Genomic DNA, 459042 nt, shown 5'->3' with positions numbered 1-459042 from the left:
AAGGTTTCCCGCGCGGCGGTCAGGTGAATTCGGGCCTCGGCCTTGCGTTTTGCACGGCGGAGCCACTCGCCGAACAGTAGCTGGGTTCTGGCGTGCTCGAATGGCCGGTCTTCCGCGTCGCTCAGTGTCAGGGCCGTCCGGAAGTGGTACTCGGCCTTGTCGTCGGTGGACAGCAGGGCCCGGCCGCGATGCACCAAAGCCGCCGTCCAGGGCTGTCCGGTGTGGGTGGCCCACTTCTCGAGCAGCGCCAGTCCTTCCGCCGCATGCTCGGTGTGGCCCACTCGAACTGCGGCCTCCACGAGATCGGGGGTTGAGCGTGTGGCCGGAATATGGAAACCGCGCCGCCCGCCGTCCAGCTCGACCAGCCGGTTCAGTGCCGATTCGGCGCGCCCCGATCCCAGGTCGACCAGCCCGGCCGCCCAGATGGCCCATGGCGCCCGCCACGCCATATCGCTGCGGCGCGCTCTGGTTGTGGCGATCAGATCCGCCACCCGCGTCTCGTCGCCTTCGATGGCCGCCAGCATGGCTTGCAACTCGGCGAACTGCGCCAGCCAGTGCTGCTGGCCGGTCGCCGTGGCGAGGTCCACGGCCTCTGCGACGGTCTGTCGAGCCTCGGTGACCCGCCCGCCGTAGAGCTGTGCGGTCGCCGCGTAGAACAGTGTGCCGGGCAGGGACCCGATGAGTCCTCGGCGACGGAGTTGTGCGGCGAGGTCGACCGCGAGGCGCTGGGCGATCCGGTCCCGTCCCAGGAGCAGCGCCACACCCGCGATCACTACCAGGCTGAGGTCGGCGGCGTTGTCCTGCGCTGCGGCCACCGCGGCCGCAACGGCTTGATCGGTCTCGGCCGCCTCGCCGGCAGGTCTGCCGATGACCGGGGACACGGCCCGGATCAACAGCCGGGCCAGCGGCGCGGGGCGCTGGTCGGGGTCCAACGGTAGCGCTTCCAGCCGTCCGACGGCGTCGGCGAGTTCGTCGGGGCCGGTGTACCAGGCGGCGTGTATCGCCTCGATCAGCAGTGTGGCCGCCAGCGCCGGATCCGTCGCGGCGACCCGGGCAGCGGCGTCGGTCATGCGTCGATGAGCGGATGCGGAATCGCCGCTCAGGAAATCGGTGGTCGCCCGCACTTGGGCGAGCCTGGTGGCGAGCGTGTCCGCCTCGGCCGGATCGGCGAACAGGGCGGATTCGGTGCCATCGAGCAGGCGGAGGGCGCGTTCGGCCAGCTCGACGGCATGATCCTGCTCGCCGGACTGTGCCATGGCCTCGGCGGCGAGGGTCAGACGACGGGCCCGGTCCGCGGGGTCGGCGGACAGGTCGGCGGCGCGCGCGTACCAGACGCCTGCGGCTCCGTTGCGCTCTTGCGCGCGCGCCGCGGTCCGTTCCAGCTCGGCTGCCACCTCTTCGGACTGGCCTTCGGTGGCGGCGGCGAGGTGCCAGGCGCGACGATCGGCGACCTCGGGGCCGTCGAGGGCGGCGGCTACCGCACGATGCGCGGCACGGCGCGCGGACAGCGCGGCGGCGCGATGGACGGCGGCCCGCACGAGGGGATGCCGGAATGTCAGTGTGCCGCCGGAAAGTTCGACGAGTCCGGCTTCGCGGGCGGCGTCGAGGTCGTCGCTCGACGCGCCGCACTCGACGGCGGCCCGCAGAATCACCTCCAGGTCGCCCGCGCCCTCCACCGCCGCGATCAGCAGCGCGGTGCGAGCGCTTGCGGGCAGGACGGTGAGCCGTCCTTCGAAGGCGCGGCGGAGTCGTTCGGTCAGCGGCAGCGGATCCGCGTCGACGCCGCGCAGACCGGCGGCGTCGGCTGCGACGGCGCGGGGCAGTTCCAGCAGCGCGAGTGGATTTCCCGCCGCCTCGGCGAGAATGCGGTAGCGCACCTGTTGGGGCAGGTCGCAGTCGTCGAGCAGGCTCACCGCAGCGGACGCTGTCAGCCCGGTCAGCGGCAGTTCCGCGAGCCCGTCGGCTCGGAAGTCGCCCTCGGTCCTGGTGGCGAACAGCGCGACGATGGCCTCGGAGTCGAGTCTGCGGGCCGCGAACAGCAGCGCGTCGGCCGAACTCTTGTCCAGCCATTGGGCATCGTCGACCACGCAGAGCAGCGGCTGTTCGGACGCCAGCTCGGACAGCAACGACAGCACGGCCAGTCCGATCAGGAAGCGGTCCGGCGTCACCGCTGAGGCGGTCAGGCCCAGGGCACTGCCCAACGCGTCGGCCTGGACCTGCGGTAGCGCGTCGAGGCGGTCGAGTCCGGATCGCAGCAGCAGGTGCAGGCCCGCGAACGTCAGCTCGGCCTCGGTCTCGACGCCGGTCACCCGGATGACACGAAAGCCGTCTGCTCTGGCCACCGCCTCGGCCAGCAGCGCGGTCTTGCCTATCCCCGGTTCGCCCCGCAATACCAGGGTGCCGCTGGCACCGTTATGGGCTCGCTCGATCAATCCCGTTACGACCGACAGTTCCGTCTCGCGTCCTTGTAGCACCAACGAACGTTACCTATGTCCTTCGATTCCGATCGAACCAAATACCTAAGCATGCCCGATTCCCGGATCTCGCAGTCTCCGTAGCGTTCTGATCAGCAAGAAAGCGCCGAACAAGGAGAACGACATGACCGAGCACGACAACCTCGTCACCGAGTACCTGCAGACCTGGAACGAGACGGACGCTGTTGTCCGCCGCGCTGCGATCGACGAGCTGTGGGCGGCGGACTGCACCTACACCGACCCGATCGGGGTCGCCGAGGGCCGCGACGCGATCGACGCGACCATCGCCGCGGTGCAGGGCCAGTTCGCCGGGCTGGAGTTCAGCCTCGGTGGTCCGGTCGATGCCCACCACAACATCGTCCGCTTCACCTGGAACCTCGGCCCGGCGGGCGGCGAGGCCCTGGTCGTCGGCTTCGACGTAGCGGTGCTGGACGAGCACGGCCGGATCAGCAAGGTGCACGGCTTCCTCGACAAGGTCCCCGCCTGACGGTCGACCCCATGGACCGGCCCCGGCCGTCACGGCCGGGGTGGCGGTCCGATCTCATTCAGCACGAGAGGAACACAGCAGACATGAGCACCACCGTCGCCCCCACCGCGGGGCCGCAGGAGCGGGAGGTCGGCCGCCCGTCGTGGGCTGCCTTGGCCGTCCTGCTCGCCGGGATCTTCATCACCACCCTCGACTTCTTCATCGTCAACGTCGCGCTGCCCGCCACCCAGGCCGACCTGCACGCCAGCTCGTCGCAGATCCAATTCATCGTGGCCGGATACGGATTGGCGCTGGCCGCCGGACTGATCACGTCGGGACGACTCGGCGACCTCTACGGCCGTCGCCGACTGTTCGGCGCCGGAATGGCGTTGTTCACCCTCGCGTCGCTGGCCTGTGGCATTGCGCCCAACGCCGGAATCCTGGTCGGCGCCCGAGTTGTGCAGGGGCTCGCGGCGGCACTGCTTATGCCGCAGGTGCTCGCCATCATCAACACTGTGTACACCGGCGAGCTACGGGCCAAGGCCTTCAATGCCTTCGGGCTGGCGATCGGGTTCGGTGGCGTGTTCGGGCAGCTGATCGGCGGTGTGCTGATCGACGCTGACATCGCCGGGATGGGTTGGCGATCCATCTTCTTGATCAACGTGCCGGTCGGCGCGGTCGCGGTGCTGCTGACGCCGCGCCTGATCCCGGAGTCGAAGGCCGCGGCCGGCGCCCGGCTCGACCTCGTGGGCACCGTGCTGGTGGCATTGGGCCTGGTCGCGATCGTGCTGCCGCTGGTGCAGGGGAGGCAGCAGGGTTGGCCCGAGTGGACCTGGCTGTGCCTGGCCTCGGCCGTGCCACTGCTCGGCGGATTCGTCTACTCCCAGCACCGGCTCGGTGTCCGCGGTGGTTCGCCGCTGATCCAGCTGAGCCTGTTCCGCCAGCGGGCATTCAGCGCGGGGATGGCCGCCAGCCTGGTCTACTCGATGATGATGGCCTCGTTCTTCCTGGTCCTCGCCCTGTATCTGCAGAACGGTCGCGGACTGACAGCGCTGAGCTCCGGCCTCATCTTTCTGCCGCTGGGCGTCGGCTACTTCGTCGCCTCGGCCATGTCGGGCAAGGTCGCCGAAATCCTGGGCCGTCAGGTGCTCGCCCTCGGCGCCGCGGTTGTAGCCCTCGGCTACGCCCTGCTCGCGGTGACCGCAGACGAGATCGGCGCCCACGGCAGCGTCGGCTGGCTGATCCCTGGTCTGCTGATCTCCGGCGCGGGTATGGGCTTCGTGATGGCCCCGCTGCCCGCGATCGTGCTGGCCGGCGTGGAGCCAGAGGCGGCGGCCGCGGCCTCCGGGGTGCTGTCCACCTCGCAGCAGGCGGGCGGTGCGATCGGGGTCGCGATCATCGGAGTCGTCTTCTACCACGCCCTCGACGCCCACCGGGCCGCAGGTGGCTTTCCGCACGCCTTCGGCCTCGGCCTCGAGCTGCTGATCGGCCTCGGAGTCCTGGTCGTCGCCCTGGTCCAGCTGCTACCGAGAACCGCCGAATGACAGAGTCCCCAGATCGGGAACTTCGCGAAGCGACCAGCCGGACAGTCTCGGCTCGGTCGCTTCGTCGTACTTCGCCGGCGTGGTGCGGCGTCGAGGTGGCAGGCGCAGTGGAGGGGGCGGCTGTCGGTCTTCGCCGACCCGCAGCGAGTGCTGTGGGCCGTGCGGGGCTCCCGATCAGTGACTGCGGTGGGCGGTCTCCGGGCCGACGACACGCAGGAGCTCGAGAGCTTCGACAGAGGTGGATCCGGGCGGCGGTGTGAAGAGGCGAAGGCGCTGGTCGGTGGCTTGCGTCTGCAGCATCTCGAAGTCGAATTCGACGGTCCCGACGGCAGGATGCACGACGCGCACGTGGTGGTTGCGGCGCCTGGCAACCTCGTGCTGGTGCCAGATGGCGGCGAACTCCTCGCTGGCCGCCTCGAGCCGCTCGATCAGCGCGGTCGCGGGGCGATCGTAGCCGCGATGTGTCGCGGCGGCACGCAGGTCCGCGACACGCACGCGGCTCAGGTGGTCGTGGTCCTGTGCGGGGTACGCCTCGCGTACGTGTGGGTCGGTGAACCAGCGCCACACGATATTGCGGTCCTGCTCGTCGATGTTGCAGACGCACCCGAACAGCGCCTCGGCAAGGGCGTTCTGCGCGAGCAGATCACCGAGGTCGGTGATGATCTGGGCCGGGGTATTGCCCAGCCGGTCGAGCAGGTAGAGCAGTGCGGGGCGGACTTGATATCCGGCGCGTGGTCCTTCAGGCGGGCGGTGGCCTGCCAGCAGGTAAAGGTGATCTCGTTCGTCCTCGGTCAACCGCAGCGCTCGCGCGAGCGCGGCCAGGAGCTGGGTCGAGGGCTGGGAGCTACGCGCCTGCTCGAGCCGGATCACGTAGTCCGCCGATACTCCGGCCAGCTGGGCCAGCTCCTCGCGGCGGAGGCCCGGTGTGCGGCGCCGCGGCCCGGCGGCGAGGCTGACCTGCTCAGGCTGGAGCCGCTCGCGGGAACGGCGGAGGAAGTCCGCCAGTTTGGCCCTGTCCATTGTCATTCCTCCATCTACAGCGCACCGGGCGGTTCGCGGCGCGTCGACTGAGAGTGCCGATCCTAGGGAATCCGCTCCTCTGCTCATCGCCACCAGATCCTGGCAACGTCTGTGGCTATCAGTTCTACGAAGGGAGACAGTCATGCGGGAGATCACAGTGGGTGCCGCGCGGGTGCCGTACCGCGTGCTGGGCGCGGGCCGACCGCTGGTCCTGGTACATGGGGGCAGCCGAGGCTCGCAGGGCTGGGATCGCGTGGCCGAGACGTTCACGGAAACCAGAACGATAGTGCTGCCGGATCTTTCGGGCAGCGATGCGGCGCGCGACGACGGGGGCGCACTGACCGTCGAGTTGCTCGCCGAGCAGGTCGCCGCCGTGATTTCCGATCTCGGGCAGGGGCCCGCCGACGTGGTCGGGCATTCCATGGGCGGCGCGGTGGTCGCCAGGCTCGCTGCAGTCCGGCCCGACTTGGTCCGCCGCCTGGTGCTGGTCTCGGGATGGACCGGGCAGGGTGACGAATACATCCGCCAGGCGTTGTCCCTCTGGCGCGATCTCGCCGATGACGCGGCGGCTTTCGCCCAATACACGATGCTGATCGCCTTCAGTCGTGCGTATCTGGAATCGCTCGACCCGGCGGCCGTGGCAGAGCTCGCAACGTCCTACCGGCCCGAGCCCGGCAGGCTCCGGCAGATCGATCTCGCCCTGCAGCTGGACGTCCGCGACCTGCTGCCGCAGATCCAGGTACCAGCACTGGTGATCGGGTGCCGCCGCGACGTACTGGTCTCCGCGGAGTATTCCCGCGAGCTGACGGCCGTTATCCCGGGTGCTACATATGCGGAAATCGACGGCGGGCACATCGTGATGGCCGAGCGGCCGACCGAGTTCGCGAAGCTCCTGCGCGACTTCATCGACTGAGCGTTGCTGTCCGTAGGTCCTTCCGCGGGTCGGCCTCTCGAGTGTCTTGACCGAGTTCACAGCCCGCCGGTCCGGGGCACTGCACTCGAACACACTTCGAGGCGGGTACGTCCTCGCCCGTACCGTAGGCAGCGCAACTCCTTTCGGGCCGACGGTCGAGGCGGTCCTGCGCTGCTCGACAGCCATACCGTCCGCTGAACATCGAACAACACAGAAATTGCGAAGGAAGCCCGAAAGCATGCGTATATACCGCGCACCGCACACCAGCGTGTCTGCATCATCCGAGTGGATCACTGGTGACGCCCGCATCGAAGAACTCGCCGCCCCCGCCGCGCCGTCACGGACGCAGGTCGACAGCGTTCACTTCGCGCCGGGTGCCCGCACACGCTGGCACCGTCACCCGGTCGGGCAGGTGCTCGTAGTGACCGACGGCACGGGGCTCGTGCAGCGCCGCGGAGGACAGGTCGAGACCATCCGCGCCGGTGACACTGTACGGATCGAGCCCGGCGAGTGGCATTGGCACGGTGCAGCACCCGACAGCGCGATGACCCATGTGGCCGTAGAAGAGCTGCCGGCGGATGGGCGGACGGCGGAGTTCGCTCAGGTCGTGACGGACGCCGAATACGGCGGTGAAGGTGCAGAACAGGCCGAACCGACACCCCGAACGAGCCGTGTGATCGTCATCGATCAGAAGCTGCCCGCGGTCTTGGCCACCGAGCGCGTCGAGATTCGGCGGATCACCATCGCTCCCGGGCACGCAGCAGGGCTGCATATCCACAACGGGCCGGTCTTCGGCAACATCGAGTCGGGTTCGGCGATCTACCAGATCGAGGGTGAGCCCGAGACCAGGCTCGAGGCCGGCGACGTGTTCTACGAGCCCGAGGGTATGCGCATCGCACGCTTCGACGCCCAAGCGGATGGCGTCACGTTCCTCGGGTACTTCCTGCTCGCCGATGGCGTGAACGCCGAACTGGTCTTCCCCGAAGTCCGATAGCCCACTCCGCGAGGTGCTTGTCGTGAGTGGGGAGTCGGGAGGCCAGATGTGGGCCGATAATACCGCTGACGAAGGCGGTTTCGTGCCGTTGGTAGATCAGGCCGGTGCGCGGGTGGGCTTTGCCCGCTGGTGTCGACGATGGCTGGACCGAAGCGAAGCCGAACTCGGGATTCGGCCGCCCACCGCACAGTAATGCCGCATCGAACGTCCGCTTCTGCCGCATATCGCGCGGTCGGACGACGAAACATGCTGCGTCTCAACATATCCGCTCATGCCGATTGCAGTGCAATCGGCTCGGTCGAGCCGGGTTCCCCCGGAACCGAGCGCACACCGACGGTTGTCGGCCGCATTCGGTACTCACTTCTCGGCGTTGACATCCTCGACCGGATGCCATCGGAACCACATACCCGTTCCGCCGATGCGATAGAAATCCCCGCTGTCATATTGCAACTCGGCCAGAAGCTTTCGCGCATTGTCGGGAGCTTGACGGTACGGAGTCAGGAGGGTGGTCAGCTCGTCGTAGCGGGGATCGATGCCGCCGTGGCCAGGATGGCTGTCGACGGCGGCTTCACCTGCGCGATAACGCTGATCCCAACGTACATAGATCGCCCACTGCTCGAGCTCCCAAGCAACAGCTGCCTCGCCGGCAGGCCAGACGTAGTACGCGTCCATCTCGTCAGCCCAGTCGAAGTCCCTGCCTTCGAAGTAGTGCGGCTTACCCTCGACATCGGCGACCCCGGCGCGCGGCCCGTCGTAGCGTTCCGACTCGATATACACACGCTCGAAGCCTTCGGCAATCAGGTCTGCCTCTTCCCGCTTTCTTGCCACGTCCGAATGCTAACCCGAAGCGGGACATTCACCCATCCCACATCCGCTCATGCCGCTTACCACGCTTTCAGCGCGGCTTTGCCCGATCCGTGGCGTCGGTATGCGGCAGCGGTGTCATTCGACGTTATCGAGCAGATGCCGAGGTGCGGCCTGTCGCCACGAGTCAAGAACGATGGTTTCCAGCTCGTCTCGGTCGTCGATGGCGGCGAGGCGCACTCGAACCCAAGCGTTGTTCGCCTCGTGTGCGGCGATCCAGAATTTGTCCGGCTCGGCGGCCACGAGTTCGTCGCGATCGATGATTGGGCAGCGGACCGCCGCCGACGTTTCGGCCTCCGGAAGGGTGAGGAATAGTTTGCCGGCGACCCGGAAAGTTGGCATACCCCACGTGAACTGCTCAGACGTCTCGGGCAACGACAAAGCAAAAGCGCGGACATCGTCCCCAACGGCACTCATGCGCCGAATCTTTCCAGATCGGACACTGGCCGCGGGCGCATCCGCCTGTTAGCCCCAGGGCGCGAGACGGCGTCGACTGTGTAACCTGCGGTTTCGATCTTTCAGTGATCGGCCTCCGTTGACTATTGCGCAACTGAGGCGACCACGGGCCAGGTGTCGTACACGGCGAATCGGGCGAGCGGGTGGGTTTCTTGTACACGTCGCCGCGAGCGAGGGTCCTCGCCCGGTGGTTGCGCAGGGCGGAGTTGACACATCCGGTGGCGGTGATTTTCCGCGCCCAGAGATCACGGTGTTGTCGAGCAGCGTGACTGGGCCTGGGTATGCGCGGAAATCGCAACCCTGGACGGCGAGCCAAGGGACAGGAGGGTCGGTTGTCCGGGGTCGACGCACCGAGAATCAATACGAAACGCTTCATCTCAGCTGGGTTCGGTCAGTACGCCACGGTGAAGCGTTCGCGCACGAAGAGCCCTGCTTCGAGAGCATCCACGATCGCGGAAGCGTAGTCGCCCACGGTGATTCGGCTCTCACCGTGCGCGTCGGTGATCGGGGTGTCGCGGGCCTCGGTGCGGTAGTGGCCGGTGCGCTCGCCGGGTTCCAGGTGGACCGGCGGCGGGCTGATATACGTCCACTCGACCGGAGTTTCGGTGCGGCGGAAGATCTCCAGCGCGGCGCCCTGGTCGAGGGCGGTCTCCAGGTATTGCGCCGGGAAGTTCGGCGAATCCACGAACCGTTGTCCGGGCGCGTATTCCAGGCTGCCGCCGCCACCGAGGAACAGTAGTCGGTGCACCCCGGCGACCGGCAGTGCCTCCAGCAGGGCCGAAGCGCCGCGCGGCACCAGGTGGTCGGGTCCCTTGATGGCGGCCACCACGGCGTCGTGGCCGGCGACCGCGTCCTTGATCGAGGCCGGATCCGTAACATCCGCGGTCTGCCGATCCAGCCGGGTGACCCGGTGTCCACGGGCGAGGGCCTCCGCGGCGACCGCGCTACCGAGGTTCCCGCTCGCGCCGATGACTGCGATGTTCATGGCGGTGTTCATCACAACATCCTTCTGTAAACCATTGACGAAATGTGCTATGAGAGAGGCGATCTCGGGAAGGTTCTCCTCGAGAGCGAAGTGCCCGGTGTCGAACAGGTGAACCTCGGCGCCGGGCAGATCGGCGAGGTAGGCGCGGGCACCGGCCTCGGGGAAGAAGGCATCGCCACGACCCCACACGATGAGCGTCGGCGGCTGGTTCTCGCGCAGCCACCGCTGCCACTCCGGGTAGCGGGCGACATTGGAGTGGTAATCCAAGGCGAGCGCGACCTGGGCCTCCTTGCGGCCCGGCAGGTCCAGGAAGTGTTGATCCAGGGTCCAGCCGTCGGGTGAGACCAGTTCGACGTCGGTGGTGCCGCCCTCGTATTGACCACGGGTGACCGGCAATTCGAGGATCCCGCGAACGTTGGTCTCGGCGTCGGGCACGCCGGGACGGTTGGCGATCATGCCACGAGCCAGCTCGGACAGCCCTTCGTCGTAGGCGTTGGCGTTCTGCACGATCAGCCCGGCGATCCACTCGGGATGCCGGGTGGCCAGCCGCAGACCGACCGGACCACCGAAATCGAAGGTGTACATCACGAACGACGTCAACCCCAGCCGCGTCACGAAGCCCTCGACGATGTCGGCCAGCCGGTCGAAGCTGTAGGTGAAGTCTGCGGGCGCCTCGGTGTACCCGAACCCCGGATAGTCCGGGGCGATCAGACGATACCGGTCGCCGAGCGCGTCAAGCAGCCGCCGGAACTGATGCGATGCCGACGGAAAACCGTGCAGCAGAAGCAGAACCGGCGCATCCGCGGGACCGGTCTCCCGATAGAAAACCCGGACCCCTTCGACGTCCACGAACCGGTGCGCCACGCGGGGTGAGGCAGTCATACATATCTCCTAGCCAATGGTGCTTCCGACATCAGGTGTGGGTCCTCGCAGCGGGGAGCGACGGTAGGATTCCACGATTGCCTCCGAGTTGCCGACCAACAGTGCCACAGGCACCGTCATGCCGCAGTCCAAGTGGGATGGAATTCGATGACCTGCACGGCAGCGGCCCCCGTCCGCACGAACGGGTCCGAGGCGACCGCAGCCTCGATGTCGCTGCGGTCGCCCTCGGCGACGATCAGTCCGCCGGTTCTCGGCTCCAGGCGGCCGGCCAGCCGGACCAACCCCTTCGCGAAAACACCCTCGGGGTTGGCGTAGTGCTCGTCCTTGAGGGAGTCGATCGTCTCGAGCGGCGCTTGGTAGGTCAGCATGATCAGGAACATGTCTCTATCCAACGGCCGCGCACCCCGCCTCGGCCAAGACCAAATCCTGGAGCCGCTATAAGGTCTCACCTATAGCGGCACGTGGAGGGCCAGAAATGGACGAGATCCCAGACATCGAATTCCGGCATCTGCGCAACTTCGCCGTGATCGCCGACGCCGGCACGATCACCGAGGCCGCCGCCAGGCTGCGCATCGCCCAGCCGAGCCTGAGCCAGCAGCTCAAAGCACTCGAACAACGCGTCGGCGCCAAGCTTTTCGACCGCACACCCCGGGGCATGACCCTGACCAGTGGCGGGCGGGCCCTCCTCGACGGAGTACACCGGGCGACCGACGAGCTCCGCGCCGGCCTCGCGCTCGTCCGCGACGAGCCGCTGCACGCGCGCATCGGGCTGTGCCGCGGGGTACCGCAAGCGGTACTCGCCCGGGTCCAGGACATCGCCACCGCACGACGGCCCCTCGACATCACCTTCGGACCCGCCGACTCCCACCGGCAAGCCGACCTACTACGCAGCGGCCGAATCGATTTCGGTGTCCTGCGCCCGCCGATCGACGACACCGGCCTCGTCACCCGCATCGTGAGCGACGAACCGCTCGGACTTGTGCTCGATCGACGCCATCCCCTCGCCGACCGCCCCACCCTTACCTGGACCGAACTGACCGGACTGCGCCTGCTGTGGTTCTCCCCCACCCGCGCACCCGGATACGCCGCCGCCATCATCGCCCGCCTGCGCGCCAACGGCTGGACACCGTCGATCACCATCGACGACCACGCCACCCACACCCTGTTCCGCCACGCCCTGCTCACCCACCGCGACCTGGTGGCCCTGCGCCCCCGCGCGCTCGTCGCCGACGACACCGAATTGGTGTGGCGCGCGATCGAACCCGATGCGCCACACGAGCAGCTCGCCCTGGTCGCCCGCGCCGACACCATCTGGGCCCGGCTGTTGGCACCCGATGCCGAAGACCATCCGTGACGTCGTGTCGCGAGTGTTCGCCTCGGCGGGGGAGTCAGGGGCCTTCGCCCTATTCGGCTACGGGCTGTGGATCCGCGGCCGGCAGGTCCGGCTTCGATCGCCGCTCCAGAACGGCCATCACCACGGTCGGCAGCGCGGCGACTATCGCCGCCGCGAACACCCAGGAAAAGGTGGTGGCGAATGCGGCCGCCTGGTCGGTGTGCCGAGTCTCGTTGCCTTGCAGGTGTTGATGGAGAACGGCAACGAAAACGGCGGTCCCGATCGATCCGCCGACTCGCTGCATGACGTTGAGTTGCGGTGTGGCGTCGCTGATCTGGTTCGGTCGCAGCGTCCGTAGCGCGGCGGTCATCGCGGGCATGACCGCGAGCCCGATGCCGAGGCCGCGCACCGTCATCGCCGCGCCCAGCAGCCAGTAGGGGGTATCGGCGCTGATCAGCATGAACGGCACGGTGGCGACAATGCCGACCACGCTACCGATGACACAGACCCGGCTACCAATCTTTTCGAAGATCCGACTCGACAGTGCCATGGCGATCGCGGCGCCGACGCCCTGCGGCGCAAGCAACATGCCGGTGTGCGCGGCGTCTTGATCCCGGACCAGCTGAAAGTACAACGGCATCAACACCATCCCGCCAAAGGTCGCGGCACCGAACACGAAGGTCGCGAGAGAGGCCGAGCTGAACATCAAGTCACGATAGAGCCGGACATCGAGCACAGGATGCGGCACCCGCAGCGAGCGCACGACGAACCCTGCCGTCAAGGCGGTTCCGGCCAGCAGCGGCAGCAGCACCTGCGGTGTGGTGATGCCCTTCGCGCTCACCTCCGCGAGCCCATAGGTCAGACCGATCGCGCCGAGTGAGACCAGCGCGAACCCGAGCACGTCGAGCGGCCCGGCCGGTTCGGTGCGCTGATCGGCGGGCAGCAGCCGAACCGCCAATGCGAGCCCGATCAGACCGATCGGCACATTGATCAGAAAGATCCATTGCCAGCCCGCGTGTTCAAGCAGCAGGCCGCCGATGGTCGGCCCGAACACCGGGGTCAGCACCATCGGGATGCCGACGGCCGCCATGACTCTCGCCAGCCCCCGTTGACCCGCGGCGGTGACCAGGATGATCTGTCCCGCCGGGATCATCGCGCCGCCGCCGATCCCCTGGGCGATGCGGGCGGCGATCAGTTCGCCGACATTGCCGGACAGGCCGCAGGCGACCGATGCGAGCGTGAACAACAGCAATGCGGCGACGTAGAGGCGTTTGGCGCCTACCCGCCGTGCGGCCCAGCCGGTGACCGGCAATACCGCGGCCTGTGTCAGCAGATAGACGGTGACGATCCACTGGATCGAATCGAGCGAGCTGTCCAATTTCGCGGACAGCGACTTCAGGGCGACATTCACGATCGTGGCATCGAGGAAGGCGAGGATCGCCCCGACAAGGACGACGACGATGGCCCGGCGCGCCTGTGGTGAGAGGCCCGGCTGATCGGTCACGTCATCGGAAAGGTTGGAAACGGCAGTGCCGCGCGTCGCCCGCGGCGCGCGCCGAATCCCGACGAGCGCCGGCGCGATGCCGAGCGTTCCAGGCAGGCCCTGATGAACGCGGCCCTGGACGAGTTCGCCGAGAAGGGGTTCGACGGTGCCCGCATCCAGGACATCGCCGACCGCGCCGGCGTCAACAAGCAGTTGATCGCGTATTACTTCGGCGGGAAAGAGGGCCTCTACCAGGAGGTTCAGCGCAGCTGGCCGGAAATCGAGGCCGAGTTCGCCGACCCCGCCCTACCACTGGACGAGGTGGCAGTCCGCTATCTGAGTGCCGGCCTGGCAGACACGCGGCCGGCGCGGCTGATGATCTGGCGCGGCCTGACCGGCAATGACACCGACATCGATGACGACGAGACCACCGTCGAAGCAGACCTCGCCAACCTGCGCCACGCCCAGGAACGGGGCGAAATCGCCGCAGATCTCGACCCGGCCTTCGTCCGTATGGCCGTCATGGGCATGGTCCTGGCACCCGTCATGCTGCCGCGAACGATACTGCGCTCCACCGGAACCGAGCCCGGCTCACCGGAATTCGAACACTACTGCCGCGAACAACTGCGCAGGCTGATGCGACACCTCGCCGCACCCGACACACCCGGAAAATGACTCGACGTTGGCGGGCTCACGCCCGGTCCGGCTGCCAGTTCGGATCGCGGCCCAGCAGCGCTGCGATATTGTCCATCGCGGGCAGCGCCTGATCCTCCTCGAGCCGCGGGTGGTAGACGCCGTTCGGGCCGTTGAGGCGACTGCCCGGCGCGGTGATCGACCGAGCGATCGGCAGCGCGAGAGCGGTGAGCCGGTCCGGGACCGGGCAGGGACGGCCCAGTGCGCGCGCCAGATCCCAGCGGTGCACGAGCATGTCGACGAAGTGGACCGAGAGCACCAGCTCGGTCGTCAAGGGGCCGGACTGCGGCAGGTTCACCACCTCTCCCGAAAGTTGCATTGCCACAACCCATCTCGCGGCAGTGAGGGCGAAGCCGTCGCGGGGATCGGCCGCCTCGTCGTCGAGCGGCGCACAGACGGTCGTGATGACGGCTTCGTGCCGTTCGTTCATGTGGTTGATCAGGTCGGTGACGGTCCACCCGATACACGGCGTGGGCAGCGCGAGGTCGGCGTCGGCGAGGACGGCCACATCGTGGCCGATCACAGCGAGGGCGGTCGCGTCAAGTCGCAGAAGATCGCTCATGGTCCACTCTTTCCAGAATTAGCGTCCGATCGTTCGCTAAACACTATAGCGAACGATCGGACGCTATAGTGACCGTATGTCTCCGCGCCGCTCCCTCGTCGACGCCGCCCGCACTCGGGAACGGATCATCCGACTCGCCGTCGACGAATCCTCACGAATCGGGTTGGAAGGGTTGACGATCGGTTCACTCGCCGACCGGCTGGGGATGAGCAAGGCGGGTGTCATCGGCCCCTTCGGATCGCGTGCGGAATTGCAGATCGCCACGTTGGAACATGCCGGGCAGATCTTCCGGGCGGCCGTCGTGGACCCGCTCGCCGACCTACCCCCCGGCACGGCCCGCCTGGCCCGGCTGATCGATATCTGGATCGACTACCTCGCCGACTGCCCGTTCCCGGGAGGATGTTTCGTCACCGCCGCATCGACCGAACTCGACAGCCGACCGGGCCCATTGCGCGATCGGCTCAGCGCCACAGTCATCAACTGGCGCGGCGTCATCGCCGCCGAAGTAGCTGCCGCACAAGCAGAAACGGCGCAACCACAGCGCCCCCCGGACGAGATCGCCACCGCCCTCATCGGCATCTCGATGGCCGTGAACCAAGAAGTCCAACTACTGGCCGACCCCACCGCCCCGGCACGCGGCCGCGCGGCAATGCGCAGCGCAGCCGGACTCCCGGCGACCTAACACGCCACCTCGGGCCCACGGTGCGGCGACCCGTCGCGTCTGGTCGAGCCAGACACCAGAGCTGCCGCGGCGGTGCGAACCCACGAGGTGGGTGTCGACCACGCCGATCGCTTCCATGAGCGCGAACCGTGGTCGGGCCGACGAAGGCGAACCCGCAGCGGCGTAGTTCCTTGGCGAGGGCGCGGGAGTAGCTGGATTCGGTGGGGATCTCGGCGAAGGTATGGGGCATGGGAGTGGTCGCCGGTTTGTGGGACCAGATCAGCTGGGACAGGCCGCCCTGTTGCCGCAACCGGATGGTGGCGCGGGCATTGGTTATAGTGGCTTCGATCTTGCAGCGGTTGCGCACGATCGCGGGGTTGCTCATGCGCCTGTCGACGTCGGCGGCGGTGTAGTCGGCGACGATGTCGGGCTGGACGACTCCGGGGTCGGTGGTCGCCGTGGTCGATGTGTTGTCGCTGGTCATGGTGTCCTCGTGGTTCAGACGGTCAGCGGTCGGACAACGCCCTCGGCGACGACCCAGGCCATGCCGTCGGCATGCGCGCCCACGAGTTCGTCGAGATGATGTCCGCCCACCAGCTGCAACGCCTGTGGGGTGCCGATGCTCGCGGTACCGAGGGTGAGGCGCGGGGTCCAGGATGTCGACCACAGCAGTCGCCGGGTCATCTGGCCCCGGCCGGTCGCCGGTCCGGTCATCACCCACAGGTCCGCTGCGGCGGCCGCGAAGCGAGTGGCCTGACGCAGCCAGGACGCTGCGGCTTCCGGCCAGGTGACGGCGTCAGCGACCTGCCCGCCTGCGTCCCACCACCGGGTCGCGAGTGCCGCGGCGGTGGCCAGCGCCGCCGGTGTGCGACCGGAACCGATCATGATGACGCGAGCGCCCGGCGCCGGGCGAGTTCGATGATCGTGGCCAGTTCGGCGTCGGTGGCAGTGGTCCGGGCGGCAAGCCGCGCAGGGCCGATTGCCTACGGCCACTGCCGATCACGGGTCAGCCGTTCTCGGCCAGAACAACCAGGACTGCCGAGGTGTCATGGTAGTAAGGTCGAAATTCGGCGATCAGACCGTCGGAGAACCGGATCCACTGCAGCAGCGACGTTTCCAAAATCCGGCCCGTGCGCCGGGCGCGCAGCTTGCCACTGCTGTAGACCACGATCCGGTCGTCCTCGCTGAGGAACTGCTGCTCGTCGAACCACAAGCCGTCCCAACTGTTTCCCATGGCGGCGAGGAATCCTCGGATTCCCTCGTGCCCGCGCCACCGGCCGCCGTAAGGCAGGCTCGATGCCTGATGCATGACGACATCCGGTGCGAGATACCGAGCCATCTCCTCGAACCCGGCCCCCTCGGTAAGGTAGGCGGCCTCCGCCGCATAGAAGCCTCTCAGCGCCGTCATCGCATCCGTTGTCATGCTCTCGATCGTCGTCGACACCGACCATCCACGCTGGCGGAAATAAGCCGCCGCGTCCGTTGCGACGACCACTGCCATGAATTTCAGCGACTGCGGGCCGCGCCCCCCACCGAATTCCAACGCCGCAGCCTCGGTTTCGTACTCGACCGATGGTTTGCGGCCCAGTCGATGCATCAAACACTGCCGAGGCGGGCGGACAGACCACGGGGAAAGTCACACTCACCAACATCTACGAAAACGGTCGGTGTACCAAATATGATGGACCGACCGTTCCAGTGGAGCTTGGGGGAGCTTACTACAACACGAAACACCAGGTAGAAGCACTGGAGGGAATGATCCGGAAGCTACCGGACCCCAACGCGCCCGCGCCGCAGACCACTGATCAGCCCAAAGCCCGGCGCGCACGTCAACTCGATACTGCCGAGATCGCCGAACTGATCGCTGGCTATGAAGGCGGAGCCACGGTGTACCAACTGGGCGTTCACTTCGGTATCGAACGCCGGACAGTCAGCCAGATCCTCCACCGTCAGGGAGTATCGATGCGCCGCAGAGGACTCTCGCCCGAGCAGATCGACGAGGCGTTCCACCTGTACGAGCTGGGCTGGTCACTGGCCCGAGTCGGCAGACACCTTGGTGTCGAACACTCCACCGTCCTGGCCAAACTACGCGAGCGCGGCATACCCACCAGAGACACCCACGGACGACCGCGTACATGAGCGGAGCTGCGTCGGCGAACAACTGGACCAGACGCGGGTGATCCTCGCGCTCGTGTGGCACCGGTAGGAGGTGCCACGAGACGCAGAGCGGATCAGCGCGGAGTTCGACCGACGAGCAGCAACGTACGACGCCAACACCCTGCACCACCGGTGGCTGGCGCAAGAAGCCGTCCGCTTCGGCCGCACCGCGCCCACGCGCGTGGGTCCTCGATGTCGCCACTGGAACGGGGCTGGCCGCACGGGAGGCCGCGCCGCTGACGGGCAGAAACGGCGGCGTAATCGGCGTGGACATCTCACTCGGCATGATTCAGGCTGCCGTCGAGCGCTCGCCCGGCAACTGCTTCTACGCGCGCGCCGATGCCCACCGGCTCCCGTTCGACACAGACCGCTTCGACCTCGTCCTGTGTGTCTCCGACCTCCCCTACATGGACGCCCCCGCCGCAGTGCGGGAATGGATCCGGGCCGCCCGTCTCGAGGCGGCGATCGTGTTCACCGTCCCGGCAGCCCAGGGCGTCAGCGTCAACCGCTTGGCGGGCGAGACCGCCGAAGCCGAAGGGATCCCGCTGCCGGACCCGCACGGCGAGCTGGGCACCCCCGATCGGCTGCGCGAGCTGGCCGGCTCGATAGGCCTCGAGGTGGACGACATCGAGCGGGTGCAATGGGAGGACCTTGCCGGAAAACGACATCCACCAACTGCGGCATTTCACCTACGACAACGGGTAGTTGGCTTCGACCACCAACTGACCAACCGATGACCGCAGGTCATCCCCGTTCCCATGTTCGATGTGCCCCGCCGAGGGCACAAACCGACAACAAGGTTTATGCAGGTCAGCCGACTGAGGCCACAAGTCACCTGGCGGGATTGGCGACATACGCTCAGGTCGGCTGGTGTCGGTTCAAATCCCCCCGGGGCCTAGCAGTTCGCCAGGAGTGCGTCGCGCATAACGCGGAAATCGCCCGGGCCGGCACCGGGAGTTCGAAACGCCCACACATCCTCAACCCGGAAATCAGGAGTGAACTCATGGATGCGCCACGGGCGGTCGGTGTGCTCGGTCTCGGAGAGTTTCCTGGACATCCAGACCTCCTGTTATACGGCCGCGTATAACACCTAGGTTAAGGCTGTTATACGGAGGCGTACAACCAGTCGACCGCGTGAGGCGGAGCACGCCCCGGGCACCCGAAGACCCTCACGGCGCCTTGGTAGCCCAAAGGATGACGTTGGTGCCGAAGAACTTCTTGTGCCATCCGATGTCGCGAAACCCCATACGGCTCAACAGGTCCGCGATCTGGCGCGGCGATTCGAAAGCGCGCGTGCTGGATTCGAGATAAGCGTAGGAAGACCGGTCACCGGACACCACCTGCCCGAGCAGTGGGACGATCGTGCGCAGACCCCACTCCACGACGGACTTCACCGGCCCGCTGGGCGGGCAGGTCTCGAGGACGACGAGGCGACCTCCGGGTCGGAGCACCCGATTCTGTTCACGCAACACCACCTCGAGATCGTCGACGTTGCGCAGCAGGTAGCCCTCGGTGATCGCATCGTACGATTCGTCGCCGAAGGGCAGGCTCGCAGCGTCGGCATACTGCCACCGCACGGCGGCGGCCCCCGGTTTGCCCCTCGCACAGGACAGCATCTGTTCGGAGAAGTCGGCACCGGTCACGATTACAGAGGGATACCTACGAGCCGCTTCCAGGGCGATAATGCCGGTGCCGGTGGCAAGATCGAGCAGGTTGCCACCCTTGGGCGGCGCCGCGTGCGCGGCGACTTCACGACACCATCGGCGATGACGACCGAGGGTCATGATGAAGTTCATCCGGTCGTAGTACCTGGCAATCCTTTGGAAGATCCCGTGTACCTCAACGCTTTTGCCCTGCGGCATTCGCTCGGCTGCCATCTCACAGACCCTCGGATCGGCTCGTACGGTTGAGGATCAGATCACCCGCGCGGGCGATGACCTCCTCACGGGTTCGCCCGCGATGGTCGGCGGCCAGGAAGTGGCTGCCGATGGCCACACAGAAGGCCAGCAGGCTGCGGGCTTCGACCTCGTCGGGATCCGAGCACATGGTTCCGATCGCGTCGCGGAGCAGATCCATACGCCGGTTGTCCACTCCGCGTAGGCGTTCGGCGACGGCGGTGTCTCGACGGGCCCAGTCGCGGATGGCGAGGTCGATGGGGAGCAATCGGTCGCTGGAGAAGGTGAGACGACCGGCCTGCTGGGCCTTGTCGAGCGCATTCCCGTCGATCCGCTCAATCGCCTCGAGCACATCGTCGACCGCTTCCCGCTCCCAGGTATCCAGCATTGCCGTCAGCAACGCCTCACGATCAGCGAAGTAGCCGTAGAACCCGCCCTTGGTCACTCCCAGCGCCTTGGCGAGCACCTCGATGCGCACGGCATCGACCCCGCCCGTGGCCAAAGCCTCCAGCCCCGCGTCGATCCATTTCTCGCGTGGTGTGCGCAGCGCGCCCATGTCGTGATCCACCTCACTCCATTGTTGTACGGAACCGTATAATGCATCTAGACTCGCATTATACGCAACCGTATAACCGATCGAGGACGGTGTCATGTCCAATCGCCTCCCCCGCTCCGCGCACATCGAAATGCCGTGGCGCATCCATGAAATCGTGCCGGACTTCCAGGTGCAGGACGTCTGGGCCTTCCACGCACCAGGTGCCGGACCTGATGATTTCCCGGCCGTTCTGGCCGCGCTCCGCGCAGGCGATGGTCCCGCGACCGCCTCCGCACCGGTCCGCCTCCTGTTCGCGGTGCGCTGGCGGCTGGGTGCCTTGCTGGGCTGGGACGAACCCGGCGCGGGTCTCGGCACCCGAGTCCGGTCGCTGCGCGATCGGCTGCCCGACGATCTGCGTCAGGAGTCGACCGAGTCGGCGGTGCCGCACACTCCGTTCACGACCTTGTACGAACGTCACGATGAAGCGGCGCTCGAACTGGCCAACAAGACCGTGCACGGGGTAGCGCATCTCGGCTGGGCAGCGACCTGTGCCGGGTACGAGCTGCGAATGGCGGCCCTGGTCAAGCCGAACGGACTGTTCGGACGGCTGTATATGGCTGGGATCGCGCCTTTCCGTCACCTGATTGTCTATCCGGCGATGCTGCGACGGTGGGATCGCGTATGGCGCCAACACGATTCGGCCCCACACTCCGAGCCCCTGCGCGCAGCCGACGAGGTCCGGTGATCGCGTGGGCGGGCCGGCTGATCGTGCTGTTCGGAGCCGCGCACACCATGCTGGCCCTGACATGGATGCGCGCCGCACGCTATGCCGGTGACTGGTACACCGGGGCACTGTGGCACGACGATCTGACCGCGATGAGCCCCGCGAACAGCGCATTGTGGTTGTCGCTGGACAGCTTTGGAATTCCGCTGGTTCTGGTCGGATTGACGGTGCTGTGGTTGGACCGCCGCGGCATGACACCGCCCCGATTCATCGTGTGGGTGCTCGGACTCTGGACCGTACATGGTGCCGTGGTCCTTGCACTCACACCGTGGCCGATCATGGCGGCAGCCGTCGTCTTGCTGATCGTCGGCACTCGGCGCGCCACCCCGACCCCCGAAGCAGCGCGAACAGCGTGATGGTTGCACCGAGAGAGGGTTCGACGATTTGCCGTCGAACCCTCTCAGGCCGCGCCGGTCTGGAGCCTTGCATAGCGGTGCCGGGCGTCGGCGGCGGTCACCGCGAGGACCAGAGGCTCCCAGGCAAGCAGCGGCGCGTAACACACCGGTGAATCCCACATCAACCCGAATCCGGCCGCGACTCGCCAAGCGCACGACGGAATCGCGCACCCGACTGCCGCCCACGCGGCGAGCTCGGCCCAGCGCGGGACTTCCCATCCGCCATCAGGCATGGCGGGCTCACTCTCTTCTGCGAAAAATGTAGGAGCGGAAGATATTTCCGAGTTATACGTTGCGTATAACGCCTGGGTTCAGAGTATCGAACCCCGCACCGGAAAGTAAGGGCAGAATCCACCGCCTTCTCGGTGGCGGTGGACACACCCTATGGCGAGCCGTCGACCAGCCCCGCGAAACATCGTTGCCGGAACGACGTACTCGCAGGTAGATGGATGCACCCGGAAGGGAGATTTCGGCGTAACTCGACGTTAACCCAATACTCCGCCGCGTAACGGCGCGAGCACGCAACCTGGCGACATGCACGATCATCGACAGCACCGAGCGTCGAGTGCGGGCAACGGCGACCGGTCCGGCCGTCCGACGCTGCGCCGAATCGACCAGTTGATGCCCGGCGCCGCCCATTTGGCGGCGCGACGGGTGCGCGACCTGTTGCGGGCCGAGATTCGCCGGGGTGCATTCCTCTATGGGCGACTGCCGGGTGAATCCGAGCTCATGGCGCACCATCGGGCGTCTCGGAAGGCGGTGCGCGAAGCGCTCGACCTGTTGCGCCGGGACGGACTCGTCGAACGACGGCGAGGCGTCGGCACGATGACGGTCCGCGAGGAGTACGTGGTGCCGGGTGTTCTCCCGCCGCAAGGCGATCCGTTCGAGACCTATCTGGCGCACGGCCACATCACCCCGCGGCTGCTGCACTGGACCTGGATGCCCGCGCCGAGCGCGGTCGCCACTCACCTCGACGGCGTCGCCGTCGGCGACGACTGCCTGTGCATCGAGTACGTCTTGCTCGTCGACGATCAGCCGATGGCCTTCTTCACCAACTATCTCCGTTCACCCGAGGCGTCGAAGGTCGACCAGCAGAGGTTCCAGACCGACTTCTACTCCCTGCTGCATTCCAGCGACGTCGCTGTCGCGGGATTCGATCTGTCGGTGCAGGCCGCTGCCGCCGACGAGTGCAGCGCCGCGTTGCTGCACATCGCACCGGCCGAGCCGATCCTGCTGTGGGAGCAGATGATTCGCGAGCCCGACGGTCAGGCGGTCGACTACGCGCTCGGCGCTCTTCGCGGTGACGTCGTCATGGCCTTCGGTGACATCCCCCGCATCGATCTGACCCGATCTCTGACCTCGCAACCCCGCCGATGAGGACACCCATGACTACGACCACCCGGATCACCACCGTCACCGAGGCCGCCGCAGCCCTCCGCCACGGCGACGTCACCGCGAGGGAACTCCTCGAACAGTGTCTGGCCGCCGCCGACGCCCTCGACGATCGCGTCGGGGTGTACCTGGCCCGATTCGATGATCTCGCCCGTGAGCGGGCCGCCCGGGTCGATGACAAGATCGCAATCGGGCAGCGGCTGGCACCGCTGGAGGGAATCCCGTTGGGCATCAAGGACATTCTCGCCTGCGAGCACGGACCGACCACCGGGCAGAGCCTGGTGCTCGACCCCGACTGGGGTGCGACCGTCGGCAACGCCGCGGTGGTGGAGCGGCTCGAGCGCGCTGGTGCGATCATCACGGGCAAGACCACGACCATGGAATTCGCCGTCGGCGTACCGGATCCGGACAAGCCCTTCCCGGTCCCGCGCAACGCCTGGGACACCGAGCGCTGGGCGGGCGGGTCGAGTTCCGGATCCGCCAGTGGCGTCGCGACCGGCATGTTTCTGGCGGCGATCGGCACCGACACCGCCGGCAGCATTCGAATTCCCTCCGCGTTCAACGGAACCACTGGGCTCAAACCCACTTTCGGTCGCGTACCCAAGTCCGGCGTGGTGCCGCTGGGGTACACCCTCGACCACGTGGGGCCCATGGCCCGTAGCGCGGCCGACTGCGCCCTGCTGTTGTCGATCATCGCCGGGTACGACCCAGCCGATTCCTACAGCGCGCCGGCACCGATCGACGACTACACGGGCGCACTCACCGGCGATCTCGAGGGCCTCACCATCGGAGTCGACGACCTCGACCGCTACGCCGGCGGCGGCATCGACCCAGTCCAACCCGAGCGGTTCACCGCAGCCCTGGACGTCCTCGCCGAGGCCGGTGCCCGCATCGTCCCCGTCGAGGTGCCGATGTACCCCGAGGTGGTGGCCATCGATGTCATCGTCATGCTGGCCGAGGCCCACGCCTACCACCATTCCGCATTGCGCAGCCGCTGGGAGGACTACGGACGCGCCACCCGAATCATCCTGGCATCCGGGTCGGCCGTTTCCGCCGCGGATTACCTACAGGCGCAGCGCGTCCGACGGATCGCCGCGGCCCGAATGGCCGAACTGCTCGCCAGTGTGGATCTCGTCGTCACCCCGACCGGGCACCTCGGCGCGCCCCGGCTGGACACGATCGATCAGTTGCGACCGCTGGATGTGCTGGCATCCCTGCACACCCCGTACTGGAACCCGCTCGGCAACCCCACCCTCGCCCTCCCGATCGGGCTGTCGGACGATGGCGTACCGCTGTCGATGTCGATCAGCGGCAAGCATTTCGACGAAGCAACCGTGCTGCGCGCCGGCGACGCTTATCAGCGCCGCACCACTCACCATCTGGCCATCCCCACCATTCGGTGACACACGATTCGGAGCCGATGATGACCGAACCGACAATCTGGTCCCCGGACCCCGCCGAGAACACCTCGATAGAGAACCTCGGCCAGGCCCTGCACGCGATGACCGAACTGCTACACCGGGTGAACGACGCCCGATATCTTGCCCCCGCAGGGGGTTTCGACAGCCTTCGTTGACGATCGGACCTGGGCGGAACAATGCGCTCGACCATCGCCCCCGTCAGGGTCGGCGCTCAGAATCCGCAGCGGCGTCGAATGGAGTGACACCGTGGGCATCGAGCGCCTCGCGGACGATTCGGTCGACGGCCTCGGCGGCGTCGGCAAGGTCGGCGTCGTCCTTACGCGCGCATCGCCGCACGGCCGCATGGGGCAACTCGATGATCAACAACGCCAACCGTTCCCGATCGGCCAGGCTGCGATAGCCCAGCCGATCGCCGAGATCCCGTACGGCATCGTCGATTCGGGCCTGCTGCGCCGCGGCCATATCCTGGGATTCAGCACTCCACGCCGCGAACCCGAACGATCCCGGGCCCGCGAGCAATACCGCAGCTTCCATCGGGTGTTGTCGCGACCAGTGGGTCACGTGATGGGCGGCTTGCGCGGCGGCCTGCTGCGGAGGATCGATCCGCAACGCCTCGAGGAACCCGCTCTGGAATCGATCGACCGTGCGCAGCCACAGCCCCGCAAGCAGCGCCGCCCGGTCGGGAAAGCGGTAGTAGACCGAGCCGCTCGGCGCGCCCACGGCGGCCGCGACCGCGCTCATGGTGACCGCGGCGGCGCCCTGAGTCGCGGCCAACTCGGCGGCGGCGTCCAGCAGTGAGTCCAGGGTATGCGTGGGTTTCCTTGACACGTATTGGAGATTACCCTCTAATTGCAATTAGAGAGCAATCGCCAAATGAAGGGTCCAGACCATGGTGCGCAATATCCACAGCCGGGTGATCGCAGCCGATGCCCAAGCGGCGGGCCGACTGCTCGACACGCTGTCGAGCGACGACGACCGACTCTGGCCGGTCCAGCAGTGGCCCGCAATGCGATTCGATCGGCCGTTGGGAGTCGACGCCGCCGGTGGCCACGGACCGATCCGCTACACCTGCGTCAAATACGTTCCCGGACGCGAGGTGATGTTCCGGTTCCACCGTCCGGCCGGTTTCGACGGGACGCACGCATTCATCGTGGAAGAGCTGGACGCCACACACACCCGCCTGACACACGAGCTCATCATGCGAACCCACGGAAAAGACCGGTTCACCTGGGCGCTGGCGTGGCGCTGGCTGCACGACGCCGCACTAGAAGACTCACTCGACCTCGCCGAGACCGCACTGGTTCCGGGGACGACGCCCAGAAGCCGCCACAGCCGCTATGTCCGCTTCCTGCGCGCGCGGATCCACAGCGATCAGGTGCGCAAGAGCAAAGTCCACCAGTAATCACGCCGGACGATTCGACACGACTTCACGCCGTGGCGCGCACCGCGCCCGCTGCGCAGACGAAGGGATCGATGTGAACTCCATGATGACCGGGCTGGGCAGATCGCTGACGCGGCTCGCGATCGCGGGTGCCATTGCCACGGTCGCGCTCACTGCCTCGACCAGCCCGGCAAGCGCGGAGCCCGCGACGAAGGTGACGCCATCCGACCCGCAGCAGTACAACCTCGCCGACTGCGATCGACCAGAACTCCAAGACGACAAAGCTTTCCAGGACTGATGTGCCAGCGTTCGCTGGGCCATCGACCCGGCCAACCCGCTCAACCCGACTAATCCAGATAATCCGGCAAACCCGGCCAACCCGCTCAACCCCAACAACCCGACGAATCGGCACTGACAGCCTGACCGGAGCAGCACACAACGACCGGCGCGCCCCATCTGGGGGCGCGCCACACTAACGAATCCGAGCCACTCGATGACCACCGCCGCTCCTCCCCCGATATGGCCCGCGCTATGCTTGCCGCCCAGCCGTTCAGTGTCATGGTCGGCGCGGAACTCACCGCCTTCGGCCCCGACGGCGCCACCCTGGAGATCCCGATTCGCGACGATCTGCGCCAGCAGTTCGGCTATGCCCACGGCGGCGTGCTGGCCTATCTCGCCGACAACACCATCACCTACGCCGGTGGCGCGGCCCTCGGTCCGAACGTGCTGACCGGCGGCTTCACCATTACCTACCTGCGTCCGGCCAATGCCGCCCGCCTACGCGCGTTCACCCGCGTCATCGACGCCACCCGCCGCCAGGCGGTCTGTGAATGCCAGATCTTCGCGGTCCCCGCCGACGGCGATCCGGTGTTGTACGCCGACGGCCCAGGGAACGGTTCGAGCGATCGAACGAGAACTGGCCGGGCACAACAGCAACTAACGAGGACGGGGGCCGCCGTCAATCCTGCGGCGGCAGCCCGATGAGCTTGCAGTAGGCGTCGGCGATGGCCGCGGAATCGAGCGAGCCATCCTGGTGATACCAGCGATGGCTTTCGCTGATCATATTGAGAATCGCGAAGGTGATCACTGATGACGGCGCGTCCGGAAGCTGCCCCAGCGCCTGCACCTTTTCGACGACGCTCCGGACGGTGGCGACGAATTCGCGCTCATCGCGTTGCACCTGTTCGGCCACCGTCGGCTCCAGCCAGCGCTGCTCGCTTCGGTAGACGGCGAAGGTGAGATGGTTCGTGATCACCGCGGAGGTGAATCGGGTGATGATCGCTCGCAGCTGGGTGACCGGATCGCTGCCCGCCGCCAAGCCGTCGCGCAGCGCGGTCGTCATGTCCCGATCGACCTGTAATGCGATCTCACGCAACAGGTCTGCCTTCGATCCGACATAGTGGTAGATGGACGGCTGGCTGAGATCGAGCTGGGCCGCGATTTCTCTGGTGGTGCCCTTGCTGTAGCCACGCGAGGAGAAGACGGCCGCGGCGCCGTCGAGAATGCGGCGCCGCTTGTCCTCCCAGGCCGATTCCCCCTCGACCGGCGTTGACGCAGCCACGCGTGGGCCTCCCACCATTGGTTCCTCCGAAGTCGACACGTCAGCTTAGCCCGCAAGAGAATCCCGGAAACCCGCCGGAGGGCTGGGCCGGTCTCGGCGCCTTCAGATGTCGGCTGCCATGTTGCGCAGCGCGAGTCGATCTATCTTGTTGGCAGCGGTCTTCGGCAGTTGCTCCACTACTCGGATGTCTCGGGGTTGCTTGTAATGCGCCAGACTTGTCGCGCAGTAGTCGGCCAGCGCCGCCCGATCCAGAACCGTACCCGCATCGGTGACGACGAACGAGATCGGACGCTCACCGCGCCGTTCGTCAGGCACTCCCACGGTGGCGGCATCGATGATTCCCGGGAAGTGGCACAGTGTCTCGTCGATCTCCCGCGGATACACATTGAACCCACCGACGATGAGCATGTCCTTTTTGCGGTCGACGATGAACAGATAGCCGTCCTCGTCGAGATAGCCGATGTCTCCGGTCACGAGCCAGCCGTCTGCGAAGGCCCCGTCGTTCTGTGCCGGATCGTGATATCCGATGGTCATATGCGGTGCTCGAACCTGGATTTCACCGGCTTCCCGGACATCCGCCAACCGGTTCGGATCGTCTGGATCGATCACCTGGACCTCGACCGAGACCGCTGGCAGCCCAACCGAACCCAGTCGCCCACGGGTATCCGAGCGATTGCAGGTGATCGGCGCGAGTTCGGTCATCCCGTATGCCTCGCGGATATCCACACCGGTCCGACGCAACCACCGCTGGTGCAGCGCGGCCGAGAACCTCGACCCACCACCGGGGCAGACACGCAGGGTCGCCAGGTTCGCGCGATTGGTGTGCTCACTCGACAACAGACCGGCGTAGATCTCGGCCGGCCCGCCACCGAACACGGTGACGCCGTGATCGCGGATGGCCGTGGCGACCGCATCGGGCTTGAATCTCTGGCAGATCACGACCGTGGCCTGGCCGTAGACCGGATTGAGGATGCCCATCAGCAATCCCCAAATATGAAACGAGGGCGCCACATTCAGCCACACCTCGGCACCGAGCCGGGTCGGCCAGCATGCCTCCATCCCGGAAACGGTGAGCATCAAGGTGCGGTGGGTGTGATCGACGCCCTTGGGCACTCCTGTGGTGCCGCCGGTGAACATCATGGTCGCCAGTCGATCCGGCGGAGGCAGCTGGTCGTCGGTGATGGTGAGCGTCTCGTCGCCGCACCAGGATTCGAGGGCCAGCTCGCCGGTGCCGACCTCGATGAGTTCGAGACCGAGCGACTCCGCCGCGATGGAGATCTGATCGGCGGCCTCCGCCGTAGCGAGCACCGTGCCCGCCCCGGATCGTTCGAGCAGTACGCGCAGTTCCCGGCCGGTGAAGCCGGGATTCATCAGGGCTACCTGCGCACCCGCCAGCCAGGCGGCGAAGATCGCGGTCGACAATTCGGGGCCGTTGGGCATGATGACCGCGACCGGGCGTCCGGCCACCACCGATCCGGACAGGCGGCGCGCCAAACCCACCGCCGACCGACCCAGTTCGGTGTACGTCAGCGTCCGGTCGCCGCAGACGATCGCGGTGTGATCCGGTGTCTCCGCCATTGCCCGGCGCAGGCATTCGACCACGCTCGCGGACGGCTCGCGTTCCGGGCGGGCCGTCATCTCCTCGGTAGTCACAGCGGCCACCACAACCTCCAGTAAAGCGAAGACAGAATTTGTCGAGTTCTTGCGGGGTGATCAATCGGAAAGGTGCGCGACGGAGGGCGCGAGTTCGGGAATCGTGCCGACTCCGATGTCCGCCAGCGCCGCGTCGTATTCGGCGCTGAGTGCGGAGACGACCTCGGCCACCGATTCGGGACCACGGACCGCGCCAACGCCTTCCCCGGCCGACCACACATCCCGCCAGGCCTTGGAGTCGGCGATGGCGCCGGAGAAGTCGATGCCGGTCGGGGCGCTGGCCAGCGCCCGGTGCCGATTCAGGCTCGCGGTGAGCCAGTTCGCGGCGACCCCGGTCACGCTGTCGGAGGTGGTGATGTCCGCGATCGTCGCGTCGATCACCATCCGGCGATGTCCCTCGGGCGCGCGGCTCTCGGTGGTCGCGAGCAGCCTGGTGCCGACGGTGACGATGTCGGCGCCGAGGACGCGCATGGCGAGAACGCCGGCGCCGGAAGACACCGAGCCTCCGGCGATCAGTGGCCCGTCCCAGAATTCGCGAATCGCGGCAATCAGTGCGAAGGGGCTGTATTTTCCCGTGTGTCCCCCGGCGCCCGAACAGACGGCGGACAGACCGTCAGCGCCTGCGGCAATGGCGCGACGGGCCTGTTCGGGTGTGCTGATGTCCGCGAGTACCAGGCCGCCCCAGCGATGGACGGCGTCCAGGGCGCGTTGCGGAGTCCCGAGCGCGGTGATCACCAGGGGCGGCGCTGCCCGTCGCAGTAGTGCCAGTTCGGCATCGAGTCGGTCATAGGTGCGGTGCACGATGAGGTTCACCCCCCACGCCCCCGCCTCGGCTCCGGCGGTGATGGTCTCCAGCATGGCGCTCAGGTCGTCGATGGTGCGCGCATTGGCGGCCGGAAATGTTCCGATGATCCCGGAACGTGCTGCGGCGGTGACCATTTCGGCGCCCGACACCAAGAACATCGGAGCCGCCATCACCGGTATCCGCAACGATGCGACGAGCTCGGCGAACTGTCGACTCGTGGATTTCATGACCCTTTCCCTTCACCATTGCATTGCACCGATTTCCGATCGGTCCGGCGCCTGCAGCGCCTTGCGGGCGCGACGGACGAGATGTGGTGCGTCGAGCGCCAGCACGGCGGTCGGACGCCCGCCTCGGAACCAGGTCACCGCCTGTCCCGCCCGCGGATCCGGGCAAATCTCGGCTGTGTCCGCTCGGCCGTGGCGGCCGATATAGTGCAGGCTGTGGCCCAGTTGGTGTGACCAGAAGTAGGGCAGAGGATCATAGGACTCGTTGGCGCCCAGGATGTTCCGCGCCGCGACTTGCGCGGAGTCGGCCGCATGATGCCAGTGCTCGAGATGCATGTCGCATCCGTATCTCGCCGAGCGCCACGCGATCGCGTCCCCGGCCGTGTGGACGCCGGGCAGGTTGGTGCGCAGATATTTGTCGGCGGCGATGAACCCCGAATGATCCAGGCTGATCGGGGAGGCGTCCAGCCACGAGGTCTCCGGTGACCCGCCGATTGCTGCGACGACCAAGTCGGCGGCACGACGGCTGGAATCGCTGAGCAGCGCTCCCGCGGAGGTGGTTTCGAGGACTTGAACCCCGGTCGTCAGCCGGATCCCGAACTCGCTGTACCACCGTCGGATCTCATCGAGCACCGAATCGGGTACCGTGGACAGGGCGGGGCCGAAGTCGGGACCGACGACCGAGACTCGGCAACCGGCGGCGGCTGCCGCAGTCGCCACCTCGGCCCCGATCAGGCCCGCCCCGACTATCAGGACCCGCCGGCCCGCGATCAGCTCGGTGCGTAGCCCGACGGCGTCCTCGAGATTCCGCAGGACCCGAGCCGGTGGTGCTCCGGGGCCACTCGGCAGTCGCCGAGGCCGCAGACCGGGAGCGAGCACCGCCGCGTCGAACGGGAATTCGCCAGCCGTGGTGAGGATTTCGCCCGGACGGATGCCGACCGCGGCGGTTGCGGTATGCAATTCGACGTCGAGATCGGCGAGGCCGGGGCGCAGTGTCGGCTGAATCGCCTGTCCCGCCAGCAATTCCTTCGACAGCGGCGGGCGATCGTAGGGCTCGACCGATTCTCGCGTTATCAGCGTGAGCCGCCCCTGGAAGCCATACGAGCGCAATGTCACTGCCGCGGTGTGCCCGGCCAGACCCCCTCCCACCACGACCACTCTTTCCGGCGGGGCCATCACGACTTCTCCCCGCTGGTTGGGCGTGCGGCCCGCCGCCCGCGTACTTCCAGCCCACCGTCGCTGGGAAGGACTGCGCCGGTGACGAATCCGGTGTCGGCGGGGCAGGCCAGCGCGACGTAGAGACCGGCGTGCTGTTCCGGCTCGCTCACGAATCCGAGCGGAATCGTCCTGGCGATGCTGTCGAGCAGTCGGGTCTCCTCGCGCAGGTGGCGGTCGCCACCGAGTCCAGCGACACCCGTCAGACCGGTGCGGGTGGCCCCGGGGGCGACACCGTTGACCCGCACGTCCGGCGCGAATTCGTAGGCGAGTTGCCGGACCAGCCCCACCACCGCGTGTTTGGACGCCACATATAGTGCACCGCCGCCGCCTGCGTAGGAACCGCTCGACGAGCCGGTGAGAATGATGGAACCCCGGCTGCGACGCAAGGCGGGACTCGCCGCCCGCACACCGAGCAGGTAACCCAGCACATTGATGCCGAACAGCTCGTGGAAATTGCCAGGCAGCTCGCAGAGCTCCACGTCGTCGAGCTTGGCGCCGTAGTCGTACGCCCCGACATTGCCCACGTAGATATCCAGTCGCCCGAACACGTCTAGCCCGCACGCGGTGGCCGCGAGGTGAGCGGCGGGATCGCGGACATCGCCGACGACGGCGGCGACGCGGTCGAAATGCGTCTCCTCGAGCGCGGCGGCCAGCTGCTTGTCTCGTTCCAGCACAACGACGTTCGCGCCCTCGCGCACGTATCGCTCGACCACGGCGCGCCCGATGCCGTCACCGCCGCCGGTGACGAGGGCAACCCGCCCTTCCAGTCGACCCATCAGAGTTGTCCTATCAGAAGAAGGTGTTGATGTTCTTGGCGGGCAGCGTCGCGTGGCTGAGTACGACTTTCCGCGCCGCGATCCGCAGCCGCCCGTCGAGGCGGCGCAAGCGGTCGACCCGCCTGCCGTAGAGCACCGCCGAGTCGGTGCCGCCTTGGCCGCGGTAGTTCACGAAGACCGAGTGCACGGTCAATTCCCCAGGGACGTCGCACAATTCGACCTCGATATTGGAGATGACATGCAAATGCCGGGTCGCCGGATCCTCGCCCCACGCCGTCGGCACGGTGAAGCGGTCCACCCGGTGCCGGAGATCAGCGACGGTGTCGTCGAAGTACGCCATGCGGTGCGGTGCGTAGGTGCCCGAGCGGTCGTGACGGCCCCGATTCTCGATGCCGGGCACCCAGTAGGTCGCGTCCTCGGTGAACAGCGCCAGCCATTCGGGATAGCGTTCTTCGTCGAGCAGTCGCGCTTCCCGCGCCGCGAAGGCCATGACCTCGAAATAGAGTTCGCTGTCCACGGTTTCGGCCGATTTGGGGTCAGCGGTCGGTGTCATCGCGAGGCCCTTTGTCCAGGAGTTCGTCCCAGTCGGTCGAGGTCATCATCTTCGACCACTGGAGGTAGAACGCTCGTTGATTGGCGTCATTGATCTGTCCGCGGTAGACATTGCCGGGCAGTTCGGGGTGCTCCACTCGGCTTTCCAGGCCGAGTCCGTAGTGCAGCGGCTGCTGCCGGGTCACGAATCCCCGATTACTGTGCGTCGAGCCCTCCCAGTTCTCGCCGTCGTCCATTTCGAAGACACCGGAGGGCGAGAAGGTCAGCATCGCGCCCTTGCGCCAGGCGTCCTTGACCTCTTGCGGCGCATTGCGGTTCACCAGCACCCAGGTGCGCAGCTCGGTTTTGTGCGGGCCGAGCGGCTGCCAGGTGCGGAAGGTGTTCTGGCCGGGCAGGAACGAGAAGTTGGGGAAGACATTGGCCGAGCTCACCGAGCCCACCATCTTCGCCCGGGTTGCTCCGAGCCGGGCCTCGAACGCGCCGCGCTGGTCGCGCAGGTAGCTCAGAATGCGTTTGTCGCCGAGCGTGGCCGCGTTGCCGACACCGTCGAGGTTGAATTCCCAGCAGTGGCCGTTGACGTTCACGTGGTAGCTCTCGCTGGCCTCGTCCCCGAGCGTCGCCACCGGCCCACCGAGCATCGCCTCGGCACCGGAAGCGTGCGTCCATCCGGCGTGCAATGCGTCTCCGGCGAAGTTTTCGGCGGCGATCTTCCAATTGCAGCCGAGAATCGAGGAGATGCAGCCGCCTGCGAATTCGGTTCCGCCCGGGTCGTTGTCGAGCATGACGTCGAGGTAGAAGGTGAAATCGCCGAGGAATTCGGTGAGCGGCGGCGCGCTCGGGTCGAAGGTCGCGAACAGCAGGCCCTTGTAGCTATCGACCTGGGCCACCGGGGTCAAGCCCACCCGGGAGCGGTCGAAGCTGGGTTCGCGGTCGTAGGAACCCGATTCGTGCATGCCGCGCAGCGACCCGTCCAGGCCGAACGACCAGCCGTGGTAGTTGCAGACGAATCCGCGTGCGACCCCGACCTCCGCCGAGCAGACGCGGTTGCCCCGGTGTGGGCAGCTGTTCAAGAACGCCCCCACCGCGCCGTCGCGGTTGCGGACGACGATCACCTCGTCCTCACCGATGCGAGTGGTGAGGAATGAACCGGCTTGCGGGAGCTGGCTTTCGTGGGCGATGAACACCCAGGCGCGGGCGAAGATGCGCTCGAGCTCGAGCTGGTAGATCTCCTGCGACCAGAAGATATCGCGGGGCAGCCAGCCCTCGTTCAGCAATCGCGGGTCGACGGCCGCCGATACCGATTTACTCATAGTTCGTCACTTCCATTGCTACTGGTCCTGCGCACGGAGATCTGGCCGTCTTCGACCGACACCGCGAACGTCGCCAGGGCCTGGGTGGCTGGAAAACACAGCGCGCGACCGGTGCGGATATCGAATTCGGCCCAGTGCACCGGGCAGACGATCGTGTGGCCTTCCAATTCGCCCTCCGACAAAGAGGCGGTGGCGTGGGTGCAGGTGTCGGCGGTCGCGTAGATCTCGCCGTCGACGCGGTAGATCAGCAGCGGCGGCCATCCCTCCGGAGTCACGCGCACCATCTCTCGGCCGTCGAGCAGACCGACCGGCCCGATGTTGCACGCCGCCGACGTGCTGGTGGTCATGACGGGATCCGTTCGACGGCCCGGGTCGGGACGAGTTCGGCGAATCCGAGGCCGGTAATCCATTCCGGCACAGCCTCATAGGCGATGACATTGCCGGTGCACGGGCCGAGCGCAGCCATGGCGGCGACGAAGTTCCGGATCTCCAGGCCCCCGTTGCCGCCATGCTCGAGGATGTACTCATCGCTGAACGAGACGAGGGTCTGCACATCGCCCGCGGCCACGAGATCCAGGACCATGCGATCGAATTGCTCGTTCACCCGGCCCATGTCGCCAGTGCCGACCCAGTGGCTGATGCCACCGCTGCCGATGACGACCACTCGCTCGTCCGCGTCCCAGCTCTCCACGGCCGCCTTCAGGTTCTGCCCGATCTGCTCGGCCCGCCGCAACGGCAGCAGCGGCTCGACGCCGCAGGCCAGATAGATCGGCACCACCGGAAGCTCCGCGTCCGCACCGATCCGGAAGTATGGGATCGCGACCGAATGGTCGACGGTCAGCGAATCGGCTACCGCCCAATCGATTCCGGTGCGATGTCCGTGACTGACCAGATGGCGCGCCAACGCCTTGTTGTCCGGAAATTGCCGCTTGCGCATGCCTGGAAGACGTTCCAGCGGCCCGTCGACATCCCCGCTGCCGATCAGCGCCTGCGGCAGGCAGCCGGGGCCGAACAGCAGATAGTGGTCGGTGCCGATAATGATCAGCGTGGTGGCCGCGAGATCCGCCACCCGCCTTGCCACTTCGGCGTACGCCTCAGAGATCCGCTCCCGGACCGCCTCAGGCGGCGCCTCCGGATCGGTGAGGACCATCGGGTCGTGCGGCACGAGGAAGCCGCCTACCAGCTCAGCCATTCTTACGGTCCTTCCGAATCGAGAGGGTATGGCCGCCTTGGAGTTCGGCCAGATAGCCCGGCAGGCTGCGATCGCCGAAGGTCATCCACAGCCCCCACAGCAACATGGGGTTCGCACCGCGGTCCCGGAGCGCCGGGAGGTCGATTCCGCCGACGGCCGCGCGCTCGTCCGGGTCTAGCCGGTAGCGGTCGAGGAATCCGGTGGTATCCGAGACGAAGCCGTCACGCGCCTGTTTGCCCGCGACGATGTCGTAGAGCGCCTTGTCCAATCCCGATCGGCTCATCACAGCCCGCCCAGGAAATCGCGTACCTCACACAGGAATTCGCTGCGCCGCTCCAGCTGCACCCAGTGACCACACCGCGAGAACACCTTCAGATCGGCATTCGGGATGTGGTGCTCGGCCCGCCAAGCCAGCTCGACCGGAATAAAGCGATCCTCGCGACCGTGCAGGATGAGCGTCGGCTGGGTGATGGCGCGCAGCGACTCCTCCGGCACGCCCTTGACCGGCGTACCCTCCGGACCCGGCTCGGGAATGAGCCGCCGATAGGCCTCCTGCGCGCCGGGACGCGCGCTGGCCTGGTACCGCTGCCGGACCAGATCCTCGGTGACCAGAGCCGGATCGTGCGCCATCATCCGCAGGATCCGGCGCATTTCGCCTTCGTCGGGCTCGTAGTACCAACCCGACCGCAGACCTTCCGTCATCTCGAAGGTGCCCACCGGGGTGCCGAGCAGGACGAGCCCGTCGACCCGCTCCGGATGCCTCAGCGTCGCGGCCAGCGACAGCCCGCCACCGAAACTGTTGCCCAGCAACGTCGCCGAAGGCAGTTCGAAGGCATCGAGTACGTCGACGAGCCACCGCACCCACAGCTTGGTCCCATAGGTGGTGTTTGCAGGCCCGACCGAGGCTCCGAAGCCCGCGATATCGGGTGCGATCACCAGGAAATCCTTGGCGAGTTCGGGGATCACGCTGGACCAGTTCGCCTCCGCGGAGACGCCCGGGGCGGAACCATGAAGCAGCACGATGGGTCGGCCCGCTCCCGCGGTCAGGACCTTGGTCGGAATTCCTCCGGCCTCGACGACGCGCGTTCGCGTGACGTCACGGTCGGCAACGCTTTGCGACATGGATACGACCCCTTCCAGGCGTTCGATTGATCAATTGATTGATCGAACGATAGAACCGGCCGCCGTCGGGAGTCAAGGGTGGGAGGTCAGCGCGGATTCGGCCGCGTCCGTCGGGCCAGCATGGATTCCACGCCGACCGCGGCGGCGCGCACCGGACCGATGTGTTCGCCGGGCCGGAAGCGCGAGGTGGGACCGGTGACCGAGATCGCGGCGAGGGGTTGGCCGTCGACGCCGAGGATGGGGGCGGCGACGCAGGCAATCCCGGCCGAAGACTCTTCGTACTCGAAGGCGACGCCCTCTTCGAGCACGCGGTCCAGTTGGGCGCGCAGCAGGCCCGGTCCGACGATCGTGCGCGGGGTGCGCCGGATCAGGCGGCCGGACAGGATCCGGTCGACGATCGCCGGTTCGCAGTGGGCGAGCAGAACCCTTCCGATCGCCGTGCAGTACAACGGCATTCGGCCGCCGACCCGGGAGGGTGCGGGCGCCTGCCGATGACCACCGATCTTGCTGATGTAGACCACCTCGTCGCCGTCCAGCACACCGAGGTGGACGGTCTCGCGGGTGCGGGTGTACAGGTCCTGCATGAAGGGGACGGCCACCTCTAGCACGGTGCGTTCGACGGACGCACGCAAGCCGAGTTCGAACAACCCCCGCCCCAGGCTGTAGCCCGCCGGGGACGACGTGAGCAGGCGCGCGGCGACCAGGTCCTGGCACATCCGGTGCACGGTCGCCTTCGGCAGGCCGGTTCGCCGGGCCAGCTCGGACAGGCCGACCGCGTGGTCCTCGACCTCGAACGCGTCCAGAATCAGCACGATCCGCCCCAGTACCGAGCGCGGATCCAGGCTCGAAGTCATGGGAATGCCTCATTTCCGGCGACCGGTCCACTCACCGGACCGGATTTGCTGCGCGGGCCACAAGGGCCGAGGTGGACTGATCGCCGCCCTCACAGTACGACACGAAAGGAGGTTGTCGTGTCATCAGTTGTCGACGAGGCGATCGTCGCCCGCGCGGCGCGACGCCTGGCGGAGGCCGCCGCGACCTACCGCCCCTGCGAGCCACTGCGCGATCTGATCGACCCGGACGACGTGCACACCGCCTACCGAATCCAAGAACGCTTCAACGCCATCCGAGTCGGCGCGGGAGCCGACGTGGCCGGCCGCAAGATCGGCGCGACTTCGGTCGCCGTCCAGCAGCAGCTCGGCGTGGACCAGCCCGATTTCGGAGTCCTGTTCTCCGATATGGCCTTCGGAAATCGCGGCGAGATTCCGATCGCGCGGCTGTTGCAACCGCGAGCGGAGGCCGAGATCGCGTTCATCCTCGCCGAGGATCTCGCCGACGGGCCGCTCGACGATGCCCAGTGCCGCCGGGCCGTCGGCGCCGCGGTCGCCGCGCTGGAGATTGTCGACAGTCGAATCATCGACTGGGACATCTCATTTGCCGACACCGTCGCCGACAACGCGTCCAGTGGTGTGTACGTGCTCGGCGAGGAGCAAAAGACCCTCGATGAACTGGAACCGGCCGCGGTGACCATGAGCATGGAGATCGACGGCGAGGTGGTTTCGACCGGCACCGGGGCGGCGTGCCTGGGCGATCCGCTGCACGCGCTGTCGTGGCTCGCGCGGCAGGCAAGGACCTTTGGGAATCCGCTGCGGGCCGGGCAAGTGATCTTGTCCGGTGCCCTGGGACCGATGCGTCCCATTTATTCGGGCGCGGTCGTCGACGTGCACATCCATGGACTCGGCCAGGTGTCGGCGTCCTTCTTGTGAAAGGAAATCCCTTGAGTGACAATACTGTTCGCACCAAGATCGCGATCATCGGGTCCGGGAACATCGGCACCGATCTGATGGTCAAGATCCTGCGACGCTCCCAACTCCTCGAGACGGCCGCCATGGTCGGCATCGACGCGGAATCGGACGGGCTCGCGCGGGCGGCGGCCATGAATGTTCCGACGACACACGAAGGCGTGGAAGGGCTGCTCCGCATGCCCGGCATCGATGCGATCGACATCGTCTTCGACGCGACGTCGGCGAAGACGCACGAGCACAACCACGCTCGGCTCGCACCGCTGGGCAAGCGCATGATCGATCTGACACCGGCCGCGATCGGGCCGTTCGTCGTGCCCGCGGTCAACCTCGGCGATCACCTCGACGCCCCGAACGTGAACATGGTGACCTGCGGTGGCCAGGCCACCATTCCGATCGTGGCCGCCGTCTCGCGGGTGGCGCGCGTCGCGTACGCCGAGATCGTCGCCTCCATCGCGTCCCGGTCGGCCGGCCCCGGCACGCGAGCCAATATTGACGAGTTCACCGAAACCACCTCGCACGCAATCCAAGTGGTGGGCGGCGCCGAGCGCGGAAAAGCGGTGATCATCCTCAATCCGGCCGAGCCGCCGCTGATCATGCGCGACACCGTCTACTGCCTGGTGGAGGCCACCGATCCCGGCAGCCACGAGCGGATCCGGGCGTCGATCGAGAAGATGGTCGGCGAGGTCGCGGCCTACGTGCCCGGCTATCGCCTCAAACAAGAGGTCCAGATCGACCCGATTCCATCCGATCAGCCGGTGCACACCCTGCTGGCCGACGATGCTCGCCGCGCGCCCACACACCGTGTCTCAGTATTCCTGGAGGTCGAGGGCGCCGCGGACTACCTGCCCGCCTACGCCGGGAACCTCGACATCATGACCTCGGCGGCCGTCCAGGTGGCGGAGCGAATCGCACAGTCGCAGAAGGAGAATGCCCGATGAGCCCGACCAAACTTTTCATCCAGGACGTCACCCTGCGCGACGGCATGCACGCGGTTCGCCATCGGATCGCGCCGGAGGACGTCGGCGCGATCGTGGCCGCCCTCGACGCCGCGGGTGTTGACGCCATCGAGGTCGCCCACGGCGATGGCCTCGCGGGCGGATCGGTCAACTACGGTCCCGGTTCACACAGTGATTGGACCTGGCTCGAGGCGGCCACCACCAATATCACCCGAGCACGCCTGACCACGCTGCTGCTACCCGGCGTCGGCACGGTCGAGGATCTGCGCCGCGCCTACGAACTGGGTGTCCGATCGGTGCGCATCGCGACCCACTGCACCGAGGCCGACGTTGCCGCCCAACACATTTCGACCGCGCGCGAGATGGGCATGGACGTCGCCGGCTTCCTGATGATGAGCCACATGGCGGCATCCCCGCAGCTGGCCGCACAGGCGAAACTCATGGAAAGCTATGGCGCGCACTGCGTCTACGTCACCGATTCCGGCGGTCGGCTCACCATGGACGATGTGCAGGCACGCATTCGGGCATACCGCGATGTTCTCGCCCCCGGAACCGAAATCGGCATTCATGCCCACGAGAACCTCTCGCTGTCGGTGGCCAACTCCGTCACCGCCGTCGAACACGGCGCCATCCGTGTCGACGCCTCGCTCGCCGGACACGGCGCCGGTGCCGGAAACACGCCGATCGAGGCATTCATCGCAGTCGCGAACCTGCTGGAATGGCGGCACGGCTGCGACATCTTCGCCCTGCAAGACGCGGCCGACGACCTCGTCCGCCCGCTCCAGGACCGACCGGTCCGCGTCGACCGCGAAACACTGACCCTCGGTTATGCGGGCGTCTACTCGAGCTTCCTGCGGCACGCCGAAGCCGCCGGCGCCCGATACGGCATCGACGCACGCACCCTGCTCATGGAGGCCGGTCGACGGCGACTGGTAGGGGGCCAGGAGGACATGATCGTGGATATCGCCCTGACCCTTGCCGCAGCGCGAGGCCCGGCCTAGGCCCCTGAAATAGTTTGTCGAGTAGCTTGCACCCGATCGCTGTAATTGCCTGCGGCAGTGTGCATTTCGTTGCGATAATTGACATCGCTGTCGTTGTCGTGGAGGTAGGCCGTCGATGTTGAGGGTCGCGGATCAGCAGATCTCGTTGCGGGATGTGGTGTTGCCGCCGGAGATGGTCCAGCTTCGTCGATGAGTTGGCTCGCATCGACGCCTACCTCGACGACGAACGGTTCATCGCGCCGTGGCATGGGATGTTCGATGCCCGTTTGGGGCGGCCGTCGGTGCCGGTCGACACGCTGCTGAGACTGCTGTATCTCAAGCACCGCTACCAATTCGGATACGAGACGCTGTGCCGGGAGGTGGCCGACTCGATCACCTGGCGGAGGTTCTGCCGGATCTCCCTGGAAGCCCGCGTGCCGCATCCGACCACGTTGGTAAAACTGGTCGGGCGGGCCGGTCCGGAGGTGTTCGAGCAGCTCAATGCCGCGCTGGTAGGCAAACTGACCGAGGACAAGGTGCTGCGGGCCCGCAAGCTGCGCATCGACACCACGGTCGCGGAAGCCGACATCGACCACCCCACCGACGCCGACCTGCTCGACCACGGCGTCCGCAAGCTGGGCGCGCTGGTGCGGCGCATCAAGGCGGCCGGCGCGGCGCAGCGGACAGCGTTCCGCGACCGCAGCCGCTCGGCAGATCAAGCAGATCAGCCGCACGCTGTGCCGCCGGACCGGCCAGGCCCTCAGCGAGATCGACCGGCTCACCGGTGAAATCGCCGACATCGCGACCGCCACGGTCACCGAGGTGGCCGCGGTGACACGCAGCGCCCATCGGACGCTGGGTCGTCGCCCGTCTCGGCGGTTGCAGCGGCTGGTCACCGACCTGGAAGACACGGTCGCAGGCACCCGACGGCTGCTGGCGCAGACCGCGCAGCGGCTGGTATCGCTCGCCGACCCGGACGCACGCCCGATCCGCAAGGGTAAGCCCCCGCACCCGACCCAGTTCGGCTACACCGCACTGATTGTTGAAGACGACCGTGGTTTCATCCCGTTCCACCAGGTCAACAAGGGCAACCCCAACGACGCGCGGCAACTGGTTTCCGCTGTCGAGCAGGTCGTCACGGCTACTGGCCGCGTCCCGGCCACAGTGGTCGGCGACCGCGGCTTCGGTAGCGCGGCCAACGACAAAGCCCTGGCAGAACTCGGAGTACGACACATCGGCCTGCAACGCAGCGGCACCCTGAGCAAGACCCGCCGTGAACACGAACACACCCGCTCCTTCCGACGAATGCGGAACTGGCGCATCGGCGTAGAAGCCCGAATCAGCCACCTCAAACGAGGATTCGGACTGCGCCGCACCCGGATGCGCCGCCACAGCGGAGCCCGAACCTGGATCGGGCTGGGTATCTTCGCCTATAACCTGCAGCGGATGACCGTGATCACCCGGTGAACACACCCCACGGCCGACGCAGGTCCGAAAACCACCGGAGTCGAAACCCAACCAGCGACCCGCCCTGGACTCGCCAAGCCCTCCGACGACTATTTCAGGGGCAAGTAGCTAGAGGAAGACCCGGTTCCCCGATGGCCCGAGGAACTGGTTACCCAACGCGACCAGGTGAATTCGGCACTAACGGATGCCCTGCGGGCCTGTGCCGGACGGCATCCCGACATCGACTACGAGCGAATGGTTTTCACGGTGGTCGACCTCCCCTACGGAGCTGCACGAAGGTATCTGCTCGCCGAGCAGCCCATGCCAGCAGACCTCGACCAACTGATCACCGTGACCTGCCACGCGGTCAGTGCGACCGGACGACGACAGAAAGGGGGGCGACCGGCGTCAGGCTAACCTCGTGCCGGGTGGACCGTCTCGGCCCACTCGGCGGCCTCAATGTCGGGCATGTGTAGTAGATCGATGGAGTCCACCAGCCGATCCCAGGTGGTGTGATAGACGACGGCCAGTCTCTTCAGCATCTTCGGCGTCGGACGCGGGCGCATCCGAGCCGCCCGCCCCAGCGGCCAGGACTCGAATTCGGAGATGCACGCGGCTTGTAGGCTGCTGGGACGTCCGGGCGTGTAGTAGGATCTCTCGCCGGCCCAGGGGTCGGCACGATCGATGAGAATGGTGCATTCCTCGTCGAGCAGCTGGTTGTACCTCTCGGCCGTTCTGCTCGGTGAGTTCGTTGGCCAGCCGCCAAGCCCGGCGGGGTCGGCACCCCGCGGCAGAGCAGTTCGCTGGCGACACGTTCACGCAGTTGGTCCTCGCTCAGGTCGGCGTCGAAGAGGACCAACCAGATCCGTTTGCGTGCGTCGCTATCGAAGTCCTGGATCTCCGGTTCCAACGTGTGCTGCCGAAGACGCGGTGTCCGCCGACCCGGCGTGTCCTCGAAACCTCGAGCGCCGACGTGTGCGCAAAGCCCCTTGAGGCGAGTCACCTGGCGTGTATGGGGCGTACACAGCGGAAGGCCCCTGACCACTCCGAGATCCGGGACCTTCTCTGGTGGAACTCTTATCCCTGGTTCCCAGCGATCGAACTTCGCTGGGTTCTCGGCGATTACTACCGGACCCCACAGAAACTGGAACCTCGGAGACCCGTGCCAGCTCATCCATGACTTTGACAATCATCGATCCGTCGAGGGCCGGGTCTGGCAGTCCTCTGCCAAGGGTCGTCCGCTGCTGGGGCTCAGCCATCGAAGCGACGCAACCGGAAGCCGGGCTCAGGCGCGGGTTTTGTGTGCGGCGCCGACGGCTTCGGAGAGGTTGGAGTAGCCGTGTTCGCGGAGTCTGGCCGCGAGGCCGCGGTGGATGTGTTTGGGCCAGAGGAAGCCGCCGTAGATGAGGCCGGTGTAGCCCTGCAGAAGGGAGGCTCCGGCGAGGATGCGTTCCCAGGCCTGCTCGGCGGTTTCGATGCCGCCTACCGAGATGAGGACCAACTCGTCGCCGACGCGGGCGTAGAGGCGGCGCAGGACTTCCAGGGAGCGGTCGGCGACCGGCGGACCGGAAAGTCCGCCTGCGCCAATGGGTTCCACCTCGGCGGCCGGGGCGGCCAGGCCGTCGCGGCGGATGGTGGTGTTGGTGGCGACGATGCCGGCCAGGCCCAGTTCGACGGCGAGGTCGGCGACGGCGTCGATGTCCTCGTCGGACAGGTCGGGGGCGATTTTCACCAGAACCGGGACCGATACCTCGTCGAGGACGGCCTGCAGTATGGGGCGCAGGGAGGTGACGGCTTGCAGGTCGCGCAGGCCGGGGGTGTTGGGGGAGCTGACGTTGACGACCATGAAGTCAGCCACGGGGCCGAACAGCTTGGCGGAGATGGCGTAATCGCCGGCGGCGTCTTCGGGTTCGACGACCTTGGTCTTGCCGATATTGGCGCCGATGGGGACGCCGCCGGGCAGGCGATGAGCCAGATGCTCGGCGGCGGGTGCGGCGCCGAAGTTGTTGAAGCCCATGCGATTGATGAGCGCGCGGTCCGCGGGCAGGCGGAACAGCCGGGGGGCGGGGTTGCCGGGTTGGGCCTGGGCGGTGACGGTGCCGATTTCGGCGTAGCCGAAGCCGAGCGGGCCCCAGGCGTCGACACCGTCGGCGTTCTTGTCGAAGCCGGCAGCCAGACCCAGCGGCGCGGGGAAGTCCACGCCGAAGACGCGGGTCGCGAGGATCGGGTCGGTATCGACGAGCATCGCGCCGGTGAGCTTGCGGCCCGGGAAGTACCGAGTCGCGAACTGCATGGCGGCGAAAGCCAAATGGTGGATGGTTTCCGGCTGCAGCCGGAACATCACCTTCAGCAGCAGGGCGTACAGGCGCTCATACATAAGGGGTTACATCACCGCCTCGGGTGTCGTGGATAGTAGGGCATTGGTCTTGCGGCGGCGCAATGAACACCCGGCGGCCGCCGTCGGTGTAGGCCCTGTACCCGCCAGAGTTCCCAGCCGCGACAACGGAACAAGGCAGCGACGTGTCCGGCCTGGGCATGAGCCAGTAGCAGTGGATCGGCTGGGTGGTTCGTCTCGGAGTCGACCCGGGATCTCGAACGGATCAGCATCCGGCGGCTCATGTTGATGGCCGCCGATCCGGCGACGGCTTCGCATGCGGGGCGAGGTGCTGGTCATCGACGAAGCCGCCATCACCTGCCGACACTCGGCGGACCTCTCTCAACCACCCTGAGCAAACAGCACCTGCGGCGCAGCGACACTCTCGCCGATCCCGCCTGATTCGTCCAGCGCCCCCTTCCCGCCACCGGGAACCCCACCTGCGCTTTCTCATCGCAGCCACGCTGTCACTCTGCGCCGAAGTGCATCGACGCACGCTAACTCGCTTGTGCGCGTACCGTGCGACACCCCGGACGGCGTCGACATGCCCCTTGTCACACTCCAACCTTCCATACGGTGCCGTACATACAGTGTTACGCTCCACTTATACGCCACCGTATAACGGTTAGGAGGCCGCGATGGAGCAGCCGTATGAGAATCGAATGATCAAGTGGGCCGGCGGAATCCTCGCCTCTATCGGTGCCGGGCACCTCACTGTCGGACTCTTGGCAAGTTCGGCCTATTTCGGGGACTGGCTGTCGTTGCGGCTTTGGGGCCACTGGTGGGAGGACACGACACCGGCAATGTCCTTCTGGGCCAACCCAGCCGGTTTCGGCCTGCCACTGACGCTCATCGGCTTGCTGGTGGTGTGGATGGACCGGAACGGCGTTGTTCCACCAGCCTTCCTGGCCTGGACGGTGCTCGTCTGGTCCGCCATGTGCGCCTACTGCGTCGAGCCGACCCCAGCACCGGTGGTGGTGATCACCGCCGGCGTGCTTCTTTATGGCATCCGTCGCGCCGCCACGCACATCGAGCCAGACCGGACCGCAGCCGTGTGAGCTAGCGACTGCGAGGTCTCACAACAGCACACACTTCGCGATTACCCCTGCTCGGGATGCGTTGGGGCGCTTCATAGTTGACCGACTGGCTGGTGATCTGATCTTGGGGTGCCGAGGGTCCTGTTTCCGCACCTCGATGGGTTGGCGATCGGCGCGGATCGCGCCGTCGGTCCGACGGTGCATACCGAGGCAGCCACCCGCGATGAGTCAGCAGGTTGTCCGTGCTGCTCGACACCGTCGCGGCGTGTTCACAGCCGCTATCGGCGGCGGCTGTCCGACACATCGATCACCGGCCGGGAGGTCGTCATCGTCTTGCGGGTCCAACGGTTGAAAAACCAGAATTCAAACCGTGGGGTTTCCGTGGGCCTAACGCTAACCAACCCGAACCATCTCACAGCCGAAGGGCCCCAGCGGCGCATCAAGCCGGTAAGCGCGCGGCAGGTGACATCCAAGGCATGACCTGCGGGTTCGGTGAATCGTTGATGATCGACGTTCGTCTCGCACCAACTGGTCCGCGGCTGTATCCCACGTCAACCCCGCGCGCGTGTCAACATCGCTCCAATGGTGACCCATCCCGATCCGGCATCACCGGGTCAGTATTGGGGCGTCGCCGACAGCGTGCGGGGAGCACCAGCTACCGGCCGAGCTGGACCTTGCGGCGCAGGGCTCAGCCCCGCGCGTGCGGGGAGCGTCGGTCCGTGCCGAACATGATGCCGTGCAACTGGGGCTCAGCCCCGCGCGTGCGGGGAGCGTGTTGCAACGTCAAGGCAAGATTGCTGTATGACGGGCTCAGTTTCGGCAGAACGTGAATACTGGATCTGGCACGGTATGCGTGATTGACCGGGCCTGGATTGTCAACGGGCGCTTGATGATCGATCATGTCGATGGTGTTCTGATCTTGGATCGATCGAGGTCCTGTTCCCGCATCTGGATGGGCTGCACCTCGACGGCATGACCGCGGTCGGGTTCCGGGTGGACCTTGAGGTGAACCGCTGCCGCGTCATGAACCTCTTACCCCGCAACAACTAGTGCTGCGTTCCTTAAAGGTGATAAATAGAACGGTGGCGTAGGGTCCTGGGTTTCGGTGCTGGTCGGCCCCAGACCCATGGTCGTGCGCGGGCGTTGAGGGCGGTGGTGGCTTGGCGGGTGGCCTGGTCGATCTCGGTGTGGTCGGCGAAGGTTTGGCCGGCGAGGGCTTCTCGCCGGAAGATCCGCCGCCACGGCTCTTGCAAGTTGAGCCAGCACGCCCCGACCGGGATGAAGGCGTGTTTGATCCGTGGGTGATCCTCGAGCCATTCGCGGGTGGATTTGCTGTTGTGGCTGGAGAGGTTGTCGGTGATCACGTAGATGTCGCCGACCGGGTTGGCCTGTTCGATCATTTCGAGGAAACGCTGATAGTTCACGCTGTTGCGTGAACCGGCGGTGAGCGTGATGGCCTGGCCGTCGCGGACGCGGATCGATCCGTAGACCCAGATCTTGTCCGGGCCTCGCGAGTATTCCAGGGGCGCCTTGATGCGGTGCCCATCGACCGACCACCCCGGCGCGGGTCCGAAAGTGCGGGGTGAGACCGGGCCCAGCTCGTCGGCGCAGACTACCGTGGCCCCGGCCGGCGGCTGCGTGTAGAGACCGACGATATGGGTCCTTTTGGGACGAAGTACGGATCCTTGCTCGTCGTCCACGACCGCGGACGACGCCACCTGATCCCTTCTGCCACAAGAATTCTGCGAACCTGACTACGACCCACGACAATGCCTTCGGAGCGCAGAGTCTCGGTCAGCGAATCCAGCGTCCAGCACGAAGGTGCCCCGTCTTGCTCGGCTTCCAGAGCACCATCGGATCGCCGTGTCAAACGCCCCGGGGGTGTGGTGGCGACCAAGGCCACGATACGACTGCGCTCCGTCTCGGTCAGCCGAGGTTTACGCCCCGACCCCCGACGATCACCGAGCCCCTCCACACCGTGAGTGTTGAACCGCCGCAGGCGTTCACGCACCGTCTGCGGATGACATCCCAACTCATCTGCGATCATCGCGGTGGACTTCCCGTCCCAGCTCGCCGTGATCATCCGCGCCTGGCGAATCCAATCACCCGGAGCATGCCGAGCTCCGGCAAGCTTACGAATCTTCCGCTCCTCCAACACATCCCGCGCAGGACGTGCAACCAGCACCTTCGGCAGGAACCCACCCAATCACACCCGAACCAACAAGACCCACAACAAAATACACGATCATTGAGGAACGCAGCACTAGTTCCTGTTCAGGCCGAATCTTCGCGACAGCAGCACATTCTTCCAATAGCTCTCGCGCGCAAGCACGTGCTCGTCCGCCGTTCGCATCGACCAGAATTCCAGGAGCGCGAAGCGCAGATTCCTGCGCGCATAGTCCGCGCCCTGTTCGCCGACCGATTCACGCAGTTCGACGTTGCCGCCGTGCAGCGACTCGACATACTCGCGCAAGCGCGCCCAGATCCCCGTGTCGCCGTATGCCGAGCCGACGTAAGGCTTGCCCGTCACCTCGTCGTGGATGAGGTCGACGCCCTTCATGTGCTGCAACGCGCCACGCCAGTCGCGCCAATCCTGTTTGACAGCGACCTCGAGAACACCCAGAGTGTGGTTGATCTGGTCATGACCAGGAAATGGCTCACCGGCGTATGGCAGCTCGAGGACAGACATGACCTCCATCTGGTCCAGGTACGTCTCCATGTTCAATCGGACGGTTCGCCCCGGTGGTTTGAACGAGACGACGAGGCGCTTGATGAATGCGCCCATCAGGTCGTCTCGCGGATCGATGTCGTAGGAGCCTTCACCCGGAGTGGGTTGGCGCCCAACGACTTCGAAGACGCCGCCGAACAGCCAATGGGTCGGATTACTTCTGCCTCGGGCGAGCGAGAAGATGAACCGGCGGTTGAAATCGTCGCGGGTGCCACGCCACCGGTTCCACCCCACCCACTCGTCCCAGGATCGGACTGCCTTCGGACATCGCCCCCGTGGTCGGCTGGCTCGTCAGCGACGACGCCCGCTGGGTCTCCGGGCAGACCGTCCGCGCCAACGGCGCCATGTTCTGATCAGCCAGATGCCGGGCGCCCCGCATGGAAACTCGCGCTGCCGGACCAGTTGCTGAGCCGGACCTCCGACGATGCCGCGGAAACCCGCTCCGAACGGAAATTCTCCGGGATTTCACTCACCTCGAGCGGTCGGCCCATCCGGCAGGCGACCGACTCGATCACCAGTGCGCGACAAGGGCTTAGGACCGCCCTTGTCGCGGCTGGCTCGTCGACGCCGCATGCGGATCACGATCAGGGCCGGTGGTATCAGCGGCGATGGATCGCGTCCACCGCCGGTCAGCGCTGACTGCGTCAAGGTGCGATTACCCGGAAGTGGGCACGCAGAGAGCAGGACTCCACCCCTTCTTCGTCGATGCGCATGCAAATTCCCACTCGTTCGCCGTCAAGGTGAAACAGCGAACCAGATGGTGGTCGCGATGGCCACCGGCACGATCATCGAACGTCTCTGACGACAGTCCGACGCCGAGACGTTCGCCCTCGGTTCGGTTCGCGCACCGGTCGACAGTAACTCTGCGTACTACGAGCCGGTTCGGTCCGAGGCGCCGGACTTATCGCCGGCTCGCAGGCGTTCGATCTGAATACGGCTGAGCTGCTGCGCTTTTCGCATGTGTTCGATGATCACTTCGAGCTCGGCATCGGTGTGCTCGCCGAGCATGGATTGCCACCCTTCGCCGAGGTCGTCCCAGACCGCGGTGACACGGGCGACACGTTCGGGCACCGGGGTCACCAGCACGCGGCGCCGATCGTGCACGTCCGGCACCCGGGTGACGTAACCGTCGCGCTCGAGCCGGTCCACAAGGCGAGTCGCCGAACCGGTGGTCAACCCGGTCATGTCGGCGATCTGCTTCACCGTGAGCGGCGCGGGCTCGGCTGCCAGCAAGCTCAGGCCCTGCACATCCGTGGAGTGCAGTCCGAGCCGGTCGGCGACGGCCTGGTTGAACAGGGTATACGCGGCCATGTAGCGGCGCGATTCGTTCGACAGCTCCTCATACAACGCCCGCCGACGCTCAGATGTCATCCAGATCACACTCCTAATTAGCTGCGCGGCGCAGCAATATCCGCTAACTTACTGCGCGGCGCAGTTACTGCGCTACACAGTAGATACTACCTGGAGGAATCCGTGCTCACCATCGCGGTCACCGGCGCCACCGGCGCTCAAGGTGGCGCCACCAGCCGCGCCCTGCTCACCAAGGGCCACCACGTGCGCGCTCTCACCCGCTACCCCGACGCCCCCGCCGCACTCGCCCTGCGTGAGCTCGGCGCGGAGATCCGTTACTCCGACTTCGACGACCGCGAATCCCTGAACGCTGCTCTGGACGGCGCGGACTCGCTGTTCGCGGTCACCACCCCGTTCGACACCGACACCACAGTCGAGACACGCCACGGCAGAACACTCATCGACGCCGCAGCCGCCGCCGGTCTCGACCACATCGTGTTCACCTCCGCCGCGCACGCCGACCGCGACACCGGCGTCCCGCACTACGACAGCAAATACGCCATCGAACGACACCTGCGAGACTCCGGCGTGCCCTGGACGATCCTCGGCCCAGCCGCGTTCATGGACAACTACGCCACCGGCTGGACCCTCGACGGCCTGCGCGAAGGCACCTTCGCCTGGCCCATGCCCTCCGACCAGCCGCTGACCCTCATCTGCGCCGAAGACATCGGCGCCTTCGCCGCACACACCCTCGACCGCCGCCGCGAGTTCCTCGGCCGCCGCATCGACATCGCCTCCGACGAACTCACCCCCGCCCAGATCGCCGGCGCGCTGGCCACCGCCCTCGGCACTCCGGTTGCCCACCAACAGGTTCCCCTCGACTACGTCCGCACCCGCTCCGCCGACCTGGCAGCCATGTTCGACTACTTCACCACCGCGGGCCTCGACGTCGACATAACCGGCCTGCGCCGCGACCACCCCGACCTCGGCTGGCACACCTTCACCGAGTGGACCGCACACCAGGACTGGCCCACCCTCCTGGCGACGCCCGTCGGCCACTGAACCCCTCCCGCCCCGTATCGCTGCGCGGCAACCCGCGCCTGCACCAAGGACTTTCGTTGAAACCCATCGGCTACTGGCTCAACCGCACCGACCACGCCTTCACCGCCCACATGGACCTCATGCTCGCCGAGTTCGGACTGACCCGAATCTGCTGGCAGGTCCTCAACGTGGTCGCCGACACCGCCGAGGCCACCGACACCGACATCCACACCGTCCTGGCCGCCAACGCCGAGCGCGCCGTCCTCGATGCCGCCATCGCCACCGCCCTTGCCGGCCACTGGACCACCCGCCCCGCCCCCGGCAGCATCGCACTCACCGACGACGGCCGGCACCGCCTCACCCAGGTCGGCGACCGCGTCGCCACCTTCCGCACCCTATCCATGCACGGCATCACCGAGGACGAATACCGCACGGCCGTATCCGTCCTCGAACGAATGACCCACAACATCGAAACCGGAGTGGGCTGTCCTGAGGTTCTGTCCGCCGGGTTGTGAGATTCCTACCCGTTTCGATGGAAGGATCTTCGCCCGTGCCGATGATGTATTCACCGCAATTCCGGGAGCGCGCAGCCGCTCTGATCCTCGAAGAAGGTCGGCGCGTTGCCGACGTCGCCCGCGATCTGGGAGTCACCGAAGGCAGCCTGTACCGGTGGAAGCAGCAAGCCCTCGTCGACCGCGGTGAGGCACCTGGCACCCCCACGGTCGAATCGGCACAGCTGCGGGACGCGCTGAACCGGATCAAACAGCTCGAGGAGGAGCTGCGGGCGACGCGGCTGGCAGCGGAGATCCTCACCGATACCACGATCGGCCCAAAAGGCGGTTCCCGGTTGTCACGGCCTTGACCGGGCAGGAATCAGGATCCGCACTGCCTGCCGTGTCCTCGGAATTTCCGAACGCGGCTACCGCCACCATCGCAACCGTCCACCCAGCCAGCGTCGGCTGCGCCATGAGATGCTCGCCGAGACGATCAAGGCCGTCCACGCGGCCTCGCGTGGCTGCCATGGGGTGCGCCGTATCCATGCCGAACTGACCATCGGGATGGGCATCGAGGTCGGCTCGGGCCAAGTGCACTCGGTTATGAAAAGCATTGGTGTTCGGGGTCTTTCAGGAAACAGCATGAGCAGGACACGCCGCCACCACGGCAGATCGGCGTGGCGCCGACTGCGCACGGTGGCGTCAAGTGCCTTCAACGCAGGGGATTCTGTGGGACACCGGCAATACTTCGGTTGCCCGGGGTCGTCCCCGTGGCTGCCCTGCGGCGGTGAACCGGCGGAGATCTGCGCATTCGTGTTCACGAGCGAGTACAGCTCGCGCGCCTTGGCGAACCTTGCGGCCGGCTTCGCGGGCGGCGCGAATGCCGGTAGTCCACAGCAGAACCCGGCCGTGTGACGACAACCACGGCCGATCGGCGTTACGGACACGGCGCGGGCGGCGTCCTGTCTGCGACCCGAGCTGAAAGGCAGACCGAACATGTCGATCGACAGGACACCGCAGCGCCGCCGCAGATGGCAGCTGCTTCTCATGGCACCCGCGCTGCTGACGGCAGCCGTGCTCACCCCGGCCCAGGCGGCCCCGGTCGCGGCGGCGGGCGCGTCGCCGGCGGCCGACGCGTCGCCGGTGGACGGATGGCAGTTCGCCGACACCGGCGTGGCGCGGTTCCACTACCGCAAGGCCGGGGAGGGCCCGCCTATCGTGCTGCTGCCCGGCGGGTCGCTGTGGTCCTACACCTATCGCGATCTCATCCCCGCGCTCGCCGCCAGGCACACCGTCTACGCGGTGGATCTGCCTGGCTCCGGATACACCACCCTCCACGACCCCGATTTCCGTTTCGACGTGCCGGCCATGACCGAGGCGCTGCGCCAGTTCCTCGACGCCGTCGGGCTCACCCGCACATCGGTGCTCGCGCATTCCCTGAGTGGTTCCGTCGCAGTGGATTTCGCCGCCCGGTATCCCGATCGGGTGGATCGGCTGGCGCTGCTGGCGCCGCTGGTTCTCGACACCACGCTGAACACGAAAATGCAGTTGATGCGGCTGCCGGTCGCCGGTGAACTCGCCACCTCGGTGCTGACCGAGGACATCTACCGGGCCGGTCTGCGCGACGCCTACGCCCACCCCGAGCTGCTGACCGACGAACTGGCGCAGCGATATTGGGATCCGCTGAGCCGGCCGGAGAATCGGCTGGCGATGTGGAAGCAGCCCCGCAACCTGGATCTGGCCGCCGTGCAGGCCGAAGCGGGCGCGGTTCGGGCGGACACTCTCCTGATCTGGGGCGATCACGACCACGTCGTCGATCCGGCGCAGGGTGCGCCGCTGAGGGCCCGGATGTCGGCCGCACGGCTGCGCATCGTCGCGGGCGCCGGACACAATGTGCACGAGGACGATCCGGCCGCGGTCGCCGCAGCGCTCACCGAGTTCCTCGACACACCATAGGCGGCACCGAGTGAACGGCCCGCCGGGTGCGCCCGGCGGGCCGTCGGAACAGGGTGTTCACCGAATTCCTCGATGCGCCATAGCAGCCACCGGTGAACGGGCTGAGACACCGGCAGACCGTCGCGGCCGCTCAGCGATCCGGTGTGAGAAGGGGTTTGAGGTCGAGAACGGGTGTGCCGTTCAGAGCTTCCAGATTGCGGACGTGGACACGGGTGCCGGCTATCGCGAGCACATGGATCTCGTGCAGCCCGATGGGATTGGGGCGGTGCGGGGCCCGGGTGGCGAACACCCCGGTGATCGGGCGCGCGGCGTCGCCGCGCGGATGAATGGTGAGGGTCGACCGGTCGGCGCGGTCGAGCCAGGTGAGCAGCAGCATGTCGGTACCCGCGGCGACGCCGTCCAGCGCCGCGGCGTACTGCTCGTCGAGAACCAGCCAGGCCTGCGCCGCGCCCTCGTCGGGTTGGCGCGGGGCGTCGGCGGGCTCGGTGAGCGTGGATTCGACATACCCGATCGGGCGAAGCCAGTAGTCGGTCACGATAATTCCTTTCGTTGTGCCCCGAACACAGGACGCCGGTGCCGCACTCTGCGTAACACCGCTGATCGGCGACGAGTGCGCTATCCGGTGCGCAGTGACGCCCGTCACGCCGTGTTATACCGAAGGGGGTGTGCGGAGTCTCAGGGGCATGACCACACACACAGACATCGACACCGTGAACGTCGTCGTGATCGGCGGCGGCTACGCCGGGACCAGCGCGGCCAACCGCCTGCGGGCCAGGCCGGGAGTGAAGGTGACCCTGGTGAACCCGCGCCCGCAGTTCGTCGAACGGATTCGGCTGCACCAGTACGTGGCGGGCACACGGGACGCGACCCTCGACTACGACACCCTGCTCGGCGACCGCGTCACCCTACTGGTGGACCGGGCGACCCGCATCGATACCGACGCCCGCGAGGTGCATCTGGCCTCGGGACGCACCCTCCGCTACGACTATCTGATCTACGCCGTCGGCAGCACGGCGGCCACTCCCGCCGCGGTGCCCGGCTCGGCCGAATTCGCCTATCCGATCGGGGAGTGGGAGCACGCACAGCGGCTGCGGGCGGCGATCGACCGGGCGCCGGCCGACGCCCCAGTCACCGTCGTCGGTGGCGGGTCCACCGGCATCGAAACGGCCGCCGAGCTTGCCGACCAGGGTCGCAAGGTCACCCTGGTCTGCGGTGCACAGCTGGCGCCGACGTTCCTGGCGCCGGCCCGGCGATCGGTGGCCCGATGGTTCGGCAAGCATGCCGTCGAGGTCCTCGAGCAGGCGCGGGTGGCCGAGGTCGGGCCGGACTCGGTGGTGCTCAGCGACGGGACCGTCCTGCCGAGCGCGGTCACGATCTGGACCTGCGGCTTCGGCGTCCCGGAGCTGGCCGCGGCCAGTGGCCTGCGGACCGACGAGGCCGGCCGGCTGCTCACCGACGAGGCCCTGGTCAGCTTCGACGACGACCGGATCGTCGCGGCCGGGGACTCGGCCGCGCCCTCGGGCCGGGCACTACGTATGAGCTGCCAGGCGGCCGCGCCGCTGGGGCTGCACGCCGCCGACACGGTGTTGGCTCTCGCAGCGGGTGTCGCGCCGGTCAACCAGAACATCGGATTCGTCGGCGCCGGTGTCAGTCTCGGCCGCAAGGCCGCCACCGTGCAGTTCACCAGGCGCGACGACACCAACAAGAACATGTACCTGCGCGGCCGCTGGGGTGTGCCGATCAAAGAACTGGCTAGCAAAGGGGCGGTCATGGGAATCCGCAACGAGGCTCGCAAGCCCGGCTCGGCCTACACCACCAAGGGTCCCGGTCATCGCGCCGCGGCGATCGCGGGGGAGTCGGATAGGATCGCGCGCCCGTGACCCCCACCGACGCCCACACCGAGCGGTTCACCCTGCTGCGACCGTTGCTGTTCACGATCGCCTACGAAATTCTGGGCTCCGCCACCGAATCCGACGACGTCCTGCAGGACAGTTATCTGCGGTGGTCGCGGGTGGATCTGGCGACGGTGCGCGACACCAAGTCGTATCTGGCGCAGCTGGTGACCCGCCAGGCACTCGACGCCCTGCGCGCCGGCGCCCGCCGCCGCGAGGACTACACGGGCCCGTGGCTGCCCGAGCCGCTGCTGATCACCGATCAGGACGCCTCCACCGATGTGCTGCTGGCCGAGTCGGTGTCGATGGGGATGCTGGTGTTGCTCGAAACGCTCGGCCCGGACGAGCGGGCGGTTTTCGTGCTGCGCGAGGTCTTCGGCTTCGAGTACGACGAAATCGCCGCGGCGGTCGGCAAGTCCGCGAACGCGGTGCGCCAGATGGCCTATCGGGCCCGCGCGCACGTCCAGGCGCGGCGCCGCCGTTTCGGCCCGGTCGACCCGGCCCGCACCGCCTTGCTCACCGAACGGTTTATGGCCGCCGCGACCTCCGGCGACCTGGACGGACTGCTGGCGCTGTTGGCGCCCGAGGCCACCTTCACCACCGACAGTGGTGGGAAGGTCGCCGCCTGGAGCCTGGGTGCCACGGGCGCGGAGAAGGTGGCCGGCCTGCTGATCGGGTTCTCGCGGGCGGTCCTGAACACACCCGGCATGCGGGTCGAGGCGGTCACCTACAACCACACGCCCGCCCTCGCAATCTACCGCGGCGAGGTGCAGGAGGCGGCATGCCTGTTCGAGAGCGCCGGCGACCGCATCACCAGCCTCTACATCATCCGTAATCCGGACAAACTGGCCGCACTCGCGGTCCCCCGAACCGTCACTCGCACCGACGCGTGACACCCACCACCCTCGAATACCTCCATCACGAAGGGATCTGTCGAGCACATGACCGACATCACCGACACCGCCGCCGAGAACCGCCGGATCGTCACGGAAGCCATGACCAGGTTCGCCGGCGGTGACCACGCGGTCCTCGCCGAGGTGCTGGCCGACGATTTCGTCGAGCACAGCCCCGGCAACCCCTCGGGCCGCGATGCGTTCATCGCCCACATCACCGGCGCCCCGTGGCCCGGGCCCGACTGCACATCGCCCGGGTGATCGCCGACGAACACCATGTCGTCGTGCACTACCACCTCGATCCCGCCGATGGCACTCGCGGCGACGCGGTCGCCGACATCTGGCGCGTCGATTCGGGCCGCATCACCGAACACTGGGACGTCGTCCAGCCAGTCCCCGAACCCGCGCTGACCCCGCACGGCATGTTCTGAAGCGAACCCGCGCTCGCAGTGGTGAAGCGGTCATTCCCCTCACCCGCGCCCCGCGTAGGCTCCATGAATATAGAGACACGCGGTGGGTGTCGGGTGGGTTCAGGAGGTGGGCTGTCTTCACCACGGCACCGGGCCGGCCTCGTTGAAGTATCCGCCGGTGGGCCCGTTCTCCTCGAGAGTGGCCAGGTGCACGACGATGCGGGCGCCGTCCGCGGCGGTGCGGGTCACAGCAGGGAAATCCTTGGTGATGTCGGTATGCGACCAGCACACCCTCGCCGAGCTGTTCGGCGTCAGCCGCGGCACCATCCGCAACGCCATCGACGACGTCGCACCACTGCTCGACCAAGACGGCTTCGTCGCCACCCCTTCCACACGCAAATTCGCCACTGCCACAGAGATTTTCACCCATATCACGCCAGATAGGGACCGCGAATCGCCAAGTTGAATCTTTACGGCTCCAATGGATGATGCAGGTCTGGACCGTGGCCAGCGGCCACACGTTCCCAACCACATCCGGCAGGCCCTTGAGCCCGTCGCAGACCACGAAGAACACATCTTTCACACCACGGTTGCGGATATCGGTGAGCACGCTCATCCAGAACTTGGCGCCCTCACCGCCGGTGCCGGCCCACAACCCCAGAATGTCCTTCTCCCCGTTGACGGTGACCCCGATCGCCGCGTAGACCGGCCGATTCGCGACCTGACCGTCGCGCACCTTGACCACGATCGCATCGATGAAGACCGCCACATAGACCTGATCGAGTGGGCGGGCAGCCCATTCCTGCATCTCCGCGATCACCTTGTCGGTGATCCGAGAGACCGTCTCCTTCGACACCGACGCGCCGTAGATCTCGGCGAAGTGCGCCGAAATCTCCCTGGCGGTCAGGCCTTTCGCATACAGCGAAAACACGATCTCATCGACCCCGCTCAGGCGGCGCTGCCGCTTTTTGACGATCTGCGGTTCGAACGTGCTGTCGCGGTCGCGAGGCACGTCGATCTGCACGTGCCCGGTCGTCTCGGTCAACACCGTCTTGGGCCGGGTCCCGTTGCGCACGTTCGATGTTTCGCGTTCCTCGGGGGCTTGGCCCTTGTCGAACCCCAGGTGATCGGTCATCTCCTCGTTCAACGCGGTCTCGAGGACCGTCTTGGTGAACTGTTTGAGCAGCCCGACCGGCCCGGTCAGGGACAAGCCCTGTTCCTTGGCCATTCGCACCAGCTCTTGGGCGGCCAGCGCCTCGGCCGAAGCCTGGACCGGCTTGTTCTTCCTCGTCACCGGATCAAGTGTGGTCATGGTGGCACCTTCCCGCTGAACTTCGTTCAGCGAATCAGGCCGGAACCACCGTTAAATCCACAGTCCCGTCACCTCGGGTCGACGAAGATGTCGTAGTCGAGTGGTGTTCGGCCGCCGTAGATTCCGAGGTCGGTGACGCCCGCGGCGCTGAGGACATCGGCGTCGATCACGCAGCGGCCGGTGTAGGCGGTGGGGTCGGCGAAGATGGCCATGGCCGCGTCGGCCATGATGCGGGGGTTGCGGGCGTGTTCGGCTGCTTCGTTGCCGCCGAGCAGGTTCACGACGGCGGCGGTGGCGATGGTGGTTTCCGGCCACAGGCAGGTACTCGCAACAGGGACGTCGGCGTATTCTGCGGCGAAACCCATTGTCAAAAGGGTCATTCCGTATTTGGCCAGCATATAGCTGGGATGCTTGCCCAGCCAGTGCGGCGACAGGTTCAGCGGCGGTGAGAGGGTGAGGATCTGGCCGTGCGCGGATTTGCGCAGGTGCGGCAGGCAGGCCTGGGTCAGGGTGAAGGTGCCGCGCACGTTCACCTGCTGCATCAGGTCGAACTTCTTCATCGGAAGTTCTTCTGTGCCGGACAGATCCAGCACGCTGGCGTTGTTGACGCAGATGTCGATGCCGCCGAATTCGCGCACCGCGGTCGCCGCGGCGCGTTCGACATCGGCGTCGTCGCGCACGTCGCCGACGACCGCGACCGCCGTCCCACCGGCCGCGCGAATGTCCTCGACGGCGGTGTGCACGGTACCCGGCAGCTAGGGATGGGGCTGGTCGGTCTTGGCCAGCAGGACAACATTGCCGCCGCGAAGGGCGAATGCCTCCGCAATGGCGAAGCCGATGCCCCGGCTGCCGCCGGACATCACCATCGTTTTGCCGTGGAACATGGTGTCGTTCAAGAGTTTTCTCACTTCGGTTTCGGTGCCGCGATCAGCGGCGGGCGAAGGAATCGATGCGGGCGCGGGCGTCGGCTCCGGAGGCCAGCCGCGTGATGGTGGCGGCTTCCTCGTCCAAGTGCGCGGCCAGCGCCCGAACGTGCGGGCCGCGCAGCAGCCGGCGGGCTTCACCCAAAGCCGGGCCGGAACCCTCGACCAGTCCGGAGACCAGCTCCGCGACGTGATCGTCGAGTCGCGGGCCCGGCGCCACGTCGGTGACCAGTCCCCACTGCCAGGCGGTGTCGGCGTCGATCACGCGGTTGGTCAGCATCATCTGCGTCGCGTGTCCGGCACCGATCACCCGTGGCAGCCAATAGGTGACACCACAGTCGGGGCTCAGGCCGATACCGGAGTAGGCGGTGCGGAATCGGGCCGGTTCGGTACACACCACCAGATCAGCCGAGAGCACCAAACCCAGGCCCGCGCCCGCGGCCGCTCCCTGGACCGCGGCCACGACCGGCACCTCCAGGCGGGCCAGGCCGAGGATCGCCTCATGCATCACCTCGGCAAGGCGGGCGATGAACGTTCCCGTGTCCGAGGTGGCGGACATGTCGGTGACATCGCCTCCGGCGCAGAAGTTTCGGCCTTCGGCCCGCAGCACGACGACGCGCACGTCCGGGGAGCGCTCGATCGTGGCGACGGCTTCCGCGAAGTACCGAGCGGTGGCCATATCGATCGCGTTGGAGTATCGCGGGCGGTTGAGCACGATCGTGGCCACCGGGCCGGAGCGGTCGAACAGGACCGGGGAGTCCGCGGTGGTGTACACAGTGGAGCTGGTCATGGAAACCCTTGGGCGGTAGGGGGATTCGGTCAGAATTCGACTTCAAGATACGGGCTGGTGGGGTGGGCCTGGCAGGCCAGGATGTAGCCGTCGGCGACGTCATCGGGATCGAGGGCGTCGGCGCACGCCATCTCGACCGTGCCGGTGGTCAATGTGGCGGTGCAGGAACCGCATTCGCCCGAGCGGCAGGAGAACGGCGCGTCGATCCCTGCCTCGAGCAGCACGTCGACGAGCGAGGCGGCGGCAGGCCAGGACAGGGTGTGGGTGGCACCGTCGAGGTGGACCACCACGGTCGAGCGGTCGCCGTCGGCCGGGATCGGGGGCGCGGGGGCGAAGGGGTCGCCGTGCAGCGACAGGAACTCCTCGGCGTGAATGCGCTTGCGGTCCACCCCGAGTGTAATCAGGCAGTGCCGGACCGCGTCCATGAACGGCGCGGGTCCGCACAGGTAGGCGGGACGGTCGGGGAAGCGTTCGGCGAACTCGCTCAGTCCGGCCACCGTCGGCAGGCCGCGCTCGGTCTCGAGCCAGTGGGTCACCACCAACCTCCCGGCGTGGGCAGCGGCGAGTTCACGCAGTTCGGCTCCGAAGATGATCGAGGCTTCGTCCCGGTTGGCATAGAAGAGGGTGACCTGTGCGTCGGACTGCGCCAGCACGCTTTTCAGGATGGACATCGCCGGGGTGATACCGCTGCCCGCGGCGAACAGCAACAGGTCGCCGCCGAGGTCATCGGGGGTGAACGTGCCCGCGGGCGGCAGCACGCGCAGCTCAGCGCCGGTGACGGCGTTGTCGCACAGCCAGTTCGAGCCGTAGCCGCCCGCGGTGCGCTTCACCGTCACCTTCAGTTCGTCATCGGCATGGGGAGAACTGGCCAGTGAATAGCATCGTGCGACGAAACCCGTTGTGTCACTGGGAATCCGGAGGGTCAGAAACTGACCGGGCCGATACGCGAAGGCATCGCGCAGTTCCGGTGGGATATCGAACACGATCGATTTCGCGTCATCGGTTTCGTCGATGACCCGTCTGATGCCGACGGTATGGCCGAGTAGAGGTGTCATGGTATGGGTCATGGGGCATCCTCGGATGCGGCGGCCCGAGCATCGGGCCGGTGAACACGGACAGCGAGCGTCAGCGCTGTTTCTCGGTGGCCGCGGTCGCGGCGGGCGGCAGGGCGCGGTACCAGACCTCGCCCAGGGCCTTGCCCAGTTCGTCGATGCGCTCACGCTTCGGGGTCGAGGCGGGCAGACCCACATGCACGTAGGCCATCTGCTCGGTCATGCAGCCCAGGGTTTCGGCGAGCAGGTCCACATTCGTGGCACCGATCGTCCCGGCGTCGCGCAGGCGTTGCAGCCAACGGCGGGTGCGGGCGACGAAGTCACCGCGAAGGTTCAGCCACAATTGCTGAAATCCCTCGTTGGAGCTGGCCGCCGCCGCTTCCCGCAGCAGCCGCAAGACCTTGCGGTGGCGGGAATAGGCGTGCAGATAGGTGACATTGACGTCGATCAGCGCGTCGAGTTCGCTGTCGGTGGTCAGCCGCCGGGACATGGCCGCGCTCAATTCCTCCAGGCCCGGGCGCAAGACCGCGAGGAAGACGTCGTCGAGGCTGGTGAAGTGGCGGTAGAAGTTGCCCTGCGAGATGTCCGCGCGGTGGGTGATGTCGGAGATCCGGGTGCGGGTGTAGCCGTATTCGCTGAAGCATTCGGTCGCGGCCTGAATGATCTTCTCGCGGGTCTGCTCACCGCGCCGGTTCGGGCGTTTGGACGGCGCCGCCGTGTCGGCGTCCAGCAGCCCGGCGTCGGTGTAGGCGTCGTCGATGGTGCGCGCGGGGCGCGCCTGCGCCGCCGTCTTGCGTGCCATCGTCCGCCTCCCGCCCGAATTTGCGACGATGGTATCACTGACCGTTCCGGCCGCTGTCTTGCGTGCCCGGCTCCTGCGGACGGGCGGGTCGACCGTGTCGGCCGCGGTCTGATCGTCGAAAGCCATTGTTGCTCACGCCCTTTCCAAGAGGACCGCGAGTGCGGCCAGCGGGTGTCCTGGTGGAATCGGTGCCGGCAGGTAGGACAGCAGCTCGGCGAGATGATCGTCGATGCCGGTGTCGGATGTGTCCCGCGCGTCACCATCGAAGACGGTGCCCGAGGCGCCGTCGACGGTCACCGTGCGGCCGGCCAGCGCCGCCATGGCCCCGGTACCGCAGCCGACCACACAGGGCAGGCCGATCTCGCGGCAGACCAGGGCGGCGTGGGAGGTGCTGCCGCCGAGTTCGGTGACCACGGCGATGGATTCGAACATGGCGGGCACATCGGCGGGTGAGGTGGACGGCCGCACCAGCACCACCGGCACGCCTCGAGCGGCGAGTTCGAGGGCGCGGTCGATGTCGTCGACCGCCTGCCCGACCGCGACGCCCAGACCGGCCGCCGTGCCGGTGGCGAGTACCGGCAGGTCGGTTCGGCTGCCGCCCCCGGAGGCCAGCTTCTCCGCCTGCTCGGTCGAGATACGCTGCACCGCTTCCTCTTTGCTGATGACTCCGGTACGCGCCAGATCGACAGCGATGCGCACGGCCGCGGCAGGCGAGCGTTTGCCCGCACGCGACTGCAGGACGTAGAGCCGGTCGCTCTCCACGGTGAACTCGATGTCCACCAAGTCATTGTGTTCGGCCTCGAGCAGTGCGGCGATCCGCTCGATCTCCGCGTACAGTTCGGGCCGGTCCGCCCGCAACGCCCGCACCTCGAGCGGGGTCTTCTCCCCCGACACCACGTCCTCGCCCTGTGCGCGGTCGAGCCACTCGCCATAGAGGACGTTCTCGCCGGTGGCCGGGTCGCGACTGAACACCACGCCGGTGCCGGAGCGGTCGTCACGGTTGCCGAACACCATGGCCTGCACGGTGACCGCGGTGCCGCCGCCCGCGCCGAGGCCGTGCCGTTCGCGGTAGGCGCGCACGCGCTCATTGGTCCAGGAGTCGAAAACCGCGCCGATAGCGGCCCGCAACTGCTGGCAGGGGTCGGCGGGCGGTTCGGTACCCGGCATGCCGGTGACGATATGAGTGTAGCTGTCGCGGAAGCGATTCCACGTGTCGGCGGCCCACGGCGCGTTGCCGGTTTCGATGGCAAGCGCGTCACGCAGCGCGGGAGTGAGCCCGAGGTTGAGAACGGTGTCCATCATGCCGGGCATGCTCTGCGCGGCGCCGGAGCGCACCGACACCAGCAGCGGGGACGGGCCCGCGCCGAACGTGCGGCCGGTTTCGATCTCCAGGGCGCGCAACTGGGCCAGCACCTGCTGCCAGATATGTTCCGGCAGTGCGCGATCGTTGCCGTGGTAGATGTCGCAGACGTGGATGGGCAACGCGAAGGCGGGTGGCACGGGCAGGCCGAGGGCCCGCATCTTGTTGACGCTGTAGGCCTTGCCGCCCAGGATTTCCTTGTTGCCGGGCAGGACGCCGTCCAGGGCGACGACGTCGGGGACAGCGGTGGGGGTGTTCATCGGATGAGTCCTTTGAGCGCGGGGAAGGTCGCCGAGCGGGTGGCATGGAGCCCGCCCTCGACGAGGATGTCGATGCCGTTGAGCCAGGAGGCGTCGGTCGAGAGCGCGAAGGCGATCACCGCCGCGACCTCGTCGGGGGTGCCGTGCCGGCCGACGGCATCGGCCGACCGGGCCATAGCCTCGGCGCCCATGCTGGCGGTGAAGTCGGCCAGGATCGGGGTTTCGATGGGGCCGGGGCTGATCGATAGCGCCCGGATGCCGCGGGGGATCAGCTCGGCGGCCAGTGCGCGGGTCCAGTCGACGAGTGCGCGTTTGGAGGTGTCGTAGGCGGCCGGGCCCTCGATCGGGTGCTCGCGCAACCAGGTGTCCAGGCTCGGAAGGTTCTCCGTGGCAGCGAGTTCCGCGATGGCCTCGGGTGGCTGGGTATTGCGTCCCGCGGCGACCGAGGCCACATTGACGATGGCGGAGCCGATGGCCAGGCGCGCCAGCAGCTTCTCGATGAGCAGGCGCGGCGCTAGCACGTTGACGGCGAGCACGATGGGTGCGGGCGCGGTGCCCGGGACACCGGCCACATTCGCCAATCCGCCGATGTCCGAGGGTAATTGCCATACCGCGGCGTCGATCGCGGCCGGCTCGGCCAGATCGCAGCGAATGGTCGGCACGCCCGCGATCGGGCAGTCATTGCGATCGAGCGCGATGATCGGTGTGCCCTGCGCGTGCAGCCGGTGGGCCAGCGCCAGACCGATTCCGGATCCCGCGCCGGTTACCACGATCGGCGCGATGTGATCGGTCGACTCGGTCATGACAGCACCGCCCGCAGCTCGGTGAACTCCGCGATGCCCGCACCACCGAGTTCGCGACCGTAGCCGGAGTCCTTCAGTCCGCCGAACGGCACCGCGAGCCGGTCGCGGGTGCGCACTCCGTTGATCTTGACCTGGCCCGCATCCAAGCGACCGGCGAGTCGCCGTGCCCGGTCGGGATCGGCCGACCAGATCTCCGCGGACAGCCCGAAATCGGTGTCGTTGGCGATGCGTACCGCGTCGTCGATATTGGCATAGGTCTGGATGGCGATGACCGGTCCGAAGATCTCCTCCCGGATCGCCGCCGCGTCCTCGGGCAGCCCCACGATCACAGTCGGGTCGACGAAGAACCCGTGATCGCAAGCCTCCGAAGGCCTTCCGGTTCCGGTGAGCAGCGCGCCACCGGCCGCGACCGCGTCGCCCACATAGCCGAGGACCCGGTCACGCTGGTGTGCCGAGGCAAGCGGGCCCTGCGTGGTGTTCGGATCTGCTGGCGCGCCGAGCACATACTTGGCGGTCTCGGCCTGCACCAGCGACAGCACGTCGGTGATCTTGTCCGCGGGCACCAGCATCCGGGTCGTCGCATTGCACGCCTGCCCGGAATTGACCAGCCCGCCCGCGACCGCCCCTGCCACCGCGGTCGGCAGGTCCGCGTCCGGCAGCAGCAGCACCGGAGACTTGCCGCCGAGTTCGAGGGTGCAGCGGGTGAGCGTGCGCGCGGCCATGCCCGCCACGGTGCGCCCGGCCACGACACTGCCGGTGAACGATACGTGGCCCAGCCTCGGATGCACGGCCAGTGCCGTGCCGGTGACCACGCCTGTTCCGGTGACGATATTGAGAATGCCTCGGGGGCAACCGGCTTCGAGAAACAGCTCGGCGAGGGCCAGAGCGTCGAAGGGCGTCTGCTCCGAAGGCTTCAACACCACCGTGCAGCCCGCGGCCAGTGCCGCCGCGACCTTCGCCACGATCTGGTGGACGGGCATGTTCCACGGGGTGATCGCCGCGACCACCCCGGCGGGAATGCGTTGCAACAACGCGCCTTCGATCGATTCCTGCCACGCGAACTCGCGGGCCAGCCGCGCCGTCGTCCGCAGCGCGTTCGCGGGGACGTCCGCCTGCGTGACCCGGGCCAGCCGCACGGGCATGCCCATTTCGCGGCCGACCAGGGCGGCCATGCAATCGCCATCGCGAACCAGCAGGTCGGCAACCCGCTCGAGGATGTCGGTGCGCGCACCGACATCCAAGCGCGCCCACACCGGCTGGGCGGCGGCCGCGGCGGTGACCGCGCGGTCGACCATGTCGGGGCCGGATTCGCCGACCTCGCCGATCACTTCCTCGAAATATGGGTCGACGACGGCGATTCCCGGCCCGCCGGGGGTGATCCAGTCGCCGCCGACGAGGCAGCGGGCGCGTCCGAGGTCAGCCATCGCGACGCTCCAATCGAACCGGCAGCGTCTTGATGCCGCGGAAGAAATTGCTGCGCAACCGGTTCGGCTCACCGAGCACCTGGATGTCGATGCCACGCTCGACCAGGCGGGTGAAGAACAGGCGCGCCTCCATGCGGGCAAGATGGCTACCGAGGCAGGCGTGTTCGCCCCACCCGAATCCGAGGTGCTCGTTGGGGAAGCGGTCACCGATGAACAGGTGGGCGTCGGGAAAGACGCGTTCGTCACGGTTGGCCGAGCAGAACCACATGACCACCTTGTCGCCCGCCTTGATGGTCTTGCCGTGCATCTCGACATCGCGAACGGCGGTGCGGCGCATGGACAATACCGGCGAGACCCAGCGGATCATCTCCTCCACCAGCACGCGGATGCGGTTCGGGTTCTCGCGGATGACGTCCCACCACTGCGGGTTCTCGTGCAGCGCCTGTACCCCGCCGCTGAGCAGGTTGCGGGTCGTCTCGTTGCCCGCGACCATCAGGATCAGGTAGTAGGCGTCCAGATACCCGCGCTCGAGCGGCTTGCCGTCGATCTCGGCGGCGGTCAGCACGCTCACCAGATCGTCGACTGGGCAGGCGCGCCGGGCATCCTCGAGTTCACGGAAGTAGCCGAACACCTCATCGCGGGCACGCACCGCGGTCTCTGGGCCCTCGGAATAGTCCGGGTCCTCGGAGGCCATCTGGTTGGTCCAGCGCAGCAGATGCGGGCAATCCTCGACCGGCGCGCCCAGCAGGCGGCCGATCATGACCAACGGCAGCTGGGCGGAGACATCGGCGACGAAGTCGAACTCCCCGGCGTCGAGCGCCTTGTCGAGTAGCTCGTCGATCACCGCCGTGATGTCGGCCTCGAGCGATTTCACCTTGGCCGGGCGCACATGCGGGGTGACGAGCTTGCGCAGCGGACCGTGCTCGGGCGGGTCCACGTGATGGATACTGCGCCCGCCCTCACCCTCGGCGCGACGGCTGGCGATCTGTGTGCCGTGCACGACGGTGAAGTCGGCGTGGTTCGCCGCGACCGCCTTGACGTCGGCGTAGCGTGTCACCGACCAGAAGCCGGGCCCGTCGGGTTCATCGTTCCAATGCAGCGGATCGTCCTCGCGCAGTCGAGCGAACACGCGGTCGTCCTCGCCTGCCTCGAAGGCCCGCAGGTCCATCAGATCGATGTCACTGCCGGTCACCATCGTTGCCTCCCAGCTCCCGTGCCGCCACACTAGTTTGTGACTGCCATTTCACTAAATCATATGTGATCCGGATTGCAAAGATGTCTTGTAGGACCTGTTGACGTGTGACTACCCTGAACCCACGTAAGCGACAGTGCATTCACAAATGAGGTGCCGTGTACCCACCAACGATCGCAATGGAGAAACCGGAGGACATCGCTTTCGTGATGGCCTCCTCCGGCGACACGCTGACCTATGGCGAGCTCGACCGCCGCTCCAACCAGCTCGCGCACCTGCTGCGCGGACGTGGTGTCGGCCCGGGCTGGTCACTGGTCCTGGTACTGGAGAACCGGATCGAATGGCCGATCGTGGTCGCCGCCGGCATGCGATCGGGTCTGTACGTCACCCCGCTGAACTGGCATCTCGCGGCCAGTGAGCTGGCCGTGCTACTGGCCGAGGCCGAACCTGCCGCGATCGTCACCAGCGCCGCCCTGCGCGCCACCGTGGCCGAGGCACTGGCCGGACGCGACGACGTGATCCTATTGAGCACCGATGACGACGGTGACGGCTTCGACGACCTCGCGACCGCGATCGCCGATCTGCCCGACACCCCGATCGCCGACGAATTGCTCGGTGCCCGGGTGCTCTACAGCGGCGGCACCACCGGTCGGCCGAAGGCCTTCCGCCAGCAGCTGCTGGGTGTCCACCCCGCCGAGGCCCCGGCCCGCCATGCCGGGCTGGTGTCGAAACTGGGCGTCGACTCCTCGACGGTCCTGCTGTCCCCGGCGCCGAACTATCACGCCGCGCCGTTCACGTTCCAGCTGATCACCCTCGCCCTCGGCGGCACCGTGGTCTGTATGGAGCGGTTCGACGCCGCCGAGGCGATGGCAGCGATCCGCCGCTACGGCGTGACGCATTCGCAGTGGGTGCCGACCATGCTGTTGCGGCTGCTGCGCCTCGACGATCGCGCGGACATCGAGCTCTCCCCCACCCACCGCGTCGCCTTCACCGCGGGCGCGCCCTGCCCGGTAGAGGTGAAGGAGCAGATCAACCAATGGTGGGGTCCGGTCCTGCACGAGTACTACGGTGCCTCGGAAGGGTACGGGCACACCTATATCACGCCCGAGGAGTCCGGCAGCCACCCGGGATCGGTCGGAAAACCGCTGGACGGCACCAGGGTTCACATCGCCGACGAGAACGGGGTACCGCTCCCGACAGGAACGGTCGGACGGGTCTGGTTCGAACGCGTCGACAACTCCAACTACCGCAATGACGACGACAAGTCCGGCTGGCGCAGTATGGGCGACTCGGGATACCTCGACGACGACGGTTTCCTGTATCTGGCCGGACGCGACAGCTTCATGATCATCTCGGGTGGGGTCAATATCTATCCCGAGGAGATCGAGGCCGTGCTGGTCACCCATTCCGACGTCGCCGATGCCGCCGTTTTCGGCGTCCCCGACCCGGAATTCGGCGAACAGGTCAAGGCCGTCGTGGAATTGCGGCCCGGCCGTACGGCGGGAGCCGAGATGGAACAGGCGCTCATCGAGCACTGCCGCAATCTGCTGGCCCGGTTCAAGGCGCCCAAGTCGATCGAATTCACCGACCGCCTCCCCCGCAACCCCACCGGAAAACTGAACAAGAAAGACCTGCGGGCGCGCTATCTCGCCATGCGCTGACCCGTCCTGATCCACCACGGCAACACATCTGGAGGCAATGATGCCCATCGAATTCGACATCCTGCACTCGCTGCGCGTCAAAGGCCTTGCCAGCGACCCGGTCCTGGCCGCCATGTCCGGGGTACCGGCCGAACTGCTGTCCGACCGCTTGTCCCCGCTGATCGACAGTGGGCTCGTGGTGCGCACCAACGGCCGCCTGACCGGTTCGTCGCTGACCCCCCTCGGCCGTACCGAATACGTGGAGCGGCTCGCCGCCGACCTCGACACCATTGCCGCCCAGCCTCAGCTCGCCGACTTCTATCAGACGTTTCTACCCATCAACGGGTCCTTCAAGGAGGTCTGCCACAGCTGGCAGATGCGTTCGGAGACCGAGCCCAACGACCACAGCGACCCCGACTACGACGCGAAGGTGATCGACCGGCTCGCCGCGGTCCACGGCGAACTCGACCCGAGCTTCGCCCACATCGCCCCGCTGCTGCCCCGTTACGGGCGCTACCAATCCCGCCTGGCCGCGGCCTTGGATCGGATCCGGGCCGGTGACAACGCCGCCTTCGCCCGCCCGATGTACGACAGCTACCACGACATCTGGATGGAACTGCACCAGGACCTGCTGCTGAGCCTCAATCGCGAACGCGGCGCGCACGACGAAGGCTGAATCGTGCCCGCACCACCGGCGACGAGGACACGACATGGCAGTACCCCGAAAGGAACCCGACGGGCACTGCCGGGTGCGAGTCTTCGTCGCCGATTTGCTTTTCGAGTTCCACGCGACCATGACCCAGGCCCGCAATTTCGCTGAGGCGCTGCGCAACTGACCCTCGGGACTGCACATCTCCATCGATGCGAACGTGCGGCCGGGGCTACCGCCATTACCGTGCGCACGGCTGTGGTCGATCGACGATCGACGCCAAGCACGCTGAAACGCAATAGTTCGCACGTATGGACAGACGAGAGGGGCGGCGGGCCAATTCAGCCCGCCGCCCCTCTCGTTCGTCGCCTATTTCGCGGCCATGCGGATGGCGCCGTCGAGCCGGATCACCTCACCATTGAGCATCGGGTTGTCGATGATGTGCTGAACGAGTGCGGCGAACTCGACCGGGTCGCCCAGGCGGGACGGGTGCGGAACCTGGGCTCCGAGCGATTGCCGGGCTTCTTCAGGGAGCGTCTGCAGCAGCGGGGTGTCGAAGATGCCCGGTGCGACAGCGGCGATGCGGATCTGGTGGCGAGCGAGTTCCCGGGCGATGGGCAGGGTCATGGCGACGATGCCGCCCTTGGACGCCGCGTAGGCGGGCTGGCCGATCTGCCCGTCGAACGCCGCGACAGAGGCGGTGTTGACGATAACACCGCGCTCCCCGTGGAGCGACTCGTTGGCCGCCATGCGTTCGGCGGCCAGTCGGATGACGTTGAAGGTGCCGAACAGGTTGATCCGGACGATGCGTTCGAACGACTCGAGCGGCAGCGGACCGTCCTTGCCGAGCACCTTGGCAGGTGGGCCGACACCCGCGCAGTTCACCACCGCACGCAAGGGCCCGTGGACCCGCGTGGCATCGAGCGCGGCGAGGACGTCCTCGGTGGAGGTGACATCTCCGGGGGCGAAAGTGATTCGCTCCCTGCCGATTTCGTCCTGCACCTGCTTCCCGGGCGACGAGGGCAGGTCGAGGACGACGACATGTGCCCCCGAGTCGGTGAGCGCGCGCACGGTGGCGTGGCCGAGCCCGGAGGCCCCACCGGTCACTAGCGCGACGCCGTTGTACAGCTTCACTACGGTTGACTCCTGATCGAGAGTGGTGTCTGCTCAAAGCCTTTCGATGACAGTGGCGTTGGCCATGCCGCCGCCCTCGCACATCGTCTGCAGCCCGTACCGCCCACCGGTGGACTCCAGGTGGTTGACCAGGGAGGCGAGCAGCCGACCGCCGGACGCTCCGAGCGGGTGCCCGAGGGCGATCGCCCCGCCGGCCGGGTTGAGCTTGTCCGGATCGGTTCCGAAGTGCTTCTCCCACAGCAGCGGAACCGGCGCGAACGCCTCGTTCACCTCGTAGGCGTCGATGTCGTCGATGCCGAGACCGGCGCGTCCCAGCACCTTCTCCGTCGCGGCGAGGACGCCGTCGAGCATCAGCAGCGGGTCGCTACCGGTGACCACGAACGAGTGGAACCGCGCGCGGGGCGTGAGATTCAATGCCGCGGCAGTGGTTTCGCTCATGATCAACGCGGCGGACGCGCCGTCGGTCAACGGTGAGGAATTGCCGGCCGTGATCCGCCAGTCGATCTCGGGGAACCGGACCGCGATCGCGTCGTCCCGGAACACCGGTGACAGCGTGGCCAGCCCTTCGACGGTGGTCGCGGGCCGGACGGTTTCGTCCGTGGTCATCGTGCGCCGGTTGCCGTCGCTATCGACGACCTCGACCGGCACCACCTGACGGGCGGCCTCGGCGGCGGCCACGGTCGCGGCCAGCCGATGCGAGCGGGCCGCGAACTCGTCGAGCCGCGCGCGGTCCAGCTTCCACCGCACCGCCAGCAGCTCGGCCGAGATGCCCTGGGCCACAAGTCCGTCCGGGAACCGGTGCCGCAGCGGTGCGACATTGGGGTCCTTCCCCATGACCTGGGAGAACATCGGCACCCGGCTCATGGACTCCACACCGGCCGCGATCACGACGCCGCAGGTTCCGGCCATGATCGCCTGGGCGGCGAACTGGGCCGCCTGCTGGCTCGACCCGCACTGCCGGTCCACGGTGGTCGCGGGGACGGTCTCGGGGAACCCGGCGGCCAGGACCGCGGTGCGGCCGATGTTGATCGACTGTTCACCGCCCTGACCCACGCAACCGGTGATCACGTCCTCCACGAGCGCGGGGTCGATGTCGTTGCGGGACACCAGTTCCCGTAGCACGGTCGCGAGCAGTTCGGCCGGGTGCACACCGAAGAGCGCGCCGCCGGGCTTGCCTTTACCCGAAGGTGTGCGGACCACGTCCACGATGACAGCATTGTTCATTCGGATTGCCTTCTCCTACAGCTGAATACGAGAGATGAGCCGGTCACAGCCCGAGCAGGCCGGAGACGTAGTCGGTGGCGCGGGTGGCGTCGTAGGCGCGGCCGAGCTCCATCTTCTCTGCCTCGGTCGAGCCTTCGGCGTGGGTAGCCAACACCGACTGATAGCCGCCGAAATCGCGGGCGCACACGTCGGAGATCAGGTTGATCAGCTTCAGCCGCCGCTCGGCGGGCACCGCGGCGGCGAAGTACTTCTCGAGCACCGGGCGCACCTCGGGGCTGGCCCAGTCCAATCCGCCGGGTCCGGTGGCGACCAGACCACCGGCCAGGTCGAGCACCGTGGATACGGCGGCGTGGAAGCCGTGCGCGAATTGGTATTTCGCCATGTTGACCGCCAGTCGGTCGGGCAATTGCACGCCGTTGCCGCCGGTCACCGAGCGGACCGCGGCGAGTTCGCCGAGGCCGCGGACGGTCTCGGCGTAGTTGATCAGCTCGCTGATCTTGCCGCGTACGTGCCCGGCCTTGGCGATGCCATTGGCCTCGGCCACCAGAATGGCCGCGCCGACCATGATGTCCAGCAGCGGCAGTTTGTAGTTGATCGCGGTGAAGCGGTGGTAGTCGACGAAGGCGATGGCCAGCGGCCCGGCCAGTTCCGGTTGCCGGTTGAGGAATACCCGGTCCTTGGGAACCCGCACGTTGTCGAACACGGTCAGGCTTTCCAGCATCTTGTGCCGCAGCGACACCGGGTGCTCGAATTCGTTGCGCTCACCGTGCAGGTACGGCGACACATACAACGTCAGGCCGGGGGTATCGACCGGGATGGCGAAGCTGAGGCCGTAGTCGGCGTCGGAGGGGCCCATGGCGCGCGTGGGCAGAACGATCAGCTCGTCGGCGTTGGCGCTGAAGGAGGTGTGCACCTTCGCACCCCTCACGGTGATCGAATCAGCGTCCTCGTCCACGATGCGCAGGTACAGATCCGGGTCGGACTGCCGATGCGGGGGCAGCGAACGGTCGCCCTTCACATCGGTCTGCGCCACGGCGAGCGCGGTGTCGTCGCGGCAGCACTGTTCGTAGAACGCGGTCGCGTTCTCGAGCCCCTGACCCGAGAGCGCACGCAGCAAACCGAACAGCGCGTCACTGCCGACCTCCTTGAGCACGATGGTGCCCGCACCCAGCCGCGAGGTCGATTCGATCAGCCGGGCGCGCGCCGCCAGATGCTCGGCCGTGCGCGGGACCCGGTAGAACGCGGTGTATTCACCGTCACCGTCGTCGGCGATCGCCAATTCCGGCTGCTGCCGCGAGATTTCATAGCACCAGGCAGAATGGTCGATGGCGGAACGGAATTCGCCGAACTCGGTGACGTCCTTGACCGGCTCACCCTGGTAGATCACACGCCGACCGTCCCGCAGGCCCTCGCGGTACTGCGCGGCTGTTCGTATTCCCATGCCCTTCTCCTTCTTCGAAGTTCGTCTATTCGGCGGCAGGCAGCGCCGAGCTCGCGACCGGCAAAGCGTGCTCGATGGCGCGCACCGCGCCGGTCAGGTCGGCGCCCGTGTCGCTGGTCACGCCCAGCAGCGCGCCGACGGCCACGTACTCGTCGAGCACCGTGGCGGAATCGGTTCCTGCGACCAGCTTTTCGGTATTGTCGAAGCGCCGCAGCCGCACCGTCGTCGGTGTCCGGATCAGGTCCAGGCCCATGAGCCCGCGCGGAGCCAGGGTCACATTGCGAACCCCTCTGAGGGCGGCCAGATCCAGATCGGGCACGTTGATATTGAGCAGGGTGCGCGGCGCGCTGTACTCGACCATCCATTCCACCGCCGCGGTGGCCACGGCGGCTGCGGTGTCGAATCGATGGGTCGGAGCGAACCCGCAGCTGATCGCCAACGCGCGCGCCCCGGTCGACACCGCGGTCAGCGCCGCGCCGACGGTGCTGGAGTGCAGGATCGCGCGCCCGGTGTTGTGCCCGGGGTTGATCCCGCTCACCACCAGATCCGGTGCAGGCCCGAAGGTTCCGGTGCGCAGAGCCAGTACGGCGAACGACGGGGGCGCGTCGAAACCGAGCACCCGGACGTCGTCGAGTCCGGGAAAGGCGTGTTCTTCGTAAGCGATGGTCGCGCCGTCCTCGACCGTACCCACCGACGAACCGCTGCCACTGTGGTCGGACAGCGGCCCGGCGACCTCGACCCGATGGCTCGCGGCATGCAGCGCCCGCACCAGGGTCAGTAGGCCCGGCGCGCCGATTCCGTCGTCGTTGGTCACCATGATCCGCATCCGATTGATCCCTTCTCCGGCAGCCCGCTCGGCGGTCGCCGCCGACACATGATCTCGATTGTGACTATTCATTCACAACTTTGTCTACCAGAGTTCGGCAGAACATCGGTACACTGCTTGACATCGTGACAGCAGTCACAGCAAACTGTGAATGGCAAGTCGCTAATGGATCGGTTCGCAACGCCTTGCGGCTACCGGTCAACTCGTGGAAGAAGGCTTCAAATGGCCGAGTGGCCCATCAACGACGCTGTGTCGAAGGTCTTTCCCCTGTACTCGCGGGCCAATGTCGGAGAGATCTTTCCCGATCCCATCAGCCCGCTGAACGCGTCCGCGGGATTCCAGCACAACCTCGAGCCCGGCTGGCGGGACGCCTTCGTCGCCTGCCGGGTGTGGGATCAGGACCTCTACGACGCGGCCGTCGACAAGAACATCATCCCGGCGTTCGGCAGCTACCTCTACATCAACATGTCGCTCATGCGGCTGTTCGGCGTCCGAGTTCCCGGTATGTCACCTGAGGCCGTGGACCTGCAGTACTTCGGCGACATGCCCGGCATTCCGAGCTACGAGAGCGAGCGTCGCGACTTCGACGAGAGCCCCGAGCACGAGGCCGCCGCCGGCGCCTGGCTGATGGAAGAGGTCATCGGCGCGACCGATCTCGCCGCCTTCGACGCCGACCGCCGCGAGGTACTCGACATCCGCGCGAACCGGCCCGATATGGCCACCCTGACCGATCAGCAACTGCGCGAACGCATCACGTCCTTCGACTACATCCTGCGGCGGCTGTTCCAGCACCACATCGAGGCCAGCCTGAAGTCGGGCGTCGGACTCGGCGCGATCGCCCAGATCGCCGCGGCCGTCGGGCGTCCCGAAATGGCGCTGAGCCTGGTCAGCGGCATCGGTGACGTCGACTCCACCGGACCCTCCATCCGGATGTGGACGCTCAGCCGCGCCGCGCAGGCGCCCGAGGTCGCCGCCGTCTTCGACGCCGGACTCAACGGCCTGTACGAGCGGCTGTTCGGCAGCGACGACCTGGTCGTCAAGGAGTTCACCGGGCAACTCGATACCTTCCTGCGCGACTGGGATTTCCGCGGCCCCGCCGAATGGGAGATCCGCGCCGCCACCTGGGGCGTCAAGCCCGAACTCGCGCTGGCCACCATCGATCGCATGCGCCACGTCGGCGACGACGAGGCCCCCGACGCCAAGAACGGCGTGCGCGCCGCCGAACGCGAGGCCGCGGCCGCCGCGATTCGCGAGATCATCGCCGGTGACGCCGAAACCGGTGCGCAATTCGAGGCAACCCTCAATGCCGCTGCCCTATGGCTGCGCGGCCGCGAACGCGCCCGCACTACCGCCGCCATGGTGATCCACGAAATCCGGCTCCCCGCACTGGAACTCGGCCGCCGAGGCGTCGCATCCGGTGTCCTCGACACCCCGGAGCAGATCTTCATGCTCTTCGCATGGGAGCTCGACGACTACCTCACCGATCCCGCCGCATTCACCGACACGGTCCGCGACCGCGAAGACAGCTACCTCGAACTGTTCGACTACGAACCGCCTTTCGTCGTCGCCCGTCAGGTTCCCGAGCTCGACACCTGGCAGCGCCGCTCGGCCAAGACCACCACCCTGCTGTCACCCGGCGAGACCATCACCGGCGTCTCGGGCTGCTCCGGTGTGGCCAAGGGCCGCGCCCGCGTCCTCACCTCCCCCGACGACCCGTCGGCCCTCGAACCCGGCGACATCCTCATCGCCCCGATCACCGACCCGTCCTGGACCCCGCTGTTCGTCGCCGCCTCCGCGGTCGTCGTCAATGTCGGCGCCCCCTTCTCCCACGCCGCCATCGTCAGCCGCGAACTCGGCATCCCCTGCGTCGTCTCCGCGACCGACGCCACCACCCGCATCCCCGACGGCGCCCTCATCGAAGTCGACGGCACCGCCGCCACCGTGACCATCCTCCCCGCAGAGTAATTCGGTTCCACCCCCGTCGAATCTCTGCAGTTCGCGCCGCGTCACCGGGTAGCCCCTCCAACACTCTGGTGACGCGGCGCGACCATTCACGAATCGGCCGCCGGGCGCTGCCGGGCATCGCCGTCGCTTTGGCGGTGGTGTACTTCGGGATTCGCTACGCGCAGCCGCTGTATCAGCAGCCGCCGATGCTCGTGGCCGGGTATGTCGTGCTGTTCTTCCCGCTCGCCCTCACCGCGGTCCGCGCGGCGCTGGCCCAGGTGCCGCCGGGCGTCGAGGAGGTCGCCCGATCCCTGGGCAGCCGCTGGTGGACGGTGCTCGGCCGCGTCACGCTGCCGCTCATCGCCCCCCGGGCTCGGGGCCGCCTTCGCGATGGTCGCGCTGACCGCCACCACCGAGCTGACCGCCACACTCCTGTTGCGGCCCACCGGAACCCAAACCCTGGCCACCCAATTCTGGGTTTACACCTCGGGATTGGCGTGGGGCGCGGCCGCACCGTACGCCGTGGTGATGACCGCACTCTCGATCCCGGCCGTCCTCATCGTGGCCACACGAACGTTACGCACGGCAGAAGAAGGTGCCCGATGACCGGCGTCAAGATCACCAATCTGACCGCGATCCACGGCCGGAACACCGTCCTGCACGGCGTGGACCTCGCCGTCGACGACGGCGCGCTGGCCTGCGTCCTCGGCCCGTCCGGTTGCGGCAAATCCACCCTGCTCCGCGTCATCGCCGGATTCCACCGCGCCCACAGCGGCACCGTCACCGTCGGCGGCCGCGTCCTCGACGACGGCCACACCCACGTACCCGCCGAACAACGACGCATCGGCTACGTCCCCCAGAACGGCGCGCTGTTCCCCCACCTGAGCATCGCCGCCAACATCGGCTTCGGCCTGCCCCGCGCGAAACGCCGCGCCCGCGTCACCGAAATGCTGGACCTGGTCGGCCTCAACGGATTCGGCGACCGTCACCCCCATCAGCTCTCCGGCGGGCAACAGCAACGCGTCGCCCTCGCCCGCGCCCTGGCCCCGCGCCCGGACCTGCTGCTGCTCGACGAACCATTCTCCGCGCTCGACGCCGCACTCCGCGCCGACCTGCGCACCGAGGTCGCCGACCTGCTCCACCAGGCACACGCGACGGCCATCCTCGTCACCCACGACGTCGACGAGGCACTCGCCTTCGCCGACCTCATCGCGGTCCTGCGCGACGGACGCATCGCCCAGGCCGGCGAACCCCACGAACTGTTCCACCACCCGGTCGACGCGGAGGTGGCCCGCACCCTGGGCGAGGCCAACCTGATTCCCACCGAACCGGCGACGCTGATTGCCCTCGGCCTCCCAGCGCCCACCACACCGGGCTCGTACCTCATGGTCCGACCGCAACAACTCCGCATCGGCGACGAGCCCGCAACGGCCTCGGTGCGGTGCCACATCGAACGCAGTCACTTCCGGGGGTACGACCACCGCGTCGAGCTCACCCCGGAACCCGGTGTCACCCTTCCGAATCGGCTCATCGCCTACACAGCCGCGGACTCCGCTCCCCCACCCGCAGGCACTGTCGTCGATGTCCGGGTCACCGGACAGCCACACCTGCTGGAGTCGAAGACCGGGCACTGAGCGACATCCACCCCACCGATCGTGCTGGTGTCGAGCGCGGGTAATGAGGGATCTTCGCTCGACACCAGCACGCCACCGCGTGCTCCGGCACCTTCGGCGGGTTCGTGTTGTTGTGGATGCTGTACGTGCCGCCCCACAGATTCGAACCGACACACCAGCTTTGCCCAGCACCCACCTCAGGCCACTGAGGCCCTAGGAGACGCTGACAAGGTCGTGCGATCACAGGGCTGGCAACCCAACGATCACAGTCCCATGCGTTCCACGCTGTCCGTCGGAAAGCACCTGGTAGACAAATGTTTCATTGAGTCACTGACGCTGACCGCGATGACCGTTTCGGCGTGATGCCAACAGCGATGTCATCAACCTCGACAAAAGTTGAAAGACGGTCCTGAAACCTGTTGGCCAGGACCGCCTTTCGTAGTAGCGGGGACAGGATTTGAACCTGCGACCTCTGGGTTATGAGCCAACGGGACACCGTCCCGAACGTGCGATCACATGCCACCGCCTCCCATTCGTGCAGGTAAACGGAATTTCAGTCGTCCCAGATGTCCGCCCGATCCTACTGCGGCCGATGGTTCCTATGCTGTCGTGATGCCAAATTTGATGCCAAATCCCTGACGTTTACCAGCGATTTCATCGGTGGTCGGCGACCGACGGCCACTGCGGACAGCAACGACAGCTTCTTCGACATCGCCAATCCGTGCCGGAACAACCACGACGACAAGGGCTAGCTATCCCTGCCGCGACCCGGGTACCGCCGACATGCGGCAGATGTCGGCAGCACGGGGCGATACGGCGGCGCGGTCAGTTGGTGTGAGTCAGCTGGCCGGCCACTTGCGCGGTGGTGACGCCCTGGTCCGGCAGGCAGTTGAGCGGATTTGTCACGAAGGCGATTGCGCCCTTCACCGCAGAGCCGACCGGTGTCGTGGGCTCGGTGGTGGTGAACTGCGTCGAGCCGTTGCTGACGCCGTCGACGACCTGGCCGGTCAAGTCCAGCCCGATGGGCGTGCCGATTGCGCTGAACTTGACCACGGTGGTGTTGCCGTCACTCCACTTGTTGATGGAATAGCCGTTGACGGTGTTGCTTTCACAGCTTCCGGTGCCGGTGGGGACCGGCGCACCGTCGAGCCCGGCGATGAGCTGCCCACTCGGCGGTGTATTCGGCGAGGTGCCGGTGCAATGGGAGAGGGTGCCGTCGAATGTGACCGTGAACGATCGCGAGGCGATGGTCAGGCCGGGTGAGATGTTCGCGGTCGCGTTCAGGGTGCAGGTGCCGGACTCGGAGGCGGCATTGGCGACGGTTGTCAGCGGAGGGCAGATCACCGCGCCCACGGCGGCGGTGGCGATGAGCCCGACAGACAGCATTGTCTTCATGGAGATCCTCGTGATCGTGAAAGGCGGAATGACGGATTCGAGTGAGCTGTCGGTGCCCGTCGCGGGCTTTCCGATCAGCTCATGCGGTCAGTGAACTCCATGCGACACCCGCGACCTGGATATTGAAGGAAACAACTCCAGAAACCTGAAAGCGCATTGGATTTCGGCTCGTCTTGTCTAGATTTTGATTAAGTTCCGCATGCCAGGACAGGACGATCATGGTGTCGGCCATGCCGACCGCCGGGATGGAATAAGGATGTCCGAGGGGCGAGCCGACCACACCACCGTTGACGAAGTCGACGTCATGCTGCTCGACGCACTGCATGCGAATCCCCGAGCGAGGTTCGAACGGCTCGGACCGGCGCTGGGGATTTCAGCGGTGACCGCCGTGCGCCGCTGGCAACGGCTCGCCGACTCGGGCCGGGCGTGGGTCTCCTCGGTGCCCGGCCATCATCTGGCATTGGTAGCGGCCGTGTTCGAGGTTCGCGCGCAGCCGGGCCGCGCCGTCGAGGTGGCCGACGCCTTGTGTGCGGTCCCGCAGGTCGCCAGCGTCTACGCCACCGATGGAACCTTCGATCTACACACTCTGGTCTTCGCCGACGATATGGTCAGTCTCGGCGAACTGCTCCTCGAGCGGCTTCCGGGGCTACCCGGAATCGCGATGACCCGGGCCAGCGTCGGCCTCACGTGGTACAGCGGGGTGCACTGGCAGCTCGGCGCGATGGACGCCGCGCAGAAGCAGTCGGTGACCGAGCCGGAGAACCAGGATCGGCGACGTAGCGTGCGCAACCGCACGTTCGATCCCGCCGAACGCGCGCTGTTCCTCGCGCTGCAGCGCGACGGCCGGGCTCACTACCGCAGGCTCGCTCAGGAGATCGGCGCCACGGAGAATTTGGTGCGACGCCGCCTGGATTCTATGGTCCGGCGCGGAATCCTTTCGTTCCGAACGGATTTCGCCCGCCGGGAGGGCGGCTGGGCGGCCGCCTATGTCTTCTGGCTGTCGTGCCCGCACCATCAACTCGGCGACATCGGTGACGAGATCGGCGGATGGCCGCAGATCCGCATCTGCATGTCGACAGTGGGGCCGGCGAACCTGATGGTCATGTCGCAGGTTCACCGGCTCGCCGACGTGGGCGACATCCTCGAGCGCCTGCGGTGCCTGACACCTCAGGTCTCGGTCGTCGACCAGCGACTGGTGCTGCGCGCGCACAAGTCGTGGGGGCGGCTACTCGGCCCGGATGGACGCGCCGTCGACCTGGTCCCGGTCGACCCCTGGCATCCCATGCCCGCACTGAAGGGTGACTAGCCGATCCCCGCGAGTGCTGGTCGGCCGGGCCACAGACACCGGCCGACCTAGCGACCGGCGGGGTTACGACATCGCGCGATCCGGTTCGCGCAGTGTGGAAACCAACGCGGAGATCGCCTGTTCGTACCGGCGATCTGTGAGTAGTTCGCCACCTGTGTTCGACGAACGGGAGGGATCGGTGGTGACCGCGAAAACTGTCCCGAATTCCGGCAGTACCGTCAGGTAATTACCGGCGAAGCCCACTGCGGAGTAGACATGCCCGCCGATGCCGGAACCGCCGTCATCGTGCGGTCCGTTGGCCCACCAGCAGTAGCCGTACATCCCGAAAAGCCCCGGCGGGAACGTAGTTCGCGCGATCGGTTCGGTGCTGCGGTCCAGCCATTCCCGCGATATCACCTGCACGCCGTCGTGCCGTCCATGGTCGAGGTAAAGGGCGCCGAACGAGGCGAGATCTCGTGCCGAGAGGGCGAAGGCGTAGTTGGGGTAGCGCAGATTCCCGCCGATCGGATCGTCTCGGTACTCGTAGCGGGCGTGTTCGTAGACGTCCCAGTCGCGCAGCCCGAGCGGCAAGGCGATCTCGCGGTCGAACGCCACGCCCACGCTCCGATGGGTGAGCCGTTCGTAGATATTGCCGAGAACATTGAAATCCCAGTTGTTGTAATGCCAATGCGCGCCCGGCGCATGGGATTCCCGAGGCGGCCACTCGAACCCATCGATCGGGGCGGCGAGCGGGAGGTAGACCCCCGACCGCGCGGTGAGCAGGTCCTCGATGGTCGCGCGCTTCTCGCGCTCGGTCAGCGGGGGTGTGTCATCGATTCCGATCGCGCCGATGGTCGTGTCCAGTTGGAAGACTCCACGGTCGTAGGCCCGCCCGAAAAGCGCACTGATCAACGACTTCCGGATCGAATGGATCTTGACGGGGCTACTCGTGTCGCCGATCGAGAACATCTCACGGCCACCGGAATACACGACGGCGGCGGTGATCGGCGAACCGCGGAGCGCCGCCTCGAGGTCCGCAAATCCTGCTTCCGGCTTCATGATTCCTCGGATCAGGGGCGTTCGTAGGTGCCGGTGAGCATTCCACGGGCGATCACGTGTCCGTCGATGCCGGCCATCATGTCGGCGAGCGTGGAGTTCTCGTCGAGTCCGCTCACTACGTCGAGGGCGAACAGCTGAAAGACATAGCGGTGCGCGCCGTGTCCGGGTATCGGGCGCGGTCCGGCGTACCCACGGCGTTTGAAAGCGCCGACACCGAACCGGATCGGGCTGTCATCCGAGGTCGCGGTGACCGAGTTCACACTCAGGTTCAGTGCACCCTCGGGGATTTCGGATGTTCGTGCGCTGATGCCGGTGAACAGTCCATGGACGATGGGTCGCGGGAGTGGTACGTCGGGGTCTTCGATGACGAGGACGAGTTCGGCCGCGTCGGCGGGTACGCCCGAGAATTTCAGCGGGGGCGAGATGTTCTCGCCCACACCGTTTCCGGCGAATCGCCGCGGCATCGGGCCGCCGTCGGTGAACGCGTCGCTGGAAATCGTGATCGAGTCCGGTGCCGACGCGGTCGCGGGGGTGCACCAGGCGATGCTGTCGATGCCGGCCCGGATCGGGCGGATGAGTCGGCCGATCAGGCGAAAAGCCATGATGTCGTCTCCTTGCGGGTCGAGGATGCCGTGTGGTCGATGAGTGGTGGTCATGCCGCGGATCCGCTGTCGACGGGGATGGCGCCGGAGCGGAGCACGTCGAGTAGTTCGATCGGCAGGTAGCCCTGTTCGGCCAGGCGGGCGAGAACTCCTCCGCTGGAAAGGATTTCCAGAATCAGGGGCGGCAGCGGGGCCGTGCGTCCTACGCTGCCGGTGGTGTCGTTGGAGTAGGTGCCCTGGGCGATGTCGAAGGTGCCCTGCTGGCCGTCGGCGAACAGGCCGGTGACGCCGGGCACGGCCAGTGCGGGCAGGCCGGCATTGACGGCGTTGCGGAAGAACAGCGAGTTGAAGTCCTCGGCGATGAGCGCGGCGACGCCGAGGTGGCGGAACAGCGCGGCCACCGGGCGCGAGGAGCCGACACCGAAGTTGCGTCCGGCGATGACGATGTCGCCGGGCTGCACGAGATCGGTCCAACCGGGCCGGATTTGGTAGAAGACGTGCTCGGCGGCCTCGGGGACGTCGAGTTTCATCGCGAAGGCCGGGTACATGGCGTCGGTGTCGACGGAATCGCCGAAGACCCAGACTTTTCCGGTGATGGTGGTGTTCATGCGGTGACGCTCCGGGGGTCGGTGATGTAGCCGGTGATGGCGGACGCGGCGACGGTGGCGGGTGAGGCCATGTAGATCTCGGCGTCGGTGCTGCCCATGCGGCCGGTGAAATTGCGGGTGCTCGAGGTCAGGCAGACTTCACCGGAGCCGATCACGCCCATGTGGTAGCCGAAGCAGGCCCCGCAGGTCGAATTCGTCACCACCGCACCGGCATCCGCGAGGTCCTGCAGATAGCCCAGGCGCATGGCGTCGCGGTAGACCGCCTGCGAGGCGGGGGTGACCAGCAGGCGCGTTCCCGGGGCGACGGTCTTGCCGCGCAGAATCTGCGCGGCGATGCGCAGATCCTCGAGCTGGCCGTTGGCGCAGGAACCGATGAACGCCTGGTCCACCTTGCGCGGTTCGACCTGCGAGACGGGAACACCGTTGTGGCTCACGGTTCCCGGGCGAGCGACATAGGGCTCGAGCGCGGACAGGTCGATCGTGCGCACGTCGAAATACTCGGCGTCGGTGTCGGCCTCGGCGGGCTCGAAGTCGCCCACCCCGCGCTCGGCGAGGAAGTCCGCCAACACCTGGTCCACACCGAATGTGGCGAAGTCGGCGGAGATCTCGGCGGCCTGGGTGGCGATGGTGCGCCGATCGTTGAGCGGCACCGAACTCAGGCCCGGACCGCCGAATTCGAGGTTCTGGTTGGTCGCATCACCGTAGGTGTTCGCGAGGGAAAGGAACACGTCCTTGCCGCTGATCTCCGGCGGCAGCGTTCCGGTGAGTTCGTAGCGGACGGTTGGCGCGACCTGATACCAGGTGGAGCCGGTGCACAGGATCGAATACACCTCGGCGGGGCCCATACCACGGGCCGCGGTGTTGTAGGCGCCACCCGCGCAGGTGTGGGAATCGGTGCAGGCCAGTACATCTCCGGGCCGCGCGAGGCCGTTCTCCGCGATCACCTGGTGGCATATGCCGTGGCGGCCGACATCGAAGAACTTCTCGATCCCGAAGTCGGACACGAACTTCCGGGCCTTCGGACCGCCCTCGGCGTCCTTGAGCGAGGGCGCGGGGACCGCATGGTCCATGATGACGGCGACCTTGTCCGGGTCGTGGATGCGGCTCGGCGGAATCCACAGCGTGGCGAACTGCAGGTCGATCATGACGCACATGTCGACCTCGACGGTGACGATGTCACCGGGTTTCACCCGTTCGACACCGGCTTTGCGGGCAAGCAGGTTCTCGATCATGGTCATGCCCATGGGTTTTCAGGCTCCTTCGGTACGGTAGCGCTCGCCGAGCGCCGACCATTCGGCCAGGCCCACGAGGTTGAAGAATTCGGCCGGCTTGGACGGCAGCAGTGGCGCCGGGTCGCGCCCGGCCAGCTCGGCGAGGCTGGTGAGCATGGCGTAAGCAGCCGCGCCCAGCGGCAGCGAGGGCTGGATGGCGATGGAGTAGCCCAGCTCCCGCAACCGGGTCGTGGACTCCAGGGGAGTCAGCCCGCCGATGACGAGATTGATCAGCAAGGGCGCCTTGACTTCCCGGGCGATGCGTTCGATCTCCTCGGTCCCCTGCGGGGCCTCGACGAAGATCACGTCCGCACCGGCCAGGGCGTAGGCATTGGCGCGTTCGATGGCGGCGTCGATGCCGAGCGGGCCGCGCGCGTCGGTGCGGGCGATGATCACCGTGTCTTCGTCGGTGCGCGCGTGCAGGGCCGCGGTGAGCTTGGTGACGAACTCCTCGGCGCCTATGAGCTCCTTGTCGGGCAGGTGACCGCACTTCTTGGGAAAGGCCTGGTCCTCCAGCTGAATCGCCGCCACTCCCGCAGCCTCGTACTCCCGTACGGTGCGGATCACGTTCAGCGGCGCGCCGTAACCGGTATCGGCGTCGGCGATCAGCGGGATGTCGCCCAGAACGCCGACCAGCATCCGGGCCCTTTCGACCATCTCGGTCTGGGTGAGCAACCCGATATCGGGCAGCCCGAAGCCCGAGGCGGCCACACCCGCGCCGGTCATGTAGGCGGCGCTGAACTCCAGCCGCCGTACCAGCGAGGCGGACAGGCCGTCGAAGACTCCCGGTGCGACCACCACGTCTCGGCGGCTGAGCGCCGCCCGGAGTGCGACGCGGGCGTCATGTGCTGTCATCGATTGCGCTCCACTTCGTCCAAGGCCCCCGACACCGGGGCCGCGAGCAGTTCGGTCAGTTCGCCCAGATCGGCGACGTGCTCGAGGCCGAGCACGGTCTGCTGGATGGCGTCCAGGCGAGAGGTCTGCATCAGCGGTCCGACCAGGGACCGGTATTTGGCGACGATGTCGTCGTTGGTGACCGGATCGCTGGGCCCGCCGTGCGGCTGCACGATCCGCTTGCTCAATACGGTGCCGTCGTCGAGGGTGACGGTCAGCTCGGTGGCGAACCGTTCCTGAACGGGTCCGTTCTGGATGGCCTCGTCGAGTTTCACCTCGACCTTGCCGATCAGGTCCCACACGTCGTCGGCGTCGAGACGAGCCTCGGTGAACTGAGGTGGCAGCACCTGCCCATCGAGGAAGGCCACCGCCGCGGCGTAGCCCAGATTCATCTGAGCGCCGATGCTGGTGAGCGGCCGCTGCGGTTCCCACCAGCCGTGGTGGTAGACGGTGTGGCCGACACGGATCTGGATATGGGAGATCCGGCTCGGATCCAGGTCGTGTTCGGCGCGCAGTTCCAGTGCGGCCTGGATGGTGCCGTGCAGACCGCCTTGGGCCGCATAGGATTTGACCATGATGAAGTCGGTGTGCCAGCCCTCGCCGAGGCCCGCGATCACCTGCGCGGGATCGGGATCGTGGCCCTCGCCGAACACCGACAGGAACCCGCCGTACGGCCGGTCGAACACCTGCTTGATGCCGGTGTAGCCTTCGGCCGCCAAACCCGCCGCGTAGTAACCGTTTCGGGCGGCGAAACCGTGTTGCATGCGCTTGGACATGGCCTCGTACTGCGCCGCCATCAGGCCGCCGGACTGCGTCCCGGCCATGCCGAGCGCATCCTCCAGCTGCCCCGCATTCAGGTTCCGCAACTTTCCAGCGACCATGGCCGCGGTGTGGGTGCCGAACACCGGGCCGCTGTGCCAGCCCCGCGATAGCATCTGTGACCCGTGCAGCGCCAAACCGACTCGCGGTCCGACCTCGAAGCCCGCGACGGCCGCGGTCAACGCCTGGATGCCGGACGCGCCGCCGATGTGCTGCGCGGTCGCCAGCAGCGTCGGCACGATCAGCGAATTACTGTGCAGCGGCGCCAGCGGATGGAAGTCGTCGATCTCGAAGCCTTGGATGAAGGTGCTGTTGATCAGCACCGACGCCGGACCGGAGGTGGTGGCGCCGGTACCGATCACGACAGCGTCGCCCGATCCCTCCAATGCGAGGACCGCCTTCGTCGCCACCCGCGACCACGGCAGTTGCGCACCGACCAGACCAGCCGCGACACCATCGAGGAGAAGGTGCTTGGCGCGCAATCGGATCGGCTCGGGAATCGCATCGAGGGTCAGCTGTGCGACCCACTGTGCCAGCGGAACGGTCACCCCAGGACTAGTCGATTCGCTCATGCCCTCAGTTAACGACGTGCAATCCACGCGTTCGCGAAATCGCTGGAAAGTCCCACTGATTTCCAGCCGTGAGCCTGATATCACCATCTCGACGCGCCTCGATGAGGGAACTCTGTACATTGCGCGGCATTGATGCAGTGAAGCCATCGGGCGTGAACAGGCTGGCCGTCTCGATACCGGAAATGACGACGCCCCCCGGCCTGTAGGCCGAGGGCTGATTGAGTGAACAGTGCTGGGTGAACGTTGCTCCTCTCGGGAAGATGGTCGCGATACCTCTTCAGTCAGGGTGTCGAAACATCCTTCTCTGCGAATCTGTAGGAAATTGGGACAACGGACGGCCCCGAGGACAGGTATGCGCAACTTCTATCCAGGCAATGCACGTAATCGGCACCTCGCCCCGGAAACGGGCAGGTGGACCTGCTCGCGGCATCCTGGGCCGCCGAGGGAGGCGACACTGTGACCGCCAATCGCCCGCCACTGCGAGCCGTCGACGAAGTCGACGTGACGCTGTTGGACGCGCTGCATGCCAATCCACGAGTGAGCTTCGAGAAGCTCGGCCCCATCCTCGGCATCTCCGCCGCGACCGCCGCCCGACGTTGGCAGCGCCTGGTCGAATCGGGCCGCGCCTGGGTGTCGTCGGTTCCGGGACCGAGTCTCGCCCTGGTGGGCGCGGTGTTCGAGGTCCGTGCGGCGCCCGGTCATATCCTCGAGGTGGCGCAGGAACTGTCCGCCGTCCCCCAGGCGGTCAGCGTCTACGCCACCAGCGGTTCCTCGGACCTGACGGTGATCGTCATCGCCGCCGACATGAGCACACTCAGTTCCCTACTACTGCAACGGCTTCCGAATGTCGCGGGGATAGCCTCCGCCACCTCCCACATAGGGATCGAATGGTACAGCGGGGTGCACTGGCGACTGGGCGCGATCGACACCAGCCAGACGCGCTCCGTCACAGCGGAATCCGACTCCGAGGGCCGGGCCACGCCCCGGGTGCGGACCTTCGTTCCCGCCGACAGGCAACTGTTTCTCGCACTGCAACGCGATGGACGCGCCCGCTACCGCGACCTGGCCCGCGAGCTGGGTAGCTCCGAGTACCTGGTGCGACGGCAGCTCGACACACTCGTCCGGCGTGGAATGCTCGGGTTCCGTACCGATTTCACCCGCGTCGAGGTCGGATGGCCGGTGGAGTTCGTCCTCTGGCTGTCGGTCCCCCACCACAGACTCGAGGAAATCGGCGGCGAAATAGCCTCCTGGCCGGTGACCCGAATCTGCCTGTCCACCACCGGGGTAGCAAACCTCATGGTGATGGCCCAGGTGCACAAGGTCGGCGCCATCGCCGACGCACTCGAACGGGTCCGAACGAACCTGCCCGACGCCGAGGTGGTTGAACACCGACTGGTGCTGCGCCCGATCAAATCCTGGGGCAGGCTGCTGGACGCCGACGGACGCGCGGCAGGTCTCATACCGGTCGACCCATGGGCAACCGCGGACAGCGGTGGCAAATGACAGCCGCCAAACGGCCGTTCCATCCGTCACCGACACCCATAAGCCCGAGCTGATCTCGAGGCCTTGATCTTTCAGCCCGGCGACAGACCCGCCGACGAGGTCGTGCGATCGCATGGCCGACGACCCAACGATCACAGTCCCATGCGTCCAGCCTTGTCCGCTGGAAAGCAACTGGTGGACATATATTTCACTGAGTTTCAGACGCTGACCGACCTGACCGTTTCGGCGTGATGCCAACGGCGATGTCATCAACCTCGACAAAAGTTGAAAGGCGGTCCTGAAACCTGTTGGCCAGGACCGCCTTTCGCACTAGCGGGGACAGGATTTGAACCTGCGACCTCTGGGTTATGAGCCCAGCAATCGCAGCGGCAACCGACGACTTAAGTTTCGGGAGAGGCTTCGCCCGCGCTGCCGCGACCCGTGACCTCCGGGACGGAAGCTCGTGTCTGACAGCACATTCCGCATCACGGCTGATGTCAGTTGAATGCTGACCTCGATCATCTCGTTCACATGTCCAGACCGGCGCCATGCAATACGAACCCAACAGACTGAATTTTTATGCCCTGGAGGAGTAGGGGGACCGACCTCGTCACAGGCTTCGGATCGACAGGAAGAAAGTCCAGGCCAGAAGGCTGAGCGCGGATCCGGTCGACCGCTAAACGATCAAGGTATTGACGGCGTCAGTAGCAAAGGGGATAGATCAAGGTCTGCGGATACGCAAAAACAGGCTATACCCAGGTGTTATAGCCAAATGAAATAGTGGAGCTAAGGGGACTCGAACCCCTGACCCCCACACTGCCAGTGTGGTGCGCTACCAGCTGCGCCATAGCCCCGTGGTGCTTGCCGGGGGTTTCCCCGTCGGCTTGAACGAAGTTACACCACTGTTGGTTTTGGTACCAAATCGCCTGGATAACGGGGTGGTGGAACAGAAGTTCGACAGGTAGTCTCGAACACATGTTCGATAGCAGAGAGCTTCAGGCGATGAGTGATGAGGGGCTGATCGATGCGCTGCAGCGGGCACACGGGGCGGCGGCGTTCGCGCAGGCGGCCGAGGTGCTGGCCGCCCGGGAGCTGTATCGGCGGCGGGAGGCTTCCGGGGGTGAGCCTGCCGGGGAGTTCGCGGTCGCGGAGGCGGCGGTGGCGGTACAGATCACCGAGGGGGTCGCGGCGGCGTTGATCGATATCGGGCTCGGGCTGGATCGGTTGCCGCGCACCCGGGAGGCCTTCGGTTCGGGGCGGATCGACCTGGCGCGGGCCCAGGTCATCGCCGAGAGCATCCGCGACCTGCCGGAGGAGATGCTCGCCGAGGTGGAGAAGACGCTGATCGAGGCCGCCGCCCGGACGAATCCGGCGCGCCTGCGTCAGACGGCGCGGCGCTGGGTGGCCAAGCTCGATCCCGGCGGCGAGCGGAACCGTCGCGAGCGCCGCGAGGGCGACCGCGATGTGCGAATCAAGGCGGTGCAGGACGGGATGGCGGTCTTCGACGGCCTGTTGCCTGCGCCGGGAGCCCAGACGGTTGCCATGCGGTTGCGCGAGATGGCGCTGGAGGTCTGCGGCCTCGATCCGCGCACAATGCCACAGCGGCGTGCCGATGCCCTCGTGGCGCTCGCCGACGGCTCGCGGCGGCTGCGTTGCGGCTGCGGCCGCGAAACCGGCTGTCCCGCACCGCGCGCCGAGGCGCCCCGGCGGCCGCTGATCCAGATCGGCGTACCGGTGGGCACCCTGCTGGGCGAACTGGATGCCCCGGCCCACCTGGCCGGGTACGGGCCCATCGACGCCGAATCGGTCCGCCGGATCGCCGAACACGCACAGTTCGAACTGATTCCCGAGCGCACCGAGGATCCGACCAGCACGCAGGAGGCGATGGCAGCCGAACCCGCACCATGGCAGGAGCGGGAGATTCGCGCCCTGGACGCGCTGTGCCGGTTTCCGGGGTGCACCATGCCCGCGGCCGAATCGCTGTTGGACCACGCCGATCCGTTCGATCCGGCGCATCCGGGCCGCGGCGGTGGCACACTGATGGCGAATCTAGCGGTGCTGTGTGCACGCCACTATCGGCTGAAATCCTTGTCGGACAGGGCACAGCGGGCATGGCGAGTGCACCGGTCCGACGCCGACACGCTGCGTTGGACCAGTCCCACCGGCGGCGAACACACATCGGCCCGGGAGGGCGCTCGATATCTGTTCCCGCACAGCGATATCGAGGAGCCCGATGTCCTATGGCCCAATCCCGCAACGACTCCGGCTGCCCCGTGCCCGTCCACCATCGATCTCACCTATCCGATCGACCACGGCGCCTTCGTCCGTCCCGGCCTGCGCCCCGCGGCCCCCGAGGACGACTATTCCGGGCGCTACACCGTCGACAACCCGAGCCGCTGAGGGGAATTCATTCATGGTCCTGCTGCAACCGGATATCGACCGCACGCCCGGCCCTCGCCTCTATGCCCGTCACACCGGGCCGACCCAGCCACTGTCGTTCCGGCAGAACGAGATCCGGATCACGAGGGCAACGAGCACAATGGAGCACGCCGACCGTCCGCCCGCACCGACCGTCATCGACGTCGCCGTCGAACGCGACCGCATCGCGGCCCTCGAAAGGCTCCATCGGCGGCTCGAGGTCGAACTCGACCGGACCCCACCGGGATTCGAGTACGCGGCCATGGCCGGGCAGCTGCGCGAGACCATCAACGCGATCGCCGATGCGCGCAACCGCATCTACGAGGCCCTGATCGACGAGGAACCCTGAGGGGACAAAGAGACCGCGCCCGCGATATGCGGCCGCGACGTAAAGCACCGCGGCCATGGATGCCCGCGGACCGTCGCCCGGACAGCTGGGGATGCCGTCCGGGCGACCAGCCCCGCATGGGCGCGGCCGGTGAGGCCGCTGCATACTTCGCGCTATCGTGCGAATGCAGAGGCACGCCGGATAGGCGCTGTCAGCGGAGCTGTCCATCGACCGCGCACGGCCGGAGCGCATGCAGAGCTACGCCGCATGAGCGCTACTGGCGAAGCCGCCCACCGACCACGCAAAGCCGGAGCGTAAGCAGAGGTACGCATGCTGGGCGCTGCCGACGAAGCCGTGCACGAACCGCGCACGGCCGCAGCGAATGCGGAGGTACGCCAGCAGGCGCTACCGGCGAAGCGGCCGCAGACCACGGACGGCCGGAGCGCATGCAGAGCTACGCCGCATGAGCGCTACTGGCGAAGCCGCCCGCAGACGGCGCACAGCCGCAGCGCATTGCAGAGGTACGCATGCTGGTCGCTGTCGGCAAAGCCGTGCGCGAACCGCGCACGTCCGGAGCAAATGCGGAGGTTACGCCAGCAAGCGCTGCCAGCGAAACCATTCACAGACCGCGCACGGCCGGAGCGAATGGAGGTACGCCTACCCCGCGAGCTTGGTTACCCAGTTCTGATTGTTCACGTCCACGTTCTTGCCCCCGTCGAGCACGGTCGGCGTCTCAACCTGGCCGACGGCCGTCTTCAGCCCGGCCAGCGCGGCCTGCGCGTGATCGCGGGCCTCGTCGACCCGATCCCCCTTTGCGATGCACTGCTGCACATCGGCGGATACACCGGCATCCTTGGCGATCGCGGCCAGCTCGTCGTTGCTGAGGCTGCCGCCGTTCTCCTCGCTGGGCTGCTTGGTGGTGAACAGCGCCAGGTGGAACTTCGAGAACGCCGGGCCGTCACCGTCGGCGGCGACGCAGTCGATGGCGGCGATGGCGCGCGTGGAGTAGTCCTTGGTGCCCGACTTCGGGTCCAGGAAGTTCACCATCCGGTACCGCACCGCGAGCTTGCCGGCGTCGACCTCCTTGGAGATCTGCTGCCCGTAATAGTGTTCGAGCGATCCGCACGCCGGGCACATCGGATCCTCGTACACATCGATCGTCTTGGCCGCGTTCGGCTTTCCGAGCACGATCGCGCCGTCGGAATCCAGCAGCGCACTCACGGCCGGATCGTGCGCCGCGCCGTACCCGTCGTCCTGGACCTTCAGCGCACCGCCACTGTTCGAGTGCACGAGGTACACCACGATCAGCACGATCACCACTAGCGCAACCCCACCCAGCAGGAAGGTGGTGCGGCTGGACATCGGTCGCGGCTGATACTTCGATCCGGAGGAGTTCACGGCCAACACTCTGCCAAAGCCCGATGGGCCACGGGAACCCGCCGTGCCCACCGGACTCGCTCGGCATCCGACGTAGGAATCAGGGAATCGGGATCACGCTGCCGCTCGCGGCACTGATCGTCGCCAAACCGAGCACCGCCCGGGCGACGGCGAAGCAGACCCCGTCCAACAGCGGTTCTGGAAGGTTTGCGGGACCATCGCACCGACGCCCGTGGTCGGAGTGTGGCAGGCCTGCAGAAACTGCGGCAGTGTCAACTGCGAAGAAGACGGGCGAGCGCCCGTATCAGCCTGCGCGTTGCCGGTGGCCGCGCACAGCACTCCGGTCGAAATCATCAGTGATACAAGCATCTTGCGTCGTTGCATGGCGGCCGGACTAGGTGGCTGGTGTCGAACGGGCATCTGACGGCCGGTGCGGTGGTGTTGGTCGGTGAGGTCTGGCTGGCGCGGCCTGCCGGCGGTGTTGATTACTGGGGTGTTTCCGGTTGTGCCCGTGATGATTTGGCCTGAGGGCGCCGGCTGGCCGGCGCTCTCAGGCGGGGCCGGTGGCCCAGCCGGTGGTGGTGTGGGTGAGTCCGAGAACGGCAAGGCGGGCCAGGTTGACCGCTGCGGCGAGCATGCTGAAGTCGGCACCGACTTTCCTCCGGCCGCGCATGCGGGCGCGTCGGCCGCCGTGACGGCGGCGCATCAGATGCCCGATCTTGCGTTCCACCTTGGGTCGGGTGGTGCGATAGCCGGCCTTCCAGATCGGGTCGTGTTGTCGTTCGCGACCGGCGACCAGGTAGTTCTCGAAGGCGCCGATGGTGATCGTGCGCCCACCGGCCGCCGTGGTGCACTGCGCGCGCAGCGGGCACTCGGCGCAGACAGCACCGAAATGGGCGGTGCCGGTGTGGCGGCCGGTGCGGGCAGCGATCGTCGCGGTGGCCCCGGCCGGGCAGGTCACCGTCCGGGTATCGAGATCGATCCTGAACCGGTCCTTGGAGAAATGTCCCTTCACCGACGGCGAGGGCTGCACCTTCACTCCGTTGTGAATTCCATTGTCGTCCAACCGTTTCAGCAACTCACCGGCCCCGTAGGCGGAATCGGCGAACACCGCGGCAGCGTCCTCGTCCCCGCCCTCGGCTTCGGCTTCGGCTTCGGCTTCGGCTTCGGCTTCGGCTTCGGCTTCGGCTTCGGCTTCGGCTTCGGCTTCGGCTTCGGCTTCGGCTTCGGCTTCGGAGGGCAGGATGTCGGTGAGCAGTCCGGCGGCCGGGTCGGCATCTCCGGCATTGCCGGCGGTGACCGTGGTGGCGGTGATGATCTCGCTGTCGGGATCGATGGCGATATGGCCTTTGTAGCCGTCGAACCCGCGCGCCGACTCTTGTGCCCGTGGCGGGTTTCGGGATCGACGACCGAGATCACCCGGTCGGGCGCGGTGCCCCGCACAATCACGAATGTTCCCTCGTCGCCAGCGGCGATGTCCTGACCGAGCACGGTGGCCAGCAGTGCCACGGCCTTGCCGAGTTGCTCGCCGACCTCGCGCCCCTCCAACACGGCCAGCATCGCCATTCCCGTCGCGGGCACGGGAATCGATCAACTCCGCGCGGGCGCCCTCATCGTCCCAATCGATGCCCGGCTTCGCCGCGCTGGCGTAGTCGTCACCGCTTCCCACCTGCGCCCGCAACACCGCGGCCAGCTCGGCGCCGGCCACCGCGAGCAGCCCCCGGATCGCCGACCGGACCAAGGTGATGGTGTCCATCGTGGCCACCGCGTCATACAACGGGGTCGAGTCCAGCACCCGGCGCCGGCCCACCAGCCCGGCCTCGCGCGCCACCGCGAGCACCGCATCGAAGATGCGGTCCGGACGGTCCGAACGAGCCAGCCTCGCGCGCATGTCCACCAGCACTGTGTGCACGAATCCCGGGTAGTCGAAATCCAGGCCACCGGCGGCGTACTTCCAGCGGGCGTCGAAGGCGAACCGGTCCACCGCTTCCCGGTCCGACAGGCCCTCGATGCGTTGCAACGCCATCACCACCGCCACGATCATCGGCGGCACGCTGCGCCGCCCGACCTCGGTGAACAGGTCGGCGAACATCTCATCCGGGAACAACCGGACGCATTCCCGATGCAGCACAGCATAAATCGAGTTCTCCGCCACCCGGCCCGCACAGAACTCCACCGTCGACCGCAGCAGATCACCCTGACTCGGCACACGCCCCAACGTCACCGGATCATTCTGCTCGAGACCAGCCCCTCACCGCACGAAAAACACCACTCACCTAGTCACCCTTCCCCCGGGCACGCACTGCAATTAGCTGCGCCATAGTGGAAATCCGTTGTCACAGAAGCAAATCGGTGCGGTAATTCAATAGGAGTTCAATGTATAGGAGAAGCGCCGCAATTTCGGCAACCAGATCAGCAGATCCGACAGATCCGGCAACGTGGTCACCCGGGACACCCGACTCAGGCCGAGATGAATCCGATTCCACTGCGGCACTTGAGCATCCGGTATCGGTCCGACGATCTGATTCGCCCATCCGCTCTCCGAGCGCAGCGGGGCGACATCCGCAACGAATATGCTCCAGTCGGTGCTCGGCACCCGATGGGCCAGTCCGCCGGCGGCGGGCGAGTGCGGATTCGGTGGGGCGTCCAGTATCGCGCCGGCCAGACCCGAACGGGCGGTCGACAGGGCGAGAATGATCACCACGGCCTCGAACTCGCCGGGCCGGCCGTCGAGTCCGAGAAAACGGGAGACCGGAGACAGCGAGCGCGTGGCTCGCACCATGCGGTACAGGTTGAGAAGGCGCTTGGCATCACGCGGCGTCTCGATGAAACAGTCCAACGCGCCGAGCAGAGCCAATTCGGGTTTGGTGAGGGCAAGGGCGCGCTCGGTTTCGGGCTCGACCGGACGCTCGATGTCGTCGACCTGGGAACCCGCTTCGATCAGGATCACGCCGGCCGGTCGGTCGGCCGATTCCACGGGCGGGACCGGCGATGTCGGCGGCAGCGAAAGACCTTGCGGGGCTGAGGAATCGGCGGCCGACCCGGCTGGTTCGGCGAGCCCCTGCAGGAGGTTGGCGAGACCGGTGCTGTCCATCCGCGGTAGCACCAGGGGAATGTTGAGGATCTTCTGAATGTAGTCCTGCGGCGTCCGCCACTGGCCGCCGTCGGCATCGATGTCACCATCGCGGAGCAGTTCCGCATACCGGCCGCGCAGCGATCGCAGCAGCCAGCCCGGGTCGACCCCGACGACAACGACGAACAGATCGAAGGCCAGCAGCAGATGCACCGCCTGCAGCACATCGACGATCTGGTCCGGCGAGCACCGATCGAGATCGTCGATATAGAGCACGATCCGATCGATCGGCCTCCGGGACGAATCCGGATCGGGATCGGCGCGCCACTCGGCCATGAGGTCGACCAGCTGCTGCAGGTCCTTGCGAATGGTGGAGATGAGGCCGAGCTGTCCGGTGTACGAGTCCCCCTGGGCCCGCGCGGCCAGGAAGGAGTACAGCCGCCGCCCCGGTTCCAGCTCGGCGAGTTCGCGGCCGAGCTCACCGACATGGGCCATGACATCATCGAGTTGCGCCTGCGCGACCCGCTCATCGGCCTCGGCCGCACGCAGGCTCCGCAGCTTGTCGGCCAACTCGCGGTTGACCGAGTTCTCGGCCGCCTTGGTCAGCTCGCCGCGCAGCTCCTCCCCGACCGTGCGCAGCCGCTGCAGGCCGGCACGCATCCGGGCCAGCAGATAGGTCAGGCCGCCGAGACCGGTGACGGTGGCCGAGAGCCCGACACCCAACGCGGCGTGGTCCTTGATCCCGGCCACCAGCACCGGGACCAAAACGCCGAGCCCGAGCACCGCGACGGCCGCCGCCAGCGAAAGCCGGCCGATCTTGGTCGTCGCCGCCCGAGTGAGCGTCGCCGCCTCGCTCGCGCTACCCTGCAGTTGGTCGGCAAGCAGTTCGGCCTGCTTCGTAGCGTCGTCGATCCCGAGCGTGCGCCACATACTCGAGATCGTGTCGCGATAGGTCGGCGAATTACGCACTGCCGCAAGCAGGTTCCTCGCCGAGGTTGCCCGTTCTGCGACGGCCTGGTCCACCTCGGTCTGTAAGCGGGCTGCGGTTTCGCGAGCGTGGTTCTTGCGACTCTCGAGCTGGTGGTACTGATGGAGGCGCCCGGCCATATCGGCCCGAATCAGTTCGGCGCGTGGGCGCGATTCCGCCTCGGCACCGGCGAGCTGACGGAAGATCTCGTCGCCGAGGCTGGCCCACAGATTACTGTCCGCGTAATGCCAGGCATTGAAACCGATGTGCACGACCTCGTGGCAGTATCGCGAATCTCCGGACTCGGCCAGCATCCGAATCTGGTCACGCAGCATCGCCATGAAATAGCTCTTGCCCGAACCCCATTCGCCGAACAGCCCGACCGACAGAGGCAGCGGTGTGCTCCGGTCCGCGATCACGGTCGCGAGCATCCCCACATACGGCGCGACATCGAGCCGATCCTGTGCCAGCGGTATGCCCTCGTTCGTATCGACGAGATCTCGCGAGATGCCGCCCGCCAGTTCGGGATCGAACGACGAGGTCGGAGCGGCGGCCGTCCGGGCATATTCTTTCGTGATGACCTCGGCGGTCTTGTCCTCCCGGCACAGGAAGGCCAGCTCTTCCACGACGAGCGAGGAGTGCTGCCGCATCGTCTGGATGGCGGCGGGGACGAGGATACGGGCCACCCTCCGGGCCGGTTCGGTCAACGCACCGGCGGCGAGGAGGGGTATCGCGATCCGGCGCGCGCCGATTGCCACGGCCGCGTCGAGTGCGCTGCGGGTGGCGCTGAGCAGCGACAGGTCCGTGGTCTCGGGGTGGCCGTCGTTGTATTCCCGGGGCGCGACCAGGATCGCATGGGTGAGAACCACATCCGGTCGGTCGGCGGTGGGCAACGCCAGTACGAGCGGCCGTCGCGGGGTGATGGTGTCGAAATCGACCGCGTCCCACGCCCTGTCGTAGAGTTCGGCTCGCAGCGCCTCGCCGAGCTGACCCAGGCTCGACCCCACCGACACCACCATCGCATCGACGTCCAGCGTCCACGGCCGGTTCGTCTGCGCCAGCGAGTAGCCGATGCCGTCGAGTGTGCCGAGCTTGGTCGTCGAGGCGGAGTCCGACATCGTCATCGCGAATCACGCACCGGCGCAACAGCTAGCACGGAGAATCGATCGAACTCGGATACGTTGCATGACTCTCCCCCATGGATGGCGCCGGATCCGGCCCCGGTCTCGTTGCCGGGAGTCTACAACACACCCTCCGGCGACGGGCGCGGCGCGAAGACAGCACGACCGCGAATTATCGTGTCACGCTGGCGATTACCGAGAGACGCCCATGAACCGTTCCGGCCGTTGCACGTTGGCACAGCAGGTGCTGCACCCCAGCCGTAGCTACGGGCCGGGTCGAACCATTGCGCGAACGACATCGCGAGCCGGTCCTGGTCGATCGCGCGGGGCTCACGGGTGACAGCGCGGGCGCCCGACAACATGTACCCCGGGACCGATCAACACGGGCTATACCGGCCCCGAACACCTACGCGGCGACCGCCCGCCGCCGTAACGTCTCCGGCGCCACCGCCCAGCCCCCCGCCGCCAGTACCAGCAGCGCCCCGGTCACCCCGAGGGCGAAGCCGAACGACACCCGCTGGGCGATCGCGCCGACCACCACCGGGCCCAGGACCGTGCCCAGGTCGGCCGCCATCTGGAAGCCGGCCAGCACCGGGCCGCCGCGCGCGTCGGGACCGATCACGTCGGCCAGGACGGCCTGCTGGGCGGGGGTGAACATGCCGGAGCCGATGCCGGCCGCGAACGACAGGGCCAGCAGCCAGAGCACGCTGGGCGACATACCGAGGGCGGTGGTCCCGGCCGCGCACACCAGGGTGCCGACGATGAGGAATGGCTTGCGGCCCAGCCGATCCGAGAGCCGGCCGGCGGCGAACATCACCGAGATGTCGCCCGCCGCGAACATCGTCAGTGCCACCCCGGCCACGCCGGGCGAGGCGTGCAACGCCTCCACCACCAGGAGCGGCACCAGCGCCATCCGCACCCCGTACACGGCCGCGCCGTTGGCGAAGTTGGACCAGAGCACCGCCCGATAGGCGCCGTGCGAGAGGGCCTCGCGCAGGGTCATCACGCGCACCGCCGCGGCGCGCTCGGGCGCGGTCAGGTGGGAGCCACGCAGATTCCAGTAGACGACCGCGCTCGCGACCAGCAACGCGACCGCGTAGATCACGAACGGCATCCGCAGCCCGAATCGCGCAAGCACACCGCCGAGCAGCGGCCCGAGCAGCGAGCCGATGAGAAAGCTCGTCGACCACAGCCCGGACACCCGCCCGCGCTGCCCCGGGGGCGACAACCTGATCACCAATCCCACCGAGGACACCGTGAACATGGTCGACCCGATGCCGCCCAGCGATCGCAGCACGATGAGCTGCCAATAGCTCTGCGCCAGCGCACACGCCCCCGTCGACAGCGCCACCACCAGCAGGCCCACCAGATACACCGAGCGTTCGCCGAGCCGCTGCACCAGACGCCCACTGACCGGCGCGAACAGCAACCGCATCAGCGCGAAGGTGCTGACGATCGCCGATGCGGCGGCCACCCCGACCCCGAAACTGCGCGCGTACTGCGGCAACGCCGGGGCCACCAGCCCGAATCCGAGAGCGATGATGAACGCCGCCCCGATCAGCACCCAGATCTCGACGGGCAGCCGCCCGGCCCTACCGCTCCTCATCGACAACATCCGTCCACGCCCGACCACAACCTCATCCGTACGTCATATTCTTCCCACACCGAACTATCCGCCCGCGCCGCATCGGCCCATACCGGCGCGAACGCCAATCCACGGCTCCGCCACCGAAGCCGTTCAGCCTCCGTCGTCACCGCCCCGTTGACCCGCGGCCCGAGCGCGACATCCACGACACGGACGTCCGTACACCCGGCACGACCCATCCGGATCGGCACATCACCGACCATGGAATAGGTCGAGCCACCCGCCGCGGCCGCCGGCCCCGAATGCACTCGGCGGACCGATGCATTCTCCCCCACCTGGCCGGTCTCCATTCCAGAACATCTCCGCCCGCGGAACAAGGGATCACAGCATGACCACACATGACATCGGCACCCGCGAAGACTGGCGCAAGGCGTACGAGGACCTGCGCGCCCAGGAGAAGGAGCTGACCCGCCGCGCCGACGAATTGGCCCGGCAGCGCCAGGCGCTACCGTGGGTGCCGGTCACCAAGGAGTACCGATTCCAGACCAACGCCGGTGAGAAATCCCTGGCCGAGCTGTTCAACGGCCGGTCCCAGCTGATCATCCGGCACTTCATGCACGGCCCGAAGACCCCCGAGGGCTGCCCCGGCTGCACCTTCGAGACCGACAACCTCGTGGGCGCGGTCCCCCACCTGGCCCATCGCGACGTGACGTTCATCCTGACCTCCCGCTCACCGCTGGCCACCCTGAACGCCTACAAGGAGCACTTCGGCTGGGACATCGACTGGGTATCCATGGGCGACAACGGATTCAACGAGGATTTCTACAAGCTGATGTACACCCCGTCTGCCCACCGCCCGGCCGGTCAGGGCATGCTGGACGTGATGGAGCTGATGGCCCTGAGCTCGTTTGCCTTTGCGGATGGCGTTGTCTACCACACGTATTCAGCGTACGACCGCGGAACCGACGCCCTGAACGCCACCTGGCAACTGCTGGACCGCGCTCCCCTGGGCCGCGGAACGACCTTCGAGGGCTGGCCCCGCAAACGCGACGAATACTGATCCACAGCCGCCGCCTCCACCCGCGCCGACCGCTCAGGGCCCGCACCCGAGTGCCCGGCTCGAGTGCCCGGTAAGTGTGGCGATCCGGGGCACCGGGAAGTTCGGGCAGTCGCACAGTGCATCACACCACCGGAACGGCTACCGGGGCCGCCACATTCGGCGAACAGCCCCGCGAGCGTGACGACTACTACCCCAGCGCCTGCCCGACCACCTCTTCCGCGGCGGCCTGCACCTGCGCCAAATGCTCCGGCCCCTCGAAGGATTCGGCGTAGATCTTGTATTTGTCCTCGGTGCCGGACGGACGTGCGGCGAACCAGGCGTTCTCGGTGCTCACCTTCACCCCGCCAAGCGCGGCGCCGTTGCCGCGGGCGCGGGTCGCGATGGCGGTGATCTCCTCCCCGGCGACCTCGGTCGCGCCGATGTCGTCGGGGGTCAGGGCCGCCAGGCGCGCCTTCTGCTCCGGGGTTGCGGCGGCATCGATGCGCGCGTACGCCGGTGAGCCGTAACGCTTTTCGAGCTCGGCGTAGCGTGCCGAGGGACTCTGCCCGGTGACCGCGGTGATCTCCGCGGCCAGCAGCGCCAGCAGGATGCCGTCCTTGTCGGTGGTCCACACGGTGCCGTCGTGCCGCAGAAACGACGCGCCCGCGCTCTCCTCACCGCCGAAAGCCAGTGAACCACTGAATAATCCGGGCACGAACCACTTGAAGCCGACGGGCACCTCGTGCACCTGCCGCCCCAGCACGCCCACCACCCGGTCGATCATCGCGGAGGTCACCGCGGTCTTGCCGATCTTGGTCAGGGCATCCCACCCCATCCGGTTCGCGATCAGGTATTCGATCGCCACCGCGAGGTAGTGGTTCGGATTCATCAGTCCCGCATCGGGTGTCACGATGCCGTGCCGATCGGCATCGGCATCGTTGCCGGTCGAGATGTCGTAATCGTCCCGGATGGCCACCAGCGAGGCCATGGCGTAGCGCGAGGACGGATCCATGCGGATCTTGCCGTCCGAATCCAGGGTCATGAACCGCCAGGTCGGGTCCACGAACGGGTTGACGACCTCCAGCTCGAGGTCGTAGCGCTGCCCGATCTCCTCCCAGTAGTCGACGCTGGCCCCGCCCATCGGATCCGCGCCCAGCCGGATGCCCGCGCCGCGAATCGCGTCCAGGTTCAGCACATTCGGCAGATCGGCGATGTAGTGGTCGAGATAGTCGTAACGCCGCACAGAGCCCGCGAGCGCGTGTGCCAGGGTGGTGCGATTGACCCCGGCCAGACCGCCGCGTAGCAGCTCGTTGGCGCGCTCGGCGATGGCGTCGGTGGCCACGGTGTCGGCCGGGCCGCCGTGCGGCGGATTGTATTTGAAGCCGCCGTCGCCGGGCGGATTGTGGGAGGGCGTGACCACGATGCCGTCGGCCTGGTGCCGGGTGCCGCCCCGATTGTGGCGCAGCACGGCGTGACTCAGCGCCGGGGTGGGCGTGTAGCGGTCGCGGGCGTCGATGATCGCGGTGACCTCGTTGGCGGCCAGCACCTCGAGCGCGGTGGTCCAGGCGGGCTCGGACAGGGCGTGGGTGTCGCGGGCCAGATAGACCGGGCCGGTGATGCCGCGGGTGGCGCGATATTCCACGATCGCCTGGGTGATGGCCAGGATGTGGGCTTCGTTGAAGGCGGCATCCAGGCTCGACCCGCGATGCCCCGAGGTTCCGAACTGGACCAGCTGCGCGGGCACCGAGGGATCCGGGATGTTGGCGTAGTAGGCCGTCACCAGATGCGGCAGATCCTCCAGATCGGTGGCCCGCGCCGGTCGTCCGGCTCGATCGTGGGCCATGCTGGGTCCTCCCTTCCGTGTTGCCTGTGCCCGGCTGGTCATCAGGATCACGGCCACACCCGCTCTGCCGGGCGTGCGCCGATGCCGGGGTGAGCCCCGCCATGTACACCGGCCGTCGCGCCCAGACCCACTACCGTATCGAACCGCCCGGCGTCCGGACGATCGGCCCGAGACCCTATTTCCAGGGGGGCAGGCTCGGCACCGTCCGCCGTCACGGGCGGCTCCCGGCGCCAGAACTCCAGACCTGCACCGCGGACAGCGCCACGGTGCCCGTATCGAACAGTTCGGCGTTGCCGGAGACGAATTCGCGCAGTAGTTCGGCGTCGTCGACGATCATCACCATGATCGGCAGGTTCTCCGCCAGGTCCAGCAGCCGGGTGGTGTGGATGCGCGAGGTGACGCCGTAACCCTCCATGCCGCGCCACACGCTGGCCCCCGCCAGGCCGGCGTCGCGGGCACGCCGCACGATTTCGTGGTAGCGGGGCCTGCGCTGCCAATGGTCGTCCTCACCCAGCAGCACCGTCAGGCGCGCGGCCGGACGCCAGCGCGGATCGGGCTGCCAGGCATCGGCTTCCGTCACGATCTCCACGACCGGTTCACTCTGTGTCACATCGCACCATCCCTCGCACTACCCCTCGTGCCGTCCATCGTGCCTTCACCCTCGCGAGCGCCACCACCGTTCTTCCCGGGGGTTACCCAACAGCGGCGCCGAACCACGCGGAAACCTCCTACCGCTGTCCGATCATCATCGGATCATGCTAACTGTCAGCGATCCGGCCCCGATCGGTGCGGGCGAATCCGAACGCTCACCGGTGCCGATGCAATCGGAGCGCTGTCGCGATCATCCTGGTCGTTCAGCGCGGCAGCCGGATCCGCGGGATTCGAACTGCTGTAATAACTACGCCCGACGAACTAGCCGATCATTTGCCTGAGCATGCCACGCGGCACCCCGCAGGATCCGAAACCTCCCATCTCGACGCATATGTGCCGTCGATCGATCCGGGGCGGTCCGGGGATCCGACACCCGCAATCGCGCGCACGAACGACGCCGCCCGCCTGCTGTCAGCAGGCGGGCGGCGCTTGTGGACGGCGTTGTCCGGGTGGGGAATTCGGTTGATCAGTGCACGAGCACCGGCTCACCCTCGGCCGGAGCCGGGGCGGTGTTCGGCAGCAGGGCCAGCATGATGGCGGCGCCGGCCAGGAAGATCCCTGCGGCCCACCAGAAGCTGGTGGTGTAGCTCTCGATCAGCGACTGCGCCACGGCCACCGGGGTGGGCCGATGGTTCGAGAGGTAATCCGTGGCCGCCGAGGCCGCGATCGTGCTCAGCAGCGCGGTGCCGATCGAACCACCGACCTGCTGGCTGGTGTTGACCATCGCCGAGGCGATGCCCGCGTCGTCGTGGTGCACGCCGGCGGTCGCGCTCTGGAACGCGGTCGACATCGCGCCACCCAGGCCCAGGCCCAGCAGGATCAGCGGCGGCAGGATGTGCGTGGCGTAGCCGGTGTGCAGACCGATCTGCGTCAGCCAGGCCATGCCCAGGGCGGCGATCAGGAAGCCGCCGCTGACAACGAGTTTCGGCCCGATCTTCGGCAGCAGCAGCGAGGGCACCGTCGTCGAGGAGGCGATCATCGCGGCCACCATCGGCAGGAACGCGACACCGGTCACGATCGGCGAGTAGTGCAGGGTCAGCTGCATGTAGTAGGTGAGGAACAGGAAGATCGCGAACATCCCGATGCCCATCACGAAGATGGTCAGGTAGGCGCCGCCGCGAGTGCGGTCCAGCACGATCCGCAGGGGCAGTAGCGGATTGGCCACCCGCGCCTCGAGCCATGCGAACACGCCCAGCAGCGCGACGCCGCCGATCAGGAACGCCAGCGTCAACCCGTTGCCCCAGCCGTGCTGCTCGGCGTTCGAGAAGCCGTAGACGATGCCGAACAGGGCCGCGGTGACGACCAGGGTGCCCGGGATGTCGAGCTTGGGCCGCTCGGTGGCGACATGCTTGGCCAGCAGCATCATCGCGCCGACCAGCGCGATGGCCGCGAAGATCAGGTTGACATACATCACCCAGCGCCAGTTCGCCCACTCGGTGAGTGCGCCGCCCAGCAGCAGGCCCAGCGCACCGCCGGCACCGGCGACCGCGCCGAAGATGCCGAAGGCCTTGGCCCGCTCGGACGGTTCGGTGAAGGTCACCGTGAGCAGCGAGAGCGCGGCCGGCGCCAGCAGCGCGGCGAAGGCGCCCTGGGCGACGCGGGCCGCCACGAGCATGTCGAATCCGGTTGCCGCGCCGCCGATCGCGGAGGCCGCGGCGAAGCCGACCAGGCCGACGATGAAGGTGGTGCGCCGGCCGAACAGGTCACTCAGGCGACCGCCGAGCAGCAGCAGGCTGCCGAAGGCGAGGGCGTATCCGGTGACGACCCACTGCCGATCGGCGTTCGAGAAGCCCAGATCCCGCTGCGCGGCGGGGAGCGCGATGTTCACCACGGTCGCGTCGAGTATGACCATCAGCTGCGCCACGCCGAGCACGGCGAGCACCCACCAGCGCAGGGCGTGGGAACCACGACGGCCCTGATCGTCGTTCTTGCGATGGGACGCGGTTTTCACCCGCTCCTGGTTCAGATCTAACGAGGTGGTCATGATTTCCCCTGTCGGATGCCGTATGCGGAGGCAGCTCCTCCGCTTCTCATGAAAGCTATCACAATAACGGAGATGCTGTCTCCACTTAATCCCGAATCTTGCTAATATGACGATGTGAACCCCGCCACTACCGCCTCGCCGCCGCGGCGCCTGCGCGCCGACGCCGCCCGCAATCAGCAGCGCATCCTCGATGCCGCGCGCTCCCTTTTCGCTGAGCGCGGGCTCGACGTCACCCTCGACGACGTGGCCGAGGCGGCGGGCGTCGGCGTGGGCACGGTCTACCGGCGGTTCGCGAACAAGCAGGAGCTGATCGCGGAGGTCTTCGATCGCCATGTATCGGAGATGGCCGAGGCTGTCGAGGTGGCCAACGACAACCCGGACCCCTGGGCGGCACTGACGGCGGTCTTCGAATACTCCTGCCAGCACATGGCGGTCAATCGCGGCTTCGGCGAGGTGATGCTCGAAATACCCGATGCCATGGAGCGTTTCGTGTCCGTCCGGGAGCGCATCAAGCCGGCGATCGAGCACCTGATCGACCGCGCGCGCACCGCGGGCGCCCTGCGCGAGGGCATCGCGGCCTCGGATTTCTTCGCGATGGTCAACATGGTGGAATCGGTGGCCTCCTTCGCACGGTCGGTGAATCCGGAGATCTGGCGGCGCTATATGGCGATCGTGCTGGACGGCATCCGCGCGGACTGCATGCCGCGCCAGCCGCTGACGGTCTCGCCGTTCACCGACGAGGAGATCGACCGCGCCAAGGCCGCCTGCTTCGGGGAGCGGCGGAAGTAGCAGTACCGAGTAGCGATCATCACACTCATCCCCTAAAGTTGGACGCATGACCAATTCGTGGGTGAACTGGGCGGGCGAGCAGCGCTGCACCCCGGCCGTGATCGCCGCACCCGAGTCCGCCGACGAGGTGGCCCAGCTGCTCGAGCGGGCCGAGGCCGCCGGGCACACCGTCCGCGTCGCAGGCTCGGGGCACTCCTTCACCGACGCCGTGCTGACCGACGGCACGCTGCTGCAGCTGTCGAGGATGGACCGAATCCTGCACGTCGACCGGGCCTCGGGCCTGGTGCGAGCCGAGGCGGGCGCCACCCTCAACGCGCTCAGCAACGCCCTGCATCCCCTGGGCCTGGCCTTCCCGAATCTCGGGGACATCGACGTGCAGACGATCGCCGGAGCCACCGCCACCGGCACCCACGGCACCGGCGCCCGGCTCCAGAACATCTCCGCCGCACTGCATTCGGTGGAACTGATGCTCGCCGACGGCAGCCGGGTCGAACTCAGCCAGGACAGCGATCCCGAGGGCTGGCGCGCGGCGCGGGTGAACGTGGGCGCGCTCGGCGTGGTTACGGCCGTGACGCTGCAATTGGTGCCCGCATTCGTGCTGGAGGGTATCGAGCGACCGCTGCCGCTCGCCGACGTGCTCGCCGATCTCGACGAATATGCCGACGGCAACGAGCATTTCGAGTTCTACATGTTCGCGCACAGCCCGATCGCGATGACCAAGCGGAACAATCGCACGGAGCTGCCCGCGCAGCCGCGCGGCAAGGCCGCGGACTGGTTCTCCGACATCCTGGTCTCGAACTACACCTTCGACGCGCTGGCCCGGCTGTGCCGCCGTCGGCCGCAGCTGATTCCGTGGGTGCAGCGCGGGGCCGCCTACGCCGGATCCTACCGCCGTCAGGTCGACCGCTCCTATCGAGTCTTCGCCTCGCCCAGGCTGTTTCGCTTTACCGAGATGGAATATGCCCTGCCGCGCGAACATGCGGCCGAGGCCATCCGGGAGATCAAGGAGATCGGCACCCGGTTCGCAACACCGATGCCCACCGAGGTCCGCTTCGTCGCGCCCGACGACGCATTCCTCTCCCCCGCCGGCGGCCGCGAGACCTGCTATATCGCCGTACACCAGTACAGCGGAATGGAATTCGAGCCGTACTTCCGCGCCTGCGAGGCGGTCTTCAACCGCTACCACGGCCGCCCGCACTGGGGTAAGCGGCACTATCAGACCGCCGGCACCCTGCGCGAGCTCTACCCCGACTGGGACCGCTTCCAGGAGGTCCGCCGCCGCCTGGATCCCAAGGGCCGCTTCAGCAATCCATATGCCGACCGGGTGCTGGGGCCGATCGGCTGATCGCCACCCGCGGTTCGGGCCGACCACTGGTTCCGAAACGATCGGTGTATACGCTGGAATCGACTGGCGCACAACGGGTCATGCAAAAGACCCGCCCCAACCACGCAGACCCCCACGCCGACGAGCACCGAACTCGGCGATCACGTGATCTGGCTTCGGCACGCTTGCGCGAATCGGCCGAATTACGCTGTCGGCCTGCCAGTTCGGCGCAGGCGCCAACGGGATCGACCAGTTGTCAGACGCAATTCCATACGCACCGGGAGGGTTTCGAGCTCGAGCGCCTGGCACAGGCGCGGAACCGCATGCGTGCGGATCCGGTCGCGCAGGGCGGCGACGTCGGCGTCGGGGGCCGCCGTCACCACCAGATGCAGGCCGGGTCCGCCGCTCGTGCCCGACAGCCGGGCCGTGGCCGAGCGAACGCCTTCGTAGGCCCCGATATCGGCGGCGACCGGCGCACAGGCGGTTGCGGTGTCCAGCGTCGTGGAATCGCCGGAATCCGTTGCGCGAGCACGCCATCGGACGGTCCGCGGGGTGCGGGGCAGCTGCGCGATCAGCCAGCGCAGACAGCCCAGGCCCGCCAGTCCCGCGCACGCCACGACCGTCCACAGCACCCAGGCCGGGGGCGCGGGCCGGGCCGGTACGACGGCCGCCCGGGCGTCGACCCAGTCCAGGCGGCCGAAGTGCGCCGCCAGCAGGAGCCCACCGACGCACGCCAGCAGGAGTCCGAACGTCGCCAGCAGCGCCCGATTCAGCCGGGCCGGGCGATTGGCCGAGGTCACCGCACGCCCGCCGCGCGCAGCCGGGTGGACACCCGCGACGCCGGGTACGCGCCGATCCGGCCGATCCGCTCCTCGACCGCCGCGCTCACCGCCTCGGCCAGGCTCGCGGTGTGCGCGTATCCTGTCCGAGCTGTCACCCGGATCCGATTGCGGCGCAGGCGTACTCGTGCCGATCGCACGCCCTCCACCGACTGCGCCGCATCCCGCAGTGCGCCGCGCAGGCCGCGGCGGTCCACGCCCGCGGCGAAGTCCTCCGCACCGGTCAGCGGCACCACCACCGCGCGCCCCGGCAGCACCGCCAGGGCCAGCAGCACCAGTCCGGCCAGCGCCGTAGCGGCGCCCGCGATCAGCACCTGCCGATCGTCCCAGCCGATGGTGTGCAGGCCGGCCGCGACGCGGTGGTAGGAGATGAATTCCCGTGCGCCGATGAGCCGCTGGACCAGCGACCACACGACCGCGACGCATATCGCAAGGAGCGCCAGCGCCAGCAGGGCGGCGGGTATCGCACGTCGAGGGCGCCGCCTCACCGGGCCGGCTCCGTCAGCTCAATCACCTCGATATCCAAGCGCCGCACCGCGATACCGCACCGCTGCCGCATCCGCTCCAGCACATGGGCCCGGCATGCGGTGGTCACCTGCCAGATCGGCATCGGATATCGGACCGGCACCTGCACGCGCAACACCGCCGCTCCTCGATCGAGCGCGGCCCGCACCCGCACCTCGGTATCCACCCCGGTGATCTCGCGGGCGGCCGCGGAAACGATCGCGCACACGCCGTCGGCATCGAGGACCGAGTCCGATTGCCGCGCGACGTCCGAATCCACCCCCGGAAATGCCGTATACGCGGCAGCAGGCCTGGCGTTGCGCACCTGGCGCGTCGAGGGGGTCGCCGTGCTCGTCATCACTACCTCCGGATTCGGTATGCGGTTCAAGCACAACTCCCCCGGCAGTAGCCAGACGATAACCGATGGAACCGGATAATTCGATGACACGCGCCGGGCGTGGCCTGCGGAGCCGCCTCAACCGGCCCAGATGGTCGAGCGACCAGGGCAGCAGGTAGGCGCCCAGCGCCGCGCCGATGCGGCTGACCGAAGTGGCCAGGCCCACCGCGGTCGCGCGAATGTGGGTGGGAAACAGCTCCAGCAGCGACCCGCTGACCACAGGTTCGTCCCCCGCCGCCTCGACGAGTTCCTGCGGTTCGACCAGCACGTGCAGGAATTTCTCGATCATCTCCGCGGCCTTGTCGGCGCGGCCGTGCAGCGCCAGCCAGCGCCAGCGGCCGTCACCGAAGAAGGTCAGCATCAGATAGCCGACGACGTACGCCAGCACCGATCCGGCGTACCAGGCCACGATCGCTGCGCTCACGACTCCACCTCGCTAGCGCTCGGCTCCGTCGTGCGCAAGGCGCGCTGTGTTGATGGTTCACTCCGCTTCGCTGCGCTCACGACTCCACCCCCTCGAGATTCCCCGATCGGCGCATCAGCTAACAGTTCGCAAACCATTCTAGTTCACGCTGCACACCGTCGTAGGCAACCCGATGAGCCGGACACCCTCTCGGCCCGGCTCACCATCCGCCCGCCAGCTCCGAGGCGCGCCGTCGTTGCCACCGCTCGCCTCGGCTGATATCCCTGTGCACCAAGCGATTTCAGCCGAATAATGCCGGAGGCGACGGACGGATGGATGGATGCGTGTCAGCAGGGAGCGACCAGGCGCGCGGCGTTCGCCGAGGCGTCGTCCGCGGCGGTGTTGGCCTTCAATTCGGCCTCGACGCGATCCCGGTAACGGGCCAGCTCGGCCGCCTTCGTAGCATCGTCCCAGCCCAGCGGCCCGGCGACCAGGTCCGCCGCCACCGCGGCCGCGGCAAGGCCGCGGTCGGGCACCTCGATGGAGATGCGGGTGCGGCGGGTCAGGATGTCGTCCAGGTGCAGCGCGCCCTCGTGCGTGGCGGCGTATACCGCCTCCACGCCCAGGTACTCGGTGCCCGGCAGCGGCATGCCGAGCTCGGGGTCGGCGTCGATGAGCGTGAACAGTTCGGTGGCCAGGGAGCCGTAGCGGGACACCAGATGGGTGGCCGCGGCGACCGACAAGCCCGCCCGCTGCGCGACGCTGTCGATATCGGCGAGCAGCTCGTGGTATCCGGCCGCGCCCAGGATCGGCAGCTTCTCGGTGACCGACGGCGCCACCCCGCGCCCGAACCCGGCGACGGCGGCATCGACGACGTCGGCGGCCATCACGCGGTACGTGGTGTACTTGCCGCCCGCGATCACGAACAGCCCCGGAACCGGTTCGGCCACAGCGTGTTCACGCGAGAGCTTGGAGGTATCGGACGACGCGCCCGACAGCAGCGGCCGCAGCCCCGCGTAGGTTCCGACGATATCCTGCGCCGAAAGCGGCTCACGCAGCAGCGAATTCACGTGATCGAGGATGTACTGCACGTCCGCGGCGCTGGCGACCGGATGATTCTTGTCCAGCGACCAGTCGGTGTCGGTGGTGCCGACGATCCAGTGTTCCTGCCACGGAATCACGAACAGCACGCTCTTCTCGGTCTTCATGATCAGCCCGGTGCCCAGGTCCAGCCGATCCCGCGGCACCAGGATGTGCACGCCCTTGGACATGCGCACGTGGAACGGGAAATCCACGCCCGTCATGGCGTTCATCTCATCGGTCCACACGCCGGTCGCGCTGATCACCCGCCGCGCCCGGACCTCGTACTCGCGCCCGGTCTCCCGATCGGTGACCCGCGCTCCCACCACCCGTTCGCCGTCCCGCAGCAGGCCCGTCACCTTGGACCTGGTCAGCACCGTGGCGCCGTGCCGGGCGGCGGTGCGCGCCAGCGTCATGGTGTGGCGGGCGTCGTCGACCTGGGCATCGAAGTAGCGGATCGCGCCCACCATCGCGTCGCTGCGCAGCGCGGGCGCCAATTCCAGTGCGCGCGAACGACTCAGGTGCCGATGCATGGGCAGCGCCCGCGCCCCGCCCAGGGTGTCGTAGAGCGCGACGCCCGCGCCGATGTACGGCCGTTCCCAATGATGTTGCAGCGGAAACAGAAACGACACGGGATGCACCAGATGCGGCGCGAGCCGGTTCAACAGCAGACCGCGCTCCTTGAGCGCCTCCCGCACGAGCGCGAAGTCCAGCTGCTCGAGATAGCGCAGACCGCCGTGAATGAGTTTGCTGGAGCGGCTGGAGGTTCCGGCGGCGAAGTCCCGGGCCTCCACCAGCAGCGTGGTCAGGCCTCGGGAGGCGGCGTCGAGGGCGGCTCCGGCGCCGACCACGCCGCCACCGATGACGAGCACGTCGAACTCCTGCCCGCCGAGCGAGGCGAGGGCGTCGGCGCGGTAGGCGGGGTTCAGATTTGCGGGCACAGCGGTATATCTCCTTGTTCGAGTGTTTCGTTCCTTGGCGTCACCGGTGCCCGATCGAGGCCGCGGCGCGCCCGCCAGGTGCGCGCCACGGCCCCGGGCAATCAGTCGTCGACGTCGATCCAGTCCAGGGTGCGTTCCACCGCCTTCTTCCAGCGGGCGTACCCGCGCTCGCGCTGCTGTTCATCCAACGCGGGCTCCCAGCGCTTACCCTCCTGCCAGTTCTGCTCGAGCTCCTCGGTGCTCTTCCAGAACCCGACCGCCAGGCCCGCGGCGTAGGCCGCGCCCAGCGCCGTGGTCTCCGCGACGACCGGCCGCGAGACCGGCACCCCGAGGAAATCGGCCTGGATCTGCATGCACAGCTCGTTGGCGGTGACGCCGCCGTCCACCCGCAGCACATCGAGCTCGACGCCCGAGTCGGCCTGCATGGCCGCCACCACGTCGCGGGTCTGGTAGCAGATGGATTCGAGCGTGGCCCGCGCCAGATGCGCATTGGTGCTGAAGCGCGACAGCCCGACGATCGCCCCGCGCGCATCCGAGCGCCAGTAGGGCGCGAACAGCCCGGAGAAGGCGGGCACGAAGTACACCCCACCGTTGTCCTCCACCTGCGCGGCCAGCGATTCGCTCTGTGCCGCACCGGAAATGATGCCGAGCTGATCGCGCAGCCACTGCACCGCCGAGCCGGTCACCGCGATGGAACCCTCCAGCGCGTACACCGGTTTCGCATCGCCGAACTGGTAGGCCACCGTGGTGAGCAGCCCGTGCTGGGAGCGCACCACCTCCTCGCCGGTGTTCAGCAGCAGGAAATTGCCTGTGCCGTAGGTGTTCTTGGCCTCGCCGGGCCGGAAGCACACCTGCCCCACCGTCGCGGCCTGCTGATCGCCGAGCACACCAGCCAGCGGCACCTCGCCGTGGAAGGGGCCGTCCGCGCGGGTCTTGCCGAACAGTTCGGGATTCGAGGACGGGACGATCTCGGGCAGCATCGCGAGCGGAATTCCGAAGATGGACAACAGTTCCGGATCCCACTGCAGGGTTTCCAGATCCATCAGCATGGTCCGGCTGGCATTGGTGGGGTCGGTCAGATGCTTGCCGCCGTCGATACCGCCGGTGAGGTTCCAGATCAGCCACGTGTCCGTGGTGCCGAACAGTGCCTCGCCGCGCTCGGCATCCTCGGCGACGCCCGGGACGTTGTCCAGGATCCAGCGCAGCTTGCCGCCGGAGAAGTAGGTCGCCGGCGGCAGCCCGGCCTTGCGGCGGATGGTGTCACCGTGCCCGTTGCGCTCGAGGTCGGCGGCGATGCGGTCCGTGCGGGTGTCCTGCCACACGATCGCGTTGCAGTACGGCCGGCCGGTGCGCCGGTTCCACACCACGGTGGTCTCGCGCTGATTGGTGACCCCGACCGCGGCCAGGTCCGCGGCCGTCAGATTCGCCTTGGTGAGCGTGGACTCGATGACCGCGCGGGTACGCTCCCAGATCTCGGTGGGGTTGTGCTCGACCCAGCCCGCCCGCGGCAGGATCTGCTCGTGCTCGAGCTGATGGCGCGCGATCTCGTTACCGCCGTGGTCGAACACCATGAAGCGGGTGCTCGTGGTGCCCTGATCGATGGCTCCGACGAACTGACTCATCGTTGGGTCCTTTCGGGAAAAAGTCTGGTGGGCAGTGTTACAGCTGGTGGCCCACTCGTTTTATGCAGAAGATTGTGAGGGAGATGCACGATCACAGCACAAGATGCGCGATCAGGCCCGCCAGCGCGCCGCCGACCAGCGGCCCGAGCACGGGAACCCAGGCATAGGACCAGTCGGAGTTCTTGCGCTGCGGCTGCGCGGGCGCGGCCGTGCCGACGGGGCGCTCCTGCACCGCGTGACCATCCGGGCCGACGCTGACCGTCTCGGGAACCCGTTCCGGCGCGACGGTACCGGTGAACTTCATCGGCAGCACCGCGTGCGCGATGCGCGGACCCAGGTCGCGGGCCGGGTTGATGGCGTATCCGGTGGGGCCGCCCAGCGAGGCGCCGATGCCGACCACCAGCAGGGCCACCGCGGCCGGACCCAGGCCGGTGGGCGTGTGCCCGAACGCCAGCACCACGAAGACCAGGACGAAGGTGGCGATCACCTCGGTGACGAAATTCCATCCGTAGGAACGGATCTCGGGACCCGTGGAGAAAACCGCGAGCTTCTTGCCCGCATCGGGTTCCTCGTCGAAGTGCCGTTTGTAGGCCAGGTAGGCGACGCAGGCGCCCAGGAAGGCGCCGATCATCTGCCCGGCCAGATAGGCGATGGTATTGCCGACCGTGATCGCGATGCCGGGCGCGTACACCTTCGCACCGCTGAACGCGATGCCGACGGTCACCGCCGGATTGAGGTGGGCGCCGGTCTTGTAGGCCGCGTAGACCCCGGCGAAGACAGCCAGTCCCCAGCCGAAGTTGATCAGCAGCCAGCCGCCGTCGAATCCCTTTGATTTGGTCAAGAGCACGTTCGCCACGACACCCGCGCCGAGCAGGATCAGAAGTCCTGTCCCGAACATCTCGCTGACGAAGATTGTCCCGAAGTTCACCGTTGAGCCTCCGTGAGAGCCACCGGCCGCCGCTGCGGCCGTATCGACAAACGGTATGAATCTCCCGGCCATCCGGGAATCCCGGGCGTTCGACAATGCCGAACGCCGGGACTGGCCGGGCCTGACCCGCGCCGCTAGTGTCCGACCGGTCGGGAGGTCACTATGTCGCAGGTCACACCCACTTCGGGGCGGTCGGCAGGAGATCGTGTGCCGTTCGACATTGTCGAATGAAATTTTTCCAGATAGGTTCGCTCCATGCCCGGTCCGATCCAGTCGATCGAACGGGCGGCGGCCGTGCTGCGGCTGCTCGCCCACGGCTCCGGCCGCCTCGGCGTCGGAGACATCGCCGCCGCCCTCGATCTCGCCAAACCCACCGCGCACGGCATCCTGCGCACCCTGCAGGGCGTCGGCTTCGTCGAGCAGGACGCCGCCACCGGCAAGTACCGGCTGGGCGCGGCGGTCCGCCGGCTCGGCGCGGACGCGATCGACGCCAACGAGCTGCGGTCCTGGGCGATCAACTGGGCCGATTCGCTGGCCTCGCGCAGCGGCGAGGCCGTCCGGGTGGGCACCACCCTCGAGGGCGAGGTCCTGGTCGTACACCACGTCTTCCGGCCGGACAACTCCGAGCAGGCCCTGCAGGTCGGCGAGCGGCTGCCGCAGCACGCCACCGCGCTGGGCAAGGTCCTGCTCGCGTCCGAGCCCGACCTGGCCGCCACGGTCCGCCACAGCAGCCTGCCCTCCCTCACCCATCGCACGGTGATCGACCGCGCCGCGCTCACCAGGACGCTGACCGAGGTGCGGCGCAACGGCTGGGCCGGTGAGGTCGAGGAATTCCGCACCGGCGAGGCCGGCATCGCCGCGCCCATCCGCGCCCGCGGCGGCCTGGTCATCGGCGCCATCGGCATCGCCGGGCCCGTGGACCGGCTCTGCGGCGCCGGGCTGCGGCACCGACCGAGCCTGGTCACCCTGGTGCGCGACACCGCTACCGCCATCTCACGGGATCTCGCAGCGGGACATTGAGAGTTTCACCGATGAGAAGGCAATGCGGATGACGCAACGATATGTGCTGGCCATCGACCAGGGCACGACCTCCACCCGCTGCATCCTGTTCGATCAGCGAGCGCAGCTGGCCGGTGTGGCCCAGCGCGAGCACCAGCAGTTCTACCCGCGGCCCGGCTGGGTCGAGCAGGACGCGACGGAGATCTGGCGCAACGTCGACCGGATTGTGCCCCAGGCCCTGCGCAACGCCGGAGTCGGCGTGGATCAGATTGTGGCACTGGGCATTACGAATCAGCGCGAGACCACCGTGATATGGGATCGCCACACCGGGATCCCGGTCGGCCACGCCATCGTGTGGCAGGACGTGCGCACCGAGGACCTGGTCGCCGAATTCGAGAAGCACCCGGATGCGCCGCGCGTGCGGCAGCTGTCCGGGCTGCCCATCGCCACCTACTTCGTCGCGCCACGGCTACGCTGGATGCTGGACACCACTCCCGGGCTGCGCGAGCGCGCCGAACGCGGCGAGGTGCTGTTCGGCACCATGGAGACCTGGCTGATCTGGAATCTGACCGGCGGCATCGACGGCGGCGAGCACGTCACCGACGTCACCAACGCCAGCCGCACCCTGCTGATGAATCTCGCGACCCTGGACTGGGACACCGAACTGCTCGAGTTCTTCGGCATTCCCGCCGGCATGCTGCCCCGGATCCAGGCCTCGACCGCCCCGCACGGCATCACCAGCCGGGTCGCGCCCGGCATTCGCATCGCCGCCGCGCTGGGCGACCAGCACGCCGCGCTGTTCGGCCAAACCTGTTTCGCCCGTGGGGAAACCAAGTGCACCTACGGCACCGGCGCCTTCCTGATGATGAACACCGGCGGCGAGCTCGTGCAGTCCACGCACGGCCTGCTCACGACCATCGGCTACCAGATCGACCGCGATCCGGTGTACGCACTCGAGGGGCCGATCGTGGTCACCGGCTCACTGGTGCAATGGATCCGCGACAACATCGGGCTGGTGGCCAGTGCGCCCGAGATCGAAACCCTCGCGCGCACAGTGGAAGACAACGGTGGCTGCCGCATCGTGCCCGCGTTCTCCGGACTGTACGCACCGCATTGGCGCAGCGATGCACGAGGTTTGGTGGTCGGGCTGACCTCCTACATCACCAAGGGCCATCTCGCGCGCGCGGTCCTCGAGGCGACGGCCTGGCAGACCCGCGACGTGGTCGAGGCGATGAACGCCGATTCCGGGCTGGCCGCCGCGACCCTGCGGGTGGACGGCGGGATGACCTCGAACAATCTGCTGATGCAGATGGTCGCGGACGCGCTGGGCATTGCGGTGATGCGCCCGTACGTCCCCGAAACCGTCTCCCTCGGGGCCGCCTACGCGGCCGGACTCGCCGTCGGCTATTGGCCGGATCTCCAAGGCCTGCGCAACAATTGGCGTCCGGCCGGGCGCTGGGCCCCGCGCATGGCTGCCGCGCGCCGCGAGGAGGAATACAACGACTGGAAGCGCGCGGTACAGCTCAGCTTCGGCTGGGCCCGCAGCCGCGGCAATGCGCCCGCGGATCGGTGAGCTACTCGTTGACCAGGCGCAGCCCGGGCACATGGGCCTGGCGGCGATCCACCAGCCACACCATGACGCTCTGATCCATTGCCGGGTTGAATGTTTCGATCTCTACCTCGACCGCGCCGCGCACGGGATGTTCCAGATGCAGTGTGGCCGAACGGAAGTCCATCATGCGGTGCTCGCGCCAGCGCCGCGCGAACTCCGGAAACCGTTGCAGTGCTTGGATCGTCGCGCCGAGCTGCGCATCGTCGGACCAGTGCGTACGGGCCGTGCGCAACGCCGAGGTCACCAGATCCGCCGCGGCGGGCCAGTCGATCCACAACTTCGCCGCCGCGGGATGCCCGAACAGGTAGTGCGCGAAATTGCCGTGCGCCTGCTCGTCGAACACCCCGATCGGCTCGGCGAAATCGCGCCAGGCCGCGTTCCAGGCCAGCACATTCAGGCGCCGCCCGTACACGAAGGCCGGGGTGGGGTGCATGGCGTCCAGCACCGCCTGGACCGTCTCGGAAACGCGCTCGAAGGCCTGGCCGTCGGACGGGCAGGTGGATGCCTGGTGGTCCAGGCCGAGCGCGAGCTTGCTGAAATGATGGCGCTCGACCTCGTTCAGCCGCAGCGCGTCGGCCAGCGCGGCCAGCACCGCGGTCGAGGGATTGGTGTCCCGGCCCTGCTCGAGGCGGGCCAGATAGTCCACGCTCACCCCGGCCAGGGCCGCGACCTCCTCGCGCCGCAGCCCCGGTGTGCGGCGGCGTCGCCCGGAGGGCAGCCCGACCGCCTCCGGCTGCAGCTGCCCCCGCCGCGCAATGAGAAACTCGGCGAATTCAGATCTGTCCACCACACCATCCTGTCGGATCCCGGACCCGTTATCCGCGCCCTGCCAATACCAGGATAACGACGGTGTGGCTAAACGGACCGCGGTCCGGAAGTCTTGTTGACATGACGACTTCCGAGCAGACCCTCACCACCGGCGCCTGGGCGCTGGACACCAACCACTCCGCGGTCAACTTCACCGTGCGCCACCTGGGCATCTCCAAGGTCCGCGGCCGCTTCAACAAGTTCGAGACCAGCTTCGTCGTCGACGCCGCCGGCGCCGCGACCATCGAGGCCACCATCTACCTGGACTCGTTCGACACCGGCAACGAGGGGCGCGACGGCCACGTCCGCAGCGCGGACCTGCTCGATGTCGAGAAGCGCCCGACCCTGCACTTCAAGGCGATCGAGCCGGTGCAGGTCGCCGACGAGTTCGAGGTCGTCGGCGAGGTCACCATCGGCGGCGTGACCAAGCCGGTCACCCTCGATGTCGAGTGGGGCGGCGTGCAGGAGGCCCAGGACGGCAAGCGGCACGCGGGCTTCTCCGCGAGCGGCATCATCAAGCGCACGGAGCTGGACGTCGCCCCCGGCGTGCCCAACGCCGTGGTCAGCGACAAGATCGCCGTCGAGCTGGACATTCAGCTCATCGAGCCGTAAGTCCCGGGGGCCCTCAGGGGAGAAACCCGAGACGGCGCGCCCGCACCACGGCCTCGTGCCGGGTGCGGGCGCCGAGCTTTGTCATGGCGCTGCGCAGGTAGCTCTTCACCGTCTCGGGCCGCAGCGACAGGCGCTCGGCCGTCTCACCGTTCGTGCAGCCCAGGGCGATCTGGGCGAGCACATCGAGCTCCCGTGGCGCCAGCGACGGCGCGTCGTCGAGCAGATGCGGTCCGGACATCAATTGCGCCACGCGATCGGACAGCTCGCGCAGCCTCGAGCGGGCGTGGGCGTCGTCGAGGGTCTGCGCGATTCCGCGGATCTCAGCATGGATCCCGCGAAGCTGTTCGGCGACAACGGCATCCGCGGGGGTTCCCTCTGGTACGGGCGCGGCGGCCTCGCGCAGCCGGAGCCGCCGGTCGACCTCGTCACGAATCGCCAGTTCGACCGCCAGCCGCCGCCCGGCCTGTCTGGCCAGGTCCGCGGCGCGGTCGCCGATCGGACCCGGATCCCGGGTGGCGATGTACAGCACCGCGCGCGATTCCCCGCCGACGACCACCGGCATTCCCACCACCGCGCGCAATCCCTCGGTCAGCACCGGCGCGTCGTAGTGGTGGGTGATCGTGGACGCCACCCGATAGTCCGAGACGGACGTAAGCCGCCCACTGACGACCGCGGCGCCGCCGACCCCGGAATCCGGCCGCACCAGCAGTCCGCGCATGGCGCTGGTCCGGGTGCCCAGGAATTCGCTGAGCAGCAGCGTCCCGGCGCGCACCTCGCCACCGAATACCACCGGCAGCCCGGACGCGGCGGCGACCTGTCGCAGCTCGGCCCGCAGCGCATCGGAATCACGGGGTCGAAGCAACTCCATCCCGATCGCCTTTCCTTCGATCGCCCCGGGGAGGACCACCCCTTTTCGGGGGTAGCGGGGCGGGGAATGTGACCTGGATCCTAACGAGGTGAGCGCAGCGAAGCGGAGAGAACCATCAACACAGCGCACCTTGCGCACGACGGAGCCGAGCCCTAGCGAGGTGGAGTCGTGAGCAATACCGCGGGCCGAGTCGGGTCGGCCAGTTATACACACGGGACCTGGGATGCGCCGCTGCTGGGCGACACCATCGGCACCAACCTGGACCGCACGGTCTCCGAGTACGGGGACCGGGACGCCCTGATCGACCGCCGCGCCGGGGTGCGATGGACGTATGCCGAATTCGCCGCCGAGGTGGACGCGACGGCGCTGGGGCTGCTGGCGGCCGGGATCGGCAAGGGCGATCGGGTCGGCATCTGGGCCCCCAATCGGGCGGAATGGACGCTGACCCAGTACGCGACCGCCAGGATCGGCGCCATCCTGGTCAATATCAACCCCTCCTACCGCGCCCACGAACTGCGATATGTCCTGCAGCAGGCGGGGATTCGGCTGCTGGTCGCGGCCCGGGAGTTCAAGGGCGCGGACTATGCGGCGATGATCGAACAGGCGCGCCCGGAGTGCCCGGACTTGGCACGGGTGATCCTGCTCGACGGGCCGGAGTGGACCGCGCTGGTCACCTCCGGCCGCACCGGGGATCCGGCGGAACTCGCCGCGGCGCAGGCGAACCTGTCCCCCGACGACCCGATCAACATCCAATACACCTCGGGCACCACCGGATTCCCGAAGGGCGCCACGCTCTCGCACCACAACATCCTCAACAACGGCTATTTCGTGGGCGAGCTGTGCGGCTACACCGCCGCCGACCGGATCTGCATCCCGGTGCCGTTCTACCACTGCTTCGGCATGGTGATGGGCAATCTCGCCGCGACCAGTCACGGCGCGGCGATGGTGATTCCGGCCGAGGGTTTCGATCCGCGCGCCACACTGGAAACCGTTGCCGCCGAGGGGTGTACGTCGCTGTACGGGGTGCCGACGATGTTCATCGCCGAACTCGCCGAGCCGGACTTCGAAACCTACGATCTGTCCACCCTGCGCACCGGAATCATGGCCGGATCCCCGTGCCCGGTGGAGGTGATGAAGCAGGTCATCGAGCGGATGGGCATGTCCGAGGTGTCCATCTGCTACGGCATGACCGAAACTTCGCCGGTGTCGACACAGACCCGCCGCAACGATTCGGTGGGCCAGCGCACCGCCACCGTGGGCCGGGTGGGCCCGCATCTCGAGATCAAGATCGTGGACCCGGACACCGGGCTGACGGTGCCGCGCGGCGAGCCGGGTGAATTCTGCACACGCGGCTACTCGGTCATGCTCGGCTATTGGAACGACCCCGAGAAGACCGCCGAGGCAATCGATTCCGCGCGCTGGATGCATACCGGGGATCTGGCCACCATGGACGAGGACGGCTACGTCGCGATCACCGGTCGCATCAAGGACATGGTGATCCGCGGCGGGGAGAACATCTACCCGCGCGAGATCGAGGAATTCCTCTACACCCACTCGGACATCCTGGACGCCCAGGTGGTCGGCGTGCCCGACGCCCGCTACGGCGAGGAACTGGTGGCCTGGCTGCGAATGCGCGAGGGCGCCGCACCGCTGGACGCGCAGGCGCTGCGCGCATTCTGCGACGGCCGCCTGGCCCGCTACAAGATTCCCCGTTATGTGCACGTCGTGCAGGAGTTTCCGATGACGGTGACCGGAAAGATCCGGAAGGTCGAGATGCGCGAGGTCTCCGCACGACTGTTCGGCCCCGAGGACGCAGGAGAGACGAAATGACCGGCAACACAGCGCTCTACCGCGCCGGCCGCGACCAACTGATAGCTGCGGCAACGGATTACGAGGCGGCCCGCGGCACCTTCGAATGGCCCCGGCCGACCGGGACGTTCAACTGGGCCATCGACTGGTTCGACGTGATCGCCCGCGGCAACGACCGCACCGCGCTGTGGATCGTGGAGGAGGACGGCCGCGAGCAGCAGGTGAGCTTCGACGAGATGGCCGCCCGCTCGGACCGGGTGGCCACCTGGTTCGCCGCGCACGGCATGGGACGCGGCGACCGGGTCCTGCTGATGCTCGGCAATCAGGTCGAGCTGTGGGAGGCGATGCTGGCCGTCGCCAAGCTGGGCGCGGTCATCATGCCGACCACCGCGGCCCTGGGGCCCGCGGACCTGTCCGACCGGATCGAGCGCGGCGCGGTCGCTTTCGCGATCGCCAACTCGGCCGACACCGCGAAGTTCGCCGAGGTACCCGGCGAATACACGCGAATCGTAGTGGGCGACGACGTATCCGGCTGGCTGCCCTATTCCGGCGCCGCGGCGGTCGAGTCGCAGGGCCCGTTCGAGGCCGTGACCGACGTTTCCGACGAGCTGCTGGTGTATTTCACCTCGGGCACCACGAGCAAGCCGAAGATGGTGCGGCACAACCAGACCAGCTATCCGGTCGGCCATCTGAGCACGATGTACTGGATCGGCGTGCGGCCCGGGGACGTGCACCTGGCGATCAGCGCACCGGGCTGGGCCAAGCACGCGTGGAGTTGCTTCTTCGCGCCGTGGATCGCCGAGGCGACGATCTTCGTCTACAACTACGCCCGCTTCGACGCGGCGGCGCTGCTGAATCAGTTGCGCCGGGCGGAGGTCAACACCTTCTGCGCGCCACCCACGGTGTGGCGCATGCTGATTCAGGCCGATCTCGGCGAACGCCCGGCGGGGCTGCGCGAAATCCTCGGCGCCGGTGAGCCGCTCAATCCGGACGTGATCGCGCAGGTGGAGAAGGCCTGGGGCCTGACCATCCGCGACGGCTTCGGCCAGACCGAGACCACGCTGCAGGTCGGCAACACCCCGGGCCAGCCGGTCAAGCCGGGGTCGATGGGCCGCCCGGCGCCGGGCGTGCCGGTGGTGCTGGTGGATCCGATCACCGGCGAGCTCGCCGACGAGGGCGAGATCTGCCTCGATCTGAGCGCCCATCCGGTCAATCTGATGACCGGATACCTGAACGATCCCGAGCGCAACGCCGCCGCGATAGCGGGCGGCTATTACCACACCGGAGACGTCGCCACGCGAGACGCCGACGGGTACGTCACCTACATCGGCCGCACCGACGACGTCTTCAAGTCCTCGGACTACAAGGTCTCGCCCTTCGAGCTCGAGAGCATCCTGATCGAGCATCCGGCGGTGGTGGAGGCCGCGGTGGTGCCGCAACCCGACGACACCCGCCTGACCGTCCCGAAGGCGTACATAACCCTGGCCGCCGGATGGGAACCCGACCGCGACACCGCGCGGTCCATCCTCGAATACGCCCGCGACCATCTCGCGCCCTACCTGCGAGTGCGCCGGATCGAGTTCTCCGAGCTGCCCAAGACCATCTCGGGCAAGATCCGGCGCGTGGAGCTGCGTCGCCGCGAACTGGCGGCACATTCCGCGGGCACCCCGATCGAAACCGAGTACCGCTACGAAGAACTCCTGAAAGGCCGGTCGACCGAATCCTGATCCGATCATGATCGGACTCGGATACGCTTCCACATCGGCAGGTCCGCACGGGTGTATCCGAGTTCGCGGCGGGTACCGATGCGTGCGACTGAAGTTGGCGCGTTTGCCCGAACGTGGCGTGTTCCGGGCTAGCAAGGCAACTGTTCAGCACACAAAACTGGAGCACATGTCCGGCCGATTCGGGATCGACAGTCTGTAAACCTGCGACTGATTGGAGATTGCCTTGCCCCAGCACGTCAGCTCACACCACACCAGCGAGAGCGCGACGGCCTACGTCATCGCCGCGCTCGAGGCCAAGGGCACCGCAACCCGCGAGGACTTCGACGTGCCCGGCATCGTCGCCGCCTCCCATGCGATCGCGGAAAGCTGGGACCTCGGCTCGCTGGAACGCACGACATTCTGGAGCATCGCGGCCAGCTATATCCGGGCGTAGCGAAGCGATTCCATGCGAGATGAAGAGGCGGGCCTAGAAGTTGCTCGCCTCGGCCTCGACGACCGACCTCGCCTGCGCGGCGACGGTCCAGCGCTACGCCGCTCGGCGCATCGAGGCCGCGTCCGCATATCCGAGCAGCTGGGCCTGCCGGGACCCGCTCAGCGGACCCGCCGCCGTGGCGCGGCGCAGCCTGGCCCGATCCAGCTCCTACCGCCAGGTGGTACCCGCCTCGGTGAGACGCCGCTGCAGCGTGCGTGGGCTGGTCGCCAGGCGCCGGGTCACCCGCTCCAGCGACACCCCACCCATGTTCAGGGCCTCGTCCAGCGCCGCGGCGACACGTTCGGCCCAGGCGCGCGAGAGCACCGACGGGGGCGGCAGCGGGGCATCCCACCAGCGAAACACGGTCGCCGTTATCTTTTTGAGACACGGCGCGATTGCCGAAGATTCGCTGCATTACACTCCCGGAGGGAAAGAAATAGCACAGTTCAGATTGGGGTTCGCCGCACCATGCTCAAGGGTTTCAAAGACTTCCTGATGCGCGGAAACGTGATCGACCTGTCCGTCGCGGTCGTGATGGGCACCGCGTTCACGGCCATTGTGAGCTCGGTCACCAAGGGAGTCGTGGAACCGCTACTGGCGGTGCTGGGCGGCAACAGCCAGCTCGGCCTCGGCTTTCAGCTGATCTCCGGAAAGCCGTCCACCTTCGTCGCGATCGGCCCGATCATCAGCGCCGCCATCGACTTCGTGATGGTCGCCGCCGTGCTGTACTTCGTACTCATCCTGCCGATGAACACACTGAAGAAGCGCTTCGGCAAGCCCGGGGAGAAGAAGGCCACGCAGGAGGAGCTGCTGGCCGAGATCCGCGACCTGCTCGCAGAACGTGCCGACCGCGACACGGTCTACTACTACGACGACGAGGATCTCGGCGCCGACACCTACCCCACCGGCCGCCATCACGCCGCACCGGGCCCGCGCGCGACACACTGAGCCAAACTTGCCATTGACAAGTTGCCGGGATCGGCCCTAATCTTTCCACTGTAAAGATTAGGGCCGATCCGCAGGAGCTTCCGATGGCACCACTACTCGTTCTCGTCGTCGTCGCCGGACTCACCCGCCTCGCCGGGTGGGGACATCTGGGCCACTGGCCGGACTCCTGGCCGCACGCCGTGCGCCTCGGCCTGGCGGCCATGCTCGTGCTCACGGCCAGCGCCCACTTCCTGCGGCCGCGACGCGACGCGCTCATCGCGATGGTGCCGCCGCGACTCCCGTCCGCGGCGATGCTGGTGACCCTCACCGGGGTACTCGAATTGGCGGGCGCCGCAGGCCTTCTGATACCGCCCGTCGCGCCCGCGGCGGCAATCTGCCTGGCGCTGTTGATGATCGCGCTGTTTCCGGCCAATATCCGTGCCGCCCGCGGGGATCTGGGCATCAAGTCCATGCCGCTGCCGCTGCGCGGCGCGGTACAGGTGCTGTTCCTCGGCGCCTGTATGCTCGCCGCGCTGTAAGGCGCCGCGCACCGGCGCGCCTTTAGAAGCAGTCCACCACCAGCGCGGTGGCGTTGTCGGTGCTACCGGCCGCGCGGGCGCCCTCCACCAGGGCATCCGCGGCGACTCCCGGCGTCGCGGGGCGCGCCAGGATGTCCTTGATCGCCAGCATGTCCAGCCGCTTGTGCACGCCGTCGGTGCTCAGCAGCAGCCTGCCGTCGCTGACCCCGGTCTCGGCCTGCCCGATGTCCGCCGCGGCGGCGGTGCGGGCGGAGGTCGTCACCAGGTGGCTCGTCCGCGGCGGCGCGGGGCGGCCCAGCGCCCGAAAGTATTCGGCCACGGTGTGATCGTTGGTGATCTGGTGCAGCACCCGCCCGTTCCACCGGTAGGCGCGGCAGTCGCCGACCCAGGCGACGTCCCACGGCCCGCCCAGCACGGACCGCACCGCGACGACCAGGACGCTGTCGGCCTCCCGCTCGGGCAGCTGCCGCAGCAATTCCACCTGCGCGGCAAGGATTCCGGCCTTGGCCCCGGCGCGGGCACCGGCCTGGGCGGCCGTCGCGGCGACCAGGCGCGCGGCCCGGGCCGCGGGCAGATGATCGCCGACGCCGTCCGCGACCACGAATGCGAGGTGCCCGGTGTCCTGATCGGTCCAGCTAGCCGCGGCGTCGGCATTGAGCGAGCGCGGTCCGCGCCTGCTCACCGAGGCGCCCGAGATGCCCGGCACGCGGATCAACTCGCGACGAGAAAACGCGGCGGTAACTGCACTGTCCACGGCCGGCCTCCTTGGACTCAGCTGTGCCCGACGCTGCTGATCAGCAGCACTTTCAGTAAACCCTCTGTACGTATGGGCAACACCAGAGACGTCTGATGGATTCCTGAGAACTGCCGAACGCGCCCGAACGGACGGGGATTATCGTCTGATTTTATGGCCGGATACTCGGGCACGCCGCTGCCCCGGAAACTTGGTATCGAGCCGGGACATCGGGTGCTGGTGGGTGACGCGCCCGCCGGATTCACGGTCTCGCCGCTCCCGGAGGACGTCGAGGTGCATCGCCGGGCCGGCCGCGGCGTCTACGACGTGATTGTCGGCTTCTGCCCCGACCGTGCCGCTCTCGCACGGCATTTCGCGCACTGGCGCACCCGGCTGACCCCGTCCGGGGGACTCTGGATCGCCTGGCCCAAGGCGTCCGGCGCCCTCACCACCGATCTCCACGAGGCCGAGGTCCGCGCGTACGGGCTGTCCGCCGGACTGGTGGACAACAAGATCTGCGCGGTCGACCAGGACTGGTCGGCGCTGCGCTTCGTCGTGCGCCTGGCCGACCGCACCGGCGGGTAGTCACGCGGGCAGCACCAGGAGGCGCTGCGCGTCGTCGAACAGATAGCGCTCGGCCACGCGGGCGGCGGCGAGGGCGGCCAACGCCGTCGCGGCCAGCAGCATGTACATGACCACGATCTGGTAGCGGATGGCGGTCAAGGGCTCGACCCCGGCCAGGATCAGGCCGGTCATCGCGCCGGGCAGACTGATCAGTCCGACGACCTTGGTCGCATCGATCGCCGGTACGAGCGCCGTGCGCAGCGCCGAACGCCGGTACGGCAGGAATGCCTGGTGCGCGGGCAGTCCGAGGCACAGGCGGGCCTCGATGGCCGGACGGGCCTCGCGCGCGTCCTCCCGCAGGCGGCGCAGCGCGACGCCGGTGGCCTGCATCGAGCCCGACACGATCATGCCGCCGACCGGGACCACCACCCGGGCCTGGGTGGAGATGACGTGCAGCAGTATCAGCGCGCCGAGGGTGATGGTCGAACCGAAGGCGACCCCGATGGTGGCCGAGCGGATCGCGTGCGGCAACCCGGCGCCGCGCCGCCCGGCGACCTGTCCGGCGATGATGATCATCAGCACCACCCAGACCAGCGCGCCCGGTAATCCGGTGCGCCGGAACACAACCAGCAGGATCGCGCCGACGGCGATCAGCTGCACCCCGGCCCGCACCGCGGCGATGAGCAACTCCCGCGTCAGGTGTAGGTGCTGCCGATAGGCGATGAGGGCCGCTAGGGCCACCAGGAGGACCGAGGCGCCGACGCCCGTCCAGTCCGGAACCGAAAGAGCTTGTACCATCACGCTTCCCGATCCTCGAGTGCCTGCGTCGGCGCCACCTCGGCCTGGGTTTCCCGGGTCCGGAACCCGTCGGCGTCAGCGCCCTCGGCCTCGACGGCCGACGCGCGATCTTCGTGGACCTGAGCTACCCCCGCCTGCTCGGTGTCGGCCCCGATTCTCGCGGCCCGGTCCGCTTCGCCCCGAGCGGAGTCGGAGTCCGCCCCGCCGAGGTGGCCACCATCGGACTCGCCGAGGCGGGACAGGCGCCCGCCCTCCATGAGCAGGATGTCGTCGGCGACCGTGCCGACGAAACCGCTGTCATGACTGACCAGGACGACCGCGCCGCCGCCCGCGGTGTGCTCGGCGATGAGTTTCGCGACCGCGGCGGCGGCCACCTCGTCCAGCGCCGAGGTCGGCTCGTCCAGCACGAGCACGTCGGGCCGCACGGCCAGCCCGCGCGCCAGGCACACCCGCTGCGCCTCGCCGCCGGACAGCTCGGCGCACTGACGGTGCAGGAAGGTCTCGGGCAGCCCGGCCCGCACCAGCAGCGCGGCGGCCTCGGTGGCGGTCAGCTCGGGGCGGGCCACCCGCACCTCGTCGACGACGATGTCCGCGAGCAGTGTCGCCTGCTGCGGTATCAGCCCCACTCGCCGTCGCAGCTCCAGCACGTCGAGCTCGGTGATCGGCACACCGTCCAGCAGGATCCGCCCGGCACTCGGTTCGGCGAGCCGATTGAGCAGCCGCAGCAGCGTGGTCTTGCCGACGCCGCTCGGCCCCACGATCGCGGTGCACCGCCCGCCCGGCAGGGTCACGGTGATATCGGCGAATACGGGTGTTTCCCCGTAACTCATCCCGAGTTGCTCCAGAACGATTCCGTCCACGTCACCAACCCTGCCCCACTCGAGCCGCGCGCGCATCGCCACCCCGGGCGAACGTCGCAAACCGGCCACTCGGGCCCTTACCTCTTCCGACGCGTGTGAACCCTCTCCGAAGGCCGGAGAGGGTTCACACGCGGTACCTGTATGTTGTTTACCCGCGGTCAGTCCTCGCTGAAGGTGGAGGTCCGCTGCCGGCTGGCGCGGGCGCGGCGACGCTCGGCGCGCAGCTCGGCAAGCTCCTGCTCGAGGGTCTCGGCGATGCGGAACTGGCCGGTGTCGTACCCGTTCGCGGAATCGTCCTGCGCGGCATCGGCATCCGGGCCGCTGGCCGCGGGCGCCCCGTTGCTCGCGGGCCTGCCGTTGGTGGCGGATCCGTTGGTGTTGCCGTTGCGCTTGGCCCCGTTACCGTTGCTGCCGTTGGCCTCCCGGCCGTTGACATCCTTGCTGGTCAGCCAGCCGTCGGAGGAGGTGCGGAATTCCGGTTTGGGAGTGTGGGTCTCCGCGGTGACTGTCGTGTCGTCCGGAAGCGTCGAACGGTACGCGTCGATGTCGTCCGCGTCCACCGTGGCCGGCTTGTCCTGCTCCGCAACGGGATCCATGCGCTTGGCGCTCTCGGCCGCCGGGGGCTCGTGGCCACTGGGCAGCGCCGTGAGGGCGCCGCTGGGGCGCGTCACGTCGGGCGAGACGTTCTGGCGGAAGAAGCTCACGAACGTCGGCATCGTGCGCCGGATCTGCTCGGAGGGGTCGGGGAGGTCGCGCACCTGCTCGGTGGCGTGCGCGATGGCCAGCCCGTACCGGGAGCTGGCCGCGTGATGGATGAGCAGCGCGACACCGATCATCACCGGGGCGACCGCGTGCACGCCCACGTCGTACCAGTCGCCGCGGCGGATGTACGGGTAGGTGTTGAGGCCGACAGTCAGTGACAGCAGGGCCAATTCGGCGATCGCGACCTGCCTGCGGCTGTCCAGGATGCCCCACTCGGCGACCTTGTTGGTGCCGATCATGATGATGACCAGACAGACGCTGATCATGGCCTCGAGCAGGTAGCTGAACCAGTACAGCGGATCACTGGGGCCGCCGGGCGCGATGTTGTGCTGCACGTTGACCGCGGACCAGAGCATGCCGGACGCGACGACACCGGCCAGCGCGCGCAGCGACCACGCCCGATGCCGGTACAGCGAGGCAAGTTTGGCGTGCGGGCTCGATTCGCGCCGCTGCGCGGCCAGGGCGCGGCGGGCGAGCAACAGATCACGCATGTCGGCTTTCGCGATCTTCTGAGAGGTGGTCCGGGCTTCGTCGGAGGCTTGGGCGGCGGCCTGGACATGCTTCCAGCGCTGATCCCGCTCGGCCTCTCGAATCTTCTCGGCGAGATCGCGTTCGGCACGCAGCTCGTCTTCGGACAGGGCCTCGGTCAGTGCAGGGTCGAACTGATAGGCCAGGCGGCCACGGGCATGCTCGACGCGTCTGGCCAGATGCGTGACATCGTCCTCACCGGAGCGCTCGATGGTCATCGCGCCTCCAGGAGGGTGAGATTCTGCGACAGCCAAGGGGTCACGGTTGGTAGTGGCACATAGCATTAATAGTCGATCGACCGCCATCGGCGAAACCGCACGTTTGCCAACAACGGTCAAAATACGGCGTGGCGCGCGCGACACGCCGAGAGGAGTTAGCCGCGGCCGTCCATGGGACTGAACCCGAGCCACAGTACCGGACGGTACCCACTGGGCGGCTCGCCCGTTTTCGTACCAAGCTTAACCACCCCGCCGAATCCGGCGTGTTACCAAGCCCATTCGCGACATTCGTGATCGATTGCGGCCCAACTGGTTGCCGCTACCGACAGGTACGTTGGGTGGGGTGAGGCCGATCGCCGCACAGCCGAGCGCGACCGACCCACGGCCGCTGGACATTACGAGGACACGATGGTCAACACCGAGAGCCCCCAGAGAATCGATGAGCTCGGCGACGATTTCTTCGCCGATCCCCATGTCTACTATGCCCGCTGGCGCGAGACCGGGCCGGTGGTGCGGGTTCGGATGCCCCGCAACGGCGTTCCCGCCTGGGTCGTCATCGGCTACGAGGAGGCGCGCGCCGCCCTGGCCGATCACCGGCTGCTCAAGGGCGTGGCCGGGATGCGGGAAGTGTTCGAGCGCAAGAACACCCAGCAGTTCTTCGCGAACCCGGGCAGTTTCGACCTCTCGGTGCACATGCTCAACAGCGATCCGCCGGATCACACCCGCCTGCGCAAGCTGGTCAACAAGGCCTTCACCGCCCGCGCGGTGAACGCGCTGCGCCCCCGCATCCAGGAGATCACCGATGCGCTGCTGGACGCGATGGAGGGCAGCGACGAGGTCGATCTGCTCCAAGCCTTCGCCGTCCCCCTGCCGGTCACGGTGATCTGCGAACTGCTGGGGGTGCCGTTCGAGGACCGCGAGCGCTTCCAGCGCTGGACCAAGCTGCTGCTGGGCGGGGCCGAGGCCACCGAGGAGGAGGTCGGCACCGCGGCCGCGGACATGTCGCTCTACCTGCGCGATCTGGTGGAGGGCAAGCGGGCCGAGCCGGGCGAGGATCTGCTGTCCGGACTGGTCCTGGCCAGCGACGAGGACGACCGCCTGTCGGAGCAGGAGCTGGTCTCGATGGCCTTCCTGCTGCTGGTGGCGGGGCACGAGACGACGGTGAACCTGATCGCCAACGGCACTCGTGCCCTGCTGTTCAATCCGGCACAGCTGCGCGCGCTGCGGGAGGACCCGTCGAGCACCCCGGCCGCGGTGGAGGAGTTCCTGCGGCACGACGGGCCGGTGGGCTGGTCCACCTTCCGATACACCGGGGAGCCGGTGCGGATCGCCGGGATCGATATCCCCGAGGGCGAATTCGTGCTCGTCGCGCTGGGCGCGGCCAATCGCGATCCGGCCCGCTTCGCCGATCCGGAGAATCTGGATCTGGCCGGCGAGACCGCCGGGCACCTGGCCTTCGGCCACGGCATCCACTATTGCGTCGGCGCGCCGCTGGCCAGGCTGGAGGCCGATATCGCCTTCCGGGGGCTGGTGCAACGCTTCCCGGACATGTCGATGACGCCGGAGGCGGCCACGGTCGCCTGGCAGCCCAGCACGCTGATCCATGGCATGACCGAGTTCCCCGTGCGGCTGCGATAGGTGCCGGTGCAAATAACAACGTCGCGCCACAGGTTCGCAAGCAGACCGCTGCTACCTGCCGTAACACCAAGCAGACTGTAACACGTTTCATTCACTGGTGTAGCGAAGCGATATTTACTTAATCCGCGTGCGACGGTTAACCTCGAGCGGACGAGAGCAGAAGGGAACCGTCTCATGCAGATCAACAACGCCGTCGCCGTGGTGACCGGCGGCGCCTCCGGATTGGGCCTGGCGACCGTGCGGGAGCTGCACGGCCAGGGCGCCAAGGTCGTCATCGTGGACCTGCCCTCCTCCAACGGCGAGGCCATCGCCAAGGAGCTGGGCGAGGGCGTGGTCTTCGCGCCGACCGACGTGACCAGCGAGGAGCAGGTGGCCGCGGCCCTGGATGCCGCGCAGGCACTGGGCACGCTGCGGATCGCGGTGAACTGCGCGGGCATCGGCAATGCGATCAAGACGGTCAGCAAGAAGGGCGCGTTCCCGCTCGACGCGTTCACCAAGGTCGTCACGGTCAACCTGATCGGCACGTTCAATGTCATCCGCCTTGCCGCCGAGCGCATCTCGGCCACCGAGCTGGACGGCGAGGAGCGCGGCGTGATCATCAACACCGCCTCGGTCGCGGCCTACGACGGCCAGATCGGCCAGGCCGCCTACTCCGCCTCCAAGGGCGGCATCGTGGGCATGACCCTGCCGATCGCCCGCGATCTGGCGAACGTCAACATCCGGGTCGTCACCATCGCCCCGGGCCTGTTCCACACCCCGCTGTTCGCGACGCTGCCCGACGAGGCCATCGCCGCGCTGGGCGCGCAGGTGCCGCACCCGGCCCGCCTGGGCGACCCGACCGAGTACGCGGCGCTGGCCCGGCACATCGTCGAGAACCCGATGCTCAACGGCGAGACCATCCGTCTCGACGGCGCCATCCGGATGGCGCCGCGCTGAGGTAGGCAGCGTCGCACTGCGCGCCACAGCGGCGCGAACTATCGTGTGTTCGTGAGGATTCGACGGTGGCGGCGGGTCTACCTCGCCGCCGAGTACGCGGCCCTGTTCTTCGGCGCCACCACCGTGTACAACGCCAAGCTGCGCGGCACCCCGCCGATTCCCGCGCTGCTGGCGCTGGCCCTCGGCGCGAGCGCGTACCTGCGCCGCTCCCCCGGCTTCGATCGCGACGCGCTGTGGCGCTCCCGGGCGTTGCGCACGCAGATCCGCCCGATGGGCGCGCTGGCCGCGACGAGCGCCCTGGGGCTCACCGCGGCCGTGGCCGCGCTGCGGCGGGACAGGCTGTTCGAACTCCCCCGCCGCAATCCCTGGCTGTGGCTCGCGGTGATGGTGTTGTACCCGGTGCTGAGCGTATATCCGCAGGAGCTGGTGTACCGCTCGTTCCTGTTCCACCGCTACGCACCGGTTTTCGGCGATGGCCTCGGGCTGGTGGCCGCGAGCGCGGCCGCATTCGGCTACGTGCACATCGTCTTCGGCAGCTGGGTCTCGGTCGTGCTGAGCGGGGCCGGCGGCTGGATCTTCGCGCTGCGCTACCTGCGGACCAATTCGCTGTTCACCGCGTCGGTCGAGCATTCGGTGTACGGAATACTCGTCTTCACAGTCGGTTTGGGGCAGTACTTCTACCACGGCGCCGCCGCCGATCGCGAACTCGCCTCCCGGGCCTGAGCGAGCGGCAGCGGCGCGGTCTCAGGCGACGACCTCCACCGCGGGCGCCTCGCCGAGCCCGGCGAGCTCCTCCGGCCGCAGGATGGCGGCCAGGCGCTCGGGCGGCAGCAGGCCCTTCTCGAGCACCAGCTCGGCCACGCCGCGGCCCGAAGCCAGTGCCTCCTTGGCGATTTCGGTGGCGGCGGTATAGCCGATGTACGGGTTCAGGGCGGTGACCAGGCCGATGGAGTTCTGCACCATCGCGTGGGTGACCTCCGCGTTGGCGGTGATGCCGGTGACGCAGCGCTCGGCGAGGGTACGGCAGGCCGCGCCCAGGTGGGTGATGCTCTTGGACAGCGAATGCAGGATGATCGGCTCGAAGGCGTTGAGCTGCAACTGCCCCGCCTCGGCGGCCATGGTGATGGTCATGTCGTTGCCGATGACCTCGAAGGCCACCTGATTGACCACCTCCGGGATCACCGGATTGACCTTGCCCGGCATGATCGACGAGCCGGCCTGCATCGCGGGCAGATTGATCTCGTTCAGGCCCGCACGCGGACCCGAGGACAGCAGCCGCAGATCGTTGCACGTCTTGGACAGCTTGACCGCGATCCGCTTGAGCACGCCCGACAGCTGCACGAACGCACCGCAATCCTGCGTCGCCTCAACCAGATTCGAGGCGGTCACCAGCGGCATGCCGGTGATCTCCGCCAGCTGCCCGCGCACGGCCTCGCAGTACCCCTCCGGGGCGTTGAGCCGGGTGCCGATCGCGGTGGCACCGAGATTGATCTCGTGCATCAGCTGGACGGCCTCGGCCAGGCGGCTCTGATCCTCCTCGAGCATCACCGCATAGGCGGAGAACTCCTGCCCCAGGGTCATCGGCACCGCGTCCTGCAACTGGGTGCGGCCCATCTTGAGGATGTCGTGGAATTCCACGGACTTGGCCGCAAAGGCCTTGCGCAGCACCGTCATCGCGTCCAGCAGCTCGCGTACGGCCAGGATCGTGGCCACGCGCACGGCGGTCGGATAGGCGTCGTTGGTGGACTGGCTGAGGTTGACGTCCTCGTTCGGATGCAGGTGCCCGTACTCGCCCTTCGCGTGGCCCAGGATCTCGAGCGCCCGGTTCGCGATCACCTCGTTGGCGTTCATGTTGGTCGAGGTACCGGCGCCGCCCTGGATGACGTCGACGATGAACTGATCGTGCAGACGGCCCTCCTCGCGAATCTCCCTGCAGGCGCGCGTAATCGCCGCGGCCTTGTCCGAGGGGAGCAGCCCGAGCTTCTCGTTGGCGCGCGCGGCCGCCTCCTTCACCGCGGCCAGCGCGTCGACCATGTGCGCGTAGGTGGACAGCCGGGTGCCGGTGATCGGGAAGTTTTCGCTCGCACGGAGGGTGTGCACACCCCAGTAGGCGTCGGCGGGAACGTCGCGATCCCCGAGCAGATCATGTTCGCGGCGGGTGGGGGCGGTCATCGTGCCAGCAAGTCCTTCGTCAGTAGCGGGCGCACCGAGACCGAAGGGGTATCCTCGGTCCGCGGCGCTCCCATACAAACGCGCCGGTTAGCGCGTGGTAAACCCTACCTCGATCCGACGGTACATACCACCCCTCAATGGCACATAGTTCATGCGCCATTAACTTGTGTAATGAAGCATCATCGTCCGACGGCATAGCCCTGCATGCCGCGCGGATTCGCACCCGCCGACAGCACACCCGTCTCCGGATCGCGGGCCACGGCGCACAACCGCCCCTCGGACCACGCCTCGCCGACGGTCACCGCGTGACCACGCCGCCGCAACCCCTCGATCACCTCCTGCCCGATCCGGGACTCGACGGTCACCGACCCCGGATTCATCGCGTGCGGATAGAACGAGCCCGGGAACGAATCGTTGTGCCAGTTGGGCGCATCGATCGCGCCCTGCAGATCCAGCCCGCCGCGCACCGGTGCCCGCAGCGCGACCGACAGGAAGAAGTGCAGCTGCCACTGATCCTGCTGATCGCCGCCGGGCGTGCCGAACGCCATGACCGGCACGCCGCCCCGCAATGCCAGCGACGGGCTCAGGGTGGTGCGCGGGCGGCGGCCGGGGGTGAGCGAATTGGGCAGGCCCGGATCGAGCCAGGCCATCTGCAGGCGCGAGCCGAGCGGGAAACCCAGTTCCGGCACCACGGGATTGGACTGCAGCCAGCCGCCGGACGGGGTGGCAGCGATCATGTTGCCCCACCGATCGACGATGTCGAGATGGCAGGTGTCGCCGCGGGTTTCGCCGTTCTTGGCGACCGTCGGCTCACCGGCGCCGAGCCCGGCGGCCGCTTGCTGCCCGCCCGCGCCGGCGGCGACCGCGAGCGCATGCTTGCTCAGCACCGGGGCCCGCCCGCCCGGGCTGCCGGGCCGCAGCGCGTACGACGCCTCCGCGCCGACGAGAGCCCTTCTGGCCGTGTTGTATTCGGCCGAGAGCAGCTCGTCCATCGGGACCGGCGCGGCGTCGCCGTACCAGGCCTCGCGATCGGCCATCGCCAGCTTGCAGCCCTCGATCAGCAGGTGCACGTATTCGGCCGAGCCGTACTCGGGCAGTTCGCCAGGCAGCAGTGCGAGCTGTTGCGCCAGCACCGGCGCCTGCGACCAGGGGCCCGCCTTGCAGATCGTCCACCCGTCGCGCTCGAAGCGCACCGGATCCTCGAAACTCGCCTCGTACGAGGCGAAGTCGTCCCCGGTGAGCACTCCGGCGTGCCGCTCGCCCGAGGTGTCCATGGCGGGCCGGGCGGCCGCGGCCACGAGCGCCTCGGCGATGAATCCCTCCCGCCACACCCGCCGCGCCGCCTCGATCCGCGCCTCCCGGTCGCCGCCCGCGGCGCCGGCCTCATCGAGCAGTCGCCGCCAGGTGGCGGCCAGCGCCGGATTCCGGAACAGCGTGCCCGGTTCGGGCGCGCGACCCCCGGGCAGGTACACCTCGGCCGAGGTCGTCCACTCGATCTCGAACAGTTCCCGCACGGTCTCCACGGTCGCGGCAATCCGGGGTACGGGCGGGTGACCGTGCTCCGCGTACCCGATCGCATATTTCAGCACCTCGTCGAGCGGCCACGTGCCGTAGTCGCGCAGCAGCACCATCCAGGCGTCGAAGGATCCGGGCACGGCCGCGGCCAGCGGGCCCGAGCCGGGAATCAATTCCAGCCCCAGCGCGGTGTAGCGCCCGATGCTCGCGCCCGCGGGCGCCGGCCCCTGCCCGCACAGCACCCGGACCGGTCCGCCCGACGGCGCCAGAATCATCGGCACCTCGCCCGCCGGGCCGTTGAGATGGGGTTCCACCACGTGCAGCACGAATCCCGCCGCGACCGCGGCGTCGAAGGCGTTACCGCCCGCCTCCAGCACCGCCATCGCCGATTGCGCGGCCAGCCAGTGCGTGGAGGAGACCATGCCGAAGGTCCCCTGCAGGGTGGGTCGCGTGGTGAACATCGTCGCACTCCTCGAGGAAAAGGTTCATCGGGAAGCCGAGACACTCCCGCATGACTAGTGTGGATCCCAGTTCGATCAGTCGTTCGGAAGGAATCATGGCCACCCCCACCGAGTCACGTCCCGCCGCCGCATCCGGAAGCTTCACCCTCGGTGGCGACCTACCGATCAATCGCCTCGGATTCGGCTCGATGCAACTCACCGGCACCGGTGTCTGGGGCGAGCCCAAGGATCCAGACGAGGCGGTGCGCGTGCTGCGGCGCGCGGTCGAGCTGGGGGTCACGTTCATCGATACCGCCGACTCGTACGGGCCGTTCGTCAGCGAGCAGCTGATTCGCAAGGCGCTGCATCCGTATCCCGAGGATCTGGTCATCGCCACCAAGGCGGGCCTGACTCGGCCCCGCCCTGGCGAGTGGCTGCCGCTCGGCCGGCCCGAGTATCTGCGCCAGCAGGCGGAATTGAGCCTGCGCCACCTCGGGGTCGAGCGCATCGATCTGTTCCAGCTGCACCGCATCGATCCCAAGGTACCGCTGGCCGACCAGCTCGGCGAGCTGGCCGCGCTGCGGCAGGAGGGCAAGATCCGCCACATCGGCCTGTCCCAGGTCACCGTCGCGCAGCTGGAGGCCGCGCGCAAGATGGCGCCCATCGTCTCGGTGCAGAACCTGTACAACCTGTCCGACCGCAGCGCGGAGAAGCTGGTCGACTACACCCAGGCCCACCAGATCGCGTTCATACCGTGGTTCCCCATGGCCACCGGCGAACTCGCCCGGCCGGGCGGCCCGCTGGAGGCGATCGCGAAGGACCACGTCGCGACGCCCTCCCAGCTCGCGCTGGCCTGGCTGCTGCGCCGCTCGCCGGTGATGCTGCCGATCCCCGGCACCTCCAGCGTGGCACACCTGGAGGAAAATGTTGCCGCGGCGCAGGTCTCGCTGAGCGATGAGGATTTCGCCGCCCTCTCGGCGGTGAGTGCCCCCGCCGCGGCGGCCGGCCCTTCGCTGGGCGGCATCTCGCGGATGTTCAAGAGCCGCAAGTAAATTCGCCCCTGGGCGCAGCTGCCCCGGGACCGGATCCGGTGCGGGCGAACCGAATTCGCCCGCACCGGATCGGTCACTGGATCCGCAGCAACTCGCCGCTCTGGGCCTCGCCGGGCGCCGGGAAGAACCCGGTCTCGAGGAACGACTCGATGTAGGCGTCGAGGGTCTCGGCGTCGATGCGCGGGCACTCGATACCGCGGTCGGCCAGCACCGCGCGGGTCGCCGTGTCGTCGATGGCGATCGCCGCGGCACCGTAGTTGCCGCTCAGTAGCGCCGCACGCACCAGGGAGTGGTCACCGGCGGCGTCGCGCGCGGCGGCCTCGGCGGCCAGCCTGGTCCCGATCTCCTCGAGCGAGGCGGGCGCGACCGGGATTCCGTGCCGACGCAGGCCCTCGAAGATGTCCGTGATCGCCACCGGGTTCGTGTTGACCAGGTGGTAGGCCGTGCCGTCCGCCGGCTCGGTGGCCAGCGAAACGATCGCGCGGACAACGTAGTTCACCGGCACCAGCGCCATCTCCGCGTCGCCGACATCGGGGGCCAGGCCCAGCACCGCCACGGCCCGGATCATGTTCCAGAACGAATCGTCGGCGCTGTTCACACCGGTGTGCGGATCGCCGGAAATCGTTGCGGGACGGTAGATCCGCACCGGAACGCCGCGCTCGGCGGCCTGCGTCACCAGCTGTTCGGCGACCCATTTGCTGGCCACGTAGCCGTTGGCGGACAGCTGGTCGACGCTCAGCCGATCGTCCTCCGCCCCACGGAAATCCGGCCCGAGGGTGGCGGGAATGACGGCATTGGCCGTGGAGACGAAGTGCACCGGCTTGATCCGCGTCGTGGTGGCCAGCCGCAGCACCTGCCGGGTGCCCTCCACATTGGCCGCGCGCAGTCGCGAATACGGTTCGATGTGGTTGACCCGCGCTCCGTTGTGATAGATGACGTCGATGCGTTCGGTCAGGCGGCGGTAGTCGGCGGGCGTGAGCCCGAACTCGGGCGCGGCGAGATCGCCCGGCACGGCCACGATCCGATCGCGGAACCCCTCCTCCCAGATCCGGTACTGCCGCAACGACTCCCGGATCCGCGCGTGCGCCAGCTCCGCCGAATCCGCGCGGACCAGGCACCAGATCCGGGACTCGGTGCGCACCAGCAACTCCCGCAGCAGATGCACGCCCAGGAATCCGGTGGCGCCGGTGAGCAGCACGTCCAGCACCGAATCGTAGGGCGGCGCCGAATCGTCCGCGCCGATCTCCGGCTCCAGGACCGCATCCGCCGCGATCAGGTCCGACTCGTCGGCCGTGACGGGTGCGGAATCGGTGCCGTCGATGCGGGCGGCCAGCGCGCGCACGGTCGGCGCGGTGAACAGCGTGGCCATGGGCAGGTCGATGCCCAGGCGCGCGTTCAGGGCGCGCTGCAGCGTGAATGCCAGCAACGAGGTACCGCCCAGTTCGAAGAAGCCGTCCGCCGCGCCCACCCGGTCGATCCCCAGCACCTCACCGAACACCTCGGCCACGGCCCGCTCGGTCGGCGTCGCCGGGGCGAGGTACTCGCGAGCCTCGAAGACCGGGGCGGGCAGCGCGGCGCGGTCCAGCTTGCCGCTCGAGTTCATCGGGAACGCGTCGAGGACGACCAGGGCCGCGGGCAGCATGTAGGAGGGCAGCACCTGCGACAGTTCCCGGCGCACCGCGTCGGTATCGATATCGCCGTCCGCGGCAACCACATACGCCGCCAACTGATCCCCTGCCGGCGAGGGTGCGACCAGCGCCACGGCCTGCGCGATCGCCGGATCGGCCAGCAGCGCCGCCTCGACCTCGCCCAGTTCGATGCGGTGGCCGCGGATCTTGGCCTGGAAGTCGATGCGCCCCAGGTATTCCAGCACGCCGTCGGCGCGGCGGCGCACGAGATCCCCGGTGCGGTACATGCGCGCGCCCGGCGGGCCGTACGGATCCGCGACGAACCGGTCCGCGGACAGATCCGGGCGCCGCAGGTAGCCACGCGCCAATTGGTCACCGGCCAAATACAATTCGCCGGCCGCACCGAACGGGGTCAGGTGCAGCCGCGAATCCAGCACGTAGGTGCGGGTGTTCCACTGCGGCAGGCCGATCGGCACCGTGGTCCGATCCGCGGGAGTCGCGGGCCAGTACGTCACCGACACCGCGGCCTCGGTGGGGCCGTACAGGTTGTGCAGGCCCGCGCTCGACAGCGCGGCAAACGCGGCCACCGTCGACGGCGGCAGCGCCTCGCCGATCACGAAGACCTCGCGCAGCCAGGTCAGCTGCTCCGCCCGCGCGGCGGCCAGGAACACCTGCAGCACCGAGGGCACGAAGTCGGTCAGCGTAACCTCGTGCAGCGCAATCAGACTCGCGATGTATTCGGGATCGCGCTGGCCGTCGGGCGCGGCCAGCACCAGCTGCGCGCCGACGCTCAGCGGGAGGAAGTACCCCCACAGCGACACGTCGAAGGTGGTGGCGGTCTTCTGCAGGTACACATCGCCGGAATCGACCTCGTACTGCGCGGCCATCCACTCGATCTGATTGCGGATCGCCGCGTGCGAGACCATCACGCCCTTGGGGCGGCCGGTCGAGCCCGAGGTGAACAGCACGTACGCCGGATGATCCTGGGACAGTGGCACATTCACCGGCTCGATGGGCAGGTGCGACAGGTCCAGCGTGTCGATGTTGATGACGGGCAGATCCGTGTCGGGCGGCCGATGGCCGCTCTTGCTCAGCACACAGACCGGCTGCGCGGTCTCGAGCACGTACGCGATCCGCCCGGCCGGGTGCTCCAGGTCCAGCGGCAGGTACGCCCCGCCCGCGCTGATCACCGCGTACATCGCGACCACCAGCTCCGGCGAGCGCGGCATCGCCAGCGCCACCACCGATTCGGGGCCGATGCCCTGTTCGATCAGGTAGTGGGCCAGCCGATTCACCCACGCGTCGAATTCGCGGTAGGTCCATGCGATGTCGTCGTCGAACACCAGCGCCACCGCCTCGGGCGCGGCGGCCACCGCGCGGCGGTAGCCCTCCAGCAGCAGCGTGCCCGGCACGGTGTGCGCGGTGTCCTCGAGCTCGCGCAGTAGATCTCCGCGCTCCTGCGGGGCAAGGACGTCGATGTCGCCGACGACGACGCCCGGATCGTGGGCCACCGCCTCGAGCAGGCGCACGAACCGCTCGGCGAACCCGGCGATCGTCTCCGCGGCGAAAAGGTCTGTGGCATAGCTGAACTGCGCACCCCAGGGGTGCTCGTCGGCACCCGGGGAGATCGTCAGCTGCAGGTCGAATTTCGCTGCCTCGGTGTCCAATTCGAGCTGCGAGACCGTCAGCTCATCCAGCTCGAGAGTCGGTGCGGCCATGTTCTGGAAGAACAGTGCCACCTGGAACAGCGGGTTGTAGGCGGCCGTGCGGCCCGGCGCCAGCACCTCCACCAGGCGTTCGAAAGGCAGCTCGGCATGGTCGAAGGCCACCAGATCGCGCTCGCGCGTGTGGGCGACCACGTCCGCGAAGGTCCTCGCCGGGTCGATTCGGGTGCGCAGCGTGACGGTGTTGACGAACATGCCGATGAGATCGGCCAATTCGGGCTCGCCGCGACCGGCCACCGGGGTGCCGATCACGATGTCGTCCGATCCGGTGATCCGCGCCAGCAACGCCGCGAACGCGGCGTGCACGACCATGAACGGCGTCGCGTTCGCCGCCGCGGCCACCTCGCCGAGCTTCGCGTGCACGGCTGCGGGAATCTCGAAGGAGAAGGACTTTCCGGCGCCGCTGGGCGCGGGCGGGCGCGGGAAGTCCGCGGGCAGCCCCATCAGCTCCGGGATACCGGCCAGCTCGTTGCGCCAGAACTCGACGTGGGCGGCGGCGAGCGACTCCGGATCGGTGTCCTCACCCAGCAGTTCCCGGTGCCACACACTGTAGTCGGCGTACTGCAGCGGCAGCGGAGTCCACGCCGGCGCCACGCCACCGCTGCGGGCGGCGTAGGCGTACATCAGATCCCGGGTCAGCGGGCCCAGCGACCAGCCGTCCACGGCGATGTGGTGGGCGGCGAACACCAGTGCGTGATCGGCGGTTTCGCCCGGAGCGCCCAGCGCGAACAGCGCCATTCGGAACGGAACCTGCTCGGACACATCGAATCCGGACAGCGCCACCTGCTCGATCCCCGTGCGCAACTCGTCCGGCCCGGGCGCGTCGACCGGCGTCAGATCCGGCAGTTCCGGATCCAGGATCCGTTGCGCGACAGTGCCGTTCACCTCCGGATAGACCGTGCGCAGGATCTCGTGGCGGTCGATCACATCCCCGACGGCCGCACCCAGCGCCGCGATGTCCAGCGGGCCGGTGAGCCGGATGGCGACCGGCACGTTGTACATGGGCGAGCCGGTGTCGAACTGGTTGAGCAACCACATCCGCTGCTGCGCCGGGGCCAGCGGAATCGCCTCGGGCCGCTCGCGCGCGGCCAGCACCGGCCGGTTCGTGCTCTCGAGTCCGGATACCCACTGGGCCAGTGCCTGCACCGTGGACGCCTCGAAGAGCACGCGCGCCGGGAACTGGGTACCGGTCGCCGCCCGGATGCGCGCGACCGCCTGGGTTGCCAGCAGCGAATTACCGCCCAGGGCAAAGAAATCGTCGTCGAGGCCGACCCGCTCGGCGCCGAGCAGATCGGCGAAGACCTCGGCCACGACGCGCTCGACGGGGCCGGTCGGCTCTCGGTACTGCGCCGCGGCGAACACCGGCTCCGGCAGCGCCGCGCGGTCGAGCTTGCCCACCGGGGTGAGCGGCAGTTTGTCCAGGACGGTCAGCGCCGCCGGAACCATGTAGCCGGGCAACTGCCGCCCGGCGAAGGCGAGCAGTTCGGCGGTGTCGATCGAGGCGCCCGCGACGGGGATGACATACGAGACCAGGGCGGTGTTTCCCCCGACCGTGTTGTCTCGAGACGTGGTGTGCCCCACCGTCACCGCGAAATCGACCGCCTCGTGGGCGCTCAGGACGGAATCGATCTCGCCCAGCTCGATCCGGAATCCGCGGATCTTGACCTGGAAGTCGTTGCGGCCCATGTGAAGTACCGGTCCGTCGGCGATGTCCACCCGGCCCAGATCGCCCGTACGGTACATCCGCGAGCCCGGTTCCCCGAACGGATCGGCCACGAAGCGCGCCGCGGTCAGCCCCGGCCGGGCGTGATATCCGCGCGCCACGCCCGGACCGGCCAGATACAGCTCGCCGGTGCCGCCGACCGGCTCGACCTCGAGCCGATCGGTCAGGATCCGGCTGGCCATGCCCCGGATGGCCGTGCCGATCGTGGCGGGTTCGCCGGGCACCAGCGGATCGCTGATATTGGTCATGATGGTGGTCTCGGTGGGCCCGTAGCCGTTGTGGAAGCGCCGGCTCCCGCCGGCCCACCGGTTGACCAGCTCCGGCGGGCAGGCCTCGCCACCGGCCACCAGTACTTCCAGGTCGTCCAGTCCGGCCGGATCCACCGACGCCAGGGCCGCCGGGGTGATGAAGGCGTGCGTCACCCGCTGCGTGCGCAGCAGCTGCGCCAGGTCCGCACCGCCGTAGACGTCCACCGGCGCCACCACCATCGTCGCGCCCGCGCCGAGGGCCAGCAGCAGCTCGAGCACCGAGGCGTCGAAACTCGGCGAGGCGAAGTGCAGGGTGCGCGAGGCGGACGTCACGCCGTAGCGTTCGCGCTGCTCGGCGGAGAAATTCGCCAGGCCGGCGTGGGTGACGGTCACCCCCTTCGGCACGCCCGTGGACCCCGAGGTGTAGATGACATAGGCGGGATGGGTGATCCGCAGCTGTCGCACCCGGTCCTCGTTGAGCACCAGCTCGTCGGAACGGTCCTCGATGTCACGGCCGAATTCGGGCGAGTCCACCGCCAGCCACTCGAGACCGCCGGGCAGCTCGCCGGCGGTCGCCTCGACCGTCAGCCCGAGCACCGCCCCGGAGTCGACCGCCATCCGCTCCACGCGCGAGGCCGGGTAGCCCGGATCGATCGGCACGAAGGCCGCACCGGTCTTCACCACGGCCCAGACCGCCGCGACCGACCAGACCGATCGCGGAATACCCACCGCGACAGCATCTTCGGGCCCGATGCCGCGCGCGATCAGCGCCCGCGCCGCGCGCGAGGACCAGCGGTCGAGCTCGGCATAGGTCATCGACAGATCGCCGTCGTCGACCGCGACGCCCAGCGGGTTCAGTTCCACGGCCGCCGCGACCAGCTGGGCCAGCGTCGGCGCCGACCGGCCGCGCCGACGCACCGGCCGACCAGCGGCGCCCCTGCGCTGACGTTGCCCGGATTCGCCCGCCATACTTTGCCTCACTCACCCTCATCGTTCGATCCGGCCGCCGCGACCAGCACATGTCACACCGATTCGCCGAGTCCTAGGCTAGGGGGACCCGGCGCTCGGAGCGCCAGCGCCCCAGTCACAGTATCGGGCCATATTATTTCCGTCCGGCAAGCGTTCGTGCTGTGCGGACACTGTGCGTTCACCCATAATCTGCCCAGGGTCCAGCTCGAACGCCGCCGACCAGCCCGAATGCTCGGGGCGGTGTTCGCGATGCGGCGCACATGGCGGGTGATCGTGCCGGTCGTGTCACATACGCGCCGGAGGTCCCACCGTCGACCAGGAATTGCGAGGCGGTACCCCGTCAGGGCACCAGGACGACTACCTCGAGCCCGCGCGCATCGTGTGCGGCCCGCAGCGCCGCCGCGGGATCATCGAGCCCGACAACGGTGACATCGAGAGCCGAAAGATCCAGCGCACCACCGCGGATCGCGGACCACAGCTCGAGCACGGTCGTGTCGCTGGCCATCCACGATCCTCGCACTGTCAGCCGCCGATGCATCAGATCGTTGTACGGGATGGGCAGCTCCTGGCGCACCCCGCCGACGAGAACCCAGCTCCCGTCCGGGCGGATCGCGTCGAATCCGGCCATCGTCGGCAGCGCGGAGGGCACCGGGCCGAGCGTGTCGAGGACCGCGTCGACCGGCCCGGCCGCCGCGGCGATCGCACGTCCATCCACGCCGCGGTCACCGGTCAGGGGCACCGTCACCACCCGCCGGTCCAGGCCCGCGAGCATGTCCAGCGTCGCCCGATTACGGCCGACTGCGACCACCGCCGCGGCCCCACGGGCCAGCGCGATCAGCACCGCCGCGGTCCCCAGTTGCCCGGTCGCACCGACCACCGCAACGGTCTGCCCCGCGCGCACCCCGGCCCGCTCGATCCCCTCGCCCGCGATAGCCAGCCAGGGCAGCAGCGACAGGCGCTCCGGCTCCGGATAGTCGTCCGCACCCGGCAGCGCGACGAGCGTGCGCTCGGGTTGCAGCGCGCGCTCGGCGAACAGGCCGTCGCGCCAGACCTCGCGCATGCGATCGGTCGTCTCGGTCGGGTGCCCGTCACCGCCGATTCCGGTCCAGCCCAGCAAGACCTCTTGCGGATCGGCGACGCGGTGCGAGCGGAACAGCGCGGTGGCGACGACGACATCGCCCTGCCGCACCCCGAAGACGTCGTCGGCGGTCGCGGTCACGCGCCCGATTCCGGTGGGGCCCAGGACGATCGGCGTCGGGAACCCGCCGCGTCCCCCGGACACCAGTTCGCCGGTGTAGGAGGGGACAAGCGCGGAGAGCACGTCGAGCGTGGCGCCGCCGCCGCGCAGCCGGGGTTCTGGGACGTCCGCGAGGTGCAGGCCGCCGTCGGGTGTTGTCATCTGCCATGCCTTCATGCCCCTAGTTCACGCCCGGCCCGGCGTGGTATCCAGAATGAGATGATCGTGGAACCGGGAGTACCAGCCTCGAGCGAGCCGACCGCGGCTCTCCCTCACGCCGATGCCGAGCGCCGCCATGAGTGAGCGCGTCACCGGTGCGGACGGGCCCGCGCCCGCGCCGGAACCGGGCGCGGGCACGCGAGCCGCCGACGCGGACGGGCCCTCGCCAGTGCCGGAACCGGGCACGGTTCAGCAGGCGCGGCGGCGCGAGCTGGGCGCATTCCTGCGCGCTCGACGGGAGCGCACCAGCCCGGACGAGGTGGGCCTGCCCGGTTCGGCCCGGCGGCGCACCCCCGGGCTGCGGCGGGAGGAACTGGCGGTCATCGCGGGCGTCAGCACGACCTGGTACGCGTATCTGGAGCAGGGCCGGGACGTGCGCCCCTCCGATCAGGTCCTGACCGCGATCGCGAATGCTTTGCTGCTCAACGAGGATGAGCGTGCGTACCTTCGCACGCTGGCGGGCGGAGCCGACGGCGCCGCCCCGCCGCCGCCCGCCGAAACCGTTGCGCCCGAGGTCGCCGCCATCCCCGCCATGGTGCATCCGGCCCCGGCCTACATCACCGGCGCGACGACCGATCTGCTCGCCTGGAACGCCGCCGCGGCCGAATACTTTCCGGGCCTGATCGAGCAATCACGTTCCGGCACACCGAATCTCGCGCGCTGGGTCTTCCTCGATCCCGCCGCCCGGGACATCCTGGTCGACTGGACCGCAACAGCACAGTCGGTACTCGCGCGGCTGCGCACCAACGCCGGACGGCATCCGAACGACCCCCGCTTCGCCCGCCTCACCGCCGACCTGTGCGAGCACAGCGCCGAGGCGGCCGTCTGGTGGCCGCGCTACGACATCGCGACCAATCACTCCGGCATCAAACGGATACGCCACCCCGTCCGCGGCGAACTCACCCTCGGCCACGCAGCCCTGGCCGTCACCGACGCCCCCGAACAGGTCCTGGTCGTCTACTCACCGGTGTGAGCTGCGATGTTGTGCGGCACCGATGAATTCGGCGACCGGGACCGGTCTGTACCGACAGACCCGTCCACCGCGCATGACAAGTGAGGACCCATGAGCACAGGCTTGCCGCCCGTCACCGATCAGGAAACCTGGCAGCGCGAACTCGACGCGCTGCGCGTCCGGGAGAAGGCCGCCACCCGCGAGCTCGACGCGATCGCCGCCCAGCGCCGCCGCATGCCGATGGTCCGGATGCCCGACTACACCCTCGAGGGCGCGGCCGGACCGGTCCGGCTGGCCGATGTGTTCGAGGGGAAATCCCAGCTCATCGTCTACAACCACATGTGGTTTCCCGACCAGGAATGGCAGTGCGCCGGCTGCACCGGATTCACCTCGCAGTACACCCGCCTGGAATTCCTGGACAACTGGGACGCCCGCTTCGTCATCGTCACCCAGGGCCCGATCGACCAGGCCCTGGCCTACCAGCGCCGCGTCGGCAACCGCATGACCTGGTACTCCACCGCGAACAGCCCCTTCGGCGCCGACGTCGGCGCACCTCCCGGCGCGGGCTTCGCCGTCAACGTCTTCCTCCGCGACGGTGACACCGTCTACCGCACCTGGCACACCAACGGCCGCGGCACCGAACAGCTCGGCCACACCTTCGGCCTCCTGGACCTGCTGCCCTACGGCCGGCAGGAGGAATGGCAGGACTCCCCCGAGGGCTGGCCCCAGCACCCCACCTACAGCCGCTGGAGCTCGTCCGAGGACATCGCCGCCGCCTACGGCGAACCGGGAGTCTGAATTCGGACACGACCCCGGGAAAGCAGCGCCGACCTCGCGCAGATGGCAGGCTGTGATCATGGCCGATGAAAAGGAAGTCACCGCCGAGCCGCTCGCGGACCCCGACGAGTCACAGGAAGAGGCAACCAAGCGCAAGTTCCGCGAGGCTCTCGCCCGCAAGAACGGTCACGCCGCGGCGGGCGAGACCTCCCATAACGCCGCCAAAGTACGCGGCGCCCATGCCCAAGCCGGCGGCAAACGCACCTTCCGCCGCCGCGCGGGCGGGTAAATCCGGCCGCATCCTGGAGGTGATCGCCGCTTCGTGCCGCCATGGTCCTCGGCACGCTACGCGGCCGATCGGCTGCGCCCCGGGCACGCTGCCCGGGGCGTGCGACCCCGCCTCTGCCGGTAGTCGGGGCGAGCCCGGCCTCAGCCCATCGTCTTGGCCCCGTCGATGGCCTCGCGAATGATGTCGGCGTGGCCGGCGTGCTGGGTGGTCTCGGCGATGATGTGCAGCAGCACCCGCCGGAACGACCACCGGGTCTCCTGGTTCCACGGTGCCGCGGGCAGTTCGCGGGTGACGTCCAGGTCCGGCACGGTCGCGATCAATTCATCGGTGCGAGTGGCCACGTCGTCGTAGGCGGCAAGTATTCCGGCCAGGGTGTCGCCCGGCTGCATCTGGAAATCGTCGGCGCGGCGGGCGAAGTCCTCCTCGGTCATGTCGTCGAAGTCCTTCATCGCCGTGCCCTTGCCCTCCCGGATGAAATCCGTCCAGCCGCGTTCACACGAGGTGACGTGCTTGACCAGTCCACCCAGGCACAGCTCGCTGGGCGTCGGATGCGCCGCGAGCTGCTCGTCGGACATCTCCCGAGTGGTGAAACGCAGGAAGTGCCGGGCCTCGGCGAGCTGCGCGAGCAGGTCGGCGCGCTCGCCCGAGAGGGTGCCGCTGGTCGTCGGGTTGCTGAGGGAGGTCTCGGCCATGATGTTCGCCCTTCGTCGTGGTGGTGTTCGGCTGGTTCGAGAACCACGCTATGGCCCATAGCGGCCACTTTCCGACCTCAATACGGGGAGAATCGGAATCATGGCGAATACGAGCACGCGGACGCTTCGCCTGCTGTCCCTGCTGCAGACGCACAAGTACTGGCCCGGTGCCGAATTGGCCGATCGGCTCGAGGTGTCACCGCGAACCCTGCGCCGCGACGTCGACCGGCTGCGGGCGCTGGGCTATCCGGTGCAGGCGCGCCGCGGGGTGGACGGCGGCTATCAACTCGCGGCGGGCGCCGCGCTGCCGCCGTTGATGGTCGACGACGACGAGGCGATCGCGCTGGTGGCCGGGCTGCAGGCCGCCGCGGGCATGACCGCTCCCGACGTGGCGGAATCGTCGGTGCGGGCCCTGGCCAAGCTGATACAGGTAATGCCGCCACGGCTGCGGCGCCGGGTCGAGGCGGTCCGGGAGATGACCGTCGCCGGCGGCTGGAACGGCCCGCCCGGTCCCCCGGTCGATGCCGGTGCGCTCACCAGGATCGCGCTGGCCTGCCGGGACACCGAGCGCCTGCGCTTCACGTATTCGGCCGCCGACGACCGCCGCAGCGATCGGCACGTCGAACCCCACCGGCTCGTCTCGCTGGGGCGTCGCTGGTACTTCGTCGCCTACGATCTGACCCGGCACGACTGGCGCAGTTTCCGGGTCGATCGCGTCGCCGACCTCGCCGGTGACGGTTCCCGCTTCCTCCCCCGCGAACTCCCCGCACAGGACGCCGGCGAATTCGTCCGCTCCGCCATGGACAACCTGCCCGGCCTGTACCGGGTCGAGGCGACCGTCGACACCCCCGCCGACACCGCTCGGGAACGAGTCGGCCACTTGTGCACCATCGAAGACATCGATCCCGAGCACTGCCGAATCTCGATGACCTCCGACTCACTGGACTGGCCGACAATGGTTCTCGGCGCGACCGACGCCGACTTCCGGATCCAGGAACCCCCGGAACTGATTGCGCACCTACGGAATCTAGCCGAGCGCTTCGGCCGCGCGTGACAGTGGCACCGGCCGATCCGCCGCGAATCCGGTTGCGCGACGGGCAAATCCCGGCTCGACATGCCCGGGGTCCGCGCAACGACGAAGGCCCGGTCCCGTTTTCGACCCGAACTGGTAGTAGACCGTGGCGCGGGCCACGTCGGCGCGCTTGGCTACCGCATCCAGCGTGAATCCGGTGTAGCTATCGCCCTCACCCAGCAGCGCCCGGGCAGCATCGAGAACCTGTCGGCGACTCTGCTCGATCTGGGCGGTGCGCTTCCCAGGTTGTACTGGCGTGGGCTCATGGCCTTGACAGTATCTGGTCACGGGGCCGGCACAGCGGCCATGGCGTCACAGAACACGGTTTCGCCGATTTCGAGACGGATGGCGGTCAATTCCCCGCGCGCACAATCAACCGCCGTCACGACCTCGTGCACCCGCCCGTCGACCACGTGCACACCGTAGGCCGCGAGGCGTTCCCGGTCGGCGTCGCCGACCTCGATTCCGTTGACACAGAACGTTACCGACGAGGTGTAGCGGCGCATGAGGGCTGCCAAGTGTATCGACACGGCGGTCATCGGACTGCCGACGACCGCCACATTCGTGCCCCGGACCTCGTAGCCGTGGCAATGCGGGCAGTGGTGCACCACACGGCCCCATCGCTGCGACAGTCCCGGGATATCGGGAAGTTCGTCCGTGATCCCGGTGGCGACGAGCACCGACCGAGTGCTCAGCGGGCGCCCATCGTCGAGGCGTACCTCGAACCGACCGTCCGGTGCCCGGTGCGCGTCCACGGCCGATGCCTGCACGAGTGTGCCGCCGTACCTGGTGAATTCGGCTTTGCCGGTCGCGATGAACTCTGCCGGCGGCATGCCGTCGCGGGTCGGAAAGCCGTGCAGCGCATTCGCCGGCGCGTTGCGGGGCGGACCGCCGTCAACGATCACCGTCGTGAACTGCGCCCGCGCGAGCACGACACCGGCGGACAACCCGGCAGCCCCGCTCCCGATCACGATCGCATCCCACACCGGCGGCTCCGGCGCCGATCCCGTTGTCGTGTCCGACGAAGAGCCCTACCTGCGGACTCATGAGGGCTACGAGTGGCTCTATGTACTGCGCGGGCGACTACGCGTCCGGCTCGGCGAGCACGATTTCGTCATGGACGCCGGCGAGGCGGCCGACGTCCGCGCCCGAACCTCCCGCCACTGACGCCGCCAGGCAAACCCTCGGCAATGCGGCGTCCACCAATCGACACCGTGATAGCTCACTTCTGTACTGCTGTCGGTGGTCCCACCACGGTGGCAACCGACAGACAGCCTTCGCTACAACAGATCGCCACCGTCGGCAACCGCGGCAACTATCGGCACCGGCCACGGCTCGGTGGTACGCCTGCATTTCGACACCGACCACGCCCCTATGTGGTGTCGACAGATAGCGCCGGTGGAATCACCCGGGAGGTTCCGTGGCGGACTCGATCGGTCGTTAGAAACGAAAACCCGCAGGCCTTTGACCTGCGGGTTTCCATGACGTGGAGCTGCCGGGAATCGAACCCGGGTCCTCCGCCGCTTCTCCAGGGCTTCTCCGTGTGCAGTTCGCCTCGCCTCTGCTCGGATCTCCCGGTCATGCGAACCTGCCGAGATGACGATCCCAGTCGCTGTTCGATGTCCCGTCCGCCTCCGCGACCGAGGCGGACGGTGAGCCCTCTAGCTGATGCCAGTGACCGGGCCGAAGGCGAACCCGGGCTGACAGACACGCTCTACTGCTTAGGCAGCGAGAGCGTAGTCGCGCTGATTGGAATCGGCGCTTATAGGGTTGCAGCGACGCTTACGGTGGTCTCTTGCCTGCACCGACACGCTTCCCCTGAATCGACGTACGCAGTCGAAACCGTTCAGCCCCGTACTTTCAATCCAGTTGCCCGGCTGGTGACCGGGCTGTTCATAGTAACACTCCGCCCGAGTTGATCATTCCCACCCCCCAACGCCTTTCGCGCCGGCGCGACGCGAGATACGTATCTCATACTATATGAGCTACATATTTTCTGGCGTACGATCGATCGCATGGACGCAGACAAGTACCGCCGGATGACCAACACCGCCAACAAGATGATCGCCGGGCTGCAGCGGCTCGGCATCGCCTTCGGGCCGATGCAGTTGCTGACCGTCACGGGCAGGCGCACCGGCCGGGTGCTCACCTTTCCGATCGCGGTGAACGACATCGACGGCGACCGATACATCTTCCAGGCCTTTCCCAAGGCCGCCTGGGTCGCGAACGTGCGCGCCGCCGACACCGTCACCCTCACGCGCGGGCGCAAATCCTCGACCGCGCGCCTGGTCGAACTGCCGGTGGACGAGCGGCGGCCGGTCCTGCATGCGCTGGTCGCCGCGAGTCCGGCCAGCGTCGGGAACCGGTTCGTCACCACCGGCCTGGCCGAAACCGCCACCCCGGACGGCGTCGCGGCCGCCGCGAGCCGGATCGCGGTCTTCCGGGTCGAACCCGCCTGAGCGGGCGCCGGGCCGCCTCGCGATACCGTATGAGTTTCATACGATTCGAGAGGACGCGGGCACATGAGGGAGCGCAGCGACCGAACCGTCGGCACAGTGCCATGGGCGGTCACTCCGGAGCCGGGCGAGGCGCGGGCATGACCACCCCCTCTCCGCCCCCCGATCAAGCCGCGACGCGCCGCCGCCGGCAGCTGACCGTGGCGGTCCGGGATGCCCTGGGCGAGGTGAACATTCAGCTCTCGCTACTCAATCGACGCTTCGGCGGCCGGGTCGAGCTGCGCGATATCGACTGGACGTGCCTGCATCTGATCAACCGGTACGGCCCGATCGCGCCCACCGCGCTGGCCCGCCGCGCCGGAATTCATCCCGCCACCCTGACCGGAATCCTGGATCGACTGCAGAAAGGCGGCTGGGTCGTGCGCGAGCGCGACCCGGACTCCGCCGATCGCCGCGCGGTCACGCTGCGCTCGGTGCGCGAGCGAAACGCCGCGCTGTTCGAACTCTTCTCGGGCATGAACCACCGCATGGAGGTGGTGTGCGAGGACTATTCGGAAGCCGAACTCGAGATCATCGCCGACTTCCTGCGCCGCACCGCCACCGCGGGCGACGAGTCCGCACAGGAGCTGGCGGCGGACTGATCAGCGAAAACCGTTCAGTGGAACAATTAACACAGGGGAACGATTTACCCGACGGAACAATTCACGCGGTGGCGATCAACGCGACCGAGCCGAGGGCCATCGCCATCCCGACCTTCTGCAGCGGGCCGACCCGCTCGCCCAGCAGCAGCATCGCCAGCAGCACCGTCGCCGCGGGGTAGAGCGAGCCGATCACGCTGACCAGCGACAGCAGCGAGCCGTGGAAGGCGTACAGCATCGACACATTCGCGATCACGTCCAGGACGCTGACGTAGCACGCCAGCCGCAGCGGCTCGCCGCGCGGCGCCTCGAAATGCCCGGTGACCAGCGCGGCCACCCAGACCACCGCGGTCGCCGCGACACGTGAGAGCACCAGCGGCCACAGTCCGTCGGGGGCGGCGGTCTTGTGCAGGGCCACGAAGGTGAAGGCGAAGGCCACGCCCGAGCCCACCGTCAGCAGCGCGACCCGGCGGTCGAAACGCAGCTTCCGCCCGCCGGTGATCTCCTCGGTCACCGCATCGGGCGACTCCTTGCTGACCAGCACCACCGCGACCAGCGCACACACGATGCCGACATAGGCCGGCGGACTCGATCGCTCGCCCGTCGCGAGCCCGACCAGCACCGGAATTCCGGCCACCAGCACCGCGGTCAGTGGCGAGACGACGGCCATCGGCCCCGCGGCCAGCGCCGCGTAGAACCACCACACCGCCAGCCCGCTGGCCACCCCCGAGGCCGCGCCCCACGCCATCGACGCCGCGTCGACGTGCCCGCCGACCACCGGCGCGACGATCAGCAGAATCACCACCGACAGCGGATAGGACACGATCACCACCCGCAACGCCGACACGCGGCGCGCGGCGACCCCTCCGACGAAATCGCTCACCCCGTAACCGAGAGCCGCCAGCAGCGCCAGCAGAACCCCGGTCACTTCATGCCCTTCACCCGCCGGCCGAGTTCGCGTGTCACCTCACGCTCCGCGGTGCGCCGGGCCAGATCCTGACGCTTGTCGTAATCCTGCTTGCCCTTGGCCAGCGCGAGCTCGACCTTGACCTTGCCGTCGGCGAAGTACATCGACAGCGGCACCAGTGTCTGGCTGCTCTCCTTGATCTTGCCGGTGAGCTTGTCGATCTCGCGCCGGTGCAGCAGCAGCTTGCGGGTGCGGCGCGGCGAATGATTGGTCCAGGTGCCGTGCCCGTACTCGGGGATGTGCAACCCACGCAGCCACACCTCGCCGTCGTCGATGGTGGCGTACGCGTCGACCAGGGAGGCCTTGCCCTCACGCAGGCTCTTCACCTCGGTACCCACCAGCGCCACCCCGGCCTCGTAGGTGTCGAGGATCGCATAGTTGTGCCGCGCACGCCGATTGGTGGCGATAACCTTGCGCCCCTTCTCCTTCATGTACACCCTTCTAACACGCCTGCCCCGATGGGCGGCAAATTGTTTTGCCCAAACCGGCACCCACACCGCGAAACCACCAGCTTACGGACCACGTCCCGGCCCCCACCGGGAGATCCAACACCGGGACCGGACGAAATCTTCCGGTGCCCAGCGTTGGCCCTGCCCGGCGCCCGCCCAGCGGCATTACGGGATGGTCGCGACCGTGCCGGAGGGTATGCGACGGTACGGGGCGCCGATGCCGGGGCCGTTGTCGCCCAGGAAGCCGGCGACCATCGCCGAGCCGATGTCGTTCAGTGCGCCGTCGTGGACGGCGAGGGCCTGGCGTGGGGCCACCTCCCGCACGTAGTCGATCAGCTGTCCGGTGGTGGACCAGGGCCCGTGTACGGGCAGCAGCAGGGTATCGACAGCGACGTCCGGGACGGTGAGGGCGTCGCCGGGATGGAACAGGGCGTCGTCGATCAGGAACCCGATGTTGCCGACACGTGGGACGTCGGGGTGGATGATTGCGTGCCAGGCGCCGTACACCTTCACCTCGAAGCCTGCCGCGGTGAATATCTCGCCCTCGCCGACGGCGGTGACTCGCGCACCGAGGCCGTCCAGCTTGCGGGCTACGGAGGTGTTGGTCCAGATCCGCAGGGCCGGATTCTGTTGTGCGGCTTTGCGAAGCGTCTCTTCGGAGAAGTGATCGAAATGTTCGTGGGTGACCAGGACCGCGTCGGCGCCTTCCACCGCCTGCGGATCGGTGAGGCCACCCGGGTCGATCACCAGGCGGTGGCCGTCGGTTTCGACACGGACGCAGGCATGACCGAACTTGGTGAGCTGCATGAGGCTCCTCAGGGTTTCCAAACAATACAACCAATATGTACAACTCGATTGTACAACCGAGTTGAACTATGGGGATAGGGTGGAGTGGTGAACGACGCACTCGCCGACGATCTGCGGCACGCGATCGGTGCTCTGGTCCGCGCCGTGCGGCTCATCGACACCGCGCCTCCCGGAGAAGCCGCCATCCTCGGCTACCTCGACTGCGATGGCCCGCACACCACCGCCGAACTGGCGCACCGGCGTAACGTGACGCATCAGTCGGCCGCCAAGTCCGTCAAGGAGCTGCTCGGCAGCGGCTTGGTGCGTACCGGTCCCTACCCCGACGACGGCCGCAAGCACCTGCTGTACATCACCGATGCCGGCCGTGCCCGCCTGCGGCGCGAACGTATCCAGCGCGCCACCTCACTCGACAGCGCCATCCACGCCGCGCTCACCCCGGACGAGCAGCAGCAGCTGCGGGACTGCGTACCGTTACTGACCCGCCTCACCACCCACATGAACGGACCGCGACGGTGATCAGGACAGCGCCCTGCTCGAGACCCTGACCATCGATGCCGTAGCGCCACCTCGCAGCCATCCTGGCGCACTGATATCCGCTGCTGAGCCTGGCTCGTGCCGCCCGAATTCCCGGATGCTCGGCCGATGCGCAGTATTCGAACGAAATCTTCCGGTGCGCAGATCCACATCCGACCAGCGGAACTGGAGTCGGTGTTGGGCGCGCGGCTCCAGAAGACTGGCGAGCATGACACTCACATCTACGACAGGGCCGGCAGCGGGGCCGGTCGCGCGGAGCACGACCGTCGATCTGCACGTGATCGGATCGGGGACCGGAATGTCGGCGGCACTGGCCGCCAAGGAACACGGGCTCGACGTGCTGATCGTCGAGAAGACCGACTATGTCGGCGGGTCGACGGCGCGCTCAGGTGGGGCGTTCTGGATTCCCGCGAGCCCGCTGCTGGCCCGGTCCGGCTCCCCGGACTCGCCGGAGCAGGCGGCCACCTATGTCGAGGCGGCGGTGGGTGATTCGACCGACGCCGAGCGGTGGCGCGCGTTCCTCGAATACGGCCCGGGCACGGTCGAGATGTTGCAGCGCACCACGCCGATGAAGTTCCTCTGGGCCCGTGGCTATTCGGACTACCACCCCGAGCTGCCGGGCGGGTCGGCGGTCGGGCGGACCTGTGAGTGTCGTCCGTTCGACGCCGCCGTCTTGGGCGCCGAACGGCCGCGGCTGCGGCCCGGACTGATGGCCGCGCCGGTGCCGATGCCGGTGACCGGCGCGGACTACAAGTGGATGAACCTGGTGGCGCGCAAGCCCGGTCGCGGAATCCGCACGATTCTCAAGCGCGCGATTCAGGGCATCGGCGGCCAGCTGTTCGGTCGCGAGTACATGGCCGGGGGCCAGGCGCTGGCCGCAGGGCTCTTCGCCGGCGTGGTGCGCGCCGGAATTCCCGTCTGGACGCGGACCTCACTGGTGCGGCTCGTCGGGGACGCCGACGGGGTCACCGGGGCGGTGCTGGAACAGGACGGACGCACCGTCGAGGTGACCGCGCGTCGCGGCGTCGTCCTGGCCACCGGCGGATTCGACCACGACATCGCCATGCGGCACGCGCTGCAGACCCGGCAGATCGAGGCGGGGTGGAGCCTGGGCAGCGAGGGCAACACCGGCGACGGGATCAAGGCGGGGCAGCAGCTCGGTGCGGATGTGGCCCTGATGGATCAGTCGTGGTGGTTCCCCGCCGTCGCGCCGCTGCCGGGGCGTGCGCCGCAGGTGCTGCTCGCCGAGCGGTCACTGCCCGGCTCCTTCATCGTCGATGCGGGCGGCAACCGGTTCATCAACGAGGCCACCGACTACATGTCCTTCGGCCAGCAGTTGCAGGCGCGCGAACGCGCGGGAGATCCGGTCGGCACGATGTGGCTGATATTCGACCAGCGCTACCGCAACAGCTATGTCTTCGCCGGCGCGCTGTATCCGCGCATGGCCCTCCCGCGGGCCTGGTTCGACGCGGGCATCGCACATAAGGGCTTGACGCCCGCGGAGCTGGCGCGCTCGGCCGGACTGCCCGAGGACGCCTTCGTCCAGACGGTGGCACGGTTCAACGAAAACGCCGGCAGCGGTGTGGATCACGACTTCGCCCGCGGTGCGAGCGCGTACGACCGTTACTACGGTGACCCGACGGTGACGCCGAATCCGAACCTGCGACCGGTGTCGGGACCGCTTTACGCGGTGCGCGTGGTCCTGTCCGACCTGGGCACCTGCGGTGGCCTGCGCGCGGATCGGCACGGCCGGGTGCAGCGCGAGGACGACAGCGTGATCGACGGGCTGTACGCCCTGGGGAACAATGCGGCGAACGTCTTCGGAGCGACGTATCCGGGCGCGGGCGCAACGATCGGCCAGGGCCTGGTCTTCGGCCGGATCATCGCCGAACACGCCGCGCGGGTGGCCGTTCCGGCCTGACCTCGGGGTTCACCCCGGGTGATGCATCTCGAGATAGAGCACCAGGACCGCGATCCACAGGACCAGGAGCACGATCGTCGAGATGCGGGGGCGTCCGAGCGCCCGATAGGCGCGCGGACGCAACCATCCGGCCTCGACGCCACCGTCCCGGACGCGGGTGTGGGCGGGCTCGGTGTCGACGTCCGGCGCATCATTCTGGTCCGGTCCCCCGGACTGACCACCGGCGTCGTCATCGTGGTGATGGTTGTGATGCACCATGACCGAACGTTAACCAATCCGACGTTCGTTCGGAGGCATGATGGGGCCGGGAGTCGTGCCGGATCAGCCGGGGCGCACCTCGAGATACAGGGCCAGCACCGCTATCCACGCGCCCGACAACGCCAGCGTCGACGTGCGCGGGCGGCCCAGCGTCTCCCGCCGCGGCCACAGCCGGGAATTGCGGAGGTGCCGGCCCGGATGCGCCTCCGTGACCTCCGCCACGGCAAGGGGCGGCACCTCGACGGCACCCTGCACGCCGATCACATCGTCGTTACCGAGCGTCATGCCAGAACGTTACCCACGAACCCGGTCCCGATAAACGGATTCGCGACGAGCCACACAGATTCCCCCTCCCGCGCCGGTACGGTACGGGCAGCGAGGGCACCGCTGACTTCCGCCTTCCAGCGCCGATGCGGTACAGCGGGTGAGCACTCCATCGACTTCTCCCCACCAGTGCGGATGCAGTACATGCCGCGTCGTGCGGGCGAGCTGGTCGTGGCCGGCCGAGATTCGATCGACTACCGCCGTTCAGGCCCACTGCGATTCCGGGGCCGGACGCACATCCGCTCCACGCTGGCCGAATTCGAGAATCCCATCCTCGATGGCGCCCTTGCGCAACAACTTCCGGTCGGCCGATGACGACACCGTGACTCCCCTCCGAGTTCCGATGCGGTACAGCGGGTGAACACCCTATCGACGGGGATGCCCTTCCTGCACGATGCGTGCTCGCGGCATGCTGACGGTCAGTACATGTCGTCCGGCGGGGGTTCGAAGTCCCAATCCGGCGGAGGCTCGTCGTTCCACGGGTGCGGCTCGGTGGCGGGCGTGCGCGCCGGGCTCGATTGCCGCCGCGCCGGGGCCGCACCGCGCGAGGCTGGGGCTGAACCGCGCGAAGGTGAAGCTGCGGCGCGCGAAGCGGGGGCGGCGGCGCGCGGATTCGAGGTCGGGCGCTGCCCTGTGACGCCGGACTGCCGCGCTGCATCCGCGCGTGGTTCGTCCCGGACGGGGGGCGGCGAGACGGGATCAGCCGCACGCGGGCTGTCGCCGCCCGATGAGCCGGTACGCGGACGACTCCCCTCGGCGGCGGACTCACCCTGCTCCCCCGCGACCGTATCCAGCACGCCCGCACCGTATTTGGTGAGCTTGTTCTCGCCGATACCGCTGATGCCGCCGAGCTCGCTCAGGGTTGCGGGCTTGCGGGAGGCGATCTCGCGCAGGGTCGCGTCGTGGAATACGACGTACGCGGGCACACCCTGTTCCTTGGCGGTCGCCGCACGCCAGGCGCGCAGGCGCTCGAACAAGCCCGCGTCGGCCGGGGCCAGATCGGCCGCCACCGGGCGAGATGCCTTGGCGCGCGGCGTCTTTGCCGCCGTGGCGCGCTCGGGCTCGCGGCGCAGCGCCACCGTGCGGCCCTTGAACAGGACTTCCTCGCTGGCCTCGGTGAGGGTCAGCACGCCGTAATCGCCGTGCACCGCCAGTAGCCCCTGGGCCAGCAGCTGGCGGATCACCCCGCGCCACTCCACGTCGCGCAGCTCGGCGCCCACCCCGAAGACCTTGAGTTCGGTGTGCTTGTGCTGCACCACCTTCGGATTCGACTTGCCGATCAGGATGTCGACGATGTGCCCGGCCCCGAAGCTCTGCCCGCGCTCGCGCTTGAGGCGCAGCACCGTCGAGAGCGCCTTCTGTGCGGCCACCGTGCCGTCCCACGATTCGGGCGGATTCAGGCAGGTGTCGCAGTTACCGCAGGGCTGCCCCTGCTGACCGAAGTAGGCCAGCAGCTGGGTGCGGCGGCACTGCACCGTCTCGCACAGCGCGAGCATCGCGTCCAGATGCAGCTGCAGCTGGCGGCGGTGGGCGGCGTCGCCCTCGGACGAGTCGATCATTTTGCGTTGCTGCACAACGTCGTTCAGGCCGTAGACCATCCACGCGGTGGAGGCCGCGCCGTCGCGGCCCGCGCGACCGGTCTCCTGGTAGTAGCCCTCCACCGACTTCGGCAGGTCGAGATGGGCGACGAAGCGCACATCGGGCTTGTCGATGCCCATGCCGAACGCGATGGTCGCGACGACGACCAGGCCGTCCTCGCGCAGGAACCGCGACTGATTGGTCGCGCGGGTACGCGCGTCGAGCCCGGCGTGATATGGCACCGCCTCGACACCGTTGCGGCTGAGGAATTCCGCGGTCTTCTCCACCGAATTGCGCGAGAGGCAGTAGACGATACCCGCGTCTCCGGCGTGCTCGGTGCTGATGAAACCGAGCAGCTGCTGTTCGGCGCGGTTCTTCGGCTCGATCCGGTACTGGATGTTGGGACGGTCGAAGCTGGAGACGAAATGTCGTGCGCCGCCGAGGTCGAGGCGTTCGGCGATCTCCGCCGCGGTCTTCTCGGTGGCCGTGGCCGTCAGCGCGATGCGCGGCACCGTGGGCCAGCGCTCGTGCAGCACCGACAGCCCCAGGTACTCCGGCCGGAAGTCGTGCCCCCACTGCGAGACGCAGTGCGCCTCGTCGATGGCGAACAGCGCGATCTTCGCCCGCTCGAGCAGCTGCAGGGTCGACTCCAGGCGAAGCCGCTCGGGCGCCAGATAGAGCAGATCGAGCTCGCCGGCCAGCAGCTGGGCCTCCACGGTGCGCCGCTCGTCGGGGAACTGGGTGGAGTTGAGGAACGCCGCGCGCACCCCCACCGCGTTCAGTGCGTCGACTTGATCCTGCATCAGCGCGATCAGCGGGGAGACGACGATCCCGACCCCGGGCCGCACCAGCGCCGGAATCTGGTAGCACAGCGACTTTCCGCCGCCGGTCGGCATCAGTACCAGCGCATCGCCGCCCCCGATGACCTGGCTCACGATGTCGTGCTGCTGCCCCCGGAAACTCTCGTATCCGAAGACCCGCTGCAAAACCTGTTGCGCCGCATCGGGTTCCACACCGGATTGGGCACTGGGCGTTTCGAGCGTCTCGGAGGTCACCCCCGACATCCTACGGAGCCCGGCCGGCGGCACCACCCCCACTCGACACCCGCACTCCGACTCATCGAACGGACCCGCTTCGCCACACCTCCGGATCACAGAACCGCCGCAACGCGAGGCGACCCCGCGTCCGGAAAGTGCGTTCCGATGTCAGATGCAGATGCTGAAAGCGAATACTCCCAACGGAATGGTGAAGCAGAACGCCACCGACCCCACGGGTGTTGCTGTCGGTACGGCCGGAGCGGCCGGAGCGGCCGGAGCGGCCGAAGCGGCCGGAGCCAGGGCCAGTACGGAAATGACAATTGCGAGCGCGGCAAGCGCGGAGGAAACTTTCGTAGACATTTCAACCATCCTTTGCTGAGCGAGCGCGAAACCCGACCAAATGACTACTCTCCTCTCGAGCGGGAGCCGAGACAATGGGCTTTAGTACCCTGACCGGCTCCCAAAAAGGCTCATTACATCGATACCGAACATGTTCCGAAGCGCGTACGCTATCCACCGTTCAGGTGGATACATCGCGCACGACGCAGCGGAAACCGAGGTGGCAGGTGGCGGTGTCCTCGGTCTGAGGCTGCCGGGCGGCGGGCCGATAACGCAGGCAATAGTTGGCCGCGCACAGATACGAGCCGCCCTTGACGGCACGGCGCGGAAACCGTTGCGCAACCGCGGATTCACAGATATCCGCGCTCGGATTGCTTGGGGCACAGCATATCCGCGCCCGGTGCCCGGGACGGAAATAGTCGGCGGTCCACTCCCACACATTTCCGGTCATATCGTAAAGACCGTAGCCATTGGGAGCATAGGCGCCGACCGCCGTCGTGCCGGGTTCGGACGCCTGCCCTCGACCCGGATGGAATTGCCAAGGGAATGCGCCGACCCAGACATTGGCCAAACGCCGTCCGGTGGGTTCGAAATCGTCACCCCACGCGTAGGTGGCCGCATCCAGTCCACCACGGGCCGCGTACTCCCATTCGGCCTCGGTCGGTAGCTGCCTACCGGCCCATGCCGCATACGCCGCAGCATCCTCGTAGGCAACCTGGGTGACCGGATGACGGTCGAGCCCGTCCAGAGCGCTGTCCGGTCCACGCGGGTGACGCCAGCAGGCTCCGGGCACATACCGCCACCACCGACGCCAATTGTCCAGCGGCACTGCTGCCTTGGTGGGCCGGAATACCAACGCGCCCGGAATCAGGTTCTCCGGCTCCGCACCCGGGTAGTCCTCGGCCGCGGGACAACGTTCGGCGACGGTGACGTATCCGGACTCCTTCACGAATCGCCGGAAGGCGACGTTGGTCACCGGGTGCGCGTCGATCCAGAACGAATCGACCCGCACCCGATGCACCGGCTGCTCCTCGGGAAAGAAGTCCTCCGATCCCATGGCGAAGTCGCCGCCCGGTATCCGGACCATGCCACGCCGGATATTGTCGCGGATCGCGGTCGCCACGGGATCGTCCCCTCAATCGCGCGAAAAGGCCGCCGCCGCCGCCATTTCCAGATCCTGGTACGGCTTTCCGCTCACATCCTCGATGACCTGGTGCACGATTCCTCCGGTGAACGGGAACGGTGACCGGTACTGCGCGGTCACGGACTGACCGCCGTCGCGGCCCACACGGACTCCCTCCCCGACGCCGGAGAACACGATGGGTTGGGTTCGCATGTCATCGAGGGAGCCCACGGGCCTCTCATCGATGTAGAGGATGGCCTCACCCGTGGGCGTGAAGTTGTCGGGCCGAGTTCCGCGGCGCTCGTACCGGATCCCGAGGATGTGATCGCCGAGCGGTATCTCGCGATCGGAAACAATCGCCTGTTCCTCCTCGCCGAGGAAGTTGTAGATGTAGTGCAGATGGCCCTCCCGGACGAACAGAGTATGCCCGCCCAGCCGCCCACCGTGGGCGAACAGCACCCCCTGCGCGTCCTGGCTGGCGATTGTCGTCTCGGCGAGCAGAGCGAACGAACGTCCCCGGATCTCGAGCGCCGCACCCGGTCCCACCTCGGCGATTCCTGGATAGTAGACAGCGCTGTCCCGATCGGCGGCGTATGTCGGGCGGTAGCGCGTCATCATCGAGATGAAGTCGAGGTCGTTCAGTGGCATCCCACTGTATTTCCCGGCCTCCGAGAACCACAGCACCTTCATCTGTTCCAGCAGGCCGGGGTGAGTACCGGCGAGGTCGTGCACCTGACTGCGGTCCTGCTCGAGGTGGAACAGCTCCCAGCGGTCGGTGTCGAAATGCCCCCAACCCGACGGGCATGCCGCGTGAATGGCGTCGGCGAACCACCCGCGATGCCATATCCCGCGCGTACCCAGCATCGAATAGAACTGCGTGTGCTTTCCGGCGTCCGCGCCCGGGTCATCGAGCAGCGCCCGGAAGCTGACCCCTTCCAAGGGGCGCTGAGGGACATCCTTCACCATGCCCGGGGTCGCGATGCCGAGCAGTTCATAGACAGTCGGGGTGATATCGCAGACATTGAGGTACTGGTGGCACACCTCACCGCGGGCCGAAATCCCGGCCGGCCACGACATCAGGCACGGATCCGCGATGCCGCCCTCGTGGGAGGCATACCGCTTGTACAGCTTATAGGGGGTGTTGAACGCCATCGCCCACCCGATGCTGTAGTGGTTGTAGGTGGCGGGCGAGCCCAGCTCGTCGATCTTCGCCAAACCGTCGTCGATCGTGTCGATATAGCCGTTGAAGAATTTCATCTCGTTCGCCGAGCCGTTCGGACCCCCCTCGCCGCTGGCGCCGTTGTCCGAGAAGGCGACGATGATCGTATTATCCAACTGGCCGCTTTCCTCGAGATAATCCAGCAGCCGGCCGATCTGCGCGTCCGTGTAAGTCAGGAATCCGGCGAACACCTCGGCCTGCCGCCGAAACAGCCGCTTCTCGTCCTCTGACAGCGATTCCCATTCACGCACGGTGTCCAGCACCGGCCACGGTTTGCCGTCGGCACTGGTGACGTTCACGTACGGATTCATGGGCGACAGCTCGGTGTTCTCCGGCACCAGGCCCATGCGCTTCTGGTTCTCGAGGACGATTTCGCGATACTTCTCGTAGCCCATGTCGAACCGGCCGAGATACTGGTCGGCCCATTCCCGCGCCACATGGTGCGGCGCATGCCCACAACCCGGGCACAGGTACATGAACCACGGTTTATCGGGCGCGATCACCTTCGCATCACGAATAAACTCGATCGTCTTGTCAGCCAGATCCTTCGACAGGTGGTACCCGTCCTCCGGTGCGTACGGCGGGGAAATCGGGTGGTTGTCGTACACCAGGTTCGGATACCACTGGTCGGCCTCGCCGCCCAGGAATCCGTAGAACCGTTCGAACCCGCGCCCCAGCGGCCAATGCCGCTTCGACGCCGCCAGATTCTCCTCCTCCAGCGGTGTCATATGCCATTTTCCGACCGCGTACGTGTTCCATCCACGCTCGCTGAGCACCTCGGAGCACAATGCGGTCTCGGCCGGTATCCGGCCGCACATGTTCGGGAACCCGTCGGTGAATTCCTCGATGGTCGCCATACCGACCGAGGTCGCATTGCGCCCGGTCAACAGCGAGGCACGGGTGGGGGAACACAGCGCGGTGGTGTGGAACTGCGTGAACCGCACGCCACGATCGGCGATGCGCTTCATATTCGGCATATCGACCAGACCGCCATAGCAGTCCCAGGTAGCGATCCCGATATCGTCCCACACCAGATACAGCACATTCGGCGCGCCCTTCGGCGCGGTCGGCTCGGCGAAGGGCCGCCAGTCGGCGACCGAATCACGGATATCGAGTGCGACATGTCCTGCAAACTGCTCGGCCATCGCCCACCTCCGGGAAGGAAAGCTGTCGGCTCGCCGTCGAGGGACCAGGCCTCGGACTCACACCGGGAACCCGTGCAGACGAGAATCGGAGCAAAGTCGATACCTGGACCAGCGCTCCCAGCTCCGGCGATACGGCTGGGATGTCATGAGTGTTCGAATCAACGTGCAGCGCCGATGCTTTCCGCGACCAGACGTCCCGGATACCCGCTGATCAACACATTGGATACCCATTGAGAATACCGACGGGGCGGGATTCAGATCAAGAAGTGCCCGAACAAGAGCCCGGAGCGGTCGGTGATGTAGAGCAAAAACAGGCCGGCGCGAGTCTCGAACCGGGCCTGCTCACTCGCGCACGTAATACCGCAGGGTGCCGTAGGCGGTCACCGCGGCGAACACGATGCCGACGGGGATGATCGTCATGGCCACAATCGTGACGTCGTCGCCGGTGATGCGCGGGAACACCTTCGACTCGAACAGCGAACCCAGCGCGCGGTCGATCACCAGCGGGCGGGCGGTCAGCAGGCCGAGCACCGCCAGCACCGAACCGGCCACCGCGGCGACCACCGCCTCCAGCAGGAACGGCAACTGCGTGTACCAGCGGCTCGCGCCGACCAGCCGCATGATGCCGACCTCCTCGCGCCGGGTGAACGCCGCGATCTGCACCATGTTCGCGATCAGCAGGATCGCCGCGAACGCCTGCAGCACCGCCAGACCGAACGCCGCGTTGCGCAGCCCGTCGAACAGGCTCACCAGCCGGTCGACGATGTCCTTGTCGTTGCGCACGAATCCGACCCCGGGCCGTCCCTGGAACGCCTGCAGGATGTGCGGATACTGGTCGGCGTTGGTCATCTTCACCCGCAGCGAGGCGGGCAGCGGCGACTGCGCGACGTAGGCGGCCAGCTCGGGCTGGTCCTTGAAGGTCTTCTCCTTGGCCTCGCGAATCGCGTCGGCGCGGCTCAGGTACTGCACGGACACCACGCCCTGGCTCTGCTTCAGATCCGCCAGCAGGGTCTTGCACGGATCCTGCGAACAGTCCACATCGTTCGCGGAGATCGCGTCGTCCAGATACAGCCGCACCTCGAGCCGGTCCAGGAAATACTGCTCGGTCTTGTCGGCCATCCGCACCGCCAGCAGACCGCCGCCGAGCATGGTCAGCGAGACGGCGGTGGTCAGGATCATCGCGATGGTCATGGTGACGTTGCGGCGCAGGCCGTTGAAGACCTCGCCGAACAGGAAGCTCGCGCGCATTACCGGCCCACCCCGTACACGCCGATCGCCTCGTCGCGCACCAGGCGGCCGCGATCCAACTCCACCACGCGCCGGCGCATCGCGTCGACGATGTGGTTGTCGTGCGTGGCCATGAGCACCGTGGTGCCGGTGCGGTTGATGCGTTCGAGCAGGGTCATGATGTCCTGACTGGTATCGGGGTCGAGGTTGCCGGTGGGCTCGTCGGCCAGCAGCACCAGGGGCCGGTTCACGAAGGCCCGCGCGATCGCGACCCGCTGCTGCTCACCGCCGGACAGCTCGCTGGGCAGCCGGTCGGCCTTGCCGGACAGGCCGACCAGGTCCAGCGCCTCGGGCACCGCGCGGGTGATGAACTTGCGGTTCTTGCCGATCACCTCGAGGGCGAAGGCCACGTTCTGCTCGACGGTCTTCTGCTGCAGCAGCCGGAAGTCCTGGAACACGCAGCCGATGCGCTGGCGCAGCTTGGGCACCTTGCGCCCGGCCAGGCGGTCCACCCGGAAGTCCGCGACGTGGATCTCTCCGTCGGTGGGGCGCTCCTCCTTGAGCAGCAGCCGCATGAACGTCGACTTGCCCGAACCGGACGGTCCGATGATGAACAGGAACTCGCCCTTTGCGACCTCGACCGAAACATTGTCCAGCGCCGGACGCGTCGAGGTCTTGTATGACTTGGTGACGTTCCGCAGGGTGATCACGGGGAGCCAGTGTAACCAGCAAAGCGAGGGCACCCGCGCCCGCACACCTGTGAATTCCGTGTCACATAGACGTCACTTGGCGGATGTGGACGTAATCATTGATTTCGGAATGGTATTGGCAATCGGCGAGAAGCCGCTGTGATCCGGCGTAGTGGGCTTGACGAATACGTACAAAACGAAGGTCGCCACCCAGACCGAGATCAGGATCGTGGTCGATTTACGCAGTTTCACTCATGCCCTCCAGGCGCAGCGCCGCCGCCACCCGCACTCGCAGCTCGCGTCCGACCTCGAACTGCTTGCCCGGCAGCGTGCGGGCAACCATCCTGATGTTCATCTGATCCATGGTGAGGTCCTCGAGGCCCATCACCGTCGGCTCGTCCAAGAGCAGCGCCTTGAGCTTGCGATCGGCGAAGGCCTTGGCGCCCACGTCGCGCAGGATCTCGTTGACCTTGTTGATATCCGCGGTGACCGGGACCGGCACGTCGATGGCCGCGCGCGCCCAGTCCTTGGACAGATTGGTGACCTTCACGATGCCGCCGTTGGCCACGTGGATCACCTCGCCGTCGGCGCTGCGCAGCGTGGTGATGCGCAGTGTGACGTCCTCCACGGTGCCCTCGGCGGGCACCGACTGGCCGGTGATCGCGATGCTCACCACATCGCCGAATCCGTACTGCCGCTCGGTGATCAGGAAGAAGCCCGCCAGCAGATCCTGCACGATGCGCTGTGCGCCGAAACCCAGCGCGGCGCCCAGCACCGCGGCCGGGGCCACCAGCCCGCTGAGCTGAAAGCCCAAGCGCTTCAACACTTCCAGCGCGACCAGGAAGTACACCAGGGACAGGATCACCCAGGTGACGACCTGCGCCAGCGCGTGCCGATGCTTGGCCGCCTCGGAGCGCACCAGCGAATCGCTGCTGGTGAACGAGGCGTCGATCTTGCGGGTGATCCGATCACGAACGAACGTCGCGAAACGGCTGAACAGCATCATCCCGATGATCAGCAACACGATCTCGAGACCGCTGCCGCGGGCCCAGTCCGTGAATTGCGCACCCGTCGACTCGGCCAGAATCATCGTCATCTACCCGAATCTCTCATGCTGCCACCCGAACACACGTCCAACAGGGTACTACGGAGTTCGCGCAGCCCGAAACGTCGTGATTGTGCCGTGATTGGCGACATGACGAATACCGGAGATCGAGTGATTATCGGCACCTATTCGCTGTCCTGGCGCATCCGCCAGCGGATGCCCTCCTCGATGAACGCGTCGATATCGCCGTCGAGAACCGCGGTCGGATTGTTCACCTCGTAGTTGGTGCGCAGGTCCTTGACCATCTGATAGGGGTGCAGCACGTACGAGCGCATCTGGTTGCCCCAGGACGCGCCCTCGGTGGTCTTGAGCGCATCCATCTGCGCGCGCTCCTCCTGCCGCTTGCGCTCGAGCAGCTTGGCCTGTAGCACGCGCATCGCCGAGATCTTGTTCTGCAGCTGCGATTTCTCGTTCTGGCAGGTGACGACGATGCCGGTGGGAATGTGGGTGATGCGGACCGCCGAGTCGGTGGTGTTGACGCTCTGGCCACCGGGACCCGAGGAGCGGTACACGTCCACCCGGATATCGCCCTCGGGCACGTCGATGTGGTCGGTGGTCTCGACCACGGGCAGCACCTCGACCTCGGCGAAGGAGGTCTGGCGGCGGCCCTGGTTGTCGAACGGGCTGATCCGCACCAGCCGGTGCGTACCCATCTCCACCGACAGCGTGCCGTAGGCGTACGGCGTCTTGACCGCGAAGGTGGCGCTCTTGATGCCCGCCTCCTCGGCGTAGGAGGTGTCGTAGATCTCCACGCCGTACTTGTGCCGCTCGGCCCAGCGCACGTACATGCGCATCAGCATCTGCGCCCAGTCCGCGGCGTCCACGCCGCCCGCCCCGGAACGAATGTTGACCAGTGCCTCGCGCTTGTCGTACTCGCCCGAGAGCAGCGTGCGCACCTCCATCGCCTCCACATCGGCGTGCAGGGCCGCGCGCTCGGCGTCCGCGTCGGCGATCGCGGCCGTGCGGGTATCGCCCTCCTCGTCCTCGGCGAGCTCGTACAGCACCGGCAGATCGTCCAGGCGCTGGCGCAGATCGGTGACCCGGCGCAGTTCGCCCTGGGCATGCGAGAGCTCGCTGGTGACCTGCTGCGCATGCTCCTGGTCGTTCCACAGGTCCGGATCGGCGGCCTGATGCTCGAGCTCATCGATGCGGCGGCGCAGCTCCTCGACATCGAGCACCGACTCCACGGTCTTGAGGGTCGTGTCGAGTTCGGCGAGATCAGCGGTCACATCAGGATGCACGAGAACCCAATCTACCGGGCCGTGGTCGGGCCATGAAATACCAGGCCCACCGGGGCGCAGGTCGGTCCGGCGCGGACGGGCGAGCGCGGCGCGCGGTCGCGGACGCAGTCATCGCGGGCAATCCTGTCCCACTCAGTGAGTCGCTCCCGTATGCGGCCCGGTCGGGTCTTCGATGATGTGGGCTTGGTTCGTCGGGAACGAGGAGGATCAGTGAGCGGAGCGAAGCGGAGTGAACCAATGAGCCTGCGTGCGACACGCACGACGGAGCCGAGCGCCAGCGAGGCGAAAATGAGCCTGCGTGCGACACGCACGACGGAGCCGAGCGCCAGCGAGGCGAAGTCGTGAGTGTCATCGCAGTGACGGGCAGCGCGTCGGGTATCGGCGCGGCGGTCGCCGAGCAGCTGAGTAAGGCCGGGCACCGGGTGATCGGGGTCGACCTGCGCAATGCCGAGGTCACCGCCGATCTGAGCACCGCGCAGGGGCGAGCGCACGCCGTCGCGGAGATCACCCGCCTGAGCGAAGGCGTGCTCGATGGGTTCCTGCCGTTCGCCGGCGTGGCCCCGGCGCAGGGCCGCCCGGGTGAGCTGGTCGTCTCAGTCAACTACTTCGGCGCGATCGCCGTGCTCGAGGGGGTGCGGCCGCTGCTGCGCGCGTCCGAGTCGGCCGCGGTGATCCTGGTGGCGTCGAATTCCACGACGGTCCAGCCGAATTGGCCGGTCGAGCTGGCGCAGGCGTGCCTGGCCGGGCAGGAGGACGCCGCCCGCGAGCTGGCGCACTCGCTCGGCGAGCTGGCCTCCGTGCACGCCTACCCGGCGACCAAGGCCGCCCTGGCCTGGTACGCACGCACGAAATCGGCCGAGTACATCCGCGAGGGCATCCGCCTCAACGCGATCGCCCCGGGCGTGATCGACACCCCGATGACCCGGGAGGGCCAGGACGACCCGCGCGTCGGGGAGGCGATGAAGCAGTTCGTGGCCGCCACCCCGGTGGGCCGGGCCGGGCGGCCCGAGGAGGTCGCCGACCTGGTGACCTTCCTGCTGTCCGAGCGCGCGTCGTTCATCGTCGGGTCGGTGATCTTCTGCGACGGCGGCATGGACGCGGCGCTGCGCGGCACGGACTGGCCCGCGGTCTGGAGCATTCCGCAGAGCTGACATGGCGCCACAGCGGCCGGGCCGGCATCGCCCGATCGGTCCGGATTCCGGCGGCGGTATTGTCACATCAATGACCGACCCCTCCGGCGAGTGGAATTCCGACCTTCGCCCGCCCGCAGATCCGGATCCCGCCGTGCGCCCCGACGATCCGGCCCCGGATCTCGCCACCGATCTCGATCTGGCCCTGCGCCTGGCCGCCGAGGCCGACGCGATCACCCGCGCCCGCTTCGGCGCGCTGGATCTGAAGGTCGACAGCAAGCCGGACCTGACACCGGTCTCCGATGCGGACCTGGCGGTCGAGAAGGCGCTGCGCGCGACGCTGGGGCGGTACTGCCCGGAGGATGCGGTGCTGGGCGAGGAGTTCGGCGGCCGCCCCGAATTCGCCGGCCGGCAGTGGGTGATCGACCCGATCGACGGCACCAAGAACTTTGTTCGCGGGGTGCCGATCTGGGCGACGCTGATCGCGCTGCTGCAGGACGGCGTTCCGGTCATCGGCGTGGTCAGTGCGCCCGCGCTGGCCCGGCGCTGGTGGGCCGGGGCCGGTTCCGGTGCCTGGATGAGCGTGGAAGCGGCCGAGCCGCAGGCAATTTCGGTGTCCGCGGTGCCCGAGCTCGCCTCGGCCAGCCTGGCGATCTCCAGCCTGTCCGGCTGGCGCGATCTGGGGCTGCGCGATCAGCTGATCGGGCTCACCGACGAGGTATGGCGCACCCGCGGCTACGGCGACTTCTTCAGCTACTGCCTGCTGGCCGAGGGCGCGGTCGACATCGCCACCGAACCGGAGGTCTCGCTCTGGGACCTGGCCCCGCTGGACATCCTGGTCCGCGAGGCCGGCGGCGCGTTCACCGCCCTGGACGGCACCCCCGGCCCGCACTCCGGCAGTGCCGTGGCGACCAATGGCCTGATCCACGAGCAGGTCCTGTCCCGCCTGCGGGGGTAACGCCGGAGTCCCCATGGTCACCGCGTTGTCAGGACCGGCGGTGCGTGCATCCTCGTAAACCCCTGGGCCAGGCGGGGTTGGAATGCAAGGGTGGTGGGATGTGGTGGATTGCCGGTGTTTTCGCGGTGACGCTGGGCGCGTTCGCGGATCGGTACGGGTATCACCGGGACGAGATGTATTTCCTGGCGGCGGGGCGGCATCCGAGTTGGGGGTATCCGGACCAGCCGCCGCTGACGCCGATGCTGGCGCGGGCGATGGCGGCCATCGATCCGGATTCGCTGGTGCTGCTGCGGATTCCGGCGATCGTCGCGGCGACGGTGGTGGTCGTCTGCGCGGGACTGATGGCGCGCGAGATGGGCGGCGGGCGCGGGGCGCGGGCGCTGGCGGCGGGGACGACGGCCTCGGCGGCGCTGCTCATGGGGGCCGGGCACACACTCAACACGGAGGTGTTCGATCTCGCGTTCTTCGCGCTCGTCACGCTGGTGGTCATGCGCCTGGTGCGCGAGCGGGCGGACTATCGCTGGTGGCTCGCGGTCGGGGTGCTGGTCGGCCTCGGGCTGCAGAACAAGACGCTGCTGATCTTTCCGGTGGTCACGCTGGTGGCCGGACTGCTGCTGACCGGGCCGCGAAAGGCGTTCGCCACCTGGTACTTTGCCGCAGCCGTCGCGATCGCGGTAGCGATCTGGCTGCCGAATCTGTGGTGGCAGGCGCACAACGGGTGGCCGCAGCTGACGATGGGCCGGGCGATCGCGGGCGGCTCCTCGGGCACCTCGAATACCAGGCCCCAGTTCGCGGCGCTGCAGTTCGGGCTGATGGGGCCGTTGTCGGTGCCGCTGTGGGGATTCGGGCTGTGGCTGCTGTGGCGCGAACGCCGCTACCGGGCTTTCGCGGTGAGTTACGCGCTGCTCGTCGTGGTGTATCTGGTCACCACCGCCAAAGCCTACTACCTGGGCAGCATGTATCCGATCCTGTTGGCGGCCGGTGCGGTTCCGGTCGCGCGATGGCTGGGCGAACACCGGCGCTGGTGGGCGGCGGTGGCGGCCGCGCTCGCGCTGAACGCCGCGGTCTCGGCAGTGCTGTTCCTGCCCGTCGTGGCGGTTACCGCGCAGCGCAACGGCATACTGCTGGCAATCAATTCCGATGCGGTCGAGACCATCGGCTGGCCCACCTATGTCCGTCAGATCGCCGCCGCCCGGGCACGATTCGCCCCGCAGGCCCAGCTGCTCACCGACAACTACGGCGAGGCGGCCGCCATCGAGCGCTTCGGCGGCCCTTACCACCTGCCCACCCCGTACAGCGGCCACAATTCGTACTGGTGGTGGGGACCGCCCCCGGGCTCGGCTCCGGTTCTCACCGTCGGCATCACCAACGTGGCGCAGCTACACCGGATATGCAGCACCCTTACCCCGGCGGGGCGGCTGGACAACGGCCTGGGCCTGCACAACCACGAACAGCACGCCCCCCTGTTCGTGTGCGCCCCGGGCTATTCGTGGTCGTTCCTCTGGCCGCATCTCGAGCACCTGGGTTGAGCTGCGCCGCGAAATCTATTGCGGCACTTTGTCGGCGCGACACACCATATCCCGGTCGGGCAGGCCGCCCCCGGACAGATAGCTGTTGATCGCATCATCGACGCAGGTGCTGAGATCGGGCCGGAACGTCATGTGGATGCGGACGTCCTGCAGGGTGACCAGGCGCGAGGCGGACATGTCCCGATGCAGCCGCGTCGCGTATTCGTACGGCGTGCGCGGATCACCCGTGGCCCCCAGGATCAGCGCGGGCACCGAATTGCGCACGCGCGTCTTGGGTTCCACGGGCTCGGGCCAGAACGCGCACGGTTGAATATTTTCCGCGAGCGCGCCGAAGACGGGCTGCGTCGAACGGGACGCCTGGATCTTCTCCCAGTACCAGGCAGGGTCCCGCGGCGCGGGCGCGTCGCCGCAGGTGATCTCGGCCAACGCGGAATCCTCGCCGTCTCGCAGTGCGGTGAGCATCGCCTTCAACTGTTGTGAGCGGGCGTGGACGGGTGGACCCGTTGCGTCGTCTGCGATTTCGCGGACGATGTCGGCCAGAGTCCGGTTCAGATGGACGTTGTCGAGCTCGTTGTGCAGGATGAACGGCAGCCAGTGATCGTCGAGCTTGAACTCGTCGATGACGATCGAGTGACCGGCGGCGTCGGCCAGCAATTTCTGAATCGTCGCCCGGACGGCGGCCGGGGTCGCGCCGAAATGGTATGTGCCGTCCTGGGGCGCGGCCCATCGCGCCCAGTCGTCCAGGGCCGCCTCGTCGGCCGGGCCCCAATCCTCCACCGTCCCTTCCCAGTACCGGTCCGGATCGATGACGCTGTCGAGCACCAGGTGATCGCTGTGGGTGGGAAACATCTGTGCGTACACCTCACCCAGGTAGGTGCCGTACGAAACGCCGTAGTAGCTGATTCGCGGCTCCCCCAGCACCATTCGCACGACATCCATGTCCCGGGCCGTATTGCGGGTGGTGAATTGCCGCGTCCGGGAGGCATCGTCGCGCAGGCAGCCGACCGCCATGCGCCCCGCGACCCCCGAATCCTGCAGGAAGCCCTCGAGGGTCGATCCGGCCGACCGCACCATTTCGCCGACCGGCCAGCCGCAGCCGCCCGCATGCACGGACGCGCCGACGCCGCGCGGATCGAATCCGATCAGGTCGTAGTGCGCCCGCACATCCGGGCTCAGCACATCGCCGAGCAGATCCATCGTGTCCAGCCCGCTCGCGCCCGGGCCGCCGGGATTCGCGAACAGCACGCCGCGCCGGTGCGCCGGATCGGTCGCCGGAACCCGCGAAATCGCCACGGGCACGGCGTTGCCGAGGGGGTGTGCGTAGTCGAGTGGAACCATGATGCGGGCGCACTGCCCACCGGCACTGTCCATATCGTCGATACCGCACGATTTCCATTGCGGCCGTTGATGAGCGAACCATTGCGGATCGGGCGCCGAATCCCGTGCCGCCCCAGGGATCCCCGCCGCAACGACGAGCACCGCGGCCCATGCCACCCATCGGATAAGTCTCACCAGCAACCGAATTCGCCCTCCGTGCAGCCCATTCTCCGAAAACCGTATCGGATCGCCGCGAATCCCACCGGGCCCTGCTTCGTTCCACGGGTGTGCCGGTCGAGATGTTTACCCACCTGATGGGCGCCGTCCCGACCACCCCACGCTCCCCTTCCCCGTGCCGCACATCGCGCCGTCGCCGGGCCGCACTGGCACGCCACCCACGACGCACCCGCACCGGGGCGCACACCGCCCGTTCGGTCGGACGCGGGCTCGCCGCGGCACCGCCCAGCCGCCATTGTGGCGCGGATCGCGGCGAAGTAATTCACGCTCGACGATGTTCTTACTCTGGAGTAAGATAGACTTACTCGAAAGTAAGATGCTGGGAACGACCCGATCACCCCCACCCCACCGAGAAGACTGGTGACCATGAGCACTCGAGACACCGCAACGAGGCGACGTCCGGATTCGGCCGTCGGCCTGAACCCGGTCAAGCGCGACTGGATGGGCGCGGCCATGCGGGTCATGTCGACCATCACGGGCTCGGAACTGGCCGAGAAGTACAACCTGCGGGGCCCCATCGACCGCATCACGTACGAGAGCACCAAGACCGGTTTCCGCACCCTGGGCGCCGCGACTCGCGCGTTCGCCAAGGTTTCCGGCGGCGGCAAGCCCCAGCGTCTGCCGGCCAACGAGTCTCGCCGCAAGGACTACTTCGATCTCACCCCCTCCGACGAGCAGCAGATGATCGTCGAGACGGTGCGCGATTTCGCCGCGGAGATCCTGCGCCCGGCCGCGCACGACGCCGACGGCACCGCCATGGCCCCGCGCGATCTGCTCGAGCGCGCCGCCGAGCTGGGCATCACGCTGATCAACGTGCCCGAGGAGCTCGAGGGTGCGGCCTCCGAGCGGGGCGCGGTCACCAATTCCCTTGTGGCCGAGGCGCTGGCGCACGGCGACATGGGCCTGGCGCTGCCGATCCTGGCGCCCTCGGGCGTCGCGGTCGCACTGTCGCAGTGGGGCACCGACGCACAGCAGAAGACGTATCTGGGCGCGTTCACCGGTGAGAACGTGCCGCAGTCCAGCGTCGTCATCAGCGAGCCCCGCGCACTGTTCGATCCGTTCGCGCTGCAGACCAAGGCCACCCGCTCCCCCAGCGGCTACCGCCTCAACGGCGTCAAGAGCCTGGTCCCGGCCGCGGGCGACGCCGAATTGTTCATCGTGGGCGCCGAACTCGACGGTCGCCCGGCGCTGTTCGTCGTCGAATCCGACACCCCCGGCGTGGTGATCGAGGCCGATCCGAGCATGGGCCTGCGCGCGGCAGGCCTGGGCCGGCTGCTCCTGGACAATGTCGCCGTGCCCACCGAAGCCCTTCTCGGCGACGGCGATTCGGCACAGCGCGCCGAGGATTACGCCGACGCGGTGCGCCTGGGCCGACTGGGCTGGGCCTCCCTCGCGGTGGGCACCGGCCAGGCCGTGCTGGACTACGTGATTCCGTACGTGAACGAGCGCGAGGCGTTCGGCGAGCCGATCTCGCACCGGCAGGCGGTCGCGTTCATGGTCGCCAATATGGCGATCGAGCTCGACGGCACGCGGCTGGTGACGCTGCGCGGTGCCTCGCGCGCCGAGCAGGGCCTGTCGTTCGCCCGCGAGGCCGCGCTGGCCAAGAAGCTGGCCACCGACAAGGGCATGCAGATCGGCCTGGACGGCGTGCAGCTGCTCGGCGGCCACGGCTTCACCAAGGAACACCCGGTCGAACGCTGGTACCGCGACCTGCGGGCCATCGGCGTCGCCGAGGGTGTGGTGCTGGTCTGACGTGGGGGGTTCAGCCCCCGAGACCCGAGACCTCGATGCCCCAAGACCTTTGACGGAGCCAATGTCATGATCAATCTCGAACTTCCCAAGAAGCTGCGGGCCAGCGCGAACCAGGCCCACCAGGTCGCCGCGGAGATCTTCCGCCCGGCCTCGCGCAAATACGATCTCGCCGAACACGACTACCCGGTCGAGCTGGACACCATGGCCGCCATGGTGGAGGGCCTGGCCGATTCCGGCACCCAGGACATCTCCGGGGCCACCGGCGGCCGCAAGGCCGAGGGCGACGTCCACGCGACCGAGCTGCTCGGAAATTCCAACGGCGGCAACATGTCCGCGCTGCTGAATGCCCTCGAGACCTCCTGGGGCGACGTGGGCCTGATGCTCTCGATCCCCTACCAGGGCCTGGGCAACGCCGCGATCGCGGCGGTGGCCACCGACGAGCAGCTCGAGCGGTTCGGCAAGGTGTGGGCCGCGATGGCCATCACCGAGCCGTCCTTCGGCTCCGATTCGGCCGCGGTCACCACCACCGCGGTCCTGGACGGCGACGAGTGGGTGCTCAACGGCACCAAGATCTTCGTCACCGCGGGCTCGCGCGCTACCCACATCGTGGTGTGGGCCACGGTCGACAAGAGCAAGGGCCGCGCGGCCATCAAGTCGTTCGTGGTGCCGCGGGATGCCAAGGGCCTCACCGTCGCCCGGCTCGAGCACAAGCTCGGCATCAAGGCCTCCGACACCGCCGAGCTGCGGCTCGAGGACTGCCGGATTCCCAAGGACAACATCCTTGGCAGCCCCGAGGTCAACGTGGAGAAGGGCTTTGCCGGGGTCATGCAGACCTTCGACAACACCCGCCCGCTGGTCGCCGCGATGGCCGTCGGCGTCGGCCGCGCCGCCCTCGAGGAGCTGCGCACCATCCTCGCCGAGGCCGGTGTGGAGATCTCCTACGACGTCCCGGCCAACAACCAGTCCGCCGCCGCCGCGGAATTCCTTCGCCTGGAGGCCGATTGGGAGGCCGCCTACCTGCTGTCGCTGCGTGCGGGCTGGATGGCCGACAACAAGAAGCCCAACTCCCTCGAGGCGTCGATGTCCAAGGCCAAGGCGGGCCGCATGGGCACCGACGTGACGCTGAAGGCGGTCGAGCTGGCCGGTGCGGTGGGCTACTCCCAGCGCACCCTGCTGGAGAAGTGGGGCCGCGACTCCAAAATCCTGGACATCTTCGAGGGCACCCAGCAGATCCAGCAGCTCATCGTCGCCCGCCGGGTGCTGGGGCTGACCAGCGACAAGCTGAAGTAGTCCACGCACGGAAGGCATTGGGCGAGGTTGGATATCGTATCCGCGGCCGGGGGAGTAGCTCAGCCGGTAGAGCACCCACGATTCAATTGGGCGGCCGCGGGTTCGATTGCTGCCTCCTCGGCCCCGTAGTTCCGCGGCCGACTCCGAGGGGATCGGCGAAACCTGAAAAACCGTTGTGCGACACGAGATATAGTTTTTCCGCCGTGGAGTAGCTCAGCTGGTAGAGCTCCCAGATCGAGTGGGAGGACGCGGGTTCGATCCCTGCCTTCACGGCCCACAACGTCTCGGAAGCGTCGGTCGGTCAGCCGATCTCGAACAGGTCCACCAGGCGCCGCCCGAGCATGCGGCGCAGCCGCTCGGCCAGCGACAGCGGCAGCTTCTGGCCGACGACCAACGCCAGGCGCAGCCGGCTCAGCCGACCAGCATGGGGGTGGGTCAGCATGCGGGCGTAGAAAACCGGCTCGGCACAGAACACGCCGACCCGATGCAGGAGCACGATCGACAGGGCGAGCCCCTCGTCCGGGCGCTGCGGCGTGAGCACCGCCGCGGCGCCGCGCCGCAGCGGCAGCAGCACCGCATTGCCCAGGCCGTACTCGAGATGCATGGGCGCAGCGCTGTAGCAGACCTCCCCCTCGCTCACCGCCAGGACGTCCTCGGTCGCCCGATCGACCCGCACCGCGGCGCCGTGCGAATGGAAACGCAGTCGCCGCGCCCCGGCGGCACCGGCCGTTACCACCGCGAAGGCCGGGTCGTCCGCCGCCATCGGTTCCGGGCCCGCGTCCCCGTCGACCCGCTCACCCGGATCCCCCAGATCCCGCAACGTCACGGTGTGGCCCTCGAACGCCTCGCGCACCGCGACTCCGGCGACCACCAGCGTTGCCTCGGCGGCCCGCTCGGCATCGCGCAGTTCGCCGTCGGAGTCCTGTTCGTCGACCGGAATCGCCACCCCGCCGACGCGCAGAACGGCGAGAAATGTCGTCACGAAATCGATTCCGTCGGGCAGCGCCAGCAGCACCCGGGACCCACGCGAAACACCCAGCCTCCGTAGCGCTTCCGCTCTCCGGCAGGCCTCAGCGTAGAGCTCACCGTACGTGAAGCGGTGTGCACCTTGGATATATGCGGTCCGCTCGAGCCAGCCGGAACCGCGCGCCAGATCCTCCAGCCATCCGGCCAGGTTGCCGGTGCCCACGGGTTCCGACGGTGCGGCGGGCGCATCGGCGGGTACGCCGATCACCGGCACACCCCTTCGATCTCCACCAGTAGATCCGCCCGGGAGACATCGACATTGAAATACACGACCTCGGAATCGGCCGGAAACACCAGCGAACAGATGTCGCGGACAACGGGAACGTGCCTGCTGTCGCGCACATAGACCTTGACCTGATCCATGTTCCGCAGGGCGTACCCGTCGCCGTCCAGCCCGTACCGGCTCAGGTTGTAGTCACCGACGAGCGTATCGATGTCGCGCAGGGTCTGCACGGTCTGGCGCGCGATGTCGTCCGCGTGCACGGCGTTCTCGCCGACCAGGCCGGCGGTGCCCGAGACGAACAGGCTGCCCGCGCCGTGCTCCCTGAGATAGGTGGCGCGCGCTCTGCTGCGCCGCTGCGGCTCACGGCGCCAACGGTTTTCGCGGGCCGGTGGTTGTGGTGGAGTCTCCACCTGAATGGTCCGGCCCGGTTTGGTGGCGAGATAGCAGAGATCGACTCCCGCAGTGAGCGTGCCGATCCCGTCCGCGGCGGGCACGCCCGGGAACTGCTCCCCCCACGCGGCGAGCGCCTCGGCCCGCCCGGCACAGAAGTCCGGATAGATCCCGGTGCCCTGCGCATTGGCACCGCCGATGCCGCCGACGAAGTTCCACATCCGGACCAGGTCGGTATAGCCGTGTTCCCAGGCGAAACGCAGCGCGGATTCGTACAGCTCGCGCACCGGCGCCCGATACACCGGCTCCGGCCCCAGGCGTGCGGCGTAGAAGAGATACTCGCCGTCCTCGGCGAAGACCGCGTCACCGACCACACCGCTGCGCACCGGTAGCGTGGTTCGCCAAATCTCTTCGGCCACAAGGTCGATCCAGGTCGCGACATGCGCGGTCATGTGCGGCGCACCGTCGACCAGATCGGGGGCGGCCGGTCCGGTCGCAAAACTGATGCGTCCCAAGATATTTCCGGGTGCCTCGCTCGCCGATTCCGAATACACCACTCCCGGAACCAGATCGGACCACAGACCTCGCACACTGCCACCGAACTGCCGGTTACGCATGAGACTTCCTATATTTCGCGCAGGTCGAACCACCGCGCAGGATCGGATGCCGGTGGCTGATCGGCGGGGAAGATCCTGGCGATATGACGCCGGTCAGCGTAACATGACACCATTCGATGTAACATGCTTCCGCGGCGTCAGCATCCGTAAAGCTCCCCGACATCCTGTGTGGGCGTCTGCCTTCGGAGACAGCCGAAGGGCACGACACCCGCATCGCTCAGTGCGACAGCCGATCGCGTCGATCGGTTCACGCAGAACAGCCCGGCGGTGTCCATGCGGCAGGTGTAATCGCCTGCGCTGACCCGGGATCCGTACGCAAGCTGATTGCCGTAACCGCGCACGAACGGCCCCGGGTCACCGTGCAGCGAGCCGACGGTGGCCTGCGTGCCCGTGTAATAGATCCAGCCCGCGATGAATTCGCCCTCGTCGTTGCCCGCTGGCTTACTCGGCGGATTCTTCAGCTCGACCAGGCAGGACAGCCCCGGCACGGAGTCGTCGAAGTCGGTGATGCACTTGATCTTTCCGGTCGGGCTGTTCAACGCGACATCCTTGTGCAGCGTGGTGGCGGTGCCGTCCGGCGCCTTGGCGGTGCGGAATTGCTCGGCATCGGCCGCGCGCCCCGCCTGCACCCAGGCGAGCACGTCGGCATAGCTCGCCCCGCGCGCCGGAGCGCTGCCCGCCGACGTCGTCGGCATCGCGGACGACGACGGCACGGGCGTGGTGGCGGGGTCGGGGCGCTGCTGCTGGTTCGTGGCCGTGGAGCATCCCGCAACCAGCAGCAGCAAAGCGGTCAAGGCGGCAATACGCGTGTTGATCACCCTAGGGCAGTACCCGCGGCCGCACCCGGTGAATCCGGCCGCGCCCGGCGGGTCCGCCGAGCGGCACGACGTCCGGCGAATTGGCCGGATTTCCGTATCCGGCGTCACATTTTCCCTGCTACCGTCCAGACCACCGGTCTGTTGATCTCGTGGAGGTGGTCGAGGTGGTCTCGGTTCTGGAGCAGGTACAGCGCAAGGTAATCCACACCGTCGAGACGATTCGCGGGGTCAATGTGCTGCGCGAGCGCGGGCTGATCGATCCGCGCAATCTGCAGGAGACGCTGCGCACGGCCAAGGAGGGCGCGGTACTGGGGTCGCAGGCCACCGCGGTCCGGCACGCGGCGCGGGTCTGGCCCGACAGGGTCGCGGTGGTCGACGAGCGCGTCGCGCTGACCTATCGCGAACTCGACGAGCAGTCCACGGCACTGGCCCGCGGTCTGCAGAACATGGGCATCACCCCCGGCACGGTGATCGCCATCCTGGCCCGCGACCACCACGGGCTGCTGCTGGCGATGGCCGCGGCCGGAAAGGCGGGCGCGCGGTTGGCCCTGATGAACACCGGTTTCGCCAAACCGCAGTTCGCCCAGGTCTGTGAGCGGGAGAACGTCCGCGCGGTGCTGCACGACAGCGAGTTCATCGGGCTGCTCGACGCCCTGCCGGGCGACCTGCCCCGGGTGCTGACCTGGGTCGACGAGGGCCACGAAGTGCCTTCGGGCGCAACGACAATCGAGGAACTGATCGCGACCAACCCGGTCACCGAGCTGCCGTTGCCCGAGCGGGTCGGCGGATTCGTGATCCTGACCAGCGGCACCACGGGCCTACCCAAGGGCGCCCCGCGCGGCCGGATATCGCCGATGGCGACCGTGCAGGTCGCCGACCGGATCCCGTTCCCGCGCCAGGGCACGATGATGATCGTCTCGCCGATCTTCCACAGCACGGGCCAGGCCACCTGGCTGATCGCCGTCGCGCTGGGCAATACCGTCATCACGACGCGCCGGTTCAACGCCGAGGACACCCTCCGCAAGATCGCCGAGCACCGGGTGCAGTTGCTGGTGGCGGTGCCGACGATGCTGCACCGCATGGTCGAACTGGATCCGGCGATCCGCGCGCAATACGATCTGAGCTCGCTCGAGTCGATCGTGCTCGCCGGTTCGGCGCTGTCGCCCGAGCTCACCGTCCGCGCCACCGAGGCCTTCGGCCACACCCTCTACAACCTCTACGGATCGACCGAATGCGCGGTCGCGACGGTGGCCCAGCCGCAGGATCTGGCGCTGGCACCCGGCACCGCGGGCCGGGCCCCGGTGACCTGCGAGGTCGTACTGTTCGACGACGAGGGCCGCCGCATCCACGACCGGAATGTCACCGGCCGCATCTTCATCCGGTCCGGCGCGCCCTTCGAGGGCTATACCGACGGGCGGCACAAGCAGATCATCGACGGCTACATGTCCTCCGGCGACGTCGGGCATTTCGACGAGCACGGCCTGCTGTTCATCGACGGCCGCGACGACGACATGATCGTCTCCGGCGGGGAGAACGTCTTCCCGCTGGAGGTGGAGAATCTGCTGCTCGCCCGGCCCGACATCTTCGACGCGGCGGTCGTCGGGGTGGACGACGTGGAATACGGCAAGCGGCTGCGGGCGTTCATCGTCGCCGAGCCGGGCACCAATCCCGACGCCGAGGAGATCAAGGCGTACGTCAAGGGCAATCTGGCCCGCTACAAGGTGCCACGCGAGGTGATCTTCCTCGACGACCTGCCCCGCAACGCGACCGGCAAGCTACTGCGCCGCGAACTGGTGGAATACAAGCTCGCCGAGTAGACATCGTGCACGATCACAGGCCCGATACGCGCTGAGGTGGTACAAGATCACAGAGTGGGCCCGGCAATCTTGCGGGTACCGTCGGTTACAGAGACTCGGGCCACTTCCGAGTAGGCATGCTTGCTAGTGTTAGCACCCGCACTGGATCTCGATGTTGCGGTCCGCCCGGCCCTGGTCAGGCGATCGCGGAAGGTTGTAACCCATGTCAGCTGCCCTTCCGTCGGCGAGCACTGCGGTCCGCAAGGCACAGGACCTCGCCCTGAGCGTCAACGCGATGGTCAAGCGCGGACTGTTCAATCCGCTGCGCCCGGACCATGCCCTGAGTTCGGCGCTCAACGTGGGCAAATACGGCCCGTTCGCCGGTGTGATCATGCACGCGGCCAAGACCAGCGCCGACTCCGCCGCCATCCTCGACGAGCGCGGCGAGATGACGTTCGGCGAGATCAACGAGCAGTCCAACCGGCTCGCCCGCGGACTGGCCGCCCACGGCCTGCGCCAGGGCGACGTGATCGCGGTGCTGGCCCGCGACCATCGCGGCATAGTGCTGAGCCTGGCCGCGACCGGCAAGCTCGGCGTGCGCGCGGTGCTGATGAACACCGGCTTCGCCAAGCCACAGCTGGCCGACGTGGCCGCGCGGGAGGGCGCCAAGGCGATCCTGCACGACAGCGAATTCGTCGAGCTGATGAGCGCGATCCCGGCCGAGATCCCCCGCATCCTGACCTGGGTGGACCAGAAGGACGGCGTGGACCCGGCGATTCCGACGCTGGATTCGCTGATGGCGGGGCAGTCGCCCGCCTCCGTGCCCGCGCCCGAAAAGCCCGGCGGCACGGTCATTCTCACCAGCGGAACCACCGGAACGCCGAAGGGAGCGCCGCGGGAGAAGGTGAGCCCGTTCATCTCCGCGCAGTTTCTGGATCGGATTCCGTTGCCGCGCAACGGTTCTATGGTGGTCGCCGCGCCAGTGTTCCACGCCACCGGACTCTCCCAGTTCACCCTGGGGCTGGCGCTGGGCAACCGGATGATCTTCCAGCAGCGGCGTTTCGATCCCGAGGCCACGCTGGCCAACATCGCCCGATACGGGGCGCGCTCGCTCGTCGTGGTGCCCACGATGCTGCAGCGCATGCTGGATCTGCCCGCGGAAACCCTTGCCAAGTACGACATGTCGTCGCTCGAGATGATTTTCGCGGCGGGCTCGGCGATCCCGCCGGACGTCGTCACCCGCAGCCTCGACTACTTCGGCGACGTGCTCTACAACGTGTACGGCTCCACCGAATGCGCGCTGATCACCGTGGCCACGCCGCAGGACCTGCGCATCGCGCCCAACACCGCGGGCCGGCCGCCGGTCGGCATCCGGCTGGCCCTGTACGACGAGAACCGCACGCGGATCACCCGGCCGAACGTGACCGGCACGATCTTCATCGAGAGCGCACATTCGTTCAAGGGCTACACCGACGGTCGCACCAAGGAAACCGTGGACGGGATGATGTCCAGCGGTGATGTCGGCCACTTCGACGAGCACGGCCTGCTGTTCATCGACGGCCGCGACGACGACATGATCGTCTCCGGCGGCGAGAACGTCTTCCCCCAGGAGGTCGAGCATCTGATCGCCCAGCGCGCGGACGTGCTCGAGGCCGCGGTGGTCGGTGTGGCCGATCGCGAATTCGGAAAGCGCCTGCGCGCCATCGTCGTTCCCGGTCCCGACTCGGCGCGCGACGTGCAGGAGATCAAGGACTACGTCAAGGCCAACCTGGCCCGGTACAAGGTGCCGCGTGAGGTGATCTTCCTCGACGAGCTGCCGCGCAACGCCACCGGGAAGTTGTTGCGTAAACCACTGGTGGAGATGGACGTCCCCACCGAGTGAGTCCCGAGCGGATGCCGCGCCCGAAAATTCGCGGCATCCGCTCGGTTATCATCGGCGGGTGATCATCGTCCCCGGCAACGCGCCCCGCGTGAGCGCGTCGGCACGACCGTGCCGGAGGGCGGGCGGAGCCGGCTTCGCCGGGACACAGCGCGCGTCCGGATCACGGGGCGCCGCGAGGTCGCCTCGGACTGCCGATTCGAGGGCTACTGCAACCGCACAGCTGCGTGGCGCATCGACGGGATCGGCATCCGGGGCGCTGGCGATCGCGGCGCACGGTTGGGCGGCGGGCGATATGCCACTGCGATCCCACACCCTGCTACTGCTGGTGGCTGCCTGCGCGGTGGTGGGAGCGCTGGTAACCGGCGTGGGACCCCTGCGTACGACGAGGGTCGGTCTGATCTCCGCTCTCATCGGCGGGCAACTGCTCGGCCACGCCGTCATGTCAGTCGACATGGCCGCGATGCCCGGTCACGCCTCGATGTGGACTCCGGCGATGCTGGCCGCGCATACGGTTGCCGCTCTCGCCGCCGCCGTTGTCATTCGGGGCGCCGAGGCCGCGTACGGGATTCTGGCCGCGGCCCTGGCGCGGATGCTACCGCTACTCCTGCGGGCGCCTGCGATTCCCGGCCCGCCGTCGTTGCGTATCACGCACCGCGACAGCGTCATTCAGCGTATTCTCGCCGCCGATCCCTGCCACACCCGCGGCCCGCCCGCCCCTGCCGGAGTCTGAATTCACCTTTACACCCGTGTGCACGAAGGTCTTTCGTGCATGTGCGCAGGTCGTGACCGTTCTGCCGGACGGTCGTCGGTCACGGTGCCGACGGGTGAATCCTGTATTGCCGGAGCTATCCGGTGTATCGCGACACTCGCCAGATGTGAAGCGCTGCGGCGCATCATCGACGGGCTTGTGCCCCGGTACATATCGATGCCCTGTGGAGCCGGGCGATCCGTAAGCCCATCCAGGTGTGGCCGGGCGGATCGAAACCTACGGCGCTGAGCCGTGGTCGGATCGCCGCAGGCCGGTCGGCGCGCGACTGCGTCCGCACATGAGGGGCGGCCGCAGCCGCACGAACAGGATTCACCCACACGGCGGCGCAATCCCACGGGTGCCGACCATCGCAAGGGATACCGATCGTGAGCACTACCGAACAATCCGAAACCGCCACCGAGCCCGCACCGCCACCCGCACCCGACAGATCCGACACGCGAAACGGCCTGTTCGCGTTGGCGATGCGACTGCACTTCTATGCCGGGGTGTTCGTCGCACCGTTCATTCTGATCGCCGCTCTCACCGGCGCGCTGTATGCCATCGCGCCGACGCTGGAGCAAGTCGTGAATCACGATCTGCTGCACGTGAATTCGACCGGAACGGCGCGACCGCTGTCGGATCAGGTGGCCGCCGGGGTGGCCACCGATCCGAAACTCGCACTGGCGGCGGTCGATCCGGCCCAGCGCGCGGGCGACACCACCCGGGTGTTGTTCACCGATCCGTCGCTGGGCGAGTCCGAGCAGCGCGCGGTATTCGTGGATCCTGTGACCGCGCGCCCGGTGGGAACCACTGTGGTGTACGGCAGTTCAGGGTCGCTGCCGTTGCGAACCTGGATCGATCAGTTGCACCGGAACCTGCATCTGGGCCAGGCCGGGCGGCTCTACAGCGAGGCTGCCGCGTCATGGCTGTGGGTCGTCGCGCTGGCCGGGGTCGCGGTGTGGGTCAGCCGCGCCCGGCGTGCTCCCGGCATCGCGCGCCGCCTGCTCTGGCCGGATCGTCACCGTACGGGCCGACTCCGGACGATGAATTGGCATGCGACCGTGGGGATGTGGCTCCTGCTGCCGCTGCTGTTCCTCTCGGCCACCGGCATGACGTGGTCGACCTATGCCGGGGCGCACGTGGACGCGGTGCGCGCGGCACTGAGCTGGACCACACCGACGGCACACACCGCACTGACGGGATCCACTGCGCGACAAACGGGTTCGGCAATGCCCGGGATGGACATGCCCGCGCCGGGCTCGAACGCCCCGCGGCACGATAATCCGGATCCGCGGACGCGTGCGGCGGAGGTGGACCGAGTATTCGCCGTCGCACGCGCGCACGCGGTCGACGGCGCGGTCGAGATCACCGTCCCGGCCACGGACGACACCGCCTACGTCGTCAAGCAGCGTCGCATCCCCGGTCAGCTCGCCCAGGACTCGATCGCGATCGACGGCCGCACCGGCGGCGTCGTCGACACCGTGCGTTTCGCGGACTGGCCGCTGATGGCGAAGCTCGCCAACTGGGGCATCCAGCTGCACATGGGCATGATGTTCGGCCTCGCCAACCAGGTGCTGCTGCTGGTGACGATGCTCGCGCTGGTCACCGTCATCGGCCGCGGCTATCTGATGTGGTGGCGCCGCCGCCCCCACCGCGCCGGCCGATTCGCGGTGGGAGCCGCCCCGCGCCGCGGCACGCTGCGCCGTCTCCCGATGCCCGTACTCGCGCTGCTCACCGCCGTCACGGTGCTGGCCGGTTGGTTCGCACCGGTGCTCGGGGTCAGCCTGCTGGGCTTCCTCGCGGTGGACGTCGCGCTCGGATTCGCCCGCCGCCGCGCCGCGGCCTGACCCGCCGCGTCCGGTGGGATCCGCGGCCGACGCCGGGCGCGGATCCCGCGGCCGCGGCCGGTCGCTCCGCGGTTGCCGGTTGCGTGGCCTAGGCGGGCGACCGCACGTCCATGCTGATCAGCAGGTCGATCACGCGGCGGCGGATATCCTCGCGGATCGGCCGCACCTCCTCCACCGTCAGCCCGGCCGGATCCTCCACGATCCAGTCCTCGTACCGGATTCCCGGCGCGATCGGGCACACATCGCCGCAGCCCATCGTGATGATGACGTCGGCGGCACGGATGATCTCGTCGGTCCAGGCCTTGGGAAACTCGTGGGAGATATCGATGCCGACCTCCGCCATGACGGCCACCGCGGCCGGATTCAGCGAACCGCTCGGCTCCGAGCCGCCCGACCACGCCATGGCCCGATCCTGGGCGTAGTGCTCGAAGTATCCCAGCGCCATCTGCGAGCGCCCGGCATTGAACGTGCACAGGAACAGCACCACCGGTATCCCGTGCTCGATCCGGCCCTCGACCTTGGCCCGCGCGTGTAATCGCTGCCTGGCGAAGCGCTCGGCCAGCACCGGGAGGTAGAGCTGCACCGATGAGCGGCCGCCGATCTCCCGATAGGCGTCGTGGAGAAACTCGTGAATCGTATTGGCGTCGAACAGGATCGTGAACTCACGGCACAGCCGGCGCTCGGCACGGGCCAGCGCCGTGCCGTGCACGATGTCGAGGAGTCGGTACGCCGGGGTGATCTCTGCATACCCGGCCCGGTTCGTCCGCTCGGGCGTGGACACATAGGCAGCGTTGCACTACCGCCCCTTCACGGCAACCTAACTGAAGATGAATCTCACCGGACTCGGAGACGACACCACCGCGTACCGCCGGAGAAAACGCCGATACGCTGCATTGTTCGAAAACCGTTAGCGCAGAGAACTTTTCCCGGATTTTCGATCGAACGAGACAATGCGGACACGACGGTCGTCGATGTTCCGAATGACATGTCACGCAACCGATTACGTCCCCGCGGAGCGGTAACTGGAAGCGAAGAGCCGGACCCGGCGGCGGCAACCGCCCAGCGCGGACGGATTGCGGCACGTGCGAACCACAGCGGAGTGCCGTCCGAGTAACAGGGCTCACACACCCTCGAAACGCGTATTGCCGCAATATAACTCGCCGATAGCCGCGAGCGGGACGCCGCACCACGCTGCATCAGCTCGAGCGGATGACACGCCGACTTTACCGTGCAATGCGAGGCGCCCGATAGGAGGCCCGAGCAGCGGGCCGACTAGCCGTGCTGGGGGAGGTTCGAAACAGTGTGCTCGGCCTGCGCTAACGCCTCCGACAGCAGCCGCAGGACGTGACCGCCCGAGAGCCGATACAGGCGCGCCCGACCGTCGGCGCGCTGCTGCACGAGGCCGACCAGGCGCAGTTTAGACAGGTGCTGGCTGGCGGCGGTGGGGCTGCACCCGGCGGCCTCGGCCAGCGCGGTGACGCCGAGTTCCTCCTCGCGCAGGGCCCACAGCAGGCGCAGCCGGGTGGGCTCGGCGAGCATCGACAGCATCTGCACGGCCTCGCCCACCTGCGCCTCGGTCAACCGCTCGGCATGACCGGCCGAGGTGGTTCGTTCGGTTGCCCTGCTGATGGTCATCGATCGCCGTCCTTCTATCGCAGTCGCCCACCCAGTGTGACACCCGGCGGTTCACAACCCGGTGTGTCAATCATTCATGTTCTCATCTTCACATCAGTGAAGATGAGAGTATATTTCCGGACATGAGTTTCACCGCACCCGCTCTGCTCGCCGCCGCGGCCGGCGTCGGCTTCGGTCATGCCGTCCTGCCCGACCACTGGGTCCCGCTGTCGGTCATCGCCCGCACCCAGCGCTATCCGCTGCGCCGGGTGCTGCGGCTGTCCGGACTCGCGGGCCTGGCGCACGTCGGCTTCTCGCTGCTGCTGGGCGCGATAATCATCGGCGTCGGCCTGCAATTCCGCTCCACCGTCGAGCGCCACGAGAACCTGATCGTCGGCGGGGTACTGCTGGCCACCGGAGCGGTCTTCCTTGTACTGGAACTGCTGGGCCGCGGTCATGGCCACAGCCACGACGAAAACGGGGGGCACAGCCACGCACATGGCCGAGGCCATTCGCACAATCACCATCACGGACATGGCCACGACAACGAGAAGGCTCACGACCACGCGACTCGGGCTGCGGCGGAACCGCTTACGGTCGCCACGAGCGCCGCACTCCAGCATTCGCACGATCATGAACACGCTCACGCCGGCGGGCACACCCACGACCACTCACATGACCACGGGCGCACCCACAACCATGGGCACGATGACGATGGCGAACAGGTCCACACCCACGGGCACAGCCACGATGGCGACCACGACCACGCGCCGGAGCACGCGGCGGCCACGCTCGCAGTCGCGACGAGTACCCCTGCGCGGCATACCCACGACCACGATCACGGCCATGACGCCGGGCGCACCGGAGCCGGTGCCCACACGCATTCCCACACGAACGACGCCATCGCCAACGCCCCTGAATACGCCGACAACCGCAGTCGCACAGCACGATTCCTGGCGTTCGCGGTCCCGTTCGGCGCCGCCGCCTCCCCCGACCTGACGATCCTTCCGGTCTTCCTGGCCGCCAGCGCCGCGGGCCTCGCCGCCGCCCTCGGCACGCTGCTCGTGTTCTCCCTGGTCACTGTCGGCACCATCGTCGGCCTGACGATGCTCGGTACCCTGGCCGGTTACCAGCTGCGCGGCGCGTGGATCGACAAGGGCGCCAACCTGATAACGGCCGGCGTCCTGCTGATCATCGGCATACTCGTCGCATTCGGCATCATCTGACGGACGTCGACGCGGTCTCCGACCCGCACCTGGCGCGGATTCCTCGATGCCGCAATCGCATCGCGCAGTGACCGCATTCGCGGTGTCGGCCCTCGGGGAATCAGAACCGGAACCGCACGATGCGGGTGGACCGCGCCATACCCGGCAGCAGATTCAGCAGGCGGAAGATGCGGCGCGTGTTCGCGGGCGCCTTGGCCATCAACAGCGGCGAGTCGTTCATCGGGGCCTCGTCGACGAACTCGAGGCGCGGGTGCCACTGGGCCAGCGCGGCCGGATCGTCGAAGCCGCAATGGAACTGGGTGCCGTATCGGCGCAACGTCGGATCCCATTTCGAGGTGCGCCACGCCCAGACCGCGACCGTGTCGAACTGGATCCCCCCGCTGGGGAAGGCCTCGACGATGCCGGTCAGCAGCCGCCGGAGGTCGGCCTCGGTCAGGTAGGGCACCAGTCCCTCGGCGACCATCAGCACCGGACGGCCGCGGGCAATGCGGTCCAGCCAGGTCATGTCGGTGACGCTGGAGCCGATGAGGGTGTAGTGCTCGCGGGACGGCAGAAACTGTTGCCGCAGTTCGACTATGTCGGGGTAGTCGAGGTCGAACCAGTCGACGGTGGCGGGCGGGTCGATCCGGAACACCCGGGCGTCGAGCCCGCAACCCAGGTGCAGCACCACCGCGTCGGGGTGTTCGGCCAGGAAGCTCCGGGCCCAGTCGTCGTGGACCTTGGCGCGCACCACGGCGGCCAGGCCCAGCTGGCTGGTGCCGAATCTGCGGCGGTCGTACCCCGGGTCGAGGCGGCGCATCGCCTGCTCGGCCCAGGTGTCACCGAGGATCGGGTCGGGTAACCGGTTGTCCAGCGCCTTGGCCCGCAGGACGGGGCTGAGGGTCTTCTGCACTCCGACGAGTCCGGTGTCGTTCACCTCTCCAGACAGTACTCAGGGATCGGCCACCACGACGGCGACCGGCACACCCGGACCCCGACACAGCCGCACCCGCTCCGGACGGCCGAAGCGGGTGCGGATCTACGAGAGGGCGCGGTCTACTCGGCCGAATCGATCGGCTGGGACGGCGGAATCTGGGTGGGCCGCAACCGAACCCACACCAGGAACCCCACCCCGAGAACCGCCATCGCGACTCCCGACCACAGGTTGACGTTCCACCCGCCGCTGCGGGCCAGATCCGCCGCGCTGTGCTTCATCGCCCCGACGATGATCAGCACGATTCCGTACAGCCCCATGAGCGCCCCGACAATAGTGCGGATGTCGAAAAGCATTACATCACTTCCTTATCCGATGACGATGTTCAGCACGATGACCAGGGCCAGCGCGATTCCGGCGAGCAGCACCGGGCGCTGGTACCAGGGCAGAGAGGCGGCGTCGGCGTCGGTGAGCTGTTCCTTGGACGTCTCCGAGTAGACCAGGCCGACAAGCTCGGCGGCGGGTTTCGGCGCGGTCACCAGGCTGACGATGATGCTCAACACGATGTCCACCACGAATGCCACACCGGCGGCCAGGAAGCTCGAGCCCTGACCGGACAGGTTGATCACGTCGGTCTTGCTGAGAATGAAGATGAAGACCGCCGACAGCGTGCCGAAGACCAGGCCGACCCAACCGGCCGTGGCCGACATCCGCTTCCAGAACATGCCCAGGATGAACGTGGCGAACAGCGGCGCGTTGAAGAACGAGAACAGCGTCTGCAGGTAGTCCATCATGTTCGAGAAGTTCCCGGCGATGAACGCGGTGAAGATCGCGATCACGGTGGCGCCGACCGTGGCCCAGCGGCCCACCTTCAGGTAGTACCCGTCCGGCTTGTCCTTGACCACGTACTGCTGCCACAGGTCGAAGCTGAACACCGTGTTGAAGGCCGAGATGTTCGCCGCCATACCGGCCATGAACGCCGCCAGCAGCCCGGCCAGCGCCACCCCCAGAAGTCCGTTGGGCAGAATGTCTTTCATCAGATACAGCAGCGCGTCGTTGTAGGTGACATCGCCCTTGCCGGTCGCCTTGTACTCGGCCACCTGCGGGACGATCAGCGCGCTGATCATGCCGGGGATGACGACGATCAGCGGGATGAACATCTTCGGGTACGCGCCGATGATCGGGGTACGCCGGGCCGCGGAGATCGAATGCGTGGCAAGCGCGCGCTGCACCTCGACAAAGTTGGTGGTCCAGTACCCGAACGAGAGCACGAAGCCCAGGCCGAACACGATGCCGACGACCGACAGGAAGTTGTTGGAGAAGCCACTGAGCTGATTACCGGGCCAGGAGTGAATCTGCTCCGAACCGTTGGGCAGCGCGGACACCTTGTCCCTCAACCCGTTCCAGCCGCCGACGCGATGCAGGCCGACCAGCGTGAGCGGCAACAGCGCCGCGACGATCACGAAGAACTGCAGCACCTCGTTGTAGATCGCCGCCGACAGACCACCGAGGGTGATGTACGACAGCACGATGACCGCGGCGACGATGATCGACACCCACAGTGGCCAGCCCAGCAGCACGTTCACGATCGAGCCGAGCAGATACAGGTTCACGCCCGCGATCAGCACCTGCGCCAGCGCGAAGCTGATCGCGTTGACCAGATGCGCGCCGGTGCCGAAGCGCCGCCGCATGAATTCGGGCACACTGCGCACCTTGGAGCCGTAGTAGAACGGCATCATCACCACACCGAGGAACAGCATGGCCGGGATGGCGCCGATCCAGTAGTAGTGCATGGTCGGCATGCCGTACTGGGCGCCGTTGGCGGACATGCCCATGATCTCCACCGCGCCCAGATTCGCGGAGATGAACGCCAGGCCGGTGACCCAGGCGGGCAGCGACCGCCCGGACAGGAAGAAGTCGATACTCGACGACACCCGCTGGCGGGCCAGCAGGCCGATGCCCAGAACGAAGATGAAATACAGTGCTACCAGGGCATAGTCGACGGGGGCCGCGTCCAGGCGCAGGCTGTTGCCCTCCGCGAGCACGGCCTGCGCCGGTCCTGCGGTCAGCACCGAGTCGAAGATTCCTGGTGGCGCGGCATGGGGTGGCATGCAGCCTCCTGTTTCGATCAAAATCCTCCGATGGCCGGTCGGCCATTGCGGGGATCATAGCGGCCCGTTAACGCTCACATAGCAGGGTGGTCTGACCGGGGCTCGCGCATTCCGCATCGGCGCCACGGCCCGCCCCTGTAATCTCGTGACCGACACGTCGGCACGCACGGCAGGCATCCTTCGGTCGAACTCGAGCATGTTGGCGGCCTCGGGTGCGCGACAAGGAGCCGCCATTCATGTCATGATCGAATCGGTCGCCCGAGTCTCGGCGGCCGAGTGTGTGGACATCGGCTGGGGCATCTGCACGTACCACAACGCTTGTTTTCGTCCACCGACGCCCGCGCGCGGCAGGCCGGTTCAGACCCGCCGCAGAACACGATTCTTCATGGAGGACCGGAGCGGATAAGGGGAGATGGTGCTCGGCATACGGCATTTCGCGGACCCCCGGCATCTGGCCAGGCCGCTGTGGGGTGCGTTCATGCCGATGGTCGCGGCGCTCACGATCGCGCTGCCGCTGCTCACCTCCCTGACGGCGGTGATCGCGATCGTCCTGGGCGCGGTGCTGGCCGCATCGATCGCGATGATCGTGCGTGGGCTGCGTCGTTACAGTTCGCCGGCCCCCATGCCGTGGTACCTGCTGGCCGGATCGGTCGCGCTCTTCACGATCGGCATCGCGCTGCGCGAACTGTTCGGCACCAATCGCTACCTCTTCGACGATGTTTTCACCCTGAGCGGGTACGCGGGGGTCTTCGTCGCGGCGCTGCTGTGGCTCACGCCGCGCCGCGCCCGTGACAGCCGCGGCCTGCTGCTGGACTCCGGACTGATCGGCCTGGGTGCGCTACTGGCCTCGTGGACTCTGCTGATCTCACCGCTGCTGGATCAAGGTGTGCGCCCTTCCGCTCTGGTGGCGGCCTGTTATCCGGTGATCGATGCGCTGCTGCTGACCGTCATCGTGCATTCGGTGGTCACGTCCACGCGCGCGGAGACCTCGCTGCGCCTGCTGCATGCGAGCCTGGCTTTGATCCTGCTGGCCGATTTGGGCTACAACCTCGAGGCCGCCGGTACGCTGCACGTGGCACACCGGATCCTGGTTGTCCCGCTGCTGATTTCCTTTCTGCTGGTGGGCCTCGCGGCGCTGCATCCGACGATGGTCACCCTGAGCCAGCAGCGGCGCGTCCACCCGGACCAGTCCCGCCAGCGCGCCGGCGTGATCGCCGCGGTGCTGGTGGTGGCCGCGCTGGTGCCGACCGTGACCAGCCGGCCCGGCGTCTACGACCGCGCGGTGGAGTCGGTGTTGCTGGCGCTGCTGCTGATCGGTGTGCTGCTGCGCAGCGAGCGCGCCATCGTGCGCAGCGCCCGCAGCGAGCGGCGCGCGCAGTATCAGGCCGACCACGACATGCTCACCGGACTGCTGAACCGCTCGGCGCTGCTGCGGGCCCCGGCCCGCAATCACGAGCGGTGGGCGGGACGCACACTGTGCCTGCTGTTCATCGACCTCGACGGCTTCAAGGCGGTCAACGACAGCTACGGACATGCCATCGGGGACGAGCTGATCGCCAACGCGGCGGCGCGCATCCGCCGCGTCATCCGCCACGACGACGTGGCCGCCCGCTACGGCGGCGACGAATTCGTCGTGCTGACCCGCGCCGACCGCACGGACACCGCAACACTGGCCGAGAAGCTGATCGCGGCCTTCGGCAAGCCGTTCGAGCTCAGCGTCGGCGCGGTATCGATCACCGCCAGCATCGGAATCGCCTGCGGCGCACCGCGTTCCGATGCCCGGCACGACGACGCCGGGCAGGGGGGAGCACCGGACGAGCGACGGTCCGACAGCAATCACACCGCGACGCCCACCCACGGCTTGCACATCGCGGCGCCGGCGCACGGTGTGCACACCGCGGCGGTACCCGCGAGCGGAGACGGCGCCCACACACCGACCGGCACGCCCACCGAAACATCTCCCCGCAACGCGCCCGACGCGGGAGCGACACCCGACGAGCCCGCGGCCGCGTCACCGACTGGCAAGCCGCCCAAGGAATCTCACACAGCGCAGGAGCACGGACACCTCACGCCGAGCCCGGCGGTCGGCCCGCACCCCTCGACTCCCCGGGACGGCGCGCCCCCCGAGGTGACGGTCTACGACCTACTCCGCGAGGCGGATTCGGCGATGTACCACGCCAAGGAGTATTCACTCGGGTACGTCTTCCAGGACGAAATGCGCCCCCACGGACATCCCGAGGCCCGGCGAACCTGGCGGAACGACAAGCGTGGGCCCCGGCAGCACCGCGAGACGACCGTCTAGGCCGGCCCGGGAATTCAGCCCTGCAGCTCGTCGAGCACGCGGCGGGCCTGATCGAGTTCGGACTGCAATTGCTCCACCTTGGCACGCTGCGAGCTGCGCACCGAATCCAGGACCGAATCCACCACCTCGGCGACCTCGGGATGCAGTAGCTTCGCGGCCTGCGCAACCGCCGAGCCGGCTACCGCCAACCCGCGCACCGTGCGCTTCTTGCCGTTGACCACATCGACGGTCCATTCGCCGTCGGCGGTGCCGGAGAGTGTCACCGTGACCTCCGGGGGCTTCGGCTTGCGCGCGGCGGCGGCCGCCTTGGTAGCCGGACGCGACGCCGACTTGGCCGCGGCCCCCTTGGGCGCTGCGCCCTCGGCGGGGCCATCGGCTTCCGCCGGAGCCGGTTTCGACGCGGCCGGGGCCTCGGGCGTGCTCACCGGGCGGGGGCTCGGCGGCAGGGGCGAGGAGGCGACGGACGGTGCAACGGACGAGGGCATGCTCACTGGGGTGTCCTTCCTGGGTTTCGCGGCGGCCTCGGGCGCGGGGCGCCGGGCCGGTTTGGTCAGCGTCACTTCGGTGGGCGAGAACGACAGCACGTCCTTGGAGCCCGTGGGTTTCACCTGCAGGAAATCGCCCTCGGACGGATCACCGAGGGCGAGCACCTTGCCGGAGCGCCCCTCGGGCACTCCGACCGCCTCCGCGGTGAACCACACCATCGGCGGGCGACCCGCGGCAAGATCCGCGGCGATCTGCCGAACTTCTGTGTCGGACAACGGTTGCGGCTTCGTTCGTCGGGCTGACATGGTGCACTCCGGGCGGGTTCGTGGACGTCTGCGTGCCAAGAGCATGCCCCATGACACCGACAAGTCCACATCGCCGGCGGACCTCGAGCACCGCCCCCGACACAGGCAATTGTTCAGCAACAGCCTGCGCCCGCCGCCGCTTTCACACTCGACCACCCGGCAGGATAGTAAGCCTTCGGCGCGCCGACCGTCCAAACGGACACCCAGCCGAATGGGCGAGTCGGACATCGAATTTCAGCAATCTTTTGGTAAACGATGACACTCCGGAAACCGCGCGCGACGCGGACATCCTGCCCGCCACCGGGTAATGTGCGGACTCGATGAGGTGTCCGGTGGTCGTCGGAGCCGCGCGATGAGCTCCCCGTATCTGCTCGCACTGCGCGACGAACGCCGAACCGTGCTGGGCTTCTGCGGCGGCCTCGGCGAGGCCGAGTGGCGGGCGCCCAGCGCCGCGGCGGGCTGGTCGATCACGGATGTTTTCGTGCACATGACCAACGCGGTGCGCGCCGTGGTCTCCCGGGACATGGTCCCGTACATGACAACCCACAATCTGGAGCGCCTGAACGAGCAACTGGTCCACGACAGGCAGCCCGATGCCGGCGCGCCCCTGCTCGCCGAGTTCGGCGCGTGGAGCCGCCGCGGATGCGCGGCCCTGGCCGTTCTGACCGCGCCGGGCCTGCGCCTGATTCGCACTCCGATCGCCGAATTGGGCTGGTACCCAGTCAAACTCGCACCCGCGATCCTGCTCTTCGAGTGGCACACCCACCTGCGCCACGACATCGCCACGGCCCTGGACCGGCCCGCCCCGGCCACCGACGCCCGCCGCATGACCGCGATCCTGAGCTGGCTGATGATCCTGCTGGAACATTCCCATCGCGAGGCGCTCAACTGGCTCGAGGATCCGGTGGCGCTGACGCTCACCGGGCCCGGCGGCGGCACGTGGCGCCTGGAGCCGCACGGCGGGCGCCTGCGGGTGCGGCCGGGCCGGGCCGCAGGGGCCGCGGCCCATATCGCGGGACTGTCGCCGGAGTTCCCGCAGTGGAGCACCCGCCGGGTGCCCTGGCGCGCCTGCGCCGTCGCCGTCACCGGCGATGCCGAAATCGGCACCCGGGTGCTGGATTCGATCAACCTGGTGTGACCGGCGCGCCAAGATCGACACTCTGCCCGCCGCCGGGGGCGCGCACGGCTAGCATTTCAGATGCACCCGTGCGGGTGAACGAACCGCGATCACATCTCGCACGGCGAGCCGGGGAACGGCTCGACTCACGCGTGCAGGATGCAAAGGGGTTTCGAGTGGACAGGCCGGCATGGGCGCCCGAGGGCGTGGATATGACGCAGGCGAGCCCGGCACGGATGTACGACGCCCTGCTGGGCGGTTCGCACAATTTCGAGATCGACCGCAAGGCCGCCGAAATGGGCAAGAAGCTCGTGCCCGATCTGCCGCGGCTGGCGCTGAGCAATCGGGCATTCCTGCGGCGGGCGGTCCGCTATCTCTCCGGCGCCGGGATCCGGCAGTTCCTCGATATCGGCTCCGGCATCCCGACCGCCGGCAATGTGCACGAGGTGGCGCAGCAGATCGATCCACGGGCCCGGGTGCTGTACGCCGACATCGATCCGGTGGCGGTGACCCAGGCCGGCACGATCCTGATCGGCAACGACTTCGCCGCGGCCGTCCAGGCCGACCTTCGTAAACCGGACGAACTGCTGGACCTGGCCGCGAGATCCGGACTGATCGACCTGTCCGAGCCCGTGGGCCTGCTGCTGGTCGCGGTGCTGCACCTGGTGCGGGACGACGAGCAGCCGCGGGAGCTGGTCGCGCGGCTGCGGGACGCGATGCCGGCGGGCAGCTACGTCGCGATCTCGCACCTGACCTCGGCACAGCGTCCCGAGGACGCGGCCGGGCTCGAGGCGCAATCGGCCAACGATTCCCATACCGGCATCCGATTCCGGGATCGCGCGGCGATCACCGCCATGTTCGACGGCTGGGAGATGATCGAGCCCGGGGTGGTCGAGCTGCCGCTGTGGCATCCGGAATCCGATCGCGACCTGCACGAGGCGCCGGGCCGCTCGCTCGGTCTGGCCGGTGTGGGCCGCAAGGTGTAGACCAGGGACCGATCGGACAGGGGCCAGGCAGGTGGGTGCGCACGAGGTGGCGGTGCGGTGGGCGGACGCGCTCGACGGCGTCGTGGCACCCACGCTCACCCGAACCCAGATCGAGGCCCTGCTGGCCGGGCTGAGCGAGCAGCTGCTGGCCGCGTTGCGCGGACAGGCGGGCATCGAATCGGCCCGCATCGCGTCCTCGGCGCTGGTGGCGGCGAACTACCGCGACGAGGCCGCGGTGAGCCGCACGGTCTCGGTGATCTGCCGCGACATGGTGGAGACGGTCTGCGCCGAGCCCGAACCGGATCCGGCCCTGGTGCGCGAGCGCGCGATCGAGGTCGCCGCGGAGTTCGCGGCCGGATTCACCGCGGCGTTGCGCACCGCGGCGCTGGTCGAGCAGGAGACCACGCTGGCCGCGGCGCTGTCGGCGGTGCGGGAGGCGCAGGCGCAGCGGCAGCTGTCCGAGGCCCGGTTCTCGGCCATCTTCGCCGGCGCCTCGGTCGGCATCGGCACCATCGACGCGGCCACCGGACGGGTGGTCGACGTGAACGCCGCGATGGCCGAAATGCTGGGCGCGCCAGTAGATGCCATCACCGGGCAGTTGGTCGCCGACGTGCTCGGGCCGATCAATATCGGCACGGCCTACCAGCAGTTCAGGCAGTTGCTCGCGGGCGGGACCGATCGATTCCGGCTCGAGACCGGCCACACCCACCCCGACGGCCACCGCACCACCATCGACCTGTCGATGTCCGCGGTGCGCGACACCGCCGGACAGGCGCGCTTCCTGATCGGCGTCGCGGTGGACATCACCGAGCGCAAGGCGCTGTCGGATCAGCTGTGGCACGACGCCCATCACGACAATCTCACCGGCCTGGCCAATCGCGTGCTGTTCTTCGATCGGCTCGCGCACGCCGCCCCGCCGATCGGGCTGTGCTACCTGGACCTGGACGGGTTCAAGGAGGTCAACGACGATTACGGCCACACGGTGGGCGACCAGGTGCTGACCACGGTGGCGCAGCGCCTGCGGACGGCCGCCGAACCCGGCGGGCTGGCCGCGCGCCTGGGCGGCGACGAATTCATCGTCATGGTCGAGCACTGCCCGGGCCAAGCACAGCTCCGCACCCTGTCCGACGGCCTGGTTGCGGCCATAACCGAGCCGATAGTCGTTGCCGGACACACGATTTCGATCGGCACATCGATCGGCACCACCCTGGTCACCGAACATCCCGACGCCATCGATGATCTGATGCACACCGTCGATACGGCCATGTACCGCAACAAGTCCGCGCGGTCGCGCCCCGGGTTCCACACCGGGCAGAGCCGGTGATCTCCCTCAGCGTGCGACCGTGCCGCCGCCCAGCCCGGCCAGCGTGAGCTCCGCGCGCGTGGGCAGCCCCTCCCAATCCCCCTCGCTGCCCACGCAGATCGCGGCGACGGCGGCGGCACGATGCATCCGGTCGGTCTCCTCCAGGCCATCGAGCACCGCCGACAGATAGCCCGCGACGAAGGCATCGCCGGCGCCGACGGGGTCGGCGACCCGAACCGGCAGGGCGGGCTGCCGTAGCACCGAAATACCGTGGATGGCGACTGCCGAACCGAGCGAGCCGGCCGACCCGCGCGCGGACACACCGACCGATATGGCCCCCCGCGCGCCGTCGGTCAGCACGATCCGTGCCGGCCCCTCGTCCAGCAGCGTGGCGGCCGCGGCGACGGGATCGGCGAGCGGTCCGTCGGTGACGAGTCCGAGTTCATCCACACTGGCGAAGACGATGTCGGCGAGCCGGGCCACTGCCGAAAGCTGCTCTCGCGCCGCTGCTTCGGTCCACAGCCGCGAGCGATAGTTGACGTCGAAACTGACCATGACGTCGGCGGCGCGCGCGGCCCGGACCGCAGTGCGGACCGCGGACGCGGCGGTGTCCGACAGTGCGGGCGTGATACCGGTGATATGCAGAATGCCGTGCTGCGCAATGACTTCGGCATCGATGTCGTCCGGCGAGAGCCGCGATCCGGCCGAGCCCGCGCGGTAATAGTGCACTCGGCTCACATCGACTGTGCGCCGCTCCTTGATCATCAACCCGGTCGGCGCCTGTGCGTCGGCCCGCGCGAGCACCCGAACCCCCTGCCCGCGCAGCGCGGCCCGGACCGACTCGCCCAGCTCGTCGTCCCCCAGCCGCCCGATCCAGGTCGCCGGATGCCCCAGCCGCGCAATGCCGATCGCCACGGTCGCCTCGGCACCGGCCATCGACAGGTCGAGACTGCGCGCACCCCGCAGCGGCCCCGGCCGCGCCGAGCTCAGCGCGGCCATCGTCTCGCCCAACGTCACCAGACCACTGCTCACGCGAATCTCCCTACTGCGGAATCGATATGGGTACGAGCCACCGCTCACGCCCCAACGCTGCCGCAGCACGCAGCGCGACCTCGGCGCACATCCCCTGGCGTTGGCGGCCTGCTCCGGCACGAGCGCAATACCCATTGCGTCTTCGTGCGTGAGCTGCGTTCACTCATTCGGGTCTGCCGTCACAGCGACGAATTCGGCGGCCCGGGCGCGCAGGGCGGCCCATTCGCGTTCGCCCGCGTCCGCGCGCAGGGCGTCTCCCAGCAGCGGGCTCCCGACGCCGACGGCGAGGGCACCGCGGTCCAGGTACTCCTTGGCCTCGGCCAAGCCGACACCGCCGACGGCGACCAGTGGAATCTCCGGTAGCGGGGCGCGCACGGACGCAACGAATTCCGGGCCGAGGGTGGCCGCAGGGAACAGCTTCACAGCGGTCGCTCCGGCCCGCCAGGCCGCGACGATCTCGGTGGGTGTGTACGCGCCGGGCAGCGAACCCAGCCCGGCCGCCGTCGCGGCGGCGACCACCTCCGGATCGAAGTTCGGCGCGACCACGAAACGCGCACCGGCATCGGCGGCCGCGGCGACCTCGGAGGCGGTCAGCACCGTCCCCACGCCCAGGCAGACCCGCGAGCCTGCCCGGTCGGCCAGCATCCGCACCGCGGGCAGCGACCCGGGGCTCGGCAGGGTGATCTCCAGGCAGCGCACGCCGCCCTCGATCAGCGCCAGCGCCGCCTCCACCAGCGGCGCGGGCTCCCGGGCCCGCAGAATCGCCACCAAACGGTGCTCGGTCAGGGCCTGCTCGAACGCGATCACTAGATCACCGCCATCCTTCCTACCATTCCGTTCACTCCCACTCTGCCGACCGATCGGGCCGCCGCACCACCGATACGACAAAAATGTGCCCCCGAGTGCAGTCAACGCTCGGCCCCGAACGTCCGACCGGGCCGCTGGATTCCGGTCCAGTGCGCATCGCCGAGCCGGTTCCGGCGGCGATGCGCTGTAGCTGGGTAACCAGTGAGAATGTCGTTTCCGGCACGAACCCGCGCGCCGATGGCGATAGCGGCATTGCCGTCGATGATCTGGCCCGCCGGACGTCATCCCGGTCCGACCTATGATGCTGCGGGTAACTCGGAGGTAACCCAATTTCGGAGCGGAGTATTCGATGATCGCGCTGACCGGGACCGCAGGCGATGTGGAGCGGGCCGCGGACCTGCTGGGCGTCTTCGCCTTCGCCGTCTCCGGCGCGCTGCTGGCGGTGCGCAAGAATTACGATCTGGTGGGCATCGCAGTGCTGGCCTGCGCGACCGCATTCGGCGGCGGGGTGGTGCGCGATCTGGTGATCGGCGAGAACCCGCCACTGGCGTTCACCGATCCCTGGTATCTCGGTCTGCCGCTGCTGGCCGCCGTCATCATCTTCTTCTGGCATCCGCCGCGCCGGCTCGTCGCGCGACCGCTCGATGTCGCCGATGCCCTCGGCCTGGGCGTGTTCAGCGTCACCGGCGCGGTCGCGGCGTATCAGCACGGCCTGGCCACGGTGCCCTCGGCGCTGCTGGGCGTGGTCACCGCGGTCGGCGGCGGGCTCATCCGCGACGTGCTGGCCGGGGTCCAGCCCAGCGTGCTGCGGCCCGATCAGGAGATCTATGCCATGCCCGCGCTTTTCGGCGCGAGCGTGGCGGCCGCACTGCTGCACTTCGGGGCGTTCACCGCCTGGACCGGCGCGCTGGCATCGGCGAGCGCATTCGTATTCCGCCTGCTCGCACTGCATTTCCACTGGCACGCGCCGCGGGCGCGCCGTCGTTGACGCGCGGCGCGGCCGCTCACCCGCGGTGCAGCCAGGTATCGAAGAACTGCAGGCGGGCCGACGCCTCGAACTTCACGTCCGATACCGCGTGCGATACCCCGATGGCCTGAGACAGCTCGATGGTCGGGATCCACAGGCCGTTGCCGAGCACCGATTGCTGTGCCCGGCCGATCAATTGGGCACGCGCGGCCGGGTCCGTGGTCCGCAGTTCACCGGACAGCGCATCGTCCAGCTCCGGAATCGGCCCGCGCACATTGAGGTTCTGGCCGCCCAGGCCGAAGTTGGTGCGCAGAATATCGCCGTCGGCACGGGTGATGTTGTAGTAGACCGCATCGAAATCCTTGCTGTTCTGCCGCGCGGTGTATTCCGCGTCCGCGGCAGGCTCGAGCCGGATATCGATGCCGACCGTGCGCAACTGCTGCTGAATCAGCTCCAGGATCGCCTGATTCCCGGCGAAGGCGTGGCTGAACAGCACGCCGAACGACAGGCGCACACCGTCCTTGACGCGAATGCCATCCCCGCCGGGCGCCCAGCCCGCCCGGTCCAGCAGCTGCCGCGCGGCGTCGGGCGCGTAGTGCAGATGGCTCGAAAGGTCCACGTATCCCGGGGTTTTCGAGGCCAGCACCCCTTCGGCGGGCTTGAACTGCGGTCCGAGCACGGTATCGACCAGTTCCTGCCGGTTGATCGCGGGCAGCAGCGCCGCGCGCACCGCGGGATCACGCAGCGGGCCGCGGGTCAGATTGGGCTGAATCCCGAAGGGCACACCGGGATTCGAGGTGACCTGGACCCGGCCCCCGGATGCCTCGATCTGCGGTGCGTCCTGCGGCAGCGCATCGCTCACCGCATCGAGTTGCCCGGAGGACAGGCTGCCGGTGCGCACCCCGGATTCCGGGACGACGGTGAATTCGATCCGGTCCAGATACGCCGCGCCGCGGTGCGCGAATACCGCCGAGCCCCACGCGTATCCGGCGCGTTCGACCAGTGTGGCCGAGGCGCCCTGGCGGTAGGCGGCATAGCTGAACGGCCCGCTGCCGATGTCGTCTCCCCCGCACCGCTGGTCGGCCGGCTTCGCGGTCGTGGCGTCGGCGAGGATGCCGAGCTGCGGCGTCGAGACCGCCTGCAGGAACTGCGCGTTGGGGCTGTCGAAGCTCACCTGCGCGGTCAGCGGATCCGGCGCGCTCGTGCCGGTGTAACCGGCCAGGTAGCTGGCCGCCAGCGGGGCCTTGGCACCGGTGAGCGTGTGCACGATGGCATCGAAGGTGTTCCGCACCGACGTTGCGGTCAGCGCGGTGCCGTCGCTGAAGGTGACCCCGGGGCGCAGGTGGAACGTGAAGGTTCGCGCGTCGGGGCTCACCTGCCAGCTCTGCGCCAGCCACGGCACGATCGCCCCGGTCGCCGGGTCCTGATCGGTCAGTGAATCGACGATCTGCCGTGTCACATACAACGTTTGGTTGGTCCCGGACTGCGCGGGATCCGAGCAGGTCGGCGCGAGCGACAGGCCGTAGCGCAGCGTGCCGCCCGGCCGCGGCGGCCCAGCCGGAGCATCGGTTCCGGCGCCTGTGCCGCAGGCCGAGAGCACGAATGCCGTTGCGAGAACACCCAGTAGCGCGATCGCCGTCCTCATGCCGACCGCTTCGGCAGTCCGGGCGGATTGATGCGGCTCTGCTGCACGGCCTCGGTGCCCAGACCCCAGCGGTCCAGCACCTTGCGGTACAGCCCGTGCGCGATCGCGTACTGCAGCGCCTGATTTACGGGCCCGATCAGGCCGTTGTCCTTCCTGGTGAGCACCGCGATCTCAGCCTGCAGCGCGGTTCCGGCGCCGGAGAAGGTCGCCACGATCTTCGTTTGCCCCGAGGTGGCGACGTGATAGGTCGCGGTCGGGTTGGGACCCAGCATCCCGTCCAGGCGGTGCGAGGCGAGCGCGAGATAGTAGTCGGCGGTCTTCTGGTAGTAGGCGATATCGATCTTCGGCAGGCCCTCGGCCCGGTTCTGCTGGTCCCACTGCACCAGCAGCTGTTCCTGGTTGGTGCCGCTGCCGACTCCGATTCGCCTGCCCGCCAGCGATTTACGGTCGGCGTACCGCCAGGTGCTGTCCTTGGGCACCTCGAGGGCCAGGTTGTCGAGGCGATAGGTGGCGAAGTCGTATTTCTCCTTGCGCTCCTCGGTCACGGTGACATTGGAGACGAACGCGTCGACCGCGCCGGAGTCGACCGCCACGAAGTTCTGGGCCCAATCCGCGGTCCGCGCCTCGAGTTTCAGCCCGAGGATATCGGCGACGAGAGCGGCGACATCGACCTCGGACCCGATGACCGTGCGGTCGTCGGTGGCGTAGAACCGCAGCGGCGCACCACTGTCGGCGGACCCGGTGACGATCAGGGTGCCGCGGTTGCGGATGGCCGCGGGCACCTGCGCGGCGATCGAATCGACCTTGTCCGCGCGCACCCGGGTGCTCTGTTGCGGCGACAGGTCGTAGCTCTGCCCGTTCACGCTGCGCACCTCGTTGCCGGGCTCGGACCCGGCGCCGCAGGCGCCGGCGACCAGCGCCAGGGTGGTGAGTGCGGCGGTCAGCACGACCGCCCGCCGGGCGCGCGGGGCGCGGAATACTGTCAGGGGTCTCATGGCTCGTCGAACCTCCATCGGTCCTGGCGGTAGCACCCCTGCGCGCGGACATCCACGGCGGCCGGGTTGCTGCGACGTCGTGGAGCCAGGTCTCTCGGTCGCTCTGGATGGGCAGTTCGACGCTAGGCGAATCACCGTGCGGGGTCTGCATTCTCGATCGCGGTGAATCGAATGCTTGCCTCCGCCGACCGGAACGCCGGTCGCCGCCGTTCCGGGAGGGTTAGCATGTGGAGAAGAACTCCGTTTCCGCAGATCCCTGGAGGGCGCCATGAACGCACCGACACGGCCGATGCGCGCGGACGCGCGGCGCAATTACGAGCGCATCCTCGAATGCGCTCGTCAGGCGTTCACCGACTGCGGACCCGAGGCTCCCCTGGACGAGATCGCCCGCCGCGCCGGGGTCGGCCCCGGCACGCTGTACCGCCACTTCCCCCACCGTGAGGCCCTGCTCGAGGCCGTCTACCGATCCAGCATCGAGGACCTGAGCCGCCGCGCGGACGAACTGATCGAGACCTGCTCACCGCTGGACGCGCTACAGCGGTGGATGACCGCACAGGTGGAGTTCATCATGAACCGGCGGGGGCTGGCGCTCACGCTCAAGGCCGCGCTGGATCCGAACTCGGAGACCTTCCACCTGTGCCACACCATGGCGCTCGAGGCCGCGGCCCGGGTCCTGGAACCGGCCCAGCGGGACGGACTGGTGCGCTCGGATATCGAACCCCGCGACCTGATCCGCCTCGGCCGCGGCATCGGCGTCGCCTGCGAAAGCGCCCCGGAGGCGGCCGAACGCCTGCTGTCCGTCGCCTGCGCGGGCCTGCGGGCCGAACCGCCCGCGACGAACGGGTAGGGGTCCGGGCTACGGGTCGAGCGCGAGCTCGTAGTCGCGGCAGCGCGCGGTCAGATCCAGTCCCGCGGTAGCCAGGGCCGCGCGGATGCGCGGGTCGTCGTCCTCGAATACGCGCAGCACCAGCGCCTGGGGAACCTGGTCGTGCAGCTCGGTGATGACCGCGCCGATCAGCGCCGCCAGCGCGTCGGACTCGACGTCGCGATACGAAAAGCCCTCCCCCGCATTGATATACGCCTCGCTGCCGGTGACCGAGGTGGCCACGCTGGCGATCGGCTCCACGGCGCCGGGACTCAGCAGCGCCACCACCAGCGCCTGTCCCGACGGCTCGGTGGATTCGGCCAGGGCGTGCAGCACGCAATCGACCGGATCGCCGAACGCCAGCGCGCTCGGGGCCTGCCAGGTGCGCGGTTCGGCGGTCCACACCCGCGCGTACTCGCCGACCGCGACCGCGCCCAGCTCGGCAGCCGCGCGCCCCTCCGGACCGACATCGGTACCGTGCCACTGCAATACCCGGTATCCCAGCGCTCGCGCCTGCCGCGCGGCTCCCGCCAGCAGCGCCCGCACGACCCCCTCCTCGGCATCGGTCGCGGGCTCGAAATCGTAGTGCCCCACCTGAATTCGCCGCAGGTACCGGGAGGCGAACACCGGCTCGGCCACCGCGCGGGCGGCTGCGCCTGTTGGTCGCTCGCTCCTGCCGCCGGACAGTTCGACCCAGCCGAGCAGCTCGCCGCCGCGTCGCGCGGCCAGGATCCCGAGCCGCTCCGGGCCGCGCTCGACCGGCCCGAGGACATCATCCTCGAGAACGGCCAGGCCCGCCGCGCCCGCCAACTCGCTCGCCAGACGCAGACCGGTTCCCGGATGCCGATCCCATTCGAGCACCAAGTCCATATCCGCACACTAGCCACGAAATTTGCCAATGGATTACTTGACACGGTACGCGCCGCCGAGACCCGCCGGGGTTCAGAGTGCAGTTACGTCTATTCGGGGCAGAACATGCCCAGGTCGGTGCTACCGTGAGTGGTCAAAAATTGATTGCCAGCCGATAACTGAAGGAATGGTCCCGGCGGCCTCAGCAAGGAGAACCCTTGATGACCAGCTCACCGCGTTTCGGCCGCGCCCACATCGTGGCATCGATGGCCGCAATCGGCTTCCTGTGCGCATCCGCCCCGGCTCTCGCCGCGCCGATCCCCCTCGGCGATCACCCGGCCGCCGCGGCCAATCTGGTCGCGAATGCCGACTTCCACAGCGGGCTCGCTGCCTGGAACAAGCACATCTACAACGCGAACGTGGGCGGCAACGGCGCGAGCGTGCACAACAACGGCTATGTCGGACAGGATGTCCCGGTGACCAAGGGCGCCGGGTACACCTTCTCGGTGCGGGCCGGCGCGAGCCCGGGCGGATCGGTGCTGGCCCTGGCCCTGGACTCCGGCACCGGCGTGGCCTACGTCAGCCAGAGCGTGTCCGCACCGACGACCGTGTCGCGGACCTTCACCGCCACGGGCCCGATCGTGTACATCGCCTGCCAGGGCTCGGGCAGCGGCGGCTGGTGCGACAACTTCAGCCTGGTAGCCGCACCCGACGTACCGGGCACAGGTTCATCCGGGTCGGGCAGCTTGAACATGGACAGCGGATCGGCCGGATCTCACTGATCGGCTCGCCTGCCGTCCGGTGTGACACCGGACGGCAGGCGCCCGAAAGACCTAGCGCCCGACCATATCCAGCACGGCCAGGTGGCTGAACAGCACCGAGGCCCCGATCGGGTTTCCGCCGCCCGGATACACCGTCCCGCTCACCGCCGCCATGGTGTTTCCGGCGGCGTACAGCCCCGCGATCGGCGCGCCGGAGGTGTCGAGCACCCGCGCCGCGGTGTCGGTGCGCAGTCCGCCCTTGGTGCCCAGATCCGAGATCCCGAAGGCCGCCGCGTGATACGGCCCGTCCCCGAGCGGCACCAGCGGCGATTCCCCGTTCGTGAACGCCCGATCGTAGGCCTCGTCGCCGCGGCCGAAGTCCTCGTCCGTGCCCCGGGCCGCCAGCTCGTTGAAGCGGGCGACCGTCGCGGTCAGCGCGGCGCCCGGCACCCCGATCTTCTCGGCCAGTTCCTCCAGGGTCTGTCCGGTGTGCCACAGACCGGCGGCCGCATACTTCTCCGGCTCGACCATCGGCACGTTGGTCGCCTGCACGGGCGGCACCGCGCCGGTGCTGTTGTCGTAGATCATCCAGAACGGCAATGTCGTTGCGCCGCTGTTCATCTGCTCGATGATCGCGCGACCCAGCTGGTCGTACGGCGCGGACTCGTTGACGAACCGCACGCCGTCCTGATTGACGAACAGGCCGCCGGTGAACCAGAGCGCGAATGCCGCGCGCCCGTCCGGGTGGATCATTCCCGGGGACCACCACGCCTGGTCCATCAGGTCGACGTCCGCCCCGGCCGCCAGGGCGGCCTCGAGCGTCTTGCCCACATTGCCCCACGGCCCCATCGTGTCCCGCGCGACGCCCGGCACCCCGTATCGACTCCGAAGCTCGTCGTTGCCCTCGAAACCGCCGGCGGCCAGCACCACACCCCGGCGGGTCCGGATGGCGATGCGCTGCCGCTCACGCTCCACCACGGCACCGACCACGGCGCCGTCCTCGACGACCAGTTCGACCAGCGCCGTGTTCAGGCGCAGGGAGGCATTCGGGTAGGCGGACAACGCCTTCAGGAATCGGCCGATCAGGGCGCGGCCGCCGATGAGCAGCTCGGGCGGTTCCTCGCCGAGGCGATCGGTGGCCAGGGGGCCGCGGATCGACTCGCCGAGGGCGCCGGCCTCGGCCAGGGGCAGCGGGGTGGGGATGATGTGCCGGTTCCCGTCCAGCCGGGCCTTGGGCGCCTTGCCGAAGTAGTCCGGCCACGGGAAGACCTCGAAGGAGAAGCTGTCGTCGCGCTCGAGGTATTCGATCACGTCCGCGCCCCGGCGCACATAGGTTTCCTGCAGCTCAGCGGGGGTCCGATCGCCGACGACCGCGCGGTAGTAGGTCAGCGCGTCCTCGGGGGTGTCCTCGACGCCCGCGCGCCGCAGCACCGGGTTGCACGGGAACCACACCCCGCCGCCGCCGGACAGCGACGTGGTGCCGCCGAATTTGTCCGTCGCCTCCACGACCGCGACGCGCAGCCCTTCCCGCGCGGCCGTATAGGCGCCGCACAGGCCGCCGCCCGACCCGGCGACCAGCACATCGACTTCTTCGTCCCACTTCACCACGCACCACTTCCGCCGAACAGCTTTTTCTCGACGGTAGGGCGCGGACCACGGGTGCGTCCCCCGCTCGTCCCGATGATCGGAACGCGCCGCGGCGGGATCCGATCGCCGGCGGTCGCGTACAGCTCGCGCGCCGGACGGCCACCGGCTCCTGGGCCCGAACACAGAGCGGGTGCGCGAGGTCGACGCCCGTCACCGCCCGCCCATGGCCGATTCGGTGCCCACCGCGCGGCATACAATGGCCGATTCGGTGCCCACCGCGCGGCATACAATGGCCGATTCGGTGCCCACCGCGCGGCATACAATGGCCGATTCGGTGGCCACCGCGCGGCATACAAAGGCCGGGTTAATGCACGACTCCAGCACGGACGATGGCCAATAAGCGGTCGGCCTGTGCGTCGTCCGCCGCCGCCCGGCCGATTCCGTTGGCCGAGGCAAGCAGATCGGCGACGTCCAGGTCGGCCCTGATCGCGCGGGCGTCCTGGGCACGGCGTAGCAGCTCGGCGGCCGCGGTGTGCATCGTGGCATGCCAATCCCGGTAGAGCGCGGACCGATCGCCCGCCTCGTCGTCCGGAATGGCAAGGGGGAGTTCGCTCTTGGTGGACACATGGGCGATGAACGCCCGCAGCCAGGCGAACAGCGCATCGGCGGGCGAGGGGTCGGCGAGCAGGGCGCGGCCCAGCTCGCCCAGCGCGGCGACCTCCTCGGCATAGACGGCAATGACCATGTCGCGGCGGGTGGGGAAATGGCGGTACATCGTCGCGTTGCCGACCCCGGCGCGCCGGGCGATCTCGTCCAGCGGGGCGGTCACGCCGAGCTCCTCGAACACCTCCTGCGCGGCCGCGAGCACCCGCTCGTAGTTGCGGCGCGCGTCGGCGCGGCGCGGTCGGTCGGCCATATTTCTCCTTGCAAAGTGGGGAGCTCCCCGGTTAGTCTAACGGCAGATAAACGGGGAGCTCCCCACTTACACCGGAGGCTTGGATGCTCGACATCACCGCGGCGGATCGGATCGCAATTCACGAAGCGATCTCGCTGCACGGACACATCGCCGACGACCGCGACTGGGATCGGTGGGGCGAGTTGTACACCGACGACCTGGTACTGGACCTGGAAGACTTCGGGCTCGGCACCACCCACGGCCTCGCGGCGCTGGAGAAAATGGCCCGAGACAACCAGGACGATCCGGCCCAGCCGCTGGGGCATCACGTCACCAACACCGTGCTGGTCGCACAGGAGGGCGACCGGGTGCGGGCGCGGTCCAAGGGGCTGGCGGTCAACGCCGACGGCACCAGCGGGACGGTCGTCTACGAGGACACGCTCCGCCGGGAATCGAATGGGTGGCGCATCTGCCAGCGAAAGGTCCTGGCACGCCGCGCACCCGGCCCGGCGTAGGCGGGCATCGACCGCTCGTCGCCGTAATCCCAGCGTGCTCGTGGCCGGGATCCATCGTGCGCCAGCAGATTCCGGCCCACGCATGCCGGAACGACAGTGGCGGCACGCCGGAACAGCGGTGAGTTCCTCAGGCTTTGGGCTGCACGATCGGCGACTGCGGTGACACCGCCTCGGGCTGCCGGCCCGGCGCGGCCGCGGCCGCCCGTTCGCGCTCGAAGGTGAGCAGCAGGTCCGCTGCCACCCCGACCGCGATCGTCGCGGGCTCCTTGCCGGTGATCTCGGGGAGGCCGATGGGGGTGCGTATGCGGGCGACGGCCTCGGGGGCGTGACCGCCCTCGGTCTGCAGGCGGCGGCGGAAGCGCGACCACTTGGCCGACGAGCCGATCAGCCCGATCGAGCCGAAATCGCCGCCGCGCAGCGCGGCATCGCACAGCGCAGCGTCCTCGGCGTGGTCGTGGGTCATGATCAGCAGGTGCGTACCGGACGGCAATTCCGCGAGAACCTGTTCGGGCAGCATCGGCACCTGATGCACATGCACCTGCGCGGTCGCGTCGGCAAGCACCGCGAGGCGCTCGTCGGTGAGCACGTCGGGTCGGGTATCGATCAGGTGCAGGTCCAGGTCCTGGCGGGCCAGGATGCGCGCCAGCTCCAACCCGACGTGCCCCACCCCGAAGATCGCGACCGCGGGCACCACCGGCAGCGGCTCGAGCAGCACCGCGACCGTGCCGCCGCAGCACTGCACGCCATGCGCGTTGATCACCTTGTCGTTGAGCGCGAAATCCATCAGCTCCGGCTCCGGATCGGGGGCGGCCAGCAGCTCGCGGGCCCGGTCGATCGCGACCGCTTCTACATTGCCCCCACCGATCGAGCCCCACGTCCGCGACTGTCCCACAACGAGTTTCGCGCCCGCGCGACGCGGTGCATGCCCGCGCACCGTCGCGACGGTCACCAGCACACCGGGCTCCCGGCGGGCGCGCATCCCCGCGACCGCGGCGATCCAGGTCAGCTCAGCCATGGCCGGGAACCCCTGCGCCGGTGGGGTTGTCGTGCGCCGCGCCCGCGTCCGCGCGGCCGCCCGATCGACCGTTGCCGGCCGATCGGACGGAGTCTGCGACCGCGGGCGAAATCCACTGTGCATCAATCAAGCTCGCGGCGGTTCCGTGCCGCGCCCGTTCGATGGCCCAGTACACCGCCTCGGGCGTGGCGGGGGCGCCCAGCTCCACGCTGCGCCCGGGCCGCCCGAAAGCCGCCGCGGCCGCACGCAATGCCTCGCGCACCGAGAACGCCAGCATCAGCGGCGGCTCCCCCACCGCCTTCGACCCGTATACCGCGCCCTCCTCGGTGGCGTTGGTCAGCAGCTCGACGTTGAACACCTCGGGCATCTCGGAGAAACTCGGCAGCTTGTAGGTGCTCGCGGCCTGGGTCAGCAGCCGTCCGCGGCCCGGGCCGTCGCCGGTGTCCCAGCGCATGTCCTCGAGCGTGAGCCAGCCCGCGCCCTGCACGAAACCGCCCTCGATCTGGCCGATATCGATCAGCGGGGAGAGGCTGTCACCCACGTCGTGCACGATGTCCACCCGGCGGATGCGGTAGGCGCCGGTGAAGCCGTCGACCTCGACCTCGCTGGCCGCCGCGCCGTAGGCGAAATACTTGAACGGCGAGCCCTGCATGGTCGCGGCATCCCAGTGCAGCCCCTCGGTCCGATAGAAACCGGCCGCGGACAGCTGCACCCGCTGCAGGTACGCGGTCCGCACCAGATCGTCCCAGTCGAGGCCGGCGCCCGACGCTCCCAGCGCCCGGGCGACCCCGTCGACGATCCGCACATCCGCCGCGCCGCAGCCCAGGCGGGTCGCGGCCACCTGCACCAGCCGCTCGCGCAACTGCTCGCAGGCGTTCTTGATCGCCGCGCCGTTCAGGTCCGCGCCCGAACTCGCCGCCGTGGCCGAGGTATTGGGCACCTTGTCGGTCCGGGTCGGGGCCAGGCGCACCTTGTGCAGCGGTATGCCGAGGGTCGTCGCGGCCACCTGCAGCATCTTGGTGTGCAGACCCTGCCCCATCTCGGTGCCGCCGTGATTGATCAGCACCGAGCCGTCCTTGTAGATCAGCACCAGCGCGCCGCCCTGATTGAAGGCCGTCAGGTTGAACGAGATGCCGAACTTGACCCCGGTAACCGCTAGTCCCCGTTTGGTATTCGGGTGCGCGGCGTTGAACGCCTCGATCTCGCGACGACGATGCTCCAGCTCGCCGCTCTCGTGCACCTGCCGCCAGACCGTGTGGATCCGTTCGGGATTGCGCACCGGCTGCCCGTACGGGGTGGACTGCCCTGCGGTGTAGAAGTTGCGTCGGCGCAGCTCGGCCGGATCCAGGCCCAGCAGCGGGGCGCAGCGGCCCAGCAGATCCTCCATCACGAGCATGCCCTGCGGGCCGCCGAAACCACGGAAGGCGGTATTGGAGGTCTTGTTGGTCTTGGCAATGCGACCGGCGATGCGCGCGTTGGGAATCCAGTAGGTGTTGTCGATGTGGCACAGCGCACGGGCCAGCACCGGCTGGGACAGGTCCAGGCTCCAGCCGCCGTCGGCGGTGAGAGTCGCATCCAGCGCCTGCAACCGGCCCTGCGCGTCGAATCCGACCCGCCAGGAGGCGTGGAAGCCGTGCCGCTTGCCGGACATGGTCAGATCCTGGGTCCGGTTGAGCCGCAACCGGACCGGGCGTCCGGTGAGGCTGGCGCCCAGCGCCGCGATGGCCGCGAATCCGTGCGGCTGCATCTCCTTACCGCCGAATCCGCCGCCCATCCGCAGGCACTGCACGGTCACCTCGTGGTTGTGCAGGCCCAGCACGTGCGCGACGATCTCCTGGGTCTCGGACGGATGCTGGGTGCTGCTCTGCACGAAAACCTGTCCGGCCTCGTCGATCTGGGCCAGCGCGGCATGCGTCTCGAGATAGAAGTGCTCCTGATCGGAGAACTGGAATTCGCCGGTGAACACGCGCGCCGACTCGGCGAATCCGGCCGCCACGTCACCGCACCGCACCGTCGGCTGGGCGCCCTGAAAGCTCTGTGCCGCAATCGCATCCGCGATCGTGATGAGCGAGGGCAGTGGTTCGGTCTCGACCTCGACCGCGGCCGCGCCCAGCCGCGCCGCCTCCAGGGTCTCCCCGAGCACCCAGCACACCGCGTGCCCGAAGAACATGACCTCCTCGGTGGGGAACAGCGGCTCATCGTGCTTGACCCCGGCATCGTTGACACCGGGGACATCCGCGGCGGTGAGCACCCGCAAGACCCCGGGTACCGCCAGGGCCGGTCCGGTGCGCAGCGCCAGGATCCGCGCGTGCGCGTGCATGACCTGGACCGGGTAGGCGTGCAGCACGTCCTTGGTGCGATGCACCAGGTCGTCGGTGTAGAGCGCGGCGCCCGTGACGTGCAGGGCAGCGCTCTCGTGCGGAATCGGCAGGCCCACCGCGGGGCTCTCGGGCCGCTCGGAAAGAACACTCATGCCGACACCTCCTCGCGGGTCTGTGCGAACAGCTTGAGCAGGCTCTGCCCGAGCATCGCGCCGCGGTACTCGGCGCTGGCGCGGTGGTCGCTCATCGGGGTGCCCTCCCCCTCGAGCACCCGCGCGGCCGCCTCGGCGGTCTCGCGCGACCAGGGCAGACCGGTCAACGCCGCCTCGGTCGCGTACGCGCGGATCGGGGTCGCGGCCACCCCGCCCAGCCCGATCCGAGCCGAGCGCACTACGCCGTCCCGGATGTCGAGCGCGAAAGCCACTGCGACACTGGATATATCGTCGAAACGCCGCTTGGCGATCTTGTGGAACCCCGTCACCGGCGCCAGCGGTCGCGGAATGCGGATCGTGCGGATCAGCTCGCCGGGGCGCAGCACGCTGCGCCGGTATCCGGTGAAGTACTCGGCCAGGGCGACCTCGCGCTCACCATCCGCGTCGCTCAACACGAGCGACGCGCCGAGCGCGAGCAACGCCGGCGGGGCGTCGCCGATCGGCGAGCCCGTGCCCAGGTTGCCGCCCAGCGTCGCGCCGTTGCGGATCAGCCGCGAGGCGAACTGCGGGAACAACTCGGCCAGCAGCGGAACCGTCCCGCGCAGGCTCCGCTCGATCTCGGTGAGCGTCAGCGCGGCGCCGATCTCGATGCGATCCGGCTCGACCCGCAGGCCGCGCAGTTCGGGCAGCCGATCGATCGCGACGACGTACTCGGCGCGGCGGCCGCCGATGTTCACCTCCACACCCCAGTCGGTGCTGCCCGCGACGACCACGGCGTCCGGACGGGCGCGCAACAACTCCAGCGCCTCGGCCAGGGTGGCCGGGCGGGCGAAGGTCTGGCCGTCACACTCCAGGACGGTCGGCACCGGTTCGGGCGGCGCACCCTCGCGGCGCTGGCCGAGCGGGTCGTCCGCCGCTGGGTCACCGAGTGCATAGGCGGCATCGCGGATCGGGCGATATCCGGTGCAGCGGCACAGGTTTCCACTCAGGGCGTGCAGGTCGAAGCCGTTCGGACCGTGCTCGGAGTCGGTGTGCGCGTCGCCGGAGCCCGCCGATACCGAATCGTTCGCCCGGACCGCGGAACCGTTCGCGGAGCCGTCGGCCCGCGATGCGGCGCCGTCGCGCGCCAACACGGATTCCGTTGCAGTGGAGGGCTGTTCACTCCGATCCGCCCGGTAGTACTCCGCGGCCATGCTGCAGATGAATCCCGGTGTGCAGTACCCGCATTGCGATCCGCCGCGCACCGCCATCTCGTACTGCACCGGATGCAGCGCCTTCGGTGTGCCCAGGCCCTCGGCGGTGACGATCTCCTGACCGTCCAGCGCCGCAACGGGAATCAGGCACGCATTGACCGCGACCCATTCGGTCGGGGTGGTGATGCCGGGGCGGGCCACCAGGACCGAGCAGGCGCCGCATTCCCCCTCGGCGCAGCCCTCCTTACTCCCGGTGAAACCCCACTGCCGCAGGAAATCCAGCACAGTTGTCGCCGGGGCGGCGGGAGATATCGGCATGCTCTCGCCATTGACCATGATCCGCGGCGCTACCATGGCAGGCCCTCTTTACACTGTCGATCGAATGGATGACGGATAACGACAATATCCATTTTAGGCGGCTTTCTACGTCGAGGCGCGGCGGCAAGAAATTGCCCGCGAAAATCGGTCTGCGATGGTGGCGATGCCGGCGTCCACGGCCCTGCGGGATCGGGGCGACGCACTAAACAGCGCGGTGACCAGGCAGTTCAGCAGCCGTGCGCGACGCGGCCGGGCACCCACACCATGCGGTGGGCGAGGCGGCGCAGGTCGTGGTCCGCGGACATCCCGATCGCCTCCTTATTCTCCGGCTACCCGTGTGTTGGGCACCAAAACTAGCCGCGCCCGGACCGGCGGTCAACCTCGGACGCCGCCCCCGTCCGGCCATTCGGATGATCCTCCAAATGGAGCGACCCGAATCGCCACCCCGACCGGATTATCATCCAAATCGGCACGACCGGGGTGTTACGTGTTGTAAACATAGCGTTGCGGCACAGCCGGGCAACGGCTCGTGGCTTTTACGCTGGCGCCGTGGGTAACTCGTACGAGAATTCCCGCGACAGATTCGGGCCGTCGTTCCGGTAGTTGTCGGCCGTTATTTCTGCTTGCCCAGGAGGCTTGCCATGCAATTGCGCTTCTCGCGCCCCTCCCCCGAACCCGATGGCATCGCGCCGCAGCGACACCCCGTCGACGAGGTCCCTCCCCCCGCCCGGCTCACGCTACTGGGCCTGCAGCATCTGGCGATCATGTACGCCGGTGCCGTCGCCGTGCCGCTACTGGTCGGCGGCGCACTGAAACTGTCCGCCCATACGATCGGCGTGCTGGTCAACGCCGACCTGCTGGTATCGGGCATAGTCACGCTCATCCAGTCCATCGGCATCGGCAAGATCCTCGGCGTGCGGCTACCGATCGTCGCGGGCGCGACCTTCACCTGCGTCTCGCCGATGATCCTGATCGCGCAGCAGTTCGGCGGCGGCGAGGCCGGGCTACCGACCGTGTACGGCGCGATCCTGGTCTCGGGCATCTTCGGGCTGGTGATCGCGCGGTTCTTCGCCACCGTGGTGCGGTTCTTCCCGCCGCTGGTCTCGGGCTGCGTGATCTGCGTGATCGGGCTGTCGCTGATCGGCGCGGACGCCGGGCTCATCGCCGGCGACGACCCCAAATCGCCCAGCTACGGGCAGATTTCGCATATCGCACTGGCGGGGCTGGTGATTCTGCTGATCGTGTTGCTGCACAAGTTCGGCCGCGGCCTGATCAGCCAGATCGCGGTGCTGCTCAGCATCGTGATCGGCACCATAGTCGCGGGTCCGATGGGGCTGGTCGACCTCTCGGGCGTCGGCAAGGCCGGCTGGTTCGGCATCTCGCAGCCCTTCAACTTCGGCGCACCGCAATTCCACATCGCGGCAATCATTTCCATGTGCGTGGTAATGCTGGTGACCTTCACCGAGTCGACCGCGGACATGGTGGCGGTCGCCGAGATGGTCGACAAGCCTTTGCAGCCCGCCGATCTGGCGCGCGGCCTGGCCGCGGACGGCCTGTCCGCGGTGCTGGCCGGATTCATGAACTCCTTCCCCGACACCGCATTCGCCGAGAACGTGGGCCTGGTCGGCCTGACCGGCGTGCGCAGCCGGTGGGTGGTCGCGGTATGCGGCGGGTTCCTGGTCGCGCTGGGCCTGGTGCCCAAGGTCGGCAGTCTCGTTGCGGCACTTCCCGGTCCGGTGATCGGCGGCGCCGCGACCGTCATGTTCGCGATGGTCACCGCGGTCGGACTGCGGGTGCTGCACAAGGTGCAGTTCGAGGGCACCAACAACATGCTGATCATCGCGGTGACCCTGTCGGTGGCACTGCTGCCCTCGGTCGCCCCGAGCTTCTACACCAAGTTCCCGACCGACTTCCAGATGATCGCCAGCAGCCCGATCACCTCCGCGGTGATCGTTGTCTTCGTGCTGAACCTGCTGTTCAACCACTGGCGCACGGGTAAGCAGCCGGAGGCCTCCGCCGGCACGCACTGAAACACGCGATCCGGTGCGTGACGGCCGCACCGGACGATCTACGGCTCGGCGAGATCCTTCTCGCCGGGCCGTGTGCGTGCGCGGCGACTTTCCGTACTTGACGCCGGATTCAGTTCTGGCTATCTTTGTGTCCTGAATCACACTATCCGGCAACGGGTATCACCGGCCCATGCTGTCGTCTGCGAGGTTTCCGTGCTCGATCGACTCGCATCCGAACCCGCTCCGAGCCATCGACCGGCCGACTGGATCTGGCGGCGCGCGTTGCGGCACTATCCCGATTCCGCTGCCCGCTACACCTATCTGGCGATTACGGTGCTCGCCACCATCGTGCTGTACTACGAGCTCTACGTGCCGGGCGCCGTGGCTACCAAGATCATCGGCGATCTCGGATTCTCGTTCGGCGGGTATGTGGTGGTCTCGGTGATCGGCAACGCCGTCGGCGCGTTCGGCTCGCTCGCGGCCGGGCTCGCGGACCGTTGGGGCCGGGCCAATCTCGTCGTCGTCGGCCTGTTCGTCACCGCGGCGATCGTGCTGTTCGGGCTGCCGCACGCACCGAACAAGGCTGCGTACCTGGTGCTCTTCGCGGTGCTGAGCGTGGTCGAGGGGATCATGCTGGTGGCGACGCCCGCCCTGATCCGCGACTTCTCCCCGCAGCTGGGCCGCGCGTCGGCCATGGGCTTCTGGACCATGGGGCCGGTGCTGGGCAGCCTCGCGGTGACCGAGATATCCAGCAATACGCTGGATGCCCACCCGCAGTGGCGATTTCAGTTCTACGTGTGCGGAATCATCGGGTTCGTCATCGCCGCGATCGCCTTCGTCGGGCTGCGCGAGCTCTCGCCCGCCCTGCGCGACCAGCTCATGGTGAGCGTGCGCGACCGCGAGCTCATCGAGGCGCGCGCGGCGGGGCTGGATCTGGCCGACGCGCTGCGCCACCAGTGGCGCCGGCTACTACGCCTGGACGTGCTGGCGCCGGCGTTCGGGATCAGCATGTTCCTGTTCTTCTATTACATCGCCGTCGGCTTCTTCGTCGTCTACTTCGTGACCGTCTTCGGCTATTCGGAGGCGCGGGCCAACTCCCTGGCGAACTGGTACTGGGGCTCGAACGCCATCGCCCTGGTCGTGGCGGGCGTGCTGTCCGATCGGATCCGCGTGCGCAAGCCGTTCATGATCCTGGGCACGGCGATCAGCCTTGCCGCCATCGGCGCCTTCGCGACGCTGGCCACCCGCCCGCAGACCTCCTACTACGAGTTCGCGGCCGTAATGGCGGTCGGCGCGATCGGCGGCGGCGTGGCCTATTGCGCCTGGATGGCGAGCTTCACCGAGACCGTCGAACGGCACAACCCGGCGGCGACCGCGACCGGACTCGCGCTGTGGGGCTGGACCATTCGCCTCGTCGTCGCGATATCGCTCGCCGGATTCACACTCGCGGTCACGGCGGTCTCGACGCTGGTAGACCAGGGCACCCGGGTGGCCGCGATAGTCCAGCAGTACCCGGAGCAGGTGGGCACCATCGGCGCCGTCTCGCCCGGAGTGCTCACCACGCTGGCCCAGCACCCAACCGATCAGCAGGCCGGTGCCGCGGCGGTATCGCAACTGATGCGCGCCGGCCTCGCCCCGGATCCCACGGCCGCGGCCGCACGGCTGCAGCAGCTGGCCACCGCGCCCGTCCCGCCGGCCGACCTGCAGTATCTGTCGAAGCACGCGGGCGAGGTGACCCGAGCCAAGCACGACAATCCCCATCAATGGCAGGTCTGGTGGTGGGTCTGCTTCGCCGCACAGCTGGTGTTCGTGCCCACGATCTTCCTACTCGTCGGCCGGTGGAGCCCCAGGCGCGCCCGCGAGGACGCCGAGCGGCACCAGGCGCTGGTGCGGGAGGGCCTGGCGCAGCTGCACCGCGAATCGAATACGGATTGACGTCTTCAAGGAGCAATCGGATGAACATCCGAAGGTCGTCGAATTCGCCGGCGATAACGAGACGCCATTCGGCGGCCGCGTCACGATCGAATCGGGTCCGGCGCCGAGGTATGCGCGGCGCCCAGCCATCGGGTAAGTGCGCCTGTCAGTGCGTCGTGGTCGAACGACTCGCCCGACGGGGCGACCCAGGCCACGTACCCGTCGGGCCGGACCAGAACCGCATCCACGGCGGGCATATCGCCGAAAACCGGTAGGCGCCAACGATTGCCGAGGTCCTCGCCGGTGAGTCGGGCCTCGATGTAGTCCACGCGATCCGCCCACGCCGACGGGGTACCGGCCAGGTCGGCCGCGCCGAGGTTGATCAACACTGGACGGGCCAGATGCTGCAGGCCGAACACGTCAGTGGCACCGTTGTCGGTGGTCAGGGGCAGGTTGGGCATGCGGCGGCCGAGCAGGGGGTGCGAGTCACCGAGCGGGTAGCGCAGGTTCAGCCCGCTGAGGATGCCGCTCAGGTGCAGGCAGGTCTCGGGCACCGCAAGCATGTCCGCCACGACGCCGCGCAGCGCATCCATCTGCGGCCCGGGCTTGATCAGCCCCGTCTGCGCCTTCGTCAGCTGCAGCACGGTGGCGGCGATCGCGTGCCGTTCCTCGTGATACGTGTCCAGCAGCGCATCCGGCGCACCGCCGTTCAGCACCGCGGCCAGCTTCCAGCCGAGGTTCACCGCGTCCTGAATCCCGAGATTCAGGCCCTGCCCGCCGATCGGGGAATGGGTGTGCCCGGCATCCCCGGCGAGGAAGACCCGGCCCCGCCGATACTCGGTGACCTGGCGGAACCCATCGGCGAAGCGGGACATCCACCGCGCCTCGCGCAGCCCGTAGTCGGTGCCGAGGCCCTCGCGCATGACCTCGCGCAGCTCGTCGAGGGTGACCGGCGCCGTGCGATCCGCGGGCGGGGTGGTCCGCATCATGCTCAGACGGAACCAGCCGGATTCGGCCCGGGAGATCTGGTAGGTGCCGATTCGCTCGTTGCGGCCGAAGACCCCGTCGCCGTCGGGCGGGGAGTCCAGGTGCACGTCGCCCACCACCCAGAACGAGACGGGCTCGTCGCCGGGGAACGGGATATCGCAGAGCTTGCGCACCGCACTGTGGCCGCCGTCGCAGCCGACGAGGTAGTCGGCACGGAGCGAGGACCGGCCCGCGGGCCCGTCCAGGACCACCTCGACGCCCTCGTCGTCCTGGTTCAGATCCACCACGGCGGTGGACCACAGGAAGTCGGCGCCGAGTTCGACCGCACGGGCCGCCAGGATCTTCTCGGTCTGGTGCTGGGGCAGGATCAGCGCGGCGGGCCACTCGGGATCGATCCGATGCGGAGCCATGGGGATCCCGGAGAACAGAACCCCGGGCAGGACCTTGCCGCGGCTCAGGAATTCCTGTGCCAGCCCGCGCTGGGTGAATACCTCCATACTGCGGGCATTGATGCCCGGTGCGCGCGATTCGCCGACCGTCCCGGCCGCACGCCGCTCGACCACGACGACCTGAACGCCGCCGAGACGCAGTTCGGCCGCCAGCATCAGGCCCGTGGGACCGGCGCCGGAAATGACGACTCGGGGTGCTTTCGATGTAATATCCATAGGTACCTATGTAACACTAGATAGGTACCTATGTAAAGGAGGATCATGCATCCCACTGCCGCCCCGAGCCTGGCTCAACTGATCAACCGCGCCTCGCGTGCACTGGCCCGCGACGGAGACGCCCTGCTCAAACCCCTCGGCCTGCGCTACGCCCAGGTCCCCGTTCTCGCACTGCTGCACGAGGGCGCCGGGCCGACCCAGAGGGAGCTGGCCGAGGCCACCGGCATCGAGCAGCCCTCGATGGCGCAGTTGCTCACCCGGATGGATCGGGACGGACTGATCCAGCGCACCCCGCACCCCCGCGACGCGCGCAGCCAGACCATCGCTCTGACACCGGAGACCGAGACTCTCGTGATCGCCGCGCACGACCGGCTCGCCGCCCTGGACAACCGCGCCGTCGCCGGATTCACCCCCGCGGAGATCGACACCCTGAAGCAGCTGCTGACCCGCCTCGGAGATAACCTCGACAGGACGAAAGTTCCTGCGACAGAGGCGATAACACCTGCGGCAGGCGTTCCGGAATGACCCTCCGTCCAACCTCGGTGATCGGTGGATCCTCCTGGTGCGGATCCCGGCCAGAACCTTTCAAGATTGCGCCAGAACATGATTCGGCCCGCCCGAGAGTCTTCGCCGGCCGGACCACCGTGGCCCCGGGCCGTGTGCGTGCGGCGCCGCCGCCTCGTCGGGGTGGCGGCGTCACGCTGGTGTCAGCGGGTGACCAGGTCGAGATCGACGGCTGATTCAGGATTCGCGCTTTTCGAGAGTGAGGAACAGGTTGCGGGGCACCAGCGTGCTCGTCGCGACCTGCTCCACCTGCGCTCCCGGCATGGCGCGCAACCGCCAGCCCGCGGCGATCGTCGCCAGTGCCATGGTGGCCTCGACGACAGCGAAGACGTCGCCGATGCATTTGCGCGGTCCGGCGCCGAACTGCACGATCGCGTCCCTGGGGATCTCCGATGCCCGTTCCGGCGACCAGCGGTCCGGGTCGAACTTCTGCGGATCGGTGAACCATCGCGGATCGCGTTGCACGCTGTAGGGACTGAACATCACCGACATTCCCCTCGGAATCCGGTAACCACCCAGCTCCACATCCTCGGTCGCCGTCCGCGTGACGATCCAGGCCGGCGGGTAATAGCGCAATGCCTCGCTGACCACCTGCGCGGTGTACGTCAGGCGCGGCAGGTCGGCGTGCTGCGCCGGCCGGCCCGCGAGCACCTCATCCACCTCCGCGTGCACTCGCGCCTCGACCTCCGGATGCCCGGCCAGCAGATGGAACGCCCAGGACAGCGTGGCGGCGGTGGTTTCCGTCCCGGCCACCAGAATCGCCACGACCTGATCGTGAATCTCCTGGTCCGTCAGGGTGCTTCCGTCGCTTTCGTCCCGCAGTTGCAGCATCGTGTTCAGCAGGTCGTCGCGGCCGTCGCCGCTGGCACGGTAATCGGCGATAACCCCGTCGATCATCGGATGCAGGCGCGCCAGAATCGCCCGGTACTCGCGATTGCGCGGCAGTGGCAGGCGGTTCAGCATCGCCACCGGAGACATCAGCCGTTGATACAGCAGGTCGAACAGCCGCGGCAGGCGGTGCAGCATCTCGGCCACCAGATCCTTGCCCAGATCCGACGAGATCAGCGCCTTCGCCGCCACGGCCAAGGTCAGCTCACTCATCTCGACGCGGACATCGATGACCTCGCCATCGCGCCAAGCGGCAGTCCGCTCCACGAACTGCTCCCGCATGACCTCGGTATATGCGGCGATCCGCTTCCGATGGAATGCCGGCTGCATCATCAGGCGCTGCCGCCGGTGCGTCTCCCCCTCCGAGATGACCAGTCCGTCACGGAACAGATCTCGGGCGCCCTGAATTTGCACGCCCTTGTCGAATTGGCGATGCTGCGAGACGAGCAATTGGCGAATGAGCTCCGGAGAATTCAGTACGTACGCGCGCTGCGGCCCGATCTTGATCTCGACGATATCGCCACAGTCGCGCAGCGACGAGAAGAACTCCAGCGGGGTGTCCCGCATGCGCAGGGCATGTCCCAGTAACGGGATGCCACCGGGCGCCGTGGAAATCGCGGGAGCGGTCATGACAACCCCTGGCAAGCGCTGGTCTCGGTCATAGCGGAATCCCCTTCGGATGTGAACTGTCACCGGCACCGAATCCGTTGCGGCACACTGGAATTGTGCGATGCGAAGCACACCGGCCGCATCCCGCGGAGCATTTTTTTAACAACCCATTAGGATTTCGGCCACCGCGTCGCGGGACCGTCACTGCGACATCGGCGAAACGTCAACGGAATCTTAAATATTCGGCGCGGCACCCGATACCCCCATGCGGGACGGCGACTCCCTTCGTAACGTGGTGAGGCTCGCATCGACGTACCGTCAGGAGATTTCGCCCGTGCCGATCCCACCGCCCCCGACCTGCCCGGCCGGACGCGGCTCGCCCAGCGGCGCAGACGGACCACCGGTCCCGCTGTACGTGCCAGAATTCGCCGCGGATCCCCATCGCTACTATCGCGAGATGCGCGCGCGGTTCGGCTCCCTGGCGCCGGTGGAGCTGGCGCCGGGCGTCCCCGCGACACTGGTGATCGGCTACCGCGCAGCGTTGCGAATACTCAACGATCCGGACCATTTCCCGGCCGATCCGCGCACCTGGGAGCAGAACATCCCCGCCGAGTGCCCAATCCTGCCGATCATGCAGTGGCGCCCCATCTCCTCCCGAAGCGCCGGATCGGATTTCGCACGCTATCGGTCGGCCGTCACCGCGAGCATCGACGCGATGGATCTGCATTCCGTGCACGGCACCGTGGAACGGATCGCGCTCTCGCTGATCGATCGCTTTTCCGCGGACGGCACCGCCGACCTGCTCCGGCAATACGCCGCGCCGCTGGGATCCGAAGTGGCCGCCGCCCTGCTCGGCTGCCCGCCGGAGATCGGGCAGCGGATAGGGGCGGCCCTGGCGGCCATGTTCGACGGCATCGGGGCCGAGGAGGGCAACAGACTGTTCGGCGAGGCAGTGGTGGAACTGGTACAGCTCAAACAGGCCGAACCGGGTAACGACGTCACCACGCGGCTGCTGCGACATCCGTCCGGGCTCGGCCTGGAGGAGGTGGTCAACCACGCCGCGAGCTTCTGCGCCACGATATTCGAATTGCAGCAGAATCTCATCGCCAACACCCTGCTGCCGATTCTGTCGAACGACGGGCTGGGCGACGTGGTCGCCGGGGGCAACATGTCCACGCGCGACGCTCTCGACGCGGTCCTGTTCGACGACCCGCCGCTGGCGAACATGCTCGCGACCTATCCCCGGCAGCCGATCCTCATCGACAACTTCTGGCTGCCCGCACATCAGCCCGTCCTGATCAGCATGGCCGCCTGCAACAACGATCCAGCGATCCGCACCGACGACCTGGTCGGCAATCGCTCGCATCTGGCATGGGGCGCCGGGCCGCACGCCTGTCCGGGGCGCTCGATGGCGTATCTGATCGCGCAGGACGCCATCGACCAACTCCTGGACATGCTGCCGGATATGCGGCTCACCTTCCCGGCCGGTCGGCCCGTCTGGCGGCCGGGCCCGTTCCACCGGGCGCTCGAGAGCCTGCCGGTGGAGTTCACGCCGGCCCCACCGGTAGCGGCCACATCGTCATTACGGGAGGGCCCACAGCCGCCGGCACGGTAAGGGCCGTAGCCCGGGGCGGGTCTGGGTGTCCGCTCTCAATGGTTGTGCACGGCAACCGAAGTGACCAGGACCACACGTGCCGACATCTCGCAATAACGCGCCAGCCCGCAGGCGTGCCGCGCGGGCCGTACGTCCCTCGGAATCGCCCTCGTCCCAGCGGGATACGACCGTCCGGATACCGGCGCCACGGTTGGCGCGGTTCAGCGCAATGTTGGCACGTTCGGTCGTCCCGGCCGCGGCTGTCCCCATGGCACGATGAATCGACCGGCGGCACCGGGGCCGCTCGGCAAATTTCCATACGGCTCTAGGGGACGGCGGCCATGCGACTACTACTGGTCGGAGACGACGACCAGGTTGGGGACGCACTGGCGGAGGGACTGACCGCACATCACCACGAGGTCCAACGGCGGCGCCGGGGATTGGATCTGCTGACCTCCTATCGCGAATGCGACGCGGTCATCCTCGAGCTGAGCCTGCCGGACATGCCGGGCCTGCAGGCGTTGCGGCAGCTTCGCGAGGTCAGTTCGATACCGGTGGTGGTCCTGGCCGACCAGCGCGACGAGCGCTCACTGGTGCGAGCGCTGCGCCTCGGCGCGGATGACTGCGTTACCAGGCCGCCGCGGCTGCGGGAGCTGATCGCGCGACTCGAGAAGGCGACCCGCAATCGTGGGGTCCGAACCCCGCCCGCCGCGGTCGACGTCGTCGTCACCGGGGACGTGCGGGTCGATCTGAACGCCCGGCGCGTCGTGGTGGCCGGAACGCCGATCATGCTCACGCACAAGGAATTCGAGCTGATCAAGGTGCTGGTGGAGTGGCCGGGCCGGGCGGTGAGCCGCCAGCAGCTGATGGACCGGGTCTGGGGCGATACGGTGATGGGTGTGTCCCGGTCGCTGGATGTGCACATGGCCTGGCTGCGCGGCAAATTGGACCGCCCCGGCCTGATCTCGACGGTCCGCGGATACGGCTACCGCTGGGGCGACACCCCGGCGCAGGTGAGCGCCGCTTCCTAGCCGACACACCACGATCGGTGTGCCGCAAGCAATTTCGGACAACCGCTTGGATGGCACTTGCCTACGGTTCGAGATATTGCCGCTGGGTGGAACGTCCTATCATGTCCGGATAGTCGCGCATCCCGGGCCGGTGGCTGCGCTTTCCCGTGTAGGTGTCGTATGGAAGCGGTGGATCTGATACTCCTTCCCCGGACTGTGCTCGAGAGTTCGGGCCTCTCGCCGGAGGTTCGGCACAGACTCGCCGATGAAGTGGGGCTGTCGACCTGGATGCTGTCGAGCAGCGATGTGATGGTGCCCGCCAGCAGCCAGTTACGGCTGTGGGAGCGGGCGGAGAAGGAGTTGGATGATCCGCACATCGCCCTGCGGATCGCCGATACCTATCGCCCGGGACAGATGGGTCTGCACGATTATCTGTTGATCACGGCACCGACGTTGGGACAGGGGCTGGCGGTGAGCCGGCCGTACCTCGGGGTGGTGACGACCAACTACGACTTCGCCCTGGCCGATGCGAGCGAGGACGAGGTCAGTGTCGACATCCGGTTGCTCGATGGCACGGACCGCGGGCGTGAACTGGCAATGCAGTACGCGCTGATGGCCAATGTGACCCGGGCCCGGCGGGTGACGGAAACGGCGGTGAATCCGGTGCGGGTGTGCCTCCGGCAACAAGCACCCCGGCAGCATCGGGAGTTCATCGAGGCATTCGGCACCGAGCGGATCGACTTCGGCGCTCCGACCGATCGGATCACCTTCCGCACCGCGGATTTGACGCTGCCGCTGCGCACCGCCGACCCGATGCTCGCCGCGGTGCTGCGACGCTATGCCGCCACGCAGCCCAAGACGGTGCGGGCGGCGACCTGGTCGCAGCGGCTGCACGAGGTGCTGATCCCGATGCTCGGCGACGGTGCGGTCAGCGTCGATCGCGCCGCCCGGGAAATGGTCACCAGCCGGCGCACCCTGCAGCGCCGGCTCGCGGAGGAGGGCACCACCTGGCGTGGCGAACTCGACCGCGCTCGTCGGGCGGTGCTGGAGACCCGGTCGGCACAGCATCGGGTCGACGGTGGCGATATGGCTCGCGAGCTCGGCTATTCCGACGCTCGCGCACTGCGCCGAGCCCATCACCGCTGGTCGGCACTCGGCTCGGACGGGTCATGACCCCGACTGCTGCCAGGCGGGCGACGATGAGCGTGCCGCCGATGGTGATCGGCTGAACCGCACGAGGCGCCCCACGGCCAGTCGAGTGTGACCGGGCGCGGAATCGGGCCGCTTGCCTGCTCGGCGAACTCCACGTAGCGGCGGGCATCGGTGACGCACGGCTCGTGCAGCTGGGGATCGACGGGGTGGGCGAGGATCTGATCGATGCCGCGCCCGAGCATCACAACCAGCGACACAACGGGCACGATCACCGGCAACTCCCTGCTGTACCGCCGAGTCTTCCGCCGGATACCGATGCGATACTGCGGCAACGCCCGTGGGGCCAGGGGTCGAGGTGGCTACTGTGACGTTCGATCAACGACATCGTCGTGACACGAACCGGGTGGCCGATCGTCCCCTCCAATGGTTGATTTCGGCTCTGCTGCCGATAGCGGGGAGGCGCGATGGTGGAGCGATGACGAAGATTTCGAAACTGTCCGCGCCGGAACGGCGACGGATGGCCGAACGCGCATTGGACTCGATTGTGCACCGCAGCGAACATGTCTTGGTCCATGTGCGGTGCGGCCGCGGCCACCACATCGCGATGGTGTTCGATACCCCGGCCGGCCCGGTTTTCCAGTCCACTCCCGGACCGCATGCGCACGGTGCGCGTGATTTCGTCGACACCGCGCACGGCGCCCATCGGCACGGCTCCCGTTACGTCGACCTCCTGGCCGGTGACGACACCGCTGACGATGCGTTGCCCGCGTCCTGCGAATGCGGCCCCCATACACTTTCCCGCGCTCGGCTCCAGCAAGCGATCGCCGACCACCAGCACACCATTCAGCTGCCGTGACCACCTTTGCAGCGATGCCGCCGCCGAGTCGATGAGTGCAGCGATCATGGCGGTCCGGAGTGCTGCGTGGTCAACGGTCAGGTCAGTGTGTAGACCCGTTCGACGAACTCGGCGACTTTGTCGTCACTCAGGTGCCCGGCGATGTCGGCCTCGCTGATCATGCCGACCAGCCGCTTGTTTTCGATCACGGGTAGCCGTTTGATCTGATGGGCCTCCATCTCGTGCAGCGCCTGTTCGATGTCGGCGCCGGCGTCGATCCAGCGTGGCGTGCCCTCACACAGCTGGGCGCAGGTGGTCCGGACTGGATCATGGCCCTGGGCGATAGCTTTGACGACGATATCGCGGTCGGTGATGATGCCGCACATCCTGTCGTTCTGGTCGGCGACCGGCAGCGAGCCGACATCGAGTTCCTGCATCAGTTGCGCGGCCCGCTCCAAGGTCTCTTCGTGTGAAATCCACCGTGCACCCTCGTGCATGATCTGCTTGGCAGTGGTCATAGTTTCCTCCTTGATTCAGCCACCGATCCGCCGGACCGGCGGCTATCGATTCATGGGGCACAGTCCCCGGGGGCCGCTGAACCGTGCCGACCGCCTCACCCCGCGGTCAGGGTGAAGTCGACCGGATGCGGCGCGGGGATCATCTTGGCGGCAAACCAGGTGATGCCGTCACCACTGGGCGGCGAGGGGAAGGTCGCCGCAGCCGATCCGCGCAGCGTGAAGCAGATCTCGATACCTTCCAGCCCCGTGCCGGCGTGCCCGAGGACCTGCGCGACACAGGGTTCACGGAAGGGGTACCGGCGGAAGTCTTCTGATGGTCGCCGAATCGAATGCGCAGCGTGTTTTCCACCATGCCTCAACCCTTTTCGAACAACTCGGCACCCTCGATTGAACCGTCCACGCCGGTGGGGCAGGAAGAGTCTTTGGTCCCGCGCCGCTCGGCCGAGCACGACGGGTGATGATGTGTCCGGCCGGACCATGACGACCGGCCGGTCGCGGATATCGCGGGCGCATACCGTGGTCTACCTCCGGAGGAAGCGGCGCAGGCGCATGGAGGTGGAGCGCCGCAACCCGCTGCGCCAGCTGCCCCGGCTCGCCGCCGCGGTCGGCGAATAGAATCACTTGGTAATAATGACGGCAGCGAGGCCGTGAGATACCTCGGCAAAAAGATGAGGGCGGTCCTGAACCTACTGGCCAGGACCGCCCTCGTTTGTAGCGGGGACAGGATTTGAACCTGCGACCTCTGGGTTATGAGCCCAGCGAGCTACCGAGCTGCTCCACCCCGCGTCGGTGAACATAACATTACACACGAGTGCTCTGCGATCGCAAATCGACTGGTCAGAGCTTATTTCCGGGCAATCCGAGAGGCGCCGGGAACGATCTTGCCCGGCCCGGATCCAATGGTCGCGATGGCGGGCAGCACGGCTCTTACTTCCACTAACGGCAAACTCGAATCGCTCAGATTACCCCCTACCACCCGCGCGCGTTGACTCCGAACGCGCCGAAATAACGTGACCTATGACACATTTCTCGAGTGATTTAAAACACATAACGGAGAGATAACAGACCGTCCAGAATTGTCAAATATGGCATAGCCGACCTGCGTCGACACCAATTTTCCGGTTATTCGTTTCATGCAATTCCGGTAGTTATCAAGACGTGATCTGTCGATATTTGTTCGTTATGGTCACTCTCGACCCGGATCGACACCGTGACGGGCACCCAGCCGAACCGCCGCACACCGGCAACCCTGCCCCGCGGTTCGCGCAAACCCCGACACCTGGGGGCAGGGACTCCGCGGGCAACCGACGCGGTAGGTGGGCGCGGGAAGGGACAACCACCATGAGCAAGAACCGGAAGATCAGCAGTCGCGCCCTCGGCCTAGCCGCCGTCACCGGCGCCCTTGTCGTCGTCCCGTTCGGAATCGCCGCCTCCGCCTCCGCGGCCCCGGCCCACGACTGGGACGGCGTCGCCCAGTGCGAGAGCGGCGGCAACTGGAACATCAACACCGGCAACGGCTACTACGGCGGCCTGCAGTTCACGCAGAGCACCTGGCGTGCCAACGGCGGCACCGGAATGGCCAGCAACGCCAGCAAGGACGAGCAGGTCCGCGTCGCGGAGAACGTGCTCAGCAGCCAGGGACAGGGCGCCTGGCCCGTCTGCGGCAAGTACCTGCGCTGGGGTCCCTCGTCCCAGGAGGCCGCCACCAAGCCCGCTCCCGCCCCGCAAGCGGCCCCCGCCCCGGCGGCGCCCGCGCCCGGCAGCCGCGAGGCCCTGATCACCCAGGCCGAGGGCACCGGCGACCAGTTCGCCAAGCAGCTCGGCATCGGCGCGCAGTACCAGCAGATCCTGCAGCAGAACAACGGCCTGATCCAGTCGCTGGGCCGCTAGGTTCCCGCACGCTCCTCCCCATACCGGAGAGACGACACGGCGCCGCCATCACTGGTGATGGCGGCGCCGTGCTGTATGTATCGACCGGCCCGGCTATCCCCCGGCCTTGTTGTAGTCGTCGATCGCCTTCTGCAACGCCTGGAAGGCCGTGCCCAGCTGCCCGAGATCGCCGGACTTCTGGGCGTCGTTCACACCCTTGAGCGCGGTGTTGAGCTCCTGCACCGCGGCATCGCGGGCCGCGGACGACCCGGTCGGGGGCACCACGGGCGGAGGCTGGACCACACCCTGGTTCGGCGGCGGCTGCTGGCTCTGATTCGGCGACGGATTCGTCGCGGCCTGGCCGGGCTGCTGCGTCGCCACCGTGCCGAGGCCTCCCTGCACGCTGTTGAGCGAATCGCCCAGCGTGGCCTCGTAGCCCACGTTGGCGTTGTAGTACGACAGCACCTTCACCAGCTGCGGGTACGAGGCGTTGTTGGTGTTGTTGGGCGGTGCGACGTTGACGCTGTTGCGCTCCAGGTACCACGGTTCCACGTAGAGGATGCCGCCCTTGCCGATCGGCAGGGTCAGCAGATTCCCGTATCTGACCTTGTTGGTGTTGCCACCGGTCAGGGTCGTGCGCTCGGTCGATACCCGGATATCGGTCGTCATCGCCGTCTGCACCGTCCCCGGACCCTTGGTCTGGGAATCGGTGGGCAGCACGAGCACGGTGAACCTGCCGTAATCGACCGGATCGGAGCTCACCGAGATGTAGGCGGACAGGAACTGGCGCTTGTAGCCCGTCATTGCGCTGGTCAGATCGAAGGACGGCTGGCCGGTGGCCGAATTGCCCTTGAGCACGTAGTACGGGGGCTGACTCGCGCTGGTCGGGGCGTCCGAGGTCGGATCGCTGGGCACCGACCAGAACGCGTTGCTGTTGAAGAATTCGCGCGGATCGTCGACGTGGTACCGGCCCATGATCTCCCGCTGCACCTTGAACAGGTCCTCGGGATACCGGAAGTGCGCGCGCAGGTCCTTGGAGATCGCGCTCGGCGGCTTCACCGTCCCCGGGAACACGCCCTCCCACGCCTTGAGAACCGGATCGGTCGGATCCACCGCGTACAGCGTGACGGTGCCGTCGTACGCGTCGACCGTGGCCTTCACCGAGTTGCGGATGTAGCTGACCTGCTTGCGCGGCATCACCCGGCCGGTGTTCTGGTCGACGCTGTCCTCGGTCGATCCATCCAGCGAGGTGTGCTGTGCGTAGGGGTAGTTGTCCAGCGTGGTGTAGGAATCGACGATCCACTGGATGCGCCCGTCGACCACCGCGGGGTAGACGTCGCCGTTGGTGCTCAGCCACGGCGCCACCTGCTCCACCCGCTGGCGCGGATCGCGGTTGTAGATGATCTTCGAGTCCGAGCCGATCGCGCCGGAGAACAGGATGTTGCGCTCGGCGTACTTGGCGGCGAAGGCGAGCCGGTTGAACCAGCTGCCGATCGGCACGCCCCCCTTGCCGTCGTACGTGAATTGCTGTGTGCCCGTATCGTATTCACGTGCCGGCTGGTGGTTGCCGCCGACGATCGCGTAGTCGGCGTCGGACTTGCCGATCAGCTCGCCGTAGTAGATGCGCGGCTGGGTGACCTGGATCGCCTGCTTGTCCGTCGGGGTGAAAAGGTCACTGACCGTGGACTTGTCGCCGACATTGAACACCGGATAGCCGTAGGTGGCCGATTGTGCGGCGGATCCGTTCGTGACCCCGGAGGCGGCCTTCTCGGTCTCCTTCGGCGGCGCAACGTTCACCCGATTGGCCGGTGCGGCAACGAATCCGTCGCCGTGGGTGTACACAGTGTGCTTGTTGATCCAGTCGGTCTGGTTACCGGACAGGTTGCCCGGCACCAGTTCCCGCGCCGCGACGATGTAGTCCTGCATCTGACCGTTGAGGGAGTACCGGTCGATGTCGAGCGGATCGGGGAAGCCGTAGAAGTTCTGCAGCTGCTGAGTCTGCGTGAAGGTGGCGTTCAGCAGGTTCGGATCCAGCAGGCGGATGTTCGCGATCGTCTGCTGGTCGGTCGGATTCGTGACCGGATCGACCGTCTGGGTGCCCGGATAGCCGACGTACTGCACCTTGTCGGCCTCCAGGCCGTACGCGTGGCGGGTGGCCTGGATGTTGCGCTGGATGTAGGCGGACTCCTTGGTGGCGGCGTTCGGGCGCACCTCGAACTGCTCCACGATCAGCGGCCACACCGCACCCACCAGGATCGAGGACAGGACCAGCAGCGCCGCGGCCATCGCCGGAACCCGCAGATCCCGCAGCACCACCCCGGCGAAGAACGCCAGCGCACAGATGATCGCGATGGACAGCAGGATCAGCTTGGCGGGCAGCACCGCGTTGATATCGGTGTAGGACCCGCCGGTGAACGTCGGCTCCTTGCGGGTGCTGGACAGCAGCGAGTACCGGTCGAGCCAGTAGGCAAACGCCTTGAGCAGCACGAAGATTCCCGCGATGGTGGCGAGCTGGATGCGCGCCGGGCGAGTGAGCGTGCCCTCGCGGCCGGACAGTCGCAGCCCGCCGAAGACGTAGTGCGTCACCAGATTCGCGAAGAATGCGATCACCGTGGCGACGAACAGCCAGTTCAGCACCATCTTGTAGAACGGCAGATCGAAGGCGTAGAAGCCGACGTCCAGATGGAACTGCGGATCCTTGACCCCGAACGAGCTGCCGTGCATGAACAGCTGCACCGTGACCCAGCTCGACTGCGCCACCAGCCCGCACAGCAGGCCCACCAGCAGCGGCAGGCCGATGCCGAACAGCCGCAGCCTGCCCATCACGGTGGTGCGGTAGCGCGCGATCGGATCGTTGGGCCCGGAGACCGGCACGAACACCGGCCGCTCCCGGTAGGCGCCCAGTAGGGCCAGCCAGATGATCGCGCCGACCACCAGCGTCACCACCACGAACAGCACGATCCGGGTGAACAGCACGGTGGTGTAGACCTTGCGGAAACCGACCTCGCCGAACCACAGCCAATTGGTATAGGCATCGGTCAGCCGCGGCCCGACCAGCAGCAGCGCCGCCAGCACGAGGGCCGTCACCAGCAGCACACGGCTGCGGCGAGACAGCGAAGGTAAGCCTGTCGGGGGGCGCATGCCCACGGTGACACTCTCCCTGGTCCGGCGGTCGGCGGGCGCGAGTTCGCGCTCGTCGCACCGCAGTTGCATACGTTGCGTGTGGTCCGTTCGGACCGCTCGGCCCCACTCTACGGAAATACGAGCATTGTGCAGCGATCTCCCTCCCCGGACGGGTGCGGATTCGCTGTCAGCGGATCGGGCGTGTTCGGGGCGACCGGGTCGCCCGGCCGCGCCCGCAGCCCCCTAGACTCACCGCGCGTGACCGTAGACAACCCGGAATCGGCCCTGTACCGCTGCATACGCGAGGTGGCGGAGTTCGCCGACGCGGAGGGGTGGGATCGGCCGCCGCAGATGTTCGCCCTGGTACCCACGGCCGATCTGGTGGCCGCGGAGCCGGGCCTGCAGGATCAGCTCGACGAGGGCGCGGAGCTGACTCCCATTGCGCAGGAACCGTTTCCCGACGACGTGACCGGCGAGCTGGCGCTCGACGAATTCCTGGCCACGACCAGCTGGCCCGAGGCCGTGCGGGGCTGTGTGCTGGTGCAGCAGATCGTGGTGCTGCCGCCCGATGCCGAGCAGACTCTCGACGACGCCATCGCACCCCTGCTGGCGGACCGCGACGCCGCCGACCGCGCGGCGCGCGACGCGGCCATCACCCACCCCGGCCGCCGCGACGCGCGCCTGTTCGCCGGGGTGCTGCGCGAGGGCGTCTCGCTGTGCCTGCTGCAGATCCGCCCCGAGGAGGACGAGGACGACCCCTTCGGCAACGACATCGACCTGCGCACCGCCCCGAACCTGGCGCCGAATCTGGTGCAGGCCCTGGCGCACACCCTGGAGAACGACTCGGAGGACTTCTAACCGCAGCTGGGCGCCGGCTTGCCCGCGTCGATGTCGTCAAGGGCGTCGATCGCCGTGGTGAGGCTGTCGACCTTGACCAGCTGCAGGCCCTTCGGCGTGCGCTGGCGGGCCTCGTTGCAGTTGTCGGCGGGGACCAGGAAGGTCTGCGCGCCGGCGTCGTGCGCGGCGATCATCTTGTACTGGATGCCGCCGATCGGGCCGACCTTGCCGTCGGGGTCGATGGTGCCGGTGCCCGCGATGAACTTGCCGTCGTTGAGCTTTCCGCTGCTGAGCTTGTCCACCAGGCCCAGGCTGAACATCAGTCCGGCCGAGGGGCCGCCGATGTCGGCCAGGTTGAAGTCCACCTTGATCGGGCCCTGCGCGACCTCGGCGGGCGTCACACCGAGATACCCCTTGGACGCGTCATCGGGGCGGGCGCCGAGCTTCACCGTGACGGTCTGCTCGGCGTCACCGCGGCGCACCACGAACGGCACCTCGGTGCCGGGCTTCAGGCCCTGCACGGCGGCCACCACATCCTTGGAGGTGGCCACCGGCTTACGGTCGACGCTGATCAGCTGATCACCCTTGTCCAGCAGGCCCTTGGCCGGGGCATCGTCGGCGACGGTCTCCAGCTGCACCACGGTCGGGTACTTCAGATAGTGCAGCGCGGCCAGTTCCGCGTTGTCCTCGGAGTTCTTGAAGTCCTGCTTGTTGGACTTGTCGACCTGGTCGCGCGGCACTCCGGGCGGATACACCTCCGCGCGCGGCACCAGACCGTAGTTTCCGTCGGCCCAGAGCCCGAACGCCTCGAAAATATTCAGCCCGTCGCGAACGGACACGGTGGTCATATTGAGGTTGCCGGACGTCGGATGGACCGGTGCGCCTTGCACGTCCACGACCTGCTTGCCCTCGACCACGCCTAGCGTATTGAAGGTCGGACCGGGGCCGAGAGCGACAAAGGGCACCGTGACGGCGCTGCCGACGATACCGAGCACGAGGACCGGCACCAGGGCGGCCAGCAGGGTGAGGATCCGGCGATTCACCCGGCCCAGGGTAGCGGCTCGGGTCCCCGGCACCCGCGTAGCCTAAGGGTATGAGTGATGTGCCCTTCGGATTCTCGAACCACGATGACGACGACCGCGAGCGTCGCGACGATCAGAGCGGTTCCGGCGCGGGCAATCCCATCGGAGACTCCGGCAATCCCTTCGGGGCCGCGGGCAATCCCTTCGGATTCGCCATGGGCGGGGAGAACTTCGATCCCTCCCAGCTGGGGCAGATGCTCACGCAGCTGGGGCAGATGTTCTCCACCATGGGTCAGCCGGGCGCAGCGCAGGCCGGTCCGGTGAACTACGACATCGCCAAGCGGCTGGCCCGCCAGCAGCTCGGTGCGAGCGTGCCGCCGGTCTCGGCGAGCACCCAGCAGGCCGTCGCCGACGCAGCCCACCTGGCCGAGCTGTGGCTCGACGCCGCGACCACGCTGCCCGCGGGCGCGACCAAGACGGTGGCCTGGACGGCCAACGACTGGATCGAGGAGACGGTGCCGACCTGGAAGCGGCTGTGCGACCCGGTGGCCGAGCAGGTCTCTGGCATGTGGACCCAGACCCTGCCGGAGGAGGCCCGGCAGGTCGCCGGGCCGATGATCGGCATGCTGGGCCAGATGGGCGGGATGGCGTTCGGCTCGCAGCTGGGCCAGGCCCTAGGGCAGCTGGCCGGTGAGGTGCTGACCTCCACGGATATCGGCCTGCCGCTGGGCCCCGGCGGCATCGCGGCCCTGCTGCCCGCCGCGATCACCGAATTCTCCAAGGGGCTGGAACGTCCCGAGAGCGAGATCCTGGTGTACCTGGCCGCGCGCGAGGCCGCCCATCAGCGCCTGTTCGGGCACGTGCCGTGGCTGCGCCAGCAGGTGCTGGGCGCGGTCGAGGATTACGCCCGCGGCATCCGCATGGACTTCTCGGCCATCGAACAGGCCGCCGAGGGCATCGATCCGATGATGCTGACCGATCCGTCCAAGCTCGAGGAACTGTTGTCCCAGGGCACATTCGAGCCGCAGACCACCCCGGAGCAGAAGGCCGCGCTGGATCGGCTCGAGACGCTGCTGGCGCTGATCGAGGGCTGGGTGCAGGTCATGGTCGCCGAGGCGGTCGGCGACCGGCTGCCCGGCGCCGGGGCGCTGGCCGAGACCCTGCGCCGCCGCCGCGCCACCGGCGGTCCTGCCGAGCAGACCTTCGCCACCCTGGTCGGGCTGGAACTGCGTCCGCGCAAGCTGCGCGAGGCGGCGGATCTGTGGCGCCGCCTCACCACGGACGCGGGCATTGAGGCGCGCGACGCCGTCTGGGCTCACCCCGACCTGCTGCCCAGTTCCGCGGACCTGGACAACCCGGCCGGCTTCATCGACGGCGTGATCGGCGGCGGCACCGGCGAATTCGACGATCCGCTGGCGCAGCTGGCCGAGACCGAAGCCCGCGAGCGTGCAGAGCGCGAGGCGAAAGACAAGGATGCTCAGCCCGGTGCGGACTCCGAGCCCGGCAAGGACGACGCTGCCGAGTAGCCGCGGAAAGGGTTGCGGTGCAGCGTCATCGCGACGTTCGCTCGTCATCGCTGGAACGACGGTGTGCCACGTGGAATGCTCGACAGCGCCGCCGGGAGGTCGCGCCTCAGTGGGTCCACAACGGGCGTTGGGCCATGAAGGGATCCTGGGCCACGTGTGAGTTGTCGTCCCAGATCATGGTTTCGCGCTTGTCCAGGGTGTAGCGCGGCCAGGCGGAGCCCGGGTCGCCATGCGTTATGAACTCGACCCACGCCTTGTGCATGGCCGTGGCCAGGGCCTGCGGCGGATTGTCGCCCTCGACGGTGCTGACGTTCGGGGCGGACAGCAGGTCGAAGGCATACGGAATGTCCAGGCAATGTGCGGCCATGCCGTGGTATGGCCCGGAAGCGGTTGAGCCGCGGGTGAATTCATACAGCCAGGTGGGGCGACCGCGGCGGGCGTGATCCTCGGCAACTCGGTAGCCGGGGCCGCGCAGCACCAGATCGCTGCCGATCTGTCCGACCAGCTGGGGAGTCGTGAGGCCGGGATACGCCGCGCGGTAGGCGTTTTCGGTGGCCGCGTCGATTCCCATGGCGGACAACATGGTCGGGGCCGTCGCATCCGTGACCTTCGCGGCGATCATATTGAACTCGTCGCGGGTGAATCCGATCAGCAACGGGACATCGGCGCTGCGGCCCGAATTCAGCATGGCCGCGGACGATTCGGGGATCAGCGTGCCGTCGGCGACCGGAGCCAGTTGCAGCACGGACGGATTCGCGCCGACGCCGGGTTGCGGGAGCTTGTCCTGCAGTTGCTGCAGCTGTTCGCGGGTCAGATCCCGCAGCGCCGCAACGGTTGCGGGCACGCCGGTGGCCTGCGTGAACGCCGCGGCGCCCGCCGCCGCGGTCTCGGCGTCGTTGGGTTGGGTCAGCGCACCCGATTCGCTGATTCCGGCCCGGAACAGCGACCGCGCCGATGGCGCGCCCATCAGCGCCCACACCGCGCCGCCACCCGCGGACTGCCCGGCGATGGTGACCCTCGCCGGATCGCCGCCGAACGCCCCGATATTGTCGCGCACCCATTCCAGGCCAGCGATCCAGTCCAGCACCGCCCGGTTGTCCGGAGCGCCTTCCACGTGCAGGAATCCCTCGATACCCAGGCGGTAGCCGAGCACGACCACCACCACGCCGTCGCGATTGAACGAGGCGCCGTCGTACCACGGGCTGGCGGGGGATCCCGCGATGAAGCCCCCGCCGTGAATCCACACCAGCACAGGCAGTTTCGCGCTCGACGAGGGATCCGGGGTGAAGACGTTCAGGTTCAGGTACGCGGCGCCGGGGATGCTCGGCTCGGGGATGGTCGTCACCGCCGAGAGCTGCTCGATCTGCGCGGTCGGACCGTATTTCGTGCAGTCCTTCGTCTCGGTCCAGGGCTTGGGCGGCACCGGTGCGGCAAAGCGCAGTGCCCCGACGGGCGACTCCGCGTAGGGGATGTTCAGGAAAGCGAGCCCGGTCGGGCGGCGGATGCCCCGCACCGGTCCGAGAGTTGTACGGACGGTGTCGGACGCGGTCGAGGTGCCGCTCGAGCAGCCCGCGGCCATGGCCATGGACCCGGCCCCGAGCAGCAGCGAACGGCGGGAGAGCGGAACTGCCGACATGGACGACCTCGATTCGTCGGGTACTGGTCACCGCAGTATTGCGACCTCGCGATAAATATGTCAATGGTTGAAATAATTAGCTCCGAGCCTAGTCTGATCGATGTGGAGAACTCGTCACCGGCCGCGGCGCCCAGCGATTCCGCCGCGGTTCGCCGGCGCAATCTCGGGCTGGTGCTGCGGCACATCGCGGCGAACGGGCCGTGCGCCCGCACCGAGATCGCCGCGGCCACCGGCCTGTCGCACGCCTCGGTGACCGGGCTGGTCGCCGATCTCGCGGTGCGCGGGCTGGTGCGCGAGGATGGGGTACGGCACGGCGCGGGGCGCGGACGGCCGCGGCGGCTACTGCGCATGGTCGCGCAGCGGGCGCTGACGGTCGCGGTGCAGATCAGCCTGGAGCAGCTGCGGGTAGCCGTCGCCGATCTCGCCGGGAGGATCGTCTGGCGCGAGTCGGTGCCGCACCGCAGCGCCCCCGGGGTGCCGCAGGACATCGCGGACGCGGTCGCCGCCGCGGTGCGGCGGGCCCGGGCGGCCATCGCACAGTTCCCCGACGCGGAACTCGCACGCCTGGTCATCGCCATGGCCGGTCCGGTCGGGGTGGACCAAACCGTGATCGCGGCAACGGATTTCGGCTGGCTACAGGAGGTCCGGTTGGGCACGCTCATCGCCGCCGCCCTGCCCGACGCGGACTGCCCGCTCGACGTCATCAACGACGCCAACGCCGCGGCCCTGGCCGAGTATCACGCGCACCCTCAGCGTCCGCGCGGGCTGGTCTACATCGAGGCGGGTACCGGCATCGGCGGCGGCGTGGTACTGGACGGACGCATCCACACCGGCAGCCACGGCATCGCCGGTGAGCCCGGCCATATGCCCGTCGCCCTGGACGGCCCGGACTGCTCCTGCGGCGCGCGCGGCTGCCTGGTCTGCTACGCCGGGCCCGAGGCCGTGCTCACCGCGGCCGGGCTGGGCGGGGTGCTGGAGCAGGGCGGACTCGAGCGGGCCCTGGCGCGGTTCGCCGCTGCCGTGGACGCCGCGGATCCGGCCGCACTGGCCGCCCTCGAGACGGCCGGGCGGGCGCTGGGCGCGGCGGTACTGGCCATCGCCACGCTGCTCGACGTGGATGAGGTCGTGCTGGGCGGCCTACTGGCACAGTGGTTCACGCACCTGCACCCGGCCATCGACCGGGAGTTGTCCCGGCGGCGGGCACTGGTCCCGGCCATCGAGTTCGACGTCACCCGCGCGCTGCTCGGCGAGGATGCGATCCTGCTCGGGGTGATCGAATTCGCCCGCCGCGCGGTATTTTCCGACCCGGCGACGGTGCCGCCGCTCCCGGCCGATGTCGCGGCCGGGTCCGCCGGCTGAACCGAGTCTGGTCCACCACACACGAATGCCACCACAGGGGCGTCGCACCCTGGACCAAGTCGAGCGAGTCCGCCAACCGAACCCGAACCTCGTCCACGATGCACGAATGCCACCACGGGGGCGTCGCACCCGAGTCCGGACCAAGTCGGTCGGATCCGCGACTGGACCGGGCATCGTCGATGATGCAGGCCGCCGCCGCGCCGCTTGTCGCACCCGGATCGAGGCCCAGTCGGAAAATTGTGGTCCCCCGGGTATCTCGAGTCCGCAAAGTCAGCGAGAAGACGCCCGCGAGCGGGGCCTGGACAACATCTCACCCGGCCGAATTGCCCTGTGGACGACCGGTCCGCCTGTGGATAACCGGTGGTTGTTCCGGCCGTCCCGCACACCGCCGCGGGCACACTGCGTCCATGACCAACCGTGCACCGATCGCAGGCGGGATTCGCGGTGCGATGCCCTCGCCCGCCCCTGTCATCTCGACCTGTTTCCAGGTGGAATCCATTGTCGCCCAGGAGACCACGGAGTATCCAGGCCGCGATCGCGCCCGGCAGCCGGCGCACTGCCGTGCACGCACTCGCGGGGCGCGGGCATGAACGGAGCGGAGCGAATCAATAACACAGCGTGCATCGCGCATGCCGGAGCCGAGCGCCAGCGAGGTGGAGGCATGAGCGCAGCGCAGCGGAGCGAATCAACAACACAGCGCGCATCGCACATGCCAGAGCCGAGCGCCAGCGAGGTGGAGGCATGAGCGCAGCGCAGCGGAGCGAATCAACAACACAGCGCGCATCGCGCATGCCAGAGCCGAGCGCCAGCGAGGTGGAGGCATGAGCGGCACTTCCCCGCGTGGGCCGATGCTGCATCCCCGCGTCACGGTGCTGCGCAGGCCGTCCGGGATCGTGCAGCTGGGATGGGACCCCGAGCGCGCGATGGTGCTGGAGCCGCCAGGAATCGCCGCCGAGACGGTGGCCGAGTTCCTGCGGCTGCTCGACGGGCTGCACAGCCATCCCCAGATCGTCTGGCGGGCGGACGGTTTGGGCATCGGCGCGACCGCGGCCCTGGAGATCCTGGCGGACCTGGATGCCGCCGGACTGCTGACACATCCGCGATCACCTGCCACTCCCCCACGAGTGCGCCGGATCCACATACACGGCCGCGGGCCGCTGTCCGAGGCCATTGCCGCGGGTGTGCGGCGCCTGGGCCTGCGCCCGACCCGATCCCGCGGCTACCTCGCCGCCGCGACGGTCGCGGGCTGGTCGGCAGATCTGGTGATCCTGGCCGATGCGCTGGTGCCCGATCCGATCCTGGCCAACGACCTTGTGCTGTACCGGATTCCCCACCTACAGGTGCGAATGCGGGACGGTCGCGGAATCGTCGGTCCGATGGTGCTGCCGGGCGGCACCAGTTGCCTGCGCTGCGCCGACCTGACTCGCGGCGATTTGGACCACGACTGGCCGCATCTGGCAGCTCAGCTGCTGGGCCGTATCGGACACGGCTCGGCCGCGACCATCACCGCGGCCACCGCCCTGGTGCTGCGGGACGTGGAAACCGTCCTGGACGGCATCGCCGCACGCCCGCCGCTCACCCTCGGCGCCACGCTGGAGCTGGACCCCGACTCGCTCCGAATCGATAAGCGGCACTGGCCCGTTCACGCGGCCTGCGGCTGCCGCACGATCGGCGCGCCGACCGGGCGCGGTGGGACGGGCACCGTCCGATCGTGACCTTCGGGGATGCGCGAGCGGTTGGGGCACGATCCTCAGCGCACGGCCCGCAGCACCAGATCGGCCAGATCGCGCCCGGCCGCGTCGTCCAGCGGCGCGTGGTCCAGCAGCAGCCGATACCACAGCACGCCGTAGACGACGTCGATCAACAGGTCGGGGTCGATGCCGGCCGCGATCTCCCCGCGCGCCGCCGCCCGATCGAAGATCTCCCGCAGCACAGCGCGCCGCGCCAACAGGAAGCGATCCCGGAACCCCTGCGCGAACACCGGATCCAGCATTGCGTGGGCCATCAGGCCGACCAGCACGGGGCGCTGGCCGCGCTCTTGGAAGGTGGCCTCCAGAAAGGCGAGCAGGTCCTGCGGCAGCGATCCGGTGTCCGGAACCGCAATGGCCGAGTCGGCCGCGTCGAGCAGCGCCTCGAGCACCACATCGGCCTTCGAGGGCCACCAGCGGTAGATCGTCTGCTTGCCCGCGCCCGCGCGGGCCGCGATGCCCTCGATCGTCAGGGCCGCATAGCCCCGCTCCCGTAGCTCGTCCACCGCCGCGGCCAGGATCGCGCGACGGCGGTCCTCGCTGCGGGGGCGTCCGAGCGGTTTGTCACCAACCATGGCGACCACTTTACAAGACGCCACGGTTCGAAATACTATCGAGACGCAACGTATTGAAAATAGAGGGAGACGCGCAATGCGCATCGTGATCATGGGTGGCACCGCCGGCATCGGACTGGCCACCGCGGAACGACTGACCGCACAGGGCCACGAGGTCACCGTCACCGGACGCGATCCGGTGAAGCTGGCCGCGGTGAAGGACCGGGTGCACGCCGCCGAGGCGGTCGATGGCGCCTCGCAGGAACAGGTCGCGGCGTTCTTCGAGCGGATGGGCAGCATCGATCACCTGGTACTGGCCTTCAGCCCCGGCGCGGTAGGCATCGGCCCGCTGCGCGAGATCGACCTGGCGGATCTGCGCACCGGATTCGACGGCAAACTGTTCGGCTACCTGTTCGCGATCCAGCGCGCGCAGGTGACCGGTTCGATCACCATGGTGTCCGCTTCCTCGGCCCGCGCGGCCATTCCGGGGACGGTCACGTTCGCCGCGGTCAACGGAGCAATCGAGCGGATCGTCCCGCCGCTGGCGGCCGAACTGGCGCCGGTGCGGGTCAACGTCGTAGCGCCCGGCGTCGTGGACACGGCTTGGTGGTCGTTCCTGCCCACCGACCAGCGCCAGGCTCAGTTCGCCGCGGCCGGGCAGCAGGTGCCCGCCGGGCGCGTCGGTAGCCCGGCGGACGTGGCCACCGCCATCGGCTATCTGATCGACGCCGAATACGTCACCGGCTCGATCCTGCCCGTGGACGGCGGGTTCACCGTGGCCTGAGATCCGCCGATCCGGGCCACGCGAGCGCGGTGTCCGGCCCCGTGAACAGCGGGACTGTGACCCACGCCACGCGGTCCGGATTTAGCGAATTCTCATGGCACACCGGCCGGTACGTCCGCCATGATGGGGAGGTGTCAGAGATTGTGAGTCGGCGCTCGTCGCGCAATGCCAAGCTGGCGAAAATTCCGCTGGGCATTGCGGGGCGCGCCGCCGTGGGTTTCGGCCGCAAGCTCGCCGGGGGCGACAAGGAGGAGATCAACGCGCAGCTGAATCAGAAGGCCGCCGAGCAGCTGTTCTCCATCCTGGGCGAGCTCAAGGGCGGCGCTATGAAATTCGGGCAGGCGCTGTCGGTCATGGAGGCCGCGGTGCCGCCGGAATTCGGTGAGCACTACCGTGAGGCGCTCACCAAGTTGCAGGCCGCTGCCCCGCCGATGCCCACCGCCTCGGTACACCGGATGCTGGATCAGCAGCTCGGCACCGGCTGGCGCAAGCGCTTCCGCGATTTCGACGAGCAGCCGGCCGCCTCGGCCAGCATCGGCCAGGTGCATCGGGCGGTGTGGTCCGACGGGCGCGAGGTGGCGGTGAAGGTGCAGTATCCGGGTGCCGACGAGGCGCTGCGCGCCGACCTGAAGACTCTGAACCGCATGGGCGGGGCCATCGCGAGCATCCTGCAGGCCTCCGACGTGAAGCCCGTCCTCGCCCAGATCAGCGAGCACATGGAGGAGGAGCTGGACTACCGGATCGAGGCGTCGAATCAGCGTGCGTTCGCGAAGGGTTTCGCCGGGCACCCGCAGATCCTGGTGCCGAGGGTGGTCGCCAGCGCCCCGAAGGTGATCGTCACCGAATGGCTCGCCGACGCTACCCCGCTGTCGGCAATCATCAAGCGGGGCAACGAGGATCCCGAGGGCACCCAAGAGCTGCGCAACCGGGTCGCCGGGCTGATGGGTGAGTTCGACTTCTCCTCCCCCGCGACATGCGGTCTGCTGCACGGCGATCCGCATCCGGGCAACTTCATGATGCTGCCCGACGGCCGTCTCGCGGTCATCGACTTCGGCATGTGCGCACCGCTGCCCGGCGGCTTCCCGCCGATCCTGGGGCAGATGGTGGCGTTCGCCGTCGACGACCGATTCGACGAGCTGACGCGGCTGATGTCCGACAACGGCTGGGTCATCCCCGGCAAGACGGTCACCGCCGAGGAAATCTCGAACTTCCTGCGCCCCTTCACCGATCCCATTCGCACCGACACCTTCCACTTCACTCGCCGATGGATGCAGCGGGTCGCGGGCAGGGCCACCGACGTCACCAGTGCCGAGATGCGCACCTCTTGGTCGTTGCAGCTGCCGCGCGAGCACTCGATGATCTTCCGGGTGCTGATGGGATCAATCGGGATCTGCGCGCAGCTCGACGCGGAGGTCCCGTTCATGCAGCTGATGCAGGACTGGGTCCCCGGCTACGCCGAACACCTCCGCGCCAGTTGATTTTTCGCACCGCCCATACCGAGAACACCCCGGAAAGGCCGAAGCCCCGCATCTGATGGTTCAGATGCGGGGTTTGGTGATGCCCCCCGTGAAAGACGGGGCGGCTCATGCCACGGTGACCTTGCGCGGGCGGCCACGCGGCCGCTTGCGGGCGATCACAACACCCTGTTCGAAGATCTCGCCGCCCCAGACACCCCAGGGCTCAGCACGATCCAGGGCGGCGCTCAGGCAGCCCTTGCGGATCGGGCAGGATGCGCACAGTGCCTTCGCCTCTTCCAACTGCGCAGGGCTCTCGGCGAACCACAGGTCGGGGTTTCCGACCCGGCAGGGGAGGGTGAGCGAGACTCCGCGAGGGCGGGAAGTCGGGGCCACGGGTGTACGGCATGTCACGCGAAAAGCGGTCGCGGTAGACACGTCTTGCTCCTTCAGCTCGTGCAGCGGTCAACTTGTGTGGAAGTAACTGCGTTCTTCCGCGAAACCGGTGCCGGTGGCTGGAGGCCTTAAAAATATTGGCCACGGTTTCGCTTCTGCGATCCGTGGCCAGGAGGCTGGTGGGGGTTTTTCCCTACCTGAGTCGACTTCGGTGTCGACTCCTGATCACGGTCGCTGGGTCTGCCTCGCGGAGGCGGGCTGCCGGCAGGTAGGCCGGGTTCACTCCGGAATCACCTGCATGGGCGCCGACGAAGGTGTTCGTCGGGTGCCAGCTCCGCTGGGGCTTGTCCGCTTTGATCACACGCTTCGGCGCTTGCAATTCGGCACCGAAAACGCTTGTGATGCGGGTGGACAGACCGGTCCTCTGCATGAGGACCCCCCGGGAGACGGACACGGACGAAATCGCCGACGCGGCAAGGCCGGTCGGGGCAAAGGCGTTCACGATGCCGTTCATTGGTCTGTCTCCCTCCATAACTCGTTGTCCGTTAGATCACTGTGCGCAACGGAATGACCTCCCGGTGCACGCAAACCACCCTACGGGTGGCTTACACGGCCGCACAACCTATTTTTCACCTGCAGTTTTGGGGGCTTGCGCACGCTCGCGCGAGCGCACCATGGCCAGCACGTCGGCCCCGAACTGACGCAGCTTCTTCGCGCCGATGCCGGGGATCGCGACCAGCGCGCGATCGTCGGCCGGACGCTGCTCGGCGATCGCGGTGAGCGTGGTGTCGCTGAACACCACGAAGTGCGGCACCGACAGCTCGTCGGCCTTCTCCCGCCGCCAGTCCTGCAGGGCGGCAAGCAACTCGGTATCCAGCTCGGCCGGGCAGCGCGAGCAGCGCCCCAGCATGGTCGATGCGGTGCCGAGCAGCGGGCGGTTGCAGATCCGGCACCGGGGATGCTCTCGCTTCGGGCCGCGCCGCTCGCCCCCGGCCTGCGCGATCCGCGAGGCGGGCGAATCCTCGGGGACCAGGCCGTTGAGGAATCGGCTGCGGCGGCGGGTCTTTCGCCCACCGCGCGAGAGCGCCCAGGACAGTTGCAGGTGTTCGCGCGCGCGGGTGACGCCGACATAGAGCAGTCGGCGCTCCTCCTCGAGGGCGGCCTCGTCCGCCACCGCCCCGCCCTCGCCCAGGACGTGCGCGATCGGCAGCGTGCCGTCGGCCAGGCCGACCAGGAACACCGCATCCCATTCCAGCCCCTTGGCCGCGTGCAGCGAGGCTAGGGTGACCCCCTGCACGGTCGGTGGGTGCCGCGCCTCGGCCCGGAGGCCGAGTTCGCGCAGCAGACCGGCCAGCTCGAGGTCGGGATCCTGCTCGGCCAGCTCCTCGGTGAGCCGCACGAGCGCGACGAGCGAGGCCCAGCGCTCACGCGCCTGCGCACCGCTTGGCTCGGTGGCCGTCAGTCCCAGGCGCGACAGCGCCGCGCGAACGAGCGTGACCAGCTCCGGGCCGCGCGCATCGGGCAGATCCTCGCGCGCGGCGGCCTGCCGCAGCGCCTGCACCGCCTGTCGGACCTCGGCGCGCTGGAAGAAGCCCTCGCCGCCGCGTACCTGGTACGGAATCCCGGCCTCGGTGAGTGCCTGCTCGTACACCTCGGACTGGGCATTGATGCGGTAGAGCACGGCAATCTCAGCCGCGGGCACACCCTTGCCGAGCAGGCGGGCGATCGACTTGACGACCGCGAGGGCCTCCGCCGACTCGTCCTCGTATTCGGCGAAGGCCGGCTCCGGGCCGTTGGGGCGCTGGCCGATCAGCTGCAGGCGGGTACCGGCGATTCGGCCGTGGGCCGCGCCGATCACCCGGTTGGCGAGCGAGACGACCTGCGGAGTCGAGCGATAGTCCCGCTCGAGCCGCACCACCGTGGCCTCCGGGAAGCGGCGGGAGAAGTCGAGCAGATAGCTCGGACTCGCGCCGGTGAAGGAGTAGATGGTCTGGTTGGCATCGCCGACGACGGTCAGATCGTCGCGCCCGCCCAGCCAGGCATCGAGCACGCGCTGCTGCAGCGGGGTGACGTCCTGGTATTCGTCGACCACGAAGCAGCGGTACCGGCCGCGGAACTCCTCGGCGACGGCCGGATAGCCCTCCAGGGCGGCCGCGGTGTGCAGCAGCAGATCGTCGAAGTCGAGCAGGACGCCCTCGGCGCTGGTCTTGAGCGCCTCGTACCCGGTGTAGACATCGGCGACGCGACGCGGCTCGTACGGCGTCTCGCGATGCCGGCGGGCCGCCGCGGCGGCGTAGTCCTCGGGGGCGATGAGCGAGGCCTTGGCCCATTCGATCTCACCGGCCAGATCTCGCACGCTCTCGGTCGCGGTGGACAGGCCCGCCCGATTCGCGGCCTGGGCCACGATCGGGAATTTACTGTCGATCAGCCGCCAGGGCACCTCGCCGACGACCTGCGGCCAGAAGTAGCGCAGCTGCCGCAGCGCGGCCGCGTGGAAGGTGCGGGCCTGCACCGTATTTGCCTCACCGCCCAGGCCGAGCGTGCGCAGCCGCGCGCGCAGCTCACCCGCCGCACGTGCGGTGAAGGTGACCGCCAGCACCTGATCGGCCCGCACGTGCCCGGCCGAGACGAGGTGGGCGATGCGATGGGTGATCGTGCGCGTCTTGCCCGTGCCGGCGCCCGCGAGCACGCAGACCGGCCCGCGCGGCGCGCGGACCGCCGCGGCCTGCTCGGGGTCGAGACCGTCGAGCACGGGGCGCGGGGCGGAGGTCGGGGCGGGCACGGGCTCCATCATGACAGCGAGGTCCGACAGATCGGGCCGGGCCGCCGGAGATCCGGACGAACCGCCGCGGCGCGAGGCTACCGCACCCCCGCGAATTCGAGGAGAAACCGCTCGCGGACGTGCGCTACAGTGACGAATCGATAGGTTTCACAACGGAGAAGACGGGGGCGCGGTCGATGACCACACCGACGGCGGCACAGCGGGTTTCTCGCGAGGGTCACAAGGGGAGTGACCGATGAGCCATCCCCCGGAACCACCGAATTCACCGCAGCCCGGTCAGCCGGACGAGGAGGCGGGCAAGCCGACCCTCTTCTATTCGGGCCAGCCGAATCAGACGCCCGGCGCGCCGCCCGAGCCGCCCGCACCGGGACAGCTGTACCCGGCCGAACAGGCCACTCACCTGTACTCGGGCCAGCAACCCACTCCCGGCCAGGCATACCCGGCCGATCAGGCCACGCACCTGTACACGGGTCAGCAGTCCATGCCCGGACAGCAACCGACGCCCGGCCAGGCATACCCGGCGGACCAGGCCACGCACCTGTACACGGGTCAGCCCTATCCGAGCGAGCAGCCCACGCAACAGATCTCGGATCCGCAGCAGCCGTATACCGCTGCGCCGCAGGCTTATTCGCAGAATCAGCCCTACACACCCGGGCCGCAGCCCTACGCCGCCGCCGACCAGGGCTACCCGCCACCGGGCCAGTACCCGCCCGGTCAGCCGGGTCCGTACACGATGGGGCAGTACCCGCAGACCCAGGGCTATCCCCCCGGCCAGATCCCGCCGGGGCAGATCCCGCCGTACGGCACGGGTGGACCCTCCGGGTCCGGAGGCGGGGGCACCAACATTCCCCTGATCATCGCGGTGGCACTGGTGGGCCTGATCGTCGTGGGCGTGGCGGGCTACTTCATCCTGCGTCCGAGCCACCACAGCGACAACAACGTCGCCACCGGTACGTCCACCTCGTCGGCACCCGAGACCACCACCAGCGACATGCCGACCACGACCACCGAGATGCCGACCACCGCGGCGAACGTGTGGATCGCCGCCATCTACAACGAGAACACCCACCAGGTCTCCTGGGCCAAGAGCACGATCGGCTCCGCGGATGCCCAGTTGCGCGCGGAGAACGAGTGCGGCACCGGCTGCGGTAATGCGGCGTGGGCCGAGAACGAATGCATCGCCATCGCCATCGGCGGGGGCGACGGCTGGGGATCCAGCGGCGGCACCACGGCCATCGATGCCCAGAACAAGGCGATCAACATCGCGGAGACCAAGTACAACGTCCAGGGCCCGTTCCACACCTGGTCCAAGTGCACCACGGACAACTGACGATCCGGCCGCACCCCGGGGCGGTCCGGCGGAATCCGGCCTTCGATCCGCTTGCCCCGCCCCGGGAGTGACCGGCGGAACTACCCCCGTTGGGAACACGGGTGGACCGTTCGATGTTGAATGAGCCGTGACTGCGACAGACCTGACCATGTACTCGACGACCTGGTGCGGCTACTGCCGCCGCCTCGAGAAGCAACTCGACGAGGCCGGGATCACCTACACCAAGATCGATATCGAGGAGAATCCCGAGGCCGCCGAGTTCGTCGGCAGCGTCAACGGCGGCAACCACGTGGTGCCGACCGTCAAGTACGCCGACGGATCCACCGCCACCAACCCCAGCCTGGTGCAGGTCAAGCAGGCCCTGGCCGCCATCGCCTGACGATCCGGAAATTCCGTCGTCCCGGCAGCACATGCGCCGGGACGGCGGTGTTCGTTCACGCCGCGGCGGCCCAGGATTCGACGATGGTCCGCGCGATCGAGATCGACCCCGGCAGCAGCAGCCGATGCTGCTCCGGATCGCTCGTCGTCGCGCCCGTGATCGACCCCCACGCGCCCGCGGCCAAGGCCGTGCGCACCTCCTCGCGGGTGAACCAGTGCGCCTCGGCGATCTCGCCGTCGGCAAAGACCAGCGGCTGATCCGGATCGCCCACCGCGGTGAAGCCCAGCATCAGCGAGCGCGGCAGCGGCCACGGCTGGCTGCCCAGATAGCGGATCTCGCGCACCTCCAGGCCGACCTCCTCGCGGATCTCGCGCTCCACGCACCGCTCCAGCGACTCGCCCGCCTCGACGAACCCCGCCAGAATCGAGAACATCCGCTCCGGCCAGCTGTGCTGACGTCCCAGCAGCACCCGGTCGCCGCCGTCGTGGACCAGGCAGATCACCGCCGGATCGATGCGCGGGAATTCCTCGTGTCCCGCGTCGTCCACGCGCGTCCAGCCGCCGTGCGCGGGCGTGGTCGGAGTGCCGTCGGCCGCGCTGAATCCGGCGCGATCGTGCCAGTTCAGCAGTGCGAGCGCACTGCCCAGCACGCCCAGCATCACGTCGTCGAGGCGCACCGTGGACAGGCCGACCGCGCGCAGGTCCGCGAGCTGTCCCTCGATGTCGTTATCCCGCACCGCCCAGATGTGCGTGCCGTCGACACCGAGGAAGATGGCGCCGGGCGCCGGTTCGGCCGCCAGCGACGTGGCCGACTCCAGCACTACCTCCGAGCCCTCGACGCGAAACTGCCCGCGACGGTTCATGCGCAGCAACCGGGCGGTGGCCCAGCCCTCCTTCAGCGCCTGTTCGTCCGTGCGCAACTCCTCGGCGCGGTCGAGCGCGGAACGGGACAGCAGCGGAACTTGATTCAATTCGAAACCGGGCACGCTGACGAGACTATCCCGCAGAGTCGTCCGGGCACGCGGCGGAGGTGCGGGCCCCGAGTGACACTCCCGTCCAGGAGTGACACAGTGTCAGCATGAACCCGGAGTCCCCCGCGCGGCATCGACGCATCTACCTGCTGACGGCGTTGCTGTTCGGCGCCGGCACAACGCACTTCGTGATACCTGAACAGTACGACAAGATCGTGCCGCCCGCGCTGCCCGGCGAGGCGCGCACCTACACCTATGTCTCCGGCGTCGCCGAGCTCATCGTGGCGGCGGCGCTCTCGTTCCCGCGCACCCGGCGCCTCGGCGGGCTGTTCGCCGCGCTGCTGTTCGTCGCGGTGTTCCCGGCAAACGTGCAGATGGCGGCCGATGCCCTGCGCAACCCCAAGGCACCGCTGCCGCTCAAGGTGATCTCGGTACTGCGGCTTCCGCTGCAAGTGCCGCTGGTGACGACGGCGCTGAAGATCCGCCGCGCGGCGTAGGGCACGATGCACCGGCCGCGAGCCGGTGGGCCCCGAAGGCGGCGACTCGGCACTCGCCGAATCATTCCGGCGGGCCGGGTGCGTCCTCGGTGGGCGACCAGGCCGGCGGAGTTGCCATGATCAACGCGGCCAGTTCGGCGGGGCCCGGCAGGTCGGGTGGGGCTATCGTGCGGCCGGTGCGCACGTAGTGGAATGCGGCACCGACGCGGTCGAACATCTGTGCCTCGTCGGCACCGGTGCGGGCGGCCATCAGCCGGGCCCAGGCCAGCCGGTAGACCGCCAGCTGCATCGCGACCGACTGCTCCTCCGAGCGGGTCGGCTCCGCGCCGGTCTTCCAGTCCACCACCAGCCAGCGCCCGCCCGGCTCGGCGAACACCGCGTCCATGCGACCGCGGATCAGCGTGCCCGCGACGGAGGTCTCGAAGGCCACCTCGACCTCCACCGGATTGCGGTTGGCCCACGACGAGGACAGGAACGCCTCCTGCATCCGGGTCAGCTCGGCATCGGCCTCCCCCTGGTCCGCCTCGCCCGGCAGCTCCAGATCGAAGGCCTGCTCGGCCCCGAACCAGCGCTGCAGCCACGCGTGAAATGCGGTGCCGCGCCGCGCGAACGGGCTCGGCGGATACGGCAGCGGACGACGCAGCCGCGCGGCCAGTTTCGCCGGATCGGCCCGCAGCTCCACCAGCGCGGTCGCGGGCAGCTGCTCGGGCAGTTCCACCTCCCGCACCGTGTCGTCGGCGGCGAAATGCTCGGCGAGCAGGGCATCGACATCCGCGGACCAGCCCTCCGGGTCGTCGAGGGCGGGTTCCTGTGCGCCCTCGGCCTCCTCTGCATCGCTGGGCTCGGCGTCCTCGCCGAACAGCGAGAGCTGCTCGGCCGAGCCCCGGGTAACCGGCCCGTCGGCCACCCGCGCCGGCAGGTCGAACCTGCTTTCCGGCGACAGCTCCGCCAGCGCGGAGCGGACCATGTCGGCGCCCGATTCGATTGCGGCGCGGCGCTTTCCGAGGGGATCGCGGGGCCAGCGCGCGGTGGCGGGATTGTCGGTGAACGGGTTCACAGCGTCCGGGGGCGGGCCCTGATCCCAGCGGTCGATGCGCACGGCGGTGACCAGGCCCGAGCCGGGAGCCTCGGTGGCATGCTTCAGCTCCAGCAGGAAGTCCGAGGGGCCCTTGGGGGTCGAGCCGGTCTCGGCCCAGTGGTGACCCGAAACGAACAGCGCCCGTTCGGTTCTGGTGAGGGCCACGTAGAACAGGCGGCGCTCCTCGTCCAGCCGGCGCCGATTCAGCGCGTCCCGGTGCTGTTTGATCGCATGCTCCAGATCGGCGCGATCGTAGATGTCGGCCAGCTCGAGCACGGGCACGCCGTCGCGGGCGTCCTCGCGCTGCCGGTCGCCGCGCAGCGTGGTGGGCAGTTCGGCCAGCGCACCGAGCCAGGTACCCGCCGCCGCGCCGGACGGGAAGACACCGCGTACCACGTGCGGCACGGCCACCACCTCCCACTCCAGCCCCTTGGCGGCGTGCACGGTCAGCACCTGCACGCGGTCGTGGGCGACCTCGACCTCGCCGGGCTCGAGCCCGTTTTCGACCTCCTCGGCCGCCGCGAGAAAGCCCAGCAGGCCGCTCAGCGTCGCCCGGTGGTCACTGGCATATCCGGCCACGACCTCGGCGAACGCGTCCAGATGCTCCCGGCCCGCACCGCCACCGGCCGCCGCACGACGCGCCTGGGTCTCCACGCCGACGCCGATCGTGCGCTCGACGTCGGCCACCAGCTCCGGCAGTGACTGACCGCCCCGTTCACGCAGCGCCCCCAGCTCCTGTCCGAGGGACTGGATGCGCTCGTATCCCGGCTCCGAATACTGTTCCGGCGCACCGGGATCGGCGATGGCATCCGCGATCCCTGCCCGTTCCGCGGGCTCGGGCGCCACCTCGCGCAACGCCTGCGCGAGCGCCTCGGTATCGGTGATGGCCGCGGCCTGCTCCGGGGGGCGGGAGATGGACAGATCCCGGGCGCGCCGGGACAGCGCGGCCAGGTCGCTGACCCCGATCCGCCAGCGCGCCCCGGTCAGGATCCGCATGGCGGCGCTGCCCGCCGCCGGATCGGCGATCAGGCGCAGCGTGGCCACGACGTCCGCGACCTCGGGGGTGGCGAGCAGGCCGCCCAGGCCGACGATCTCGACCGGCAGTCCCCGCTCGCGCAGCGCCTCCGCCAGCGGCGCGGCATCGGCGTTGCGGCGCACCAGCACCGCGGAGGTGGGCGGCGGCGCCCCCGCGTCCGCGTGCGCCTCCCATTCCGCCGCGATCCGCTCGGCCACCCAATCCCGTTCGTCGGCAACGGTTTCGGTCAGGGCCAGCGCCACCGCACCCGGCACCGCACCGGGCCGCGGCCGCAGCGCGTCTACATCGACGCCACCCTCGGTGTGCCGCAACGGTTCAGCCACCAGATTCGCCAGGTCCAGCGCCTCGGGCGGATTGCGCCAGCTGGTCAGCAGCGGCAGGATCGGCGCGGGAACACCGGGGGCACTGGGAAAGTCGGTCGCGAACCGCGGCAGATTCGCCGCCGACGCCCCGCGCCACCCGTAGATGGACTGCATCGGATCACCGACAGCCGTCACGGCGAGCCGGTTCGCCGCGCCACGCGGCTCGTCGGTCCCCTCATCGCGCCCGGAGACCTCCCCGGCATGCCTGCTCCCACCACCAGACGCACTCTCCCCGACCTGTCCGAATGCACGCCCGCCAGTCGCGAGAGCCACATCAGCACCGCTGCTGCCCTCGCTCCGCACGCCCGCTATCCCAGGCGGAGCCCCGGCATGCATCGGCACGCCGCTCAGCGGCGTCTCCTCGGCACGGGTCGGCCCGTTGTCCGCCGCCGCGATTGCACCTGCGCCATTCAGGTCACCGAACAGGGCGGCCAGCAGGATGCGCTGGGCGTGGCCGGTGTCCTGGTATTCGTCCAGCAGGACCAGGCGGAAGCGGTCGCGTTCGGCGACGCCGACCTCGGGATGTTCGGCGGCGAGGCGGGCGGCCAGCGACATCTGCGAGCCGAAATCCAGTGCGCCCCTTCGGCGCAACTCCTCGGCCAGGCGCCGGACCAGCGGGAGCAGTGCGACGCGTTCGGTCTGCACGGTGACGATGTTCTGCAGCTCCTGGCTGGGTCCGCCGCGCTGACGCGGGCCCTTGGGCAGGGTGAAGACCAGCTTCTCCAGCTCGGCGTGGGCCTGCACCAGCTGTTCGGGTTCCACTAGATGCTCGGCCAGCTGCCCCGACAGCGCGAGTACCGCCTCGGTCACCGACACCGGGGTGCGCTCGGTGTCCAGGTCGCCGTCCCAGGTGGTGACGACCCGATGGGCGAGCTGCCACAGCTGAGTCTCGGTGAGCAGCGTCGCCGAGGGTTCCACCGGCAGCAGCAGGCCGTGCTCGGTGAGCAGGCGTCCCGCATAGGAGTGGTAGGTGCTGATCTCCGGTTCGGAACCCGCCAGCAGCCTGCGCAGACTCCCCGACGGATCGATCTCGCGCACCACGGACGAGCCCGCCAGCCGGGACAGACGGGTGCGGATGCGGGTCGTCAGCTGCTGCGCGGCCTTGCGCGTGAACGTCAGACCGAGCACGGCATCGGGAGCGACGAGTCCGTTCGCGACCATCCAGACCACCCGCGCGGCCATCGTCTCGGTCTTGCCCGCGCCCGCGCCCGCGACCACCAGCGTCGGGCCGGGCGGGGCCGAGATCACCGCCGCCTGCTCGTCGGTCGGCGGCGGCAGCCCCAGCGCCTCGGTCAGCTGCCACGGCGTGATGCCGCGACCCGAATCCCCCGCACCGGGACCGCTCATACCTGCGCCTCGCTGGCGCCCGGCTCCGGCATGCGCGACGCACGCCGTGTCGATGATTCGCTCGCAGGCTCGCTCATTCCTCCGTCTCGCTCGACTCCGCTACCCACCGCACCCATGATCCGCTCGGCCGTGCTCCGCACACGCCTGCGCCGCGCCGAGACCGATTTCCCGCGTGTACCAGGGCACACCGTGTCCCGCTCGGGTGCAGCCGGTGTGCACCCGCGCCGCCGCCCCGTGCCACGGCTCCCGTTTGCGCGGGGGCACACAGCACCGGCTGCTCGTCATGCGGAGCGGCGCACGTGCCCGGCGCGCACCGACACTCCGGTCGGGCGACCATGACGGCGCGCTGTACGGCCAGATCCCTCCGCTGTGTTCGGCTCATTCGTCGGTCACCTGCCGTCCGGTGTCCTGGACCGGGCAGCTGCCCGATACCGCGCAGTGGCGGCAGCCGTCGTTGCGCATGGCCAGATAGCTGGGGCCGCGGGTGGATTCGGCGGCCTGGTGGATGGTGTCGCGCCATTGGCCGATCGACTCGTCGTCCAGGGCCTGCTGCATGCGCTGTGCGGCGCCCTCCTTGGCGCTGGGTTTGGCGACATAGACCAGTCGTGCTCCGCCCGGCAGCGGTCCGGCGGCCGGGTCGTCGGCGGTGTCGTACAGCGCACCGGCGGCCGCGGCCACCTGATAGGTGGCCAGCTGGGCGTGCTCGGCGGCGGCCTGTTTGGAGATCGGCGTCTTACCGGTCTTCACGTCGACGATGACGAAGCGCCCCAGCGCATCTCGTTCCACGCGGTCGACCCGCCCGCGGATGCGCACCGGGTATTCGTCGGGGTTGCGGGCCGGCAGCACGCAGTCGACGGGCACCTCGACACCCAGCTGGGTGAGTTCGTCGCGGGTGTTGTGCAGCCAGGCCAGGAAGGTGTCGAGCATCGTCTCGGTGCGCCGCAGGTCCTGGCGCGAATGCCAGCTCTGCGGACCGGACTCGCCCGAGCCGGGATCCACCGCCTTCCACGCCCGCGCCAACGCGGCCTTGACCTGCGCCTCGCTGACCTGACCGGCCAGCGCCTGCACCAGGGTGTGCACCAGATTTCCCTTGACCGCGTAGGGATTCTCGCCGTCACCGCCGCCGTGCCGCTCCAACGCCCAGCGCAGCGGGCAGGTCTTCAGCAGCTCCACGGTGGACGGGGACAGTGCGACCGGGCCCTCGTCCTGACCCCAGAGCGACAGCTGCGAGCTCAGCTCGGCGGTGCCGTACCAGTCGTCGGGGTGAGCACCGGGCACCCGCGCACCGGCCAGCCGGGCCAACTGCTGCGCCGCACGCCGCCTCCGGTGCGGATCGTCCTCGGGATCGCATGCCACACTGCGCAATTCGGCGATCAGCGCGTGCATGACCAGCGCCCGCCCGGGATCCACCGGGGCCGGGATGCGGCCGGGCTCACCCGCCGCGGCGGCGGCGTCGAGCTCGGCCAGGAACCGCGAGGGCACCAGATCGCGGTCGCCGGAGACCGATTCGACGGCGGTCACCAGCAGCGAGCGGCGCGCCCGGCTGCAGGCGATCAGCAGCAGCCGCCGCTCCTCGGCCAGGATCGGCGCCGACCGGCTGATCCGCTCACCCGAATCGGCAATGCCCGCAACGAGATCCACCAGATCCTCGACGCCCAGCAGTGTCCCGCGCGGGCGCAGGTTCGGCCAGATCCCCTCCTGCACACCGGCAACCGCGACGACGTCCCACTCCCGCCCGGCCGCGGCATGCGCGGAGACGATCGCCACCGCGCCGCCCGACTCGGTGACCGGCGCCGAATCCTGCGGAATCTCCTGCTGTTCCAGATATTCGACGAAGCCCTCAAGGGTAGCGCGGGGCAGCCGGTCGACGTAGGCGGCCGCGGCGTCGAACAGCCCGACCGCGGCGTCCAGGTCGCGATCGGCCTGCATGGCGCCCGCGCCGCCGCGCTCGGATTGCCCGACCCAGCGCCGTTCCAGGCTCGACGCCGTCCACAGCGCCCACAGCACGTCCTCGAGCCCGGCACCGCGCCGCGCGGCCTTCTCCGCCCGCCGCACTGCCTTGAGCACTCGGCGCAACGGCGCGGACTCCACCTCGGTGAGCCGGTCCAGCAGCGAGGCGTCGCCCGTCTCGGTGATCAGATCGCGGAGCACCTCCGCGGAGGATCGGTCCAGATCAGCGAAGCGCGCGGAATCGTTCGAGCCGGAATCGAAGTCGTCGTCCATCTCTCCGGCGGATGCCCTGCGTCGAGTCCCGATCCCGTCGGCCGCCATGGCATCGACGCCGACGGCACGATCCACATCGACCCGGTCAGGGCTCGGCGCGTGGCCGGTTACGTCCGCATCCGCACGCGATATGCCCGAGGCATTCCCGCCCTCCGGCGCATGTGATTCGACAGCGGCGCCGGGCCTGCGCGGGATACCGGATCCGTCCGGCTCGGGTTGCCCGGCGTCGACCGCCCACGGGTCGGCGGGATCTCGCCGCCCGCGTTCGAGCACGGTCCTTCGGATGCCGCGGCGCAGGCGGCGCAGGCTGATCTGATCGGCGCCGCCCAGCGGGCCGGTCAGCAGGTCCAGGGCGTCGTCCTCGGTGAACAGGTCGGGGCGGGCGCGGGTGCCCGCCAGCAGCGCGCGCAATGCCAGCAGCATCCAGGTGGCGCCGCGGCGGCGGGCCAGCGGCACATCCGGCTTCGGCTGCAGCACGGGCACTCCCGCCGCCAGCAGGGCGCGCCGCAGCGGCGCCAGGGACAGCGGCACCGACCGCACGACGACGGCCATGCTCGACCACGGCACCCCGTCGGTGAGGTGGGCGCGGCGCAGGTGGTCGGCGATGAGCGCGGCCTCCTTCGCCGGGGTCGTCAGCACCCGCACCGAGAAGGCCGCTGATTCCAGGGCCGGATCGGCGGGTTCACCGCCGGAATCCACACTGCCGCTGCCGTTCCCGAAATCCGCACCGTAGTGGCCGTTCCGGGAATCCGATTCCCCGGACGGGCTGCGCCGCGCACCGTTCGGACCGAACCGGTGCGGTGCGCGACCCGGCATCCGAGCAGCTATGCGGGCCACCGCATCGTGCACCGGAGCCGCGGCCCGATGGTTGTCGTGCAACACGATTCGGCGCTCGGCGGCCGTCTCGAGATCGGCGAGAAAACGCGGATCCGCGCCACGGAAGGTGAACACGGCCTGATCCGGATCCCCGGCCACCACCGTGCCGGCCGCGCCCCCGCCGACCACCCGGACCAGCTGCGCCGCCAGCGGATCCAGATGCTGGGCATCGTCGACCAGCAGGCACCCGATGCGGGCGCGCTCGGCATCGAGCAGGCCGGGGTCCATCGCGAACGCATCCAGCGCCGCGCCCACCAGCTCGGCAGCGTCCAGCGCCGGCGCACTCGCCTCGGGCGCCTCGATGCCGACCGACCAGCGCAGCAGCATGGCCTGCTCGTACCGTTCGGCGAAGCGGCCCGCGGCCTCCCATTCGGCGCGATCGTGCGACCGGCCCAGCTCGACCAGATCCTCGGGCCCCAGCCCGCGCTCGGTGGCGCGCAGCATCAGGTCCCGCAGCTGCTCGGCGAAGCCGAGCGTGCCCAGCGCGGGCTGCAGCCGCTGCGGCCACAGTTCGACCGCACCGCCGTACGGACTCGCCGGACCCGCCTGGATGTCCTCCAGTTCCCCGCGCAGCATCTCGCGCAGCACCACATCCTGTTCGGCGCCGGTCAGCAGCCGCGGCGGCGGATTGCCGTGTGCCTCGGCGTGCATGCGCAGGATCGCGAAGGCGTACGAGTGCACGGTGCGCACCAGCGGCTCGCGGGTCGCGCCCGGCACGCCGCCGACGATCGCGTCCAAGGGATCGCCGACAGCCGCCGAGACCTGCCGGGCGATCGCGTTGCGCACCCGGACGGCGGCCGATTTGGAGTGCGTGAGCACCAGGATCGACTCCGGGTCCACGCCTGCGACGATCCGGTCGGCCGCGATGTCGACCAGCAGCGACGTCTTTCCCGTGCCCGGCCCGCCCAGCACCTGCCAGGGCCGCCATCCAGGGTCCGCGCCCGCACCGCCCGCGAACAGCGTCCGGACGTCGGCGCCCCACTCCCGCGGGCGAGGAGCCGTCTCGCCGCGGCGCACGAGTCGCACCGAGCTATCCGATCGCATCACGGCCGCTATTTCAACAGACACCCCCGACAGGAAATAATTTCGGCGCAGCAAACTGTGCGGCACCGGGCCGCCGTATCCGTCCTGTGATCGGGCGTACAGGCTGCTTCGGCCGTACGTCCGCCCGGCGACTTCCGACGGATGCCGAACCGTGATTCACCCGCCACCACCAGGGCACGCGTGCGGCTACCACCACCGAACCCGGTTCGGCGCGGCCGCAAATCCCCGGCCCGGCGGATGTCGGTGCCGCCCGGCACAATGGGCCCGTGCCCGAACTCCAGGTGTATGAATACGGTCCCGCCGACGGTCCGCTGCTGCTGGCCCTGCACGGGCTGACCGGGCACGGCAGGCGGTGGGAGGCGCTGGCCACCGAGCACCTGCCCGGCGTGCGCGTCCTCGCGCCGGACCTGCGCGGGCACGGCCGGTCCACCTCGTTGCCGCCGTGGACGTTCGAGGCGGTGGTCGCGGATCTGGTGCGGCTGCTGGACGGTGCGCCCGCGACGGTGGTCGGGCATTCGTTCGGCGGGGCGGTCGGTATTCATCTGGCGCGGCTGCATCCGGAGCTGGTCCGCGCGCTGGTGCTGCTGGATCCGGCGATCGGCCTGGACGCGGAGTTCGCGCACGAACTCGCCGAGGGCATGCTCGCCCGGCCCGACTATCCGGACGCCGAGGCCGCACGCCTGGACAAACTCGAAACCGCCTGGGGCGAGGTCGACTCCGCGCTCCTCGAGGCGGAACTCGCCGAACACCTGGTGCCCACGGCCGGAGGCCGCGTCGGGTGGCGGATGAGCCTGCCCGCGGTCACCTCCTACTGGGGGCAGCTGGCCCGCGCGACCGTACTGCCGCCACCGGAGCTGCCCACCGTGCTGGTGCGCGCGGTGAATTCGCCGTTCGTGACGCCGGAGCTGCGAGACGCGTTCACCGCGCACCTCGCCGAGCGGCTCACGGTGCACGAATTCGACTGCGACCACATGGTGTCCCAGGCGCGCCCGGCGCAGACCGCCGCCGTGCTCCGATCGGTGCTGTAGATGGCGACGACCGACGCGCAGATCGAGCGGGTGCGCGAACTGGTGGCCGCGATTCCGCCGGGCCGGGTGTCGACCTACGGCGATATCGCCGCCGCGGCCGGGCTCTCCACCCCGCGGACCGTCGGGTGGATCATGCGCACCGACTCCGCCGACCTGCCGTGGCATCGAGTGCTGCGCGCCGACGGCACTCCCGCACCGCATCTGGCGCACAAGCAGCTCGCCCGGCTCGCCGCCGAGGGCTGCCCCATCAGCGGTGATCGCGCGGACCTGGCCACTGCCCGATACCGATTCGACAGGTAGCCGGATCCGAACGGCCCGGCCGCCTGCACCTTGACCTGATCCCCTGCCACGCCGACGATCCCGCGCGCGAGGTCGAGCGACTACACGCGGCCGGTGCACTGCTGCCGCGCAAGGGCGGCTCGCCTCAACGCGTTGGAAGGCGGCTCGGTCCTGTCCGCGAGCTCGCCCGGCCGATCGGGACGGTCGGTACACTCCCCGACTCGGACAGATCCGGCACCGTAGGTGTGCGGCATCGGGATCGCCGCGAACTACGATCGGCCCTATGAGGTACCGCGCGGGTGAGCGACTGTGACAACCGTCGACGCGATCGTGCTGGCCGGAGGGCGGGCCACCCGGATGGGAGGGGTGGACAAGCCGGGGATCGTGGTCGGGGGGCGGTCGATGCTGGAGGCCGCGATCGACGCGGTGGCCGGCTGCGCGCGCACGGTCGTGGTCGGCCCGCATCGGTCGGGGTTGGGGCCCGAGATCCGGCAGGTGCAGGAGGTGCCGGCCGGATCCGGGCCGGTCGCCGCGATCGCGACCGGGCTGCGGGCCCTGGCGGAATGTGATTTTCCCGCGGATCTGGTGGTCGTGCTGGCGGCCGATATGCCCTTCCTGTCCGCCGCCGCGATCGAGCAGCTGATCGCGCGTGTCCTCGCGACCGACGCCGAGGCGGTGTTCGCGGCCGACGAGTCCGGCCGTCCCCAGTATCTGGTCGGGGTGTGGCGGCGGACGGCGCTGCTGAACGCGCTCGACCGGCTCGAGGCACCGATGAATCAGCCGATGAAGGCGCTGATCCCCGCGCGTACCGCGATGCTGCCCCTGGACGGCGCGGTCGACTGCGACACCCCGGAGGATGTCGCCCACGCCCGCGCGCAGGCCGCCCCGCTGTCGCTCGACGAAGCCCGAAACATCCTGCGCCGCAAGCTGTCCCGCCTACCGGCCCACCGCACCGCACTGCGCCGGGCGGCGGGGGCGACCCTGGCCCAGCCGCTGACCGCGGCCGAGGCGCTGCCGCGGTTCGACGTCTCGGCGATGGACGGCTACGCCACCTCCGGCGACGGGCCGTGGCGGGTACGTCACGATATCGGGTTCGCCGGGGGCGACCGTCCCGCCGGACTGCACCCCGGGGAGGCGGTGCGCATCGCCACGGGGGCGCACATCCCCGAGGGCACCGACACTGTCGTGCGCGATGAATTCGTCGCCAGCGGCGCGGATGGTCTGCTGCATCGGCTGCCGGACGCCCCGATCCGCGACGATGTGCGCCGCCGCGGCGAGGACTGGCGGCCCGGCGACGTTGTCGCCGTCGAGGGCACGCCTGTCTCGCCCGCGCTGGTCTCGGTCGCGGCGGCCGCGGAGGTCGCCGAGGGCCTGGTACGCGGGCCGGTGCGCGCCCGCATCGTCATGACCGGCGACGAGATCCGCAGCGAGGGCCCGCTGCGCACCGGCCAGACCCGCGACTCGATCGGGCCGGTACTGCCGGACCTGTTGTCCTGGTGTGGAATCCACTCCCTGGACCGGGTGCACCTGCGCGATACCCCGAACGGTTTCGACGAGGTCCTGGCCCACGCCGGCGACTGCGAACTACTGGTGATCGTCGGCGCCACCGGCGGCGGCGTGGCCGATCAGCTGCGCGCCGCGCTGGACCGGGCCGGCGCCCAGGTGCTGGTGCACCGGCTGCGCCTGCGGCCGGGAGGGTCCACGGTGATCGCCGAAATCGACGGTGGCAGGGCGATTCTGGGGCTGCCGGGCAATCCGTTCGCGGCCGTCGCGACACTGCTGGCGGTGGCGCCCGCGATCGTCGAGGGGCTCACCGGCCGCCCGCCGCGCCGCGCCGTGACCGGCCCGCTGCGCAATGCCGGCGAGATATCCGGCCCCGCACCGAGAATCGTGCCCGCCCGCGCGGTCGCGGAGGGCGGCTGGGCCGGGGACGCGCACGTGCGCACCGCCCACCTCGCCGGCCTGCTGGACCGGGACGGCCTGGTCGTCGTGCCGGCGCACGCCACCGACGAGGCCGCGGTCGAATTTCTCCCACTACCGGTCTGACGCCGACCGGTCCCGTGCGGCTTCCTCGGCACTATCGACTTCGACGTCCATCACCAGGTCACGGCGGGCGCGACAGCGCGACCGCTTCGACATGACGCCGCTCGCGGCGCTGCGCGACCAATAGTTCGCCCTGGGCGGCCAATAGAATCGACTTCGTGCACCTTCATCCGGCGGCGTGGTGGACGGTGACCGCGCTGGCGGCGGCCGTGTGGACGGCTGCGGCGGCAGTCGGCGTGGCGATCGGATTGTTCGCGGCGGCGGACACCCGCTGCGGGTCCACCGTCGCGCGGGTCGACATGGCCGGTGGTTGGTGGGTGATCGGCACGGTCGCGATCTGGACAGCTCCGTTCGCCGCCGGTGCGTTGCTGCGGCGCAGCCGGTCGATGATCCTGATCGCGGGTGCGGCGGCTGTGGTCGCGGCGCTTGTCGTGGTGTGGATGTTCACCCACCCCGTGCGCTTCTGCTGGTGACCCGCCGGACTACCGCAACGACTCGACCGCCTTCTCGCGGCTCGGACGTCGCCAACACAGGTCGGAGCGCACCCGTCGACGGGAATGGACCAACGCGCGAATTCGGTTGCCAGAAAGGAATCCCTGCAGAGGAGTGCGCGCATGAAGGTCCGGTTCGGAGTCGGCGTGGGAGCGGGCGCCGAGCCCGCGCGATTCGCGCAGGTCGTGGATCGGCTCGAGGCGGCGGGGGTGGATTCGCTGTGGCTGCCCGAGCTGGTGTACTCGCACACGGTTGATCCGACGGTCGGTATGGCATTCGCACTGTCTCGCACGACTCGGCTGAAGGTCGGTACCTCGGTATCGATCCTGCCCGGACGGCACCCGGTGCTGGTGGCCAAGCAGCTGGCCTCGCTGGCGGCGCTGGCGCCCAAGCGAGTGCTTCCGGTATTCGGCCTGCGCCCGGCCCGGCCCGCCGAATACGACCTGTTCCCGGCGCCCGAGGGCCGCAGGGCCGCTCTGTTCGACGAATCCCTGCGGCTGCTGCGGACCGCGGTGGACAGCGACGAGCTGGATTTCGCGGGCGAGTTCTTCACCGTCGCCGCGAACGGTCTGGGCCCGCGCCCGGCGCGCCCGCTCGATCTCTGGCTCGGCGGTTCGGCCCCGGCGGCACTGCGGCGCGTCGGCCGCCTCGCCGACGGCTGGCTCGGCAGCTTCCTGACACCGCAGGAGGCCGGGCGGGCCCGCGAGACCATCCAGGCCGCGGCCGCCGAGGCGAACCGCGAGATCGAGCCCGACCACTTCGGCATCAGCCTCTTCCTCGCGCAGGACGGCATTCCTCCGGAGTTCGCCGCCGGCGCTCGCGCCCGCCGCCCCGGCGTGGACCCCGCCGACCTCATCGCGGACGGCTGGCCCGATCTGCACCGCAAGCTCGACGGCTACCTCGCCGCGGGCCTGACCAAATTCGTGATCGGGACCACCGACACCCGCCCCTACAACGAGTTCATCGATCGTTTTGTCGCGGAGGTGATTCCGCGCCAGAACTGAGTGTTCGGACTCAGCGGGCGCGCAGGAACTGCCCGGTGCGCTGGACACCCAGTACGGGCGCGGGCCGGCCGTTGCCGAAAACATATGTGCCGCCGACGAATACCGCGGTAACGGTGTCGTCGTTGCGGTTCACCATGCGCGACAGGTTGTCGAAGTAGGGCGCCGGGTGCTCGGCGTAGGCGTCCAGGCTCTCGTCCAGGCGGCCGGGATCGACGACGACCGCGTCGGCGCGGTCACCGACCCGCAGGTGGCCCGCGTCCAGGCCGTACCAGTCGGCGAGTTCCCCGGTGAGGCGGTGCACGGCCCGTTCGACGGTCATGAACGCCCGGCCCGCCCGCTCGGCGTCGTACACCCGGCGCAGCAGCCGCAGCCCGAAATTGTAGAAGGCCATGTTCCGCAGATGCGCACCGGCATCCGAAAATCCCAGTTGCACACCGGGATCCGCGGCGAAGCGGTCCAGCACGTGCGGGCGGTGATTGGATATCGTGGTGTGCCAGCGCACCTTCGGGCCGTGCTCGACAACCAGATCCAGGAACGCATCCACCGGATGCAGGCCGCCCCGGTCCAGGCCGACCTGGCCGAAGGTCTTGCCGATCACCGCGGCGTCCGGGCATTCGACGATCTCGGCGTCGAAGAAGTCGCGGTGCCACACCCGGGGCCCGTACTTCTTGTCATAGTCCTTGCGGAACCATCGCCGGTAGTCCGGGCTCGCCAGCAGTTCCCGGCGTTCGGTCAGCTGATTCGATAGGTGCAATGCCGCCGCGCCCGAACCGAATTCCTCGAACACGGGCAGGTCGATGCCGTCGGAGTACACCTCGAACGGCACCGGCAGATGCTGCCAGCGGAAGTCGCCGCCCAACCCGTTGAGCACCCGCGCGATCGCCGGAAAGATGTGTGCGACGGCCGGAATGGCCTTGATGTCGGCGGCCGAGAGCAGACTCACCTTCAGCGGCCGCCGCCCGATACCGAGGGTGCTGGCGGCCATGGCCACCAGGCTCTGCGGGCGCGCCACGTCCGGCCCGCCCTGCAGCGCCCGATACCGCCGCCGCAGGATCGCGTTGAGCCGCCGCCGTTCTCGCGTGGTCGCATAGGTCGAGGGCAGCGTCCGGGATCGGCACAACTGCCCGTCCAGCTTGTCGAACAGCAACTGCTGCGAGGACATGCCGACGAAGCCGGCGTCCAGGGCCTCGGTGAGATTCCGCTCCATCGCCGACAGCTCGGTCGCGTCGGGGCGCACGTCGGCGCGGGTGGCCCGGTCCAGCCCCATCTGCGCGGCGCGGATATCCGAATGCCCCAGGAAGCTCGCGATATTCGTGCCCAGCGGCAGTGCCTGCAGCGCCTCGGCGTATTCCGCGGCGGTGCGCCAGGTCTTCAGATCACCGATCGCCTCGATGACGTGGCGGCGCGGAATCGCCTCCACCCGGCCGAACAGATCCCCGGCCACCTCAGCGCCCACATGCACCGTGGACAGCGAGCAGGAACCCAGCAGGACGGTGGTAACGCCGTGCCGAACCGACTCCGGCAGACCGGGTTCCAGCAGCACCTCCACGTCGTAGTGGGTGTGGATATCGATGATGCCCGGCATCACCCACTTGCCCGTCGCGTCGATGACGGTGCCGCAGCCCGTCTCGTCGAGCGGCGTCGTGGAGATCGTCTCGACGCGCCCAGCGCGGATCCCCAGATGGCGGACCGCCGATGGCGCGCCGGTGCCGTCGAACCAGCGGCCGCCGCGGATGATGCTGTCGTACATAGGATCACCTCATGTGATTGCCCGGCTCAGATCTCTATCTCCCGCCGCACGACCTTGCCGGTGGCGTTGCGCGGCAGCGGTTTCGTGGTGATCACCCAGCGGGCGGGCACCTTGAAGTAGGCCAGGCGCTCGGCGACGAAGGCGCGTAGCTCCGCCTCGCCGACCGCGGCGGCGTCGATGACGACCACGACCGCCGCCACCTCCTGGCCCAGGTCCTCGTGCGGGACCCCGAGCACCGCCGACTCGACCACCGCGGGGTGCTCGTCGAGGGCGTTCTCGATCTCGATGGGGTACACGTTCTCTCCGCCGCGCAGGATGAGATCGCTGCGGCGGCCGGACAATCGCAGGCGCCCGTCCTCGAGGATGCCGAAATCGCCGGTGCGCAACCATCGTTCGCCGTCGATCGCGGCGGCCGTGGCGGCCTCGTCGTTCCAGTAGCCGAGCATCACATAGGGGCTGCGCACGCAGATCTCGCCCTCCTGCCCATCGGGCAGCGGCTTACCGTCCAGGTCGCGGATCTCGACGCTGACGCCGAGGATCGGGCTGCCCACCGTCTCGGGATGCGCGGCCAGCTCCGGTGGCGTAGCAACCGTTGCGGCCGTGCCGCTTTCGGTCATCCCGTAGCTAGTGGTCAGCGCGACCTGCGCGACCGGGAGCCGCTCGCGCAGGCGCTGATGAAAGGCCGGGGAGGAGGGTGCGGCATTGAGCGAGAACGCGGCCAGACTGGACAGGTCGTAGCCGCTCAGGTCGTGCTCGAGCATGCGCGCGGCCATGGTCGGCACCGCGCCCCAGTTGCTCACGCGCTCGCGTTCCACCAGCCGCAGCACCCGGTCCACCTCGAACGAGCCCTGATGGATAATCACCGCCGCGCCGGTGGCCAGGCGCGGAATCACCAGGTTGTGCAGGCTGGCGATGTGGAACAGCGGCGAGGTGAGCAGGAAGCGCTTGTCGCTCGGCTCGGCGAGCTCCTGACCCCGGAACGCCGCGACCATGGCGTCGCCGAAGCGGTGATAATCCGTGACGGCCACCAGATTCCGATGTGAATGCACCACACCCTTGGGACGCCCGCTGGTGCCGCTGGTGTAGAGCACGACGGCCGGATCGTCCTCGCCGAGCGAAACCGTCGGGACCGCACCGGAATACGCGTCGACGAGCGCCGGAACGTCGTGCTCCATCGTGAGCACCGGCACCCCGGCATCCGATTCCCGCAGCAGCGCGGCCCGTTTCGCGTCCGCGATCACCACCGACGGCGTCGTGTGCTCGAGCCCGTACGCGATTTCGCGCGGCGCCCACCATGCGTTGTAGCCCACCGCGATCGCGCCGAGGCGTTGGGCCGCCCAGAAGGTCAGGACCCATTCCGGCGTGTTGGCGGCCAGGATTCCGATGCGGTCGCCCTTGCCGACGCCGTATCGATCCGCCAGCGCGGCCGCCAGCGCGCCTGCCGCGGCGGCGTGTTCGGCGAACGACATGCGCCGGTCCGCGGTCACCAGGTAGTCGCGGTCTCCCCAGGCCGCCGAGGCGTCGAGCAGTTCGAGCAGCGATCCGCGGCGGTGCCGCAGCACCGGCATCGGCGCGCCCAGCACCTCCTCGACGGTCATCTCGAACGGCCCGCCCGGCCCGGTGAGGGCCGCGGCGATGCCCGCGGCGGCGGCCCGGGGATCGCTCGCCCCAACCCCGGCGCTTCGGGTGGCGGGGCGGGAATCGGCGGTCCCGGATCCGGTGACGGGTGACGGGTCGGTCCGCGGTGCGGTGGGCTCGGTCATGTGCGTCCTACTCTTGTCCCGGGATCAGCACGGCACGGCCGCGGATGAGCCCGCGGTCGAGGCGGTCGAAGGCGGCAGGCCCGTCCGCGAGGGCGAACCGCTCCACCTCCACCCGCACCCGGCCCGCCTGTGCCAGCGCCACCGATGCGTGCAAATCGCTTCTGGTGCCACCGTACGATTTGCGCACCGTCGCACCCCACGGCAGCCCCGGTCCCCCGGCGGGCCCGGCATCCAGGCCCAGCGCCCCGCCACCCAGACCGACGATCCGGTAGGCGCCGTTCGGGGCGACCGTTTCGGCCGCGAGCGCCACCGTGGCGTCGGTGCCGACGAAGTCGAAGACCGCCTCCGCACCCCGGCCCCCGGTGAGCTCGAGGATTCGCGCGGCGGCGCCGTCCGCGAGCAGGCCCAGATCCGCTCCGCAGGCCGCGGCCAGGTCCAGCTTGTCCTGCGCCACATCCACGGCGATGACGCGGGCCGCGGTGACGGCCCTCAGGATCTGCACCGCGACGTGCCCGAGCCCGCCGATACCGATTGCGACGGCAGTGGCCCCGGGCCACAGCTGGTCCGCCGCGCCGCGGATCGCGTGATACGGAGTCAGCGCGGCATCGGCGAGCGGCGCGGCCTGGGCGAACTCCAGATCGCCGATCGGAACGAACGAATTCGCAGGCACCCGAACGTATTCGGCCATGCCGCCGTCGGGTCCGAGACCGGGGCACGGGGGCATCGCCGCCCGGCCCGCGGCCAGGCACACATTCTCGTTGCCGCGCACGCACTCCCGGCACACCCCGCACGACCAGCACAGGTAGACCACGCCGCGCTCACCGGCGGTGCGCCCCCGCACCTGCGGCCCGATCGCCTCGATGGTTCCGGCGATCTCGTGCCCCATGGTCAGCGGGTCCTCGCGCAGCGCGAAGGGCAGGCCCAGCACGTACGAATCGGAATGGCAGATCCCAGCCGCGCCGACGCGCAGCAGCAGCTCGTCCGGCGCGATGTGGGGCACCGGGACCTCACGCATTTCCAGCCTTCCGGGCCCAGTCAGCTGTAGCGCACGCATCATCTCACTCATGACCGCACCGCCTCGAAGGTCGCCCGCAGGTACGCATCCGAGCGGTCCGAACCGAACAGTCCCGCGGCCATGCGATTCATGGTGTACGCGAAGGTGATCCGGCGATCCAGGTCGTTGACGACCATGGCCCCTCCGTACCCGGCCCACCAGCACACCCGGCCGGTCGGCACATGCGGCGCGGTCTGCGGCTGTGGCAGCCCGTAGCCGATGCCGAACCGCAGCGGGGTCAGCAGTGCCAGATCGACCCCGTCGGCCTGCTGCTCGAAGATGAGCTCGATGGTCCTGGGCGAGAGGAACTTTCGTCCGCCCAGCTCGCCGCCGCAGGAGATCAGCGATTGGACCCGGGCTACCGAGCGCGCGTTGCCGTGCCCGTTGACCGCGCCGATCTCGGCCTGCCGCCAACCAGGCGTGGCGGTTTCGGCCACGTCGAGCAGCGGGCTGGTGAGGGTCTTGACCAGGATGCTGTCCTGATCGAGGGCGGCCATGTCGAACTCGGGCAGCTCCGGCTGCACCAGCGTGGCGATGCGGTCGAAATGTTCTGGCCCGGTGCCGATGTGGAAGTCGGCGCCTAGCGGCCCGGCCAGTTCCTCGGCGAAGAACCGGCCCAGCGAGCGCCCGGTGATGCGCCGGACGACCGCGCCGATCAGATGCCCGTAACTCAGCGCGTGATACGCCGATGCCGAACCCGGCTCCCACCAGGTCGGTTGGGCCGCCAGGCGCGCCGCGGCCGCCTCCGCGTCGTAGAGGTCCGCGATCTCGATCGGCCGTTCCCAGCCCGAGACGCCGGAGGTGTGCGAGAGCAGATGGCGAATCTCGACCTCGTCCTTGCCATTCGCGGCAAATTCCGGCCAGTAGTGCGCGACGCGCTCGTGGATGTCGAGCTCCCCGCGATCCACCAGCAGCAGCGCGCACAACGCGGTCATGGTCTTGGTGATGGAGAAGACGTTCACCAGGGTGTCCGGCCGCCACGGCGCGGACCGGCCGGGATCGGCGTAGCCGCCCCACAGATCCAGCACCGGGTCACCGTCGACGGTGACACACAGTGCCGCGCCGAGCTCCTCGCCCGAGGCCAGCTGCCCATCGAATGCCGCACGCACCGCGGCGAATTCGTCGAGGCAGAACCCGGACGAGCCGGGTAGCGACGATGATTCACGCCTGTCCGCGGTCTGCTCGCTCATCCCCGGACCCCGGCTCCGGCGCGGGCTGGAACCGGCAACGAATTGCCCGCCGCAGCAGCACGTTTCGCCCCTGCCGCGATCTCCTCGAGCATATTCCGCACATACGGCTCGAATTCGACCTGGATGGTGTGGCGCGGCGAATCGTAGTATCGCCCCGCGCGGCGGGCCTCGTGCGCATGGACGGCGGCATCGATCTCCGGCCGTGCGGGCAGGTGATAGCGACCGGTCAGGTAGGCGGCGAGGAATTTGGTCTGCTGCTCGGCGAAATTCACCAGCGTCGGTAGCGGCTGGGCCAGGCCCATGAAGAACAGGTTGTCGATGCCCGGTTTCATCATCAGCTGGAACAGCGGGAAGCGATTATTGTTGTCCGGCAGCAGATCCGGGTCGACAAAGAACGGGAAGCTGATGTGGTAGCCGGTCGCGCAGAGCACCACGTCCACCTCCTCGGAGGTGCCGTCGGCGAAGTACACCCGCGAGCCGTCCAGCCGGGCGATGGCCGGTTTGAACGAGATGTCGCCGCAGCCGGCGCGGTGCAGGAATTCCTCACTGGCGGACGGATGCGCCTCGAATGGTCGATGATCGGGCTTGGGCAGCCCGTAATTCTCCATCTCCCCGCGGTATTTGCGCACGAACCGCTGCTTGAGTTTGAGCATCACCCGCGGCGGGATCCAGCGCGGGGTCTGCCGCCGGTCGCCGACCTGGCCGTTGACATATTTCGGCAGCACCCACACGCCCCGACGCGCGGAGACCCACAGCTTGTCCGCGACGAACCGCTGCGACAGCTCCGAGGCGATGTCCAGGCCCGAATTGCCCATGCCCACCACCACGATTCGCTTGCCGCGCATATCGATCGGGTCGAACGGATCGTTGTAGGCGTGGCTGTGCATGAGCACGCCGTCGAATTCGCCGGGATAGCCGGGCAGGCTCGGATCCCAGTGGTGCCCGTTGCACACAGCCAGCACGTCGTAGACCGCGGTCTCACCGGTGCTCGTGGTGACGACCCACAGACCGTCGCTGTCGCGTTCGGCAGCAACGATTTTCGTGTTGAACCGGATGCGGTCGCGGATGCCGAAGTGGTCGACGTAGTCCTTGAAGTACTGCAGCAACTCGGAGTGGTGCGGGAAGTCCGGCCAGTGCTCGGGAGCCGGAAAGTCCTCGAACTGCAGGCGATACGTGGAGGTATCGATGTGCAGGCTCTGATAGCAGGCCGACATGCCATTGGGATTCTTGAAATACCAATTCCCGCCGACCTCGTCCGAGGCCTCGTAGCAATCGAAGGGGATGCCGTGCTCGGCAAGGCGTTTGGCGGTGGTGATTCCCGACGGTCCGGCGCCGATGACGCACACCCGGGGCAGTTCGCGTGTATCCAACTCGGTTCTCCTGTTCGGCCGCTGGGCCGCCCGTGACGTGATACACACGCTAACACTCACTAGACATTGCGTCTAGTGAATGTTGGAGCGTCTATTATTGTCGGCATGCCGGAGACACCACGCGGCTCGCTACGCGAGGAGCAGAAGCGACTGACCCGCCTGCGCATCATCGATGCGGCGCGGGAACTGTTCGTGACCCAGGGCTATTCGGGCGTGCGGGTGGACGACATCGCCGCCGCCGTGGGCTGCAGCCGCGCCACCTTCTACCTGCATTTCACCGGGAAGACCGAGGTGCTCAGGGCGATCGCCGAACAGGGCACCCTGCCGACGGTGCGGGACTTCTACGCGGACCTGGACCGCGTGCTGGTCACCGGATCGCGCGAGGAGTTCGACGCCTGGATGGCCCGCGCCATCGCGTGGTTCGTCGAGAACAAGGATCTGCTGCCCGCTTGGGACGAGGCCACCGCCCTCGAGCCCGAGTTCCGCGAGGTGGCCCGCGAGGGCATCATGACGCTGGCCGATGGCATGCCGCAGTATCTCGCCCGCTGGCCGCACGAGCGCCGCGACGAGGCCCGGCTGCGCATCGAACTGCTCGTCGCGCAGCTCGAGCGCTTCTTCACCCGGTGGGCCATGCAGGGCACCATCGACGTGACCGCCGCGCAGGCCGCGGAGGTGCTGACCGACATCTGGTTCCCGGCCCTGCAGGCGCCCAGCTGATCCCAACCGGGACGACCGGGCGAGCGGCTATTTGGATTTCGGCGGAAGGGTGCGCGCGTACGCGACCCCCCGATCGATCCACTCCTGCAGCGCCGAATCGTCGACCGAGTCCGTGACGATGCGCAGCCAATTCTTCATCTCGCGTCCGCCCATCACCATCGGCGCCACCCGCTTACCGTCGATCAGCGAATCGGCCTCTGCGGGATCGACCCGCACCAGGAGCCCACCCTGACCGCTGGCGGCAACGGCCATATTGCCGCCGATCAGAAAGGCCAGGCCGCCGAACATCTTCTTCTCGACCGACTCCGGAAGCGCGGGCCCGAGCAGGTCCCGGATCCGATCGGCCAGTTCCATGTCGTACGCCATGGGTGCATTGTGGCATCGGCCACCGACAATTAGACCCCGAGCGCGGGTGCGAATACCCGCCAGGAATCATGCAGATCGTCCTGCCAGTACGGCCAGGAGTGGGTGCCGCCGCGGAAGACCTCGGTGGCCGGAATGCCCAGCGCCGCGAGGCGGGCGGTGAACGCATGGGTGCAACCGTTCGCGATCCCCTCCAGCGCCCCGCCCACCAGCAGCCGATCGGTGAGCACGCCGGCATTGCCGCCGGTCGACGGGTCGGCGAGCGTGTCATACGCGCCCGGCACGCCGTTTCCGACCGAGACGTACAGCGCCACCCCTCGCAGCCGCGCGGCGTTGAGGGCCGGATCGTGCGCCACCCAGGCCGGGCTGCCGGGCGGTCCCCACATGTTCGCGGCATCCGCGCCGAACGACGCGAGCTGGGAGTACACCATCGCCCGGGCAGCGGGATCGCTCGTGCTCGGGCATCCACTGAACACCCCGGCCGCCTGGTACAGCCCCGGCGCCTCGATCGCCAGATCCAGCGCCGAGGTGCCCGACATCGACACTCCTGCAACGGCATTGCGGCCGGTCATGCCGAACCGGGCGTTCAGCAGCGGCGGCAGTTCGTGGATCAGGAAGGTGGACCACTGGTTGCGGCCCAGGGCGGGGTCGTCGGCCGCCCAATCGGTGTAGTAGCTGGCGCGCCCGCCGATCGGCACGATCACGTTGACGTTCTTGTCGGCGAAGAACCGCGCCGCGTCGGTGCGCACGTTCCACGGTCCGCCGCCCTCGCCGCCGTCGACGGCGTTGAGCAGATACAGCGCGGGAGCGGGCCCGTCGGGATGCGAAACCCACAGCGTGATCGGCTTGTTCATGGCCGCGGAGTAGACGACCACCTGATACTGCCGCCCGCCCAGCGGACGCACGTCCAGCACAGCGGGGCGGCGACCGGCATCGGCCGAGGCCACGCCGGGGATCAGCAGAGCGATCCCAGCTATTGCGGCGAAGAGACAATGCAGTACTCGGCGCATTCCATCCACTATGCCTCGAGAAAACGAATGTGTGCCCTGTCGATGTACGTGTTCACCCGAATGTGAACGGGGTCGCGATCATCGGACACCGAACCAGCCGAAGGCATCAGCATCCGGTCGGCTAACTTTTGCGGGTCCGGCCGCATCCGAAATGCCGGATGCGGCCGGCCGCCCCGACGCTCAGCCCCGTTCGGCCGCCTCCCGCAGCACCTTCAGATCGAGCTTGGACATGGTGCGCATGACCGCGCCCACCTCCGCGGCCCGCTCGCCGCTCAGCAGTTCTGTCAGCCCGGCGGGCACCACCTGCCAGGACAGCCCGTACCGATCCTCGAGCCAGCCGCAGGGGCCGGGCTTACCGCCCTCGGTCAGGGCATCCCACAGCCGATCGACCGCCTCCTGGTCGTCGACCACGACCTGGATCGAGGCCGCGTCGGTGTGGGTGTGCCCGGGTCCGCCGTTCAGCAGCGTGATCGCGTGACCGGCGAGCTCGAGCGTGACGACGAACGCGGAGCCGTCCTCGCCGCGGGTGACGCCGGTGATGCGGGAATCCGGGACGGACGCGACGTAGAACTCGGCGGCGCGCTCGGCCTGGGTGTCGAACCAGAGGAAGGTGCTGACGCTGGTCATGATGTGCTCCTTGGGGTGTTTCGGGAACCTGCTGTCACGAGTAGGTCGGAGCCGCTCGAACCCATTCGACGCATTTTCACGAACTCTGCGAAACTTTTTTCGGGCAGAGCAAGGGCGTGCTTCCAACCGGAGACTAGTCCGCGCGCATCACCGGGTGACGCAGGCACATCCACATCGAGTTGCGCTGCTCAGTGCCGGTCTTCGCCCGCCTGCCATACGAAGCGATCTCATCAGCATCGATATACAGCTGATCGGCCAGCCGCGCCTCTGTCGCCGCCGGAGCGGCCACGATCCGATCAGGCACGAACCCCAGCCACGGCAGAGTGCATAGCGCCACGGCCAGTCCCCGCCGGTCGGTCGGCCCACGACCTCGCCCCGGATCGACGAACGCGACGTCGGCCGCGGTCAGAGTGAAATAGCGAAACAACTCGTCCCGCGTGATCCCCGGGAACTCCCGAAGCCGCTCCAGTTCCTCGACCCGTGACTGTGGATGCGTTTGCGTCGCAACAGGGTTCGGTTCGACGCCGCGGAGTAGGCGCGGCCGGCAATCACCACGTCCTGGTTGCGGCTACAAGGGCGGTGATGAGCGGGTCCGCTGCCTGCGGCCGAAGTCCAGACAATCGCAGATAGTTAATGAGGCTGGTATCTCCGGCGACCCGGTGCCGGACCGCTTCACCCGCCGCCCGAATTCGGGCGCGAACGCGAAATTCCAAATGAATGCGTTCCTGAAGTCCGGCGGCTGGGTGTACGAATACGGCACGCCGTCCGGGCGCAACAATGCATGTGGCGCGGGTGCACGAGCGCGATATGCAGGATCTCGGCGCCTACGAACGATGCGACTCTGGACAAGGTCGGCGGGCCCTCCTGCGCGCGGGGAACGCCGAGGCCGCCGAGCTCCTCGGGCAGGCCCAGCTTCTCCCAGCCGCCCTCCTGCATCGCGCGGAAGGACTTCTTGCCAGCCAGTCGATGATCGTGTGTGGCCGCACAAGCTCGATCGGTGTTGGGTGTGTTCTCCGTGGTGGGAGATTAGTGACGCGGCCGATTGCCATTCTGGGTGAGTGTTCAGCGAACGCGCTGAGAACCCGCTTCCTTGCCCGAATGCTGTGTTGGAGGGACTGGCGGGAAACCGGTCGGCGCCACCCGATGTTCTGCTGCGGCTTGCGGATGCGTCCACTCGGATGCCAGGACGACAAGGCCGGGCATGACTCGGCCCGACCGTAACGCGGGCCGCTGACTCGCCGACCAGAACCCCGAGTGACTACCTCGCCATGGCGGTCGGCCGCTGCGGCGAGCCGACTCCCGCGGACGACGGACGCGCGGGATTCGCCGGAGCGACCGCGGCCGGGCGCGGATTGTTGTCCACGCACTCCGCCGGATCCAGCGCCAGCCGATAGCCCCGCTTCACCACGGTCTGAATCGCCTTCGGGGTGCCGAGCCCGGCGCGCAACCGCGCGATCCCGGTCTCCACCGCATGCGTATCGTCACCACCGCCAGGCAGCGCCGCGAGCAGATCGCCCCGCGAGACGACCCGGCCGGGCTGGCGGGCCAGCGCCCGCATCAATGCCATCGGTGCCGGCGCCAGCTGGCGCACGGTCCCGTCCACCACCACGCATCCCCCGCGCACGCTCAGTTCGTGCCCGGCGGCGTGAATCCGGTTGGTGCGCCGGGGAAGTTCCTCTGCGACATGCCGGGCCAGCGCGCCCAGCCGCGCCCGTCCGGGCACCGTGGTGCTCACCCCGAGCTCCTCGAGCGGGGCGGCGGTGATCGTCCCGACGCAGGCGGGCAGCACCCGGGTCCGCAGGGCATGCAGCACGCCCTCCAGCAGCCCGGTTTCCTTGGCGCGCATCAGCATCGAGGCCACCGCGGGTGCACTGGTGAACGTCACGCAGTCCAGCGCGGCGGTGATGATCGCCTCGATCATCCGGTCCATCGGGCCCTGATCCTCCGGCGGCACCCAGCGATACACCGGTACCGGCACGACATCGGCTCCCGCGCAACGCAATACCTCGCAGAAGTCGGGCACCGGCTCCCATTCGGTGGTGGCGCCGTGCAGCTGGACCGCCACGCGCACGCCCTCCACGCCCTCCGCGAGCAGGTGATCGAGCACCTCGGCGGAGGACTCCGAGGCCGGCGACCATTCCTCGCGCAGCTCGGCGGCGCGGATGGCGCCCTTGGCCTTCGGGCCGCGCGCGAGCAGCCGGGTGGAGCCCAGCGTGCTGCGCAGATCCTCGGCCAGGCCCCAGCCCTCCGCGGCCTCCATCCAGCCGCGGAAGCCGATCCCCGTCGTGGCGACGGCGATCTGCGGGGGCTCGGCGACCAATTGCCGTGTCACCCGCTCCAATTCGGTGTCGTCGGCCAGGGGAATGATCCGGATGGCCGGGGCGGAAACGATGGTCGCGCCGCGGCGAGTCAGTATGGTGGCGAGTTCGTCGGCACGCCGGGCGGCGGTGACGCCGACGGTGAACCCCTCCAGCACGCGCTGTTCGGTATCCATCGACTGCTCCCCCGGGTACATCGCTCGATCGATCATGGACAAGCCACGGGCTCGTTCGACACCGACACTACCCCGTCGTGCACCGCGACCGCATATACCGGCAGCGCGACTCCGACGCCGTCCAGGCACCGCCCGTCCAGCAATGAGAAGGCCTGCTTGAGCAGCGGCGAGGCGACCACGGGCAGCCCGGCGCGATCGCCGACGATGCCACGCGACATCACCGCCGCCCGCCCGAAGGGGTCGATGTTGTCCACCGCGTACACGGTGCCGTCGGCCAGCAGGAACAGCGCGGCCTGCCGCCCGCCCTTCAGCAGCACCGCGACGCCGCGGCCGGGAATCAGATAGTCGAGGCGGCACGCCTGCGTCCAGCCTGCGGTGAGGACGGGGGCCATGGTGGGGGTGTCGATCACGGTCATCGGTAATTCTCCTCCGAACGCCCTACCTATTGGTACAGGCGGACTGTTTCCACGCGATTACGCGTCTATTTCCCGGGGATCTCCGCGGCGGGCATGCTGGGAACGGCTGCAACGCTGTCGGCCTGCCCTGTGCCCTTCGCGGTTACACTCCGCTGCCTCCTCCCGGCACGACGGGCAGGCCGAGCAGCACGGGTGTCTTGCGCTCGCCCGCGTCGTCGAAGGCGATGGTCGGGTCGGGCTCGGCCGGGGCGTTGACGAAGGAGACGAACCGCGACAGCTTCTGCGGATCCTCCAGCACCGCGGCCCACTCGTCCTTGTACCCGGCGACGTGGCGGGCCATCGCGGCCTCGAGCTCGGCGGCGATGCCGAGGGAGTCCCCACAGACGACCTGCTTCACGTACTCGATCCCGCCCTCGAGCGACTCCTGCCACGGCGCGGTGCGCTGCAGCCGGTCCGCGGTGCGGATGTAGAACATCAGGTAGCGGTCGATGTACGCGATCAGGGTCTCGTCGTCGAGATCGCCGGCCAGCAGCACCGCATGCTTGGGCGTCAGGCCGCCGTTGCCACCGACGTACAAATTCCAGCCGTTCTCCGTGGCGATGACGCCCACGTCCTTGCCCCGTGCCTCGGCGCACTCGCGGGCACAGCCCGAGACGGCCAGCTTGAGCTTGTGCGGGGACCGCAGGCCGCGATAGCGCTTCTCCAGCAGCACCGCCATGCCCACCGAATCCTGCTGCCCGTACCGGCACCAGGTCGAGCCCACGCAGCTCTTCACCGTGCGCAGTGACTTGCCGTAGGCGTGGCCGGATTCCATGCCGACGTCGACCAGCCGTTGCCAGATCTGCGGCAGCTGCTCCACCCGCGCACCGAACAGGTCGATGCGCTGACCACCGGTCACCTTCACGTACAGATCGAATTCCTTGGCGATCTGCCCGATGGTGATCAGCTGGTCGGGGGTGACCTCGCCGCCGGGCATCCGCGGCACCACCGAATAGGTGCCGTTCTTCTGCAGATTCGCCAGGAAGTGGTCGTTCGTGTCCTGCAGCGCGGCCTGCTCGCCGTCCAGGATGTGATCGCTCGCGGTGGAGGCCAGGATGGAGGCGACCGCGGGCTTGCAGATGTCGCAGCCGGATCCCTTGCCGTACTTGGCGATCAGGCCCGAGAACGTGCGAATCCCGGTGACCTGGACGATCTGGAACAGCTCGGCCCGGGACTGCTCGAAGTGCTCACACAGCGCCTTGGACATCTGCACGCCGGACTGCTCGAGCAGCTTCTTGAGCATGGGAACGCAACCGCCACAGGAGGTTCCGGCCGCGGTGCAGGACTTGATCGCGGGCACATCGGCCGCGCCCTCGGCGATGGCGCCGCAGATCGCGCCCTTGGAGACGTTGTTGCAGGAGCAGATCTGCGCGTCGTCGGGCAGGGCGTCCGCGCCCAATTCCGCTCCGGCGGGCGAGATCAGCGCCGCGGGCTCGGCCGGCAGCTCGCTGCCCACGAGCGGGCGCAGCGCCGCGTACTGCGAGGCATCGCCCACCAGGATGCCGCCGAGCAGCGTCTTGGCGTCGTCGGAGACAACGAGTTTGGCGTAGGTGCCCTTCGCGGCGTCGTGCAGCACCACCGACAGCGCGCCCTCGGAAGTACCATGCGCGTCACCGAAACTGGCCACGTCCACGCCGAGCAGCTTGAGCTTGGTCGACATGTCCGCGCCCGGGAATTCGCCCGCGCCGCCGAGCATCCGGTCCGCGACGATCTCCGCGGTGGTGTAGCCGGGCGCGACGAGTCCGTAGCAGACACCCTCGACCGCGGCGACCTCGCCGATCGCGTAGATGTGCGGATCGCTGGTGCGCAGGCCCAGGTCGGTGATCACGCCGCCGCGCGGGCCGACCTCCAGCCCGGCATCGCGGGCGATCTCATCGCGCGGGCGGACCCCGGCGGAGAAGACGACCAGCGCCGCGTCGATGACGCTGTCGTCCGAGAGCGTCACCCGCACACCGGAATCCGCCGGTTCGATCGACGTGGTGCCCACACCGGTGTGCACGGCCAGCCCCAGATCGGTGACCAGGCGCTCCAGGATCGCGCCGCCGCCCTCGTCGACCTGGGCGGGCATGAGGCGCGAATTGTATTCCACCACATGAGGTTCCAAGCCCAGCAGCCGCAGCGCGTTGGCGGCCTCGAGTCCGAGCAGGCCGCCGCCGACCACGACGCCGGTCGCCCCAGGCCCGGCGGCCTCCGCCGCGGCCCGGATGCCGTCCAGATCCCCGAGGGTGCGGTAGATGAAGCATTCGTCCCGATCGTGGCCCGGTACGGGGGGCACGAACGGATACGACCCGGTGGCAAGCACCAGCGCGTCGTAGCCGATGACCTCGCCGCCGGACGTGGTGACCTTGCGCGCGGCGCGGTCGATGGACTCCGCGCGCACGCCCAGGCGCATGTCCACCAGGTCGTCGCCGGGATAGTCGTTACCGGGCAGCGCCAGCGCCGCGGCATCCCATTCGCCGACGTACGAGGACAATCCGACCCGGTCGTAGGCGGCCAGGGCCTCCTCGCTCAGCACCACGATCTGCCAGTGGTTCTCGGTGTCGCGCGCCCGCAGCGCCTCGACGAATCGGTGGCCGACCATGCCGTGGCCGACGACGACCACGGTGCGCTGGGCGGGAATGCTCGGCGTACTCACAGGGGACCTCCTGAATTCCGGATGACCCCACGGTAGGAAACGGGTATTGCGCCGATGCTGCGCGAAATGACCGGCGAATCAACGGTTGCTCACGATCGGCGTGATCTTGCCGTGAGAACCGGCTCATTTCGCGCACGCCTCACCGGCGAGCAAGCCCGGCGGTGAATTCACACCGGCCGGGCTCGCTGTCGTTTCAGTTTCAGTTCCAGGTGTCCTCGAGCATGCGCGGCTTGCACGCCTGCCACGCCCCCGCCAGCATCACCAGCACCGCGACACCCAGCAGCGCGAACGGCGCGCCCCAGCCGCCGACGGTGGTGTGCAGCATCCCGAACAGCAGCGGGCCCACGCAGGCCACCAGGTAGCCGACGCCCTGGGTGAATCCGGACAGCGCCGCCGACCCGGCCTGGGTGCGGCTGCGCAGGTTGATCAGCGTCAGCGCCATGGGGAACGTGCTGGGCCCCAGGCCCAGCAACAGCACCCACAGCAGCGGCGCGGCCATCGGCGCCACCAGCAGTCCGGTGAACGCCACGGCGTAGCAGACCGCGCACGCGGCCACAACCGGGAAGGGATTGCGCACCCGCGCGGTGACGGTCGGTGCGAACAGGGCCGCACCCAGGCCGATCAGCGAGAAGATGCCGACCATGGTGCCGCCGAAGGACGCGCTCGCGCCCGCATCGGAAAAGATCTTCGGCATCCAGGTGAACATGGAATAGGTGGTCAGCGAGGTCATGCCGAACATCCCGGCCATGCCCCACGCCACCGGCGAGCGCCAGGGCCGGCCGGCGGCCGAGTCGGGCTCGGCCGCGGGCAGCGCGGTCCGGTCGACGACGTCGCGCCCACGCCGATCACGCAGCACCCCGATCCACGGCAGCGCCGCGGCGAAGGCCACGACCGCCCACAGCCCAATCGACACCCGCCAGCCGTCCGCGTCGGCCAGCGGCACCGCGACCAGCGCGGGCAGCACGGTGCCCGCCTGCACCATCGTGATGTACAGCGCGCTGACCAGCGCGAGACGATCCGAGAAGTACCGCTTCACCAGCGGCGGGATCACGACGTTGCCGATGCCCATGCCCGCCAGGGCCACCGCCGAGAACAACAGCAGCTCCCCGGTCTGCGGGACGACCGCCCGCACCGCCTGCCCGGCGCCGGCGGCCAGCATCGCGACCAGCGCGGTGCGCTCGAGCCCCAGCCGGCGCACCAGGATCGGGGTCAGGACGCCCGCGGCGGCGAACATCGCGGTCGGGATCATGCCGAACACGCCGACGATCGCGGTCGAGTAGCCGACCTGGGCTCCGATCCGCTCGGCCAGCGGGGTGAATGCGGTGACCGCGAGCCGCAGGGTGAACGCCGAGGCGATGATGGCGGCGAAGACGAGCATTCGTCCCTCGAACAGGGATCGGCGGGTCAGGCCCTCGGCGGTCGTCTTCTCGCTGGTCGTCGGCTCAGCAGTCACGGTCGATGTCACCGCGAAATCATAGGATGACCGGATGATGGGAGGCAATTCAATAACGCCGATGTACGCTGTTATCCGTGCAACAAGTCCGGCGTACCAGCCTCATCGCACAGGTCACGGAGCAGCTGCGGGCCGAGATCCGATCCGGCCGCTGGCCCGTCGGCTCCCGCATCCCCACCGAGCCCGAGCTGACCGAGCTCACCGGCACCGGCCGCAACACCGTCCGCGAGGCGGTGCAGGCCCTGGTCCACGCGGGCATGCTCGAACGCCGCCAGGGTTCGGGCACCTACGTCATCGCCATGTCCGACCTCGGTGGCACGCTGGCGAAATACTTCGCCGACGCGGTCGAGCGAGACATCCTCGAGCTGCGTCAGGCGCTCGACACCCAGGCCGCGCGCCTGGCCGCCCAGCGCCGCGACGATGCCGACATCGCCATGCTGAACCGGCTGATGCAGGAGCGCCTCCAGGCCTGGGACGAGGACGACCCCGGCGCCATCCACGCCGATATCCAGCTGCACCGCGCCATCGTGGTCGCCAGCCACAACGCGGTGTATCTGGAGTTCTACGACTCCCTGCTGCCGGTGATGGAGCAGGGCATCCGCAGCCGCACCGCCCAGGCGGGCGGCTCGTATCACGCCGAGCACGCGGAGCTGGTGAACGCGGTCATCGACGGCGATCCCGAGCGCGCCGCGCGCGCGGCCAACTGCTTCCTGAGCTCGCTGATCGCGGAGTATCCGGAACGGTAAACGAGATGTCACCGCGGTGACGGGGCCGCGGTGAGCGGGATTTGCCGCGGCTGTCATCGCTCGAGATACCCGCGTAACGGCGCGTTCGTACCGTGAACGGCGACTCATTCCCGAGAGGAAAGCGCCGATGACGATCGAAGCCGCAGCGCACACCGCCGCGCCGGACAGACCGGCATTCACCTATCGACGCCGGGGACGCTGGCTCGACCACTGGGAGCCCGACAACGCAACCTTCTGGGAGAACGGCGGGCGGCAGACCGCACGCAAGAACCTGAACATGTCGGTGTTCTCCGAGAACCTCGGCTTCAGCGTCTGGGTGCTGTGGGCCAGCGTGGTCACCGCCATGGGTTCGGCGGGTTTCCATTACATGACAGGCGCTGCGGCAGTAGGGAATTCGCTGCTACTCACCTCGACCCCCACCCTGGTCGGCGCGGCGCTGCGCATACCCTACACCTTCGCCATTCCGAAATTCGGCGGCCGGGCATTCACCGTATTCAGCGCGAGCATGCTGCTGATCCCGACGCTCGGGCTGGCCTATTTCATCAATCAGCCGAGCACGCCGTTCTGGGTCTTCATGGTGCTGGCCATGCTGGCCGGCGCCGGCGGCGGCAATTTCTCCTCCTCGATGGCCAATATCAATTTCTTCTACCCGGAAGGGAAAAAGGGTGCGGCCCTGGGCATCAACGCCGCGGGCGGTAATTTGGGTGTGGCACAGACCCAGTTGTTCGTCCCGTTGATCATTACCCTGGGCACCCACCTCATGGCCAAGAATCCCGCGGGTTACCGTTTCGGCATCACCCTGTCGGTGCTGGTCTGGATACCGTTCATTCTGATCGCGATGTTCGCCGCGCTGCGATACATGGATTCGATCGCCAATGCCAAGGCCGACGGCAGTTCCTATCGGCTGGCGCTGACCAACCGGCACACCTGGATCATGGCGCTGCTCTATGTCGGCACGTTCGGATCGTTCATCGGATACTCCTTCGCATTTCCCACGCTCATCAAGTCCAATTTCCCGGAATTGGCCAGGATCGGCTGGCTCAGCACCATCGGAAATCTGGCGTTCCTGGGCGCGCTCGTGGGCTCGCTGAGCCGCCCGTTCGGCGGATGGATCGCCGACCGGCTGACCGGCGCGCGGATCACCGCCTACGTCTTCGCCGGCATGGCCGCCGCGACGGTGCTGACCGTAATCGGACTGTCCGCCAAGAGCTTCCCGCTGTACCTCGTCGCCTTCCTGCTGCTGTTCGTGCTCAGCGGCGTCGGCAACGGCTCCACCTACCGGATGATCCCGTCCATCTTCGGCGCCGAGGCCGCGCGTCGCGCCTCGGAGGCCGGGCGGGACCCGTCGACCGCGGTGATCGCGGCCAAGCGCCAGGCCGGTGCGGCGATCGGTGTGGTCGGCGCGGTGGGCGCGTCCGGTGGCTGGCTGCTGCAGCAGGTCTTGCGCGAGTCCAGCATTCATTTCGGCAGGATGGCCCCGGCGATGTGGCTGTATGTGGTGGAGTTCCTCGTCCTGGGCGGGGTCACCTGGTGGTTCTATCTGCGATCGGCGTTCGCGGTGGACAGGATTCCGTCCCTGGCGTACGCGGACGTTTAGAAACCGGGTCGCCGGGCCACTATGTAAAGGCGGAATGTGCCGCAGTGATCCGGCCCTGACCCTGCCGGATTACCGAGTGTGGTCGTCGCCGGCCGAGATACGGCGACGACCGCACTCCCCTTTTCACACCAGCAGCCGCACCATATCGGCGGTATGCGCAAGCCCCGGAAATGCCTCCGGCGTCGAGCGCGGGTGCAGCGCATGCACCGCGAGCCGGAACATGACCGCCCGCAACATCATCTGCGACCATTCCGGCAGATCCGACCATCGCTCGAGCAGCCCCTCGTCCGCGCCGCCCCAGGCCAGCGCGTCGACCACGATCACCCCGGCCGCCCACGGCGCGGGCCGCCAATACGGGGTGATATCGGTCAGGCCCGGGGTGAGGGCGCCGCCGAACAACACGGTTCCGAACAGATCGCCGTGCACCAGTTGCGGCGGGGTCTGCACCGGTTTGCGCAGGGTCGCCAGCTGAGTGAGCATCTCGATGCTGCGCTGTCCGTCCGGCGTGGTGACCGGGAGCATGCCCCCGTTCTCGAGGCCGCGTAGCGGCACCGGCTCCCAGGCGGCACTGTCCGCGGCGACGAAGACGTCCACGTCCATCCACGGCGCGATGGGCTGCTGCACCAGAAAACGCGGCCGCTCGAGTTTCGCGGTGGCCGAATGCAGCCGCAGCGAGACCGACACCACCTCGTCGTGCCGGGGTTCGGGCGTGCCTTCGAGGAAAGTGTCCGCACGCCAACCGGAGACCACGTAGCGCCCATCGGTGGCCCGCACCGGCCGCGCCAGCCGCAGCCCGTCCACCTGGAGCGTCTCACGCACCTTCGCCGACCACGCGGATCGCGCGTGATCGGCGACCGGGGACAGCACCACGTCCCCGCATCGCCAGCCGCCGTCCCAATCCCCCAGCGGGACCGGCATCACTTCGCGAAGACCGAATGTGGCCCTGACGTGCTCGGGGGGTTCCACAGAAGTCACGTCCGTACGCTACTCCCGACCTGCGACGCTACGCCCGACGCCGCGCCGAAAACCAGGTTGGCGGCTTGCCGATCGCCAGCCGCCGACGCAGATCCGATGACGCACTCCGGTCGCGTTGCCAACGCGACGACTGATCTCGTGAGCACATGGGTAACTCACCGGGGACCGGCCCACCGCGAGCGGGCCGTCACCTGCCGGCCCGACGAGCAGGTCTCGTGGTAGGCAACGGCACGCTTAAGTCGCGGGGAGGCGGATCAGAGGCGGATCAGTAGACCGGCAGCGAGGGGTCTATTTGCTTGGCCCAGGCAATGATTCCGCCCTGCAGATGAGTCGCGTCGGAGAAACCTGCCTGCTTGAGCGCCGCGAGGGCCTCGGCCGAGCGGATACCGGTCTTGCAGTGCAGCACGATCGGGCGATTCTGCGGCAGCTCGGCCAGGGCCGCACCGGACAGGATGCGGTCCTTGGGGATCAGCTGCGCGCCCTCGATCCGGACGATGTCCCATTCCACGGGTTCGCGCACGTCCACGATCGCGACGTCCTTGCCCGCGTCGAGCATGTCCTTGAGCTCGCGCGCGGTGATCGTCGAACCGGCCGCGGCGGCCTGGCCCTCCTCGGACACCACGCCGCAGAACGCGTCGTAGTCGATCAGCTCGGTGATCGGCGCCCGCTCGGGATCGCGGCGCAGCTTGATGGTCCGGTAGCTCATGTCCAGTGCGTCGTACACCATCAGCCGGCCCAGCAGCGGCTCACCGATGCCGGTGATCAGCTTGATGGCCTCGGTCACCATGATCGAGCCGATCGAGGCGCACAACACGCCCAGCACGCCGCCCTCGGCGCAGGAGGGCACCATGCCCGGCGGCGGGGCCTCGGGGTACAGGTCGCGGTAGTTGATGCCGCGCCCGTCCGGCGCGTCCTCCCAGAACACCGAGACCTGGCCCTCGAACCGGTAGATCGAGCCCCACACGTAGGGCTTGCCGGCCAGCACCGCGGCGTCGTTGACCAGGTAGCGGGTGGCGAAGTTGTCGGTGCCGTCGACGATGAGGTCGTACTGCCGGAACAGCTCCACCGCGTTGTCGTTGTCGAGCCGGAACTTGTGCAGCACCACGTCGATTCCGGAATTGATCTCCAGAATCGAGTCCCGCGCGCTGTCGGCCTTGCTACGGCCGATATCGGATTCGCCGTGGATGATCTGACGCTGCAGGTTCGACGAGTCCACCTCGTCGAATTCCACGATGCCCAGGGTGCCGACCCCGGCCGCGGCCAGATACAGCAGCGCCGGCGAGCCCAGCCCGCCCGCACCGATCACCAGGACCTTGGCATTGCGCAGCCGCTTCTGCCCGTCCACGCCCAGATCGGGAATGATCAGGTGGCGGCTGTAGCGACCGACCTCCTCCCGGCTCAGCTCGCCGGCCGGCTCGACCAACGGCGGCAGGGGCTTCGGTGATGCTGACACGTTCTGAACTCCTTCTCTCCCCCGCCTCCCCGCGACTTCAGCGTATCGCTGCTTGCCACGCGGCCTGCTCCCCGGGCCGACGGCTGACGGCCCGCTCCAGGTGGGCCCGTCCCCGGCGAGTTACCCATGTACTTACGAAATCAACTGTCACGTTGGCATATTTCATCCCGGTCACTATCCGCGGGGATAGGGCCAGGGGTTGAAGCGGCAGGTCTTGCCGTCCTTGGGCACCACGCCCTGGGGGTCGAGGGCGGCGATGTCGTCGTTGCGGGTGCCGAAGGTCTGCTGCATCATCACCGGCGCCAGCCCGCCCTCGGACGCGCACGGTTGATGCTCGTGATAGCCGATGGCGTGGCCTACCTCGTGGTTGATCTGGTACTGGCGATACGAGCCGATGTCGCCCTCGAAGGCCAGGGCCCCGCGCACCCAGCGCACCTCCGAGAGCACCACGCGGCCCAGATCGGAGTTGTAGCAGGAGGAGTCGATCGGGATCTCGAAACCACAGGCGGATTCGGTGGTCGTGCGGGAGGTCAGCGAGACCCGGAAGTCCGGCACGCCGGAATCGATGCGGCGAAAGCCGAAGCGGGGGTCGTTGATCCAGCTCTTGGGATTGGCCAGGGTCGCCTCGACCATGCTGGCGACCGAGCCGTCGCCGCCGACTCCCGAGGTGTCGACCCCGTTCTCGATCTCGACGGTGTAGGTGAAGGTGTGTTGCTGCCCGGCGCCGACCGGCGCGGAGGTGCCCGGGACGACATGCCAGTCCCCGGCGCCGGCCTCGGTGAACGCGCCGCCGCCCGGCAGCGCCCCGGTGGGCAGGCTCGCCGCGAACCTGCCGTCACCGGCCGGTGGCCCGCCGATGATGCCGCTGTTGCGGCCGTTGGAGCTCAGGTGCCCGAGCCCGGGTCCGCCGGCGACGGCGACGCGGGGCCCGCCACCCCCCTTGACCGCATCCGCGATCACCAGTGCCGTCAGCAGGAAGAGCGCGGGCAACACGTAGGCCATGACCGCATCGACGCGGCCGCGTGCGGCCCCACCCTCCGATGATCCGTCCCGATGGTCGGTCACGCAGTTCAGACTCCCACACCTGGCGCGGCAGTACTCTGGATCTCACTTAGCTGACTTAGCGGAAACGGTTGCGGTTTTTCACACGGTTGTGCGAGATTGCTTACGACGGCCAGTTACTGACATGTTGCCAATAACTACCGGGATCAGCACTGCGGGGCACGGACGAGTATCGTTCGTGGGATACCCGTGCATACCTTTTCCGCCGGGAATCGATTGGGAGAGCCGAAATGACAGACCTCGTGGACCGGATGACGTCGTCCAGACTGTCGTCCGAGACCATGGCGCCGAGCAAGCGAGGAACCCGCCTGCCCCGCGATGCCCGCCGGGCGCAGCTGCTGGCTGCGGCCAGCGAGGTCTTCGTGCTACGCGGCTACCACGCGGCTGGCATGGACGAGATCTCGCAGTGCGCGGGTGTCTCCAAACCCGTACTCTACCAGCACTTTTCGAGCAAGCTCGAGCTGTATTTGGCGGTGCTGCAGAACTACATCGACGCGCTGGTGTCGAGCGTGCGCCAGGCGCTGCGCTCCACCACCGACAACAAGCAGCGCGTGCGCGCGGCCGTGGCCGCCTACTTCGATTTCGTCGATCACGACACCCAGGGCTTCCGTCTGGTCTTCGAGTCCGACCTGACCAGCGAGCCGCAGGTGCAGCGCCGCGTCGAGCAGGCCACCGAGGCGTGCGTGGACGCGGTCTTCGATCTGGTGGCCCACGACTCCGGGCTCGACCCCTACCGCGCCCGCATCCTCGCCGTCGGCCTGGTCGGCGCGAGCCAGATCACCGCCCGCTACTGGCTCGAGGCCGACCGCCCGATTCCGAAGGAAGAGGCCGTCGACACCACCGTCTCCCTGTGCTGGGGCGGCCTGAAAACCGTGCCCCTGCACCACTAGGCTCCCGCCTTCCCCAAACGAAAATCCGGGCCTCGACTTTCCAGTCGAGGCCCGGATTTTCGTTGCTCAGCGGGAGCTCAGACCGCGGCGAAACCCACGCGGCCCTGGGCGGAGGTGCCGATCTCGACGTACGCGACCTTGGCCGCCTGGATCAGGTACTTGCGGCCCTTCTCGTCGGTCAGCGACACCACGCCCTCCTTGGCGCTCAGCGCACCGGTCACCAGCGCCTCGACCTCTTCCGGGGTCTGCGAGCTGGTGATCACGAGCTCGCGTGGGCTGTCCGAGATACCGATCTTGACCTCCACGGCCATCCTCCTAAGTCCAGTTCCAGTCTGCACAAGGCTAATGCAGGACGAGCGGGCGAATGTAACGCTGTGAGCGAACTTGTGCGCGGACCAGGCGCTCAGCCGAGACCCAGTACCCGCATGCGCTCGGCGTGGCTGTTCTGCATGTGTTCGAACAGCGCCGCCACGCCGTTGAGATCGCCGGTGGCCACCAGCACCAGCTCGGTGAGCTCGTCGCGCTGGGCCATGACCCATTGTGCCTGGGTGATCGCCTCGCCCAGCAGGCGGCGGCCCCACAGGGTGAGCCGATCGCGCTGGGAGCGGGAGTCGGCGACCGCGCGGCGCACCTCCTCGACGACGAACTGCGAGTGGTTGGTCTCGGCGAGCACATCGCGCACAACCGCGGCCACCTCGGGCGCCAGCGCGCTGGCCAGCACGGTGTAGAAGTCCGCGGCGATGCCGTCGCCGACGTAGAACTTCACCATCGACTCGAGCCAGGTCGAGGGGTCGGTCGAATCGTGATAGGCGTCCAGCGCGCGCACGAACGGCGCCATCGCGTCGAACACCTCGACACCCCGCTGGGCCAGGGCATCCTCCAGGGTCTGGAAGTGGCCCATCTCCGCGGCGGCCATCGAGGCGACCGAGACCTTTCCCCGGAGCGTCGGAGACAGCTTCGCTTCCTCCGCGAGCCGGTAGAACGCGGAGATCTCGCCGTAGGCGAGCACGGCGAACAGATCGGTTACCCCGGGGTGATCGGCGGGGATGCGAACGGTGGAATCGGACGAAATATCCAGCGCGGCAGGCGGGTTTGCTCCCATGGCCTCCACCCTAGTAGGGGGTGCCGCGGCGCACACCACCGGACGAGACTTCAAATCCGGCACACCCGGATATCGCAATTGCGACGGCGGAAATCGGGCGACGGAAGATATCACGCTACAATCTGCGTGGGCAACGGAAATTTCCGCTCGGGTACCAGTTCGTGACGGGGCAGGTTCAAGATCGAGCAGAGGCGCCGTCGCCCAAATGGAAAATGTGCGCGCACCAGATCCGCAACACCGATGCGCCGCGCCAGGTTGATGCCGCCACCGGCATCCCGCAGCGGCCGAGGTGGTACAAACCGCCGGATATGTGGCCGAGAGTGGACCGCCAGGTCCGCCCCACACCTCGTGCGCGCGAGATGCGATACCGCGAGGAAGGCAAGAACCTGAGCAAGATCACTGTGGAACAGGAACCGGGGTTGACCGATACGCTGCTGACGGCAGAACTCGACCCCACACACACCGCACCGACATTCACCGAATTGGGAGTGCGCCCGGAAATCGTGCGCGCACTCGGCGAGATCGGAATCGAACGTACTTTCGCCATCCAGGAACTCACCCTGCCGCTCGCGCTGGCCGGTGAGGATCTGATCGGCCAGGCGCGCACCGGTATGGGTAAGACCTTCGGATTCGGCGTGCCGCTGCTGCACCGCATTTCCACCGCCGATTCGGGCACCACCGCACTGGACGGCACGCCGCGGGCGCTGGTCATCGTGCCCACGCGCGAATTGTGCATCCAGGTCACCCAGGATCTGGAGAATGCGGGCAAATATCTGAGCAATCATCAGGGCTCGCTGAAGGTGACCTCCATCTACGGCGGCCGCCCGTACGAGAGCCAGATCGAGGCGCTGCGCACCGGGGTCGACGTGGTCGTCGGCACCCCGGGCCGCCTGCTGGACCTGGCCGAGCAGCAGCACCTCATCCTGGGCAAGGTCGGCGTGCTGGTGCTCGACGAGGCCGACGAGATGCTGGATCTGGGCTTCCTGCCCGATATCGAGCGCATTCTGAGAATGGTCCCCGAGAAGCGGCAGACGATGCTGTTCTCCGCGACCATGCCCGGCCCGATCATCACCCTGGCGCGCACCTTCCTCCACAAGCCCACCCACATCCGGGCCGAGGAGCCGCACGATTCGGCCGTGCACGACCGCACCGCGCAGTTCGTCTACCGCGCCCACGCGCTGGACAAGAGCGAGCTGGTCGCGCGCATCCTGCAGGCCTCCGAGCGCGGGGCGACCATGATCTTCACGCGCACCAAGCGCACCGCGCAGAAGGTCGCCGACGATCTGGCCGAGCGCGGCTTCGCGGTCGGCGCCGTGCACGGCGACCTGGGCCAGGTCCAGCGCGAGAAGGCGCTGGACAAGTTCCGCAAGGGCAAGATCGACGTGCTGGTCGCCACCGACGTGGCCGCCCGCGGCATCGACATCGACGATGTCACCCACGTCATCAACTACCAGTGCCCGGAGGACGAGAAGACCTACGTGCACCGCATCGGCCGCACCGGTCGCGCCGGTCGCACGGGCGTCGCGATCACCCTGGTCGACTGGGACGAGCTCAACCGGTGGTCGGCCATCGACTCCGCGCTGGGGCTCGGGATTCCGGAGCCGGTCGAGACGTATTCGCGCTCGCCGCACCTGTTTTCGGAGCTGGGCATCCCCGAGGGCGCGACGGGCACGCTGCGCCGCAAGGTGGAACGCGACGAGGACGCGGTCGTGGTGGAGCGCGAGCCGCGCGCCCCGCGCCAGCGCAACCGCCGCCGCACCCGGGGCGGCCAGCCGGTCGAGGGCGACGAAAATGCCGAGGGCGCAACCGATATCGACGACGAGGCCACCGATTCGCCTGCGGCCGAAGCTGATTCGGACGAGGACTCGGTGAAACCGGCCCGCCGTCGTCGTCGCCGCCGCTCCCCCGGTGGCGCGGATGCCGCCGCAGAGGGTGCGCAGGAGTCGGCCGCGGCGGACTCCGACGAGGCCGCATCCGTGGACACCGCCGGGTCCGCCGATGATGCCGCGACCACCGATGAGGGTGACGAAGCCGCCAAGCCCGCCCGTCGTCGGCGGCGCCGTCGCAAGCCCGCGGGAGCCGACAGCGGGAGCGCGCAGGCCGACACGCCGGTCCCCGCATCGGCCTGATTCCCCGGTAGCGAAACCGATCCGGCCGGAGGCCGTCGCGGACATCCGCGACGGCCTCCGTCGTCCCGGCAGCCGCCGTAACGCTCGTCCCGGCCCATACGCTCCGCCTCATTCGGTCAACCCGGCGTGGTCGTCCAGAACCACCGGCCCACCGATCCCGCATCCTCCGCGAGGCGTGGTTCCCGCCGCGCACGGCAGGTGATGTGGGCCCACGACGCGCTGGCCGCCCGGCGCCGCTGGATGCCGTGGGGGCGATCCGGAACCGCGGGTCAGGTCCCTGCGGGAGCGCCGAACGAGATCCGAGCCGGGCGCTGGTGGCCGCCGCGCGCCGACGGCACGATCAGGTGTCTCAGTTCGATCGGCTAGTCTCGCTGACGTGCTCGCACCCGAGCGGCGGACGCGCGCCGATATCTATGCAGCGGTTGCGATCGCCCTCGCCGTGGTGATCGCGATCATCATCGTGTGGTCGATCAGCGACGCGCGCGGGACCACCTCCGAGCCCGCCGCCCAGCCGGCCACCCAGCCCCCGGCCGCCGCGCAGTTGCCGCAGTCCCTGCGCGAGCTCTGGCACGCACCCGACGGGGCAGCCCTGCGCGCGCTGACATCGGGCGGGGTCGCGGTCACCGGTGACGGCGGCACGGTGGCCGGGCTCGACCCGGTGACCGGTAAGCAGCTCTGGAAGTATCAGCGCGATATCCCGCTGTGCGGGGTGGAGGCGCAGTACGGCACGGCCGTGGTCACCTACCGCGATCGGCGGGGCTGCAGCCAGACCACGATGCTGGCGGCCGACAGCGGCGCCCGTCGCACCGCGCGCAGCAGCTATATGGATCACGCGATCACGCTGACCTCGGACGGCACCTATTTCCTGGCCCAGGGCTCGGATCGGCTCGAGGTGTGGCGCTCGGATCTGGTGCGCACCCTGGAATTCGGCTACGTCGACGCGCCCGTGAACACCAAGACCCAGCCCCGCACGGGCTGCACCCTGTTGTCCTCGGGATCGAGCAGCACCCGCCTGGCCGTGCTCGAGCGCTGCCCCGGCGACGGCTCGGACCGGCTCAGCGTGCAGAATCCGGTGCCCAAGGACGCCACGGTGCCCGAGGAGTACGGCTCCCACGTGCTGACCGAGCCCGGCGCGGCCGTCGACGGCGCCCGCGTGATCGCGGTGTCGGACAACCGGATCGCGCTCTACCTGCCCGGAACAGCCACCAGCCCACCGGAATTCGAGATCTACGACGCCGCCGCGAATTCCATTGCCGAACACCAGCTCACCGAACCGCTCTCGCCGGACATGTCCACCACCCACATCGGGTCGGCGTACCTGGTCTTCACCGGCCGCAGCGTGATCGCCCTGAACGCCACCACCTTCGACCCGATGTGGTCCAGCACCGAAGCCCTGGGCTCCCCCGCCCTGATGGCCGACCAGATCATCGTCCCGGTGGCGGGCGGCATCGCGGCCCTCAATCCCGAGACCGGCGCGGAGACGACGCGAATTCCGGTGCAGCGCAGCAACTACAACAACGGCCCGATCTCCCTGGCCGTCGTCGGCAACACCATCCTCGAGCGACGCGGCGGGCAGCTGTACGCTCTCGGCCGGCCGTAGGCCCTCGGGTCCGGCCTCCGCACACCCATCGGCGACGATTTCGCTTCGAGCTTCAACTGAAACCTGTTACAGTCTGCCGATTCGAGGCGGTCATAGACCTCGTTGCGAAAGGCTCGGTCATGTTCGACAGACGTCTGGTGGCCCGTAATAGTATGCGCCACAGGGTAACTCGCCGGAGATTTTTAGCGGGGGCAGCGTTGGCGGCGGGGGCGATGACGCTGAATCCGGCGGCGTGGACGGCAAAGGCGACGGCCGCGCCCATCGGTAACGGGGATCACGTGCCGATCCTGATCATCGGCAGCGGTTACGGCGGGGCGGTCGCCGCGCTGCGGCTGTGCCAGGCCGGGAAGAAGGTCGCGATGGTCGAGATGGGGCAGAGCTGGACCACCGCCGGATCGGACGGAAAAATCTTCTGCAACATGCTGAATCCGGATCAGCGGTCGTATTGGTTCCGGACGAAGACCGATCAGCCGGTGGGATATTTTCTCGGAATCGACATCAACAAGTCGATCAGTCCCAGTGACGCCGGCGTGCTGGATTCGGAACATTTCGCAGCGACCCGCGTGTACCAGGGCCGAGGCGTCGGCGGCGGGTCGCTGGTCAACGGCGGCATGGCGCCGCGGCCCCTGCAGAGCTATCTGGCAACCGTGCTGCCGTCGGTCGATATGACCTCGATGTACTCGACCTATTTCCCGCGGGCCGAGGCCGGTCTCGGGGTCAATACGATCGACCAGACCTGGTTCGCCTCCGCGGCATGCTACGAATACGCCCGGGTCAGCCAGAAGACCGCCAACAACGCGGGCTATTCGACGGTATTCGTGCCCAACGTCTACGACTTCGGCTATATGAAGCAGGAACAAGCCGGCACCGCAACGAAGTCGGCGCTCGCCGAGGAGGTCATCTACGGCAACAATTACGGGAAGAAGTCGCTCGACAAGACGTATCTCGCAGTGGCCGCGGCAACCGGCAACCTGAGCATCTCGCCACTGCACAAGGTCACCAGCGTTGCACCGGCGACCACCGGATACACCATCGTGATCACCCAGACCGATGTGCTGGGCAACACCGTCGCCACCAAGACCGTCACCGCGGACAAGGTGTTCTTCAGCGCCGGAAGTGTCGGCACCAGCAAACTACTGGTCACCATGCTGGCGACGGGCAAGCTGCCGAATCTGTCGAGCACCGTCGGCTCCGGCTGGGGCAATAACGGCAATGTGATGGTAGGGCGGGCCGGGTTGGATCTGACCGGGGCGACGCAATCGGCGATCCCCTGCATGGGTATCAATAACTGGGCCGATTCCGGGGGGCCGGTATTCGCCGAAATCGCCCCGTTCCCAACGAGTACCGAGAACGGCGTCAACCTCTATCTGGCCATCACCGAGAATCCCAACCGCGGTAAGTTCAGCTACAACTCGACGACCGGCGGGGTCGACCTGTCCTGGCAGGCGTCCTACACCCAGCCCTCGATCACCGCAGCCAAGCGCGTGTTCGACGCCATCAACGCCAAGGCGGGCACGGTCTACCGGTCGGATCTCTTCGGCACGTACAAAATTTGGGGCGACGACTTCGTGTATCACCCCCTCGGCGGATGTCTGCTCGGGCAGTCCACCGACAATTACGGTCGCCTCAGCGGATATTCGGGCCTGTACGTCATGGACGGCTCCCTCATACCCGGCAGCACCGGGGTCAACCCGTTCCTGACCATCACCGCCCTCGCCGAACGCAATATCGAGACGATCATCGCCGCCGATTTTGCGTGAGCCGCCGTTCGACATCCGCGTCCGCAGACCGGAATCGGCCAGCTGCCGCGGACCGCTCGGTGCCGCTCCTGGGCGTCACCGAGCACACGGCGAACGACGGTGCGCCCCGGTTCAGGCCAGGTGTGCCGACAGCAGCCAGGCGGGTACCGATTTGCGGCCCGGGCCCTCGTCGCGGATGCCTTCCTCCCGGACGAAATCCCCGAAGCCGGCGAAATTGTCCGGGATGTTGGCGTGAATGCGGGCCGGGCGGATCTCATCGATCGTCCAGTACGCACCGACTACTTCCCGCAGCTCCTGCTCGGTGACGGGGTTGACCGGGGCCTGTTCGGGCAGCGCGCCGCGGTCGAAGACCAGCACGAAGTAGGAGGCGCCGGGGGCCGCGGCGCGCACGATGGATTCCTGGTAGCCCTTGCGCAATTCGACCGGCATCGAGTGGAACAGGGTGCTGTCGACGATGGTGCCGAAGCGCCCGTCGTAGCCGGTGAACGAGCTGATGTCGGCGACCTCGAAGCTGGCGTTGGCCAGGCCGCGCCTGGCGGCCTCGGCGCGCGCGAGTTCGACGGCCGTGGATGACTGGTCGAGACCTACTGTCGTGAAACCCTTTTCGGCGAGATAGAGCGACGCCGCGGCCTCACCGCAGCCGGCGTCGAGCACCTCGCCGTGGAACTTCCCCCCGTCGATGAGCGCGGCGATCTCGGGCTGGGGTGCCCCGAGACTCCACGGCGGCCGGTTCCCCTCACCCAGTTCGGGAGCCTGGCCACGGTACGCGGATTCGAACATCGCTTCATTCGAAGGACTCGTCATCTCCCTATGGTATGTCAACCTGGTTGATATGTGTCAAGATGTTCGGCATGGAGGGTTTCGAGGAAAAGCCCCTCGGTTACCTTCTGTACCGAGTGATGTCGGCGTTGCGTGCCGAGGTGACCGCGACGGTGCTGGAACCGCTGGAACTGGCCTTCCCCGAATACCTCTGCCTGCGCATGCTGTCCCAGTCCCCCGAGCAGTCCAACGCGCAACTCTCGCGCATCGCCGGGGTCTCACCGCAGGCGATGAACAAGGTGATCCGCGAACTCCAGACCCGCGGCCTGGTGGCCCGCCCCACCACCGCATCGTCCGGCCGCTCCCTCCCCACCACCCTCACCCGCGACGGCAGATCCCTCCTGGACCGCATAGATCCCCTCATGCTCGAGGCCGAACGCCGAGCCCTGTCCAACCTCACCGCCCCCGATCGCCGCGAATTACGCCGCCTCCTCGGCGTTGCCGGTTCCCCCCACCCGAACCCGACCGAACCCTCGCATCCCTAGCGAACCCCACGGGCCGGATAGGTGCGCCACGGTTCGTCAGCTTTTAGGGTTGATCGTGCTCAGTTTGGATCTCCACCCCATCTTCCGGAACAACCGCGACATCGACCTGGCCATGCGCCAATTCCTCATCTCGGCCGCCGCCTCCGGCGCATCGGTCGCCGAGATCGTCCCCGGCAAGGGCTCCGGACAGCTCCGCACCCGCGTGCTGCGCTTCCTGGACCAGAAACACATCCGAAAGCTGTACGCGCGCAGGGAAACCGACCCCGCCAACCCCGGCCGCGTGCTGGTGTACTTCCGGTAGGCCTACCCTCCCGCTCGTGTGCTGAGCACGTGAATCGGCTGTGAATCCGCTCGAGGTCATTGCGTCCGGAACCCCGGGGGCGTGCAATGACTTTCGAGGTCGGGGCAACAAACTACCGGAGAGATCATCTTGAAGCAGAAACTGTCCGCAACGTTCATCGCCCTCACCGCCGGCGCCCTGCTCATCGGCCCGGTAGCGGGCACCGCCGCCGCCGCGCCGTCGTACACCCTTCCCGCACAACAGGACAACGACTGGGGCGGCTACAACAACCCCGGCTGGCACGACCCGGGCGACTGGCACCACAACGACTGGCACTGCGACCGCCACGGCTTCTGGCACAACGACGACCACGACGGCTGGGGCCACTGGGACCACCGCTGCCACCGGTGGTGAGGTTGAGGGTGGCCTGTTCCGCGGGCCGCCCCACTGGATAGTGGGGCGTCGACGATCCCCGTTGACCGCAGCCGCGTACGACGGCCCGGCTGGGGCGGAAACCGCCATCCGGCATGATCGAGCGTATGAGTGGTTCCGCGACGGAGTTCCGGGTGGTTGTGCTGCGGCACGGGGAGACCGAGTGGTCGAAGGGGCACCGGCATACGGGGCGGACCGATATTCCGCTGACCGAGGTCGGGGAAGAGCAGGCCAGGGCGGCGCGGAGCGTGCTCGAGGGCCTGCGGCTTTCCGATCCGCTGGTGTTGTGCAGCCCGAGGCAGCGGGCGGTGCACACCGCCGAGCTGGCGGGGCTGACGGAGGTGCAGATCGATGACGATCTGGTCGAATGGGACTACGGCGACTACGAGGGGCTGACCACGCCGGAGATCGAGCGGAGCGTGCCGGGATGGACGATCTTCACCGATCCGGTGCCGGGGGGCGAATCCGCCGCCCAGGTGCGGGAGCGGGCGGATCGGGTGCTGGCGAAGGTGGAGCCGGAGCTGCAGAACCGCGACGTGGTGCTGGTCGGCCACGGGCACTTCTCCCGGGTGCTGATCGCCCGCTGGGCCGAACTCGAGGTGCGCGAGGGGCGCCGGTTCTATCTGTCGACCGCCGCGATCAGCGTCCTGGGCCACGAGCACCGCACCCGCACGATCCGGGCGCACAACATCGTCTCGGACCTCGACGGCCTGGGCCGATAGTCCCGGCGCCGGGACACCGCAGCACACCACCTTTCCCGATCGAAGGAGCCTCATGATCCGCCGCGCCACACCCGACGACGTGCCCGCGATGGTCGGCCTCGTCTACGACCTGGCCGAGTACGAGCGGGCGCGCGACGAATGCACCCTCACCGACGAGCAGCTGCACGCGGCGCTGTTCGGCCCGGAACCGAAGCTGTTCGCCCATGTGGCACAGCGTGATTCGGGCGGCGAGGTGCTCGGCTGCGCGATCTGGTTCCTGAATTACAGCACGTGGACCGGCACGCACGGCATCTACCTCGAGGATCTGTTCGTCAAGTCGCAGGCGCGCGGACTGGGCCTGGGCAAGGCGCTGCTGGCGGCGCTGGCGCGCGAGGCCGTCGACCAGGGGTACCGGCGCGTGGACTGGTCGGTGCTGGACTGGAACACTCCCTCGATCGACTTCTACAAGTCGCTGGGCGCCACACCCCAGGACGAGTGGACCGGGTATCGCCTGACCGGCGACGCACTGAACCAGCTCGCCTCGCGCTGAGGCCCGGGGAGAAAAACGCCGGAAACTTCTTCCGGTGGATGTCGATTTCACCGCGGGGTGCACGTCGGAGAGTTGAATGGTCCGAAAGGCGGGCCACCAGTTCGAAGGACTTTCACCATGTCGCAATATCTGGTTCTGATCTACCAGGACGAGCGCGTTCTGGACGAGCCTGCGCCCGAGGCGCCGATGATGCGGGCCCACCAGAATTTCATGGAGCACAACGGACCGTCGCTGGCCGGCGGCAACGCGCTCGAGCGCAGCCACACCGGCACCGCCATCCGGCCGGACGGCGCCGGCGGCTTCGTCGTGACCGACGGCCCGTTCGCCGAGACGAAGGAACAGCTGGGCGGCTACTACCTGATCGAGGCGCCCGACCTGGATGCCGCGCTGGCGATCGCCAAGCAGGTGCCGATGGAGGGCGGCGGCGTCGAGGTGCGCCCCATCCGGGTCTTCAACTGACGCTCCGAATCATTGCCCACCACATCATGATTCGCCGCACGCACAGTGACCGATCCCGCGCACGCCGCACCTGCGGCCGCGGGATCGGTCCCGCGCATGTTGTCCCAGGGCTCGATATCGACTGCGGTCCAAGTACTTTCAGAGTCATCGAATCACGATGGCCGGCACCATGATTCACTCCGATGTCGCCGCGGCGGTGGCCGACGCGCACCGTCGCGAATGGGCCTTCGTGCTCGCCTCGACCGTGCGCGTCACCCGGGACCTGGATCTGGCCCAGGAATGCGTGCAGGACGCCTACGCGCAGGCCCTGACGAACTGGGCACAGCACGGCATCCCGGCCCGCCCGGCCGCCTGGCTGACGACGGTGGCGCGCAACCGCGCGCTGGATCTGCTGCGCCGCCAGTCGACGATGCAGCGCGCACTGCCGCTGCTGATCGACGACGAACCGGCTCCGGACCCCGCCAACGCCGCGATCACCGCCCTCGAGGAGATCCCCGACGACCGGCTGCGCCTGATCTGCACCTGCTGTCACCCCGCCCTGTCCCCCGAGACCCAGGTGGCCCTGACGCTGCGGCTGGTCTGCGGCCTCACCACCGCCGAGGTGGCACACGCCTTCCTGGTCGCCGAGCCGACGATGGCCGCGCGCATCACCCGCGCCAAGAAGAAGATCGCCACGGCCCGCATTCCCTACCGCGTGCCGGGCCCGCGCGAACTTCCCGAGCGCATCGAGGGCGTGCTCGCGGTGATCCACCTGCTGTTCACCACCGGCCACACCGCGCCCTCGGGCGAGGCCCTGATCCGGCGCGATCTGATCGAACGTGCCACCGACCTGGCCCGCATGCTGCACGCGCTGCAGCCCGACAACCAGGAGGTCACGGGACTGCTCGCGCTCATCCTGCTGACCGATGCCCGCCGGGTGGCCCGCACCGCGGACGACGGCACCATGCTGCGCCTGTCGGAACAGGACCGCGACCGCTGGGATCACGGGCAGATCGCCGAGGGCATCGCGCTGGTCCGGGTGGCGTTGTCGCGCAATCCGGGTCGGTACGCGCTGCAGGCCGCGATCGCGGCGGTACATGCCGAGGCGCCGAGCTACGACCGGACCGACTGGCGCGAGATCGCCGGGCTCTACGACGTGCTGATCGGCGTCTGGCCCTCACCCGTGGTGGCGCTGAACCGGGCGGTCGCGCGTGGCATGGCGCAGGGCCCCGAGACGGGCCTGGCGGCGCTGGACGAGCTGGCCGCCGAACCGCAGCTGGCCGGGTACGGCTACCTGGCCGCCGCCCGCGCCCACTTCCTGGCCGAACTCGGCCGCGCCCCCGAGGCACGCACCGCCTACCAGGAGGCGATCCTGCTGACCGAGAACGACACCGAGCGCGCCTTCCTCGCCTCCCGGCTCGCCGAGATGGGCACGTGAATCGCCTATCGTGAACCGTATGGAGCGCATCGTGCGCGCGGCAACCCGATCCGATGTTCCGGAACTGGCGCGCGTGCTGGGCTTGGCCTTCGCCGACGATCCGGTCATCGGCTGGCTGATCCCGGATCCCACGACCCGCGCCGAGCGCGCGGCGCGGTTGTTCGCCGCCCAGGTTCGCCACCAGTTCCTCGCTGCCGGCGCGGTGGACGTGGCGATCGATGACGCGGGCGCGATGGCCGGAGTGGCCGTCTGGGCTCCGCCCGGGATCTGGACGCCTTCGGCGTGGACGCAGCTGCGCATGCTGCCGGGACTGTGGCGCGGATTCCGCGGCGGGCTGGCGACGGCCGCGCGGCTGGCGGACCGGATGGCGCGCCATCACCCCACCGAACCGCACTGGTACCTGGCCTTCCTCGGCACGCTCCCGACCGCGCGGGGACGCGGCTTCGGGCACGCGCTGCTCGCGCCCCGCCTGGAGTACTGCGACGAGGTCGGCGCCGCCTCGTACCTGGAGTCCAGCAAGCCCGAAAACGTGCCCTACTACGAGCGTTTCGGCTACGAGTCCGATGGCGAACTCGACCTGACCGAGGGCGGCCCGCCGATGTGGCCGATGTGGCGAGCGCCCCGCTGAGCGCCCCTCACTCCTCCGGATCGACCCCGTAGCCGCGGGCCATCCACTGCGCCGAGGGCGGGGCGAAGGTGAGTCCGAGGGTGACCAGGGCCGCCAGCCCGATCGGAATCGCGAGCTCGAGGCGATGCGAGCTGACCATGTTCCAGGCGATCGGCAGTAGCAGCACCTGGGCGATCACCACGATGGCGCGGCCCCAGCGGCGGCCGCGAATCAGGCTCACCCCGGCGGCCAGCACGGCCGCGGACAGGATCGCGAACCAGACGGCGGTGCCGTAGGGCTGCGCGCTCGCTCCGGGCCCGCGGATGCCGGCGTGCGCGCCGCTGCCGTGCACCACCAGGGCGACCGCGATGCCCAAACCGACCAGGCCCTCGAGACCCGCCAGCGCACCCGCGCCGCGAATCGTGGCCGGGATCCGCGCCGGTGTTCCGGATTCGCCTGCGGCTCCCGGGTTCGCACCCGCTCCGGAGTTCTCGTCGGCCCCGGAATCACCCTGCTTCGTCACGGGACCATTCTGCTTCGCCACCGCCCCAGCCTACGACCGGGCCGCCGGGGTGCGGCCGGGCGTCGGCTACGGGTGCACCCGAAGCGGCCGGTTCCGGCCACCGTACGGGTTCGGCCGCGGGCGATCAGTAGGCTCGACGCGTGCGGACGCTGTTGATCGTGAACCCGAATGCCACCTCCACCACGGCGGCGACCCGGGATCTGCTGGCCCACGCGCTGGAGAGTCGCACGCAGCTGACCGTCGCACACACCCAGCACCGCGGCCACGCGGCCGAACTGGCGCAGTGGGCCGCCACCAACGAGATGGACCTGATCGTCGTGCACGGCGGCGACGGCACGGTCAACGAGACGATCAACGGCTTCCTCCCGCTGCCGCAGATCGACGACGGGCAGGCGTGGAAGCCCCGCCTCGGCGTCATCCCCGGCGGTTCGGCCAACGTCTTCGCGCGGTCGCTGGGCATCAAGCCCGATCCGGTGGCCGCCACCAACCAGCTGATCGACCTGCTCTCGCTGGAGCGGGACCGCCGGATCGGGCTGGGCATCGCGGACGACCGCTGGTTCACCTTCAGCGCCGGGGTGGGGCTGGATGCCGATGTCTGCGAGGCCATCGACCACAGCCGCGCCAACGGCAATCCGGCCACCCCGGCCCGCTACGTGCGCACCACTGTGCGGCAATTCTTTCGTGCGCGCCGCCGCGAACCGTCGGTGACGCTGCACATTCCGGGCCACGATCCGGTGTCCGGGGTGCATTACGCATTCGTGACGAACACCACCCCGTGGACCTACCTTGACAACACCCCTGCGCACACGAATCCCGGCACGGCCTTCGAGACCGGCCTCGGGGTGTTCGCCATGCGGACCATGAGTGTGGTGCAAACCCTGCTGGTCGTCCGGCAGATCCTGGCCACCGACGGAGACCCCAAGGCCCGCAATCTCTTTCGCACCGACGATGTCCCGTCGGTGCGGGTCGAGTCCGACATGCCGATCGGTTTGCAAATCGATGGCGATTTCATCGGCCGGCGCAACATGGTGGATTTCACAGCCGTGCCGAAGATCTTGGACGTGCTTGCTCCGCAGCCTGAATCGGGCCGACACGACTGAGAAACCTCCCGGTTGCAGTGCGAAAACCGGTCGGAGCGAGTAGAAAGGACTCCGCAGGCCCCCAGTGCAGGGGTCTTAGGCGTGAGCTTCCCCACGGTGCAACACCAAGCTATTGACATCTACGGTGTTCGTGAAAGCATTCACAAGCAACCGTGCGGAAACATTCGAGTCGCACAAGTGAACGAACCACAAACTCACGGCGCCCTACGGCGCCCAGCAAAGGAGCAGAGGAATGGACTGGCGCCACAAGGCCATCTGTCGCGACGAGGACCCCGAGCTGTTCTTCCCTGTGGGTAACAGCGGTCCGGCGCTCGCGCAGATTGCCGATGCCAAGCTGGTCTGCGCCCGCTGCCCCGTCACCGCCGACTGCCTGTCCTGGGCCCTGCAGTCCGGACAGGACGCCGGCGTATGGGGCGGCATGAGCGAAGACGAGCGGCGCGCGCTCAAGCGGCGCAACGCGCGGACGCGTACCCGGGCCGTCGTGTAGCACGACGGTCGGCGTTACGGCCACCGCGAATCAAACGCACCATCCCTGGCACGTAGCGCACTTCCGGCCCGGCACCCCGTAAGGTGCCGGGCTTTATTGTGCGCCAAGGGATTTCCCCCTGATCGCACGGCGATTATCGCGAACGGCGACCCAGCGGAACACGCAGCACCGCATCGGTTCCCACATCCGCACCCGGATGCAGACCGATGGATCCACCCAGTTCCGCGGTCACCAGCGTGCGCACGATCTGCAGGCCGAGCCGGTCGGAACCCTCGAGGCTGAACCCGTCCGGCAGCCCGCGGCCGTCGTCGCCGATGATGACGTCCAGCCAGCGCGCCGAGCGTTCCGAACGGATCGTGACGGTGCCGTTCTCGCCGGAATCGAAGGCGTGCTCGATGGCGTTCTGCACCAGCTCGGTCAGCACCATCACCAGCGGCGTGGCGCGTTCGGCGGAGAACACACCCAGCGAGCCCTCCCGGCGGACCTTGATCCGCGCGGTGTTCACCGTGGCCACGTCGGCCATGATCGGCAGCAAACGGTCGACGACCTCGTCGAGATCGACCTCCTCGTCAACCGACATCGACAACATTTCGTGTACCGACGCGATCGAGGTGACCCGGCGCACCGATTCGGTGAGCGCCAGCTGCGCCTCCTCGTTCTCGGTGCGGCGCGCCTGCAACCGCAGCAGCGCGGCGACGGTCTGCAGATTGTTCTTCACCCGGTGGTGGATCTCGCGGATCGTGGCGTCCTTGGACAGCAGCGCCCGATCGCGCCGCTTGACCTCGGTGACATCGCGCACCAGCACCGCCGCGCCGGCCAGCTCGCCGTGCGGGCGCAGCACCAGGGTGCGCAGCAGCACCGTCGCCCCGCGCGCCTCCACCTCCATGCGGCGGCCCGATTTGCCCGCGAGTGCGGCCTGGATATCGCTGACGACCTCCTGCGCATCGAACGGGTCGGTGATCAGCGAACGGGTGGTCTGCGCCAGATCCTGCCCGGCCAGATCGGCCTGCAGGCCCATCCGGTGATAGGCCGAAAGCGCGTTGGGGCTGGCGTATTCGACGATGCCCTCGGTGTTCAGGCGGATGAATCCGTCCCCGGCGCGCGGGCTCGAATGCGAGCCCGTGCGGTCCTCGAGGGTCGGGAAGGTGCCGTCGGCGATCATCTGGCACAGGTCATCGGCGCAGGACATGTAGGCGTTCTCGAGGCTGCCGCGGATCTTGGACCGCTGCACCTCGATGTCCCGGCCGAGCACCGCGATGATGTCCTCGCCGACCCGCACCGGAATCGCCTCGCGCATGACGTGCGCCGGATTCGGGTGGTAGACGCCGGTCGAGACGCGGTCGGTGTCGACACGCACGATCGCGCCGGTCGTCAGGGCCTCGAAGACCTGCGGATGATCGCTCGTCGAGGCGAGCGAGCCGACCAGGTCCTCCGGATGCACGGTGGCCGCGGTGGTCGGGCGGCACTGCGCCACGCACACCACGTCCGCGCCCTCGGCGACGGGCCCGGCGCCCACCCACAACTGCAGATCCGCGAACGACAGATCCGACAGCAGCTGCCAGTCGCCCACCACCCGCTGCAGATGGTCGACGGCCGCACCCGGTAGATCGGTGTGCTCGGCCAGCAGATCACTCAACGTCGACATAAAACCTCTCCTTCACACACCACACCGGCCCCCTGCGGCCACACCGACCCCGGCGTGAGATCGCTGCATCTACCCGCCCCGCCGGCTCACCATCCCCCTAGGAGATGACGGCGATCAGGTCGCCCTTCTGGAGCACGTCGCCCGGTTTGACGTTGATCGAGGCCACCGTGCCCGGTCCCTCGGCGACCACCGGAATCTCCATTTTCATCGATTCCAGCAACACCAGGGTGTCGCCCTCCTGCACAACCGCGCCCTCTTCCGCAACGATCTGGAAGACGGTCGAGACCATCTCCGCGAGCACTTCCTCGGCCATGACACCCTTCCGGTAGATCGCCGCTGCGGTCGATCAGCTGACGCTACAGCCAATCACATCCTGACCGGCACCACCCGATCAGCAGGGGTTTACCCGCCCGTATCCGGGGTACCGCATCCCGGGGCATCGGCGCAGCGGCCGACCGGGCGACGGGATCGCCGCACCCGCATGGAACAATGACTGCCGATCAGGAAGGAGACAATCATGGGTAAGCGTGGTCGTAAGAAGCGCAGCCGCAAGGGCAATGCCGCCAATCACGGCAAGCGTCCGAACAGCTGAATCGTTCGCATATCTCGCATATGCACTCAGCGGCACGTCATCTCGTCGATGACGTGCCGCTGATCTGTATGTATGCCGGGAGAACGGGCTAGGGCTCGAGCCGGGTCTCGGTGACGGTGATCGAACGCCGGATCTCCAGGGTCAGGCGCTCGCGCAGCGAATCGGGGGCCCGGTCGCCGCCGCACTTGCGGTTGAGCAGCCGCTTGAGCTTCTCCTCCAGGCCGTAGGCGTCGATGCAGGGCGAACAGGTCTCCAGATGATGCTGGAGCCGCTCGCGGGTGGCCTGGTCGCATTCGCCGTCCAGCATGAGCCAGACATCGGCCAGCACCGCCGTGCAATCGAGCTTCATATCGGCCTCCGCCTCGGTCCCCCGCTCCTGTTCCGTGCTCACTGGGCTACCTCCTGACGAGCCCCGCTGCCCGCCTCGTTCCGGTCGAATCCCCGCTCGTGTGCCACATCGGCGAGCAGGCCCTTGAGCTGCTTGCGGCCGCGGTGCAACCGGGACATGACCGTGCCGATCGGGGTGCCCATGATGTCGGCGATCTCCTTGTAGGGGAAACCCTCGACATCGGCGTAGTAGACCGCCATCCGGAACTCCTCCGGAAGTTCCTGCAGCGCCGACTTGATGTCGTCGTCGGGCAGCGCCTCGAGCGCCTCCATCTCGGCCGAACGCAGGCCCGTCGAGGTGTGCTCGGCGGTGGCCGCGAGCTGCCAGTCGGTGATCTCGTCCGTGGGGTACTGCGCGGGCTGGCGCTGCTTCTTGCGATAGGAGTTGATGTAGGTGTTGGTCAGGATCCGGTACAGCCAGGCGCGGAGGTTGGTGCCCTCACGGAAGGACCGGAAGCCCTGATACGCCTTGGCGAAGGTCTCCTGCACCAGATCCTCGGCGTCGGCGGGGTTGCGGGTCATCCGCAGCGCCGCACCGTAGAGCTGATCCAGCAGCGGGAGCGCGTCGCGCTCGAACCGCTGCGCCAGTTCGGCCGGGTCGGCCGGGCCCGCCTGCGTCGTGCCGCCGCTCTCGGCGTCACCATCGAGGCGATCGGCCGCCAAATCTTCGTCGCTCGTCACGCCCATCCCTTCGATCGCCGTAATCACAGAATCTACCGCGAGCGAGGTGGACAGCGGGAACCCGGTCGCCCGGGGGACCTGCGCGAGCTGGCTGAACAGCGGCGAGGTTCCGAGACGGACCGGACGTTCATCGATCAGAACCGTCACCGGCAAACTCCTTCGATTCTCACGGAATGGGATGCGTACCGCGTGCAACATGCCGGAGGGTCGCTGTGTTCCCGCGCGTCGGGCGCAATGGACTGGCCGGGTGGGTCCCCGCACACCTAAGGTGGCCGCCATGGCCGCCGCTTCGACCCCCGCGATCCGCACCCTGACCCAGGCGAAGGTCGCGCACCGGGTGCACGCCTACCAGCACGACCCGCGCAGCGACTCCTTCGGCGCGGAGGCGGTGGCGGCGCTGGCCGCGCAGTTGGGGGTGCGGGACGGGCAGATCTTCAAGACGCTGGTGATCGAGCTGTCGGGCGGGTCCGCCCCGGCGCGGCTGGCGGTGGCGGTGCTGCCGGTCCCGACGACGCTCTCGCTGAAGGCCGCGGCCGCGGCGCTGGGCGCGCCGAAGGCGGCCATGGCCGACAAGACCAAGGCCGAGCGCACCACCGGCTATGTACTGGGCGGCATCTCCCCGCTCGGCCAGAAGCGCGCCCTGCCGACGGTGATCGACGCGTCCGCGCTGGAGTGGGACCGGATGCTGTGCAGCGCGGGCCGGCGCGGGCTGGAGATCGAACTGGCCCCCGCCGATCTGATCCGCCTGACCGACGCCGTCACGGCTCCCGTCGCGACGTCCTGACCTCCCACCCCTATCCGACACGCCGGACTATCGTCCAGCGCTCCTTGCATATCTCCCCGATCGAGCACATACTTGCCCAGTACAACTAGTTGGAATAAGCAAGCAATTGACTGTGTTAATCAGTTGAGCTGACCAAGGAGGCGCGCGACCCATGGACCACGACGAGGTGATCGATCTGATCGCCCTGCAGCTGATCCGACTGGGACGCATCCGCGAGCGCACCGCCGCGCAGATCGCGGCCGCCTCCGGAGGCGAGATCGAGGCTGCATCTTACGGGATCATCTTCCGCCTGCTCGCGGACGGCCCGATGCGCTCGGGCGCCCTGGCGGAACTGCTCTACTCCGATGCCTCCACCATCAGCCGCCAGGCCGCGGCACTGGTCAAGCGCGGGCTCATCGAGCGCCGTGCCGACCCCGCCGACGGCCGGGCCAGCGTCCTGGCCGTCACCGACGCCGGACGGGAGCTGGCCGCCTCCCTGCGTCGTCGCCGCAACGAAGCGCTCTCCACCGTGCTCTCGCACTGGAGTGACGACGACCGCGAACAGCTCGCCCACGTGATGCGCCGCTTCGTCGACGACTACGAACAGGCGCGCCCGGCGATGCTCAACCTTCCCCCCAAAGATCCTGCGACGGAGAAACTCTCATGACCACCGCCACCGAGACGGCACATCGGCCGTCCCTCGAACCCAGATCAGCGGGCGGCTTCACCCACCGCCAGGTGCTGGTCATCCTGTCCGGCCTGATGCTGGGGATGCTGCTGGCAGCCCTCGATCAGACCATCGTGTCGACCTCGATCCGCACCATCGCCGACGACCTGCACGGCTATTCCATGCAGGCGTGGGTGACGACCGCCTACCTGATCACCTCCACCCTGAGCACGCCGCTGTACGGCAAGCTCTCGGACATGTTCGGCCGCAAGCCGTTCTATCTGGCCGCCATCACGATCTTCGTGGCCGGCTCGCTGCTGTGCTCGTTCGCCGACTCGATGTACCAGCTCGCCCTCTTCCGGGCGCTGCAGGGCCTGGGCGCGGGCGGCCTGATGTCGCTGGCCCTGACCATCATGGGCGATATCGTCAGCCCCCGCGAACGCGCCCGCTACCAGGGCTACTTCCTGGCGGTGTTCGGCACCTCCAGCGTCGTGGGCCCGGTGCTGGGCGGCCTGCTGGCCGGCCAGGCGCACATCCTGGGCATCACCGGCTGGCGCTGGGTGTTCCTGGTGAACGTGCCGGTCGGCGCGCTCGCGCTGGCCGTGGTCAGCAAAGTGCTGAAGCTGCCCAAGCGCACGCGTACACAGGTGCGCATCGACTGGTGGGGCGTGCTCGCGCTGGTCGTCGGCCTGGTGCCGCTGCTGGTGGTCGCCGAACAGGGCCGCAGCTGGGGTTGGGGCAGCGCGCAGTCGCTGACCTGCTACGCGATCGGCGTGCTCGGCATCCTCGGCTTCATCGCCGTGGAGGCGAAACTCGGTGACGCCGCGCTGATTCCGCTGCGGATGTTCAAGAACACCACCTTCGCGCTCGGCGTGGTGATCTCCTTCGTGGTCGGCGCGGCCATGTTCGGCGGCATCAGCCTGCTGCCGCAGTACCTGCAGGTGGTGCGGGGCTCGAGCCCGACCATCGCCGGGCTGCAGACGCTGCCGATGGTGTTCGGCATGATGACCGCCTCGATCGTGGCCGGTCAGACCATCTCCCGCACCGGCCGGTACCGGATCTTCCCGATCATCGGCGCCACGCTGCTGACCGTGGGCCTGTTCCTGCTGCATCTGGTCAGCGCCGACAGCCACCTGTGGCTGGTGATGATCTTCATGGCGATCGTCGGCCTGGGGCTGGGCAACCTGATGCAGCCGCTGACGCTGGCGCTGCAGAATGCGCTGCCGCCGAAGGACATGGGCGTGTCGACCTCGTCGGCGACCTTCTTCCGGCAGATCGGCGGCACCATGGGCGTGGCGGTGTTCCTGTCGATCCTGTTCGCCCAGCTGACCCCGAACATCGGGCATCAGATGCAGGTTGCGGCGACCCAGCCCGCGTATCAGCAGGCCATCGTGCAGGGGGTGCACTCGAGCAACCCGGCCGATGCGGCGCTGTCCAAGGGATTGATCTCGCACGGTACGTCGGCCGCGGCGAACGTGCTGAGCGACAGCTCGGTGATCCAGAAGCTGAATCCGACGCTGGCCCGGCCGTTCAAGGTCGGCTTCGCCGATTCGATGGACACGGTCTTTCTCTCGGTGACCGCCCTGGCGGTGCTGGCGCTGGCGCTGGTGGCCTTCTGGAAGGAGGTGCCGCTGCGCACCGCGGGCGGCATCGCGGCGAGTAGCGAATCCCGGGCCGGGGATCGCGCGGAGGTCGAACCGGTCGCCTGACCACGCGGAACTGGTCGTTCGACCGCCACGACGGGCCTGTCGAGAACACGCAGCACCACGGGGACCAATCGCGCAAATCACGCGAAATGAGCCCCGGTGATGCGTTACTTGACGGGCCCGTTCGTCGTACTTACCGACCCCCGAGGATGTTGATGCGAATGGCTCACCCGTCGCCCGACCACCGTCCCTCATCGAATCGCCGCGCGATGTCGTCCCGCCGCCAGCCCGTCCGCACCATGATCGTCACCCTGGCGAGCGGCGTGATGCTCGCCTGCTGCGCCGCCACCGCTGCGGCCGGCCCGGAGGATTACCCGCTCGGCGCCCATTCCGGCACCCCGGAGCAGGCACAGCCGGAACGGGACGAGAAGGCGCAGGGCATGGGCGGCGACCTGGCCACGAGGATTATCAATAGGGGCGCGGACCTGGGCAGCGAAGTCATGACGAAGACCATCGAGACAGGTGCGGACCTGGCCAAGTGCGTGGTGGCCCTGCTCGTGTCGAGCGAGACGTGCGGGTGACCCGCCGGGCCGGTGCTACAGCAGGCTGATCTGCCCGGCCCGCTCCCCCACCTGCGCGAGCAGTTCGGGCCCGTTGTTGCGCACGCTGTTCACCAAAGTCGGTACCTCTCGGACCGCGATCCCCGAAACCCGTTCCGGCCCCGGGGTTTCCAGCAATTCGTGCGGGGCCGCGTGATCGGGATCGAGCCAGGCGGCCCAGTGTTCGCGGGGCATGATCAGCGGCATGCGATCGTGAATCCTGGTCAGATCGCCGATCGCGTCGGTGGTCAGGATCGTGCACGAGAGCAGCGGATCCATCTCCCGCCGGGCCGGGTCGCGCCAGATCGACCACAGCCCGGCCATGTACAGCCGCGAGCCGTCGGCGTTGGACATGTAGTAGGGCCGCTTGACCGCCTTGCCCTTCGCGTTCTCCTCGCCCTCGACCACCCATTCGTACCAGCCGTCCATCGGCACCAGGCAGCGGCGCTTCTTGACCGCGTCCCGGAACGAGGGCGCCTCCGCGGCGCGCTCCGCGCGGGCGTTGAACAGCGGCTTTCCCTTGACCGGCACGCCGGGCTCGGCGGCCTTGGTCCACACCGGGACCAGGCCCCAGCGCATGCGGCGGATGCGCAGGCGCGGATCGTCCTCGGGGTGGTCGCGATCGTGCCGCTCGACCACGGTCAGCACCCTGTTGGTCGGCGCGACGTTGTAGTTCGGGCCGGGGGCGCCCGCGCCGGGGCCCGGCGGGTCGTCGGTCTCGTCGAGGGCGTCGAGTTCGGCCGCCAGACGGCCCGGATCCACGGTGGTCGCGTATCTGCCGCACATGTCCCCCATGCTGCCATCACCCACCGACAGCCGCGGCTGGCCCGGCATCGAATATTGGCCGGAAATCCAAACTGACGGCAGTAGACTTCATATCAAGCTATGAGAACTTCACGCCGTCACTTTCTCAGTAGGGGTCGCCGAAAACATGTCCACCACCGAGTCGAAGACCACCAGTGAGACCGTGCTGACCTCGGTCAACCCGGCTACCGGCGAGACCATCGCCACGCACCCGATCGCCGACGCCGAGGCGGTGGCCGCGGCCGTCGCCACGGCGCGCACCGCCGCCGCCACCTGGGGCGCCCTGAGTTACGCCGAGCGCAAGCGGTACCTGCTGCGCTGGTCGTCTCGGCTCGTCGCCGTCTCCGACGAGCTGTGCGACCTGATCCACGCCGAGAACGGCAAGCCGCGCGAGGACGCCTTCCTCGAGCTCATGCTGGTCCTCGAGCACATCGCCTGGGCCGCCAAGAACGCCGAGAAGGTGCTGAAGACCCGCAAGGTTTCCCCCGGCGCGACGATGGCGAACTTCGGGGCGTCCATCGAATACCGTCCCCTCGGCGTCGTCGGCGTGATCGGCCCGTGGAACTACCCCATCTACACCCCCAACGGCTCGATCGCCTACGCGCTGGCCGCGGGCAACACCGTGGTGTACAAGCCCAGCGAATACTCCACCAGCATCGGCAATTTCATGGCCAAGACCTTCGCCGAGGCCAATCCGGAACTGCCCGCGGGCGTCTTCATCGCCGTCAACGGCTACGGCGCCACCGGCGCGGCCCTGGTCACCTCCGGCGTGGACAAGGTGGCGTTCACCGGCTCCCCCGGCACCGGCAAGCGGATCATGGCCGCCGCGGCCGACTCGCTCACCCCGGTGCTGCTCGAATGCGGCGGTAAGGATGCGGTGATCGTGGCCGCGGACGCCGACATCAAGGCCGCGGCCGACGCGGTCGCCTACGGCGCCACCATGAACAGCGGCCAGACCTGCGCGGGCGTGGAGCGCGTGTACGTCGACAGGTCGATTCGCGATCAGTTCGTCGCCGAGGTCAAGAAGGTCCTGTCGAACGTCCACCCGGGCTCGGACGCCAAGGCCGCCTACGGCCCGATGACGATGCCCAGCCAGATCGACGTCGTGCGCCGCCACATCGACAGCGCACTGAAGAACGGCGGCACGGCGGTCATGGGCGGGCTGGACTCGATCAAGGGCCCCTACATCGAGCCGGTCGTGCTGCTGGACGTCGAGGAGACCTCCGAGGCCGTCACCGACGAGACCTTCGGCCCGACGGTCACCATCCGCTCCGTCGACGGCATCGACGAGGCGGTCCGGCTGGCCAACAACTCCAAGTACTTCCTGGGCTCGGCGGTGTTCTCCCGCAAGCACGGCGTCGAGATCGCCCGGCGCCTGCGCGCCGGAGCCACCTCGGTCAACTCGGTGCTGGGCTTCGCGGCCATCTCCGCGCTGCCCTTCGGCGGGCGGCGCGAATCGGGCATCGGGCGCATCCACGGCGCACCGGGTCTGCTGGAGTTCGCCGATCCGCACTCGATCGCGGTGCAGCGCTTCGCGATTCCCGGCATGGCGCTGCTGAGCTACAAGCGCACCGAGAGCACGATGAAGCTGCTGCGGCGGATCGTTCCGCTGATCCACGGGCGGCACAAGTAGCCCCCCGCCCCAGCCAAGCAGCGCCGCCTCCGCCGGTATCGACCGGATGTCACCTTCGGTCCGCTGATCCCGATCGAAGGTGACATTCGATCGGGTCAGTTGACCGAATGTGACATCCGGTCGAACACGCGAACATCCCCTGTGATTGATCACAGGCCGCGGCCGGTTTCGATGGCCGTTTTGCTGCGAGTTCATGACCGTGCGCACCCCGAAACGGTCGATAAGCGAAGATGGAGGGGTGACTCTCTGGCCAGCGCCCCACTCCGACCGCCCCGTCCACGCGACCGTCACCTTGCCGGGCTCGAAATCCATCACCAATCGGGCCCTGATCCTCGCCGCGCTCGCCGACCGGCCCTCGACCATCACCGGGGCGCTGCGCAGCCGTGACACCAACCTCATGATCGCCGCGCTGCGGGCGATGGGCGCCGGGATCGACGGTGACGCAGACACTTTGACCGTCACCCCGGCCCCGCTGACCGGAGCGGATGTCGACTGCGGCCTGGCCGGTACGGTCATGCGCTTCCTGCCGCCGGTGGCGGCGCTGGCCAGCGGCGAGGTGTCCTTCTCCGGCGACGAGCAGGCGAGCCTGCGTCCGCTGGACACCATCCTGCAGGCGCTGCGCTCGCTCGGGGCCACGATCGACGGGGACAAGCTGCCGTTCAGCGTGCACGGCACGGGTGGGCTGCGCGGCGGGTCGGTCACCATGGACGCGTCGGGCTCCTCGCAGTTCGTCTCCGGGCTGCTGTTGTCCGCGGCCCGCTTCGGCGAGGGCCTGACCGTGCACCACGAGGGCGCGGCGCTGCCCTCGATGCCGCACATCGAGATGACCGTGCAGATGCTGCGCCAGGCCGACGTCGAGGTCACCGCGCCGACGGATCCGCGCAAGGAGCAGGTGTGGACCGTCGCACCCGGCCCGATCCATGGCGTGGACTGGGAGGTCGAGCCGGATCTGTCCAATGCGACACCGTTCCTGGCCGCGGCCGCGGTCACCGGCGGTGAGGTGACCATTCCGCACTGGCCGCAGCTGACCACCCAGCCGGGCGATGTCATCCGGGAGATCCTGGTGCGCATGGGCGCCGAGGTTCGCCGCGCGCACGGCAAGCTCCGCGTGCACGGGCCCCAGCGGCTGGCGGGAATCGATATCGACCTGCACGACGTCGGCGAGCTCACCCCGACCGTGGCAGCCCTTGCCGCGCTGGCCGATTCGCCCTCGCGCCTGCGCGGCATCGCCCACCTGCGCGGGCACGAGACCGACCGGCTCGCGGCGCTGTCCACCGAGATCAACCGCCTCGGCGGCAACGTCACCGAGACCGAGGACGGGCTGGACATCGTGCCCACCCCGCTGCACGGCGGGCCGTGGCACTCCTACGCCGACCACCGCATGGCCACCGCCGGCGCGATCCTCGGCCTGCGGGTGCCCGGGGTGCAGATCGAGGACATCGGCACCACCGCCAAGACCCTGCCCGACTTCGTATCCCTCTGGGAGACAATGCTTTCGGGCGAGGGAGCAGCGTCCTGAGGCGCCGCGAGTACGACGAGTCCGATGTCCGGGTACGCCCGGGCAGGGGCTCGCGTCCTCGCACCAAGACCCGCCCCGAACACCGGGATGCCCAGGCCGCCATGGTGATCGGCGTCGACCGCGGGCGGTGGAGCTGCGTGCTCGACGGCGATCCCGATCGGCCGCTGGTGGCGATGCGCGCCCGGGAGCTGGGCCGGTCACCGATCGTGGTCGGCGATCAGGTCGACGTGGTGGGTGATCTGTCCGGCAAGCCGGACACGCTGGCCCGCATCGTCCGGGTGGCCGATCGTTCGACGGTCCTGCGCCGCACCGCCGATGACACCGATCCGTTCGAGCGGATCGTCGTCGCGAATGCCGAACAGCTGATCATCGTCGTGGCCCTGGCCGATCCCCCACCGCGCACCGGTTTCGTCGAACGCGCGATGGCCGCGGCGTATGCAGGCGGCCTGGAGCCGGTTCTGTGCCTGACCAAGCACGACCTGGCCGCGGACTCCCAATTCGCCTCGGAATTCACCGATCTGGACTTGACCATCGTCCACGCGGGGCGCGAGGACCCACTAGAATCCCTGCACGATCTGCTGCATGACAAGCTGTCGTGTCTGCTGGGCCATTCCGGCGTAGGAAAATCTACCCTGGTGAATCGCCTTGTCCCGGAAGCAGATCGAGCCGTAGGCGACGTCTCCGGCGTCGGCAAGGGCCGCCACACCTCCACCCAGTCCCTGGCCCTGCCCCTCCCCGACAGCGGCTGGGTCATCGACACGCCCGGCATCCGCTCCTTCGGCCTGGCCCACATCACCCCCGACGACGTCATCGAGGCCTTCGCCGACTTGGCGGACGCCATCGAGGACTGCCCGCGGGGGTGCACCCACTTGGGCCCACCCGCCGACCCGGAATGCGCACTGGATCTGCTGCCAGGCAAGGAACGCCGGGTCGCCGCAATCCGCCTGCTGCTGGTCGCACTGAATTCCAACGATCCCTGGGTCATGGGGAACAGCTAGCGGCACAGCAGTTTACGTAACCACCCACGCCGTCTGGAGGTATCGCGCAGTCCCGGCAACGCCGTGATCGAACAATCGGAGCCGCTGCGCCAGCCCCCCTTGTTCAGAAACATAGAACTATACATCTAAGATGTATAGTTCTATGTATGCCCGCCCTGAGCAAACCCGATCGCGTATTTGACCGTGAACGCGAGTGGGACGGCCTTACCCGCTTCGCGACAGCATCGAGCCCGGACGTGCGGCTCGGCATCGTCAGCGGACGGCGGCGGCAAGGTAAAACGTTCCTGCTCGACGCGCTCGCCGAGGTGGTCAACGGCTTCTTCTTCACGGCGACCGATGCAACACAGACCGAGTCTCTGGAGCGGTTCGGCCGAGCCGTCGCGGCCTATGCCGGCGGTGGGCGATACGCCTTCCAAGACTGGGACGAGGCGCTGGAGCGACTCTTCGCCGTGGTCGGCGACGGCCTCATCGTCATCGACGAGTTCCCCTACCTAACCAAAGCCACCCCCTCCCTTCCGTCGGTGCTGCAGCGCGCCCTCGATCCACGTGGCTACGCACGCCAGGCCGGGTCCCGGATCCTGCTGTGCGGCTCGGCCATGTCCGTCATGGGAAAACTCTTGTCGGGCAGCGCACCACTGCGTGGCCGCGCCAGCATGGAGTTGGTCGTCAGGCCGCTCTCCTACCGCGACGCCGCCACCTTCTGGGGGATCGACGATCCGCGCCTGGCAGTGCTGGTCCATTCGATCGTCGGAGGCACCCCCGCCTACCGCCGCGAGTTCGTCGCCGGCGATGCCCCCGACTCCCTAGCTGATTTCGACTCGTGGGTACTGCGAACCGTACTCAACCCGCAGGTTCCCCTCTTCCGGGAAGCCCGCTACCTATTGGCCGAGGAAACCGAAATCCGTGACGCGGCTTTGTATCACGCCGTCCTCGGCGCCATCGCGGGCGGCCACACCACCCGCGGTGGAATCGCAAACACCATCGGCCGCAACGCCACCGACATCGGCCACCCCCTGTCGGTACTCGAAGATTCCCAGCTGATCGTCCGCGAGACCGACCCCTTCAGCAAGGGCAAGTCCGTCTACCGAATCGCCGAGCCGTTGATCGTGTTCTACGAGGCCATCATGCGCCGCCAGTGGACGCTGCTCGAGCGCGGCAATCCGGAGGCCGCGTGGCGTAACTCCCAAGCCAGCTTCCTTTCCCAAGCGGTCGGGCCACACTTCGAAGGACTCTGCCGGGACTGGGCAATGTCGGTGGGGCCAGAGGTATTTGGCGGACTACCGGGTCAGGTAGCCGCGGCCACGGTCAACGACCCACGCGAAAGGTCCCAGATCCAAATCGATGTGGCAGTACTGGCGCCGGAAGAGCCCGGACACCCGCGGCGCATCCTGTCGCTGGGCGAAGTCAAGTGGGACCGGGTCATGACACTCGGCCACGTGAATCGACTTGGACGCGCTCGAGATCTGTTGGCGGCCAAGGGGTATGACACCTCCGAAACTGTTCTTGCCTGCTACAGCGGTGCTGGATTCGATGAGAACCTACGGGGGTCCGGAGAGGGGCTCCTGGTCGACTCGAGCACTTTGTATTCCGGCGAAGGGTAGCAACGCGATTGCACTTGCTCGTTGTTCGGCGGGTGGCGCTGCGAGCGAAGACCAGGCTCGGCTCGCTCCGAATGGCCACATCGATCCCGCCCCTTCTCCTACGACTTCACAATGACCAGGAGTGCATCGCAATCCGAGCATTTCGCTATGCACGTCGGCGCCGCCCGGCTTACGGTACTGGTACTACGTTGAAGCTTTGACTGTACCGGGGGGTTCGATGCCGAACATAGGTCGTGAACGTCGTATTGGGTGGGTGCAGCAGCAACTGGACGCGCTTGCACATCTGACAGCACTACAACGTCGGCTGTTGTCGGTGCCGTTGATGGAGGGCGGCTGGCAGCTAATGGTTGCCGGCTCGGCTGTACCTACGGACCGGGCCGCCGCGTTCGCGATCGGCCGGACCGGAATATTCGCGCTCGTATTCACCGACGAGGTCCCAGATCGGCAACGCCTGCGCAGCATCCGTGTTCACGCTGAGAACACCATTGCCGGCCTCACACCCGATAGCAGCCAGTTCGTGCCGCATATGCTCGAAGTGATGCTCCTGATGGATCGCGCTGCGCACACCGAGGCGCATGATCCATTCCTCGCGGTCGACGGGGCAACCATGCGCGATGTCCTCCTAGCCGGTGAGACGAAGCTGACCCGGACCCGAGCCCGCGACATCGCCGCAGCCGTAGACCAACGGCTCGATCGCTATGTGTGGATCTCCACCGACGATGCTCCGGCGCCCCAAACAGCAGTCACCGAAGGGCTTTTCGTCACCTCCGAACTTCGCGAGGACGAACGCGGCAAGGCACTGACCCGCCCATTCCAGGAGTGGATGACCTTCCTGGATCCCGAACAACTCGGCCTGGTCCACGCCACCTTCAACGGTCCTGCCCGGATAAGCGGACCAGCCGGCACCGGCAAGTCCGTCGTCGCTCTCCATCGCATGGCGCGGTTCGCTAAACACAATCCCGGCCGCCTGCTGTTCACGAGCTTCGTCAGAACCCTTCCGGCGTACCATGAATCGGGGTTCACGCACCTGGCACCGCACGCCACCGACCGAGCGAAATTCGTCGGCCTGCATGCATGGACGACGCGGTTCCTCCGACGTCGGGGCGTCCCTTTCGAATTGGCTGACGACGACGCCAACGAGGATGCCTTCGCACGCGCATGGAAACAGGCTCGATACTCACTCAGCAAGATCCCGGAAACCGACTACCAGTACTGGAAGGACGAGATCAGCCGGGTGATCGAGGGCCGCGGGATCACCGAATTCGACGAGTACAAGCCCGTGCTGCGTCGAGGTCGGGACGGCATTCGGCTCGATGAATCCCGCCGCAAGACGGTATGGGAGACATTTTATGAGCCGTACCGGAAGCGTTTGGGCGAGCGCGGGCTCGACAACTTCAACGATGTAGTGCGCAAGGCCATCGAGGAGCTGCGCGCCTGCCCTCTCGATGACACAGAGATCTACGCCATGGTGGTGGTCGACGAAGTACAGGACTTCACGTTGACCGAGCTGACCTTGGTCCACGAGATCGCCGGCGGCGGACCGGATGCCCAGTTGCTTCTCGTTGGCGACGGCCAGCAGCAGGTGTATCCGGGCGGATGGAGGCTGTCCGACGCGGGGATTCCCGTTCCCCCGGCCCGTAGCCGCACACTGAAAACCAACTACCGCAACCGAAAAGAGGTACTGCTCTATTCGCAGCAGATCGAGGCCAGCAATACAGTCGATGACCTCGATGGCGGCCCGGGTTTCGTCCTGCGCGACAGCGACGGTGTGCTGGAAGGCGGTAGCACGACCGAGGTCCATCTGCACCGAGCCGAGGTCGACGCCGAACTCATCCGCGCCATCTCAGAATCCGGCCTCGTCTCCTCGAACATCGCAGTCATCGTCGGTCCCCGCAAGGACGCCGTCCACTATCAGCACCTGCTCACGGGGTCTGGATTCGATACACTTTCACTCGAAAGATACGACGGCACACAGCAAGCCGCAATCAAAGTGGGAACCGTGTACCGCGCCAAAGGCATGGACTTCGCGGGGGTCTTCCACATCACCGACGAACCCTCGGCGCCGTTGCATACGCTCAGCGGCGGTGCACGGGACAGGGCCGAACTTATTGCGCGGCAGATGCTTGTAGCACTGAGCCGAGCGCGTGACTATTTGTGGGTTGCGTACGTTCGGGACTGACCACACAGTCAACTCAGGGTGCCAGGAATCACTATCGCAACTGCACTACCTCGTACCGGCATACCGTGACCATCCTGGGAACCTGCTCGATTTGCTGGAGCCCTGGACCGTGTGAGTCGAGAACTTCATTTCAACAGGCCGGTAAGGAATGCCTGGGTCTCGGGATCTACGGAATATATTGCGACGCCGCGCATTCCTCGCGTTAGCAGAACCTTGTATATGTTCCGTACCAGAATATCAAAGGTTTCGTCGGCGATAGGATCTTTCTTTGTTCCTCTCAGCGCCGAATCCTTCGTACCCTGACGCACCGTAGTCAAATGCCCGTCCTGGGCAACGAGATCCGGTCCGATAATAACTCCGGACCAATCGTACTCAAATCCCTGAGCGGTATAGATGCATCCGACCTGACCGAATCCTCGCGGATCGGTTGCCCAGAGCGGACTCGGCGGAGCGTCGCCGACAGCTCGGTCACCCCGAAGATTCCATGGTCGAGACCAATCGCCGATAACGATATCGTTGACCAATGTGCCGTCTTCATTGGGCGAACTCCACGGCCAGCAGTATCCAGCGGCGATCCTTGCAGTCATACCGTCAGAGTTCTTGCTCCGCAGAAAATCTTCCATTTCTCGTGGCGACGACGCGATCCGCACATCGAAGTTCGAATCACCAGGCCACGGGGTGGGGCCTCCGACTCGAAGACCAACCAGCCGACGCACCCACTCGTCGTATTCGGCGCTGCCTCCACACCGATACTGGCCGTCCAGTTCAACATGATGTGGCAAATATCCACAGCGAAGCGCGTGTTCTCTGATCGCTTTGACCGTCCCGATCTCATCGGGGCGTACCACCTGATTCTCGTCGAGGAGGAACACAGGCACCCGTGCCGCGGCCATAAGTTCATCGATCTGTGGCCGTTTGGTACGCTTCGCCGCCGGCGTGAAGCGGTTGGTCGATACCTCCCGAATACGATGCGCCTCGTCGCAGATCAGGACATCCAGGTCATTCTTCTCCGAATCTGCAAAGTTCCGAAAGTATTTGAACAATCCCTGCAGCTCTGTCGACCCCTTGCCCGGGAATTTTCGAAGCGATTCCGTAAATGCCAGCGAGCCTGTGGCGTGCCGCACTCGGTACCCGTCCCGGTTCAGCTCGGCCAACAGCGCGGCGGCAATAAGGCTTTTCCCGCTGCCAGGTCCGCCAGTCACGATAACGATGCTCTTCTGGTCGGCTTGCTTGGCCAAGCGCACCTGGCTCATCACCGTTTCGTACGCAAGCTTCTGGTGATCGAGCAGCGAGTATCGTGTGGCCTCGCGGAGTTCAGCACCGGTGAAGCTGAACAGATTCTGCTTCGGTCGAATTGCACTCTGCAACAGCCGATCCGCTGCGCCCGTATTGGATTCAGCGACGAGGAGCGCGATGGCCTGGGCCAGACCAGCCCGACCATGAGCGATGGAACCAGCGAGCTGATCGTCCGCATGTCCGCTGCCCGCGCCGAACTCCTGGACCAGGCCCGCACCGGCAAAGGACTCGCATCGATGGAGCGAGCGCAGATCATCGCGACCATCGACGACATCGACGCCGGCCGAATCGCCGGACGCGCACAGCTGCCGGAGCTGATGTGGGCTGATGAGATCACCCGATCCGAGGTGGACAGCAGGCGCATCGGCGTCACTGCCGATCGCCTGGCCACCGCGACCAAGGAGGCCATCACCCAGCGGATCGAGGCCACCGGCGCTATCGAGCCCGGCAGCCGCGCCGAGGACCGGCTCACCAAGGATGTGGACTCGATCGGATCCGTAGTGCGCGTCGTGGTCAACGGATCCCAGAGCACCTCACTGGACCGGAAACGAGCCGCGTTCGTCGAGCGACGCGGGCGGCTCGAGCAGGACCTCGCCCAGGCCGGTGTCCAGGTCGCCGCGCGCGCGGAGATCCGGGGCCTGGTCGACGCCCGAGGCAAGGAGGCCGGGCAGCTCGGCCAGAGCGCCGCGGTCCGCCGCGAGCAGTGGCAGACCCGCACCGCCCAAGCTGTCACCGCCCGCGACACCGCTGCCGCCCGACGCGCAGCCGTCGACGCTGGGGAGGCTCGCCCCGCCGAACGCGCCTGCGCGACACCGCCGACCCGCACGGCGGGCCAAGCAGCCTCGACCGGGCGGGGTGCGCGGATCGCGCAGCTGCACACCCAGGAGGTTGGACGATGACCACGACCACCGCTACGACACCGCTTCCGCCGTTGGTCACGCTGTGCGGGTCGATGCGGTTCTTCGATCACATGCTCGCCGTAGCTGCCGAACAGACCGCCGCCGGACGCATCGTGCTGTCCCCGTTCTGTGTGGTCACCGCCGACGAGCAGGACAGTGAGCTGAAGACCAGACTCGATGAGCTGCACCGCCACAAGATCGACCTCGCCGACGAGGTCATCGTGGTCACCGACGAAACCGGCTACATCGGCGAGTCGACCAAGGGGGAAATCGGCTACGCCAAGGCCCTGGGCAAGCCGACCTCGATCCGCGTCGTCGCCACCGCCGGCGGATAGATCCGATACGACCAAGCAGGCCCTCACCGGATGATCGGTGAGGGCCTGCTGTCGTATCTGCGCCGGTCAGTGAAGAAACACGAGCGCGAGCATCGCCAGGCCGACGACCACAGCGACCGGCACAAACACCAGCAGCCACCCATGCCCAGGGTCACGCGTCTCGGGCTCGACGACGTCGCGGTCGGGCACCTTGAATTGGGCCCGCCACCGCTCGAGGTCGGCGGCTTCGGCGGCTTCCTGCTGCTTTCTTTCCAGCCATCGGCGCAGCGCCGCCTCTTCCTGCGCGGTCCGCAGCCGGGGCCGCGCCGCCGGCGCATCCGACCGCAGCACCTGCCACGGACAGCTCGGGGTGTAATGCCAGCCCTGGTAGCACCACGGGTTCGAGCACGCATACCGCAACATCGTCCGGCCTCCCCTCCCACCACCGTCCTCACGGGGTGCGGTCGAGCGTAGCGCCGGACTGTGACCATGTCCGGTCTCCGGACCTGCCGAAAATCGGACGAATGCGCCGTAATCGGGTGGTAGAGAGCAGGTTTCTGTCCTCGCGGCAGTGGTTGATCCTTAAAGTTGGACAGGCCGTGATCGACCGTTTCTACAAGCGAGTGGAGAACAGCGTGTTGGATACCGTGGAAACCGCGACTGCGTACGTGATCGCCGAGCTGGAGGCCAAGGGCACGGCCACCCGTGAGGATTTCGACGTCGCCGCCATCGTCGCCGCCTCGCACGGCATCATCGAGGGCTGGGACTTCCGATCGATCGACCGGACCGCATTCTGGCGCCTCGCCGCCAGCAATCTCAAGCTCTAGGCGGGGCAGGCCGCAGCGACCGCCTGCAGCCATCCATAGCCGGGAGACCTATACTCGCGAGCGGAAACCCCGGAACGATCCCTACCGACCCTCGGCGGTCAGGCACATCGCCGGGGTTTCGCCATTTTCCGGGGGGCAGAGATCGGGAAGTCACACTCGCCGCTGAATCAGTCTGAATCAGTCTGGGGCAGCGTGTATCATCAACTCTGCAGGATGCATTAGCGTCCTTGAAGTGGACCCGGCAGCCATCCGGACGGTTGGTGAGCCGGGTTTCGCGTATCTAGGACAGCTTGCGAACCGTGGTGATGAGCGGGTCCACGCGCCGGCGCCAGTCCCCGCCTTTGGCTACGCACCAGGCCACCGCGTCCGAAACCCACAGCAGAGGCTCTTGATTCGGGCGTGTGTGGTCGTAGGTCAGGGTGTCGGCCACGTCGAACTTCCGGACAGCGCTATAGAGGGTCCTGCGGTCGCTGGCGACCAGGGAGTCGTCCTGCTCGATCGTTAACCGGCGGCCACCGACGGCGGCGAGGTCCTCGACAAGGGCTGTGAGACAGCTGGTTCGGGCCTCGACCGCGTTCCGGATGCTAGTCGCGTCGTAGACGCGCACCTGAACTTCGAGGGTGCACAGCGCCGAACAGATCGCTCGCCGCCGCGGATCGTCTTCTTTCTTGAAGTGGATGCGGTTCTGCCCCTTGGCGCGCTGGGGCTGAAGTACCTTGCGGGCCTGCTGGATGTGGCGGACCTCAGCGAGGGTAGAGACGATCAGCAACCCGTTTTGCTTGGTCTCGTCCACGAACGCGTGCATCTACAGCGACCTTCGACCTTTCGTCTGCGCCAGCGACCAGCGCGCTACTCCCGATATATCAAGCCTAGGACCGCCACCCGACAACGATGTACAACAGGCATGCCGCGCCCGTTCCCGCAGGGTGGGTTGCGCCGCCAGAAACGACAGGCCTGAACCCTCTTGGGCGGCAGCAGGTTCCCGCGGGACGTGGCACAGTAAGGTCTACACACACGACAGCCCCGGCGGGTAAGAGCCGCCGGGGCTGTCGTGTGTAGAGGCTGTGTGGGTGTGGTGGAGGTCAGTGGCCGACGGTCACCAGGGCGGCGATGCCGAGCCACAGCCAGTGGAAAGACTGGTCTGTTGACTGCACCAACTCTGGTGCCGATTCGTCAGCATGGTCCGGGCTGGTGATGATCGCTGAATGTCGTTGTCTGAGTTGCCCGGTGGTGTCCGGCAGAGGTTGATGGAGGGCCGGGGCGGGGTGTCGAGTGCGGGCCGGGTGGAGCATGGCCGGGGGGATTTTCTTCCGTGGGTGGCCCTCGACGGCTCCGGTCGCGAGATCGAGCCGGTCAGCGGTTTTCTGCGTGATCTGATGCTGGGCGATGCAAGTCCGTTGTCGTGCCGGAGCTACGCCTACGACCTGCTGCGATGGTTCCGTGTGCTGTGGACGGTGGAGGTCGGGTGGGAGCAGGCGACCGAGGCCGAGGTGGCGCTGTTGGTCGGGTGGTTGCGGGCCGCGCGTAATCCTCAGCGTGAGCGCCGGATTCCGGGCCGGGTTCCTGCTGGCGCGGTCAACCCGGTTACCGGCAAGCAGACCCTGGCCGCGGGGTATGCGCCCGCGACCATCTCGCACAACCTCAGCTGCGTGCACGGCTTCTACTCCTTCCACATCCACTTCGGTCGGGGTCCGTTGATCAATCCGGTCCCCGAGAACAGCCAGCGGCGTAGCGCTTTGGCGCACCGGTCTCCGCTGGAAACCCCGAAGCCGTTCCGCCGGGCCAGGTTTCGGCCGAAGACGCGTGTGCGTCAGCCGCGGTCGATCAGCGACGCCCAGTGGGACGACCTGTTCAGACAGATGCGGTGCACACGGGACCGGGCGCTGCTGGCCTGTTATGTGTCCTCTGGCGCGCGGGCCTCGGAACTGCTCGGGGCCACGCTCGAGGATGTGGATTGGTCGGGTGGTCGGATGTGGGTGGTGTCCAAGGGAAGCCGTGCGCGCCAACAGGTTCCGCTGTCGCCGGAGGCCCTGGCTCACCTGGCCGCGTACCTGGAGGAAGCCGGGCTCCCCGGTTTCGGCGAACCGTTGTGGCGAACCCGGCGGGGCACGGTTCGGCCACTGACCTATTGGGCGGCCCGCCGAATCCTGCAACGCGCGGCAGAGGTACTGGGGGCGAACTGGACTCTGCACGATCTGCGGCACACCGCAGCGTCCCGGCTGGCCCGTGATCCGTTGCTGACCCTGACCGAGGTCCAGTCCATCTTGCGGCACGCTCATATCAGCACGACCGCTCTGTACACAGTGGTCGGGCTGGAAGACCTGGTGGACAAGCTCGCCGAGCACTACCAGCGGCCCACGCCACCGACACGGTGGAACCCGGGCTACGACCCCGCTGATGTCGCGGTGGTGTTCGGTGCCCGGTAACGCGGTCGGCACCAGCGCCCGGATGCAGGGCCCCACCACCAGCCGGGTGCGCCGCACCGATCCGGTCTACGTCAAGGACAACAGCTTTCACCCCACCGCGATCACCCCGGCGCCGCCCGCGCCGCCGGCAGTGCGGCCCCAGCCGTTGGGTGACCTCCGGCGAGCCCCCGCCGCTGAGATCGTGGGTCTGGCGACGTCGCTGTTCACCACCGATTCCGGGGCGCGCCGACGCAACGACACCGATATGGGGGCGCTACTCGCAGCGCTGAAGCGGTTTCCGGGCGTCACCTGGCAGCAGCGGTGGGCGGCGGCCGGGCTCGGTGTGCCGGGCGCCAAGACCACGACGGTCTTGCTCGACGACGACGCCGGACAAGATCGGATCTACGGCTTCAACAGCGCGACCGGCAAGCTCTTCGCGATGCGCGTGATCATGCCCGAGCTGCGGGTGTTCCGCTCCTACAAGTTCAGCCTCTACACCCGCTGGTTCTCCCTCGTGCACTCCGATCCGCTGCTTCACCGGTACTTCGCCCAGGTCGAGAACCTGCCGGCATCGGAATCGCCCCGCGCCAGTGCTCGTTTCGATGTGTGCTGCGCGCTCACCGTGTTCGGTATCGACCTGGCCGATCTGCCCCCGCAAGCCCTGCTGCACTACGCCGTCGAGTCCCGCAAATACGGCCTCACGCGGGGCGCGCGGCCCAGCGACGGCAGCTTCGCGGGCGTGCAGGCATGGAGTGTCCTGCACCAGATGGGCGTGTTCCCCGCGTCGGCACCGGCCACCCTGCGAGCCGCGGTCGTCAAGGGCCAGCGCAGCATCGCCGAGCAGGTCGACCGGCACCAACTGCGCAACACCGCGGTCCGGGACCTGCTGGTCGACTACCTCACGCGCCGCACAGCCGAACTGGACTACTCCACGTCCTCGCACCTGGTCGATCGGCTGGCCCGGCTGTTCTGGAAGCAGATCGAGATCATAAACCCTGGTCAAACCGATCTGCGGCTCGACGAGCAGACCTTCACCGCGTGGAAGCAGTGGTTCCTCACCAAATCCGACGGGTCCGCCAGGCTGGACATCGACGGCCCGCTGCTGACGATCCGCAGTTTCTACCTCGACCTGCAAAGCTGGGCGATCACCGAGCCCGAGCGATGGGCGCATTGGGCTGCGCCCTGCCCGATCCGCGACGCGGATCTGCGCTGGTTCCAGGTGCGGCGGCGACGCATACAGGAACGGATGGCCGAGCGCACTCGCCAACGACAGCCGCTGTTGCCGATCCTGTCGAGCTTCGTCAACGATCGCTGGCACGAGCACAGCACCTTGCTGGAAGCGGCCCGCGCAGTCGGATTCGGCGAATGCTTCACCCTCGACGGCGTCACCTATCAACGCAGCTCCAGCAAATCCGATCTCTCCTACCGCAACCCGGATCACGCACCCGTGCGCGTGATCAATCGCGATACCGGCGAGCTGATCCGCGTCGGTCACAACGAGAACCTGGCCTTCTGGCAGTGGGCGGTGATCGAGACCCTGCGCCTGGCCGGCCTGCGCGTGGAAGAGCTCACCGAGCTGACCCACCTCAGCGTCCGCAACTATCAGCGGCCCAGCGGTGAAGTCGTCGCCTTGCTCGTGGTCTGCCCGTCCAAGAGCGACCGGGAGCGGGTCATTCCGATGTCTGCCGAGCTGTTCCACGTCATCGCCCAGGTGATCAAACGCCATATCGCCGAGCACGGCACAGTGCCGGTCGTGCCGCGCTACGACAACCACGAGCGGGTATGGACTCCGCCGATGCCCTACTTGTTCCAGACCGTTCACAGCGCCGCCCTGCGAGGGATGTCGACCCATACCGTCTGGCGCAGCATCCGCCGGGCGGTCGAGGCCCTGGCCCTGACCAGGCCGGAGTTCAAGGGCGTGACGTTCGCCCCGCACGACTTTCGCCGCGCGATGGCCACCGAGCTGGTCAACAACGGGCTCCCGATCCATATCGGGGCCGCGCTTCTGGGCCACGTCAACATCCAGACCACTCGCGGGTACGTCGCGGTCTTCGACGACACCGTCATCGCCCACTACCAGCAGTTCATCGAGCGCCGCCGAGCCCAGCGGCCCGCTGAGGAGTACCGCAAGCCCACCGAGGACGAATGGTCGGAATTCCAGGAGCATTTCGATAAGCGCCGCGTCGAGCTGGGCTCGTGCGGACGCCCCTACGGCACCGGGTGCGCCCATGAATTCGCGTGTGTCCGTTGCCCGATGCTGTCGGTCGACCCGAAAATGCTGACCCGGCTCGACGAACTCGAAGAAGACCTTATCGCCCGCCGGAGCCGCGCGAACGAGGAAGGATGGCGAGGTGAAGTCGAAGGACTCGATCTCACCCTGAACTTCCTGCGCGCCAAAAGGTCTCAGACCCACCGGGCACTGCGAACTGGCGCACCAGGCCACGCCGAACTGGGCATGCCGCCTGTGAAGGTCAAGGGACCACCGCCAGCAGAACGGCGGCCACGCACACAGTGAGCAGTCCGGGCGCCGTGGTGGCGGCCCCAGAGTGGGAACTTGACCACCCGGGCCTTGGGCGAATCGAGGCTAGCCTTCCGGAATGAGCACGGTGCAGTCCGACAACCTTCCCGGCCGAGGAGAGAAGCGACGACTCCGGTCACGGCTCGGCTGGCATCTGTTTCTCGCCGGCACCGCTATGTCTTGTGTGGGCCTGCTCGTCCATGCCAGCGACCCGGCCGGCGCCGAGTCGGTGCTGTGGAAATTGTTCTTGACCGTCGCGGCGGTTGCCTTCTTCTACGGAATGGTCGGTTACCTGACCCGGGTAGTCGTATCCCGGCGGCTTCGAGTACCCGAACTCAGTCCCCTGCTTGCGCCCGCGCTGGTGGTGGCGTGCACGGTGGTTGCATGGAGCGCAGACCTACCGATCCTCGTGCGCTGGCAGTTCTCCGAGCACAGCTTCGATGATTCCGCACGAAAGGTGCGCAACGGTGTCGATCCGCGGACGTTCGAAGGTCACCGGCTCGGCCTCTACCGCGTCGACGATACGGACCGCCCGATCTCGAGCATCTACCGCGACGACTCGGGTATCTGGTTCGACACCAGTCCCGCCGCGGACTACTGCTCGGACGGAGCCGGGTTCGCCCAGCTCACCGGTCTCCCTCGCACAGACAGGCTCCATCACCTCGAGGGTGACTGGTATTGGTACTGCTTCGACAGCGGGGGTGAGAAAGCGGTGCTGCCGGACCATCCCATCGGGGGATGACGTTGCCTCGTGGGACGAATCCGAGAGAATTCCTTATTCATCAGGCCACCGCCGGATTCCAGGTAGTGCAGAGAAGGTCCAGGTGCGCGGCGCCCGAGGCCAGTCCCTCACCACGCTTGTAGAACTCGCCCTTGCCGAGCCGGTCAGCCAGCCATCGCAGTGTGGTGCGCCGGTCGGCCCAGTAGTGCGTCACCGCCGACACCGCGAGACCCGCTGCCGCCCAGGCCGGGCTGAGCGGCAGTCGCAGCCACCAGGTCACCGCGGTTGCTGGTCGACTGCCGTGAGTGAGTCTTGGGTCGAAGGCGGCAGTGCGCGTAGGGCATGCTGGCGCGATGGATGATCCGCAGATGACTTGGGAAACCTGGGTGGTGTCCCTGGATGACGCAAGCCGGGCCACGGCGAAGTCGCTTCGGACTCAGTTCGAGGCGCTTGGTGCCGACGACCCCGCAGGCTGGGCTAGGTCCGAGATCAGCGAGAACATCCCGCATCTCGCTCGGTTCGTGCTCCTGCAGAGCTTGTGGCGTGGTGCGATCGACGGCTGGGATCGTCCAGGCGCGCTGGAGCAGGTGCCAGCGGCTCAGCGACTGATTGCTGCCGGTGTGGATCGGGCGGATCTGGCTCGCCTCGCCCGTGCTGTCGCCTACGAGGCGGTGTTTGCCGTCCTTGACGAGCTGGACGAGGGCCGCGCTGTGAACGCGTCCGGTGTTGATGTCGGTTGGCTGGTCATGGAGTCGGGTGAGGACGGATCGCCGACCGGGCGAATGCTGTCCGGCCTGCATGAGGATCTCCTCACCTTGGATCCGAGTGGTCGTGGTGGTGGTGACCTGGAGGAATGAGGTCATGATTCGGTCCTCCTGGACGGCATCCCAAGGTCGACCGTCGACAGGCGGTTCAGGCGCAGTGCTTCGTCGCGCTTGCCTTGGAGGAAGCCAAGGGTGAGGTCGATTCCTTCGATTTCGCCGTGCCAGCCTTTGGATTCGGCGCGATGGCGTCGAACCAGCAGGTCTTTTTCGATCTCGTCGAGCCGGACGACCATCTTGGGGTCGACACGCAGCATCGGGCAGCGGATGCAGGCGTGCTCGTGTGAGCAAGGGGTGGCATAGGGGCGGCCGCAGTTGCCGAGTTCGAGTTTCCGCTTGTCGAAATGCTCCTCGAATTCGGTCCATTCGGTGTCGGTGACCGGCCTGTACTCGTGTTCGGGGCGCATCGCTCGCCGCCGGGGGTGGCGAGTTGGTCGGTGGTGAGTTTGCGGGGGCGTCTCAAGGCAGTCGGGAAAACGACTGACGGTGTTCCGTTCGAGCAAGGAGATTTTCATCAGCCTCTAGCAGATAGGGACGAACATGGAGTTCTCCGTGCCGATACCGGGCGACCGTGACGGTTTCATTCGCCGCGACCCGCTGCCGACGCCTCACCAAAGCCTTCGCCACCCGCACCGTCGTGTTCACCGGCCGCCACCGCACCCGCGAGGAGCGGATCGACTCCTGGCGCCGCGGGGACCGCTGCCGTGGCGGCGGCCATCAGCTCGCACCAGGCCCGCCGGGTGTCGGACGGGTGTAGGTCAGTCTTGTTCCGGCAGCAGGTAGGCCAATGCGGAGTCGGCACGGTATCCCGCGGGCAGACTCTCGAACAGAATCAGGTCGGCGGTGGTGTTGTCTGTACGCAGGTTGCGGATCTCCAGGTACGCCGGGGATTCGTACCAACCGCGGGCCGCTTCGATGGTGGGGAACTCGATAATGATCAGGTCGCCCTTCCAGTCTCCTTCGATTGTGTCGGCACTCGGGTTTCCGTGGGTGCGGAAGACTCCGGCGAACGGCTCCAGCGTGGCATCGACTCGGCGGAGGTACTCGACAATCTCCGGGCCGAAATTCGTGCTGTGAACATGGGCGATGATGTATGCCGTCATGGCATCCTCCTTGATAGGCATGTGGTGTTCAATGACGAGAAAAGTCGCGCTGAGCTCGGCAGAGTGGTGTGGTGATGAGCGGCGAAGTGCCGCAGCGGATTTCGAGTGGGCAGAAGTGCTGCCCGTGATCGCCGGTCCGGTGGCCACCACTGTCGTCGCGGTGGCCACCGGCGGACCCGGGTCACTGGCTCAGGCGCCCGCGGGCACCTTGTCCAGGAATCCGAGCACCTGGGTGATCCGGCCGTCCGCGCCGATCACCGCGACATCGAATCCGATAATCAGCGGCTCACCGCCGGGGCGTCCGAGGTGCCAGGTGAACCGCGCGATGTCGTGGTGGGCGTCGACCGGTCCGCCGAGGCTGAACTCCAACCCCGGGAACTGCCCCTGCACCGCCGCTATGGTGGCCTCCAGACCGGCATGCCCGGCGACCGCGACCAACGGATCGGTGTAGCCGGCATCCTCGGCGAACACACTGGCGACCAGCGCCTTGCGCGCCTGCGGCTCGGTGGCGTTCCAGGCCGCCAGGTAGCCCTCGACCAGCTCGTTCACGTCGCTCATTGCCTTCTCCTTCGTAGTGCTTGCTGCGTTGTGAGCACTACGTTATGGAGATCCGAACCCCCCGGAATCTGTCGCACTTAGGTACCGCCTACCGGCGTGTGCACCAGCCGCCGCGCCCCGGCCATGACGCACGACCCAATCGGGTACTGGGCCTGTTGAAGTTGCGTCCGTTTGGGGTACACCTCAACGTGACACTCCAGCGCCAGCCAGAACAGCGTCAAGACAACGTCTTTCGCCGAATTTCTTGACGCGAGTCCGCCGGGTTCACGGAGGCTATCCGGACACATGGACGATGGGGGCTCAAACCTAGAACCCGCTGATTAAGAGTCAGTCGGCACCCGGCGCTGTTGAGGGTGGGCGCAGGCAAAGCGTGTACCGGACGTGGGACGCCGGTCCGTGTCTTGAAACCTTGGATTCGAGACAGCATGGGGGTGGAGTTGCCTTCGCTCCGAAGTCGCCTGTGGGCTGGTCTCGGAATCTGGTCTCGTTCCGGGCTGCGGCCGGTTCAGGATGCCTTGGAACACTGACGAGTTCGGCCCGCGTACTTTGCGGCCGCACGGACGAAGCGCATCATCGACACCGACAGCGGTACAACCTGTTGGAAGGGTGGGTTCGAATGGCAACGGGGGGAAGACCGCACCTGCGGCGACAGCGGCTGGTCGCGGGCAGGGGCCGATCACTGCACCGACCCGCACCTCAAGCTCCTGCCGCCCCTCCGGAACCAGCCCCACCTCCGGAACCTGCGGTGGCACAGCAGGATCCGCCGTCCGGGGCCGCGGACGCGCCCGCCGCTGCGGAATCGACTTCGGGGTGGACGAGGGTGACCGCCCTGGCAAGCGCGGCCGGCACACTGCTGGCGGCCTCGGCGGCCACCGGGGCCCTGTGGTTCACCGGGCAATCGCTGCACGCCACCAACACCCAGCTCGGCATGTCCCAGCAGACCGCGATCACCGACCGATTCCGCCTGGCCGCCGAACAACTCTCCTCAAAAGAGATCGATGTCCGGATCTCCGGTATCTACCTGTTCGAACGCCTGGCCAAAGACTCCCCAGCAGACCACGCAACCGTGTACTCGGTCCTCGCGGCATTCGTACGCACCCACGCCCCCGCAACCAACTGCCCCACACCACCAGAACCAGCGGCGACACCTGTCGACATCCAGACCGCGATGACTGTTATCGGCCGACGAGACGCCTCCCGGGAACAGCCAACAGACAAACCAGACCTCGGCCAAACCTGCCTCCGCGGCGCGGACCTGGGCGGCGCGGACCTGGGCGGCGCGGACCTGGGCGGCGCGGTCCTGGGCGGCGCGGTCCTGGACGACGCGAACCTGGGCGGCGCGGTCCTGGACGGCGCGGACCTGACCGACGCGAACCTGACCGACGCGAACCTGACCGACACATACCTGGACGACGCGAACCTGACCCACGCATACCTGGGCAGCGCGAACCTGACCCACGCATACCTGACCCACGCGAACCTGACCCACGCGAACCTGGCCGTCGCGAACCTGACCGACGCGGACCTGACCCACGCGGACCTGACCGGTACGCAGTACGACCTACAGACGCGATGGCCGAAGGGTTTCACGCCTCCTCCTCCACCACGCTGATGCGTTGTGCGAAGTGTTGAGAATTGATCGTTTTACCGACACTCGACCGGTCGGTGACGAATCCCTGGTCGACATCGCCGGACCGCTGTCGGAAAAACGTGTTGAAAAGTCTTGCTGTGCAACAAGTCCTGTCGGACCTTTCTCGTACAGTCACGCCCATGACCGAAACCTCCGCCGCGACGCCGGCGCTCGTTCTCGATGGTGACGCCCTCGACCCGATCGGTGGAGGCGGGGCCCTCGTCGGCTACGCGCGGGTCTCGACCACCGGGCAGCTGCTCGACCGCCAGCTGCACGCACTGACCGCGGCCGGATGCCAAAAGGTCTTCGCGGACAAGAAGTCCGGCAAGAACGTCGAGCGCGAAGAACTGTGGCGCTGCCTGGACTACCTGCGGCCGGGAGACACCCTCGTGGTGCCCGCGCTCGATCGGCTCGGCCGCTCGCTGCAGGACCTGATCTCGATCGTCGCCGGACTTCGCCAGCGCGGCATCGGATTCCGGTCCCTGCACGAAGCCCTGGACACCACCACACCGGGCGGGCGTCTGGTCTTCCACGTGTTCGCCGCGCTCGCGGAGTTCATCCGCGAGCTGATCGTCGACGGCACCCACGAGGGCCTGGCCGCAGCCCGCGCCCGCGGCCAACGTCTCGGCCGGCCACCAGCGATGAACGCCGAACAGATTCGCCAGGCCCGCGCCATGCTCACCCGCCCCGACGAATCGATCTCCTCGATCGCCCGCCTGCTCGGCGTTTCACGATCCACGCTCTACAAGCACCTGCCCGAACTCGGAAATGGCCAGCGGCTCGTTGCCGACGAAGCTCAACAGCTACCCCGGTAGTTCGGGACGTATTGGGCCCCAGTACTATCGAGCCATCATTTCGGCCTAGGTTGGCCATCGGCTCCGCAAAAGGCGATGGCGATGGAGACCGCGGCCAAGGAGCAATTATCGGTATTGGACCCTCTGACACAGTCAGAGCAGCAGTACCCGGGCTACTCACTCCATCAGGACCCCGGTTCACCAACCGCAAAACTTTGCGGGATGGTCGAACCGGTGACGCATGCCCTTTCAGCTCGCACGGCACGGCCATCCCATGTAGATGGGAGAGATCCTTCGTGTTGAGCATGACCATCAGCCTCAACCAAATCATCGGCGTGGCCGCCTTCGCGCTGATCGTCTTGGTTGTGTGGGCTGCGATCTACTCGAGCGACCCGGACCGCCGCGAAGCAGCCCAGCGGGTGCTCGCGATCATCCGGCGCCGCAACAACATCCCGACCGTGCGCCAGCCCAGGCCAGGGGTCAAGAAGGGAGACAGGCCCCGTGCGGCGCACCCCGGCTGGAGCACGCCGCACGGTCACCGGTGACTAGCCTTCGCCCGCACCGTTCTTCGCCGGATCCACCAGGCTGAAGCCGTTCCCCGGCTTGCTGGTCGGGGGCAGCGTCTTGCCCTTCACACCGGTGATCTCCTTACCGGTGTGACCGCCCCGCGGGCCGACCTCCTCGTACAGACCGGAATGCGGGGCCTTGTCGCCCGGCTTCAGCGGCGCATTCTGCGGATTCTTGGACATTGTCATGCCCTCCTTCCAGGCCGTCTGCACCGGCAACCTCCCCGCCATCGGGACAGAGAGACCACACTGAGGTACGTTGGCGAGGCGCTCCGCTAAAAGTGCACACACCAACGAGCCCCACGCCGGTTGCCCCGGCACGGGGCTCGTTCTGTGAACGCTTCAGGCCTACCCAGAACACTACTACTGGGGGCCGACACTGCCGCACAGCACAACACCTTGTGTCCCCGCACCCGCTCGGCGTCGTGCCGCACTCGGGCGCAGGATCAAGGGGTTCGGGTAGTAATCGCGCGCGAAAAACAACGACAACGGCTTGACCAGCACCGATGCTGTGGCTGGTTCAGGTGCCGGTGTGCTCGGGCTGCCAGGGCAACCACCAGCAGCCTTGTCCCGCAGCAGAACCCAACCCAATCAGCTCAGCCCTCACCACGCACTACGCCATATCCGTTGGATTTTCGGCGATTACTACCGGAACCCGAACCGCCCTGAGAAGTTGTTCCCGTCCTTTCCGGTGACTTGGCAAAGGCAGGGATCCGGTTCTGCTGCCGAAGACGGTACGCATGTTGTCGACAGGCATTGGTGCAGTACATGCGGGGCCAGCCCCGTTTCCACACCTCACCGTCCAGGCTGTACCGAGCACCACACAAGACGCAGTCACGCCCTACTGCTGTGATCTGGCTGGCGCGGCCGCCGGTCAGTGTCTCGGTGAGATCGCAGTCGTCGAGGTAGGCCTTCAAGACCTCCATTTGCTCGTCGAGCCGATCGAACGAGCGTTGGTAGTAGCTGGAGCGCAGTCTGCTCAGAGCCGAGTCCCACCGCTTCTTCACCGTCTGGACCGGAACGCCCAGTAAGACTGACGCTTCCCTCGCGCCCAGGGGTGCCATACCGAGCGTGAGAACGGTGTGGGCTTCCTCGACAGGAAGACGCTGCAGCGCGTCTCGCACTGTCACATTGAAGTGCTCGCGGACAACGTTTTTCGTGGCCTGCAGCTCCACCGGGTCACGGTGGACGTGGCGCCGCTTTGTCATGCTCGCTCCTGGGTCTGGTCATCGTGCCGCCGCTGCTGCTCGGTTGCGCCGGTCGCCGGGATGCCCCGGCTCGCATCCGCGCGCTTGGTCGATCTCGAACGTGGAAGCCTGCGGAAGCCGAGTGCGGCCGCGAACGCGGCGAAGATCTTCGGTACATCGTCTCGCTTGGCCCTGCACAGGGCAACGACGGCTACGACCGTGAACGCGCCGAAGAAGTACAGCGGCCAAGCAGCTTCCGGCGCAATAGGTCCGGCCGCGAGAGCCTCGATCGGGAACAAGGAACCTCCAGACATGAAAAAAGCCCCCGGGCATAAAGCGCCGAGGGCTGGACGGGGAGTGACAGGGCAACAAAAAAGGCCCCAGTCGTTCAGACTGAGGCCCGAAGGGCATGAAATGCCCTGTCCCCCTATAGGATATCAGCGCTCCCACACGGCTCAAAATCGACCCCTCGGCGAGAAACCACCAGGTCAGCGGCGCGAAGAAGTAGCACACTGTGTCCCACCGGATTTCGTAACGCTCTCGGCGCCGCGCCAGGCGGTCTCGTCATTTACGGGCAGCCTGGGATGAGCCAAGCCGCTTGCGGGTCTCCTCTTCGACCGCGGCGTCGTCAGCCGCGAACTCCTGGCTCAGCCGGGCGACCAGGCGCTGCTCCAGGTCGTTGAGGCCCGCGGCGGCATGCACACGGCCGGGGTTCGCGCCGAACATCAGGGCCTCGGCGGCAAGCATGTGGATATGCGCGCGCTCAGCCTTGCGTGCCACGGCCGCGGCCACTTCCCCCATCAGCCGCTCTGCATCCGCCGCGCTTGCGGCGGGCCCGCGTGGGTCACCGGCGTTGCTCACGACCGGGCCGCCTGCTGCGTTGGCATTCTGCAGTCCGGGATCCCCGCTGCGCGGCGCGCGGCGTCTTTGGTGGCGGCGAATTCGAGACGCAAGTGCTCCCACAGCGTGGTCTCGTACTGCGGCAGCAGTTCGGTGGCCTCGGCCAGCGTCGGATACTCGGGACCGAATGCGACATGCCCGGTCCTGCAGCTGGGCATCGGGATATCGGGCCACCGGTACGCCGGTGTGCTGCTGGTGAAGTCGCTGACGAACAGCACACGCGGCACCTGGTCGCCGCCGATTTCCCATGTGGCGCACATGTTTCCGAGGTCGGTGCGCCACACCGACCTGTCGCCGTGTTCGAATACGCGCATCGTAGTGACTCCTGCCCACTGGATCCGGCGCGCCTGGGGGCGCGTGTGGGACGCTACGAGCCGACCGGCCCGGGACCTATCCTCTTTGCCAGCCTTTGCCAAAAGGTTCGACACCGCGCCGTGGTGAGCGTGACTATTGCCGGGTACCTTCTCCCTCAGATGGCAAAGGACGCACCCATGTCGACATTGCGCTTGCTTGGCTCCGGCTCTGACCACGGCACCTGCCCAGCCGTGTATGCCAACCCCGCGGGCGGGCTGGTTGTGCAGGGTGATGCCCTGCCCGATCGTCCTGGCGCGGTGCGGGTCCCGCACCAGTTGCTGGACTGGCTCGAGGCGGGAATGGCGCTGCCGGTGGAGGCCACGGGCACACCCGGCATGCTGCTGGTGCCCGGCACCCCGGCCACCCCGGAGCAGCTGGCCGAGCTGACCCTGGCCCCGGACGAAACCGCGGTGGCGGTGCCCTGATGCTCCACACCACCGGCGACGACGTCTTCCCGCCGCTGTTCCGCGCCGCGAGGGCGCGGGCGTTCCACCTCGAGGTGCGCGACTCCTACGCGGTGGCTGATGAGCGGGAAGCGTTGGCACGGTGGGCCGCCGGCGAAGAGTACGAGCCCGCCGAGCAGCCTGACTCGTGGCGGGCCTGGGACGACCTCATGACCGAGACCGCCTCCCGCGGCGTGAAGTTGGAGCGGTTGCGGGTGGTCACGGTGCCGCACTCGGATTACACGCGCTGGTTGCTGTCCCGCACCGAGATCCGGGTGCAGGTCGGCGAGCAGGTGCGGTGGCTGCCCCGGCACCTCACCGGGGCAGCCAGCGTGCCGCAGGACGATTTCTGGTTGTTCGACGACGACACCGTCGCCTGGACCACCTTCGCCGACACGGGCGAGTTCATGGGACTGTCGATCAGCACCGATCCAGGCTTGGTCGGCTACTGCGTCCGGGCCCGGGACGGATTGTGGCCCATGGGCATCGACCATGCCCGGTATGTGGTCAGCGAGTACGCCACCGCGTGAGCACCGATCCCCGACAAGCCCGCGCCGCCCTTGGTGCCCGCCTGCGCGAGCTGCGCGTCGGCGCGAGGCTGTCCGGGCTCGACCTTGCCGATCGGTGTGGCTGGCATTCCTCGAAGGTCTCCCGCCTCGAGAGCGGGGACCGCGGGCCGTCGGAGGGCGACCTGTACGCCTGGTGCGAGCACACCGGCCGCCTGGACCTCCTCGATGATCTGATCGCGACCGTCCGCAACGTGCGTGCTGCCTACCTGGAGTGGCAGCGTGTGGTCGCTGCCGGGCACGCCCACCGCCAGCACCAGAGCCTCGATCTCGAGGCCCGCACCCGGCATATCCGCTGGTACTCCCCGGACGTGATCCCGGGCCTGCTGCAGACCGAGGACTATGCGCGCGCGGTGCTGACCGCGTGCATCGAGATCACCGCCGGCCGTGACGATCTCGATGCTGCGGTGTCCGCGCGGATGGCCCGCCAGCACGTGCTGCGGCACGGCGCCCGCCGCATCCACATGCTCATCGGCGAACCCGCCCTGTACCGCACCGCGGGCAACGACGAGACCATGGTCGGGCAGCTCCAGCGCCTGCTGGACGAACTCGACAACCCGCGGCTGCTGATCGGCATCATCCCGCTGTGGGCCCACTACCGGTGCCCCACCACCAGCAACTTCGTCATCTACGACCGCGAGCTCGTCCTCACCGAGACGATCTCCGCCGAACTGACCATCACCCGGCCCTCGGAGATCGCCCTGCACGAACGCACTTTCGGCCTACTCGCCGAGCAGGCGGCCACCGGCCCCGCGGCCGCCGAGCTCATCACCGCCGCCGCGCGCCGGCGCCGCGACCGGACGTGCTGACCGCGGCATGCGTGAGACTACGCCAGCGCCCCGACACGACCGCCTTTGTCGCGCCCGTCCCCTTGGACGTAAACACGCGCACGTGCAACCCGCACACGCCGAAAAAGACCGTCCGGACTGGAGTAGCGGGCGTCTGCGGGCGGCCCCTCGGATCAGCCGGTTTTGTCGTACTCGACCCGTATCGTCCGGGGGCATGACCGATATCGCCCCGTTGGCTGCGTCCGTGCGGGCGCGGTTCGGTGATCCCGGCGTCCATGCGGTCGTGCGAGCCGGGCGCACCGTGCACGCGGTAGCGCTGGGCCAGTGGGTCGGCGACGAGCAAGCACCAGAACTTCTGTGCCACACCGGCGTTGCCGGGTGGAGCCCCGACGCTCTCGCCCCTACATGGGAACCAATCACCTGCGGACGGTGCCTGCGCCGTCTCGGCGGCCCCAGCACGAACATTCTGCAGCTGCCACTGTTCGACTGAGGTCGACCAGCGAACCGAACCCAACCCTTCGCTAGAACATGTGTTCGATATCCTGTTCGCATGTCCGAGGATCGACCCCGGCCCGACCCGATCCGCTACACCGCGGCCGGGCGGATCGTGCCCGCCGGCGAGCTGGTGCAGCTGCCGGACGGTCGGTGGGTCGAGCCGACGCCGATCCGGTGCCCGGCCGGGCACTCCTTGATCGGGCCGGGCCGGGCGCGGGTCAGCTGGCAGCCGTGCGCGACCGCAACCCGATCCGGGCATCGCACGCATCGATGCCGAACCTGCGACGCAGTGGTGTTCACACCACCCCTGGATCCGGGGTGCCCGTGTCAGGACGACCGGTACCGGCCCAGCCCACAGGGCGCGGGATCAGACCGCGGGTAGGTCACCTGCGGCCGCGGTAGGTGCGGGCGGCATCGGCGGCCATCGGCGAAACTCCTGAAATCGAGCCGAGACAGGGTGGTATGAATTCACCGCCAGTATCACTCCACCTACCGCCAACAATGCACTACATCACCACCCAAAACCCGCCACCAGCACACCAACACCCTCTTGGGCGGCAGCAGGTTCCCGCGGGACGTGGCACAGTCAGGTCTAATCAGGCCTGTCGTTTCTGGCGGCGCAACCCACCCTGCGGTAACTCTTCAGATAGGTCAGGAAATCGGGTTGCTGCTCGCCAGTGAACATTCGTCCGAATTGTCCGGCATGCGGGCACGCAGTGTGCTGACGGAGTTCTCAGTTGCGTTGTGCAAGTAGGCGACTCCATGCACCGCCTCCGGTCTGTCGTGTAGCACCTCGACGTACTGAGTCAGAAAGCCGCAGTAGGCGCTCACCTGATCAATCGGATGCAGCTGCTCGTCCGGGACGCTGGACGCCCGAACGATGCGATCGCTGTTATGTGCGAGTTCCGCCCGGCTCCATTGCTTCAATTCGACGACGACGTAGTTGTCCTCGCCAGTCTGCGGGTGAACACCACTGAGGATCACGTCGGCCCTGCGGCTCGATTCCGGCAGCTGATACTCGATGAGCATCTCCACGTGCCCGAGCCCCACTGCCCTCAGGTCATGCGCGACCCGCGGCAGGCTCACATTCCACGACCGCTCCTCAGAGGATGGTCGCTGCCGACGGGTACGACCCAGGTGCTCGGCAATCATCGCCGACAGCTGTTGCTCAACAGAAAGGTTCAGCACCTCTTGTACGGACGATCGATACACCTGACTCGACACAGCAATACCCCCGGTAGCACGAATTCTCGTGCGGGGGGGCATATCCACGTTCACGGAAGCCCGTCGGGCCGCAACCTGACGACGAGATACTAACGTACCGAAGGGATGTGGACCCTGAGCCCCGCCGGGTCTTCTTACCCGGAAGTCGGTTGGGTACCGACTGTGCCTCGACAATGACGGAGTCGCCGGCCCCGTTGTGCCTTCAGGCAGCGTTCGATCTCGAGCAAACCCTAACGGGGCCACCAGTCGTCGCCGAACTGTTCGATGTTGCGGTCGACCAGTGCGTTCATCCACGACACCATGGTCTGAACCTCGTACAGTCTGCGATTGCGCCGATAGTGGTCGGCGGCAGCGTCTTTCGCCCCGGAGGAGACCTCATGGGCATCTTTTGCGAGGCCGGGGCGCTCGTGCACGAGGTCTGCGGACGACGATGGTGTGCATGATCGGGAAGATCCGGTTCGCCGGTGCCAGCCGCGGTCACGGCCGAACGTGCCTGCGCAGGAAGGCGGTCAGCGGCTGGAGGACTGCCTGCGGATCATCGATGAACGGCCAATGCCCCAGCCCCTCGAGGATGTGGATCTCGGCTTCGGGGAAGTAGTTCCGCTGCTGTTGCGCGAACCGGACGGGGATATAGGGGTCGCCGTCGCCCCAGATCACGCAGGTCGGCAGCGAATTCGCCACGGCGCCTGGGTTTTCTGGGAAGGCGCTGGCAGGGTTGCGCGAGTTGCGGTAGAGCCGTAGCACCGCGCGCTTGTGTCCCCAGTCCGCGTAGCCGCCGACACGGTCGGCATAGTCCCGGGGCAGCGGTACCGGATTATCGCGATTCAGCGCGATGTGCGTGGCGCGGGGCGTGCTCATCAGCTGGAACAGCTCGCCGGCTATCGGCGTCTGCCAGATCCTGGCGTACCGGTGCCAGCTGTAGCCCTCGAGCACACCGGTATTGATGAGCGTGAGGCTGGCCAGCCGCTCCGGATGATCCAGCGCCCACCGCAGTCCCCACGCCCCGCCGAAGTCGTGCAACACCAGATGCGCACGCTCGACACCGAGCCGGTCGAGCAGCAGCCCGAGGAATCGCGCATGCCCGATAACGCTGTGATCGAACGATCGCGGCCGCGCCGCTCGCCCGAAACCCGGCATGTCCATGGCGATCACGCGCGCGAACCCCGCGACGGCCGGCGCCAGCTCGGCCCAGTCGTCCATCGGCCCCGGGTTACCGTGCACGAAGACGACGGCCTCTCCGCGATCGGCTGGGCCACTGTCGTATACGGCGCAGCGCACACCATCAACGTGGTAGTCGGTGGTCGCCAGATCCTTGCTCACGCCGAGAACGCTACGGACGAACACCGCGGCGCGCGACCTGCCACGAGCGGATCCTGCTCTCCGACCACGGGATGATGTCGGCTTTTCGTGAGCACGCCGGCGGTGTGGCCCTGCCGATCAGGGCTGCACACACGATTTCGACAATTCCCAGCCGTGTCGCGACCGGCTGAATACGTCTGGACCACCGAGCCGGCTCCACCCGTGAACGGGAGGCGCCCGAACCCGCTGAGCTACGCCAGCGGGGTGTGAGCGCGGTGCAAGCGCGGGAGATGAGACTCGACGGCATGACATGGCATATCGGAGGCCGAGCCGAGGGGAAGACGATCCTGGTTACCGGCGCCAGTGCGGGCATCGGGTATTTCGTCGCCGAGCAGCTCGCGGCGGGCGGGGCGACCGTGGTGCTGGGCTGCCGCGACGCCGGCAGGGCCGAACTCGCGGTGCGGACCATCCGCAGACGGGTTCCGGACGCTCGATTGCGTTGGGTGCATCTGGATCTGGCGGATCTGTCCTCGCTGCCCGCGACGGTGGCCGCCCTCGGTGTCGAGAGCCTGGACGCGGTCGTGCTCAACGCCGGGGTGATGCTGTCGGGTCCGGATCGCCGGGTCACCGCACGAGGCCACGAATTGATGTTCGCGACAAATCATCTCGGGCACTTCGCGCTGACCGCCCACCTCGAGCCCCTGCTGACCGCCACCGCGAACAGCCGGGTGATTACCGTGGGCAGCTTCGCCGCGCGGTCGGAGCGGCTCGAACTCGCCGATCTGCAATCGGAGCACGACTATCGTGCCAAGCGCAGCTACGGCCGATCGAAGCTGGCTCAGATGCTGTTCGGTTTCGAACTCGATCGACGGCTGCGCGCCCGCGGCGCCGCCACCGCCAGCATCGTCGCCCACCCCGGCGGCGCCCTGGATTCGCTGACTCCGTCGCGGCCACCACTATTCGTCCGCACCACGTCCCAGCGCCTGCGCGGGCTGCCCGCGGGTGTTGTGGTGCACGGCAAGGACGCGGGGGCCCGATGCGTCGTCCGGGCCACTGTCGACACCGAGATAGTCAGCGGGCAACTATGGGGCCCAAGGATTTTCGGTCTTCGTGGTGAGGCCCACGGAGAAACACCCCGCACACACATGACCGACCCCGAGGCGGCCGCCGGATTATGGTCCGCCAGTGTGGCACTCACCGGTCTCGATCCGTTCCCGCTGCCCCCAAAGGAGTCTCGGCTTTGACCGGCGAGACGTCCTTATCGTCCACGCCGACAACCCCGCCCGGCATCGGAGCCGCCGCCGGAAACGCTATCGCACCACGCAGGCGCTGCCGAGATTCTGGCCGGTGCCGACCTCGACCGTGACCGTCCTGGACACGTCGGCGCCCATGTAGATGTATCGAGCCTCGAGGGTGTGCTGACCGGTCGTGGCCGGAGTCCACGTCCAGGTGATCGAGGTGCCCGACACCACCGGGCTCGGGCCGCCGCGCGGCTCCCATCCGTTGTCCAGGAGGATCACGTGGGCAGGATCTTGCTGAACCGTGGCCGAGACCTGGTACGAGCAACCGGTGCCGTAGCCGTTGCCGAGACCGGGAGCGATAGTGAGGTTGGTGATCGTGTTGGCCGCGGCCTGCGGGGCTGCCAATACCAGTCCCGCCGCGACCGCGGCGAATACGGCGATCGGTCCGGTTCTACGAAGGGTGTCCACCGTGTCTCCTGAGGGAATTCGGGCCGTCGCGGAGTGCGCGGCCGATACCGCGTCGATGTGCGGAACCGGCTAAGTCTTTCCGTATGGATATGTTGCCGTCAAGTCGGCGGCCACCCGCTCCTGAGCACCTCACCGGCGCGGCGTTCGAGCAGGTCGAATCCGGATCCGCGCCATGACGAACAGGCATGGCCGCGGCGACCCTTGCCTCGAGTACACGGGCGAGACGATGGGCATCAGGCTCGATCGAATCACGGTGCGGCCGAGTCGACATCGCGAGCGAGCCGGGCCGATCGCAGTGGCGCGCGAGCAGGTATCGGCGTGTGGTACACCCAGGAGGGACGACGCACTATGGTTACCGATCGTGAGCATGCGGTATCAGCCGGAGAAACCACCCCAGTGGCAGACTGTGGGCGGTCGATATTCACCGTCCTACCCGCCTGCCCCCGGACCTGTTGCTACACAACAGGTTCCGTCGACATTGGCGAACACCACCCTCGGCCCGTTCCTGCAGGCGCGGCGCCGTCAGCCGTACCCGGAACCGAAGAAGGGGCCCATCCTCGTTGCGCTGGGCGCAGTCCTGGTGATCACTCTGCTCGCGATCACGATAGGGACTGTCCAGCACCACAACTCGAAGCACCATGGCAGGGCAACCGCGACTTCGGCGTCCCGAGTGGCCGACACCGTCGGGTCGATCACCGTGCCCGCGGTGACACCCGGGTGGCAGGGAGTTCTCTCGCGCGAGCAACAGGTCGCCTACGACGTACCACCCGGCTGGACGGTCCAGACTCCGGGCACATTCTCCGGATACCAGGACGCCAGCGGCAAACTCACCACCACCATGCACGCGGTCACGATCTACAAGCAGCACGTCTGCCCGCAGAACCAGGGCATCGATCGCGGCATGGTCGGATTCATGCCGATCGGCCCGTCGGACCCACGGCAGGCGGCCGTGGAGGACGGCAAGCTGTGGGCGCAGAACGCCGCCGTCGACAGCTCGGATTCGGTCAGCGGGCCGGCGAGCGCGGTGAAGGTCATCGCCTCACCGGCGCATAGTGTTTCGCTCGACCGCGGCGCGATCAAGGCCTGGCAGGCGGTGACCTCCGCGCCGGTCCATCCGGGCGCCTGCCTGCCGCCCCGGGTCCAGGTGACGACGGTCGCCTTCGCCAACCGCGGCAACACCGTGCTGTTCGTCGCGGTCATGGACGAAGGCGTCGCCGATGCCGCCCCCGCCGGTGACATCACCGCGATCATCGCCAGCCTGCGCCCCCGGTGATCGCAGGCGGCCGACCACCGACCGCGACCTGTCGCGAGTCACCATGAGCCCCTATACCATTCATACTGAGCCATGAATGATGCCTCGGGTGCCCTCTATGCGTGACGCCATCGACGATGTCACGTTCGCGCCGTAGCGTCCCCGCGACGACTGTCGCACAGCGCAACTGGGCGCGCTGCGGTGCCCTCGATGTGTGACGCCGTCGACGAAGTCGCGTTCGCGCCGTGACCTCTCCGCGACGACTGTCGCACAGCGCAATTGGGCGCACCGTGCTTCGGCGTCAGTTCGAACCCCCCTGCGAGCCGCTGGGCAGATTCGGAATCTGGACGTGGTCGTCGGGAGTTCCACCGCCGTTCGTACCGAAGCCGCCGGGGGTGGCGTACCTGCTCTGCCCGGGCGGGGAGGCCACCGTGGACAGGTAATTCCATGCGCTGTACACCCCGGCCGCGAGTCCGAGACCGATCGTGCCGAGTACCGCGCCGGCGCCCGCCCCCACCGGGAGCAGCGGCAGGCATGCCACTGTGAGCACCAGGCAGGATGCTCCGGCGACCGCCAAACCCACGACGGCTCCCCCCACCGCGCCGGCCGTCACCGCGGTCGCCAGGACACCCGTGCTGTCGTTGGCGGCGAGCTGGTCTTCGAGCGGCGAGGCCACCGAATGCAGTGGGACGTCCGGTATGAGCCGCAGGGTGTGCCCGTCGCCGGCGATCTGCTGCGCGATGGCGCGCGGCTGTCCGTCGAGGGTGTATTCGAGGGGCAAAGTGGTTACCACCGTTGCGGTGTCGTCGCGGACCTGCACCGAGCGCCGATCCGCGGCAACGGCGAACCGACCGTGGTCGAGGGTCGCGACGACGACGCCATGTTCGAGCCGGAATCGTAGTAACGGTGAACCGCCGGGGGTCGCGTCGGCGGTGGCAGCCGTCGCGGCGAGCAGGGTTCCGGCGACAAGTGTCGCGGCGAATGCGTGAACGGGTGATTTCATGGCCGCCCGCTCACCGAGAAGGCACGGATTGCGGTGCCAGGGCGGGGATTTGGCTGGCGTACTTGCTTTGTCCCGGCGGCGCCAGCATGGTCTGGACATAGTTCGCCGCTCCGACCAGGACACCCGGCGCACCGCCGGCCGCAAGCCCGAGCACGCCGCCCACGCCGCCGGCCAGGGCGACGATCGGCAGCACGGCGAGCACACACGCGACGGAGATCACCAGGCAGGTCGCGCCCGCCACGAGCACGCCGACGCCCGTACCGATCAGCGCCCCGATCGCGGTGCCGGCGATGGCGCCCGCGGACATACCGAAGTTCACCGAATTGATCAGATCGTTCATGGCGAGCTGGTCTTCCAGCGGCGAGGCAACGGGTTTCAGCGCGACGACCGGCGCGGTGATTCGCAGCGAGCGACCGCCGTCGGAAATCTGCTGGCCCACCGCATGGATAACGCCGCCGATATCGAGATCCAGTGGAACGGTGGCGATATCGTTCCCGGCATAGTCGCGGACGACGAGGTTGCGGTCGACGAGCGCGAAGCGGCCGTTGTCGATGGTGCCGGTCAGGGTGTGCGCGTTGCGGTCGATCACATAGTGCAGGACCGGCGATGCGGGCTCGGGGGCGGCGTGGGCGGTGGTGGCCGTCGCAGTGGCCACGCAGGCGGCCAGGGCAGCGGTGAGCGCGGCTGATCGCAGAGACATGAAAGCCCTCATCTTCCATCGAGATTGATGAGCGCGCGCTTGCGAGGATCGTACCCGCCACTACATGGTCACGTGACCAATATCGACACGCGATTCGATCACGGGGATCGGTTTTCGCATGCCGGAAACGCGGCCCGTTAACATCCAGAGATATGTGCAAGATCTCCGCCTGGGCGGCGATCTCGGCCGTGCCGACCATGATCGCCGGAATCTACGGCATGAACTTCGAGAACATGCCCGAACTCCGCTGGGCCTGGGGATATCCGGTGGTGCTCGTCATCATCCTGACCATCTGCACCGGACTGTTCATCACCTTCCGCCGCAACGACTGGCTGTGACGTCGGACCCGGCACATGAAGAACTCGCCCAATGGTCCCGTGCGCACGCGCTGGCGATGACGAAGGCGCCCATGGAAACCCATGGGCGCCCTCATCATTCGTGTACTGCTACCGAAATTACCGGCGGCGCTTGGCCTTCGGCGCGCGCTCGCCGCGACTCTCGTGACGGGCGGCCTCGCGGCGCTCGCGGCGGGTCAGGCCGGAGTCGTCGTGCTCGCCGTACTCCTGGGCGTCGGTGCGGCGGGCGGCGCGGCCGCCCTCGTCGGGACCCGAGTAGACCATGCCGCCGGGGCCCGCGCTGTCGATTCCCTTGGCGCGCAACGCCGCCGGGGCACCATTGCCGGTGGGCCGCGGCTGCGGTGCGCCGGGGACGGGGGCGTCGACCATCCGGCCCACCGGGGAACGCAGGCCCTGATCGATGGCCACCCCCTCGGGCTGCGGGGCCTGGACCTCGACCTGCAGGTTGAACAGGAAGCCGGCCGACTCCTCCTTCAGGCCCTCGAGCATCGCGGCGAACATGTCGAAGCCCTCGCGCTGGTACTCTACCAGCGGGTCGCGCTGGGCCATCGCACGCAGGCCGATGCCCTCCTTGAGATAGTCCATCTCGTAGAGGTGCTCGCGCCACTTACGGTCCAGCACGCTCAGCAGCACCTGGTGCTCCAGGTTGCGCATGCTGCCCTCGCCCGCGAGATCGTCGATCTCCTTCTCGCGGCGCGCATACGCATCGTGCGCGTCGTCGAGCACCGCGTCGAGCAGCTCCTCGCGGGTCAGCTCGCCGATCTCGTCGTGCTCGTTCTCGCCGGTCAGATCCTTGTAGTCGATGCCGACCGGGTACAGCGTCTTCAGCGCGGTCCACAGCTTCTCGAGATCCCAGTCCTCGACGTAGCCGTCGGCGGTGGCGCCGTTGACGTAGGCGGTGATCACGTCGGTGATCATCTCCTGAACCTGACCCTCCATGTCCTCACCGGACAGGATGCGCTGGCGCTCGGCGTAGATGACCGTGCGCTGCTGGTTCATCACTTCGTCGTACTTCAGGACGTTCTTGCGGATCTCGAAGTTCTGCTGCTCGACCTGGGTCTGCGCGCTCTTGATCGCGCGGGAGACCATCTTCGCCTCGATCGGCACGTCGTCGGGCAGGTTGAGCCGGGTCATGATCGACTCCAGCGCCGCGCCATTGAACCGGCGCATCAGCTCGTCGCCCAGCGACAGGTAGAACCGCGACTCGCCCGGATCTCCCTGACGACCGGAGCGGCCGCGCAGCTGGTTGTCGATGCGACGCGATTCGTGCCGCTCGGTGCCCAGCACGTACAGCCCGCCCGCGTCGCGCACGGCGTCGGCGTCCTCGTCCGCCTCGTACTTGACCTGCTCGAGGGTGCCGTGCCAGGCCGCCTCGTACTGCTCCGGGGTCTCCACCGGATCCAGCCCCTGCCGGCGCAGCACCAGGTCGGCCAGGATGTCCGGGTTGCCGCCGAGCACGATGTCGGTACCACGACCGGCCATGTTCGTCGCGACGGTGACCGCGCCCGGGCGGCCCGCCTCGGCGACGATCTGCGCCTCCTGCTCGTGGAACTTGGCGTTGAGCACGTTGTGCGGAATGCCGCGCTTGGTCAGCAGCTTGGACAGGTACTCCGACCGCTCGACCGAGGTGGTGCCGATCAGCACCGGCTGGCCCTGCTCGTGCCGCTCGGTGATGTCGTCGGCGACCGCGGCGAACTTGGCCTCCTCGGTCTTGTAGATCAGATCCGGCTGGTCCTTGCGGACCATCGGCCTGTTGGTCGGGATCGGCACCACGCCCAGGGTGTAGGTCTGGTGCAGCTCGGCCGCCTCGGTCTCGGCGGTACCGGTCATGCCGCCGAGCTTGTCGTAGAGGCGGAAGTAGTTCTGCAGCGTGATCGTGGCCAGCGTCTGGTTCTCGGGCTGGATCTCCACGCCCTCCTTGGCCTCGATGGCCTGGTGCATGCCCTCGTTGTAGCGGCGCCCCACCAGGATTCGGCCGGTGAACTCGTCGACGATGATGACCTCGCCGTCGCGGACGATGTAGTCCTTGTCGCGCTCGTACAGCTCCTTGGCCTTGACCGCGTTGTTCAGGTAGCTGACCAGCGGCGAGTTCGCGGCCTCGTAGAGGTTGTCGATGCCCAGCTGATCTTCGACGAATTCGACGCCGGCCTCGTGCACGCCGATGGTGCGCTTCTTGATGTCGACCTCGTAGTGCAGGTCCTTCTTCAGCAGCGGCGCGATGCGCGCGAACTCCGCGTACCACTTGGAGGAGGCATCGGCCGGGCCCGAGATGATCAGCGGGGTGCGGGCCTCGTCGATGAGGATCGAGTCGACCTCGTCGACGATGGCGAAGTTGTGCCCGCGCTGCACCAGATCGTCCAGCGTGTGCGTCATGTTGTCGCGCAGGTAGTCGAAGCCGAACTCGTTGTTGGTGCCGTAGGTGATGTCGGCGTGGTAGGCCTCGCGGCGCTCCTGCGGGGTCATGCCGGACAGGATGACGCCCACCTCGAGCCCGAGGAACCGGTGCACGCGGCCCATCCACTCGGCATCGCGCTTGGCCAGGTAGTCGTTGACGGTGACGACGTGGACACCGTCGCCGGACAGCGCGTTGAGGTAGGCGGGCAACACACAGGTCAGGGTCTTGCCCTCACCGGTCTTCATCTCCGAGACGTTGCCGATGTGCAGCGCCGCGCCGCCCATCACCTGGACCTTGTAGTGCTTCTGGTTCAGCACGCGCCACGACGCCTCGCGCGCCACCGCGAACGCCTCGAGCAGCAGCTCGTCCAGCGTCTCGCCCTCGGCGTAGCGCTCCCTGAACTCGTCGGTCTTGGCCTGCAGCTCCGCGTCGGACAGCGCCTCGAACTCTTCCTCCAGAGCCAGGACCTCGTCCGCCAGCCTCGCGAGCCGCTTGACGGTGCGACCCTCACCAAAACGTAGCAACCTCGTCAGTGTCAGCGCAGGCACGGGTCTCGTCAGTCCTCTGGTCGGTGGTCGTCTTGCGGTGCTTACCTCAGCAAGGTTCATGGTAATGCGGTCACCATGCTAGAGGGGTGGGCAGCTTCATCGCAGGCGCAGGGCGGTCAGCCTCCACTCGCCGCGCCGCGCCGCGATGCGCGCGGCGACCGCGAAACGACGCCCGCCCCGCTCGTATCCGCCGAACACCTCCGCCGCCCCGGCCCCGGCGGGCACGGTGTTCACCGCGACCAGCACCGCCGTGCCCAGCCTGCGGTCGGCCTCGCCGGTGCGGGCCAGGGTCTCCACCGCCGCCACGATCGCCGGATCGGCAAGCCGACGTAACTGCGCGGCGCCGCGCCGCCCGTCCACCACCTCCAGCACCAGCCGCAGCGACCGTTCAGCGAATCGTTTTGCCGCCAAGTCAGTTTCATCCGCAGCGGCGTACGATGTAGAGCGTCCGTCGTGCGGCGACCGACGCCGCGTAGGATGACGCGGGGCCTGGGGGCCGGCACCATCGCTTTCCGCGGCCACGTCGGCGAACCGAGACACAAACTGGTGAGGGCACGGCAGCGCGGCCTGGCTCGCCGGGGGTGGCGCGGCCCGGTGCGCCGGATCGCCCGACCGCACCCGATCACCCGGGCCGCCCGTGAGCGGCGGTTCGAAGCCTGGTACATGTGACAGCGACCGGCGAGATCCCAGCATCCAAGTCCCCCTTCGTCATCGAGTCGGCTCTAAGGATGCGGGCCCAACTCCCCCTGCCCCATCCGCAGCTCGGCACAGCATGCCACGCGACCCGTCGCCGGGTCGGCATTTTTCACGACATGTCACGCACCCGGCGCCGAACGGGTGTGAGCAGATCACAATGGAGCGCGAGGAGTCGAAAGGGGCAACAGGCAGCGTGATCACGAGGCTGACACCACAGGACACGGCGTACTACCGGCTCGAGTCGAGCAGCAATCCGATGCACATCGGCTCCCTGGCGATCGTGCGCGACTCGGCGGCCGCGTCCGGGCCGCTGAACTACGACCGGCTCGTGGAGCTGGTGCACAGCCGCCTGCCGCTGGTGCCGCACTATCGGCGCAAGGTGCGCGAGGTCCCGTTTGAACTGGGCCGTCCGGTGTGGATCCAGGACGGCCATTTCGACCTCACCTATCACGTGCGACGCTCGGCGCTGCCCGCCCCCGGCACGGACGAGCAGCTGTTCGATCTGGTCGCGCGGCTGGCCTCACGCCCCCTCGATCAGACCCGCCCGCTGTGGGAGATGTATCTGATCGAGGGCCTGTCCGACGGCCGCCGGGCGATCTTCACCAAGACCCATTCGGCGCTGGTCGACGGGGCCGCCGCCCTGGAGATCGGGCACGTGATCCTGGACACCGGCCCGACGCCGCGGGAGATCGCGCCCGACGCCTGGGTGCCCAGGCGCGAACCCACCGACGCCGAGCTGCTGGCCATGGCGGTGGCCGATCTGGCCGGCCAGCCCGCCGAGGCGCTGGAGGTGCTGCGGCACACCGGCGCCCGCGCCTTCACCATGGCCGACGCCGCGGGCAAGATGGCCGGGCGCATGCTCGCCGCCGTCCGCACGACCACCGCGCCCGACAGCCCGTTCAACGCCCCCACCTCCCGCAGCCGCCGCTTCGACGTGGCCGCGACGAACCTCGAGGACTACCGCAAGATCCACAAGCGGTTCGACTGCTCGATCAACGACGTCATCCTCGCGGTCATGACCGGCGCGCTACGCATCTTCATCCAGTCGCGCGGGGAGGTGCTGACCGAATCGGCGGTGCTGCGCGCGGTGGTGCCGATGTCGGTCTACCTGAACGATTCGAAGGCCTCCTACGACGAGCACGACCCGCACAGCCCCGACAGCGAGGTGACCTCGTTCCTGATCGATCTGCCGATCGGCGAGCCGAATCCGGTGATGCGCCTGTCGCATATCGCGCACGCCACCGACGACAATTCCCGGCACCGGCGCGGTGTGCGGGCGGGCACGCTGATGCACATGGCGGGCTTCGCCCCGGCGAGTCTGCATGCGATGAGCGTGCGGGCGGCGAGTACGTTCGCAGAGCACACGTTCAATCTGGTGATCACCAATGCGCCGGGTCCGCAGCAGCCGATGTACATCGGCGGCGCGCGGATGCTGGAGATGTATCCGGTGTCGCCCCTGCTGCGCAACCAGGCTTCGAGCGTCGGAATCACGTCCTACGACGGGCGAGTGTTCTACGGTCTCAATGCCGATCGCGATGCGATGGCCGACATCGGCGTGCTGTCCGCGGCGGTGCACGAATCCATGGAGGAGATGCTCGGTGCCTGCATCCAATGAAGCGGCCGGTTCGGACAAGCTACGGGTCTACATCCCGGCGACCATCCCGATGCTGCGCACGCTGGTGGCCGATCGCGAGATCCGGGCGATCAACGACCTCGCCTTCGCCGTGACCCCCGCGCTGCGCGAGGCCTACGCCTCCGGTGACGACGAGGAATTGGCCGAGGTCGCGATGATCGAGGCGGCGCGGGCGGCGCTGCGGCTGCTGGCCAACGACCGCGAGGCGGCGTTCATGGCGGGCGGCGACGGCGAGACCGGCGACGACGGCCCCGACTCGAGCCCGGTCTACCGGCGGGCGGTGATCGCCGCCGACGTGACAGGCGCGACCCTGCGCCCGAACCTCGACGACGCCGTGGTGCGCCTGTCGGCCGCGGTCACCTACAAGCAGATCGCCTCGGTGCACGTCGACCTGGCCGAGGCCGAGCCCGCGGTGGCCAAGGCCGTCGACGTGGTCGATGCCGCCGACATCGGCGACGAGGACGCCGAATTCGTGCTCGGCGACGCCGAGGACCACCAGCTGGCCTGGTACGCCCCGCAGGAGCTCCCCTTCCTGCTGGAACTGCTGTAAAGGCTCACCACCAGGCACGACACTCACTGTGGAGTGCACCATGTACGCCCTAACCTACGATGCCGTAACCTTGCTGCGAAGGCTGCGCCCGGACGGCGCATGATCATAGGAAATGAGCATTCGCACGATGGTCTTGAAATCGGTACAAGGCGTTCGGGCATGGCTGGAGGCCCCGGTCGCCGAGGCGAAGATGGCCGGCCGCACCCGGCTCGACGCGCTGCGCGGCGCGGCCGCGCGCGTCACCACCCCCTTGCTCCCGGACGACTATCTGCATCTGGTCAATCCCCTGTGGTCCGCGCGCGAGCTGCGCGGGCGGATCGTGGATGTGCGCACGGAGACCGCCGATTCGGTCACGCTGGTGATCAAGCCCGGCTGGGGTTTCGACTTCCGGTTCACCCCGGGGCAGTACATCGGCATCGGGGTCCTGATCGAGGGCCGCTGGCACTGGCGCTCGTACTCGCTGACCAGCCCGCCGGACTGGACCGATCCGGACAATCGCGCCAAGCGGCTCATCTCCATCGCCGTCAAGGCGATGCCGGAGGGGTTCCTGTCCAGCCACCTTGTCAACGGCGTGCCCGCGGGCACGATCGTGCGCCTGGCCGCGCCGCAGGGCGGTTTCGTGCTGCCCGAGCCGCCGCCGGCCAAGGTGCTGTTCCTCACCGCGGGCAGCGGCATCACGCCGGTGATGGCGATGCTGCGGACGATGGATCGCCGCGGCATGGTGACCGACGTGGTGCACGTGCACTCCGCGCGCACCGAGGCGGACGTGATGTTCGGCGAGGAGCTGCGCGCCCTGCACGACCGGCACCCCAGCTTCACCTCGCACGTGAACCTGACCGGCGAGCGGGGCAAGTTCTCGCTGGCGAGCCTGGACGAGCTGTACCCCGACTGGCGCGAGCGCCAGACCTGGGCGTGCGGCCCGCTGGACATGCTCAACGACATCGAAACCCATTGGGCCGCAGCGGGTTCCAGTGAGAATCTGCACATCGAGCGGTTCGAGGTGGAGCGTTCGGCGGTCGGCGAGGGCGGCACCGTCACCTTCGCGCGCACCGGTCGCACCGTGCGGGTCGACGGCGCCACCACGCTGATGCAGGCCGGCGAGGACGCGGGCGTGCAGATGCCGTTCGGCTGCCGGATGGGCATCTGCCAGACCTGCGTGGTCGCCCTCACCGACGGCCACGCCCGCGATCTGCGCAACGGCACCGAGCACCAGGCCGGGGAAAAGATCCAGACCTGCATTTCGGCGGCTGCCGGTGACTGCACGCTCGACGTGTGAGACACGTCAAGACGTGGTCGGCACGTAAGCGACCGGACACCGGAACCGGCTACTCTCGATTAACAGCACCATTCCGAGGGGCGAAGCAAAGGCATCCGTAACCACTGTGGCAATCACCGACATCAAGGCGTTCTCCCACCTCACCGCGGCCGATATCGAAACGCTCGGACACGAGCTCGATACCATCCGGCGCACGGTCGAGCTGTCACTGGGCGAGAACGACGCGAAGTACATCCGGCGGTCCATCCGAGCTCAGCGCATTCTGGAGACCGCGGGCCGCGCCACCCTGTTCGCCGGTAAGCGGCGCACCGCGTGGCTGGCCGGAACGGCCATGCTGGCAGTTGCCAAGATCATCGAGAACATGGAGCTCGGGCACAACATCAGCCACGGGCAGTGGGACTGGATGAACGACCCGGAAATCCACTCCACCACCTGGGAGTGGGATATGACGGGCACCTCCGGGCAGTGGAAGCGAGCCCACAACTACTCCCACCACACCTACACCAACGTGCTGGGCAAGGATGAGGATCTGGGCTTCGGCATCCTGCGGATGACCCGGGACGAGCAGTGGCGGCCGGTGCATCTGATTCAGCCCCTGGCCAATCTCGTCCTCGCGGCGACCTTCGAATGGGGCATCGCCCTGCACGATCTGTCGGCGGAGAAGGCGCAGCTGGACGTGGACCCCACGCAGCTGCTGTCGGAGCCGAACAAGGCATTCTTCCGCAAGGCCGGGCGGCAGGTTGTCAAGGATTTCGTGATCTATCCGGCGCTCACCGGGCCGGCGTGGAAGCAGACGCTGAAGGCCAATGCCACGGCGAATCTGATCCGCAACCTGTGGGCCTACGCGGTGATCTTCTGCGGTCATTTCCCGGACGGCGCGGAGAAATTCACCGAGGAACAGTTCGAGACCGAGACCCGCGGCGAGTGGTATCTACGGCAAATGCTGGGCAGCGCCAATTTCACGGCGGGTCCGGTCATGGCCTTCATGAGCGGCAATCTCTGCTATCAGATCGAACATCACCTGTTCCCGGACATTCCGAGCAGCCGGTACCCAGAGATCTCGGAGCAGGTGCGCGAACTGTGCGACAAATACGATCTGCCCTACACCACCGGATCGCTGGGTAAGCAGTATCTGCTGGCCTTCCGGACCATCCACAAGCTGGCCCTGCCCGACCGGTTCCTGCGCCGCACCTCCGACGACGCGCCCGAGACCTCCTCCGAGCGCATGTTCGCCGGCCTGTCGCTGCCCGCGCTGCCGAGCACCGAGCACTGGGCGGAAACGCATTGGCCCGGCATCGATCCGGACACCGGCGAGCGGCGCGGCCTGCGCTCGGCCCTGGCCGAGGCCAAGGTGGCATTGCGGGAGAAGGCGCGGCACGAGAAGCTTGCCCTGCAGGAGAAGGCGCGCGCCGAGCAACAGGCTCTCATCGAGGCCACCCAGGCCCTTCAGGACCGGGCGCGCGAGGAGCAGCAGCTGCTGCGCCGCCGCGCGCTGCGGGAACGGGCGCTGTGGCGGATACGGCGGCGGCGGTCGCGCCGCGCCGACTAAGCACATATTGGCTACGATCACAATGCGGCGTACACCATAGTTGTGAACCGATCCCGAGATAACCTACGGAGCCGTAACCTACGGTAGTGTAACCGGCATGGCGATCTCGGATGTCAAGGAATACGCGCACCTCACCCCGGAGGACGTAGAGGCGATCGGTGCCGAGCTGGATTCGATCCGGCGTGAAATCGAAGCCTCCCGCGGTCAGCGCGATGCCCGGTACATCCGCAATGTGATCCGTCTGCAGCGCGCGCTGGAGATCAGCGGCCGCGCGGTCCTGTTCGCCAGCTTCCTGCCGCCCGCGTGGCTGGCCGGCGTCGCGCTGCTGAGCACGGCCAAGATCATCGAGAACATGGAGATCGGCCACAACGTCATGCACGGCCAGTGGGACTGGATGAACGATCCGGAAATCCACTCCTCGGCCTGGGAATGGGACAACGTCGGCCCCTCCGCGCACTGGAAGATCACCCATAACTTCCTGCACCACAAGTACACCAACGTGCTGGGCATGGACGACGACATCGGCTACGGCCTGCTGCGCGTCACCCGTGACCAGCGCTGGTCGCCGTTCTATCTCGGCCAGCCGGTCTACAACCTGCTGCTGCAGATGTTCTTCGAATACGGCGTCGCGATCCAGCACCTCGAGCTCGGCAAGGTTGCCAAGAAGAAGTGGGCGCCCGACAGCCCCGAGCGGATGCAGTTCGAGGAAGACCGCCGCATGGTCCTGAAGAAGGTCGGCAAGCAGGTCGCCAAGGACTACGTGATCTTCCCGCTGCTGACCGGACCGTCGTTCCTGACCACGCTGACCGCCAATCTGACGGCCAACATCATCCGCAATATCTGGACCAATGCGGTGATCTTCTGCGGCCACTTCCCCGACGGCGCCGAGAAATTCACCAAGGCCGATATCGACGGCGAAACCCAGGGCCAGTGGTATCTGCGCCAGATGCTCGGCAGCGCAAACATTTCCGGCGGACCGCTGCTGCACTTCATGACCGGCAATCTGTCGCACCAGATCGAGCACCACCTGTTCCCCGATCTGCCCAGCAACCGCCTGGCCTCCATCGCCGTGCGGGTGCGCGAACTGTGCGACAAGTACGACCTGCCCTACACCACCGGTTCGCTGCCGGTGCAGTACGGCAAGTCGTGGCGCACCATCATCAAGCTCTCGCTGCCCAACAAGTATCTGCGCCGCAGCACCGACGACGCCCCGGAGACCAAGTCCGAGCGCGTCTTCGGTGGCACCGCCGAGATCGATCCCAGCACCGGCCGCCGCCGCGGCCTGCGCACCGCCCTGAAGCAGGGCCGTCGCCGCATCGCCGAGGCGCGGCGCGCGGTGCCGATCGGCTAAGGGGCGCAACGGTATTCGGGCATGTCTCGGGCGCCCGAGCCCACTCCGCTCGATCGCGGCCACGAACATGCCTGCGGGGCGGGTCGGGTCGCCGCAATGCCCGTGCACCCCGTTCCCGATCGGGACGGGGTGCGCCTCACATGTCACGGTACGAGCGAAGTTCGAGGGTTCCTCGGCAGTGGAAAGCACCCCTCTGGTTGACTGGTGATGTTTTGCGGTTACCAGTGCGATTGGCTGAAGGTAGATGTTGACAGAGCACCCCATGGATGAAGAGCACAACATCTACGAGGTGATTCGGCGGCGGCGTGATGTGCGAGCCGAGTTCACCGGGGAACTCGTCGATGACGCCACGCTGATGCGGCTTCTGGACGCCGCGCACCGCGCACCCAGCGTGGGCAATTCCCAGCCGTGGGATTTCGTCATCGTGCGCGATCCGGACACGCTGAGCCGGTTCGCCACGCATGTCGCGGACAAGCGCAGGGAATTCCACGCGTCGCTGCCGCCCGAGCGGGCCCGCACCTTCGATCCGATCAAGATCGAGGGCATCACCGAGAGCGGCACCGGCATCGTTGTGACCCACGACGACAGCCGCGGCGGACCGCAGATCCTGGGCCGCGCGACGGTCCCGGAGACGGGCCTGTACTCCACGATTCTGGCCATCCAGAACCTGTGGCTGGCCGCGACCGCCGAGGGCATCGGCGTCGGCTGGGTGAGCTTCTACGACTCCCCCGTGCTGACCGAGCTCATGCAGCTGCCGGCGGGCATCCGCCCCGTCGCGTGGCTGTGCGTCGGCCCCGTGCGCGAGTTCCAGAAGGTTCCCGACCTGGAGCGGTTCGGCTGGCGCGACCGCAGGCCGCTGTCCGAGGCCGTCCACTGGGAACGGTACTAGGGCTCGGCTCCCCCGCCTCTCCGAGACTGCTCCCCCACCTCCCCGGGACTTCAGCGTGCCGTTGCATGCCGCGAGACTTGCTCGTCGGGCCCACGGAAGGCGGCGCGCTCTCGGTGGGCCGTGCCCGGCAAGTTACCCATGTACGCACGAAATCAGTTGTTGCGCTGCCGTTTACCACAAAACGCGGCCGGGATCCCGGTAGGGACCCCGGCCGCATTCGAGTTCTACTACGCCAGCCGGATCAGGCCGTAGTCGAAGGCGTGACGACGATAGACCACCGACGGTCGGTCGGTCTCACGGTCGTGGAAGAGGAAGAAATCGTGGCCGACGAGCTCCATCTGGTAGAGCGCGTCGTCGACGGACATCGGGGCGGCGGGGTGCACCTTGGTCCGCACGATGTGCCCGGGACCGGCGTAGTCGGCCGATTCCAGGTCCTGCGACGTGTGGTCGTGCGTTAGGGCGCCGTTCCCCATCATCAGTGCGTCGTCGACGAGGTCGGCCGTGGCCTCGGCCACCGAGACCGGCGTCTTCTCGCCGTAGTGCACGCGCCGGCGGTCCTTGCTGCGGCGCAGCCTGCTCTCCAGCTTTTCCGTTGCCGACTCGAGGGCAGCATAGAAGCTGTCGGCACAGGCCTCCGCACGCACGATCGGCCCCTTGCCGCGGGCGGTGATCTCCACCCGCTGGCAACTCTTGCGTTGGCGGCGGTTGCGTTCGTGGAAGAGTTCGACATCCAACAGATAGATCGACGGATCGAAGCGTTCCAGTCGAGATAACTTGTCCGCCACATGAATTCGGAAGTGGTCGGGAACCTCGACGTTTCGTCCCTTGACTACGACGTCCGCAGCAGGCGTCTTGGGCTGGTCTGCGGCAGGTTGCTCGGCTGCATCGAACTCGACGGCATCGAGGGTGCCGTAGCGGGCCGTGGAATCTGCTTCTTTCACTGAAGGTCGTGAAGTCGTCACGCGTACCTCCCGGATCTGGCCACGCACTCGAGTCATGCGCGGCGGGTAACAGTCCGTGCCGAGGTGAGGCTCAACTCCGGAAACCTCGGCACGAAGTCGCTCGAGGCGCCACCTCCAACCTCTGGGGATAGGTGTCAGATCGCTCTGATGGCCACGCTATTACGCCAGCGACTCGTCCGCCAGTATTCACGCAAATTTCGCTGAGTCACGCGGCGCAAGTCACCATGACAGCACGAATGTCTACTCCCGCACCGGCCAGCGCACGGACCGACTCGCTGGCGGTGGCACCCGTGGTCAGCACGTCGTCCACCAGAACTACCTCGGTATTTGGTACAGAGAGCGCACCGGGCAGGCCACCGGGTGGTGTCGTTATCCGCCCGTGCAGATTGGCTCTGCGCTGCGCTGGACCCAGCCCCACCGAATCGCGAACTGCGCCTTGCATTCGCAATGCGGAGACAGCACTGCAATCGACCAGCCAACTCGCCGCGATGCGGGCGACCCGGGCGACCGGATCGCCGCCGCGGCTGCGGGCGGCGGCGCGGCGGCTCGGCGCGGGCACCAGCACCAGCGCCCGCTCGGGATCGCGCAATGCGTCCAGCCCCCTGGCCAGCGCCCAGCCGAGCGGCACGGCCAGATCGCGGCGATTACGCTCCTTGACCGCCACCACCGCCCGCCGCCCGGCGCCGCGATACCCACCCAGCGCCCAGCACGGCACCCCCGGATCCGTGCGCGGAGACACCCGCACCGGCGGCCCGGCCAGACTCCGCGCGCAGTCGGCGCACCACACGACCCCCGGCACCCCGCAACCCCCGCACTCCCGCGGCAGGATCAAATCCAGCAGCATGCGCCGAGTATGCCCGCGGCCACCGACAGGTTCGGCACGGACCGTCCGAATCCGTTTCGGCAGAATCGTTTACGACCGGACTAGCCCGGCAGCACCGGCACCGCGTTGGCACCGAGGCTCTGCACCTCGCGCCAGAACTCGTCCGCCGCCGGAACCGCGGACTTGAGCTGCATCACGGCGCGTGCGTCGGCAACATATTCCGCATCGGGCCCGGCGCCCACCACGCGCACCGGCGGAGTCAGGTTCTGACTGGCCACCGCCTTCAGATCGGTCCCGTCGAGGAAGACGGACTCGACCGGATCCACGTTGCCCTCCCGCGCGAGGATCAGCATGTCGGCGGTGGCCCAGTCGATCGATACCGCGGTGGTGCTCAGGTCGACGGCGACCGGTAGCGGCGACTCCAGCGAATAACGCCCGTCCGGATGCGGCACCACCACCGCCATGTACACCTTGCCGCCGGCGATGATCGCCGCCCGGGCGCCGTCGTGCGAGATCCGCAGATCGGTGATGGGCAGGCGCGGGACCGGATCGGTGCTGTTGGGCTGCCCCACGGTGAGCGTGGAGGTGTCGACGTCCTGAACCGACACGTTGCCGGTCGCATGGTCGTGCACGGCCCGGATCACCCGGTTGCCATCGATCACCGTCCACACCGAGCCACCGTCGGAGGTCCACGACGGCCGGGTGAACGTGTTGCCCTGCGCGACCGAGAACGTCGCGGTGCCGTCGTAGCTGCCGATGACCAGCGTGCGCGCGGGGGCCGGGGCGGGCCGTCCGCTGTCGGCGACCGCGGCCACCACCTGACCGTCCTCCGAGATGCCCGCCGACTGCAGGTTGCGCGCGGTGCCGAAATAGCCTGGCGCCGGGACGATCTCGCCCTTGTCCGGATCGACGGCCACCAGCGAGCCGTCGCGTAGCGCGTGCAGGCCGATCCCGGCGTGCCGGTCGGTCATCGGATTGAGCGCGGCGGCATCGCCCACCGAATAGCCGTTGGCGGCGAAGCGCTCGTCGAGCGGTTTGCCGTCGGCCAGCAGGTCGTACGGGCCGAGGATGTCCGCGCCGGCCAGCGTCAGCACCACCTGCGCGGCGAGCAGTTCCTTGTTGTGCGGCTCCAGCCCCGAGGCGCCGGCGAAGTCGATCATCACCCCGCCCAGCCCGACGCCGACATTGTCGGTCTCGCCGTTGGCCTTGGTGATTCCGCCACGCAGCGTCACCGGCGGGGCGAGCAGATTCCGGACCGCGGGCGCCAGCGCGTGCTGCGATCCCTCGGCCAGCAGCGACAGCAGCCGCTGGGTCAGCTGCTCCTTGGGCGTGGAGATCCAGCGCAGATCGGGGACCATACTGGTGCCCGAGCTGTTGGCGAAGTACAGCGAATACCGCCGGTAGGACTTGTAGAAGGCCGAGCTGTCCACCACGACCCCGGGGGGCAACTGGTCGATCCGCCACTCGCCGCCGGTCTTGGTCATCTGGATGACCGCCTCGTATGTGCTGTCCTGCGCCCGGAACGATCCATCGGCGCCGAGCTCGCCGAGCTTGCGGCCGCGAATCTCGTACGTCGCGGTGGTGGGCGTCCGGGAGGTGCGCAGCGTGTCGGGTGCGTCGACGATCGCGGTACTGGCGGTGTCGTCCCAGCTCAGCGCCGCGGCCGGGGACAGGAACAGCCGTGCGGCCTGGTGCCGGTCGGTCGGGTCGGCGGTGGCCGAGAGGAAGTTCCGCACCAGCACGTCCGGATCGATACCGGGCGCGGGCTGGGCGGGGGCGGTGCTGGTGGGTTCGTGGTTGATGGTGCCCAGCGCCTGGGGCGCCGAGGAATCCGGCAGGTTCGCGCAGCCGCCGAGCGGCAGCACCGCAAACACGATCGCCCCCAACGCCATCCACAGGCGCGGGACGCGGCGTGGGCTGCGCCCCCGGCGACGCACGCTCGGGCAACGCGTCATAGCGTTCCTTCTCCGGAGTCCGTCAGCAGCGGCTTTCCCGCTGCGGTGGTGCCATTGCGGGCCGCGGGCGCGGTGCCGTCCTGCGGCTCGGAATCCGGCCGGTGATCGATGTCGGGCCCGCTGTCGGTGGCCGCGTGCTCGGCGGTGACGGGCGGCGGCTCGATGGTGCGAGCCGCGGGATCGACGATGACCCCGTCCGGCTCGAGCACGACCGATTCCGGCTGTGTCACAACGGCATCGGCCGCGATGTCCAGCTCGCTCGTGTCGTCGGCATCCGAGGGCGCCGCGAGCAGGGCGGGCACCTCGGCTTGCGCGGCCCGCCGCTTCGGCGGCTCCAGCGGCAGCGGGCTGGCGCCCATTTTGCGGGCGCGCACCAGCGGCAGCGTGAGCCGGAAGCTGGCGCCCACGCCCAGCTCGCCCCACGCCTCGAGCTTGCCGTCGTGCAGGTTCGCATCCTCGACGCTGATCGACAGCCCGAGCCCGGTGCCGCCGGAGCGGCGCATCCGGGACGGGTCCGAGCGCCAGAACCGGTTGAAGACCAGCTTCTCCTCGCCGGGGCGCAACCCGACGCCCTGATCGCGCACCACGATCGCCACCGCGTTGGCGGCCACATCGCCGCGCATCCGGATCAGCACCGGCAGGCCCTCGCTGTGATCGATGGCGTTGGCCAGCAGGTTTCGCAGCACCCGCTCGACTCGCCGCGGATCCACCTCGGCGACCAGCGGCTCCTCCGGCAGGTCCACCACCACCTCGACGTCGGACTCCTTGGCCAGGTGCCGCACCGTGGAGATGGCCGCCCGCGCGCACATCCGCACGTCCAGCGATTCCACCTGCAGCTCGGCCACCCCGGCGTCGTGCCGGCTGATCTCGAGCAGGTCGTTGAGCAGTCCCTCGAACCGGTCCAGCTCGGTGACCAGCAGCTCGGCGCTGCGCGCCAGCGCCGGATCGAGATCGTCGCTGGAGCCGTGGATGAGGTCCGCGGCCATGCGCACGGTCGTCAAAGGGGTACGCAGCTCGTGGCTCACATCGGAGGTGAAGCGCCGCTGCAGATTGCCGAACTCCGCGAGCTCGGTGATCTGATTCGACAGGCTCTCGGCCATCGCGTTGAACGATATGGCCAGCCTGGCCATATCGTCCTCGCCCCGGACGAGCATCCGCTCCTTCAGGCGCCCGTCGGCGAACCGGCCGGCGATCCGCGCGGCCGAACGAATCGGCAGCACCACCTGCCTGGTCACCAGCGCGGTGATCGCGGCCAGCAGGACCAGCAGCACGGCGCCGCCGATGAACATGGTGCCGCGCATCAGCGCGAGGCTGCGCTGCTCGTTGGTCATCGGGAAGATCAGATAGACCTCGAGGGTGGGCACCTCGACGCTCGGGCTGCCGATGATGAGCACCGACCCGTGGTAGCCGTCGGGATCGGACACCGTCGCGAACTGGTAGCTGACCTGGTTCTGCTGGACGAAGCGGCGCAGCTCGGCGGGCACCTCCTCAACCGGCCCGGCGGAGATCGGCTGCATGTTCTCCCCGACCATCTCCAGCGCCGAGTCGAAATTGCCGGCGGCGCCGGCGCTCTGGGCACCACTGCCGGCGCCGGTCGACAGCGCATCGCGCGCGGCCTGCAGCCGGGTGATCTGGGTGCTCGAATCGTGCACCCCGACCAGCTGATTCTCCACGGTCGTGCGGGCGCGGCTCATCTCGTCGGTCGCAGCGGCGATCTTGGCCTCGAGCAGCCGATCGGTGATCTGACTGGTCAACACCACGCCGAGGATGGTGATCACGATCAACGACAGGGTGAGCGTGGACACGACGACGCGCAACTGCAGCGAACGCCGCCAGATGTGGCCCAGCGACTCTCCGACCGATCTGAACCAGGCCACCGTCGCCGCCAGTAGCCGCTGAGCGCGGCCTCTGGAGGCCTCTATCACGGTCCCGCCTCGCTGGCGCTCGGCGGAACCGCGACCGGGATCGCAGCGCCCATCGGTTCGGTCGCAAGCTCCCTCACACCCGCCCCGCCGGCGCCCGGCGGAACCGCGACCGGGATCGCAGCGCCGATCAGTTCGGTCGCAAGCTCCCTCACACCCGCCCCGCCGGCGCCCGGCGGAACCGCGACCGGGATCGCAGCGCCCATCGGTTCGGTGGCAAGCTCCCTCACGGTGGTCCGGCCTTGTATCCCACGCCGCGGACGGTCAGCACGATCTCAGGGTTCTCGGGATCCTTCTCGACTTTCGCGCGCAACCGCTGCACGTGCACATTGACCAGGCGGGTATCGGCGGCGTGCCGGTAACCCCACACCTGCTCCAGCAGCACCTCGCGGGTGAACACCTGGCGCGGCTTGCGGGCCAGCGCCACCAGCAGGTCGAACTCGAGCGGGGTCAGCGAGATCTGGTGACCGCCCCGGGTGACCTTGTGCGCCGGCACATCGATGACGATGTCGGCGATGGACAGCAGCTCCGCGGGCTCCTCCTCGGTGCGGCGCAGGCGTGCGCGCACCCGGGCGACGAGCTCCTTCGGCTTGAACGGCTTGACGATGTAATCGTCGGCGCCGGACTCCAAACCCAGCACGACGTCGACCGTGTCGGTCTTGGCCGTGAGCATGACAATCGGCACGCCGGAATCGGCTCGCAGCACGCGGCATACATCGATGCCGTTCATGCCCGGCAGCATCAGATCCAGCAAAACCAGGTCCGGGCGCAATTCCCGGACCGCAGTGAGCGCCTGCGTGCCGTCGCCGACGGTGTGAGGATCGAAACCCTCGCCGCGCAAGACGATCGTGAGCATCTCCGCGAGCGCCATATCATCGTCGACGACCAGAATCTTCGGCTTCATAACTACTATGTTGTCATCTCTCCGGCTCGGAATGGGCAACCACGCCAACACTGGTACGTTTCCGACGCACATCCAACCCTATCGGGCAATCAATTTCGACAGGCGCGCGGTCAAAGTTTCCGGATCGTCATGCGGTGCATGCAGCCACCATGGACCACGCCAGTGTGCTTCGGCCATCACACGATAGACCTCGGCCGTGCGCTCTTGCAGTTCTCGATCGCGCTCGTAGGCGTCCAGCGCTCTGTTCGAATCGCTTTCGCCGCGGCGGCGCGCCCGCTCGGCGGCGAGTTCGGTGGGCACCGCGAGCAGCACGTGTAGCTCCGGCACGGGCAATTCGAATCGCCCGAACTCCAATTCGGCTACCCAGGCGGCCATTTCACCGTCGGCGGACTGGTCGGTCCGCGCGGCGTTGTAGGCGACATTCGAGGCGACGTAGCGATCGAGCAGCACAATGTCGTTGTCCGCCAGCAGCTTCGACAGCTCGTCGCGGGCATCGGCGCGATCGAGCGCGAACAGCAACGCCATTGCGTTGACCGAGGCGGCCAGATCTCCGTGCCGCCCGCGCAGCGCCTCCGCGGCCAGATCCGCATGCACCGACCGCCCGTACCGCGGGAAGGCCAGCGTGCCCACCCGCAGGCCGCGCGTGGTCAGCCCCGCGGCGACCGCCTCGATGAGCGTGCGTTTACCGGCCCCGTCCAGGCCCTCCACCGCAACCAGCGCTCCCATGAACAGCAGGCTACCGCCCGCCCCCGACAGAAATTTCCCACCCCGGCGGAATGCCTCAGCGCGTCAACTCGTCGAGCCGATTCCAGTCGAGCTTGATCACGATCGGCCCATCGACCGTGGTGCCCATGTCATCGCGGTCATGCTTCTGATGTGGACGATAGAGGCTCAGCGCATGGTCGAGCACATAGGTTTCGATCGAGGTGACCCGGCTATCGGACACCCACACGATCCAGTACCAGGGAATGCCCGCCTTCGCATACTCGGCAAGCTTGTCGGTGGTGTCGACGTCCAGACAGCCGTCGTTGTAGCGGTCCATGTGCGCCTCGGCAGCCGACTCCACAAGGTCCGCTATCCGCCTCGCGGCCTTCCGGTGGGTACGCCGCGGCAACTCCGCACGGACCGCTTCTCCGTTGACCACCTCCACCAACCGGCAGAACTCTTCCGGCAGTTGCCGCCAAATCTCAAGGGTGATCGGTTCCGGCTGCAGGTTCTCTTCCCGCGCCCAATCGAGCAGTACGGACAAGATGCGCTCCTCCGATAGCCGGACTACGAGTCGATCCTCGAGGCCGCCGGGACTTCGAGCGGCGTCCCTGCGCCCCGCCGGAGAATCCGGCGGGGCGCAGGAGGTCAGTAGCGGTAGTGCTCGGGCTTGTACGGGCCCTCCACGTCCACGCCGATGTACTCGGCCTGGTCCTTGGTGAGCTTGGTGAGGGTGCCGCCGAGGGCCTCGACGTGGATGCGGGCGACCTTCTCGTCCAGGTACTTGGGCAGGCGGTAGACCTCGTTGTCGTATTCCTGTGGCTTGGTCCACAGCTCGATCTGGGCGATGACCTGGTTGGAGAAGCTGTTGGACATCACGAACGAGGGGTGGCCGGTGGCGTTGCCCAGGTTCAGCAGGCGGCCCTCGGACAGCACCAGGATCGACTTGCCCGACTCCTTGAACGTCCACAGGTCGACCTGCGGCTTGATGTTCAGCCGGCTCGCGCCCGAGCGCTCCAGGGCGGCCATGTCGATCTCGTTGTCGAAGTGGCCGATGTTGCCCAGGATGGCCTGGTCCTTCATGGCCTTCATGTGCTCGAGGCCGATGATGTCCTTGTTGCCGGTGGCGGTGACCACGATGTCGGCCTCGCCGATGGCCTGCTCGACGGTGACGACGTCGTAGCCGTCCATCAGCGCCTGCAGCGCGTTGATCGGGTCGATCTCGGTGACCTGCACCCGCGCGCCCTGGCCCGCGAGCGACTCCGCGCAGCCCTTGCCGACGTCGCCGTAGCCGCAGATCAGCACCTTCTTGCCGCCGATCAGCACGTCCGTGCCGCGGTTGATGCCGTCGATCAGCGAGTGCCGGGTGCCGTACTTGTTGTCGAACTTGGACTTGGTGACCGAGTCGTTGACGTTGATCGCCGGGAACACCAGCTCGCCCGCGGCGGCGAACTGGTACAGCCGCAGCACGCCGGTGGTGGTCTCCTCGGTGACGCCGCGCACCGAATCGGCGATCGCGCCCCACTTGGACTTGTCGGTTCCGAGCCGCTCGCGCAGCAGGTTCAGGAACACGGTGTACTCGGCGGAGTGGTCCTCGTCCTGCGGCGGCACCACGCCGGCCTTCTCGAACTGCGCGCCGCGCAGCACGAGCATGGTCGCGTCGCCGCCGTCGTCGAGGATCATGTTCGCGGGCTCGCCGGGCCAGGTGAGCATCTGCTCCGCGGCCCACCAGTACTCCTCGAGGCTCTCGCCCTTCCACGCGAACACCGGCACGCCCTTGGGCTCCTCGACGGTGCCGTGCGGCCCGACGACGACCGCGGCGGCGGCGTGGTCCTGGGTTGAGAAGATGTTGCACGAGGCCCACCGGACCTGTGCGCCCAGCGAGACCAGCGTCTCGATCAGCACCGCGGTCTGCACGGTCATGTGCAGCGACCCGGAGATGCGCGCACCCTTCAGTGGCTGCACTTCCGCGTACTCCCGGCGCAACGCCATCAGGCCGGGCATCTCGTGCTCGGCCAGTCGAATCTCCTTGCGGCCGAACTCGGCCTGCGACAGGTCCGCCACCTTGTAATCGATCCCGTTGCGGTGGTCGGCCGTCATCATGCTGCTCACTGCGGTCGTCATCAGCCTCTCCTGGTCGGCGTGTACGCAGAAGAGACTAGTACCAATTGTGCGTACACGGTACGCAAGGTGGTGCGGACCGCTATGCCGCGGTTGCCCGCCCACCGTATGCGGCCAGGATCCGCCCCCGCTTGCGCGGGGCGATGTTGGCCCGGCTGACATCTCCCTCGTAGTGGGCCAGCACCCGATGATCCATCACGCGGCGCCATACCGACGGCACCAGGGCCAGCACGATCATGCTCGCGTAACCGGCGGGCAACTGCGGCGCCTCCTGCGTGCTACGCAGCGTCTGGTACCGGCGCCCCGGATTGGCGTGATGATCGCTGTGCCGTTGCAGATGGAACAGGAAGATGTTGGTGACCAGGCGGTCGCTGTTCCAGCTGTCCGCCGGCGAGCAGCGCGCCCAGGTTCCGTTGGGCCGCTTGCTCCGCAGCAGTCCGTAGTGCTCGACGTAGTTGACCGTCTCGAGCAGCCCGGCCCCGATCACCCCCTGCAGCAACAGGTACGGCAGCAGCGTCGGCCCGAACGCCACCACCAGCGCCAGATACAGCACCAGCGTCATCGACCAGGCCTGCAGGACGTTGTTCTGCGGGCTCCACCAGCCCAAACCCCTGCGGTGCAGGCGATCTTGCTCCAGCGTCACCGCCGAGCGGAATCCGCCGATCACGCTGCGCGGCAGGAATTCCCACAGCGACTCCCCCAGCCGGGCGCTGGCCGGATCCTCCGGCGTCGCCACCCGGGCGTGATGGCCCTTGTTGTGCTCGACGTAGAAGTGGCCGTAACCCGACTGAGCCAGTGCGATCTTCGCGAGCCACCGCTCGGCCCGCTCCACCCGATGCCCCAGCTCGTGGGCGGCGTTGATACCGATCCCGCTTACCAGGCCCAGCGTCGTGGCCAGCCCCAGCTTGTCGAGCACGCTGAGCTGATCCCCGGACCACATGTAGCCCGCGATCGCCAGACCGATCAGCTGGATCGGCAGGAAAATATATGTGCACCAGCGGTAATACCGGTCGTTCGACAGGAGCTCGTAGTCCTCGTCGCGCGGATTGGTGCCGTCCTCGCCCACCACCCAGTCCAGCACCGGAATCACGATGAGCACGATGATCGGGCCGACCCACCAGAACACCCGTAATCCGGTGTGCAGCACCAGCTGCGACGGCCAGAGCGCACAGCTGGGAGCCACCAACCCCAGCACCCATAGATACCGCTTGGGATCGGGCCTGCCCGAGCGATTGCCGACCGATTGCACGTTTGCCCCGCTAAATGATTCCGTGGAACTACTGCCCGTCAATAGTTGCAGACCATACGCCCGTTACAGGCGGCCGTCCTGCCCTCATCTGGAGACCGTTACATACGCTACGGTCCGCTTTTAAGCCATTACACATGTGCCTGCAAGTTCTGCATCCGGTGGGCAACCCGCAAGTTCCACCGTGACGCGGCGCGTCGTCCTCTCGTCGAGTCCTACCGGTCGGGGCCAGTTGCCCCGGAGCACACGCCGCGGGCATCCGCGCAATCGTTATACAACACAACACAATTCGGATACATTCGGGGCCGCCGTAACGGACCGGTCTGTTCATCTTCGCGCAACTGTGACATCAACTGTTCACCGACGCCATATATACCTCACCTGCGGCCGGCCCGCCCGCCCGTAGTCGGTCCGGCGCTCGACGACCCCCTCGGCGGCGAGCTGCTCCAGGTACCGCCAGGCCGTGACCCGCGAAACACCCGCGGACCGGCCGGTCTCGGTGGCCGACAGCCCGCCGGGCGCCGCGCGCAGCACCCGGGAGATCTCCTCGAGGGTCTGCGGCGCAATGCCTTTGGGCGAGGCCGCGCGGGGATCTGGGGTGCGCAGGGCGCTGAACGCCCGGTCGATGTCGTGCTGGGTCAGGCTCGAGGCCGCCGAATCCGGCAGCGCCGCCCGGAATTCCAGGTAGCGCTCGAGCTTGTCCCGAAAGGCCGCGAAGGGAAAGGGTTTGAGCAGGTAGAGCGCCACCCCGTGGGAAACCGCGGCACGGACCATGTCGAGGTCCCGGGCCGAGCTGATGGCGATGACGTCCGGCCGCGGGCGCAGGCGGGTCAGCGCCGCGGTCACCTCGAGCCCGCCGATGTCGGGCAGCCCGATGTCCATCAGGACCAGATCGATCGGCTCACGACTCCGTCGTTCGCCGGGGCGCGCTGGCCCATCGGTTCTCTCCGCTTCGCTCCGTTCACGACTCCGTCGTTCGCCGGGGCGCGCTGGCCCATCGGTTCTCTCCGCGGCCCGGGTCGCCACCCGGATCGCCTCGCGGCCGGTGTGGACGACCCCGACGACCACGAAGCCCGGCACCCGCTCCACATACGAGCGATGCGCCTGCGCGATGCGCGGCTCGTCCTCGACGATCAGCACGCGGATCGGCGGGGTCTGCGGGTTCATCGCGGAATCCTCACCACGACCGCCGATTCCGGCGTCCGCTCGGCCTCCAGGGTGCCGCCGTGCCGGGCCACCAGCCGCCACACCAATGCCAGCCCCAACCCGTGGTGGTCGGATTTGGTGGAGTATCCGCGCTCCGTCGCGCGGGCGAACGCGTCGGCCGACATGCCCGGCCCGCTGTCGGCCACGCGTACCAGCAGGTCCGAATCCCCGGCGCGCACTGTGACTTCCACCCACGCGTCGGGCTGCCGGGCGACGGCGTCGAGGGCATTGTCGACGAGATTGCCTACCAGGGTGATCATTTCGTGCACGGTCAGCGGCGCCGCGGAATCGACGCGGGTATCGTCCCCGACCGTCAGCTCGACCCCGCGCTCGATCGCCTGATCCACCTTGCCCAGCAACAGCGCCGCCAGCGCGGGCTCGTGCACCGCCGCGGTCAGCCGGTCGATGAGCGCCTGGGACAGTTGCAATTCCGCGGTCGCGAAGTCGACGGCCTCCCCGAACTGCCCCAGCTCCACCATCGTGATCACCGCGTGCAACCGGTTGGCCGACTCGTGCGACTGCGCGCGCAGCGATTCGGCCAGGCCGCGCGCGGAGTCCAATTCGCCCATGATGTCCCGCAATTCGGTGTGATCGCGCACGGTGAGCACAGTGCCGACCCACCCCGCCGACTTCGCGAGCTCCGTCCGCTTACCATCCCCGATGCCACGCCGACGGCCGGACCAGGTGACGATGTCCTGGTTGACGACCAGCACGCGTTCGGGTGTCACGTGCATCTCGTCCCGCACTACCACGGACTCCAGCCGTCGCAGCGATACCGGCAGATCCGTGCGTCGCACCGGTCCGTCCGGCAGGTCCAGCAGGCGGCGGGCCTCGTCGTTCACCACCGCGGCCACCTCGGCGTCCCGGTCGAACACCACCAGGCCCTCGTGCACCGAATGCAGAACGGCGTCGTGATGCTCGTACAGGATGCGCAGTTCGGCGGGGCCCAAGCCGTGCGTCTGGCGCAGCAGCCGTCTGCGGAACAGCAGCGCACCCAGCACCGCCAGCAGCAGGCCCGCCGCGGCCACGCCCAGGATCAGCGGCAGCTGCGCGAGCACCTCGTCGCCAATCCGCGCGCGGGTCACGCCCGCCGAGACCAGCGCGATCACGCGGCCCCCGTCGACGACGGGTGTCACCGCCCGGATGGAGGGGCCCAGCGTTCCGGTGTAGGTCTCGGTGAACGTCGCACCGGCCAGCGCGCGATCGATGGTGCCGCTGAACGGCTTTCCGATCTGTGTGACATCGGTGTGGGTGTAGCGGGTGCGGTCGGGCGCCATCACGACGATGAAGTCGACGCCGGTCCGCACCCGGATCCGCTCGGTCACCGGCTGCAGCAGCGCCGTCGGGTCCGGGGTCCGCACCGCCGCGATCGTGGAGGGCGCCTGCGCAACCGACACCGCGATGCCCACGACCCGCTGACGCGTCGCGTCGTCCTGTTCGCGGCGCACCTCCCACACCGCCAGTGCCGACCCGGCGGCGATGACGACGACCAGCACGACGAGCTGGACGAGGAAGACCTGACCGGCCAGGGTCATGCGCCGGTTCCACACACCCACCTCCCGTGAACGAAATGTACGTAATGGTGACCGTCGTCACGGTAGCCGCCAGGATGACTCTTCGAACGCGTGGCCCAGATCACGCGGGTACCGGAGGACTTGCCATGACAACCGCTGCACGATCGGGTCGCCGCGACCGTACCCACTGGCTCTATCTGGCCGTCATCGCGGCCGTCGTGGCCGGCGTCCTGGCCGGTTGGCTGGCTCCCGGATTCGGCAAGTCGGTGGGCCAGCTGGGCACCATGTTCGTCAGCCTCATCACCATGATGATCTCGCCGGTCATCTTCTGCACGATCGTGCTCGGCATCGGCTCGGTGCGGGCCGCGGCCCGCGTGGGCCGGATCGGCGGGCTCTCCATCGTCTACTTCATGGTCATGTCCACGGTGGCCCTGGCGATCGGGCTGCTGGTCGGCAATCTGGTGCATCCGGGCACCGGGCTGAACATTCACGCGCACGCCAAGGATGCCCTGGTCTACGCCAAGCAGGCCGCGGGCGGCGGTGGCACCTGGCACTTCCTGGAGAGCATCGTCCCGACCTCGCTGCTGTCCTCGCTGACCGCGGGCAGCGTGCTGCAGACGCTGTTCGTCGCGCTGCTGGCCGGATTCGCGATCCAGGCGATGGGCAAGTCCGGCGAGCCGATCCTGCGCGGCGTCGGATTGGTGCAGAAGCTGGTGTTCAAGATCCTGAGCATGATTCTCTGGGTCGCCCCGATCGGCGCGTTCGGCGCGATCGCGAACGTGGTGGCCAGTACCGGCCTGGATGCGGTGAAGCAGCTCGCGACGCTGATGCTCGCGTTCTACCTCACGTGCCTGGTCTTCGTCTTCGGCGTGCTGGGCGCACTGATGAGGGTTGCGTCCGGCGCGTCGATCTTCAAGCTGGTGCGGTACCTGGCCCGCGAGTATCTGCTGATCTTCTCGACGTCCTCTTCCGAATCGGCGCTGCCGCGGCTGATCGCCAAGATGGAGCACCTGGGCGTCGAGCGTTCGACGGTGGGAATCGTTGTGCCGACCGGATATTCGTTCAATCTGGACGGCACCGCGATCTACCTGACGATGTCCTCGCTGTTCATCGCCGATGCGATGGGCAAGCCGATGGCGCTGGGCGAGCAGATCGGCCTGCTGGTCTTCATGGTCATCGCCTCCAAGGGCGCGGCCGGGGTGACCGGCGCGGGCCTGGCGACGCTGGCGGGCGGTCTGCAGAGCCATCGCCCGGACCTGCTCGGCGGCGTCGGACTGATCGTGGGCATCGACCGGTTCATGTCCGAGGCCCGCGCGATCACGAACTTCTCCGGCAACGCCGTCGCCACGGTCCTGGTCGGCACCTGGACGCGGACCATCGATCCCGATCGGGTGCGCCGGGTGCTCGATCGCGAACTGCCCTTCGACGAATCGATGGTGCAGGAGCACGATGCTCCCGAAATGCCCGCTCCCGTCGAGGAAAAGGACCTGGTCACGGCCTGAACCCACCGTGTTCCCGGTGCGCCGGCGCCCTCCGCTCCCCAGCGTGAGGGCGTCGGCGTTTCCGTTTTTCCGCGATTGCTCGCGATGCCCGAGACTGCCGTAAACGACACGCCAATGGATCTATAGCAGTACATTCGGCAGTTCGACCTACGGTTGCTACGGGGTGACTACACAGCAGGAGGGTGAGCGAGTGACCGATACGACCGCGGCGAAGCTGGCGCTGCTGTACCGAAATCTGGAGGCGGCGAAGGAACCCGCCGGGCCCGCCGCCGTGGCGAAGCGGGCACGCAAGGGCACCGCCGGCCCGCGCGAGCGCATCGACATGCTGCTCGATGCCGGGAGTTTCGTCGAGATCGGCGCCCTGGCAAGGCAACCCGGGCAGCCCGACGCGCTGTTCGGCGACGGGGTGGTCACCGGGCGCGGCACCGTCGAGGGCCGCCCGGTGGTCGTCATCGCGCACGATCAGACCGTGTTCGGCGGCTCGGTCGGCGAGATGTTCGGCCGAAAGGTCGCCAAGGCAATGGATTTCGCCGCCGATACCGGATGCCCGTTCATCGCGATCAACGACTCCGGCGGCGCGCGCGTGCAGGACGCGGTGACGTCGCTGGCCTGGTACGCGGCGATGAGCCGTCGGCAGCTCCGGCTCTCCGGCGTGGTGCCGCAGATTTCGGTGATGCTTGGCAAATGTGCTGCGGGAGCGGTGTATTCACCGATCAACACCGACGTGCTCGTCGCCACGAAATCGGCGTACATGTTCGTCACGGGGCCCGAGGTGATCCGCGAGGTCACCGGCGAGGAGGTCAGCCTCGAGGAACTCGGCAGCGCCCAGGCCCAGGCCGACAACGGCAACATCCACCACGTGGCCGCGGACGAACGCGCCGCATTGGACTGGGTCCGTTCGTATCTCGGCTTCATGCCGTCGAGCTGCTTCGATAGCCCGCCGGTCGTCAATCCCGGAATCGAACCCGAGGTCACCGAGTCGGATCGGGAGCTGAACGCCGTCATCCCGGACTCCGACCGCGCCGGCTACGACATGCACGACATCCTGCTGCGCATCTTCGACGACGGCGACTTCCACGAGGTCGGGGACGCCTCGGCACTCAACATCATCACCGGACTCGCCCGCGTGGACGGCCGTCCGGTCGGCGTCGTCGCCAATCAGCCCCTGGTGTCCAGCGGGGCCATCGACGCGCGCTGCTCGGACAAGGCCGCCCACTTCATCCGGCTCTGCGACGCGTTCAGCCTCCCCCTGGTCTTCGTCGTCGACACCCCGGGCGTACTGCCCGGCGTGGACGAGGAGCGGATGGGCGTCATCAAGCGCGGCGGTCGTTTCTTCTATGCCGTGGTCGAGGCGAGTGTCCCGATCGTCTCGGTGATCGTGCGCAAGGCCTACGGCGGCGGCTACGCCGTCATGGGGTGCAAACAGCTCGGCGCGGATATCAACCTGGCGTGGCCCACCGCCCGCATCGCGGTCATGGGCGCCGAGGCCGCGGTCGGGCTCATCGGGCGCCAGCAGCTGGCCGCGGCCTCCGAGGAAGACCGGCTCGCGCTGCGCGAGCAGCTCATCGACTACTACAACACCGTCGTGGCCACCCCGTGGATCGCGGCCGAGCGTGGATACATCGATGCGGTGATCGAACCGGCGCACACCCGGCTGGAGATCCGCAAGGCGCTGCAATTGCTGCGCGACAAGACCGTTCAGGCCGGGCCGCGCAAGCACCATCTGCTCCCGCTCTGACCCGCGCCGACCCCGCGGTCCGCGCCGCGGTGCGCGGGGTTCACCGGATCAGCACGTCGGCATCGTCCGGCAGCCCGTCCACCGGCCACCAGCGCAGATCGGTGGATTCCGAACTGCGCACCGGCACAGCACCTTCCGGTGCCGTGATCCTGAACAGCAGATCCAGGTGCCGGGTCGGGCGACCCAGGGAGCACGTGATCGGATGGGCCTGGGCGCCGTACAGCCCCGGTTCGAGCGCCAGGCCGGCGATGCCCGACTCCTCGGTGGCCTCCCGCAGGGCCGCGGCCTGCACCGAGTCGTCGGATTCCTCGCAGTGGCCGCCGAGCTGGATCCAGCGGCCCACGCGCGGATGCAGGGTCAGCAGCACCTCGCCCTGATCGTGCGAGAAAACGACCGCCGAGGCCGTGATGTGGCCGGGCGCGTGCTCGCGCAGGCAGCCGCGCGGCGCCGAGCCCAGGAAGGCCAGCATCGCCTCGCGCACCGATTGCTCCGGACTGGTTGCCGGAGACCACCTTTCGAGCAGTTCGGTTGCCGACGCATGCAATGAGCCCGCGCTCATCCGTTTCCTTCCATTCGGCCGATCTCCCGGGCGGCAGATCGATTCGAGCACACCCGGCGAACCGGGCCGGGCGCGCTCGCATCCGCCGCGCGCCCGGACCACTCACCTACAGTTCCAGCAATCCGTCCCCGGAATCGCGCAGCGCGCGCGGGGACAACTCCTCGGTCGGGTACCCGACAGCGATGGCACCCAGCGGATTCCAGTCCGCGGCCAGCCCCAGCACCTCGCGAGTGAGCTCCGGGGCGAAAATCGTCGATCCGATCCAGCAGCTGCCCACGCCCTCGGTCGCCAGCGCGACCAGCAGGCCCTGCACCGCCGCGCCGACCGCGACGGTGAACATGGTCGACTCGGCGGCGCGGCGGCGCTCGTCCGGATAGTCGTGCGCACCGTCGGGCACGCAGATCGGGATGATCACCTCCGGGGCGCCCACGAGAATCTGCCCACGCGCCACGCGGCGCTCCACCCGTTCGGCGGCCCAGCCGTCGGCGGACAGGTCCGCGCGCCACTTCTCGGCCATCGCCGTCAGCCACCGCGCGCGCAGTTCCCGGTCCCGCACCCACACGAACCGGACGGGCCGGGTGTGATGCGGCGCCGGTGCGGTCAGCGCCGCGGCCACCGCGGACCGGATCACCTCGGGTTCCACTGGCGTATCGGCGAATTGGCGTACCGAGCGGCGCAGCAGCAGCGCCTCGCGGCGCCCCTTGTCGATGGCCTCGGCGGTGCCGAGCCAGAACAGGTCGTCCTCGCCGCCGCGCACCAGATCCGCCGCACGGGAGCCGTCGTCGTGCGGGCTCAGCCCGCGCACCACCGCCACCGGGACACCGCCGAGCTTGCCCTTGGCCAGATCCGCGGCCGCGGCCAGCTCGTCGGCGACCGCGACCTGGGTCACGTGCAACTCGTTGCCCTGGCCGTCGACCGCGCCCGCGTAGTCGTGCAGCACCCGCAGCCCGGCCGCGCCGATCGCGGCGTCGGTCTGCCCTGTGCGCCACGCGCGGCCCATGGTGTCGGTGATGACAACCGCGACCCGAACCCCCAGCCGCTGCGCCAGCGCGGACCGCAGGGTCTGTGCGCTGCCGTCCGGATCGGACGGCAGCAGGACCAGCTCGCCCTGGTCGACATTGGAGCCGTCGACACCGGAGGCGGCCTGCACGATGCCCAGCTTGTTCTCGGTGATCAGGGTGCGGCCCTTCTGGGCGAGCACCCGCACCGCCTCGGAGCGCACCAGTTCCCGGCGCACCTCGTCGCGCTCCTCGGGATCCGCGGGCGCGGCCACGATGCGCCCCTCGGCCTTGGCGACGATCTTGCTGGTGACCACGAGGATGTCGCCGTCGGCGAGCCACGGGGCCTGTGCCGCAATGTGTTCGGCGACATCGTCGCCCGGACGGAACTCCGGCAGGCCCGGCACCGGAATGATGCGCAGCTCGCCGCCGGGCGCGTGATCGCCGGACTCGGGCAGGATCGAATTCACGCCTTCACCCCCGCGATATCCAGCGCCTCGCGCACCATCTCCGCGGTGGCGGCCGGGTCGCTCATGAGCAGCGGCACGCTGCGCACCTCCACGCCCGGCACCTGCGCGGTGTCGGTGGAATGGACGAGCCAGCCGTCCAGGATGCCGGTGTCCGAGCGCGCGCCGAAATGCCGGCCGATGGCCTCGGCCGAGGTCTCCACCCCGAGCACCGAGAGGCATTCGTCGGCCATGCCGCGCAGCGGTTTTCCGTCGATCACCGGCGACAGCCCGACGACGCTCGCCGATGTGGTGCGCAAAGCGCCGCGGATTCCGGGCACCGCCAGGATCGCGCCGATGCTCACCACGGGGTTCGACGGCGCCAGCAGGACCGCGTCAGCGCCCTCTATGATTTTGGTCACACCTGGGGCAGGCTTGGCCTGATCCGCCCCGATTGTGACGAATCCATGGGTCTCAACGGTCGCCCGGTACCTGACCCACCACTCCTGAAAATGAATCGCGCGACGTTCGCCAGGGTTGTCCGGTTCGCTGATCACGACGTGTGTTTCGCACCTGTCGTCGGTTGCTGGAAGCAGTTTCACACCCGGTTGCCAGCGGTTGCACAGGGCCTCGGTCACCGCCGAGAGCGGGTAACCCGCACGCAGCATTTCACTGCGCACCAGATGGGTGGCGATATCTCGATCGCCGAGACCGAACCAATCGGGCTGCGCGTGATATTTCGCCAGTTCCTCCTTGGCGTGCCAGGTTTCCCCCTGCCGGCCCCAACCGCGCTCGGTATCGATGCCCCCACCGAGGGTGTACATGCAGGTGTCGAGATCGGGGCAGATTCGCAGACCGTGCATCCAGACGTCGTCGCCGACGTTCACGATCGCCGAAATATTCGCTTCGGGCAGCAGTTCGCGCACGCCCTGCAGGAACCGTGCGCCACCGACTCCGCCGACCAACACCGCAATGCTGGGCTGCGCCCCCGCCTCGCCCGTATCGGTCGCGATGTCCGCTTGTTCTCCAGTCACATCCGCATAGCCTATGCGTTGATCCGAAGATCACGCTTCGGGGCATATTTGCTGGTCATTTGCTACTCGGAGGTTACCTAACGGCCTCGAGGATAGCGGTGGATAGTAACGGAATTGTGTCAGCAGCTTGACCATCACGGCGTCCGGCGTGTCTAATCACAGGCATGTCATTTCAGGTGTGCGCGAGAATGCAAGGCGCAGACCGGATTTCGAACAGATGTTCGAACGAGAATGACGAGCTCGGGGATGTCCGCGGGACAACGTCGCGGTGTTGGGCCGTCGGTTTGCAGATCGGGTCCGACGGATAAATCTTTCTGCGCTAACACACAGTGAGGAGGCGGAGCGATGGCCGAGGAGCTGGCCCCGTCGGGCATTCCGGGTGGTGTATCGCAAACCGATTCCATGGCAGGCGCAGCACCTGGCGTCTACATGGACAGCTGGATCGACGAAGAAGGAGAGGGGGGAACCATGGCGATGGGGGCCGCACCACGGCAGGGAGGACAGTGGGCAGCCAACCAGCGCAAGCCTGAGCCGCCGAAGTTGAGTCTCATCGTCACGGACTTCGATGCCATGTTCGACACCATCGAAGAGCAGTGGCAGGAACGGGCCCTGTGCGCCCAGACGGATCCGGAGGCGTTCTTCCCCGAGAAGGGCGGTTCCACGCGCGAGGCGAAGCGGATCTGCCTGGGCTGCGAGGTACGGGACGAGTGCCTGGAATACGCACTCGCACACGACGAGCGCTTCGGCATCTGGGGTGGCCTCTCCGAGCGGGAGCGCCGCCGCCTCAAGCGCGGCATCGGTTAGCCGGGAGCCCGGGGGGTCCACCACCCCTGCGGCTCCCGCTTCACATTCATTCCTCGGGATCGATGACGTCCGGCTCGACACCGAGATACGTCGCGATCTGCTGAACGAGCACCTCGCGCAGCAGATCCACCAGATCGTCCGGATCGTTCGCACGCAGCTCCAGCGGCTTGCGGAACAACACCACGCGGGCGCGCGTCGCCGCCCCGCGCGCATCGACGCCCGCCGGGACCAGCCGGGACAGCGGCACCGGCCCATCGGCCACCACCTCGTCCGGCCAGGTCACCGAATCCGGGTGCAGCGGACGGATTTTCGGCACATCGTCGACCGCGATATCGAGCTTGGTGAGGCGGTCGTGCCAGCGGCTGTCCAGCGGTGCGAACGCCTCGAGAACCAGCCGGTCGAACTGCTGGCCCCGGGTGCGCCAGGCCGGCACCGTCGGCGGCAGCATCGGGCCGCGCAGGCCCCGCCCGCGACGGATCACCGAGCGTGCCGTCGGCGGCCGGCGCTTGCGTGAACGGGTCATAACCACGACAGTAGTCACCCCGTCCCGGCCGGTGTAGCCGAGGTTGAAGGCCGCAAACTGGCCCCGTGAATCGTGCGTGTCTTCGCGGCGCGCGGGCGCGCGGAGGGTTACTCTCCTTTGCGTGATTCCCATGCGTCGTTGCTGCCGACCAGGCTGCAAGAACCCGGCCGTTGCGACGCTGACCTACGTCTACTCCGACTCCATGGCCGTCGTCGGCCCGCTGGTCACCGTCGCCGAGCCGCACTCCTGGGATCTGTGCGAGACCCACGCCTCCCGCATCACCGCCCCCAAGGGCTGGGAGATGGTCCGGCACGAGGGCGGATTCTCCTCCAGCACCCCCGACGACGACGATCTGACCGCGCTGGCCGAGGCCGTGCGCGAGGCCGGAATGCGCCGCCGCGCACCGGAACCCGAGCAGCGCGGATACCAGGACTACCAGCCCGCACCGCAGCGCCCGGCACGTCCGGCGCGCACCGGGCGACGCGGGCACCTGCGCGTCCTCCCCGATCCGCCGAACTGAGTGCGGCACTACTAGGGTGTTGGGCATGACAGTCGCCCGGTCTGCCGAATCCGTTCAAGCAGTTGTCAAGGCATACGACGTACGGGGAGTGGTCGGAGAGCAGATCGACGGCGATTTCGTCCGCGATGTGGGTGCGGCGTTCGCTCGCTTGATGCGCGGTGAGAACGCGACCCAGGTGGTCATCGGCCACGATATGCGTGACTCCTCACCCACCCTGGCCGCCGCCTTCGCCGCCGGCGTGCGGGCGCAGGGCCTGGACGTGGTGCATATCGGCCTGGCCTCCACCGACGAGCTGTACTTCGCCTCCGGCCGTCTCGGCTGCCCCGGCGCGATGTTCACCGCCAGCCACAACCCGGCGCGCTACAACGGCATCAAGCTGTGCCGGGCCAACGCGCTGCCGGTCGGTCAGGACACCGGCCTGGCCACCATCTCCCGCGAACTCATCGAGGGCGTACCCGCCTACGACGGCACCCCGGGCGCCGAGAGCACCCGCGACCTGCTCGAGCCCTACGCCGAATTCCTGCGCGGGCTGGTCGATCTGGGCTCGGTGCGCCCGCTGAAGGTCGCGGTCGACGCGGGCAACGGCATGGGCGGCCACACGGTGCCCGCGGTGCTGGGAGCGGTCGGCGCGCTCACCATCGAGCCGCTGTACTTCGAACTCGACGGCTCGTTCCCCAATCACGAGGCCAATCCGCTGGATCCGAAGAATCTGGTGGACCTGCAGAAGTTCGTCCGCAGCACCGGCGCCGACATCGGCCTGGCCTTCGACGGCGACGCCGATCGCTGCTTCGTCGTGGACGAGCGCGGCGAGCCCGTCTCGCCCTCCGCGATCACCGCCCTGGTGGCCGAGCGCGAGCTGGCCAAGGAGCCGGGCGCGACGATCATCCACAACCTGATCACCTCGCGCGCGGTGCCGGAACTCGTGACCGAACTCGGCGGCACCCCGATCCGCACCCGGGTGGGCCACTCGTTCATCAAGCAGGAGATGGCGGCCACCGGCGCGATCTTCGGCGGCGAGCACTCCGCGCACTATTACTTCCGCGACTTCTGGGGCGCCGATTCGGGCATGCTCGCGGCCCTGCACGTGCTGGCGGCGCTCGGCGAGAAGGATCGCCCGCTCTCGGAGCTCGCGTCGGCGTATGAAACGTATGCCGCCTCCGGAGAGATCAATTCCACAGTGGCCGACGCGAAGGAGCGGACGATGGCCGTGCTGGAGGCGTTCCGGGACCGGGCCGTTTCGGTGGACCGGCTGGACGGTGTGACGGTGCACCTGCCCGAGGAGGCATGGTTCAATCTGCGCGCCTCCAACACCGAACCGCTGCTGCGCCTGAACGTCGAAGCCCGATCGTCCGAGGAAGTAGACGCACTCGTAACCGAGATTCTGGGCATCGTGCGCGGCTGACTGGAATAGTGGAATCACAGGGTGTGTATTCGCCCGGAACGGACAGGTTTCCCGGCCTGGTGACTCGATGAGGGGAGGTGGCAACGCCCGATGATCGCAGGGACACCCGTACTCGACCTCGATGACGTCGCCTCGCTGGAGGCCGCCGACTCCGGAGGGAATTTACGTTCGGCCGCATCCGGCGGCGCGCAGGTGCGCGCCACGGCGGCGGCCGTGAGTGAGGACGTGCTGGGGCGGCTGCGCGACATGCGGCCACGCAGCCTGGTCGTCGTCACCGGCGCGGGCCGTGCCGCCCGCGCGGCCGCCGTGCTTCTGGCCTGCCTGGGCGACCGGGCCGGTCTGCCGATCGTGCCCGTCTCGGCCCTGCCGCAGTGGGTGGGCCCGCTCGATGTGGTGCTGGTCGCCGCCGACGACTCGGGCGATCCGCGCATCGTCGAAGCGGTGGATCGCGCGCTGCGCCGCAGCGCCGAGGTGGTCGTCGCCGCCCCCGAGGAGGGCCCGCTGCGCACCGCCGCCGCCGGCAGCGCGGTGCTGCTCCCACCGCGGGTGCGGGTGCTCGACCACAACCGCGTGCTGCGCTATCTCGCCGTCGGCATCGCCGTGCTGCAGGTGGTGGATCCGGCGCATATCGGTCCGCTGACGCCCGAGCTGAACGCGCTGGCCGATGCGCTCGATGCCGAGGCGCTGCGCGACGGCCCCACCAACGAGGTCTTCCACAATCCGGCCAAACTCCTGGCCGCGCGCATGCAGCAGCGCCGCATCGTGCTCGCCGGCGACTCGGCCGGGGCGAACCAGGTGGCGCTGCACGGTGCCGAGGTGCTGCTGGCCACGGCCGGGCAGATCGCCGCGGCCGCCGATCTGGCCGAGGCCGCCGCCGCCCACACTCGCATCTCCGCGGCCGCCGGTGCGGCCGCGCCCGGTTTCGATCCGCTCTTCCACGACGAGCAGCTCGACGGCCCGGCGCCGGTGCAGCGGGTGGGCCTGTTCGTGGTGAGCGCCGACCCGGATCAGGTCGCCGCGCGCCGCCGACTGGCCCTGTTCGGCAATGGATCCGGGCTGATCGATGCCGAACTGGTGAATCTCGAGGCAGAGGCGGGCAGTGAGCTGGAAAAGCTGGCGGTGCTGATGCTGCGCCTCGAGATGACCGCGGCCTATCTGCGTCTGCTCGGCGGTCCCGCGGCCGCCACCGGCGGTCCTGCCCACTACGACAGGGGCAATTTCTAGTGCACGAACTCGTTGGCGCGTTGCGTTCCTATGCCTGGGGTTCGCGCACCGCGCTCGCTCAGCTGTGCGGGCGGGAGGTGCCCTCGGCGCATCCGGAGGCCGAGCTGTGGTTCGGCGCCCATCCCGCCGATCCGGCCAAGGTGCGCGTCGACGGGCGCTTCGAGTCGCTGCTCGAATTGGTCGCTGAGGATCCGCAGCGGGAATTGGGCGCTGTCGCACCGGAATTCGGCGGCCGGCTGCCGTTCCTGATGAAGATCCTGGCCGCGGAGGAACCCCTGTCGCTGCAGGCGCACCCCAGCGCCGATCAGGCACGGGCGGGATTCGCGCGGGAGAACAAGCACCAGGTGCCGCTGGATTCGCCGATGCGCAACTACCGCGACGACAGCCACAAGCCCGAACTCGTGGTGGCGCTCGAGCGGTTCGAGGCGCTGGCCGGGTTCCGCGATCCGCACCGCTCGGTCGCGCTGCTGCGCGCGCTGGCCGTGCCGGAATTGGCGTCCTACGCCGAACTGCTGGCCGCACAACCGGATTCCTCCGGGCTGCGCACCCTGTTCACCACCTGGATCACGCTGCCACAGGCGATGGTGGCCACGCTGCTGCCCAAGGTGCTCGACGGCTGCGTCCGGTATCTCTCGGACAGTCACACCGAATTCCTGCCCGAGGTACGCACCGTCCTCGAGCTCGCCGAGGCCTATCCCGGCGACGCCGGCGTGCTGGCGGCGCTGCTGCTCAACCGGATCACCCTCGACCCCGGACAGGGCCTGTTCCTCGCGGCCGGGAACCTGCACGCCTATCTGAGCGGGATAGGCGTGGAGATCATGGCCAATTCCGACAATGTGCTGCGCGGCGGCCTGACCCCCAAGCACGTCGACGTGCCCGAGCTGCTGCGGGTGCTGGATTTCGAACCGCTCGAGGTGCCCGTCGTGGCGCCCGAGCCGGTCGGCGATCATTCGTACCGGTATCGCACGCCCGCACCGGAATTCGCGCTGCGGCGTTTCGAACTCGAGGCCGGGGCCGAGCCGGTGCCGATTCCGCGCACCGGGCCGGGCATCCTGCTGTGCACGGCGGGAACGGTACGCCTGCTGCAGGGCCGCGACGAGCTGCTGATCACCCCCGGCGGAGCGGCCTGGATTTCCGCCGCGGACACCAATATCCGGGCGCAGGCGGCGGAGGGACCCGCCCAGGTGTTCTGCGCGTGTGTGGGCGGAGAGTAGGGACCGCGCTCACCCGGCGACCCGTGGACAGGTAGATTAACGGACAAATCGGACATGCGGTGCGCGCGGAGCCGCTGAGCCGGACGGGTGTGACGGCGAAAGGGCTTGGGCGACACGATGTCTGCCAGCGGTGGCAAAAAGGCGATCTTCGCGGCGCTGAGCGCGAACGCGGGCATCGCGGTGGCGAAGTTCGCCGGCGCGTTCATCACCGGTTCGGGATCGATGCTCGCCGAGGCGGTGCATTCGCTCGCCGACACGGGCAATCAGGGGCTGTTGTTGCTGGGCCGCAAACGCGCCGAGCAGGAGGCCGACGAACGGCACCCCTTCGGCTACGGACGCAACCGGTACTTCTATTCGTTCGTGGTGGCGTTGGTGCTGTTCACCCTCGGTTCGATGTACGCGATCTGGGAGGGAATACACAAGATTCAGCACCCGGAGAAACTGAGCTCGCCGGTGGTGGCGGTCGTCATCCTCGCCGTCGCCGCGGCGCTCGAGGGCTACAGCTTCGCCACCGCGATGCGGGAATCGGCCGCGCTGCGCGGCGATACCGGCTGGTGGCGGTTCATCCGCACCTCACGCAATCCGGAACTGCCGGTCGTCATGCTCGAGGACACCGGGGCGCTCATCGGCCTGCTGATCGCGCTGCTCGCGGTGGTCCTGACGATGCTCACGAACGATCCGGTCTGGGACGGCATCGGCACCGTCGGTGTCGGAATCCTGCTGGGCGCCATCGCGATCGTGCTGATCGTCGAGATGAAGAGCCTGCTGATCGGCGAGGGCGCGACGCCGGATCAGGTGCGGGCGATTCGTGAGAACCTCGTCGACGGGGTCCGCATCGACCGGGTCATCCATCTGCGCACGGAATACCTCGGCCCGGAGGACATGCTCGTCGCGGCGAAGGTGGCGATCGTGCCGGGGCTGGAGATCGCCGATATCGCCGCCGCCATCGACGACGCCGAGGCCCGGGTGCGGGCGGCGGTGCCGGTCGCGCGGCTGATGTACATCGAGCCGGATCTGTATCGCACCCAACCGGCGACCTGACCCGTCATCGTTGTACTGCTGGAAGGTCCTCGCGAACGCATGGGAGGCCAACCGATCCCGGTGATCTCGTCGCAGTGGACGCGCGGGCGCCGTGGCTACCGCCGACAGCGGCGGCGCTGTCCGGTTGGCGCCCCTTCGACCGGTGCCCCATGACGTTGGCTCAGGATCGACGCTGATGCCGCAGACGCGAGCGGCGGGCCAGGCTGCTACGGGGCCGCTTTCGGCGCGGTGCGCCGCAGCAGCGCAAGCGGATCCTCGGTGATGCCGAACCGTGTGCGCAGGGCGTGGCGGGCCGCATGCAGCCCCGACATGCCGTGCACGCCCGGTCCCGGCGGGGTGGACGCGGAGCAGAGGTAGACACCCGGCAACGGGGTCGAGTACGGATTCCAGCGCGGGGTGGGGCGGAAAATGGTCTGACGCATCGTCATTGCTCCCGCCGAGATGTCCCCGCCGATGTAATTCGCGTTGTAGAAGGGCATTTCGGCCGCGGTGCGCACGTGCCGGGCCAGGATCAGGTCCCGCACACCCGGGGCGAAACGCTCGAGCTGGGCGATCATGGTGTCGCTGACGTCGCGGGTCGAGCCGTTGGGCACGTGGGCGTAGGCGTAGAGCGTGTGGCCGCCCTGCGGAGCACGCGTGTCGTCGACGACATCGGGCTGCACGACCAGAACGAAGGGGCGGTCCGCGTGATGTCCTGCGGCAACGGCCCTTTCGGCGGCGACCGTCTCGGCGCGGGTGCCGACCACGTGCAGCGTGCCGGCCGATGCGCACCCGGGCGCCCGCCACGGTACGGGGCCCGACAGCGCGAAGTCGACCTTGCAGGCCGCGCCGCCGTAGCGGACGCGGCCCAGCCGCGCGGCGTACCCCGCGGGCAACCGGTCACCGGCCAGGCGCAACAGCTCCGCGGGCGCGGTGTCCAGGAGAATCGTTCGCGCGCCACGGAATTCGTCGAGCGAATCGACACGGCTCCCCGTGACGATGCGGCCGCCGGACTTCTCGATCTCCGCGGCGAGCGCGTCCGCGATCGCTTGGCTGCCGCCGCGCGGAATCACCCAGCCGTCGACGTGGGCGAGGCTGCCCAGCAGCAGTGCGACACCGGCGGCGGAGAAGGCCCGCGGCGGGATGATGGCGTGCGCGGCGATGCCGGTGAGCATCGCGGGGGCCACCTCGTCGCGAAAACGCATGCCCCACAAAGGCGATGCCTGCTCGAGCAGGCGCAGCCCGAACCGCACGCCTGTCGCCGCGCGCAGGGGCGGATGCCGCAGATCCGACATCGCCAGCGCGACAAGCTCCTGCCATTCGCGCACGAGCGGCCCGAACAACCGCCGCCACGCCGCGCCGTCGCGCCCCAGCCCCGCGACCGTGCGATCCAGGTCGCGCCACGCCAGCCCCGCGACGCCGCCGTCGAGCGGATGCGCGTAGGAGATCTCGGGCGTCAGCAGTTCCACCCCGTGCGCGGCAAGATCGAACGCCTGGAAGAACGGCGAGGCCGCCGCCATCGGGTGCGCCCCCGCACAGACATCGTGCCGATATCCCGGCAGCGTCAATTCCGCTGTGCGGCAACCACCTCCGACCGTCTCGCCGGCCTCGTGCACCTCGACGGCCAGGCCCGCCCTGGCCAGGATCACCGCCGCGGCCAGCCCGTTGGGCCCCGCTCCGACCACCACGGCGTCAACCATGTCAACCACGCTACAGCGCGGTTCCCCGCCACCCGATGCGGCAGCTCCCACGCGCCGGCTGTGCCCGCGGGCGCACCTCCCGCCCCGTCAGCAATTACGGCTTGGTTCCCCGCGGTCACCCGACGACCGGCGGCTCCCCCCGCGTCCAGTGCTCCACGAGAAGGGAAAGGCGCTGGTCACGAAAGCTCGGCCGCAGGCGGCCCTCCTGTTCCAGGGTGGCCAGGCCGTGCAGGGCGCTCCAGCCGACCTCGGTAGAGGTTTCCACATCATTCTCGCCCGCGAAGGGTGCGAACACGGCCGCCAGCTCGCCGAAGGCGTCCTGCAACGCCTGCGGCGCACCCGGTCCGAAGATCAGGTCCACCTTCTGTACGAACATTGCGTCGTAGAGCGCCGGGCTGCTGCGCGCGAAGTCCAGATAGCCGCCCGCGACCGCGGTCAGGGCCTGCTCGGGGGTGTCCGCCGCCTCGCGCAACCGGCGCGATCGGGCGGCCAGCTCGGTAAAGCCCTCGATCGCGACAGCGGCCACGATCGCGTCCCGATTGGCGAAGTGGCTGTACAGCACGGGCTGGCTGTACTCGATGGCGTCGGCCAGCCGGCGTATCGTCACCGCCTCCCAGCCCTGGGATTCGGCGATGTCGCGGGCGGTTTCGATGATCAGCTGATGTCGTTCAGCGCGCTGGCGCTCTCGCCGGGTCTGTGCGGTCATGACAGAATTCTAGCATCGCTAGACAAAGTAGCTCCGCACGTTCTAGCATTGCCTCCTGACTTAGCACTGCTAGAAATTGGAGCGTCGACATGACCCTATCCCGCATCACGACCGGACTCGCCCTGATCGGCGCGGCTTTCATCCTGTACATCGGCGTCGGATATCTGGTCGCACCCGCGTGGATGGCGCACAGCTTCGGCCTGCCCGCCTGGCCGCACGGCCAGGCCGCCGCATTCATGAATCTCAAGGGCGTACGCGACGTCACCTCCGGCGTCGTCATCCTGGCGCTGCTGATCGCCCGCCAGCGGTTCGCCCTGGGCGTTGCCATGCTCGCCTTCAGCCTCACCCCGCTCGGCGACATGCTGACGGTCCTGACCCACCACGGCTCGGTGGCGACCGCGCTGAGCGTCCACTTCGTCACCGCCGCCCTGGTCATCCTCACCGGCGTGCTGCTGATCCGCGACAGCCGCACCGCGCCCACGGCCATCGCCCAGCCGGTCGCGGTTCCTGCCTGATCCCCTGAACCCGGCCGTACGGCCTGCCGCGCCAGTCCGACCGCGCTTCCTCAAACCCGTAGCGGCACTTCCGTGACGGCCGGTGGGGCAGCCGATCCACCCAGCCCACCGCAATACTCGTTCGATCACAAAGCAATTCGCCGCTCACCACAGGTGAGCGGCGAATCGTGCTTATCACCAAGGATATTCGGGGGGACCCACACCTGAACCGATCACCATCGGCAGATCCGGGCTCTGACGAAGAGGGCGATACCCTATACGTCCGTGGAGAACCGGATCCCGCCGTCGGGCAGGTCGACACCCGGCCAGATTCGCGCGCCGCGTAGTAGTTCGCAGCGGGCACCGACATTCGCGCCGTCGCCGATCACGGCGTCGCGGACCAGCGCGCGGGGACCGATCCGGGCGCCGAAGCCGATGATCGAACGTTCCACCGTCGCACCGGCTTCCACCCGCGCGCCGTCGAACAGGATCGCACCGTCCAGGCGCGCGCCCGCGCCGACCTCGGCGCCGCGGCCCACGACCGTGCCGCCGATCACCAGCGCTCCGGGCGCGACGCCCGCGCCCGGATGCACCAGCGCCTCGCCGCGCTGACCAGGCAGCGCGGGCGAGGGGGCGATGCCGCGGACCAGATCCGCCGAACCGCGCACGAAGTCCTCGGGGGTGCCCATGTCGCGCCAGTAGGAGGTGTCCACGTGGCCCTGGATGTGCGCGCCCTCGGCCAGCAGCGACGGGAACACCTCGCGCTCCACCGACACCGGGCGGCCGGTGGGGATCTTCTCGATGTATTCGCGGCGGAACACGTAGCAGCCGGCGTTGATCTGATCGGTCGGCGGGTCCTGGGTCTTCTCCAGGAAGGCGGTGACCCGGCCGGTGTCGTCGGTGGGCACGCAGCCGAACGCGCGCGGATCGCTCACCCGCACCAGGTGCAGTGTCACATCGGCATTGGTGGCGGCGTGCGTGTCGAGCACCGCGCCCAGATCGGTGCCGCCGAGCACATCGCCGTTGAACACCATCACGGTGTCCGCGCGCAGCTTGGCCAGCACGTTGCGGATGCCGCCGCCGGTGCCCAGCGGCTCGGTCTCGGTGACGTACTCGAGCTCGATCCCGAGCTCGGAGCCGTCGCCGAAGTGCTCCTCGAAGACCTCGGCCTTGAACGAGGTACCCAGCACGACGTGGTTGATCCCGGCGTCGGCGATGCGCGCGAGCAGGTGGTGCAGGAACGGCAGGCCCGCGACAGGAAGCATCGGCTTGGGCGCGGACAGCGTCAGCGGGCGCAGCCGGGTGCCCTGGCCGCCCACCAGGATCACGGCATCGGCCGGGGTGCCGCCATCGGACACAACGTTGTCCGCCATCAATCTCCCCTTGTCAGGTTCGGTCGGTGAAATCGTTGCGCTGCCGCGCGGTGGTCCCGGGCTAGTGCTGGGCGTCGCGGTTGCGCAGCGCAGATCGAACCGCAAGCCGGCAGCGAACCGCAAGTCCGGCCCGCAGCGCCAGCCGCAGCGGGGCCTGCCACCAGTGCGGATGCCGGTCGGCCTGGAAACGATATGCCGAGGCGTGGTGCGCGGGCAGCATCGTCTCGGGATGGCGCCCCGCGGCGTGCCCCTTCGCGTGCGTGACCTCGGCCGATGGCACGAATACATTGTGCCAGCCCGCCCGCCCCATGCGGTCGCCGAAGTCCACGTCCTCCATGTACATGAAGTAGCGGGAGTCGAATCCGTCGATGCTGTCGAAGGCCTCGCGCCGCACCAGCAAGCACGAGCCCGAGAGCCAGCCCACGGTGCGCTCGCTGATCTGCTCGTTGTCCTGGCGGTAGCGCTGGGTCCACGGGTTTCCCGGCCACACGCTGCCCAGGATCGCGTGGCCGGCGCCGTCGAGCAGCCCGGGCACCGACCGCGCCGACGGGTACACGCTGCCGTCGGGCTCGCGCACCATCGGCCCCAGCGCACCCGCGCGCGGCCAGCGCTTCGCGGCCTCGAGCAGCGTGTCGATCGAATCGTTGCCCCACCGGATATCGGGGTTGGCGATGACGACGTATTCGATCTCCGGATCGATCTCGGCCACCGCCCGGTTGATCGCGCCGCCGTAGCCGATGTTGCCGCCCGTGCGCAGCAGCCGCACGTGCTCGTTCGCCTCGGCCGCTAATTCGGGAGTTCCGTCGGTCGAGCCGTTGTCAGCGAGAATGACCTGCGGCTTCTCACCGGTCGCCGCTGCCAGGGTGCTGATGAAATGCTCGAGGTGCTCGCCCGGCGAGTAGGTCACGGTGACGACGACCAAGCTGGGACGATCCGCATCCGAAGAGTTCACGCGGAGCAGCCTACTGGTGTCTGCGCATGGTGAGCGAAACGAGCGAAAAAATAGGCACTGTCGCCACCGCGCTCATGCCGGAGCCGAAGCGCTAGCGAGGCGGAGGCATGAGCGCGTCGTCGAGTGCGAGCCGCCAATCGCGCAGCGGGGTGAGACCGGCGGCGGCCCAGGCACCATTCGACAGCACCGAATATGCCGGGCGCGGTGTGGAACTCGGATATTCCGCACTGGTGCAGGGGCGCACCCGCTCGGGATCGGCGCCGATACCGGCGAATACCGCGCGGGCAAGTTCGAACCAGCTGGCCGCACCGGCGTTGGTGGCGTGCAGGATCGCGGGGACCTCCCCGTCGCCCACCCGGTCCGCCAGTTCCAGCAGGCCCGCGGCCAGATCGGGGGCGAAGGTGGGCGAGCCGATCTGATCGGCGACGACGCTCACCGTGTCGCGTTCGCGCTCGAGCCGGCGCATGGTGGCGACGAAATCGCGCCGATCGCCGGTGTACACCCAGGCGGTACGCACGATGTGCGCGCCGGGCGCCGCGCGCAGCACCGCGCGCTCACCGGCCAGCTTGGAGCGGCCGTAGACGGTGGTCGGTCCGGTCGGATCGCCGGGCTCGTAGGGCCGGTCGCCGGTGCCGTCGAAGACGTAGTCGGTGGAGACGTGAATCAGCGTGGCGCCCACCGCGGTACAGGCGGCCGCGAGCACGCCGGGCCCGGTCTCGTTGCGCGCGAACGCCGCCGCGGCGTCGGTCTCGGCGGCGTCGACGGCGGTGTAGGCGGCGCAATTGAGCACCACGTCTCCGGAGGACAGCACCGCGCGGACCGCCGCGTCGTCGGTGATGTCCAGTTCCTCGCGATTCAGTGCCAGCGCCCGCGGCGCCAGTGCGCGCACCGCCCGGCCGAGCTGCCCGCCCGCGCCCGTCACGACAAGTCGTCCCACGCGGCCAGTCTGGCACGCCGGGCCAGCGGTGGTTCAGGGGTGTATGCGGCCGCGTTGACTAGCCTCGTCTCGGGGGTGGATGCGTGTGTTTCGAATTCCGCGGGCAGGTCCGAAAGGAATGGAGCATTGCCGCAGAGCTGGACCGCAACGACGCCCCGCCGCCGATTACCTCAGGCCGGGCCCGGACGGCTGCTGACGGCCGCGGTCGCCGCAGTCGTGTTCGCCGTCACCGGATTCGGCTGGCACAGCATCGACAAGGTGATCGCGGGCATCGAGCGGATCGGCGACCTGGGCCTGGGCGGCGGCAGCGACGGCGCGACGGACATTCTGATGGTCGGCGTCGACAGCCGCACCGACGCGCACGGCAATCCGCTCACCCCCGCCGAGCGCGCCATGCTGCATGCCGGCGACGAGGTCGGCACCAATACCGACACCATCGTGCTGCTGCGCATCCCCAACGACGGCCGCTCGGCCTCGGCCATCTCGATCCCCCGCGACTCGTATGTCGACATTCCCGGAGTCGGCATGGGCAAGATCAATTCGGCCTACGGGTCGACCAAGGAGATGACCCGGGAAAAGCTGGTCAACCAAGGGGTTTCGGCCGCCGACGCCGAACAGGAGGCCACCCGGGCCGGGCGGCAGGTGCTGATCAAGACCGTGGCGAATCTGACCGGCATCACCGTCGACCACTACGCCGAGGTCGGGCTGCTCGGATTCGCGCTGCTCACCGACGCGGTCGGCGGGGTCGAGGTGTGCCTGAACAATCCGGTCGACGAGCCGATGTCGGGCGCGGACTTCCCGGCCGGCGTGCAGCGCCTCAACGGGCCGCAGGCGCTGAGCTTCGTGCGCCAGCGCCACGATCTGCCGCGCGGGGATCTGGATCGGATCGTGCGCCAGCAGGTGTACATGGCCTCGCTGGTGCATCAGACGCTCAGCGCGAAGATCCTCACCGACCCATCCCGGCTCGATGCGCTCAGCACCGCGGTCGGGCGCACCATCGTGCTCGACGACAACTGGGACGTGCTGTCGTTCCTGCGGCAGCTGCGGGATCTCACCGGCGGCACGGTGAAATTCCAGACGATCCCGGTGCAGGACCTCAACTCGATCCTCGACAACGGCCAGTCGGTGGTGCGGGTGGATCCCCCCGCGGTCCGCTCGTTCGTGGCCGGGCTGATCGACGGATCCGCCGCGGGCCCGGCCCCCACCCCGATCACCGTGGACATCTACAACGCCAGCGGGACCGCCGGGCTGGCCCGGCGGGTGGCACAGGCGTTGGCTGGCAAGGGTTTCCGCGCCGGCACGGTGGACAACTGGATCGGCGGGCCGGTATCGACCAGCCGGGTGTCGTCCGGGCGCAGCTCCGATCCGAGGGCGGCGGCCGTGGCGAAGGCCCTCGGCGGGCTGCCGGTGCGGGTCGAGCCGGGGCTGGTGGAGGGGGCCGTGCGCGTGGTGCTCGCCGGTGACTATTCTGGTCCGGGCTCGGCGGGCTCGCTGTTCGATTTCTCGGGAACCTCGGCCTCGGGCACCGCGACGCCGGTGCCGCCCGCGCCCCCCATCGACGCAGGCCAGAACGGACCGAAATGCGTGAACTGACCCGGACCCTCACCGACGCGATCCTGGATCCGATCCTGGACCGCGACCCCGCGGGCCCGCGCATCACCTACTACGACGACGCCACCGGCGCACGCATCGAACTGTCCGCCCTGACCCTGGCCAACTGGGCATCCAAGACCGCCAACCTGATTCGCGACGAGTTCGGCCTCATCCCCGGCGCCCGGGTCGCGGTGCTGCTGCCCGCGCACTGGCAGACCGCGGCGGTCCTGCTGGGCGCCTGGTGGGCCGGCGTCGAGGTGGTGCTGCGCCCCGACGACGACGCCGAACTCGCCCTGGTCACCCCCGATCGGCTGGACGAGGTGGACGGCGTCGCCGAGGTCGCGGCGCTGTCACTGGATCCGATGGGCATGCCGGTGCGAGATCTGCCGATCGGCGTCACCGACTTCGCCACCTCGGTGCGCGCCCACGGCGACCAGTTCCATCCGCGGGGCGCGGGCACCGCGCTGGCGGGCATGCCGGTCGGCGAGGTGCTGACCCAGGCTCGTGACTCCGCTGCGCACCAAGGATTTTCAGCCGCCGACCGAGTGCTGTCGAGCACGCCGTGGGACACCCCCACCAAGATCGTCAATGGCCTGGTCGCGGTGTACGCGGCCGGCGCATCCCTGGTTCAGGTCGCCAATCCGGATCCTGCAAAACACGAACACCGCGTCAGTTCCGAACGCGTCACCCACGTCCGCGCCTGAGCCTCAACGGGCACAACACCGCCGGACCGGCGAGCGTCCGGGACACAGTGTCGAAGCGGCCCTGTCACCCGTCGGCCGCCAGGCGGAAACGGATCGGCCGGTATCGCTCGGTGTACAGGTGCTCACGGGCAGGTCGGCCGATCCAACTCAGCGACGATAGCGCCCGCCGACGCGGCGGGCCGCTGTGAACCGACCACGCCGCGCGGACGCCGTCACATTCGATTCGAAATGTGGCGACGCGACCACCGCGGGTGATCGGACCGACCCTCATCAATCGGCGCGCACGACGTTCACGCAGGCACCATTCTCGATTCGACGAAGGACCACCAAGCGCGGCTATCGGCGACAGTCGCAAATATCCGCAAGGTGGCCCAAATTTCCGCGGCTCGAATCCGCCGGCCGCCCCGTACCAGCACCTGAGCTTCGTATCCGCTTGCAGGAATACAGCATTCGAAAATTTTCCGCTCGCCGCGCCCTTCCCAGCGGTGAACGCGTGTTACGTTAGTCAGCGGTACGGTACAGCAATTCACGGCACGTAAATTACAGTGCCGTCATCGATCGATATAAGCATTTCGGTGACCCTTCTCGGTTCACCCCTCCCCGTGATGTGTAGGTGAGCTATGCGTGTCGACTCGAGGGCCACAACCCTCCGCCCCCGCGAATGGGACGGCCTCGCCGCGGAAGTGCCCGAATACACCGTGTCGATCCGCTGGCTCGAGACCATGGGGCCGCTGCTGCCGGGCGAACCGCGGTGGCTGATCGTCTCGGTGGACGGACAGCCGCGGGTCGGATGGCATGCCCGCTGGCTGGAGTCTCCGCCTTCGGACGCCCGGTTCGACATTGCGGCCGTGCTCCGCGGCGACCTCCCGTCGCCGGTGCCGCGCACGGCCGCGGCACCGGCGCCCGACACCGCGACACTGTATCCGTCGGTAGTGGTGACCCTGCCCGGATACTCCTGCGCGGCAGCGGGTTCCGGCGCGTCGGACCCCGCGATACTGCGGGAAGCCCTGCACAGCGTGAACGCCTGGGCCGCGGCGCAGGGAGCGCGGTCGGTGTCGTTCCTGTACATACCGGAGCGGCAGGAACTCCTGCGCCAAGCCCTGATCGAGTTCGGTGCGCGACCGGTGGAGCTGTACCCGACCTGCGTACTCCCGATGACCTTCGGCAGCATGGACGAATATCTGGGGCAGCTGCCGCGCCCACGCCGCAAGGGCATCGGGCGGCTGCTGCGTCGCCTCGCGGAGAGGGACATGACGGTCGGCGAGGTCGACCTCGCCGATGTCCGCGACGACGTGCTGGACCTGCGCCTCGACCTGCTGCGCAAGTACAACTCCGCGGCGGATCGCGATACCCAGTCCGCGGCGCTGGACCGGATGCTCGAGCACTACCCCCGCGAGGACATCGTGGTGACGGCGGTACTGCGGGCCGGTCGGGTCGTCGGCTTCACCCACGGGCTGCGGAACGGAAACACGTTGCGGCAGTTGTGGTGTGGACACCTGCCCGAGGCATACGGCGCCTACTTCGTGACGCTCTTCTACACGCAGGTCCGGGCCGCGCTGGAGCGCGGCATCGAGCGCATCGACTACGGCACCCTCGAGTGGGGCCTGAAGACCGACCACGGCTCCCAGCTGGAGCAGCTATCCGGCTACACGTGGACGGTGACGGGCGATGAACGGTAGCCGGCTGTTCCTGTTCGGCCAATCGGTTTCGCTGCTCGGCGACGGTCTCGCCATCCTGGCCATTCCGCTGCTGGTGCTGCAGCTGACCGGCAGTGCGGTGCTGTCGGCGCTGGCCGCCGCGCCGCGCGCGATCGGCTATCTGATCGCCGGACTGCCCGCGGGTCCGCTGGTGGATCGCGCCGATCCGTGGCGGGTGCTTCTCGCCGCGGACGCGGTGCGGATGACGGTCTTCCTGCTGCTGGCCCTCGCGGTGGCGGTGCACGGCTGCCCGGTGGCGGTGATCCTCAGCCTCGCCTGCATCACCGGGGTGGCCGGGGTGTTCTTCGAGACCGCACTGGCCGTTGCGGTGCGCGACCTGTACACCGGAGCTCCGCTCCTGCGCGCCAACGGATTTCTGGAGACCTCCGGACAGCTCTCGCTCGTGCTCGGTCCCGCCGCCGTGGGTGTGCTGGTGGCACAGGCAGGCCAGCCGGCGGCGTTGCTGGCAAATGCCGGGACGTTCGCGGTCTCGCTGGTGACGGTGTGGCGGACGTACCGCAGGATGCCGGCCGCGGAATTCGACCGCGCCACACCGCCTGTGAGCGCCGAGCACCCGGCGATCCACGGCGCGCGGGCTTTCGGCTCCGTAGGCGCCGAATTCCGGGACGGACTGCGGTATTTGGTGACTTCACCCGTCGTCGCGGGCATCACGCTGCTGCAGACGGCGACCGCCCTCGGGCTCGGCGCCGAGACGCTGATTCCGTTCTTCGCCCGCGAACGCCTCGGAGCATCCGCGGTCCTGGTGGGTCTCGCGGTGGCCGGGGGTGGGGTCGGCGGGGCACTCGGTGCGCTTCTCGCGGCCGCGGTCGGGCCGCGCCGGTCGCCGATAGCGACCTGTCTGACGGGCACGCTGCTCATGGCCGTCGGGCTGGTGCTGGTGGGCCTGTCCCCCGGCGTGCTCTGGCTGGCCGCCGCCAACGCGCTGCTGGCGGGGGCCTGCATGGTGGTGGTCGTCGTGATCCGGACGCTGCGCCAGCGGGTGGTGCCGCGGGCGTTGCTCGGCCGGGTGACCAGCACGGCCCGGTCGCTCGTGCTCGCGGCCTCGGTGGCGGGCACGATGCTGAGCGGCTTGCTCACCCGGGTCAGCGGCGGCGATCCCCGCCCGGTATTCGTCGGCGCCGCGGTCTTCGTCGCGGTGTCCACCGCACTGGTGTGGCTCGGTGTGCTCGGCCGCACCGATCGCCGAATCGACACACTCGACAGGAGCAACCGATGCGCCGTCCCCACATCCTCGTGATCCACCGCTCTCGCGGTCCCATCGCCCCGTATCTCGAACGCATCGATCACACCGTCCACACCGTGACCTATGTCTGCGCCGCGCAGGTTCTCCATCGCATCCCGCGGCACGCCGCGGCCGAGGTCGTGGTCTTCGACGGGCACGAGCCGGTCGACGACGCGGTCCGCGGACTCATCGGTCGTCACGGTGTACCCGAACGCCTCGTGGCGATCAGCGAAACGGATCTGCTGACGGCCGCGCGGCTGCGGGCGGAGTTCGGCATCGCCGGCGATCTTCCAGCGCATGCGCTGCCGTTCCGGGACAAGCTGGTCATGTACGACACGGTCGCGGCATCCGGGGTGCCGGTGCCGGCGTACGGAAACGTGAACTCGGTCGACGATGTCGCGGAATTCGCTCAGTGGCACGGGTTTCCGATGCTTCTCAAGCCGCGGCTGGGCGCGGCCAGCCTGGGCATCGTACGGCTTTCCGCCCCCGCCGATCTCGCCGGCCTCCCGGATCTGGACGGCGAACCCTTTCTCGTCCAGCGCTTCTGCCCCGACGAGACCGGATCCATCGACGGGGTCTGGACCGGCTCCGAACTCGGGCCCTGGCGGGGTTCCCGGTACATCCACAGCTGCCTGGATTTCGCCAACGGCGAACATAGCTGGGGCACAGTCGATATCGACGATCACTCACTGAACGAGCAACTTGCGATATTCGCGAGTGCGGTACTCACGGCGCTGAGCACCGGTGTGCCGACGGTGTTCCATCTCGAACTCTTTCTCGGACCGGCCGATGCGCCGCGTCTGCAGCTGCTCGAGGTCGCAGGCCGGATTCCGGGGGCCGAGGCCACCCATCTGTGGCGCGAGGTGCACGGATACGACCTGGTCGGCACGGCGATCGACATTCAGATGGGGCGACGCCCGGCAGCTCGTCCGCTACCGGACGGACCAGTGGCGGGCCAACTCCTGGTACACCCGCGCGTCCGTCCGCCGTGCATGGTGACAACCGCTCGGCTCGATGTCGCGCCGGATCATGCCCCCTACCACAGTGCGATACCGACTGTCGGACATGCGATCACCGAGACGGAAGGCTACGTCGGCATCGGCGCGAGTTTCCGATTCCGCGGCGACAGCTCGCACACCGTCGCCGCGGCCATCACGTCCACCCTGTCCGGGTTCCGAATGGACTGTGCCACGGCCGAATTCACTGCGGAACTGGCCGAGCCACAACCACGGTGAGCGTGAAAGAAGAGCAAAATGTCCATCTCACTTCAGAACTCGGGGAAGCTGCGGCCCGGTATCAACACTCGGCAGCTGACGATGATCGGCATCGGCGGCGTCATCGGCGCCGGGTTGTTCGTCGGCAGCGGAAAGACGATCTCCTCAGCAGGTCCGGGAATCGTGCTGGTCTACCTGCTGACCGGCATCGTGGTGATCCTGGTGATGCGCATGCTGGCCGAGCTGGCCACCGCCAACCCCGAGACGGGCTCGTTCTCCAGCCATGCGTCCCGGGAACTGGGCACCTGGGCGGGTCTGTCCGTCGGGTGGGTCTACGCCTATCACTGGTGCATCACAGTCGCTTTCGAGTCGATCGCCGGCGCGGCCATCGCGCGCCAACTGCTTCCCGGGCCACCGACATGGTTCTACGCACTGCTCTTCATGAGCGCGCTGACCGCGGTGAACCTGGCCGCGGTGAGCTCCTTCGCACGATTCGAATTCTGGTTCGCGCTGATCAAGGTCACCGCGATCGTGGTGTTCATCGGCATCGGCATCGCGGCGATCGCCGGCCTGTTCCCCGATCGTCCTGCACCCGGAACGACGAATCTGCTCGGGCGCGGAGGACTGTTCCCAAAGGGGTACACCGTGCTCCTGACCGCGGCGCTGACGGTGTTCTTCTCGTACTTCGGCACCGAGCTGGTGACCATCGCCGCCGGTGAGGCGAAAGATCCGGCGCGGGAGATCCGTACGAGCATGCGCAGTGTGGCCGGGCGAATTCTGCTCTTCTACGTCGGCTCCGTTTTCGTCATTGTCACGCTCCTGCCGTGGAATTCGGCGCAGGTCACCGAGAGCCCCTACGCCGCGGTCCTGAACCTGCTGGGTATTCCCGGCGCGAAGACCATCATGAATCTGATCGTGCTCACCGCGGTGCTTTCGTGCCTGAACTCGGGGCTGTATGCCTCCTCACGGATGCTGTATTCGCTGGCACAACGGGGTGAGGGACCCCGGCTGCTACGTCGGACGAACCACGCCGGGGTACCGGTTGCCGGTGTGCTGGCCGCATCCAGCGCCGGATTCCTTGCCGTGGTGGCGAATTACTTCCTGCCCACCGGCACCGTATTCAATTTCCTGCTGAGCTCGTCGGGGTCCATCGCGGTCGTGGTCTACCTGTGTATCTGCGCGACGCAGATCCGCAGCCGCCGCGGCCGGACGCCGGAACAGATTGCGACGCTGACCGTTCGGATGTGGGGTGCGCCGTACCTGTCCTACGCGGTCGGCCTCGTCCTGGTCGTCGTGATCGCGGGGATGGCGTTCACCGGCAGCACCCGGAGGCCGCTCGTGCTGACGCTCACCGTCACCGGCATCGCCGTTGTCGCGGGCGTCGTTCAGCAGCGGCGACGCTCCCCGAAAATGCTCGCGGCGACAGCCGAACCGCCGCGTGACGACTAACGATTTCAGGAGAAGCTCCATGAAGCTCTTTACCGGAGACCGGCTCGAAGAGTTGGCACGGCGCCGTGGGCTGCCCGACGACTATCTGCGGGACCTGCGGGTCGTGTCGGCCGTGCTGCCCTTCCGGGTCAACGACTATGTTGCCGACGAGCTCATCGACTGGTCGGCCGTACCCGACGATCCGATCTTCCGTTTGACCTTCCCACATCGAGATATGTTGCCGCCCACCGTGTTCACCTCTGTAGCGGAGCTGCTGGCCGCGGGCGCCTCGCGCGATGTGCTCACCAAAGCGGCCGCGACGGCGCGGCACACATTGAATCCGCATCCCGGTGGTCAGATCCAGGAGAACGTGCCGGTTCTGGACGAGCATCCGGTTCTCGGCCTGCAGCACAAATACCGGGAAACGGTGCTTGTCTTCCCGTCTCAGGGACAGACCTGCCATGCCTACTGCGGATATTGTTTCCGCTGGGCGCAATTCGTCGGCACCGAGACCCGGCAGGCGCTATCGGCCCCGGACCGCATGGCGGGATACCTGCGCCGGCATCCGGAGGTGACGGATGTGCTGTTCACCGGTGGCGACCCGATGATCATGCGCACCGGCGTATTACGCCGCTGGGTCGAGCCGTTCCTCGCGACCGATCTCGAGCACGTCGCCACCCTGCGATTCGGGACCAAAGCACTGTCGTATTGGCCCGCCCGCTTCACCACCGACCCCGATGCGGACGACCTGCTCCGCCTGCTGGAGCAGTGCGTCGCGGCAGGACGGCACGTGGCGGTGATGGCCCACTTCTCCCATCCGCGGGAACTGCAGACCACGGCGGTGCAGCGGGCCATCGCAGGGGTACGGAACACCGGCGCCGTGATCCGGTCCCAGGCCCCGCTGGTCGCGCACGTCAACGACGACGCCGACACCTGGGCACAACTGTGGCAGCACTGCGTGGTGGCCGGGATCATCCCGTACTACATGTTCGTCGAGCGGAACACCGGCGCGCGCAGCTACTTCGAGGTACCGCTGGCGCGTGCCCTGCGCATCTACGTGGACGCCGTCTCGCAGGTCTCGGGGCTGGCCCGCACCGCCCGCGGCCCGGTGATGTCGACCACTATCGGCAAGGTCGTGCTCGACGGCGCCCCGGTCGTGCACGGTGAACAGGTCTTCGCGCTGCGCCTGCTCCAGGCACGCGACCCGAAACTGGTCGGCCACCAGTTCTTCGCGCGATACGACCCCGGCGCACACTGGTTCGACGATCTCGAGCCCGCGTTGGGCAGTGCAATTCCCGGGCGCCCAAGCGATCCGGTAATGACGGCCGGTGCCGAACCCATGCTGGACAGCTTGGGTCGACGCGCGTGAGCGCGCTATGACTCGGAAGCTCGGCGCAGCAGTAGGGCGCGTTCGGCGTCGTTGTGGGTCAGTTCGGCGGCGCGGGTGAATTCGGCTCGGGCCTCGGCAGTGCGGCCCAGGCGGGTCAGGAGGTCGGCGCGGACGGCGTGCAGGAGGTGGTAGTCGCCCAGGGGTTGGGCTACCGCGTCGGCCAGTTCGAGGCCGGCGGCGGGGCCGTGCAACATGGCGACGGCTACCGCCCGGTTGAGTTCGATGACGGGGGACGGGAAGCGTTGCGCCAGAACGGCATACAGGCCGGCGATGCGGCGCCAGTCGGTGTCCGCGGGGGTCGGGGCCATGGCGTGGGCGGCGGCCACGGCGGCCTGCAGGGTGTAGGGGCCCGGGAGCAGGGCGCGCCGGCGGTTCAGGGCGTGCGCGTGGCCCAGGGCCGCGAAGCCACGGCGGATGGCCAGGCCGTTCCAGCGGGCGCGGTCCTGGTCGGCCAGGAGCACCACCTCGCCGCCGGCTGCGCCGCGGGCCCGGATCCGGGAGGCCTGCAGCTCCAGCAGCGCGGCCAGGCCGTGCGCCTCCGGTTCGTCGGGCAGCAGCCCGGCCAGGATGCGCGCCAGGCGCACCGCGTCCTCGCACAGTTCGGCGCGCACCCAGTCGGCCCCGGAAGTGGCCGAATAGCCCTCGTTGAAGATCAGGTAGATCACCTCGAGCACCGAGTCGAGCCGAGCGGTCAGCTCCGCGTCCCGTGGCACCTCGTAGGGGACTGCCTCGGCCGCGATCGTGCGCTTGGCCCGCACGATCCGTTGCGCCACAGTTGATTCCGACACGAGATAGGCGCGGGCGATCTCCGCAGTAGTGAGGCCGCCCACCATCCGCAGCGTCAGCGCGGCCCGCGCCGGGGCGGACAGCACCGGATGGCAGGCGGTGAAGATCATCCGTAGCAGGTCGTCCTCGAGGGGGTCGTCCTGCGACGCAAGCTCGTCCGGCCCCGGCTGCTGCTCGGTCAGCAGGTCGTGACCGAGCAGCGCCAACTTGCCAGCGAAGACGGCATCACGCCGGATCCGGTCGACGGCACGGTGTTTCGCGGTGAGCATCAGCCAGCCGCCCGGATTCGGCGGCACCCCGTCGCGCGGCCACTGCTCCAGCGCCGCCACATACGCGTCCTGGGCCAGTTCCTCGGCCGCAGCGATGTCGCCCGTCACGCGGGTGAGACCGGCGACCAGCCGGGGCCATTCGATGCGCCAGGACGCCTCCACCGCGCGCCGAGCCACACCCTCGCCCGCCGCGCCCTGCGACCGGCCCTGCTTCGCGCCGCTCACACGTCGCGGCTCACGCCCGCGCCGCACGGACCCTGCGCCCGTGCGCACGCCGCGAAACGGGCTGCGACACTTGCTCGCTCACCGCACTCGTACAGGCCTGCCCCGCGCCCGGCGTGAGCGGGGCACCCCGGTCCGTGATTCGCCCGAAGCCCCCTCACGCGGGCTCGTCGATCTCCCGCACCTCGACCCCGATCTCCCATTCCGGGCCGTGGATCCGCAGGAACCGCGACGCCCACTCCACCGCCTCCTCCTTGGTGCGGGTCTGCAGCAGACAGTAGCCGCCGATGATCTCCTTGGACTCGGTGAACGGGCCGTCGATGACGGTCTGCACACCCTTGGACTGCTGGATCCGGGTCGACTCCTCGGTCGACCGGAACCCGGCGGTGTCCAGCAGCACACCGGCCTTGGTCATCTCCTCGATCAGCTCACCCATCTGAGACATCAGCGCCTCGTCCGGGCCGCCCCCGGGGGCGAGCGCGGGATCGAGCCGGATCAGAACCATGGAACGCATCGTCGTACTCCCTTTCACGCGATCCGGTAGCGGAGGTAGACCGCGCCCGAAGCGAACGCCTTCGATTCGACCAGATCCAGGTCGAGTTTCGTCTTGTCGAGGAACAGCGGCGTGCCGCCACCGAGGGTCACCGGGTGCACCACGATCCGGAATTCGTCGATCAGGCCCAAATCGACGAACGAGTGCACCAGTGTCGGGCTCGCATAGATCATCATCGTCTCGCCCGGCCCCGCCTTCAGCGCCTGCACCTGCGCCGCGACATCGGAGCCGATGACGCGGGCGTTGTTCCAGCCGGCCGTCTCCAGTGTCGTGGAGAAGACGATCTTCTCCACGGTGTTCACCCAGGCGGCGTGCGCCCGCTCGTGCGGGGTGGCATCGGGGTTCTGCGGCACCGCCGACCAGTATTCGCGCATGCCCACGAATGTCTCGCGCCCGTATACCGCGGTGCCGACATCGGCACGGATGTGCGCGTCACCGTAGTCGCTGAGCTCGTCGCTGTAGGCCCGGTGGGTGAATCCGATAGCTTCGAAACCCGCCCCGTCGTTCGAGGCCACGTACCCATCCAGCGTCATGTGTTCGAACGCAACCAGTTTGCGCATCACCCTGTCCTGTCTGTCGTAGTGAACGGGCCCGTGCGGACCCTCGCCTACACCTCGAACGGCGTCCCGTGAATTCGACACAATCGACACGATTATCTTGTGAGCTGGCTCACACCGCAGAGTCTCCGGTGTGTCCTACCCCGGTCGGGGGGAGGCTCCGACCGCGGGACGTTTCCGCGCGTGGCGTGCCTGCGTACGGTGGATAACGACCGGGATGAGACGACGTGGGGATAGCGATGAAGCCGCGATACTGGTTTCGGTGGATGTCGGCGCAGGGTGTGCCGCGCCTGGCGATGAAGGCGTATGCCCGCCGCGGGGATCCGCTGGCCCAGCTGTTCGGCGATCCCGCGGTCGCCGCCGACCCGTACCCGGTGATCGAATCCATCCGCGCCCGCGGGCCGCTGATTCGCAGCCCCCTGGCCTGGGTCACCGTCGAACACGAGCTGTGCCGGGCGATGCTGCGCGACAACGACATGGGTGTGCGCGCGGCGGAGAGTCTGGATCTGCCGCGGCCGATGCAGCGCCTGCGCGACCGCGCGCCGCTGCCGCCCAATCCGGTCGAGCCGCCCTCCATGCTGGTCATCGACCCGCCGGCGCACAGCAGGATGCGGCGGCCGGTCTCGGCGGCGTTCACGCCGCGGGCGATCGGACGGCTGCGCGACCGCGTGGAGACCGTCACCGAGGAGCTGCTCGACGCGCTGCCGGCCGGCGGTTCGGCGGATCTGGTGCCCGACTACGCCGCCCAGGTGCCGATCGCGATCATCTCGGAGATTCTGGGCTTCCCCGACGATGCGCGCGACCTCTTCCTGGGGTGGGGCGACGCCATGACCCCGCTGCTGGACACCGGGCTCCCGTGGGGCTACTACCGCGACGCGATCGCCGCCATGTACGAGATGAACGACTACGCCGAGGCGCACCTGGCCCGCCTGCGCGCCACGCCCGGCGAGGACATCCTGTCCACCCTGGTCAGCTCGGGCGAACTCGACAACCACGAGCTCAAGGCCACCGCGAGCCTGCTGATGGGCGCGGGCTTCGAGACCACCGTCAACCTGATCGGCAACGCCATCGTGCAGCTGCTCGCGCATCCGGAGCAGCTGGCCCGCCTGCGCGAGGAGCCCGAGCTGTGGCCCAACGCCGTCGAGGAGGTGCTCCGCTTCGACGCACCCGTGCAGAACACCGGCCGCGCCACCCTGAAAGAGGTTGAGTACGCGGGCATCCGGCTGCGCGAGGGCGTCATGGTCGCGCTGTCGCTGGCGGGCGCGAACCGCGATCCGAAGGTATTCGAGAATCCGAACACCTTCGACATCACCCGCGCCAACGCCAAGGAACATCTGACCTTCTCCACGGGCATCCATGCCTGCCTCGGCGCGAGCCTGGCCCGGATGGAGGCCGTGCACGCCCTGCGCGCACTGTTCGAGCGCTTCCCCGACCTGACGCTGGCCGGGCCGCCGCGCCGGCGGCCGCTGTTCACGCTGCATGGCTACAGCCACATGCCGGTGGCGCTCGGGCGCCGCGCCGAACACCGCAGCGCGGCTTGAGGCGAACACGCCCTAGCTGAAGCCGACGACCTGATCGCCCCAGGCGGTGTACAGGTTGTGGTCTGGGTCGTCCACGACGTGGTCGACGGCATCGATCACCAGCGTGGTGCGGGTGGCCTCGCGGTAGGGCGGCCAATGCTTGGAGCCGTCCAGCGCCGCGGGCACACCGTGCTCCGCGAAGGCCAGCCAGCGGCGCATCATCCGGCCCGAGATCTCCATCGCCGTCTTGCGCCCGCCCAGCCAGAATGTCGGGTCGTGGTTGAGGGTGCCGAAATTGCCGAAGACATACGGCAATTCGGTGGCGTGCCCGGCGCCGACCCGGGCCGCCTTCAGCATCGGGGTGGCCTGATCGAATCGGTACATCCAGGTGCGGGTGTGCCGGGAGTGCGCGTCGGCGACCCAGTGCGAGGGCATCCGGAACGCGGCGTCGGTCGACATCGCCAGCGCCCCGCGCGATGTGCTCAGATCCGGATAGGCCGAGGTGATCTCGGCGATCCGCTCGGGAGACAGCTCCGGATGGTCGGCGGCGACGCCGTTCAGCATCGCGTTCACCGCATCCGGGGTCACCGGCATGATCGGCGAGCGGAACAGGCGGAACAGCGAGGCCTCGTCCCGGTTGGTGCCTATCATCAGCGGCACCCGATGCGAGCGGCCCTCCTGGAAGCGGTCGGCGGGATAGGTGGGCAGCAGCTCACCGTCCACTACCGGCGCGGCGGCGAGCCGGCCCGGCGACTGCAACGGCACCTCGTCGAGCAGGATTCCGGCCGCGTCGACGATCCGCTCCAGCGGGCACTCGAGCAGCTCGTGCGCGCGCTGCGGCGGTAACTCCAGCAGCTCCAGGAAGCGCCGCGCGACACCCGCGGCCCGCTCGGGTCCGAAAACCGTGGTGGCCGGCGGACTCTGGGCGATGGCCTGATGGAACAACCCGGCGGCCGGGGGCGAGGTGAGCAGGGCGGTGACGCAGCCGCCCCCCGAGGACTCGCCGAACACGGTCACATTGCCCGGGTCGCCGCCGAATCCGGCGATGTTGTCGCGCACCCATTCCAGGGCGGCGATCTGGTCGTGCAGACCCAGATTCGGCACGAAATCGTGTCCCAGCGAGGATAGGTCCAGGAAGCCCAGCGCGCCGAGGCGGTAGTTCACGCCGACCACGACAACCCCGCCGGTCTCGACGAGCTTGCGGCCGTCGTAGATGGACTGCGCCGCGGTACCGAGGCAGTAGGCGCCGCCGTGCAGCCACACCATCACGGGGCGCGGCTCGTCGCCGGCGATTGTGCCGGTTGTACCAGGCCCCGCGGGCGCCCAGACGTTCACCCACAGGCAGTCCTCACCCATCCGCAATCCCGAATCGACCGGCACCATTGTGCCCATCGTCTGCGGGGCGATCTCGCCGAATTCGGTGCAGTCGCGCACCCCCTCCCAGGCCGCGGGCGGCTGCGGGCGGCTGAATCGTTTCGGACCCGACGGCGGGGCCGCGTAGGGGATGCTGCGCCAGATGTGCACCGAACCGACGCTCAGACCGCGCACCGCTCCCGCGGTGGTCCGTACAACGGGGGCGGAGTCGTGGGTAACCAACCCGGAGGCAAACTCTGTAGTGCTCATGCTTCCGCCTCGCTAGCGCTTGCTTCCGCCTCGCTAGCGCTCGGCTCCAGCATGACCACCAGAGTGGCTGCGCCTATGATTCGCTTACTCATGGCTTCGGCACCTCCTCACACTCTCTACAACGAGAGTACGTCCGAGATATTGTCCGACAGCGAGGATGGATCCGCGTCGGGCGTCAGTCGCGATCGATGTGACCAAGGTCCCGATCCGGATCGATCCGGTCGCGCACGCGCTGCTTGAGTAACGCAATATCGGGGAACCCGCCGTCGGACTTGCGTTCCCAGATCTGCTCGCCGTCGAGTGTGATGCGGAAGACTCCCCCGGCCCCCGGGATCAGCGCAACCTCCGACAGTTCGGTGTCGAAGGTGCTCAGCAGTTCCTGAGCCATCCAGCCCGCTCGCAGCAGCCAGCGGCATTGGGTGCAGTACTCGATCGCGACTCGTGACATGTCCGAACCCTACGTCGGCCCGGATTATGCCAAGGAGCTCATTGTCAGCAAATCCTCCGCTTCCTCAGGCCGTTACTTCTTCGAACGGTATTTGCGGCGACCGGGACGGGCAACAACCTCGTGGAGCCGCAGTCGAATCGTTACATCGCGACATCACCGTCCAGGTAACGCCATGCGCCGTCGACCTTGGCAAATCTGCTGCACTCGCGCAGGGAGCCGCGGCCGCCCGCATCGCGATAGTGCGCGCGGAACTCGACGACGCCGGCGTCGTCGAACGGTCCGCCGGATTCGGTGCGCAGAATCTCCAGCATCATCCAGCGCTGCCCGGGATCGAGGTCCACCCGGGCGGGCCGGGTGCGGGGATGCCAGGACTCGAGCAGATAGGCGGCGTCCCCGACGGCGAACGCGGTGTACCGGGAACGCATCAGGGTCTCGGCGGTCGGCGCCGGACGGGATCCGTCCAGGCGCGGGCCGCAGCACTGCCCGAAGACTTCACCACTGCGGCAGGGACACCGATCGTCATCCGTCCGCCGACCATCCCCGATATGCATCGTTCGATTATCGGATACGGGCGGCCCTGGAGGACCGCCCGGTTCACCGACGAACTCTTACAGCATTCCGAGCAGGCTGATGACATTTATCAACGCGGCGCTGGCGTTGGCCACCAACGCCGAACCGGTGTTGAGCAGACCGAGCGTTCCCAGATTCATGATGCAGCTCCCTTTCATCGAGACAGATGAAACCCGACCGTGTACCACCGCATTCATGCCGCAAACCGCGCAGCAAGCACACAGTACTGTCCACACGCGGTGCGCATCGGCGAAATCCCGGAGTTGGTACTGGTATTCGACCTGATTGGCCCGAAATCACCGGATATAAGGAGTATTTATGACCGACCAGTCTGTATTTGCTTGCCCGTAGCCACATCCTGCGCGCCGAGTGCCGCCAATTCGTCGGCGAGCCGAGCGGTTTCGTCGTACCAGCCGCGCAGCTCGACCACGGTCGGGGGCAGCTCGTAGTCCTGGTGATGCCCCACCCGCGACAGCGTCGCCCACAGCGCCGAGATCCGGGCCGAGGTGTCGCGACCGGCGTAGGTGTCCAGCGCCAGCAACTGGGCCCGCATGCTGCAGCGGGCCAGCGGCGGCGCCACCGTCGACCACAGCTGATCCAGAGACTGCTCCAGCGCCAGCCGCAGAATCCACACCGCCGCGCGCGACCACAGCCCGCCCGCGTCGGTCACCGTGCCGCGCAGCAGGCCGTCGGCGGCCGCCAGGCGCTCCGCGACGGTCGGGGCTACGGATCGAGCCATTTGACGAATTTCCGTGTCCCCGAGATCAATTCGCCCGTCCCCCGCTCGATACGGACGTGCGCGCCCGCCGCGGCATCGCGCACCACCGCGCGCGCCCACGGCGCGTCGCGGTCGAGTAGATCGTTCAGATCGTCGACCCGGTCGGGATCGCCGAAGATGGCCAGCGACACCTTCTCCCACGTCGTGCGCGCGGCATCGACGCGGCGCTGCACCTCGCGATGATCGACGCCGTCCGCGAGCAGGCCGCGGCGCGACCGGGCCAGGGCCGCGGCCTCGATCGCCGAACGACAGCAGGTGACCACGAGTTCGGCGGCGATCGCGCGCGGCAGCTGCTTGGTGCGCAGCAGCGCGTTGGCATCGCTGAGGTAGCGGCGCACCGGATCCTCCGCCACCCGCACCTCCACCGCCGATCGCTCGCGGCGCTGCACGTCCAGCACCGTGGCGCCCAGGCGCAGCCGGCGTACCGCCTCGGCCAGGCGCTCGTCGTGGGTGAACACCACCACCTGCCGCCCGCTGCGCGCCGCGGCCGCCAGCACCCGGGCCAGGCCATCCACCTTGGCCGGATCCATCGCCTGCACCGGATCGTCGATGACGACGAATCCGAACGGGCTCTCCGGAACAGTGGCGCGTGGGAGGAACAGCGACAGCCCCAGCGCGTGTAGTTCGCCCTGGCTCATCACACCCAGCGCGGTGCCGCCGGTCTCGTCGACGGTGACGTCCAGCAGCACCTTCCGGCTCGATCCGGCGTTGCCCTGCAACCGGATGACGCCCAGGTCGACGTTGCTCTGCTGGCGCAGCCCGCGCCAGATGTTGCGGGCGTGCTGCGCCAGCGGGGCCATGCGTTCGTCGCGCAGGCCCGCGGCCGCGGCCTTGAGCCAGTCCTCGGCGCGCCGCACGGTGCGCAGCTCGGAATCCGCCTCCGCGACCGCGCGCGCATCGCCCAGCCAGGCGGCGATGCGCGGAACCAGCGGGGTCCAGACCGCATCGAGACGGTCCAATTCCTTTCGGGCACAGGCCCGCAGCGCGGTCAGGTCCGCGAGCGCGTCGGAGTGGGACGCGCGGAGTCGATCCGGGAAGTCTCCGCCCGCCCGGCCGTGGGCCAGCTCGGCCCAGGCGGCCCAGCTCTGCCGTGCCGGGCCGGTGTCCACGCTCGGCACCTCGGGTGGCGGGGTGGTCAATTCCGCGGGCACCGGATGTACCAGTGCCCGCGCCCGGGCCACCGCGTGTATCAGCGCCTCTCGGGCCGCGGTGAGTGCGGCCGCACGAGCGGTCAGGCGGGCGATCTGGGTGTCGGTCTCGCGCAGCCACTCCCGATCCAGCGCCCCGCGCCCGCAGACCGGGCACGGGCACGCCTCGCCGCCGTCGGCGTCGACGTGGGCCCGAGCCTGCCGAAGCAGTTGCAGCACGCGGAGTTCGGCCTCCGAATCGCCGGTGGTCTGCGCGGCGAGCCTGGCCGTCCCGGCCCGCACGTCCGCCGCAGCCGCCTCGACGTCCGCCCTCGCGGGCAGCCGCAGCCGCAGTATCGCCTGCAGCGCCGTCGCGCCGACCGGATCGTGCCGGGCGCCGGACAGCTCGCGGCCGATCGCGGCCAGATCCGGTTCCGGGGACCGCAACAACTCCGCGACGTGCGCGGCACGATCGTCGGCCACCGTGTCCAGCGCGGTCAGCAGGGCCTGGCGCTCATCGCGCGATTGCCGTGCCGCACGCTCCAATTCGAGGCGACGGGCCCGGGTGCGGTCCTGGGCGGCGGTCAGATCGTCCAGGCCCAGCAGCCGGTGCAGCGCGTCGAACAGATCGCTGGGGCGGCCGTCGACCAGCGCGCCGAGCTCGCTGTAGGACAGGAACGGGCGGTACAACTCCAGCGCTCGCGCCCAGCGCTCGGCCCGGAATTCGGTGGGCTCGGCGTCCTTTCGCCGCTGCGTCCAGACCCCGCCGCTCAGATCCACGTCGGCGGGCCACTGCCGGGTGATGTGGAGTGGGCCGTCGGATCCCGTGGTCGTGAGCTCGAGTTCGATGCAGGATGTGTTGCCGTCGTGCAGATTTCGCCAGCCCTCGCGCCAGACCGCCGCGCGGCCCGCCCAGCGGCGGGTGACGCCGGTCAGCGCCAGCTCGGCGGCCTCGGCGAAGCTCGACTTGCCGGATCCGTTGCGCCCCACCACGAGCGTGAGCCCCGGCCCCGGCTCCAGGCGCAGTTCGGCCTCGGGACCGATGCCGCGAAAGCCGCGAACCCTGATGGCGCGCAGGAAGATCCCGTCGACACCCGGCCCCGTCCAGCGATCCGGCTCGGCCCCCAGCGCCGCCAGCACGGTCGCGGCCACCTCCGGCGTGATCGCCGGATCGTCGTCCAGACGGCGTCGCACCAGATCGGATAGGTGCGGCGCGGCCGCGATCGACACGTCCCCCAATTGCCGCTCCCTCTGCGTTCGCCACGTGCGCGGTGCGGACCGACCGCCGTGCCGAACGCTACCCGATGCGCGGGAGCTGTGCCGCCGCCGGAACAATGCAGTATCGAATCAAAAGAATGGTCGACCGGGAAACCGGCCCGGTCGGGGTGCTCATGGCCATCGAGCGGGTTGATCCGCCCGATGTCCACCCCTCGGCCGTCCCCGGCCGGGCAGTTCCACGGAATGCGCCCGTTGCCGGGCGGCTCGGATCAACCGAACAGGTCAGAATGCCAGAAAGCAGGCGGCGAAGCAAGAACACTTGACATTGCAATTACTCAGCGGCCCAGTGGAATTGACTCGCTAACATCCCGCGAACGTGTCGGTGGTCTGAGTTACCGTGCGTGGCAACGACGGGAGGGAACAAATGACATGGACCATGCAGCAGGTCGCCGCGCTGGCGCCCGACGCCGCCTCGCTCACCGCCGCACGTAAACTGCTCGGGCGCTGGAGCGGCGCCGGCAGCCACGGCACCGCGGTGTGGGGTCTGTGCAAGGGCAGCGGCGCCGAGCCCTATCGCACCGCCGTGGATCTGGATGGGCCCGCCTACGCATGCACCTGCCCGAGTCGCAAATTCCCGTGCAAGCACGCCCTGGCCCTGCTGCTCGCGTGGAGCGAGGGCGCGGTACCGGAGGCCGGGGCGCCGGCCGGTTACGCCGCCGAATGGCTGGCCGCGCGGGCACGGCGCGCGGCCGAACCCGCTGCGGCTGTAGCCACAACGCCGTCGGCCGCGACCGCGGAGCAGCGGCGGGCCAGGGTGGCCTCGGGCCTGGCCGATCTCGAGGTCTGGCTGTGCGATCAGGTTCGTACCGGGCTCGCACAGGCGGACCGCTCGTACGCCGCATTCGAGGCGGTCGCCGCACGGATGGTCGACGCCCAGGCACCCGGCGTCGCGCAGGCGTTGCGGCAACTTTCGCGCAATGTTGTAGCCCGCGAGGACTGGCCCGCGAAGTTACTCCGCGAGTACGCCCGTCTGTATCTCCTCGCCGCCGCGCATCGCCGCCTCGACGAGCTCGAACCGGCGCTGGCCGCCGCCGTCCGGACCCACGTCGGGTATCCGACCGCCGCGGAGGCGGTGCGCGGGCAGCCCGCGGTGCGCGACCGCTGGATGGTGCTGGGGCAGCGAATCACCGAGGAGGAGCGGCTGTTCACGCGGCGCGTCTGGGTGCGCGGCCGGTCGAACGGGCGGTGGGGGCTGATCATCGACCACTCCTTCGGCAGTCCGGCCTTCCCGTCGGATATGCCGGTGCCGGGCATGCAGGTGGAGGCCGGGCTGCACTTCTATCCGGGCGCCGCGGGGCTGCGTGCGCTGTGGGGCGAGCGGTATGGGGCTCCGGAGCCGTTCACCACGCTCGGGGCGGCGCTCCCCGGGGCCGGCGGCGGCACTACCGATCCACCAGCGGCCCCGCAGGTCATCGGCGATTCGCCCGCGCGCGTGCCGGTCTCGGGTGCATCCGGTGAGGCCGCCTCCCAGAGCGACGACGCCGAAACCTGCGAGCATGCGTCGGCCCAGCGCACTTTCGCCTCCGGGACAGGGGGCGCAGCGGTACCCGAAGCGGCTTGTGAGGCGCCCGGCGGTATCGCTGCCGCGCTCGGTGAGCATGCTCGAGCGATCGGGGCCGATCCGTGGCTGCGGTCGTGGCCGATGCTGCTGGTCGATGTTGTGCCGAAGGTATCCGAAAGTTCCTGGCAGGTAGTGAGTTTGGATGGCGCTGCGTTACCGGTGGCGCGTCTGGCCGAGCAACCCTGGAAGCTGCTCGGGCTGTCCGGCGGGCATCCGATCACGGTGGTCGGCGAGTGGAGCGCCGACGGACTGACACCGATATCGGCGATGGTCTCGGGCGATGTCGTCGATGTTGTCGCGGAAGCGGTTGGCGGTGGAAATTACTGTGCGGCATCCGATCTCGCGTCGACGGCGCTAATCGGCACCGCGCGGCGCGCACCCGATGTCGCCGCACTTCCGGCGCCGGTGGCGGACGTGGCCGGGCGGCTGCAGGGAGACCCGGCGGCGATCCTGCTCGAATCCGCCGCACTGCTCGATGCGTTCGCCCGCGGTGGCATGGTGGCGGGCAAGGGCTCGCCGGGCGAACCCGCCGAGGAGGACGTTCGTCCGCTGCTGCCACCCGCACCCGCGGCGCGGCTCGGCCGGATGCTGCGGGAGAATTCACCGTTCCTGGAGGAATGGTTCGAGGTCGCCGCGCCGGGCGATTACCGGGCGCCCGATGCGCTGTGCAGCCTGCTGCTCGAGCAGGCGAAGGCGCGGGCGGGGCTGCGGGAACACCTGCTCACCCTGGCCGGGGAGCGCGGCCGCTGGCTGGCCGCCCGTCATCCGCAGTGGCGGAATCTGGTGCGCGCCAGGCCCGATGACGAGCGGGTCTGGTCGCACGGCACTCCCTCCGAGCGGCGATCCTGGCTGGCCGCGCTGCGTCGGTCCGATCCCCGGGCCGCGGGCGAGGCGCTCGCTCGCACCTGGCGTTCCGAACCGGCCCATGTCCGGATCGACCTGATCTCCGTCCTGCAGGAGGGTCTCGCACTCGACGACGAGCCCCTGCTGGAAGTCGCGCTCGACGACTCCCGCGCCGAGGTCCGCCGCGCGGCCGCGGATCTGCTTGCCCGGCTGCCCGATTCGGCGTTCGCTGCCCGGATGGCCGAGCGGTCGGGGCGCTGGCTCAGGCTGGAGGGCAGCCAACTGGTCGCCGAACCGCCCGATCGCCTCGACGATGCCGCCCGGCGCGACGGTATCGCCGATCGCACCGCGAGCACCGCCTACCGCCTCGACGGCGCACCCCACGTCACGGCGGAATGGCTGCGCCGCGTCATCGCCGCCACTCCCCTGCGGCACTGGAACGCGCTGTTCGGCGCGCCGACGCGGGCGATCCGCATCGGCATGCCCGTCGAGTTGCTCGGACCGATCACCGCCGGGTGGGCCGATGCCGCGCTCGCCCAGCGCGATACCCGCTGGGCGGCAACGTTGTTCGAGGTGCTGAGCGGCACTCCGACGCTCGGCGCCGATCCGGAGGTGCGCCGGCGGCTGTTCGCGCTGCTACCGCTCGAGGCACAACTGGCCCACCTGCGCACACTCGACAGCAGCTGGCTGGCCGAGATCGAGCTGCTGGTGCACGCCGTGCCGCGGCCCTGGCCGGTCCCGCTGGCACAGCACCTGGTCCAGCTGCTGCTCGATCGCGCCCATCTCGCCGCGGCTCGCCCCGGCGCCCCCGGATTGTCTCCCGCGTCCTACCGCACGTTGTTCCAGTCCGCCGCTCGATACTTCCCGGTACGGGCCGCCGCCGCGGTCCTGACGGCCACCCGCCGCTGCGGAGATCCCTACTGGGAAAACACCTTCAACGAACTCGCCGAGAACCTGACTCAGCGCACCACGATGCTCGAGGAGCTGCGATGACCACCCCGACCACACCCGCGGACCTGCTTCGCCCGCATGCCGAGCAGGCCTTCGCGGACGAGTTGCGTGCCCTGGCCGCCGTCGACGACCGGCCCCGGCCCCCTTCATGGCGCCTGTCGCCGTGGGCCGTGGTGACCTATCTGCTCGGCGGCGTCTTGTCCGACGGCACCGTCGTCAGCCCCAAATACGTCGGACCGCGGCGGATGATGGAGGTTGCCGTCGCCACCCTCGCGACCGACCGCGCGCTGCTACTGCTCGGCGTGCCCGGCACCGCGAAAACCTGGGTGTCCGAACATCTCTCGGCGGCGGTCTGTGGCACCTCGACCCTGCTCGTGCAGGGCACCTCCGGGACGGCGGAGGAGGCGATCCGCTACGGCTGGAACTATGCCAGGTTGCTCGCGGAGGGGCCCAGCGACGGCGCGCTCGTGTCCTCCCCCGTGATGACGGCCATGCGCCTGGGTTCCATCGCTCGCGTCGAGGAGCTCACCCGCATCCCCTCGGACGTGCAGGACGCGCTGATCACCGTGCTGTCGGAGAAGACGCTGCCCGTGCCCGAGCTGGGCACGGAGGTGCAGGCGGCCAAGGGATTCAACGTGATCGCGACCGCCAACGACCGCGACCGCGGCGTCAACGAGCTGTCCTCGGCCCTGCGCCGGCGCTTCAACACGGTGGTGCTGCCGCTGCCCGCCAGCGAGGACGAGGAGGTTGCGATCGTCACCCGCCGCGTCGAACAGCTCGGTGCCGCACTGGAATTGCCCGAGGTGCCCGCCGCGGCCGAGGAGGTGCGCCGGGTGGTACGGGTATTCCGCGAGCTACGGTCCGGGATCACCGCCGACGGCCGCACCACACTGAAGTCCCCCTCGGGCACCCTGTCCACCGCCGAGGCGATCTCGGTGATCACCAGCGGCCTTGCGCTGTCGGCACACTTCGGCGACGGGGTACTGCGCGCGGCCGATATCGCCGGCGCCGTACTCGGCGCGGTCGTCAAGGATCCGGTCGCCGACACGGTGGTGTGGACCGAGTACCTGGAAGCGGTCGTGCGCGAACGCGACGACTGGGCGGACTTCTACCGCGCCTGCCGCGAGGTGCACGGATGAGCGCGTCCGGGCCCGCAGGGCCGGAATCCGGCACCCGCGCCACGGTCCAACTGCGAGGGCGCTGCATCCGCACCGGGTATCGCCCCAACGACGGGAGACCTGACATGGAATCGGCTCGACCCGCCGCGCAACCACATTCGATACGGATGGCCGGAATCCAACACTCCCGGCACGCCTCGGCAGCGCACTCACCCGTCTGCACCGGGTATCGCCGCAGCGCCGGGAGGCCTGACATGGAATCGACCGGACCGGCCGCGACGGTGCACTCGCTCCGGGTTGCCCGGATCGGACACTCCAGCCGCGTCTTCATATCGGACTCGACGCATCAGCACATGGTGCCGCGACGACGAGGCGCTTGACATGGGATCGACTCGCACAGCATCCGAATCTCAGCACTTCGGCGCACAAGTCGACGACGACTCGGTGCCGCAGACGCGGGTGTACGGAATCCGCCACCACGGCCCGGGCTCGGCGCGCTCGCTCAGCCTGGCGCTGGAGCGCTTTCGCCCCGACATAATCCTCATCGAAGGTCCGGCCGACGCCGACCCGCTGATCGCGTATGTCGCCGCCGAGGGCATGGCGCCCCCGGTCGCCCTGCTGGCCTACCTCCCGGATTCGCCCGCGCGCGCGGCGTTCTGGCCGTTCGCGGTGTTCTCCCCGGAGTGGCAGGCACTGCGCTACGCCGCCGAACACGATGTCCCAGTGCGCTTCTGCGATCTGCCCGCCGCCAACACGTTGGCGGCGGAGGACGAGCACGCCGGTCGCGGCGATCCGCTGGCGGCCCTCGCCGCCGCCGCGGGATACGACGACCCCGAGCGATGGTGGGATGCGATCATCGAATCCTCGGCCGACGCAGACGTTTTCGAGGCAATCCTGGAGGCGATGGGCGCGCTGCGGGAGGCAGCGAGCGAAGCATCCCCCGAGGAACCTCCCGCCGCAGAATCCAATGCAGCCGACATCACCGACACCGGTGGCTCCCACAGTGCAGAGGGCAGCGCTTCCGAGCCCTCGGTCACCCCATCGACAGCGACCACTCCGGCCCGTCAGGCTTCGCGACCATCGAGTCCCGCCGCCCCGCAATCCGGCACGGACGACCGAGCCGCCGCCGGTAGCCCACCCGCCACTCCAGACAGTTCTGCGGCAACGGCGACCCGGTCCGATTCGCAACCGGCCCTGAAGGATTCACTCGAGCACCTCATCGGCGGCCCGATCGACACGCACACGCTGCGGCGCGAGGCGTACATGCGGCAGACGATGCGCAAGGCGCTCAAGGGCGGTGCGCGGCGGCTGGCGGTGGTCTGCGGGGCATGGCATGCGCCCGCGCTGGCGGGGAAGTTGGGGCCCGCGGCGCCGGATGCGGTGCTGCTCAAGGGATTGCCGAAGGCCAAGACCTCGCTGACGTGGGTGCCGTGGACGCATTCGCGGCTTGCGGGGGCCTCCGGGTACGGGGCGGGTGTGACCTCGCCCGGCTGGTACCACCACCTGTTCACCGAGACGGATCGGCCGATCGCGCGGTGGCTCACCAAGGTGGCGGTGACCCTGCGCGCGCACGACCTGCCGGTATCCAGCGCGCACATCATCGAATCCGTCCGTCTGGCAGACACTCTCGCCGCGCTGCGGGGGCGCCCGCTGCCCGGACTGTCGGAGGTCACCGACGCCACTCGCTCGGTGCTGTGCGAGGGCGACGAGGCCAAGCTGCGACTGATCGGCGAGGAACTGGTGATCGGCGAGGCCCTGGGAACGGTGCCGGACAGCACCCCGGCGGTGCCGCTGGAAGCGGACCTGCGAGCGCGGGCCCGCACGCTGCGCCTGACCCGGCAGGCGCTGTCCCGGCAGCTGGACCTGGATCTGCGCAAGGATCGCGACGTGGCGCGCTCGCATCTGCTCCACCGGCTGCGCCTGCTCCGAATAGGTTGGGGCACACCGGCATCGAGCGAGGTGCGCAATGCCGGCACCTTCCGCGAGACGTGGACGCTGCGCTGGGAGCCCGAACTCGCCGTGGCGGTCATCGAGGCCTCGCGCTGGGGCACCACGATTCTCGCGGCGGCCGAGGCGAAGATCCTGGATGTGGTCGCCTCGCCGCAGGCCTCGGTCGGCGGGGTGAGCGGCGCGCTGGAACTGGCCCTGCTCGCGGATCTCGGTGGGGCCGTCGAGCAGTTGGTCGCCCGGCTGGCCGCGGTGGCCGCCCTCGACCACGACGTCACCAATCTGCTGGCCGCCCTGCCGGGCCTGGTGCGCACCCTGCGCTACGGCGACGTCCGGGGCACCGATGTCGAGGCCCTGGCGCACGTCGCCGATGGCCTGCTGGTCCGCATCTGCGCGGGCTTGCCGCGGGCCGTCACCGGTCTCGACGCCGATGCCGCCACCGCGCTGCGCACCCAGCTCGATGCCGCCCATCTGGCGCTGGCCACCCGCGACGACACGTGGGCGACCGCCGAATGGCATGGCGCCCTGCACACACTCGCCGACCGGGACGACGTGCACGGCGCCCTGGTGGGTCGCGCGGTGCGGCTGCTATCCGATGCGGGCATCTTCGACGACGCCGAGTCCGCCCGCCGGCTCTCGGCCGCGCTGTCGGTGGGCCACGCGCCCGCGGAGAAGGCGGCCTGGATCGACGGCTTCCTCGGCGGCCGCGGCCTGTTGCTGGTGCACGACCGAGATCTGCTGAGCCGCATCGACACCTGGCTCCGCGGCCTGGACGAGAATCAGTTCGTCGCGACCCTCCCGCTGCTGCGCCGCACCTTCGGCGCCTTCGAATCCGGCGAGCGCCAGGCCATCGCGCAGGCCGTCCGCGACGGCGGGCCGGTCGCGGCCGACCGGCGGCGGTCCGTGGACTACGACCTCGATCGCGGCATCTCGGCCCTGCGCTCAGTCACCCAAATCCTGGCGGTGAACTGATGTGCCGGCGGTCTCCCACGCGATCACGGACGGAAAGGCGGACGACTTGACGGATCCCGATGAGGCGCAGGCCCGCCGCTGGCGTCTGGTGCTCGGCACCGCCGCGGAATCATCCCTCGGCGGGCTCGGTTCCGGCGACGACTCCGCCATGGATCGCTCCCTCACGGCGCTCTACAACGCCGACGAACTCGCGGCAACGGAGAAGCGCTCCGGCGGCCTGGGCGGTTCGGCGCCCAAGGTGGCGCGGTGGCTCGGCGATATCCGCACCTACTTCCCGTCCACCGTGGTGGAGGTGATGCAGCGCGATGCGGTGCAGCGGCTCGACCTCACCCAGCTGCTGCTCGAGCCGGAACTGCTCGAGGCGGTCGAACCCGATGTGCACCTGGTCGGCACCCTGCTGAGCCTCAACCGGGTGATGCCCGAGACCACCCGATCCACCGCGCGCACGGTGGTGGAGAAGGTGGTGCGCGAGATCGAGCGGCGCATCGCCGCCCGCACCGTCGCCGCGGTGTCGGGGGCGCTGAACCGGGCCGCTCGCGTCTCGCGCCCCCGGCTACGCGACATCGACTGGGACCGCACCATCCACCGAAATCTCGCCCATTACCTGCCCGAGCATCGCACGGTCGTGCCGGAGCGGCTGGTCGGGTACGGGCGCAAGGCCCGGGCCGTGCACCGCGACGTCGTCCTGGCGATCGACCAATCCGGTTCGATGGCCTCGAGCGTGGTGTACGCCTCGGTATTCGGCGCGGTGCTGGCCTCGATGCGATCGCTGAAGACCTCGCTGGTGGTCTTCGACACGGCCGTGGCCGACCTGACCGACCAGCTCTCGGATCCGGTCGAGGTGCTGTTCGGCACCCAGCTCGGCGGCGGCACCGACATCAACCGGGCGATCGCCTACTGCCAGCAGCTCATCACCCGCCCGGCCGACACCCTGTTCGTACTGATCTCCGATCTGTACGAGGGCGGCGTCCGCGAGGAGATGCTGCGCCGCATCGCGACCATGAAGGAATCCGGCGTGCAGGTGCTGGTGCTGCTCGCCCTGTCAGACGACGGCGCCCCCTCCTACGACCACGGCAACGCCACGGCCCTGGCCGCCTTAGGCGTACCGGCCTTCGCCTGCACCCCTGATAAATTCCCGGACTTACTGGCCGTCGCCCTGGACCGCGGCGACGTGCAGCGCTGGGCCAACAGCAACGTGGGCTGATCAGGCGCCGAAGTCGCTGCTGCCGAAGGAAGCAATGCTCTCCAGTAAACCCATGACGGACTGGGCCACGCCTGAACCCGAGTTCAGAATGTTGAGCAGTCCGCCGATCATGCCGAAGGGATTCATAGTCTCGACACTCCTTGTCCGAACATCGCAGGAATAAGCAACCGGGACAGGGCCGATCCTACGGTCTACAGACCGGACGTATGCATATCCGCCACGCCGATGTCATGGCCCGGAGTTCGCCGCTCCGCCCGGCGATGCCGGCGTCCCCTCCACCCGCTACCCGATCGTGCACGGCTGCCTGCTCGGCGGGGCAATCGGCGACGCCCTTGGTGCGCCCGTGGAATCGTTGTCGCTCAACGAGATCCGGCAGAACTTCGGCCCGGATGGAGTCGGCGGCGAGGATTCCTTCGCCTTCGACGGACCGCCAGGGCGAGTCGTTGCCGAAGCAGCAGTGGGCGATCGGCGGTTCGCTGGCGGGAGATTCGGCGATCAACAGCCCGCGCGGGACGTCGCGCACGATGATCGAGGCCGCGGCCGCGAAGAAGGCCGTTGGCGTGGTAGGCCCGCAAACCCGCTGAACTACCCTGCCGCTGCCCCTCCGGTCGGTCCGTAAGCGCCCCTCACAGATCGGCAATGGCCGCCAGCGGCGGCGTGCGCGCGGCGCGAATCCCCGGCCACAACGCGGCCAGCACGCCGACCACACCCGAACCGATCAGCATCAGCGCGATCTGCCCCCACGGCACGGTAATCGTGCTGATACCCAGCTCGCTGAGCGTGCGCAGGAATCCGACGCCCAGTCCGAGGCCCAGCACCACGCCCACGACCGCGCCGAACACCGCGATCAGCATCGACTCGAGGTAGATCGTCCGGCGGACCTGCGGCCGCAGCATGCCGACCGCGCGCAGCATCCCGATCTCGCGGCGGCGTTCCACCACCGAGAGCGCGAGGGTGTTGACGATGCCCAGCACCGCGATCACCACCGCCAGCGCCAGCAGCCCGTACAGGATCGCGAGCATGGTGTCGATCTGCTTACCCTCGGAGCCCTTGAATTCCTCGCGGTCCTCCACCTGCACAACGACATACGGGTCGGTCGCCTTGACCAGATTCGCCCGCATGAGGTTCAGGTCGGCGCCGGGGGCGGCGGTGATCAGCACCAGCACGTCGGTGCGGAAGGCGACCGGCATCACCTGCTCGTACAGGGCCGGCGACACCACCATGGACCCGAGCAGCTGTGTGTCCTTGTAGATCCCGGACACCGCCACTCGAAACTTCGTCCCGTCCAGCCCGGTCAGCTGCACGTTCTGCCCGGCGTGCCAATTATGCTTCCCGGCTTCGGTTTCCGAGACCTGGATGGCGTTGCCGCCGAGCGTGCCGCTGCCGCTGCGCATCTCGTAGTTCAGCACCGGGCTCATCGGTCCGTCGGGCGAGATTCCGTACACCTGCTGGTCGCCGACCTTCATCGCCACGCCCCGGAACGCCACCACATCGGTAACGCCCGCAACGGATTTCGCGGCCTTGGACGCGTCCAGGGGCACCCCGATGAGCTGCGGCCCGGTCAGGATGTAGTCCGCCTTGACCCCCTTGTCGACCAGATCGCTGACGCTGGCCTTGGCCGAGGAGCCGAGCATTCCGATCGCGGAGACCAGCATCAACCCGAGGGTGAGCGCGAACGCGGTCGCGGCGGTGCGCCGCGGATTTCGCACGGCATTGTTCCGCGACATCCGCCCGATCGGCCCGAAGGGCCGCGTCAGCACCCCGAGCGCCGTCAGCACCGGCCGCGATATCGCGGGCGAGGCGAACAGCACGGCGAAAACCAGTGCCGCCGCGCCGATTCCGACGACCAGCGCGGCATTGCCGCCGGTGTGCCGGGAGCCGAGCACGACGAGCACGATCCCGACGACCGCCAGCACGGCCCCGATGCCCGTGCGCAAACGCAGCGACTCCCCGGCCGAGGCGAACTCCTCGCGCATCGCCTCCACGGGCGGAATTTTCGCCGCCCGCTGCGCCGGCGCGTATGCGCTGCCGACGGTGACCACCAGCCCGAGGCCCAGCGCCGCCAGCACGGTACGCGGCAGCACCTGCATGGATCCGGTGGGCAGCCCGAGATGGAAGGCATTGAGCAGACCGGAGAGTCCGAACGCCAGGCCGATCCCGCAGGCCAGACCCAGTGCGCTGCCGATCAATCCGATGACCGCGGCCTCCGCGACCACCGACCAGCCCACCTGCCCGCGGCTCGCACCGACCGCGCGCAGCAGCGCCAGCTCCCGCAGCCGTTGCGCCACGATCATCGAGAAGGTGTTGTAGATGATGAACGTGCCCACCAGCAGCGCGATCGCGCCGAAGGCGAGCAGGAAGTAGTTCACGAATTTCAGCGCGTTGCCGACCTGCGCCTTCAGATCCGCGCGCACCTGGGTGCCGTCGTGGACCTTGTAATCCGGCAGTACCAGTGCCAGCCGGTCGCGCACGGTATCCGCCGAAACTCCCTTCGCGACAGCGATATCCACGTACGCCACGTGCTGCCCGTCGGTGAACAGCTCGCGTGCCTGGGCATCGTCGAACAGGACCCCGATGAAGCCGCCGCTGTCCGAGGACAGGGTGTAGATACCGCTGACGGTGACGTCGATATTGCCCTTCGACGGCACCAGGATCGTGACGTGATCGCCGACCGACAGCCCGGCCCGCTGCGCCCCACCCGAATTGATCGCCACCTGCCCCGGCTGGGCGGGCGGCACACCCGCGACGAACTTGGCCGGATCGGCGACCGCCCGGTCCGGCGGCAGATAGGACTGCCCCCAGCTCGGCGCGCCGCCGGTCTGCACCGCGTGCCCGTTCTTCAGCAGCACGATCGGCCCCTGCGTCGCGGGCGCCACCGCGCGCACGCCCGGTGTCGCGGAGACGGTATTCACCACGTCGACCGGAACACCCAGCGACTGCTGCGCCTTGGGCTCGACCCGGACGTCGACGCCCTGGGCCTGGCTGGCGAAGATGCCGTCGAAGGTGCGCTGCAGGGTGTCGGTGAAGATGAAGGATCCCGCGATGAAGGCGGTTCCGAGGATCACCGACAGCACGGTCAACGCGAGGCGCACCTTGTGCGCCGCCAGATTGCGCAGGGCAACCTTGGGCATCGGGCCCATGGCCATCACAGGTTCTCCAGCTTTTTCATCCGGTCGAGCACCGATTCGGCGGTGGGATCACGCAGTTCGTCGACGATGCGGCCGTCGGCCAGGAAGATCACCCGGTCGGCGAAGGAGGCCGCGTGCGGCTCGTGGGTGACGATCACGACGGTCTGCCCGAATTCGTCCACCGCCGCGCGCAGGATCGAGAGCACCTCGCCCGAGGACCGCGAGTCCAGATTGCCCGTGGGCTCGTCGCCGAAGATGATGTCGGGCTTGCCCGCCAGCGCCCGTGCACACGCGACCCGCTGCTGCTGGCCGCCGGACAGCTCGCTGGGGCGGTGCGAGAGCCGATCCCCCAGGCCCAGGCGCTTGATCACGGTCTCGAGCCACTCCTGATCCGGTTTGCGGCCCGCGATATCCAGCGGCAGGGTGATGTTTTCCAGCGCCGTCAGTGTCGGCACTAGGTTGAACGCCTGGAAGACGAAGCCGATCCGGTCGCGGCGCAACCGCGTCATCTGCTTGTCGGACAGGGTGGTCAGGTCGGTGTCGCCGATCTGCACGGTGCCGGACGTGGCCGCGTCGAGCCCGGCCAGGCAGTGCATCAGCGTGGATTTACCCGAGCCGGACGGACCCATGATCGCGGTGAACTCGCGCGGTGCGAAGTCGGCGCTCACCCCGTCCAGGGCCCGGACCTGGGTATCCCCCATGCCGTACAGCTTGACCAGGTCGACGGCCCGGGCCGCGATGCGGACCGGGTCGGCTGCGGCGGAAGCAATGTTGTCCTGCACGGAAGCGCCGCCTTCGGCGGCGGCTGAGGTTTCGGTGCCCACGGCATCGGCAGTCATGCTGTCCAGTGTTCCGAAACCGGCCCGGCCGCGCTATCGGGAATAGCCCCCAATTGTCCCGGGTCCTCCTGCCGGGGGAAGGATGAGCCCGTGGGACCGGTGGGTTCAGCCCACCGAACCGATGATGATCAGCACGATGAGCAGCAGGATCACCGCACCGATGATGATGCCGATGATCAGACCCGTATTGGATTTGCGCTGTGGAATCTGCGCCGGTGCGTATCCGCCGAAGTTGCCCTGCTGGGCGAAGGGCGCATTCTGCTGGGTGTACATCGGCTGCGGCATCGGATTCGGCATCGGCGCGGGCACCGGGGCCGCGGTCGGCATCTGCATGGGGCCCGCGGTCGGCATGGGCGCCTGATTCGGCATCGGCTGACCGGTGCGCGGTCCCATCGGCTGGTTGACCGCCTGCATCGCGGGACCGGTGTACGCCCGCGGCGCGACCGGCATCTGCGGCGCGCTGGGCAGGGCCAGGGCCCGCCGGGCGGCGGCGGCGAAATCCGCACAGCTGGCGAACCGGTCGTCCGGGCGTTTGGCCATCGCCTTCATCAGCACCGCGTCCAACCCCGGGGGCAGTCCGGGACGCACCGTGCTCAGCGGTGGTGGCGGCTCCTGCAGATGCCCGCGGATCACGGCCGCGGGATTGCTCGCCGCGAAGGGACCGGCGCCGGTGAACAGCCAGAACAGGCTGCAGGCCAGCGAATACTGGTCCGAGCGGCCGTCCAGCTGGGCGCCGGTGAGCTGCTCGGGCGAGGCATAGGTCAGGGTCGCGGTGAAGGTGCCGGTCTGGGTGAGGTGGCCGCCGTCGTCGCGCAGCCGCGCGATGCCGAAGTCGGTCAGGTAGACCCGCTCGCCCTTACCCCCGGTCGAGCGGGCCAGCAGCATGTTCGCGGGCTTCACGTCGCGGTGCATGACGCCGTTGCCGTGCGCGTAGTCCAGCGCCTCGGCCACCTCGGCGATGATCTGCACCGCGCGCTCGGGTGGCAGCCGCGTCGGTTCCACGCTGGCGGCGTCGATGCCGTCGATGTACTGCATGGAGATCCACAGCTGGCCGTCCTCGAGGCCGCGGTCGTACACGGTGACGATATTGGGGTGGTCCAGCTGGGCGACCAGATCGGCCTCGCGCTCGAACCGGGCGCGAATCTCCTGGTCGGACACCATCTCCCGGTTGAGCAGCTTCAGCGCCGTCTTGCGCGGCAGCCGGGGATGCTTGGCGAGGTAGACCGAGCCCATACCCCCGCGACCGAGCAACTGCTCGACAAGATATCCGGCGAAGACCTCACCGTTGGCCACCATTTCAGCGCTCCCACTTCCCATGCCGCGCACCGGGACCCGCCAGCGCACGGCCGTACCGCATGAACTCCGTCGCCGCCCTGGTGCCGACCACGGGAAACACCGAAACCATAGCAGCTGTGCTCGTGGCCTTCGCTTCGGTCCGCGGCGATCCCGCTGCTGCGCGCCGACCTGTCGGTGGGTGGCTATACCCTCGTCCCATGCGCATTGGAGCCCACGTCAGGCAGGACAGCGATCCGATCGGCTTCGGTGAAGAGCTCGGCGCCGAGGTCATCCAGATGTTCGTGATCGACCCGCAGGGGTGGGAGAAACCCACGCCCCATCCGCTCACCGAGCAGATCAAGTCGAGCCCCATCGATGTGGTGGTGCACTCGTCGTATCAGATCAATGTGGCCAGCACCAACAACCGCCTGCGCATGCCCTCGCGCACGGCGGTCGCACAGCAGGCGCAGGCCGCCGCCGATCTGGGCGCCTTCGGCCTCGTCGTGCACGGCGGGCACGTCCGCTCCGACAGCGAGATCGAGACCGGTATCGACAACTGGCGCAAGCTGTTCGAGCGTCAGGAGGCCAAGGGCGGTTTCGCGGTGCCGATCCTGATCGAGAACACCGCCGGCGGAAACCACGCCATGGCCCGGTATTTCGATTCCATCGCCCGACTGTGGGATGCGGTCGGCGAGTACGGCGCGGGCTTCTGCCTGGACACCTGCCATGCCTGGGCAGGCGGCGAGGAGCTGGTCGGCGTCGTCGACCGGATCAAGGCCATCACCGGCCGCATCGACCTCGTCCACCTGAATTCCTCGCGCGACGAATTCAATTCCGGCGCCGACCGTCACGCGAACTTTGCCGACGGCACCATCGACCCGCAGCTGCTGGCCGAGGTGTGCCGCACTGCCGACGCGCCGGTGATCCTGGAGACTCCCGCCGAGGGTGTCGCCGAGGACATGGCCTACCTGCGCGAACACATCGGCTGAAACGCCCGACCACGCGCGCGGGCGACGCCGAAACGATCTGGTCGATCGCCTCTGGATGGAAGAGCCGCACCCCGCGACGGTTTCGATCCAGGTGAGGGCAACCCTGGTTCGTGCCGTGCCGAACTGGTGTGCTCGCAAGGCATTCCCGCTCCAGCGAAAGGCCTTCCATGTCCGCCGATGACGCAGCACAGACCGGCACATCCGTTCGGGTGGTCAAGCTCAGCACCCACATCGGCGCGCGAATCGACGAGGTTCGTCTCGGCGGGGATCTGGACGCGCAGACCGTCGCGGCCGTCCGGGACGCGCTGAACGCACACAAGGTGATCTTCTTCCGCGGCCAGGACCATCTGACCGAGGACGGCCAGTACGAGTTCGCCCAGTTGCTCGGCACACCCACCACCCCGCATCCGACGGTCAGCTCGCACGGGGTCAAGAGCCTGGCCATCGACTCGGAAACCGGGCGCGCCAACAGCTGGCACACCGATGTGACCTTCGTCGACCGGGTGCCGAAGGCCTCGATCCTGCGCGCGGTCGCGCTGCCCAGCTACGGCGGCTCCACCACCTGGGCATCCACCGTCGCCGCCTACGAGTCCCTGCCCGAACCGCTGCGGCGTCTCGCGGAGGGACTGCGCGCGCGGCACACCAATACCTACGACTACGCCGCACGCCACGGCGCCGAACCCACCCCGAACTCCCAGGCGTATCGCGCCGAGTTCGAATCGGCCTACTTCGAGACCGAGCATCCGGTGGTGCGCGTACATCCCGAAACCGGCGAACGCGCCCTGCTCCTGGGGCATTTCGTCAAGCAGTTCGTCGGCCTGAACAAGGTCGAATCCGATGCGCTGTTCCGCCTGTTCCAGGATCGAGTCACCCGGCTCGAGCACACCACCCGCTGGAACTGGGCGCCGGGCGACGTCGCGATCTGGGACAACCGCGCCACCCAGCACTACGCCATCGACGACTACGACGGCGCCGAGCACCGCAGGCTCACCCGCATCACCCTGGCCGGCGATATCCCCGTCGGCGTCGACGGCCGTCCCAGCACTGTCATCGCGGGCAATGCCGAGCACTATTCGGTGATCGAGCGGGCCGCCTGAACTCCAGTTGCCAAGCGGCTGAGACTTTTCGGCGCGGGAACGAACAGTCGGTACGCTGAATCTCGGGTCGGGCCGCGGAGAGGAATCCTATTGAGTACCGGACGGATCGGCACTGAGATCGTCCCATCCCAGCGGTCACGGCGGCGTTGGCGATATGCAGCATTGCTCGCGGCGGTTCCCGCCGCGCTGGCCCTGGCCGTCGTCGCGGAGGCCCAAACACCGGACGTACCCGCGATTCCGGCCGAAACACTCCCGGCGGTGGCACCGCCGACGTCCCTCGCACCGGTACCGACCCTGGTCCCGCAGACACCGACCTTCACACCGCCGACGCCGACGATGACCATGCCCACGGTGCCCGCGCCACCCCCGCCCGTGGCGAACTGCGGCCTGCCGCCGTGCAGCCCCGACGGCTACGGCATCGACGGATTCGACCAATTCGGTTACGACCGATCGGGATTCGACCACTGGGGTTACGACCGTTACGGCTACGACCGCTTCGGATACAACCGCTCGGGATGTAATCGCGCCGGTCAGTGCCGTCAGGGCGATCACGGAACCTCTGGGCCCCACGTCGGCCCGGGACCTGCCGTCCCCGCTCAGCCCCATCTACCGCCTGCGCCCGCCCTGCCCCTGCCTCCGAGCGGCAGCTTCGGGCTGTGAGTTGAGCCGGCGTGATCGACCCGCGCCACCGCCGGCCCGGCGTCGACGATGTCGGCCGCGAGCGGTGCGGGTCAGTCGTCCGTCGCACTACGCCCGAGTCGGCGACCAAGGCGGTCGTCTTCGCGCCCAGCGGCAAGGCTGCGGTGACCTATCGCGTGGAGCTCGGCACGAAGGAAGCGTGGCCACAGGCGATCGACGCCAGGCCGAGCATCCGCCCAACGCACGTCATCGCGTGCCCCGCGTTCCTGCCGACCGAGGGCGGCTGTCGGCGACCTCTCCCGGCTGGTTCAATCGACGCATGGAGAGTCGGCCGCTGGACGGGGTTCGGGTACTGGAACTGGGCAATTACATCGCGGCGCCCACCGCGGGCCGGATCCTCGGGGACTTCGGCGCCGAGGTAATCAAGGTGGAACGCCCGAAAACCGGGGACGAACTGCGCAATTGGCGGTTGTACGGCGGCGACACGTCGATGCTGTACCGCACGGTCAACCGGAACAAGAAGTCGATCACGCTGGATCTGCGCTCGGACGCCGGGCGGTCGATCGTGCTGGATCTGGTCGCGCACTGCGATGTGCTGCTGGAGAACTTCCGGCCGGGCATGCTGGAGAAGTGGGGCCTGGGGCCGGACGTGCTGAGCGCGGCGAATCCGGATCTGGTGATCACCCGCATCTCCGCCTACGGGCAGACCGGGCCGCTGTCGCAGCGGCCCGGATTCGCGGCCGTCGCCGAGGCGGTGGGCGGCCTGCGGGAGCTGATCGGCGATCCGGATCGGCCACCGGTGCGCACCGGGGTGTCGATCGGCGATTCCATCGCCGGGATCTACGCGGCCTTCGGCACGGTGATGGCGCTGTTCCAGCGCGAACGATCCGGCCAGCGAATTCCACTGCCGCAGCGGGTGATCGATGTGGCGCTGAACGAGTCCATCCTGTCGGTGATGGAATCGCTGGTGCCCGACTACTACGCCTACGGCATCACCCGCGAGCGGACCGGCGGCCGGATGGAGGGCATCGCTCCGAGCAACGCCTACCCCTGTTCGGACGGCCTGAGCATCATCATCGGCGGCAATGCCGACAGCATCTTCCAGCGTTACATGCAGGTCATCGATCGCCCCGATCTAGCCGCGGACCCGGAGCTGGCCGACAACGCCGGGCGCTGGCGCCACCGGGAGCGGCTGGACGCCGCGATCGCCGAGTGGACGCGTCGGCACACCCGGGACGAGGCGCTGAAAATCCTGGAGGGTGCCGCGATCCCGAGCGGCGCCATCTATACCGCCGCCGATATCGCCGAGGACGCGCAATACCGGGCGCGCAACATGATTCAGCATTTCCCGGTCGATGTCGGTGAGCCGGAACCGAAGTCGGTCGGCTTTCCCGGCATCGTGCCGGTGATCGGCGAGCAGTCCCTGCCTATTCACAGCGTAGGCCCCGACCTGGGCGCGCACACCCGCGAGGTGCTGTCCGGGCTGCTGGGCATGTCGGACGCGGATATCGATGCACTGGAGGCGAACTGATGCTGCGCGATGTGACGCTGCGAGACGGCCTGCAACTGACCGGCAAGGTGCTGCCGACCGAGCGCAAGGTCGAGATCGTGCGCACCCTGCTGGGCCTGGGCGTGCCCGCCCTGGAGATCGGCTCGATGGCGCGCCCCGATCTGGTTCCGCCGATGGCCAACACCATGGATCTGATCGCCGCACTGGATCCCGAAGAGCTGCAACGCTGCTGGGTGTGGGTGGCCACGCCGCGGCACGTCGAGCGGGCAGCGGCCGCGGGTGTGCGCAACTTCCAGTACTGCTTCTCGGTCTCCGACTCCCACAACAAGGCCAACATCGGGCGGACCACCGAGGACAGCCTGGCCGCGATGCCCGAGGCGATCCGGCTGGCCCAGGCCGCGGGCGGGTCCATTCAGCTCTGCCTGGCAACGACTTTCACGTGCCCGTTCGAGGGCGCGATCGATCCGGAGCGGGTGCTGGCGATCGCGAACGACCCCCGCGCAACCGGCGCCACCGACATCGTGCTCGCCGACACCCTGGGCCAGGCCCATCCCGCCCAGGTCACCGACCTGGTCGCCGCGGTCCGGTCGCGAACACCGCACCGCCGCATCGTCTTCCACGGGCACGACACCTGGGGCATGGGCGTGGCCAATTCGCTGGCCGCCCTCGCCGCCGGCGCCACCATGGTCGACGGCTCCCTCGGCGGCCTGGGCGGCTGCCCCTTCGCCCCCGGCGCCAGCGGCAACACCTCCAGCGAGGACCTGCTGTTCGCCACCCGCCCGGAATGGTTCACCCCCGGCACCCTGGCAACCCTGGTCGACCTGTCCCGCGACCTGCTCACCGACCTCGGCGAACCCAATCGCTCCCGCGCCGCCGAGGGCGCCGTCTCCAAGGCCGATGCCTTCGAATGGGTTGTGCGCCAGCCATAGCCGACGAGTTATGGCGTGGCGATCGGTCCCGCATCGGGGAGCTCGGCGTGCCCGACCAGCTCGATTCCGGTGACGATGTCGGGCTGGATCCGGATGATGCGGTGGGGCGCGCCGGGCAGCCACGGGTCGATGAGGCGCTCGTAGTACGCGATGTCCGCCGGGTCCGTGACGGCCGCGGTGGTGCCGGTGAGTATCACGCACCAGCCGAGCTGGGTCTCGTGGTCGATCGTGTCGACCTCATAGGAGACGACCTGCCGGTCCACGTGCAGGGGCACGATGCCGAGGTTGGCGTGCACGATCACGTCCTCGCCGTCCACAACGTGGTTCACCGGACGAATGGTCGGCAACGCGTAGCGCGCGAAGGCGATTCGGCCGAATCGCACGGTCCCGAGAAGTCGCAGCGAATCCGCGTTCGTCAGCTCCCGCAACTCCCGGTGGCCGTGTTCCGCCATAACCCATTATCTGCCAAGGCACCATGAAATGATGGTCGGTTCTCCCGAAGCCGGACCGGTCCGCCGACGGCACCGAATCGCGCCGCCGCCGAATCACACTCGATGACTGTGCGGATCCGTAGGGCCTCCGCGTTCAGGCGGAACCGTGGGAATCCGCGCGCAGTTTCAGCAGGACCAGCCCTGCGGTGCAGGCGAGCATCAGACCGGCGACGGTCACCAGCACCCGTAGATCGACAATGCCCATCACCGCTCCCGCCAGACCGCCGGCGAAGATCAGCCAGGCCATCAAGCGGGCGATGATCGCCCAGGCGGAGCGCGCGGATTCGGTTGGGGCCGAATCGTTCTGCGACGCCGCACGCAGCGGGGACGTCGAGTAAGCTCCCATCACCAACTCCTCGGTGACGCCGCGGCACTTCGGGGCACAGAATTCGCGGTGTCCCTCGGTACATTTCCGGCGTCGTGCGTGTAACTTTGCAAACACGCTACGTCTCCGTTGTCAAATCTCCACACGACACGCGCATGACACGCCGAAGTGACCGTTTCGATATGTGAGTCACAGACCTTTGACATATGCGATCGGTATTTTGCCGACGCCGCAACTCGTCTGGCCCGACCCCCCGGCGCTCGGTTAGTGTGAGGCGAACACTTTATTGAGGAGCTGTACACCGATGCATGGCATGACGGCGGACGTGGGGGAACACGCCGATGAGACCCCACACCACCCGATGAGGCCAGGCCCGGAGGCAGCGGCATGCGCGACAATCTAGTTGCCGAGACCACTCCACGACGCCTGGGTCCCAAGGTCGCCGGGCCCGCAATCGCCGCCGGCGCAATATCTCTCGGACTCGTCGTGATCGGCGCGTGCGGCCTTCGCCCCCACGACACCTACGTCGCGCCGCCACCGCTGTCCGCGAATCTGCCATCCGCGGCCGGCACCCGAGCCCCGACGTCGACCACCTACGAGGTGTACATCCCGCCCTCGCCGTCCTGGCGGGTCGCGGTCAACACCCCGCCGCGGCGGACGCCGACCACCGTGCCGCTCGCGCCCACCACTCCGGGCTATGCCCAGTCCCCGGGCGACGGGCCCGGCTACGCGGCCCCGGCCTACATCCCGCCGCCCTCGATCACCACCGACGACCCGTTCGACTCCACGACCACCCCGTCCGGGCCGCCCTGACCTCCCCCGGCGCCCGCCGGCGGAGGTCGGCCCCGGTGATTACAGCTCGACGAGCCCGTACTCCCCCACCCGGTCGGTGAGCACCCGCAGATGTTCGAACGCGCCGCCGAAGGTGCGCTCGATCGCGGTCAACCGGGCGGCGTAGTGGCTGACGGGATATTCGGCGGTAATGCCGATCCCGCCGTGCATCTGGATGGCCTCCTGGCTGATGTGCCGGCCCGAGCGGCTCACCTGCAGGCGGGCGCGCGAGGCGACGACCGGATCGGGATCCCCGTCGGCGAGCGAGGCGGTGGCGTACATGCTCATGCTGCGCGCGAGCTCCAGCGAGACGTACATCGTCGCCGCGCGCTGGGTGAGGGTCTGGAACTTGGACAGCGTGACCCCGAATTGCTTGCGGGTCTTGAGATATTCGGTGGTCAGGCGGAGCGCCTCCGCCATCGCGCCGACCGATTCCGCGCACAGGCTCGCCTGCGCGGCGGCGATCCCGTCGAGGATCGCGCCCGACGCGTCGCCGGGCTCGCCGAGCAGTTCGGCAGGGGCGCCGTCGAATTCGAGCTGGGCACCACGCAGGCCGTCGAAGGTGCGATAGGAAGTGCGTGTCACGGCATCGGGGGCGCCCAGGAACAGCCCCGCCGCGCCGTCCGGCAGCGCGGCGCTGACGACCAGCAGGTCGGCGCAATCGCCGTGCGGCACCGGATTTTTCAGCCCGGTGATCCGGTATCCGTCGCCGTCGGCGACCGCGGTGGTCGTCAATTCCACTGCCGGCCACCTGCTTCCGGGTTCGTCGTGAGCGAAGGCCAGCAACTTGTCCCCGGCCGCCACCTCCGGCAGCACGCGCCGGCGCTGCGCGGCGGTGCCCGCGCGGGCGATCAGCCCACCCGGCAGCAACACCGCATCCAGCAGCGGTTCCGGCGCGAGCCGGCGGCCGAATTCCTCCATGACGACCATGGTTTCCACGGGCCCGGCGCCGACCCCACCGTCCTCCTCGGCGAAACTCAGTCCCAGCACGCCCAATTCGGCCAGCTGCGCCCACACCTCGCGGCTCCAGCCCAGCTCGGTGTCCAGCGTCTTCAGGCGCGATTCCGGATCGTAATTGCGCGCCAGCAGCTCGCGGACGGTGTCGCGCAGCATGCCCTGTTCATCGGTGAGTTCGAAATCCATGGCGGCGGCCTCTCGCGGGGATGGTAGGTCGGCGGAGCTTGCGGAGCCGATCGGGGTGGGTAGCTACAGCCCGAGGATCGTGGAGGCGATGATGGTGCGCTGCACCTCGCTCGATCCTCCGTAGATGGTGGTCTTGCGGTAGTTCAGGTAGCCGGGGCCGCTGCGCTGGGCCCAGTCCGGCGAGGCGATCGATGGGGCGCCGACCGGCAGCGCATCCGGGCCCGCGATGTCCAGCAGCAGTTCGGTGGCGGCCTGCTGCAGCTCCGAACCACGCAGCTTGAGCACCGAGGAGACCGGATTCGGTTTGCCCTCACTGGAATTGGCCACCACCCGCAGCAGCGTCAGTTCCAAGGCCAGCAGCTCGTTCTCCAGCTCGGCCAGCCGAGCGGCGAACACCGGATCGCTCAACAGCGTGCTCGTACCCGATACCGTTTGTGCCGCATACTCCTTCGCCACCGCGAGCTTGACCTTGGTGCGGCCCACACCGGTGATTCCCGTGCGCTCGTTGCCGAGCAGGAACTTCGCGTAGGTCCAGCCCATGTTCTCCTCGCCGACCAATTGATCCGCGGGCACCCGGACGTTCTCGAAGAAGACCTCGTTGACCTCGTGATGGCCGTCGATCAGCTTGATCGGGCGGATCGTCACGCCCGGGGTCTTCACATCGAACAGCAGCAGCGAGATGCCCGCCTGCTTCTTGGGCGCGTTCGGATCGGTGCGCGCCAGGCAGAAGATCCAGTCGGCGTACTGGGCCAGGGTGGTCCAGGTCTTCTGGCCGTTGACGATGTACGAGTCGCCGTCGCGCACCGCGGTGGTGCGCAGCGAGGCCAGGTCCGAGCCGGCCTCGGGCTCGGAGAACCCCTGGCACCACCAGATGTCCAGGGACGCGGTGGGCGGCAGGAAGCGCTCCTTGAGCTCCTGCGAGCCGAATTGCGCGATCACCGGGCCGATCATGTTGGCGTTGAACGTCAGGGGCTCGGGCACGCACGCCAGCTGCAGCTCGTCCTCCCAGATGTGGCGCTGCAGCGGGGTCCACTTCTTACCGCCCCACTCGACCGGCCAGTTCGGAACCGCGAGGCCGTGCTCGTTGAGGGTCCGGTGCGCGGTGAGGATGTCCTCGCGCGAGAGCTCGCGACCGTACTTCACCTTGTCCCGGATGGACTCGGGAATCACGGTCCGATACAACTCGCGCAGTTCGTCGCGGAAGGCAACCGCATCGGGTGACATGGCAAGTTTCATGGGCATCTCCCACCGTGTCGGGTGTGGCGGAGTAAAGTGCTGTTCGTAGTAGAACTTACTCCCCGGTAGCGCGGAACTGTCGGCTGCGTCACATCGGTGAACCGGACCGGCGGCCTGTAGTCCACCGCACCCGACCGGGCGCGAGCTGGTAGGTTGCTCCGGAAGTAGGTCGCGGCCGCCCGGGCCGGCCGGGTGTAGACGGCGGCCGAGACGAGTTCACGACTAAGGAGTACAACGAGTGAACGGCAGGACCCTCGCGCGTCTGGCCGCGGTAGCGGCCTGCATCGGCCTCGGAACCGCGACGGCCGTGGGCACCGGTACGGCCGCCCCGGCCCCCACCCCGACCCACAGCCCGGCAACCCCGGCCCACAGCACCGTGGACACGGCGATCGACCACCTCGACGCCGCCGCGGGAACCAATGCGGCCGCCAAGGCCGCGGTGACCAAGCTGGCCGAGACCTCGCGCCTGCTCACCGCCAGCAAGCTGGATCACATCGCGGGCGCGTTCCAGCCGTTCTTCTTCGCCGCGCCCACCTTCGGATGCCCCGGGAACCCGGTCAGCCTGACCATCGCCTCGGGCGAGGCGGGCAGCAACGGGATCAGCAACGGCCTCAACGGCGGCTACGGCACCGTGCGCTATCAGGCCACCCCCTCCGCCGCGGGCTACCCGATCGGGTCGGGCCTGAACGTCGCCTGGCTCAACACCGGCAACGGCCGCAGCGGCATCACCCCGCTCAACGACATGACCCAGTACAAGCTGCCGAGCTTGTCCAAGACGGTCGCCACGGGCCCGGGCACCGTGATCTCGGTGATGTGGGGCACGGTCAACTACCCGGGCGGCACCTGCGTGATGGCACCCACCGTCGGGGCCATCACGGTCTACAACGCGCCCAACCCGAACTTCAACGCCCCGCTGCCGGATCAGAAGGGTCCGACCGAGCCCCAGGTCCAGATCCCGGTGCCCTAGCGAGCAGAGCCAGGACCTCGTCGTCGGTGAGCTGGTGGAAGTCGTCGTAGGCGCCGCCCACCCCACCGAGGATCCGGGGCACCAGGGGGCAGATGGTCTCGTCGGTCAGGGGATGGATGCGGCGCAGGGCCTCGATGGACGAGACCGGAACCGCGACGGTGAGGCGGCGGGGCTCGTGCAGGTTCGCCACCTCGCAGGCCACGGCGACCGTTGCGCCCGTTGCCATCCCGTCGTCCACGATCACCACGCAGCGGTCCTTCAGGGGAATCGGCGGGCGATCACGCAGAATGCGTTGCCGCCGTTCGAGTTCCACGCGCTCGAGGGCCTCGATGGCGGATATCTGATCGGGTGTCACGCCACTGTGCCGGATGACGTCGTCGTTGACCACGCGCGCCCCGCCCTCGCCGATCGCGCCCATCGCCAGCTCCGGCTGCCACGGCACGCCGAGCTTGCGCACGAGCAGAATGTCGACCTCACCGCCGATCACCGCGTGCACGCCGACCGCGATCGGAACCCCGCCCCGGGGCAGCCCCAGCACCAGCGGGTCCGACGCTCGCAGGTGCAGCAGCGACCCACCCAGCGAGCGACCGGCGGCCAACCGATCGGGATAGATCATGGTGCTTTCAGTCTAGTGGCGTAACGGCGAATCTCCGCAGCGTAAGGCTCGGATTGGCGGCACGAATCGCCTCGAGGTGCTCGAGATCGACGCGTGCGGTGGCGATTCCGGGCGCCTCGCCGAGTTCGGCCAGCACCAGGCCCGCCGGATCGACGATCATCGAGGCCCCCGCGCCGCGGGGCGCGGCATGATCGGCGGCGGCGACGTAGACGGTGTTCTCGATGGCGCGCGCCCGCAGCAGCGTCGTCCACTGGTCGACCTTGCCCGGGCCCGGAATCCATTGCGCGGGAAGGGCGAGCACCTGCGCCCCGGCCGCGGCGACCCGGCGGCACCCCTCGGGGAAGCGGAGGTCGAAGCAGGTCTGCAGACCGAAGACGACGCCATCGGCGGTGAAGGTCGCCGGTTCGGCGATCGGACCTGGCAGCACGATATCGGATTCGAGGAAGCCGAAGGCGTCGTAGAGGTGCACCTTGCGGTAGACGGCCGCGAATTCGGCATCGGGCGCGGCGGCGACGAGAGTGTTGTATACCTCCCCGGACTCGCCGTCGGCCCGCTCGATCGCGCCGGGCGCCTCCACCACGCCCGCCACCACATGCACCCCGAACTCCGCCGCCAACCCGCGCAACCCGGTGACGTACGGCCCGGTGAGCGGTTCGGCCGCCGCGACGACCCGCTCGTCGAGCCGCTTCACCGCGAACATCGAATACTCGGGCGCGATCACCACCCGCGCGCCGTGCTCGGCCGCCTCGCGCACCTGCGCGCGCAGCAACGCCAGGTTCGCATCCTTGTCCGTGTAGGGATCGAACTGCACCACCGCGACATCGAGCGTCCTGCGTGTCGCGGCGGTCGCGGGCGCGATAACAGACCCGCTGGTCGGAACGCCCGCGGGGGCGGTGGCGGAGGCCTGGGGAGGCTGCTGCGGTTGCATACGTCTCACCGTATTGGGCCGATGGTCGGGGTTGCCACCGCCACGCAGTAAACTGCTGGTCAATGAATACCTCAGAGGTCGACAGCTCCCAGCCCGACGAGAGGGACGCCGCCGACCCGTCCTTCGCCGATCTCGGCATCGATGACCGCATCCTGGCGGCCATCGCCGACGTCGGTTACGAGTCGCCGTCCCCGATCCAGGCGGCGACGATCCCCCCGCTGATCGCGGGCGCCGACGTGGTGGGCCTGGCCCAGACCGGCACCGGTAAGACCGCCGCGTTCGCCATCCCGATCCTGATGGGGCTCGCGGCCGCCGAGGGCCGGTCCAAGGCGCCGCGCGCGCTGGTGCTGGCCCCCACCCGCGAACTGGCGATCCAGGTGGCCGAGGCGTTCGGCCGGTATTCCTCGCACCTGCCGGGCCTGCACGTGCTACCGATCTACGGCGGTCAGAACTACGCGGTGCAGCTGTCCGGGCTGCGGCGCGGCGCACAGGTCGTCGTGGGCACCCCGGGCCGGGTCATCGACCATCTGGAGCGCGGCACCCTGGACCTGTCGCAGCTGCAGTACCTGGTGCTCGACGAGGCCGACGAGATGCTGAAGATGGGCTTCCAGGAGGACGTCGAGCGCATCCTGCGCGACACGCCCGCCGACAAGCAGGTCGCGCTGTTCTCCGCGACGATGCCGACCGCGATCCGCAAGATCTCCAAGCAGTACCTGCACGATCCGGTCGAGATCACGGTCAAGGCCAAGACCTCCACGGCACCCAACATCACCCAGCGCTGGGTGCACGTGTCCTATCAGCGCAAGCTGGACGCGCTCACCCGGATCCTCGAGGTCGAATCCTTCGAGGCGATGATCATCTTCGTGCGCACCAAGCAGGCCACCGAGGAGCTGGCCGAGAAGCTGCGCGCGCGAGGGTATTCCGCGGCCGCGATCAACGGCGACATCGCCCAGAACCAGCGCGAGCGGACCATCGGGCAGCTCAAGTCCGGCTCGGTGGACATCCTCGTGGCCACCGATGTGGCCGCGCGCGGCCTGGACGTGGACCGCATCTCGCACGTGCTCAACTACGACATCCCGCACGACACCGAGTCCTACGTGCACCGTATCGGCCGCACCGGCCGGGCCGGGCGCACCGGCGAGGCGCTGCTGTTCGTCGCCCCGCGCGAGCGCCGCCTGCTCGATGCGATCGAGCGCGCCACCCGCCAGCCGCTGACCGAGATGCAGCTGCCCAGCGTCGACGACGTGAACGCGCAGCGCGTAGTGAAGTTCCACGACGCCATCACCGAGAACCTGTCCGGGGCGAACGTGGCGCTGTTCCGCAAGCTCATCGAGGACTACGAGGCCGAGCACAATATCCCGCTGGTCGACATCGCCGCGGCCCTCGCGATCGGTTCCAACGACGGCGAGAACTTCTTCATGGAGGCCGAGCCGGAACCGCCACGGCGCGAACGCACTCCGCGCAAGTTCGACGACCGCTCGTTCGACGACCGGGGCGAGCGTGACGACCGCCGCGCCGCCGGGCCGAGCAAGCACCGCGCCACCGGCGCCGACATGGCCACCTACCGCATCGCCGTCGGCAAGCGCCACCGCGTGGCCCCCGGTGCGATCGTCGGTGCCATCGCGAACGAGGGTGGCCTGCGCCGCAGCGACTTCGGGCACATCAGCATCCGTCCCGACCACAGCCTCGTCGAACTCCCCGCCGACCTGTCCTCGGAGACCCTGGAAGCCTTGCGACGCACCAGGATCAGCGGAATCCTGATCCAGCTCCAGCTCGATCAGGGCCCGCCCGGACAGCGCTCCACCGCCCGCGGCCCGCGCCGGGGCGAGCCCAAGCGCTTCGAACGCCGCAAGCCGCGCTCGTAGCAAAGTCGCCATGGGCCGGGCGTCGGCGGCGCGACCGTCCGGCGTCCGGCTCCGGCCGATTGCTCGCCGCGCCGATTCAGCGATCCCAGCAGCAGAGCGCCAAAGCCACTGCGAAGTAGGACAATCGGGGAGCACAGGGCGCGTGCGAGATCTCGTACCCGCCCTGTACTGCGCGAGCGCTACCAGCCCTCGGCGTCGGCAACGATACGTTCGGCGGCGCTGAGCATGGGCCGCAGCTGCGCGGCGAAGGCCTCGGCGGTGACGGGCGCGACGGCGACCTCGGTGCGGGTGTGCACGGTGTAGCGGCCGTCGCCGGTGACGTCGATCCAGCACAGCACGCCCAGCGGACGCAGTTCGCCGTCGGCACGGCGCGCGGAGACCACGATCTGGCCGATGCCGTCGCGGGGCTGCTTGAGCAGGCGGCGGATGCGGGCCGGTTCGGACGGACCGGAGATCGGCACCGTCACCAGATCGCGGCTGTCCTCGCGAACCCGGCTCAGCGGTGCGCTGTAGCGCGGCTGACTACCCGCGGCCCGCTCCGGCAGCACCGAAATCACCCGGGGTGCAAGGGCTTTCGCGACGCCGACGAACAGCCGCAGCTCGCCGCCGCGATCGGGGCCGTCACCGGGCCGCTGGGCCGCGACGACGGTGACATGCCCGGCCGCGGCGCCCAGGACCCGCACCGGCGGCGCGTCCTGCCCCGGGCCCTGCCGGCCGAATACCTCGACCCGGATGGTCGGCCGGGCCAGCACACGCAGCGCCGCCTCGAGGTCCGCATCGAGTGCGCGCGAACACCACTGCCGCAACTCGGGCAGTTGCGCATCGCGTTCCCCGCTGTCGCGGGCGGACAGGCGCACCGCGAGCGGATAGGGGATCCGGTCGCCGTCGGTGCGCTCCCACGCCAATGCGAATTGATCGGGGGTGAGCGTCCATTTCACCGGCGGCGGCCCACCTCTAGCTCACTCCTCATCGTCGGCCCACTCGCCGACCACCGGTGGGGTGGTGGGCTCGAGATGTCCCACCAGCTCGGTGCCGGGCTCGGCCGGTTCCAGGAAGGTCGGCTCGTCGAAGTCCGGGTAGTACTCGTCCTCGTCGTAGTCCTCGTCGTCCGGAGACTGCTTGGGCGGCCGGGGAACCGAGTTGGCCGGCCGGGTGGTGTCGCCACCGAAGGCGACCGCGCCGCCCGCCAGTCCGCCGACGATGCCCGCACCCATTCCGGACGCGGTGTCACCGGAGGAGGACTGATCGCCCTGCTGATTCTTGTCCTTGCGATCGCCGTCGGAGCTCTGTGAGGTGGTGCCCTGCGGCTTGGTCGACGCGCTCTGCGGCTTGGTGGGCGCGTTCGACGGCTTGACCGCGCCCGGGGACACCATCGCGCCCGCGGCCGTGGCCGAAGGTGCGGCAGGAGCGGACCGATCGACCTGTGGCGCACTCGCATTCGGTTCCCCGGGCGCGGCCTGCACGGCGGAGGTATGTGTCGCGGCCACGGGCGGGGAGGGCGCCGCGGGTGCGGCGACGCCCGCCGGATTCACCGCCGCGGGGGCCGCGGTGCGGTCGGTGGCCGGTTGCTGCGCGGCAGCCGGATGGTCGGTGCGATGCGCCGAATCCGGTTGCGCCGCCGTGATATGCGCACCCGATGCGGGAATCAGGCCCGGGGTGACCACATCCGCCGAACCACCGCCGGGGGCGACGACGGTCGAACCCGGCGCCGTAACCGGCGCGTGCGGGTACATCCCGCCCACAGGGAAGCCGGGCACGTTGTTCCCGGTCGGAATGAACACTCCGGCGTAGACCGAGTTCATCACCCGCACCGCATCCAGGCGCACGTTCTCGGCCGTCTTCTGCATCTCGGACGTGGTGAGGGCGTGTTTGGGATCCAGCAGCGCGCCCTCGAGATCCACGGAGGAGGACACCGGCTGCGACAGCGAGGAGCGCAGCGACTCGGCCGCATCGTTGGCCTGCCCGAGCCGCCGGCCGACCTCGGCCATCACATCGGACAGGTGCTGCCCCAGCGACTCGAAGGCCTGCATGGCCTCGGATGCCAGCTGGGCCGCGCTACCGCGCCAGCCGTCGGCCATCGCGGCGCGCACCTCCGCATTGGCCTCCTGCACCGCCTGCGCCATCCCACTGGCTGAGGTCTGCCACGCGTGCTTGCCCGCGGTCAGCACCTCGGGCTGCAACTGCATGACGCCGCGGTAGATCTCGTCATAGCCGAGATGGTCGAACACCTCGACCGTCGGCGCGTAATCGGGGTCGGTGTGCGGGGTTTCGACCTTGGTGCCGGTGCCGCTGATGTTATGCATGCCCGGCCCCCACGACATCGGTGGTCGTCTTGCCCAGGGCGACGGCGATATCGGCATCGTGCTGGGTGTACGCCGCGGCAGCCGCGCGCAGCGTCTGCGCGAGCCGGCGGGCGGCGTCGGCGTATTCCTGCATCCGCTCCAGCGCGTCGGTGGCCTTGCCCTCGAAGCCGCGCCGCAGCGAACCGCCCGATTCGAAGCCGCCGAAACCGGGCAGCGAGACGCCCGCGTGCAGCACCTTCATCTGCTGTTCGACCTGTTCGGCGAGGGTTTCATAGCGACGCGCGCAGCGCTCGTGGACGCCGTCGGTGACCAAGACACCGTCCATCCACAGCTCACCGTCGTCCACCGCATGGCTCAGGGCAGCGACATCGCTGCGCACATCCCCGGTCTCCTGTGATTGCACCGGTCCCCCTTTCTCGAGCTCACTCCACCGATGCGCGCGCCGTGCCCGCGACGACATCCTGTATCCACTCCGCGATGTCGGCGGCGACCCGTGCGTGCACCGGTTCGTGCAGCAAATCGTGCCCGGCATCGGCATACTCACGCAACCCTACCGATTGACGCCGCAACGTCCAGTCGCGCACGACATCGATCGGCGCACGACGATCGTCGACGCCGTGCAGGGCCAGTGCGCGCAGCCCGTCCGGCAGGGAAACATCGCCGCTGAGAGCCCTTTTCGGGGTGCCGGTGAGCACCAGTCCGGCCCACTCGGGTGCCGGGCCGGTGGGGCCGGACGCCGTTCCCGCGGCACCGGATACGAGCGCCAGAACTGTGGCGGCGCCCAACGAGTGCCCCGCCAGGATCAGGGGAACTCCCGGCGAGTCCCGGCGCATCAGCGTGGCGAGCAGTCTTGCGTCGGCGGCGAGCTCGTCGAGGGTGCCGGGCGCCGCCGGATCCCCCTCGCTGAGCCCCTGCCCGGCGGTGTCCAGGCCCCAGACCTCGATATTCCGCGCGCCCAGGGCACGGGCGAACCGGTGGTAGTGGCCGCTGTGCTGACCGGTGCCCGGCAACCACAGCACCAGTGCCGTGGGGTGTTCTCGCGCCTCGGGCGGGTGTACCGGCCAGCGCCGATAGTGCAGCCGCCCGCGAGCGCCCTCGAAAAACGGCATGCCGCAATACTTTCACCGGTCCCGGGCCCGATCCGCGCCACCCCGCCCGGCCCGAAGCTCCCACCTCGCGGAACCGTGGGGCGGGGTTCCCATAAACTCGATGCGGGACCTGGGACTTGTCGGCGCTGACTTCACGTGACGACACGCCCCTCGTACACCACTGGCGTCCAATCCGAATGATTACGCTGTTGCGCGACTCGGCACGCAACGGTGCGTCCCGCCGGGTGCGGGTGTCCCGAGACACAGGAGGGCCGCGATTGATTCTGTTCGGTGATCGTGTCGTGTGCAGCACCGGAGACCTGGTGGAGGCGGCGCGCTGCGAGTTCGCGCTGCTGCGCGCGCTCGATGCCGAACTGGGCCTCGTGCCCCCCGTCGCGGGCGGCACGCATACGCCGCTGTCCGCTGCCCTGTCCCCGCACGTCACCGCGCCCCTCTCCGAGGCACTGCCCGCACCGATGAGCGCGCGCCTGGCAGATCTGCTCACACAGCGCGACGCCGTAATCCACATCAATCGGCCCTCCGACGGCGACCCGGATACGACAGTGGCGTCCCTGCGCCAGGGACACGAACGGACGCTCGCCGCCCTGCATGCGGGAGCCGGGGTGATCGTGGGGGCGCGGTTCTTCGATGGAGAGTTCGCCGCCGCGTGCGCCGCGCTCGTCCGCGCGGACCTGTGCGACCCGGACGACGGCCGCCCCGGCCCGGATTCCGATCCCGGCGAGCCACATGCGGACACCGACGACGACACCGACACGGTGCTGGATGGAGATGCCCTCCACACCTCACTGATCGCCACCTCGTCGGGGCTCGTCACCGACCGTGCCGAGGCCCCCGGCGCGTATGCGCACCTCGCCGATGCGGCGTCGCCCAGCTCCGCGGCCCGGATGCCCGGCGGCGCGGTCGCATCGCCCGGCACCACCGCTGCGGCGCCCGGCACCGATTCCGCCTCGGCCCCAGAGGCACCCCGTTATGTCATATTCGGCGTCGCATCCGAGGACTCCCCCGTCGCCACCCTGATCGAGCTGGCCGCCTGCGCACAAGCCCTCCGGGAGAACGGCTTCCGGGTCGACCCACGAGTACAGCTGCGCCTACCCGATGGATCGTCCGCGACCCACGACCTCGCCGCGGCCGCCGCCGTGCATCGCGCCCGGCGCCGCCGCCTGACGACGATCCTGGCCGACAAACAGAACGAGCTGCTGCCGGTGCAGTGGGGCGACCGGCGTTATCTGGCCTGCGGCGACTGCCCGACCTGCACCGCGGCGCTGGTCGCGGGCCGGGATCTGCTCCTGGTGGCGGGCATGCGCCCTGCCGTGCGGGCGCAGCTGCGCGATGCGGGCATCACGACCGTCGATCGGCTCGCCGCCGCCGATTCCGCGGTCACCGGGGTTGCCGCGCACACTCTTTCCGCGCTGCGCCGCCAGGCCGAACTGCAACGCAGGTACGAGCGCGGCGCGGCGGCGGTCTACACCGTCACCGATCCGGTCGCGCTCGGCGCGCTGCCGCTGCCGTCCCCGGGAGATGTCTTCCTGTCCGTTTCCGGCTCGCCCACCACCGCCGTCGGCGTGGGTGTGGCGCCGGCGCAACCCGGTGAGGGCGGCGAGGACCCGGCCATGCTCTTCCACGCATTCGGCGTCGCCGACGAGGCACCGGCCCTGCTCGAGTATCTGCTCGACCGCCAGGAACAGCATCCGGACCTGCGCATCTACCACTACCGCACCCAGGCCCGCCACCTTCTCGCCCAGCTGTGCGCGCGATACGGCGCGGACGAGCAGATCATCGACGATCTGCTCGCCGCGCTGGTGGACCTCTATCCCATCCTGCGCTCGGCGCTGATCATCGGCCAGCGCTCGTATCGCCTGACCGATCTGGCCGAACTGTTCGATCCGGCGAGCGAGATCGTCTCCGGCACACCGGAATCGGAGTGTTCGTACACCCAGCGGTTGCGCCGGTGGCTGCTCGAGCTCGCCACGCAGCACGGCGTGCGGCCCACCGCCGAACCGGACCGCCCGAGCGCCGAACCGCTCCCCGCGGTGGAGGCCGCGCTGCGCGAATTCGCCTTCGACTTCGACGAATCCCGCAGCGCCGCACAGCATGCCGCCGCGCTGATGGCCGCGGCCCTGGCCTATCACCGCCGCGAGCGCCAGCCGCTGCACTGGGCGCATACCGACCGCCTGCACCACCCGATCGCCGAATGGGACGACGCCCCGGGCGTTCTCGTCGCCGACTGGGGCAGCGTGGACACCAAGTGGCACAGCACCGGCGAGCTGCCGATGCGCCGCTACCTCAAGCTGACCGGGCGCCTGGGCACCGGCAGCGCGCCGCGGCCCGGCACCCCGGTGCTGACCGTCTACGATCGCCCGGCGCCGGGCATGACCACCGCCCCGGGCCGCCGCGCCACCGCCCACGCCACCATTCTGGGCTGCTCACTCGATGCCAACTTCGACGATGCCGTGCGGGTCGAGGAGCTGCTGCCCGAGGGCTGCGAACCCTACGACGACCTCCCGATCGCGATCGCGCCGGGTCCGCCCGGACACGACGAGAACATCGCGGACGCACTGGAATTCGCGGCCCAGCAGTTGCTGGTCAGCCTGCCCGAGGTGCCGCGGACGGCCGCGTTCGACCTGCTGTTGCGCCGCCCGCCGCGACTGCGCTCGCAGACCGCGCTGCCCGGGGTGTTCGGCGACCACGCCGCGGCGGTCACCGCGGCCGTGCTCGACCTGGACGAGTCCTATGTCGCGGTGCAGGGCCCGTCGGGGACGGGCAAGACCGATACCGGGGCGCGGGTGGCCGAACGCCTTGTCACCCGGTACAAGTGGCGCGTCGGGGTGGTCGCACAGAGCCATGCGGCGGTCGAGCAGGTCCTGGACGCGCTGGTCCGGGTCGGGGTGCTGCCCGAGCTGGTGGCCAAATCCGACGCCCAGTCGGTCGCCCCGGAATGGCTGTCGATCGATCCGGACCGCTATTCACGTTTCCTGGACAACGCCGTCAACGGCTGCGTGATCGGCGGGCTCCCGGGCGATTTCGCCGATGCCGCGCGGGTGCCGCCGGGCGGGCTGGACCTGCTGGTGATCGCCGACGCCGGACACTTCCCGCTGGCCGACGCGGTCGCGGTGGCGGGCAGCGCGCGCAATCTGCTGTTGTTCGGGGATCCCGCGCCACTGCCCGGGCACGGCACCCATCCCGAGCCGGTGCACGATTCGGTGCTGGGCCGCCTGCTGGGCGGATTGCCCACGCTGCCACCGGAATTCGGATACTTCCTCGACCGCACCTGGCGGATGCATCCCCAGCTGTGCGGGCCGGTGTCGCGGCTGCGCTATGCGGGCCGGTTGCGGTCGAGCGAAACCGTCACTCTCGCACGGGATCTCGAGGGCGTGCCGCCGGGCGTACGGATGGCACCGCTCCATCACCACGGCAACAGCACCGAATCAGCCGAGGAGGCGCGCGAAATCGTGCGCCGGGTGCGCAATCTGCTCGGGCTGCCGTGGCATCAGGGCGCGGTGACCAGGCGGCTGCATCCGCACGACATCCTGGTGGTGACGCCCTATCATGCGCAGGTGGCGCGGATCCGGACGCTGCTCTCGCGCGCGCGCATCGAGGACGTACTGGTCGGCACCCCCGAGCGTTTCGCGGGCCGGGAGGCGGCGGTGGTCCTGGTCTCGATGACCACCTCCTCCCCGGGCGAGGCACCGCACGGCATCCACACCCTGCTGTCGCGGCATTGGCTGACCACCGCGGTCTCGCGCGCGATGTGGGCCGCGATCATCGTGCATTCGGCCCTGCTCACCGAGTATCTGCCCGAAACCCCCGAGCAGCTCACGGATCTTGCGGCGTTCCTCGAACTCGCCGACTCCTGACGGCCGCCCGCACCATGTCATCCCGGCACACTTTCGGCCGGAACCCCGCGGTGGATCCGGCCGAAGCACACGCGGAAGACGAGTTGACTTGTGACGCAGCCGAAATGATGGTCTGCGCTCAGCCGAAGTTCTTGCCCTCGCCGCGGTAGGTCGGCGCGGTGGTGCGGGTGCCGTCCGAGTCGACGAGGTGCACGCTGTCGAAGCGCTCGAACAACTCGCCGGCCTTGGCGTGCCGGAACCACACCCGATCGCCGATCGCCAGGCCATTCGCGCCCGACAGCGGGGTCTGCACCTCGCCCGCCCCCTCGGTGCCAACAAGGCGCAATCCCTTGGGCCACACCGGCTTCGGAACCCTGGACGCACCTGCCGGACCGGACGCGATGTATCCGCCGGAGAAGACGGCGGCGAAGCCCGGCGCGGGCAGGCGCACGACCGACTGGGCGAAGTACAGCGCCGGGCGCGGGGTGAAGCTGCGGTAGTGGTCGAACAGCGTCGGCACGTACAGCCCGGATCCGGCGGTGACCTCCGTGACCTCGGGCGCGGAGACGCTGACCTCGATCGATCCACTGCCGCCGCTGTTGACGATCTCCAGCTCGCCGGCCACCGCGCGCACGGCATCCACGACCAGCGCGCGCCGCTTGCGGATCTCGGCCGCCGAGGCCCGCTTCACCAGCCGCACGGCCGGATTGGTGTCGGGCAGCCCGGCGATCTGTCCCTCGTAGGTCATCAGGCCCACGACCCGGAAGCCGCGGTCCAGGGCCGCGCGGGCCAGGCGCGCGGCCTCATCCGGAGTGCGGATCGGGGAGCGGCGCGGTCCCAGGTGCAGCGAGCCGATGCGCAGTGCCGCGTCCACGTCCAGGCACACCCGCGGGCGCACCCGGTCGCTGCCGACGGCGGTCTTGATCAGATCGAGCTGGGCGGGGTCGTCGACCATCAGCGTGATGGCTTCGCGGAGGGTGTCGTCGCCGCCGAGTTCGGCCAGTGCGGCCCGGTGCACGGTCGGGTAGCCCATCAGGATGTCGCGGGCGCCCCGGCGGGCCAGCCAGATCGCCTCGGGCAGGGAGTAGCCCATGATGCCGGCGAATCCCCCGGACGCGGTCAGCCCGGACCCCAGCACCTCCTCCAGCACGGCGCGACACCGCACCGACTTGCTGGCGACCCTGATCCGGACGCTCCCGGCCCGCCTCGTCAGGTCGGCGGCGTTGGCCCGCAAGGCGGCCAGATCGAGAGCGGCCAGCGGCGGATCGAGATCCGCGGTGGCCGCGTGCAGGGCGGTGATCGGCGACACGTTCGTCACGATATCCACTGAACCACGAAGTTGGTCGCACGTCCAGTTTCTCGGCGAGGCGCCATCGCGCCCGGTCCACAAGGTTGCGATAGTTGAACTATTTGTCCACGGCGCGCGTGGTCAGGCTCGACACCAGATCATCCAGCACGATGAGGGTCGTCTCGTCGTTGCAATCGGCCAGCCAGCGCAGCACGGTGCCCTGCATGACCGCGACGGTATAGGCCGCGATCGCCTCGACCGGCTCGATCCACTCGGTGTGCGAACGATCCGCGCACAACCGCAGAAAGGCGCCGATCTCGGCATCCTGATCCCGGAACGCGCCCGAGACCGCGGGCTCCTCACCGCAGCCGACCCGATCCTCCCAGCGGCGGCGCAGCGCCGCGACGGTCGCCTCGTAGGTGCGAACCTGCCGCTCGGGCGCGGCCTTGATGGCCGGCCACAGCGCGCTGATCCCTGTATGCAGCAGGATCCGCAGCGCACGTGTGCCGGAAAAGTCGATTTCGGCGGATACCTTCTCCACAGCCTCAGTGATCGCCGGCCCGGTACGGACCTCGACCATCTCTCCACTAGCGCTCACGGCACCTCCTCGCTGGCGCTCGTCGGCACCGTGCGCGAGGCGCGCCGTATTGATGGTTCGCTTCGCTCACGACGACTCCCTTGGGCGATAAAACTCGCGCACCTCGGCTGCGCGGGTCGCTCGGCGGGCTGCAGATCTTCGGTGATCGCATCGAGCCCTCCGACACGGACGACCCATTCAACATTTCACCAATATAGAGGGTTTTCAAGGATCACGACCCGTTTCACCGCCGTATACGGACTGGAAGAATGTTTTGTTACCCCCTTGGAACCCCACCGCGATCCAACGGACACCCCTGCGATCTTCCCCGACAACCAGGAGGCCATGTCGCGAATCCGAAAAAAACTCTACAGATACACATGCGCATCGTCGCATCGCTGTGGCAGATCCCACACGCCGCCCGACATTTGCCGGTTCGATCGACGAACGAAACCCCTGCGCAACCGGCCCGCCCGTAGCCTTGATTGATGAACACCTCGCGGCCCGATCACTTCCAGATCTCCGGCACTTTCAACTACCGCGACGTCGGCCGGCTACGCACCGCACGGGGTCGCACGCTGCGCAGCGGCGTGCTGCTGCGCTCGGCCCACCTGTGCCAACTCGACGCGCAGGGCCATGCCACGCTGCGCGAGCTGGGGGTCGCCACGGTGCACGATCTGCGCGGCCCTCGCGAGATCGACCACCTCGGTGCGGATGTGCTGCCCGTCGGCGTCCGATTACGGCTGACACCCTTCGATTCACGCATCGGCGAACAGCCACCACACGAAGCCGCCCGCGACGGGCTGACCGAGATGCTGCACACCTATCGATCGTTCCCGGCCATGCCCGAGGCGCACGCGGCGCTGCTGGCGATCACGGAGTCCATCCTGCGCGACGAGGGCGCGGTGCTGGTGCACTGCGCCGCGGGCAAGGACCGCACCGGCTGGGCGATCGCGACCCTGCTCCGGGCGATCGGCATCACCGAATCGGACATTCTCGACGACTTCCTGCGCAGCAATATCGCCATCGACGCGCTGGCCGCCGACGTCGACCGCAACTCCGGCGGCCGCCTGACCCTGCCGCCGGAGGTGCTGGGAGTCAGGGAGGAATACCTCGCCGCCGGGACCGAGGCGATGCACGACCTGCACACCGACCTCGAGGGTTACTTCGCGACAATCGGCCTCACCGCGGAACTGCGCGACCGCCTGCGGGAGCGGCTGCTGGCATAGACGCTCCGGCCACTCCGGCAGGTAGCGAACCCAGTCGCACCTCGGACCGGTCACCCCGACCACGAGCACGCCGGTGTGCGGGAGGCCATTGCACCCCGGTACACCGAACGCGGCCTGCCCGCCGACCACAGATTGCCGAGCACGAGCACACCCGGGGATAGCGGAGAGCACAGGGCGACACGGTAGCGACCGCGCCGGACCAGATCGGGTCAGCGCGAAGATGCGCATGTCCCGGGTTGCCGGCGCCGGACCGCACGGATCAGGACAGGGCCGAGGCCGGGTTCGCCGAGGCCGGCACCCGCTCGCTCTCGACGGGCGGAGCCGGCGGGGTGCCGTCACCGAACGGGTTGCCGGGCAACGACTCCCGGCCGTGCGGGGTGAGCCAGCCCGACAGCTCCGGGCCCGCGGGCACGATGCGGGTGGGGTTGATATCGGCGTGGACGATGTAATAGTGCTGCTTGATCTGGGTGAAATCGATGGTGTCGCCGAAGCCCGGGGTCTGGAACAGATCGCGCGCGTACGCCCACAGCACCGGCATCTCGGACAGCTTGCTCCGGTTGCATTTGAAGTGGCCGTGATAAACCGGGTCGAAGCGGACCAGGCTGGTGAACAGCCGCACATCGGCCTCGGTGATGGAGTCGCCGACCAGGTAGCGGCGCGTCGCCAGCCGCTCCGAGAGCCAGTCCAGCGCGGTGAACAGGCGGGCGTACGCGGCCTCGTAGGCATCCTGGTCGCCCGCGAATCCGCAGCGGTAGACGCCGTTGTTGACCTCGGTGTACACCCGCCGGTTCACCTCGTCGATCTCCGCCCGCAGCGCCTCGGGATACAGCTGCGGCGCGCCCGCACGGTGGTACTTCGTCCATTCGGTCGAGAAGTCGAGCGTCATCTGCGCGAAGTCGTTGGTGACCACCTGCCCGGTCGGCGCGTCCACGATCGCGGGCACGGTGATGCCGCGCGGATAGTCCGGGAAGCGCGCGAGATAGGCATCGCGCAGGAAATGGATGCCCAGCACCGAGTCAACGCCGCCGGGATCCAAGTCGAAGGTCCAGCTGCGCGCGTCGTGGGTGGGGCCGCACAGGCCCAGCGAGAGCACGTCCTCGAGGCCGAGCAGCCGCCGCACGATCAGCGTCCGGTTCGCCCACGGGCAGGCGCGCGCCGCGACCAGCCGGTAGCGGCCCGGCTCGACCGGATAGCCGTCGCGCCCGTCGGCGGTGATGCGGGTGGGGATGTAGTTGGTGTCCCGCTTGAAGTCCCCCGGCTCGACATACGAGGACTGATTCGGCTCGGCGCTCATCGGCCCAGTTTCGCAGATCGAGGACTCGCACATCCGGCGCGTGTCAATTGAGACATCTCACGCTACATGTATCTATTTTGATCGGGTAGCGGATAGATTTGCCCCATGACGGACAAACCCACACGCCTGGAACGCACTACGACCGAGGGTGGCGCCGAGCTGGCGATCATCACCATCGCTCATCCGCCGCTGAACCTGTTCGACATGGCCCTGATGGAATCGCTGGCCGCCGACATCGACGAGCTGACCGCCGCCCCGCCGCGCGCGCTGCTGCTGCGCGCCGAGGGCAAACTGGTCTCCGGCGGGGTCGACGTGCACGAGTTCGACGGGCTGTCCGTCGAGCAGGGAACCGAGCTGTGGCGCAAGCTGTTCAGGCTCGCCCAGGGCATCGAGGCGCTGCCGTGCCCGGTGGTGTTCGCCGCACACGGGCTGACCCTCACCGCGGCCTTCGAGATCGCGCTGGCGTGCGACATCATCCTGGCCGCGCCGAAGGCGAAGTTCGGCCTGGTCGAGACGGTCGTCGGGCTGACCCCCTCGATGGGCGGGCCGCAGCGCCTGGCCGAACGCGCCGGATCGGGCCGAGCACGGGAATTCGTGATGACCGGCGATCTCTACGACGCCGCGACCATGGCCGAGTGGGGCGTGGTCAATGCCGTGCACGAGGACGTCGACACCGCCGCCCGCGCCCTTGCCGCCCGGCTGGCCGACGGCCCGACCCGCGCGCACGCGGCGACGAAGGCGATCATCGAGGCGTGGCGCTCCGGCGGTGTGGCGCACGCGGATTCGGTGACGCCGGTGGTCTCGGGTGCGCTGTTCGCGACCGAGGACCTGCGCGGCGCGGTACGCAGCTTCCTGGAGGTGGGCCCCGGGAAGGCGACCTACTCCGGGCGCTGAGTCCCGCCGGGACACGTTTGCGGACAATCAGCCCACGACTGTGAGGTGCGTCATATAGTCACAGGTGCCGCCCGGATCGAGGCACTCGGAGGGACTGATGTCGCAGCTGGTCGAATATCCGCAGACGCGAAATCCGTGGAGCGGCAACCCCGTTGCGCGCGGCGCCGACGGCGTGCTGCGCTACGGCAACCTCAATCCGGCGCTCACCGAACTCCTGGACGTGCAGGTGCACGCGTTCTCCACCCGCGAGGCCGTGGTGGAGATCGGCGGGCCGCGACTGACCTATCGCCAGCTGTGGCACAGCGCCTCCCGGATCGCGGGCGGGTTGCAGGACCACGGCATCGGCTACGGCGACCGGGTCGCGGTGTGCATGCCCGTCGGTGCGCGCTGGGTGCAGGCGTTCCTGGGTGCGCTGCTGTCCGGCGCCGTGCCGGTGCTGGTGCCCGACGGGCTGCCCGATGCGCTCGCCGCGCAGGTGCTGCACGACAGCTCCGCGGATTTCGTCCTGGACGCCGCGAACGAACTACCCGACGGCGCCGCCTTCATCGACGACGGCGCGTCCCTGAGCGAAATGGCGCTGCTGTGCTACACCAGCGGCGCGGTGTCCCGGGGCGTCGAGCTGACCAACGAGAATCTGCTCTCGGCGGTGCGCTCGATGGTGGGCGCGCTCGACCTGCCCACCGACGGGCTGCGCAATCTGGTGCTGCTGCCGCTGGCCCATGCCAGCGGCAGCGTGGATCAGATGCTGCCGACCTTCGCCGTCGGCGGCACGGTGGTGCTGGCCGGCGATCCGGCGCTGATCGCGGAAACCATTATCGCCGAACGCGTCGACACCGTCTCCGCGACGCCGCGCATCTTCGCCGGACTGCTGCCGGACCTGGCCGGGCTGCGCGCCGACGGCGTGCGGCAGGTGTGCAGCGCCGGGCATCGCGCCGAACTGGCCGCTACCGATCCGAGCACCTGCGAGGTCGTGGCCGCCGCGCTGCGCGAGGTATTCCCGCTGGCCCGGCAGTGGTCGGTATGGGGTGCGACCGAGACCAGCGGGATCGGCCTGGCCCTGGCCGACAACGGCGAACCGCACCACCGCGATCTGCTCGGACTCCCCTTCGGCGGCACGGAATTGGCGCTGTGGGGTCCCCGCGCCCGCTTGGGTCACGGCGAATTGCTCTGCCGCGGACCGAATGTCACGCGCCGCTACTGGAACGATCCACAGACCACCGAATCTCGCTTCACCGGAACCTGGTTCCACACCGGCAACCAGGTCGACATCGACCAGGACGGGCTGGTCCACCGCGCCGAATAGCGGCGCCACCGAATCGGCCGGGACTTACACCGTCGTCGGCCCCGGCGCGGATCCCACCGTGGCACCGAACTTCTCGCCCATGCCGGTCAGGAAGGCGCTCCGGCGTACGTCCCGAAGCTCCAATGCACGCCCTCGGGGTCGCGGCAGCTGAATTCACGCGAACCGTAGTCCTGATCGCAGAGCTCGCGGGTGATGGTGGCGCCCGCCGCCTTCGCACGCTCGTAGAGTGCGTCCGGGTCGTCGATGACGATGTAGACCGAGCCCGTCCCCGGCGGCAGGCCCGCGAGCACCGAATCCTCACGCACCGAGCCGAGCATGATGCCCCCGCCGCGCGGGAATGCGAGTTCGGCGTGATCGACGACGGGACCGCTCTCGGGATAGCGGACGCGCTGTACGAAACCGAAGGCGCGCTCGAGGAAGTCGATCGCGGCGACGGCATCGCGATAGCGGAATGCCGGCCACACCACCGTGCCGCCCGGCTGCCGGGCCGTCTCAATAGTTGTTGCGGACGTGCTGGTCTGGGTTGAATCTGTCATGACTACCACCTTCCAACAGCTCGGGATCGAGATCTTGGACGAATGGGAACTCCTCGAGGGCCAGCCAGCGCGAGGGCGGCATCCCGGCCATCTCGCGCCACTCGCGAGCCATGTGGGCCTGGTCGTAGTAGCCGCTCGCGACGGCCACATCGGCGAGCGTCGCGCCGGGCCGCGGAGAGGTCGCGACCACGCGCAGCCGCCGATGCGAGGCCTCGAAACGGGCCAGGCGCACCGCATCCTTGGGCGTGATGCCGAATTCGGCGCCGAAGCGCGTGGCGAGATGCCTTCTGCTCCAGCCGATCTCATCGGCCACCTCGGCGACCCGGGCGCCCGGCGCGGTGAGCATGCGCCACGCCTGGGCCAGCCCGGCCTCGATCTGCGCCTGCCGGACCGCACCCAGCAGCACCTCGTCGAGTATCGCGAATCTCCCCGGCCAGTTCGGTGTGGCCGCCAGCCGCTCGCGCAGGTCCCGCACCCGCGGGCCGAGCAGATCGCCCAGATCGACCAGCCAGGACCCCAGTTCGGCGGTGGGGGCGCCGAACAGCGCCCGCGAGCCGAGCGGCGTCAGGGCCAGCTGGATGCCGTGCTGGTAGCCGCGGTGCGCGATGGTCGCCGGGTGGATGGTGAGGCCGCTGGCCAGGGCGTCCCAGGTGCCGCCGGGCTGGCCGGGCTGTGAGGACACCGGTACCGCGATCGGCTCATCGATCGTGATGATGACGGTGAGCGTGGTGGCCGGCATCCCGACATGGGTGCCCGGGGCGAATCCACACAGCAGATAGCCGCTGTACGAGTGCACGAAGGGCCGCAGCAGCGGATCGGGAAGCCCCCGGCATCCCCCGGAAACGCCGTGCTCCGGACGGTCCCGCCCGGACACGCGGTATGCGGTTGGTTCGCTCGCAAGCTCACCCATGGCCCTACGGTAGCCCCGGGTACCGACAACGTCGACGGTCGGCGGCGTCGCGCGGGGCACTATTACACTCGGCCCGGACGAGAGGGGTGAAAAGTGCCGATATTCAAGACCGGTGTGGAGAAGGCGGTGCGATCGCTGCTGGACGACGGCACGCGGCTGCAGGCGCCCGCGGTCGCGAAGTACGTGGACCGGTTCCGGCGCTCCCACCCCGGCGAATCACCCGCCCAGATCGTCGAGCGGCTCGAGAAGATGTATCTGACCACGGTCACCGGCAGCGGTACGGCGGTCGGCGCCGCCGCCGCGGTGCCCGCGGTCGGCACGCTCGCCTCCCTGGCCGCGGTCAGCGCGGAGACCATGTTCTTCCTGGAGGCCTCGGCGGTGTTCACCCTCGCCGTGGCGAGCGTGCACGGCATCGCCCCCGACGACGCCGAGCGCCGCCGCGCGCTGGTGCTGGCCGTGGTGCTCGGCGAGAGCGGGATGCAGATCGTGGAGAAGAACGTCGGGCATTCGGCGAAGAACTGGGGCACCCTGCTCGCCGGGCGCATCCCCGGCATCACCGCCCTCAACGATGCGCTGATGAAGCGGTTCGTGCTGCGCTTCCTGGCCGAGCGCAGCCCGCTGATGTTCGGCAAGGTGCTGCCCGCCGGAATCGGCGCGGCCATCGGCGGTTTCGGCAACCGCACGCTCGGCAAGCGCACGATCGCCAACGCGCGCGGGGCATTCGGCCCGGCCCCGCTCGCGTGGCCGACGCCGCTGGTCATCGACGCGGATCCCCTGCCCGCCCTGGACAATCGAAAGATACAGTAATGAGTCCCGCACGGCCGCTCGCCTTTTCCGTCTCCGGGATCACCCAGGAATTCGACGGTGTGACGGTGCTGCGCGGGGTCGGTTTCTCGGTGCCGATCGGCACCACGGCCGCGCTGGTCGGGCCGCCCGGATCGGGCAAATCCACCCTCGTGGAGATCCTGCTCGGACAGGCCCGGCCCACCTCCGGGACGGTGTCGATCGGCGGCACCGGCTCCGAGGCGGGCAGCGGCCGCTCGCTCGGCGCCCTGCTGCAGCCGCGCGGGCTGCATCCGGCGCGCACCGTCCGCTGGCACCTGCGTGTCTATGCCGCGGCGGCGGGCATCCCCGACGACGAGGTGGACGCCGTCCTGGCCACCACCCGCCTCGACCCGGCCGCGGACACCAAGGTCCAGGCCCTGACGCCGAGCATGCAGGCCCGGCTGGCGCTGGGGATAGCGCTGCTCGGCAATCCCCGGTTCCTGATCCTCGACGATCCGCTCACCGGGCTGGATGCCGCCGAACGCGCCTGGCTGTCCGACCACCTGCACCGGCACGCCCGCCGCGGCGGCGCCACACTGCTCACGGCGCAGAGCCTGTCGGCCGTGCTGCCGGTGGCCGACAACCTGATCGTGCTGAGCCGGGGGTCGGTCGTGTATCAGGGCAGTCCCCGCTCGCTGCGGCGCAGCCACCCCGACCGCCTGGTGGTCGCCGCGTCGAGCCCGATCGCGCTGGCCACCATGCTCGCCGCGGAGGGATTCACCGACGCGGTGATGCGCTCGGACGGGCGGCTGGCGATCGCCGAGGCCACCCGCTCCGAGATCGAATCCGCCGCCGGGCGAGCCCGGGTGCGGCTGACCGAGGTGATCCCCGAACCCGTGCACCCCGATCGCGTGCTGGCCGCGCTCACCGGATCCACCCCGGCGCCCACCAGAACCGCTCCGATGTCGTATGGGATGCCGCGATGAACCTCACCATGCCCGCCCTCCCCACCGTGCCGGTCCCCGTGCGCCGGGCCGCATGGTCCGAGATCCGCCGGATCAGCACCCGGCGATCGGGGTGGGTACTCGTGGCGGTCTGCGGGGCGATCGGTCTGGTTACCACGCTGCTGAGCGCCCAGGTCGGCAGCGGTCCGCAGTCCAGTGGGCAGATCGCCACCGGAACCGCGACCGTCGGGCTGTATCTCGCGCTGCTGGTGGCCATCGTGGCGTCCGCGGTGACCGGAGCCCTGAGCACCGGTGCGGAGTACCGGTACGAGAGCATGCCGCTGACCGCGCTGTTCATTCCGGATCGCGATGTGTTGTTCGGCGCGAAACTCGGTGTGGCGGCTGCCTATTCGCTGCTGTTGGGGCTGTCCGCGGAGATCGGCGCCGCACTCGGCCTGGCCGCGCTGGGCCGGGACAAGATCCAGTTCGGGCCGCAGCTGGTGGGTGCGTTCGGCGGCGGGCTGCTCGCTGCGGTGTGCTGGGGCGTGATCGGTGCGAGCCTGGGCCTGCTGGTTCGCTCCACCGCCATTGCCGTCACGGCCGTGATCGGCTGGTGTATCGTCGCCGAACCCCTGATCTGGCTCGTCGCGAGGGGCGTGGGAATCCCGGGTTTCGCTGTGCTGCTTCCCGATTCGGCCACCATCGGCGCGGTCGCCGTCGGATCCTTCAGCCGCAGCCCGTTCTTCGCCCCCAGCGCCGCGTCAGCGGTGGTGCTGATCCTGTGGACCGCCGCCGCGGGCTTCGCCGCCTGGTGGTACCTGCGCAAGCGCGAGTTCTAGAACTCCCGCACCCGGCAATTCAGGCGTCGAGCCTGCGGGTGCCGGGGATATGGCTCAGGCCCCACTGCACCATCGCGTCCAGTATCGAGTCCAGGGCACGCCCCTTGTCGGTCAGGCGGTAGGAGTAGCGGGGCGGGTTGTCCTGGTACGCGGTGCGGGTCAGGATGCCGGCCTCCTCGAGTTTGCGGAGGCGGTCGGCCAGGGTGTTGGTGGGGATCTGCTCCCCGGCGAGCATGAAGTCGCCGTAGCGGAGTTCGCCCCTGATCAGCAGGTCGCGCACGATCAGCAGCGACCATCGGTCGCCCAGGATGTCGAGCGTCCCGGCGATCGCACACTCCGACCGTGGTTTCTTCGTCATGGAACCTCCTGAAGTCACTTGCATATTTAAAGTTACCACTTTAGAGTGACTTTAAAATTGCAAGTCACTACGGAGGCTCCCTATGACCGCATCCCTCGCCGCCCCGTCCCTGACCGCCCGCCGCACCCCGGCGCTGCTCTCCGCGCTGGTCGCCGCCTGGCTGGCCCTCGCCATCGCCCTGAGCGCCGCCGGCGTGTTCCGCGGTCCGGCGTCCAGCCCACCCATCGCGCTCGGAATCTTCAGCGCCGGACCGCCTTTGGTGATTCTCGCGCTGTTGCTCACCTCGGATCGCGTCAGGTCCTGGGCACGGCAGGCCGATCTGCGGGTGCTGACTCAGCTTCAGATGCTGCGCGTGGCCGGATTCACCCTGCTGGTCCTGGGCGTGATGGGCTCCCTGCCCCGCTCGTTCGCGCTCCCCGCGGGCATCGGCGACGTCATCGTCGCACTCACCGCGCCGCTGATCGCCACCTTTGCGCTCGGCACCAGCCGCCGCTGGATCTTCGTGGCCTGGACCGCATTCGGCATATTCGACCTGATCAATGCGGTCGCACTGGGGATCCTGAACACGGACTCCTCGATCGGACTCCTCACCCACGGAGCGAATTCGAACGCCATGGGCTCCCTGCCCCTGGGCCTGATCCCGGTGTTCGGCGTTCCCTTCACGATGATCCTGCATCTGTTGTCGCTGCCCCACCTGCGCCGCTGGAACGCCTGACAACTCTGCCCCGCCGACAGCCGCTCGCCGGAGTCATGGATCCAGCTATGACTCCGGCGGGCATTTCCGCACGCGGGTGACCATTCACCGCGCGGCGCCGCCGAGTTCCCTGTCGAGTTCGGCGCTGGATTTCGCGCAGGGTGCACCGCGCGGGGGGCGGATCGGTGGGAACCGGAACACGGTGTCATGAACCCGATGCCGCCGCCGGGCGGTCGGGCGAGCTTCGGCCCGGCGGGCTTGTCGGTTCCGGTCGGTAATGTCGATGGGTGATGAGGGTGATCGGCGCGAGCGGGGGCAACGTGGAGGAGACCGGCCAGGGCGGATGGTTACGGCGGCTGTGGGTGGCGTGCTGCACGCGGCCGGGGCTGCTGTCCGGAGTGATTGCCGTACTCGTGGCGGGGGCGGTGGCCGAGGTGGCGGTGCCGGTCGCGGCCAAGCAGGCGCTCGATCGGGCACGGGTGGGCGATGTGCACGCCATCGCGGCCATCACCGGGGTGTTGGTGGCGCTGGCGGTCGTGCGGTTCGGGACCTCCATCGGGCGGCGGTGGCTGGCGGGGCAGCTGGCGCTGGATGTGCAGCACGACGTGCGGGTGGCGCTGCTGACGGCGCTGCACCGGTACGACGGGCGGGGCCAGGACGGGGTGCGGACCGGGCAGGTGGTGTCGCGGTCCATCTCGGATCTGCAGATGGTGCAGGGGTTTCTGGCGATGGCGCCGATGTCGGCCATGCAGCTGCTGCTGGCGGTGCTGGCCGCGGTGGTCATGCTGATGCTGTCGCCGCCGCTCGCGCTGGTCTCGCTGCTCACCGTCCCCGCCCTGATCCTGGTCGTATACCGGGTCCGGCCGCGGCTGCACGCGGCGACCTGGTCGGCGCAGCAGCGGGCGGCCGATGTGGCCCAGCACGTGGAGGAGACCGTCACCGGGGTGCGGGTGGTCAAGGGGTTCGGGCAGGAGGCCCGGATGGTGCGCGTCCTGGAACGGCATGCGCGCACGCTCTACGGCGAGCGGATGCGCGCGGCCCGCATCAACTCCTGGTTCTCCCCCACCGTCGCCGCGATTCCGCAGCTCGGCATGGTCGCGGTGATCGCACTGGGCGGCGCCTTCGCGCTGCACGGCACGATCGGCGTCGGCACCTTCCTGGCGTTCGCGGCGTACGTCACCATGCTCGCGGGCAGCACGCGGGTCGTGGCGAGCGTCATCGTGATGGCCCAGCTCACCCGGGCCGCCGCCGAGCGAGTGTTCGCGGTGATCGACGAGGCACCCGACACCGTCGACCCGCCCTCCCCGCAGCCGGTGCCGCAGGGGCCGCTCGGCATCGAGATCGACTCGCTCACCTTCGGATTCGATCCCGGCCGCCCCGTGCTGCACGATTTCGACCTGACGGTGCGCCCCGGCGAGACCGTAGCGATCATCGGGCCCGCCGGCTCGGGCAAGTCCACGCTCGCCCTGCTGCTGCCGCGCTTCTACTCCCCCGACGCCGGGCGGATCACGTTGCGAGGCGCGAACGGCGAGGCCGACATCGCGCGGGTGCGCGCGGCCGAGCTCCGCGCCGCGATCGGGGTCGTCTTCGACGAACCGTTCCTGTACTCCGACACGGTCGCGGCCAATATCGCGCTCGGCCACCCCGATGCCACGGCACAGCAGATCCGGCACGCCGCCGAGCAGGCCGCCGCGCACGAGTTCATCACCGCCCTGCCTGAGGGCTACGACACCGTGGTGGGCGAGCGCGGCCTCACCCTCTCCGGCGGCCAGCGCCAGCGCCTGGCCCTGGCCCGCGCCCTGCTGGCCGATCCGCGCATCCTGATCCTCGACGACGCCACCTCCGCCGTCGACGCCGTCACCGAGGCCGCCATCTTCGATGCGCTCCCCAGCGACAGCGGCCGCACCACCGTCATCCTGGCCCACCGCGAATCCACCCTCGCGCACGCCGATCGCGTCATCCGCCTGCCGGAGCCGGATCGGGAGCAGGTCGCCGATCTCTGGCCCGACACCGACCAAACCCCTGCCGCTGCAATCCATCCGGCGGCAGTCACGGCCGGCAACGGCCGCGGCACGATCGAGATGTTGCCCATCTTCGCACAACCTTCCACCGAAGGCGCCGCACCGCAACGACTTCCGGCGCCGGGCGATACCGTGGCCCTGCGGGAGCCCGCGAGCATCGCCGACTCCGACATCCCGCCGGAGATCCGCGACTCGCTCGCGCGGCTCCCCGCCGCCGCGGAACTCCCCGGCGGCGACATCCGCGAGCTCGAGCGCCCCGATCCGCACTTCCGGCTGCTGCGGCTGCTGCATCCGGTGCGCTGGCTGCTGGCTGCGGTCGTGACGCTGCTGGCCTTGGACGGGGCGATCGGTGTGGCCTTCCCCGCGCTGACCCGCTACGCGCTGGACCACGGCGTATCGGCACACAGCGGGGCGGCGCTGGCCGGCGCGGCGCTGGGAGCGCTGGTCCTGGCGGGCCTGAGCTGGCTGGACGAGTCGATCGGCACGATGCTGTCCGCGCGCGGGGGCGAGCGGATGCTCTACGGTCTGCGGATCCGCAGCTACGCCCACCTGCAGCGGCTCGGGCTCGACTTCTACGAGCGCGAGTTGTCCGGCCGGATCATGACCCGGATGACGACCGACATCGATGCGATGTCGACCTTCCTGCAGACCGGCCTGGGCACCGCGCTGATCGGCGTTGCCACCGCGGTGGGAGTCCTGGTGGCGTTGGTGATCTGCGATGCCGGGCTCGCGCTGGTGATCTTCGTGGCGCTGCCGCCGCTTATCATCGCGACGCTGGTCTTCCGCAAGATCTCGGCGTCGGCATACTCCGCCTCCCGGGAGCGGGTCGCCACCGTGAACGCCGACTTCCAGGAGAACATCGCCGGGCTGCGCACCACCCAGGCCTACCGCTCCGAGCCGCACGCACAGGGGCGCTTCACCGGATATTCCGATGCCTATCGCCACGCCCGGATGCGGGCACAGAAGGCGATCGCGGTGTATTTCGGCTTCATCGTCGCCTGGGCCGACCTCGCGCAGGCCGTCGTGGTGTACCTCGGCGCCCGCGATATCGCGCACGGGGTCACCACCGCGGGCACGCTGGTCGCCTTCATCCTCTACCTGGGCCTGCTGATCAACCCGATCGTGCAGCTGTCGCAGGTGTTCGACGGCTATCAGCAGGCGCGCGTGGGCCTGAAACGGATCGAAACCCTGTTGCGCACGCCGTCGTCCATCGAGCCGGATCCGCCGCGGGAGCGCGCCGCGGCCGCCGTGCGGGGCGCGGCGGATGTGGAATTCGACACAGTCCACTTCCGATATCCGGATGCCCCGGCCGAGGCCCTGAGCGGCGTGCGCCTGCACATTCCGGCCGGTTCCAGCCTGGCGCTGGTCGGCGAGACCGGCGCGGGCAAGTCCACGATCGTGAAACTCCTTGCACGCCTTTACGATCTGCCACGCGAGGATCCCGCCCCGCATCCCACCGGCGCAATCGTGGTCGACGGCGCCGACGTGCGCGACTACCGCCTCGCCGACTACCGCGCCCGCCTGGGCGTCGTCCCGCAGGAGGCGCACCTGTTCACCGGCGATGTCGCGAGCAATATCGCCTTCGGCCGGCCCACCGCCACTCCCGCCCAGGTCGAGCGGGCCGCCGACACGGTCGGCGCCCTGGAGATGATCGCCGGGTTACCGGGCGGGATGCGGCAGCCCGTCGGCGAGGGCGGGCGCGGGCTGTCCGCCGGGCAGCGCCAGCTGATCGCGCTCGCCCGCGCCGAGCTGGTCGGTCCCGACCTGCTGCTGCTCGACGAGGCCACCGCCGTGCTCGATCCGGTCAGCGAGGAGAAGGTGCTGGCCGCGAGCACCGCCATGACCCACGGGCGCACCGCGGTGATCGTCGCGCACCGGCTCGCGACGGCGGCGCGCGCCGACCGCATCGCCGTCGTCGCGGACGGCCGGATCGCTGAAATCGGCACGCACGCAGAGCTGGTCGAGGCGGGCGGCATCTACACCCGGTTGTGGGAGGCCGCGGGTGCAAGTGAAGGAATATTCTCGACCTAGGACTCGTCGTCATAAAGGTGGTCGGTCAGTCCGGCGATTCCGGCACCCGTCAGGGTTTGCCGACGGGGTGCGGGGCCGCGACGGGTCGAGAAGAGGCAACGTGTGTAAACAGACAACGAACCACGGGTACCACCGTGCGGCGTCATTTCACCCAGGGGCCTATCCTCAGAAAGGGCGCATCGGCGCGCATCTTGCCGATACCCGTGCCGGGCACGTCACAAACGTCGCAGCGCGAAGAACGAAATGAGGCGAACACCTGCTGTGAGCAGCTCAACATCCCAGTTCGGACAGAACCAGTGGCTCGTGGACGAGATGTACCAGAAGTACAAGCAAGACCCCTCGTCCGTAGATGAGAGCTGGCATGAATTCCTGGCCGACTACACGCCGGAGACCCCGGCCGACTCCGGCAACGGAACCGTTGCCACGGCGACAGCTGCCGCCGCTTCCGCTCCCGCCGCCGTCGCTGCCCCCGCGCCCGCCCCTGTCCCGGCCCCGGCCGCTCCAGTGACGCCCGCGCCGGCACCGGCTCCGGCCGCCGCCCCACCGGCGGCGCCCAAGGTGACCGCCGCGGCCTCGGCCGCCGCCGCGCCGCCCGCGGCCCGCGCGCCGCAGACCACCCCGGCCCCGGCCTCGAACGCGCCGGCTCCGGCCGCCGCGGCCGAGCCCGCGACCGACACCTCCCAGGTGCTGCGTGGCCCCGCCGCCGCGATCGTGAAGAACATGTCGGCCTCGCTGACCATCCCGACCGCCACCAGTGTGCGCGCCATCCCCGCGAAGCTGATGATCGACAACCGGCTGGTCATCAACAACCACCTGGCCCGCACCCGCGGCGGCAAGATCTCCTTCACCCACCTGCTGGGCTACGCGATCGTGCAGGGTGTCAAGGCCTTCCCGAACATGAACCGGCACTACGCCGAGGTCGATGGGAAGCCGAACGCGGTCACTCCCGCACACACCAACCTCGGTCTGGCCATCGACCTGCAGGGCAAGAACGGCCAGCGCACGCTCGTCGTCGCGGCCATCAAGAACTGCGAGTCGATGAACTTCGCGCAGTTCCACAGCGCCTACGAGGATGTCGTGCGGCGCGCCCGCGACGGCAAGCTGACCGCCGAGGACTTCGCGGGCGTCACCATCTCGCTGACCAACCCGGGCACCATCGGCACCGTGCACTCGGTGCCGCGGCTGATGCCTGGGCAGGGCACGATCGTGGGCGCGGGCGCCATGGAGTACCCGGCCGAGTTCCAGGGCATGAGCGATCAGCAGCTGGCCGAGATGGGCATCGGCAAGCTGATGACCCTCACCTCCACCTACGATCACCGCATCATCCAGGGCGCGGAATCCGGCGACTTCCTGCGGACCATCCACAACCTGCTGATCTCCGACGAATTCTTCGACGAGATCTTCCACGGCATGGGTGTGCCCTACGAGCCGGTGCGCTGGCGCAAGGACATCAAGGAGCGGGGGGTCGACAAGAGCGTCCGCGTCCAGGAACTCATCGCCGCCTACCGCAACCACGGCCACCTGATGGCCGATACCGATCCGCTGCGCCTGGTCAAGGACAAGTTCCGCAGCCACCCGGACCTGGACGTCACCCAGCACGGCCTGACGCTGTGGGACCTGGACCGCGAATTCAACGTCGCGGGCTTCCACGGCCAGGAGCGGATGAAGCTGCGCGATGTGCTGTCCATCCTGCGCGACGCCTACTGCCGCCACATCGGCGTCGAGTACACCCACATCCTCGATCGCGAGCAGCTGCGCTGGATCCAGGACCGGGTCGAGCAGAAGCACGCGAAGCCGACCGTCGCCGAGCAGAAGTACATCCTGTCCCGGCTCAACGCGGCCGAGGCCTTCGAGACCTTCCTGCAGACCAAGTACGTCGGTCAGAAGCGCTTCTCGCTCGAGGGCGCCGAGGCCGTCATCCCGATGATGGACTCGATGATCGACCAGTGCGCCGAGAAGGCCCTGGACGAGGTCGTCATCGGCATGCCGCACCGCGGCCGCCTGAACGTGCTGGCCAACATCGTCGGCAAGCCCTACTCGAAGATCTTCACCGAGTTCGAGGGCAACATGAACCCGGCCGCCACCCACGGCTCGGGCGATGTGAAGTACCACCTCGGCGCGCACGGCACCTACATCCAGATGTTCGGCGACAACGACATCCAGGTGTCCCTCACGGCGAATCCGTCGCACCTCGAGGCCGTCGACCCGGTGCTGGAGGGCCTGGTCCGCGCCAAGCAGGACCTGCTGACCAAGGAAGACCTGGTCACCAAGGGTGAGGAGGCACGCACCTTCTCCGTTGTGCCGCTGATGATGCACGGTGACGCCGCATTCGCCGGACAGGGCGTGGTCGCCGAGACCCTGAACATGTCGGGCCTGCGCGGTTACCGCGTCGGCGGCACCCTGCACATCGTGGTGAACAACCAGATCGGCTTCACCACCGCGCCGGAGTACAGCCGCTCGACCGAGTACTGCACCGATATCGCCAAGTTCATCGGCGCGCCGGTCTTCCACGTGAACGGCGACGATCCGGAGGCCTGCGACTGGGTGGCCCGCCTGGCGGTCGACTTCCGCGAGCGGTTCCACAAGGACGTCGTGATCGACCTGATCTGCTACCGCCGCCGCGGCCACAACGAGGGCGACGACCCGTCGATGACCCAGCCGTACATGTACGACGTCATCGACACCAAGCGCAGCGTCCGCAAGTCCTACACCGAGGCCCTGATCGGCCGTGGTGACATCTCCATGAAGGAGGCCGAGGACGCGCTGCGAGACTTCCAGGGTCAGCTGGAGCGGGTCTTCAACGAGGTTCGCGAGCTGGAGAAGTACCCGCCGGAGCCGAGCGAATCGGTCGAGGAGGAGCAGACCGTTCCGGGCACGGTCGTCACGGCCGTGGACAAGACGGTGCTGCAGCGCATCGGTGACGCGTTCCTGAACGTGCCCGAGGGCTTCAACGTGCATCCGCGCGTCAAGCCGGTGCTCGAGCGCCGCCGCGAGATGGCGTACGAGGGCAAGGTCGACTGGGCCTTCGCCGAGCTGCTGGCCTTCGGTTCGCTGATCGACGAGGGCCGCGCGGTGCGCCTGACGGGTCAGGATTCCCGCCGCGGCACCTTCACCCAGCGGCACTCGGTGATCATCGACCGCAAGACGGGTGCGGAGTACACCCCACTGCACAACATCGGCAGCGCCGCGCCGGGCTGGTTCGCGGTGCACGATTCGGCGTTGTCCGAGTACGCCGCGGTCGGCTTCGAATACGGCTACTCCCTGGGTAATCCGGACGCGCTGGTGCTGTGGGAGGCGCAGTTCGGTGACTTCGTCAACGGCGCGCAGTCGATCATCGACGAGTTCATCTCCTCCGGTGAGGCCAAGTGGGGCCAGCTCTCGGAGGTCGTGCTGCTGCTGCCGCACGGCCACGAGGGCCAGGGCCCGGACCACACCTCGGGCCGCATCGAGCGGTTCCTGCAGCTGTGCGCCGAGGGTTCGATGACGGTGGCCGTTCCCTCCACCCCGTCGAACTACTTCCATCTGCTGCGTCGCCACGCGCTGGACGGCATTCGCCGCCCGCTGATCGTCTTCACCCCGAAGTCGATGCTGCGCAACAAGGCCGTGGTCTCCAATGTCGAGGACTTCACCGACTCCAAGTTCCGCTCGGTGCTCGAGGAGCCCACCTACGAGAGCGGCGACGGCGACCGCAGCAAGGTCAAGCGGATCCTGCTGACCAGCGGCAAGCTCTACCACGAGCTGGTCGCGGAGAAGGGCAAGAAGGGCCGCGACGACGTCGCCATCGTGCGCATCGAGCAGCTGTACCCGATCCCGGGCTACCGGCTGAACGAGAAGCTGTCGACCTACCCGAACGCCACCGATATCGCGTGGGTGCAGGAGGAGCCGGCCAACCAGGGCGCCTGGCCGTTCTTCGGCCTGAACCTGCCGGAGATCCTTCCGGACCGGTTCACCCGCCTGCGCCGGATCTCGCGCCGCGCGATGTCGGCCCCGTCCTCGGGTTCGTCGAAGGTGCACGCGGTCGAGCAGGCCGAGATCGTCGCGGAGGCGTTCGCGCCGACGGTCTAACCGAACCCCTCCCGGGCACTGTGCCCGGGTAGACACGGTCACTGCGCCGGGTCGAAGCCGCTCCCCGCGGAGCGCTTCGGCCCGGCGCAGTCGTATGTCCGGCACCGCCCTCGCACCTGTGATGGTGGCCATCACCCCTTGTGCCCTACTGTTCCACGTCGTATATTCGGCGTGGAATATTTCTAGCGGGTTATGTCGTTCGCTATCGCTAGAGTCGCGATGAACCGCAGAGGGAGTGAGTGTGATGACCAAGCAGCCGAGTGCCACGCTGACGCCACTGGCGATGTCGGCGCTCGCGCTACTCGAGGAGCGGCCGATGCATCCGTACGAGATGTACCAGCTGCTGCTGCAGCGCCGGGAGGACTACATCGTCAAGATCCGGCCCGGCTCGCTGTATCACACCGTCACCCGCCTGGCCGAGCAGAATCTGGTGCACGCCGAGGGCACGAATCGGGCCGGCAACCGGCCCGAGCGCACCACCTACGGCATCACCGAGGCCGGCCGCACCGCACTGCGCACCCGCATCGCCGAGATCCTGCGCAAGCCCGTCAACGAATATCCGATCTTCCCGGTGGCCATGTCCGAGGCGCACGATCTGCCCGCGGGCGAGGTGATCGAGCTACTCACCGAGCGCATCGGCTGGCTGGACACCCATATCGCCGAGATGGACGCCGTGCTGGCCTTCCTGCCCGTCAAGGGGGTTCCCCGCCGGTACTGGATGGTCATGGAATACCTACGCGCACAGGCCGATTCCGAGGCCATCTGGCTGCGCCGCATCGTGCGGGAGCTGCGTGACGGCACGCTCGAATGGGAGCAGTACACCCCCGAGGGCGTGCGAATCACCGACGCCACCGACGATTTCGGTCCCGACTGGGGCGCGGCCGTCACCGACGACGTGCTCGCCCAACTGCGGAAGGGCGGTGTCCTCCCTGCCGAGCAATGAGGCGAACTCGCGCGCCGCACAACCGACTTCACGTACTCGCCCGCGGGCGAATCGCATCTGACAGGAACCCGAAACTCATGACCAAGCAACGCAATCCGTGGCTCGCGCTGTACGCGCTGGTCGTCGGATTCTTCATGATCCTGCTCGATATGACCATCGTCGCGGTGGCCAATCCGACCATCATGCACGACCTGAACACCGACATCACCAAGGTCATCTGGGTGACCAGCGCGTATCTGCTCACCTATGCGGTGCCGCTGCTGGTCACCGGCCGGCTTGGAGATCGCTTCGGCCCCAAGAACCTCTATCTGATCGGCCTGGTGGTCTTCACCCTCGCCTCGCTGTGGTGCGGGCTGTCCGGCAGCATCGACATGCTGATCGCGGCCCGCGCGGTCCAGGGCCTGGGCGCGGCGCTGATGACGCCGCAGACCATGGCCGTCATCACCCGCACCTTCCCGCCGGACAAGCGCGGTGCGGCGATGGGCCTGTGGGGCGGTGTGGCCGGACTGGCCACCCTGGTCGGCCCGATCCTGGGCGGTGTCCTGGTGGATCAGCTGGGCTGGAACTGGATCTTCTACATCAACGTCCCGATCGGCGTCGTGGCCTTCGCGCTGGCGGTGTGGCTGGTGCCCGCGCTGCCGGTGCACCAGCACAAGTTCGATCTGGTCGGCGTGGTGCTCTCGGCCGCCGGAATGTTCCTGCTGGTCTTCGGAATTCAGGAGGGCAACACCCGCAACTGGGACCGCTGGATCTGGACCATGATCATCGCCGGTGTGGTGGTGCTGGCCCTGTTCGTGGTCAACCAGGCCCTCAACAAGGGTGAGCCGCTGGTGCCGATGCGCCTGTTCCGCGACCGGAACTTCGCGTTGTCGAGCGTGGCGATCGCGTCAATGGGTGCGGCGATCACCGCCCTGATGGTGCCGGCCTACTTCTATCTCGAAGCGGTGCGGGAGTATTCGCCGACGCGTGCGGCGCTGGTTTTCGCGCCGATGGCGATCGTCACCGGTCTCACCGCGCCGTTCATCGGCAAGATCTCCGACCGGATGCCGCCGCGGATCATTCCGACCATCGGCTTCGTGTTGTTCGCAGCGTCGATCTTCGGATTCGCCACGTTGATGAAGCCGGACGGCTCGATCGTGGCGTTCATCGTGGTCGGCGGCGTCGCCGGTCTGTCCAACTCCTGCATCTGGGCGCCGCTGGCCTCGACCGCGACCCACAACCTGCCGATGGAGCTGGCCGGCGCCGGCGCCGGTGTGTACAACACGACCCGGCAGATCGGATCGGTCCTGGGCAGTGCGGTGATCGCCGCGCTGGTCTCCAACCGGATGACCGCCCAGCATCTCGGCGGCGGCAAGTTCTCCGAGGGTTCGGGCCCGGCGAAGCTCCCGGCGTTCATCGTGCATCCGTTCAGCACCGCACTGAGCCAGTCGATGTATCTGCCGGCCGCGATCCTGCTCATCGGCGTCGTCGCCTCCGCACTGTTCGTCAGGACAAAGGACGACACCCCTGTCTTCGCCTCCGCCGAAACCGAAGGGGCCGCGGCACTTCCGGTCGGCGAGGCGCCGACCACCATCGCCACGGCGGCCGAGGTCGTCCCGGTCGATCGGGCGAACGTCGAGGTGCTCGCGCCCGCGGTCACCGGTGGTGAACAACCGCTGTCGGTGCGGGTGCACCGCGAGGACGGGCGTCCGGTGTCGGGCGCGGCGCTCACGCTGATCGATCAGCGCGGACAGCAGGTCGCCCGCGCCGCGGGTGGCGACAACGGCGTCTATCGCATCGCGGCGCCGACTGCCGGGCATTACGTCCTGATCGCCTCGGCCAGCGGCCATCAGCCCGCCGCTGTCAACGTGACCGCCGGTGACCGCCACGCGCTGTGGGAGCTGACCCTGAGCGGAGACGGCGAGCTGTCCGGTGTGGTCACGGCCGGTGGCGGGCATCCACTGGCCGGGGTCACGATCACGCTCACCGATTCACGCGGCGAGGTCGTCACGGCCGGGGTGACAGGCGGCGACGGCGCCTACACCTGCCAGGGCACCGTCGCGGGGACGTACACCCTGGTCGCCGTGGCCGAGGGCCGGCAGCCACACGCGGTGACGCTGACCGTTCCGGAGTCGGGCACGCTGCGCTACGACGTCGAACTGGCCGCGACGGCGATGCTCACCGGCCGAGCCTGGTCGTCTTCGGATGTGGTCGCCGATGCCCAGGTGTCGGTACTGGATTCGGCCGGCCGGGTGATGGGCTCGGTATTCACCGATGCCGAGGGCAACTACCGCATCCCGGACCTGCCCGCGGGCGACTACACCGTCGTAGCCCGTGGATATCCCCAGGTCAGCAGCGAAGTATGGATCCACGGCGCAAACCTCACTCACGATGTGAACCTCGGTTACGAGGCCACCCCCGAGGCCGTGCCCGCCGAATACAGCAAGACCGGCTACGACGGGTCGCCCGACCGCACGTGAGCCGGGGTCGCCACGGCGACTGGATCATCGCACCGGACGGTGACCGGCGATTCGCCGGTCATCGTCCGAGCTGCCGATTTCCCGGGCCGGTGCAGGTTCGGGCCACTACAGCACGATCCAGCGGATCGGTCCCGAACAGCGCGGAGCCAGTCGCACTGTGATCTCGAGGCAGATGTGCACAAGCATCCGACGGCGGCAAGTCCTCCGCAAGCGCCCTTCTCGAGGACCTACACCTACCGGCGGACTCTGAGTACCGAAAGTTCCCGCGAGCACGGACCTTTCAGATGCCGAGTTTGCCGAACACCGCGATGGACTCACTGCCGCCACTCGAGCAGCCAACCCGATGACCGGTCCCGCCCTGGGACACGCCTCTGGTCACCCCACCCGGACGGAGATCGACGGGTAGCCCGTGGCGCCGTCCGGTACGACGTCCTGCTGGTCGGAGGTCTGCACCTGACCGGTGGCGTCGGTGGAGCGGGCGCGGATGGTGTGGGAGCCGGGGGTGGTGGTCCAGTCGTAGGCCCACTGGCGCCAGGTGTCGATGGAGGGGTCCGCGGCCAGGCGCGCGGGTTGCCATGGGCCGTCGTCGATTTGGACCTCGACGGCCTTGATGCCGCGATGCTGGGCCCAGGCCACGCCCGCCACGGTGACGGTGCCCGGCTTCGGATTCGCGCCGTCGTGCGGGGTGTCGATGCGGGTGCCGGTCTTGATCGGGCCGCGCTCGGACCAGCCGCGCTCGGTCCAATAGGCCCGTGCGCGATCGAATCTCGTGATCTCGATGTCGGTCACCCACTTGGTGGCCGAGACGTAGCCGTAGAGCCCGGGGACGACCAGTCGCACCGGATAGCCGTGTTCGATCGGCAGCGGCACGCCGTTCATGCCGATGGCCAGCATCGCGTCGCGGCCGTCGGTCACCGTGGCCA

At 68.4% G+C, this 459042-nt stretch carries 419 protein-coding genes, 4 tRNA genes, 1 other RNA gene, 9 pseudogenes and 1 riboswitch (2 of these 434 cut by a window edge); of the genes and pseudogenes, 204 read left to right on the top strand and 229 right to left on the bottom strand.

The window, feature by feature from the left end; all coding sequences use genetic code 11:
- Nucleotides 1–2474: the 5' portion of a helix-turn-helix transcriptional regulator gene (locus tag ABH933_RS16390; RefSeq protein WP_429428073.1), read on the bottom strand. It extends 295 nt beyond the left edge of the window; 2474 of the gene's 2769 nt are visible here — the first part of the coding sequence; it begins with the start codon at nucleotides 2472–2474; the stop codon falls past the left edge of the window.
- A 124-nt stretch (nucleotides 2475–2598) separates the two neighbouring features.
- Here ABH933_RS16390 and ABH933_RS16385 point away from each other — a divergent pair, with 124 nt between their 5' ends.
- The gene (locus tag ABH933_RS16385) at nucleotides 2599–2961 is read left to right on the top strand and encodes a nuclear transport factor 2 family protein (protein WP_429428071.1); all 363 of its coding nucleotides are present in this window, start codon (nucleotides 2599–2601) and stop codon (nucleotides 2959–2961) included.
- Between the two features lie 83 nt (nucleotides 2962–3044).
- Nucleotides 3045–4484 carry a DHA2 family efflux MFS transporter permease subunit gene (locus ABH933_RS16380; RefSeq protein WP_429428069.1) on the top strand — a complete coding sequence of 480 codons (1440 nt, stop codon included), beginning with the start codon at nucleotides 3045–3047 and terminating at the stop codon, nucleotides 4482–4484.
- 174 nt (nucleotides 4485–4658) lie between these two features.
- On the opposite strand, the gene ABH933_RS16375 is transcribed toward ABH933_RS16380, so the two are convergent.
- Nucleotides 4659–5504 carry a helix-turn-helix transcriptional regulator gene (locus ABH933_RS16375; RefSeq protein ID WP_429428067.1) on the bottom strand — a complete coding sequence of 282 codons (846 nt, stop codon included), beginning with the start codon at nucleotides 5502–5504 and terminating at the stop codon, nucleotides 4659–4661.
- A gap of 142 nt (nucleotides 5505–5646) precedes the next feature.
- Here ABH933_RS16375 and ABH933_RS16370 point away from each other — a divergent pair, with 142 nt between their 5' ends.
- Together ABH933_RS16370 and ABH933_RS16365 are read left to right on the top strand one after the other, a co-directional pair.
- Nucleotides 5647–6417: an alpha/beta fold hydrolase gene (locus ABH933_RS16370; RefSeq protein ID WP_429428065.1), complete on the top strand. Its 771-nt coding sequence runs from the start codon at nucleotides 5647–5649 to the stop codon at nucleotides 6415–6417.
- A gap of 238 nt (nucleotides 6418–6655) precedes the next feature.
- The gene (locus tag ABH933_RS16365) at nucleotides 6656–7411 is read left to right on the top strand and encodes a (R)-mandelonitrile lyase (protein ID WP_429428063.1); all 756 of its coding nucleotides are present in this window, start codon (nucleotides 6656–6658) and stop codon (nucleotides 7409–7411) included.
- Nucleotides 7412–7768: 357 nt separating this feature from the next.
- Here ABH933_RS16365 and ABH933_RS16360 read toward each other — a convergent pair whose 3' ends face one another.
- From ABH933_RS16360 to ABH933_RS16345, 4 genes are all read right to left on the bottom strand, one after another.
- Nucleotides 7769–8239, bottom strand: a complete 471-nt coding sequence (locus tag ABH933_RS16360) for a hypothetical protein (protein ID WP_429428061.1) — start codon at nucleotides 8237–8239, stop codon at nucleotides 7769–7771.
- A gap of 114 nt (nucleotides 8240–8353) precedes the next feature.
- Nucleotides 8354–8692 (bottom strand): MmcQ/YjbR family DNA-binding protein, encoded by a 339-nt coding sequence (locus ABH933_RS16355; protein WP_429428059.1) that lies wholly within the window; start codon nucleotides 8690–8692, stop codon nucleotides 8354–8356.
- 430 nt (nucleotides 8693–9122) lie between these two features.
- Nucleotides 9123–10598, bottom strand: a complete 1476-nt coding sequence (locus ABH933_RS16350) for an alpha/beta fold hydrolase (RefSeq protein WP_429428057.1) — start codon at nucleotides 10596–10598, stop codon at nucleotides 9123–9125.
- A 116-nt stretch (nucleotides 10599–10714) separates the two neighbouring features.
- A complete protein-coding gene (locus ABH933_RS16345) occupies nucleotides 10715–10990 on the bottom strand; it encodes a YciI family protein (RefSeq protein ID WP_429428055.1) in 276 nt (91 codons plus the stop codon).
- A gap of 83 nt (nucleotides 10991–11073) precedes the next feature.
- Here ABH933_RS16345 and ABH933_RS16340 point away from each other — a divergent pair, with 83 nt between their 5' ends.
- Complete coding sequence (locus ABH933_RS16340; protein WP_429428053.1) at nucleotides 11074–11952, top strand: LysR family transcriptional regulator; 879 nt, start codon at nucleotides 11074–11076, stop codon at nucleotides 11950–11952.
- A gap of 49 nt (nucleotides 11953–12001) precedes the next feature.
- Here the strand turns inward: ABH933_RS16340 and ABH933_RS16335 are convergent, their stop codons facing one another.
- A complete protein-coding gene (locus ABH933_RS16335; protein ID WP_429428051.1) occupies nucleotides 12002–13435 on the bottom strand; it encodes a DHA2 family efflux MFS transporter permease subunit in 1434 nt (477 codons plus the stop codon).
- A 102-nt stretch (nucleotides 13436–13537) separates the two neighbouring features.
- Here ABH933_RS16335 and ABH933_RS16330 point away from each other — a divergent pair, with 102 nt between their 5' ends.
- On the top strand, nucleotides 13538–14089 hold the full coding sequence (locus ABH933_RS16330) for a TetR/AcrR family transcriptional regulator (RefSeq protein WP_429428049.1): 552 nt from the start codon (nucleotides 13538–13540) through the stop codon (nucleotides 14087–14089).
- Nucleotides 14090–14105: 16 nt separating this feature from the next.
- Here ABH933_RS16330 and ABH933_RS16325 read toward each other — a convergent pair whose 3' ends face one another.
- Complete coding sequence (locus tag ABH933_RS16325; RefSeq protein ID WP_429428047.1) at nucleotides 14106–14669, bottom strand: maleylpyruvate isomerase family mycothiol-dependent enzyme; 564 nt, start codon at nucleotides 14667–14669, stop codon at nucleotides 14106–14108.
- A 76-nt stretch (nucleotides 14670–14745) separates the two neighbouring features.
- Between ABH933_RS16325 and ABH933_RS16320 the strand changes: the two genes are divergently transcribed.
- Nucleotides 14746–15351, top strand: coding sequence for a TetR/AcrR family transcriptional regulator (locus ABH933_RS16320; protein ID WP_429428045.1), 606 nt, complete (start codon nucleotides 14746–14748; stop codon nucleotides 15349–15351).
- A gap of 48 nt (nucleotides 15352–15399) precedes the next feature.
- On the opposite strand, the pseudogene ABH933_RS16315 reads toward ABH933_RS16320, so the two are convergent.
- From ABH933_RS16315 to ABH933_RS16305, 3 genes and pseudogenes are all read right to left on the bottom strand, one after another.
- Nucleotides 15400–15760: pseudogene (locus ABH933_RS16315) on the bottom strand (DNA-3-methyladenine glycosylase I); the annotation flags it as partial.
- A 68-nt stretch (nucleotides 15761–15828) separates the two neighbouring features.
- Nucleotides 15829–16215, bottom strand: coding sequence for a hypothetical protein (locus ABH933_RS16310; RefSeq protein ID WP_429428043.1), 387 nt, complete (start codon nucleotides 16213–16215; stop codon nucleotides 15829–15831).
- A 121-nt stretch (nucleotides 16216–16336) separates the two neighbouring features.
- Nucleotides 16337–16753, bottom strand: a complete 417-nt coding sequence (locus ABH933_RS16305; RefSeq protein ID WP_429428041.1) for a nuclear transport factor 2 family protein — start codon at nucleotides 16751–16753, stop codon at nucleotides 16337–16339.
- Between the two features lie 275 nt (nucleotides 16754–17028).
- Here ABH933_RS16305 and ABH933_RS16300 point away from each other — a divergent pair, with 275 nt between their 5' ends.
- Nucleotides 17029–17469 carry a helix-turn-helix domain-containing protein gene (locus ABH933_RS16300; protein ID WP_429428039.1) on the top strand — a complete coding sequence of 147 codons (441 nt, stop codon included), beginning with the start codon at nucleotides 17029–17031 and terminating at the stop codon, nucleotides 17467–17469.
- A gap of 167 nt (nucleotides 17470–17636) precedes the next feature.
- Nucleotides 17637–18224: pseudogene (locus ABH933_RS16295) on the top strand (class I SAM-dependent methyltransferase); the annotation flags it as partial.
- Nucleotides 18225–18656: 432 nt separating this feature from the next.
- Here ABH933_RS16295 and ABH933_RS16290 read toward each other — a convergent pair.
- Together ABH933_RS16290 and ABH933_RS16285 are read right to left on the bottom strand one after the other, a co-directional pair.
- On the bottom strand, nucleotides 18657–19364 hold the full coding sequence (locus tag ABH933_RS16290) for a ubiquinone/menaquinone biosynthesis methyltransferase (RefSeq protein ID WP_429428037.1): 708 nt from the start codon (nucleotides 19362–19364) through the stop codon (nucleotides 18657–18659).
- A gap of 1 nt (nucleotide 19365) precedes the next feature.
- Complete coding sequence (locus ABH933_RS16285) at nucleotides 19366–19938, bottom strand: TetR/AcrR family transcriptional regulator (RefSeq protein WP_429428121.1); 573 nt, start codon at nucleotides 19936–19938, stop codon at nucleotides 19366–19368.
- Between the two features lie 94 nt (nucleotides 19939–20032).
- Between ABH933_RS16285 and ABH933_RS16280 the strand changes: the two genes are divergently transcribed.
- A complete protein-coding gene (locus ABH933_RS16280) occupies nucleotides 20033–20662 on the top strand; it encodes a DUF2867 domain-containing protein (protein WP_429428035.1) in 630 nt (209 codons plus the stop codon).
- Complete coding sequence (locus ABH933_RS16275) at nucleotides 20659–21057, top strand: DUF6463 family protein (RefSeq protein ID WP_429428033.1); 399 nt, start codon at nucleotides 20659–20661, stop codon at nucleotides 21055–21057. The genes ABH933_RS16280 and ABH933_RS16275 overlap by 4 nt, the downstream gene beginning before the upstream one ends.
- Nucleotides 21058–21101: 44 nt before the next feature.
- Here the strand turns inward: ABH933_RS16275 and ABH933_RS16270 are convergent, their stop codons facing one another.
- Nucleotides 21102–21329, bottom strand: a complete 228-nt coding sequence (locus ABH933_RS16270; RefSeq protein ID WP_429428031.1) for a hypothetical protein — start codon at nucleotides 21327–21329, stop codon at nucleotides 21102–21104.
- A gap of 301 nt (nucleotides 21330–21630) precedes the next feature.
- Here ABH933_RS16270 and ABH933_RS16265 point away from each other — a divergent pair, with 301 nt between their 5' ends.
- Genes ABH933_RS16265 through ABH933_RS16255 form a run of 3 tightly spaced genes read left to right on the top strand, consistent with a single transcriptional unit; the run spans nucleotide 21631 to nucleotide 24064 of the window.
- On the top strand, nucleotides 21631–22473 hold the full coding sequence (locus tag ABH933_RS16265; RefSeq protein WP_429428029.1) for a GntR family transcriptional regulator: 843 nt from the start codon (nucleotides 21631–21633) through the stop codon (nucleotides 22471–22473).
- An 8-nt stretch (nucleotides 22474–22481) separates the two neighbouring features.
- Entirely contained in the window at nucleotides 22482–23891 is a 1410-nt protein-coding gene (locus ABH933_RS16260; RefSeq protein WP_429428027.1) for an amidase, read from the top strand.
- Between the two features lie 20 nt (nucleotides 23892–23911).
- Nucleotides 23912–24064, top strand: coding sequence for a hypothetical protein (locus ABH933_RS16255; RefSeq protein ID WP_429428025.1), 153 nt, complete (start codon nucleotides 23912–23914; stop codon nucleotides 24062–24064).
- Between the two features lie 43 nt (nucleotides 24065–24107).
- On the opposite strand, the gene ABH933_RS16250 is transcribed toward ABH933_RS16255, so the two are convergent.
- The gene (locus ABH933_RS16250; protein WP_429428023.1) at nucleotides 24108–24737 is read right to left on the bottom strand and encodes a TetR/AcrR family transcriptional regulator; all 630 of its coding nucleotides are present in this window, start codon (nucleotides 24735–24737) and stop codon (nucleotides 24108–24110) included.
- A 61-nt stretch (nucleotides 24738–24798) separates the two neighbouring features.
- Between ABH933_RS16250 and ABH933_RS16245 the strand changes: the two genes are divergently transcribed.
- The 3 genes from ABH933_RS16245 to ABH933_RS16235 all read left to right on the top strand — a co-directional run bounded on the left by ABH933_RS16245 (nucleotide 24799) and on the right by ABH933_RS16235 (nucleotide 26274).
- Nucleotides 24799–25311 carry an SRPBCC family protein gene (locus ABH933_RS16245; RefSeq protein WP_429428021.1) on the top strand — a complete coding sequence of 171 codons (513 nt, stop codon included), beginning with the start codon at nucleotides 24799–24801 and terminating at the stop codon, nucleotides 25309–25311.
- 73 nt (nucleotides 25312–25384) lie between these two features.
- Nucleotides 25385–25588: a hypothetical protein gene (locus ABH933_RS16240; protein ID WP_429455041.1), complete on the top strand. Its 204-nt coding sequence runs from the start codon at nucleotides 25385–25387 to the stop codon at nucleotides 25586–25588.
- Between the two features lie 221 nt (nucleotides 25589–25809).
- Nucleotides 25810–26274, top strand: coding sequence for a PaaI family thioesterase (locus ABH933_RS16235; RefSeq protein ID WP_429455040.1), 465 nt, complete (start codon nucleotides 25810–25812; stop codon nucleotides 26272–26274).
- On the opposite strand, the gene ABH933_RS16230 is transcribed toward ABH933_RS16235, so the two are convergent.
- The 12 genes from ABH933_RS16230 to ABH933_RS16175 all read right to left on the bottom strand — a co-directional run bounded on the left by ABH933_RS16230 (nucleotide 26249) and on the right by ABH933_RS16175 (nucleotide 36557).
- On the bottom strand, nucleotides 26249–26851 hold the full coding sequence (locus tag ABH933_RS16230) for a TetR/AcrR family transcriptional regulator (protein ID WP_429428015.1): 603 nt from the start codon (nucleotides 26849–26851) through the stop codon (nucleotides 26249–26251). The genes ABH933_RS16235 and ABH933_RS16230 overlap by 26 nt on opposite strands.
- A gap of 102 nt (nucleotides 26852–26953) precedes the next feature.
- Nucleotides 26954–28513 carry a class I adenylate-forming enzyme family protein gene (locus ABH933_RS16225; protein ID WP_429428013.1) on the bottom strand — a complete coding sequence of 520 codons (1560 nt, stop codon included), beginning with the start codon at nucleotides 28511–28513 and terminating at the stop codon, nucleotides 26954–26956.
- A gap of 51 nt (nucleotides 28514–28564) precedes the next feature.
- A complete protein-coding gene (locus tag ABH933_RS16220) occupies nucleotides 28565–29536 on the bottom strand; it encodes an NAD(P)H-dependent flavin oxidoreductase (protein ID WP_429428011.1) in 972 nt (323 codons plus the stop codon).
- A gap of 12 nt (nucleotides 29537–29548) precedes the next feature.
- A complete protein-coding gene (locus tag ABH933_RS16215; protein WP_429428009.1) occupies nucleotides 29549–30685 on the bottom strand; it encodes an NAD(P)/FAD-dependent oxidoreductase in 1137 nt (378 codons plus the stop codon).
- Between the two features lie 23 nt (nucleotides 30686–30708).
- Nucleotides 30709–31527 (bottom strand): SDR family NAD(P)-dependent oxidoreductase, encoded by an 819-nt coding sequence (locus tag ABH933_RS16210; protein WP_429428007.1) that lies wholly within the window; start codon nucleotides 31525–31527, stop codon nucleotides 30709–30711.
- 13 nt (nucleotides 31528–31540) lie between these two features.
- A complete protein-coding gene (locus ABH933_RS16205; RefSeq protein ID WP_429428005.1) occupies nucleotides 31541–32080 on the bottom strand; it encodes a 3-phenylpropionate/cinnamic acid dioxygenase subunit beta in 540 nt (179 codons plus the stop codon).
- Nucleotides 32064–33389, bottom strand: coding sequence for an aromatic ring-hydroxylating oxygenase subunit alpha (locus ABH933_RS16200; RefSeq protein ID WP_429428003.1), 1326 nt, complete (start codon nucleotides 33387–33389; stop codon nucleotides 32064–32066). Before ABH933_RS16200 ends, ABH933_RS16205 begins: the two co-directional genes overlap by 17 nt.
- Nucleotides 33386–33736 carry a non-heme iron oxygenase ferredoxin subunit gene (locus ABH933_RS16195; RefSeq protein ID WP_429428001.1) on the bottom strand — a complete coding sequence of 117 codons (351 nt, stop codon included), beginning with the start codon at nucleotides 33734–33736 and terminating at the stop codon, nucleotides 33386–33388. The genes ABH933_RS16200 and ABH933_RS16195 overlap by 4 nt, the downstream gene beginning before the upstream one ends.
- Nucleotides 33733–34581 (bottom strand): hypothetical protein, encoded by an 849-nt coding sequence (locus tag ABH933_RS16190; RefSeq protein ID WP_429427999.1) that lies wholly within the window; start codon nucleotides 34579–34581, stop codon nucleotides 33733–33735. The genes ABH933_RS16195 and ABH933_RS16190 overlap by 4 nt, the downstream gene beginning before the upstream one ends.
- On the bottom strand, nucleotides 34574–34864 hold the full coding sequence (locus ABH933_RS16185; RefSeq protein WP_429455039.1) for a hypothetical protein: 291 nt from the start codon (nucleotides 34862–34864) through the stop codon (nucleotides 34574–34576). Before ABH933_RS16185 ends, ABH933_RS16190 begins: the two co-directional genes overlap by 8 nt.
- Nucleotides 34864–35703: an alpha/beta fold hydrolase gene (locus tag ABH933_RS16180; protein ID WP_429427995.1), complete on the bottom strand. Its 840-nt coding sequence runs from the start codon at nucleotides 35701–35703 to the stop codon at nucleotides 34864–34866. The genes ABH933_RS16185 and ABH933_RS16180 overlap by 1 nt, the downstream gene beginning before the upstream one ends.
- Before the next feature lie 86 nt (nucleotides 35704–35789).
- Complete coding sequence (locus ABH933_RS16175) at nucleotides 35790–36557, bottom strand: IclR family transcriptional regulator (RefSeq protein WP_429427993.1); 768 nt, start codon at nucleotides 36555–36557, stop codon at nucleotides 35790–35792.
- A 117-nt stretch (nucleotides 36558–36674) separates the two neighbouring features.
- On the opposite strand from ABH933_RS16175, the gene ABH933_RS16170 reads away from it, so the two are divergent.
- The 4 genes and pseudogenes from ABH933_RS16170 (at nucleotide 36675) to ABH933_RS16155 (ending at nucleotide 40911) form a co-directional block, all read left to right on the top strand.
- Complete coding sequence (locus tag ABH933_RS16170) at nucleotides 36675–37469, top strand: 2-keto-4-pentenoate hydratase (protein ID WP_429427991.1); 795 nt, start codon at nucleotides 36675–36677, stop codon at nucleotides 37467–37469.
- Between the two features lie 11 nt (nucleotides 37470–37480).
- Nucleotides 37481–38446, top strand: a complete 966-nt coding sequence (locus ABH933_RS16165) for an acetaldehyde dehydrogenase (acetylating) (protein ID WP_429427990.1) — start codon at nucleotides 37481–37483, stop codon at nucleotides 38444–38446.
- Nucleotides 38443–39465, top strand: a complete 1023-nt coding sequence (dmpG, locus tag ABH933_RS16160; protein ID WP_429427988.1) for a 4-hydroxy-2-oxovalerate aldolase — start codon at nucleotides 38443–38445, stop codon at nucleotides 39463–39465. The genes ABH933_RS16165 and dmpG overlap by 4 nt, the downstream gene beginning before the upstream one ends.
- Nucleotides 39466–39580: 115 nt before the next feature.
- A pseudogene (locus tag ABH933_RS16155) lies at nucleotides 39581–40911 on the top strand (ISNCY family transposase).
- Nucleotides 40912–41303: 392 nt separating this feature from the next.
- Here the strand turns inward: ABH933_RS16155 and ABH933_RS16150 are convergent.
- Both ABH933_RS16150 and ABH933_RS16145 read right to left on the bottom strand, forming a co-directional pair.
- A complete protein-coding gene (locus tag ABH933_RS16150; protein WP_429427986.1) occupies nucleotides 41304–41432 on the bottom strand; it encodes a hypothetical protein in 129 nt (42 codons plus the stop codon).
- 743 nt (nucleotides 41433–42175) lie between these two features.
- Nucleotides 42176–43255, bottom strand: a complete 1080-nt coding sequence (locus tag ABH933_RS16145) for a quinone-dependent dihydroorotate dehydrogenase (protein WP_429428120.1) — start codon at nucleotides 43253–43255, stop codon at nucleotides 42176–42178.
- 647 nt (nucleotides 43256–43902) lie between these two features.
- Between ABH933_RS16145 and ABH933_RS16140 the strand changes: the two genes are divergently transcribed.
- A complete protein-coding gene (locus ABH933_RS16140) occupies nucleotides 43903–44322 on the top strand; it encodes a DUF6463 family protein (protein WP_429427984.1) in 420 nt (139 codons plus the stop codon).
- Nucleotides 44323–44430: 108 nt separating this feature from the next.
- Nucleotides 44431–44781, top strand: coding sequence for a transposase family protein (locus ABH933_RS16135; protein ID WP_429427982.1), 351 nt, complete (start codon nucleotides 44431–44433; stop codon nucleotides 44779–44781).
- 581 nt (nucleotides 44782–45362) lie between these two features.
- Here the strand turns inward: ABH933_RS16135 and ABH933_RS16130 are convergent.
- From ABH933_RS16130 to ABH933_RS16115, 4 genes are all read right to left on the bottom strand, one after another.
- Nucleotides 45363–46019: an IS630 family transposase gene (locus ABH933_RS16130; protein ID WP_429427980.1), complete on the bottom strand. Its 657-nt coding sequence runs from the start codon at nucleotides 46017–46019 to the stop codon at nucleotides 45363–45365.
- On the bottom strand, nucleotides 45914–46384 hold the full coding sequence (locus ABH933_RS16125; RefSeq protein ID WP_429427978.1) for a helix-turn-helix domain-containing protein: 471 nt from the start codon (nucleotides 46382–46384) through the stop codon (nucleotides 45914–45916). The genes ABH933_RS16130 and ABH933_RS16125 overlap by 106 nt, the downstream gene beginning before the upstream one ends.
- A 180-nt stretch (nucleotides 46385–46564) precedes the next feature.
- A complete protein-coding gene (locus ABH933_RS16120) occupies nucleotides 46565–47263 on the bottom strand; it encodes a GIY-YIG nuclease family protein (protein ID WP_429427976.1) in 699 nt (232 codons plus the stop codon).
- Between the two features lie 636 nt (nucleotides 47264–47899).
- On the bottom strand, nucleotides 47900–48400 hold the full coding sequence (locus tag ABH933_RS16115) for a MarR family winged helix-turn-helix transcriptional regulator (protein ID WP_429427974.1): 501 nt from the start codon (nucleotides 48398–48400) through the stop codon (nucleotides 47900–47902).
- Nucleotides 48401–48502: 102 nt separating this feature from the next.
- On the opposite strand from ABH933_RS16115, the gene ABH933_RS16110 reads away from it, so the two are divergent.
- The 5 genes from ABH933_RS16110 (at nucleotide 48503) to ABH933_RS16090 (ending at nucleotide 51810) form a co-directional block, all read left to right on the top strand.
- Nucleotides 48503–49381, top strand: a complete 879-nt coding sequence (locus ABH933_RS16110) for an NmrA/HSCARG family protein (RefSeq protein WP_429427972.1) — start codon at nucleotides 48503–48505, stop codon at nucleotides 49379–49381.
- 56 nt (nucleotides 49382–49437) lie between these two features.
- Entirely contained in the window at nucleotides 49438–49875 is a 438-nt protein-coding gene (locus ABH933_RS16105) for a MarR family winged helix-turn-helix transcriptional regulator (RefSeq protein ID WP_429427970.1), read from the top strand.
- A 41-nt stretch (nucleotides 49876–49916) separates the two neighbouring features.
- On the top strand, nucleotides 49917–50222 hold the full coding sequence (locus ABH933_RS16100) for a transposase (RefSeq protein WP_429428118.1): 306 nt from the start codon (nucleotides 49917–49919) through the stop codon (nucleotides 50220–50222).
- A 109-nt stretch (nucleotides 50223–50331) separates the two neighbouring features.
- A complete protein-coding gene (locus ABH933_RS16095) occupies nucleotides 50332–50769 on the top strand; it encodes a transposase (RefSeq protein ID WP_429427968.1) in 438 nt (145 codons plus the stop codon).
- Between the two features lie 81 nt (nucleotides 50770–50850).
- Nucleotides 50851–51810: an alpha/beta fold hydrolase gene (locus ABH933_RS16090; protein ID WP_429427966.1), complete on the top strand. Its 960-nt coding sequence runs from the start codon at nucleotides 50851–50853 to the stop codon at nucleotides 51808–51810.
- Between the two features lie 130 nt (nucleotides 51811–51940).
- On the opposite strand, the gene tsaA is transcribed toward ABH933_RS16090, so the two are convergent.
- Nucleotides 51941–52345 carry a tRNA (N6-threonylcarbamoyladenosine(37)-N6)-methyltransferase TrmO gene (gene tsaA / locus ABH933_RS16085; RefSeq protein WP_429427964.1) on the bottom strand — a complete coding sequence of 135 codons (405 nt, stop codon included), beginning with the start codon at nucleotides 52343–52345 and terminating at the stop codon, nucleotides 51941–51943.
- A gap of 148 nt (nucleotides 52346–52493) precedes the next feature.
- Here tsaA and ABH933_RS16080 point away from each other — a divergent pair, with 148 nt between their 5' ends.
- The 4 genes from ABH933_RS16080 to ABH933_RS16065 are packed head-to-tail and all read left to right on the top strand — an operon-like array spanning nucleotide 52494 to nucleotide 55026.
- Nucleotides 52494–53690: an NAD(P)/FAD-dependent oxidoreductase gene (locus ABH933_RS16080; RefSeq protein ID WP_429427962.1), complete on the top strand. Its 1197-nt coding sequence runs from the start codon at nucleotides 52494–52496 to the stop codon at nucleotides 53688–53690.
- Nucleotides 53687–54595, top strand: coding sequence for an RNA polymerase sigma factor SigJ (gene sigJ / locus ABH933_RS16075; RefSeq protein ID WP_429427960.1), 909 nt, complete (start codon nucleotides 53687–53689; stop codon nucleotides 54593–54595). The genes ABH933_RS16080 and sigJ overlap by 4 nt, the downstream gene beginning before the upstream one ends.
- Before the next feature lie 48 nt (nucleotides 54596–54643).
- The gene (locus ABH933_RS16070; RefSeq protein ID WP_429427958.1) at nucleotides 54644–54856 is read left to right on the top strand and encodes a hypothetical protein; all 213 of its coding nucleotides are present in this window, start codon (nucleotides 54644–54646) and stop codon (nucleotides 54854–54856) included.
- Nucleotides 54823–55026 (top strand): nuclear transport factor 2 family protein, encoded by a 204-nt coding sequence (locus tag ABH933_RS16065; RefSeq protein WP_429427956.1) that lies wholly within the window; start codon nucleotides 54823–54825, stop codon nucleotides 55024–55026. Before ABH933_RS16070 ends, ABH933_RS16065 begins: the two co-directional genes overlap by 34 nt.
- A 427-nt stretch (nucleotides 55027–55453) precedes the next feature.
- On the opposite strand, the pseudogene ABH933_RS16060 reads toward ABH933_RS16065, so the two are convergent.
- The 10 genes and pseudogenes from ABH933_RS16060 to ABH933_RS16015 form a co-directional block, all read right to left on the bottom strand.
- Nucleotides 55454–56317, bottom strand: a pseudogene (locus ABH933_RS16060) (IS256 family transposase); the annotation flags it as partial.
- Between the two features lie 68 nt (nucleotides 56318–56385).
- A complete protein-coding gene (locus ABH933_RS16055) occupies nucleotides 56386–57072 on the bottom strand; it encodes an SDR family oxidoreductase (RefSeq protein ID WP_429428116.1) in 687 nt (228 codons plus the stop codon).
- The gene (locus ABH933_RS16050) at nucleotides 57073–57213 is read right to left on the bottom strand and encodes a hypothetical protein (RefSeq protein WP_429427954.1); all 141 of its coding nucleotides are present in this window, start codon (nucleotides 57211–57213) and stop codon (nucleotides 57073–57075) included.
- 31 nt (nucleotides 57214–57244) lie between these two features.
- Nucleotides 57245–58030, bottom strand: coding sequence for an enoyl-CoA hydratase/isomerase family protein (locus tag ABH933_RS16045; protein ID WP_429427952.1), 786 nt, complete (start codon nucleotides 58028–58030; stop codon nucleotides 57245–57247).
- Nucleotides 58031–58059: 29 nt separating this feature from the next.
- Nucleotides 58060–59097: a 2Fe-2S iron-sulfur cluster-binding protein gene (locus ABH933_RS16040; RefSeq protein ID WP_429427950.1), complete on the bottom strand. Its 1038-nt coding sequence runs from the start codon at nucleotides 59095–59097 to the stop codon at nucleotides 58060–58062.
- A gap of 58 nt (nucleotides 59098–59155) precedes the next feature.
- Nucleotides 59156–59884 carry a TetR/AcrR family transcriptional regulator gene (locus ABH933_RS16035; protein WP_429427948.1) on the bottom strand — a complete coding sequence of 243 codons (729 nt, stop codon included), beginning with the start codon at nucleotides 59882–59884 and terminating at the stop codon, nucleotides 59156–59158.
- Nucleotides 59885–60016: 132 nt separating this feature from the next.
- The gene (locus ABH933_RS16030) at nucleotides 60017–61504 is read right to left on the bottom strand and encodes a pyruvate, phosphate dikinase (RefSeq protein ID WP_429427946.1); all 1488 of its coding nucleotides are present in this window, start codon (nucleotides 61502–61504) and stop codon (nucleotides 60017–60019) included.
- The gene (locus ABH933_RS16025) at nucleotides 61501–62307 is read right to left on the bottom strand and encodes an SDR family oxidoreductase (protein ID WP_429427944.1); all 807 of its coding nucleotides are present in this window, start codon (nucleotides 62305–62307) and stop codon (nucleotides 61501–61503) included. The genes ABH933_RS16030 and ABH933_RS16025 overlap by 4 nt, the downstream gene beginning before the upstream one ends.
- A complete protein-coding gene (locus tag ABH933_RS16020) occupies nucleotides 62304–63731 on the bottom strand; it encodes an aldehyde dehydrogenase family protein (RefSeq protein WP_429427942.1) in 1428 nt (475 codons plus the stop codon). Before ABH933_RS16020 ends, ABH933_RS16025 begins: the two co-directional genes overlap by 4 nt.
- Entirely contained in the window at nucleotides 63724–64926 is a 1203-nt protein-coding gene (locus ABH933_RS16015) for a cytochrome P450 (RefSeq protein ID WP_429427940.1), read from the bottom strand. Before ABH933_RS16015 ends, ABH933_RS16020 begins: the two co-directional genes overlap by 8 nt.
- Nucleotides 64927–65081: 155 nt before the next feature.
- Between ABH933_RS16015 and ABH933_RS16010 the strand changes: the two genes are divergently transcribed.
- Genes ABH933_RS16010 through ABH933_RS16000 form a run of 3 tightly spaced genes read left to right on the top strand, consistent with a single transcriptional unit; the run spans nucleotide 65082 to nucleotide 67399 of the window.
- Nucleotides 65082–66584 carry an AMP-binding protein gene (locus ABH933_RS16010; protein ID WP_429427938.1) on the top strand — a complete coding sequence of 501 codons (1503 nt, stop codon included), beginning with the start codon at nucleotides 65082–65084 and terminating at the stop codon, nucleotides 66582–66584.
- Nucleotides 66585–66624: 40 nt separating this feature from the next.
- A complete protein-coding gene (locus ABH933_RS16005; RefSeq protein WP_429427936.1) occupies nucleotides 66625–67239 on the top strand; it encodes a MarR family transcriptional regulator in 615 nt (204 codons plus the stop codon).
- Between the two features lie 34 nt (nucleotides 67240–67273).
- Complete coding sequence (locus ABH933_RS16000; protein WP_429427934.1) at nucleotides 67274–67399, top strand: hypothetical protein; 126 nt, start codon at nucleotides 67274–67276, stop codon at nucleotides 67397–67399.
- Between the two features lie 182 nt (nucleotides 67400–67581).
- Here the strand turns inward: ABH933_RS16000 and ABH933_RS15995 are convergent, their stop codons facing one another.
- From ABH933_RS15995 to ABH933_RS15980, 4 genes are read right to left on the bottom strand one after another with little or no spacing between them, the layout of a single operon-like run.
- On the bottom strand, nucleotides 67582–68346 hold the full coding sequence (locus ABH933_RS15995) for a 3-hydroxyacyl-CoA dehydrogenase (protein ID WP_429427932.1): 765 nt from the start codon (nucleotides 68344–68346) through the stop codon (nucleotides 67582–67584).
- A gap of 33 nt (nucleotides 68347–68379) precedes the next feature.
- Complete coding sequence (locus ABH933_RS15990) at nucleotides 68380–69570, bottom strand: thiolase family protein (protein ID WP_429427930.1); 1191 nt, start codon at nucleotides 69568–69570, stop codon at nucleotides 68380–68382.
- A 43-nt stretch (nucleotides 69571–69613) separates the two neighbouring features.
- Nucleotides 69614–71011, bottom strand: a complete 1398-nt coding sequence (locus ABH933_RS15985) for a 4-hydroxyphenylacetate 3-hydroxylase N-terminal domain-containing protein (protein WP_429427928.1) — start codon at nucleotides 71009–71011, stop codon at nucleotides 69614–69616.
- Between the two features lie 25 nt (nucleotides 71012–71036).
- Nucleotides 71037–71837 (bottom strand): 5'/3'-nucleotidase SurE, encoded by an 801-nt coding sequence (locus ABH933_RS15980; protein ID WP_429427926.1) that lies wholly within the window; start codon nucleotides 71835–71837, stop codon nucleotides 71037–71039.
- 222 nt (nucleotides 71838–72059) lie between these two features.
- On the opposite strand from ABH933_RS15980, the gene ABH933_RS15975 reads away from it, so the two are divergent.
- From ABH933_RS15975 to ABH933_RS15965, 3 genes and pseudogenes are all read left to right on the top strand, one after another.
- Complete coding sequence (locus ABH933_RS15975) at nucleotides 72060–73802, top strand: PEP-utilizing enzyme (RefSeq protein WP_429427924.1); 1743 nt, start codon at nucleotides 72060–72062, stop codon at nucleotides 73800–73802.
- Between the two features lie 68 nt (nucleotides 73803–73870).
- Nucleotides 73871–74089 (top strand): annotated as a pseudogene (locus ABH933_RS15970) (hypothetical protein); the annotation flags it as partial.
- A 294-nt stretch (nucleotides 74090–74383) separates the two neighbouring features.
- Nucleotides 74384–75415 (top strand): ABC transporter ATP-binding protein, encoded by a 1032-nt coding sequence (locus ABH933_RS15965; protein WP_429428114.1) that lies wholly within the window; start codon nucleotides 74384–74386, stop codon nucleotides 75413–75415.
- Between the two features lie 804 nt (nucleotides 75416–76219).
- On the opposite strand, the gene ABH933_RS15960 is transcribed toward ABH933_RS15965, so the two are convergent.
- Nucleotides 76220–76789 carry a hypothetical protein gene (locus ABH933_RS15960; RefSeq protein WP_429427922.1) on the bottom strand — a complete coding sequence of 190 codons (570 nt, stop codon included), beginning with the start codon at nucleotides 76787–76789 and terminating at the stop codon, nucleotides 76220–76222.
- A 79-nt stretch (nucleotides 76790–76868) separates the two neighbouring features.
- A complete protein-coding gene (locus ABH933_RS15955; protein WP_429428125.1) occupies nucleotides 76869–77114 on the bottom strand; it encodes a hypothetical protein in 246 nt (81 codons plus the stop codon).
- Here ABH933_RS15955 and ABH933_RS15950 point away from each other — a divergent pair.
- Nucleotides 77094–77141, top strand: a pseudogene (locus tag ABH933_RS15950) (hypothetical protein); the annotation flags it as partial. The gene ABH933_RS15955 and the pseudogene ABH933_RS15950 overlap by 21 nt on opposite strands.
- Nucleotides 77142–77168: 27 nt before the next feature.
- Complete coding sequence (locus tag ABH933_RS15945) at nucleotides 77169–78095, top strand: Lrp/AsnC ligand binding domain-containing protein (protein WP_429428112.1); 927 nt, start codon at nucleotides 77169–77171, stop codon at nucleotides 78093–78095.
- A gap of 63 nt (nucleotides 78096–78158) precedes the next feature.
- Here ABH933_RS15945 and ABH933_RS15940 read toward each other — a convergent pair whose 3' ends face one another.
- The 6 genes from ABH933_RS15940 to ABH933_RS15915 are packed head-to-tail and all read right to left on the bottom strand — an operon-like array spanning nucleotide 78159 to nucleotide 83899.
- Nucleotides 78159–79133 (bottom strand): serine hydrolase domain-containing protein, encoded by a 975-nt coding sequence (locus tag ABH933_RS15940; protein WP_429427920.1) that lies wholly within the window; start codon nucleotides 79131–79133, stop codon nucleotides 78159–78161.
- 11 nt (nucleotides 79134–79144) lie between these two features.
- The gene (locus ABH933_RS15935) at nucleotides 79145–79789 is read right to left on the bottom strand and encodes a YbhB/YbcL family Raf kinase inhibitor-like protein (RefSeq protein WP_429427918.1); all 645 of its coding nucleotides are present in this window, start codon (nucleotides 79787–79789) and stop codon (nucleotides 79145–79147) included.
- Nucleotides 79786–80331, bottom strand: coding sequence for a 3-isopropylmalate dehydratase (locus ABH933_RS15930; RefSeq protein WP_429428110.1), 546 nt, complete (start codon nucleotides 80329–80331; stop codon nucleotides 79786–79788). Before ABH933_RS15930 ends, ABH933_RS15935 begins: the two co-directional genes overlap by 4 nt.
- Before the next feature lie 8 nt (nucleotides 80332–80339).
- Entirely contained in the window at nucleotides 80340–81587 is a 1248-nt protein-coding gene (locus ABH933_RS15925; RefSeq protein WP_429427916.1) for a 3-isopropylmalate dehydratase large subunit, read from the bottom strand.
- A gap of 6 nt (nucleotides 81588–81593) precedes the next feature.
- Nucleotides 81594–82469 carry an isocitrate lyase/PEP mutase family protein gene (locus tag ABH933_RS15920; RefSeq protein ID WP_429427914.1) on the bottom strand — a complete coding sequence of 292 codons (876 nt, stop codon included), beginning with the start codon at nucleotides 82467–82469 and terminating at the stop codon, nucleotides 81594–81596.
- Nucleotides 82466–83899, bottom strand: a complete 1434-nt coding sequence (locus ABH933_RS15915) for an MmgE/PrpD family protein (protein ID WP_429427912.1) — start codon at nucleotides 83897–83899, stop codon at nucleotides 82466–82468. The genes ABH933_RS15920 and ABH933_RS15915 overlap by 4 nt, the downstream gene beginning before the upstream one ends.
- A 456-nt stretch (nucleotides 83900–84355) precedes the next feature.
- Between ABH933_RS15915 and ABH933_RS15910 the strand changes: the two genes are divergently transcribed.
- Complete coding sequence (locus ABH933_RS15910; RefSeq protein WP_429427910.1) at nucleotides 84356–85402, top strand: Lrp/AsnC family transcriptional regulator; 1047 nt, start codon at nucleotides 84356–84358, stop codon at nucleotides 85400–85402.
- Between the two features lie 310 nt (nucleotides 85403–85712).
- Here the strand turns inward: ABH933_RS15910 and ABH933_RS15905 are convergent.
- A tRNA-OTHER gene (locus tag ABH933_RS15905) sits at nucleotides 85713–85810 on the bottom strand.
- Nucleotides 85811–86162: 352 nt separating this feature from the next.
- A tRNA-Ala gene (locus ABH933_RS15900) sits at nucleotides 86163–86235 on the bottom strand.
- 121 nt (nucleotides 86236–86356) lie between these two features.
- On the opposite strand from ABH933_RS15900, the gene ABH933_RS15895 reads away from it, so the two are divergent.
- Entirely contained in the window at nucleotides 86357–87781 is a 1425-nt protein-coding gene (locus ABH933_RS15895) for a DUF222 domain-containing protein (RefSeq protein ID WP_429427908.1), read from the top strand.
- Between the two features lie 13 nt (nucleotides 87782–87794).
- Nucleotides 87795–88148: a hypothetical protein gene (locus ABH933_RS15890; protein WP_429427906.1), complete on the top strand. Its 354-nt coding sequence runs from the start codon at nucleotides 87795–87797 to the stop codon at nucleotides 88146–88148.
- A 636-nt stretch (nucleotides 88149–88784) separates the two neighbouring features.
- Here ABH933_RS15890 and ABH933_RS15885 read toward each other — a convergent pair.
- The 4 genes from ABH933_RS15885 to ABH933_RS15870 all read right to left on the bottom strand — a co-directional run bounded on the left by ABH933_RS15885 (nucleotide 88785) and on the right by ABH933_RS15870 (nucleotide 96271).
- Nucleotides 88785–89525, bottom strand: a complete 741-nt coding sequence (locus ABH933_RS15885) for a DsbA family protein (RefSeq protein WP_429427904.1) — start codon at nucleotides 89523–89525, stop codon at nucleotides 88785–88787.
- Between the two features lie 529 nt (nucleotides 89526–90054).
- Nucleotides 90055–91728, bottom strand: a complete 1674-nt coding sequence (locus tag ABH933_RS15880; protein WP_429455038.1) for a transposase — start codon at nucleotides 91726–91728, stop codon at nucleotides 90055–90057.
- 138 nt (nucleotides 91729–91866) lie between these two features.
- Nucleotides 91867–94668: a P-loop NTPase fold protein gene (locus tag ABH933_RS15875; protein WP_429425260.1), complete on the bottom strand. Its 2802-nt coding sequence runs from the start codon at nucleotides 94666–94668 to the stop codon at nucleotides 91867–91869.
- A gap of 403 nt (nucleotides 94669–95071) precedes the next feature.
- Complete coding sequence (locus ABH933_RS15870; protein WP_429425262.1) at nucleotides 95072–96271, bottom strand: MFS transporter; 1200 nt, start codon at nucleotides 96269–96271, stop codon at nucleotides 95072–95074.
- Between the two features lie 367 nt (nucleotides 96272–96638).
- Here ABH933_RS15870 and ABH933_RS15865 point away from each other — a divergent pair, with 367 nt between their 5' ends.
- Nucleotides 96639–97310, top strand: a complete 672-nt coding sequence (locus ABH933_RS15865) for a DUF899 domain-containing protein (RefSeq protein WP_429425264.1) — start codon at nucleotides 96639–96641, stop codon at nucleotides 97308–97310.
- A 187-nt stretch (nucleotides 97311–97497) separates the two neighbouring features.
- Here the strand turns inward: ABH933_RS15865 and pgm are convergent, their stop codons facing one another.
- The 3 genes from pgm to ABH933_RS15850 form a co-directional block, all read right to left on the bottom strand.
- The gene (gene pgm, locus ABH933_RS15860) at nucleotides 97498–99132 is read right to left on the bottom strand and encodes a phosphoglucomutase (alpha-D-glucose-1,6-bisphosphate-dependent) (RefSeq protein WP_429425267.1); all 1635 of its coding nucleotides are present in this window, start codon (nucleotides 99130–99132) and stop codon (nucleotides 97498–97500) included.
- A 211-nt stretch (nucleotides 99133–99343) separates the two neighbouring features.
- Nucleotides 99344–99742: a DUF190 domain-containing protein gene (locus tag ABH933_RS15855; protein ID WP_429425269.1), complete on the bottom strand. Its 399-nt coding sequence runs from the start codon at nucleotides 99740–99742 to the stop codon at nucleotides 99344–99346.
- Between the two features lie 507 nt (nucleotides 99743–100249).
- Nucleotides 100250–101767 (bottom strand): MFS transporter, encoded by a 1518-nt coding sequence (locus ABH933_RS15850; RefSeq protein WP_429425271.1) that lies wholly within the window; start codon nucleotides 101765–101767, stop codon nucleotides 100250–100252.
- A gap of 114 nt (nucleotides 101768–101881) precedes the next feature.
- On the opposite strand from ABH933_RS15850, the gene ABH933_RS15845 reads away from it, so the two are divergent.
- Entirely contained in the window at nucleotides 101882–102556 is a 675-nt protein-coding gene (locus tag ABH933_RS15845) for a TetR/AcrR family transcriptional regulator (RefSeq protein ID WP_215922712.1), read from the top strand.
- 46 nt (nucleotides 102557–102602) lie between these two features.
- On the top strand, nucleotides 102603–103901 hold the full coding sequence (locus ABH933_RS15840; protein WP_429425274.1) for a D-arabinono-1,4-lactone oxidase: 1299 nt from the start codon (nucleotides 102603–102605) through the stop codon (nucleotides 103899–103901).
- A gap of 182 nt (nucleotides 103902–104083) precedes the next feature.
- Here the strand turns inward: ABH933_RS15840 and ABH933_RS15835 are convergent, their stop codons facing one another.
- The 6 genes from ABH933_RS15835 to ABH933_RS15810 all read right to left on the bottom strand — a co-directional run bounded on the left by ABH933_RS15835 (nucleotide 104084) and on the right by ABH933_RS15810 (nucleotide 110594).
- Nucleotides 104084–104680: an alkaline shock response membrane anchor protein AmaP gene (locus tag ABH933_RS15835; protein ID WP_429425276.1), complete on the bottom strand. Its 597-nt coding sequence runs from the start codon at nucleotides 104678–104680 to the stop codon at nucleotides 104084–104086.
- On the bottom strand, nucleotides 104677–105207 hold the full coding sequence (locus ABH933_RS15830; protein WP_429425277.1) for a DUF6286 domain-containing protein: 531 nt from the start codon (nucleotides 105205–105207) through the stop codon (nucleotides 104677–104679). Before ABH933_RS15830 ends, ABH933_RS15835 begins: the two co-directional genes overlap by 4 nt.
- Nucleotides 105208–105225: 18 nt before the next feature.
- On the bottom strand, nucleotides 105226–106044 hold the full coding sequence (locus ABH933_RS15825; RefSeq protein WP_429425619.1) for a hypothetical protein: 819 nt from the start codon (nucleotides 106042–106044) through the stop codon (nucleotides 105226–105228).
- Nucleotides 106045–106370: 326 nt separating this feature from the next.
- Nucleotides 106371–108044 carry a glycerol-3-phosphate dehydrogenase/oxidase gene (locus ABH933_RS15820; RefSeq protein WP_429425279.1) on the bottom strand — a complete coding sequence of 558 codons (1674 nt, stop codon included), beginning with the start codon at nucleotides 108042–108044 and terminating at the stop codon, nucleotides 106371–106373.
- Nucleotides 108045–108145: 101 nt separating this feature from the next.
- Nucleotides 108146–109666 carry a glycerol kinase GlpK gene (glpK, locus tag ABH933_RS15815; protein ID WP_215922707.1) on the bottom strand — a complete coding sequence of 507 codons (1521 nt, stop codon included), beginning with the start codon at nucleotides 109664–109666 and terminating at the stop codon, nucleotides 108146–108148.
- 91 nt (nucleotides 109667–109757) lie between these two features.
- Nucleotides 109758–110594: an MIP/aquaporin family protein gene (locus tag ABH933_RS15810; protein WP_429425281.1), complete on the bottom strand. Its 837-nt coding sequence runs from the start codon at nucleotides 110592–110594 to the stop codon at nucleotides 109758–109760.
- 255 nt (nucleotides 110595–110849) lie between these two features.
- Here ABH933_RS15810 and ABH933_RS15805 point away from each other — a divergent pair, with 255 nt between their 5' ends.
- Nucleotides 110850–111614, top strand: a complete 765-nt coding sequence (locus ABH933_RS15805) for an IclR family transcriptional regulator (protein ID WP_429425284.1) — start codon at nucleotides 110850–110852, stop codon at nucleotides 111612–111614.
- Nucleotides 111615–111642: 28 nt separating this feature from the next.
- Nucleotides 111643–113166, top strand: coding sequence for a glycerol kinase GlpK (glpK, locus tag ABH933_RS15800; protein WP_429425286.1), 1524 nt, complete (start codon nucleotides 111643–111645; stop codon nucleotides 113164–113166).
- 1 nt (nucleotide 113167) lies between these two features.
- On the opposite strand, the gene ABH933_RS15795 is transcribed toward glpK (ABH933_RS15800), so the two are convergent.
- A complete protein-coding gene (locus tag ABH933_RS15795) occupies nucleotides 113168–113992 on the bottom strand; it encodes a helix-turn-helix domain-containing protein (protein WP_429425288.1) in 825 nt (274 codons plus the stop codon).
- 101 nt (nucleotides 113993–114093) lie between these two features.
- Between ABH933_RS15795 and ABH933_RS15790 the strand changes: the two genes are divergently transcribed.
- Nucleotides 114094–114624 carry a YceI family protein gene (locus ABH933_RS15790; RefSeq protein ID WP_429425290.1) on the top strand — a complete coding sequence of 177 codons (531 nt, stop codon included), beginning with the start codon at nucleotides 114094–114096 and terminating at the stop codon, nucleotides 114622–114624.
- Nucleotides 114625–114637: 13 nt separating this feature from the next.
- On the opposite strand, the gene ABH933_RS15785 is transcribed toward ABH933_RS15790, so the two are convergent.
- Entirely contained in the window at nucleotides 114638–115492 is an 855-nt protein-coding gene (locus ABH933_RS15785; RefSeq protein ID WP_429425292.1) for a LuxR C-terminal-related transcriptional regulator, read from the bottom strand.
- Nucleotides 115493–115660: 168 nt separating this feature from the next.
- On the opposite strand from ABH933_RS15785, the gene ABH933_RS15780 reads away from it, so the two are divergent.
- From ABH933_RS15780 to ABH933_RS15770, 3 genes are all read left to right on the top strand, one after another.
- A complete protein-coding gene (locus tag ABH933_RS15780) occupies nucleotides 115661–117322 on the top strand; it encodes an AMP-binding protein (RefSeq protein WP_429425295.1) in 1662 nt (553 codons plus the stop codon).
- Nucleotides 117319–119028 (top strand): AMP-binding protein, encoded by a 1710-nt coding sequence (locus ABH933_RS15775; RefSeq protein ID WP_429425297.1) that lies wholly within the window; start codon nucleotides 117319–117321, stop codon nucleotides 119026–119028. Before ABH933_RS15780 ends, ABH933_RS15775 begins: the two co-directional genes overlap by 4 nt.
- Before the next feature lie 223 nt (nucleotides 119029–119251).
- Nucleotides 119252–119461 (top strand): hypothetical protein, encoded by a 210-nt coding sequence (locus tag ABH933_RS15770; RefSeq protein ID WP_215922698.1) that lies wholly within the window; start codon nucleotides 119252–119254, stop codon nucleotides 119459–119461.
- Nucleotides 119462–119668: 207 nt separating this feature from the next.
- On the opposite strand, the gene ABH933_RS15765 is transcribed toward ABH933_RS15770, so the two are convergent.
- Nucleotides 119669–119863: a hypothetical protein gene (locus ABH933_RS15765; RefSeq protein ID WP_429425299.1), complete on the bottom strand. Its 195-nt coding sequence runs from the start codon at nucleotides 119861–119863 to the stop codon at nucleotides 119669–119671.
- Nucleotides 119864–119968: 105 nt separating this feature from the next.
- Here ABH933_RS15765 and mscL point away from each other — a divergent pair, with 105 nt between their 5' ends.
- Both mscL and ABH933_RS15755 read left to right on the top strand, forming a co-directional pair.
- Nucleotides 119969–120448, top strand: coding sequence for a large conductance mechanosensitive channel protein MscL (gene mscL / locus ABH933_RS15760; RefSeq protein WP_429425301.1), 480 nt, complete (start codon nucleotides 119969–119971; stop codon nucleotides 120446–120448).
- An 83-nt stretch (nucleotides 120449–120531) separates the two neighbouring features.
- The gene (locus ABH933_RS15755) at nucleotides 120532–120966 is read left to right on the top strand and encodes a DoxX family protein (RefSeq protein ID WP_429425303.1); all 435 of its coding nucleotides are present in this window, start codon (nucleotides 120532–120534) and stop codon (nucleotides 120964–120966) included.
- A 22-nt stretch (nucleotides 120967–120988) separates the two neighbouring features.
- On the opposite strand, the gene ABH933_RS15750 is transcribed toward ABH933_RS15755, so the two are convergent.
- Nucleotides 120989–121720: a PP2C family protein-serine/threonine phosphatase gene (locus ABH933_RS15750; RefSeq protein WP_429425305.1), complete on the bottom strand. Its 732-nt coding sequence runs from the start codon at nucleotides 121718–121720 to the stop codon at nucleotides 120989–120991.
- Between the two features lie 153 nt (nucleotides 121721–121873).
- On the opposite strand from ABH933_RS15750, the gene ABH933_RS15745 reads away from it, so the two are divergent.
- Nucleotides 121874–122284 carry a hypothetical protein gene (locus ABH933_RS15745; protein ID WP_429425307.1) on the top strand — a complete coding sequence of 137 codons (411 nt, stop codon included), beginning with the start codon at nucleotides 121874–121876 and terminating at the stop codon, nucleotides 122282–122284.
- On the opposite strand, the gene ABH933_RS15740 is transcribed toward ABH933_RS15745, so the two are convergent.
- From ABH933_RS15740 to ABH933_RS15730, 3 genes are all read right to left on the bottom strand, one after another.
- Nucleotides 122285–123061, bottom strand: a complete 777-nt coding sequence (locus ABH933_RS15740; protein ID WP_429425593.1) for an ABC transporter permease — start codon at nucleotides 123059–123061, stop codon at nucleotides 122285–122287.
- Nucleotides 123061–123921 carry an ABC transporter ATP-binding protein gene (locus ABH933_RS15735; RefSeq protein WP_429425310.1) on the bottom strand — a complete coding sequence of 287 codons (861 nt, stop codon included), beginning with the start codon at nucleotides 123919–123921 and terminating at the stop codon, nucleotides 123061–123063. Before ABH933_RS15735 ends, ABH933_RS15740 begins: the two co-directional genes overlap by 1 nt.
- 158 nt (nucleotides 123922–124079) lie before the next feature.
- Nucleotides 124080–125429, bottom strand: coding sequence for a hypothetical protein (locus ABH933_RS15730; protein ID WP_429425312.1), 1350 nt, complete (start codon nucleotides 125427–125429; stop codon nucleotides 124080–124082).
- A 408-nt stretch (nucleotides 125430–125837) separates the two neighbouring features.
- On the opposite strand from ABH933_RS15730, the gene ABH933_RS15725 reads away from it, so the two are divergent.
- From ABH933_RS15725 to ABH933_RS15715, 3 genes are all read left to right on the top strand, one after another.
- Nucleotides 125838–127067, top strand: coding sequence for a cytochrome P450 family protein (locus ABH933_RS15725; protein ID WP_429425314.1), 1230 nt, complete (start codon nucleotides 125838–125840; stop codon nucleotides 127065–127067).
- 174 nt (nucleotides 127068–127241) lie between these two features.
- Nucleotides 127242–128003, top strand: coding sequence for a 3-hydroxyacyl-CoA dehydrogenase (locus tag ABH933_RS15720; RefSeq protein WP_215922691.1), 762 nt, complete (start codon nucleotides 127242–127244; stop codon nucleotides 128001–128003).
- Between the two features lie 51 nt (nucleotides 128004–128054).
- Nucleotides 128055–128726 carry a CPBP family intramembrane glutamic endopeptidase gene (locus ABH933_RS15715; RefSeq protein ID WP_429425317.1) on the top strand — a complete coding sequence of 224 codons (672 nt, stop codon included), beginning with the start codon at nucleotides 128055–128057 and terminating at the stop codon, nucleotides 128724–128726.
- 21 nt (nucleotides 128727–128747) lie between these two features.
- Here ABH933_RS15715 and aspA read toward each other — a convergent pair whose 3' ends face one another.
- Together aspA and ABH933_RS15705 are read right to left on the bottom strand one after the other, a co-directional pair.
- Entirely contained in the window at nucleotides 128748–130175 is a 1428-nt protein-coding gene (gene aspA, locus ABH933_RS15710) for an aspartate ammonia-lyase (protein WP_429425319.1), read from the bottom strand.
- Between the two features lie 179 nt (nucleotides 130176–130354).
- Nucleotides 130355–132151 (bottom strand): gamma-glutamyltransferase family protein, encoded by a 1797-nt coding sequence (locus ABH933_RS15705; protein ID WP_429425321.1) that lies wholly within the window; start codon nucleotides 132149–132151, stop codon nucleotides 130355–130357.
- 95 nt (nucleotides 132152–132246) lie between these two features.
- Between ABH933_RS15705 and ABH933_RS15700 the strand changes: the two genes are divergently transcribed.
- Nucleotides 132247–133182 (top strand): aldo/keto reductase, encoded by a 936-nt coding sequence (locus ABH933_RS15700; protein WP_215922687.1) that lies wholly within the window; start codon nucleotides 132247–132249, stop codon nucleotides 133180–133182.
- Between the two features lie 73 nt (nucleotides 133183–133255).
- On the opposite strand, the gene ABH933_RS15695 is transcribed toward ABH933_RS15700, so the two are convergent.
- The gene (locus ABH933_RS15695; protein ID WP_429425324.1) at nucleotides 133256–139474 is read right to left on the bottom strand and encodes an amino acid adenylation domain-containing protein; all 6219 of its coding nucleotides are present in this window, start codon (nucleotides 139472–139474) and stop codon (nucleotides 133256–133258) included.
- 340 nt (nucleotides 139475–139814) lie between these two features.
- On the bottom strand, nucleotides 139815–140873 hold the full coding sequence (locus ABH933_RS15690; protein ID WP_429425326.1) for a zinc-binding dehydrogenase: 1059 nt from the start codon (nucleotides 140871–140873) through the stop codon (nucleotides 139815–139817).
- A 133-nt stretch (nucleotides 140874–141006) separates the two neighbouring features.
- Between ABH933_RS15690 and ABH933_RS15685 the strand changes: the two genes are divergently transcribed.
- The 3 genes from ABH933_RS15685 to ABH933_RS15675 all read left to right on the top strand — a co-directional run bounded on the left by ABH933_RS15685 (nucleotide 141007) and on the right by ABH933_RS15675 (nucleotide 142948).
- The gene (locus ABH933_RS15685) at nucleotides 141007–141903 is read left to right on the top strand and encodes a helix-turn-helix transcriptional regulator (protein ID WP_429425328.1); all 897 of its coding nucleotides are present in this window, start codon (nucleotides 141007–141009) and stop codon (nucleotides 141901–141903) included.
- Between the two features lie 90 nt (nucleotides 141904–141993).
- On the top strand, nucleotides 141994–142680 hold the full coding sequence (locus tag ABH933_RS15680; RefSeq protein ID WP_429425330.1) for a DUF899 domain-containing protein: 687 nt from the start codon (nucleotides 141994–141996) through the stop codon (nucleotides 142678–142680).
- Nucleotides 142681–142738: 58 nt separating this feature from the next.
- A complete protein-coding gene (locus ABH933_RS15675) occupies nucleotides 142739–142948 on the top strand; it encodes a DUF5302 domain-containing protein (RefSeq protein ID WP_429425333.1) in 210 nt (69 codons plus the stop codon).
- A gap of 140 nt (nucleotides 142949–143088) precedes the next feature.
- On the opposite strand, the gene ABH933_RS15670 is transcribed toward ABH933_RS15675, so the two are convergent.
- Nucleotides 143089–143640: a DinB family protein gene (locus ABH933_RS15670; protein ID WP_429425336.1), complete on the bottom strand. Its 552-nt coding sequence runs from the start codon at nucleotides 143638–143640 to the stop codon at nucleotides 143089–143091.
- Nucleotides 143641–143740: 100 nt separating this feature from the next.
- Between ABH933_RS15670 and ABH933_RS15665 the strand changes: the two genes are divergently transcribed.
- Nucleotides 143741–144694 carry a helix-turn-helix transcriptional regulator gene (locus ABH933_RS15665; protein WP_429425338.1) on the top strand — a complete coding sequence of 318 codons (954 nt, stop codon included), beginning with the start codon at nucleotides 143741–143743 and terminating at the stop codon, nucleotides 144692–144694.
- Here the strand turns inward: ABH933_RS15665 and ABH933_RS15660 are convergent.
- Complete coding sequence (locus tag ABH933_RS15660; protein WP_429425341.1) at nucleotides 144668–145000, bottom strand: TetR/AcrR family transcriptional regulator; 333 nt, start codon at nucleotides 144998–145000, stop codon at nucleotides 144668–144670. The two genes, ABH933_RS15665 and ABH933_RS15660, sit on opposite strands and share 27 nt — an antisense overlap.
- Nucleotides 144997–145683: an NAD(P)/FAD-dependent oxidoreductase gene (locus tag ABH933_RS15655; RefSeq protein WP_429425343.1), complete on the bottom strand. Its 687-nt coding sequence runs from the start codon at nucleotides 145681–145683 to the stop codon at nucleotides 144997–144999. Before ABH933_RS15655 ends, ABH933_RS15660 begins: the two co-directional genes overlap by 4 nt.
- Nucleotides 145684–145726: 43 nt before the next feature.
- On the opposite strand from ABH933_RS15655, the gene ABH933_RS15650 reads away from it, so the two are divergent.
- Nucleotides 145727–145879, top strand: coding sequence for a cupin domain-containing protein (locus ABH933_RS15650; protein WP_429425345.1), 153 nt, complete (start codon nucleotides 145727–145729; stop codon nucleotides 145877–145879).
- Between the two features lie 317 nt (nucleotides 145880–146196).
- Here the strand turns inward: ABH933_RS15650 and ssrA are convergent.
- Nucleotides 146197–146566, bottom strand: a transfer-messenger RNA (tmRNA) gene (gene ssrA / locus ABH933_RS15645).
- A gap of 161 nt (nucleotides 146567–146727) precedes the next feature.
- Here ssrA and ABH933_RS15640 point away from each other — a divergent pair.
- Both ABH933_RS15640 and ABH933_RS15635 read left to right on the top strand, forming a co-directional pair.
- A complete protein-coding gene (locus ABH933_RS15640; RefSeq protein WP_429425347.1) occupies nucleotides 146728–147171 on the top strand; it encodes a nitroreductase/quinone reductase family protein in 444 nt (147 codons plus the stop codon).
- A gap of 137 nt (nucleotides 147172–147308) precedes the next feature.
- The gene (locus tag ABH933_RS15635; RefSeq protein ID WP_429425348.1) at nucleotides 147309–147809 is read left to right on the top strand and encodes a MarR family transcriptional regulator; all 501 of its coding nucleotides are present in this window, start codon (nucleotides 147309–147311) and stop codon (nucleotides 147807–147809) included.
- A 61-nt stretch (nucleotides 147810–147870) separates the two neighbouring features.
- Here ABH933_RS15635 and ABH933_RS15630 read toward each other — a convergent pair whose 3' ends face one another.
- The 3 genes from ABH933_RS15630 to ABH933_RS15620 all read right to left on the bottom strand — a co-directional run bounded on the left by ABH933_RS15630 (nucleotide 147871) and on the right by ABH933_RS15620 (nucleotide 150029).
- Nucleotides 147871–148734 (bottom strand): EamA family transporter, encoded by an 864-nt coding sequence (locus ABH933_RS15630; protein ID WP_429425350.1) that lies wholly within the window; start codon nucleotides 148732–148734, stop codon nucleotides 147871–147873.
- Complete coding sequence (smpB, locus tag ABH933_RS15625; protein ID WP_215922673.1) at nucleotides 148731–149204, bottom strand: SsrA-binding protein SmpB; 474 nt, start codon at nucleotides 149202–149204, stop codon at nucleotides 148731–148733. Before smpB ends, ABH933_RS15630 begins: the two co-directional genes overlap by 4 nt.
- A 183-nt stretch (nucleotides 149205–149387) precedes the next feature.
- Nucleotides 149388–150029: an MBL fold metallo-hydrolase gene (locus ABH933_RS15620; protein WP_429425352.1), complete on the bottom strand. Its 642-nt coding sequence runs from the start codon at nucleotides 150027–150029 to the stop codon at nucleotides 149388–149390.
- Nucleotides 150030–150116: 87 nt separating this feature from the next.
- On the opposite strand from ABH933_RS15620, the gene ABH933_RS15615 reads away from it, so the two are divergent.
- Nucleotides 150117–150545: a MarR family winged helix-turn-helix transcriptional regulator gene (locus ABH933_RS15615; protein ID WP_429425354.1), complete on the top strand. Its 429-nt coding sequence runs from the start codon at nucleotides 150117–150119 to the stop codon at nucleotides 150543–150545.
- A gap of 226 nt (nucleotides 150546–150771) precedes the next feature.
- Entirely contained in the window at nucleotides 150772–152484 is a 1713-nt protein-coding gene (locus ABH933_RS15610; protein ID WP_429425356.1) for a 3-ketosteroid-delta-1-dehydrogenase, read from the top strand.
- A gap of 9 nt (nucleotides 152485–152493) precedes the next feature.
- On the opposite strand, the gene ABH933_RS15605 is transcribed toward ABH933_RS15610, so the two are convergent.
- The 11 genes from ABH933_RS15605 to prfB all read right to left on the bottom strand — a co-directional run bounded on the left by ABH933_RS15605 (nucleotide 152494) and on the right by prfB (nucleotide 163769).
- Entirely contained in the window at nucleotides 152494–152742 is a 249-nt protein-coding gene (locus ABH933_RS15605; RefSeq protein WP_429425358.1) for a hypothetical protein, read from the bottom strand.
- Between the two features lie 63 nt (nucleotides 152743–152805).
- On the bottom strand, nucleotides 152806–153027 hold the full coding sequence (locus ABH933_RS15600) for a hypothetical protein (RefSeq protein WP_215922661.1): 222 nt from the start codon (nucleotides 153025–153027) through the stop codon (nucleotides 152806–152808).
- A 458-nt stretch (nucleotides 153028–153485) separates the two neighbouring features.
- Nucleotides 153486–155708, bottom strand: coding sequence for a DNA helicase RecQ (gene recQ, locus ABH933_RS15595; protein ID WP_429425361.1), 2223 nt, complete (start codon nucleotides 155706–155708; stop codon nucleotides 153486–153488).
- Between the two features lie 141 nt (nucleotides 155709–155849).
- Nucleotides 155850–156041: a hypothetical protein gene (locus tag ABH933_RS15590; RefSeq protein ID WP_429425363.1), complete on the bottom strand. Its 192-nt coding sequence runs from the start codon at nucleotides 156039–156041 to the stop codon at nucleotides 155850–155852.
- Nucleotides 156042–156201: 160 nt separating this feature from the next.
- Nucleotides 156202–157107 carry a formylglycine-generating enzyme family protein gene (locus tag ABH933_RS15585; RefSeq protein ID WP_429425595.1) on the bottom strand — a complete coding sequence of 302 codons (906 nt, stop codon included), beginning with the start codon at nucleotides 157105–157107 and terminating at the stop codon, nucleotides 156202–156204.
- Between the two features lie 48 nt (nucleotides 157108–157155).
- Entirely contained in the window at nucleotides 157156–159507 is a 2352-nt protein-coding gene (locus ABH933_RS15580) for an arylsulfatase (protein ID WP_429425365.1), read from the bottom strand.
- Between the two features lie 342 nt (nucleotides 159508–159849).
- Entirely contained in the window at nucleotides 159850–160755 is a 906-nt protein-coding gene (gene ftsX, locus ABH933_RS15575; protein ID WP_429425367.1) for a permease-like cell division protein FtsX, read from the bottom strand.
- Nucleotides 160755–161444: a cell division ATP-binding protein FtsE gene (ftsE, locus tag ABH933_RS15570; protein ID WP_429425369.1), complete on the bottom strand. Its 690-nt coding sequence runs from the start codon at nucleotides 161442–161444 to the stop codon at nucleotides 160755–160757. The genes ftsX and ftsE overlap by 1 nt, the downstream gene beginning before the upstream one ends.
- Nucleotides 161445–161516: 72 nt before the next feature.
- Entirely contained in the window at nucleotides 161517–161675 is a 159-nt protein-coding gene (locus tag ABH933_RS15565; RefSeq protein ID WP_429425370.1) for a hypothetical protein, read from the bottom strand.
- Nucleotides 161662–162519 carry a mechanosensitive ion channel family protein gene (locus ABH933_RS15560; protein WP_215922654.1) on the bottom strand — a complete coding sequence of 286 codons (858 nt, stop codon included), beginning with the start codon at nucleotides 162517–162519 and terminating at the stop codon, nucleotides 161662–161664. The genes ABH933_RS15565 and ABH933_RS15560 overlap by 14 nt, the downstream gene beginning before the upstream one ends.
- A gap of 134 nt (nucleotides 162520–162653) precedes the next feature.
- The gene (prfB, locus tag ABH933_RS15555; protein ID WP_215922653.1) at nucleotides 162654–163769 is read right to left on the bottom strand and encodes a peptide chain release factor 2; all 1116 of its coding nucleotides are present in this window, start codon (nucleotides 163767–163769) and stop codon (nucleotides 162654–162656) included.
- A 341-nt stretch (nucleotides 163770–164110) separates the two neighbouring features.
- Between prfB and ABH933_RS15550 the strand changes: the two genes are divergently transcribed.
- The 3 genes from ABH933_RS15550 (at nucleotide 164111) to ABH933_RS15540 (ending at nucleotide 167386) form a co-directional block, all read left to right on the top strand.
- Nucleotides 164111–164920, top strand: coding sequence for an SDR family oxidoreductase (locus tag ABH933_RS15550; RefSeq protein ID WP_429425373.1), 810 nt, complete (start codon nucleotides 164111–164113; stop codon nucleotides 164918–164920).
- Nucleotides 164921–164990: 70 nt separating this feature from the next.
- Nucleotides 164991–165857: a histidinol-phosphatase gene (gene hisN, locus ABH933_RS15545; RefSeq protein ID WP_429425375.1), complete on the top strand. Its 867-nt coding sequence runs from the start codon at nucleotides 164991–164993 to the stop codon at nucleotides 165855–165857.
- A 98-nt stretch (nucleotides 165858–165955) separates the two neighbouring features.
- Nucleotides 165956–167386, top strand: coding sequence for an ArnT family glycosyltransferase (locus ABH933_RS15540; protein ID WP_429425377.1), 1431 nt, complete (start codon nucleotides 165956–165958; stop codon nucleotides 167384–167386).
- Nucleotides 167387–167401: 15 nt separating this feature from the next.
- On the opposite strand, the gene ABH933_RS15535 is transcribed toward ABH933_RS15540, so the two are convergent.
- On the bottom strand, nucleotides 167402–168757 hold the full coding sequence (locus ABH933_RS15535; protein ID WP_429425379.1) for an alpha/beta fold hydrolase: 1356 nt from the start codon (nucleotides 168755–168757) through the stop codon (nucleotides 167402–167404).
- 549 nt (nucleotides 168758–169306) lie between these two features.
- Between ABH933_RS15535 and ABH933_RS15530 the strand changes: the two genes are divergently transcribed.
- From ABH933_RS15530 to ABH933_RS15520, 3 genes are all read left to right on the top strand, one after another.
- Complete coding sequence (locus ABH933_RS15530) at nucleotides 169307–170692, top strand: acyl-CoA dehydrogenase family protein (RefSeq protein ID WP_429425381.1); 1386 nt, start codon at nucleotides 169307–169309, stop codon at nucleotides 170690–170692.
- Between the two features lie 66 nt (nucleotides 170693–170758).
- Entirely contained in the window at nucleotides 170759–171982 is a 1224-nt protein-coding gene (locus ABH933_RS15525) for an acyl-CoA dehydrogenase family protein (protein ID WP_429425383.1), read from the top strand.
- Nucleotides 171983–172184: 202 nt separating this feature from the next.
- A tRNA-OTHER gene (locus ABH933_RS15520) sits at nucleotides 172185–172255 on the top strand.
- A gap of 28 nt (nucleotides 172256–172283) precedes the next feature.
- Here ABH933_RS15520 and ABH933_RS15515 read toward each other — a convergent pair.
- From ABH933_RS15515 to ABH933_RS15505, 3 genes are all read right to left on the bottom strand, one after another.
- A complete protein-coding gene (locus tag ABH933_RS15515) occupies nucleotides 172284–173216 on the bottom strand; it encodes an AMP-binding protein (RefSeq protein WP_429425385.1) in 933 nt (310 codons plus the stop codon).
- Complete coding sequence (locus ABH933_RS15510; RefSeq protein ID WP_429425387.1) at nucleotides 173213–174238, bottom strand: hypothetical protein; 1026 nt, start codon at nucleotides 174236–174238, stop codon at nucleotides 173213–173215. The genes ABH933_RS15515 and ABH933_RS15510 overlap by 4 nt, the downstream gene beginning before the upstream one ends.
- 137 nt (nucleotides 174239–174375) lie before the next feature.
- Complete coding sequence (locus ABH933_RS15505) at nucleotides 174376–175056, bottom strand: hypothetical protein (RefSeq protein ID WP_429425389.1); 681 nt, start codon at nucleotides 175054–175056, stop codon at nucleotides 174376–174378.
- A 164-nt stretch (nucleotides 175057–175220) separates the two neighbouring features.
- Between ABH933_RS15505 and ABH933_RS15500 the strand changes: the two genes are divergently transcribed.
- The 4 genes from ABH933_RS15500 to ABH933_RS15485 all read left to right on the top strand — a co-directional run bounded on the left by ABH933_RS15500 (nucleotide 175221) and on the right by ABH933_RS15485 (nucleotide 181329).
- Nucleotides 175221–176873 (top strand): acyl-CoA synthetase, encoded by a 1653-nt coding sequence (locus tag ABH933_RS15500; RefSeq protein WP_429425391.1) that lies wholly within the window; start codon nucleotides 175221–175223, stop codon nucleotides 176871–176873.
- A 202-nt stretch (nucleotides 176874–177075) separates the two neighbouring features.
- A complete protein-coding gene (locus ABH933_RS15495) occupies nucleotides 177076–178734 on the top strand; it encodes an acyl-CoA synthetase (RefSeq protein ID WP_429425393.1) in 1659 nt (552 codons plus the stop codon).
- A gap of 292 nt (nucleotides 178735–179026) precedes the next feature.
- The gene (locus ABH933_RS15490) at nucleotides 179027–179464 is read left to right on the top strand and encodes a hypothetical protein (RefSeq protein WP_429425395.1); all 438 of its coding nucleotides are present in this window, start codon (nucleotides 179027–179029) and stop codon (nucleotides 179462–179464) included.
- A gap of 404 nt (nucleotides 179465–179868) precedes the next feature.
- Nucleotides 179869–181329: a PepSY-associated TM helix domain-containing protein gene (locus tag ABH933_RS15485; RefSeq protein ID WP_429425397.1), complete on the top strand. Its 1461-nt coding sequence runs from the start codon at nucleotides 179869–179871 to the stop codon at nucleotides 181327–181329.
- An 88-nt stretch (nucleotides 181330–181417) separates the two neighbouring features.
- Here the strand turns inward: ABH933_RS15485 and ABH933_RS15480 are convergent, their stop codons facing one another.
- Both ABH933_RS15480 and ABH933_RS15475 read right to left on the bottom strand, forming a co-directional pair.
- On the bottom strand, nucleotides 181418–182068 hold the full coding sequence (locus ABH933_RS15480; RefSeq protein ID WP_215922764.1) for an arsenate reductase ArsC: 651 nt from the start codon (nucleotides 182066–182068) through the stop codon (nucleotides 181418–181420).
- A 533-nt stretch (nucleotides 182069–182601) separates the two neighbouring features.
- Nucleotides 182602–182964 carry an ArsR/SmtB family transcription factor gene (locus ABH933_RS15475; RefSeq protein WP_215922636.1) on the bottom strand — a complete coding sequence of 121 codons (363 nt, stop codon included), beginning with the start codon at nucleotides 182962–182964 and terminating at the stop codon, nucleotides 182602–182604.
- Between the two features lie 122 nt (nucleotides 182965–183086).
- Between ABH933_RS15475 and ABH933_RS15470 the strand changes: the two genes are divergently transcribed.
- Complete coding sequence (locus ABH933_RS15470) at nucleotides 183087–184169, top strand: hypothetical protein (protein WP_429425399.1); 1083 nt, start codon at nucleotides 183087–183089, stop codon at nucleotides 184167–184169.
- Between the two features lie 100 nt (nucleotides 184170–184269).
- Here ABH933_RS15470 and ABH933_RS15465 read toward each other — a convergent pair whose 3' ends face one another.
- The 3 genes from ABH933_RS15465 to ABH933_RS15455 form a co-directional block, all read right to left on the bottom strand.
- Complete coding sequence (locus ABH933_RS15465; protein ID WP_429425401.1) at nucleotides 184270–185085, bottom strand: class I SAM-dependent methyltransferase; 816 nt, start codon at nucleotides 185083–185085, stop codon at nucleotides 184270–184272.
- 119 nt (nucleotides 185086–185204) lie between these two features.
- On the bottom strand, nucleotides 185205–185438 hold the full coding sequence (locus ABH933_RS15460; RefSeq protein ID WP_215922634.1) for a hypothetical protein: 234 nt from the start codon (nucleotides 185436–185438) through the stop codon (nucleotides 185205–185207).
- 12 nt (nucleotides 185439–185450) lie between these two features.
- Nucleotides 185451–187193, bottom strand: a complete 1743-nt coding sequence (locus ABH933_RS15455) for a sodium:solute symporter family protein (RefSeq protein WP_429425404.1) — start codon at nucleotides 187191–187193, stop codon at nucleotides 185451–185453.
- A gap of 412 nt (nucleotides 187194–187605) precedes the next feature.
- Here ABH933_RS15455 and ABH933_RS15450 point away from each other — a divergent pair, with 412 nt between their 5' ends.
- Nucleotides 187606–189495 carry a diguanylate cyclase gene (locus ABH933_RS15450; RefSeq protein ID WP_429425406.1) on the top strand — a complete coding sequence of 630 codons (1890 nt, stop codon included), beginning with the start codon at nucleotides 187606–187608 and terminating at the stop codon, nucleotides 189493–189495.
- Nucleotides 189496–189509: 14 nt separating this feature from the next.
- On the opposite strand, the gene ABH933_RS15445 is transcribed toward ABH933_RS15450, so the two are convergent.
- Nucleotides 189510–190256: a DUF6319 family protein gene (locus ABH933_RS15445; protein WP_245401921.1), complete on the bottom strand. Its 747-nt coding sequence runs from the start codon at nucleotides 190254–190256 to the stop codon at nucleotides 189510–189512.
- 382 nt (nucleotides 190257–190638) lie between these two features.
- On the opposite strand from ABH933_RS15445, the gene ABH933_RS15440 reads away from it, so the two are divergent.
- From ABH933_RS15440 to ABH933_RS15430, 3 genes are all read left to right on the top strand, one after another.
- Nucleotides 190639–191424, top strand: a complete 786-nt coding sequence (locus ABH933_RS15440) for a maleylpyruvate isomerase N-terminal domain-containing protein (RefSeq protein WP_429425408.1) — start codon at nucleotides 190639–190641, stop codon at nucleotides 191422–191424.
- Between the two features lie 155 nt (nucleotides 191425–191579).
- On the top strand, nucleotides 191580–192389 hold the full coding sequence (locus ABH933_RS15435; RefSeq protein WP_429425410.1) for an SAM-dependent methyltransferase: 810 nt from the start codon (nucleotides 191580–191582) through the stop codon (nucleotides 192387–192389).
- A gap of 31 nt (nucleotides 192390–192420) precedes the next feature.
- Complete coding sequence (locus tag ABH933_RS15430; protein ID WP_429425412.1) at nucleotides 192421–193713, top strand: diguanylate cyclase domain-containing protein; 1293 nt, start codon at nucleotides 192421–192423, stop codon at nucleotides 193711–193713.
- 6 nt (nucleotides 193714–193719) lie between these two features.
- Here the strand turns inward: ABH933_RS15430 and ABH933_RS15425 are convergent, their stop codons facing one another.
- Complete coding sequence (locus tag ABH933_RS15425; protein ID WP_429425414.1) at nucleotides 193720–194724, bottom strand: sugar kinase; 1005 nt, start codon at nucleotides 194722–194724, stop codon at nucleotides 193720–193722.
- A gap of 159 nt (nucleotides 194725–194883) precedes the next feature.
- On the bottom strand, nucleotides 194884–195531 hold the full coding sequence (locus ABH933_RS15420; RefSeq protein WP_215922628.1) for a bifunctional 4-hydroxy-2-oxoglutarate aldolase/2-dehydro-3-deoxy-phosphogluconate aldolase: 648 nt from the start codon (nucleotides 195529–195531) through the stop codon (nucleotides 194884–194886).
- Between the two features lie 349 nt (nucleotides 195532–195880).
- On the opposite strand from ABH933_RS15420, the gene ABH933_RS15415 reads away from it, so the two are divergent.
- Nucleotides 195881–196519: a trimeric intracellular cation channel family protein gene (locus ABH933_RS15415; RefSeq protein WP_429425417.1), complete on the top strand. Its 639-nt coding sequence runs from the start codon at nucleotides 195881–195883 to the stop codon at nucleotides 196517–196519.
- 16 nt (nucleotides 196520–196535) lie between these two features.
- Here ABH933_RS15415 and ABH933_RS15410 read toward each other — a convergent pair whose 3' ends face one another.
- Together ABH933_RS15410 and ABH933_RS15405 are read right to left on the bottom strand one after the other, a co-directional pair.
- Nucleotides 196536–198143: an ABC transporter substrate-binding protein gene (locus tag ABH933_RS15410; protein ID WP_429425419.1), complete on the bottom strand. Its 1608-nt coding sequence runs from the start codon at nucleotides 198141–198143 to the stop codon at nucleotides 196536–196538.
- Nucleotides 198140–199138 (bottom strand): ABC transporter substrate-binding protein, encoded by a 999-nt coding sequence (locus tag ABH933_RS15405; RefSeq protein WP_429425421.1) that lies wholly within the window; start codon nucleotides 199136–199138, stop codon nucleotides 198140–198142. The genes ABH933_RS15410 and ABH933_RS15405 overlap by 4 nt, the downstream gene beginning before the upstream one ends.
- 11 nt (nucleotides 199139–199149) lie before the next feature.
- A riboswitch (SAM riboswitch) is annotated at nucleotides 199150–199252 on the bottom strand.
- Nucleotides 199253–199406: 154 nt separating this feature from the next.
- On the opposite strand from ABH933_RS15405, the gene ABH933_RS15400 reads away from it, so the two are divergent.
- A complete protein-coding gene (locus ABH933_RS15400) occupies nucleotides 199407–199985 on the top strand; it encodes a TetR/AcrR family transcriptional regulator (RefSeq protein WP_429425423.1) in 579 nt (192 codons plus the stop codon).
- Between the two features lie 9 nt (nucleotides 199986–199994).
- Here the strand turns inward: ABH933_RS15400 and ABH933_RS15395 are convergent, their stop codons facing one another.
- Nucleotides 199995–200873, bottom strand: a complete 879-nt coding sequence (locus ABH933_RS15395; RefSeq protein ID WP_429425425.1) for a hypothetical protein — start codon at nucleotides 200871–200873, stop codon at nucleotides 199995–199997.
- Between the two features lie 200 nt (nucleotides 200874–201073).
- Here ABH933_RS15395 and ABH933_RS15390 point away from each other — a divergent pair, with 200 nt between their 5' ends.
- Nucleotides 201074–201634 (top strand): hypothetical protein, encoded by a 561-nt coding sequence (locus ABH933_RS15390; RefSeq protein ID WP_429425427.1) that lies wholly within the window; start codon nucleotides 201074–201076, stop codon nucleotides 201632–201634.
- A 51-nt stretch (nucleotides 201635–201685) separates the two neighbouring features.
- On the opposite strand, the gene ABH933_RS15385 is transcribed toward ABH933_RS15390, so the two are convergent.
- Together ABH933_RS15385 and ABH933_RS15380 are read right to left on the bottom strand one after the other, a co-directional pair.
- Nucleotides 201686–203221: an FAD-binding protein gene (locus ABH933_RS15385; protein WP_429425429.1), complete on the bottom strand. Its 1536-nt coding sequence runs from the start codon at nucleotides 203219–203221 to the stop codon at nucleotides 201686–201688.
- A 343-nt stretch (nucleotides 203222–203564) separates the two neighbouring features.
- On the bottom strand, nucleotides 203565–204116 hold the full coding sequence (locus tag ABH933_RS15380; protein WP_429425431.1) for a TetR/AcrR family transcriptional regulator: 552 nt from the start codon (nucleotides 204114–204116) through the stop codon (nucleotides 203565–203567).
- Between the two features lie 83 nt (nucleotides 204117–204199).
- On the opposite strand from ABH933_RS15380, the gene ABH933_RS15375 reads away from it, so the two are divergent.
- On the top strand, nucleotides 204200–204610 hold the full coding sequence (locus ABH933_RS15375) for a nuclear transport factor 2 family protein (RefSeq protein ID WP_429425433.1): 411 nt from the start codon (nucleotides 204200–204202) through the stop codon (nucleotides 204608–204610).
- 127 nt (nucleotides 204611–204737) lie between these two features.
- Here ABH933_RS15375 and xdhC read toward each other — a convergent pair whose 3' ends face one another.
- The 3 genes from xdhC to ABH933_RS15360 are packed head-to-tail and all read right to left on the bottom strand — an operon-like array spanning nucleotide 204738 to nucleotide 209645.
- Complete coding sequence (gene xdhC / locus ABH933_RS15370) at nucleotides 204738–205625, bottom strand: xanthine dehydrogenase accessory protein XdhC (RefSeq protein ID WP_429425435.1); 888 nt, start codon at nucleotides 205623–205625, stop codon at nucleotides 204738–204740.
- Nucleotides 205618–208098 (bottom strand): xanthine dehydrogenase molybdopterin binding subunit, encoded by a 2481-nt coding sequence (gene xdhB / locus ABH933_RS15365; protein ID WP_429425437.1) that lies wholly within the window; start codon nucleotides 208096–208098, stop codon nucleotides 205618–205620. Before xdhB ends, xdhC begins: the two co-directional genes overlap by 8 nt.
- Nucleotides 208095–209645 (bottom strand): xanthine dehydrogenase small subunit, encoded by a 1551-nt coding sequence (locus tag ABH933_RS15360; RefSeq protein WP_429425438.1) that lies wholly within the window; start codon nucleotides 209643–209645, stop codon nucleotides 208095–208097. Before ABH933_RS15360 ends, xdhB begins: the two co-directional genes overlap by 4 nt.
- A 605-nt stretch (nucleotides 209646–210250) precedes the next feature.
- Between ABH933_RS15360 and ABH933_RS15355 the strand changes: the two genes are divergently transcribed.
- Both ABH933_RS15355 and ABH933_RS15350 read left to right on the top strand, forming a co-directional pair.
- The gene (locus ABH933_RS15355) at nucleotides 210251–211639 is read left to right on the top strand and encodes a nucleobase:cation symporter-2 family protein (RefSeq protein ID WP_429425440.1); all 1389 of its coding nucleotides are present in this window, start codon (nucleotides 210251–210253) and stop codon (nucleotides 211637–211639) included.
- A 192-nt stretch (nucleotides 211640–211831) separates the two neighbouring features.
- Nucleotides 211832–213553: an MFS transporter gene (locus ABH933_RS15350; protein ID WP_429425442.1), complete on the top strand. Its 1722-nt coding sequence runs from the start codon at nucleotides 211832–211834 to the stop codon at nucleotides 213551–213553.
- Nucleotides 213554–213633: 80 nt separating this feature from the next.
- On the opposite strand, the gene ABH933_RS15345 is transcribed toward ABH933_RS15350, so the two are convergent.
- Complete coding sequence (locus ABH933_RS15345) at nucleotides 213634–215184, bottom strand: FAD-dependent monooxygenase (RefSeq protein ID WP_429425444.1); 1551 nt, start codon at nucleotides 215182–215184, stop codon at nucleotides 213634–213636.
- A 45-nt stretch (nucleotides 215185–215229) separates the two neighbouring features.
- On the opposite strand from ABH933_RS15345, the gene ABH933_RS15340 reads away from it, so the two are divergent.
- Entirely contained in the window at nucleotides 215230–215709 is a 480-nt protein-coding gene (locus ABH933_RS15340) for a MarR family winged helix-turn-helix transcriptional regulator (protein ID WP_429425446.1), read from the top strand.
- Nucleotides 215710–215925: 216 nt separating this feature from the next.
- Here the strand turns inward: ABH933_RS15340 and ABH933_RS15335 are convergent, their stop codons facing one another.
- Complete coding sequence (locus ABH933_RS15335) at nucleotides 215926–217266, bottom strand: cytochrome P450 (RefSeq protein ID WP_429425448.1); 1341 nt, start codon at nucleotides 217264–217266, stop codon at nucleotides 215926–215928.
- 313 nt (nucleotides 217267–217579) lie between these two features.
- Between ABH933_RS15335 and ABH933_RS15330 the strand changes: the two genes are divergently transcribed.
- The 3 genes from ABH933_RS15330 (at nucleotide 217580) to ABH933_RS15320 (ending at nucleotide 221022) form a co-directional block, all read left to right on the top strand.
- Entirely contained in the window at nucleotides 217580–218860 is a 1281-nt protein-coding gene (locus tag ABH933_RS15330; protein ID WP_429425450.1) for a cytochrome P450, read from the top strand.
- A gap of 320 nt (nucleotides 218861–219180) precedes the next feature.
- Entirely contained in the window at nucleotides 219181–219870 is a 690-nt protein-coding gene (locus tag ABH933_RS15325) for a response regulator transcription factor (RefSeq protein WP_429425452.1), read from the top strand.
- Nucleotides 219871–220029: 159 nt separating this feature from the next.
- A complete protein-coding gene (locus ABH933_RS15320) occupies nucleotides 220030–221022 on the top strand; it encodes an AraC family transcriptional regulator ligand-binding domain-containing protein (RefSeq protein ID WP_429425453.1) in 993 nt (330 codons plus the stop codon).
- Here ABH933_RS15320 and ABH933_RS15315 read toward each other — a convergent pair.
- The 3 genes from ABH933_RS15315 to ABH933_RS15305 are packed head-to-tail and all read right to left on the bottom strand — an operon-like array spanning nucleotide 220986 to nucleotide 222354.
- Complete coding sequence (locus ABH933_RS15315; protein ID WP_429425455.1) at nucleotides 220986–221273, bottom strand: hypothetical protein; 288 nt, start codon at nucleotides 221271–221273, stop codon at nucleotides 220986–220988. The genes ABH933_RS15320 and ABH933_RS15315 overlap by 37 nt on opposite strands.
- Nucleotides 221270–221905 carry a hypothetical protein gene (locus tag ABH933_RS15310; protein ID WP_429425457.1) on the bottom strand — a complete coding sequence of 212 codons (636 nt, stop codon included), beginning with the start codon at nucleotides 221903–221905 and terminating at the stop codon, nucleotides 221270–221272. Before ABH933_RS15310 ends, ABH933_RS15315 begins: the two co-directional genes overlap by 4 nt.
- A gap of 29 nt (nucleotides 221906–221934) precedes the next feature.
- On the bottom strand, nucleotides 221935–222354 hold the full coding sequence (locus ABH933_RS15305; RefSeq protein ID WP_429425459.1) for a CBS domain-containing protein: 420 nt from the start codon (nucleotides 222352–222354) through the stop codon (nucleotides 221935–221937).
- Between the two features lie 462 nt (nucleotides 222355–222816).
- Here ABH933_RS15305 and ABH933_RS15300 point away from each other — a divergent pair, with 462 nt between their 5' ends.
- Entirely contained in the window at nucleotides 222817–222969 is a 153-nt protein-coding gene (locus ABH933_RS15300; protein ID WP_429425463.1) for a hypothetical protein, read from the top strand.
- A 97-nt stretch (nucleotides 222970–223066) separates the two neighbouring features.
- On the opposite strand, the gene ABH933_RS15295 is transcribed toward ABH933_RS15300, so the two are convergent.
- Nucleotides 223067–223140, bottom strand: a tRNA-Met gene (locus ABH933_RS15295).
- 555 nt (nucleotides 223141–223695) lie between these two features.
- On the opposite strand from ABH933_RS15295, the gene ABH933_RS15290 reads away from it, so the two are divergent.
- Nucleotides 223696–224244, top strand: coding sequence for a transglycosylase family protein (locus ABH933_RS15290; protein WP_429425465.1), 549 nt, complete (start codon nucleotides 223696–223698; stop codon nucleotides 224242–224244).
- Between the two features lie 93 nt (nucleotides 224245–224337).
- On the opposite strand, the gene ABH933_RS15285 is transcribed toward ABH933_RS15290, so the two are convergent.
- Nucleotides 224338–227370 (bottom strand): UPF0182 family protein, encoded by a 3033-nt coding sequence (locus ABH933_RS15285; protein WP_429425598.1) that lies wholly within the window; start codon nucleotides 227368–227370, stop codon nucleotides 224338–224340.
- A gap of 234 nt (nucleotides 227371–227604) precedes the next feature.
- Between ABH933_RS15285 and ABH933_RS15280 the strand changes: the two genes are divergently transcribed.
- A complete protein-coding gene (locus tag ABH933_RS15280) occupies nucleotides 227605–228204 on the top strand; it encodes a PPA1309 family protein (protein ID WP_429425467.1) in 600 nt (199 codons plus the stop codon).
- Here ABH933_RS15280 and ABH933_RS15275 read toward each other — a convergent pair.
- The gene (locus ABH933_RS15275; protein ID WP_429425600.1) at nucleotides 228201–229226 is read right to left on the bottom strand and encodes a YlbL family protein; all 1026 of its coding nucleotides are present in this window, start codon (nucleotides 229224–229226) and stop codon (nucleotides 228201–228203) included. The two genes, ABH933_RS15280 and ABH933_RS15275, sit on opposite strands and share 4 nt — an antisense overlap.
- A gap of 50 nt (nucleotides 229227–229276) precedes the next feature.
- Here ABH933_RS15275 and ABH933_RS15270 point away from each other — a divergent pair, with 50 nt between their 5' ends.
- Nucleotides 229277–230731, top strand: a complete 1455-nt coding sequence (locus ABH933_RS15270; RefSeq protein ID WP_429425469.1) for a zinc-dependent metalloprotease — start codon at nucleotides 229277–229279, stop codon at nucleotides 230729–230731.
- Between the two features lie 106 nt (nucleotides 230732–230837).
- Here ABH933_RS15270 and ABH933_RS15265 read toward each other — a convergent pair whose 3' ends face one another.
- Nucleotides 230838–232367, bottom strand: a complete 1530-nt coding sequence (locus ABH933_RS15265) for a carboxylesterase/lipase family protein (RefSeq protein ID WP_429425471.1) — start codon at nucleotides 232365–232367, stop codon at nucleotides 230838–230840.
- A 102-nt stretch (nucleotides 232368–232469) separates the two neighbouring features.
- Between ABH933_RS15265 and ABH933_RS15260 the strand changes: the two genes are divergently transcribed.
- Both ABH933_RS15260 and ABH933_RS15255 read left to right on the top strand, forming a co-directional pair.
- Entirely contained in the window at nucleotides 232470–233726 is a 1257-nt protein-coding gene (locus tag ABH933_RS15260; RefSeq protein WP_429425472.1) for an ROK family transcriptional regulator, read from the top strand.
- A gap of 821 nt (nucleotides 233727–234547) precedes the next feature.
- Nucleotides 234548–235441 (top strand): hypothetical protein, encoded by an 894-nt coding sequence (locus ABH933_RS15255; RefSeq protein WP_429425474.1) that lies wholly within the window; start codon nucleotides 234548–234550, stop codon nucleotides 235439–235441.
- Nucleotides 235442–235476: 35 nt separating this feature from the next.
- Here ABH933_RS15255 and ABH933_RS15250 read toward each other — a convergent pair whose 3' ends face one another.
- Complete coding sequence (locus ABH933_RS15250) at nucleotides 235477–236049, bottom strand: TetR/AcrR family transcriptional regulator (RefSeq protein WP_429425476.1); 573 nt, start codon at nucleotides 236047–236049, stop codon at nucleotides 235477–235479.
- Nucleotides 236050–236125: 76 nt separating this feature from the next.
- On the opposite strand from ABH933_RS15250, the gene ABH933_RS15245 reads away from it, so the two are divergent.
- Together ABH933_RS15245 and ABH933_RS15240 are read left to right on the top strand one after the other, a co-directional pair.
- Entirely contained in the window at nucleotides 236126–236812 is a 687-nt protein-coding gene (locus ABH933_RS15245) for an SDR family oxidoreductase (protein WP_429425478.1), read from the top strand.
- A 131-nt stretch (nucleotides 236813–236943) separates the two neighbouring features.
- A complete protein-coding gene (locus tag ABH933_RS15240) occupies nucleotides 236944–238290 on the top strand; it encodes an ABC1 kinase family protein (RefSeq protein ID WP_429425602.1) in 1347 nt (448 codons plus the stop codon).
- A gap of 105 nt (nucleotides 238291–238395) precedes the next feature.
- Here the strand turns inward: ABH933_RS15240 and ABH933_RS15235 are convergent, their stop codons facing one another.
- Nucleotides 238396–238662, bottom strand: a complete 267-nt coding sequence (locus ABH933_RS15235) for a WhiB family transcriptional regulator (protein WP_215922600.1) — start codon at nucleotides 238660–238662, stop codon at nucleotides 238396–238398.
- Between the two features lie 622 nt (nucleotides 238663–239284).
- Nucleotides 239285–241453 (bottom strand): ATP-dependent DNA helicase UvrD2, encoded by a 2169-nt coding sequence (locus ABH933_RS15230; protein ID WP_429425604.1) that lies wholly within the window; start codon nucleotides 241451–241453, stop codon nucleotides 239285–239287.
- A 226-nt stretch (nucleotides 241454–241679) separates the two neighbouring features.
- On the opposite strand from ABH933_RS15230, the gene ABH933_RS15225 reads away from it, so the two are divergent.
- The gene (locus tag ABH933_RS15225; RefSeq protein WP_429425481.1) at nucleotides 241680–242774 is read left to right on the top strand and encodes a DUF4189 domain-containing protein; all 1095 of its coding nucleotides are present in this window, start codon (nucleotides 241680–241682) and stop codon (nucleotides 242772–242774) included.
- A gap of 127 nt (nucleotides 242775–242901) precedes the next feature.
- A complete protein-coding gene (locus tag ABH933_RS15220) occupies nucleotides 242902–243153 on the top strand; it encodes a mycoredoxin (protein ID WP_429425483.1) in 252 nt (83 codons plus the stop codon).
- 55 nt (nucleotides 243154–243208) lie between these two features.
- Here the strand turns inward: ABH933_RS15220 and nudC are convergent, their stop codons facing one another.
- Nucleotides 243209–244138 (bottom strand): NAD(+) diphosphatase, encoded by a 930-nt coding sequence (nudC, locus tag ABH933_RS15215; RefSeq protein WP_429425485.1) that lies wholly within the window; start codon nucleotides 244136–244138, stop codon nucleotides 243209–243211.
- Nucleotides 244139–244230: 92 nt separating this feature from the next.
- Between nudC and ABH933_RS15210 the strand changes: the two genes are divergently transcribed.
- A complete protein-coding gene (locus ABH933_RS15210; RefSeq protein WP_429425487.1) occupies nucleotides 244231–244620 on the top strand; it encodes a DoxX family protein in 390 nt (129 codons plus the stop codon).
- Nucleotides 244621–244681: 61 nt separating this feature from the next.
- On the opposite strand, the gene ABH933_RS15205 is transcribed toward ABH933_RS15210, so the two are convergent.
- Complete coding sequence (locus ABH933_RS15205; protein ID WP_429425489.1) at nucleotides 244682–248443, bottom strand: ATP-dependent helicase; 3762 nt, start codon at nucleotides 248441–248443, stop codon at nucleotides 244682–244684.
- A gap of 378 nt (nucleotides 248444–248821) precedes the next feature.
- Nucleotides 248822–252586, bottom strand: coding sequence for an ATP-dependent helicase (locus ABH933_RS15200; protein ID WP_429425606.1), 3765 nt, complete (start codon nucleotides 252584–252586; stop codon nucleotides 248822–248824).
- Nucleotides 252587–252852: 266 nt separating this feature from the next.
- Between ABH933_RS15200 and ABH933_RS15195 the strand changes: the two genes are divergently transcribed.
- From ABH933_RS15195 to ABH933_RS15175, 5 genes are all read left to right on the top strand, one after another.
- Nucleotides 252853–253614 (top strand): alpha/beta fold hydrolase, encoded by a 762-nt coding sequence (locus ABH933_RS15195; RefSeq protein ID WP_429425491.1) that lies wholly within the window; start codon nucleotides 252853–252855, stop codon nucleotides 253612–253614.
- Nucleotides 253615–253914, top strand: coding sequence for an MGMT family protein (locus tag ABH933_RS15190; protein WP_429425493.1), 300 nt, complete (start codon nucleotides 253615–253617; stop codon nucleotides 253912–253914).
- A 288-nt stretch (nucleotides 253915–254202) separates the two neighbouring features.
- Nucleotides 254203–255939, top strand: a complete 1737-nt coding sequence (locus ABH933_RS15185; RefSeq protein WP_429425495.1) for an NTP transferase domain-containing protein — start codon at nucleotides 254203–254205, stop codon at nucleotides 255937–255939.
- 155 nt (nucleotides 255940–256094) lie between these two features.
- On the top strand, nucleotides 256095–256409 hold the full coding sequence (locus ABH933_RS15180) for a hypothetical protein (protein ID WP_429425496.1): 315 nt from the start codon (nucleotides 256095–256097) through the stop codon (nucleotides 256407–256409).
- Nucleotides 256410–256550: 141 nt separating this feature from the next.
- The gene (locus ABH933_RS15175) at nucleotides 256551–257432 is read left to right on the top strand and encodes a TIGR03854 family LLM class F420-dependent oxidoreductase (protein WP_429425498.1); all 882 of its coding nucleotides are present in this window, start codon (nucleotides 256551–256553) and stop codon (nucleotides 257430–257432) included.
- Nucleotides 257433–257442: 10 nt separating this feature from the next.
- Here ABH933_RS15175 and ABH933_RS15170 read toward each other — a convergent pair whose 3' ends face one another.
- Genes ABH933_RS15170 through ABH933_RS15150 form a run of 5 tightly spaced genes read right to left on the bottom strand, consistent with a single transcriptional unit; the run spans nucleotide 257443 to nucleotide 264559 of the window.
- Nucleotides 257443–259182 carry an N-acyl-D-amino-acid deacylase family protein gene (locus tag ABH933_RS15170; RefSeq protein WP_429425500.1) on the bottom strand — a complete coding sequence of 580 codons (1740 nt, stop codon included), beginning with the start codon at nucleotides 259180–259182 and terminating at the stop codon, nucleotides 257443–257445.
- A gap of 26 nt (nucleotides 259183–259208) precedes the next feature.
- Nucleotides 259209–260945: a class I adenylate-forming enzyme family protein gene (locus ABH933_RS15165; RefSeq protein WP_429425502.1), complete on the bottom strand. Its 1737-nt coding sequence runs from the start codon at nucleotides 260943–260945 to the stop codon at nucleotides 259209–259211.
- Nucleotides 260946–260952: 7 nt separating this feature from the next.
- The gene (locus tag ABH933_RS15160) at nucleotides 260953–261999 is read right to left on the bottom strand and encodes an alcohol dehydrogenase catalytic domain-containing protein (RefSeq protein ID WP_429425608.1); all 1047 of its coding nucleotides are present in this window, start codon (nucleotides 261997–261999) and stop codon (nucleotides 260953–260955) included.
- An 8-nt stretch (nucleotides 262000–262007) separates the two neighbouring features.
- Complete coding sequence (locus tag ABH933_RS15155) at nucleotides 262008–263189, bottom strand: serine hydrolase domain-containing protein (RefSeq protein WP_429425504.1); 1182 nt, start codon at nucleotides 263187–263189, stop codon at nucleotides 262008–262010.
- Nucleotides 263186–264559, bottom strand: coding sequence for a flavin-containing monooxygenase (locus ABH933_RS15150; RefSeq protein ID WP_429425506.1), 1374 nt, complete (start codon nucleotides 264557–264559; stop codon nucleotides 263186–263188). The genes ABH933_RS15155 and ABH933_RS15150 overlap by 4 nt, the downstream gene beginning before the upstream one ends.
- Nucleotides 264560–264664: 105 nt before the next feature.
- Between ABH933_RS15150 and ABH933_RS15145 the strand changes: the two genes are divergently transcribed.
- The gene (locus tag ABH933_RS15145; RefSeq protein WP_429455037.1) at nucleotides 264665–265276 is read left to right on the top strand and encodes a TetR/AcrR family transcriptional regulator; all 612 of its coding nucleotides are present in this window, start codon (nucleotides 264665–264667) and stop codon (nucleotides 265274–265276) included.
- A 27-nt stretch (nucleotides 265277–265303) separates the two neighbouring features.
- On the opposite strand, the gene ABH933_RS15140 is transcribed toward ABH933_RS15145, so the two are convergent.
- From ABH933_RS15140 to ABH933_RS15105, 8 genes and pseudogenes are all read right to left on the bottom strand, one after another.
- Complete coding sequence (locus ABH933_RS15140) at nucleotides 265304–265642, bottom strand: TfoX/Sxy family protein (protein ID WP_429425510.1); 339 nt, start codon at nucleotides 265640–265642, stop codon at nucleotides 265304–265306.
- A gap of 29 nt (nucleotides 265643–265671) precedes the next feature.
- The gene (locus tag ABH933_RS15135) at nucleotides 265672–266649 is read right to left on the bottom strand and encodes an alpha/beta hydrolase (RefSeq protein WP_429425512.1); all 978 of its coding nucleotides are present in this window, start codon (nucleotides 266647–266649) and stop codon (nucleotides 265672–265674) included.
- Nucleotides 266650–266829: 180 nt separating this feature from the next.
- Nucleotides 266830–267276: a VOC family protein gene (locus tag ABH933_RS15130; RefSeq protein ID WP_429425514.1), complete on the bottom strand. Its 447-nt coding sequence runs from the start codon at nucleotides 267274–267276 to the stop codon at nucleotides 266830–266832.
- Nucleotides 267277–267463: 187 nt separating this feature from the next.
- Nucleotides 267464–267745 (bottom strand): annotated as a pseudogene (locus ABH933_RS15125) (DUF4158 domain-containing protein); the annotation flags it as partial.
- 789 nt (nucleotides 267746–268534) lie between these two features.
- Nucleotides 268535–269770 carry a uroporphyrinogen-III synthase gene (locus ABH933_RS15120; protein WP_429425516.1) on the bottom strand — a complete coding sequence of 412 codons (1236 nt, stop codon included), beginning with the start codon at nucleotides 269768–269770 and terminating at the stop codon, nucleotides 268535–268537.
- 32 nt (nucleotides 269771–269802) lie between these two features.
- Nucleotides 269803–270186, bottom strand: a complete 384-nt coding sequence (gene nirD, locus ABH933_RS15115; protein WP_429425518.1) for a nitrite reductase small subunit NirD — start codon at nucleotides 270184–270186, stop codon at nucleotides 269803–269805.
- A gap of 142 nt (nucleotides 270187–270328) precedes the next feature.
- A complete protein-coding gene (gene nirB, locus ABH933_RS15110) occupies nucleotides 270329–272860 on the bottom strand; it encodes a nitrite reductase large subunit NirB (RefSeq protein ID WP_429425520.1) in 2532 nt (843 codons plus the stop codon).
- 199 nt (nucleotides 272861–273059) lie between these two features.
- Complete coding sequence (locus ABH933_RS15105; RefSeq protein ID WP_429425610.1) at nucleotides 273060–274238, bottom strand: MFS transporter; 1179 nt, start codon at nucleotides 274236–274238, stop codon at nucleotides 273060–273062.
- Nucleotides 274239–274390: 152 nt separating this feature from the next.
- Here ABH933_RS15105 and ABH933_RS15100 point away from each other — a divergent pair, with 152 nt between their 5' ends.
- Together ABH933_RS15100 and ABH933_RS15095 are read left to right on the top strand one after the other, a co-directional pair.
- A complete protein-coding gene (locus ABH933_RS15100) occupies nucleotides 274391–275059 on the top strand; it encodes a FadR/GntR family transcriptional regulator (protein WP_429425522.1) in 669 nt (222 codons plus the stop codon).
- Nucleotides 275060–275186: 127 nt separating this feature from the next.
- A complete protein-coding gene (locus tag ABH933_RS15095; protein ID WP_429425524.1) occupies nucleotides 275187–276656 on the top strand; it encodes an MFS transporter in 1470 nt (489 codons plus the stop codon).
- A gap of 123 nt (nucleotides 276657–276779) precedes the next feature.
- Here ABH933_RS15095 and ABH933_RS15090 read toward each other — a convergent pair whose 3' ends face one another.
- From ABH933_RS15090 to ABH933_RS15080, 3 genes are all read right to left on the bottom strand, one after another.
- Nucleotides 276780–277631: a TIGR02569 family protein gene (locus ABH933_RS15090; RefSeq protein ID WP_429425526.1), complete on the bottom strand. Its 852-nt coding sequence runs from the start codon at nucleotides 277629–277631 to the stop codon at nucleotides 276780–276782.
- A gap of 265 nt (nucleotides 277632–277896) precedes the next feature.
- Nucleotides 277897–279084 carry an adenylyltransferase/sulfurtransferase MoeZ gene (moeZ, locus tag ABH933_RS15085; protein WP_429425528.1) on the bottom strand — a complete coding sequence of 396 codons (1188 nt, stop codon included), beginning with the start codon at nucleotides 279082–279084 and terminating at the stop codon, nucleotides 277897–277899.
- A gap of 174 nt (nucleotides 279085–279258) precedes the next feature.
- Nucleotides 279259–280149 (bottom strand): DUF3152 domain-containing protein, encoded by an 891-nt coding sequence (locus tag ABH933_RS15080; RefSeq protein ID WP_429425530.1) that lies wholly within the window; start codon nucleotides 280147–280149, stop codon nucleotides 279259–279261.
- Nucleotides 280150–280376: 227 nt separating this feature from the next.
- Between ABH933_RS15080 and ABH933_RS15075 the strand changes: the two genes are divergently transcribed.
- Nucleotides 280377–281036: a TetR/AcrR family transcriptional regulator gene (locus ABH933_RS15075; RefSeq protein WP_429425531.1), complete on the top strand. Its 660-nt coding sequence runs from the start codon at nucleotides 280377–280379 to the stop codon at nucleotides 281034–281036.
- Between the two features lie 77 nt (nucleotides 281037–281113).
- On the opposite strand, the gene ABH933_RS15070 is transcribed toward ABH933_RS15075, so the two are convergent.
- Both ABH933_RS15070 and ABH933_RS15065 read right to left on the bottom strand, forming a co-directional pair.
- The gene (locus ABH933_RS15070) at nucleotides 281114–281341 is read right to left on the bottom strand and encodes a DUF3107 domain-containing protein (protein WP_215918377.1); all 228 of its coding nucleotides are present in this window, start codon (nucleotides 281339–281341) and stop codon (nucleotides 281114–281116) included.
- Nucleotides 281342–281439: 98 nt separating this feature from the next.
- A complete protein-coding gene (locus ABH933_RS15065; protein WP_215918376.1) occupies nucleotides 281440–282138 on the bottom strand; it encodes a ferritin-like fold-containing protein in 699 nt (232 codons plus the stop codon).
- Nucleotides 282139–282497: 359 nt separating this feature from the next.
- Here ABH933_RS15065 and ABH933_RS15060 point away from each other — a divergent pair, with 359 nt between their 5' ends.
- The 3 genes from ABH933_RS15060 to ABH933_RS15050 all read left to right on the top strand — a co-directional run bounded on the left by ABH933_RS15060 (nucleotide 282498) and on the right by ABH933_RS15050 (nucleotide 287627).
- Nucleotides 282498–284267 (top strand): DEAD/DEAH box helicase, encoded by a 1770-nt coding sequence (locus ABH933_RS15060; protein WP_429425612.1) that lies wholly within the window; start codon nucleotides 282498–282500, stop codon nucleotides 284265–284267.
- Between the two features lie 376 nt (nucleotides 284268–284643).
- Entirely contained in the window at nucleotides 284644–285867 is a 1224-nt protein-coding gene (locus tag ABH933_RS15055) for an Rv3212 family protein (protein WP_429425534.1), read from the top strand.
- Between the two features lie 212 nt (nucleotides 285868–286079).
- Nucleotides 286080–287627 carry a GMC oxidoreductase gene (locus tag ABH933_RS15050; RefSeq protein ID WP_245401063.1) on the top strand — a complete coding sequence of 516 codons (1548 nt, stop codon included), beginning with the start codon at nucleotides 286080–286082 and terminating at the stop codon, nucleotides 287625–287627.
- A gap of 111 nt (nucleotides 287628–287738) precedes the next feature.
- Here the strand turns inward: ABH933_RS15050 and ABH933_RS15045 are convergent, their stop codons facing one another.
- Nucleotides 287739–288431, bottom strand: coding sequence for a class I SAM-dependent methyltransferase (locus tag ABH933_RS15045; protein WP_429425536.1), 693 nt, complete (start codon nucleotides 288429–288431; stop codon nucleotides 287739–287741).
- Between the two features lie 47 nt (nucleotides 288432–288478).
- Here ABH933_RS15045 and ABH933_RS15040 point away from each other — a divergent pair, with 47 nt between their 5' ends.
- The 8 genes from ABH933_RS15040 to ABH933_RS15005 all read left to right on the top strand — a co-directional run bounded on the left by ABH933_RS15040 (nucleotide 288479) and on the right by ABH933_RS15005 (nucleotide 293398).
- Nucleotides 288479–288931: a MarR family winged helix-turn-helix transcriptional regulator gene (locus ABH933_RS15040; protein ID WP_429425538.1), complete on the top strand. Its 453-nt coding sequence runs from the start codon at nucleotides 288479–288481 to the stop codon at nucleotides 288929–288931.
- A gap of 64 nt (nucleotides 288932–288995) precedes the next feature.
- Nucleotides 288996–289232, top strand: a complete 237-nt coding sequence (locus ABH933_RS15035) for a Smr/MutS family protein (protein ID WP_429425539.1) — start codon at nucleotides 288996–288998, stop codon at nucleotides 289230–289232.
- Between the two features lie 129 nt (nucleotides 289233–289361).
- The gene (locus tag ABH933_RS15030; protein WP_215918367.1) at nucleotides 289362–289625 is read left to right on the top strand and encodes a hypothetical protein; all 264 of its coding nucleotides are present in this window, start codon (nucleotides 289362–289364) and stop codon (nucleotides 289623–289625) included.
- A gap of 125 nt (nucleotides 289626–289750) precedes the next feature.
- Nucleotides 289751–290365: an acid phosphatase gene (locus ABH933_RS15025; protein ID WP_245401062.1), complete on the top strand. Its 615-nt coding sequence runs from the start codon at nucleotides 289751–289753 to the stop codon at nucleotides 290363–290365.
- Between the two features lie 52 nt (nucleotides 290366–290417).
- Nucleotides 290418–290894, top strand: coding sequence for an N-acetyltransferase family protein (locus tag ABH933_RS15020; protein WP_429425542.1), 477 nt, complete (start codon nucleotides 290418–290420; stop codon nucleotides 290892–290894).
- Between the two features lie 117 nt (nucleotides 290895–291011).
- Nucleotides 291012–291353, top strand: a complete 342-nt coding sequence (locus tag ABH933_RS15015) for a YciI family protein (protein ID WP_215918364.1) — start codon at nucleotides 291012–291014, stop codon at nucleotides 291351–291353.
- 169 nt (nucleotides 291354–291522) lie between these two features.
- Nucleotides 291523–292770, top strand: coding sequence for an RNA polymerase sigma factor (locus ABH933_RS15010; RefSeq protein ID WP_429455036.1), 1248 nt, complete (start codon nucleotides 291523–291525; stop codon nucleotides 292768–292770).
- Between the two features lie 19 nt (nucleotides 292771–292789).
- Nucleotides 292790–293398, top strand: a complete 609-nt coding sequence (locus tag ABH933_RS15005) for a GNAT family N-acetyltransferase (protein WP_429425546.1) — start codon at nucleotides 292790–292792, stop codon at nucleotides 293396–293398.
- A 7-nt stretch (nucleotides 293399–293405) separates the two neighbouring features.
- Here ABH933_RS15005 and ABH933_RS15000 read toward each other — a convergent pair whose 3' ends face one another.
- Nucleotides 293406–293900 (bottom strand): hypothetical protein, encoded by a 495-nt coding sequence (locus ABH933_RS15000; protein WP_429425548.1) that lies wholly within the window; start codon nucleotides 293898–293900, stop codon nucleotides 293406–293408.
- A 140-nt stretch (nucleotides 293901–294040) separates the two neighbouring features.
- On the opposite strand from ABH933_RS15000, the gene ABH933_RS14995 reads away from it, so the two are divergent.
- Nucleotides 294041–295000: a diacylglycerol/lipid kinase family protein gene (locus ABH933_RS14995; RefSeq protein WP_215918361.1), complete on the top strand. Its 960-nt coding sequence runs from the start codon at nucleotides 294041–294043 to the stop codon at nucleotides 294998–295000.
- Nucleotides 295001–295232: 232 nt separating this feature from the next.
- On the top strand, nucleotides 295233–295487 hold the full coding sequence (locus ABH933_RS14990) for a WhiB family transcriptional regulator (RefSeq protein WP_040827274.1): 255 nt from the start codon (nucleotides 295233–295235) through the stop codon (nucleotides 295485–295487).
- A gap of 133 nt (nucleotides 295488–295620) precedes the next feature.
- Here the strand turns inward: ABH933_RS14990 and ABH933_RS14985 are convergent, their stop codons facing one another.
- Together ABH933_RS14985 and ABH933_RS14980 are read right to left on the bottom strand one after the other, a co-directional pair.
- Entirely contained in the window at nucleotides 295621–297132 is a 1512-nt protein-coding gene (locus tag ABH933_RS14985) for a sensor histidine kinase (protein ID WP_215918360.1), read from the bottom strand.
- A gap of 97 nt (nucleotides 297133–297229) precedes the next feature.
- Nucleotides 297230–297445 carry a biotin/lipoyl-binding carrier protein gene (locus ABH933_RS14980; RefSeq protein WP_215918359.1) on the bottom strand — a complete coding sequence of 72 codons (216 nt, stop codon included), beginning with the start codon at nucleotides 297443–297445 and terminating at the stop codon, nucleotides 297230–297232.
- Between the two features lie 204 nt (nucleotides 297446–297649).
- Here ABH933_RS14980 and ABH933_RS14975 point away from each other — a divergent pair, with 204 nt between their 5' ends.
- A complete protein-coding gene (locus ABH933_RS14975) occupies nucleotides 297650–297724 on the top strand; it encodes a 50S ribosomal protein bL37 (RefSeq protein ID WP_110293457.1) in 75 nt (24 codons plus the stop codon).
- Between the two features lie 88 nt (nucleotides 297725–297812).
- On the opposite strand, the gene rsrA is transcribed toward ABH933_RS14975, so the two are convergent.
- Nucleotides 297813–298073 (bottom strand): mycothiol system anti-sigma-R factor, encoded by a 261-nt coding sequence (gene rsrA, locus ABH933_RS14970; protein WP_429425615.1) that lies wholly within the window; start codon nucleotides 298071–298073, stop codon nucleotides 297813–297815.
- 38 nt (nucleotides 298074–298111) lie between these two features.
- On the bottom strand, nucleotides 298112–298798 hold the full coding sequence (locus tag ABH933_RS14965) for a sigma-70 family RNA polymerase sigma factor (RefSeq protein ID WP_215918463.1): 687 nt from the start codon (nucleotides 298796–298798) through the stop codon (nucleotides 298112–298114).
- Nucleotides 298799–299069: 271 nt separating this feature from the next.
- On the opposite strand from ABH933_RS14965, the gene ybaK reads away from it, so the two are divergent.
- The 4 genes from ybaK to ABH933_RS14945 all read left to right on the top strand — a co-directional run bounded on the left by ybaK (nucleotide 299070) and on the right by ABH933_RS14945 (nucleotide 302449).
- Nucleotides 299070–299576 (top strand): Cys-tRNA(Pro) deacylase, encoded by a 507-nt coding sequence (gene ybaK / locus ABH933_RS14960; RefSeq protein ID WP_429425551.1) that lies wholly within the window; start codon nucleotides 299070–299072, stop codon nucleotides 299574–299576.
- Nucleotides 299577–299727: 151 nt separating this feature from the next.
- Nucleotides 299728–300222: a MarR family winged helix-turn-helix transcriptional regulator gene (locus tag ABH933_RS14955; protein WP_429425553.1), complete on the top strand. Its 495-nt coding sequence runs from the start codon at nucleotides 299728–299730 to the stop codon at nucleotides 300220–300222.
- Nucleotides 300219–301931 (top strand): MDR family MFS transporter, encoded by a 1713-nt coding sequence (locus ABH933_RS14950; protein WP_429425555.1) that lies wholly within the window; start codon nucleotides 300219–300221, stop codon nucleotides 301929–301931. Before ABH933_RS14955 ends, ABH933_RS14950 begins: the two co-directional genes overlap by 4 nt.
- A 158-nt stretch (nucleotides 301932–302089) precedes the next feature.
- A complete protein-coding gene (locus ABH933_RS14945; protein ID WP_429425557.1) occupies nucleotides 302090–302449 on the top strand; it encodes a hypothetical protein in 360 nt (119 codons plus the stop codon).
- A 15-nt stretch (nucleotides 302450–302464) separates the two neighbouring features.
- Here the strand turns inward: ABH933_RS14945 and ABH933_RS14940 are convergent, their stop codons facing one another.
- A complete protein-coding gene (locus tag ABH933_RS14940; protein WP_429425558.1) occupies nucleotides 302465–303253 on the bottom strand; it encodes an SOS response-associated peptidase in 789 nt (262 codons plus the stop codon).
- A 145-nt stretch (nucleotides 303254–303398) separates the two neighbouring features.
- Here ABH933_RS14940 and ABH933_RS14935 point away from each other — a divergent pair, with 145 nt between their 5' ends.
- From ABH933_RS14935 to ABH933_RS14915, 5 genes are all read left to right on the top strand, one after another.
- A complete protein-coding gene (locus ABH933_RS14935) occupies nucleotides 303399–304904 on the top strand; it encodes an aldehyde dehydrogenase family protein (RefSeq protein ID WP_429425560.1) in 1506 nt (501 codons plus the stop codon).
- 193 nt (nucleotides 304905–305097) lie between these two features.
- Entirely contained in the window at nucleotides 305098–306423 is a 1326-nt protein-coding gene (gene aroA, locus ABH933_RS14930) for a 3-phosphoshikimate 1-carboxyvinyltransferase (RefSeq protein WP_429425562.1), read from the top strand.
- Nucleotides 306384–307421, top strand: a complete 1038-nt coding sequence (gene rsgA / locus ABH933_RS14925) for a ribosome small subunit-dependent GTPase A (RefSeq protein WP_429425617.1) — start codon at nucleotides 306384–306386, stop codon at nucleotides 307419–307421. The genes aroA and rsgA overlap by 40 nt, the downstream gene beginning before the upstream one ends.
- A gap of 146 nt (nucleotides 307422–307567) precedes the next feature.
- The gene (locus tag ABH933_RS14920; RefSeq protein ID WP_429425564.1) at nucleotides 307568–309022 is read left to right on the top strand and encodes an AAA family ATPase; all 1455 of its coding nucleotides are present in this window, start codon (nucleotides 307568–307570) and stop codon (nucleotides 309020–309022) included.
- Between the two features lie 253 nt (nucleotides 309023–309275).
- Nucleotides 309276–311201 carry a UvrD-helicase domain-containing protein gene (locus tag ABH933_RS14915; RefSeq protein WP_429425566.1) on the top strand — a complete coding sequence of 642 codons (1926 nt, stop codon included), beginning with the start codon at nucleotides 309276–309278 and terminating at the stop codon, nucleotides 311199–311201.
- 125 nt (nucleotides 311202–311326) lie between these two features.
- On the opposite strand, the gene ABH933_RS14910 is transcribed toward ABH933_RS14915, so the two are convergent.
- Nucleotides 311327–312568 (bottom strand): DNA/RNA helicase domain-containing protein, encoded by a 1242-nt coding sequence (locus ABH933_RS14910; RefSeq protein ID WP_429425568.1) that lies wholly within the window; start codon nucleotides 312566–312568, stop codon nucleotides 311327–311329.
- 72 nt (nucleotides 312569–312640) lie between these two features.
- Here ABH933_RS14910 and ABH933_RS14905 point away from each other — a divergent pair, with 72 nt between their 5' ends.
- Both ABH933_RS14905 and ABH933_RS14900 read left to right on the top strand, forming a co-directional pair.
- A complete protein-coding gene (locus ABH933_RS14905) occupies nucleotides 312641–313396 on the top strand; it encodes a hypothetical protein (RefSeq protein ID WP_429425570.1) in 756 nt (251 codons plus the stop codon).
- Entirely contained in the window at nucleotides 313393–313731 is a 339-nt protein-coding gene (locus tag ABH933_RS14900) for a hypothetical protein (protein ID WP_429425572.1), read from the top strand. Before ABH933_RS14905 ends, ABH933_RS14900 begins: the two co-directional genes overlap by 4 nt.
- Nucleotides 313732–313797: 66 nt before the next feature.
- On the opposite strand, the gene ABH933_RS14895 is transcribed toward ABH933_RS14900, so the two are convergent.
- A complete protein-coding gene (locus tag ABH933_RS14895) occupies nucleotides 313798–314133 on the bottom strand; it encodes a hypothetical protein (protein WP_429425573.1) in 336 nt (111 codons plus the stop codon).
- Between the two features lie 176 nt (nucleotides 314134–314309).
- Here ABH933_RS14895 and ABH933_RS14890 point away from each other — a divergent pair, with 176 nt between their 5' ends.
- Nucleotides 314310–314537 carry a hypothetical protein gene (locus ABH933_RS14890; protein WP_429425575.1) on the top strand — a complete coding sequence of 76 codons (228 nt, stop codon included), beginning with the start codon at nucleotides 314310–314312 and terminating at the stop codon, nucleotides 314535–314537.
- A gap of 280 nt (nucleotides 314538–314817) precedes the next feature.
- Here the strand turns inward: ABH933_RS14890 and ABH933_RS14885 are convergent, their stop codons facing one another.
- Entirely contained in the window at nucleotides 314818–315342 is a 525-nt protein-coding gene (locus ABH933_RS14885) for a hypothetical protein (RefSeq protein WP_429425577.1), read from the bottom strand.
- A 400-nt stretch (nucleotides 315343–315742) separates the two neighbouring features.
- On the opposite strand from ABH933_RS14885, the gene ABH933_RS14880 reads away from it, so the two are divergent.
- The 3 genes from ABH933_RS14880 (at nucleotide 315743) to ABH933_RS14870 (ending at nucleotide 320202) form a co-directional block, all read left to right on the top strand.
- Nucleotides 315743–316963 carry a tyrosine-type recombinase/integrase gene (locus tag ABH933_RS14880; protein ID WP_429425579.1) on the top strand — a complete coding sequence of 407 codons (1221 nt, stop codon included), beginning with the start codon at nucleotides 315743–315745 and terminating at the stop codon, nucleotides 316961–316963.
- Nucleotides 316953–319457, top strand: a complete 2505-nt coding sequence (locus ABH933_RS14875) for a tyrosine-type recombinase/integrase (protein WP_429425581.1) — start codon at nucleotides 316953–316955, stop codon at nucleotides 319455–319457. Before ABH933_RS14880 ends, ABH933_RS14875 begins: the two co-directional genes overlap by 11 nt.
- A gap of 82 nt (nucleotides 319458–319539) precedes the next feature.
- The gene (locus tag ABH933_RS14870) at nucleotides 319540–320202 is read left to right on the top strand and encodes a hypothetical protein (RefSeq protein WP_429425583.1); all 663 of its coding nucleotides are present in this window, start codon (nucleotides 319540–319542) and stop codon (nucleotides 320200–320202) included.
- A 40-nt stretch (nucleotides 320203–320242) separates the two neighbouring features.
- On the opposite strand, the gene ABH933_RS14865 is transcribed toward ABH933_RS14870, so the two are convergent.
- The gene (locus ABH933_RS14865; protein WP_429425585.1) at nucleotides 320243–320461 is read right to left on the bottom strand and encodes a hypothetical protein; all 219 of its coding nucleotides are present in this window, start codon (nucleotides 320459–320461) and stop codon (nucleotides 320243–320245) included.
- Between the two features lie 73 nt (nucleotides 320462–320534).
- On the opposite strand from ABH933_RS14865, the gene ABH933_RS14860 reads away from it, so the two are divergent.
- Entirely contained in the window at nucleotides 320535–321038 is a 504-nt protein-coding gene (locus ABH933_RS14860; RefSeq protein WP_429425587.1) for a hypothetical protein, read from the top strand.
- A gap of 2 nt (nucleotides 321039–321040) precedes the next feature.
- Here ABH933_RS14860 and ABH933_RS14855 read toward each other — a convergent pair whose 3' ends face one another.
- Nucleotides 321041–321517, bottom strand: a complete 477-nt coding sequence (locus ABH933_RS14855; protein WP_429425589.1) for a hypothetical protein — start codon at nucleotides 321515–321517, stop codon at nucleotides 321041–321043.
- A gap of 56 nt (nucleotides 321518–321573) precedes the next feature.
- Here ABH933_RS14855 and ABH933_RS14850 point away from each other — a divergent pair, with 56 nt between their 5' ends.
- Nucleotides 321574–321759, top strand: coding sequence for a hypothetical protein (locus ABH933_RS14850; protein ID WP_429425590.1), 186 nt, complete (start codon nucleotides 321574–321576; stop codon nucleotides 321757–321759).
- Between the two features lies 1 nt (nucleotide 321760).
- Here ABH933_RS14850 and ABH933_RS14845 read toward each other — a convergent pair whose 3' ends face one another.
- Complete coding sequence (locus ABH933_RS14845) at nucleotides 321761–322273, bottom strand: DUF1330 domain-containing protein (RefSeq protein WP_429455035.1); 513 nt, start codon at nucleotides 322271–322273, stop codon at nucleotides 321761–321763.
- A 21-nt stretch (nucleotides 322274–322294) separates the two neighbouring features.
- Nucleotides 322295–322663 carry a nuclear transport factor 2 family protein gene (locus ABH933_RS14840; protein WP_429427188.1) on the bottom strand — a complete coding sequence of 123 codons (369 nt, stop codon included), beginning with the start codon at nucleotides 322661–322663 and terminating at the stop codon, nucleotides 322295–322297.
- 820 nt (nucleotides 322664–323483) lie between these two features.
- Here ABH933_RS14840 and ABH933_RS14835 point away from each other — a divergent pair.
- From ABH933_RS14835 to ABH933_RS14825, 3 genes are all read left to right on the top strand, one after another.
- Nucleotides 323484–324275, top strand: coding sequence for a pentapeptide repeat-containing protein (locus ABH933_RS14835; protein WP_429422614.1), 792 nt, complete (start codon nucleotides 323484–323486; stop codon nucleotides 324273–324275).
- A 158-nt stretch (nucleotides 324276–324433) separates the two neighbouring features.
- Nucleotides 324434–325108 carry a recombinase family protein gene (locus ABH933_RS14830; RefSeq protein ID WP_429422616.1) on the top strand — a complete coding sequence of 225 codons (675 nt, stop codon included), beginning with the start codon at nucleotides 324434–324436 and terminating at the stop codon, nucleotides 325106–325108.
- Between the two features lie 284 nt (nucleotides 325109–325392).
- Nucleotides 325393–325632 carry a hypothetical protein gene (locus tag ABH933_RS14825; protein ID WP_429422618.1) on the top strand — a complete coding sequence of 80 codons (240 nt, stop codon included), beginning with the start codon at nucleotides 325393–325395 and terminating at the stop codon, nucleotides 325630–325632.
- Here the strand turns inward: ABH933_RS14825 and ABH933_RS14820 are convergent, their stop codons facing one another.
- The 5 genes from ABH933_RS14820 to ABH933_RS14800 all read right to left on the bottom strand — a co-directional run bounded on the left by ABH933_RS14820 (nucleotide 325633) and on the right by ABH933_RS14800 (nucleotide 328054).
- Entirely contained in the window at nucleotides 325633–325842 is a 210-nt protein-coding gene (locus tag ABH933_RS14820; RefSeq protein WP_429422622.1) for a YjzC family protein, read from the bottom strand.
- Nucleotides 325843–326249: 407 nt separating this feature from the next.
- Nucleotides 326250–326861 (bottom strand): hypothetical protein, encoded by a 612-nt coding sequence (locus tag ABH933_RS14815; RefSeq protein ID WP_429422624.1) that lies wholly within the window; start codon nucleotides 326859–326861, stop codon nucleotides 326250–326252.
- Nucleotides 326858–327154 (bottom strand): hypothetical protein, encoded by a 297-nt coding sequence (locus ABH933_RS14810; RefSeq protein ID WP_429422626.1) that lies wholly within the window; start codon nucleotides 327152–327154, stop codon nucleotides 326858–326860. Before ABH933_RS14810 ends, ABH933_RS14815 begins: the two co-directional genes overlap by 4 nt.
- Nucleotides 327155–327404: 250 nt before the next feature.
- Complete coding sequence (locus tag ABH933_RS14805; protein ID WP_429422628.1) at nucleotides 327405–327701, bottom strand: hypothetical protein; 297 nt, start codon at nucleotides 327699–327701, stop codon at nucleotides 327405–327407.
- Nucleotides 327698–328054: a hypothetical protein gene (locus ABH933_RS14800; protein WP_429422630.1), complete on the bottom strand. Its 357-nt coding sequence runs from the start codon at nucleotides 328052–328054 to the stop codon at nucleotides 327698–327700. Before ABH933_RS14800 ends, ABH933_RS14805 begins: the two co-directional genes overlap by 4 nt.
- Nucleotides 328055–328231: 177 nt before the next feature.
- On the opposite strand from ABH933_RS14800, the gene ABH933_RS14795 reads away from it, so the two are divergent.
- The 5 genes from ABH933_RS14795 (at nucleotide 328232) to ABH933_RS14775 (ending at nucleotide 330768) form a co-directional block, all read left to right on the top strand.
- A complete protein-coding gene (locus tag ABH933_RS14795) occupies nucleotides 328232–328519 on the top strand; it encodes a hypothetical protein (RefSeq protein ID WP_429422632.1) in 288 nt (95 codons plus the stop codon).
- Entirely contained in the window at nucleotides 328519–329067 is a 549-nt protein-coding gene (locus ABH933_RS14790) for a DUF6879 family protein (RefSeq protein ID WP_429422634.1), read from the top strand. The genes ABH933_RS14795 and ABH933_RS14790 overlap by 1 nt, the downstream gene beginning before the upstream one ends.
- On the top strand, nucleotides 329064–329912 hold the full coding sequence (locus ABH933_RS14785; RefSeq protein WP_429422636.1) for a helix-turn-helix domain-containing protein: 849 nt from the start codon (nucleotides 329064–329066) through the stop codon (nucleotides 329910–329912). The genes ABH933_RS14790 and ABH933_RS14785 overlap by 4 nt, the downstream gene beginning before the upstream one ends.
- Nucleotides 329913–330105: 193 nt before the next feature.
- Entirely contained in the window at nucleotides 330106–330381 is a 276-nt protein-coding gene (locus tag ABH933_RS14780; RefSeq protein ID WP_429422638.1) for a hypothetical protein, read from the top strand.
- 60 nt (nucleotides 330382–330441) lie between these two features.
- A complete protein-coding gene (locus tag ABH933_RS14775; RefSeq protein WP_429422640.1) occupies nucleotides 330442–330768 on the top strand; it encodes a hypothetical protein in 327 nt (108 codons plus the stop codon).
- Nucleotides 330769–331037: 269 nt separating this feature from the next.
- On the opposite strand, the gene ABH933_RS14770 is transcribed toward ABH933_RS14775, so the two are convergent.
- The 3 genes from ABH933_RS14770 to ABH933_RS14760 all read right to left on the bottom strand — a co-directional run bounded on the left by ABH933_RS14770 (nucleotide 331038) and on the right by ABH933_RS14760 (nucleotide 332930).
- Complete coding sequence (locus tag ABH933_RS14770; RefSeq protein ID WP_429422642.1) at nucleotides 331038–331610, bottom strand: hypothetical protein; 573 nt, start codon at nucleotides 331608–331610, stop codon at nucleotides 331038–331040.
- A gap of 230 nt (nucleotides 331611–331840) precedes the next feature.
- Entirely contained in the window at nucleotides 331841–332023 is a 183-nt protein-coding gene (locus ABH933_RS14765; RefSeq protein WP_429422644.1) for a hypothetical protein, read from the bottom strand.
- Nucleotides 332024–332087: 64 nt separating this feature from the next.
- Nucleotides 332088–332930 carry an alpha/beta fold hydrolase gene (locus tag ABH933_RS14760; RefSeq protein ID WP_429422646.1) on the bottom strand — a complete coding sequence of 281 codons (843 nt, stop codon included), beginning with the start codon at nucleotides 332928–332930 and terminating at the stop codon, nucleotides 332088–332090.
- A gap of 284 nt (nucleotides 332931–333214) precedes the next feature.
- On the opposite strand from ABH933_RS14760, the gene ABH933_RS14755 reads away from it, so the two are divergent.
- Nucleotides 333215–334153, top strand: a complete 939-nt coding sequence (locus ABH933_RS14755) for an SDR family NAD(P)-dependent oxidoreductase (protein WP_429455034.1) — start codon at nucleotides 333215–333217, stop codon at nucleotides 334151–334153.
- 66 nt (nucleotides 334154–334219) lie between these two features.
- Here ABH933_RS14755 and ABH933_RS14750 read toward each other — a convergent pair whose 3' ends face one another.
- Nucleotides 334220–334618 carry a hypothetical protein gene (locus ABH933_RS14750; protein WP_429422650.1) on the bottom strand — a complete coding sequence of 133 codons (399 nt, stop codon included), beginning with the start codon at nucleotides 334616–334618 and terminating at the stop codon, nucleotides 334220–334222.
- 478 nt (nucleotides 334619–335096) lie between these two features.
- On the opposite strand from ABH933_RS14750, the gene ABH933_RS14745 reads away from it, so the two are divergent.
- Nucleotides 335097–335891, top strand: coding sequence for a hypothetical protein (locus tag ABH933_RS14745; protein ID WP_429422652.1), 795 nt, complete (start codon nucleotides 335097–335099; stop codon nucleotides 335889–335891).
- Between the two features lie 280 nt (nucleotides 335892–336171).
- Here ABH933_RS14745 and ABH933_RS14740 read toward each other — a convergent pair whose 3' ends face one another.
- The gene (locus ABH933_RS14740) at nucleotides 336172–336873 is read right to left on the bottom strand and encodes a hypothetical protein (protein ID WP_429422653.1); all 702 of its coding nucleotides are present in this window, start codon (nucleotides 336871–336873) and stop codon (nucleotides 336172–336174) included.
- Between the two features lie 10 nt (nucleotides 336874–336883).
- Nucleotides 336884–337573, bottom strand: coding sequence for a hypothetical protein (locus ABH933_RS14735; RefSeq protein WP_429422655.1), 690 nt, complete (start codon nucleotides 337571–337573; stop codon nucleotides 336884–336886).
- Nucleotides 337574–337722: 149 nt separating this feature from the next.
- Between ABH933_RS14735 and ABH933_RS14730 the strand changes: the two are divergent.
- A pseudogene (locus ABH933_RS14730) lies at nucleotides 337723–337911 on the top strand (CorA family divalent cation transporter); the annotation flags it as partial.
- A gap of 117 nt (nucleotides 337912–338028) precedes the next feature.
- Here ABH933_RS14730 and secA read toward each other — a convergent pair.
- Complete coding sequence (gene secA / locus ABH933_RS14725) at nucleotides 338029–340872, bottom strand: preprotein translocase subunit SecA (RefSeq protein WP_429422657.1); 2844 nt, start codon at nucleotides 340870–340872, stop codon at nucleotides 338029–338031.
- A 96-nt stretch (nucleotides 340873–340968) separates the two neighbouring features.
- Nucleotides 340969–341283 (bottom strand): Rv3235 family protein, encoded by a 315-nt coding sequence (locus ABH933_RS14720; protein WP_429422659.1) that lies wholly within the window; start codon nucleotides 341281–341283, stop codon nucleotides 340969–340971.
- A 478-nt stretch (nucleotides 341284–341761) separates the two neighbouring features.
- Between ABH933_RS14720 and ABH933_RS14715 the strand changes: the two genes are divergently transcribed.
- From ABH933_RS14715 to bluB, 6 genes are all read left to right on the top strand, one after another.
- Complete coding sequence (locus ABH933_RS14715; RefSeq protein WP_429422661.1) at nucleotides 341762–343183, top strand: WS/DGAT/MGAT family O-acyltransferase; 1422 nt, start codon at nucleotides 341762–341764, stop codon at nucleotides 343181–343183.
- Nucleotides 343167–343751 carry a DUF6912 family protein gene (locus tag ABH933_RS14710; protein WP_429422663.1) on the top strand — a complete coding sequence of 195 codons (585 nt, stop codon included), beginning with the start codon at nucleotides 343167–343169 and terminating at the stop codon, nucleotides 343749–343751. Before ABH933_RS14715 ends, ABH933_RS14710 begins: the two co-directional genes overlap by 17 nt.
- 127 nt (nucleotides 343752–343878) lie before the next feature.
- Nucleotides 343879–345027, top strand: coding sequence for a ferredoxin reductase (locus ABH933_RS14705; protein ID WP_429423189.1), 1149 nt, complete (start codon nucleotides 343879–343881; stop codon nucleotides 345025–345027).
- 106 nt (nucleotides 345028–345133) lie between these two features.
- Nucleotides 345134–346576, top strand: coding sequence for a fatty acid desaturase family protein (locus tag ABH933_RS14700; RefSeq protein ID WP_429422665.1), 1443 nt, complete (start codon nucleotides 345134–345136; stop codon nucleotides 346574–346576).
- A 97-nt stretch (nucleotides 346577–346673) separates the two neighbouring features.
- Nucleotides 346674–347927: a fatty acid desaturase family protein gene (locus ABH933_RS14695; protein WP_429422667.1), complete on the top strand. Its 1254-nt coding sequence runs from the start codon at nucleotides 346674–346676 to the stop codon at nucleotides 347925–347927.
- A gap of 262 nt (nucleotides 347928–348189) precedes the next feature.
- A complete protein-coding gene (gene bluB / locus ABH933_RS14690; protein ID WP_429422670.1) occupies nucleotides 348190–348816 on the top strand; it encodes a 5,6-dimethylbenzimidazole synthase in 627 nt (208 codons plus the stop codon).
- Between the two features lie 227 nt (nucleotides 348817–349043).
- Here bluB and hpf read toward each other — a convergent pair whose 3' ends face one another.
- The 11 genes from hpf to ABH933_RS14635 all read right to left on the bottom strand — a co-directional run bounded on the left by hpf (nucleotide 349044) and on the right by ABH933_RS14635 (nucleotide 362195).
- A complete protein-coding gene (gene hpf, locus ABH933_RS14685; RefSeq protein ID WP_429422672.1) occupies nucleotides 349044–349814 on the bottom strand; it encodes a ribosome hibernation-promoting factor, HPF/YfiA family in 771 nt (256 codons plus the stop codon).
- A gap of 169 nt (nucleotides 349815–349983) precedes the next feature.
- Complete coding sequence (locus ABH933_RS14680) at nucleotides 349984–350622, bottom strand: ComF family protein (RefSeq protein WP_429422674.1); 639 nt, start codon at nucleotides 350620–350622, stop codon at nucleotides 349984–349986.
- Between the two features lie 80 nt (nucleotides 350623–350702).
- Nucleotides 350703–352556 carry an MtrAB system accessory lipoprotein LpqB gene (lpqB, locus tag ABH933_RS14675; protein ID WP_372452067.1) on the bottom strand — a complete coding sequence of 618 codons (1854 nt, stop codon included), beginning with the start codon at nucleotides 352554–352556 and terminating at the stop codon, nucleotides 350703–350705.
- Nucleotides 352553–354481: an MtrAB system histidine kinase MtrB gene (gene mtrB / locus ABH933_RS14670; protein WP_429422676.1), complete on the bottom strand. Its 1929-nt coding sequence runs from the start codon at nucleotides 354479–354481 to the stop codon at nucleotides 352553–352555. The genes lpqB and mtrB overlap by 4 nt, the downstream gene beginning before the upstream one ends.
- Before the next feature lie 223 nt (nucleotides 354482–354704).
- Entirely contained in the window at nucleotides 354705–355382 is a 678-nt protein-coding gene (gene mtrA, locus ABH933_RS14665; protein WP_429422678.1) for an MtrAB system response regulator MtrA, read from the bottom strand.
- Between the two features lie 78 nt (nucleotides 355383–355460).
- Nucleotides 355461–356108 (bottom strand): dTMP kinase, encoded by a 648-nt coding sequence (locus ABH933_RS14660; RefSeq protein ID WP_429422680.1) that lies wholly within the window; start codon nucleotides 356106–356108, stop codon nucleotides 355461–355463.
- Nucleotides 356109–356163: 55 nt separating this feature from the next.
- Complete coding sequence (locus tag ABH933_RS14655; RefSeq protein WP_429422682.1) at nucleotides 356164–356631, bottom strand: hypothetical protein; 468 nt, start codon at nucleotides 356629–356631, stop codon at nucleotides 356164–356166.
- Between the two features lie 104 nt (nucleotides 356632–356735).
- Nucleotides 356736–358211, bottom strand: a complete 1476-nt coding sequence (gene ahcY, locus ABH933_RS14650; protein WP_429422684.1) for an adenosylhomocysteinase — start codon at nucleotides 358209–358211, stop codon at nucleotides 356736–356738.
- Between the two features lie 79 nt (nucleotides 358212–358290).
- Nucleotides 358291–359457 (bottom strand): alkane 1-monooxygenase, encoded by a 1167-nt coding sequence (locus ABH933_RS14645; protein WP_429422686.1) that lies wholly within the window; start codon nucleotides 359455–359457, stop codon nucleotides 358291–358293.
- A 354-nt stretch (nucleotides 359458–359811) separates the two neighbouring features.
- Entirely contained in the window at nucleotides 359812–360621 is an 810-nt protein-coding gene (locus ABH933_RS14640) for a response regulator (RefSeq protein ID WP_429422688.1), read from the bottom strand.
- The gene (locus tag ABH933_RS14635) at nucleotides 360618–362195 is read right to left on the bottom strand and encodes a sensor histidine kinase (protein WP_429422690.1); all 1578 of its coding nucleotides are present in this window, start codon (nucleotides 362193–362195) and stop codon (nucleotides 360618–360620) included. The genes ABH933_RS14640 and ABH933_RS14635 overlap by 4 nt, the downstream gene beginning before the upstream one ends.
- A gap of 125 nt (nucleotides 362196–362320) precedes the next feature.
- Between ABH933_RS14635 and ABH933_RS14630 the strand changes: the two genes are divergently transcribed.
- Together ABH933_RS14630 and ABH933_RS14625 are read left to right on the top strand one after the other, a co-directional pair.
- Nucleotides 362321–363676, top strand: a complete 1356-nt coding sequence (locus ABH933_RS14630; RefSeq protein WP_215918327.1) for a cation:dicarboxylate symporter family transporter — start codon at nucleotides 362321–362323, stop codon at nucleotides 363674–363676.
- Nucleotides 363677–363866: 190 nt separating this feature from the next.
- Nucleotides 363867–365414, top strand: coding sequence for an acyl-CoA carboxylase subunit beta (locus ABH933_RS14625; protein WP_429422693.1), 1548 nt, complete (start codon nucleotides 363867–363869; stop codon nucleotides 365412–365414).
- A gap of 40 nt (nucleotides 365415–365454) precedes the next feature.
- Here ABH933_RS14625 and ABH933_RS14620 read toward each other — a convergent pair whose 3' ends face one another.
- The 3 genes from ABH933_RS14620 to cofD form a co-directional block, all read right to left on the bottom strand.
- A complete protein-coding gene (locus ABH933_RS14620) occupies nucleotides 365455–365973 on the bottom strand; it encodes an NUDIX hydrolase (RefSeq protein ID WP_429422695.1) in 519 nt (172 codons plus the stop codon).
- A gap of 106 nt (nucleotides 365974–366079) precedes the next feature.
- A complete protein-coding gene (locus ABH933_RS14615; RefSeq protein ID WP_429423191.1) occupies nucleotides 366080–367432 on the bottom strand; it encodes a coenzyme F420-0:L-glutamate ligase in 1353 nt (450 codons plus the stop codon).
- Nucleotides 367433–367437: 5 nt separating this feature from the next.
- The gene (cofD, locus tag ABH933_RS14610) at nucleotides 367438–368451 is read right to left on the bottom strand and encodes a 2-phospho-L-lactate transferase (RefSeq protein ID WP_429422697.1); all 1014 of its coding nucleotides are present in this window, start codon (nucleotides 368449–368451) and stop codon (nucleotides 367438–367440) included.
- Between the two features lie 570 nt (nucleotides 368452–369021).
- Here cofD and ABH933_RS14605 point away from each other — a divergent pair.
- The gene (locus ABH933_RS14605; RefSeq protein WP_153410847.1) at nucleotides 369022–369255 is read left to right on the top strand and encodes a WhiB family transcriptional regulator; all 234 of its coding nucleotides are present in this window, start codon (nucleotides 369022–369024) and stop codon (nucleotides 369253–369255) included.
- A 46-nt stretch (nucleotides 369256–369301) separates the two neighbouring features.
- Here the strand turns inward: ABH933_RS14605 and ABH933_RS14600 are convergent, their stop codons facing one another.
- Nucleotides 369302–369778: a metallopeptidase family protein gene (locus ABH933_RS14600; protein WP_215918323.1), complete on the bottom strand. Its 477-nt coding sequence runs from the start codon at nucleotides 369776–369778 to the stop codon at nucleotides 369302–369304.
- A 130-nt stretch (nucleotides 369779–369908) separates the two neighbouring features.
- On the opposite strand from ABH933_RS14600, the gene ABH933_RS14595 reads away from it, so the two are divergent.
- The 5 genes from ABH933_RS14595 (at nucleotide 369909) to ABH933_RS14575 (ending at nucleotide 375179) form a co-directional block, all read left to right on the top strand.
- Nucleotides 369909–370298 (top strand): DUF3499 domain-containing protein, encoded by a 390-nt coding sequence (locus tag ABH933_RS14595; RefSeq protein WP_429423193.1) that lies wholly within the window; start codon nucleotides 369909–369911, stop codon nucleotides 370296–370298.
- 25 nt (nucleotides 370299–370323) lie between these two features.
- Nucleotides 370324–371700: a phosphomannomutase/phosphoglucomutase gene (locus ABH933_RS14590; RefSeq protein ID WP_429422699.1), complete on the top strand. Its 1377-nt coding sequence runs from the start codon at nucleotides 370324–370326 to the stop codon at nucleotides 371698–371700.
- Nucleotides 371701–371790: 90 nt separating this feature from the next.
- Complete coding sequence (locus tag ABH933_RS14585) at nucleotides 371791–372924, top strand: tobH protein (protein ID WP_429422701.1); 1134 nt, start codon at nucleotides 371791–371793, stop codon at nucleotides 372922–372924.
- Nucleotides 372924–374138, top strand: a complete 1215-nt coding sequence (gene manA, locus ABH933_RS14580) for a mannose-6-phosphate isomerase, class I (RefSeq protein WP_429422703.1) — start codon at nucleotides 372924–372926, stop codon at nucleotides 374136–374138. Before ABH933_RS14585 ends, manA begins: the two co-directional genes overlap by 1 nt.
- Nucleotides 374139–374255: 117 nt before the next feature.
- Nucleotides 374256–375179 carry a cation diffusion facilitator family transporter gene (locus ABH933_RS14575; RefSeq protein ID WP_429422705.1) on the top strand — a complete coding sequence of 308 codons (924 nt, stop codon included), beginning with the start codon at nucleotides 374256–374258 and terminating at the stop codon, nucleotides 375177–375179.
- A 206-nt stretch (nucleotides 375180–375385) separates the two neighbouring features.
- Here the strand turns inward: ABH933_RS14575 and ABH933_RS14570 are convergent, their stop codons facing one another.
- Nucleotides 375386–376858, bottom strand: coding sequence for a phytoene desaturase family protein (locus ABH933_RS14570; protein WP_429422707.1), 1473 nt, complete (start codon nucleotides 376856–376858; stop codon nucleotides 375386–375388).
- A gap of 115 nt (nucleotides 376859–376973) precedes the next feature.
- Nucleotides 376974–377564 carry a TetR/AcrR family transcriptional regulator gene (locus tag ABH933_RS14565; RefSeq protein WP_429422709.1) on the bottom strand — a complete coding sequence of 197 codons (591 nt, stop codon included), beginning with the start codon at nucleotides 377562–377564 and terminating at the stop codon, nucleotides 376974–376976.
- 89 nt (nucleotides 377565–377653) lie between these two features.
- Here ABH933_RS14565 and ABH933_RS14560 point away from each other — a divergent pair, with 89 nt between their 5' ends.
- Nucleotides 377654–378079, top strand: coding sequence for a DUF4267 domain-containing protein (locus ABH933_RS14560; RefSeq protein ID WP_429422711.1), 426 nt, complete (start codon nucleotides 377654–377656; stop codon nucleotides 378077–378079).
- Between the two features lie 254 nt (nucleotides 378080–378333).
- On the opposite strand, the gene ABH933_RS14555 is transcribed toward ABH933_RS14560, so the two are convergent.
- The 3 genes from ABH933_RS14555 to rfbD all read right to left on the bottom strand — a co-directional run bounded on the left by ABH933_RS14555 (nucleotide 378334) and on the right by rfbD (nucleotide 381320).
- Nucleotides 378334–379431, bottom strand: coding sequence for a sugar phosphate nucleotidyltransferase (locus ABH933_RS14555; protein WP_215918315.1), 1098 nt, complete (start codon nucleotides 379429–379431; stop codon nucleotides 378334–378336).
- A 61-nt stretch (nucleotides 379432–379492) separates the two neighbouring features.
- The gene (locus ABH933_RS14550; protein ID WP_215918314.1) at nucleotides 379493–380383 is read right to left on the bottom strand and encodes a glycosyltransferase family 2 protein; all 891 of its coding nucleotides are present in this window, start codon (nucleotides 380381–380383) and stop codon (nucleotides 379493–379495) included.
- Nucleotides 380384–380474: 91 nt separating this feature from the next.
- Complete coding sequence (gene rfbD, locus ABH933_RS14545) at nucleotides 380475–381320, bottom strand: dTDP-4-dehydrorhamnose reductase (RefSeq protein WP_429422714.1); 846 nt, start codon at nucleotides 381318–381320, stop codon at nucleotides 380475–380477.
- 126 nt (nucleotides 381321–381446) lie between these two features.
- Between rfbD and ABH933_RS14540 the strand changes: the two genes are divergently transcribed.
- The 7 genes from ABH933_RS14540 (at nucleotide 381447) to ABH933_RS14510 (ending at nucleotide 390568) form a co-directional block, all read left to right on the top strand.
- The gene (locus ABH933_RS14540; RefSeq protein ID WP_429422716.1) at nucleotides 381447–382913 is read left to right on the top strand and encodes an LCP family protein; all 1467 of its coding nucleotides are present in this window, start codon (nucleotides 381447–381449) and stop codon (nucleotides 382911–382913) included.
- The gene (locus ABH933_RS14535; protein ID WP_429422718.1) at nucleotides 382901–383617 is read left to right on the top strand and encodes a TIGR03089 family protein; all 717 of its coding nucleotides are present in this window, start codon (nucleotides 382901–382903) and stop codon (nucleotides 383615–383617) included. The genes ABH933_RS14540 and ABH933_RS14535 overlap by 13 nt, the downstream gene beginning before the upstream one ends.
- 620 nt (nucleotides 383618–384237) lie before the next feature.
- Entirely contained in the window at nucleotides 384238–385296 is a 1059-nt protein-coding gene (locus ABH933_RS14530; RefSeq protein WP_429422720.1) for a GNAT family N-acetyltransferase, read from the top strand.
- Nucleotides 385286–386572, top strand: a complete 1287-nt coding sequence (locus ABH933_RS14525; RefSeq protein ID WP_429422721.1) for an MFS transporter — start codon at nucleotides 385286–385288, stop codon at nucleotides 386570–386572. Before ABH933_RS14530 ends, ABH933_RS14525 begins: the two co-directional genes overlap by 11 nt.
- The gene (locus ABH933_RS14520; RefSeq protein ID WP_429422723.1) at nucleotides 386548–387792 is read left to right on the top strand and encodes an ATP-grasp domain-containing protein; all 1245 of its coding nucleotides are present in this window, start codon (nucleotides 386548–386550) and stop codon (nucleotides 387790–387792) included. Before ABH933_RS14525 ends, ABH933_RS14520 begins: the two co-directional genes overlap by 25 nt.
- Nucleotides 387793–387810: 18 nt before the next feature.
- Entirely contained in the window at nucleotides 387811–389220 is a 1410-nt protein-coding gene (locus tag ABH933_RS14515; RefSeq protein ID WP_429422725.1) for an amino acid permease, read from the top strand.
- A gap of 19 nt (nucleotides 389221–389239) precedes the next feature.
- Nucleotides 389240–390568 (top strand): KamA family radical SAM protein, encoded by a 1329-nt coding sequence (locus ABH933_RS14510; protein WP_429422727.1) that lies wholly within the window; start codon nucleotides 389240–389242, stop codon nucleotides 390566–390568.
- 5 nt (nucleotides 390569–390573) lie between these two features.
- On the opposite strand, the gene ABH933_RS14505 is transcribed toward ABH933_RS14510, so the two are convergent.
- From ABH933_RS14505 to ABH933_RS14495, 3 genes are all read right to left on the bottom strand, one after another.
- Nucleotides 390574–391869 carry an RNA polymerase sigma factor gene (locus tag ABH933_RS14505; RefSeq protein ID WP_429422729.1) on the bottom strand — a complete coding sequence of 432 codons (1296 nt, stop codon included), beginning with the start codon at nucleotides 391867–391869 and terminating at the stop codon, nucleotides 390574–390576.
- Between the two features lie 154 nt (nucleotides 391870–392023).
- Nucleotides 392024–392380 (bottom strand): YciI family protein, encoded by a 357-nt coding sequence (locus tag ABH933_RS14500; RefSeq protein WP_429422731.1) that lies wholly within the window; start codon nucleotides 392378–392380, stop codon nucleotides 392024–392026.
- Nucleotides 392381–392394: 14 nt separating this feature from the next.
- Complete coding sequence (locus ABH933_RS14495) at nucleotides 392395–392979, bottom strand: dihydrofolate reductase family protein (RefSeq protein WP_429422733.1); 585 nt, start codon at nucleotides 392977–392979, stop codon at nucleotides 392395–392397.
- Between the two features lie 236 nt (nucleotides 392980–393215).
- On the opposite strand from ABH933_RS14495, the gene ABH933_RS14490 reads away from it, so the two are divergent.
- Nucleotides 393216–394517 (top strand): cytochrome P450, encoded by a 1302-nt coding sequence (locus ABH933_RS14490; protein WP_429422735.1) that lies wholly within the window; start codon nucleotides 393216–393218, stop codon nucleotides 394515–394517.
- Between the two features lie 12 nt (nucleotides 394518–394529).
- Here ABH933_RS14490 and ABH933_RS14485 read toward each other — a convergent pair whose 3' ends face one another.
- From ABH933_RS14485 to ABH933_RS14465, 5 genes are all read right to left on the bottom strand, one after another.
- Nucleotides 394530–396119: a carboxylesterase/lipase family protein gene (locus ABH933_RS14485; protein ID WP_429422737.1), complete on the bottom strand. Its 1590-nt coding sequence runs from the start codon at nucleotides 396117–396119 to the stop codon at nucleotides 394530–394532.
- A gap of 175 nt (nucleotides 396120–396294) precedes the next feature.
- Nucleotides 396295–396567 (bottom strand): SelT/SelW/SelH family protein, encoded by a 273-nt coding sequence (locus ABH933_RS14480; protein ID WP_429422739.1) that lies wholly within the window; start codon nucleotides 396565–396567, stop codon nucleotides 396295–396297.
- Nucleotides 396568–396707: 140 nt separating this feature from the next.
- Nucleotides 396708–397118 carry a YchJ family protein gene (locus ABH933_RS14475; RefSeq protein ID WP_429422742.1) on the bottom strand — a complete coding sequence of 137 codons (411 nt, stop codon included), beginning with the start codon at nucleotides 397116–397118 and terminating at the stop codon, nucleotides 396708–396710.
- A gap of 335 nt (nucleotides 397119–397453) precedes the next feature.
- The gene (locus tag ABH933_RS14470) at nucleotides 397454–397876 is read right to left on the bottom strand and encodes a hypothetical protein (RefSeq protein WP_429422744.1); all 423 of its coding nucleotides are present in this window, start codon (nucleotides 397874–397876) and stop codon (nucleotides 397454–397456) included.
- Nucleotides 397861–400272, bottom strand: coding sequence for an AAA family ATPase (locus ABH933_RS14465; RefSeq protein WP_429423195.1), 2412 nt, complete (start codon nucleotides 400270–400272; stop codon nucleotides 397861–397863). The genes ABH933_RS14470 and ABH933_RS14465 overlap by 16 nt, the downstream gene beginning before the upstream one ends.
- Nucleotides 400273–400684: 412 nt before the next feature.
- Between ABH933_RS14465 and ABH933_RS14460 the strand changes: the two genes are divergently transcribed.
- The 4 genes from ABH933_RS14460 to ABH933_RS14445 all read left to right on the top strand — a co-directional run bounded on the left by ABH933_RS14460 (nucleotide 400685) and on the right by ABH933_RS14445 (nucleotide 408916).
- Nucleotides 400685–403717 (top strand): DUF5691 domain-containing protein, encoded by a 3033-nt coding sequence (locus ABH933_RS14460; RefSeq protein ID WP_429422746.1) that lies wholly within the window; start codon nucleotides 400685–400687, stop codon nucleotides 403715–403717.
- Entirely contained in the window at nucleotides 403714–404814 is a 1101-nt protein-coding gene (locus tag ABH933_RS14455; RefSeq protein WP_429422748.1) for an ATP-binding protein, read from the top strand. The genes ABH933_RS14460 and ABH933_RS14455 overlap by 4 nt, the downstream gene beginning before the upstream one ends.
- Nucleotides 404815–405174: 360 nt before the next feature.
- Complete coding sequence (locus tag ABH933_RS14450) at nucleotides 405175–407712, top strand: DUF5682 family protein (RefSeq protein WP_429422749.1); 2538 nt, start codon at nucleotides 405175–405177, stop codon at nucleotides 407710–407712.
- A gap of 46 nt (nucleotides 407713–407758) precedes the next feature.
- On the top strand, nucleotides 407759–408916 hold the full coding sequence (locus ABH933_RS14445) for a VWA domain-containing protein (protein ID WP_429422752.1): 1158 nt from the start codon (nucleotides 407759–407761) through the stop codon (nucleotides 408914–408916).
- Here the strand turns inward: ABH933_RS14445 and ABH933_RS14440 are convergent, their stop codons facing one another.
- Complete coding sequence (locus ABH933_RS14440; RefSeq protein ID WP_429422753.1) at nucleotides 408917–409042, bottom strand: hypothetical protein; 126 nt, start codon at nucleotides 409040–409042, stop codon at nucleotides 408917–408919.
- Between the two features lie 166 nt (nucleotides 409043–409208).
- Here ABH933_RS14440 and ABH933_RS14435 point away from each other — a divergent pair.
- Together ABH933_RS14435 and ABH933_RS14430 are read left to right on the top strand one after the other, a co-directional pair.
- Nucleotides 409209–409346 (top strand): annotated as a pseudogene (locus tag ABH933_RS14435) (ADP-ribosylglycohydrolase family protein); the annotation flags it as partial.
- A 13-nt stretch (nucleotides 409347–409359) separates the two neighbouring features.
- Entirely contained in the window at nucleotides 409360–409500 is a 141-nt protein-coding gene (locus ABH933_RS14430; RefSeq protein WP_429423220.1) for a hypothetical protein, read from the top strand.
- 42 nt (nucleotides 409501–409542) lie between these two features.
- Here the strand turns inward: ABH933_RS14430 and ABH933_RS14425 are convergent, their stop codons facing one another.
- The 3 genes from ABH933_RS14425 to ABH933_RS14415 form a co-directional block, all read right to left on the bottom strand.
- Entirely contained in the window at nucleotides 409543–412047 is a 2505-nt protein-coding gene (locus ABH933_RS14425; RefSeq protein ID WP_429422755.1) for an ABC transporter permease, read from the bottom strand.
- Nucleotides 412048–412061: 14 nt separating this feature from the next.
- On the bottom strand, nucleotides 412062–412745 hold the full coding sequence (locus tag ABH933_RS14420; RefSeq protein WP_429423197.1) for an ABC transporter ATP-binding protein: 684 nt from the start codon (nucleotides 412743–412745) through the stop codon (nucleotides 412062–412064).
- Nucleotides 412746–412988: 243 nt separating this feature from the next.
- A complete protein-coding gene (locus tag ABH933_RS14415) occupies nucleotides 412989–414179 on the bottom strand; it encodes a serine/threonine-protein kinase (RefSeq protein ID WP_429422756.1) in 1191 nt (396 codons plus the stop codon).
- 197 nt (nucleotides 414180–414376) lie between these two features.
- Here ABH933_RS14415 and ABH933_RS14410 point away from each other — a divergent pair, with 197 nt between their 5' ends.
- From ABH933_RS14410 to ABH933_RS14390, 5 genes are all read left to right on the top strand, one after another.
- Nucleotides 414377–415147 (top strand): deoxyribonuclease IV, encoded by a 771-nt coding sequence (locus ABH933_RS14410; protein WP_429422759.1) that lies wholly within the window; start codon nucleotides 414377–414379, stop codon nucleotides 415145–415147.
- Between the two features lie 167 nt (nucleotides 415148–415314).
- Nucleotides 415315–416244 (top strand): TauD/TfdA dioxygenase family protein, encoded by a 930-nt coding sequence (locus ABH933_RS14405; RefSeq protein ID WP_429422761.1) that lies wholly within the window; start codon nucleotides 415315–415317, stop codon nucleotides 416242–416244.
- A 90-nt stretch (nucleotides 416245–416334) separates the two neighbouring features.
- Nucleotides 416335–416904, top strand: coding sequence for a hypothetical protein (locus ABH933_RS14400; RefSeq protein ID WP_429422763.1), 570 nt, complete (start codon nucleotides 416335–416337; stop codon nucleotides 416902–416904).
- A gap of 298 nt (nucleotides 416905–417202) precedes the next feature.
- Nucleotides 417203–418414, top strand: coding sequence for a CaiB/BaiF CoA transferase family protein (locus ABH933_RS14395; protein WP_429422765.1), 1212 nt, complete (start codon nucleotides 417203–417205; stop codon nucleotides 418412–418414).
- Nucleotides 418414–419322 (top strand): hydroxymethylglutaryl-CoA lyase, encoded by a 909-nt coding sequence (locus ABH933_RS14390; RefSeq protein WP_429422767.1) that lies wholly within the window; start codon nucleotides 418414–418416, stop codon nucleotides 419320–419322. Before ABH933_RS14395 ends, ABH933_RS14390 begins: the two co-directional genes overlap by 1 nt.
- A gap of 8 nt (nucleotides 419323–419330) precedes the next feature.
- Here ABH933_RS14390 and ABH933_RS14385 read toward each other — a convergent pair whose 3' ends face one another.
- Nucleotides 419331–419774, bottom strand: a complete 444-nt coding sequence (locus ABH933_RS14385; RefSeq protein WP_429422769.1) for a pyridoxamine 5'-phosphate oxidase family protein — start codon at nucleotides 419772–419774, stop codon at nucleotides 419331–419333.
- Nucleotides 419775–419907: 133 nt separating this feature from the next.
- The gene (locus ABH933_RS14380) at nucleotides 419908–420159 is read right to left on the bottom strand and encodes a hypothetical protein (RefSeq protein ID WP_215918474.1); all 252 of its coding nucleotides are present in this window, start codon (nucleotides 420157–420159) and stop codon (nucleotides 419908–419910) included.
- 366 nt (nucleotides 420160–420525) lie between these two features.
- Here ABH933_RS14380 and ABH933_RS14375 point away from each other — a divergent pair, with 366 nt between their 5' ends.
- Nucleotides 420526–420951, top strand: coding sequence for a hypothetical protein (locus ABH933_RS14375; protein WP_429422772.1), 426 nt, complete (start codon nucleotides 420526–420528; stop codon nucleotides 420949–420951).
- A 39-nt stretch (nucleotides 420952–420990) separates the two neighbouring features.
- On the opposite strand, the gene ABH933_RS14370 is transcribed toward ABH933_RS14375, so the two are convergent.
- Nucleotides 420991–422112: an acyl-CoA dehydrogenase family protein gene (locus ABH933_RS14370; RefSeq protein ID WP_429422774.1), complete on the bottom strand. Its 1122-nt coding sequence runs from the start codon at nucleotides 422110–422112 to the stop codon at nucleotides 420991–420993.
- Between the two features lie 63 nt (nucleotides 422113–422175).
- Nucleotides 422176–423348 carry an acyl-CoA dehydrogenase family protein gene (locus ABH933_RS14365; protein ID WP_429422776.1) on the bottom strand — a complete coding sequence of 391 codons (1173 nt, stop codon included), beginning with the start codon at nucleotides 423346–423348 and terminating at the stop codon, nucleotides 422176–422178.
- Between the two features lie 238 nt (nucleotides 423349–423586).
- Here ABH933_RS14365 and ABH933_RS14360 point away from each other — a divergent pair, with 238 nt between their 5' ends.
- Nucleotides 423587–424315 (top strand): hypothetical protein, encoded by a 729-nt coding sequence (locus ABH933_RS14360; RefSeq protein WP_429422777.1) that lies wholly within the window; start codon nucleotides 423587–423589, stop codon nucleotides 424313–424315.
- Here the strand turns inward: ABH933_RS14360 and ABH933_RS14355 are convergent.
- Together ABH933_RS14355 and ABH933_RS14350 are read right to left on the bottom strand one after the other, a co-directional pair.
- On the bottom strand, nucleotides 424251–424931 hold the full coding sequence (locus ABH933_RS14355; protein ID WP_429422779.1) for a phosphoribosyltransferase: 681 nt from the start codon (nucleotides 424929–424931) through the stop codon (nucleotides 424251–424253). The genes ABH933_RS14360 and ABH933_RS14355 overlap by 65 nt on opposite strands.
- A 7-nt stretch (nucleotides 424932–424938) precedes the next feature.
- A complete protein-coding gene (locus ABH933_RS14350) occupies nucleotides 424939–425859 on the bottom strand; it encodes a carbon-nitrogen hydrolase family protein (RefSeq protein ID WP_429422780.1) in 921 nt (306 codons plus the stop codon).
- Between the two features lie 62 nt (nucleotides 425860–425921).
- Here ABH933_RS14350 and ABH933_RS14345 point away from each other — a divergent pair, with 62 nt between their 5' ends.
- Nucleotides 425922–427724, top strand: a complete 1803-nt coding sequence (locus tag ABH933_RS14345; RefSeq protein ID WP_429422782.1) for a DEAD/DEAH box helicase — start codon at nucleotides 425922–425924, stop codon at nucleotides 427722–427724.
- Between the two features lie 179 nt (nucleotides 427725–427903).
- Here the strand turns inward: ABH933_RS14345 and ABH933_RS14340 are convergent, their stop codons facing one another.
- Genes ABH933_RS14340 through ABH933_RS14325 form a run of 4 tightly spaced genes read right to left on the bottom strand, consistent with a single transcriptional unit; the run spans nucleotide 427904 to nucleotide 431136 of the window.
- Nucleotides 427904–428662, bottom strand: coding sequence for an ESX secretion-associated protein EspG (locus ABH933_RS14340; RefSeq protein ID WP_429422784.1), 759 nt, complete (start codon nucleotides 428660–428662; stop codon nucleotides 427904–427906).
- 21 nt (nucleotides 428663–428683) lie between these two features.
- A complete protein-coding gene (locus tag ABH933_RS14335; RefSeq protein WP_429422786.1) occupies nucleotides 428684–430027 on the bottom strand; it encodes a WXG100 family type VII secretion target in 1344 nt (447 codons plus the stop codon).
- Nucleotides 430020–430430, bottom strand: coding sequence for a hypothetical protein (locus ABH933_RS14330; protein ID WP_429422788.1), 411 nt, complete (start codon nucleotides 430428–430430; stop codon nucleotides 430020–430022). Before ABH933_RS14330 ends, ABH933_RS14335 begins: the two co-directional genes overlap by 8 nt.
- Before the next feature lie 19 nt (nucleotides 430431–430449).
- Nucleotides 430450–431136 (bottom strand): alpha/beta hydrolase, encoded by a 687-nt coding sequence (locus ABH933_RS14325; protein WP_215918278.1) that lies wholly within the window; start codon nucleotides 431134–431136, stop codon nucleotides 430450–430452.
- 257 nt (nucleotides 431137–431393) lie between these two features.
- Here ABH933_RS14325 and ABH933_RS14320 point away from each other — a divergent pair, with 257 nt between their 5' ends.
- Complete coding sequence (locus ABH933_RS14320) at nucleotides 431394–434990, top strand: AAA domain-containing protein (protein WP_429422790.1); 3597 nt, start codon at nucleotides 431394–431396, stop codon at nucleotides 434988–434990.
- Between the two features lie 118 nt (nucleotides 434991–435108).
- On the opposite strand, the gene ABH933_RS14315 is transcribed toward ABH933_RS14320, so the two are convergent.
- Complete coding sequence (locus ABH933_RS14315) at nucleotides 435109–436278, bottom strand: alanine racemase (protein WP_429423198.1); 1170 nt, start codon at nucleotides 436276–436278, stop codon at nucleotides 435109–435111.
- 97 nt (nucleotides 436279–436375) lie between these two features.
- Nucleotides 436376–436855: a TetR family transcriptional regulator gene (locus ABH933_RS14310; RefSeq protein WP_429422792.1), complete on the bottom strand. Its 480-nt coding sequence runs from the start codon at nucleotides 436853–436855 to the stop codon at nucleotides 436376–436378.
- Between the two features lie 467 nt (nucleotides 436856–437322).
- On the opposite strand from ABH933_RS14310, the gene ABH933_RS14305 reads away from it, so the two are divergent.
- Nucleotides 437323–438063, top strand: a complete 741-nt coding sequence (locus ABH933_RS14305) for a tyrosine-protein phosphatase (protein ID WP_429422794.1) — start codon at nucleotides 437323–437325, stop codon at nucleotides 438061–438063.
- A 259-nt stretch (nucleotides 438064–438322) separates the two neighbouring features.
- Here the strand turns inward: ABH933_RS14305 and ABH933_RS14300 are convergent, their stop codons facing one another.
- Nucleotides 438323–439357 (bottom strand): glutathione S-transferase family protein, encoded by a 1035-nt coding sequence (locus ABH933_RS14300; protein WP_429422796.1) that lies wholly within the window; start codon nucleotides 439355–439357, stop codon nucleotides 438323–438325.
- A gap of 105 nt (nucleotides 439358–439462) precedes the next feature.
- Here ABH933_RS14300 and ABH933_RS14295 point away from each other — a divergent pair, with 105 nt between their 5' ends.
- Nucleotides 439463–440251: an enoyl-CoA hydratase/isomerase family protein gene (locus tag ABH933_RS14295; protein ID WP_429422798.1), complete on the top strand. Its 789-nt coding sequence runs from the start codon at nucleotides 439463–439465 to the stop codon at nucleotides 440249–440251.
- A gap of 97 nt (nucleotides 440252–440348) precedes the next feature.
- Nucleotides 440349–441554: a class I adenylate-forming enzyme family protein gene (locus ABH933_RS14290; protein WP_429422800.1), complete on the top strand. Its 1206-nt coding sequence runs from the start codon at nucleotides 440349–440351 to the stop codon at nucleotides 441552–441554.
- Between the two features lie 86 nt (nucleotides 441555–441640).
- Here the strand turns inward: ABH933_RS14290 and ABH933_RS14285 are convergent, their stop codons facing one another.
- A complete protein-coding gene (locus tag ABH933_RS14285) occupies nucleotides 441641–442090 on the bottom strand; it encodes a VOC family protein (RefSeq protein ID WP_429422802.1) in 450 nt (149 codons plus the stop codon).
- Nucleotides 442047–443000: a helix-turn-helix domain-containing protein gene (locus tag ABH933_RS14280; protein ID WP_429422804.1), complete on the bottom strand. Its 954-nt coding sequence runs from the start codon at nucleotides 442998–443000 to the stop codon at nucleotides 442047–442049. The genes ABH933_RS14285 and ABH933_RS14280 overlap by 44 nt, the downstream gene beginning before the upstream one ends.
- 99 nt (nucleotides 443001–443099) lie before the next feature.
- Here ABH933_RS14280 and ABH933_RS14275 point away from each other — a divergent pair, with 99 nt between their 5' ends.
- From ABH933_RS14275 to ABH933_RS14265, 3 genes are read left to right on the top strand one after another with little or no spacing between them, the layout of a single operon-like run.
- On the top strand, nucleotides 443100–443807 hold the full coding sequence (locus ABH933_RS14275) for a hypothetical protein (protein ID WP_429423200.1): 708 nt from the start codon (nucleotides 443100–443102) through the stop codon (nucleotides 443805–443807).
- Nucleotides 443807–444751 (top strand): ATP-binding cassette domain-containing protein, encoded by a 945-nt coding sequence (locus ABH933_RS14270; RefSeq protein WP_429422806.1) that lies wholly within the window; start codon nucleotides 443807–443809, stop codon nucleotides 444749–444751. Before ABH933_RS14275 ends, ABH933_RS14270 begins: the two co-directional genes overlap by 1 nt.
- Nucleotides 444748–445548, top strand: coding sequence for an ABC transporter permease (locus tag ABH933_RS14265; protein WP_429422808.1), 801 nt, complete (start codon nucleotides 444748–444750; stop codon nucleotides 445546–445548). The genes ABH933_RS14270 and ABH933_RS14265 overlap by 4 nt, the downstream gene beginning before the upstream one ends.
- Nucleotides 445549–445567: 19 nt before the next feature.
- Here ABH933_RS14265 and ABH933_RS14260 read toward each other — a convergent pair whose 3' ends face one another.
- Complete coding sequence (locus tag ABH933_RS14260) at nucleotides 445568–445906, bottom strand: winged helix-turn-helix transcriptional regulator (protein WP_215918268.1); 339 nt, start codon at nucleotides 445904–445906, stop codon at nucleotides 445568–445570.
- 82 nt (nucleotides 445907–445988) lie between these two features.
- Between ABH933_RS14260 and ABH933_RS14255 the strand changes: the two genes are divergently transcribed.
- From ABH933_RS14255 to ABH933_RS14235, 5 genes are all read left to right on the top strand, one after another.
- Nucleotides 445989–446621, top strand: a complete 633-nt coding sequence (locus ABH933_RS14255) for a hypothetical protein (protein ID WP_429422810.1) — start codon at nucleotides 445989–445991, stop codon at nucleotides 446619–446621.
- A 269-nt stretch (nucleotides 446622–446890) separates the two neighbouring features.
- Entirely contained in the window at nucleotides 446891–450652 is a 3762-nt protein-coding gene (locus ABH933_RS14250; RefSeq protein ID WP_429423202.1) for an ABC transporter ATP-binding protein, read from the top strand.
- Nucleotides 450653–450895: 243 nt separating this feature from the next.
- Complete coding sequence (locus ABH933_RS14245; protein WP_429422812.1) at nucleotides 450896–454717, top strand: multifunctional oxoglutarate decarboxylase/oxoglutarate dehydrogenase thiamine pyrophosphate-binding subunit/dihydrolipoyllysine-residue succinyltransferase subunit; 3822 nt, start codon at nucleotides 450896–450898, stop codon at nucleotides 454715–454717.
- A gap of 244 nt (nucleotides 454718–454961) precedes the next feature.
- Nucleotides 454962–455660 carry a PadR family transcriptional regulator gene (locus ABH933_RS14240; protein ID WP_429422814.1) on the top strand — a complete coding sequence of 233 codons (699 nt, stop codon included), beginning with the start codon at nucleotides 454962–454964 and terminating at the stop codon, nucleotides 455658–455660.
- Between the two features lie 77 nt (nucleotides 455661–455737).
- Nucleotides 455738–458119, top strand: coding sequence for a DHA2 family efflux MFS transporter permease subunit (locus tag ABH933_RS14235; protein WP_429422816.1), 2382 nt, complete (start codon nucleotides 455738–455740; stop codon nucleotides 458117–458119).
- A 375-nt stretch (nucleotides 458120–458494) separates the two neighbouring features.
- Here ABH933_RS14235 and ABH933_RS14230 read toward each other — a convergent pair whose 3' ends face one another.
- A protein-coding gene (locus ABH933_RS14230; protein ID WP_429422818.1) for a molybdopterin-dependent oxidoreductase crosses the window boundary here: on the bottom strand, nucleotides 458495–459042 show its final stretch. 1150 nt of this gene lie beyond the right edge of the window; the window shows 548 of its 1698 coding nt (coding positions 1151–1698); the start codon falls outside the window, past its right edge — the gene reads right to left on this strand; its stop codon occupies nucleotides 458495–458497.

Origin of the sequence: Nocardia sp. GP40 (assembly GCF_050434125.1) — a bacterium.
GTDB classification, from domain to species: Bacteria; Actinomycetota; Actinomycetes; order Mycobacteriales; family Mycobacteriaceae; genus Nocardia; species Nocardia albiluteola.
The sequence above is the reverse complement of the archived record's forward strand: the minus strand, read 5'-3'. Positions and strand labels throughout refer to the sequence as shown.

Excerpts from the sequence above, each read along its gene's own strand:
- ABH933_RS16385 (WP_429428071.1), top strand. The coding sequence starts at position 2,599 with ATGACCGAGCACGACAACCTCGTCACCGAGTACCTGCAGACCTGGAAC.
- ABH933_RS16380 (WP_429428069.1), top strand. The coding sequence starts at position 3,045 with ATGAGCACCACCGTCGCCCCCACCGCGGGGCCGCAGGAGCGGGAGGTC.
- ABH933_RS16375 (WP_429428067.1), bottom strand. The coding sequence starts at position 5,504 with ATGGACAGGGCCAAACTGGCGGACTTCCTCCGCCGTTCCCGCGAGCGG.
- ABH933_RS16370 (WP_429428065.1), top strand. The coding sequence starts at position 5,647 with ATGCGGGAGATCACAGTGGGTGCCGCGCGGGTGCCGTACCGCGTGCTG.
- ABH933_RS16365 (WP_429428063.1), top strand. The coding sequence starts at position 6,656 with ATGCGTATATACCGCGCACCGCACACCAGCGTGTCTGCATCATCCGAG.
- ABH933_RS16355 (WP_429428059.1), bottom strand. The coding sequence starts at position 8,692 with ATGAGTGCCGTTGGGGACGATGTCCGCGCTTTTGCTTTGTCGTTGCCC.
- ABH933_RS16350 (WP_429428057.1), bottom strand. The coding sequence starts at position 10,598 with ATGACTGCCTCACCCCGCGTGGCGCACCGGTTCGTGGACGTCGAAGGG.
- ABH933_RS16340 (WP_429428053.1), top strand. The coding sequence starts at position 11,074 with ATGGACGAGATCCCAGACATCGAATTCCGGCATCTGCGCAACTTCGCC.
- ABH933_RS16330 (WP_429428049.1), top strand. The coding sequence starts at position 13,538 with ATGAACGCGGCCCTGGACGAGTTCGCCGAGAAGGGGTTCGACGGTGCC.
- ABH933_RS16325 (WP_429428047.1), bottom strand. The coding sequence starts at position 14,669 with ATGAGCGATCTTCTGCGACTTGACGCGACCGCCCTCGCTGTGATCGGC.
- ABH933_RS16320 (WP_429428045.1), top strand. The coding sequence starts at position 14,746 with ATGTCTCCGCGCCGCTCCCTCGTCGACGCCGCCCGCACTCGGGAACGG.
- ABH933_RS16310 (WP_429428043.1), bottom strand. The coding sequence starts at position 16,215 with ATGATCGGTTCCGGTCGCACACCGGCGGCGCTGGCCACCGCCGCGGCA.
- ABH933_RS16305 (WP_429428041.1), bottom strand. The coding sequence starts at position 16,753 with ATGACAACGGATGCGATGACGGCGCTGAGAGGCTTCTATGCGGCGGAG.
- ABH933_RS16290 (WP_429428037.1), bottom strand. The coding sequence starts at position 19,364 with ATGGCAGCCGAGCGAATGCCGCAGGGCAAAAGCGTTGAGGTACACGGG.
- ABH933_RS16285 (WP_429428121.1), bottom strand. The coding sequence starts at position 19,938 with ATGGGCGCGCTGCGCACACCACGCGAGAAATGGATCGACGCGGGGCTG.
- ABH933_RS16280 (WP_429428035.1), top strand. The coding sequence starts at position 20,033 with ATGTCCAATCGCCTCCCCCGCTCCGCGCACATCGAAATGCCGTGGCGC.
- ABH933_RS16270 (WP_429428031.1), bottom strand. The coding sequence starts at position 21,329 with ATGCCTGATGGCGGATGGGAAGTCCCGCGCTGGGCCGAGCTCGCCGCG.
- ABH933_RS16265 (WP_429428029.1), top strand. The coding sequence starts at position 21,631 with ATGCACGATCATCGACAGCACCGAGCGTCGAGTGCGGGCAACGGCGAC.
- ABH933_RS16260 (WP_429428027.1), top strand. The coding sequence starts at position 22,482 with ATGACTACGACCACCCGGATCACCACCGTCACCGAGGCCGCCGCAGCC.
- ABH933_RS16255 (WP_429428025.1), top strand. The coding sequence starts at position 23,912 with ATGACCGAACCGACAATCTGGTCCCCGGACCCCGCCGAGAACACCTCG.
- ABH933_RS16245 (WP_429428021.1), top strand. The coding sequence starts at position 24,799 with ATGGTGCGCAATATCCACAGCCGGGTGATCGCAGCCGATGCCCAAGCG.
- ABH933_RS16235 (WP_429455040.1), top strand. The coding sequence starts at position 25,810 with ATGGCCCGCGCTATGCTTGCCGCCCAGCCGTTCAGTGTCATGGTCGGC.
- ABH933_RS16220 (WP_429428011.1), bottom strand. The coding sequence starts at position 29,536 with ATGAAATCCACGAGTCGACAGTTCGCCGAGCTCGTCGCATCGTTGCGG.
- ABH933_RS16210 (WP_429428007.1), bottom strand. The coding sequence starts at position 31,527 with ATGGGTCGACTGGAAGGGCGGGTTGCCCTCGTCACCGGCGGCGGTGAC.
- ABH933_RS16205 (WP_429428005.1), bottom strand. The coding sequence starts at position 32,080 with ATGACACCGACCGCTGACCCCAAATCGGCCGAAACCGTGGACAGCGAA.
- ABH933_RS16200 (WP_429428003.1), bottom strand. The coding sequence starts at position 33,389 with ATGAGTAAATCGGTATCGGCGGCCGTCGACCCGCGATTGCTGAACGAG.
- ABH933_RS16195 (WP_429428001.1), bottom strand. The coding sequence starts at position 33,736 with ATGACCACCAGCACGTCGGCGGCGTGCAACATCGGGCCGGTCGGTCTG.
- ABH933_RS16190 (WP_429427999.1), bottom strand. The coding sequence starts at position 34,581 with ATGGCTGAGCTGGTAGGCGGCTTCCTCGTGCCGCACGACCCGATGGTC.
- ABH933_RS16185 (WP_429455039.1), bottom strand. The coding sequence starts at position 34,864 with ATGAGCCGATCGGGATTGGACAAGGCGCTCTACGACATCGTCGCGGGC.
- ABH933_RS16180 (WP_429427995.1), bottom strand. The coding sequence starts at position 35,703 with ATGTCGCAAAGCGTTGCCGACCGTGACGTCACGCGAACGCGCGTCGTC.
- ABH933_RS16175 (WP_429427993.1), bottom strand. The coding sequence starts at position 36,557 with ATGACTTCGAGCCTGGATCCGCGCTCGGTACTGGGGCGGATCGTGCTG.
- dmpG (WP_429427988.1), top strand. The coding sequence starts at position 38,443 with ATGAGCCCGACCAAACTTTTCATCCAGGACGTCACCCTGCGCGACGGC.
- ABH933_RS16150 (WP_429427986.1), bottom strand. The coding sequence starts at position 41,432 with ATGCTGAAGAGACTGGCCGTCGTCTATCACACCACCTGGGATCGGCTG.
- ABH933_RS16140 (WP_429427984.1), top strand. The coding sequence starts at position 43,903 with ATGGAGCAGCCGTATGAGAATCGAATGATCAAGTGGGCCGGCGGAATC.
- ABH933_RS16125 (WP_429427978.1), bottom strand. The coding sequence starts at position 46,384 with ATGATCACGGCGAGCTGGGACGGGAAGTCCACCGCGATGATCGCAGAT.
- ABH933_RS16115 (WP_429427974.1), bottom strand. The coding sequence starts at position 48,400 with ATGACATCTGAGCGTCGGCGGGCGTTGTATGAGGAGCTGTCGAACGAA.
- ABH933_RS16100 (WP_429428118.1), top strand. The coding sequence starts at position 49,917 with ATGATGTATTCACCGCAATTCCGGGAGCGCGCAGCCGCTCTGATCCTC.
- ABH933_RS16095 (WP_429427968.1), top strand. The coding sequence starts at position 50,332 with ATGCTCGCCGAGACGATCAAGGCCGTCCACGCGGCCTCGCGTGGCTGC.
- ABH933_RS16090 (WP_429427966.1), top strand. The coding sequence starts at position 50,851 with ATGTCGATCGACAGGACACCGCAGCGCCGCCGCAGATGGCAGCTGCTT.
- ABH933_RS16080 (WP_429427962.1), top strand. The coding sequence starts at position 52,494 with ATGACCACACACACAGACATCGACACCGTGAACGTCGTCGTGATCGGC.
- ABH933_RS16070 (WP_429427958.1), top strand. The coding sequence starts at position 54,644 with ATGACCGACATCACCGACACCGCCGCCGAGAACCGCCGGATCGTCACG.
- ABH933_RS16045 (WP_429427952.1), bottom strand. The coding sequence starts at position 58,030 with ATGACCAGCTCCACTGTGTACACCACCGCGGACTCCCCGGTCCTGTTC.
- ABH933_RS16040 (WP_429427950.1), bottom strand. The coding sequence starts at position 59,097 with ATGACCCATACCATGACACCTCTACTCGGCCATACCGTCGGCATCAGA.
- ABH933_RS16035 (WP_429427948.1), bottom strand. The coding sequence starts at position 59,884 with ATGGCACGCAAGACGGCGGCGCAGGCGCGCCCCGCGCGCACCATCGAC.
- ABH933_RS16030 (WP_429427946.1), bottom strand. The coding sequence starts at position 61,504 with ATGAACACCCCCACCGCTGTCCCCGACGTCGTCGCCCTGGACGGCGTC.
- ABH933_RS16025 (WP_429427944.1), bottom strand. The coding sequence starts at position 62,307 with ATGACCGAGTCGACCGATCACATCGCGCCGATCGTGGTAACCGGCGCG.
- ABH933_RS16020 (WP_429427942.1), bottom strand. The coding sequence starts at position 63,731 with ATGGCTGACCTCGGACGCGCCCGCTGCCTCGTCGGCGGCGACTGGATC.
- ABH933_RS16015 (WP_429427940.1), bottom strand. The coding sequence starts at position 64,926 with ATGGTGACCGGCAGTGACATCGATCTGATGGACCTGCGGGCCTTCGAG.
- ABH933_RS16005 (WP_429427936.1), top strand. The coding sequence starts at position 66,625 with ATGCCCATCGAATTCGACATCCTGCACTCGCTGCGCGTCAAAGGCCTT.
- ABH933_RS16000 (WP_429427934.1), top strand. The coding sequence starts at position 67,274 with ATGGCAGTACCCCGAAAGGAACCCGACGGGCACTGCCGGGTGCGAGTC.
- ABH933_RS15990 (WP_429427930.1), bottom strand. The coding sequence starts at position 69,570 with ATGAACAATGCTGTCATCGTGGACGTGGTCCGCACACCTTCGGGTAAA.
- ABH933_RS15985 (WP_429427928.1), bottom strand. The coding sequence starts at position 71,011 with ATGGGAATACGAACAGCCGCGCAGTACCGCGAGGGCCTGCGGGACGGT.
- ABH933_RS15980 (WP_429427926.1), bottom strand. The coding sequence starts at position 71,837 with ATGCGGATCATGGTGACCAACGACGACGGAATCGGCGCGCCGGGCCTA.
- ABH933_RS15975 (WP_429427924.1), top strand. The coding sequence starts at position 72,060 with ATGGCCGAGTGGCCCATCAACGACGCTGTGTCGAAGGTCTTTCCCCTG.
- ABH933_RS15965 (WP_429428114.1), top strand. The coding sequence starts at position 74,384 with ATGACCGGCGTCAAGATCACCAATCTGACCGCGATCCACGGCCGGAAC.
- ABH933_RS15960 (WP_429427922.1), bottom strand. The coding sequence starts at position 76,789 with ATGAAGACAATGCTGTCTGTCGGGCTCATCGCCACCGCCGCCGTGGGC.
- ABH933_RS15955 (WP_429428125.1), bottom strand. The coding sequence starts at position 77,114 with ATGCAGTGCGTCGAGCAGCATGACGTCGACTTCGTCAACGGTGGTGTG.
- ABH933_RS15940 (WP_429427920.1), bottom strand. The coding sequence starts at position 79,133 with ATGAAGCCGGAAGCAGGATTTGCGGACCTCGAGGCGGCGCTCCGCGGT.
- ABH933_RS15935 (WP_429427918.1), bottom strand. The coding sequence starts at position 79,789 with ATGACCACCACTCATCGACCACACGGCATCCTCGACCCGCAAGGAGAC.
- ABH933_RS15925 (WP_429427916.1), bottom strand. The coding sequence starts at position 81,587 with ATGGGCATGACCATGATCGAGAACCTGCTTGCCCGCAAAGCCGGTGTC.
- ABH933_RS15920 (WP_429427914.1), bottom strand. The coding sequence starts at position 82,469 with ATGACAGCACATGACGCCCGCGTCGCACTCCGGGCGGCGCTCAGCCGC.
- ABH933_RS15915 (WP_429427912.1), bottom strand. The coding sequence starts at position 83,899 with ATGAGCGAATCGACTAGTCCTGGGGTGACCGTTCCGCTGGCACAGTGG.
- ABH933_RS15895 (WP_429427908.1), top strand. The coding sequence starts at position 86,357 with ATGTTCGATAGCAGAGAGCTTCAGGCGATGAGTGATGAGGGGCTGATC.
- ABH933_RS15890 (WP_429427906.1), top strand. The coding sequence starts at position 87,795 with ATGGTCCTGCTGCAACCGGATATCGACCGCACGCCCGGCCCTCGCCTC.
- ABH933_RS15875 (WP_429425260.1), bottom strand. The coding sequence starts at position 94,668 with ATGACGATGTCGGACTCCGCCTCGACGACCAAGCTCGGCACACTCGAC.
- ABH933_RS15870 (WP_429425262.1), bottom strand. The coding sequence starts at position 96,271 with ATGAGGAGCGGTAGGGCCGGGCGGCTGCCCGTCGAGATCTGGGTGCTG.
- ABH933_RS15865 (WP_429425264.1), top strand. The coding sequence starts at position 96,639 with ATGACCACACATGACATCGGCACCCGCGAAGACTGGCGCAAGGCGTAC.
- pgm (WP_429425267.1), bottom strand. The coding sequence starts at position 99,132 with ATGGCCCACGATCGAGCCGGACGACCGGCGCGGGCCACCGATCTGGAG.
- ABH933_RS15850 (WP_429425271.1), bottom strand. The coding sequence starts at position 101,767 with ATGACCACCTCGTTAGATCTGAACCAGGAGCGGGTGAAAACCGCGTCC.
- ABH933_RS15840 (WP_429425274.1), top strand. The coding sequence starts at position 102,603 with ATGACCAATTCGTGGGTGAACTGGGCGGGCGAGCAGCGCTGCACCCCG.
- glpK (WP_215922707.1), bottom strand. The coding sequence starts at position 109,666 with ATGAGTCAGTTCGTCGGAGCCATCGATCAGGGCACCACGAGCACCCGC.
- ABH933_RS15805 (WP_429425284.1), top strand. The coding sequence starts at position 110,850 with ATGCCCGGTCCGATCCAGTCGATCGAACGGGCGGCGGCCGTGCTGCGG.
- glpK (WP_429425286.1), top strand. The coding sequence starts at position 111,643 with ATGACGCAACGATATGTGCTGGCCATCGACCAGGGCACGACCTCCACC.
- ABH933_RS15790 (WP_429425290.1), top strand. The coding sequence starts at position 114,094 with ATGACGACTTCCGAGCAGACCCTCACCACCGGCGCCTGGGCGCTGGAC.
- ABH933_RS15785 (WP_429425292.1), bottom strand. The coding sequence starts at position 115,492 with ATGGAGTTGCTTCGACCCCGTGATTCCGATGCGCTGCGGGCCGAGCTG.
- ABH933_RS15775 (WP_429425297.1), top strand. The coding sequence starts at position 117,319 with ATGACCGGCAACACAGCGCTCTACCGCGCCGGCCGCGACCAACTGATA.
- mscL (WP_429425301.1), top strand. The coding sequence starts at position 119,969 with ATGCTCAAGGGTTTCAAAGACTTCCTGATGCGCGGAAACGTGATCGAC.
- ABH933_RS15755 (WP_429425303.1), top strand. The coding sequence starts at position 120,532 with ATGGCACCACTACTCGTTCTCGTCGTCGTCGCCGGACTCACCCGCCTC.
- ABH933_RS15745 (WP_429425307.1), top strand. The coding sequence starts at position 121,874 with ATGGCCGGATACTCGGGCACGCCGCTGCCCCGGAAACTTGGTATCGAG.
- ABH933_RS15740 (WP_429425593.1), bottom strand. The coding sequence starts at position 123,061 with ATGGTACAAGCTCTTTCGGTTCCGGACTGGACGGGCGTCGGCGCCTCG.
- ABH933_RS15730 (WP_429425312.1), bottom strand. The coding sequence starts at position 125,429 with ATGACCATCGAGCGCTCCGGTGAGGACGATGTCACGCATCTGGCCAGA.
- ABH933_RS15725 (WP_429425314.1), top strand. The coding sequence starts at position 125,838 with ATGGTCAACACCGAGAGCCCCCAGAGAATCGATGAGCTCGGCGACGAT.
- ABH933_RS15720 (WP_215922691.1), top strand. The coding sequence starts at position 127,242 with ATGCAGATCAACAACGCCGTCGCCGTGGTGACCGGCGGCGCCTCCGGA.
- aspA (WP_429425319.1), bottom strand. The coding sequence starts at position 130,175 with ATGACCGCCCCCACCCGCCGCGAACATGATCTGCTCGGGGATCGCGAC.
- ABH933_RS15705 (WP_429425321.1), bottom strand. The coding sequence starts at position 132,151 with ATGTTCACCACGCGACCCACCCTGCAGGGGACCTTCGGCATGGTCTCC.
- ABH933_RS15700 (WP_215922687.1), top strand. The coding sequence starts at position 132,247 with ATGGCCACCCCCACCGAGTCACGTCCCGCCGCCGCATCCGGAAGCTTC.
- ABH933_RS15695 (WP_429425324.1), bottom strand. The coding sequence starts at position 139,474 with ATGGCGGGCGAATCCGGGCAACGTCAGCGCAGGGGCGCCGCTGGTCGG.
- ABH933_RS15690 (WP_429425326.1), bottom strand. The coding sequence starts at position 140,873 with ATGACAACACCCGACGGCGGCCTGCACCTCGCGGACGTCCCAGAACCC.
- ABH933_RS15685 (WP_429425328.1), top strand. The coding sequence starts at position 141,007 with ATGAGTGAGCGCGTCACCGGTGCGGACGGGCCCGCGCCCGCGCCGGAA.
- ABH933_RS15680 (WP_429425330.1), top strand. The coding sequence starts at position 141,994 with ATGAGCACAGGCTTGCCGCCCGTCACCGATCAGGAAACCTGGCAGCGC.
- ABH933_RS15675 (WP_429425333.1), top strand. The coding sequence starts at position 142,739 with ATGGCCGATGAAAAGGAAGTCACCGCCGAGCCGCTCGCGGACCCCGAC.
- ABH933_RS15670 (WP_429425336.1), bottom strand. The coding sequence starts at position 143,640 with ATGGCCGAGACCTCCCTCAGCAACCCGACGACCAGCGGCACCCTCTCG.
- ABH933_RS15665 (WP_429425338.1), top strand. The coding sequence starts at position 143,741 with ATGGCGAATACGAGCACGCGGACGCTTCGCCTGCTGTCCCTGCTGCAG.
- ABH933_RS15640 (WP_429425347.1), top strand. The coding sequence starts at position 146,728 with ATGGACGCAGACAAGTACCGCCGGATGACCAACACCGCCAACAAGATG.
- ABH933_RS15635 (WP_429425348.1), top strand. The coding sequence starts at position 147,309 with ATGACCACCCCCTCTCCGCCCCCCGATCAAGCCGCGACGCGCCGCCGC.
- smpB (WP_215922673.1), bottom strand. The coding sequence starts at position 149,204 with ATGAAGGAGAAGGGGCGCAAGGTTATCGCCACCAATCGGCGTGCGCGG.
- ABH933_RS15620 (WP_429425352.1), bottom strand. The coding sequence starts at position 150,029 with ATGCAGCTCACCAAGTTCGGTCATGCCTGCGTCCGTGTCGAAACCGAC.
- ABH933_RS15610 (WP_429425356.1), top strand. The coding sequence starts at position 150,772 with ATGACACTCACATCTACGACAGGGCCGGCAGCGGGGCCGGTCGCGCGG.
- ABH933_RS15605 (WP_429425358.1), bottom strand. The coding sequence starts at position 152,742 with ATGGTGCATCACAACCATCACCACGATGACGACGCCGGTGGTCAGTCC.
- ABH933_RS15600 (WP_215922661.1), bottom strand. The coding sequence starts at position 153,027 with ATGACGCTCGGTAACGACGATGTGATCGGCGTGCAGGGTGCCGTCGAG.
- recQ (WP_429425361.1), bottom strand. The coding sequence starts at position 155,708 with ATGTCGGGGGTGACCTCCGAGACGCTCGAAACGCCCAGTGCCCAATCC.
- ABH933_RS15590 (WP_429425363.1), bottom strand. The coding sequence starts at position 156,041 with ATGTCTACGAAAGTTTCCTCCGCGCTTGCCGCGCTCGCAATTGTCATT.
- ABH933_RS15585 (WP_429425595.1), bottom strand. The coding sequence starts at position 157,107 with ATGGTCCGGATACCGGGCGGCGACTTCGCCATGGGATCGGAGGACTTC.
- ABH933_RS15580 (WP_429425365.1), bottom strand. The coding sequence starts at position 159,507 with ATGGCCGAGCAGTTTGCAGGACATGTCGCACTCGATATCCGTGATTCG.
- ftsX (WP_429425367.1), bottom strand. The coding sequence starts at position 160,755 with ATGCGCGCGAGCTTCCTGTTCGGCGAGGTCTTCAACGGCCTGCGCCGC.
- ABH933_RS15560 (WP_215922654.1), bottom strand. The coding sequence starts at position 162,519 with ATGACGATGATTCTGGCCGAGTCGACGGGTGCGCAATTCACGGACTGG.
- hisN (WP_429425375.1), top strand. The coding sequence starts at position 164,991 with ATGACCGACCCCTCCGGCGAGTGGAATTCCGACCTTCGCCCGCCCGCA.
- ABH933_RS15540 (WP_429425377.1), top strand. The coding sequence starts at position 165,956 with ATGTGGTGGATTGCCGGTGTTTTCGCGGTGACGCTGGGCGCGTTCGCG.
- ABH933_RS15535 (WP_429425379.1), bottom strand. The coding sequence starts at position 168,757 with ATGGACAGTGCCGGTGGGCAGTGCGCCCGCATCATGGTTCCACTCGAC.
- ABH933_RS15530 (WP_429425381.1), top strand. The coding sequence starts at position 169,307 with ATGAGCACTCGAGACACCGCAACGAGGCGACGTCCGGATTCGGCCGTC.
- ABH933_RS15525 (WP_429425383.1), top strand. The coding sequence starts at position 170,759 with ATGATCAATCTCGAACTTCCCAAGAAGCTGCGGGCCAGCGCGAACCAG.
- ABH933_RS15510 (WP_429425387.1), bottom strand. The coding sequence starts at position 174,238 with ATGCGTAACCGGCAGTTCGGTGGCAGTGTGCGAGGTCTGTGGTCCGAT.
- ABH933_RS15495 (WP_429425393.1), top strand. The coding sequence starts at position 177,076 with ATGTCAGCTGCCCTTCCGTCGGCGAGCACTGCGGTCCGCAAGGCACAG.
- ABH933_RS15490 (WP_429425395.1), top strand. The coding sequence starts at position 179,027 with ATGCCACTGCGATCCCACACCCTGCTACTGCTGGTGGCTGCCTGCGCG.
- ABH933_RS15475 (WP_215922636.1), bottom strand. The coding sequence starts at position 182,964 with ATGACCATCAGCAGGGCAACCGAACGAACCACCTCGGCCGGTCATGCC.
- ABH933_RS15470 (WP_429425399.1), top strand. The coding sequence starts at position 183,087 with ATGAGTTTCACCGCACCCGCTCTGCTCGCCGCCGCGGCCGGCGTCGGC.
- ABH933_RS15460 (WP_215922634.1), bottom strand. The coding sequence starts at position 185,438 with ATGCTTTTCGACATCCGCACTATTGTCGGGGCGCTCATGGGGCTGTAC.
- ABH933_RS15455 (WP_429425404.1), bottom strand. The coding sequence starts at position 187,193 with ATGCCACCCCATGCCGCGCCACCAGGAATCTTCGACTCGGTGCTGACC.
- ABH933_RS15450 (WP_429425406.1), top strand. The coding sequence starts at position 187,606 with ATGGTGCTCGGCATACGGCATTTCGCGGACCCCCGGCATCTGGCCAGG.
- ABH933_RS15440 (WP_429425408.1), top strand. The coding sequence starts at position 190,639 with ATGAGCTCCCCGTATCTGCTCGCACTGCGCGACGAACGCCGAACCGTG.
- ABH933_RS15415 (WP_429425417.1), top strand. The coding sequence starts at position 195,881 with ATGATCGCGCTGACCGGGACCGCAGGCGATGTGGAGCGGGCCGCGGAC.
- ABH933_RS15410 (WP_429425419.1), bottom strand. The coding sequence starts at position 198,143 with ATGAGGACGGCGATCGCGCTACTGGGTGTTCTCGCAACGGCATTCGTG.
- ABH933_RS15405 (WP_429425421.1), bottom strand. The coding sequence starts at position 199,138 with ATGAGACCCCTGACAGTATTCCGCGCCCCGCGCGCCCGGCGGGCGGTC.
- ABH933_RS15400 (WP_429425423.1), top strand. The coding sequence starts at position 199,407 with ATGAACGCACCGACACGGCCGATGCGCGCGGACGCGCGGCGCAATTAC.
- ABH933_RS15395 (WP_429425425.1), bottom strand. The coding sequence starts at position 200,873 with ATGGACTTGGTGCTCGAATGGGATCGGCATCCGGGAACCGGTCTGCGT.
- ABH933_RS15390 (WP_429425427.1), top strand. The coding sequence starts at position 201,074 with ATGACCAGCTCACCGCGTTTCGGCCGCGCCCACATCGTGGCATCGATG.
- ABH933_RS15380 (WP_429425431.1), bottom strand. The coding sequence starts at position 204,116 with ATGGCCGACCGACCGCGCCGCGCCGACGCGCGCCGCAACTACGAGCGG.
- ABH933_RS15375 (WP_429425433.1), top strand. The coding sequence starts at position 204,200 with ATGCTCGACATCACCGCGGCGGATCGGATCGCAATTCACGAAGCGATC.
- xdhC (WP_429425435.1), bottom strand. The coding sequence starts at position 205,625 with ATGGCTGAGCTGACCTGGATCGCCGCGGTCGCGGGGATGCGCGCCCGC.
- xdhB (WP_429425437.1), bottom strand. The coding sequence starts at position 208,098 with ATGAGTGTTCTTTCCGAGCGGCCCGAGAGCCCCGCGGTGGGCCTGCCG.
- ABH933_RS15360 (WP_429425438.1), bottom strand. The coding sequence starts at position 209,645 with ATGGTAGCGCCGCGGATCATGGTCAATGGCGAGAGCATGCCGATATCT.
- ABH933_RS15355 (WP_429425440.1), top strand. The coding sequence starts at position 210,251 with ATGCAATTGCGCTTCTCGCGCCCCTCCCCCGAACCCGATGGCATCGCG.
- ABH933_RS15345 (WP_429425444.1), bottom strand. The coding sequence starts at position 215,184 with ATGGATATTACATCGAAAGCACCCCGAGTCGTCATTTCCGGCGCCGGT.
- ABH933_RS15340 (WP_429425446.1), top strand. The coding sequence starts at position 215,230 with ATGCATCCCACTGCCGCCCCGAGCCTGGCTCAACTGATCAACCGCGCC.
- ABH933_RS15335 (WP_429425448.1), bottom strand. The coding sequence starts at position 217,266 with ATGACCGCTCCCGCGATTTCCACGGCGCCCGGTGGCATCCCGTTACTG.
- ABH933_RS15325 (WP_429425452.1), top strand. The coding sequence starts at position 219,181 with ATGCGACTACTACTGGTCGGAGACGACGACCAGGTTGGGGACGCACTG.
- ABH933_RS15320 (WP_429425453.1), top strand. The coding sequence starts at position 220,030 with ATGGAAGCGGTGGATCTGATACTCCTTCCCCGGACTGTGCTCGAGAGT.
- ABH933_RS15310 (WP_429425457.1), bottom strand. The coding sequence starts at position 221,905 with ATGATCGCTGCACTCATCGACTCGGCGGCGGCATCGCTGCAAAGGTGG.
- ABH933_RS15305 (WP_429425459.1), bottom strand. The coding sequence starts at position 222,354 with ATGACCACTGCCAAGCAGATCATGCACGAGGGTGCACGGTGGATTTCA.
- ABH933_RS15290 (WP_429425465.1), top strand. The coding sequence starts at position 223,696 with ATGAGCAAGAACCGGAAGATCAGCAGTCGCGCCCTCGGCCTAGCCGCC.
- ABH933_RS15270 (WP_429425469.1), top strand. The coding sequence starts at position 229,277 with ATGAGTGATGTGCCCTTCGGATTCTCGAACCACGATGACGACGACCGC.
- ABH933_RS15265 (WP_429425471.1), bottom strand. The coding sequence starts at position 232,367 with ATGTCGGCAGTTCCGCTCTCCCGCCGTTCGCTGCTGCTCGGGGCCGGG.
- ABH933_RS15255 (WP_429425474.1), top strand. The coding sequence starts at position 234,548 with ATGAGCGGCACTTCCCCGCGTGGGCCGATGCTGCATCCCCGCGTCACG.
- ABH933_RS15250 (WP_429425476.1), bottom strand. The coding sequence starts at position 236,049 with ATGGTTGGTGACAAACCGCTCGGACGCCCCCGCAGCGAGGACCGCCGT.
- ABH933_RS15245 (WP_429425478.1), top strand. The coding sequence starts at position 236,126 with ATGCGCATCGTGATCATGGGTGGCACCGCCGGCATCGGACTGGCCACC.
- ABH933_RS15230 (WP_429425604.1), bottom strand. The coding sequence starts at position 241,453 with ATGGAGCCCGTGCCCGCCCCGACCTCCGCCCCGCGCCCCGTGCTCGAC.
- ABH933_RS15225 (WP_429425481.1), top strand. The coding sequence starts at position 241,680 with ATGAGCCATCCCCCGGAACCACCGAATTCACCGCAGCCCGGTCAGCCG.
- ABH933_RS15210 (WP_429425487.1), top strand. The coding sequence starts at position 244,231 with ATGAACCCGGAGTCCCCCGCGCGGCATCGACGCATCTACCTGCTGACG.
- ABH933_RS15205 (WP_429425489.1), bottom strand. The coding sequence starts at position 248,443 with ATGAGCGGTCCCGGTGCGGGGGATTCGGGTCGCGGCATCACGCCGTGG.
- ABH933_RS15200 (WP_429425606.1), bottom strand. The coding sequence starts at position 252,586 with ATGCGATCGGATAGCTCGGTGCGACTCGTGCGCCGCGGCGAGACGGCT.
- ABH933_RS15190 (WP_429425493.1), top strand. The coding sequence starts at position 253,615 with ATGGCGACGACCGACGCGCAGATCGAGCGGGTGCGCGAACTGGTGGCC.
- ABH933_RS15175 (WP_429425498.1), top strand. The coding sequence starts at position 256,551 with ATGAAGGTCCGGTTCGGAGTCGGCGTGGGAGCGGGCGCCGAGCCCGCG.
- ABH933_RS15170 (WP_429425500.1), bottom strand. The coding sequence starts at position 259,182 with ATGTACGACAGCATCATCCGCGGCGGCCGCTGGTTCGACGGCACCGGC.
- ABH933_RS15165 (WP_429425502.1), bottom strand. The coding sequence starts at position 260,945 with ATGACCGAGCCCACCGCACCGCGGACCGACCCGTCACCCGTCACCGGA.
- ABH933_RS15160 (WP_429425608.1), bottom strand. The coding sequence starts at position 261,999 with ATGCGTGCGCTACAGCTGACTGGGCCCGGAAGGCTGGAAATGCGTGAG.
- ABH933_RS15155 (WP_429425504.1), bottom strand. The coding sequence starts at position 263,189 with ATGAGCGAGCAGACCGCGGACAGGCGTGAATCATCGTCGCTACCCGGC.
- ABH933_RS15145 (WP_429455037.1), top strand. The coding sequence starts at position 264,665 with ATGCCGGAGACACCACGCGGCTCGCTACGCGAGGAGCAGAAGCGACTG.
- ABH933_RS15140 (WP_429425510.1), bottom strand. The coding sequence starts at position 265,642 with ATGGCGTACGACATGGAACTGGCCGATCGGATCCGGGACCTGCTCGGG.
- ABH933_RS15135 (WP_429425512.1), bottom strand. The coding sequence starts at position 266,649 with ATGCGCCGAGTACTGCATTGTCTCTTCGCCGCAATAGCTGGGATCGCT.
- ABH933_RS15130 (WP_429425514.1), bottom strand. The coding sequence starts at position 267,276 with ATGACCAGCGTCAGCACCTTCCTCTGGTTCGACACCCAGGCCGAGCGC.
- ABH933_RS15120 (WP_429425516.1), bottom strand. The coding sequence starts at position 269,770 with ATGGATACCGAACAGCGCGTGCTGGAGGGGTTCACCGTCGGCGTCACC.
- nirD (WP_429425518.1), bottom strand. The coding sequence starts at position 270,186 with ATGACCGTGATCGACACCCCCACCATGGCCCCCGTCCTCACCGCAGGC.
- ABH933_RS15105 (WP_429425610.1), bottom strand. The coding sequence starts at position 274,238 with ATGCTCGTCTTCGCCGCCATCATCGCCTCGGCGTTCACCCTGCGGCTC.
- ABH933_RS15095 (WP_429425524.1), top strand. The coding sequence starts at position 275,187 with ATGACGATCGAAGCCGCAGCGCACACCGCCGCGCCGGACAGACCGGCA.
- ABH933_RS15075 (WP_429425531.1), top strand. The coding sequence starts at position 280,377 with ATGACAGACCTCGTGGACCGGATGACGTCGTCCAGACTGTCGTCCGAG.
- ABH933_RS15065 (WP_215918376.1), bottom strand. The coding sequence starts at position 282,138 with ATGGGAGCAAACCCGCCTGCCGCGCTGGATATTTCGTCCGATTCCACC.
- ABH933_RS15060 (WP_429425612.1), top strand. The coding sequence starts at position 282,498 with ATGCGATACCGCGAGGAAGGCAAGAACCTGAGCAAGATCACTGTGGAA.
- ABH933_RS15050 (WP_245401063.1), top strand. The coding sequence starts at position 286,080 with ATGACGCTGAATCCGGCGGCGTGGACGGCAAAGGCGACGGCCGCGCCC.
- ABH933_RS15045 (WP_429425536.1), bottom strand. The coding sequence starts at position 288,431 with ATGACGAGTCCTTCGAATGAAGCGATGTTCGAATCCGCGTACCGTGGC.
- ABH933_RS15040 (WP_429425538.1), top strand. The coding sequence starts at position 288,479 with ATGGAGGGTTTCGAGGAAAAGCCCCTCGGTTACCTTCTGTACCGAGTG.
- ABH933_RS15025 (WP_245401062.1), top strand. The coding sequence starts at position 289,751 with ATGAGTGGTTCCGCGACGGAGTTCCGGGTGGTTGTGCTGCGGCACGGG.
- ABH933_RS15020 (WP_429425542.1), top strand. The coding sequence starts at position 290,418 with ATGATCCGCCGCGCCACACCCGACGACGTGCCCGCGATGGTCGGCCTC.
- ABH933_RS15015 (WP_215918364.1), top strand. The coding sequence starts at position 291,012 with ATGTCGCAATATCTGGTTCTGATCTACCAGGACGAGCGCGTTCTGGAC.
- ABH933_RS15010 (WP_429455036.1), top strand. The coding sequence starts at position 291,523 with ATGATTCACTCCGATGTCGCCGCGGCGGTGGCCGACGCGCACCGTCGC.
- ABH933_RS15005 (WP_429425546.1), top strand. The coding sequence starts at position 292,790 with ATGGAGCGCATCGTGCGCGCGGCAACCCGATCCGATGTTCCGGAACTG.
- ABH933_RS14990 (WP_040827274.1), top strand. The coding sequence starts at position 295,233 with ATGGACTGGCGCCACAAGGCCATCTGTCGCGACGAGGACCCCGAGCTG.
- ABH933_RS14985 (WP_215918360.1), bottom strand. The coding sequence starts at position 297,132 with ATGTCGACGTTGAGTGATCTGCTGGCCGAGCACACCGATCTACCGGGT.
- ABH933_RS14980 (WP_215918359.1), bottom strand. The coding sequence starts at position 297,445 with ATGGCCGAGGAAGTGCTCGCGGAGATGGTCTCGACCGTCTTCCAGATC.
- rsrA (WP_429425615.1), bottom strand. The coding sequence starts at position 298,073 with ATGAAGCTCGATTGCACGGCGGTGCTGGCCGATGTCTGGCTCATGCTG.
- ABH933_RS14965 (WP_215918463.1), bottom strand. The coding sequence starts at position 298,798 with ATGGGCGTGACGAGCGACGAAGATTTGGCGGCCGATCGCCTCGATGGT.
- ybaK (WP_429425551.1), top strand. The coding sequence starts at position 299,070 with ATGGCCGCCGCTTCGACCCCCGCGATCCGCACCCTGACCCAGGCGAAG.
- ABH933_RS14955 (WP_429425553.1), top strand. The coding sequence starts at position 299,728 with ATGGACCACGACGAGGTGATCGATCTGATCGCCCTGCAGCTGATCCGA.
- ABH933_RS14950 (WP_429425555.1), top strand. The coding sequence starts at position 300,219 with ATGACCACCGCCACCGAGACGGCACATCGGCCGTCCCTCGAACCCAGA.
- ABH933_RS14945 (WP_429425557.1), top strand. The coding sequence starts at position 302,090 with ATGGCTCACCCGTCGCCCGACCACCGTCCCTCATCGAATCGCCGCGCG.
- ABH933_RS14940 (WP_429425558.1), bottom strand. The coding sequence starts at position 303,253 with ATGTGCGGCAGATACGCGACCACCGTGGATCCGGGCCGTCTGGCGGCC.
- ABH933_RS14935 (WP_429425560.1), top strand. The coding sequence starts at position 303,399 with ATGTCCACCACCGAGTCGAAGACCACCAGTGAGACCGTGCTGACCTCG.
- aroA (WP_429425562.1), top strand. The coding sequence starts at position 305,098 with ATGACCGTGCGCACCCCGAAACGGTCGATAAGCGAAGATGGAGGGGTG.
- ABH933_RS14920 (WP_429425564.1), top strand. The coding sequence starts at position 307,568 with ATGCCCGCCCTGAGCAAACCCGATCGCGTATTTGACCGTGAACGCGAG.
- ABH933_RS14905 (WP_429425570.1), top strand. The coding sequence starts at position 312,641 with ATGAGCGATGGAACCAGCGAGCTGATCGTCCGCATGTCCGCTGCCCGC.
- ABH933_RS14900 (WP_429425572.1), top strand. The coding sequence starts at position 313,393 with ATGACCACGACCACCGCTACGACACCGCTTCCGCCGTTGGTCACGCTG.
- ABH933_RS14895 (WP_429425573.1), bottom strand. The coding sequence starts at position 314,133 with ATGTTGCGGTATGCGTGCTCGAACCCGTGGTGCTACCAGGGCTGGCAT.
- ABH933_RS14885 (WP_429425577.1), bottom strand. The coding sequence starts at position 315,342 with ATGCACGCGTTCGTGGACGAGACCAAGCAAAACGGGTTGCTGATCGTC.
- ABH933_RS14880 (WP_429425579.1), top strand. The coding sequence starts at position 315,743 with ATGTCGTTGTCTGAGTTGCCCGGTGGTGTCCGGCAGAGGTTGATGGAG.
- ABH933_RS14870 (WP_429425583.1), top strand. The coding sequence starts at position 319,540 with ATGAGCACGGTGCAGTCCGACAACCTTCCCGGCCGAGGAGAGAAGCGA.
- ABH933_RS14860 (WP_429425587.1), top strand. The coding sequence starts at position 320,535 with ATGGATGATCCGCAGATGACTTGGGAAACCTGGGTGGTGTCCCTGGAT.
- ABH933_RS14855 (WP_429425589.1), bottom strand. The coding sequence starts at position 321,517 with ATGAAAATCTCCTTGCTCGAACGGAACACCGTCAGTCGTTTTCCCGAC.
- ABH933_RS14840 (WP_429427188.1), bottom strand. The coding sequence starts at position 322,663 with ATGAGCGACGTGAACGAGCTGGTCGAGGGCTACCTGGCGGCCTGGAAC.
- ABH933_RS14830 (WP_429422616.1), top strand. The coding sequence starts at position 324,434 with ATGACCGAAACCTCCGCCGCGACGCCGGCGCTCGTTCTCGATGGTGAC.
- ABH933_RS14825 (WP_429422618.1), top strand. The coding sequence starts at position 325,393 with ATGACCATCAGCCTCAACCAAATCATCGGCGTGGCCGCCTTCGCGCTG.
- ABH933_RS14820 (WP_429422622.1), bottom strand. The coding sequence starts at position 325,842 with ATGACAATGTCCAAGAATCCGCAGAATGCGCCGCTGAAGCCGGGCGAC.
- ABH933_RS14815 (WP_429422624.1), bottom strand. The coding sequence starts at position 326,861 with ATGACAAAGCGGCGCCACGTCCACCGTGACCCGGTGGAGCTGCAGGCC.
- ABH933_RS14810 (WP_429422626.1), bottom strand. The coding sequence starts at position 327,154 with ATGTCTGGAGGTTCCTTGTTCCCGATCGAGGCTCTCGCGGCCGGACCT.
- ABH933_RS14800 (WP_429422630.1), bottom strand. The coding sequence starts at position 328,054 with ATGCGCGTATTCGAACACGGCGACAGGTCGGTGTGGCGCACCGACCTC.
- ABH933_RS14795 (WP_429422632.1), top strand. The coding sequence starts at position 328,232 with ATGTCGACATTGCGCTTGCTTGGCTCCGGCTCTGACCACGGCACCTGC.
- ABH933_RS14790 (WP_429422634.1), top strand. The coding sequence starts at position 328,519 with ATGCTCCACACCACCGGCGACGACGTCTTCCCGCCGCTGTTCCGCGCC.
- ABH933_RS14780 (WP_429422638.1), top strand. The coding sequence starts at position 330,106 with ATGACCGATATCGCCCCGTTGGCTGCGTCCGTGCGGGCGCGGTTCGGT.
- ABH933_RS14775 (WP_429422640.1), top strand. The coding sequence starts at position 330,442 with ATGTCCGAGGATCGACCCCGGCCCGACCCGATCCGCTACACCGCGGCC.
- ABH933_RS14755 (WP_429455034.1), top strand. The coding sequence starts at position 333,215 with ATGACATGGCATATCGGAGGCCGAGCCGAGGGGAAGACGATCCTGGTT.
- ABH933_RS14740 (WP_429422653.1), bottom strand. The coding sequence starts at position 336,873 with ATGAAATCACCCGTTCACGCATTCGCCGCGACACTTGTCGCCGGAACC.
- ABH933_RS14735 (WP_429422655.1), bottom strand. The coding sequence starts at position 337,573 with ATGTCTCTGCGATCAGCCGCGCTCACCGCTGCCCTGGCCGCCTGCGTG.
- ABH933_RS14705 (WP_429423189.1), top strand. The coding sequence starts at position 343,879 with ATGGTCTTGAAATCGGTACAAGGCGTTCGGGCATGGCTGGAGGCCCCG.
- ABH933_RS14695 (WP_429422667.1), top strand. The coding sequence starts at position 346,674 with ATGGCGATCTCGGATGTCAAGGAATACGCGCACCTCACCCCGGAGGAC.
- bluB (WP_429422670.1), top strand. The coding sequence starts at position 348,190 with ATGGATGAAGAGCACAACATCTACGAGGTGATTCGGCGGCGGCGTGAT.
- hpf (WP_429422672.1), bottom strand. The coding sequence starts at position 349,814 with ATGACTCGAGTGCGTGGCCAGATCCGGGAGGTACGCGTGACGACTTCA.
- ABH933_RS14680 (WP_429422674.1), bottom strand. The coding sequence starts at position 350,622 with ATGCTGCTGGATTTGATCCTGCCGCGGGAGTGCGGGGGTTGCGGGGTG.
- lpqB (WP_372452067.1), bottom strand. The coding sequence starts at position 352,556 with ATGACGCGTTGCCCGAGCGTGCGTCGCCGGGGGCGCAGCCCACGCCGC.
- mtrA (WP_429422678.1), bottom strand. The coding sequence starts at position 355,382 with ATGAAGCCGAAGATTCTGGTCGTCGACGATGATATGGCGCTCGCGGAG.
- ABH933_RS14660 (WP_429422680.1), bottom strand. The coding sequence starts at position 356,108 with ATGGGAGCGCTGGTTGCGGTGGAGGGCCTGGACGGGGCCGGTAAACGC.
- ahcY (WP_429422684.1), bottom strand. The coding sequence starts at position 358,211 with ATGACGACCGCAGTGAGCAGCATGATGACGGCCGACCACCGCAACGGG.
- ABH933_RS14640 (WP_429422688.1), bottom strand. The coding sequence starts at position 360,621 with ATGAACCCGCAGACCCCGCCGATCCGCGTGCTGATCGTCGAGGACGAG.
- ABH933_RS14635 (WP_429422690.1), bottom strand. The coding sequence starts at position 362,195 with ATGACCCTGGCCGGTCAGGTCTTCCTCGTCCAGCTCGTCGTGCTGGTC.
- ABH933_RS14630 (WP_215918327.1), top strand. The coding sequence starts at position 362,321 with ATGACAACCGCTGCACGATCGGGTCGCCGCGACCGTACCCACTGGCTC.
- ABH933_RS14620 (WP_429422695.1), bottom strand. The coding sequence starts at position 365,973 with ATGAGCGCGGGCTCATTGCATGCGTCGGCAACCGAACTGCTCGAAAGG.
- ABH933_RS14605 (WP_153410847.1), top strand. The coding sequence starts at position 369,022 with ATGTTCGACACCATCGAAGAGCAGTGGCAGGAACGGGCCCTGTGCGCC.
- ABH933_RS14600 (WP_215918323.1), bottom strand. The coding sequence starts at position 369,778 with ATGACCCGTTCACGCAAGCGCCGGCCGCCGACGGCACGCTCGGTGATC.
- ABH933_RS14595 (WP_429423193.1), top strand. The coding sequence starts at position 369,909 with ATGCGTCGTTGCTGCCGACCAGGCTGCAAGAACCCGGCCGTTGCGACG.
- ABH933_RS14590 (WP_429422699.1), top strand. The coding sequence starts at position 370,324 with ATGACAGTCGCCCGGTCTGCCGAATCCGTTCAAGCAGTTGTCAAGGCA.
- ABH933_RS14585 (WP_429422701.1), top strand. The coding sequence starts at position 371,791 with ATGATCGCAGGGACACCCGTACTCGACCTCGATGACGTCGCCTCGCTG.
- ABH933_RS14575 (WP_429422705.1), top strand. The coding sequence starts at position 374,256 with ATGTCTGCCAGCGGTGGCAAAAAGGCGATCTTCGCGGCGCTGAGCGCG.
- ABH933_RS14570 (WP_429422707.1), bottom strand. The coding sequence starts at position 376,858 with ATGGTTGACGCCGTGGTGGTCGGAGCGGGGCCCAACGGGCTGGCCGCG.
- ABH933_RS14565 (WP_429422709.1), bottom strand. The coding sequence starts at position 377,564 with ATGACCGCACAGACCCGGCGAGAGCGCCAGCGCGCTGAACGACATCAG.
- ABH933_RS14560 (WP_429422711.1), top strand. The coding sequence starts at position 377,654 with ATGACCCTATCCCGCATCACGACCGGACTCGCCCTGATCGGCGCGGCT.
- ABH933_RS14555 (WP_215918315.1), bottom strand. The coding sequence starts at position 379,431 with ATGGCGGACAACGTTGTGTCCGATGGCGGCACCCCGGCCGATGCCGTG.
- ABH933_RS14535 (WP_429422718.1), top strand. The coding sequence starts at position 382,901 with ATGCGTGAACTGACCCGGACCCTCACCGACGCGATCCTGGATCCGATC.
- ABH933_RS14530 (WP_429422720.1), top strand. The coding sequence starts at position 384,238 with ATGCGTGTCGACTCGAGGGCCACAACCCTCCGCCCCCGCGAATGGGAC.
- ABH933_RS14525 (WP_429422721.1), top strand. The coding sequence starts at position 385,286 with ATGAACGGTAGCCGGCTGTTCCTGTTCGGCCAATCGGTTTCGCTGCTC.
- ABH933_RS14520 (WP_429422723.1), top strand. The coding sequence starts at position 386,548 with ATGCGCCGTCCCCACATCCTCGTGATCCACCGCTCTCGCGGTCCCATC.
- ABH933_RS14515 (WP_429422725.1), top strand. The coding sequence starts at position 387,811 with ATGTCCATCTCACTTCAGAACTCGGGGAAGCTGCGGCCCGGTATCAAC.
- ABH933_RS14510 (WP_429422727.1), top strand. The coding sequence starts at position 389,240 with ATGAAGCTCTTTACCGGAGACCGGCTCGAAGAGTTGGCACGGCGCCGT.
- ABH933_RS14500 (WP_429422731.1), bottom strand. The coding sequence starts at position 392,380 with ATGCGTTCCATGGTTCTGATCCGGCTCGATCCCGCGCTCGCCCCCGGG.
- ABH933_RS14495 (WP_429422733.1), bottom strand. The coding sequence starts at position 392,979 with ATGCGCAAACTGGTTGCGTTCGAACACATGACGCTGGATGGGTACGTG.
- ABH933_RS14490 (WP_429422735.1), top strand. The coding sequence starts at position 393,216 with ATGAAGCCGCGATACTGGTTTCGGTGGATGTCGGCGCAGGGTGTGCCG.
- ABH933_RS14485 (WP_429422737.1), bottom strand. The coding sequence starts at position 396,119 with ATGAGCACTACAGAGTTTGCCTCCGGGTTGGTTACCCACGACTCCGCC.
- ABH933_RS14480 (WP_429422739.1), bottom strand. The coding sequence starts at position 396,567 with ATGTCACGAGTCGCGATCGAGTACTGCACCCAATGCCGCTGGCTGCTG.
- ABH933_RS14475 (WP_429422742.1), bottom strand. The coding sequence starts at position 397,118 with ATGCATATCGGGGATGGTCGGCGGACGGATGACGATCGGTGTCCCTGC.
- ABH933_RS14470 (WP_429422744.1), bottom strand. The coding sequence starts at position 397,876 with ATGGCTCGATCCGTAGCCCCGACCGTCGCGGAGCGCCTGGCGGCCGCC.
- ABH933_RS14460 (WP_429422746.1), top strand. The coding sequence starts at position 400,685 with ATGACATGGACCATGCAGCAGGTCGCCGCGCTGGCGCCCGACGCCGCC.
- ABH933_RS14455 (WP_429422748.1), top strand. The coding sequence starts at position 403,714 with ATGACCACCCCGACCACACCCGCGGACCTGCTTCGCCCGCATGCCGAG.
- ABH933_RS14450 (WP_429422749.1), top strand. The coding sequence starts at position 405,175 with ATGGGATCGACTCGCACAGCATCCGAATCTCAGCACTTCGGCGCACAA.
- ABH933_RS14440 (WP_429422753.1), bottom strand. The coding sequence starts at position 409,042 with ATGAATCCCTTCGGCATGATCGGCGGACTGCTCAACATTCTGAACTCG.
- ABH933_RS14425 (WP_429422755.1), bottom strand. The coding sequence starts at position 412,047 with ATGCCCAAGGTTGCCCTGCGCAATCTGGCGGCGCACAAGGTGCGCCTC.
- ABH933_RS14420 (WP_429423197.1), bottom strand. The coding sequence starts at position 412,745 with ATGGGGGATACCCAGGTCCGGGCCCTGGACGGGGTGAGCGCCGACTTC.
- ABH933_RS14415 (WP_429422756.1), bottom strand. The coding sequence starts at position 414,179 with ATGGTGGCCAACGGTGAGGTCTTCGCCGGATATCTTGTCGAGCAGTTG.
- ABH933_RS14410 (WP_429422759.1), top strand. The coding sequence starts at position 414,377 with ATGCGCATTGGAGCCCACGTCAGGCAGGACAGCGATCCGATCGGCTTC.
- ABH933_RS14405 (WP_429422761.1), top strand. The coding sequence starts at position 415,315 with ATGTCCGCCGATGACGCAGCACAGACCGGCACATCCGTTCGGGTGGTC.
- ABH933_RS14395 (WP_429422765.1), top strand. The coding sequence starts at position 417,203 with ATGGAGAGTCGGCCGCTGGACGGGGTTCGGGTACTGGAACTGGGCAAT.
- ABH933_RS14390 (WP_429422767.1), top strand. The coding sequence starts at position 418,414 with ATGCTGCGCGATGTGACGCTGCGAGACGGCCTGCAACTGACCGGCAAG.
- ABH933_RS14385 (WP_429422769.1), bottom strand. The coding sequence starts at position 419,774 with ATGGCGGAACACGGCCACCGGGAGTTGCGGGAGCTGACGAACGCGGAT.
- ABH933_RS14380 (WP_215918474.1), bottom strand. The coding sequence starts at position 420,159 with ATGGGAGCTTACTCGACGTCCCCGCTGCGTGCGGCGTCGCAGAACGAT.
- ABH933_RS14375 (WP_429422772.1), top strand. The coding sequence starts at position 420,526 with ATGCGCGACAATCTAGTTGCCGAGACCACTCCACGACGCCTGGGTCCC.
- ABH933_RS14370 (WP_429422774.1), bottom strand. The coding sequence starts at position 422,112 with ATGGATTTCGAACTCACCGATGAACAGGGCATGCTGCGCGACACCGTC.
- ABH933_RS14365 (WP_429422776.1), bottom strand. The coding sequence starts at position 423,348 with ATGAAACTTGCCATGTCACCCGATGCGGTTGCCTTCCGCGACGAACTG.
- ABH933_RS14355 (WP_429422779.1), bottom strand. The coding sequence starts at position 424,931 with ATGATCTATCCCGATCGGTTGGCCGCCGGTCGCTCGCTGGGTGGGTCG.
- ABH933_RS14350 (WP_429422780.1), bottom strand. The coding sequence starts at position 425,859 with ATGCAACCGCAGCAGCCTCCCCAGGCCTCCGCCACCGCCCCCGCGGGC.
- ABH933_RS14345 (WP_429422782.1), top strand. The coding sequence starts at position 425,922 with ATGAATACCTCAGAGGTCGACAGCTCCCAGCCCGACGAGAGGGACGCC.
- ABH933_RS14335 (WP_429422786.1), bottom strand. The coding sequence starts at position 430,027 with ATGCATAACATCAGCGGCACCGGCACCAAGGTCGAAACCCCGCACACC.
- ABH933_RS14325 (WP_215918278.1), bottom strand. The coding sequence starts at position 431,136 with ATGCCGTTTTTCGAGGGCGCTCGCGGGCGGCTGCACTATCGGCGCTGG.
- ABH933_RS14305 (WP_429422794.1), top strand. The coding sequence starts at position 437,323 with ATGAACACCTCGCGGCCCGATCACTTCCAGATCTCCGGCACTTTCAAC.
- ABH933_RS14300 (WP_429422796.1), bottom strand. The coding sequence starts at position 439,357 with ATGAGCGCCGAGCCGAATCAGTCCTCGTATGTCGAGCCGGGGGACTTC.
- ABH933_RS14295 (WP_429422798.1), top strand. The coding sequence starts at position 439,463 with ATGACGGACAAACCCACACGCCTGGAACGCACTACGACCGAGGGTGGC.
- ABH933_RS14290 (WP_429422800.1), top strand. The coding sequence starts at position 440,349 with ATGTCGCAGCTGGTCGAATATCCGCAGACGCGAAATCCGTGGAGCGGC.
- ABH933_RS14285 (WP_429422802.1), bottom strand. The coding sequence starts at position 442,090 with ATGACAGATTCAACCCAGACCAGCACGTCCGCAACAACTATTGAGACG.
- ABH933_RS14280 (WP_429422804.1), bottom strand. The coding sequence starts at position 443,000 with ATGGGTGAGCTTGCGAGCGAACCAACCGCATACCGCGTGTCCGGGCGG.
- ABH933_RS14270 (WP_429422806.1), top strand. The coding sequence starts at position 443,807 with ATGAGTCCCGCACGGCCGCTCGCCTTTTCCGTCTCCGGGATCACCCAG.
- ABH933_RS14265 (WP_429422808.1), top strand. The coding sequence starts at position 444,748 with ATGAACCTCACCATGCCCGCCCTCCCCACCGTGCCGGTCCCCGTGCGC.
- ABH933_RS14260 (WP_215918268.1), bottom strand. The coding sequence starts at position 445,906 with ATGACGAAGAAACCACGGTCGGAGTGTGCGATCGCCGGGACGCTCGAC.
- ABH933_RS14255 (WP_429422810.1), top strand. The coding sequence starts at position 445,989 with ATGACCGCATCCCTCGCCGCCCCGTCCCTGACCGCCCGCCGCACCCCG.
- ABH933_RS14250 (WP_429423202.1), top strand. The coding sequence starts at position 446,891 with ATGAGGGTGATCGGCGCGAGCGGGGGCAACGTGGAGGAGACCGGCCAG.
- ABH933_RS14245 (WP_429422812.1), top strand. The coding sequence starts at position 450,896 with ATGAGGCGAACACCTGCTGTGAGCAGCTCAACATCCCAGTTCGGACAG.
- ABH933_RS14240 (WP_429422814.1), top strand. The coding sequence starts at position 454,962 with ATGACCAAGCAGCCGAGTGCCACGCTGACGCCACTGGCGATGTCGGCG.
- ABH933_RS14235 (WP_429422816.1), top strand. The coding sequence starts at position 455,738 with ATGACCAAGCAACGCAATCCGTGGCTCGCGCTGTACGCGCTGGTCGTC.